General features: G+C 66.9%; 294 protein-coding genes, 12 tRNA genes, 1 pseudogene and 1 riboswitch (1 of these 308 running past the window's edge). Of the genes and pseudogenes, 140 read left to right on the top strand and 167 right to left on the bottom strand.

The features are described 5' to 3' along the window. From ispF to AC5P76_RS05100, 8 genes are all read right to left on the bottom strand, one after another. Window positions 1-339: the 5' portion of a 2-C-methyl-D-erythritol 2,4-cyclodiphosphate synthase gene (gene ispF / locus AC5P76_RS05065; protein WP_197570955.1), read on the bottom strand. 159 nt of this gene lie to the left of the window's left edge; the window shows 339 of its 498 coding nt (coding positions 1-339); the start codon lies at window positions 337-339; its stop codon lies off the left edge, out of view. 34 nt (window positions 340-373) lie between these two features. Further along, window positions 374-1072: a 2-C-methyl-D-erythritol 4-phosphate cytidylyltransferase gene (ispD, locus tag AC5P76_RS05070; RefSeq protein ID WP_053519726.1), complete on the bottom strand. Its 699-nt coding sequence runs from the start codon at window positions 1070-1072 to the stop codon at window positions 374-376. Then, complete coding sequence (ftsB, locus tag AC5P76_RS05075) at window positions 1069-1422, bottom strand: cell division protein FtsB (protein ID WP_053519725.1); 354 nt, start codon at window positions 1420-1422, stop codon at window positions 1069-1071. Before ftsB ends, ispD begins: the two co-directional genes overlap by 4 nt. A 4-nt stretch (window positions 1423-1426) precedes the next feature. Beyond that, window positions 1427-2719, bottom strand: a complete 1293-nt coding sequence (gene eno / locus AC5P76_RS05080) for a phosphopyruvate hydratase (protein ID WP_053519724.1) — start codon at window positions 2717-2719, stop codon at window positions 1427-1429. 251 nt (window positions 2720-2970) lie between these two features. Next, entirely contained in the window at window positions 2971-3318 is a 348-nt protein-coding gene (locus AC5P76_RS05085; RefSeq protein WP_053519723.1) for a hypothetical protein, read from the bottom strand. Next, window positions 3315-4145 (bottom strand): 3-deoxy-8-phosphooctulonate synthase, encoded by an 831-nt coding sequence (kdsA, locus tag AC5P76_RS05090; protein ID WP_053519722.1) that lies wholly within the window; start codon window positions 4143-4145, stop codon window positions 3315-3317. Before kdsA ends, AC5P76_RS05085 begins: the two co-directional genes overlap by 4 nt. Before the next feature lie 90 nt (window positions 4146-4235). Beyond that, window positions 4236-5900: a CTP synthase gene (pyrG, locus tag AC5P76_RS05095; protein WP_065174923.1), complete on the bottom strand. Its 1665-nt coding sequence runs from the start codon at window positions 5898-5900 to the stop codon at window positions 4236-4238. A gap of 413 nt (window positions 5901-6313) precedes the next feature. After that, the gene (locus AC5P76_RS05100) at window positions 6314-6550 is read right to left on the bottom strand and encodes a hypothetical protein (protein WP_253119743.1); all 237 of its coding nucleotides are present in this window, start codon (window positions 6548-6550) and stop codon (window positions 6314-6316) included. 160 nt (window positions 6551-6710) lie between these two features. Here AC5P76_RS05100 and parE point away from each other — a divergent pair, with 160 nt between their 5' ends. From parE to AC5P76_RS05115, 3 genes are all read left to right on the top strand, one after another. Continuing rightward, window positions 6711-8600, top strand: a complete 1890-nt coding sequence (gene parE, locus AC5P76_RS05105) for a DNA topoisomerase IV subunit B (protein ID WP_053519719.1) — start codon at window positions 6711-6713, stop codon at window positions 8598-8600. 151 nt (window positions 8601-8751) lie between these two features. Beyond that, window positions 8752-9330 carry a GNAT family N-acetyltransferase gene (locus AC5P76_RS05110; RefSeq protein WP_253119740.1) on the top strand — a complete coding sequence of 193 codons (579 nt, stop codon included), beginning with the start codon at window positions 8752-8754 and terminating at the stop codon, window positions 9328-9330. 110 nt (window positions 9331-9440) lie between these two features. Then, complete coding sequence (locus AC5P76_RS05115; RefSeq protein ID WP_253119737.1) at window positions 9441-10937, top strand: S10 family peptidase; 1497 nt, start codon at window positions 9441-9443, stop codon at window positions 10935-10937. Between the two features lie 240 nt (window positions 10938-11177). Here AC5P76_RS05115 and AC5P76_RS05120 read toward each other — a convergent pair whose 3' ends face one another. Together AC5P76_RS05120 and AC5P76_RS05125 are read right to left on the bottom strand one after the other, a co-directional pair. Next, window positions 11178-12299, bottom strand: a complete 1122-nt coding sequence (locus tag AC5P76_RS05120; RefSeq protein ID WP_053519810.1) for an inorganic phosphate transporter — start codon at window positions 12297-12299, stop codon at window positions 11178-11180. Window positions 12300-12312: 13 nt separating this feature from the next. Further along, window positions 12313-12939: a DUF47 domain-containing protein gene (locus tag AC5P76_RS05125; RefSeq protein ID WP_004152833.1), complete on the bottom strand. Its 627-nt coding sequence runs from the start codon at window positions 12937-12939 to the stop codon at window positions 12313-12315. Between the two features lie 292 nt (window positions 12940-13231). On the opposite strand from AC5P76_RS05125, the gene AC5P76_RS05130 reads away from it, so the two are divergent. After that, on the top strand, window positions 13232-14536 hold the full coding sequence (locus AC5P76_RS05130) for a hemolysin family protein (protein ID WP_065174920.1): 1305 nt from the start codon (window positions 13232-13234) through the stop codon (window positions 14534-14536). Beyond that, on the top strand, window positions 14520-15173 hold the full coding sequence (locus tag AC5P76_RS05135; RefSeq protein ID WP_053519808.1) for an exopolysaccharide biosynthesis protein: 654 nt from the start codon (window positions 14520-14522) through the stop codon (window positions 15171-15173). The genes AC5P76_RS05130 and AC5P76_RS05135 overlap by 17 nt, the downstream gene beginning before the upstream one ends. Window positions 15174-15183: 10 nt before the next feature. On the opposite strand, the gene AC5P76_RS05140 is transcribed toward AC5P76_RS05135, so the two are convergent. The 4 genes from AC5P76_RS05140 to AC5P76_RS05155 form a co-directional block, all read right to left on the bottom strand. After that, window positions 15184-15681, bottom strand: a complete 498-nt coding sequence (locus AC5P76_RS05140) for a pyridoxamine 5'-phosphate oxidase family protein (protein WP_053519807.1) — start codon at window positions 15679-15681, stop codon at window positions 15184-15186. A gap of 68 nt (window positions 15682-15749) precedes the next feature. Further along, window positions 15750-16745, bottom strand: coding sequence for an LLM class flavin-dependent oxidoreductase (locus AC5P76_RS05145; RefSeq protein ID WP_253119733.1), 996 nt, complete (start codon window positions 16743-16745; stop codon window positions 15750-15752). A gap of 148 nt (window positions 16746-16893) precedes the next feature. Then, the gene (locus tag AC5P76_RS05150) at window positions 16894-17661 is read right to left on the bottom strand and encodes a sulfurtransferase (protein WP_253119731.1); all 768 of its coding nucleotides are present in this window, start codon (window positions 17659-17661) and stop codon (window positions 16894-16896) included. A gap of 68 nt (window positions 17662-17729) precedes the next feature. Next, complete coding sequence (locus tag AC5P76_RS05155) at window positions 17730-18095, bottom strand: DUF6164 family protein (protein ID WP_053519804.1); 366 nt, start codon at window positions 18093-18095, stop codon at window positions 17730-17732. A gap of 69 nt (window positions 18096-18164) precedes the next feature. Here AC5P76_RS05155 and AC5P76_RS05160 point away from each other — a divergent pair, with 69 nt between their 5' ends. Both AC5P76_RS05160 and AC5P76_RS05165 read left to right on the top strand, forming a co-directional pair. After that, a complete protein-coding gene (locus tag AC5P76_RS05160; RefSeq protein ID WP_253119727.1) occupies window positions 18165-18599 on the top strand; it encodes an FKBP-type peptidyl-prolyl cis-trans isomerase in 435 nt (144 codons plus the stop codon). Continuing rightward, window positions 18586-19833, top strand: coding sequence for a TIGR03862 family flavoprotein (locus AC5P76_RS05165; RefSeq protein WP_253119724.1), 1248 nt, complete (start codon window positions 18586-18588; stop codon window positions 19831-19833). The genes AC5P76_RS05160 and AC5P76_RS05165 overlap by 14 nt, the downstream gene beginning before the upstream one ends. A gap of 55 nt (window positions 19834-19888) precedes the next feature. On the opposite strand, the gene AC5P76_RS05170 is transcribed toward AC5P76_RS05165, so the two are convergent. The 4 genes from AC5P76_RS05170 to AC5P76_RS05185 all read right to left on the bottom strand — a co-directional run bounded on the left by AC5P76_RS05170 (window position 19889) and on the right by AC5P76_RS05185 (window position 23907). Continuing rightward, window positions 19889-20350 carry a GNAT family N-acetyltransferase gene (locus AC5P76_RS05170; RefSeq protein ID WP_111186059.1) on the bottom strand — a complete coding sequence of 154 codons (462 nt, stop codon included), beginning with the start codon at window positions 20348-20350 and terminating at the stop codon, window positions 19889-19891. 22 nt (window positions 20351-20372) lie between these two features. Next, window positions 20373-21995 (bottom strand): FMN-binding glutamate synthase family protein, encoded by a 1623-nt coding sequence (locus tag AC5P76_RS05175; RefSeq protein WP_053519800.1) that lies wholly within the window; start codon window positions 21993-21995, stop codon window positions 20373-20375. A gap of 55 nt (window positions 21996-22050) precedes the next feature. After that, window positions 22051-23337 (bottom strand): nucleotide sugar dehydrogenase, encoded by a 1287-nt coding sequence (locus AC5P76_RS05180; protein WP_253119721.1) that lies wholly within the window; start codon window positions 23335-23337, stop codon window positions 22051-22053. A 135-nt stretch (window positions 23338-23472) separates the two neighbouring features. Continuing rightward, window positions 23473-23907 carry a BLUF domain-containing protein gene (locus AC5P76_RS05185; protein WP_053519798.1) on the bottom strand — a complete coding sequence of 145 codons (435 nt, stop codon included), beginning with the start codon at window positions 23905-23907 and terminating at the stop codon, window positions 23473-23475. Between the two features lie 131 nt (window positions 23908-24038). On the opposite strand from AC5P76_RS05185, the gene AC5P76_RS05190 reads away from it, so the two are divergent. Then, a tRNA-Leu gene (locus AC5P76_RS05190) sits at window positions 24039-24125 on the top strand. 49 nt (window positions 24126-24174) lie between these two features. On the opposite strand, the gene hemN is transcribed toward AC5P76_RS05190, so the two are convergent. Further along, on the bottom strand, window positions 24175-25584 hold the full coding sequence (hemN, locus tag AC5P76_RS05195) for an oxygen-independent coproporphyrinogen III oxidase (protein ID WP_253119716.1): 1410 nt from the start codon (window positions 25582-25584) through the stop codon (window positions 24175-24177). Window positions 25585-25628: 44 nt separating this feature from the next. Then, complete coding sequence (locus AC5P76_RS05200; protein ID WP_065175929.1) at window positions 25629-26069, bottom strand: group III truncated hemoglobin; 441 nt, start codon at window positions 26067-26069, stop codon at window positions 25629-25631. Window positions 26070-26249: 180 nt separating this feature from the next. Here AC5P76_RS05200 and AC5P76_RS05205 point away from each other — a divergent pair, with 180 nt between their 5' ends. Both AC5P76_RS05205 and AC5P76_RS05210 read left to right on the top strand, forming a co-directional pair. Next, the gene (locus AC5P76_RS05205) at window positions 26250-26537 is read left to right on the top strand and encodes a hypothetical protein (RefSeq protein ID WP_053520310.1); all 288 of its coding nucleotides are present in this window, start codon (window positions 26250-26252) and stop codon (window positions 26535-26537) included. After that, window positions 26534-27580, top strand: a complete 1047-nt coding sequence (locus AC5P76_RS05210) for a 4Fe-4S dicluster domain-containing protein (RefSeq protein ID WP_253119713.1) — start codon at window positions 26534-26536, stop codon at window positions 27578-27580. Before AC5P76_RS05205 ends, AC5P76_RS05210 begins: the two co-directional genes overlap by 4 nt. Window position 27581: 1 nt before the next feature. On the opposite strand, the gene AC5P76_RS05215 is transcribed toward AC5P76_RS05210, so the two are convergent. Then, entirely contained in the window at window positions 27582-27818 is a 237-nt protein-coding gene (locus AC5P76_RS05215) for a hypothetical protein (protein ID WP_019337197.1), read from the bottom strand. Between the two features lie 349 nt (window positions 27819-28167). Next, window positions 28168-28377 carry a helix-turn-helix domain-containing protein gene (locus tag AC5P76_RS05220; RefSeq protein WP_053520301.1) on the bottom strand — a complete coding sequence of 70 codons (210 nt, stop codon included), beginning with the start codon at window positions 28375-28377 and terminating at the stop codon, window positions 28168-28170. 111 nt (window positions 28378-28488) lie between these two features. Between AC5P76_RS05220 and AC5P76_RS05225 the strand changes: the two genes are divergently transcribed. Then, the gene (locus tag AC5P76_RS05225) at window positions 28489-28890 is read left to right on the top strand and encodes a hypothetical protein (protein WP_053520302.1); all 402 of its coding nucleotides are present in this window, start codon (window positions 28489-28491) and stop codon (window positions 28888-28890) included. A gap of 22 nt (window positions 28891-28912) precedes the next feature. Beyond that, a riboswitch (Fluoride riboswitch) is annotated at window positions 28913-28976 on the top strand. 81 nt (window positions 28977-29057) lie between these two features. Continuing rightward, entirely contained in the window at window positions 29058-29450 is a 393-nt protein-coding gene (crcB, locus tag AC5P76_RS05230; RefSeq protein WP_053520303.1) for a fluoride efflux transporter CrcB, read from the top strand. A 4-nt stretch (window positions 29451-29454) separates the two neighbouring features. Here the strand turns inward: crcB and AC5P76_RS05235 are convergent, their stop codons facing one another. Further along, a complete protein-coding gene (locus AC5P76_RS05235) occupies window positions 29455-30288 on the bottom strand; it encodes an AraC family transcriptional regulator (protein WP_065175878.1) in 834 nt (277 codons plus the stop codon). Between the two features lie 133 nt (window positions 30289-30421). Between AC5P76_RS05235 and AC5P76_RS05240 the strand changes: the two genes are divergently transcribed. Together AC5P76_RS05240 and AC5P76_RS05245 are read left to right on the top strand one after the other, a co-directional pair. Next, window positions 30422-30916: a DUF6265 family protein gene (locus AC5P76_RS05240; RefSeq protein WP_253119710.1), complete on the top strand. Its 495-nt coding sequence runs from the start codon at window positions 30422-30424 to the stop codon at window positions 30914-30916. Between the two features lie 73 nt (window positions 30917-30989). Continuing rightward, window positions 30990-32069 carry an alpha/beta hydrolase gene (locus AC5P76_RS05245; RefSeq protein WP_253119709.1) on the top strand — a complete coding sequence of 360 codons (1080 nt, stop codon included), beginning with the start codon at window positions 30990-30992 and terminating at the stop codon, window positions 32067-32069. On the opposite strand, the gene AC5P76_RS05250 is transcribed toward AC5P76_RS05245, so the two are convergent. The 4 genes from AC5P76_RS05250 to AC5P76_RS05265 all read right to left on the bottom strand — a co-directional run bounded on the left by AC5P76_RS05250 (window position 32066) and on the right by AC5P76_RS05265 (window position 32972). Next, window positions 32066-32335, bottom strand: coding sequence for a hypothetical protein (locus AC5P76_RS05250; protein WP_053520307.1), 270 nt, complete (start codon window positions 32333-32335; stop codon window positions 32066-32068). The genes AC5P76_RS05245 and AC5P76_RS05250 overlap by 4 nt on opposite strands. 189 nt (window positions 32336-32524) lie before the next feature. Continuing rightward, window positions 32525-32598: transfer RNA gene (locus AC5P76_RS05255), tRNA-Cys, on the bottom strand. Between the two features lie 67 nt (window positions 32599-32665). Continuing rightward, window positions 32666-32741 (bottom strand) — tRNA-Gly (locus tag AC5P76_RS05260). A gap of 155 nt (window positions 32742-32896) precedes the next feature. Next, a tRNA-Gly gene (locus tag AC5P76_RS05265) sits at window positions 32897-32972 on the bottom strand. Window positions 32973-33005: 33 nt separating this feature from the next. Here AC5P76_RS05265 and AC5P76_RS05270 point away from each other — a divergent pair. Then, complete coding sequence (locus AC5P76_RS05270) at window positions 33006-33563, top strand: hypothetical protein (RefSeq protein WP_253119607.1); 558 nt, start codon at window positions 33006-33008, stop codon at window positions 33561-33563. A 264-nt stretch (window positions 33564-33827) separates the two neighbouring features. Further along, window positions 33828-34349, top strand: coding sequence for a hypothetical protein (locus AC5P76_RS05275; RefSeq protein ID WP_253119605.1), 522 nt, complete (start codon window positions 33828-33830; stop codon window positions 34347-34349). Between the two features lie 2144 nt (window positions 34350-36493). Here the strand turns inward: AC5P76_RS05275 and AC5P76_RS05280 are convergent. The 14 genes from AC5P76_RS05280 to AC5P76_RS05345 form a co-directional block, all read right to left on the bottom strand. Further along, window positions 36494-36569, bottom strand: a tRNA-Gly gene (locus AC5P76_RS05280). A gap of 178 nt (window positions 36570-36747) precedes the next feature. Then, window positions 36748-36823, bottom strand: a tRNA-Gly gene (locus tag AC5P76_RS05285). A gap of 112 nt (window positions 36824-36935) precedes the next feature. Continuing rightward, window positions 36936-37565 carry a CDP-diacylglycerol--glycerol-3-phosphate 3-phosphatidyltransferase gene (gene pgsA / locus AC5P76_RS05290; RefSeq protein ID WP_053519958.1) on the bottom strand — a complete coding sequence of 210 codons (630 nt, stop codon included), beginning with the start codon at window positions 37563-37565 and terminating at the stop codon, window positions 36936-36938. A gap of 18 nt (window positions 37566-37583) precedes the next feature. Continuing rightward, entirely contained in the window at window positions 37584-39428 is a 1845-nt protein-coding gene (gene uvrC / locus AC5P76_RS05295; protein ID WP_053519959.1) for an excinuclease ABC subunit UvrC, read from the bottom strand. Next, window positions 39425-40837 (bottom strand): hypothetical protein, encoded by a 1413-nt coding sequence (locus tag AC5P76_RS05300; protein ID WP_253119602.1) that lies wholly within the window; start codon window positions 40835-40837, stop codon window positions 39425-39427. Before AC5P76_RS05300 ends, uvrC begins: the two co-directional genes overlap by 4 nt. Then, window positions 40834-41322, bottom strand: a complete 489-nt coding sequence (locus tag AC5P76_RS05305) for a low molecular weight protein-tyrosine-phosphatase (RefSeq protein WP_495222686.1) — start codon at window positions 41320-41322, stop codon at window positions 40834-40836. Before AC5P76_RS05305 ends, AC5P76_RS05300 begins: the two co-directional genes overlap by 4 nt. Further along, on the bottom strand, window positions 41319-42092 hold the full coding sequence (gene kdsB, locus AC5P76_RS05310; RefSeq protein WP_111186050.1) for a 3-deoxy-manno-octulosonate cytidylyltransferase: 774 nt from the start codon (window positions 42090-42092) through the stop codon (window positions 41319-41321). The genes AC5P76_RS05305 and kdsB overlap by 4 nt, the downstream gene beginning before the upstream one ends. A 75-nt stretch (window positions 42093-42167) precedes the next feature. After that, a complete protein-coding gene (gene lpxK, locus AC5P76_RS05315) occupies window positions 42168-43187 on the bottom strand; it encodes a tetraacyldisaccharide 4'-kinase (protein ID WP_253119597.1) in 1020 nt (339 codons plus the stop codon). Next, window positions 43187-44935 (bottom strand): lipid A export permease/ATP-binding protein MsbA, encoded by a 1749-nt coding sequence (msbA, locus tag AC5P76_RS05320; RefSeq protein ID WP_053519964.1) that lies wholly within the window; start codon window positions 44933-44935, stop codon window positions 43187-43189. Before msbA ends, lpxK begins: the two co-directional genes overlap by 1 nt. Then, window positions 44932-45354: an ExbD/TolR family protein gene (locus AC5P76_RS05325; RefSeq protein ID WP_065181236.1), complete on the bottom strand. Its 423-nt coding sequence runs from the start codon at window positions 45352-45354 to the stop codon at window positions 44932-44934. Before AC5P76_RS05325 ends, msbA begins: the two co-directional genes overlap by 4 nt. Before the next feature lie 3 nt (window positions 45355-45357). Beyond that, entirely contained in the window at window positions 45358-46026 is a 669-nt protein-coding gene (locus AC5P76_RS05330) for a MotA/TolQ/ExbB proton channel family protein (protein ID WP_053519966.1), read from the bottom strand. 3 nt (window positions 46027-46029) lie between these two features. Further along, window positions 46030-48429, bottom strand: coding sequence for a DNA internalization-related competence protein ComEC/Rec2 (locus AC5P76_RS05335; protein ID WP_253119594.1), 2400 nt, complete (start codon window positions 48427-48429; stop codon window positions 46030-46032). 59 nt (window positions 48430-48488) lie between these two features. Continuing rightward, window positions 48489-49832, bottom strand: coding sequence for a sensor histidine kinase (locus AC5P76_RS05340; protein WP_253119591.1), 1344 nt, complete (start codon window positions 49830-49832; stop codon window positions 48489-48491). A 1-nt stretch (window position 49833) separates the two neighbouring features. Continuing rightward, on the bottom strand, window positions 49834-50505 hold the full coding sequence (locus AC5P76_RS05345) for a response regulator transcription factor (protein ID WP_065175867.1): 672 nt from the start codon (window positions 50503-50505) through the stop codon (window positions 49834-49836). A 137-nt stretch (window positions 50506-50642) separates the two neighbouring features. On the opposite strand from AC5P76_RS05345, the gene AC5P76_RS05350 reads away from it, so the two are divergent. Next, window positions 50643-51410, top strand: coding sequence for a MipA/OmpV family protein (locus AC5P76_RS05350; RefSeq protein ID WP_053519970.1), 768 nt, complete (start codon window positions 50643-50645; stop codon window positions 51408-51410). A gap of 28 nt (window positions 51411-51438) precedes the next feature. After that, entirely contained in the window at window positions 51439-51723 is a 285-nt protein-coding gene (locus AC5P76_RS05355) for a hypothetical protein (RefSeq protein ID WP_065175865.1), read from the top strand. An 84-nt stretch (window positions 51724-51807) separates the two neighbouring features. Here AC5P76_RS05355 and AC5P76_RS05360 read toward each other — a convergent pair whose 3' ends face one another. Further along, a complete protein-coding gene (locus tag AC5P76_RS05360; RefSeq protein WP_164972405.1) occupies window positions 51808-51948 on the bottom strand; it encodes a hypothetical protein in 141 nt (46 codons plus the stop codon). A 181-nt stretch (window positions 51949-52129) separates the two neighbouring features. On the opposite strand from AC5P76_RS05360, the gene AC5P76_RS05365 reads away from it, so the two are divergent. Continuing rightward, entirely contained in the window at window positions 52130-52471 is a 342-nt protein-coding gene (locus AC5P76_RS05365; protein WP_253119589.1) for a hypothetical protein, read from the top strand. Between the two features lie 93 nt (window positions 52472-52564). On the opposite strand, the gene AC5P76_RS05370 is transcribed toward AC5P76_RS05365, so the two are convergent. From AC5P76_RS05370 to uvrB, 3 genes are all read right to left on the bottom strand, one after another. Next, window positions 52565-52639: transfer RNA gene (locus AC5P76_RS05370), tRNA-Val, on the bottom strand. Window positions 52640-52736: 97 nt separating this feature from the next. Continuing rightward, window positions 52737-52811 (bottom strand) — tRNA-Val (locus AC5P76_RS05375). Window positions 52812-52916: 105 nt separating this feature from the next. Continuing rightward, window positions 52917-54941, bottom strand: coding sequence for an excinuclease ABC subunit UvrB (gene uvrB, locus AC5P76_RS05380; RefSeq protein ID WP_053520440.1), 2025 nt, complete (start codon window positions 54939-54941; stop codon window positions 52917-52919). 128 nt (window positions 54942-55069) lie between these two features. Between uvrB and AC5P76_RS05385 the strand changes: the two genes are divergently transcribed. Then, entirely contained in the window at window positions 55070-55600 is a 531-nt protein-coding gene (locus AC5P76_RS05385; RefSeq protein ID WP_065181232.1) for a GspH/FimT family pseudopilin, read from the top strand. 57 nt (window positions 55601-55657) lie between these two features. Here AC5P76_RS05385 and AC5P76_RS05390 read toward each other — a convergent pair. The 11 genes from AC5P76_RS05390 to grxD all read right to left on the bottom strand — a co-directional run bounded on the left by AC5P76_RS05390 (window position 55658) and on the right by grxD (window position 69840). After that, window positions 55658-55734: transfer RNA gene (locus AC5P76_RS05390), tRNA-Asn, on the bottom strand. 66 nt (window positions 55735-55800) lie between these two features. Continuing rightward, window positions 55801-56214, bottom strand: a complete 414-nt coding sequence (locus AC5P76_RS05395; protein ID WP_053516619.1) for a type IV pilin protein — start codon at window positions 56212-56214, stop codon at window positions 55801-55803. 23 nt (window positions 56215-56237) lie between these two features. After that, window positions 56238-60812, bottom strand: a complete 4575-nt coding sequence (locus tag AC5P76_RS05400; protein WP_253119586.1) for a pilus assembly protein — start codon at window positions 60810-60812, stop codon at window positions 56238-56240. Beyond that, on the bottom strand, window positions 60809-61297 hold the full coding sequence (locus AC5P76_RS05405) for a pilus assembly PilX family protein (RefSeq protein ID WP_065181230.1): 489 nt from the start codon (window positions 61295-61297) through the stop codon (window positions 60809-60811). Before AC5P76_RS05405 ends, AC5P76_RS05400 begins: the two co-directional genes overlap by 4 nt. Window positions 61298-61304: 7 nt before the next feature. Next, window positions 61305-62492, bottom strand: a complete 1188-nt coding sequence (locus tag AC5P76_RS05410) for a PilW family protein (protein ID WP_253119583.1) — start codon at window positions 62490-62492, stop codon at window positions 61305-61307. Next, complete coding sequence (gene pilV / locus AC5P76_RS05415) at window positions 62492-62959, bottom strand: type IV pilus modification protein PilV (RefSeq protein WP_053516615.1); 468 nt, start codon at window positions 62957-62959, stop codon at window positions 62492-62494. The genes AC5P76_RS05410 and pilV overlap by 1 nt, the downstream gene beginning before the upstream one ends. Further along, window positions 62956-63474 (bottom strand): GspH/FimT family pseudopilin, encoded by a 519-nt coding sequence (locus AC5P76_RS05420; protein WP_065175926.1) that lies wholly within the window; start codon window positions 63472-63474, stop codon window positions 62956-62958. The genes pilV and AC5P76_RS05420 overlap by 4 nt, the downstream gene beginning before the upstream one ends. Before the next feature lie 162 nt (window positions 63475-63636). Further along, window positions 63637-65025 carry a nucleotide 5'-monophosphate nucleosidase PpnN gene (gene ppnN / locus AC5P76_RS05425; protein WP_253119581.1) on the bottom strand — a complete coding sequence of 463 codons (1389 nt, stop codon included), beginning with the start codon at window positions 65023-65025 and terminating at the stop codon, window positions 63637-63639. A gap of 252 nt (window positions 65026-65277) precedes the next feature. Then, the gene (locus tag AC5P76_RS05430; protein WP_253119579.1) at window positions 65278-68514 is read right to left on the bottom strand and encodes a TonB-dependent receptor; all 3237 of its coding nucleotides are present in this window, start codon (window positions 68512-68514) and stop codon (window positions 65278-65280) included. A 232-nt stretch (window positions 68515-68746) separates the two neighbouring features. Beyond that, window positions 68747-69523: an SDR family NAD(P)-dependent oxidoreductase gene (locus AC5P76_RS05435; protein WP_111186040.1), complete on the bottom strand. Its 777-nt coding sequence runs from the start codon at window positions 69521-69523 to the stop codon at window positions 68747-68749. Further along, window positions 69520-69840: a Grx4 family monothiol glutaredoxin gene (gene grxD, locus AC5P76_RS05440; RefSeq protein WP_053516610.1), complete on the bottom strand. Its 321-nt coding sequence runs from the start codon at window positions 69838-69840 to the stop codon at window positions 69520-69522. Before grxD ends, AC5P76_RS05435 begins: the two co-directional genes overlap by 4 nt. 121 nt (window positions 69841-69961) lie before the next feature. On the opposite strand from grxD, the gene AC5P76_RS05445 reads away from it, so the two are divergent. Next, window positions 69962-70540, top strand: a complete 579-nt coding sequence (locus tag AC5P76_RS05445; RefSeq protein ID WP_065175925.1) for a superoxide dismutase — start codon at window positions 69962-69964, stop codon at window positions 70538-70540. 58 nt (window positions 70541-70598) lie between these two features. Here AC5P76_RS05445 and AC5P76_RS05450 read toward each other — a convergent pair whose 3' ends face one another. The 3 genes from AC5P76_RS05450 to purE form a co-directional block, all read right to left on the bottom strand. Then, entirely contained in the window at window positions 70599-70940 is a 342-nt protein-coding gene (locus AC5P76_RS05450) for a carboxymuconolactone decarboxylase family protein (protein ID WP_065175859.1), read from the bottom strand. Window positions 70941-71037: 97 nt separating this feature from the next. Next, on the bottom strand, window positions 71038-72183 hold the full coding sequence (locus AC5P76_RS05455) for a 5-(carboxyamino)imidazole ribonucleotide synthase (RefSeq protein ID WP_262218352.1): 1146 nt from the start codon (window positions 72181-72183) through the stop codon (window positions 71038-71040). Continuing rightward, window positions 72180-72683, bottom strand: a complete 504-nt coding sequence (gene purE / locus AC5P76_RS05460) for a 5-(carboxyamino)imidazole ribonucleotide mutase (protein ID WP_053516607.1) — start codon at window positions 72681-72683, stop codon at window positions 72180-72182. Before purE ends, AC5P76_RS05455 begins: the two co-directional genes overlap by 4 nt. A gap of 58 nt (window positions 72684-72741) precedes the next feature. On the opposite strand from purE, the gene AC5P76_RS05465 reads away from it, so the two are divergent. From AC5P76_RS05465 to AC5P76_RS05480, 4 genes are all read left to right on the top strand, one after another. Then, the gene (locus AC5P76_RS05465; RefSeq protein ID WP_005408847.1) at window positions 72742-73011 is read left to right on the top strand and encodes a Trm112 family protein; all 270 of its coding nucleotides are present in this window, start codon (window positions 72742-72744) and stop codon (window positions 73009-73011) included. Beyond that, a complete protein-coding gene (gene nadC, locus AC5P76_RS05470) occupies window positions 73008-73859 on the top strand; it encodes a carboxylating nicotinate-nucleotide diphosphorylase (RefSeq protein ID WP_065181227.1) in 852 nt (283 codons plus the stop codon). The genes AC5P76_RS05465 and nadC overlap by 4 nt, the downstream gene beginning before the upstream one ends. Before the next feature lie 168 nt (window positions 73860-74027). Then, window positions 74028-75014, top strand: coding sequence for a DUF2272 domain-containing protein (locus tag AC5P76_RS05475; RefSeq protein WP_053516604.1), 987 nt, complete (start codon window positions 74028-74030; stop codon window positions 75012-75014). Window positions 75015-75082: 68 nt separating this feature from the next. Beyond that, window positions 75083-75433: a DUF3301 domain-containing protein gene (locus tag AC5P76_RS05480; protein ID WP_053516603.1), complete on the top strand. Its 351-nt coding sequence runs from the start codon at window positions 75083-75085 to the stop codon at window positions 75431-75433. A gap of 116 nt (window positions 75434-75549) precedes the next feature. On the opposite strand, the gene AC5P76_RS05485 is transcribed toward AC5P76_RS05480, so the two are convergent. The 7 genes from AC5P76_RS05485 to AC5P76_RS05515 form a co-directional block, all read right to left on the bottom strand. Beyond that, a complete protein-coding gene (locus AC5P76_RS05485; protein WP_053516602.1) occupies window positions 75550-76002 on the bottom strand; it encodes a ClpXP protease specificity-enhancing factor in 453 nt (150 codons plus the stop codon). Window positions 76003-76087: 85 nt separating this feature from the next. Further along, the gene (locus AC5P76_RS05490) at window positions 76088-76723 is read right to left on the bottom strand and encodes a glutathione S-transferase N-terminal domain-containing protein (protein ID WP_279941790.1); all 636 of its coding nucleotides are present in this window, start codon (window positions 76721-76723) and stop codon (window positions 76088-76090) included. 134 nt (window positions 76724-76857) lie between these two features. After that, complete coding sequence (locus tag AC5P76_RS05495) at window positions 76858-77607, bottom strand: cytochrome c1 (protein WP_053516600.1); 750 nt, start codon at window positions 77605-77607, stop codon at window positions 76858-76860. Then, the gene (locus tag AC5P76_RS05500; RefSeq protein ID WP_053516598.1) at window positions 77600-78859 is read right to left on the bottom strand and encodes a cytochrome b; all 1260 of its coding nucleotides are present in this window, start codon (window positions 78857-78859) and stop codon (window positions 77600-77602) included. Before AC5P76_RS05500 ends, AC5P76_RS05495 begins: the two co-directional genes overlap by 8 nt. After that, window positions 78859-79479 carry a ubiquinol-cytochrome c reductase iron-sulfur subunit gene (gene petA, locus AC5P76_RS05505; protein ID WP_053516597.1) on the bottom strand — a complete coding sequence of 207 codons (621 nt, stop codon included), beginning with the start codon at window positions 79477-79479 and terminating at the stop codon, window positions 78859-78861. The genes AC5P76_RS05500 and petA overlap by 1 nt, the downstream gene beginning before the upstream one ends. Window positions 79480-79668: 189 nt before the next feature. Next, complete coding sequence (locus AC5P76_RS05510) at window positions 79669-80586, bottom strand: lytic transglycosylase domain-containing protein (RefSeq protein WP_253119571.1); 918 nt, start codon at window positions 80584-80586, stop codon at window positions 79669-79671. A gap of 46 nt (window positions 80587-80632) precedes the next feature. Further along, window positions 80633-81601 (bottom strand): helix-turn-helix transcriptional regulator, encoded by a 969-nt coding sequence (locus tag AC5P76_RS05515; protein ID WP_253161718.1) that lies wholly within the window; start codon window positions 81599-81601, stop codon window positions 80633-80635. An 81-nt stretch (window positions 81602-81682) separates the two neighbouring features. Here AC5P76_RS05515 and AC5P76_RS05520 point away from each other — a divergent pair, with 81 nt between their 5' ends. Both AC5P76_RS05520 and miaB read left to right on the top strand, forming a co-directional pair. Then, window positions 81683-82303 carry a glutathione S-transferase family protein gene (locus AC5P76_RS05520; RefSeq protein WP_065176221.1) on the top strand — a complete coding sequence of 207 codons (621 nt, stop codon included), beginning with the start codon at window positions 81683-81685 and terminating at the stop codon, window positions 82301-82303. Between the two features lie 133 nt (window positions 82304-82436). Next, on the top strand, window positions 82437-83858 hold the full coding sequence (miaB, locus tag AC5P76_RS05525; RefSeq protein WP_065176220.1) for a tRNA (N6-isopentenyl adenosine(37)-C2)-methylthiotransferase MiaB: 1422 nt from the start codon (window positions 82437-82439) through the stop codon (window positions 83856-83858). A 246-nt stretch (window positions 83859-84104) separates the two neighbouring features. Here the strand turns inward: miaB and AC5P76_RS05530 are convergent, their stop codons facing one another. From AC5P76_RS05530 to AC5P76_RS05540, 3 genes are read right to left on the bottom strand one after another with little or no spacing between them, the layout of a single operon-like run. Then, window positions 84105-85661, bottom strand: a complete 1557-nt coding sequence (locus AC5P76_RS05530; RefSeq protein ID WP_495222687.1) for a hypothetical protein — start codon at window positions 85659-85661, stop codon at window positions 84105-84107. Continuing rightward, window positions 85658-88966, bottom strand: a complete 3309-nt coding sequence (locus AC5P76_RS05535; RefSeq protein ID WP_495222688.1) for a phospholipase D-like domain-containing protein — start codon at window positions 88964-88966, stop codon at window positions 85658-85660. Before AC5P76_RS05535 ends, AC5P76_RS05530 begins: the two co-directional genes overlap by 4 nt. 2 nt (window positions 88967-88968) lie before the next feature. After that, the gene (locus tag AC5P76_RS05540; RefSeq protein ID WP_495222689.1) at window positions 88969-92148 is read right to left on the bottom strand and encodes a type VI secretion system Vgr family protein; all 3180 of its coding nucleotides are present in this window, start codon (window positions 92146-92148) and stop codon (window positions 88969-88971) included. Between the two features lie 297 nt (window positions 92149-92445). Between AC5P76_RS05540 and AC5P76_RS05545 the strand changes: the two genes are divergently transcribed. The 6 genes from AC5P76_RS05545 (at window position 92446) to AC5P76_RS05570 (ending at window position 97734) form a co-directional block, all read left to right on the top strand. Beyond that, entirely contained in the window at window positions 92446-93432 is a 987-nt protein-coding gene (locus tag AC5P76_RS05545) for a PhoH family protein (RefSeq protein WP_053516587.1), read from the top strand. Next, window positions 93429-93914: an rRNA maturation RNase YbeY gene (ybeY, locus tag AC5P76_RS05550; protein ID WP_053516586.1), complete on the top strand. Its 486-nt coding sequence runs from the start codon at window positions 93429-93431 to the stop codon at window positions 93912-93914. Before AC5P76_RS05545 ends, ybeY begins: the two co-directional genes overlap by 4 nt. Before the next feature lie 64 nt (window positions 93915-93978). Continuing rightward, window positions 93979-94533: a hypothetical protein gene (locus tag AC5P76_RS05555; protein WP_053516584.1), complete on the top strand. Its 555-nt coding sequence runs from the start codon at window positions 93979-93981 to the stop codon at window positions 94531-94533. A 64-nt stretch (window positions 94534-94597) separates the two neighbouring features. Then, entirely contained in the window at window positions 94598-95479 is an 882-nt protein-coding gene (locus AC5P76_RS05560) for a CorC family transporter (RefSeq protein ID WP_053516583.1), read from the top strand. After that, complete coding sequence (locus tag AC5P76_RS05565) at window positions 95476-96705, top strand: lipoprotein N-acyltransferase Lnb domain-containing protein (RefSeq protein ID WP_065181220.1); 1230 nt, start codon at window positions 95476-95478, stop codon at window positions 96703-96705. Before AC5P76_RS05560 ends, AC5P76_RS05565 begins: the two co-directional genes overlap by 4 nt. A gap of 6 nt (window positions 96706-96711) precedes the next feature. Then, window positions 96712-97734, top strand: a complete 1023-nt coding sequence (locus AC5P76_RS05570; RefSeq protein WP_053516581.1) for a magnesium and cobalt transport protein CorA — start codon at window positions 96712-96714, stop codon at window positions 97732-97734. Window positions 97735-97791: 57 nt separating this feature from the next. Here the strand turns inward: AC5P76_RS05570 and AC5P76_RS05575 are convergent, their stop codons facing one another. The 10 genes from AC5P76_RS05575 to AC5P76_RS05620 form a co-directional block, all read right to left on the bottom strand. After that, the gene (locus AC5P76_RS05575; RefSeq protein WP_065176214.1) at window positions 97792-99156 is read right to left on the bottom strand and encodes an NAD-dependent succinate-semialdehyde dehydrogenase; all 1365 of its coding nucleotides are present in this window, start codon (window positions 99154-99156) and stop codon (window positions 97792-97794) included. Between the two features lie 63 nt (window positions 99157-99219). Continuing rightward, window positions 99220-100062: an ABC transporter permease subunit gene (locus AC5P76_RS05580; RefSeq protein ID WP_005415928.1), complete on the bottom strand. Its 843-nt coding sequence runs from the start codon at window positions 100060-100062 to the stop codon at window positions 99220-99222. Continuing rightward, complete coding sequence (locus AC5P76_RS05585) at window positions 100059-100991, bottom strand: ABC transporter permease subunit (protein ID WP_053516578.1); 933 nt, start codon at window positions 100989-100991, stop codon at window positions 100059-100061. Before AC5P76_RS05585 ends, AC5P76_RS05580 begins: the two co-directional genes overlap by 4 nt. Next, window positions 100988-102124, bottom strand: a complete 1137-nt coding sequence (locus tag AC5P76_RS05590; protein ID WP_065176213.1) for an ABC transporter ATP-binding protein — start codon at window positions 102122-102124, stop codon at window positions 100988-100990. The genes AC5P76_RS05585 and AC5P76_RS05590 overlap by 4 nt, the downstream gene beginning before the upstream one ends. 164 nt (window positions 102125-102288) lie before the next feature. Continuing rightward, window positions 102289-103830 carry an efflux transporter outer membrane subunit gene (locus tag AC5P76_RS05595; protein WP_346480022.1) on the bottom strand — a complete coding sequence of 514 codons (1542 nt, stop codon included), beginning with the start codon at window positions 103828-103830 and terminating at the stop codon, window positions 102289-102291. Then, window positions 103830-105386, bottom strand: coding sequence for a DHA2 family efflux MFS transporter permease subunit (locus tag AC5P76_RS05600; protein WP_495222690.1), 1557 nt, complete (start codon window positions 105384-105386; stop codon window positions 103830-103832). The genes AC5P76_RS05595 and AC5P76_RS05600 overlap by 1 nt, the downstream gene beginning before the upstream one ends. After that, entirely contained in the window at window positions 105383-106549 is a 1167-nt protein-coding gene (locus tag AC5P76_RS05605; RefSeq protein ID WP_053516573.1) for an HlyD family secretion protein, read from the bottom strand. The genes AC5P76_RS05600 and AC5P76_RS05605 overlap by 4 nt, the downstream gene beginning before the upstream one ends. Before the next feature lie 149 nt (window positions 106550-106698). Further along, on the bottom strand, window positions 106699-107808 hold the full coding sequence (locus AC5P76_RS05610) for a polyamine ABC transporter substrate-binding protein (RefSeq protein WP_053516571.1): 1110 nt from the start codon (window positions 107806-107808) through the stop codon (window positions 106699-106701). 92 nt (window positions 107809-107900) lie between these two features. Continuing rightward, window positions 107901-109298 (bottom strand): glutamine synthetase family protein, encoded by a 1398-nt coding sequence (locus AC5P76_RS05615; RefSeq protein ID WP_065181214.1) that lies wholly within the window; start codon window positions 109296-109298, stop codon window positions 107901-107903. Further along, on the bottom strand, window positions 109295-110056 hold the full coding sequence (locus tag AC5P76_RS05620; RefSeq protein WP_253119058.1) for a gamma-glutamyl-gamma-aminobutyrate hydrolase family protein: 762 nt from the start codon (window positions 110054-110056) through the stop codon (window positions 109295-109297). The genes AC5P76_RS05615 and AC5P76_RS05620 overlap by 4 nt, the downstream gene beginning before the upstream one ends. A gap of 161 nt (window positions 110057-110217) precedes the next feature. On the opposite strand from AC5P76_RS05620, the gene AC5P76_RS05625 reads away from it, so the two are divergent. From AC5P76_RS05625 to AC5P76_RS05635, 3 genes are all read left to right on the top strand, one after another. Then, window positions 110218-111495 carry an NAD(P)/FAD-dependent oxidoreductase gene (locus AC5P76_RS05625; RefSeq protein ID WP_495222691.1) on the top strand — a complete coding sequence of 426 codons (1278 nt, stop codon included), beginning with the start codon at window positions 110218-110220 and terminating at the stop codon, window positions 111493-111495. Between the two features lie 97 nt (window positions 111496-111592). Beyond that, window positions 111593-113194, top strand: a complete 1602-nt coding sequence (locus AC5P76_RS05630) for an MASE1 domain-containing protein (protein ID WP_461290372.1) — start codon at window positions 111593-111595, stop codon at window positions 113192-113194. 194 nt (window positions 113195-113388) lie between these two features. Beyond that, window positions 113389-114969 (top strand): MASE1 domain-containing protein, encoded by a 1581-nt coding sequence (locus AC5P76_RS05635; RefSeq protein WP_346475786.1) that lies wholly within the window; start codon window positions 113389-113391, stop codon window positions 114967-114969. Window positions 114970-115008: 39 nt separating this feature from the next. On the opposite strand, the gene AC5P76_RS05640 is transcribed toward AC5P76_RS05635, so the two are convergent. Then, window positions 115009-115419, bottom strand: coding sequence for a hypothetical protein (locus AC5P76_RS05640; RefSeq protein ID WP_227255205.1), 411 nt, complete (start codon window positions 115417-115419; stop codon window positions 115009-115011). 358 nt (window positions 115420-115777) lie between these two features. On the opposite strand from AC5P76_RS05640, the gene AC5P76_RS05645 reads away from it, so the two are divergent. Beyond that, window positions 115778-117121 (top strand): diguanylate cyclase, encoded by a 1344-nt coding sequence (locus AC5P76_RS05645; RefSeq protein WP_111185685.1) that lies wholly within the window; start codon window positions 115778-115780, stop codon window positions 117119-117121. 86 nt (window positions 117122-117207) lie between these two features. Then, the gene (locus tag AC5P76_RS05650; protein WP_053516564.1) at window positions 117208-117669 is read left to right on the top strand and encodes a bacteriohemerythrin; all 462 of its coding nucleotides are present in this window, start codon (window positions 117208-117210) and stop codon (window positions 117667-117669) included. Here the strand turns inward: AC5P76_RS05650 and AC5P76_RS05655 are convergent, their stop codons facing one another. Continuing rightward, window positions 117670-118950: an MFS transporter gene (locus tag AC5P76_RS05655; RefSeq protein ID WP_495222692.1), complete on the bottom strand. Its 1281-nt coding sequence runs from the start codon at window positions 118948-118950 to the stop codon at window positions 117670-117672. It lies immediately after the preceding gene. Window positions 118951-119099: 149 nt separating this feature from the next. Then, on the bottom strand, window positions 119100-120596 hold the full coding sequence (locus AC5P76_RS05660; RefSeq protein ID WP_495222693.1) for an aldehyde dehydrogenase: 1497 nt from the start codon (window positions 120594-120596) through the stop codon (window positions 119100-119102). Window positions 120597-120743: 147 nt separating this feature from the next. Here AC5P76_RS05660 and aptA point away from each other — a divergent pair, with 147 nt between their 5' ends. The 6 genes from aptA (at window position 120744) to AC5P76_RS05690 (ending at window position 126982) form a co-directional block, all read left to right on the top strand. Further along, entirely contained in the window at window positions 120744-122096 is a 1353-nt protein-coding gene (gene aptA, locus AC5P76_RS05665) for an omega-aminotransferase AptA (protein WP_065181210.1), read from the top strand. A gap of 63 nt (window positions 122097-122159) precedes the next feature. Continuing rightward, entirely contained in the window at window positions 122160-123038 is an 879-nt protein-coding gene (locus tag AC5P76_RS05670; protein WP_111185731.1) for a ParB N-terminal domain-containing protein, read from the top strand. A gap of 115 nt (window positions 123039-123153) precedes the next feature. Beyond that, complete coding sequence (locus AC5P76_RS05675) at window positions 123154-124440, top strand: DUF445 domain-containing protein (RefSeq protein WP_111185733.1); 1287 nt, start codon at window positions 123154-123156, stop codon at window positions 124438-124440. 276 nt (window positions 124441-124716) lie between these two features. Then, a complete protein-coding gene (locus AC5P76_RS05680) occupies window positions 124717-125031 on the top strand; it encodes a DUF3649 domain-containing protein (protein WP_053518219.1) in 315 nt (104 codons plus the stop codon). Then, complete coding sequence (locus AC5P76_RS05685; RefSeq protein ID WP_253119048.1) at window positions 125028-126656, top strand: PepSY-associated TM helix domain-containing protein; 1629 nt, start codon at window positions 125028-125030, stop codon at window positions 126654-126656. Before AC5P76_RS05680 ends, AC5P76_RS05685 begins: the two co-directional genes overlap by 4 nt. Next, complete coding sequence (locus AC5P76_RS05690) at window positions 126653-126982, top strand: DUF3325 domain-containing protein (protein ID WP_197571507.1); 330 nt, start codon at window positions 126653-126655, stop codon at window positions 126980-126982. Before AC5P76_RS05685 ends, AC5P76_RS05690 begins: the two co-directional genes overlap by 4 nt. A 31-nt stretch (window positions 126983-127013) precedes the next feature. On the opposite strand, the gene rlmKL is transcribed toward AC5P76_RS05690, so the two are convergent. Beyond that, window positions 127014-129152, bottom strand: a complete 2139-nt coding sequence (gene rlmKL, locus AC5P76_RS05695; protein ID WP_253119046.1) for a bifunctional 23S rRNA (guanine(2069)-N(7))-methyltransferase RlmK/23S rRNA (guanine(2445)-N(2))-methyltransferase RlmL — start codon at window positions 129150-129152, stop codon at window positions 127014-127016. Window positions 129153-129297: 145 nt separating this feature from the next. Continuing rightward, entirely contained in the window at window positions 129298-129825 is a 528-nt protein-coding gene (locus AC5P76_RS05700; RefSeq protein WP_053518227.1) for an alpha/beta hydrolase, read from the bottom strand. A 72-nt stretch (window positions 129826-129897) separates the two neighbouring features. Between AC5P76_RS05700 and AC5P76_RS05705 the strand changes: the two genes are divergently transcribed. After that, a complete protein-coding gene (locus AC5P76_RS05705) occupies window positions 129898-130464 on the top strand; it encodes an N-acetylmuramoyl-L-alanine amidase (RefSeq protein ID WP_065174726.1) in 567 nt (188 codons plus the stop codon). A gap of 71 nt (window positions 130465-130535) precedes the next feature. Here AC5P76_RS05705 and AC5P76_RS05710 read toward each other — a convergent pair whose 3' ends face one another. From AC5P76_RS05710 to AC5P76_RS05720, 3 genes are all read right to left on the bottom strand, one after another. Further along, window positions 130536-131438 carry a sulfurtransferase gene (locus AC5P76_RS05710; RefSeq protein ID WP_253119044.1) on the bottom strand — a complete coding sequence of 301 codons (903 nt, stop codon included), beginning with the start codon at window positions 131436-131438 and terminating at the stop codon, window positions 130536-130538. Next, a complete protein-coding gene (locus tag AC5P76_RS05715) occupies window positions 131435-132247 on the bottom strand; it encodes a CoA pyrophosphatase (protein WP_053518213.1) in 813 nt (270 codons plus the stop codon). The genes AC5P76_RS05710 and AC5P76_RS05715 overlap by 4 nt, the downstream gene beginning before the upstream one ends. Before the next feature lie 166 nt (window positions 132248-132413). Further along, window positions 132414-133115, bottom strand: a complete 702-nt coding sequence (locus AC5P76_RS05720) for an FKBP-type peptidyl-prolyl cis-trans isomerase (RefSeq protein ID WP_005408797.1) — start codon at window positions 133113-133115, stop codon at window positions 132414-132416. Between the two features lie 167 nt (window positions 133116-133282). On the opposite strand from AC5P76_RS05720, the gene AC5P76_RS05725 reads away from it, so the two are divergent. From AC5P76_RS05725 to rnt, 15 genes are all read left to right on the top strand, one after another. Next, the gene (locus AC5P76_RS05725; protein ID WP_065181203.1) at window positions 133283-134065 is read left to right on the top strand and encodes an enoyl-CoA hydratase/isomerase family protein; all 783 of its coding nucleotides are present in this window, start codon (window positions 133283-133285) and stop codon (window positions 134063-134065) included. A 4-nt stretch (window positions 134066-134069) separates the two neighbouring features. After that, window positions 134070-134423, top strand: coding sequence for a hypothetical protein (locus tag AC5P76_RS05730; protein WP_053518210.1), 354 nt, complete (start codon window positions 134070-134072; stop codon window positions 134421-134423). Continuing rightward, the gene (gene nth, locus AC5P76_RS05735; RefSeq protein ID WP_065181202.1) at window positions 134423-135112 is read left to right on the top strand and encodes an endonuclease III; all 690 of its coding nucleotides are present in this window, start codon (window positions 134423-134425) and stop codon (window positions 135110-135112) included. The genes AC5P76_RS05730 and nth overlap by 1 nt, the downstream gene beginning before the upstream one ends. Window positions 135113-135304: 192 nt before the next feature. Continuing rightward, entirely contained in the window at window positions 135305-136516 is a 1212-nt protein-coding gene (locus AC5P76_RS05740) for an OprO/OprP family phosphate-selective porin (protein ID WP_065174723.1), read from the top strand. A 208-nt stretch (window positions 136517-136724) separates the two neighbouring features. Then, window positions 136725-137744, top strand: coding sequence for a phosphate ABC transporter substrate-binding protein PstS (gene pstS, locus AC5P76_RS05745; protein ID WP_053518207.1), 1020 nt, complete (start codon window positions 136725-136727; stop codon window positions 137742-137744). Between the two features lie 316 nt (window positions 137745-138060). Continuing rightward, a complete protein-coding gene (gene pstS / locus AC5P76_RS05750; protein WP_053518206.1) occupies window positions 138061-139149 on the top strand; it encodes a phosphate ABC transporter substrate-binding protein PstS in 1089 nt (362 codons plus the stop codon). 82 nt (window positions 139150-139231) lie between these two features. After that, window positions 139232-140200 (top strand): phosphate ABC transporter permease subunit PstC, encoded by a 969-nt coding sequence (gene pstC / locus AC5P76_RS05755; protein ID WP_053518204.1) that lies wholly within the window; start codon window positions 139232-139234, stop codon window positions 140198-140200. Beyond that, the gene (gene pstA / locus AC5P76_RS05760) at window positions 140200-141063 is read left to right on the top strand and encodes a phosphate ABC transporter permease PstA (protein ID WP_053518203.1); all 864 of its coding nucleotides are present in this window, start codon (window positions 140200-140202) and stop codon (window positions 141061-141063) included. The genes pstC and pstA overlap by 1 nt, the downstream gene beginning before the upstream one ends. Before the next feature lie 19 nt (window positions 141064-141082). Next, entirely contained in the window at window positions 141083-141913 is an 831-nt protein-coding gene (gene pstB / locus AC5P76_RS05765; protein WP_053518202.1) for a phosphate ABC transporter ATP-binding protein PstB, read from the top strand. A 67-nt stretch (window positions 141914-141980) separates the two neighbouring features. Continuing rightward, a complete protein-coding gene (gene phoU / locus AC5P76_RS05770; RefSeq protein WP_053518201.1) occupies window positions 141981-142688 on the top strand; it encodes a phosphate signaling complex protein PhoU in 708 nt (235 codons plus the stop codon). A gap of 257 nt (window positions 142689-142945) precedes the next feature. Continuing rightward, window positions 142946-143296: a hypothetical protein gene (locus AC5P76_RS05775; protein ID WP_253119042.1), complete on the top strand. Its 351-nt coding sequence runs from the start codon at window positions 142946-142948 to the stop codon at window positions 143294-143296. Further along, entirely contained in the window at window positions 143283-144161 is an 879-nt protein-coding gene (locus AC5P76_RS05780) for an HvfB family MNIO-type RiPP peptide maturase (protein WP_253119040.1), read from the top strand. Before AC5P76_RS05775 ends, AC5P76_RS05780 begins: the two co-directional genes overlap by 14 nt. Continuing rightward, the gene (locus AC5P76_RS05785) at window positions 144154-144909 is read left to right on the top strand and encodes an HvfC family RiPP maturation protein (RefSeq protein WP_253119038.1); all 756 of its coding nucleotides are present in this window, start codon (window positions 144154-144156) and stop codon (window positions 144907-144909) included. The genes AC5P76_RS05780 and AC5P76_RS05785 overlap by 8 nt, the downstream gene beginning before the upstream one ends. 23 nt (window positions 144910-144932) lie before the next feature. Then, window positions 144933-145463: an HvfX family Cu-binding RiPP maturation protein gene (locus AC5P76_RS05790; protein ID WP_111185747.1), complete on the top strand. Its 531-nt coding sequence runs from the start codon at window positions 144933-144935 to the stop codon at window positions 145461-145463. Between the two features lie 140 nt (window positions 145464-145603). Continuing rightward, entirely contained in the window at window positions 145604-146188 is a 585-nt protein-coding gene (gene rnt, locus AC5P76_RS05795; protein WP_053518226.1) for a ribonuclease T, read from the top strand. 63 nt (window positions 146189-146251) lie between these two features. Here rnt and AC5P76_RS05800 read toward each other — a convergent pair whose 3' ends face one another. From AC5P76_RS05800 to AC5P76_RS05820, 5 genes are all read right to left on the bottom strand, one after another. Beyond that, window positions 146252-149278, bottom strand: coding sequence for a ligand-binding sensor domain-containing diguanylate cyclase (locus AC5P76_RS05800; protein ID WP_111185749.1), 3027 nt, complete (start codon window positions 149276-149278; stop codon window positions 146252-146254). A 332-nt stretch (window positions 149279-149610) separates the two neighbouring features. Beyond that, window positions 149611-150378 (bottom strand): PoNe immunity protein domain-containing protein, encoded by a 768-nt coding sequence (locus AC5P76_RS05805; protein ID WP_253119036.1) that lies wholly within the window; start codon window positions 150376-150378, stop codon window positions 149611-149613. A 13-nt stretch (window positions 150379-150391) separates the two neighbouring features. Then, entirely contained in the window at window positions 150392-152110 is a 1719-nt protein-coding gene (locus AC5P76_RS05810; protein ID WP_253119035.1) for a PAAR domain-containing protein, read from the bottom strand. 213 nt (window positions 152111-152323) lie between these two features. Beyond that, window positions 152324-153733, bottom strand: a complete 1410-nt coding sequence (locus AC5P76_RS05815) for an ATP-binding protein (protein ID WP_053518188.1) — start codon at window positions 153731-153733, stop codon at window positions 152324-152326. A gap of 6 nt (window positions 153734-153739) precedes the next feature. Next, window positions 153740-154468, bottom strand: coding sequence for a response regulator (locus tag AC5P76_RS05820; protein WP_053518224.1), 729 nt, complete (start codon window positions 154466-154468; stop codon window positions 153740-153742). Window positions 154469-154673: 205 nt separating this feature from the next. On the opposite strand from AC5P76_RS05820, the gene AC5P76_RS05825 reads away from it, so the two are divergent. The 3 genes from AC5P76_RS05825 to AC5P76_RS05835 are packed head-to-tail and all read left to right on the top strand — an operon-like array spanning window position 154674 to window position 159309. Next, window positions 154674-155918: an efflux RND transporter periplasmic adaptor subunit gene (locus AC5P76_RS05825; RefSeq protein WP_111185757.1), complete on the top strand. Its 1245-nt coding sequence runs from the start codon at window positions 154674-154676 to the stop codon at window positions 155916-155918. Next, window positions 155915-157873, top strand: coding sequence for a MacB family efflux pump subunit (locus AC5P76_RS05830; protein WP_111185759.1), 1959 nt, complete (start codon window positions 155915-155917; stop codon window positions 157871-157873). Before AC5P76_RS05825 ends, AC5P76_RS05830 begins: the two co-directional genes overlap by 4 nt. Continuing rightward, on the top strand, window positions 157870-159309 hold the full coding sequence (locus AC5P76_RS05835; protein ID WP_317233200.1) for an efflux transporter outer membrane subunit: 1440 nt from the start codon (window positions 157870-157872) through the stop codon (window positions 159307-159309). Before AC5P76_RS05830 ends, AC5P76_RS05835 begins: the two co-directional genes overlap by 4 nt. A gap of 93 nt (window positions 159310-159402) precedes the next feature. On the opposite strand, the gene rlmB is transcribed toward AC5P76_RS05835, so the two are convergent. From rlmB to rnr, 3 genes and pseudogenes are all read right to left on the bottom strand, one after another. Then, a complete protein-coding gene (gene rlmB / locus AC5P76_RS05840) occupies window positions 159403-160146 on the bottom strand; it encodes a 23S rRNA (guanosine(2251)-2'-O)-methyltransferase RlmB (protein ID WP_053518184.1) in 744 nt (247 codons plus the stop codon). A gap of 92 nt (window positions 160147-160238) precedes the next feature. After that, entirely contained in the window at window positions 160239-160733 is a 495-nt protein-coding gene (locus AC5P76_RS05845) for a GFA family protein (protein WP_180875659.1), read from the bottom strand. A 30-nt stretch (window positions 160734-160763) separates the two neighbouring features. Beyond that, window positions 160764-162992: pseudogene (gene rnr / locus AC5P76_RS05850) on the bottom strand (ribonuclease R); the annotation flags it as partial. A gap of 359 nt (window positions 162993-163351) precedes the next feature. Between rnr and AC5P76_RS05855 the strand changes: the two are divergent. Beyond that, a tRNA-Leu gene (locus AC5P76_RS05855) sits at window positions 163352-163436 on the top strand. A 130-nt stretch (window positions 163437-163566) separates the two neighbouring features. Next, a tRNA-Leu gene (locus AC5P76_RS05860) sits at window positions 163567-163651 on the top strand. A gap of 63 nt (window positions 163652-163714) precedes the next feature. On the opposite strand, the gene AC5P76_RS05865 is transcribed toward AC5P76_RS05860, so the two are convergent. After that, window positions 163715-164461, bottom strand: a complete 747-nt coding sequence (locus AC5P76_RS05865; RefSeq protein ID WP_253119030.1) for a sulfite exporter TauE/SafE family protein — start codon at window positions 164459-164461, stop codon at window positions 163715-163717. Window positions 164462-164561: 100 nt separating this feature from the next. Here AC5P76_RS05865 and AC5P76_RS05870 point away from each other — a divergent pair, with 100 nt between their 5' ends. Together AC5P76_RS05870 and AC5P76_RS05875 are read left to right on the top strand one after the other, a co-directional pair. Then, complete coding sequence (locus tag AC5P76_RS05870; protein WP_253119075.1) at window positions 164562-165461, top strand: LysR family transcriptional regulator; 900 nt, start codon at window positions 164562-164564, stop codon at window positions 165459-165461. A 50-nt stretch (window positions 165462-165511) separates the two neighbouring features. Then, window positions 165512-165596, top strand: a tRNA-Leu gene (locus AC5P76_RS05875). A gap of 176 nt (window positions 165597-165772) precedes the next feature. Here the strand turns inward: AC5P76_RS05875 and emrB are convergent. From emrB to emrR, 4 genes are read right to left on the bottom strand one after another with little or no spacing between them, the layout of a single operon-like run. Beyond that, window positions 165773-167359: a multidrug efflux MFS transporter permease subunit EmrB gene (gene emrB / locus AC5P76_RS05880; RefSeq protein ID WP_053518356.1), complete on the bottom strand. Its 1587-nt coding sequence runs from the start codon at window positions 167357-167359 to the stop codon at window positions 165773-165775. A 7-nt stretch (window positions 167360-167366) separates the two neighbouring features. Then, window positions 167367-168545: a multidrug efflux MFS transporter periplasmic adaptor subunit EmrA gene (emrA, locus tag AC5P76_RS05885; RefSeq protein WP_053518354.1), complete on the bottom strand. Its 1179-nt coding sequence runs from the start codon at window positions 168543-168545 to the stop codon at window positions 167367-167369. 11 nt (window positions 168546-168556) lie between these two features. Beyond that, the gene (gene emrC, locus AC5P76_RS05890; RefSeq protein WP_065174708.1) at window positions 168557-170050 is read right to left on the bottom strand and encodes a multidrug efflux transporter outer membrane subunit EmrC; all 1494 of its coding nucleotides are present in this window, start codon (window positions 170048-170050) and stop codon (window positions 168557-168559) included. Further along, window positions 170047-170490, bottom strand: coding sequence for a multidrug efflux system transcriptional regulator EmrR (gene emrR, locus AC5P76_RS05895; protein ID WP_053518351.1), 444 nt, complete (start codon window positions 170488-170490; stop codon window positions 170047-170049). The genes emrC and emrR overlap by 4 nt, the downstream gene beginning before the upstream one ends. A gap of 145 nt (window positions 170491-170635) precedes the next feature. Between emrR and AC5P76_RS05900 the strand changes: the two genes are divergently transcribed. After that, the gene (locus AC5P76_RS05900; RefSeq protein ID WP_253119028.1) at window positions 170636-171544 is read left to right on the top strand and encodes a helix-turn-helix domain-containing protein; all 909 of its coding nucleotides are present in this window, start codon (window positions 170636-170638) and stop codon (window positions 171542-171544) included. A gap of 59 nt (window positions 171545-171603) precedes the next feature. Beyond that, window positions 171604-173847, top strand: a complete 2244-nt coding sequence (gene parC / locus AC5P76_RS05905; RefSeq protein WP_053518348.1) for a DNA topoisomerase IV subunit A — start codon at window positions 171604-171606, stop codon at window positions 173845-173847. Window positions 173848-174057: 210 nt separating this feature from the next. Here parC and bfr read toward each other — a convergent pair whose 3' ends face one another. Then, a complete protein-coding gene (bfr, locus tag AC5P76_RS05910) occupies window positions 174058-174546 on the bottom strand; it encodes a bacterioferritin (protein WP_053518345.1) in 489 nt (162 codons plus the stop codon). A gap of 123 nt (window positions 174547-174669) precedes the next feature. Here bfr and AC5P76_RS05915 point away from each other — a divergent pair, with 123 nt between their 5' ends. After that, window positions 174670-176997, top strand: a complete 2328-nt coding sequence (locus tag AC5P76_RS05915; RefSeq protein WP_253119026.1) for a penicillin acylase family protein — start codon at window positions 174670-174672, stop codon at window positions 176995-176997. Between the two features lie 82 nt (window positions 176998-177079). Here the strand turns inward: AC5P76_RS05915 and AC5P76_RS05920 are convergent, their stop codons facing one another. From AC5P76_RS05920 to map (AC5P76_RS05955), 8 genes are all read right to left on the bottom strand, one after another. Then, a complete protein-coding gene (locus tag AC5P76_RS05920) occupies window positions 177080-178468 on the bottom strand; it encodes a cation:proton antiporter domain-containing protein (RefSeq protein ID WP_253119025.1) in 1389 nt (462 codons plus the stop codon). Window positions 178469-178550: 82 nt separating this feature from the next. Beyond that, on the bottom strand, window positions 178551-180242 hold the full coding sequence (gene asnB, locus AC5P76_RS05925) for an asparagine synthase B (RefSeq protein WP_053518338.1): 1692 nt from the start codon (window positions 180240-180242) through the stop codon (window positions 178551-178553). 366 nt (window positions 180243-180608) lie between these two features. Continuing rightward, window positions 180609-181736: a succinyl-diaminopimelate desuccinylase gene (gene dapE, locus AC5P76_RS05930; protein WP_053518336.1), complete on the bottom strand. Its 1128-nt coding sequence runs from the start codon at window positions 181734-181736 to the stop codon at window positions 180609-180611. Next, complete coding sequence (locus tag AC5P76_RS05935) at window positions 181733-182104, bottom strand: arsenate reductase (protein WP_180875666.1); 372 nt, start codon at window positions 182102-182104, stop codon at window positions 181733-181735. Before AC5P76_RS05935 ends, dapE begins: the two co-directional genes overlap by 4 nt. A 31-nt stretch (window positions 182105-182135) precedes the next feature. Beyond that, entirely contained in the window at window positions 182136-183002 is an 867-nt protein-coding gene (locus AC5P76_RS05940) for a hypothetical protein (RefSeq protein ID WP_253119023.1), read from the bottom strand. A gap of 2 nt (window positions 183003-183004) precedes the next feature. Beyond that, window positions 183005-184054 (bottom strand): 2,3,4,5-tetrahydropyridine-2,6-dicarboxylate N-succinyltransferase, encoded by a 1050-nt coding sequence (gene dapD / locus AC5P76_RS05945; protein ID WP_053518332.1) that lies wholly within the window; start codon window positions 184052-184054, stop codon window positions 183005-183007. Then, entirely contained in the window at window positions 184054-186666 is a 2613-nt protein-coding gene (locus AC5P76_RS05950; protein ID WP_414488209.1) for a [protein-PII] uridylyltransferase, read from the bottom strand. The genes dapD and AC5P76_RS05950 overlap by 1 nt, the downstream gene beginning before the upstream one ends. A gap of 20 nt (window positions 186667-186686) precedes the next feature. Next, window positions 186687-187463, bottom strand: a complete 777-nt coding sequence (map, locus tag AC5P76_RS05955; RefSeq protein ID WP_111185881.1) for a type I methionyl aminopeptidase — start codon at window positions 187461-187463, stop codon at window positions 186687-186689. 240 nt (window positions 187464-187703) lie between these two features. On the opposite strand from map (AC5P76_RS05955), the gene AC5P76_RS05960 reads away from it, so the two are divergent. The 23 genes from AC5P76_RS05960 (at window position 187704) to AC5P76_RS06070 (ending at window position 214961) form a co-directional block, all read left to right on the top strand. Further along, entirely contained in the window at window positions 187704-188234 is a 531-nt protein-coding gene (locus AC5P76_RS05960) for a Csu type fimbrial protein (RefSeq protein ID WP_053518329.1), read from the top strand. After that, a complete protein-coding gene (locus tag AC5P76_RS05965; protein ID WP_253119021.1) occupies window positions 188234-188986 on the top strand; it encodes a fimbrial biogenesis chaperone in 753 nt (250 codons plus the stop codon). The genes AC5P76_RS05960 and AC5P76_RS05965 overlap by 1 nt, the downstream gene beginning before the upstream one ends. Window positions 188987-188993: 7 nt before the next feature. Next, window positions 188994-191348, top strand: a complete 2355-nt coding sequence (locus tag AC5P76_RS05970) for a fimbria/pilus outer membrane usher protein (protein WP_164150838.1) — start codon at window positions 188994-188996, stop codon at window positions 191346-191348. Beyond that, window positions 191345-192391, top strand: a complete 1047-nt coding sequence (locus AC5P76_RS05975; RefSeq protein ID WP_065174699.1) for a Csu type fimbrial protein — start codon at window positions 191345-191347, stop codon at window positions 192389-192391. The genes AC5P76_RS05970 and AC5P76_RS05975 overlap by 4 nt, the downstream gene beginning before the upstream one ends. A gap of 84 nt (window positions 192392-192475) precedes the next feature. Then, window positions 192476-192724 carry a hypothetical protein gene (locus tag AC5P76_RS05980; RefSeq protein ID WP_253119019.1) on the top strand — a complete coding sequence of 83 codons (249 nt, stop codon included), beginning with the start codon at window positions 192476-192478 and terminating at the stop codon, window positions 192722-192724. Window positions 192725-192729: 5 nt separating this feature from the next. Next, window positions 192730-193428: a fimbrial biogenesis chaperone gene (locus tag AC5P76_RS05985; protein WP_253119017.1), complete on the top strand. Its 699-nt coding sequence runs from the start codon at window positions 192730-192732 to the stop codon at window positions 193426-193428. A gap of 219 nt (window positions 193429-193647) precedes the next feature. Next, on the top strand, window positions 193648-194454 hold the full coding sequence (rpsB, locus tag AC5P76_RS05990; protein WP_053518321.1) for a 30S ribosomal protein S2: 807 nt from the start codon (window positions 193648-193650) through the stop codon (window positions 194452-194454). Between the two features lie 125 nt (window positions 194455-194579). Beyond that, window positions 194580-195458, top strand: a complete 879-nt coding sequence (tsf, locus tag AC5P76_RS05995) for a translation elongation factor Ts (protein WP_053518318.1) — start codon at window positions 194580-194582, stop codon at window positions 195456-195458. Between the two features lie 203 nt (window positions 195459-195661). Beyond that, window positions 195662-197197, top strand: coding sequence for a sensor domain-containing diguanylate cyclase (locus AC5P76_RS06000; protein ID WP_111185787.1), 1536 nt, complete (start codon window positions 195662-195664; stop codon window positions 197195-197197). A 120-nt stretch (window positions 197198-197317) separates the two neighbouring features. After that, window positions 197318-198046: a UMP kinase gene (gene pyrH / locus AC5P76_RS06005; protein WP_053518314.1), complete on the top strand. Its 729-nt coding sequence runs from the start codon at window positions 197318-197320 to the stop codon at window positions 198044-198046. Window positions 198047-198143: 97 nt separating this feature from the next. After that, window positions 198144-198698 (top strand): ribosome recycling factor, encoded by a 555-nt coding sequence (gene frr / locus AC5P76_RS06010; RefSeq protein ID WP_053518312.1) that lies wholly within the window; start codon window positions 198144-198146, stop codon window positions 198696-198698. A 5-nt stretch (window positions 198699-198703) separates the two neighbouring features. After that, window positions 198704-199471, top strand: a complete 768-nt coding sequence (gene uppS, locus AC5P76_RS06015; protein WP_065174698.1) for a polyprenyl diphosphate synthase — start codon at window positions 198704-198706, stop codon at window positions 199469-199471. Then, the gene (locus AC5P76_RS06020; RefSeq protein WP_053518308.1) at window positions 199468-200304 is read left to right on the top strand and encodes a phosphatidate cytidylyltransferase; all 837 of its coding nucleotides are present in this window, start codon (window positions 199468-199470) and stop codon (window positions 200302-200304) included. The genes uppS and AC5P76_RS06020 overlap by 4 nt, the downstream gene beginning before the upstream one ends. A gap of 2 nt (window positions 200305-200306) precedes the next feature. Further along, a complete protein-coding gene (gene dxr, locus AC5P76_RS06025; protein ID WP_065174697.1) occupies window positions 200307-201497 on the top strand; it encodes a 1-deoxy-D-xylulose-5-phosphate reductoisomerase in 1191 nt (396 codons plus the stop codon). A 60-nt stretch (window positions 201498-201557) separates the two neighbouring features. Beyond that, on the top strand, window positions 201558-202916 hold the full coding sequence (gene rseP, locus AC5P76_RS06030; RefSeq protein ID WP_460256396.1) for an RIP metalloprotease RseP: 1359 nt from the start codon (window positions 201558-201560) through the stop codon (window positions 202914-202916). A gap of 74 nt (window positions 202917-202990) precedes the next feature. Beyond that, window positions 202991-205411 carry an outer membrane protein assembly factor BamA gene (gene bamA / locus AC5P76_RS06035; RefSeq protein ID WP_180875671.1) on the top strand — a complete coding sequence of 807 codons (2421 nt, stop codon included), beginning with the start codon at window positions 202991-202993 and terminating at the stop codon, window positions 205409-205411. A 441-nt stretch (window positions 205412-205852) separates the two neighbouring features. Then, window positions 205853-206875, top strand: a complete 1023-nt coding sequence (lpxD, locus tag AC5P76_RS06040; protein WP_445393753.1) for a UDP-3-O-(3-hydroxymyristoyl)glucosamine N-acyltransferase — start codon at window positions 205853-205855, stop codon at window positions 206873-206875. After that, entirely contained in the window at window positions 206872-207330 is a 459-nt protein-coding gene (fabZ, locus tag AC5P76_RS06045) for a 3-hydroxyacyl-ACP dehydratase FabZ (protein ID WP_053519893.1), read from the top strand. The genes lpxD and fabZ overlap by 4 nt, the downstream gene beginning before the upstream one ends. An 18-nt stretch (window positions 207331-207348) precedes the next feature. Next, window positions 207349-208140 carry an acyl-ACP--UDP-N-acetylglucosamine O-acyltransferase gene (gene lpxA / locus AC5P76_RS06050; RefSeq protein WP_053519894.1) on the top strand — a complete coding sequence of 264 codons (792 nt, stop codon included), beginning with the start codon at window positions 207349-207351 and terminating at the stop codon, window positions 208138-208140. Continuing rightward, complete coding sequence (gene lpxB / locus AC5P76_RS06055) at window positions 208137-209396, top strand: lipid-A-disaccharide synthase (RefSeq protein WP_180875673.1); 1260 nt, start codon at window positions 208137-208139, stop codon at window positions 209394-209396. Before lpxA ends, lpxB begins: the two co-directional genes overlap by 4 nt. Beyond that, the gene (gene rnhB, locus AC5P76_RS06060; protein ID WP_065181173.1) at window positions 209393-210052 is read left to right on the top strand and encodes a ribonuclease HII; all 660 of its coding nucleotides are present in this window, start codon (window positions 209393-209395) and stop codon (window positions 210050-210052) included. The genes lpxB and rnhB overlap by 4 nt, the downstream gene beginning before the upstream one ends. A 205-nt stretch (window positions 210053-210257) precedes the next feature. Further along, complete coding sequence (gene dnaE / locus AC5P76_RS06065) at window positions 210258-213851, top strand: DNA polymerase III subunit alpha (protein ID WP_065174693.1); 3594 nt, start codon at window positions 210258-210260, stop codon at window positions 213849-213851. A 150-nt stretch (window positions 213852-214001) separates the two neighbouring features. Then, entirely contained in the window at window positions 214002-214961 is a 960-nt protein-coding gene (locus tag AC5P76_RS06070) for an acetyl-CoA carboxylase carboxyltransferase subunit alpha (protein ID WP_495222694.1), read from the top strand. A 118-nt stretch (window positions 214962-215079) separates the two neighbouring features. On the opposite strand, the gene AC5P76_RS06075 is transcribed toward AC5P76_RS06070, so the two are convergent. Both AC5P76_RS06075 and AC5P76_RS06080 read right to left on the bottom strand, forming a co-directional pair. Beyond that, on the bottom strand, window positions 215080-217476 hold the full coding sequence (locus AC5P76_RS06075) for an autotransporter family protein (protein WP_495222695.1): 2397 nt from the start codon (window positions 217474-217476) through the stop codon (window positions 215080-215082). Window positions 217477-217707: 231 nt separating this feature from the next. Continuing rightward, complete coding sequence (locus AC5P76_RS06080) at window positions 217708-218163, bottom strand: CopD family protein (RefSeq protein ID WP_053519905.1); 456 nt, start codon at window positions 218161-218163, stop codon at window positions 217708-217710. Window positions 218164-218307: 144 nt separating this feature from the next. Here AC5P76_RS06080 and AC5P76_RS06085 point away from each other — a divergent pair, with 144 nt between their 5' ends. Together AC5P76_RS06085 and AC5P76_RS06090 are read left to right on the top strand one after the other, a co-directional pair. Next, on the top strand, window positions 218308-218898 hold the full coding sequence (locus AC5P76_RS06085; protein WP_414488206.1) for a class I SAM-dependent DNA methyltransferase: 591 nt from the start codon (window positions 218308-218310) through the stop codon (window positions 218896-218898). A gap of 93 nt (window positions 218899-218991) precedes the next feature. Further along, window positions 218992-220296, top strand: coding sequence for a polyhydroxyalkanoate depolymerase (locus AC5P76_RS06090; protein WP_053519900.1), 1305 nt, complete (start codon window positions 218992-218994; stop codon window positions 220294-220296). Between the two features lie 111 nt (window positions 220297-220407). On the opposite strand, the gene AC5P76_RS06095 is transcribed toward AC5P76_RS06090, so the two are convergent. Together AC5P76_RS06095 and AC5P76_RS06100 are read right to left on the bottom strand one after the other, a co-directional pair. Beyond that, window positions 220408-221397, bottom strand: a complete 990-nt coding sequence (locus AC5P76_RS06095) for a sensor domain-containing protein (RefSeq protein WP_053519901.1) — start codon at window positions 221395-221397, stop codon at window positions 220408-220410. Continuing rightward, complete coding sequence (locus AC5P76_RS06100; protein WP_111185797.1) at window positions 221394-221759, bottom strand: PadR family transcriptional regulator; 366 nt, start codon at window positions 221757-221759, stop codon at window positions 221394-221396. Before AC5P76_RS06100 ends, AC5P76_RS06095 begins: the two co-directional genes overlap by 4 nt. 136 nt (window positions 221760-221895) lie before the next feature. Between AC5P76_RS06100 and AC5P76_RS06105 the strand changes: the two genes are divergently transcribed. Beyond that, on the top strand, window positions 221896-222798 hold the full coding sequence (locus tag AC5P76_RS06105) for a peptidylprolyl isomerase (RefSeq protein ID WP_180875676.1): 903 nt from the start codon (window positions 221896-221898) through the stop codon (window positions 222796-222798). Between the two features lie 590 nt (window positions 222799-223388). Here AC5P76_RS06105 and AC5P76_RS06110 read toward each other — a convergent pair. Beyond that, window positions 223389-224261 (bottom strand): DMT family transporter, encoded by an 873-nt coding sequence (locus tag AC5P76_RS06110; RefSeq protein ID WP_065174688.1) that lies wholly within the window; start codon window positions 224259-224261, stop codon window positions 223389-223391. Between the two features lie 115 nt (window positions 224262-224376). Here AC5P76_RS06110 and AC5P76_RS06115 point away from each other — a divergent pair, with 115 nt between their 5' ends. Beyond that, complete coding sequence (locus AC5P76_RS06115; protein ID WP_053518793.1) at window positions 224377-225321, top strand: LysR substrate-binding domain-containing protein; 945 nt, start codon at window positions 224377-224379, stop codon at window positions 225319-225321. Between the two features lie 71 nt (window positions 225322-225392). After that, window positions 225393-225686 carry a hypothetical protein gene (locus AC5P76_RS06120; RefSeq protein ID WP_053518791.1) on the top strand — a complete coding sequence of 98 codons (294 nt, stop codon included), beginning with the start codon at window positions 225393-225395 and terminating at the stop codon, window positions 225684-225686. Between the two features lie 33 nt (window positions 225687-225719). On the opposite strand, the gene AC5P76_RS06125 is transcribed toward AC5P76_RS06120, so the two are convergent. Both AC5P76_RS06125 and AC5P76_RS06130 read right to left on the bottom strand, forming a co-directional pair. Next, window positions 225720-226517: a DUF4349 domain-containing protein gene (locus tag AC5P76_RS06125; RefSeq protein ID WP_279941816.1), complete on the bottom strand. Its 798-nt coding sequence runs from the start codon at window positions 226515-226517 to the stop codon at window positions 225720-225722. Then, on the bottom strand, window positions 226514-226870 hold the full coding sequence (locus AC5P76_RS06130) for a GFA family protein (protein WP_053518787.1): 357 nt from the start codon (window positions 226868-226870) through the stop codon (window positions 226514-226516). The genes AC5P76_RS06125 and AC5P76_RS06130 overlap by 4 nt, the downstream gene beginning before the upstream one ends. Before the next feature lie 112 nt (window positions 226871-226982). On the opposite strand from AC5P76_RS06130, the gene AC5P76_RS06135 reads away from it, so the two are divergent. Continuing rightward, window positions 226983-228791 (top strand): DUF885 domain-containing protein, encoded by a 1809-nt coding sequence (locus AC5P76_RS06135; RefSeq protein WP_495222696.1) that lies wholly within the window; start codon window positions 226983-226985, stop codon window positions 228789-228791. 100 nt (window positions 228792-228891) lie between these two features. On the opposite strand, the gene smrA is transcribed toward AC5P76_RS06135, so the two are convergent. Together smrA and AC5P76_RS06145 are read right to left on the bottom strand one after the other, a co-directional pair. After that, on the bottom strand, window positions 228892-230724 hold the full coding sequence (smrA, locus tag AC5P76_RS06140) for a multidrug efflux ABC transporter SmrA (protein WP_459061771.1): 1833 nt from the start codon (window positions 230722-230724) through the stop codon (window positions 228892-228894). Between the two features lie 130 nt (window positions 230725-230854). Then, window positions 230855-232414, bottom strand: a complete 1560-nt coding sequence (locus tag AC5P76_RS06145; protein ID WP_460256391.1) for a serine hydrolase — start codon at window positions 232412-232414, stop codon at window positions 230855-230857. 110 nt (window positions 232415-232524) lie between these two features. Between AC5P76_RS06145 and AC5P76_RS06150 the strand changes: the two genes are divergently transcribed. From AC5P76_RS06150 to AC5P76_RS06160, 3 genes are read left to right on the top strand one after another with little or no spacing between them, the layout of a single operon-like run. Further along, complete coding sequence (locus AC5P76_RS06150; RefSeq protein ID WP_128990037.1) at window positions 232525-232968, top strand: VOC family protein; 444 nt, start codon at window positions 232525-232527, stop codon at window positions 232966-232968. Then, a complete protein-coding gene (locus AC5P76_RS06155) occupies window positions 232965-233792 on the top strand; it encodes a DUF72 domain-containing protein (RefSeq protein WP_495222697.1) in 828 nt (275 codons plus the stop codon). The genes AC5P76_RS06150 and AC5P76_RS06155 overlap by 4 nt, the downstream gene beginning before the upstream one ends. Before the next feature lie 60 nt (window positions 233793-233852). Further along, window positions 233853-234800: a DMT family transporter gene (locus AC5P76_RS06160; RefSeq protein ID WP_495222698.1), complete on the top strand. Its 948-nt coding sequence runs from the start codon at window positions 233853-233855 to the stop codon at window positions 234798-234800. Window positions 234801-234809: 9 nt separating this feature from the next. Here AC5P76_RS06160 and AC5P76_RS06165 read toward each other — a convergent pair whose 3' ends face one another. The 6 genes from AC5P76_RS06165 to AC5P76_RS06190 all read right to left on the bottom strand — a co-directional run bounded on the left by AC5P76_RS06165 (window position 234810) and on the right by AC5P76_RS06190 (window position 244258). Continuing rightward, on the bottom strand, window positions 234810-235970 hold the full coding sequence (locus tag AC5P76_RS06165; protein WP_495222699.1) for an AAA family ATPase: 1161 nt from the start codon (window positions 235968-235970) through the stop codon (window positions 234810-234812). A gap of 105 nt (window positions 235971-236075) precedes the next feature. After that, complete coding sequence (locus tag AC5P76_RS06170) at window positions 236076-237146, bottom strand: sensor domain-containing diguanylate cyclase (protein WP_180875681.1); 1071 nt, start codon at window positions 237144-237146, stop codon at window positions 236076-236078. A gap of 74 nt (window positions 237147-237220) precedes the next feature. Then, window positions 237221-237943, bottom strand: coding sequence for a pseudouridine synthase (locus tag AC5P76_RS06175; protein ID WP_053518769.1), 723 nt, complete (start codon window positions 237941-237943; stop codon window positions 237221-237223). Window positions 237944-237977: 34 nt separating this feature from the next. Then, window positions 237978-239576: a sensor domain-containing diguanylate cyclase gene (locus AC5P76_RS06180; protein ID WP_080375311.1), complete on the bottom strand. Its 1599-nt coding sequence runs from the start codon at window positions 239574-239576 to the stop codon at window positions 237978-237980. 174 nt (window positions 239577-239750) lie between these two features. Beyond that, the gene (locus AC5P76_RS06185; RefSeq protein ID WP_262219277.1) at window positions 239751-242174 is read right to left on the bottom strand and encodes a putative bifunctional diguanylate cyclase/phosphodiesterase; all 2424 of its coding nucleotides are present in this window, start codon (window positions 242172-242174) and stop codon (window positions 239751-239753) included. A gap of 149 nt (window positions 242175-242323) precedes the next feature. Next, complete coding sequence (locus tag AC5P76_RS06190; RefSeq protein WP_111185813.1) at window positions 242324-244258, bottom strand: DEAD/DEAH box helicase; 1935 nt, start codon at window positions 244256-244258, stop codon at window positions 242324-242326. Window positions 244259-244526: 268 nt separating this feature from the next. Here AC5P76_RS06190 and AC5P76_RS06195 point away from each other — a divergent pair, with 268 nt between their 5' ends. Continuing rightward, the gene (locus tag AC5P76_RS06195; RefSeq protein ID WP_014036469.1) at window positions 244527-244748 is read left to right on the top strand and encodes an RNA-binding S4 domain-containing protein; all 222 of its coding nucleotides are present in this window, start codon (window positions 244527-244529) and stop codon (window positions 244746-244748) included. Window positions 244749-244759: 11 nt separating this feature from the next. Here the strand turns inward: AC5P76_RS06195 and ubiM are convergent, their stop codons facing one another. The 4 genes from ubiM to AC5P76_RS06215 form a co-directional block, all read right to left on the bottom strand. Next, entirely contained in the window at window positions 244760-245938 is a 1179-nt protein-coding gene (gene ubiM, locus AC5P76_RS06200; RefSeq protein WP_495222700.1) for a 5-demethoxyubiquinol-8 5-hydroxylase UbiM, read from the bottom strand. Window positions 245939-246018: 80 nt separating this feature from the next. Further along, window positions 246019-246408, bottom strand: coding sequence for an MAPEG family protein (locus AC5P76_RS06205; protein ID WP_053518762.1), 390 nt, complete (start codon window positions 246406-246408; stop codon window positions 246019-246021). 11 nt (window positions 246409-246419) lie between these two features. Continuing rightward, on the bottom strand, window positions 246420-246974 hold the full coding sequence (locus AC5P76_RS06210; protein ID WP_111185817.1) for a DUF4019 domain-containing protein: 555 nt from the start codon (window positions 246972-246974) through the stop codon (window positions 246420-246422). Between the two features lie 58 nt (window positions 246975-247032). Then, a complete protein-coding gene (locus AC5P76_RS06215; protein ID WP_111185819.1) occupies window positions 247033-248196 on the bottom strand; it encodes a COG3904 family protein in 1164 nt (387 codons plus the stop codon). A 160-nt stretch (window positions 248197-248356) separates the two neighbouring features. On the opposite strand from AC5P76_RS06215, the gene AC5P76_RS06220 reads away from it, so the two are divergent. The 3 genes from AC5P76_RS06220 to AC5P76_RS06230 all read left to right on the top strand — a co-directional run bounded on the left by AC5P76_RS06220 (window position 248357) and on the right by AC5P76_RS06230 (window position 251682). Beyond that, window positions 248357-249835 (top strand): DNA-3-methyladenine glycosylase 2 family protein, encoded by a 1479-nt coding sequence (locus AC5P76_RS06220; RefSeq protein WP_111185821.1) that lies wholly within the window; start codon window positions 248357-248359, stop codon window positions 249833-249835. Then, on the top strand, window positions 249832-250323 hold the full coding sequence (locus AC5P76_RS06225; protein ID WP_253118996.1) for a methylated-DNA--[protein]-cysteine S-methyltransferase: 492 nt from the start codon (window positions 249832-249834) through the stop codon (window positions 250321-250323). Before AC5P76_RS06220 ends, AC5P76_RS06225 begins: the two co-directional genes overlap by 4 nt. A gap of 108 nt (window positions 250324-250431) precedes the next feature. Further along, window positions 250432-251682 carry an alkaline phosphatase family protein gene (locus AC5P76_RS06230; RefSeq protein ID WP_253118994.1) on the top strand — a complete coding sequence of 417 codons (1251 nt, stop codon included), beginning with the start codon at window positions 250432-250434 and terminating at the stop codon, window positions 251680-251682. Between the two features lie 198 nt (window positions 251683-251880). Here the strand turns inward: AC5P76_RS06230 and AC5P76_RS06235 are convergent, their stop codons facing one another. Beyond that, window positions 251881-252060, bottom strand: coding sequence for a 30S ribosomal protein THX (locus tag AC5P76_RS06235; RefSeq protein ID WP_004150462.1), 180 nt, complete (start codon window positions 252058-252060; stop codon window positions 251881-251883). A 110-nt stretch (window positions 252061-252170) separates the two neighbouring features. Beyond that, window positions 252171-252584, bottom strand: coding sequence for a MerC domain-containing protein (locus AC5P76_RS06240; protein ID WP_053518754.1), 414 nt, complete (start codon window positions 252582-252584; stop codon window positions 252171-252173). Between the two features lie 134 nt (window positions 252585-252718). Here AC5P76_RS06240 and AC5P76_RS06245 point away from each other — a divergent pair, with 134 nt between their 5' ends. The 4 genes from AC5P76_RS06245 to AC5P76_RS06260 all read left to right on the top strand — a co-directional run bounded on the left by AC5P76_RS06245 (window position 252719) and on the right by AC5P76_RS06260 (window position 258611). Further along, window positions 252719-254926, top strand: coding sequence for a TonB-dependent receptor (locus AC5P76_RS06245; protein ID WP_197571876.1), 2208 nt, complete (start codon window positions 252719-252721; stop codon window positions 254924-254926). Between the two features lie 274 nt (window positions 254927-255200). Further along, window positions 255201-255767: a TetR/AcrR family transcriptional regulator gene (locus AC5P76_RS06250; protein ID WP_053518751.1), complete on the top strand. Its 567-nt coding sequence runs from the start codon at window positions 255201-255203 to the stop codon at window positions 255765-255767. Continuing rightward, complete coding sequence (locus tag AC5P76_RS06255; RefSeq protein ID WP_197571877.1) at window positions 255767-257440, top strand: MFS transporter; 1674 nt, start codon at window positions 255767-255769, stop codon at window positions 257438-257440. Before AC5P76_RS06250 ends, AC5P76_RS06255 begins: the two co-directional genes overlap by 1 nt. Before the next feature lie 10 nt (window positions 257441-257450). Next, a complete protein-coding gene (locus tag AC5P76_RS06260) occupies window positions 257451-258611 on the top strand; it encodes an HlyD family secretion protein (RefSeq protein WP_111185833.1) in 1161 nt (386 codons plus the stop codon). 74 nt (window positions 258612-258685) lie between these two features. Here AC5P76_RS06260 and AC5P76_RS06265 read toward each other — a convergent pair whose 3' ends face one another. The 7 genes from AC5P76_RS06265 to creB form a co-directional block, all read right to left on the bottom strand. Further along, a complete protein-coding gene (locus AC5P76_RS06265) occupies window positions 258686-259177 on the bottom strand; it encodes a Fur family transcriptional regulator (RefSeq protein ID WP_053517393.1) in 492 nt (163 codons plus the stop codon). Window positions 259178-259210: 33 nt separating this feature from the next. Beyond that, window positions 259211-260614 (bottom strand): glutamate--tRNA ligase, encoded by a 1404-nt coding sequence (gene gltX / locus AC5P76_RS06270; protein WP_053517391.1) that lies wholly within the window; start codon window positions 260612-260614, stop codon window positions 259211-259213. Window positions 260615-260704: 90 nt separating this feature from the next. Continuing rightward, the gene (locus tag AC5P76_RS06275) at window positions 260705-262303 is read right to left on the bottom strand and encodes a M20/M25/M40 family metallo-hydrolase (protein ID WP_262101112.1); all 1599 of its coding nucleotides are present in this window, start codon (window positions 262301-262303) and stop codon (window positions 260705-260707) included. Window positions 262304-262401: 98 nt separating this feature from the next. Then, on the bottom strand, window positions 262402-262812 hold the full coding sequence (locus AC5P76_RS06280; RefSeq protein ID WP_065181152.1) for a hypothetical protein: 411 nt from the start codon (window positions 262810-262812) through the stop codon (window positions 262402-262404). 10 nt (window positions 262813-262822) lie between these two features. Then, a complete protein-coding gene (creD, locus tag AC5P76_RS06285) occupies window positions 262823-264142 on the bottom strand; it encodes a cell envelope integrity protein CreD (RefSeq protein ID WP_065181151.1) in 1320 nt (439 codons plus the stop codon). 81 nt (window positions 264143-264223) lie between these two features. Then, entirely contained in the window at window positions 264224-265684 is a 1461-nt protein-coding gene (gene creC / locus AC5P76_RS06290; RefSeq protein WP_197571881.1) for a two-component system sensor histidine kinase CreC, read from the bottom strand. 3 nt (window positions 265685-265687) lie between these two features. Continuing rightward, window positions 265688-266407, bottom strand: coding sequence for a two-component system response regulator CreB (gene creB / locus AC5P76_RS06295; protein ID WP_111185841.1), 720 nt, complete (start codon window positions 266405-266407; stop codon window positions 265688-265690). A gap of 34 nt (window positions 266408-266441) precedes the next feature. On the opposite strand from creB, the gene AC5P76_RS06300 reads away from it, so the two are divergent. From AC5P76_RS06300 to AC5P76_RS06315, 4 genes are all read left to right on the top strand, one after another. Next, window positions 266442-267299 carry a 23S rRNA (adenine(2030)-N(6))-methyltransferase RlmJ gene (locus AC5P76_RS06300; RefSeq protein WP_053517399.1) on the top strand — a complete coding sequence of 286 codons (858 nt, stop codon included), beginning with the start codon at window positions 266442-266444 and terminating at the stop codon, window positions 267297-267299. 95 nt (window positions 267300-267394) lie between these two features. Beyond that, window positions 267395-267940, top strand: coding sequence for a GNAT family N-acetyltransferase (locus tag AC5P76_RS06305; RefSeq protein ID WP_053517384.1), 546 nt, complete (start codon window positions 267395-267397; stop codon window positions 267938-267940). A gap of 125 nt (window positions 267941-268065) precedes the next feature. After that, the gene (gene mfd / locus AC5P76_RS06310) at window positions 268066-271530 is read left to right on the top strand and encodes a transcription-repair coupling factor (protein ID WP_495222701.1); all 3465 of its coding nucleotides are present in this window, start codon (window positions 268066-268068) and stop codon (window positions 271528-271530) included. A 52-nt stretch (window positions 271531-271582) separates the two neighbouring features. Beyond that, the gene (locus AC5P76_RS06315; RefSeq protein WP_065181148.1) at window positions 271583-272194 is read left to right on the top strand and encodes an HD-GYP domain-containing protein; all 612 of its coding nucleotides are present in this window, start codon (window positions 271583-271585) and stop codon (window positions 272192-272194) included. Window positions 272195-272272: 78 nt separating this feature from the next. Here the strand turns inward: AC5P76_RS06315 and AC5P76_RS06320 are convergent, their stop codons facing one another. Both AC5P76_RS06320 and gpmA read right to left on the bottom strand, forming a co-directional pair. Beyond that, the gene (locus tag AC5P76_RS06320) at window positions 272273-274366 is read right to left on the bottom strand and encodes a M13 family metallopeptidase (RefSeq protein ID WP_262101107.1); all 2094 of its coding nucleotides are present in this window, start codon (window positions 274364-274366) and stop codon (window positions 272273-272275) included. 147 nt (window positions 274367-274513) lie between these two features. Next, window positions 274514-275263 carry a 2,3-diphosphoglycerate-dependent phosphoglycerate mutase gene (gpmA, locus tag AC5P76_RS06325; protein ID WP_053517379.1) on the bottom strand — a complete coding sequence of 250 codons (750 nt, stop codon included), beginning with the start codon at window positions 275261-275263 and terminating at the stop codon, window positions 274514-274516. Window positions 275264-275356: 93 nt separating this feature from the next. Here gpmA and nfi point away from each other — a divergent pair, with 93 nt between their 5' ends. Then, window positions 275357-276031: a deoxyribonuclease V gene (gene nfi / locus AC5P76_RS06330; protein WP_065174657.1), complete on the top strand. Its 675-nt coding sequence runs from the start codon at window positions 275357-275359 to the stop codon at window positions 276029-276031. Window positions 276032-276038: 7 nt separating this feature from the next. Here the strand turns inward: nfi and AC5P76_RS06335 are convergent, their stop codons facing one another. The 3 genes from AC5P76_RS06335 to AC5P76_RS06345 form a co-directional block, all read right to left on the bottom strand. Beyond that, complete coding sequence (locus AC5P76_RS06335; protein WP_053517376.1) at window positions 276039-277019, bottom strand: cation diffusion facilitator family transporter; 981 nt, start codon at window positions 277017-277019, stop codon at window positions 276039-276041. Window positions 277020-277176: 157 nt separating this feature from the next. Then, on the bottom strand, window positions 277177-279426 hold the full coding sequence (locus AC5P76_RS06340; RefSeq protein ID WP_263177838.1) for a TonB-dependent siderophore receptor: 2250 nt from the start codon (window positions 279424-279426) through the stop codon (window positions 277177-277179). Between the two features lie 218 nt (window positions 279427-279644). Then, window positions 279645-280853, bottom strand: coding sequence for an MFS transporter (locus AC5P76_RS06345; RefSeq protein ID WP_495222702.1), 1209 nt, complete (start codon window positions 280851-280853; stop codon window positions 279645-279647). An 81-nt stretch (window positions 280854-280934) separates the two neighbouring features. On the opposite strand from AC5P76_RS06345, the gene AC5P76_RS06350 reads away from it, so the two are divergent. The 5 genes from AC5P76_RS06350 to map (AC5P76_RS06370) all read left to right on the top strand — a co-directional run bounded on the left by AC5P76_RS06350 (window position 280935) and on the right by map (AC5P76_RS06370) (window position 284171). Further along, window positions 280935-281372 carry a winged helix-turn-helix transcriptional regulator gene (locus tag AC5P76_RS06350; protein WP_053517373.1) on the top strand — a complete coding sequence of 146 codons (438 nt, stop codon included), beginning with the start codon at window positions 280935-280937 and terminating at the stop codon, window positions 281370-281372. A gap of 168 nt (window positions 281373-281540) precedes the next feature. Continuing rightward, window positions 281541-282677 (top strand): metallophosphoesterase, encoded by a 1137-nt coding sequence (locus tag AC5P76_RS06355; protein ID WP_253118977.1) that lies wholly within the window; start codon window positions 281541-281543, stop codon window positions 282675-282677. A 61-nt stretch (window positions 282678-282738) separates the two neighbouring features. Continuing rightward, window positions 282739-283098: a bleomycin resistance protein gene (locus tag AC5P76_RS06360; protein ID WP_253119073.1), complete on the top strand. Its 360-nt coding sequence runs from the start codon at window positions 282739-282741 to the stop codon at window positions 283096-283098. Between the two features lie 70 nt (window positions 283099-283168). After that, the gene (locus AC5P76_RS06365) at window positions 283169-283381 is read left to right on the top strand and encodes a ParD-like family protein (protein ID WP_180875697.1); all 213 of its coding nucleotides are present in this window, start codon (window positions 283169-283171) and stop codon (window positions 283379-283381) included. A 7-nt stretch (window positions 283382-283388) separates the two neighbouring features. Continuing rightward, on the top strand, window positions 283389-284171 hold the full coding sequence (gene map / locus AC5P76_RS06370; protein ID WP_065174740.1) for a type I methionyl aminopeptidase: 783 nt from the start codon (window positions 283389-283391) through the stop codon (window positions 284169-284171). Here map (AC5P76_RS06370) and AC5P76_RS06375 read toward each other — a convergent pair. Further along, window positions 284168-284782 (bottom strand): LysE/ArgO family amino acid transporter, encoded by a 615-nt coding sequence (locus tag AC5P76_RS06375; protein ID WP_164150760.1) that lies wholly within the window; start codon window positions 284780-284782, stop codon window positions 284168-284170. The two genes, map (AC5P76_RS06370) and AC5P76_RS06375, sit on opposite strands and share 4 nt — an antisense overlap. 105 nt (window positions 284783-284887) lie before the next feature. Between AC5P76_RS06375 and AC5P76_RS06380 the strand changes: the two genes are divergently transcribed. From AC5P76_RS06380 to AC5P76_RS06400, 5 genes are all read left to right on the top strand, one after another. Continuing rightward, window positions 284888-285781: a LysR family transcriptional regulator ArgP gene (locus AC5P76_RS06380; RefSeq protein ID WP_495222703.1), complete on the top strand. Its 894-nt coding sequence runs from the start codon at window positions 284888-284890 to the stop codon at window positions 285779-285781. 78 nt (window positions 285782-285859) lie between these two features. Beyond that, window positions 285860-287266 carry a TolC family protein gene (locus AC5P76_RS06385; protein WP_053517367.1) on the top strand — a complete coding sequence of 469 codons (1407 nt, stop codon included), beginning with the start codon at window positions 285860-285862 and terminating at the stop codon, window positions 287264-287266. Beyond that, on the top strand, window positions 287259-288269 hold the full coding sequence (locus AC5P76_RS06390; RefSeq protein WP_065174650.1) for an HlyD family secretion protein: 1011 nt from the start codon (window positions 287259-287261) through the stop codon (window positions 288267-288269). Before AC5P76_RS06385 ends, AC5P76_RS06390 begins: the two co-directional genes overlap by 8 nt. After that, on the top strand, window positions 288254-289441 hold the full coding sequence (locus tag AC5P76_RS06395; protein ID WP_164150758.1) for an ABC transporter permease: 1188 nt from the start codon (window positions 288254-288256) through the stop codon (window positions 289439-289441). Before AC5P76_RS06390 ends, AC5P76_RS06395 begins: the two co-directional genes overlap by 16 nt. Beyond that, a complete protein-coding gene (locus tag AC5P76_RS06400) occupies window positions 289438-290562 on the top strand; it encodes an ABC transporter permease (protein ID WP_164150756.1) in 1125 nt (374 codons plus the stop codon). Before AC5P76_RS06395 ends, AC5P76_RS06400 begins: the two co-directional genes overlap by 4 nt. 66 nt (window positions 290563-290628) lie before the next feature. Here the strand turns inward: AC5P76_RS06400 and AC5P76_RS06405 are convergent, their stop codons facing one another. Beyond that, window positions 290629-290991 (bottom strand): glycine zipper 2TM domain-containing protein, encoded by a 363-nt coding sequence (locus AC5P76_RS06405; protein WP_081284341.1) that lies wholly within the window; start codon window positions 290989-290991, stop codon window positions 290629-290631. Between the two features lie 292 nt (window positions 290992-291283). Between AC5P76_RS06405 and AC5P76_RS06410 the strand changes: the two genes are divergently transcribed. Next, the gene (locus AC5P76_RS06410; RefSeq protein ID WP_227255210.1) at window positions 291284-291979 is read left to right on the top strand and encodes a response regulator transcription factor; all 696 of its coding nucleotides are present in this window, start codon (window positions 291284-291286) and stop codon (window positions 291977-291979) included. Here the strand turns inward: AC5P76_RS06410 and AC5P76_RS06415 are convergent. Next, the gene (locus AC5P76_RS06415; protein ID WP_197571951.1) at window positions 291921-293303 is read right to left on the bottom strand and encodes a sensor histidine kinase; all 1383 of its coding nucleotides are present in this window, start codon (window positions 293301-293303) and stop codon (window positions 291921-291923) included. The genes AC5P76_RS06410 and AC5P76_RS06415 overlap by 59 nt on opposite strands. Window positions 293304-293505: 202 nt before the next feature. On the opposite strand from AC5P76_RS06415, the gene AC5P76_RS06420 reads away from it, so the two are divergent. The 5 genes from AC5P76_RS06420 (at window position 293506) to AC5P76_RS06440 (ending at window position 300328) form a co-directional block, all read left to right on the top strand. Further along, a complete protein-coding gene (locus AC5P76_RS06420) occupies window positions 293506-295797 on the top strand; it encodes an ESPR-type extended signal peptide-containing protein (protein ID WP_111185865.1) in 2292 nt (763 codons plus the stop codon). A gap of 59 nt (window positions 295798-295856) precedes the next feature. Then, window positions 295857-297734 (top strand): S8 family peptidase, encoded by a 1878-nt coding sequence (locus AC5P76_RS06425; RefSeq protein ID WP_495222704.1) that lies wholly within the window; start codon window positions 295857-295859, stop codon window positions 297732-297734. 51 nt (window positions 297735-297785) lie between these two features. Continuing rightward, on the top strand, window positions 297786-299171 hold the full coding sequence (locus tag AC5P76_RS06430) for an EAL domain-containing protein (RefSeq protein ID WP_495222705.1): 1386 nt from the start codon (window positions 297786-297788) through the stop codon (window positions 299169-299171). A 229-nt stretch (window positions 299172-299400) separates the two neighbouring features. Continuing rightward, window positions 299401-300057, top strand: a complete 657-nt coding sequence (locus AC5P76_RS06435) for a chemotaxis protein CheW (protein ID WP_253118968.1) — start codon at window positions 299401-299403, stop codon at window positions 300055-300057. Continuing rightward, complete coding sequence (locus AC5P76_RS06440) at window positions 300047-300328, top strand: hypothetical protein (protein WP_146256219.1); 282 nt, start codon at window positions 300047-300049, stop codon at window positions 300326-300328. The genes AC5P76_RS06435 and AC5P76_RS06440 overlap by 11 nt, the downstream gene beginning before the upstream one ends. A 64-nt stretch (window positions 300329-300392) precedes the next feature. On the opposite strand, the gene AC5P76_RS06445 is transcribed toward AC5P76_RS06440, so the two are convergent. Both AC5P76_RS06445 and AC5P76_RS06450 read right to left on the bottom strand, forming a co-directional pair. Then, window positions 300393-300968 carry a DUF6624 domain-containing protein gene (locus tag AC5P76_RS06445; RefSeq protein ID WP_197600850.1) on the bottom strand — a complete coding sequence of 192 codons (576 nt, stop codon included), beginning with the start codon at window positions 300966-300968 and terminating at the stop codon, window positions 300393-300395. Window positions 300969-300991: 23 nt separating this feature from the next. Next, window positions 300992-301123, bottom strand: a complete 132-nt coding sequence (locus tag AC5P76_RS06450) for a hypothetical protein (protein ID WP_262101097.1) — start codon at window positions 301121-301123, stop codon at window positions 300992-300994. Window positions 301124-301196: 73 nt separating this feature from the next. On the opposite strand from AC5P76_RS06450, the gene mutS reads away from it, so the two are divergent. The 3 genes from mutS to katG all read left to right on the top strand — a co-directional run bounded on the left by mutS (window position 301197) and on the right by katG (window position 306952). After that, complete coding sequence (gene mutS / locus AC5P76_RS06455) at window positions 301197-303818, top strand: DNA mismatch repair protein MutS (protein WP_495222706.1); 2622 nt, start codon at window positions 301197-301199, stop codon at window positions 303816-303818. Between the two features lie 137 nt (window positions 303819-303955). Beyond that, window positions 303956-304564 (top strand): DUF937 domain-containing protein, encoded by a 609-nt coding sequence (locus AC5P76_RS06460; protein WP_253118966.1) that lies wholly within the window; start codon window positions 303956-303958, stop codon window positions 304562-304564. A 147-nt stretch (window positions 304565-304711) separates the two neighbouring features. Then, window positions 304712-306952, top strand: coding sequence for a catalase/peroxidase HPI (gene katG, locus AC5P76_RS06465; RefSeq protein WP_253118965.1), 2241 nt, complete (start codon window positions 304712-304714; stop codon window positions 306950-306952). 108 nt (window positions 306953-307060) lie between these two features. Here the strand turns inward: katG and AC5P76_RS06470 are convergent, their stop codons facing one another. After that, complete coding sequence (locus AC5P76_RS06470) at window positions 307061-307468, bottom strand: RNA-binding S4 domain-containing protein (RefSeq protein ID WP_053518953.1); 408 nt, start codon at window positions 307466-307468, stop codon at window positions 307061-307063. Between the two features lie 9 nt (window positions 307469-307477). Continuing rightward, window positions 307478-307714, bottom strand: coding sequence for a hypothetical protein (locus AC5P76_RS06475; protein ID WP_253118963.1), 237 nt, complete (start codon window positions 307712-307714; stop codon window positions 307478-307480). A gap of 62 nt (window positions 307715-307776) precedes the next feature. Here AC5P76_RS06475 and AC5P76_RS06480 point away from each other — a divergent pair, with 62 nt between their 5' ends. Beyond that, the gene (locus AC5P76_RS06480; protein ID WP_053518957.1) at window positions 307777-309234 is read left to right on the top strand and encodes an MATE family efflux transporter; all 1458 of its coding nucleotides are present in this window, start codon (window positions 307777-307779) and stop codon (window positions 309232-309234) included. A 19-nt stretch (window positions 309235-309253) separates the two neighbouring features. Here the strand turns inward: AC5P76_RS06480 and AC5P76_RS06485 are convergent, their stop codons facing one another. The 10 genes from AC5P76_RS06485 to ffh form a co-directional block, all read right to left on the bottom strand. Continuing rightward, entirely contained in the window at window positions 309254-309661 is a 408-nt protein-coding gene (locus AC5P76_RS06485; protein ID WP_053518959.1) for a DUF1801 domain-containing protein, read from the bottom strand. A gap of 38 nt (window positions 309662-309699) precedes the next feature. Then, window positions 309700-310134, bottom strand: a complete 435-nt coding sequence (locus AC5P76_RS06490; RefSeq protein ID WP_053518995.1) for a DUF1801 domain-containing protein — start codon at window positions 310132-310134, stop codon at window positions 309700-309702. Between the two features lie 79 nt (window positions 310135-310213). Next, the gene (locus tag AC5P76_RS06495) at window positions 310214-310594 is read right to left on the bottom strand and encodes a DUF6404 family protein (protein WP_053518961.1); all 381 of its coding nucleotides are present in this window, start codon (window positions 310592-310594) and stop codon (window positions 310214-310216) included. Between the two features lie 82 nt (window positions 310595-310676). Next, on the bottom strand, window positions 310677-311078 hold the full coding sequence (gene rplS, locus AC5P76_RS06500) for a 50S ribosomal protein L19 (RefSeq protein WP_053518963.1): 402 nt from the start codon (window positions 311076-311078) through the stop codon (window positions 310677-310679). Between the two features lie 154 nt (window positions 311079-311232). After that, complete coding sequence (gene trmD, locus AC5P76_RS06505; RefSeq protein ID WP_053518966.1) at window positions 311233-311991, bottom strand: tRNA (guanosine(37)-N1)-methyltransferase TrmD; 759 nt, start codon at window positions 311989-311991, stop codon at window positions 311233-311235. Between the two features lie 2 nt (window positions 311992-311993). After that, on the bottom strand, window positions 311994-312506 hold the full coding sequence (gene rimM / locus AC5P76_RS06510) for a ribosome maturation factor RimM (protein WP_053518968.1): 513 nt from the start codon (window positions 312504-312506) through the stop codon (window positions 311994-311996). Between the two features lie 44 nt (window positions 312507-312550). Continuing rightward, entirely contained in the window at window positions 312551-312811 is a 261-nt protein-coding gene (gene rpsP, locus AC5P76_RS06515; protein ID WP_005415733.1) for a 30S ribosomal protein S16, read from the bottom strand. Window positions 312812-312948: 137 nt separating this feature from the next. Next, window positions 312949-313731: an aminotransferase class IV family protein gene (locus tag AC5P76_RS06520; protein ID WP_253118961.1), complete on the bottom strand. Its 783-nt coding sequence runs from the start codon at window positions 313729-313731 to the stop codon at window positions 312949-312951. After that, window positions 313728-314804 (bottom strand): NAD(P)H-dependent flavin oxidoreductase, encoded by a 1077-nt coding sequence (locus tag AC5P76_RS06525; RefSeq protein WP_253118959.1) that lies wholly within the window; start codon window positions 314802-314804, stop codon window positions 313728-313730. The genes AC5P76_RS06520 and AC5P76_RS06525 overlap by 4 nt, the downstream gene beginning before the upstream one ends. 90 nt (window positions 314805-314894) lie before the next feature. Then, the gene (gene ffh / locus AC5P76_RS06530) at window positions 314895-316271 is read right to left on the bottom strand and encodes a signal recognition particle protein (protein ID WP_053518973.1); all 1377 of its coding nucleotides are present in this window, start codon (window positions 316269-316271) and stop codon (window positions 314895-314897) included. A 122-nt stretch (window positions 316272-316393) separates the two neighbouring features. Here ffh and AC5P76_RS06535 point away from each other — a divergent pair, with 122 nt between their 5' ends. Continuing rightward, window positions 316394-317188 (top strand): cytochrome C assembly family protein, encoded by a 795-nt coding sequence (locus AC5P76_RS06535; RefSeq protein WP_053518974.1) that lies wholly within the window; start codon window positions 316394-316396, stop codon window positions 317186-317188. Between the two features lie 78 nt (window positions 317189-317266). Here the strand turns inward: AC5P76_RS06535 and AC5P76_RS06540 are convergent, their stop codons facing one another. From AC5P76_RS06540 to radA, 3 genes are all read right to left on the bottom strand, one after another. Continuing rightward, window positions 317267-319573 (bottom strand): hypothetical protein, encoded by a 2307-nt coding sequence (locus tag AC5P76_RS06540; protein WP_495222707.1) that lies wholly within the window; start codon window positions 319571-319573, stop codon window positions 317267-317269. A gap of 48 nt (window positions 319574-319621) precedes the next feature. Beyond that, complete coding sequence (locus AC5P76_RS06545) at window positions 319622-321478, bottom strand: ATP-binding protein (protein ID WP_253118955.1); 1857 nt, start codon at window positions 321476-321478, stop codon at window positions 319622-319624. Window positions 321479-321676: 198 nt separating this feature from the next. After that, window positions 321677-323053, bottom strand: coding sequence for a DNA repair protein RadA (radA, locus tag AC5P76_RS06550; protein WP_053518980.1), 1377 nt, complete (start codon window positions 323051-323053; stop codon window positions 321677-321679). Between the two features lie 149 nt (window positions 323054-323202). Between radA and AC5P76_RS06555 the strand changes: the two genes are divergently transcribed. Then, entirely contained in the window at window positions 323203-325260 is a 2058-nt protein-coding gene (locus AC5P76_RS06555; RefSeq protein WP_253118954.1) for a putative bifunctional diguanylate cyclase/phosphodiesterase, read from the top strand. Between the two features lie 135 nt (window positions 325261-325395). Here AC5P76_RS06555 and cyoD read toward each other — a convergent pair whose 3' ends face one another. Genes cyoD through cyoA form a run of 4 tightly spaced genes read right to left on the bottom strand, consistent with a single transcriptional unit; the run spans window position 325396 to window position 329406 of the window. Further along, the gene (gene cyoD, locus AC5P76_RS06560; RefSeq protein ID WP_053518984.1) at window positions 325396-325737 is read right to left on the bottom strand and encodes a cytochrome o ubiquinol oxidase subunit IV; all 342 of its coding nucleotides are present in this window, start codon (window positions 325735-325737) and stop codon (window positions 325396-325398) included. Beyond that, entirely contained in the window at window positions 325737-326369 is a 633-nt protein-coding gene (gene cyoC / locus AC5P76_RS06565; RefSeq protein ID WP_253118952.1) for a cytochrome o ubiquinol oxidase subunit III, read from the bottom strand. Before cyoC ends, cyoD begins: the two co-directional genes overlap by 1 nt. Further along, a complete protein-coding gene (cyoB, locus tag AC5P76_RS06570; protein WP_053518988.1) occupies window positions 326366-328363 on the bottom strand; it encodes a cytochrome o ubiquinol oxidase subunit I in 1998 nt (665 codons plus the stop codon). The genes cyoC and cyoB overlap by 4 nt, the downstream gene beginning before the upstream one ends. A gap of 2 nt (window positions 328364-328365) precedes the next feature. Then, window positions 328366-329406, bottom strand: a complete 1041-nt coding sequence (gene cyoA, locus AC5P76_RS06575; RefSeq protein WP_164150731.1) for a ubiquinol oxidase subunit II — start codon at window positions 329404-329406, stop codon at window positions 328366-328368. Between the two features lie 322 nt (window positions 329407-329728). On the opposite strand from cyoA, the gene AC5P76_RS06580 reads away from it, so the two are divergent. From AC5P76_RS06580 to AC5P76_RS06590, 3 genes are all read left to right on the top strand, one after another. Beyond that, on the top strand, window positions 329729-330151 hold the full coding sequence (locus AC5P76_RS06580; RefSeq protein ID WP_253118949.1) for a VOC family protein: 423 nt from the start codon (window positions 329729-329731) through the stop codon (window positions 330149-330151). A 378-nt stretch (window positions 330152-330529) separates the two neighbouring features. Continuing rightward, window positions 330530-331390: a hypothetical protein gene (locus AC5P76_RS06585; RefSeq protein WP_253118948.1), complete on the top strand. Its 861-nt coding sequence runs from the start codon at window positions 330530-330532 to the stop codon at window positions 331388-331390. 11 nt (window positions 331391-331401) lie between these two features. Next, window positions 331402-331908, top strand: coding sequence for a hypothetical protein (locus tag AC5P76_RS06590; RefSeq protein ID WP_253118947.1), 507 nt, complete (start codon window positions 331402-331404; stop codon window positions 331906-331908). 869 nt (window positions 331909-332777) lie between these two features. Here AC5P76_RS06590 and AC5P76_RS06595 read toward each other — a convergent pair. Continuing rightward, window positions 332778-332985, bottom strand: a 208-nt coding sequence (locus AC5P76_RS06595) for a hypothetical protein (RefSeq protein WP_495222708.1), incomplete at its 5' end; no start/stop codon positions are given.

The following is a 332985-nucleotide window of genomic DNA, read 5'->3' on the forward strand; positions in this document are numbered from 1 at the left end:
GACCTTCGGTCGTTCACAGATCACGGTGACATCGCTGTTGCCGACGCACCAGCCACGCTCACGCAGGAGAGCGTCGCAGTGGCGGACGAAGTCGCTGCTGTCGGCCCCCTTCCAGCGATCATCGCTGGGCGGAAAGTGCTGGCCGATGTCGCCCAGCGCCAGCGCGCCGAGCATGGCGTCACACAGCGCGTGCAGGATCACGTCGCCATCGCTGTGCGCGAGCACACCGTGGCTGTGCGGCACGCGCACGCCTCCCAGCATGATGTGGTCACCCTCACCAAAGGCGTGGACGTCGTAGCCCTGGCCGATGCGGACGGGCGGGAACGGAGCAGTGCTCATGGATGCAACCCTTGCAGCAGGGCCGCGCGGGCGTTCAGCCGGCGCGGCGGGAAAGTACGAATTCGAAGCGGTCCAGGTCGGCGGGCGTGGTGACCTTGAAGTTGTCCTCGCTGCCTTCAACCAGCAGCGGGCGCTGGCCCTGGCGTTCCATGGCCATGGCTTCGTCGGTGACGTCCACGCCGGACGCAGCGGCGTCGGTCAGCGCGCGGATCAACTGATGGCGGCGGAACAGCTGCGGGGTCAGCGCGCGCCACAGGCGCTCGCGTGGCTCGGTGCCGTCGATGCCACCATCGTCACCGGCCCGCTTCAGGGTGTCGCGTACCGGCGCGGCAAGAATGGCCCCGACCGGATCGGTACGGCCAACCTCCAGCAGGCGGCCCAGGTCGGCCAGCGACAGATTGGGCCGCGCCGCATCGTGCACCAGCACGAACTCATCGGCGCGGACGCTCTCCGGCAGCGCAAGCAGGCCGGCCAGCACGGAGGCGGCGCGGGTCGCCCCCCCCGTGCAGGTCAGCACCGGCTTGCCGGCCCATTCGCTCCAGCCCGGCCAATCCGCGTCATCCTCGCCGATCACCACCATCGCGCCGGCAACGGCCGGGTGGGCCAGCAGTGCCTGCAGGGTGTGGGCCAGCAGCATCTGCCCGCCCGCCTGCAGATACTGCTTGGGCAGTGGCGCACCGAAGCGGGCGCCACGACCGGCAGCGGGAACGACCACCCAGATCGCCGCGCTCATGGCACGTCCGCCGGGTGGTCGCCCGCCTGTTCGGGCATCGGCACCGGCGGCTGCGCCGGACGAACCGGCGCGTCGTCGACCACCCGGTAGAACTTCTCGCCGGGCTTGATCATGCCCAGCTCACTGCGTGCGCGCTCTTCGATGGCGGACTGGCCTTCCTTGAGGTCCTTCACTTCGGCAGCCAGCGCATCATTGCGCTGCTGCAGACCTTCGTTGTCCCGTTCCTGGCCGGCAACCTGGGCTTCGAGCATCATCACTTCCCCCGAATTGCCCGGGCCGAACCAGAAACGGTACTGCAGCCATGCCAGCAGCAGGGCCAGCACCAGCAGCAGCCAGCGCCAATCGCGCATGGCCTCAGCGCTTCAGCGAAACGAACGCGTCACGACCGGCGTAACGCGCGCCGGCACCGAGGGCTTCCTCGATGCGCAGCAGCTGGTTGTACTTGGCCACGCGATCGCTGCGGCACAGCGAGCCGGTCTTGATCTGGGTGGCAGTGGTCGCCACGGCGATGTCGGCGATGGTGGTGTCTTCGGTTTCACCCGAACGGTGCGACACGACAGCGGCGTAACCGGCACGGTCAGCCATGGCAATCGCTTCCAGGGTTTCACTCAGGGTGCCGATCTGGTTGACCTTGATCAGGATGGCATTGGCAGTACCGGAGTCGATGCCCTCCTGGAAGATCTTCGGATTGGTCACGAACAGGTCATCGCCTACCAGCTGCACCTTCTTGCCGATGCGATCGGTCAGCAGCTTCCAGCCCGCCCAGTCGTTCTCGGCCAGGCCATCCTCGATGGTGATGATCGGGTACTGCGCGGCCCAGTCGGCAAGGAAGTCGACGAACTGCTCAGAGGTCAGGCGCTTGTTCTCGCCGACCAGGTTGTACTTGCCGTTCTCGAAGAACTCGCTGGAGGCCACGTCCAGACCCAGCAGCACGTCCTCGCCCGCGGTGTAGCCGGCCTTGCCGATCGCTTCGAGAATGGTGTCCAGCGCCTCGACGTTGCTGCGGAAGTCCGGTGCGAAGCCGCCTTCGTCACCGACCGCGGTGCTCAGGCCATGCCCCTTCAGCACCGACTTCAGCGAGTGGAAGATCTCGGTGCCGGCGCGCAGCGCTTCGGAGAACGAGGTGAAGCCGACCGGCAGCACCATGAACTCCTGGAAATCGACGTTGTTGTCGGCATGCGCGCCGCCGTTGATGATGTTCATCATCGGCACCGGCAGCGACGGGGTCACGCCGGTCCTGCCGGCCAGGTACTGCCACAACGCCTGCTTGCTGGATGCTGCGGCGGCGTGCGCGGCCGCCATCGAGACACCGAGCAGCGCGTTGGCGCCCAGACGGCCCTTGTTCTCGGTGCCATCAAGGTCGATCAGGCGGCGGTCCAGGCCGGACTGGTCGGTGGCCTCGAAGCCCTTCAGCGCGGCAGCGATGGTCGTGTTGACGTTGTCGACGGCCTTGCGCACGCCCTTGCCCAGGTAGCGGGTCTTGTCGCCGTCACGCAGCTCGACCGCTTCCTTGGTGCCGGTCGAGGCGCCGGAGGGAACCGCGGCACGACCGAACGAACCGTCCTCCAGGGTGACTTCGGCTTCCAGCGTGGGGTTGCCACGGCTGTCGAGGATTTCACGGGCGTGGATGCTGCGGATCGTACTCATGGTCGGGCCGGTTACCTGTATGGAGAGGGGGCGACAAAACGAATGCCGCGTGATTATCCCCGGCTGCCCGCCCGTTGCCAAATGGCGTGAACGGCGTCAGCCCCGGCTGGCCCCCGCCCCGGCAGCAGCAGCGATACCAGGAGCACCCGCAAAGCAGAGGCAATGGCCGGACAGACGGCGCCATGCCTGCGCCGCAAGCCTGAGCGCGATCAGGCCCCAGGGCCAATCGCGTGCAGACGTGCTCGCATTCATCAGAGCACCCCGTAGGACAGCGCACCGAGCCACAGCGAAAGCAGCACAACCGCCAGCCCGGCGGCCACCCTGCCGCGATTCAGGCGCCAAGCCAGCACGGCGGCAGCGATGCAGCCGCCGGCAGTCAACAGCTCGCCGGCCAGCAGCGCCATGAAGTACGCCCGCAGATTGAGCACGCTGCTGCCATCACCCGGTGACCGCACGGACGCTGCGCCGATCAGCACCAGACCGAACACGCCCACCGTGAACAACCCCGCCAGGCCCAGTGCGATCAGGCCCCACGGCCACTGTTTCCAGTGCCGGCGGCGACGCTGGGTTTCCAGCGCCGTCCATGGGTCAGACTTCACGCGAAGCGTGAGAAACCGTGCTTCTTGGTCACCGCATCGAGCTCCATCAGCGTTTCGAGCAGTGCTTCCATCTGGTCCAGCGGCCATGCGTTGGGACCGTCGGAGAGGGCCTTGGACGGGTCAGGATGGGTCTCGGCGAACAGACCGGAGATACCCACCGCCACCGCGGCCCGGGCCAACACCGGCACATGTTCGCGCTGGCCGCCGGAGCTGGTGCCCTGCCCACCCGGCAGCTGCACCGAATGGGTGGCGTCGAACACCACCGGGCACCCGGTCTCGCGCATCACCGCCAGCGAACGCATGTCGCTCACCAGATTGTTGTAGCCGAAGCTGGCACCGCGTTCGCAGACCATGATCTGATCGTTACCGGTCGCCTTGGCCTTCTCCACGACCGGCTTCATGTCCCAGGGCGCCAGGAACTGGCCCTTCTTGATGTTGACCGGCTTCCCGGCCGAGCACACCTTGCGGATGAAGTCGGTCTGGCGAACAAGGAATGCCGGGGTCTGCAGCACATCCACGACCGAAGCCACTTCGTCCATCGGGGTGTACTCATGGACGTCGGTCAGCACCGGCACGCCGATCTGCTTCTTGACCTCGGCCAGGACTTTCAGCCCCTCCTCCATGCCCGGGCCGCGGAAAGCGGTACCAGACGTGCGGTTGGCCTTGTCGAAGCTGGACTTGAAGATGAAGTTCACACCGAGCTTGCCGGTGATCTCCTTCAGCTTGCCAGCGGTATCGAGCTGCAACTGCATCGACTCGATCACGCAGGGGCCGGCGATCAGGAACAGGGGCTGGTCCAGCCCCACTTCGAATCCACACAGTTTCATGGCGTTTCCTTAGAGTTGTCCGCTACATCGAACGGGCCGATGCACTTGGTTCAAGCGAGCAAGATGGGGCCTGGCGGGCCCCATCGCAAGTCAGGCGCGCGCTTCCTGCAACAACTGGCCACCGGCCTTGCGCTCGCGTGCCGCGCGGATGAAGCCGATGAACAGCGGGTGGCCGTCACGCGGCGTGGACAGGAACTCCGGATGCGCCTGGCAGGCCAGGAACCAGGGATGCGCATCGCGCGGCAGCTCGACCACTTCCACCAGGGTGTCGTCCATCGACTTGCCGGCGATCACCAGGCCGGCGTCTTCCAGCTGGGTGCGGTAACGGTTGTTGAACTCATACCGGTGGCGGTGGCGCTCGGCCACCACGTCCTTGCCGTACAGCTCACGCGCCAGCGTGCCCGGCTTCAGGCGCTGCTCCTGCAGGCCCAGACGCATGGTGCCGCCCAGGTCGCTCTTGTCGTCGCGCTTCTCGACGTCACCGGCAGCGGTGCGCCACTCGGTGATCAGGCCGATCACCGGATTTGGCGACTGGCGATCATTCTCGGTGCTGTTGGCACCTTCGAGGCCGACCACGTTGCGCGCGTAATCGACCACGGCCGCCTGCATGCCGTAGCAGATGCCGAAGTACGGCACCTGGTTCTCGCGGGCGAACTTCGAGGTCAGCACCTTGCCTTCGAAACCACGGTCGCCGAATCCGCCCGGCACCAGGATGCCATCGACATCGGCCAGCGCGGCCATGTCCGTGCCTTCCAGGTCCTGCGCTTCCAGCCACTTCAGATTGACCCGGGTGCGCTGGCGCAGGCCACCATGCTTGAGTGCTTCGCCGACCGACTTGTATGCATCCTGGTGGTCGACGTACTTGCCGACCACGGCGATGGTCACCTCGTCGAGCGGATGCAGCGTGGCGTCGACCGCGTCCTCCCACACCGACAGATCGACAGGACCGGCCTTGTCAGCGAGCTTCAGCTGGTTGACGACAATCTCATCCAGGCCCTGCGCATGCAGTCCCGAAGGGATGCGATACAGCACATCCACGTCCGGCACGCTGATCACGGCGCGTTCGGAAACGTTGGTGAACTGGGCGATCTTGCGACGCTCCGAATCGGGCACGGCCTGCTCCGAACGGCACAACAGCACATCCGGCTGGATGCCGATCGAACGCAGCTCCTTCACCGAGTGCTGGGTCGGCTTGGTCTTCAGTTCGCCGGCCGCGCCGATGTACGGCACCAGGGTGAGGTGCATGAACAGCGCCTTCTCCGGACCACGCTCGGTACGCACCTGGCGGATCGCCTCCAGGAACGGCAGCGATTCGATGTCGCCGACGGTGCCGCCGATCTCGACCAGGGCGACGTCATAGCCTTCGGTGGCTTCGTCGATGCAACGACGGATCTCGTCGGTAATGTGCGGAATGACCTGCACGGTCGCGCCAAGGTAATCGCCGCGACGCTCCTTGCGGATCACGTTCTCGTAGATGCGACCGGTGGTGACCGAATTCTTGCGGCTCAGGCGCGTCCGCACGAACCGCTCGTAGTGGCCCAGATCGAGATCGGTCTCGGCACCGTCGTCGGTGACATAGACCTCGCCGTGCTGGAACGGGCTCATGGTGCCCGGATCAACGTTGATGTAGGGGTCGAGCTTCATCATCGTGACCTTCAGGCCACGGGCTTCGAGAATGGCGGCCAGCGACGCAGCGGCAATGCCTTTGCCGAGCGAGGACACCACGCCGCCGGTTACGAAAATCAAGGGAGTCATGGCTGCAAGCATCCTGTCTGGAAATGGAAAACGACAGCGCCACGCACGCCCTGGGGGCGGACATGGCGCTTGAAGGGGGTTTTCCGGTTCGCTGGGGCAGCGAGGGAGGTGCCGATCCGTGCGGCGGCTGGCGCCAGACGGTAACCATCGCGCGAGGTCGGGGCAACCGCGCCGGTCACATCGACCGTCACCTGCGACCCGCATTGCTGGAGGCCACGCATGGCCGTGCCAGCCCATTCGCAAATGGTGGACACGCACTACTCCCGGAAAGCCATAGTTTACAGATAGATGGCCGCCAACCCAAGAGGCTTGTGCAGGCCGACCGAACGAAAAACGCCCCCTTGCGGGGGCGTGGCGTCGCCAGAAGTCCTCTTCTACAGGGCTTCCGTGGGAAAGGGAGGGTGAGCGTGCGCTCAGCGCTTCTTGCGCGCCTCTTCCTCTTCTTCCTGCTGCGGAACCGGCTGGCCCTTGGCCTTCAGCTCCGCATTGGCCTGCGCGCGGCGCTTGGCCTTGGCGTCGGCTTCGGCCTGTGCCTTGTCGGCCTGGTCACCCTGCTGCGGGGGGGCCGGCTGGCCGGCGTTCTGCGCCATCACCAGCGGCACCGCAACGGCGGCAGCGGCCAGGATCGCAATGGTCAGCAACTTCTTCATGGAGTCCTCCTCGCGGTATGGCTGGGACATGGGGACGCTGGCGTCCGGATTCCAGCGGCTGCCATTTTACCCCCTCCCCGGTGGCGAGGCTGAACCGCAGGCGTGCAAATTCGCCGCCCAGACCGCACACTTGCGCGTCGCTCCGCGCTTTAGAACATAGATGAACGCCCGCTATAACGCCGCCGATATTGAAGTCCTGTCCGGCCTTGACCCGGTCAAGCGCCGTCCCGGCATGTATACCGACACCGCGCGCCCCAACCACCTGGCGCAGGAAGTGATCGACAACTCGGTGGACGAGGCCCTCGCCGGCCACGCCCGCTCGATCGAGATCACCCTGTACAAGGACGGCAGCGTGGAGGTCAGCGATGACGGCCGTGGCATGCCGGTGGACATCCATCCGGAAGAGAAGATCCCGGGTGTCGAGCTGATCCTGACCCGCCTGCACGCGGGCGGCAAGTTCAGCAACAACAACTACACCTTCTCCGGCGGCCTGCACGGCGTCGGCGTCAGCGTGGTCAACGCGCTGTCGACCCTGGTGGAGGTGCACATCAAGCGTGAAGGTGCCGAACACCGCATCACCTTCCGTAACGGTGACCGCGCCACGCCGCTGGAAGTGGTGGGCACGGTCGGCAAGAAGAACACGGGCACCCGCGTGCGCTTCTGGCCGGACCCGAAGTACTTCGATACACCGAAGTTCGCGGTGCGCGCGCTCAAGCATCTGCTGCGCGCCAAGGCGGTGTTGTGCCCGGGCCTGACCGTGAAGCTGACCGACGAAGCCACCGGCGAAGTCGACACCTGGTACTACGAGGACGGCCTGCGCGACTACCTGAAGCTGGAGCTGGGCGAGCGCGAAATGCTGCCGGCCGACCTGTTCGTCGGCAACCTGAAGAAGGACACCGAAGTGGTGGACTGGGCCGTGGCCTGGCTGCCGGAAGGCGAGCTGGTCCAGGAAAGCTACGTCAACCTGATCCCGACTGCCCAGCACGGTACCCACGTCAACGGCCTGCGCACCGGCCTGACCGAGGCGCTCCGCGAGTTCTGCGACTTCCGCAACCTGCTGCCGCGTGGCGTGAAGCTGGCGCCGGAAGACGTGTGGGACCGCGTGTCGTTCGTGCTGTCGCTGAAAATGACCGATCCGCAGTTCAGCGGGCAGACCAAGGAACGCCTGTCCTCGCGGCAGGCCGCCGGTTTCGTGGAAGGTGCCGCGCACGATGCATTCAGCCTGCTGCTGAACCAGAACGTGGAACTGGGCGAGAAGATCGCGCAGATCGCCATCGAGCGCGCCAGCGCACGCCTGAAGACCGAAAAGCTGGTGGTCCGCAAGAAGGTCACCCAGGGCCCTGCCCTGCCGGGCAAGCTGGCCGACTGCATCAGCCAGGACCTGTCGCGTACCGAACTGTTCCTGGTGGAAGGTGATTCGGCAGGCGGCAGCGCCAAGCAGGCACGCGACAAGGATTTCCAGGCGATCATGCCGCTGCGCGGCAAGATCCTGAACACCTGGGAAGTCTCCTCCAACAGCGTGCTGGCCTCGGAAGAAGTGCACAACCTGGCCATCGCCATCGGCTGCGATCCGGGCAAGGATGACATCAGCGGCCTGCGCTACGGCAAGGTGGTGATCCTGGCCGACGCCGACTCGGACGGCCTGCACATCGCGACCCTGTTGACGGCGCTGTTCCTGAAGCACTTCCCGGCGCTGGTCGACGCCGGCCACGTGTTCGTGGCAATGCCGCCGCTGTTCCGCATCGACGTGGGCAAGCAGGTCTTCTACGCGCTGGACGAGGAAGAAAAGCGCTCCATGCTGGACAAGATCGAGCGCGAGAAGATCAAGGGCGCGGTCAATGTGACCCGGTTCAAGGGCCTGGGCGAGATGAACCCGTCGCAGCTGCGTGAGTCCACCATCCACCCGGACACCCGTCGCCTGGTGCAGCTGACCGTGGACGATCGCGAGCAGACCCGTTCGCTGATGGACATGCTGCTGGCCAAGAAGCGGGCGTCTGACCGCAAGGGCTGGCTGGAGACCAAGGGCGATCTGGCGTCGCTGGAAGTCTGATCCCAGCGCGGGCCGGGGCCGTTTCCTGTCGGGAAACGGCTCTGGCTGCATGGCCTGGCAGTGCCGGTCCAGGCCGCCCACCGGGGCATTACACCCCCATCGGCAAACCCTGCGGGTCCATAATGCGCGCTCATCCGCGTGGACCACCGCATTGCCCAGCCACTCGCTGCTGTTCCCCGGCCTGCCCCTGCACAGCACGCGGCTGGTCCTGAGCCCGATCCGTCGTGATGACGCTGCTGCGTTGTTCACGCTGCAATCCAACCCGGCGGTCATGCGCTGGTGGAACCATCCTGCCTGGAAACGGCCGGGCGAAGCCCGCGAACAGATCGACGACGACCTCGCCGCACACGCCATCGGCACCCAGCTCAAGCTGGCCGTGCGCGAATCGCTGGAAGGGCCGTTGCTGGGCATCTGCGTGGTGTTTGCCGTAGATCGCGATGCTGCGCGTGCCGAGATCGGCTATCTGCTGGCACCTGAGGTCCAGGGCCGGGGCTACATGCATGAGGCGTTGCAGCAGGTGCTGGCCTACCTGTTCCGGACGCTGCGCCTGCATCGCGTCGAAGCCGAGATCGATCCGCGCAATGCGGCCTCCGCGCACGTGCTTGAACGCCTCGGCTTCCATCGTGAGGGCCTCCTGCGCCAGCGCTGGCGCATCCAGGGCGAGTTGGCCGACTCGGCTGTGTACGGGCTGCTGGCCGATGACGAAGCCGCGAGCGCCCTGCCCACTTGACCCAATCTGGCCGCAACCGACGACAACGCCCGGCCATGGCTTTGGACACATACGGCGCGGCACCCTGGAGGCCTAGCATCGAAACCCCCTTCCGCTGCCGATCCGGTGCCATGAAGTCCCTGCTGCACACTGCCGCGCTCTGCGTCGGCCTGCTCATTGCTCCTGCCAGCGTGCTGGCCGCGCCCGCCGCCGAATCCAAGCCCGACGCCAGGGACGACAAGACCGAAGCACCTGCGCTGCCGGCCGACGCCTCCACCCGCCAGAGCATCCGCCTGGCGGGCCGCACGCTCGACTACACCGCCACCGTGGGGACCCTGCCGGTACGTGACGAGAAGGGCAAGGTGATCGCCGATGTGGTGTTCACCGCCTACACGATGCCCGGCAAGGACCGGCCGGTGACCTTCGCGCTCAACGGCGGGCCCGGCGCGTCCTCGGTGTATCTCAATCTGGGCGCCATCGGCCCGAAGGTCGTGACCTTCGGCTCGGAGGGCGACAGCGCGTCGGCGCCGGCCACGCTGCACGACAATCCGGGAACGTGGCTGGACTTCACCGACCTGGTCTTCATCGACCCGGTCGGCACCGGCTTCAGCCGTGCCCGCATCGGCGATGACGAAGCCAAGAAGGCACTGTACAACCCCAGTGCCGACATCGAGTACCTGTCGCGATCGATCTACGACTGGTTGCTGCACAACCAGCGCATGGCGTCGCGCAAGTATCTCACCGGTGAGAGCTACGGTGGCTACCGCGGCCCACGCATCACCCACTACCTGCAGACGCGGCTGGGCGTTGCGATGAACGGCCTGGTGCTGGTCTCGCCGTACCTGAGCCCGACCCTGGAAGACAACGCCGACGTCTCGCCGATGGCGTGGATGCAGACGCTGCCGTCGATCGCAGCGGCGCACCTGGAGCGCCAGGGCCGCCTGACCGACGCGGCGATGCGTGAGGTGATCGAGTACACCCGCGGCGATTACGCCACCGCCCTGATGAAGGGCCGCAGCGATCCGCAGGCCACCGAAGCGATGCTGCGCCGGGTCACCGAGCTGACCGGGCTGGACCCGCAGTTCGTGCGTCGTGCCGGCGGCCGCCTGGAAACCCAGGCCTATCTGCGCGAAGTGTTCCGCGACAAGGGCACGCTGGGAAGCCGCTACGACTCGAACGTGACGGCGTTTGATCCGTTCCCGAACGATCCGGAACAGCGCGCCAACGATCCCCTGCTCGACAGCATCATCGCGCCGACCACCACCGCGATGGTCGACTTCGTCACCCGCGTGGTGGGCTGGAAGGTCGATGCGCGCTACCAGGCATTGAACTACGAGGTGAACCGGCTGTGGGACCGCAACGGCGACCTGCGCCAGGGTGCGGTGACCCAGCTGCGGCAGGCTGTGGCGATCGATCCGAATCTGCAGGTGCTGATCGCGCACGGCTGGAATGACCTGTCATGCCCGTTCATGGGCTCGATCCTGACCGTGGACCAGATGCCGGCGATGGGCAGCAACCCGGACCGCGTGCAGGTGCGCAGCTACCCGGGCGGGCACATGTTCTACAGCCGTGCCGACAGCCAGGCGGCATTCCGCAAGGATGTGCAGGCACTGTTCCAGCGCAACTGAGGGGTTCGGCCGGGTCGCGGCCCGGCGCCCGCTGACGGCAACGGCAACGGCAAAAGCCGGGTTTCCGTGGGCTGGCGAGGTTCCTGCTGCTGTTGGTGGGTGTCGACCTTGGTCGACACGCTGGATACGGAAAAACGATCTGCCCATGAAAAAAGCCCGCCGGAATCCGGCGGGCTTTTTCATTTCCGGGGTCAGATCCCTATCTGCAGGGAAAGGGCTCTGACCCCAGGGTTGCTGGCATCAGGTCCAGCCGAACAGCTCGAACAGCTTCAGGATCAGGTACGCACAGCCGCCTGCCGCCGGGATGGTCAGGATCCAGGCCCAGACGATGCGCTCGATCACGCCGAACTTCAGCGAACGCGGATTCTTGGCAAAGCCCACGCCCATGATCGCGGTGGAGATGCTGTGCGTGGTCGAGACCGGCATGCCGAAATGGGCGGCCAGGGTCAGGATGGTGGCCGAGCTGGTCTCCGCCGCGAAGCCGTGGATCGGATGCAGCTTGACCATCTTGTGGCCCAGCGTCTTGATGATCTTCCAGCCACCCGAAGCCGTACCGGCGGCCATCACCACCGCACAGGTCAGCACGATCCACATCGCGATGCCGTCACCGGCCTGCGCATCCGGGTGCATGAAGGCCAGCCAGGACGGCAGGTTGTCCAGTGCACCGGTGGCTTCGGCACCGATCAGGGTCATGGCGATGATGCCCATGGTCTTCTGTGCGTCGTTGTGCCCGTGTGCGAAGCCCATGTAGGCGGCCGAGACGATCTGCGCCTTGCCGAAGAAGGCATTGACCCAGCGCGGACGGGCCAGGCGGCCAATCGCACCACCGATCCTGGCCAGACCCGCAATCAGGCCCCACAACAGCACCATCACCACGATGCCCAGCAGGAAGCCGGCAATCGGCGAGGTGATCATCGGCACGAACACCTTCCACAGCAGGCCCTTGTTCTGCGCCCAGCTGCCGAGCCGCTCGGACCAGATCAGCGCATCCCAGTTGTTGTGGGCGGCCGCCAGGCCGGCGCCGCACAGGCCACCGATCAGGGCGTGCGAGGACGAGGACGGCAGTCCCTTCCACCAGGTGATCAGGTTCCAGATGATGCCGCCCAGCAGGGCGCACAGGATCACCTGCGGGGTGACATCGACCACGTTGGTGTTGAGCAGGCCCGACGCAATGGTCAGCGCGACCGCGGTACCGGTCAGGGCACCGATCAGGTTCATGAAGGCGGCGAGCATCACCGCCCAGCCGGGCGAGAGCACCTTGGTCGCCACCACGGTGGCGATGGAGTTGGCGGTGTCGTGGAAGCCGTTGATGAACTCGAAGACGAGCGCAGCCAGGATCACCACCAGGACGAGGGTCAACATGCGGCGGCGTCCGTCAGCTGTTCTTCAGCACGATCTGGTACGCCACCACGCCGGCCTCGCGGCAACGGTCGATGGCTTTTTCCAGGATCTCGAAGAATTCCTTGAGCAGGAACATCTGCAGGTTGTCCAGGCGCCCGGAATAGATGTCACGGTACAGCTCCAGCATCAGCCGGTCGGCCTCGTTCTCCAGCGAGCGCAGCTTCTCGTTGAGCGCGGTCATCCGGTCCAGGTTCATGTGGCGCAGGTCGGCCACCATCTCCACCACCACGCCGGCGGCCTGCTCCAGCATCGCCGCGCGCGGCGCGAAGTCGATGTGCTCCAGGTGGGTCGTGGCCAGCGAATAGCGATCGGCGAACTTCTCGATCTGCTTGGGGATCTTGTACAGCGCCGACCCCAGCGCTTCGATGTCTTCACGCTCGATCGGCGTCATGAAGCTGTCCACCAGCGCCTGGCTGATCTTGTCCGACGCCGCGCGCTCGCGCAGGCGGGCCAGCTTGAAGGCGTCCAGCGCGGGCTGGCGGTCGGCCTCGCGCAGCATGGAATGCAGCGCCTTGGCGGCGTCGGAGGCCGCGACGGCAGCCTCATCGAGCAGGGTGTAGAACTGTTTGCCGGAACCGAAAATGGTCTGCAGAGAGAACATTGAGAAACCTGTCAGCCGTCGCGGGAAGGACGGCACCGGACGGAATTATGACGGCTAGATGACCATCTCGGGTATCCCCGCCCCCTTTCCGGGGGTGGAACCCGCCAACCTGAACAGGCAGTTGCCACCTTGCCACGGCCCTTTGCTAAGATGCCAGCGCGCCCTCGGGCGCACCTTATGGACGACGACCCTTATCCCCCAGCGCCGCGCCGGACTCTGCTCCTGAGCGCCTGCCGCCATCGCAAGCACCCGCCCTCCCTGCCACCAACCGGGGACGACGCCCGTGTTTGAAATGATCCTGATTGTCTTCGCGCTGGTTCTGTTGAACGGCTTCTTCGCCATGTCCGAGATGTCGGTCATGACCTCGCGCAAGAGCCGTCTCAAGCAGATGGCCGGCAGCTCCAAGCGCGCCGCCAAGGCCCTGGAGCTGTCCGAAAAGCCCGAGAGCTTCCTGTCCACGGTCCAGATCGGCATCACCGTCATCGGCGTGCTGACCGGCTACCTGGGCGGCGACGCCATCGGCGACGCCATTGCCGGCTGGCTGCAGGGCCTGATGCCCGGCTTCACCTACGCCTCCCAGGTCGGCACCACGCTGGCCGTGACCCTCATCACCTTCGTGACCCTGATCTTTGGTGAGCTGGTGCCCAAGCGGCTGGCCCTGACCCGCTCCGAGGCCATTGCCAGCCTGGTGGCCATGCCGATGAGCTGGCTGGCCAAACTGGCCCTGCCCTTCGTCTGGCTGCTGTCCAGGACGACCCAGCTGGTGCTGAAGGCACTTGGCCTGGGCAAGGACGAAGCCGCCTCGGTGACCGAAGAGGAGATCCGCATGCTGGTGGCCGAAAGCCACGAGGCAGGTGTGATCGATACCCATGAGCGCGACATGATGAACCGCGTGATGCGGCTGGGCGATCGCACCGCCGACAGCCTGATGACGCCGCGCAACCGGATCGCCTGGCTGGACACGCAGGCCGGCCTGGACCGCAACCTGGAAATCATGGCCGAGCATGAGTTCTCGCGCTATCCGGTCTATCGCGACAACGACATGGATGTGGTTGGTGTGCTTGAACTGAAATCGCTGGCGACCCGCATGGCACGCGGCGACAACGCGCTGTTCCAGACCCTGCGCGAGCCGTTGTACGTTTCCGAGTCCACCCATGCGATGAAGCTGCTGGAGATCTTCCGGGAAGAACAGCAGTCGATGGCGCTGGTCGTCGACGAATACGGCGAGATCCAGGGACTGGTCACCATCAGCGACCTGATGGGCGCAGTGGTCGGCCGCCTGCAGGCGGTGGAGAATGCCGACGAGGACGCACTGGTGGTGACCCGTGAGGACGGCTCGCTGCTGGTGGACGGCTCGCTGCCGGTGGACGACCTCCGCGAGCTGATCGGCAGCAACGAGCTTCCCGACGCCGAAGAGGGCGACTACTACACCCTGGCCGGCATGTGCATCCACTACTTCGGCCGCATCCCGCACGCGGGCGAGTACTTCGACTGGGCCGGCTGGCGCTTCGAGATCGTCGACCTGGACGGTGCACGTGTGGACAAGCTGCTGCTGCGCACGCTGTCGGACGAGCAGGCCGATGAGCTCACCGCCTGAGTCCGGCCCGCGCGACGCAGCACCTGCCTATCGCAACGAAGGCATCCGCACGCTGCTGGAAATGTTCGCCTGGGGTGATCCGGCCCAGCACATGAAGCTGGGCCAGATCCTGCAGGATCTGCAGCAGAGCGCCTTCGGCGTTTTCCTGTTCGTGGCGATCCTGCCATCGTTCATCCCGATTCCGGGGCTGGGCGGTGCGGTCAGTGGCCCCCTGGTGATCCTGATCGGCCTGCAGATGCTGTGCTGCATGCGGCGCCCCTGGCTGCCGGGCTTCATTGCCCGCCGCGGGCCGAAGCGCGGCACCATGCACCGGTTCCTGGACCGCATCGACCGCCCGCTGCGGCGCTTGGACCGCATGCTCAAGCCACGCCTGCCACAGCTGCTCAAGCCGCTGCCGGCCCACGCGTTCACCGGCGCACTGCTGGTCCTGCTGGGCATCCTGCTGTCGCTGCCGATCCCGTTCACCAACTATCTGTTCGGCTTCCAGCTGCTGTTGTTCTCGCTGGCCCTGCTCGAGCGCGACGGCGCGCTGATGCTGGTCAACTGGATCGGAGCATTGGCGGCAATCGCGTTCTTTGGTTTCAGTTCCGGCCAACTCGTGAGCTACACCGTCGAACTGTTCCAGCGCTGGTTCTGAACCGGGCCCATCAACGCAGGTCGACGAAACCGTTGTCGGCAAGCTGGCCTGGCTCATCCTGTACCGCAGACAGCACGAACGTCAGCGCCCTGCCCAGCAGCGTGCCCGGTCCATCCCAGTACTCGGCCGATTCAGCCTGCACGTGGATGAGCCGAAGGTTCGGATCGTCCTTGCCGCCGGGGAAGAACAGCTTCATCGCTGGCGACCACAGCGCTTCCACCTTGGCTCGATCGTCGACGATGCGCGCATTGCCCGCCACCGACACATAGGTGTTCTTCGACGTCGAGGCGTAGGCCACGTTGACCCGCGGATTGAGTGCGATCTCCGCCACCTTCGGGCTGTCGGCTGCGGTAGCGAACCAGAGGTCACCATCGAAGGCGACCTGCTGGGTACCAAGCGGACGGCTGTACAGGCGACCATCGACACCGACCGTGGTGAACATCGCCACCTCCACGTCCTTGATCAGTTCGGCCAGCTGGGCGATGTGTTCTGCGCGGGAATCCGACATGGGGAGCTCCAGGGGTAGGGAGCCCCCATCAGACGCGGAAGGTCTGCAATGCGCCGTGATGCAATCGTTCAGCCCGCGTGGCGATCGTGCCACGCCCGCATGGTCAGCTCGAACGAGCGCAGCCTCGCGCGATGGTCATACAGATTGGCGGTGAGCATCAGTTCGTCAGGTCGATGGCGTTCGACGAACGCGGCGATACCCTCGGCCACCTGCTGTGGATCACCCAGCACCGTGCACGCCAATGCCCGCTCGACACCCAGTTTCTCGTGCGGCTCCCAGAACGATTCGATGTCGTCGATCGGTGCCGGGATCTTTCCGGGACGCCCCCGGCGCAGATTGACGAAGCTCTGCTGCTGGCTGGTGAACAGGCGGCGCGATTCGGCTTCGCTGTCGCTGGCCACCACGTTCAATGCCAGCATCGCGTGCGGTTGCTTCAACGTGGCCGAAGGACGGAATTCGCGGCGGTAGACTGCCAGCGCCTCATCCATCGCGTCCGGGGCGAAGTGCGAGGCGAAGGCGTACGGCAGCCCCATCGATGCCGCCATGCGCGCACCGAACAGGCTGGAACCCAGGATCCACGTCGGCACCCGCAGGCCGCCGCCAGGCACGGCCTGCACCGCCTGACCGGGCTGGACCGGCTCGAAGTAATGCAGCAGCTCACGCACATCCTGCGGGAACTGGTCAGCGCTGTCGAAATAGCGCCGCAGCGCGCGGGCGGTCGGCTGGTCGGTGCCGGGCGCCCGCCCCAGCCCCAGATCGATGCGGTCCGGATAGAGCGAGGCCAGCGTGCCGAACTGCTCGGCCACCTGCAGCGGCGCATGGTTGGGCAGCATGATGCCGCCTGCACCGACACGGATGCGCTGCGTGCCACCGGCAACGTGCCCGATCAGCACGGCGGTGGCCGCGCTGGCGATACCGGGCATGTTGTGGTGTTCGGCCAGCCAGTAGCGGCGGTAGCCCAGCGCATCGGCATGCTGGGCCAGTGCCAGCATGTTGGAGAAGGCGGCAGTGGTATCGCTGCCCTCGCAGACCGGGGCCAGGTCGAGGATCGACAACGGGATCATCAGGCGGTTTCCGTCAAAAGATCCCCTCTGCATGGGGTCGGCCCGGCACGGCGGCCAGTGCCGGTGGCGGGACGCTGATTCCTGCCGGGCGGGTCAGCTCCCCAGGTGGACCGGACAGCCGTGCACGACCGGCGCCCGGGACGGCCGCTCAGAAGGCGCTGGGGCGTGGTTCCGGCAGCGGCTCATCCACCAGCGGCCTGAGCTCCGCATCCAGCGCCACCCGTTCATCGAACACGAAACAGCGCCCGTCGTAGCCCTCGCCGCCCACCTCCTCGAAGTAGCCGAGAATGCCGCCGTCGAGCTGCAGCACGTTGTCCATGCCGTCATTGAGCATCCACAGTGCGGCCTTCTCGCAGCGGATGCCACCCGTGCAGAAGCTGACCACGGTGCTGTCCTTCAATGCGTCGCGGTGCGGCGCCAGGGCCTCCGGCAGATCGGTGAACTTGTGGATCGGCAGCACCAGCGCGTCCTTGAACGTGCCGTACTCCACCTCCTGCAGATTGCGGGTATCGAGCATCACCACCGGCTTTCCCGCATCGTCGTGACCCTGCCGCAGCCAACGTTGCACGGTGGCCGGATCGACCGCCGGCGCGCGTGGATAGGCCAGCGGCTGGCCGTCATCGCGGCGGAAACTGATGATCTCCGGCTTCACTCTGGCCTTGAGCCGTGCGAAGGGCTGATGCTCGCTGAAACTGGTCTTGACCCGCATTCCGGCCAGACGCGGATCCTCACGCAGCGCCGCGTAGAAGCCCTCGATGGCGGCCGGGGCGCCCGCCAGGAACAGATTCAGGCCCTCGCCCGCCACCAGGATCGTGCCGCGCAGCCCAGCCGCTTCGGCACGCGCCAGCAGTTGGTCGCACAGAACCTCGGGGGCGTCGACGGCGGTGAAATGATAGGCGGCGGTATTGGCGATCATCCGCGCATTTTAGCGCCTGGCCGCCACCGGGTCAGGCCCCGGGGTCAATGATCGGCGGCTGGAGCGCCCTACCCCCGCAGCAGCATGAACGGCAGCAGCACCAGGGCAGCAGCGCCCAGCATCGCCAGCAGTACCAGCACGACATACAGCGGCCGGCGCCGCAGCAGGCTGCCGAAGGTCTCGGCCGTGCCATCACGCAGGGCCTGCTCACGCTCGGCCCGGATGCGTGGCGCGCGCTCGGCCTGGTACTCGGCCATCAATGCCTTGGCGCGCGCATGATCGCCGTCCTCGCGGAGCCACAGCCCGCCATTGGAAATGCCCCAGGGACTGGGCTCGGTGCGGTACCAGGCGATGCCGTGGCGATCCAGGAGCGTGCAGACGTCGGCGTATTCGTCATCGCCGACATTGCGCAGATTGAGCAGGAGTTTGGCCATGGCGCCATGATACCCGGCGCCGATGCGCTACCCTTGCCGCCCTCGCCCTGCGCCCGACGGAGATGCCCGATGCGCCGACTGCTGCTTCCCCTGTTGCTGTCCCTTGCTGCTGCCGGCTGCTCGATGGAGCCGTCCGGCCCACCACCGGGAGGCACGCTGAACACCTTCGAGCGCATCGACACCCAGCCCGGTACCGGGGCCGAAGCGGTGGCGGGACGGAAGGTCACCGTGCACTACACCGGCTGGATCTACGACAACCGCACCGAGAGCAAGCATGGCAAGACATTCGACAGCTCGGTCGGACGCGGCCAGCCGTTCACCTTCGTGCTCGGTGCCGGCCAGGTCATCCGCGGCTGGGATGAAGGCGTGGCCGGCATGAAGGTCGGCGGCAAGCGCACCCTGATGATCCCCCCGGACCTGGGCTACGGCAGCCGTCGCGCCGGCCCGATCCCGCCGGGCTCCTCGCTGGTGTTCGATGTCGAGCTGCTCGATGTCCAACCCTGATCCACATGCACCGCGCCGCGTGGCTGTCGTCGGTGGCGGCCCCGCGGGGCTGTTCGCCGCGGAGCGCCTGCGCGCTGCCGGCCTGGACGTGGATCTCTATGAAGCCAAGGGTTCCCCCGGTCGCAAGTTCCTGATCGCCGGCAAGGGCGGGCTCAACCTGACCCACTCCGATGCGCGCCCGCTGTTCGACAGCCGCTACCGCGAGCAGGCCGGTGAAGTCGGCCGCTGGCTGGACGGGTTCGACGCGCAGGCACTGCGCGACTGGGCCGCCGATCTCGGCGTGGAGACCTATGTCGGCAGTTCGGGCCGCGTGTTCCCGGTCGATCGCAAGGCTGCGCCCCTGCTGCGCGGCTGGGTGCGCCGCTTGAAGGAGCAGGGCGTACGCCTGCACGTGAATCACCGCTGGTGCGGATGGGCCAGCGACGGCGCGCTGCGCTTCAACACCGAAGACGGCCACCTCGACGTGCACGCTGATGCCACCATGCTGGCGCTGGGCGGCGGCAGTTGGCCGCATCTCGGCAGCGACGGTGCCTGGGTGGCACCGCTGCAGGCGCGCGGCGTGGACATCGCGCCGTTACAGGCCGCCAACTGCGGGTTCGACGTCGACTGGACGCCCCTGTTCGCCCAGCGCAATGCCGGTGCCCCTTTGAAACCAGTGGTAGCGCATTGGATCGACCTGACAGGCCAACCACGGTCACTGCAGGGCGAATGCGTCGCCAGCGACTATGGCATCGAAGGCAGCCTGATCTACGCGCTGTCGGCCGACCTGCGCGAAACCATCAACCGCGAGGGTTGTGCGCCATTGTGGCTGGACCTGGCACCTGGCCGCGATGAAGCACGCCTGCTGGCCGATCTGTCGCGTCCACGCAAGGGCCGCAGCTTCGGTGAACACCTGCGCCGCCAGGCCGGGGTGGACGCAGTGAAAGCGGCACTCGTGTTCGAGCACCTCGGCAAGGATGCGGGCCACGATCTTGCTGCGGTCGCAGCGACGCTCAAGCGCCTGCCGCTGAAACTGCTGCGCCCGCGGCCGATGGCCGAGGTGATCAGCACAGCCGGAGGGGTAAGGCTGGACGCGATCGATGCAGGGCTGATGCTGCGTGCCCTGCCCGGCGTGTTCTGCGCAGGCGAAATGCTGGACTGGGAGGCGCCGACCGGCGGCTACCTGCTGACGGCCTGCTATGCCAGTGGCCTGCGCGCCGCCGAAGGCGTGATCCAGTGGTTGGCCACACGCTGAATCGCCTGCGGTAGCAGCGGGCGTGGGCCGGTGCTGCGCTACCGGAAGCAGCGCCTCACCACGGCCTTCGCATGCGTACCGAGGCGAGTGGTACCCCGCTGGGATGGGGATAGATTTCCTCGCGTTCGCGGATGAAACCCTGCCGCTGATAGAAGGACACGGCATTGAGCGAGGCCGACAGCACCACCTCGCGCCCGGGATCGGCCAGCGCCAGCAGCCGCTGCATCAGCGCCTGGCCGATACCCTGTCCACCACGATCCGGATCGACGAACAGCGCATCCACCTCATTTCCATCGATATCAAGTACGCCAAAACCGAGCAGCTCGCCCTGCCCGCCTTCGGCCACCACGCATCCGCCCTGCGACAACAGCCGCGGATACTGCGCCGGCGGCGGCGACGCCGCCCAGGGTGCGATCACCTCCGGCGGATAGTGACTGCTGCAGGTCTCGCGCACGCACCGCGTGCGCAGGGCCCACAGCGGCGAGACATCGTCAATCGTACCGGTCCTGAACTGCATGCAACCTCCGTGTGGAACCCCATCACCGCGACTTGCTGGCTCTCAGCGCCTGGATCCGCGCCGGCGGCTGGAATGAATCACTGCGTGCATCTGCCCAGAACGCATGGAATACCGCGTGATCCGGCACCCGTCGCAGCAGTTCTCCAGGCTCCAGATAGCGATACAGCGTCGCCAGCGAGCGGATCTCCACCGGCGACACGCGGCGCAGGATGTGCTCCGGCCCCAGTTCGGCCGGATCATTCAGGCCGGCCGCGCACAACAGCTCCTTCAGGGCATGCAGCGTGTGCTCGTGGTAGCTGTGCACGCGCGTGGCCTTGTCAGGCGCGTCGAGGTGCTTCCAGCGCGCCGGGTCCTGCGTGGCGATGCCGGTCGGGCACTTGTCGGTGTGGCAGCTCAACGACTGGATGCACCCCAGTGCGAACATGAAGCCACGACCGGCATTGCACCAGTCCGCGCCGAGCGCGATGGTCCGGGCAATGTCGAATGCGCTGGTGATCTTGCCGGCCGCACCGATGCGGATGCGCTCGCGCAGGTCCAGCCCGACCAGGGTGTTGTGGACCAGCAGCAGCGCCTCGTGCATCGGCACGCCCACATGATCAACGAACTCGGCCGGTGCCGCGCCCGTGCCGCCCTCGGCGCCATCGACAACGATGAAGTCCGGCAACAGGCCGGTCTCCTGCATCGCCTTGGCGATGCCGAACCACTCCCAGGGATGGCCGATGGCCAGCTTGAAGCCGACCGGTTTGCCACCGGACAGTTCGCGCAGGCGGGCGACGAACTGCAGCAGTTCGACCGGCGTGGAAAACGCCGAGTGCCGCGACGGAGATACACAGTCCACCCCCATCGGCACGCCACGGGTCACGGAGATCTCGGCCGTCACCTTCGGCGCGGGCAATACGCCGCCATGACCGGGCTTGGCCCCCTGGGACAGCTTGATCTCGATCATCTTCACCTGGTCATGGGTGGCGTTGGCGACGAACCGCTCTTCGCTGAAACCGCCCTTCTCGTCGCGGCAACCGAAGTAGCCCGAGCCGATCTCCCAGACCAGATCGCCGCCCATCTCACGGTGGTACGGCGAGATCGAGCCTTCGCCCGTATCGTGATAGAAGCCGCCACGGCGTGCGCCTTCGTTGAGCGCGCGGATCGCGTTGGCCGACAGCGAGCCGAAGCTCATCGCCGAGATGTTGAACACACTGGCCGAATAGGGCTTGGCGCAGCCTGCGCCGATCAGCACACGGAAATCGTGCCGGGCGATGGTGGTCGGTGCCAGCGAATGGTTGATCCATTCGTAGTCCACCGCATATGCACTACGCAGCGTGCCGAACGGCACCGTATCCATCTCGTTCTTGGCACGCTGGTAGATCAGTGCACGCTGCTGGCGCGAGAAGGGCACGTCTTCCAGATCACTCTGCACGAAATACTGGCGGATCTCCGGGCCGATCGATTCCAGCCCGTATCTGAAGTGCGCCATGACCGGATAGTTGCGGCGCAGGGTGCTGCGCTTCTGCAGCAGATCCCAGGTCCCCAGCGCCACCATCGCGGCGGTCAGACCGACGCCCCAGTACCAGGCAGGCCATATCGTGGCCAGCCACAGGCAGACGGGGAACATCAGGATGGCGAGCAGGTAGACGATATACCGGTGCATGGCGTTCCTTGGTTGCAACTGCAGCCGAGTCTACCGCGCCCGCCATCATCAACGCCTACAGGCGATCGTCGACCACGCTGCGCGGCCAGGCCGATTTCACGTCATACACCAGGCCGCCGGGCGCCAGCAGGCCGCGGATGCGGGCTTCATCCATCGCCTTGAAACTGGCATGCGCCACTGCCAATACGACCGCGTCGTAACAGCCGGCCTTCGGCTCGGCCAGCCACCGCACACCGGCATCGGCCAAGGCCGCCGGGCCCACCCATGGATCGCTGACATCGACCTGGGCGCCTGCGTCTGCCAGGCGCTGCGCCAGCTCCAGCGCACGACTGTTGCGCAGATCGGGGCAGTCTTCCTTGAAGGTGACGCCCAGCACCAGCACGCGCGCCTGGGCCGCGGTCCGCCCGCGCTCGGCCAACATGGCCAGGACGCGCATGGCCACGTGCTCGCCGACACGGTTGTTGACCTGCCGCGCGGTGTGGATGAGGTCCGGGTGGTAACCCACACTTTCCGACTTGTGCAGCAGGTAGTAGGGATCCACGCCGATGCAGTGGCCACCGACCAGACCGGGACGGAACGGCAGGAAATTCCACTTGCTGCCCGCGGCGTCCAGCACGTCCTGGGTATCGATGCCGAGACGGTCGAAAATCAGCGCCAGCTCGTTGACCAGGGCGATGTTGACGTCGCGCTGGATGTTCTCGACCACCTTGGCCGCTTCGGCCACGCGCATCGATGGCGCCGGGAAGGTGCCTGCGTCGATGATGCGGCGGTACAGCCCATCGACCACCGACGCCACCTCCGGTGTCGAACCCGAGGTGATCTTGCGGATGTCGGCCAGACGGCGCTGGCGGTCCCCCGGGCTGACCCGCTCCGGACTGTAGCCGCAGTAGAAATCTTCGTTGAATCGCAGGCCCGAACCCTGCTCCAGCAAGGGCACGCAGACTTCCTCGGTCGTGCCGGGATAGACCGTGGACTCGTAGATCACCAGATCGCCGGCGCGCAGATGGCTGGCGATCAACCGCGTCGCCGAGCGCAGGGGTTCCAGATCAGGCTGCTCGTAGGCATCGATGGGCGTCGGCACGGTGACGATGTACACGTTGCACCCGTCCAGCCGCGCAGGGTCGCTGCTGTACTCCAGCTGGCGTGCAGCGGCGAGTTCCCCGGCCTCCACCTCCAGCGTGTGGTCCTGGCCCGCGCGCAGCTCGGCGATGCGTTCGGGGTCGATGTCGAAGCCGAGCGTCCGCTGTTCCCGGCCGAAGGCCACGGCCAGTGGCAGGCCCACGTAACCCAGACCGATCACCGCGAACCGAGGCGCTTCCGCCGCCGACACCGGCACGCTCATCAATGTACCCGCCATGCCGGCAGCGACGGATCGCCCACTGCCGCCGCTTCGGCCATCACGCTCATTCGCTGCCCACTCCGGGAAGTCTTCGCAAGAGGGCTACAGCGTAACGGTGTCAGGACCTTGTCGCCAAGGTCAGGAGCCCAGTGCGACCGCGGCAGGCTCCAGCTCGCCATCGGCCCCGGTCCAGGCCTGCAGCAGGTGCTCGAACCCCACGCTGCCCAGCGTCAACCCCGGCCACGCCTCACCGACGATCTGTGCCAGCAGCTCCGCCTCGATGCGTCGCGTCCCCATGTTCCAGCGGGGGAACGCCCGCTGCGGCACGGGCGCCCGGCACAGCACCTTCAACTGGGTATGGCTGCGGGCATTGAGGATGCGCGGGAACACCGAATCGATACCATCCTGCGGACCTTCGAGATACTGCAGGAAGCGTGCACCGTCGAACATCAGCACCCCGGTGACGCCAGCCACGCGATTGAACGCCGTGGCATCGGCCAGCAGGCGGTCAAGATCGGATGTCCGCAGATCGGCGCGGGCATCGCTGACGTAGGCGATCGCGTAGAGCGACATCAGGTGGCTCCCCCCCTGGGAACGATGGTCGGGACTATGGCATGAATGGGCGATACAGTTAAGCACGCCGTGCGATGCCCGGCCGCCGGTGCTGGAGCCCCCGCTAGGCTACAATCGGCGCCGCACTGCAGGCCCGGATGGCGAAACTGGTAGACGCATCGGACTTAAAATCCGCCGACCGCAAGGTCATGCCGGTTCGATTCCGGCTCCGGGCACCAGGGCTTTCGGGCAGAATGCGACACGCAGTGGCGTGAACCTCCCAACCGCTCAGATCGCGCGCGAATAGCGCGGCTGCTCGTGCGCTGCACGCAGATGGGGATCGAAGCACATCGCCAGCAGGCGCAGCAGCGGCCGGCCGCGTTCGCTGGCACGGACCACGCCATCGCGATACTCGACCAGGCCATCGTCCTGAAGCCGTTGCACGGCGCACAGGTCCTCGGCGAAGTAGTCGTCGAACACGATGCCGTGGCGATCGCCGAGCGCGCGTCCATCGACCTCTCCCTGGCACATCAGCTGCTGGATCAGGTCTGCGCGCAGCTGATCGTCGGCGCTGAGCGCCACGCCACGCCAGACGGGCAGCTGGCCCTGATCGACCGCACTCTCCCACGACGGCAGGTCGCGTGGGTTCTGGCTGTAGGTCGCACCGATATGACTGATCGCGCTGACGCCGAGGCCCAGCAGGTCGGTATCGGCATGGGTGGTGTAGCCCATGAAGTTGCGATGCAGCTGGCCAGCGCGCTGGGCGCGCGAAAGATCCTCTTCCGGCAGCGCGAAATGATCCATGCCGATGTACTGATAGCCCGCTGCCGACAGCTGCTGCACGGCAAGTCCCAGCAACGCAAGCTTGTCTTCCGGGGAGGGCAGCGCGCGCTCGTCGATCTGCCGCTGCGCGCGGAACAGATGCGGAAGGTGCGCGTAGCCATACACCGCCAGTCGGTCCGGTCGCAGTGCAAGCACCTGCTCGAGAGTGCGGCCGAATCCTTCCTGACTTTGTCCCGGCAGCCCGTAGATGAGATCCACGTTGACCGATCGCATGCCGCTGTCACGACAGGCACGCAGGATGTCCAGGGTCTGCTGTACACCCTGCACACGGTTGATCGACGCCTGGACCGAGGGATCGAAGTCCTGCACGCCCAGGCTGGCGCGATTGAAGCCCAGCCGTGCCAGCATCGCCACGTCACGCGTTTCGATGAAGCGTGGATCAAGCTCGATCGAGAAATCGCGCTCGGCCGAGCAGCTGAAGTCGAAACGCCGGCGAAGGCCGTCGATCAGCGTGGTCATTGCCTCGGCGTCCAGGAAATTCGGCGTTCCGCCCCCCAGGTGCAGCTGGATCACCTCACGGCCTTTCTGGAACTGCGGCGCCAGCAGATCGGCCTCGGCCAGGACCCGTGAGACGTAGCTGTGGCCACGGCTTCGATCACGGGTGATCACCCGGTTGCAGCCGCAGTAGAAGCACGGGCTGGAGCAGAACGGGACATGCACGTACAGCGACAGCGCGCGCGCCAGCAGGTCGCTGTCCGCGATCGCCTGGCGCAGTGCGGGCGCGCCGAAACCATCGTGGAAGTGCGGAGCGGTCGGATACGAGGTGTAGCGCGGTCCGGGCCGGTCATGCCGGCGCAGCAGATCGGGGTCGAAGGTCCAGGCCAGGCCGCCGGCAGCGGGAGAGAACGTGTCCATGCCGCCAGCATCGCGCCGGACAGTCAGTGCCGCCTTGACCCAGATCAATCCCGCGCAGGAACGCCCAGCACCGGCAGCGCCACCTGCGGCCAGCGCAGCATCTGGTACCGGCGCCAGAACGTTTCCGCAATGCGCGCGGCCACATCATCGGCCAACGCCTGCATCGGTGGATTGCCGCATTCGGCGGTGGTGCGCCGGAACAGCGCGAGCCAGCGGTCGAACAGGTCCTTGTCCAGGGCGATGGCCATGTGCTTGGACATGGGCGATCCCTTGAAGCGACGCGTTCCCCTGAGCATCGCGGACCAGAAATCCACCAGTTGCGCCAGATGCCCGGGCCAATCGTGCACATGTGCGTCGAACACGGGGCCCAGACGCTCCTCCTCACGCACGCGTGCATAGAAGTCGTGGACCAGACGGGTCACGTCCTCTTCGGTACACAGCGCGGGCGAGGCGACAGGAGGGACGAGTGATGGCGTAGCGTTCATCAGAGGCACCAGGCGATTGCCGGCAGGGTGCGCCAACCGGCCGGCACCGCCGTTGATCCAGATCAATGTCGGCGCGCGTGGGCGCGCCTAGGCTGACATGCCTGCAGGAAACATGCCCTGCGGATGCTGCGCCAGCCATGGCGGAGTATACGCGCCGCCCCCTTCCCGACCCGCGACCGCATGAATACACCCACTTCGTCCCCGCGTCAGCGCCTGATCCAGCATTGGGGCGCGATCCTCTGGCCCAGTTTCATCGCCGCCGGGCTGGCCAGCGTGGTGTTCTTCGCTTTCGTCGACCCGTTGCGCCTTCAGGCCATCAGTTTTCCGGGCACGGCGATCAGTCGCGAACTCGGCTACACGGTCGGCTTCTTCATGTTCTGGGCGGTGACGGCGCTGTCCAGCGCGATCACCGGATATCTGCTGCGGCCGATGCCGGCAGACGCAGATGATGAGCTGCCTCTGGGATGAACGCACTACGGCCCCCTTCCCCACCGTGGCGATGGCGTGGCGCACTGCGGCTCGGTGTGCTGGTTGGCTTCCTTGGGCTGCCCTGGTTGCGCTGGGACGGCCGCCAGGCGCTGCTGCTGGACCTGGACGCACGTCGCTTCGACCTGTTCGGCTGGACCCTGTGGCCCGACGACGTTGGCCTGCTGCTAGGCCTGCTGCTGGCGCTGGCGATGGCACTGGCGCTGTTGACCCACCTCGCCGGCCGCATCTGGTGTGGCCACGCCTGCCCGCAGACGGTGTGGAGCTACGCCTTCAGCCTGATCGACAGCTTTCTTTCCCAACGCCTGCCACGCGCCCTGGCGCGTCCTGCCACGCAGGCCGCATGGTTACTGCTGTCGCTATGGACCGGCATCACCTTCGTGGGATTGTTCAGCCCGATCACCGGCCTCGTCACCGCCAGTGTCCAGGGCGGCTGGAGTAGCTGGGAAACCTTCTGGGTGCTGTTCTACGCGGCAGCCACATGGGGCAACGCCGGCTTCCTGCGGGAGCAGGTCTGCCGTTCGCTGTGCCCCTTCGCGCGCGCGCAGCCATTGCTGGTCGACCCCCAGACCCCCCGGATGCTGTATGACGCGCGCCGCGGCGAACCCCGCGGGCCCCGGCCCGCTGGCCTTGGCGGCGTGATCGGCCGCGGTCGCGGCCTGCTCGATCCGACCTCCGCGCAGGACTACGTGTTCCGCGCCGCGCACCCATGGCTGGCCGGCCCCATGCCCACCTTCAGCGCCGACCGCCTCGGCGACTGCACCGATTGCGCGGCCTGTCTCCACGCCTGCCCGATGCAGCTCGACATCCGCCAGGGCCCGCAGGCCGACTGCCTGGCGTGCGGCGCCTGCCTGGATGCCTGCGAGCAGCAACAGTCCCGGGCCGGTTTCGGCCCGGGACTGATCCGCTACTGCAGCCCGCAGACGATGGCAGGGCAGCCGCGGCGCGGGTGGCGACCGCGAACCGTGGTCCTGGCATCGTTGCTGCTGGTGCTGCTGAGCGCTGGCGCCTGGCACCTGCTCTGAATCAGCGCGACCCGTTGGCGTGCGGAGGCACCAGCTGGGCACGCCGTACGATTCCGAGCTGCTCGATGATCAGCGCCATTTCATTGGTCACTTCCGTGCGCTCGGTCCCCTGCGGGACCAGGCGGTCCAGCACCTGCTGGTACGTGTCCCAGAAGGCAGGGCCGCATCCGTGTTTGTGATAGCTGGCTTCCAGTTCGCGGCGTACCCGTTCAGCCAAGCCATGCATGCCGTATTCCATACGACCTCCGTTGGACTTGTCCTGCATCGTTGACGGTCTACCGACTCACTTGCGTGCTGAAAGACTCCCGGGCTTCACGACCGGTTGACCTCAATTAGTCACAGATTTCACGACAGGTCAATTACATGCAGCGACTTTTTCGATTGAAATTATTAATCGTTCACATAACGGTCTGTGATCGGCACAGGCAAAAGAAGGGGCCGATCCCGACGTCGCGCGCCCTCCGTCGCCGGGGCAGCCTCATGGCGCAATCAATCGCAACGCGGGTTTCGATCAATTTTCCCTATATTGATAAGCATGCTTAACACCTACCGCAAAGCGTGCTAAATACGACATTTGCAGACGCAACCTAGCTTGATTCGTCTTCAGAGGCCTCAGCCCAAGGGAACAGGTCGGGATGGCGCTGGTGGAGGATGAACTGTCGCAATGGAGGAATGGGCGCTTCCTGGGGCCATTGCGACACAGCGGATCGCGTTATGCCAAAGAACTGCGCCAGCTCGGCGTCGGTCTGGAATCCCAGGCGCGTGCGCACCTGCCGTTTGCTCCAGAAATCGGTCATGGTCGGTCCTGTCGTTAACCAGACTTATTCTTGCGGCAAGGATTCTTTCGCTTCCACGCGTTAAGCTGGCTTGCATAGATGAATACTCTCGGCCAACGACTCGCCATTGCCATGAAGAAAGCCGGGCACCCACGCCCGGCCGATCTGGCCCGCGCCGCCGCTTCAACGACGGCGACCATCAGCAACTGGCTCAACGACCACGTCAGCCCCTCACATGTGAAGGCCGAACAGCTGTTCCGGATCGCCGACGCAGCCAAGCTGGATGCACGCGAACTGCTGTACGGCATCCATGGGCGGGGCGTCGGCGAACGCACCAGCTATTACATGCCCAGCGAAGCGCACCTGGATGTCTGGCAGGATGCCTATGAACTGGTGAGCGTGCTGGTCGCCGAGAAGGGCCTGGAGATCGACCACCGGCGCCACGCGGCACTGGATCTGCTGGCATTCGAACTGTTGATGGATGGCGTCAGCCGCAGCAGGGTGGCCCGCGTGGTGATGACCTCCCTGCCCTGACCGGGTCGGCGCTGGTAGCATGGTGACCGATGGGGATGGGGCTCCCCCGATAACCGCCAGGCATGGCTGATGGCTCCTGCTGTGACGAACCTGGCGTTCGTCGATGGCAGGCCGTGCCCGCCATCGCGTTCGCCTCCGCATCTGCGAACACGTACTCGAGGCCCGCAATGCAAGCACTGAACAATTACGTCCTGGTCTTCCTGGGAGGCGGCGCCGGCGCCTGCCTGCGCCATGCCTGCAACCTGATCGGCACGCGGTTCGCCGTCGGCAGTCCATGGCCCTGGTCCACCTTCCTGGTCAACATCAGCGGCGCCCTGCTGATGGGGGCGGTCGTCGAGGCCTTCGCCCTGCGCAACGGCGCATCGCCGCAGCTGCGGCTGCTGCTGACCACGGGCATCCTGGGCGGCTACACCACCTTCTCCACCTATTCGCTGGAGATCGGCCTGCTGCTGCAACGGGGGCAGCACGGACTGGCCGCGCTGTATGCAGGGGGATCGATCGCACTGGGACTGGCCGGCCTGTTCGTGGGCATGAAGCTGGCCCGCCTCGCGCTGGGCTGAACGCTCAGGCCGCGGAGGTCCGCACCTGCCCCCGCCACTGCCGGGGCGATTGCCCGGTGTGCGCCTTGAACGCACGCGAAAGCGCCGCTTCACTGCCGTAGCCCACCTCGTCGGCAATCCGTTTCAGCGGTCGGCCCTGGCGCAGGGCCTGCTGCGCCAGGCCTACGCGCCAGCCCTGCAGGTACTGCCCGGGGGTGGTGCCCATCGCCTCACGGAAGCTCGCCGCGAATACGCTGCGCGACATTCCTGCGACGTCGGCAAGGTCTTCCAGCGTCCATGCCTGCGACGGCGCCTCGTGCATCGCGACCAATGCCAGACGCAGGCGCGGATGACCGAGGCCAGCAAACAGACCGCCGCGCATCTCACCGCCTTCCATCAGCTGCCGCAGCACCTGGATCATCACCACCTCGAACAGACGATTGACCATTGCCGCACGGCCACAACGCTGCTCGAACGCCTCCTCGAACAGCATTTCCAGCACCGCATCGCTGCCGTGCAGGTCCGCCAGTGGCAGGCAGATGAAATCAGGCAATGCGGCACTGATCGGATTGAGCCGGCCGCCTTCGAAATGCAGGTTGGCGCAGGCCATGTCGGCACCGAGGTGCGGGTCGGTCTGGAAACGGTGGGGCATCGGCCTCGGGTACAGCAGCAGGCTGGGCACCTCGACCTGCACGGTCTGTTGTCCATGGCTGACCTGCACCGGTCCACGCCGTACCAGATGCAGCTGGCCGGCTTCGTCCTCCCCTTCCAGGCTGTTGATGCCGCACAGTGCACCGGCGTGGAAGACCGACGCAGTGACCGCGAAACGCTCAAGCAGGACGGCGAGGCGATCCACCATGTCGGACTCCAGGGCAAGCAGAAGGGGGAGGAACCTGCAGATCGTATCGAATTCGGCGTCATTGTGTGCGGCGCTGGCCGCCGGCGCTGCGCGGCGCTATACAGGGGCCACCGTCCCGCGCATGGAGCCCACGATGTCGAACCGGATCGCCCGCGCCGTGTTGCCTCTGCTGCTTTTCGCCGCCCATGCGCGCGCCGCTGCAACCGCAGACATTGAACAGCTCGGCTGGCTCTCCGGCTGCTGGCAGCTGGACGGGCAGCCACCTGGAGCCGGTGAGCAGTGGTCCACCGTGGCCGGCGGAACGATGTTCGGCAGCAGCCGCAGCCTGCGCGACGGGCGCACCGTGGGTTTCGAGTTCATGCAGCTGCGCCAGCACGACGATGGGCGGCTGGTGTTCACCGCGCTGCCCTCCGGCCGCAACGCTACTGATTTCAGTGCCGTCCGGGTGGAGGCCGACGAGGTCGTCTTCGAGAATCCGGCCAATGATTTCCCGCAACGGATCACCTATCGCCGCATCACTGGGCAGCGCCTGCACGCACGTATCGAGATCGCACAGGACGATCCGGCACAGGCCATGGATTTTCCGATGCACCGCGTCGCCTGCGGCGGGCCGGTGATGGCCCCCTGACCTGACGCATTGCAGCGGGCACGGCACCGCGGCCGGTTCTATGCTCGGCGTATCACCTGCCCGGATGAACACGATGCGTGCCCTTCTCCGACTGACCCTGGCACTGGCCCTGGCGTTGCCTTCCGTGCCGCTGCTGGCAGCGCCGCCCGCCCCGCCACGCATGCTCAGTGGCGAGCTGCAGGGTGCGCCGTGGCGCCTGGACATCCCTGCGGACTGGAACGGCGATCTGGTGATGCTGGCGCACGGTTACGAGCCGGTGGGCACGCCACGTGAATCGCCGATGGCCGCCAACGAGGCGACCGCACCTCTGCTGGCGGCCGGCTACGCGGTCGCACAGAGCGCCTACGCGAGCCAGGGGTGGGCGGTGGCCGATGCCATCAACGATGTGGAACGCCTGCGTCAGCACACGCTGGCCGGTTTGAAGGGCGTGCGCAATACCTGGCTGCTCGGTTTTTCGATGGGCGGTGCGGTGACCGTGGCCAGTCTCGAACGGCATCCGGCCCACTACGCCGGTGGTGTTTCGCTATGCGGCGCCAACCTGTCAGGCGAGCAGCTGGCCGGCGACCTGCTCACCACCGTGGTCGCGTTCGACTACTTCTTCCCGCATGCCGAAGGACTGCCTGCTGCTGGCCTGGCATCCAGCGAAGCCGCTTCGGTACCACAGGGCGAGCTGTACCAAGGCATCGTCAACGCCCTGCAACGCGCGCCGCACTCCGCTGCACTGCTGGCCGCACAACTGCAGGTCGCATCCGATGCGCTGCCCGGAACGATCAGCCTGCACGCGCTGGTCCTGCACGAACTGGCCACGCGCAGTGGCGGCATGCCAGTCGGCAACATCGGCGTCGTCTATCGTGGATTCGGCGATGACGTCGCGTTCAATGCAGGGGTGCAGCGCATCGCCGCCGTTCCCGCAGCACAGGCGCGTGTGCGCAAAACACTCGGATTGACCGGCGCGCTGAAGCGGCCGTTGGTGATTCAGTTCAACAATGACGATCCCACCATCGCACCGCGCATGCAGGAACGCTATCCGCAACTGGCCGCGCACGCGGGTGCGACGCCGTTGCCGCGCGTACTGCCCGCAGCAGGCACAGGCCACTGTGGCTTCTCCGGAGAACAGGTGGTCGCGGCCCTGAAGGCTGCCGCGATGCGCTAGCCGCCCAGCGTGCCCATGGTGAAGGTGTAGCCGCTGCTCATCAGGAACTCACGCATGCGCATCTCGGCACGACGCGGCGATGCCAGGTTGGCAGGCCCGTACAGCGCGTAGACCACACCTGCCCCCTCGATGGCCTCGCGCCGGACCCCGCAGTGGCGGGTTTCCGAAGCGGTGCTCCAGCCATCGCGCAGGCGCTCCGGTCCGATCGATTGTCCGTTCATCAGCCGGAATGTCAGCCAGCGTACTTCCGTTGTGGGTTTGCTCATTGCCGATCCACCGCCTGTCCGCCACGCGCCATAGTCTCCCTGCCTGCCATTGCCGCGCCCGAAGGCCTCTGCGCTGACCATACCGCCTTGCCATGTCGTGGGCGGCTGAGACTGGGATGTCAGGCACGCTTGGCAGCGCACGATGACGGCGCAAAAAAAAAGCCCTGACCGAAGTCAGGGCTTTTCAATTGGAGGCCTCAAGCGGAATCGAACCGCTGTAAACGGATTTGCAATCCGGTGCATAGCCACTCTGCCATGAGGCCAACGTACTGCGCGCCAGGAATGGAGCCCCTGACATGACAAAACCCCGCGATGGGGCCTGTCGGAACATGGAGCGGGAAACGAGACTCGAACTCGCGACCTCAACCTTGGCAAGGTTGCGCTCTACCAACTGAGCTATTCCCGCATAGGCTGTCATGATACCGGAAGCCCGGAACTCACACCAGCGATTTCACACCTTATTTCACTTTTCTGACTGCGCGAAAAGCCTTGTGGCTCAACGGGCCCCGCCTTGCCAAGGGCGGGAGAAAAACAAGGCCCCAACCGGGGCCCTGTAGAATCTGGAGCGGGAAACGAGACTCGAACTCGCGACCTCAACCTTGGCAAGGTTGCGCTCTACCAACTGAGCTATTCCCGCAGATTCTTCGACCTGCGTCGAAGGAGCGCCATTGTGTCGAAGTTCCTTCACGCCGTCAACCGTCTTCCGATGGCGTGCGACGCGTGGCTGGTCCACCGGGGCCCGCTGCCAGATCGCATACAGCGTTCCGACGATCTCCATTCCCTGCTCGAATGCCGAGAATCTGGCCTTCACCTTGCGGGGGCGGCGGCGCAGGTCGTCGCTGGCCATCAGCTCGCCAGACCGGTCGGCAGATGCCGCCTGGGCCTTCTGCAGGTACTGCTTCTTGAGGTACTTCTCGATCCCGGGAAGGTTCGACAACAGATGCACCCCGTTGTGCCAGGGCATCAGTACCGCAACCAGGTCGTTGCGTTCTGCGATCTGGATGGCGATGTCCAGGAAGGACTCCACGATGGACCGGAGACAATGCGTCGCAAGCATGTCTTCCATGGGATTGATCGCGCGGATGATGAGGCAGCTCCCGGAAGCGTGCAGGGACGGCACGACCTCGATGTTCACCATGGCCATGCCCGCCAATCGTCGCTGCCTCGGATCGAATACGACCAGGTGGGCGTGGCGCGCCTCCTGCCACATCGCAACGCGATCGCGTGAGCATAGATTGGCGGCATGCTTGGCGAAGTACGCCGCCGGGTGCTTGGTCAACGTCGCCTGCAGATGCGTGCACGATCCGGAAGGGTCCGGGCGGCCATACCTGCCCTTCTCGCGCTTCACCCAGCGCACGCACACATCCAGAACGTTCTTGCGCATCTGCGCGAAGGCCTGATCCAGTGACATGACCGGTACCGTGCTGTCAGCGGACGGCGACGGCGGCAGCAGCCGCTGCAGCAGCTGCCCGGCGTCATCGGGAGCGAGGCTATGCAGAAAACGCTGAGCATGTTCGTCGAGGGCATCCGGCAATGCGCTGTTGAACAACCGATCCAGCTGCTCCAGGTACGCGCTGGTCTGCGCACCGTCCTCCGGCATGCTGGCGACCTCGCTGAAGGTGCTGCGCCGCCACTGGAGGATCTCCGGATCATTGCCTGCGGCAGCCAGCAGCAGGCCGAGATGGGCGGAGACCGACCACGGATCCCGCGCGGGATCCAGCAACCGCTTCGATCGCAGGTCACGGAACGTTCGCGGCCCCTCATCCGGGCCGTGCTGGAACCGCGTCGCGTGTTCGCTGGCGCGTTTCAGTGCCAGCAGGCTGCTGCGCTCCAGCACGCCTGTGCGTTTTCTGATCGAGCGTTGCCAGGCCATCGGATGGAACGGCTCCAGCCTCCATCCATCCAGGTGCGACTGGAATCCGCGTGCCGCCGCCCAACTTCCACGAACGACATCGACGGACGTGCGGTAGACCATCGAAATGAGCTCCGCATCCACCTCGTCCAGCTCGGCTGACGTTGCTCCCTGCCCGGCCAGCAACTGCTCGACCGCGGGCTGTAACCGGGCCAGCCTGTCCTGCAGTGCTGTCATCGACGTTCCGCCTGCGCGAAGGACCGATGCGAGCAGAAGTCCGCCGGTTCCCTCCAGCATCGCGGGCAACTGCGGCAGGAGGCGCGCCATCTCTTCGCGACGCCGCTTGGCCAGCGCATCGTAGTAGCGCGCCATGGCATCTGCATCGACGGTTCTCTGCGGGCGCGGAACCACCTGGTGCGCCCGTCGTTCGACCACCTCCAGGACGCATCGATGGTTCTGCATCATGAAGCCGAAGTTGTGGCGCTGGAAGGCGTCATCCGCCAGCAGCCGACACAGTTCGGGATCGCTGCCGCTCCACCAGGTCACCCCGTGCAGGCCCCGGGTAGCGAAGTACCAGTCGCGCAGCGCTTTTACCGAATCCAGGCCTTTGTCTTCAACCAGGTAACGCAGCAGTCCCGGACCGAGGGACGCCAGCACTTCCAGCTTCCGCAGCTCTGCAAAATCAGCAGGCGCAATGGCCGAATGCAGGTACTGGAATGCGTCCAGGCTCCCCTGTGCAAGCATTCGACCCACCCATTCGACCAGGACATCGACGTCCATGCCCGCTGTGCGCCCCGCAATGAGGGTCAACCACGCGTCCAGGCGATCGGCGTCACCGACGCGATAGCAGGCCTGGAACGCAACAACGTGGCCCGCTGCACCGAGATCATGGCGAACCAGCACCTGCAGGAATCGATCCAGCCGGTCGGGCCGTCGCAGATACTGGCCGCAGGCGCCCAACTGCGTGAAGTCGAGGCAATGAGGTGCTGCCAGGAGAAGGTCGATGGCGGCCTCCACATCTTCGGCCGGGGCATCATCGCTCAGCTCGGCCAGCAACCGACAGCAAGTGGCAAGTGCATCAAGGCCTGCACCACGTGCGATCAGATGATGGGCGATCCAGTCAGGGGGTGGAGCATGAAACCCCAGGTAGCCGCGCAGCGTGTGGATATCTGCCGGTGTGCATGCGCCGGCTGCCCCCAGCACCCAGGCCCACGTCTTCGTCGGCGTGCGCCACAACAGATAACGTGCAGAATCGAATACCTCGTGCACCGGCGCAATGCCGGCACCGGCCAGCAGTGTCAGATTCGCGGCCAGACGCGCCGCATCAGATTCTTCCAGGTCGACATCATGAAGGCGCGCCAGGTGCGGCCGCGCAACGCCCGCAAGCATCAGCTGGCGCACAACGGAACGCACCGGCTCGCGCTGCGTTCGCCGCGGCCGCCAGCCGACGCTCCATGCCCTGTGCGCGGTGTGCGCGGACTGCAGCCACTGCAGCTCTTCCTTGTGCTGGATGATGCCTTCATCCACCATCCACCGCGCAAACCATCCAGGCGCTTCAGACCGTCCAGCACACCGGTCGAGGTCCGTCAGCCGACGGAGGCCCAGGCGATGGGCAGCGATGAGCCAGCCGGCATCCCGCAGCTGCAGCGCCCGCAGTTCTTCCCACGACGTGGCTTCGAAGCGGCGCAGGGCGATGTCCAGGCTGCGGCTGTACATGCGTGCTTCCGCATGCAGGAACAGCCGTGCGTGGAACTGGCAGTACACGTACTGGCGGCCCTCGAACGTCCGGATCCGCGACAGCGCGTGTCGCACGTACCTGAGCACCCACGGGAACGGCATGAACACCTGCACCAGAAGCGGCCACCCGCGGCCCTTGCCAGGATGCAGCGCGATGTCCGCCGGAATGCCCAGCGCACGGCGCGCCATGTCTTCCTCGGTGACCATAGTCGGGTCCTGCCCGCGCAGCGCATCGGCCACTGCGATGCGGAAGCCACGGATGCGGTTGCGCGGTGCTTCGGGCCGGTCATCCGTCCGCTCATCGTCGATGTCGTCGTGGAACGCACCCGCGGATCGTCCCCGGCAACCCTCCAGCATCCGATCACGGTACGCCCGGTAGGCGGTCTGCCCACCGTCCTGCCTCGTTTCGTGCACAGCCTCCATCTGCCAGCCCTTGCCCCGCTCCCTGCGTCACCCCGACGACTACAACGGATGATATCCATTCGGCCCGGTCCGCAATGGCGGGCAGGAGGGTCCGGCCTGACCGGAAACGAAAAACGCCCCCTTGCGGGAGCGTTCTTTCTTGAATCTGGAGCGGGAAACGAGACTCGAACTCGCGACCTCAACCTTGGCAAGGTTGCGCTCTACCAACTGAGCTATTCCCGCAGATTCCGTTCGACCTGCGTCGAAGGAGCGCTATTGTGTCGAGATTGCAGCAATGCGTCAACAGAAATCTCCTCGGCGATTCCCGTTTTCCGTTCAGGTTCGGATGAGCGGAAAGCCCGGCAATCCAGGGCCGGCACAACATAAAAAAAGAGAGGCCAGAGGCCTCTCTTTCAGAATCTGGAGCGGGAAACGAGACTCGAACTCGCGACCTCAACCTTGGCAAGGTTGCGCTCTACCAACTGAGCTATTCCCGCTTGGGAGGCGAAATTCTACCCATTCTGGAAGGAGCGTCAAGGCCTTTTTTCAACCGCGCGCGTCCAGCACCAGCGCCCTTCGCACCCGGATGGGCATCCGGTCTGCCGCGGATCAACCGTTGCCCAGCTTCTTCTGTCGTGAGCGCTCGCGTGCGGCACGCTCGTCCTCGCGCAGGCTCGGCCAGGCCGCGTGCAGATACTGCAGGCCGGACCACAGCGTCAGCACTGCCGCGATGGCCAGCGTCCAGTCACCGATGTGGAAGATCGGCCAGCCCATCCAGATGTCCTCGACCGCCACGCTGGGCGCCACCGAGTACAGCAGGCACAGCAGCGCGACCATCTGCGCGGTTGTCTTCACCTTGCCGATCATCGCCACCCGCACCTTGGCACGCTGGCCAAGCTCGGCCATCCATTCGCGCAATGCCGAGACCGCGATTTCGCGGCCAACGATGACGGCGGCCCAGAACGCCATCCACGGCGTCGGATGCCCCTGCACGATCAGGAACAGCGCCACCGCCACCATCAACTTGTCCGCCACCGGGTCGAGAAAGGCGCCGAACGCCGATTCCAGCTGATAGCGGCGGGCGATCCAGCCATCGAGCCAATCGGTGATCGCGGCCAAGCCGAAGATCGCCGCCGAAGCGAAGTTGGTCCAGGTGTAGGGCAGGTAGAACACCAGCACCAGCACCGGGATCATCACGATCCGCAACAGCGTCAGCCAGGTGGGCAGGGTCAACTTCATGCTTGCGCGCTTCTCTCTCTAATCGGCCGCATCGGGCGTGGCCAACCCGTGCAGGTTAGCGTAGATACGGGCCGCGAGGGCATCATTGATGCCTTCCACCTTGGCGATCTCCGCTTCACCGGCCGCCTTCAGGCCGACCAGCCCACCGAAATGCTTCAGCAGGCTGGCACGACGACGCGGGCCGATGCCCGGGATGTCTTCCAGCCTGCTGGTCATGCGCGCCTTCTGCCGGCGGCCGCGGTGACCGGTGATGGCGAAGCGGTGCGCCTCGTCGCGCACCTGCTGGATGAACTGCAGGGCGGGATTGGCGGCACCGGGGCGCAGCTCGCGGCCGTCGGGCATGACCAGCGCCTCATGACCGGCGCGGCGCTCCACGCCCTTGGCCACGCCCACCAGCAATACGCCCTCCACGCCCAGGTCGGCCAGCGCTGCCTGCGCCTGCGCCAGCTGGCCGGCGCCACCGTCGATCAGCAGCACGTCGGGCAGTACGCCCTGCTCTTCCACGGCACGGCGGAAGCGGCGGTCGATGGCCTGACGCATGGCGGCATAGTCGTCGCCCGGCTCGATGCCGCTGATGTTGTAGCGGCGATATTGGGCACGCACCGGACCGGCCGCATCGAAAACCACGCAGGAGGCCACGGTCGCCTCACCCAGCGTGTGGCTGATGTCGAAGCACTCCACGCGCTTGACCGGCTCGGCCAGGCCCAGCATCTCGCGCAGGGCTTCGCTGCGCACGTGCTGCGCGTTCCGGCTGTTGAGCTCGGTGGCCAGCGTCAGCTGCGCGTTGCGGCTGGCCAGCTCTACATAACCGGCGCGCTCGCCGCGCACGTTCCACTTCAGCTGCACCTTGCGCTCGGCCGAAGCAGACAGCGCGGCCATCAGCAGATCGGCATCCGGAATCTCGCGATCCAGCAGGATCTCGCGCGGTGGCTCGAACTCGATGTAGTACTGGGAGACGAACGCCGCCAGCACTTCCTGCGGGCTGTCCTCGCCATTGGTGCGGGGGAAGAACGGGCGGGTGCCCAGGTTGCGCCCATCGCGGAATGCCAGCAGCAGCACGCAGGCCTGCGATCCCTGCATGGCCACGGCCAGCACGTCCAGGTCGGCGGCGCGGCCATCGACGTACTGGCGGGTCTGCATGCTGCGCAGCGACGAAATCAGATCACGCAGGCGCGCGGCCTGCTCGAACTCCAGTGCTTCACTGGCAGCCTGCATCTGCTCACCCAGTTCACGGGTCAGCTCATCGCTCTTGCCTTCCAGGAACAGCGCCGCGCGGCGCACCGACTCGGCATACTCGCCTGCCGGTACCAGCTCGACGCAGGGGGCACTGCAGCGGCCGATCTGGTACTGCAGGCACGGCCGTGAGCGGTTGCGGAACACGCTGTCCTCGCAGCTGCGCAGCTTGAACAGCTTGTGCATCAGGTTCAGCGTCTCGCGCACCGCGGTGACACCTGGATACGGCCCGAAATAGCGGCCGGGGATCGCACGCGGCCCCCGGTGCAGGGCGATGCGTGGCCATTCCTCGCGGGTCAGCAGCACGTGCGGGTAGGTCTTGTCGTCACGCAGGGAGACGTTGTAACGCGGTGCCAGCGACTTGATCAGCTGGTTTTCCAGCAGCAGCGCCTCGGCCTCCGAGCGCGTGACAGTCACATCCATCCGCGTGATCTGCGAGATCATCGACATGATCCGCGCGTTCTTCGGGCTGCCATTGAAATAGCTGCCCACGCGGTTGCGAAGCGCGCGTGCCTTGCCGACGTACAGCAGGGTGTCGTCGGCGGCGTACATGCGGTACACCCCGGGGGCGGTACTGAGTTGGGCCGCGAAGGCCTTGCCGTCGAAGGCCGGGACGGGGACGTCGGTCATTCGCTGATCGGTACTTCGCTGAGTACACCACTGTCAGGGTCGAAACGCAGCACGGCGTGCGCGTCGGTCTCGGCGATCCACACCGCGCCCGCGCCCACGGCCAGGCCGGCCGGGCCATGCAGGCGCCGTGGCAACGGTTGCGTGGTCAGTTCGCCGCCGCCCAGGCGCAGCGTGCGCAGGCGACCGTTGCCGGTATCGGCAATCCACAGCAGCGGTGCGCCCGGACTCAGCGCAATCGCCTGCGGGAACTGCAGGCTGGCGTGGGCACGCGGGCCGTCGGCTTCACCGAAGCGCCATGTGCCCTGCCCGAGCAGCGTCTGCACCAGATCCCCACGCAGCTGCAGCGCGCGGATCGAAGACCCCAGCGCATCGGCCACGTACAGGACCTGTTGTACTACGGCAAGCGCGGTGGGTTGCGCGAAGGCAGCCAGATGCCCACTGCCGTCGCGCTCGTCGATCGCGCCACTGCCTGCGCGCCATTGCAGGCTGCGCTGGCCGAGGTGGTAGCTCCAGATCCGGTTGTCACCCGCCATGGCGATATGCAGCTGGTTGTCGGCGATGGCGAGGCCGACCGGATGATCCAGCGGCACCTGTCGCGGCTGGGCGACAGGCCCTTCCACCGGCGCGCCCGGGCGTCCATTGCCGCACAGAGTGTCGACCAGACCGGTCAACAGGTTGATCCGGCGGATGGCGTGGTTGCCGGTGTCGGCGACGTACAGGGCGTCGCGCTCGAGCACCAGTGCCTGCGGCCTGTGGAAGGCGGCCTCGGCCAGATTGCCATCCATGAAATCCGCGGTCCCCAGCCCGAACTGACGAAGCACGCGGCCGCCATGGCTGCATTCGAGAATGCGGTGATGGCCGCTATCAGCGATGTACAGGCGCTCGGTGCTGACCGCCAGGCCCAGCGGAAAGCGCAACGCATGCCGCGGCTCGGGGTGCAGCTCGTTGCCACCGCGCGGCGGGGCCGAGGGTGCACCCTCGCACAGTGCGTTCAGCGCGCGCTCGAGCTCGCCGGCAGCGCCCTGCCCGACCAGCCGCTGCCGCTCGCGTCCCTGCGCGTCGAGAAGGATCAGGGTCGGCCACGCGGTGACACCGAAACGGCGCCAGCCGTCCCAATCCGCATCCAGCAGTACCGGGGCGGTCAGGCCCTGGCGGCGCAGCAGTTTCAACGCGGCATCGGCATCGCGCTCGAAGTCGAAGCGCGGCACCTGCAATACCAGCGGCTGCAGCTTGCCCGGATGGCGCGACAGCCATTGGCCGAACTCGGCCAGGCGTTGTGCGCTCCAGGCAGAGGCAGCGTTGACGAACAGCAGCGCGACCGGCCGGCCGCGCAGTTCCGCCAGGGTGCAGGGGGTGGCGTTGAGCCAGGTGGCGAACTCGGGCAGGTCCGGGACAGGCTGGGCGTTCATGCCCTGATTATGCCGGAGTCGACGTCATGCAACAGTCGTGCCACCGCACGTTCTGCCGCTTGGTCAACCAGGGCCCAGACCTGCTCGAAATGCTCGCTGCCACCGGTGTACGGATCCGGAATGGCGGCCGCGCCCTGCCCGCCTGACCATGGCAGGTACAGGGCCAGGCGCTGGCGCTCCTGCGCGGTGGCCAACCGTCCGGCATCGCGCAGGTTGGCCTCATCGGCGCAGAGAATCCAGTCGAAGCGCTGGAAGTCATCGGCGCGCAGCTGGCGGGCACGCAGCCCGCTGATGTCAACGCCATGGCCGGCTGCGCAGGTGATCGCCCGCCGGTCCGGCGGCTCGCCCACGTGCCAGTCGCCGGTGCCGGCCGAATCGACCTGCACACGGCCGGCCAATGGGGATGCCTCCAGGCGCGCGCGCAATGCCCCCTCGGCCATCGGCGAGCGGCAGATGTTGCCCAGGCAGACGACCAGCAGCTTCATTGCGGGGTCATGGCCCGCAGCACCGCCTCGGCCCGCTCCAGGTCCTCCGGGGTGTCGATGCCAGGCGGAAACGCTTCAGGCGAGATGGCGACGCTGATCGGGAAGCCGGCTTCCAGCACGCGCAGCTGCTCCAGCGCTTCGATCTGCTCCAGCCGGCCCGGCGGCATCGCCGCGACCTGCTGCAGGAAGCCGGCGCGATAACCGTAGATGCCGATGTGACGAAGCCACTGGTGGCCTTCAGGCAGGGCCTCGCGGCTGCGTGCGAAACCGTCCCGGTGCCAGGCGATCGGGGCGCGGCTGAAGTACAGCGCCTCGTTGCGCACATTGCGCACCAGCTTGACCACGTTCGGATCGAACAAGGTCTCGGCGTCCTCGACCGTCGTAGCCAGGGTCGACATCGGCGCCGCGCCATCGACCAGCGCCTCGGCCACGGCGCGGATGCCGGCCGCCGGCGCGAACGGCTCATCGCCCTGCAGGTTCACCACCACGGTGTCGTCGTCCCAGCCGGCGATGCGCGCGCACTCGGCCAGGCGATCCGTGCCGGATGCATGCGATGCGGCGGTCATCGCCACCTTCACTTCGCCCAGGCCCGCCAGTGCGTCGGCGATCCGCTGATCGTCGGTGGCCACCCATACCTCGCGCGCGCCAGCCAGCAGCGCACGGCGCGCCACATGCAGCACCAGCGGATCGCCGCCGAGCAAGCGCAGCGGCTTGCCCGGCAGCCGCGAGGCGGCATAGCGGGCGGGGATGGCAACGACGAATTCAGTCATGCGGGCGGTACTCGGCAGGCTCGTTACAACGGGAATGTGGCCAGCGGCGCCTGATTGCAAGCGTCGCCCGGCCGCTCAGTTCGGTCGCAGCTTGTCCAGGCGATCGGTCAGCGCCACCCAGAACGCGGCAGGCAGTTCAGCGCGCAACGGCACGGCGTAATGCCAGTCATTGCCGAACGCGCGGCACTTCACGGCGTCCTTCTCGGTCATCAACACCGGCAGCTGGCTGCCAAAGGACAGTTCCTGCGGCTGGTAGGCATGGTGATCGGCGAAGGCATGCGGCACCACGCCGATGCCACGCGCACGCAGCATGTCGAAGAAGCGCTGTGGATGGGCGATGCCCGCCACGGCATGCACGCGCTGGCCCTTGAAATAGCCCAGCGGGCGCGCACGCCCCCCCGCGAGAGGCTGTGCAGTGTCGATATGCAGGGCCATCGGCCATTGACCGAATCCGCAGGCCTGCTCCGCGCCGTCCTCATCCGTCTGGCCCAGGTTGACCACGCGGAAATCGCACTCGGCAGCGCGGCTGACCGGCTCGCGCAACGGGCCGGCCGGGATCATCCGGCCGTTGCCATAGCGGCGCTGCGCATCCACCACTTCGATTTCGATGTCACGGGCCAGCCGGTAGTGCTGCAGGCCGTCGTCGCAGACGATCACATCGCAACCGGCCTCGATCAGCGCACGGCCCGCCGCCACCCGATCGCGATCGACGCGCACTGGTACGCCTGTCTTCCAGGCAATCAGCACCGGCTCATCGCCGCCGGTTGCAACCGGTGTATCGGCCTTTACCCACTGCGCCTTGTCGGCGTTCTCGCGGCCATAACCACGGCTCGCCACGCCTGGCGTCCAGCCGGCCGCGCGCAGCCGCTCGACCAGGGCGATGGTCAACGGCGTCTTGCCGGTGCCGCCAGCGGTGATGTTGCCGACCACGATGACCGGCACCGGCAACGTGTGGCGCTTGCGCCAACCACGCTGGTACAGGCGTCGCCGCAGCGCGGTGACGCCGGCATACAGCGGGGCCAGCAGGCGCATGGGCCATGGAACCGAACTGCCGTCATACCAGTACGGCGGGGTCTGGGTACCCTTGCCTGCCATCAGTCCTGCCTTTCGCGGAACTGCATGCTGTGCAGGTGCTGGTACAGGCCACCCATGGCAAGCAGCTCATGATGGGTGCCACGTTCGACGATGCGGCCGTGATCCATCACCAGCACCTGGTCGGCGTGCTCGATGGTGGACAGGCGGTGGGCGATCACCAGCGTTGTGCGCTCCGGCATCAGTCGCTGCAGCGCGTCCTGCACCAGCCGTTCGGATTCATTGTCCAGCGCCGCGGTGGCTTCATCCAGGATCAGGATCGGCGCATCACGCAGGATCGCGCGGGCGATCGCCAGGCGCTGGCGCTGGCCACCGGACAGCAGCGCACCGTTCTCGCCCACCGGCGTCTGCAGCTGCTGTGGCATGCGTGCGATGAATTCCCAGGCATTGGCCGCTTCAGCCGCGGCACGGATCTGCTCGTCGGTCGCATCCATGCCATAGGCGATGTTGGCAGCGATGGTGTCGTCGAACAGCATGACCTTCTGCCCGACGATCGCCACCTGCCGGCGCAGGTCAGCCAGCGGATAGTCATCCAGGGGTACGCCGTCCAGCCGGATGACGCCGCCATTGGGCTCGTAGAACCGTGGCACCAGCCGGATCAGGCTGGTCTTGCCGCTGCCGGAACGACCGACGATGGCGGTGACCGTTCCGGGCCTGGCAACGAAACTGATGTCATCCAGGGCGATGCCGCTGTCTTCGCGATAACGCAGCATCACGTGCTCGAACGACAGTTCACCGCGTACGCGCTGCACGACATGCGTGCCGTCGTCGCGCTCGACCGGCATGTCGATGATGCCAAACAGGCGCTCGGCCGCCGCGACGCCACGCGAGATCGAGGTCTGCACGCTGGTCAGGCGCCGCAGCGAAGGGATGATCGCCATCATCGAGGTCATCAGGCCCATGAACTGGCCCGCATTGAGCTTGCCGGCCAGTGCTTCGCGGGTGGACACCCAGACGATCACCGCCAGGGCCAGCGCAGCGAGGAACTGGACCACGCTGGACGCGGCGGCACGCGTCACTTCGACTTTCATGTTCAGCGCCAGCATGCGGTTGGCCAGGCGCGAGTAACGGGCGATCTCATGCGCCTGCGTGCCATGCACCTTCACTTCCTGCTGCGCGGCGAGCGACTGTTCCGCCGTCTGCGCCATCGTGCCCATGCCGTCCTGGATGCCGCGGCTGATGCGGCGGTAGCGCTTGCCGACATAGGACACGATGCCGCCGATCAGCGGCACCACCAGCAGCATCGCCAGGGTCACCTTCACGCTCATCTGCAGCATCACCACCAGCATGGCGATGATGGTCAGGGTGTCGGCGACCACCGTCTTTAGTGCGTCGGCGCTGGCCTGGGTGACCTGCTCGGTGTCGAAGTTGAGGCGGCTGACCATCACCGGCGTCGCCTCGTTGTCGAAGTGCGAAGACGGCAGGTGCAGGTACTTCTGCAGAACCTGCTCGCGCAGGTCGCGGACCACGCTGCGCCCGGTCTTGGCCAGCGTGTAGTCGCTGACCCAGGTGGCCAGGCTGCGCATCAGGAACAGGCCCAGGATGGTCAGCGGAAGGATCACCGCCATGCGCGGCTCCGGGTTGACGAAGCCCCGGTTGACCAGCGGCTCCATCAGCTTGGTGAAGTGATAGCCGGCCAGTGCTTCGACCACCATCGCGATGACCGCGGCCACCATGAACACCCAATAGGCCCGGGTATAGCCCAGCAGGCGTTTGTAGATCGGCCACACCGGCGCGTGTTTGGAACTCATGGACGCACCTCTGGCGCAGTGGCGATTGCAATACGGCGGAAACCGAGCTGACCGAGCGCATCCTGCGCGGTCACGACGGCCTGGTAGGGAGTGCGCGCGTCGGCACGCAGCAGCACGGTCTGTTCGCGATCACTGCCCGCCACAGCGGCAATGGTCTGCTTGACCGACTCGACGTCGCTGCGCAGCACTTCCTGGTCATTGATGAAATAGCGGCCATCGGCATTGATCAGCACGCTCAACGAACGCGGTGGTTCATCGGTGTGCTGCTGGCTGGCGGTGGGCAGCTGCACCTGCAGCGTCGAACGTGCATCGAAGGTGGTGGTGACCACGAAGAAGATGATCAGCACCAGGATGACATCGATCAGCGGTACCAGATCGATATGCGGCTCATCCTGGGATCGGTCGTTGCCGATACGCATCGATCAGGCCTTCGCCGGGGCGGGCGCAGCGGCACGTGCAGCCGATGCCGGTGCGGGCGCCATCACGCCGGGACGACCATCGAGCGTATCCAGCAACGCGCTGGCTTCCTGTTCCATCTCCACCACGTAGCCGTGGATCCGGCCCTTGAAATAGCGATGGAACATCAGCGCAGGAATCGCCACGATCATGCCGGTGGCGGTGCAGACCAGGGCCTTGCCGATGCCACCGGCCAACTGGTTCACATCGCCCACGCCGTGGTCGAGGATGCCCAGGAACATCTGGATCATGCCGATCACCGTGCCGAGCAGGCCCAGCAGCGGGCCGGCCGAGGCAATGGTGCCGAGCGCGTTGAGGAACCGCTCCATGCGGTGTACCAGGTGGCGGCCGGTGTCCTCGATACGCTCGCGGATCTGGTCGCGCGGACGATTGCGTGCTTCCAGCGCGGCGGCCAGCAGCGCTCCCAGTGGCGAGTTGGCACGCAGCGTCTGCAGATGGGCAGGGTCGAGCTTGCCGCGCGCAGCCCAGTTGCGCACTTCCTGGCCCAGCCCCGGTGGCAGCACTTCAGCGCGCCGCAGGGACCAGAAGCGCTCCAGGACGATTGCCAAAGCCAGTACGCCCAACAGCAGCAGCGGCACCATCGGCCAGCCACCGGCCTTGACCAGTTCCCACACGTTTCAACCCTCCGGCCCAGCGGCCGCCTGTTCGATCGGCGATAGGATAGCAGCCGACCGCGCCCGCCCAGCGGCATCCCACCACCGGGCCGCGTGGATGCGCTGTTCACGCAGCTGCAGGCCTTGTGCGCCAAGCCATATGCGGATCGCGCCGGATTCGGCCGTAGCCAGCACTTCGGCGCCCACGGCGCGCCAGCGCTGCACCACGTCACGTTTCGGGTGGCCAAAACGGTTCTGGTGCCCGGCCGAGACCACGGCCAGCCGGGGAGCCACCGCTGCCCCCCAGGCCGGATCCGAACTGCCCCCGCTGCCATGATGCGGCACTAGGACCACGTCCGCGCGCAGCTCGCCGGGCGCCCGCCCCACCAGGCGCCGTTCGGTCGCCGCGCCGATGTCGCCGGCCAGCAGGATCACGCCATGTGCACTGGCGATGCGCAGCACGCAGCTGTCCTCGTTGCCGGCCGTCGGCACGTCGGGCCCGGGATGCAGCACCTCGAAGTCCACCCCGTCCCACCGCCAGCGAACGCCGCGATGACAGCTGCCGGCACCGTCGAGGCTGCTGCCTGGGGGTGCCAGCAGCTCCAGGTGCGGCAGCTGCCGGCGCAGTCGCGGCAGTGCGCCGGTGTGATCCAGATGGTCATGACTGAGCACCACGCGACCGGGCGGCACCTGACCCAGCGCACGTACGGCCGGCAGCAGGACCCGTTCATCGCCATCGCCACCGATCGCAGGGCCGACGTCGTACCACAATGCATGCCGTGCCGTGCGCACCAGCACCGCCGTGCCCTGCCCGACATCATGCACCAGCAGCTGCACCTCCCCGGCAGCCGGTATGTCACGTGACGGCCATGACAGCGGCAGGCACAGCAGCGCGCCGGCCAGCACGCCGCCGGCCCCGCGCGGCAGCAACCACCAGAACAGGCCCGCCAAGGCCGCTGGCACGGTCCACGCCGGAGCCTCGGCCAGCCACCACATCGCCTGCGGGTGGTCTGCCAGCGGCTGCAGGGCCTGCCAGCTGAGGTCGAACAGCCAGGACGCTGCGCGCCAGGGCCATCGTCCCGCCCCGCTGTACAGGGCATCCAGAGCGGTGCCAAGCAGTGCCAGTGGCACCACCAGCAGGCTCCACCACGGGATGACCGGCAGATTGACCAGAGGCCCCAGGCGCGCGGCGCCTCCGAACAGGGCCACGCACAGCGGCAGGAGGCCGAGACTGGCCACCCCCTGGGCCGCGAAGAAGGCCTGCAGGCGGCTCCGCACACTGTCGGCGCTTGCCGTCGGCAGGCACCACAGCAGCCAAAGCACGCCACCGAAGCTGAGCCAGAAGCCGGCCGACAGCACGGACAGTGGTGCTGGCAACAGCAGCACCAGGGCCGCCAGTGACACGGCCTGGACCACGTCGGGAGGTCGCCGCCCCCCACGTGCCAGGGCGATCAGCCCGATCATCAACGCCGTGCGTACGGTCGGCAGTTCCGCGCCGGCCACCAGGGCATAGCCGGCCGCTGCCAGCGCGGCGGAACACGCAGCGGCCTGCGGACGCGGCCAATGACGGGCCAGCGACGGCAACAGCCACCACACTGCGCTGCACAGCAGTGCCGCGCAGCCACCCACCAGGCCCACGTGGAAGCCCGAGATGGCGATCAGGTGGGTCAGCCCCAGCGCACGCAACTGATTCCAATCGGTGTCGGACAGCCATCGGGTATCGCCCAGCGCGAGCGCGCGGATGAAGCGCGATGCGGGGCTGGGAACCTGCATTGCAATCGCATCGCTGCTGCGCTCGCGCCAGGCCAGCAGCCCGTCCGGCGCCTGCAGTTCACGCGCACTGCCCGCTGCACGCACCGTGCCGTGACCGGCGATGCCCGCCAGCACGGCATGACGTTCGGCGTCGAAGCCGCCAGGATTGATCCGCGAGCGTGGCGCCCGCAGCCGCAACGGCAACCGCCACTGCGCCCCCGCACGGACCTGATGACGGCCCCCACCCTCAACGCGCGTGCGGGTTCCGGGCCATGGATCGCTCCAGGTGATCTGCAGGCGCTTGCCCGCCAGAGCGGGATGCCCCGGTGCATCGCCGACCTGCAGCACGAAACGGGTATGGCCGCCCGCCGTTACCGGCAGATCGACGACGCGCCCGCTGACCACGGCATCGCGGACCGGCATGGCCGGCGGCAGTTGCTGCTGCAGCGTCCATTGACCATGCAGGGCCGCCCACGCTGCGCCGAACAGCAGCGCGGCAACCGCGCGGCCGCGCCACGGCAGCGCCCACCCCAGGCCGGCCACGGTGCTCGCCAGCGCGCAGCTCCAGAGCGGTGGCAACGCGGGCAGCAGCACGCACGCCAGGGCGCCGCTGACGAACGCGGCAGTGCAGACCCCGCCAATGGGAGCGGGCAACGGAGTATCGGCGGCCATCGCATCAGCCTGCCGCGTGCTGCCCCTGTCCTCCTATCAGGCAACGACCCGCGCAGCGGTCAGCGCCGCACGCTGCCGCGATGGAAATTGACCCGGAAGCTGGCGCCGCCGCCGACGGCTTCACCCACACTGACCGAGCCACCGTGATGCTGGACGATCTCCTTGACCAGGTGCAGGCCCAACCCGCTGCCACTGCCCGCCGCACGCAGTCGATGGAAGGGCTCGAAGATCGCCTCGCGGTCGCCGACCGGCACGCCCGCGCCCTGGTCGCTGACTTCCAGCAGACCGGTCCGGTCAAGACGTACGCAGATCGTGCCACGCCCGCCGCCATGGACGATGGCGTTGTGCACCAGATTGGCGATGACCCGCCCCAGCGCCAGGCTGTCGCCGTGGATCCACACCGGCGTCTCTGGTGCCTCCACCTCGAAACCGTAGCCGGCGCCCACCACCAGCGGAGCCAGTTCGGCCGCCGCTTCGCGCACCACCAGGGCCAGATCCAACCGTTGCATCGCACTGGTGTTGCGATCCAGCCGCTGCAGATCCAGCAGGTGCTCGGCCACGTTGCCCAGGCGAGCAATGTCGGTCAGCAACTGCGATTTCAACTCGCCCTGCGGCAGCTGCGACAAGCGCGCCTGCACCACGGCAATCGGCACGCGCAGCTCATGCGCGGCATCAGCAAGAAACTTGTCACGCGCCGCATAGCCCTGCTGCACCTTGTCGATGGCATCGTTGAACGCCTCCACCAGCGGTGCTACCTCGGTCGAGACCAGCTGCGCGTCCAGCCGCGCGCCCGGCTGGCCGATGTCCAGTTCCTTGGCCTGCTGCGCGGAGCGTCGGACACCTCGCATCGCGCGGTGGATCACGGTCGGCATCACCAGCAGGGTGACCACGATCAGCGGCAGGAAGAACCACAGGCCAATCAGGCGCAGCACCATCAGCGCGCCATCCAGCAGGCCGCCCTTCGGTGCGCCCCCCACCATCACCGTGATGCGACGCCCGTCCTCGTTGCGGATCATCACCCGCGCCACGTCCAGATAGGGCGGCACCAGTGAACCCAGTTCGGTGGCACCCAGCGTCGGCAGCCGCGCCAGCAGCGGCGCATGGATCGCCGGTACCTTGCCACGCTCGAGCCAGGCTCCCCGGTCATCGACGGCGGCGAACCAGAGGTTGCCACCGGCGCGCGCATCCAGCTTCTGCCAGCGTGCCTCGTCCAGCGCCAGGCCCCCATCCTGGCTGTGCACGGCCTTGGCCACCGCCTCGGCGGTGAACATGTCCATGCCCCAGGAATCCTTGTCACCCCAGGTGAGGATCAGTGCGACCACGGCGAACAGCACGGTGAACGCCTGCGCCAGGAACAACCGCCAGGCCAGGCCGAGGGTGATCGATCGGATCGGTCGCGCCATGTCAGGCCTCCGCCAGCAGGTAGCCGACGCCGCGGATGACATGGATCTCCACGCCAGCGCCCGCCTGTTGCAGCGCCTTGCGCAGTTTGGAGATGTGCGCATCCAGCGCGTTGGACTGGATCTCGTCATCGAAACCGTAGACCGCCGCCTCCAATGCGCTGCGCGTGACCGTGCGCCCCTGCCTCATCGCCAGCGCCTGCAGCACCAGCACCTGGCGGCGCGGCAGTGCCAGTGTCTGGCCCTGCACCTGCGCCTGCAGCGATTCGAAGTCGAATTCCAGCTGCCCAAGCCGCAGGCTGGGGGTGACCATCGCCGATGGCCGACGCGATACCGCGCGGATGCGTGCCATCAGTTCTTCGATCGCCACCGGCTTGACCAGATAGTCATCGGCACCGACATCCAGGCCCTCGACCTTGTCCGACAGCGTGCCCTTGGCGGTCAGCATGATCACCGCCAGATTCGGCCGCAACGTGCGTGCGGTGGCGACGAAGGTGGCACCATCGCCGTCCGGCAGCTGGCGGTCGAGCAGCATCAGCTGGTGCACCGGTTCGCGCAACGCGATGGCGGCTTCGGCGAGGCTGCCGACCACGTCGGCGACCACGCCCTGCCGCTCCAGCCCGGACTGCAGGGCCCGCGAGAGGTCGGGATCATCTTCGACCAGAAGAATGCGCATGGAGGTCTCTGCTGCGGGAAACGGTTCGGATCATTGTGCCAGCCAGGGCCCCGTCGCGCTCCGTATGCATCGACGCAATGTTGCGACAATGTTGACACCGCAGCATGCAGCCTCATCCCCTGCAAAGCTGTCGATCGATGCCCTTGTCGCCCTCTGCCCTGCTGCGCCCGATGCTGTTCTCCGCCGTGCTGTCGATGCCGCTGCTGGCCCAGGCGGCGGAGCAGACACCCGGCGTGAAGGCCGGGATCACGGTCGGCGCGACATCGGGCGCCTACGCGCACTACGACGTCAAGCCATTGGTCGTGCCCGCCCTCTCCTGGCAGGGCGAGCGCTTCTTCGCCAGCCCCGGCTCGCTGGGCATGTACCTGTACAAGGGCGAGGGCCTGCGCCTGTCGGCGGCGCTCACGCCCTACACGCTGCGCTTCAAGACCGATGACGTGAACGATCCACAGCTGCGCCGCCTGCACAGCCGGCAGATGTCGGCGATGGGAGGCATCAATGCCGAATACAGCGCCGACTGGGGCATCGTCGAAGCCAGTGTGATGCGCGAGATCAGCGGCCATGGTGGCGGCCTGGAATCAAGCCTGTACTACAGCTATCCGCTGCAGGCCGGTCGTTTCACCTGGGTGCCGAGGGCCGGAGTGGTGCACTCCAGTGCGCGCCTGCTCGATTACTACTACGGCATCAGCGACGAGGAAGCACTGCGTTCGGGCCTGGCCGCCTACAGCCCCGGCAGCGCCACCTCGCCGAGCGTGCAGATCGCGGTCAGCACGCCACTGGGCAGCAGATGGCGCGCCACCGGCGTAGTGGCCAACCAATGGTTCGGCGATGCGGTCAAGGACAGCCCGATGGCGCGCCGTGGCAGTCAGACATCCGCCTTCATTTCCCTGATGCGTTCGTTCTGACCGAGCGCTCCCCGGACGAGGAATCCCCATGGCCTCCCCCAGCCCCGCAGCCGATGCGCACGCGATCCTGCGCGCCCCCGATCTGGACAGCGCCGAACGCGCGTATCTCGGCCTTCTGCCGGACCTGGACCACGTCGATGCGCTGACCCGTCGTGCAGTGGGCCTGTCGAAGGTAGCCGACGCGGCACGCGGCTACGCCCTGTCGATGACCCTGATCGGCCTTCGCCTGCAGGAACTGGAGATGGGTGAGCCCTGCACGACGGAGCACCGCCAGGCGACACTGCGCAGCCTGCGCCAGGCCTTCAGCGCCTGACCGCCCCCCAGAACGGCACCCGTCCGCAGCCGATGCGGGCCACGCGTGTCCGAGTGTGCGGCACGCCGGCACGCAGGCGCGCCATCAGCGGCAGGTCGTCCAGGCCAGCACGGCACACAGGATGGCCACCCAGACCACGGCCTTGAACGTGCCTGCCAGCATGTTGCCGCCGAACAACAGGTCGAGCAGCGGGTTGGGCCTGGAAACGGGAACGTGATCGCTCATTGCAGCTGCTCCTTGTGATGGCCGCGATTGCGCGGGCGCCGCAAGTCTACGCCTGCCCGGTGCGGATTCATCGGCGCCTGGCTGCGTTTGGCGGCTCAATCCGGGTGTTCGTCGCAGGCTGGCTGTGGGCCCGGCGGCGAAGTGCCAGTCTGCCTGCACTTTCCCGCTGGAGCACCGTGCCATGCCGATGCTTGCCCTGTTGCTGCTGTGCGCTGGCGCGTTCGGTCACGCCACCAGTGCCGACGAGCCCGTGCTGGTCGATCTGCCCCTACAGTCCGAATCATCGACGAGGGTGGCGCAGCCCGCCATGCAGCGCGAACTGGAACCTGCCAGCCTGCGGCTCTTCCACCTGCGCCAGGATCGACTGCTGCGGGTGGGACAGCAGTGCCTGTCGCAGGAACAGGCCGATGGCCATCGCGAAATCGTCGGCGAGGCACGCATGATCCAGCTGTGGGAGCGTATCGATGGGCACTGGCGGATACGGCGGACGCTCGTCATTGACCACCGGGCCACGCGGACGTGACATCACGCGGCCATTGCATGCGCCCATGAAAAAAGCCGGCGATGGCCGGCCTTTCGTATTACCACCGCTGCACCGGCAGGGCCGGGAGCCAGGTGGTGGGCGGTACAGGGTTCGAACCTGTGACCCCTACCATGTCAAGGTAGTGCTCTACCGCTGAGCTAACCGCCCATCGTGTTACTGCGGCCCGCCAGCGGGCCTCTTTACGTAAAAACCCGGCGCCAGGGCCGGGCTTTCAATTCACGACCGCCCTCTTTCGAGAACGTCGTGGTGGGCGGTACAGGGTTCGAACCTGTGACCCCTACCATGTCAAGGTAGTGCTCTACCGCTGAGCTAACCGCCCGTTTGGGGTCTGAACGTCCGCGAATGCGTCGGTGCAGGCCGCGTATATTACGGATGCCGGCCCGGAAGCGCAACACTTTTGTGAAGACGTGCGGCACTGTCGCGTTCAGCCCAGGCTGGCCTCCTTCAGCTGTCGGATCTGGTCGCGGACGCGGGCCGCGTCCTCGAATTCCAGGTCCTTGGCGTGCTGGTACATCTGCTGTTCCAGAGCCTTGAGACGCGCCGCCAGCTGCGCCGGCCCGAGCGCGCGGTAGTCGGCCACATCCTCGGCCACTCCAGGCCTGCCCTTGCCTTTTCCCTTGCGCGATTCCTTCTCGGCCGCTTCGGATCGGGCACCTTCCAGTACGTCGGTGATCGGACGCGCCACCGAGCGCGGAATGATCCCGTGCTCTTCGTTGTACTCGACCTGCTTGGCGCGTCGGCGGTCGGTCTCGTCGATCGCGGCCTGCATCGAACGGGTCACCTTGTCGGCATACAGGATGGCCTTGCCACGCACATTGCGGGCCGCACGGCCGATGGTCTGGATCAGCGAACCGGTGGAGCGCAGGAATCCCTCCTTGTCCGCGTCCAGGATCGCCACCAGCGACACCTCCGGCATGTCCAAGCCCTCGCGCAGCAGGTTGATGCCGACCAGCACGTCGAACTTGCCCAGGCGCAGGTCACGGATGATCTCCACGCGCTCGACGGTGTCGACGTCCGAATGCAGGTAGCGCACGCGGATGCCATGCTCGGTGAGATACTCGGTCAGGTTCTCGGCCATGCGCTTGGTCAGCGTGGTAACCAGCACGCGGTCACCGGCCTTGATGCGCTCGTTGGCCTCGCTCATCAGATCGTCGACCTGGGTGGCGACCGGGCGGATCTCCACCATCGGGTCGATCAGGCCGGTCGGCCGCACCACCAGCTCGGTCACTTCGTCGCCCGACTCGCGCATTTCATACGGGCCTGGCGTGGCCGACACATAGATGCTGCGCGGCGAGCGCGCCTCCCACTCTTCGAAACGCAGCGGGCGGTTGTCCAGCGCCGAGGGCAGGCGGAAGCCGAACTCGACCAGGGTTTCCTTGCGCGACCGGTCGCCCTTGAACATCGCGCCGATCTGCGGAATGGTCACGTGCGATTCGTCAATCACCAGCAGCGCGTCGGCCGGCAGGTAATCGAACAGGGTCGGCGGTGGCTCGCCAGGGCCCTTGCCGGTGAGATGCCGCGAGTAGTTCTCGATGCCGTTGCAGTAGCCGACCTCGGCCATCATCTCCAGGTCGAACTGGGTGCGCTGGGCAAGACGCTGCGCCTCGACCAGCTTGTTCTGTGCGTAGAGCTGCTCAAGCCGCTCCTTCAGTTCCACCTTGATGGTCTCGATCGCCGCGAGCACGCGTTCGCGGGTCGTCGCATAGTGGGTCTTCGGGTAGACGGTGAAGCGCATCAGGTTGCGCAGGGTTTCGCCGGTGAGCGGATCGAACATCGTGATCTTCTCGACCTCGCCATCGAACAGCTCGATGCGCAGCGCCTCGCTGTCCGACTCCGCCGGGAACACGTCGATCACTTCGCCGCGCACGCGGAAGGTGCCGCGCTGCAGCTCGTACTCGTTGCGGGTGTACTGCAGCTGCGTCAGATGATTGATCAGGTCGCGCTGGTCGATGCGTTCGCCCTTGGACAGGATCAGGCGCAGCGACAGGTAATCCTCGGGCGCACCCAGGCCGTAGATCGCCGACACGGTGGCCACCACGATCGCGTCGGGCCGCGACAGCAGGGTTTTGGTCGCCGCCAGCCGCATCTGCTCGATGTGCTCGTTGATCGAACTGTCCTTCTCGATGAAGGTGTCCGACGACGGCACATAGGCCTCCGGCTGGTAGTAGTCGTAGTAGCTGACGAAATACTCCACCGCGTTGTGCGGGAAGAACGCCTTGAATTCACCGTACAGCTGTGCGGCCAGCGTCTTGTTCGGCGCCATGATCAGCGTCGGCTTCTGGATCTGCTGGATGACATTGGCGATGGTGTAGGTCTTGCCCGAGCCGGTCACACCCAGCAGCGTCTGCTTGGCGATGCCGGACTCGAAATTGCTGGTCAGCTTCGCGATGGCGTTCGGCTGGTCGCCCGCCGGTGAATACGGCGAGACGAGTTCAAAACTGTCGCTCATGATGTTGCCAGATCCCGGGAACGCCCAGTATACGGGGCATCCGGTGACGGCCGGCTGAGGGGAAGCCGGACACCCCGACGCGCCAACCTCCAATGGAGACCGGCCGGCGGGGCCGGCAGGCTGGGGGCATGCTCCAGACCCTCTGCAAACACCCCGCGCGCAAGGCCCGGGGGCTCCACCTGCCTGAAATGCTGGTGGTCCTGATGATCCTGTGCGTACTGCTGGCTGTGGCCTGGCGCCCCTGGCAGCGCGCGATGCGCCAGCTGCAGGCCGAATCCCTGCGTGCCCAGCTGGTCGGCAGCCTGTCGCTGGCGCGCAGCACCGCCATCACCGAGGGACGCCCGGTCACCGTGTGCGGCTCCGGCGACGGCAGCCGCTGCGACAACCGCTGGAGCCAGGGCTGGCGCGTTCAGGTTGAGCCGCGGGTGGCCAGCGGGGGAATGACCACCCTGCTGCACACCCAGGAGAACCGCCATCGCCATGTGGAACTGCGGGCGAGCGACCATCGCGCCCACATCCGATTCCGCGCTGACGGGCGCAACGCCGGCACCAACCAGTCCATCGTGCTGTGCGTGCAGGGCCTGGAACACAGCCGCGTGATCATCAACATCCCCGGACGGATCCGGAGCCTGCGCCCACGCGTGCCTACGCCCTGCTGATCCCGCGCGGCATGCCCCAACGAAAAAAGCCGCGATTGCTCGCGGCTTTCTCGAAACTGGCGCCCGAAGTTGGACTCGAACCAACGACCCCCTGATTAACAGTCAAGTGCTCTAACCGGCTGAGCTATTCGGGCGGGGTGCGCATTCTAGCCAATTCCAGAAGTGGGGTGCAAGCCCCTTCCACACTCGCCGCTGCCGTCTTACCAGCACTCCGGGTTGGTCTTGCTGTCCGGCGTCTTGCGGCCCGCCTGATCGAGTGTCAGCGTGCCGCACGCGTCCTTGTCCTGGCCGGTTTCCGGAACCGCCTGCAGGGTATAGGTCCCGGCGGTCGCCTTGCCGTCGAACGATATGGCATAGCGGGCCGAGCCCTGCCGCGGCGACTGGCTGAACGGCAGCGAGAATCCGTCGTAGCTGTTCTGCACGGTGTGATGCCGCTCGAGCAGCTGCGCGATCTCGACCAGGTCAGCCTTGGCCATCGCGCGGTGCGTCTTCAGCACATGTCGCTGGTAGGAGGGCAGCGCCACAGCCGCAAGTACCGCGATGACGGCAACGGTGATCATCAGTTCGATCAGGGTGAAGCCCGTTACCTGCTGTTGTCTGCTGGATGTGCGCATGGCAGCTCCCGTATTCCTGGTAGTCATCGGATCTGGCGCCACGACTGGCGACCACAGGCTCGCTGGCCATACGCAGTATCCGCGCCCGGCGTGTTCAGAGCCACGATGCAGCGGTCCAGCGATCCATCGACCGTGCACTTCGGATCGCTGGGATCGCAGCCCTTCAAGGTGGTGCTGTTGACATTGGTGGACAGCACGGGGGCACCGGTTGCGATGTCTCCGCCGCGGGTCAGCGCACCGGCACCGCAGTTGGCGCCGCACAGCGCGTTTCCGCCGACCTCGTCGGTCAAGCCGCTCATCGCCGGCTGGCCGGTCAGCATGTTCAGGCGATAGCGCCAGTTGGTGCCGCCGCCGGTGCCGCAGACCGCCTGCCCGGGCACATAGGTGGTGAACATCACCGCGCCGCCCTGCAGCGTCGGATAGCCGAAGAAGCGCTCACCTTCCACATCGGAACCCACGATCAGGTCGACGTACCAGCCGCGCTTGCTCGCGTAGTCCACGCCGTTGCCCGACACGTCACGGAAGCCGGCACCATTGGCACTGACGGTCTGCCCCACCAGCGAATCACGGCTGGAAATGGCAGTGGAGAGGTTGTCCCAGAGCCCATACAGCGTCTGCACCGGCGAATTACGGGTCACTGCATTGTCGTCAGCGGTGAAGTAGCGACCGGTACCGAAGAACAGGCTGACGCCACCGCCCGGCCCCGCCGAGACTTCGATCGCGCCGGTAATCGGCTGGGCGACAGCGCTGCGCACTGCGGTGAACAGCGGCGCGCCGTTGAGGGCCACATTCCAGGCGCTGGGATCACCGCCGCGCAGGTCGAAGCGCCACATGTTGCCCTGCATGTCGCCGCCATAGACGGTATCGGCCAGGCCACTGCTGTTGTGCAGCGCTACCGCGGTGACATGGTTGAGGCCATTGGCGACTGCGTACTTGCCCGCCGTGGGGTACACGCGCTTGAGGATCTCGCCGGTGCGGATGTCGACCACATAGAGCACCGGTCGGCCGGTGCTGGAATTGACACCGTTGCCGAACAGGGCGACGAACCGGGGCGGACTGTCCGCGTTGGGGCCGGCGACGGGCACCACGACCGGCTTGCCCATGACGAAGCCCAGGTCCGACTCGGTCTTGCCGGAAATCTCCCACAGCACGTTGCTGGCGGTGAATCCGGTCGGATTGCTGATATCCAGGGCGAACACCGAACCGTTGCCCACTGCCGTGGCCGACGGCCCGCGCGACGCGCCGCCGCCGCCGGTCGAACCGACCAGTACCGTGCGCCAGGCATCGCCGTAGTAGACGTCCGACGAGGTCAGTCCGCCGTCCACGTAGTAGCGATGTCCATAGGTGGGGTTGGCCAGCTCCGCCATGTGCTGCAGCGAAGCCGATGGAATGAAGGCGAACTGCTCGCTGCCCGCCGAGGTGCCGGTGCTGGCATTGAAGCCATGCAGCATGCCGTCGTTCGCACCGACGTAGACCATCGAAGGTGGGCCACCGTTTGCCACCTTGGTCGCCAGGTAGGCCCGATAGCTCAAACCGAGCGTGGTCTTCCAGCTCACTCCCCCCTGCGCCTGCCACGAGGTGAAGCCGTAGTCGTCCTTGTTGGACACAATCTCCACGCTGGAATTGACGATATCGCCGAGCAGTGAGCTGCGCGGGCGGAAACCGCTCACCGGTGAGCCGCGCAGGTAACTGACCAGATCCGCCACGGTGTGCGAACCGAACCAGTTCGGCACCGTGTTGAGCCCCATGTTGCCGAGCTTCTCGGCGCGATCACGCCCGGGAACGTTGTCGGCGGTGAAATCGGCCGCTGCCACCGGCACCAGTTGGTTGGACGTGTTCACATAGGTGGGTGCGGTCGACATCACGATGGTCCGCCCGGAGGCGCTCATCTTGGTCGACGCACGCCACAGTTCAGCGCCGGCGCCTCCGGTGCTCGTGGTCTGGCTGGCGATGACATCACCGGTCCAGTCGTTCGAGCCCGACGGCACCGTGTAGTGCGCGGACACGGTGAAGGAGCCGGCGTTGACACGGGCGCCGGTGCCGCTGCCACCGACCGGGGCCTCGCCAGCCGCAGCGCTGTCGAAGATCGATTCCAGCGCGGACTTCAGCTTGGCCGGATTGCGTGCCAGGAAGTAGTTGTCCGGTACACCCGGCACCTTGCTGTCCCACTTCTTGCCTTCCGGCACGCCGTACTTGGCGGCGTACCACAGCGGGCTTTCCAGCTGCCCGGCCTGACCGGTACCCAGCTTGTAGCGCACCACGACCGCGCCGGTCCAGGTAGCCGGCGGATCGGCGCTGGTGCTCAACACCGAACCATTGCGGTTACCCGGACGCAGCACCAGCCGCTGCACGTTGTCAGCCGCATTGGAGCCCACGATCGTGTAGCCGGTCAGCATCGCGTTGCCTGCATAGGCGGACAGGTTCTCGATGCGGACCAGCACTTCGTCTTCGCCGACCTTGTTGCGAACGGCGTTGTTGTTGCATTCACCACTGTTGGAGCGCCAGCAGATGTTGCGGAATGGCGTCGTGCCACCGTCGCTGCAGGTGCTGCCTACGCAGTAGCTGAGCATGGAGACCACATCGTTGTCGTGGTCATTGCCCCACAGCGAATCCTCCCAGACCAGCGAGAAGCTGCCGGCCTTGCCATCGGCACGATAGTCACGGCCATAGACGTAGTTCGGCGATACCGCTGACCGCTTGGTACCAATGCCGACCGAGCCGAGGAAGCAGCTGCGCCAGCCGCCACTGTTGATACCGGCCCCTTCGCTGTTGTTGGCCTGGCACAGGGGCGCCAGGGTGATCTTGCCGTTGCCCACCGGAATCTCGAACTTCGGCAGGCTTTCGGCCATGGCCACGGTGTAGGTGGTGGCGGTCAGCTTGTAGGTGTTGGGTTTGTCCTGCACGCCCGGGCGCAGATCAGTCTCGGCAGCAGCTTTGGCCAACCCCGAGATCAGATAACTGCCTTCCGTGGACGGCACGTCCGGGCAGATGCCGCGCACGAGCGACAGACCGGTGACCTTGGCCGCCCGGCAGATGTCCTCATGGGTATTGATCGAGGCATAGCGCTCGGTCAGGCCCACACGGCCTGCCATGTAGCTGCCACCGGTGATCTTCTCCAGGTTGCCGATCGCATCGGTGGCCGCCGCTGCCGTGGTCAGGCCGTTGACCGTACCGATGTTGTCGCTGTCGAAGGACGGCAGGCCCGAGGACATCACCAGGATGTTGCAGGTGGCGCAGTAGGAGTTGCCGCCGTTGTTCGGCGAGCGGTACGGATCTTTCCACGCCACCGAATTGGGCAGGCCGCTGAGATCACCGGTGGCACTGTAGATCCCCTTCGTTTCACCCTTGATGTAGCGCAGCGCCTCGGCATACATCTCCGCCAGCGGATTGCCCCAGGCACTGCAGTTCTTGGACGCATTGCCTGGATCGGTCAGATTGCCGTTGCCGTTGAAACCCTGCCGATTGAGGATGCTGTAGGCGTTGCAGTCGTTCCAGTTGTCCTTCCAGTTCCACTGGTCGATACGGAAGTTGGAGATCGTATTGATGATGCCCTCTGCCCCGCCCGTCAGCGTGTTGCAGAACTGGCCATTGGACAGGTTGATCTCATCGCCGGCCGCACAGAAGGTCGTGCCGTTGCCGGCGATCTTGCCGATGTTGCGGCGGACCACGCCACCATCGCGCGGATTGACGTAGGTGCCGGTGACCAGACCAAACCGCAGTCGGCCACTTTCACCATAGGACTGCAGCAGTCCCGCCGGTTTCAGGTAGTCCCGGGTGCCGTCGTTGTACTTGCGGCAGAACGCCTCCTGGAAAGTTCCTGAACCGGTGGCGCAGACCTCGACGCGTACATTCAGATCAGTCGCCGAACCGGGGGAGTCATCCTTGCCCTCATCCGTGCGCCCGGTAATGCACTGCCGCCCGGCAGTCGAGGCCCATTCACCCCAGCTGCCGCTGGCAACACGCATCAGCGGCGCGCCGGTGGCACTGATGCTGGCGTTGCAGAACGACATGGTCGTCTTGTACGGGGTGAAGTTGTTGATGTCGGCGCCGCTGTAGACCTTGACCCAGGCATGCAGGTCGTTGGGAATCTGCGCCCGCTCCAGTACCGTCTTGCTGGCGGTATCGGTGATGCGATGGCCGCCGTACAGCACGTAGCGCATCACATCCAGGCGGCTCATGGTCGCCCAGTTGAGGAAGTTGCCCGACCAGGTACCCGAGCAGGTGTGCCTTTGCGTGCCGGTCGCCTGGGCCGTGGCCTTGAACTGGCTGCTGCTGTACGTGTAGCAGAGATTGGAGTCGAAGTACCCGGAATAGTCGAACTTGTCCTGGTAGGTGGTGTCGAGCGTGCCGTCCTCGTCCAGATCGCTGTAGTCGCTGTAGGCCTTGTTGAACAGCTGCTCGTCGCGCGACATCACCATCATCATCAGCGGCGGCTGTGTCTTCTTGCTGTAGAGCGGCTCCTGCGCGATGTCATAGTCGCCAAGCGCAGCGAACAGCGGATAGACCAGTGCGCCCACGCCCACCAGCACGGCAGCGGCGGTGCCTGCACGCAGCCACGGGGAGGAGACAAGGCGGGAGAATCGGCGCGGAGTATTCATGGAATGAAGATCGTGTCGATGACGGCGCTGGAAGAAGGATTGGCCGGATCGTCACTGGCCAACACGGTGATCTGGTAGATGTTCTCGGTCTCTTCGTTCTTGCGCCGCCCCAGGCCCAGCGGCCCGACCGGCACGCATTTGTCCAGGCGGCGGGTATTGATCGCCGTTGCCGTGGTCTTGCCATCGGCCCAGGTCGCCGGGTCGAACACCGGGCTGCACTCTTCCTGGTTGGCCTCGAAGATCTTGCCGCTGTCGATGACAGCCTGGATCGCCGCTTCCTGCGAACGCACGTCGGCCTCGGCGTTCTGGAACGCCTGGTTCGAGCGCAGGTAGTTGGCGGCCATGCGTTCCTGCATGCCGGTCACCTGCATGCCGGCGATGCCGATCAGGGCCAGCAGGATCAACATGATCAGGGCGACATACAGCACCGCGCCGCGCTGTTGGCGGTGCGATGCGAAGGAGGGGGGGCGCGGGCGCGGATGCATGGTGGCCTCAGTTGCCGAAGAGGCGATTGCGGAGGGCGATGGTGGTCTGGTAAACGGCGCGCATGCGGCCGTCCTCGGGCGCGGTGAATGTCACGCCCATCGAGGTCAGTACCGCATTCTGGTCGGCCTGAGGGGCTGCCGAGGGATCGGGACTGGCCATCACCAGGCCCATCTGCACGGCGCCCACGCGCCGCCAGGCGTTGATGTTGGGATTGGCCGATGCCTGCACGGTGGCAGCGGTACCCTGGCGATCAATGAAGCCGGTCGGGTAGGCACTGGTCAGGCGACGATCCTGGCCGTACAGCAGCTGCATGTTCTCCACACCCTCCACCAGGGCCTCCGGCGCGCCGGCGACCAGCGCACCGTTGGGCGTGGCGTTGAAACGCACACGGTACAGTGAGGAACGTGCGCTGGCAGCGTCGTAGCCCACGTAGTACACAGCGCTTTCCGCACGATGCAGCATCGCCTGGCCTGCGGTCACCGGACGGATGAAGTTGCTCGCATTGTTCGGTGCATCGCCGAAGGTGATCGTGCCCCCTGCCTTGTCGATGCTGCGCGCCTGGAAAACGGTGGCACTGGCGCAGTCGGCAGCGCCGTACAGCCCGGAATCGGCAACGCCACTCTGCAGCACGGCGAGTCGCGCCTTGTCGAAACTGAAAACCGGCTGCGCGACGGTACCGCCGGAAGCCGTGACCGGCACGCCGTCCGGCATCAGGTATCGCAGGGCGACGATGTCGCTGCCGTTGACCCGGTTGGGCAGCGCCGCAGCGAATTCATCGGGCAATGCAGGCGTGTACGCGGTGCCGCCCGTCGCCGGAGTGGCCGGCAGCGTCACCGCATCGCCGGGTGCCGTATCGGTCGCCTCGTAGCCCTGGATGGATCGCTGGAAGTCCAGCGCCGGATGAGGCGTGGCCGCGAACGTCGTAAACAGCGAGACGCCATCCGGCGACTGCCGGGCCTGATCGTTGACGCAGCCGAAATGACCTGCCATGCGCAGTTCGCGCTGCAGGGTATCCATGGCGAAGCGACTGTTCTCCTGCACGCGCGCCAGGCCATCGGACAGCTGATAGGCAGCACGCGAGGCCGCGAACACCTGGACGACACCGAGCATGACGATCACGCCAATGGTCAGCGCGATCATCAGTTCGACCATGGACAGGCCGGCCATGCGCCGGGCCGGGGAAGGCACGCGCATCACAGGCGGCTCCCGGCACTGAAGGTGGTATCGCTGGCGTCGGCGTTCCAGCGCTCGTCACCCCACGTCACGCTGACCGTGTACTGGGTGCCGGCACGTGCGACCTTGGCCGTGGCCCCATCCCCCAGGGCCTTGCCGAGACGGCAGGTCCAGTCCAGGGTGAACGCGTCCTTGCCGATGTCGTTGCCGACCGGTGGCAGGCAGTTCTTGGCCGCGGTGGTCGCGGTGTAGTCGCCCACGTAGGACGGTGCCATCGAGCGGTTCATCCGCAGCTGATCAAGCATTTCGTAGGTCAGGTTGGTCGCCTGGGTGCGATAGTTGGCGCTCTGCACGAAGCGCACGTTCATCGTCTGCAGCAGTGCGAAACCCAGCAAACCGACCCCCAGCACCAGGATCGCGATCAATACCTCGATCAGGCTGAAGCCGCCCTGTGCGTTGCGCGGGGAACGGAAACGGGGCGTTCTCACTTGCAGTCCTCCTTCAACAGACGCACCTGCCCGGTCGGGGACAGGCGAAGCGTGCGCTGCAGCGGCTGCTTGCCGCAGTTTTCCGGGCGCAGCGTCAGGTCGAGCGTGGCATTAGCGCGATTGCGGCCCCGCGGGTCGAAACTCACCGACAGGTCGGGCGTACCGACGGCGACCAGCGCCGAACGTCCGGGGCTGTAGCGCAGGACGGTTTCGCCGGCACTGAGCGCGCCGTCGCCGTTGCTGTCTGCCCAGACCAGCCAGCCATCGGTCCAGCTGTCGCCATCACAGGACGTGCCTCCGGCAGAGGCACACACCCCGCCGCCCCTGCGGTTCTTCACCGCTTCACTGCGGGCCAGCGCCATCGACGCGATGAGGTCATTGCTGGTGGTGGCGATGCGGTTGGAGCGGATGGTGCTCTGGAAGCTCGGAAACGCGATCGTCGCCAGCACGCCCAGCACGACCACCGCGATCATCAACTCAACCAGCGTGAAGCCGTTCTGCCGGCGCAAAGACATGTGGACGCTCCCCAGCGTATTGATCGCCACCATGGGCCATCACCCTGCCGCCAGCAAGCGGCGGCAGGATGAACGGTCAATCCGGGGCGACGGGCGTCAAACGCTTGACGAACCGCCCTTCCCCACCGCTGCCGGCGCGATCCCCATCGCGCCGGCACGGTCTCAGGCCAGCACCTGGTAACAGGGCTGGTACTCGCCGGAGATCTTCATCCGGCGCTGCTCGACGAAGGCGCGCAGCAGCGCGTCCAGGGCCTGCATCATGTCCGGGTCACCGTGGATCTGGAACGGCCCGAACTGCTCGATGCGGCGCATGCCATCCTCCTTCACATTGCCGGCAACGATGCCGGAGAAGGCACGACGCAGGTCCGCCGCAAGGGCATGCGGCGCACGCCCATGGTGCAGATCCAGTGCAGCCATGGCCTCATGCGTCGGCACGAAGGGCTGCTGGTACTCCCACGGAATCTCGATGGACCAGTTGAAGAAGAACGAATCCTTCTGCGCCAGGCGATGCTCGCGCACGCGCTTGATACCGGCGGACATCTTCTTGGCCACGGCAACCGGGTCGCCGATGATGATCTCGTAACGCTCTGCGGCGGCATCGCCCAGGGTCAGCCGGATGAAGCGGTCGATCTGTTCGAAATACGGCGCAGCCACGGTCGGGCCGGTCAGGATCAGAGGGAACGGCAGGTCCTTGTTCTCGTCGCGCAGCAGGATACCGAGCAGGTACAGGATCTCCTCGGCGGTGCCGACACCACCGGCAAACACAATGATGCCGTGACCGATGCGGACGAACGCCTCCAGGCGCTTCTCGATGTCCGGCATGATCACCAGATGGTTGACGATCGGGTTGGGCGATTCCGCGGCGATGATGCCCGGCTCGGTCAGGCCGATGTAGCGCGTCACCGTCTTGCGCTGCTTGGCGTGGGCGATCGTGGCCCCCTTCATCGGGCCCTTCATCGCACCCGGTCCGCAACCGGTGCAGATGTCCAAGCCGCGCAGGCCCAGCTCGTAGCCCACCTGCTTGGTGTACAGGTATTCATCGCGCGAGATCGAGTGACCGCCCCAGCAGACCACCAGGTTCGGGTCACCGGGGTTGAGGATGCGGGCGTTGCGCAGCAGGCCGAACACCGCATTGGTGATGCCTTCGGAAGACTCCAGTTCGGCCGCGTAGGCCGGGCCCATTTCGATGGCCATGTACGCGAGGTCGCGGACCACGGCAAACAGCAGCTCGGCCACGCCGCGGATGATTTCGCCATCGACGAAGGCCATCGCCGGCGCGTTGACCAGGTCGATGCGCACACCGCGATCCTGCTGCGCGACCTGGATGTCGAAGTCGGGATAGAGATCGCGCGCCGCGCGCGGATCATCCGACGCACTGCCGCTGGTCAGCACAGCCAGCGCGCAGCGGCGCAGCAGCTCGTGCATGCCGCCGCCGGAGGCGTCGCGCAGGCGCGCCACTTCTGCCCGCGACAGCACATCCAGCCCCCCGCGCGGGTAGATCCGCGCGTCCTGTACCGGCAGCGCACGGGCCGCCTTTTCGTTCGTGGTCATATCCAACGTTTCGCTTCCTTCAAGGTTTCCGACTGTACTGCCGCCCCCTTAAAAAGCAAAACGGCCGGGAATCCCGACCGTTGGATATGTGCTGACCGCGTTCGCCATTCCGGGACCGCATCTGCGGCATCGGCGCCGCGCACGAACCCGGATGCTACGCCGATGTCGTGGCCACTGCAAGAACTTTCACCCGAACGGGAAACGGCCGGGTTACCCCGGCCGTTTCCGTCTACTGCGTGATGTTCCGACGGATCAGAACTTGTACTTCAGGGTCAGCTGCATCGACCAGCGCGACACGCCAGTGTTGCCCTTGTCGTTGTTGTTTTCCTGGATGGTCGGAGTATCGGTAGAACCGGTGAAGTTGTAGATGTACTTGCCGGTGGCCGGATCGATACCTGCATAGCTGGCGACGCGGGCGGTCGAATTGAAGCCGTAATCATTGATGCGGCCCCACTTCTTGTTGAGCAGGTTGCCGACGTTCATCACGTCGAGTGCCAACTCACCCTTGTGCTCCTTCACGAAGCCCGGGAACTCCTGCGAAATGCGCAGATCGAAGGTATTCACGAAGCCGGTGCGGAAAGCATTGGCCGGGGCAATCTGGCCCTGGTACTTCTCCAGCTGCGGGTTCGCCGCCAGCCAGGCGAAGAAGGCCTTCTCCATCTCCGCGCCGCCGGTGAACTTGACGTCACCTGCGCCGTTCGGCACGTAGAACAGGTCGTTGAAGTAGCCGGCACCAGTGGTGGCAGCGGCATCGCCGTTCAGATCGTTGTAGTAGATGTAGCTGAAGGGACGACCCGAGCGGCCTTCATAGAACAGGCCGACGCTGGTGTTGTAGTCGCCGAAGAACGCCTTCTTCCAGTTGATCGAAGCGGTCACGCGGTCCTTGATCGCATAGCGCGAATCATATGCCACGTTCTCGTTGGCAGTGCCGATCAGGGTGCTGCCCCAGTTGGAGGTGTTCTGCGAGCTGGTCAGCGGGCTGACTTCCTTAGCCGCGGTGTAGGTGTAGGCCAGCGACCAACCCCAGTTCTCGGTCAGCGGCTTGTTCAGGCCGACGGTGAACTGACGGCTGCTTCCCTTATCGGTATTGCGGAGCAGCATGACGTCGCCCATGTTGCCCGGGCGGTTCGCCTTGCCCTGGGCGCCGTTGGTGCCGTTACGGATCGAGCAGTTCGCGCCAGCGCACGGAGCGTACCCGGCATCGTTCCAGTACAGCTCACGCCCATCCTGACCGATGCGGGTAGCACCATTGCCGTTGGCGGCATACAGATCCAAGCGCTCAAAGTACAGCGCGTCGTTGACCTTGGTGTACAGGAATTCGGCCGATGCCACGATGCCGTACCACGGCAGTTCGTGGTCGAAGGCGATGTTGGACTTCCAGACCGACGGCATCTTCAGACCCGGCTCGATCACGTCCACATTGTCGCGACCGGTCACGGTGGCGTTCGGGATGTACGGCGGATCGACGTTCGGGGTGAAGATCGCACCTGGATTATTCAGGGTGTACTCGGTGTAGTTCAGACCGGTGTTCTGATAAGCACCCGCCAGCCACACATTGGGGGCAGCACCGCCGAACATGCCCACGCCGCCGCGCAGCTGGGTCGGACGCTCGCTGTCGAAGGTGTAGTTGAAGCCGAAGCGCGGCTGCACCAGCTTGTCATCCGGCAGCACGGTGTTGTCGTAGCCGTAGGTCGACATGACGCGCGGGTTGTACAGCTTCTGGCTGCTGAAGTCCGGCATGTCGACGCGCACGCCGAGCTGCAGGGTCAGGTTGCTGTTGACCGCCCAGCTGTCCTGCACGAACACACCAGTGTTCTTCAGGGTGAACTTGGCCGGGATGTCGCTGTAGCTGCCACCTGCCTGCGGAGCACGCACGATGTACTGGCTCGGAGTGCCGGCGGCGAAGGCGTCCAGGTTGTTGAAGACGTACACGCCGTTGAGGTTACGACCGTAGTAGTTCATCAGGTCGTTGTCGGAATAGTCGAAACCGAACTTCACGGTGTGATCGCCGACGTACCAGGTGGCCGCACCGAAGGCACTCAGCTCCTTCGATTCAACGATGTTGACGTGCGAATTCTGCTCGGTACCGAAGTACAGCGAGTCGTTGCCGCTGGCACCGAAACCACGGACCTGGATCTGCGGCAGGCTCGAAGCGGTGGCACGGATCGCCGAGTAGTCCTTGTGCGAGACCTTGAACTCGGTCGAGAAGTTCTCGGACCAGTCGCTGAACAGTTCGCCCATCCAGGATTCATAGGTCTTCGGCTGCTGGTACCAGAAGCTGCTCAGCGAGATGGCGCTCGAACTGATCTGCGGGAAGCGGACCACGTTCTGTTCCATCTTGTTGTAGCGGACAGCAGCACGATGGTTCTCGCTGATGTTCCAGTCGATCTTCAGCGCGTACTCTTCGATCTCGGTCTTGTTGGCCGGCGGGTTCAGCGAACCAGCGTCGAAGCCGTAGCCGCTCGCGATCTGCTGCGCACGGGTGATGTCGGCATCGGTGATGGTGCCCTTGCCGTACGGCGAATCAGACAGCGCCACGCCCGGAGCCGAGCGCTCCATTTTTTCGTAGTTGGCGAAGAAGAACAGCTTGTCCTTGACGATCGGGCCGCCCAGGGTCATGCCGTAGGTCTTCTCATCGTCGAAGCCGTTGAAGCGGACGCCGTCCAGTTCCTTGCGGACCATATCCTTGTCGCGGTACGCGTAGTACACGGTGCCGCCGAGATTGTTGGTACCCGACTTGGTCACGGCGTTGATCACCGCGCCCGTACCACCGGCAATGGTGGTGTCGTAGTTCGCAACGTCGATGTTGATTTCCTGGATGGCGTCCATCGACACCGGCTGACGCTCGGTCGGCAGGTTGTTGGATTCCAGACCGAACGGATCGGCGGCACTGATGCCGTCGATGCGGATCGCGTTGTAACGCGTGTTCTGGCCACCCACCGAAATCGCACCGTCAGCCTTGCTGACCTGCGAGATGCGCGGATCCAGGCGAATGTAGTCCTGGATGTTGCGGTTGGCCGACGGCAGCGCATCGATGGTTTCGCGCGCCACGTTGGTACCGGTGCCCATCTTGTAGGCACTGAACAGGTCGGAACCACCCGCCACCGCCACAACCTGCACGGCGTCCAGGTTCGTGGCGGCCACATCGCCGGTCAGGTTGGCGTTGATGGTGTTGACCTGGTTCAGGTTCAGGTAGACACCCTCTTCGGTCTTGGTGCCTTCACCCGGCTTGGTGATGGTGATGGTGTACGGACCACCCACGCGCAGACCGCGCGCGGCATAGCGACCCGACGCATCGGTCGTGGCGCGCGAAACGGTGCCCGACTCGGTGTGGGTGATGGTGACTTCAGCACCGGCGACAGGCTGGCCTGCGGCGGACACGACCTGGCCGCCGACACCTGCAGAGGTGCTCTGGGCGAAGGCGGGAGCGGCAGCAAGTGCGGCCACGAGACCAAGGGTGAGCTTGGACATCCGGAGTGGGTGGGTCATCTAGGGTAGCCTCGATACGAGTTGGCGATGGCGGAAAAAAGACGCATCCAAGCGGCCTTGCGGGTGGCCGACTGGACAGTGATCTGGGGTTCCCGACCGTGTTGGCTGAAGGCAGCCATAACGGTTAACACTAGATTAACACGCTACGCCATCAATGTGACGGTTGTGCGACAAACGGCACCGGATCGCAACGCAATCATGACGGGATCTTCATCCCGCCTTACGTCGCCCTTCACTCTGCCGGGCGAGCGCTGCCTGCATCCAGGATCTGCCCCCGCCAGGCCGAGCCGGCACTGGACAGCAGGGTCACGGCCGCGGCCGCGGCGGCCTCGGGCCCCTGCGCAGCCGGGTCCTGGTCGATCGAGTAGGCGCGGGCGCGCAGGGCCGTGCGCAGGGGCCCCGGGTACAGGCCGCTGACCCGGACCGGACTGCGGCCCAGCTCATCATGAAGGCTGGCGATCAGGCCGCGCAGGCCATGCTGGGCGGCGCCATAGCCTCCCCAGTAGGCCTGCCCCACCCGTTCCGGGTCATCGACCGTGAACACCAGCGCCGCATCCTCGCGCTGGCGCAGCAGCGGCAGGCAGGCCTGCGCCAGCCAGGCGGGTGCGGTCAGGGTGACGTGGACGGCGCGGGCGAAACTTGCCGGGTCGGCCAGTTCGAACGGGGTCAAGCCCGGAAAGTGGGCGGCGCAGACAAGTAGCCCGTCCAGTCGCCCCAGCTCCGTCTGCAGCGCCTGGGCGAGGTCGGCGTAGTCATCGGGACCGGCCCCTTCCAGATCCAGCGGATACAGCAGGGGCTCGGGACCGGCTGCCTGCACCTGGGCGTAGACCCGGTCCAGCCGGCGCGGCTTGCGCCCCAGCAGGACCACGGTCGCGCCTGCGCTGGCGGCGGCCACTGCGGCGGCACTTCCGAGGCCACCACCGGCACCGGCCACAAGCACCACGCGGTCCTGCAACGGGCGGCCATCGAGCGCCCCGTTGGTCGGTGACGTCGATGGCGGCGCACTCATCCCAGGGTCGCCTCTTCGACGATGCGCTTGAGCTCGCCGGATTCGAACAGCTCCATGATGATGTCGCAGCCGCCGATCAACTCCCCGTTGATGAACAGCTGCGGAAACGTCGGCAGGTTGGAGAAACGCGGCAGGTTCGCGCGGATTTCCGGCTCCTCCAGCACATTGACGGTGCGCAGGGAGACGGCGCCGGCAGCCATCAGCGCCTGTACGGCGCGGCTGGAGAAGCCGCACGTCGGGTATTGCGGGGTGCCCTTCATGAACAGCACGAGCGGGTAACGATCGACCTCGGCCTGGATTTGCTGCATTACCGCCACAACCACACTCCTTGCTTCGCCGGACAAACCGACCGCGATGGTCGGCTAGACTGCCCAAGGTAGCCGCCATTGTAAGCGGATGGAACCGGCTGCCGCCGCCCCTCTGGCCACGAACCTGTCCATGCCCGTCGAACTGCCTGCCCTGCCCTACCTGTCCGGCTCCCTGCAGCCCCATCTTTCCGCGCAGACCGTGGAACTGCATCACGGCGAGCACCATCGTGCCTATGTCGATGCGGTCAATGCCGGCATCCGCGGCACCGAATGGGAAGAGGCCTCGCTGGAGGAGATCGTCCGTCATGCCCAGGGCGCCCTGTTCGACGCCGCGGCCCAGGCCTGGAACCACGGCTTCTATTGGCAGTGCCTGCGCCCGCGCGGCGGCGGTGAGCCACAGGGACGGCTGGGCGAGCTGGTCAAGCGCCAGTTCGGCGACGTGCAGCGCCTGCGCGAGGAGTTCAACCGTACCGCGCTGGGCCTGTTCGGCTCCGGCTGGGTGTGGCTGGTGCAGCATCCCGGCGGCCAGCTTGGCATCCAGGCCACCCGCAACGCCGGCACCCCGCTGACCGGCGACAGCACGCCGCTGCTGTGCTGCGACGTGTGGGAACACGCGTACTACACCGACTACCAGAACGACCGCACGCGCTACCTGGAGGCATTCTGGCAGCTGGTCAACTGGGAATTCGCCGAGAGCCGGCTGCGCTGAGAACATCCGCCGGGCGTGGCCCGGCAGCACCGGGCCATGCCTGGCGACACGGCGGGCATCAGGCGCTCTCGTGCGCCGCCACCGCATCCATGACCCGGGCCGAGTACACCAGTGCCGCGCCCGCGTTGAGCGAAACCGCCACCCCGAGCGCCTCGGCGATCTCCTCGCGGCTGGCGCCCTGCTTGAGCGCGGCATCGACGTGCACCGTGATGCAGCCGTCGCAACGGGTGGTCACGGCGACCGCCAGCGCGATCAGCTCGCGGGTTTTTGCATCGAGATGATTGGTCTGGGCACCGGCATTGGCCAGAGTGGCGTAGCCCTTGATGGTATCCGGCGAGAGCTTGCCGATCTCGCCGATACGGCCCTTCAGTTCCTTGCGGTATTCGTTCCAGTCGAGCATGACGATGACTCCGGGAAAAGAAGCCTCACGCTATCACCCTGGACGACGCGCCGATGCGTGCATCGGCGCGCCACAGCGTTGCGCTTCTGCGTCGCGGTCAACCGCGCAGGGACCGCACGGCCGGTTCAACCTGCAGCTGGCGCCCCAGCGCCTCGCCCACCTGTTCCAGCGCCGAGGCCAGTGCGCCGGCCTGCTCGTCGCGCAGCGTGGCGTGGCCCACCTTGCGGCCTTCGCGGGGCTGCTTTCCATAGTCGTGCCAGTGGCCGCCGGCCTGGGCCAGCACCGGCGCCGGGTCCGGCATCTCGCCCAGCCAGTTGAGCATGCAGGCGTGGCCGAGCATGCGGGTACTGCCCAGCGGCAGGCCCAGCACGGCGCGAAGATGATTCTCGAACTGCGAGGTCTCGCTGCCTTCGATGGTCCAATGGCCGGAGTTGTGCACGCGCGGCGCCATCTCATTGGCCAGCAGTTCGCCGTCGCGGCAGAACAGCTCCAGGGCGAACACGCCCACGTACTGCAGATGCTCGGCCAGCCGACGGGCATAGCCGATGGCGGCATCCTGTTCGGCAGCCGACAGCACGGCAGGCGCCACACTGGCCGAAAGCACGCCATCCACATGCCAGTTGCCGGTCACCGGCCAGGCCTGGAAACCGCCGTCACGACCGCGCACGGCCACCACGCTGACCTCGCGCTGGAAAGCCACAAAGCCCTCCAGGATCAGGCCGGTGTGCTCGACCTGGGCGCCCAGGGCCTGCCAGGCAGCGTCGATGTCAGCTTCGCTGCGCAACCGGAACTGGCCCTTGCCGTCATAGCCGAGGCGACGGGTCTTGAGGATGCACGGCAGGCCGAACGCGGCCGCCTTCGCGGCGAGCTCCTCGCGGCTGCGGATATCGGCGAACGGCGGCAGCGGAATGCCCAGCTGCTGGAACAGCGTCTTCTCGCTCAGGCGGTCCTGCGCTACAGCCAGCGCTGCGGGCGGCGGATACACCGGCACCCGCTCGGCCAGCCACTGCGCACTGTCCGCGGGCACATTCTCGAAGTCGAACGTCACTACATCGACTTTGGCGGCGAAGTCCGCCAGCGCCTGGCGGTCATCGAAGGCACCGACGGTGAGCGGTGCCAGCGGCCCGCTGCAGGCGTCCGCCGCCGGATCGTACAGTTCGAAGCGCAGTCCCAGCGGCGCACCGGCCAGGACCATCATGCGGGCCAGCTGGCCGCCGCCGAGGATGCCGACAGTCAGGTTCATTGGCGCGGGTCGTCGTGGGCCATCACATCTTCGGTCTGGCGCGTGCGGAAGGCATCCAGCGCCTGGCCGATGGCCGGCTGGTCGCTGGCCAGCATCGCGGCGGCGAACAGCGCGGCGTTGGAGGCACCCGCATTGCCGATGGCGAAGGTAGCCACCGGAATGCCGGCCGGCATCTGCACGATCGACAGCAGCGAGTCCATGCCATTGAGCGCCTTGGACTGCACCGGCACGCCCAGCACCGGAACCGCGGTCTTGGCCGCGATCATGCCCGGCAGATGCGCGGCACCGCCGGCGCCAGCGATGATCGCGCGCAGGCCACGTCCGCCCGCCTGTTCGGCATAGCTGAACAACACATCCGGCGTCCGATGGGCGGACACCACCTTCACTTCAAACGGAACACCCAGGGCCTCAAGCTTCTGGGCGGCGTGCTGCATGGTTTCCCAGTCGGAGCGGGAACCCATGACGATGCCGACGAGCGGCGCGTTCGGATTGGGGGTCATTGGCCGTCACCTGCCTTAAAGACGTATTCTAGCCGTCTTCCACGCAAGACGAAGAACCATGGATCGCAAGCTGCTCGACCTGCTGGTGTCGCCGGACACCCGCCAGCCCTTGTCCCTGCTGGATGGCAAGGGCCTGGAAGCCCTCAACAAGGCGATTTCCGCCGGCGCGGTGAACAAGGCCGACGGCAACCCGCTGGCACAGCCGCTGCGCGAGGCCTTGGTCACCCGTGACCGCAAGCAGGTGTTCCGGGTCGACGACGGCATCCCGGTGCTGCTGGCCGAGGAGGCCATTCCAACCGCGCAGATCGCTGACTTCCCGGCCGCATGAGCATGCTGCCGACGCCGGATGCGGCCGTCGTCGCCGCCGATGTCGCCCGCGCGCTGGCGGAGGATCTGGGCAGCGGCGACGTCACCGCCGCCCTGCTGCCCGACCAGACTGACAGCGCCTACCTGCTGTGCAAACAGGATGCGGTGATTGCCGGCCGGCCGTGGTTCGATGCCACCCACCGCGCGCTCGACCCGGACGTGCGCATCGAATGGCGCATCGCCGAAGGCGAGTCCGTCACTGCCGGTACGGTACTTGCGCTGCTGCACGGCCGCAGCCGCAGCCTGGTCAGCGCCGAGCGCACGTCGCTGAACTTCCTGCAGACCCTGTCCGGCACCGCTACCACCACGGCGCGCTACGTGGCCGCCGTGGCCGGCACCGGCACGCGCATTCTCGACACCCGCAAGACCCTGCCCGGCCTGCGCCTTGCACAGAAATACGCAGTGCGCTGCGGAGGCGGGGAAAACCATCGTTTCGGCCTGTACGACACGGTGATGCTGAAAGAAAACCATATCCGTGCCGCCGGTTCGCTGGCCGCTGCGGTGGCGGCCGCGCGTCGGCAATGGCCACGGTTGCCACTGGTGGTCGAGGTCGAAGACCTGACCCAGCTCCGTCAGGCGCTGGAGTCCGGCTGCGAGCGCATCCTGCTCGATGATTTCAGCCCCGACCTGCGCCGTGAAGCCGTACGCATCACCGCCGGCCGCATTCCGCTGGAGGTGTCCGGCAGCGTCGGCCTTGGCGGCCTGCGCTCGATCGCGGAGGACGGCGTGGACTGCATCTCCATCGGCGGCCTGACCAAGCATGTACAGGCCATCGATCTGTCACTGAAGCTGGGCCCACCGCCGGGTTGAGGCCCGGTAACGCCTGACGCAACCGCGTTGCCCGCCGGGCATGGCCCGGCGCTACCGGACGCGTCATGCACTGGGGAGCGCCCGGCCATGACCGGCCGACATTGACGGATCCACCCAGCGTTCACGACGGCGCTGCGACGCTGCGCGCATCCCCCACTGGAGCCGCGCATGCGCCGGATGCTGTTGCCTGCCTGTCTGCTGCTCGCGTCAATGCCCTTGTCCGCCGCAGCGGCCGAGGCCTGTGATGTCCCGCCGCGCTTCGGCCTGAGCCCCTTGGCCATTGCCATCCGCAACGCGGCGTGCAACGAGCATCGGCTGTGGTTCCGCCCCTTCATCGACCGCGATGGCCGCGCCGCCAGCCTCAGCGTCACGGAAGCCGAGAACGAGCATCTGGCCGACAACGGCCTGATTGCCTGGCAGCGCGTCTCCCACTACTGGCGTGACAGCGGCACGCTCAACGCCATGGGCAGCATCGCCGGTGCCAGCAGTTGTGCCGCACCACTGGGCTCGCGCTATACCGACAGCGACTGCCGTGCCTTCCTGATCGACAATCCCTGGTCGGCTGCCTTCATTTCCTGGGTGATGGTGCGTGCCGGTGTCCCCGGCTTCAACACCTCGCCGCGCCACATCGACTACATCCGTGCTGCCTACCAGGGTGGCCCTTCCGGCGTGCCTTACCGGCTGGCCGATCCAGCCACGGCTAAGCCGGCCCCCGGTGATCTTCTGTGCTTCCTGCGCGACCGCAGCACCACGCTCAGCTACAGCGGACTGGTACAGGCGCTTGGCAATGGCTCGGTCGGCCATTGGAAGTCGCACTGCGAAGTGGTGGTCGCGGCCAATCTCGGCGGTGACCAGACCTTGTACCTGGTAGGCGGCAACGTCATGAACACCGTGGCGATGCGGCTGCTGCCGCTGGATCGGACCGGACTGATCCAGTTGCCTGCGGCCCGCGAACGCGACAGCACCGGCATCGAGCCCAGCTGCACGCCGGGGCGCGAGGACGAATGCAGTTTCAACCGCCAGGACTGGGCCGCACTGCTGCAGCTGACTGCGACCGCGCCGTTGATCGCACCGGCACCGGCAGCGGCAACGCCACCGATGACCACAGCGCCCGCAGTGCAGCCGGCTTCCGGTGATCCGCAGCGGATGAACTGAATCTTCTGCTTGATCCAGCAGGCATTCGCCGCCATCTTTGCCGCATCGACACCTGACGCCCTGGAACCATGCCCACCCTGCTGCTGTTGCTGATTGCCGGCGCCATCGTCTACTTCTTCTGGAACGCTGCCCGCTCCGCCGCCGAGCGCGCGGTCGAGCTGGGACGCAATGCCTGCCGCGCCGCCAATGTGCAGTGGCTGGACCAGGCGGTGCATGCCACCGGCCTGCGCCTGTCGCGCGGCGAGGATGGCCGGCTCGGTTTCGAGCGCACCTTCAAGTTCGAATATTCCTACGATGGCATCGATCGCCATGTGGGCCGGATGGTGCTGCGCGGCGATCAGCTGGTGTCGTTCACCGGCCCGGGCGCGGCGCGGATCAGCCAGATCCGGCCGGATGTGGACGATGCCGAGGATGTCTGATCCCGGACATCCACGCGTGGCGTGGATCTTCCTGATCCGGGATCGGTAGCGCCGGGCCATGCCCGGCGACCAGGTCTGTAGAACGGCAAGGCGCAAAGTTGCGCTGGACGCTCCTGCTACTTGACCACGCGCAGGTTCGGCCGGCCCTTCGGCGGCGGTCCTGCCGGCGGCGTATCCTCCGGCGGCGTGTCGTCGTCATGCAGCACTTCGTCGCCGGTCGACGCCGGTTCGCTGCCCGGAATGTCATCCGGCAGTGCCATGCCCTGCCCGGTCTCGCGGGCGTAGACGGCCAGCACGGCGCTGATCGGCACCTGCACCGGGTAGCTGGTACCGGAGAAGCGCGCCGAGAAGCTCACCATCTCGTTGTCGATCATCAGGCGCACTACCGCGCGTTCGGCGATGTTGAGCACCACTCTGCCATCCTTGACCGCCGAAGGCGGCACCTGCACGCCGGGGACGCCGGCGTCGACCAGGATGTGCGGGGTCAGCTGGTTGTCATTGATCCATTCCACCAGTGCCCGCAGCAGGTACGGGCGGTGGCTGGTCATGTGGAAGAAGTCTTCGGTCATGCGTGAAGTGTACGCGCCCGACGCCCCGACCGGGGCGGATCGCCTGCACGCCGGTCGGCGTGCAGACGGGAAAGCAGCGGCCGGCTCAGACGGGCAGGTCGCGCAGCTTCTTTTCCTGCTCGGTCAGGCTGCGCACGAACCCCGGGTGGCGGAAGATGCGGTTGCCGTAATCCTCGATGGCCTTGCCGTCCTTCGGCAACGCCACATCCAGTGACTGCAGGCGCCAGATGATCGGCGCCATCGCGCAGTCGGCCAGGCTCATTTCCGGGTTCAGGAAGAACTTGCTGGCCTTGAACAGCGGCAGCGACGCGGTCAGCAACTCCTTCAAGCGCTTGCGCCCGGCCTCGGCCTGGGTCTTGTTGCCCAGCTGGATGGCCTGCACCTGCGGCACCCAGTCGTGCTCGATGCGCAGCATCGCCAGGCGGATGCGTGCGCGTGACAGCGGATCGACCGGCATCAGCGGCGGATGCGGATAGCGCTCATCAAGGTATTCGCTCACCACCGAAGCGGCGTACAGCACCAGTTCGCGCTCGACCAGGGTCGGCACCGAATGGTACGGATTGAGGTCGATCAGGTCTTCGGGCGGATTCTGCGGATCGACCGCAACGAAATCGAACGTCACACCCTTGGCCGCAAGGACCAGGCGCACACGGTGGCACAGTACATCGTCGTTCGAGGAAAACAGCGTCAGTGTATTGCGCATGCGTACGCTCGCCGCCATCAAAGGCTCTCCTACGACAGGAGACCGCCTGCCGCATCGGCGCCGCCAGCACCGTGCCAGCGGTCGACTTCTCCCCGAGTGTGCAACCGACCATCACAAAAGCCAATAGGCCCAGCCAACGGCCGGCGGCAGAATCAGTGAACGTCCTTCCAGTATTCCTTCTTCAGCAGGTACACCAGGAAGGTCAACAGGGCCAGGAACAGGATCACCCACACGCCCAGCTGCTGCCGCTTGAGCGCGGCCGGTTCGCCGGCGTATTCGAGGAAGTTGGTGATGTCCCGCACGGCCTGGTCGTACTGGCCGGCATCAACCGAGCCGGGGCTGTCGATGCGCAGCCCGGTCACCGGCGGGTCCATGCCTGGCCCTTCGGCCTTGCCGTGCACGGCATGCTGCAGGCCCTGCATTTCCCAGAGCGGGTTGGGCATGGAGGCGTTGGCGAACAACGCGTTGTTCCAGCCCAGCGGGCGGCTGCTGTCGAGATAGAACGACTTGAGGTAGGTGTAGACCCAGTCGCTGCCCCGCACACGCGAGATCAGGCTCAGGTCCGGCGGCATCTTGCCGAACCACTTCTCGGCCTGCTCCTTGGGCATCGCCACCGGCACCGGATCGCCGATTGCCGCACCGGTGAAGTTGAGGTTGTTCATCACCTCTTCCTCGGTCAGCCCCAGGTCCTGCGCCATCCGCGAGTAGCGCAGGTACTTCAGCGCGTGGCAGCTGGAGCAGTAGTTCATGTACAGCTGCGCGCCGCGCTGCAGCGATGCGCGGTCACCGAGGTCGTTGCCGGCCTGCAGCAGCTTGGTGCCGCCTTCGGCAGCGGTGGCCAGGAAACTGCCCAGCATCAGGGCGGCCGCGAGGGCCAGCCGGACCATCCAGCGCTCAGTCATGCGTGGTCACCCTCTCCGGTACCGGCTTGGTCTTGTCCAGCCTTGTCCATAGCGGCATGGTGATGAAGAACGCGAAGTACAGGAAGGTCAGCACCCGCCCGATGTAGGTCTCGTGCACGTCCGTACCCGGACCGGAACCGATCACGCCCAGCCACACGAAGCACACGGCCAGCATGCCCAGCATCACCTTCGAGATCCAGCCGCGGTAGCGCACCGACTTCACCCGCGCCTTGTCCAGCCAGGGCACCAGGAACAGGATGGCGATCGCCGAGAACATCACCAGCACGCCACCGAGCTTGTTCGGCACCACGCGCAGCATCGCGTAGTACGGGGTGTAGTACCACACCGGTTTGATGTGTTCCGGGGTCACCAGCCGGTTGGCCTCGGTGAAGTTGTCGTGCTCCAGGAACAGGCCACCAAAGCCGGGGGCGAAGAAGATGATGAAGGCGGCGATGATCAGCAGGAAGCCGGCGCCGACGCCATCCTTGAGCGTGTAGTAAGGATGGAAGGGAATGCCATCGGCCGGTGCATTGGGCGACCAGCGGTTGCCCTTGGGCCCCTTCTTGATCTCCACGCCATCCGGGTTGTTGGACCCCACTTCATGCAGCGCGCCCAGGTGCAGCACCACCAGCAGCAGCAGCACCAGAGGCAGTGCGATCACGTGCAGCGCGAAGAAGCGGTTGAGCGTGGCATCGCTGGGCAGGTAATCGCCCATGATCCACTCGGTCAGGCCATTGCCGATCACCGGAATCGCGCCGAACAGCGAGATGATCACCTTGGCGCCCCAGAACGACATCTGGCCCCACGGCAGCACGTAGCCCATGAAGGCCTCGGCCATCAGCACCAGGTAGATCAGCATGCCCAGGATCCACACCAGCTCGCGCGGTTTCTGGTAACTGCCATACAGCAGCCCGCGGAACATGTGCAGGTAGACCACGATGAAGAACAGCGATGCACCGGTGGAGTGCATGTAACGGATCAGCCAGCCCCACTCGACATCACGCATGATGTATTCGATGGAGCCGAAGGCCTCCGCCGCGCTGGTCTTGTAGTGCATCGTCAGGAAGATGCCGGTGACGATCTGGTTGACCAGCACCAGCAGCGCCAGTGAACCGAAGTAGTACCAGATGTTGAAGTTCTTCGGCGCGTAGTACTCGCTGACGTGCTTGCGGTAGATCGGCATCAGCCCCGGCGCGCGGGCGTTGACCCAGTCGGCGACGCCTGTCGCGGTACGGCTCAGGATATTGGCCATCAGGCTGCCCCCTCCGGATCGACACCGATGATGAGCGTGTTGTCGTCCTGGTAGTGGTGCGGTGGCACCAGCAGGTTGATCGGCGCCGGCACGTCCTTGAAGACGCGGCCGGACATGTCGAAGCGCGACTTGTGGCAGGGGCAGAAGTAGCCGCCCTTCCACTGCGGGTCATACGGTTCGGGGCGGATCTCGGCCACCATCTCCGGCGAGCAGCCCAGATGCGTGCACAGGCCGACCAGTACCGACACATCGGGCTTGATCGAGCGCAGCTCGGGATTCTGCTTGAGCACGTAGGCGGGCTGCTGGTCCTTCTCGCCGGACTCCGGGTCCTTGAGGCGGTCGTCGAGCCCATGCAGCGCGTCGAGGATCGCCTTGGACCGTTTGACGATCCAGATGGGCTGGCCGCGCCATTCCACGATCAGGCGCTGGCCTTCCTGCAGGGCACTGATATCGGCCACCACCGGTGCTCCCGCGAGCTTCGCGCGGGCACTGGGGTTCCACGATTTGATGAAAGGAACTGCGGTGAATCCGACGCCGACGGCGCCAACCACGGCTGTGGTGGCAGTAAGAAAACGCCGACGTCCGGTATTGACTGGATCGTGTACCCCATCGTTGGCCATCCGGCACTCCGATATTGATTAGGTAGCTTTAAGGCTGCCAGCGGTCTGGTGGGGGCCAGAGCCGCATTGAATCATGGGCGAGTGTAGCGGAACCGTTACGCGCCACACAACGCATTGCAACAACTCTTTGTACCGTGTGCCGACCGGCAGCCGGCGATGGGCCGTCAGTCGGCACCGGCACCGGCCGGACTACTGGTGACTCAAGGCAGTGCGGTAACGCTCGGCCAGCTGGCCCACCCGACGCACGTAGTACTGGGTTTCACTGTAAGGCGGCACGCCACCGTGGCGGTCGACCGCACCTTCCCCGGCGTTGTAACCGGCGGCGGCCAGGGTGAGGTTGCCGTTGAATCGCTTCAGCAGCCACGACAGGTACTGCACCCCGCCACGGATGTTCTGGCCCGCATCGTAGGAATCACTGACCCCGAAGCGCGCGGCAGTCGGCGGCATCAGCTGCATCAGGCCCTGCGCACCGGCGCGGCTGAGTGCGGTCGGATTGTAGGCCGACTCGGCATGGATGATCGCCCGGACCACCGCCTCCTCCACGCCGAACTCGCGCGCGGCCGAAGCGATCTCGGTCTGGAAGGCCGTCGTGTTCAGACGCACGGTGCCGAAGTCCACGCGCGGGTTGGCCCCACAGGCGTAGCAGCGCTCCATGAAGCTGTAGCGGATGGTGCGCACCGGCCCCAGGTGGGCAACCTGGCTGGGCCGCGCACTGGTGTAGTGGCGCACCCCATCCTTCATATAGGAATAGACCTGGCCACTGACCATGCGCGCGGTGCGGGGCGTGCCGGCAGCAACCGCCGGAGTCGAAGCAGGCGCCGGTGCAGCCGGCACGGGCACGGCGGCACTGGCGGCCACCGCCACCGGATTGCGCTCGATGCTGGCCACGGTGGCCGGCACAGGCCTGGCAACAGTCGCTGCCGGGCGGGCCGGGCGGGCGGCCTCCCGGCTGTAGCTGATGGTGCTGCATTGGGCACCGGCCACACGCTTGCTCACATAGCTGGTGACCCCGTCTGCCCCCTGGCACTTGTACAGGGTGCCGGCGCTGGCCGGCGCAGCGGTCAGCGCAGCGATGATGATCGCCGTTGTCCCCAGTCTCCCCTTCATGGCCGCGAGTGTCCCAGCTTCGCCCCGCGTTGCCAAGCTGTGCGGCTCAGCCTGTGACGTCAGGCACAGCCAGCAGCTGCGCCAGCCCGCCCAGGCGCTGCGCCAGTTCCTGGCGCAGCGCCGGCGGCGTGGTCCACAGCTCCAGCGGCACCCGGTCGAGGCTGAGAATCTGCGCCAGCATCATGCCGCGGCTTTCCGCGCCCATGCGCAGCAGGCAGTGATCGGCACCATCGGCTTCGAGCACGCCACACCAGGGGGGAATGCGACCTTCCAGCTCGGTGTGGCTGCCGGCCAGGCGCAGCACCGCCTGCAGCGCGAACGGCGCCTGGCTGACCGCCTGCCGCACCATCACATCGGGCGGTGCGGGCGTGCGCCGATGCAGGCCGGGCTCGGCCAGTGCGCGCACCGCGCCCATCCGGTCCACCCGCAACGTGCGCCAGTCCTGGCGGCCCAGATCCCAGGCCAGCAGGTACCAGCGACGTCCGTAGTTGACCAGATGCTGGGCCTCGACCTCGCGCTGGGTCACCGCGTCCTGCGCGCTGCGGTACTCGAAGGCCAGCCGGGTTGCCTGGCGGCAATGCTGGGCCAGGCGCCCCAGCAGACGTGCATCGGTGGAAGGCAGATCCGACAGCGTCGCGGTGGCGGCGTGCACCTCGCCAGCCTGCTGGCGGCGGCGGGTCGGCACCAGTGGGTCGAGCTTGGACAGCAGACCGCGCGCGGTCTCGTCGATGCCGGCCACCGTGGCCGAGGCCGCACGCAGGGCGATGGCCAGGGTCGTCGCCTCCTCTTCGTCCAGCAGCATCGGCAGTACCGGTGCGCCCGCCCCCAGCTGATAGCCGCCCCCTACCCCGGCCGATGCCCTGACCGGATAGCCCAGCTCACGAAGGCGCTCGATGTCGCGGCGGATGCTGCGCCGGTCCACCCCCATGCGCTCGGCCAGTTCAGCCCCCGACCACTGTCGGCGGGCCTGCAGCAGGGCGATCAGGCGGAGCAGGCGATGAGCAGTATGGCGCATGAGAGATCGAGGACAGAAGTCGTCCGCAATAGTGCCCCAGCATGGGCCCCAGTTCACCCCTCTGCTGCAAGGAGCACTGCCATGACGTCCCGCCAGATCACCCTCTATCACGCTGCCCGTTCACGCTCGAGCGGCGCCGTGGCCCTGCTTGAAGCCCTGGGTGCCGACTACCGCCTGCATGTGCTGGACCTGAAAGCCGGCGCCAACCTGGCCCCGGCCTACCTGGCCATCAACCCGATGGGCAAAGTGCCGGCGATCCTCCATGAGGGCGCGCTGGTGACCGAGCAGGTGGCGATCTACCTGTACCTGGCCGATCTCTACCCCGAAGCCGGCCTGGCGCCGCCGATCGGCTCGCCGCTGCGCGGCCCCTACCTGCGCTGGATGGCGTTCTACGGCGCCTGTTTCGAGCCGGCGATGATCGACCGCGCGATGCGCCGCGACCCGCCCCCGCAGTCGATGTCGCCCTACAACGACGCCGAAACCGTCCTGCAGGTGATCGAGGCGCAGCTGGCGCAGGGGCCTTACCTGCTGGGTGAGGAAATGAGCGCCGCCGACGTGCTGTGGGGCAATGCCCTGAAATGGACCACCGACTTCGGGCTGGTGCAGCCCGCCCCCGCCACGGCGGACTATATCGCCCGGATGGGCGCACTGACGGCCTTCGACCGGTCGCGGCAGATCGACGCGGAGCTGATCGCGGCGTAAGGGCGCCCGCCGGGCACGGCCCGGCGCTACCGGGCGCGGCAGGGGCCGTGCCCCATGAGCGTGCACCGCGGCGGGAGGCGCAGGATGCGGGTAGAATTGCCCGCTTTCCCGCCACCCGAATGGATTAAGCGCCATGACCGGGACGCCAGACGTCTTTCCGCCCGCCACGCCGGGCGGCACCCCGCTCGTTGCCCTGCCCTCCGCTCCGCGCACGCCGGAGCAGATCAAGGGCAAGCTGTACATCAAGACCCACGGTTGCCAGATGAACGAGTACGACTCGGCCAAGATGGCCGACGTGCTCGCCGCCAGCGACGGCCTGGTGCTGACCGACACCCCGGAGGATGCCGACGTCATCCTGGTCAACACCTGTTCCATCCGCGAGAAGGCGCAGGAGAAGGTGTTCAGCCAGCTCGGCGTCTGGAAGGGGCTGAAGAACCAGGGCCGCGAGGTCATCATCGGCGTCGGTGGCTGTGTCGCTTCGCAGGAGGGCGAGGCCATCATCAAGCGCGCGCCGTTCGTGGACCTGGTGTTCGGCCCGCAGACCCTGCACCGGTTGCCGGAGCTGATCCGAGCGCGTCGCGAGCAGAAGCGACCGCAGGTGGACATCAGCTTCCCGGAAATCGAGAAGTTCGACCGCCTGCCGGAACCGCGCGCTGAAGGCGCGTCGGCGTTCGTGTCGATCATGGAAGGCTGCTCGAAGTACTGCTCGTTCTGCGTGGTGCCCTACACCCGCGGCACCGAAGTCAGCCGTCCATTCGAGGACGTGGTGGTGGAAGTGGCACAGCTGGCCGCGCAGGGCGTACGCGAGATCAACCTGCTCGGCCAGAACGTCAACGCCTACCGTGGCCCGTATGGCGATGGCGAGTTCGCCGATCTGGGCCTGTTGATCCGCACCATCGCCGAGATCGATGGCGTCGGCCGCATCCGCTTCACCACCTCACACCCGCTGGAGTTCAGCGACTCGCTGGTGGACGCGTTCCGCGATGTGCCGCAGCTGGCCAACTTCCTGCATCTGCCGGTGCAGGCCGGCAGCGACCGCGTCCTGTCGGCGATGAAGCGCGGCTACACCGCGCTGGAGTTCAAGTCGAAGATCCGCAAGCTGCGCGCGGTGCGCCCGGACATCTCGATCAGTTCGGACTTCATCGTCGGCTTCCCTGGCGAGACCGAGGCGGACTTCGAGAAGACCATGAAGCTGATCGAGGACATCGGCTTCGACCACAGCTTCTCCTTCATCTATTCGCGACGCCCGGGCACTCCGGCCGCCGACCTGGAAGACACGCTCAGCGATGCCGAGAAGCATGCGCGGCTGTCGCGCCTGCAGGAACGAATCAACGCGCACGCCGCCGGCATTTCCGCGAAGATGGTCGGCACCGTGCAGACGGTGCTGGTGGAAGGTCCTTCGCGCAAGAACCCGAACGAGCTGACCGGCAAGACCGAGAACATGCGCTCGGTGAACTTCCCGGCACCGGCACGCCTGATCGGTCAGTTCGTGGATGTGGTGATCACCGAGGCATTGACCAATTCGCTGCGCGGGCGGGTGGTGACGGAAGGCTGATCGCCGGAGTGGGGGAAGCCATGTACGGCTTGCCCCCCCACGCAGCAGTCGTGGTGATTTTCTCACCACGCCACGCATACCCTCTGTGCAGAAGGCTCTGCGTCACCTATCCACAGGTTGATTGCGCGTCGTTCCACAGTGATTGTGGAAAAGCGGTGGGTCTCAGGGGCGAGCCCGCCGGGCCTCGTTGCTGGCCGCAACCTTCGCTTAGCGGGTCTGCTCTGAGCCTCAGAAGGACGCACCGCGCTACTCGCTCAGGAATCCCAGCTTCGTCGTCCCGAATCCGTACCGGGTCTCCATCAGCTTCTTCACCGGTCCCATGCCCTCTATGATCATCCTGCCGTCCGGCGTCCCGCAGCGTGTGCCCACCTGCGTCCTGCCGTACTGCAGTTCGGCTTCACGACTGCGCTTGGGACGGGGATCGGGCTCCCACCAGGGGAAATGGGCATACGGCTTGTTGGTCGAGACTTCATGGCGCCAGCACACGAACGAGAGCGTCTCGTTGCCTGCTGCGTCATAGTCGTAGACGCGGTAGGAACTGTAGCCGCTGGTCAGCGGCGTGAGCTTCAACACAGCCTTCTCTGCGTATGCGCGCAGGTTCTCGGTGTAGCCACCACTACCGGGAACCGGGCCGAACAGGATCACCCGCGTGAGCCTGCCGTTTGCGTCGTAGTTTTCCTGGCGATTCAGATCCAGCGTGCGCCACTGGCGTTCGTGGGGCTGCTTGGCACCGGGCCCGAATACCTCGAAGATCCGTCGATGCGAGCGATGGCGATATTCCCGGACGCGGGTGTAGTCGGTGATACCCTCGAACAGCCCCTTGGCGATTTCTGGTGGCACACGCTCGCCAGGGAACCTGTACTTCAGCTTATCAGTGGGCTCTTGCCTGCGTTGCGCAAAGACAGCCGTGGCGTCCGACGGCGCCATGGAGAAGGAAGCACTTTCAACGCCACGAAGCCCGCGCTTTTCACTGCCATGGAAGCGAATACCCACGACCCGCTTCAACTCAGCATCGTCGACATTGATGAAGCCACTCACAGTCCATGCACCATCGGTTGCCTCGGTTCCAAAGCCGGTGTCCTCGCGATTGGGATTCTCACCCGGCTTACGCGTGGCTTCCTTGACTACGTCGGAAGCTCGCGATCCATCCGGTCGATAAGTGAAGTATCGAGTTGAAGTGCGGGATGGCATATCGCGGAGCTGCGCACACTGAAAATCTGGCTTATCCGAGACAATCAACCCAGAGCTCTCATTCGCTACTTCTATGCGACCATCACCATCATAGAGCGCACAGAAGGTTGTCGCCCTATGCCCTTCCGCGTCAGTTGCATGAATCGACGTCAGTTGACCTGACCCGTCGTAATCAAGCTCCTGCGTCTTGTAAAGCTCGAAATATGGATACACATGCCTGACTGCAGGGTGCAGGCTTTCAGGAGCCTGTGCGTCAATCAATTGGGACTCTCGCCTCTTCCATTGCTCGGCGCGACATATCCGCTGCCCTTGAACGCCTCTTTCCAAGTAGTAGACCGAACCACCACTCGAGTTGAATGGCTTATTATGCAGGTCACTGACCTGGGGGCTAATATCAATTCGCACAAAGGGGGCAGTCGCGTTCACACGATCAAGACTGGCGGCTACTGCAGACCCTCCACCAAACTCCCTCGGCGAGAACTTGAGCACTACTTCATTGCCGTAGATCGGCGCATTCTTCTCGTTTGACGAATCACAATAGGCAGGCGCAGTCTGTACGGCACACAGGCCACCAAGAACGAAGAATCCCCTCAACAGTTGATAACCACTCATACCTGCTCTCCTTGTTCCCCGGGGACCTCCCGACTGGAGTAAGCCAGTTCAGTTGACCTGTCCCTCTGACCAGGCGCGGCTGCAATGATCTCTTTCGGCATCGCGGCAGCAGGGTCATCCATGCCGCTGCCCCAGAGCAGCGGCATGGTGACCCAGAAGCCCTGAATGCCCTTGCGCTCTTCATTGCCTCTCAGCATCCTTGTCGCCCTTTCTGCATCGTGCCGACCCACGGCACCGGTCACGTAGTTGCTTACAACGCTTGGCTCCAGCATGAACTCTGGTTGCAGGTCCGCCGGCTGCGCGTACAGGATGCGTTTGACGTGTCCTTTGTCACTCAGGCCTGCGGCAGGGAATCCATGAAGCACGGCGTCGTAGCGAGGGAACGAGTCGCGGGGCACATTGGTGAAGACTCGCTGATAAGCGACGGAATTTGAATCGGCAAGATCTCTGATGCTTCTCCACGTCTCGGCACTTGCTGGCCTGTCCACCGTCAAGGTTGGCACGTTCTTGTTGAACCACGGGTAGTAGCCCTCGGTCAACTCGGAGAACACGAAGTGCTGATTCTCCTTCTCCGGCAGCTTTTGAATCTCCTGCCCCAGAAACTTCCTCCACAACTTCAACCGCAGCTCCCGCGCAAATGTTCGGGTTATTACCTGCACGCCGTTGCCCAGATCCATCCGCTTCGCCTCACCATCAACAATCACCGCGGCGATCTCGGTATCGCCCGTCCCCAGCAGGCTGCGGTCATTACAGTTCGCGCTGCCGATGATCGCCACCGCGTCATCAACGATCAGCAGCTTGGAATGTACATAGCACTGCTCGGTCACCACATACAGGGAGGGGCCATGCTCGGAGCCGATCGTGTGCGGCGGCAGATGATCGCTTCTGCGCGTTTCGGCCAGCACGCCGTAGCTGCGCAGATTCATCACCGACAGGTATTCCTTCCAGCGCCCGGCCTTGACCTCGGCCTGCAGGTCAGCCTCCTCCACGCTGGCCTCGCGGATGTCCTTGTCGCGTGCGATCAATGATCGGCAGATGCGCCGAATCAGGCTGTCGTCACCACGCAGCAGGGTCTGCTGCACCCAGTACTGCTGCTTCACGACGGCACCGTCCGCCAGGCTGCCCTCCGGGTGCACCGGCAGGGTGATGTACACATGGAAGCCCTGCCGGGCCAGGATCGCGCGGCGGATGCGCGCGGCCAGGGCGGCCACCAGCGGGTTGCTGGCCGCCGACTTCACTCCCTGCCTGCGTTCCACCACATCCTGCACGATGCCGGCCCTGCCTACCGGGCCGCTCATCCCCACGCCGCGCCCCACGTGACCAAGCTTCGCCTTTTCGGCATCCGTCGCATCCCGCCGCTCCCCGCCCTTCACTGCGGTTTCCACCACGCTGCCCGGATCCGCGTCGGACCAGCCGCAATCGGAAATGAGGAACTGCGTTTCCAGATAGATGTAGGCACTGGCCGATGCGATGCAGTTGACCATTGCGTCGAGAATGGAGTGCATCGGCTGCTCACGCTCCCAGTACGGCTGCAGGCAGCTGGCGTCGTCCAGGTTCAGGCCGAGTTCCCTGCACCCCTTCTTCTCCAGCGCATGCAGGGCGGTGCCCGAGGAACGCACGATCTGCACGCTGACCTTGCCCGCGGTGCCCGGCACCGTCAGGTCACCGAACACCGCCTGCATGCCCCCCATGGACTGCAGCCACTGATCGCTCAATGGCGTCAGTTCCATGCCACGCGCCAGGGTGGTCTGCTCGGGCAGCGCTGTGTCGAGCCATTCATTGGTCTTGCGAAGACCCGTGTTCAGCCCCTTGCGCAGCAGCGAGCCGACGGTCCGGTCACCGCGCTGGTTCTGCCAGACCATGGCATTCCAGCGATGCATGAAGTTGCTGCAGATATCGAATACGGCCGGGCCCGCGATCTGCGCGTGCACGTCCTGCCAGGGCATGCGAGGCTGGCGGCCACTGTCGAGCAGCCGCTGGGTGCGATCAACCGGCGTATTGATCCACTGCACCAGCGATTCCCAGTCTTTCTTCGCCTTGTCGATCTTTGCTTCTATTTCGCTGAGTCGGCCTTCGATGTCCGCGCGCAGGCTGCGCGGATCGAGCAGGTAGCCCGCCGCTTTCTCTGCAGTCTGGAAGGGCCGCAGCGCTGCCGCCCGGATGTCGTTCTTCTGCTGGTCGAGCCAGCTGCCGAACTTCTTCGCCTGGATGGCGCTGAAGCCTGCCACTGCACGCCCTGCTGCGGCTGCCGCCTCGACCGGATTCAGTTTAATGGCTTCGTCGGCGGCACGGTTCGACGCGGCAATGACATCTGCATATTCCTTGCCGATCTCCTCCAGTGTCGTCTGGATGGCCAGGAACGTGCGTGCGACGGTGCGCTTGACCGCCATCCCCTCTTCCATGCCGGGGATGATCCACTCGGCGATCTTCCTGAGGCCTTCGCGCTCAAGCGCGTCGGGTACGCCAAGCTTGTCTGCATAGTCCTGAAGTTCGGCCAATGCGGCACCGGCATCCCACTGCGCCTTCATCTGGTCCAGTGCGATGGCCATGCCGGGCACATACGCCTGTGCGAAGCCGGGACGGACGCGGCCTGCCGCATCCGGGCTGGTATCGGGCTTGTCCAGCGTGAGCTCCGTCTCATCATCCGTCATGCTCCGATACTTGCTCAGGCAGTTGTTGTAATGGTCATTGATCACGTGCAGCGTCGGGTCGCAGACCACGTCGAAGTTGCCGTCGTCCCAACGGCCATGGGCGACGTCGAGTCCTCCGACGAAGCCGATGCGTCCGTCTACCACCAGGATCTTCTGGTGGTGCGAGAAGGCGATGTTGAAGGCATCGGTGCGGCCGGTTGCCGGGTTGTGCAGGCCCACCTGCACCTGCCCGGGCGTCTTGTCATCCTGCATCTTGTACAGCGCCGTGCGCACCTCGTTCTCGTGGGTGTAGGCGGCCGCCTCCACGCTGTCGTAGAGCAGTACCCGCACATCCACGCCGCGCTGGTTGATAGCGTCGAACAGCAGCTCGCTCAGCCGCGCGGAGTGCGCGTCACCGCGCGCGTCCATCTCGGTATCGAAGTTCATCTGCCAGTCGGCGATGAAGATGAATTTCTGCGCGCCGCGGATGGCATCGGCCATCGCCTTCATGGCCGAGCGCCCGTCGGTGAACGCGTCGACGCGGTTCCCGTGCCGCACCGGCGCGAACTGACGGTCCGGTGGTGCGTAGTAGTCGCCGCTGGTCGTGCCTTTCTGGCCATCCCTGCAGATGAGGGAGGCGCGCTCGACCCTGCCCCATGCGTTGGCGTCTGCCATGATCAGATTTCCTTGCGCCGGGCCGGGCTGGCGTCGATGTGGGACTGGAACTCGTACTCGGCGCGCTGCCGGTAGGCATGCAGTGCGGCATCGTCAGGCAGGTCGGCCAGACTCTTGCCATAGTTGATCGCCTCCAGCGTGTCCAGGGTTGCCCGCACCCCCGGGGAGCCGCTGTATGGCCGGGGCCGCTGCAGCGGGATCACGTCGATTCCGTGTACCAGGAACAGGCAGCCGGGATGGCGGCCTGCGTCACTCCAGATCCTCGCGCACAGCGCATCGTCCAGGCTGACATCGCCCTGTGCGTCGGCCTCACCTTCGGCCAGGGTCTCGGCCCAGCGTTCCGGCAGCAGGGCGCTGTCACGCTGCTCATCGTCCAGGGCGCGGTGCGTGCGCACGATCCTCCAGGGCTGCCCGCCCAGCGGCACACCCTGTGGGCCCGGGATGTCCTGCAGCCTGAAGGCAAGCTTCGGAACCTGCCCGTCCAGCGCGCTGGACGGCATGTCCGGCAGGGGACGGGTCAGCTGCGCCGGGCCGACGAAGGTGCGCTGCCCGGCCTGCACGGTCACCGTGCCGGGGCAGACCAGCACCAGGTTGCCATCTTCCAGCGCAATGCTGGCGCCACCGGCGGTGGCGATGTGCAGGGTGCGCGGTGCGGCAAGCTCCACAGCCCCTTGCCCGCTCGCTGCACGCACGGTGCTGCGCGCCTGCAGGTGGATCGTTTCGGACTGGGCCCGGATGTCCAGTACCTCCTGCCCAGCGACGATGGTCAATGCCGCATCACCGGCAAAGCTGCGGCCACTGGCCGCCAGCATGCCCACCGCCTGCGCCGCGTGCAGGCGCGCACCGCCGGCCACGTTGGCATCGGTGTGCCCGCCACTGGACAGTGCCACATTCCGGGCACCGCCCCAGTGCAGTGCCTGCCCGGCCACCATCATCAGACCGGCCTGCCCATGCAGGCCCAGCGTTGGCTGGCCGGTATGCGGAACATCGCCGGGCGCGGGGCGGCCCTCGTCATCGGCGCTGGCCTGCGCATAGGAAAGTCCGTTCACACTGGCCCGCGCAACCCGTTGCAGACCTGCCACGCCGGTGCTGTCCTCCCGTACTGCGTGGCTGTCCAAGCCAGCCGTGTCGTGCATCGTAGCCGCGCCATGGCTGGACGCGGCCAGGAGGGCGGCCTGCTGCAGCAGCGCGCCGGCCGCAGCCACTTCGCCTGCGGGTGACAGCGCAGCGTGGCCACGCGCGGTCAACCAGACGCCCCGTTCGGCACGCAGCGCGCCCCACGCGTCAGTGCGCAGTTCCGCGCCTTCTCCGCGCAGGGAACCACGATGGTTGTCAGCCATGTGCAGCAGATGACCAAGATTCAGCTCGCTGCTGGCGTGGCTGCTGGCCAGCTGCACGCGCAGCTGTGCGTCGGAATCATCGAAGGCCAGCCGGTTGTAACCCGTTCCGGACCATTCCCGTGACTGGATGCCCCATACCGCCCCGGCATGCCGGTGCTGATCCTGCCCCGGTGCCATCGCGTGCCAGACAGGCGCATGGCCGCCGGCCGCATTGCCCTGTGCGCTCGGGCGGGAGTCGGTGGCATGCCCGAACAGGCCGCCGCTTTCGTCTGCGGCCGCTGCTCCGGCCGGGGTGCGCGCAACGCCCGCCTCGCCACGACCGTTGTACAGCGCGCCCAGCACCAAGGGCTGATCGATGTTCCCGTCCAGAAAGCCGATCACCACCTCCTGGCCGACACGCGGCAGGAACTGTGCACCGACGCCCGGTCCAGCGTAGCGCTGCGCGACCCGCAGCCAACAGGTCGTACCGGCATCTGTGGCGTCCTGAAGATGCAGACGTACCCGTACCCGGCCCAGGTGATCGGCGTACAGAGCGGCATCATCACGGCCATCGCCAGCGATGACCGTAGCGGTCTGATGGCCTGGCGCGAGCGGCCGCGGGTGGATGCGTTCGCCGGTGCCATCGGCCAGCACGGGCCGCCACGGTCGATTCCGATCGACGGCGCGGAAGCGATTGGCATAACCCAGGGGCGCGTTTGCCTCCAGCGCCACGCCGGGCATGGCTGAACCGGCCTCAAGCCAGCGGGCCGGTGCCGCAGCGCGTGGTTGCTCCGCCCCCTGCGTGATCGGCGGCGGATTGCACCCGTAATGCAGTAGTTCGGTCGGCAGCAGGGTCGGCGTCGAACCAGCGCCCGCGGCCAGAACGCGGATGAAGCGACCGACCTGCAGGCTGCGTACGCTGCCTGCCGCCAGCCAGCCTGCACTGCCGGCCTCGTGCGCTTCAGCTGCTCGCCGCGCGCGACGATACCCCTCATCGGCGCCAGCCAGGGCGTGGGTGCCCACCGGCTCATAGACCTCGCGCGGGCTGTGCCCGGCGTCCTGCAGTGGCATCTGCACATGTCGGACGGTGGCCGCAGGGCCATCGTCGGTGACAAGCGAGAGCCGGCTGCTGCCCAGCCGACGCCACCTGCCCAGCTGCTGCAGGGCATCTGCGCGCTCGGTGGCGTCGTCACGGTGGAAACGGATACCGCCGTCTCGGGCCGATTGTGGATTCTCAGGTTGCACGCTGCTGTCGGCGAACAGCACGAGCGTCAATCCGCCGCTGCTGTCGCTCTCGAACGTGCCCGCAATGCCTTCATCGGCCAACAGCCGCTGCACGAACTCAAGGTCCGGCTCCCGATACTGGATGCAGCAGTCGCGCACGGATGCGGCGGCCAGAGCGGCCAGGGCATCGTCGCTCCAGCGCCAGCGGGCCAGTCCGCTGTGCGTGCCGAACACGTCCTCGACGATGTCCCGGACGGTCCGCTGCTGATGGACACGGCTGCGCCGCGCATGCCGCAGGAACCACGTCCATGGCACGAGATGCAGCCGATAGCGCGCCAGACCGCCGTCTGCGCCAAGGAGGTGAGCGGCGGCGATGTAGCCGCAGCGATGGTGGTCCTGGCCATCATCGAGGCAGGTGACCAGCGCGGCGCTCAGTCCCGGCCAGTCTGCGCATGACAGGCCCGCATCCGGGTGCACGGCATCTACCCAGTAATCGAAACCGTTGACCAGGCTTTCGTGGCCCCACCACTGTTCGACGAACAAGGGAGGCAGGCCCTCAGCCTGCAGCCGATGCAGTTGCCCGTTCGACCCGAGCCCCGCCAGCGGCGCGTGCGCAGCTGCCGTATGTGAAACATCCATGACCTCTCCCTGGCCGGGCGCTCCGCCCCGACGCTCAATGCCTGTGAACCTTCCCGTGGCCACCGCTGCTTCCGGTTTCCGTTCCCCACCCGGTCGTGACGCTTTTTTCACCACCGGCGCAGGAAGCTTGTGGCACAAGCATCGCGAACGTCTATCCACAGGTTCCCGCAGGTCCGATCCACACCCCGTGTGGAAAACCGCGTAGCAACCCCCGTACTGGCCGTGTGCGCCCCCGCGCGCTACCCTTGTTTCCCCTTGAAGACACTGTGGTGGAAGGCTTCCGCCCCACCTCCAGCAATGAAAAACATCGAGCATCGAGACTTCACCCTGTCGCCGGAAGACAACGCGCGCCTGGCCAACCTGTGCGGCCCGTTCGACGGCCATTTGCGACAGATCGAACTGAAACTCGGCGTGGAGATCGCCAATCGCGGCTTCGTGTTCCGCATCAGTGGACCGAAGGAAGCCAGCGTGGAAGCGCAGAAGCTGATCGAGGCCCTGTACGCCGAAGCCGGCGAGACCACCTTCGACAACCACGCCATCCACCTGCGCCTGGCCCAGGCCAACGTGGAGCAGATCGCCGAACGCTCGTACGAAGCACAGGACGTGGCGATCCGGGTCAAGCGTGGCACCGTGCGCGGTCGCGGCGCCAACCAGGGCCGCTACCTGCACCAGATCGCCACCCATGACATCAACTTCGGCATCGGCCCGGCCGGTACCGGCAAGACCTTCCTGGCCGTGGCCAGCGCGGTGGAAGCGCTGAACGAGTCGCGCGTGCAGCGCCTGATCCTGGTGCGGCCTGCGGTCGAGGCCGGCGAGAAGCTCGGCTTCCTGCCCGGCGACCTGACCCAGAAGGTCGACCCCTACCTGCGGCCGCTGTACGACGCCCTGTACGAAATGATGGGCGTGGAGAAGGTGGTCAAGCTGCTGGAGAAGAACGTCATCGAGATCGCACCGCTGGCGTACATGCGTGGCCGCACGCTCAACGACGCGTTCGTGATCCTGGACGAGGCGCAGAACACCACCATCGAGCAGATGAAGATGTTCCTGACCCGGCTGGGCTTCGGCTCCACCGCCGTGGTCACCGGCGACCTGACCCAGACCGACCTGCCCAAGCACCTGAAATCGGGCCTGCGCGATGCCATCGACGTGCTGCGCGATGTCGAGGGCGTGAGCTTCACCTTCTTCGAATCGCGCGACGTCGTCCGCCATCCGCTGGTGGCCCGCATCGTCAGTGCCTACGACCGCCGCGACCTGCATCAGATCCAACCCGGAGCGACATCATGACCCGTGGTCCCGTACGGCTGGACGTCGCCGTCAGTTACGCCCTGCCCCGCGCCGGACTGCCGGCCGCGGTGAGCTTCCGCAGGTGGGTTGCCGCGGCCCTGAAGGGGCGGATCCGCGAAGCCGACCTGGCGATCCGCGTGGTCGATGCCAAGGAGGGGCAGTCGCTGAACCGCCACTACCGCGGCAAGGACTACGCCACCAATGTGCTCAGCTTCCCGGCCGAAGTGCCCGAAGGCCTGCCCAAGGGCGTGAAGTTCCCGCTGCTGGGCGACCTGGTGATCTGTGCCCCGGTGGTCGAGCGCGAGGCCGGTGAGCAGGGCAAGGCGCTCAACGCCCACTATGCGCACCTCACCGTGCACGGCGTGCTGCACCTGCTCGGCTGGGATCACGAAGACGACAAGGAAGCCGAGGCGATGGAGCAGCTGGAACGCGAGATCCTGGCCGAGCTCGGCATCGCCGACCCTTACGCCGGCGAGCGCTGAGCCCGCCGCCCCCCTGACCGGAAGGCAGCCGAGCCCAGGCTCGGCGCCACCACGGAGTGCCGCTGTGTTCCTGCCCCTGCTGCTTGCCACCTCTGCGTCCGCCGCTCCGCTGGACCTGCCGGCACTGATCGAATGCCGCCAGGACGTGGCCGCCCATGCCGCGCTGGCACCGCTGCTGGCCGACCCGCTGAAAGCGGTCGCCAGCGGCCTGCAACCCCTGCCGCAGGGCAACCGGTTCCTGAGCGAGTACCGTCTGGCGCAGCCCATCACGGTGTTCGGCACCCGCACGGACCGGGTCGCGATGGCCGGTGCCAGCATCATGGCCATCCTCGATGAGGCCGACCCCCGGCCACTGGCCAGGCGGCTCGGGCTGGAGACCGGATACGACCAGGACGGCAAGTTCATGGCGGGGCGCGAACTGGTCAGCCGTGACGTGACCGACCCGACCACCGGCGAGGCCCAGATCGAGTCGATCATCCTCAGTGTCTCAACGGTGGCCTCCCACCCGGGCCGGACGCTGGCCGGCTGCACCTACAGCCTGGACCTGCCCGAAGCACCGGCGTCCCGGCCTGAACTGGCGCCGCCCCCGATCACCGGCCCCGGCAGCGGGGGGCGCTGACAGGCCGCTACATCCTGCTAGACTGGCGCCAACGCCCGGCATGCCGGGTGCCCTTTTTCCAGAGATGTCTGAAGACGACAGTAGTAGCTCCCTGCAGGAGCACAGTGAAAAGAAGCGCGGCTGGCTGGAACGCCTGACGTCCGCGTTCTCCGGCGAACCCCATACCCGCGACGAGCTGGTCGCTGTCCTGCACACCGCGCAGGAAGAAGGTCTGATCGCCGCCGATACCCTGAAGATGATGGAAGGCGCCATTTCGGTGGCCGAGCTGACCGTGGGCGACGTGATGATCTCGCGTTCGCAGATGGTCTCGCTGCCGGTCGAAGCGCCCTTCCTGGAACTGATGAAGCAGGTGGTCGAATCCGGCCATTCGCGCTTCCCGGTGCATGGCGAGAACAAGGACGACATCCTCGGCATCCTGCTGGCCAAGGACCTGCTGCGCGGCGTCGTTGCCGACCACGGCCCGGCCAACGTACGCGAACTGCTGCGCCCGGCGGTGCTGATTCCTGAAGCGAAGAAGCTCAACGTGCTGCTGAAGGAGTTCCGCCTGTCGCGCAACCACATGGCCATCGTGGTCGACGAGTACGGCGGCGTCGCCGGCCTGGTCACCATCGAGGACGTGCTGGAACAGATCGTCGGCGACATCGATGACGAGCACGACGAAGCCGAGGACCCGTCGGCACAGATCGCGATCCAGGCCGACGGCCAGTACGTGGTCGATGCCCTGACCCCGATCGGGGATTTCAACGAGCGCTTCGGTGCCACGTTCTCCGACGAGGACTACGACACCATCGGCGGCCTGGTCACGGAAGCGGTCGGTCACCTTCCGGAGATCGGAGACGAGCTGGCGCTGGACCGCTTCATGTTCCGTGTCGCGCGTGCCGATGCGCGCCGGGTACAGGCCTTCCACGTGACGGTGCTGCCACCGGACGCGCAGGACGACGCTTGAAGCGGCGCGGGCTGATCCTCACCCTGTGGCTGGCACTGTGCATGCTGGCCACGGCCGTGCCTGCCATCGCCTTCGCGCAGGCGACGGCTACAGTCGCCGGAACCCCGGCGCCGCGCATCGGCGTGGTGACGATGCAGCCCGGCACGGTGTTCTTCGAGCGTTTCGGTCATGACGCCATCGTGGTGCTCGATCCGGCCAGTGGTGAAGCAACGTCGTACAATTTCGGCTACTTCGATCCGTCCGAGGATGACTTCATCGGTCGTTTCGTGCGTGGCGACATGATGTATTACCTGGTGGCGCTGCCCCTTCAGCAGGACCTGTCGTACTACGACGAGACCGGCCGCGGAGCGAGCGTGCAGTGGCTGGATCTGCGCCCGGACCAGGCGCGCGCATTGGCCGCCGACCTGGCCGAGCGGGCCAGGCCGGAGAACGCGCGCTACCACTACGACTACTACACCGCCAACTGCGCGACGATGGTGCGCGACACGCTGGACAAGGCGCTGGGTGGTGGACTGCATGCTCAGCTGTCCGGACGCTCGCGCGGTAATACCTACCGCAGCGAATCGGTCCGCCTGGCCTCGCCCGCGCCGTGGATGTGGCTGGGCTTCGACGTGGGCCTGGGCCCGTTCGCCGATCAGCCGCTGTCACGCTGGCAGGAAGCGTTCGTGCCGATGCGCCTGGCCGATGCCCTGCGCCAGGCGCGCAACAGCGACGGTCGTCCGCTGGTGCAGTCCGAGCAGGAACTGCTGCCGCACCGCATCGATCCGGAGCCCAAGGAATTCCCGCGCCGCTGGTGGCCGTGGCTGCTGTGCGGCCTGGCCATCGCTGCCGGCGTGCTGGCGTTGCGCAACCGGCCGCGCCTGCTGGCCGGACTGGGACTGCCGTTGTGGCTGCTGTGTGCCGTCGCAGGTGGCCTGCTGGTGTTCCTCTGGGGCTTCAGCACCCATTACGCCGCCTGGGCCAACCGCAACCTGCTGCTGCTTTCGCCGTTGTGCGTGCTGCTGCTGCCGGGCGCGGTCCGGCTGCTGCGCCGTCGCCCGCCGGGCCGCATGTTCACGGTCGTGCTGTGGCTGGTGGCACTGCAGGCCCTGGCCGCGCTGGTCCTGCACTGGCTGAGCCTGCAGGCACAGTACAACGTGCAATGGATCGTGCTGCTGCTGCCGATCCATGCTGCCCTGGCCTGGGTGCTGGGGCGCGATCGTCACTTGTCGGATACGCGGCACTGACGCACGATGGCGGGCATGTCACTGCCCGCCTCCGCTGCCGCACCTGCTTCGGCCAATCCCGCCTGCGTCATCAACTGCGTCCACTACGATGAGCAGGGCGTCCGCCATGACATCAGCCTGGACGCCATCAGCGACGTCATCGCCAGCGGCAACGGCTTCGTCTGGGTCGGCCTGTTCGACCCCAATGAAGACGTGCTGCTGAAGCTGCAGGAGGAGTTCTGCCTGCACGACCTGGCGATCGAGGACGCGCGGAATGCGCACCAGCGGCCGAAAGTGGAAGCCTACGGCAACTCGCTGTTCGTGGTGATGACCACCGCGCAGATGGTCGATGAGCGCATCCAGTACGGTGAAACCCACGCCTTCCTCGGGCCGCGTTTCCTGGTGACCGTGCGCCACGGCGCTTCGCTGTCGTATGCGCCAGTACGTGCCCGGGTGGAACGCGAGCCGCAGCTGCTGAAGATGGGTCCGTCGTATTGCCTGTATGCCGTCACCGACTTCGTGGTCGACAACTACCTGCCGATCACCAACCGCTTCCGCGACACGCTGGAGCTGCTGGAGAAGGACATCTTCGCCGAGAGCTACAAGCGCAGCACCGTGGTGCGCCTGTACGAGCTCAAGCGCGAGTTGAACAAGATGCGGATGGCCGTGGCCCCCTTGCAGGACGTGCTGGCGCAGCTGCGCCGCTACCAGGGCGAATTGATTCCGGACGAAGTGAAGCTCTACGTGCGCGACGTGCATGACCATGCGGTGCGCATCAGCGACGTGATCGATACCCTGCGCGAGATGCTGGGTACCGCACTGAGCGTGAACCTCTCGCTGGTGACGCTGGCGCAGGGCGAAACCGTAAAGCGGCTGGGTGCGTGGGCGGCCCTGCTGGCGGCGCCGACACTGATCACGAGCTGGTACGGCATGAACTTCAGTCACATGCCGGAGTTGAGCCAGCCATGGGCGTACCCGCTGATGATCGTCGGCGTGGGCGGTGTCTGCGTGGGCCTGTACCGGTTGTTCAAGCGCGCGCGGTGGTTGTAGAGCCGAGCCCAGGTTCGGGCTCGGCTGCTTCTTTACCGTGGCACACGGAATGCATCATCAGGCCACGTAGACAGTCTTGATGTTCATGAACTCATGGATGCCATGGTCCGCCAGTTCGCGGCCGAAGCCTGACTGTTTGCTGCCGCCGAACGGCAGCCGCGCGTCACTCTTGACGATGGCATTGACGAAGGCCGCACCGCATTCCATGCGCTGGGCGAAGGACTCGCCACGCACCGGGTCTCCGGTCCAGACACTGCCGCCCAGCCCGAAGCGGGTGTCGTTGGCCACGCGCAGCGCTTCCTCTTCATCCTTGACCCGGATCACCGCAGCCACCGGCCCAAACAGTTCCTCGTCGTAGGCGGGCATGCCCGGCCCGACCTGGTCCAGCACGGTGGCCGGATAGCCGGCATGCGTGCCCGCAATCGGCTCGCCGCCCAGCAGCACCCGCGCCCCCTTGGCCACACTCGCCTGCACCTGCTTGTGCAGCTCGTCGCGCAGGTCCGCGCGGGCCATCGGTGCCAGCGTGGTCTCGCGCTCGCTGGGGTCGCCATACCGGCGCTGACCAGCGGCCTCGACGAAGCGGCGGGTGAATTCATCGGCCACGCGCTCCACCACGATGAAGCGCTTGGCAGCGATACAGGTCTGCCCACTGTTGTCGAAGCGTGACTTCACTGCGGCCGCCACGGTCTTGTCGAGGTCGGCATCGTCCAGCACCACGAAGGCGTCACTGCCCCCCAGCTCCATCACCGACTTCTTCAGCTGGCTGCCCGCATTGGACGCGATCGAACGCCCGGCGCGTTCGCTGCCGGTCAGCGTCACCGCCTTCACCCGCGCATCGCGCAGCACCTCGGCTGCCTGGTCGTTGTCGATGTGCAGAACGTCGAACACACCGGCCGGCAGGCCACCGTCGCGGCACACCGCCAGGATCAGGTCCGCACACTGGGGCACGTTGCTGGCGTGCTTGAGCAGCGCCACGTTGCCGGCCATGAAGGCAGGCGCAAGGAAGCGGAACACCTGCCAGACCGGGAAGTTCCATGGCATCACCGCGAACACGCAGCCGATCGGCTCGTAGCGCACGTAGCTGCGCTGTGCCTCGGTATCGATCAGCTGGGGCTTGAGGTAGTCGGCGGCGTGATCGGCGTAGTACTCGCAGGCCGCCGCGCATTTGTCGACCTCGGCCAATGCCTCGGCCTTCAGCTTGCCCATCTCGTGCGTCATCGCCTGCTGCAGCTCGTCACGCCGCGTGCGCAGCTGCGCGGCGATCCCTCGCAGGACGGCACCCCGCTCCTGCAGCGAACGTGCGGCCCAGCCCGGGAATGCGTCGGCAGCGGCCTGCAGGCGCTGCTCGACGTCGGCAGCGCCCATCAGTTCATGGCGGTAGGTCACCTGGCCGGTGGTGGGATCGATGATCTCGACAGTCATGGGGGATCTCCTTCAGGCAGATCCCCAGTGTGCGCCCTTGCCCGTGAGCCGCGCGTTGCCGGATCAGCCGTTGTCCTGCCGGGCCAGCTGCAGGTCGCGCTGGCGCCGCTTCTCGGCGCGCGCGTTGATGTACCAGCCGATCACCGCCGCGATCGACACCGCCGATACCAGCAGCGTGGCCAGCGCATTGATCTTCGGGCTGATGCCCATGCGGACCGAAGCGAAGACCTTCATCGGCAGTGTTGTCGAGCCCGGCGTGGCGACGAAGCTGGCCACCACCACGTCATCCAGCGACAGCGTGAAGGCCAGCAGCCAGCCCGCTACCAGTGCTGGGGCGATGATCGGCAGCGTGATGCGGGTGAACACGGTCAGCCGGCTGGCCCCCAGGTCCATCGCCGCTTCTTCCAGCGACAGATCCATTTCCTGCAGGCGCGAAGACACCACCACGGTGACGAAGCACAGAGTGAAGGTGACGTGGGCGATCCAGATGGTCGCCAGTCCACGCGCCGGGAAGCCCGGAATGGCCCCCATCGAGGCCAGCAGCGCCATCAGCGAGAAACCCAGGATCACGTCCGGCATCACCAGCGGCGCGGTGACCAGCGCGCCGAACAGCGGCTTGCCGCGGAAACGCTTGAATCGGGTCATCACCATGGCCGCCAGCGTACCGAGCACCGTGGCGGTGCAGGCGGTCCAGAACGCCACCACCAGGCTGGTCCACATCGCGTCCATCAGTGCACGGTCGGCGAACAGATCGCTGTAGGCGCGGGTGGAGAAGCCCGCCCACACCATCGCCAGCCGCGAACTGTTGAACGAATAGAACATCAACAGCAGGATCGGCAGGTACAGGAAGGCGAAGCCGAGCAGCAGCACGCCCAGACCCAGGCCCTTGGCGGTACGCGGGCTCATGCCTGCTTCCCTTCCAGCAGGCGCTGCTGGGAACGGTTGAACAGCAGGATCGGCACCAGCAGCAGCAGGATCATCGCCACCGCCATCGCCGAGGCGCCCGGCCAGTTGCGGTTGTTGAAGAACTCGTTCCACAGCTGCCGGCCAACCATCAACGTCTCCGATCCGCCGAGCATCTCAGGGATGACGAACTCGCCGACCGCCGGAATCATCACCAGCATGCAGCCGGCGATGATGCCGGCCCTGGACAGCGGCAGGGTGATGCGCAGGAAGGCCTGCCACGGCTTCGCACCGAGATCGTAGGCCGCCTCCAGCAGGCGGTGGTCATGCTTGACCAGGTTGGCGTACAGCGGCAGCACCATGAATGGCAGATAGCAGTAGACGATACCGATATAGGCCGCGGTCGGCGTATCGATCAGCTGCAGCCTGGGCAGCCCCATGCCGGTCATCAGCGTCTGCAGACCGGTGAACTGCAGGAACTGGTCGAGCAGGCCGTTGCGGTCCAGGATCGCCTTCCACGCGTACACGCGGATCAGGAACGAGGTCCACGACGGCAACACCACCAGCATCATCGCCACGTTGCGCGCCGCCGGCGACAGCCGGGCGATGGCATAGGCCATCGGGTAGCCGATCAGCAGGGTCAGGAAGGTGGAGATCGCTGCGATCTTGATGGAACTCAGGAACGCCTGGGCGTAGATCGAATCGCGGAACAGCGCCAGATAGTTCTCGAGGTTGAGCTTGAGCGAGAACCCGCCGTCCACGTACTGCAGCAGCCAGGTGTACGGCGGCGAGCCGACACGGCTGTGCGAGAAGCTGATCATCAATACGATCAGGAAGGGCACTGCGAAGAACAGCAGCAGCCACAGATACGGGACACCGATCACCGTGGCGCGCAGTCCCGGCAGCCAGCGCTTCAGCCCGGCGACACTCATGAGGTCAGCACCACGCCGTCATTGTCGCGCCAGTGCACCCACACGCTGTCACCCCAGGTCAGGCCATCGCTGGCCCAGCGCTGCGAATTGGCGAAGTTGGCCAGCACCTTGGCTCCACTGGGAAGGCGCACGTGGTAGACCGAGTGACTGCCGAAGTAGGCGATGTCCTCGATCACACCCTGTGCCTTGTTGGTGTGCCCTTCCGGCTCGTCCTTGCCGATCATCACCTTTTCCGGGCGCAGCGCGAATGCGACCGGCTGCCCTTCATATCCAGTGATGCCATGGGCGATGTAGATCGGCGCCGGGAACAGCGGCGATCGTACGGTCACATACTCCGGCAGGTCCTCGTCGATCACGCCGTCGAACAGGTTCACCGAGCCGATGAACTCGGCGACGAACCGGTTGGCCGGCTGCTCGTACACTTCGTCCGGCTTGCCGACCTGCTGGATCCAGCCCGCATCCATCACCGCGATGCGGGTGGCCATGGTCATCGCTTCTTCCTGGTCGTGGGTGACCATCACGCAGGTCACGCCCGACGATTCGATGATGCTGACCAGTTCCAGCTGCATCTGCGAGCGCAGCTTCTTGTCCAGTGCACCCATCGGCTCATCCAGCAGCAGCAGCTTGGGGCCCTTGGCCAACGAGCGTGCCAGCGCCACGCGCTGCTGCTGTCCGCCGGACAGCTGATGCGGCTTGCGCTTGCCGAGGTGGCCCATCTGCACCAGCTCCAGCATTTCGCCGACGCGCCTGCCGATCGCATCCTTGCCCAGCCCGTCCTGCTTGAGGCCGAACGCGATGTTCTGCTCGACCGTCATGTGCGGGAACAGGGCGTAGGACTGGAACATCATGTTGACCGGCCGCTGATAGGGCGGCAAGGCGTCCAGACGCTGCCCATCAAGGGTGATACTGCCCTTGGTGGGTGTCTCGAAGCCGCCCAGGCAGCGCAGCAGGGTGGATTTGCCGCTGCCGGAGCCGCCCAGCAGGGCAAAGATCTCGCCCTTGCGCACATCCAGATTGACGTCGTCGACGGCGACGAAGCCGTCGAATTCCTTGCGCAGGTCGCGAATGGAGAGATAGCCGGGCGCACTCACCGTATCAACGGCGGCGGCTTCCGGCTGGGCTTCAACGGGCATGGGGGCTCCGGGAGCGGGCGGTGGACAGCGGGCGCCATTCTACCGGCCAGGGGGCGATGACGGTATGACGGGGTATGGCGAGCGGCCGTTGCCCGCCGGGCATGGCCCGGCGCTACCCGCATGGCCTGGCTCCGGTAGCGCCGGGCCATGCCCGGCGGAGAGGATCAGCGAACAGCCACCGGCGGTGCCTCCTGCCAGCCCAGCCCCAGGCTCTTCTGCAGCGCCACGTACCGCACCAGCAACTGCAGCCGCGCCTGGGCGGCGGCATCCTGCGCCTGCAGCCGCTGGCGCTGTACGTCCAGCAGATCGATCTGCGAGGTGGCACCCGCCTGTCGACGCTGGCTCATCAACGCCAGCGAACGGTCCGCCGAAGCCTCGGCGCGGACACTGGCCTGCAGTTGCTGCCGGGCCGCACCGAAGCGCGCCAACGCGGTATTGGCATCCTGCAGTGCAGCCAGCACCGTGCCCTCGTAGGCCGCCAACCGGGCCTCATTGCCGGCCCGGGCCTGGGCCACACGGGCCTTGTTCACGCCGAAGTCGAACAGCGACCAGCGCAGGAACGGGGCGACGATGGTGGCGGCTGAATCCCGCCCCAGGTCGGAAACCGAGGTGGCGCCCGCGCCGATGCTGCCCAGCAGGGTCACCTGCGGAAAATACGCCGAGATCGCCTGGCCGATCTGCGCCGAGGATGCCGCCAGCTCGCGCTCAGCCTTGCGCACATCCGGCCGGCGCTGGATCAACGCGCCCGCATCGTCCACCGGCACGTTGGCCGGCAGCACCGGCAACGGCTGGTCTGCCGCCAACCGCGCATCCAGCGCCCCCGGCTCGCGGCCTACCATCAGGGCCAGCACATCTCGGGCTTCGTCGGCCTGTGCCTGTAGCGGCGGCAGCGCAGCCTGCTGCTGTTGCAGCTGGGCCTGCGCGCGCTCCACCTGCAGGTCCGAATCGGCACCGCGTTGGCGGCGCTGACGGGTCAGCTGCAGGCTTTCATCGGCGGCTCGGAGGTTGTGCTCGGCCAGGGCGATACGCTCGCGGCTGCTGCGGTAGCCGAGGTAGACCTGGGTCAGTTCCGCGGCAAGCTGCACCTGCGCATCGGCCAGTGCTGCGGCGTTGGCCTCGGCTTCGGCGGCGGCCTGCTCGGCCGCGCGGCGTCGGCGGCCGAACAGGTCCAGTTCCCAACTGGCGTCGAAGCCGGCCACGTACAGCTCGGTGTCCAGATCGATATCGGCGAACTGCTGGCGCAGCTGCGCCGCCTCCTGCGGACGGCCGTTGGCCTCGGCCACCCCGGCGATGTTCTCGCCCAGACCGCGCACGCTGTTTTCCAGCGAATCCGGTGCCTTGATGTTGGCGTAGCCCGCCGCCGCGCCCACGCTGGGCAGCTGCTCGGCGCGGCGCTGGCGCTGCAGCGCGCGCGAGGCCAGCAGCTTGGCCTGGGCTGCGCGCAGGTTGGGGCTGTTGCGCAGCGCCTCGTCCACCAGCTGGTCCAGCAGCGGATCGTTGAGCGCGCGCCACCACTGGCTGGGCGGGCTGGCAGGCTGCACGCCGGCCTGCGCCGCGCGTGGGAGCTGCGCCTGCGCGGTAGCGACCGTGGCCACGTCCGGTTTCACGTAATCCGGCCCCACCATGCAGCCCGCCAGCAGCAGCGGCAGGGTGGCCGGGCACAGCCGGCGCAGAAGGGGGGAAACGGGCAAGGTCGTCGAAGTCATCAGTGCATCGCCAATGGAACGCCCTTGGGCAGGGGCTTGAGCAGGAAGACCAGCGGCAGGGTGGCCACCACGATCAGGCCGAAGATCCAGAACAGGTCGTTGTAGGCCATCACCATCGCCTGCATCTGCACCGTCTGCGCCAGCACGGCCATCGCCTGGGTCGCGTCGCCCAGCTGCTGGCCGTAGGCATGCAGCGCGTCCTGGGCGATGGTCGAGTTTGCAGTAACGCTGCTGCCGATCGCATCGATGTGCAGGGTGGTGCGGCGTTCCTGGAAAGTGGAAATGATGGCCAGCCCGATCGAGCCGCCGAGATTGCGCGCGGCGTTGAACAGGCCGGACGCATCGCTGGTGTACTCGCGCGGCACCGAGGTGATGGCCGCCTGGTTCAACGCCATCATCGCCAGCGCCAGCCCACAGCCCTGCAGCAGCTGGCCTATGACGAAGTGCGGGCCGATGCTGTCCGGAGTCAGCCCCAGATTGACGAAGCAGGCAGCGGCGAAGCACAGCATGCCGCCGAACACCATGATGCGTACGTCGACCGTTTCCAGCATCTTCGGCATCAACGGCATCAGCAGGATGGTCGGCAGGCCGGCCAGCAGCAGCACATAGCCGGCCTGCTCGGTGTTGTACCCGGCGATGATCGCCAGGAACTGCGGGATCATGTACATGACCCCGAACAGGATCATGCCCACCGCCATCACCATCACGAACACCGCGCCGAAACTGCGCTGGAACAGGATGTTGAGGCGGATGACCGGCGCCTTGCTGGTGAACTGCGAAAGCGCGAGCAGCGCGAAGCCCAGCACCGAGACGATGCTGAGAACCACGATCATCGTCGATTCGAACCAGCGCTCGCGCTGGCCGTCTTCCAGCACCACGGTAAGCGCGGACAGGCCGGCGGTCATGCCGACGATGCCCAGCCAGTCCGCGCGCAGCAGCCCACCCCAATCAGACGTTTCATGCGGAAGGCCGAGCAGCAGCAGGGCAACCAGGCCGGCGCAGATCGGCACGTTGATGAAGAACGCGTAGTGCCAGCTGACGTTCTCGGTCAACCAGCCGCCCAGCAAGGGGCCGATCACCGGGCCCAGGATGACGGTCATGCCGAACAGCGCCGTACCCAGCGGCTGCTGCTTCGGCGGCAGCCGCGTGCCGACGATGGTCAGCGCGGTCGGGATCAGCGCACCACCGGCAAAACCCTGCCCTACCCGTCCGGCGATCATCATCGGCAAGGATTCGGCCAGGCCGCACATCACCGAGAACGCAGTGAACAGCGTGGCGCAGATCAGCAGGAAAGTGCGCAGGCCCAGCGTGCGCACGAACCAGCCGGTCAGCGGAATCATCACGATTTCCGAGACAAGGAAGGCTGTGGAGATCCAGGTGCCTTCGGTGCCGCTGGCGCCCACTTCGCCCTGGATGGTGGGCAACGCGGCGTTGACGATGGAGATGTCCAGCGTAGCCATGAACGAACCGATGGTGCCGGCCGCCACGGCCAGCCAGGCCGCGGCATCCGCCTTGCCTCCGTCGGCAGGTGCTGCGTGGGCACGGGTGGCGTTCATCGCGCCGGCGCGGCCATGGCCTCGGCCTCGTCCTTGGTGCGCTCGCGCGCATCCTTTGCATTGCGGGTATCGACGGTCACTTCCACCGACATGCCCGGCACCAGCACCTTGCGCGCTTCGGCACCTGCGTCCACCCGGATGCGCACCGGCACGCGCTGCACGACCTTGGTGAAGTTGCCGGTGGCGTTCTGTGGCGGCAGCAGCGCGAACTGCGAGCCGGTACCCGGCGAAATGCTCTCCACCGTGCCGCGCAATGGGGTGCCTGGCAACGCATCGACCTTGATTTCGGCCGCCTGGCCGGCGCGCATAAGCCCCACCTGGGTTTCCTTGAAGTTAGCGACGAGGTACAGCGAAGCAACCGGCACGATGGTCATGGTGCGGGTACCGGCAGCAACAAACTGGCCGACCTGCACGGTCTTGTTGCCGACACGGCCATCGATGCGCGCGCGCAGCTCGGTGTCCTCAAACGCCACTCTGGCCTGCGCAGCGTCGGCCTGCGCCTGCTTCAGTCCGGCCTGGGCCTGCTCGAGCTGGGCCTGGCTGGCTTCGATCTGGCTCTGCGCGCCCTGGATCTGTGCCTTGGCCGCATCGTACTGGGCCTGGGCGCGCTCGACATCGTGGCGCAGGCTTTCAACGTGTTCATGGGTGTCGGCACCACTGGCCGCCAGCGGGGTGAAGCGCGCCAGCTCTGACCGGCCGAAACGCAGCGAGGCGGCGGCCGCGGTGAGCTGGGTGCGTGCCTGCAGCAGGCTGGACTGCTGGCCCTGCACCCCAGCGGCAGCAGCGGCGATGTCGGCTTCGCGCACGGCGATCACGGCCTCGGCCTGGTCCAGCGTGGCACGGTAGGTGCGCGGGTCGATGCGCAGCAGCGGTTCGCCAGCCTTGACCCACTGGTTGTCCTGCACCAGCACTTCGGTGACGTAACCGTTGATGCGCGGAGCGACCGCGACAGCGTCGGCCTGCAGATAGGCGTTGTTGGTGTCCTGCAGGTAGCGGCCGACCAGCAGGTGGTAGATCAGCCAGGCGACCAGGGCGATGACCACGACGACGCCGATGATGGCCAGCGTCCAGCGGACCTTGGGGTTCTTCAGCGGCGAAGGCTTGTCCTCGGTGGAAGGCGTTTCGTCAGGGGCGGCGTCGGCGCGCTGGGGCTGTTCGGTCATTGTCTGAAGGCGGTGGTCGGTGCCATACGGGACGGTAGGGGAAGCGATGCGGAGGCAAGGTGAAAAAAAAACGGAGGCCATTGGCCTCCGTTTCCTGTGCGCTGACGTCTGCCCGCACCCGCCGGGCATGGCCCGGCGCCACCGTCATCTCACCTGCCGGTCTTCACCTCGGTCCACAGACGGGTGTACAGCTTGTCCGTCTCCGGGGTGTTGATCGAATAGGTGAACATCTTCGCGGCCACATCGGCCGGCGGGTAGATGGTCGGGTCGGTACGGATCGCCTCGTCCACCAGCGGGGTCGCGGTCGGCACCGGGTTGGCGTAGTGGATGAAGTTGGTATTGGCCGCAGCGACCTTCGGCTCCAGCAGGTAATTGATGAACTTGTAAGCGGCTTCCGGATGCTTGGCGTCCTTCGGGATCGCCAACATGTCGAACCACTGCGGTGCGCCTTCCTTCGGAATCGAATAGGCGACATGCACGCCGTTGCTGGCCTCCTCGGCGCGGTCGCGGGCCTGGATGATGTCACCCGACCAGCCGACCACCAGGCAGGTGCCGCCGTTGGCCAGCGAACCGACGTACTGCGAGGAGTGGAAGTTCTGCACGTACGGGCGGATCGACTTCAACAGGTCGGCCGCCTTCTGCAGCTCGGCCGGATCGCCGCTGTGCGGGTCCAGGCCCAGATAGTGCAGTGCGATCGGGATCATGTCGGCCGGCGTGTCCAGGATGGTCACGCCGCAGTCCTTCATCTTGCTGATGTTCTCCGGCTTGAACACCAGGTCCCAGCTGTTGGCGATGTCGGCGCTGCCGCCGAAACGCTCCTTCAGCATGTCCACGTTGTAGCCGATGCCGGTGGTGCCGATCATGTACGGCACGCCGTAGCGGTTGTCCGGATCCTGGGTGGCGATGCGCTTCATCACCGCCGGGTCCAGATTGGCCAGGTTCGGGATCTTGCTCTTGTCCAGCGGCAGGAACACGCCCGCCTGGATCTGCCGGCCGAAGAAGTTCAGCGTCGGCACCACCACGTCGTAGCCGCTGTTGCCGGCCAGCAGCTTGGTCTCGACCATCTCATCGCTGTCGAACACGTCGTAGGTCACCTTGATCCCGGTTTCCTTCTCGAAGGTCGGGATGGTGTCCTCGGCAATGTAATCGCTGTAGTTGTAGACGTTCAGGACCTGGCTGTCCTGACTGCCACCGTTGCCACCGCCACAGGCGGCGAGCATGGCGGAGGCCAGGCCGAGCGTGAGGATACGCAGCTTCATCGGGTGCTCCAGAATGCGGGGAGGGGGGCCGGCTCGGGCCGGCGACGGATGCCAGCCTACCCCCCGGCGGCGGATTTTTCTATTCCACGCTTTCACACGTTCAGCAGCAGGAACTCGCGCTCCCACGAGCTGATGACACGGAAGAAGGTCTCGTACTCCTTGCGCTTGACCGAGATGTAGGCCCGGCAGAAGCGCTCGCCCAGCAGCGCCTGCAGTTCGCCGCAGCGCTCAAGCCCGTCCAGCGCTTCGCCCAGCGAGCGCGGCAGGTTGTAGCCCAGCTCCTTGGCGCTGCCGGTGACCGGCGCATCCGGCGCCAGCCGCTCGCGGATGCCGAGCAGGCCACAGGCCAGGGTGGCGGCCATCGCCAGGTAGGGATTGGCGTCGGAGCCCGCGAATCGGCTCTCCACCCGCATGTTCTCCGGTGTATCCAGCGGCACGCGCAGGCCGCAGGTGCGGTTGTCGAAGCCCCAGTGCACGTTGCTCGGGGACACCTCGCCGAACACCAGCCGGCGATAGGAATTGACGTTCGGCGCGAAGAACGCCATCGCCTGCGGCGCATACTTCTGCAGCCCCCCAAGATAGTGGCCGAACACCGGGCTGAACTCGCCTTCGGCATCGGTCTCACCGGCGAACACGTTGCTGCCATCGCTCACCCGCACCAGGCTCTGGTGGATGTGCATGGCGCTGCCCGGCTCGTTCTCCATCGGCTTGGCCAGGAAAGTGGCGTACACGCCGTGGCGCATCGCCGCCTCGCGCATGGTGCGCTTGAACAGGAAAACCTGGTCGGCCAGATCCATCGCATCGGCGTGGGTGAAGTTGACTTCCAGCTGTGCCGCGCCGGATTCGTGGATCAGCGTGTCCACGTCCAGCTTCATGGCATCGGCGTAGTCGTACATCAGGTCGAGGATGGGGTCGAACTCGTTGACCGCATCGATCGAATACGACTGCCGCGCTGTTTCCGGGCGACCGGAGCGGCCGGCAGGTGGCAGCAGCGGGAAATCCGGGTCGGTGTTCTTCTGCACCAGGAAGAACTCCAGTTCCGGCGCCACCACCGGGCGCAGGCCCAGCTCGGCGTAGGCCGCCAGCACGCGACGCAGCACATTGCGCGGCGCCAGCTCATGCGGCTCGCCATTCTTGGTGTAGCAGTCATGGATGATCTGCGCGGTGGCATCGGCGGCCCACGGCACCATGCGCACGGTATCCGGATCCGGGCGCAGCATCATGTCCGAGTCCGACGGCGAGGTCAGTTCGTAGTAGTCATCCGGAAACTCGCCGGTGACAGTCGTGGCGAAGATGCCCTCGGGCAGGCGGGTACCGTAGTCGTGCGAGAACTTATCGGCGGGAATGATCTTGCCGCGCGCGTTGCCGGTGATGTCGGGCACCAGGCATTCGACTTCGGTGATACGCCGCTCCTTCAGCCAGCGCAGCAGGCTGCTCTCCTGCGGTGCGGGGGGCGTTGCCGTCTTGCGCGGGCGCGTTCGGGAACTCATCGGGAATCCAGTTGGTTCTGTTGATGCTGCCGGCAAGCTTGGCCGAACGCACGGAAAATAGCGTGATAGAACGGCGCCTGCATGACGCGCCACTCCGGGTGCCACTGTACGCCGAGCACGAAGCGGTGGCGCGGGCTGCGTGCCGCCTCGACCAGCCCGTCATCGGCGCGGGCCTCGACCTGCAGGCCGCTGGCCAGGCGGGCAATGCCCTGGCCGTGCACCGAATTGACCTGCACCCTCCCCTCGCCGTGCCAGCCCGCCAGCCACCCATCCGCCACCAGTGTGACCGCGTGGGACGGCCCGTACTGCACGTCCACGGGCGCCTGCGGATCTTCGCGATGATCGGCCAGCCCGGGTACCCGATGGACCTGTGGATGCAGGCTGCCTCCCAGGGCGACGTTCAATTCCTGGAAGCCACGGCAGATCGCCAGCACCGGCAGGTCCATCGCCAGCGCCTCGTCCAGCAGTGCGAAGGCATTGGCATCGCGCGCAGGATCATGCGCATTGCCGGGCCAGCTGCGGCCACCGTCGTAATGCTGCGGCTCGATGTTGCTGACCGCACCGGTCAACAGCAGACCGTCGAGGCCCTGCAGCCAATCGCGCGCCGGCAGCGGCGGCTGCAGGCTGGGCAGCACCAGCGGCGTGACCTCCGCCGCCTCGGCCAGGGCGCGGACATACTTCTCGCCGGCCACCGCAAAGCGATGATGGCCAAGCACCGTACTGTCGGTGGGCAGGCCCACCCAGGGCAGGCGACGCATGGGGAAACTCCTTGGCGTGCAGACACGTTACCCGCAGGTGCGCGAGTGCGGCAAGTCGTCGCCATCACGCGCGAGGTGCCAAGTATCGGCGAAACTGGGGGCGTGAACGCCGATCAACCTCCTCCGCCCCGTCTTCCCACCCTGCGCCCGCGAGGCCCGCAGTGACGTCCGCCTTTCCAGCCAGCTGGTATGCCGCCAGCCTGCCGGAGCCGGCCGCCCTGCCTCCGTTGCAGGGCGACGTGCAGGCCGATGTCGCAGTGCTCGGTGCAGGCTACACGGGCCTGACGGCGGCGCTGGAACTGGCCTCACGCGGCCAGCACGTGGTCCTGCTGGACGCCCAGCGGATCGGCTGGGGCGCGTCCGGTCGCAACGGTGGCCAAGCGCTGGTGGGCTATGGCTGCGAGGTGGACGAACTGGAACGGCAGCTGGGCCGGGACGATGCCCGCCATCTGTTCGACTGGTCACGTGACGCCGTGCAGGCCATGCGCACCCGCATTGACCGCTACGGCATCGACTGCCATTGGCGTGAGGGCCACGCCAGCGTCGCCATCCGTGCCCGCCACGAGCGCGAGCTGCGTGCCCACTGCGAGCACCTGCAACAGCATTACGATTACCCGATGCAGTGGTGGGATCGGCAGACACTGCGTGGGCAGCTGGACAGCCCGCGCTATCGCGCGGCCATGTTCGATCCACTCAGCGCGCACCTGCACCCCCTGGCGTATGCGCGCGGCCTGGCCGACGCAGCGCGCGCGGCCGGGGTGGTCATCCACGAGAACTCTGCGGTCACCCGCGTGCAGCGCGGGCCTCGTCCGGCCCTGCACACCGCGCACGGCAGCGTCAGCGCCGCGCATCTGGTGATCGCCGGCAATGCCTGGCTGCAGGGCCTGCTGCCAGTGCTGGAGCACCGCATCATGCCGGTAGGCACCTATATCGGTGCCAGTGCGTGCCTCGGCCCCGAACGGGCCCGCGCCCTGATCCGTAATGACATGGCAGTAGCAGACACTGCCTGGGCGCTGGACTATTTCCGCCTGAGCCACGACCATCGTCTGCTGTTCGGGGGCAGCGCCAGCTACTCGGCGCTACCGCCGCCCGGGCTGCGCGGGGTGATGCAGCGACGCATGCACGCGGTTTTTCCGCAGCTGGCCGACGTCGCTCTCGATCAGGTCTGGGGCGGCTATGTCGACATCACCCGCAACCGCGCCCCGCATTGGGGACGGCTGGACGGCAATCTGTACTTCGCGCAGGGATTCTCCGGCCACGGCGTGGCGGCAGCCGGCCTTGCGGGTGACGTGATCGCCGCGGCAATCGCCGGCCAGAGCGAGCGCCTCGACGTGTTCCAGCGCCTGAAGCACGCGCCGTTCCCGGGCGGGCGCCTGCTGCGCATGCCGCTGCTGGTGGCTGCGATGTCGTGGTACAGGCTGCGGGATGCGTTGTGGTGACGATATCAGCGCCCTTGACGGGACTCCACGGCAGCGCGACTTGATCCCTTCACACCGATTGTTTGCATAATCTGCACAGGAGCAGGGGAGCACGTGGATGCAGTGGTGGAAGGAAGGTCTACCGGTGAACATCCGGATCAGTCCCCAGGGACTGGTGCTGATGCTCATCTATGCCGTCGCCTGCGTGGCCACGCGCAAACTTTCGGTAGACCAGTTCTACCTGCCGGCAGGTGTGCGTGTGGCCGCCTTGCTGCTCTGTCCACCGCGCCTGTGGCCTTACCTGTTGCTGGGCGAGTACGCCTACTTCGCCCATCTGCGGATTCCGCTGCTCGAAAAATACGGGTTGGCATGGGTGCTTCTGGCCTCGGCATTTCTCATGCCGGCAGTGATGCTGATCGTACGCATGCACCGGAAGTTGCTTGCGCGCACCACGGTCCTCGGCGTGATCTCGATCGCGGTCTGTGCCGCGACGATCATCAGCCTGCTCAACCTCGGAATCTCGTACCTGCTCTGGGAGCCGCTGCATAACGCGTCGTTTATCACCAACGTAATGCGCTATGCGCTGGGCGACTTCACTGGGATCCTCATCCTGGCGCCACTCGCGCTGCTCTGGATCCGTCGCGCCGAGGAACAATGGACACCCCGGTCCGTTGCGGCCACAGTCGGAGCACTAGTAGCCATGCTGGTCATTGGCCTGCAGGCGACGCCGGTACCCGCCTCGATCACGGCCCCTGGCTCGCTGCAGTTGTTGTTGATCCTGCCTATTCCCGCAATCGCCCTGACCTGCCTGCTGGGATGGCGCGGGGCGGCCGTCGGTGTCGCCGCAGTGAACATGATTCTTGGTCTGAGCACCCCTTCTGACCATCCCGCATCATTCGATCAGGCGACCTTTGCCACCCAGCAGGCCATGGCCATCGCCAGCGTCGCCCTGTTGCTGCTGGGTGCGCGCATCACGCATTTCCAGAGCCAGCATCGGCTGCGTGAGGAAGACGGCAGAAACTCGATGAAACTGGCCCGCAGTACGCACATGGCCAGCGAAATGGATCTGCGAGAGCGAGCGGCGCACCTGCGCAGGCTGGGCGAGGGGATGGACCTGTCGCTCAACGAGATGGTGAACTGGCTGCACGCGCAAGGGCACCACGCTGTCGCCAACAGCCTGAAACACACATCAGAAGTCCATTCGCGCCAATTCCGCGCGCAGGCGAGCATGATCTACCCATCCGCCCTGGAGCGTCTCGGGCTTTACGTCGCTCTTCGTGCAGGTGGCGTGCGGGAGGCATGGGACAATACGCACCGGGTTACGCAGCCCCGGCTGACGGGCGACCCATGTCAGTTGGGAGTGGATCTGCAGCTGGCCGCATACCGGACCGTGGTTGAGGCCGTATCGTTGCTGCTCAGGTATGAGCCCGGTCAGATCTCCGTGCGCATCAGGTGCGGCGTCTTCAGACAGATGCACGGAGTACTGATTTCCGCCGCTCTTGTCGATCCTCACCATGCGCTTTCGCAACAGACTCAGGAACTGGTCCGTTCACAGCTATTGGGCCGGATCGTCGCCTATTCCGGGGTCGTCGATGTTCAGAAAAACAGGATCCGGATCGCCTTGCTGGATGGGCTGGCCACCTATCCGCAGGCCCCTCTGGCAGCACACCGTCCAGATGCGCCGTGGCCGTTCGACCAAGGTCGGCAATCTGCAACCTGACACAGAATTGCCAGTCAAAGCGCGATGGATGTCACTAATTCGCAGCAGTGCTGAACTGGTGTCGGCGGCAAAGAGCCAGGTAACGAAGAAGAGATCCGATTGCGTAGGCGGGAATCTGCCGATACTGTCGCCAGAGGTGTAGACGTCCAGAGTGGATGGAACGCCACCATGGTACGAGCAAGGGAGGCTTGGGATTGAACTGGTGGAAGAACGATGTCGAGCTGAGCTTCCGGATACGCCCCATCGGACTTTTCATCGCTGGGATGTACGCCGTCACGTGCTGGGCCGCTCGTCAGGTCTCGCTCGACCAGTTTTACCTGCCGGCAGGCATACGGGTCGCTGCGCTGCTGCTCTGCCCTCCGCGCCTTTGGCCCTATCTGCTGCTTGGCGAATACGCTTACTTTGCCCAGATGCGATATCCACTCATCGGGAAATATGGGCTGGCTTGGGTGATCCTGGGCTCCGTGTTCCTCATGCCAGCGGTAGCCTTGGTCGTGCGGGCGCATCGCAGATTCATGACCGCGACAACGGAGGGCTGGCTTCTCTCGATGGCGGTTTCCGCCGCGCTCATCGCCACCGCATTGAAACTGGGCTTGGCCCACCTGCTCTCCGAGAACCCGTCTTCCGTGCCATTTGCGACACGAGCTGTCCGCTTCGTGCTCGGTGATTACATCGCAATACTGACTGTCGCCCCACTCGCACTGCTCTGGATCCGGCGCCGGTCACTGTACGAGTGGAAGTTCTGGAAGCACGCGCCTACCGTAGCCGCATTGACACTACTGATATCACTGGGCGCATTCATGGCCTCGGGTGTCGAGCTCCCAGATGCCACCAAGACATCCCTGCAACTGGTGATGGCTTTGCCGGTTGTTGCCTTGACCTGCATCCATGGCTGGCGAGGAGCCGCTGTGGGTGTTCCGCTGTTGAACATAGTGATTGCAATGACAACACCAGCATCAGGACTGCCTGGTTCGTTCGACCAGCGAACATTCATGATGCAGCAGCTCATTGCCGTTGCAGGGACGGCGCTTCTTCTACTCGGTTCCCGCATCACTCAGCACTATCATCAGCATGCGCGCCATGATCTGGATGGGAGTCAGACGGCCAGACTTTCGAGAACTGCTCATATGGCCAGCGAACTCGATCTGAGGCAGCGGGCGCTTGATCTCAGGAAGATCGCAGACGGCGTCGAGAAATCACTGAACCAGACTGCCGATCTTCTGAAAATGCACGGACACCATGCACCTGCAATGGATCTGCTGCACACCTCGACGACACATTCACGCCAGTTCCGTGAACTCACAAGCCTGGTGTATCCAACCGAAGTCGAGCAGGTCGGGTTGTATGTTGCCCTGCAGATCAGCGGCATCAGCGAAAACTGGGACCGGACCAGCAGGGTTGCGCTCCCCCGCATGACGGGCGACCCCTGCAGGCTGAGCATTGCACTGCAGCTTGCTGCCTATCGAACCCTTACCGAAACGGTCGCACTGCTGCTCAAACACGAACGGGGGCAGATCCAGATCCAAGCACGCTGCGGCAGCCTGCATGGTCAACAGGGCATCCTGATCAGTGCATCTCTTTTGGACAGAGATCGCCACTTGTCGCTGGAAACCGCAAAACTGATCGTCGAGCGCCTGAGTTCACGTGCACTGGCCTATGGCGGTAAAGTGCAGACACGTCAAAACCGCGTAAGAGTGCTACTGCAGGAAACGGCCACGGGTGCAACCCACGGCAGCACGCATGCAGCGTGGATTGCTCGCGCCGACATCACCTGACTCTCACTCATCCGCCTCGATCAAGGAAAAGATCATGCTTCAGCGACTCGTAGCCGGCAGTTCGATCGCCCACGTTGCGTTGCTACCAGCACCATAGACGACCAGCGAGAACTCGGCTTGCCTGAGTACCACATGCCGCTGGGACTTTTCCGGCAATGCCAGCCGCTGCGACGGCAATGACACGGTAATCGGACTTTTGCCGGCCGGGAGCGTCCAGAACGTGGTGTCAACCTTGCCGATTATCAGCAGGACCTGTCCGGAGAGGTCATTCACCTGATAATAGTTGATTCCCTCACGCTCGAACCCATACACCAGCCAGTTCGGATCTGCACTCAGATTCGTCGCTGCTGGACGGGACTCACCAAGCCCCGCCTGAGCCATATGTGTTCCGTTGTCGTCACTCGGGCAGCATGCCGCCTCGGCGACGGCAGGTGCGGACAACAGAGTCATTGCAGGCATCAAAAAACGCAGACCAGAGAAATTCACACTCACCCCCGTATTCGGTTGGACAACGCCAGGCAAACTCACTTCGCCACCCCATGACTGGATGGGCTCTCGGCCTCGCTTGCGGGCTGCCTCAGCCGGGCGGAGTCAACCTCAGGCCGCCGGCAGGGTGGCGCAGCCAGCATAACCATCATCCAGCACCAGCGCCACGAGCAGAACTTCCGCCACTCCGCTCGTCGGGCCCCGACACTGAACGTGTCGGCCGGCGTTCACGCGATGACAACGCATGCGGTACCACCACTAAAGTTACGGCCGAAACCGCCGCTACCCGTGCCAAGACTTCCCTGACGTGAGCCTCCGCATCATGCCCGTCCTGCCGCAGGCCGCCGTCGATGGCGACCTCGCCGATCCGCTTCCGCAGCGGATCCTGCTGGTCGAAAACTCCCGTGCCTTCACCGGCATGCTGCGCGAGGCGATCGAACAGCGCCTGGAGCTGCCCGTCGTGGTCGCTTCCACCCTGGCCGAGGCCGACCGCCTGCTCAATGAGAGCGGCGGCTGGTTCCTGGTCCTGACCGGCCTGGTTCTGGCCGATGGCGACAGGGACGCGGTGGTCGAATTCTTCCTGAAACGCGATCTGCCCACCGTGGTGGTCAGTGGCGTGTATGACGAGGATCTGCGCAAGCGCGTGCTGCAGCAGCAGATCATCGACTACGTCCTGAAGAACACGCCCGGCAGCATCGACTATCTGGTGTGGCTGGTGCAGCGCCTGGAACGCAACCGTCGCATCGCCGCGCTGGTGGTGGACGATTCGCCCTCGGCACGCGGCTATGCGGCCGCGCTGCTGCGCATGTACGGCCACGAAGTGTACGAGGCTGCCGATGGCAATGAAGGCCTGGCGGCGATCGAGTCCCATCCTGCGATCCGGCTGGCGGTGGTCGACCAGGAGATGCCCGGCATGCAGGGCGTGGAATTCACCCGCCGCCTGCGCACCCTGCGCTCGCGCGACAAGGTGGCGGTGATCGGCATTTCCGGCAATACCGACGCATCACTGATTCCGCGCTTCCTGAAGAACGGCGCCAACGACTTCCTGCGCAAGCCCTTCTCGCGCGAGGAATTCTTCTGCCGCGTGTCGCAGAACGTGGACCAGCTGGAGCTGATCGGCACCCTGCAGGATCTGGCCACCCGGGACTTCCTGACCGGCCTGCCCAACCGCCGCTGCTTCCTGGAACAGAGCCAGCGCCAGCTGCCCCAGCTGCAGACCCATGGCCAGAGCGTGGCGGTGGCGATGATCGACATCGATCACTTCAAGCACATCAACGATACGCACGGCCATGAGGCCGGCGATGACGCCCTGCGTGCCGTGGCCGGGGCGGTGGCCGTGCATGCGCGCAGCCAGGACTTGATCGCGCGCTTCGGCGGCGAGGAGTTCTGCCTGCTGGTGCCGGACATGGAGCAGGACGAGGCAATGCTCTACTTCGAGGAACTCCGCCAGCGCATCGCGGCGCTGGAAGTGGATATCGGCACCGCCACACTGCGCATGACCGTCAGCATCGGCCTGTGCTGCCTCCGCCCGCAGCGCGATGCGCTGCATCGCCTGATTTCCGAGGCCGACCGTCAGCTGTACCTGGCCAAGGCCGGTGGCCGCAACCGGGTCAGCTGCACCACCATGGGCAGCCCGCTGCGTCCGCGCGAGCCCGCCCTGCCCTGATCGATCCGCTTTGATCCAGATCAACGCTGCCTGCCGGCAGCAGCCCTACAGTCGGCCCCGACATCACGCATGAAGGGGAGCCGGGGATGGCATTACTGGTCTGGCAGGACGATCTGAACATCGGCATCGATGTGATCGACCAACAACACCGCCGCATCATCGAGATGCTCAATCACCTGCATGTGGCCCAGGCCAGCATGCAGCGTGCCGCTGTCGGCGAAGTGATCGACGAGGTGGTTGATTACACCATGTCGCACTTCGCGTTCGAAGAAGAGCTGATGGAGGAAGCCGGCTATCCGTTCTGCGCTGCCCACAAGCGCGTGCATGAGGTCTTCATCAAGCGCGTGGCCGAGTACCGGCTGCGGTTCCAGGCCGGCGAGGACATCAGCGACGAGCTGCGCACGATGCTCTCGCGCTGGCTGTTCAACCACATCCGCGGCGACGACCAGGCCTACGCCGAACAGGTCAAGTCACATCTGAACCAGTTCACCCGTGAACACCAGGGCGGGGGCTGGCTGGGCCGCACGCTCAAGCGGATCTTCGGCTGATCAGCGCACGCGACGCTGCAGTGCCACCAGCGCGGCCAACGTCGCAACCGCGGTCAGGCACAGGTAGTAGCCGACCGCGACCAGGCCGAAGCGCTCGGCCAGCCAGGTCGCCAGGTACGGAGCGGGCGCCGCACCGAGAATGCCGGCCAGATTGAACGACAGCGATGCGCCGGTATAGCGCACTTCGACCGGATAGATCTCGGCCAGGAATGTGCCGCAGGGGCCATAGGTCAGGCCCATCAGGAACAGACCCAGGCACAGGAAGCCCAGCACCAGCCACGGGCTGCCGGGCTGGAACAACGGCGCAAACAGCAGGCCGAAGCCCAGGATCAGCAGGCTGGCCACGATCATCGTCCGGCGGGTGCCCCAACGGTCGCCGTAGCGCGCCGACAGCGGGATGCCCAGCGCGAAGAACAGCATGGCGGCCATCTGCATCAGCAGGAACTGCTCGCGGCTGTAACCGAGTACCGCCGTGCCATGGCCCAGGCTGAATACCGTCATCAGATAGAACAGCACGAAGGTGGCGAATGCACCCAGCGTACCCAGCAGCATCGGCACGGGATGGTCGCGCAGCACCGTCCACATCGGCAGCCGCACCGGCGCTCTGCGTTCCAGCGCCTTCTGGAAGTCCGGCGTCTCATGGATGTTCAGGCGCACCCACAGGCCCAGCCCGACCAGCAATGCGCTGGCCACGAACGGAATACGCCAGCCCCACTGCAGGAAGTCGTCCTGCCCCATGCTTCGGCCCAGCACCAGGAAGATGCCTGCCGACAGCAGGAAACCGAGCGGCGCGCCCAGCTGCGGGAACATGCCGTACCACGCGCGCTTGCCCGGTGGTGCGTTCTCGGTTGCCAGCAGCACCGCCCCGCCCCACTCGCCGCCCAGCCCCAGCCCCTGGCCGAACCGGCACAGCGCCAGCAGCGCCGGAGCCCACAGCCCGATCTGCGCATGGGTCGGCAGCAGGCCGATTGCGACAGTCGACAGTCCCATGGTGAGCAATGCCGCGACCAGGGTGGCCTTGCGGCCGATGCGGTCGCCGAAGTGGCCGAATACCGCCGAACCCACCGGCCGCGCGACGAACGCCACGGCGAACGTGGCCAGGGATTGCAGCAGCGCGGCCTGGTCACTGCTTTCCGGAAAGAACAGATGCGGGAACACCAGCACCGCGGCGGTGGCGTAGATGTAGAAGTCGAAGAACTCGATGGTCGTGCCGATCAGGCTGGCCAGCAGTACACGGCGAGGGGAATTCACGGGTGACGCGGCAGCGGTGATCGTCGACATCGGCAAGGCAGGCAATCCGGATCGTCCGATTCTGCCACGCATGACCCGGCAGGCGTGACGATGGTTTCAGCCGACACGGATGCAATCACACGCGATGCGATGTGTTCAGGGCGGTGGTGCCGCCGCTCCCTTCGGGGCGCGACCCGCTGCTACAGCTGGATCCACGTGGCCTTGATCTCGCTGTACTTGTCGAAGGCATGCAGTGATTTGTCGCGCCCATTGCCGGACTGCTTGTAGCCCCCGAAGGGGGCGGTCATGTCACCGCCGTCCCAGCCGTTGACCCAGACGCTGCCTGCGCGCAGCTGCCGCGCAACCCGGTGTGCCCGGCCCAGGTCCCGCGTCCACACGCCCGCCGCCAGGCCGTAGCGACTGTCATTGGCCAGGCGCACCGCTTCGGCCTCGTCGTCGAAACCCAGCACCGCCAGCACCGGACCGAACACCTCCTCGCGCGCCAGGGCCTGTTCCGGCCGGACCTGGTCGAACACGGTCGGCTGCACGTAGCAGCCGCCTGCTTCCACCTCGGCGCGGCGTCCCCCCAGCAGCAGGCGCGCTCCGTCAGCTTCGGCCATGGCGATGTCCGCCAGTACCTTGTCCACATGCGCGGCATCGACGAGGGCACCCATCGGTGCGTCGGCCTCCAACGGGTGACGCGGCTGCATGCGCTGGCCATGGGCGATCACCCGATGCACGAACTCCTCGCGGATCGAACGCTGCACCAGCAGCCGCGAGCCGGCGGTGCAGACTTCTCCCTGGTTGAAGAAGATGCCCTGCGCCACCCCCTTGGCCGCCCGCTCCAGGTCGGGCGCATCGGCAAACACGATATGCGGGCTCTTGCCGCCGCACTCCAGCCAGACCCGCTTCAGATTGGAGCGCCCGGCATGCTCGAGCAGCTTGGCGCCGGTGGCGGTGGAGCCGGTGAAGGCCAGCACGTCGACATCCCTGTGCAGCGCCAGCGGCTCGCCCACGCGGGCACCATCGCCCGGCAGAACGTTGAGCACACCATCAGGCAGACCGGCCTCGCTGGCCAGCGCTGCCAGCCGCAACGCCGTCAGCGGCGAGCGCTCGGAAGGCTTGAGGATCACCGAATTGCCCATGGCCAGCGCCGGCGCGATCTTCCAGCAGGCCATCAGCAACGGGAAGTTCCACGGCACGATGGCGCCGACCACACCCGCAGGCTCACGCGTGACCAGGCCCAGCTCCTGGGGGCCGGTCGGTGCGATCTCTCCGTACAGCTTGTCCACCGCCTCTGCGGTCCAGGCCAGGCAACGCACCACGCCCGGCAGGTCGATGCGCCGCGCATCGCGCACCGGCTTGCCCATGTCCAGCGTTTCCAGCAGGGCCAGTTCGTCGGCATGCGCTTCCACCAGCGCCGCCAATGCCAACAGCACGCGCCTGCGTTGCGCAGGGCTCACCTGCGACCAGTGGCCGGCCTCGAAGGCGCGCCGTGCCACCTGCACGGCACGCTCCACGTCCTGCGCGTCGCAGTCGGCGACGGTGCCAAGCACGCGGCCGTCGATCGGGCTGACGCAGTCGAAGCGGGCACCGCTGGCGGCATCCACGTAGCGGCCCGCGATGAAGGCCTGGCCGGGAATGGAGAGCTGGCCGGCCAGCGCCTGCCAGTGGCTGCGGTCGGGGAAATCGGCCATGGCAGGATCCTGCAGTGCGTGTCGTTCCGGTTATACCGGTGCCGCCGCGACCTCGCCGTGACAGGCCATGCCCCGCGTGCACGGCGGGCATGGCCCGGGCGATGACGGCTGCGCTACAGTCCCTGCATCGGACCCGACGGAACCGGCATGAAGAACCCCGCGAGCGACGTGCACGAGCTGGCCATCCAGCGCCCCGACTCCCTGGAGGCGTACTGGATGCCCTTCACCGCCAACCGCCAGTTCAAGGGCGCGCCGCGCATGCTGGTACGGGCCGAAGGCATGCATTACGAAGACGTGGACGGGCGCCAGGTTCTCGATGGCACCGCCGGCCTGTGGTGCTGCAATGCCGGCCACGCCCGCCCGCGCATCGTCGAGGCGATTGTCGAACAGGCACGCACCCTGGATTACTCACCCGCCTTCCAGATGGGTTCGCCACCGGCATTCGCGCTGGCGCAGCGCCTGGCCGCGCTGGCTCCGGCCGGGCTCAACCACGTGTTCTTCACCAACTCGGGCTCCGAGGCGGTGGATACCGCAATGAAGATCGTGCTGGCCTATCACCGCCAGCGCGGCGAAGGCCAGCGTACCCGTTTCATCAGCCGCGAGAAGGCTTATCACGGTGTGGGCTTCGGCGGCATGGCGCTCGGCGGCCTGCCCAACAACCGCCGCCAGTTCGGCCTGCAGCTGGCGGGCGTGGACTATCTGCGGCACACCCTGGATCTGCAGCGCAACGCGTTCAGCAAGGGCCTGCCGCGCCAGGGCGCGGAACTGGCCGACGATCTGGAGCGGCTGATCGCCCTGCACGACGCGTCCACCATTGCGGCCGTGTTCGTCGAGCCCATCGCCGGTTCTGCGGGAGTGATCCTGCCTGCGCCCGGCTATCTGCAACGGCTGCGGGAGATCTGCGACCAGCACGGCATCCTGCTGGTGTTCGACGAGGTCATCACCGGTTTCGGCCGGGTCGGCATGCCGTTCGCCGCGCAGCGTTTCGGCGTCACGCCGGACCTGCTGACCTTTGCCAAGGGAGTCAGCAACGGCGCGGTTCCGCTGGGTGGCGTGCTGGCCAGCGATGCGGTGCACGCCGGCCTGATGCAGGGCCCGGCACAGGCCATCGAGCTGTTCCATGGCTATACCTATTCGGGGCACCCGCTGGCCTGCGCGGCAGCCCTGGCCACACTCGACGTCTATGCAGAGGAGCGCCTGTTCGAGCGCGCCATCGAACTGGGCGAGTACTGGCAGGAGCGGCTGCACGCCCTGCAGGGGCTCCCCAACGTGATCGACATCCGCAACTTCGGACTGGTCGGTGCGGTCGAGCTGGCCCCGCGCAAGGATGCTCCGGGCAGCCGTGGTCACGAGGTCTACCGGCGCTGTTTCCACGACGGCGGACTGCTGGTGCGCTGTACGGGCGACATCATCGCGCTGTCGCCGCCACTGATCGTGGACAAGCCCCAGATCGACCAGATCACCAGCACTCTGGGCGAGATGATCCGGGCCACCGCGTAAGCCCGGGCCGGCGACAGCAAGCAGGTACAATGGTCGGTTCCGTTCCTGCCCGTTGCCGTGCCCATGGACATCGTCGTCAAAGAAGAACTCAAGGCCTACATCGACCCGCTCACGCCCGACGAACATGAGGCGCTGGAGCGCAGCATCCTCGCCGAGGGCTGCCGCGATGCACTGGTACTGTGGGGCGATGTCCTGGTGGATGGCCATAACCGCTACGGCATCTGCCAGAAGCATGGCCTGCCGTTCAATACGGTGCAGAACAGCCGCTTCCAGAGCATGGAGGACGTGCACCTTTGGATGATCGAACAGCACCTGGGCCGCCGCAGCGTGTCCGATTTCCAGCGCGGCGTGCTGGCCCTGCGCAAGCGCGACATCCTGTCGGCACGCAAGCAGATCGAGCAGGCCCAGCTGCAACGCGAAAGCGATGGCACCGCCGCATCGGCCGACGATGCCGGTGAAGACAGCCCACCGTGGGAACCCGCGCCGAAACTCAGCCGTGCGGAACTGGCCCGCGAAGCAAAGCTGAGCACCAGCCAGGTCGGGATGATCGAACGCATTCACGCACAGGCCGCCGCCGAAGTCGTGGAAGCGGTCAAGGCCGGCGTGATCTCGATCAGCGCGGCCGCGGCCGTGGCCGACCTCCCCGAGGAAGAGCAGCGCGCGGCAGCCGCAGGCGGCAAGGACGAACTGAAGCAGGCCGCCAAGCGCGTACGCGAGTCCAAGCGCAAGCCGCGCGCGGCGAAGCCAGAACCGGCGGAAATGGCGTTCGAGGAGCCCAGCGAGGACGAGATCGCCCTGCGCGATGCGGAAGTGCTGTCCGCGCTGGAGCAGTTGGGTGAGGATGCGCCGGCGCTGCGCCGACGCGTCGTCGCGCTCACTCGCGAGAACGATGCCCTGCGCACGCAGCTGGCGGCATTGCGCAGGCAGCTGGAAGCGCTGTAACGAATGGGTAGCGCTGGGCCATGCCCGGCGAGCGCAGCGGACCCTGAAAAGCCGCCGGGCATGGCCCGGCGCTACCGATGCGCCGGCATCATCCGGTGGCGGTTAGACTGCCGCCATGACGTCCGCAATCGATCCGCGCCGCGCCCAGCTGCGACGCCTGAAAGCCATCGCCCTGGGCATGCTGGTGCTGATGCTGGCCGGTTTCGCGGTCAGCCACTGGCAGGGCGAGCGCGGCGCCTGGGCCTGGGTATCCGCCTTCTGCGAGGCGGCAGCGGTGGGCGCGCTGGCAGACTGGTTCGCGGTGGTCGCCCTGTTCCGCAGGCCGATGGGCCTGCCGATTCCCCATACCGCCATCATTCCGCGCAGCAAGGAGCGCATCGGCGACAGCCTGGCGCTGTTCGTGCGCGATCAGTTCCTGGAACCACAGGTGCTGCTGGCCAAGCTGAAGGTGTTCGATCCGGCTGGCCGTCTCGGCAGTTGGCTGGCCGAACCGGCACGCGCACGCATGCTGGCCGACATGGCACGCGGCTGGGCGTTGCAGGCACTGGACTTCTTCGATGAACGCGCGGTGCGCCGGCAGCTGCACGCGTTCGTGGTGCAGCAGTTGCGACAGTGGAACGCGGCATCCACCGCCGGCGAGCTGCTTGCCCTGCTGACCGCCGACGGGCGCCACCAGCGTGTGCTGGACGAGGGCCTGCAGAGACTGGGACGCTGGCTGGAGCAGCCGGAAGTGAAGGAGCGCGCGTCGCAGCTGATCGTGCGCTACATCCAGCGCGAATGGCCGACGCTCTCAAGCACGGTGAACTGGGTGAAACCCATCGACGAGATCGGTGACAGCCTGGCCGAGCGGCTGGCACGCGCCGTGCTGGAGGAGCTGCAGCAGGTACTGGCCGAGCCGCAGCATCCGCTGCGGCAGGATTACGAGGCGTGGCTGGGCAACTACGTCCAGCGCCTGCGCGAAGACCCGGCGCTGGCCGAGCGCATCGAACAGCTCAAGCAGGAGATGATCGACCATCCTGCCCTGCAGGAGTACGTGCAGGGGCTCTGGGCACGCATCCACGCCAGTCTGCGCGCCGACCTGCAGCGCGAGGATTCGGCGCTGGTCGGCCACCTGCAGCGCAGCCTCGCCTCGCTGGGAAGCACCCTGCAGTCCGACCCGGCACTGCGCGATGCACTGAACCAGCATCTGCTGGAAGGCGCACAGCGCCTGACCGGGCGACTGCGCGAGGGGGTCACCACGCACATCGCACAGACGGTCAGGGGCTGGGACGAGCGCCATCTGGTCGAGCAGCTGGAACTGAGCGTCGGCCGCGACCTGCAATTCATCCGCTTCAACGGCACGCTGGTTGGCGGCCTGATCGGCCTGCTGCTGCACGCGGCAACGGTGGTGTTCCGCTTCTGAGCTGCGGGTCCGCCGACCTGCTGCGTGGGCACGGAACGACTCCTCTTTCGTCACGCAGCCTTGATTAACAGAATGCGAATGCCTATCATTTACTGATCGGTGGTGCGCTTGGCCGCACGGGCAAGGAAGACCTGTCCGGTGCCCATGTACAGCCCTGACCTCCGGCTGCCCGTCTGCGCGGGCAGCGCTGCATTGATGGGACACGCTGGGCGACGTGCGCGGGGCGCAAGGGGGCCGCAGGCGCGTTCGATCCCCTCCCCGACCGACAGGACCACCGTGGACCGCTCGCCCGCAACCGCCAGCTCCCGTGTTTTCTTCCGCAACCCGCGCTGGGGCATCCTGTCGCGCTCGCTGGCCGCGATCTTCGGTGGCTATGCGCTGGCCTCCATGACCGGCGTGTTCTGTGCCGTCGTCCTGCCGGGCGCGCGGGGCCAGACCGTGCTGACCGGCATGCTGCTGGCCATCCTGGTTGCCGCCTGTGCCGCGCTGTGGGCATTCGCCACCCGCAGTGCCCTGCGTGCGTGGATCGGCATCCTCGCCCCTGCCCTGCTGATGGCCGGCATCGCGCGGCTGATGGGAGCCTGGGCATGAAGAACGGATTCCGCCAGTCGATGGCCTGGCTGCACACCTGGACCGGCCTGCTGGTCGGCTGGCTGCTGCTGCTGATCTTCATGGCCGGTACCGCAAGCTACTACCGTGAAGAGATCAGCCGCTGGATGCGCCCGGAACTGCCGGCCAGCACCGTCAGCATCGATGTGGCCGCGCAACGCAGCGTGAACTACCTGCAGACCCATGCGGCGCAGGCCCAGACCTGGTTCGTGACCCTGCCGCAGCCGCGCAACCCGGCCATGCAGCTGTTCTGGCGCCTGCCACCCGAGCTGGCCGATCCAAGCCGTGGCCGCCGCGGTGCCTTCGGCGATGCCACGCTCGACCCGAACACCGGCGACGAACTGAACGCCCGCCAGACGCGCGGCGGAGATTTCTTCTACCGCCTGCATTTCGACCTGCACTACATCCCGGTGCTGTGGGCCCGTTACCTGGTCGGCTTCTGCGCGATGTTCATGCTGGTGGCCATCATCACCGGGGTGATCACCCACAAGAAGATCTTCAAGGACTTCTTCACTTTCCGCAAAGACAAGGGCCTGCGCTCCTGGCTGGATTTCCACAATGTCAGCGCGGTGATGGCCCTGCCTTACCACGCGATGATCACCTACACGGGCATCGTCACCCTGATGATCATGTACCTGCCCTGGGGCGTGAAAGTGGCCTACCCGCAGGATGAGGACAAATTCTTCAGCGAAGCCTTCGGTGGCCTGCCTGAAGTAACCGCGCCGGCCGAAGGCCGCGCCGCGCCACTGCCGATCGCCCGCCTGCTGGACGATGCGCGCACCCACTGGCATGGCGCCGAAGTGGCCGGCTTCACGGTATCCAATCCGGGCGCGCGCAACGCGGTGATCGACATCCGCCAGCGTGACGGCAAGCGTCTTTCCATCGACACGCCTTCGCTGCGTTACGACATGGTGGACGGCAGGCTGCTGGAACAGACCCCGGCCTCCGGTGGTGCCACCGCCACCCGTGGCGTGCTGTACGGCCTGCACCTGGCGCGCTTCGCCGACTGGGGGCTGCGTGCGCTGTTCTTCCTGTCCGGCCTGGTCGGCTGCCTGATGGTGGCCAGTGGCGTGGTGCTGTGGGCAGTGAAGGAACGACCGAAGCACGCCAAGAGCGGGCGTACCGGCTTCGGCCTGCGCCTGGTCGATGCGTTGAACATCGGTACCGTAGCCGGCCTGCCGATCGCCTTTGCCGCCTACTTCTGGGGCAATCGGTTGCTGCCGCTGGATCTGGCCGATCGCTCAAATGCCGAAGCCAACGTGTTCTTCTATGCGTGGGGCGGCGCCCTGCTGGCCGCGTTCGTCTGGCCGAAACGGATGATGTGGACGTGGCAGCTGTACCTGGGCGCAGCCGCATTCGCGCTGGTTCCGGTGGTCAACGCGCTGACCACCCACGCCCATCTGGGCATTACCCTGCGCAGCGGCGACTGGGTGCTGGCGGGCTTCGACCTGTCGATGATCGCCTTCGGTGCGATGCTGGCGCTGTGCGGCTGGCGCATGCAGCGCTGGACGCCACCGCTGTCTGCGGCCGAGAAGAAAAAACGTGCCGCAGCAACCGTTGCGCCCAGGGCACCGACCGAAGCCACCGAAGTGGAGGCCAGCGCATGATGCTGCTGGCGCTGGCGCTTTCCTTCTCTGCGTTCACCGCGTTGTCGCTGGCGATGGAAAGGCACCAGCACGATCTGCACGGCAAAGCCGCCGCCGTTCCGGCACGGCGCACCCAGTGGCGGGTGCTGGGCTGGTCGCTGCTGGCGGTCACCTTCGCCCTGTGCGTTGCCGACCATGGCTGGGCCATGGGCCCGGTGCAGTGGCTGGGCGTGATGACGGTGGGCGGCGTGACGCTGTCGTTCGGGCTGTATCCCTACCGCCCGCGGTGGATCGTGCCGCTGGCGATCACCCTGCCGTTGCTGGGCCTGGTGGTGGCGCTGGCATAGCCGGTAGCGCCGGGCCATGCCCGGCGAACCTTCAACCCAAACGCTTCAACTCCCACGCACGGTGGATGCGTGCGTTGCGCTCGAAGTCCGGACCGATGGTACGCGCAGTGATCTCACGGCACTGGGCGAACTCGGCGATCGCGTTCTCTTCCAGCTTGAAACGGCGGAAGTTGTTGGAGAAGTACAGAACGCCTGCCGGTGCCAGCCGTGCCACCGCTGCACGCAGCAGCCGCAGCTGCTCGCGCTGCACATCGAAATCATCGGCGCGGGCGGAGTTGGAGAACGTCGGCGGATCGCAGAAGATCACATCGTACTGTCCGCGGTCGGCTTCCAGCCAGGCCATCGCATCGGCCTGCACCAGAAGATGCTGGTTGCCGCCCTGACCATTCAGGGCCAGGTTGTCGTAGCACCATTGCAGGTAGGTAGCGGACAGGTCGACACTGGTGGTGCTGGCCGCGCCGGCCACGGCTGCCTGCACGCTGGCCACGCCGGTGTAGCAGAACAGGTTGAGGAAGCGCTTGCCACGCACCTGCTCGGCCATCATCCGGCGCAGCGGACGATGGTCCAGGAACAGGCCGGTATCGAGATAGTCGAACAGGTTCACCTGCAGCAGCGCATGATTCTCGCGCACCACCACGAACTCGTCGCGCTGCTCGAAACGGCCGTACTTGCTGCCGCCCTTGCCACGCTCGCGTGACTTCATCGATACCTGTTCGGGCGGCACGCCGAATACCTCACGCGCGGCGGCCAGCAGTTCGTTGCGGCGGCGGCGCACGTCGTTCTCGGGAATCGCCGCCGGTGCAGCGTATTCCTGTACGTGCAGGAAGGTACGGCGCTGTCCACCGTCCTCTTCGTAGACATCGATGGCCGCCGCGTATTCCGGCAGGTCCGCATCGTAGGCGCGGAAGCAGGTGATGTCCTCGCGCGCGCGCCAGCTCTTGAACTTCTTCAGGTTCTTGCGCAGGCGGTTGGCCACCATCTGCGCACCTTCGCTCAGCTCCCGCGGCTGTGCCGGATCACGCCCCGGCACCGCGATCGGGTCGCAGACGATCAGCGCGCATTCCAGCGCGCCATTGAACATCTGGTACTTCTTGGCCGCACGAAGACCCGTGGCGAAGGCCAGCTCGTCGTTGCCGCACAGCAGGCTGGCGCGCCACTGCGGCACCGCCTTCTGCAGCGCGTTGCCCAAGGCGCGGTACAGCGCCGGATCGGCGGCCAGGCGCTCGTCGTAGGGCGGGTTGCAGACCACCGCACCGATCTCCTGCTCCTGCGAGGTGAGCTCGGATACGTCGGCGCGGGTGAAGCGGATGGCGTGGGCCACGCCCGCCACTTCGGCATTCTCGCGTGCCGCTTCGATCGCCGTCGGATCGATGTCGCTGCCGTGGATCACCGGCTTCAGCGCGGCCAGGCCGGTGGCCTCGCGCTCGCGCGCTTCGCTCTGGATCGCCTTCCAGGCCACCTTGTCGAAGCCCAGCCAGCGGCTCGGCGGCAGGCTGCCGTGGCGCATCAGGCCCGGCGCGACGTCGGCCGCCATCAGCGCGCCTTCGATCAACAACGTGCCGCTGCCGCACATCGGGTCCAGCAGGCCACCACCGGCGGCATGCAGACGTGGCCACTGCGCCCGCAGCAGCAACGCGGCCGCCAGGTTCTCCTTCAGCGGTGCTTCGTGCGCGGCCCCCCGCCAGCCACGGCGGTGCAGCGGGCCGCCGCCGAGGTCGATCGACAGCGATGCACGGCCCTTGCGCAGCGACAGGTTGACGCGCACATCCGGCAGATCAGTGTTGACCGACGGCCGCTCCAGGCCCTCATCGCGCATGCGGTCGACGATGGCGTCCTTGATCCGCTGCGCGGCAAAGCGGGCGTGGGTGATCTTGTCGCCGGACACATGCGCATCCACCGCCAGGGTCATCTCCGGCTTGATGTGCTCATGCCACGGCAGCGCACGCACGCCGTCATACAGCGCCTGCTCGTCCGGGCATTCGAACTCGTCGATCGGCCACAGTACGCGGCTGGCCAGACGTGACCACATCACGATCCGCAGCGCCTGCTCCAGCTCGCCCTCGGCATTGACGCCGGCAATGGTGGCAGTGGCCTTGTCCAGGCCCAGGGCCGACAGTTCATCGGCAAGCAGGTATTCCAGGCCCTTGGCGCAGGAGACGAAGAATTTCACGGGATCGGTTCGCAGGTGGTCGGGCGCGGCAGGGGAGCCGCGCCAGTCGGAAAGGAGGGCCGTGGGCACGGCCGGCAGGCCCGCGCCGGGGGCGGCGGGGCTGCCATTGTAGTCAATGCGGGCCGGCGCGCCGTGCGCCCCGGCTTCACAGTTGGCGCAGCAGGCGCTCGAAGGCGTGTGCGGATGCCTCCACGTGCCGCTCCAGGCGGTGGCCATCGTCCACCAGCAGCAGCTGTGCCGAGCGCGCCTGCGCCCAGGCGATCACCCCGGCGGCAGGCACAACATCATCGTGCCAGGCCTGGACCACGGTGGTGGGGACCGCTGCGGCGTCCAGCGCCGGCATGGGCCCCATGGTGGTCGGCGGGACCATCAGGAACAGGCCCGCCACCGGTACCTGCAACGAGGCGATCGCAGAGATGTAGGCGCCCAGGCTGGAACCCGCCAGTACCAGCGGCCCTTGTGCCGCCGCATGTGCAGCGCGTTCCAGCAGGCGCTGCAGACGCCCCGGCACGTCACCGACGCGGCTCACTTCGCTCATCGCGTCCAGATCGGTGTAGTCCGGCCGCTCATGGGTCCAGCCCAGGCGTTGGGCGACCTCGGCCAGTGCCGTGACCTTGGTGGCCTCCGGCCCGCTCTCGAAGCCATGGGAGAGGATGCAGTGACCGCGGCTCATGCGCACGCTCCGCAGGCGCGCACCGACAACGAAAGAGAATGCAGGTTCATTGCGCAATGCTAGCATCGCCGCATGCCCAACCCGCTCCTGCCCGGCCTGCTGCTGCAGCCCCTGCCCTATCACGACCTTCTGCCGCTGCGCGCGCCGGACACGCTGGAGATGGTGGTGATCCACTGCACCGAGCTGCCCGACCTGGCCACGGCCCGTGCCTATGGCGAGCGGGTGCTGTACGACAGCGGCGCCGGCAACAGCGGCCATTTCTACATCGACCGCGACGGCAGCGTCGTGCAGTACGTGGCACCTGAGCGCGTGGCCCACCACGTCCGCGGCATGAACGCACGGACGCTGGGCATCGAGCTGGTCAACAGCGGGCGCTACCCCGACTGGTTCGACAGCCGTCACCAGGCGATGGACGAGCCGTACACCGAGCCGCAGCTGCAGGCCCTGGAACAGCTGCTGCTGGCCTTGGTGGCGCGCTACCCGTCACTGCAGCGGATCGCCGGCCACGACCAGCTGGACCGGGAACAGGTGCAGGCCAGTGACGATCCGACGTTGAGCGTGGCCCGCAAGCGCGATCCGGGGCCGTTGTTTCCGTGGGCTCGGGTGCTGGCGAAGGTGCCCCTGCAATCGATCGGGTAACGGGCAGGACTGCCGCCTGAAGGGGGCAGATCCGTTCTGCGCGGGAAAACGGATCTGACCCCGGTTCTGTCTCAGGTACCGCTGGCGACCGGTCGGCTGCTGTCGCTCACCCAGCCGCTCCAGGAATCGGCATAGATGCGCGCCCCGGACAGGCCCGCCGCTTCCATCGCCAGCAGCAGATGGCACGCCGTCACGCCGGAACCGCACATCAGTACGACCTGCTGCGGATCGCGATTGCCGATGATGCCCTGCAGCTCGGCACGCAGCTCCTGCGTATCGCGCATGCGGCCATCGAGCACATTGGATGCGAACGGGCGGTTGACCGCGCCGGGCACGTGGCCGGCCACCGGATCCAGCGGTTCGACTTCGCCGCGGAAGCGCTCTCCCGCGCGGGCGTCCAGCAACCAGCCCGGCGCATGCTTGAGCCGGGCGGTGATCTCGTCGGCATTGGCGATCTGCGTGGTGTCAAAGCGCCCCGGATAGGCCGGCTGGGCCGGAACCTCGCCCGCACCGGTCGCCAGCGGCAGCCCCGCTGCCTGCCAGGCCGCAAGGCCTCCATCAAGCACCGCCACCCGCGCGTGGCCCATCAGGCGCAGCAGCCACCACAGGCGCGCGGCGGCCATGCTGCCGTCGCTGCCGTCGTAGACCACCACCTGGGTCTCCGGGGCGATACCCCAGCGACCCAGCCGTGCGGCGAACTCGTCGCTGTCCGGCAGCGGGTGGCGACCGTGGCCGGCACGCGTGAGGTCGGACAGATCCCGGTTGAGGTCGGCGTACACCGCACCGGGGACATGACCGGCCAGGTACTGGCCCTCGCCCGCCTGCGGATCGCCCAGCGACGCGCGCGCATCGACCACACGCACGGCGGTGCTCGCCGTTGCACGGGCGTCGACCACGCGCACGTCCTCGCCCAGTGCAGCGGCGAGGGTGGCGACATCGACCAGGGTGGTCCACGGCGGATCGATCGGCTTCATTGCACTTGCTCCAGGCGGCGACGCAGGTTGTAGAGAATGGCCGCCGTCGCCCCCCAGATCCGCTGGCCAGGCCAGCCGTACTCGAGCACATGACGGATGCGGCCACGATGGTTGATTTCGACCTGGCGCAGGTTGTCGGCCGCCATCAGGTAATCCAGTGGCACCTCGAACACCTCGGCCACTTCACTGGGCTGCGGCACGGGCACGAAATCCGGATCGACCACCGCCACCACCGGGGTGACACGGTAACCGGTGATGGTCACGAACGGATCGAGGTAGCCCAGCGGCTGCACCTGCGCAGGCGCCAGCGCGATTTCTTCCTGGCTTTCGCGCAGCGCTGCGGCCAGCGCATCGCGATCATCCGGCTCGGTACGGCCGCCGGGAAAGCCGACCTGGCCGCCGTGCTGTCGCAGGGTTTCAGTGCGACGGGTCAGGATCACCTGCGCGCCGTTGGCACGCGGCACGATGCCGGCCAACACCGCCGCTTCCACCGGCGGACCCGGCGGCAGCAGGTCGATCAGTTCACTGCGGTTCCAACCGTCACCGGCGGGCGGGGCGGCCAGCGGATGCAATGCGCGCAACAGGCGATCATGGTCGGCCAGCGAGCCGTGCAGCGATTGCTGCAGCTGCTCGCGCAGCGGCAGCACGCGATGCAGGATGTGGCTGCGTTCGCTGTCGCTCATCGACGACCACCGTGTGATCTCGTCGATGTGCCGCCGGCAACCGCGGCACAGCCGGTTGCCATCCAGCTTGCACGTTCCGATGCAGGGGCTTGCGACAACACGCGCCGGGTCTTCCGTAGTTTGCACGTTGCAACAGTAGCGCGATTGCGCTGAATTTGCGCGGGCTGAAGATGCGGCATGCGGTCCTTCGCCGCGCGCCTTCGCCGAGCATGGCCCGATGCTGCCGGCCGCGCGCGGCGCAAACAAAAACGCGCCGGTGGGATCACCGGCGCGTTGATGTTGATGCGGAGGCTTACTTGACGCTGACCAGCTTGATCTCGAACTGCACGGCCACGTTCGGCGGGAACGGGGTGCGCGGGTCGGCACCGTACGCCTGGTCCGGCGGCAGGGTGACTTCCCACTTCGAACCCGCCGGCATCTGCAGCAGGGTCTCACGCATGGCCTTCATTTCGACTTCGCTGACCTTGATCGACGGAATCTGCTGGGCCGGGCGGGCCTCGGTCGGGCGCTGGCCGTACGGGAACGGACCGGCAACTTCCAGCTGCACGGTGCTGGCCTGGGTCGGCTTGGCACCCTTGCCGGCTTCGATCACGCGGTACTGGACGCCGCTCGGCAGGGACTGCACGCCGGCCTTGGCCTTGTTCGCCGCGATGAACTGATCGCTCTTGGTCTTGTTTTCGGCAGCGGCCTTTTCGTACTCGGCCTTGGCGGCCTGGGCACGACCCTGCTCGCGCTTCTGGAACGCTTCAACGGCCGGCTTCAGCTGCTCGGCGGTGATCGCCGGCTGCTTCTTGGCGTAGGCGTCCTGCAGACCCTTCACCACCGAGTTGATGTCCAGCTGCTCACCACGACCGGTCAGCTCCGCCAGGTTGTTGCCGTAGTCGTAACCGAAGTAGTAGCTCAGCTTGCCCTTTTCGGACGAGACGTCCTGGGCGAAGGCATTGCCCGTCAGGGCCAGGGCCGCGACGGCGACCGCGATAGAACGCAACTTCATCAAACAGTTCTCCAGGGGTGGTAACTCAGGGACGTTCTGCGCCGCCCTGAGGCGACGGGTTAGGATAACGGCCACAACGTGTAACCGCTACTCACCACGCAGGCTATGACCTGTCTGCGCGGGCAGAGTTCAAAATCACTCTTTTTTAACGTTCCAGGAGTTTCACCGTGGCCGATGACCTGATCGCTGTCACCGACGATGGCGCCATCCGCACCGTGACCGTCCAGCGCCCGGACAAGCTCAATGCCCTCAATGCCGCGACCCTGCAGGGTCTGGCCGATGCGTTCAGGGACGCCGCGGCCGACCCCGAGGTGCGTGTGGTGGTGCTGACCGGTGCCGGCCAGAAGGCCTTCGTCGCCGGCGCCGACATCGCCGAGATGAACACACTCAGTGCGGTTCAGGGACGTGATTTCTCCCTGCTCGGCCAAGGACTGATGCGTCAGATCGAACGCATGCCCAAGCCGGTCATCGCCCGCGTCAACGGTTTTGCCCTGGGCGGCGGCCTGGAACTGGCGCTGGCCTGCCATCTGCGCGTTGCCGCTGACTCGGCCAAGGTCGGCCAGCCGGAGATCAATCTCGGCCTGATCCCCGGCTTCGGCGGCAGCCAGCGCCTGCTGCGCCTCTGCGGCCGGGCTGCCACCCTGGAACTGTGCCTGCTGGGTGCGCCCATCGATGCCGCCCGTGCGCTCGCGCTGGGCATCGTCAACGAGGTGGTGCCGGCGGCCGATCTGGACACCCGTGTGCAGGACATCGCCCGGCAGCTGGCACGCTCGGCGCCCCTGGCGTTGCGCGCCCTGCTTGATGCGGTCCACGTCGGCGGCGAGTGCAGCCTGGAGGCGGGACTGGAGTACGAAAGCGCGCAGTTCGGCCTGCTGTTCGCCACCGAGGACATGCGCGAAGGCACCGGTGCCTTCCTGCAACGCCGTCCCCCCGCCTTCCAGAACCGTTGACCCCATGGCATCCCGACCCAACCCCGCGCTGCTGTTCGCCCGGGTCCAGGCAGACGATCTTGATGGTGCCCTGCAGGCCGGTCTGATGGACTATGTCGCCAACGAAGGCGACACACACGAGGTTCCCGGGCACCCGGAACTGCCGGAGGTGCTCAGCCAGGCGCGGCAGCAGCTGCAGCGCGCGTGGGCCGCACGTGACCGTTACCGCGCACGCGCGGTGCGCCTGGCCCGCCGCGACGCCGAACGCGATGCGCGTCGCACGCCGCGCCCGGCGCCGGACGTGAAACCTGCGCTGCCCGCCGCCGCTGCCGCCATCCTCGCCCGTGCCAAGGCACGCGCCACCGGCAAGGAGCGCTGATGGCCACCGCGAAGAAGGCCGCCCGCGCGCCAGCGCGGCGTGGCAGCAGCATGCCGCGCGCCGACGTGGTGGAAATGTTCACGCGCCTGCGCGAACTCAACCCGCATCCGAAGACCGAACTGGAATACAGCTCGCCGTTCGAACTGCTGGTGGCGGTGGCGTTGTCGGCCCAGGCCACCGATGTCGGCGTCAACAAGGCCACGCGCCGCCTGTTCCCCGTTGCCAACACGCCCGCGCAGATCCTGGCGCTGGGCGAGGACGGACTGAAGAAATACATCGCCACCATCGGCCTGTTCAACGCCAAGGCGAAAAACGTGATCGCCACCTGCGCGATCCTGCTGGAGAAACATGGCGGTGAAGTACCACGCGAACGCGAGGCACTGGAAGCCCTGCCCGGCGTCGGCCGCAAGACCGCCAACGTCGTGCTCAACACGGCTTTCGGCGAACCTGTGATGGCGGTGGATACGCACATCTTCCGCGTTGCGAACCGCACGGGACTGGCGCCGGGAAAGAACGTGCGCGAAGTCGAGGACAGGCTGGTCAAGGCGATTCCTGATGAATTCCTGCTCGACGCACATCACTGGTTGATACTGCACGGACGCTACGTCTGCAAGGCACGCAAGCCGGACTGCCCGGGATGCGTGATCGCTGATCTGTGCCGCTTCAAGGACAAGACACCGGCCCCCTGAGGCATCCCGCAGCGCCTGCGGGTAAATGCCATCGCAGCGCAATCCCCACGTCATATCGGCCCGGCATCAATGCCGGGCCCAGTCGTGGCAAGGGTCGCGGCGGACAGACTGCGCGCGGAAACTGTCACATTTACGCAATCTTTACCTTCTAGCCTGCGCGCATCTTCCCACCTGCCTGCAAGGCTCCTCTCCATGAAACTGCATCACCAACTCCTGACGGTGGCCGTGGCCGCTGCGCTCTATGTGCCGGCTGCCCACGCTGAAGTCGCCATCGACGTGATCGGCGGTTCGGAAATCACCTTCGAAGGCCTGGTCCAGGCCGACGGCAACTGGTTCCACAACGACGTCGTGGACCTCAATGGTGGCGATGCCGGCAACGGCAAGGACAGCGAGTTCGAGCTGCGCCGCGCCGAGCTGGTGCTCAAGGGCAAGGGCCCGGGCAACGTGGAGTGGGTGCTCGGCTACGACGCCAAGGCGGACAAGTTCCTCGACACCAACGTGAAGTACAAGCTGCTGGGCAATGCCAACCATTTCATCCAGGTCGGCCAGTTCAAGCAGCCCAACAGCCTGGAAGAGCTGTCCAGCACCAAGAACAACGACTTCATCTCCAAGGCCGCGGTCACCAACACCTACGCGATCGCCCGCCGCCTGGGTGGCGCCTACAGCTACGGCCAGGACAACTGGTCGGTCACCGCCAGCGCCTTCGGCCGCGAGCTGACCCGCAACCTGGCCCATGGCAGCGGCTACGGTGCGCGTGGCACCTGGGCTCCGATCAACGAGAAGGGCCAGGTCCTGCACTTCGGCCTGAGCTACGTGGACTACGACGCCGACGCCGACACCCTGCGCGTGCGCGCACGTCCGAACGCCGACCTGGCCACCGCCCGACTGATCGACAGCGGCAACCTGACCGACACCGACCGAATCAGCACCGTCGGCGCCGAAGCCATGTACTTCCAGGGCCCGTTCAAGGCCCAGGCCGAGTACTACACCAGCAAGGCCAAGCGCTACGACCACGACAACTACACCAGCGACGGCTACTACATCAGCGGCCTGTGGAATGTCACCGGCGAAACCTGGAGCTACAAGGGCGGCACGCCCGGCACCGGCCTGCCGAACAACCCGGCCAGCGGCCAGTGGCAGCTGGGCGTGCGCTACGACCACATGGACCTCAACGACGGCAACCTGGCCGCGAACCCGGTCGCCGGTCGCCCGCCGATCGTCGATGGCGTGCTCGGCGGCAAGATGGATGTGTGGACCGTCGGCGCCAACTGGTACTGGCGCTCGAACTTCAAGCTGATGCTGAACTACGTGAAGGTCGACAGCAAGAAGTACAGCTCCAGCGCCCGCGGCTTCGTCAATGACGATCCGAACATCCTGGAAGCCCGCGCGCAGTTCTTCTGGTAAGAGCCCGCGTCATCGCATCACGCACCGGCAAGGGCACGACTGCGGTCGTGCCCTTGCCACGTGCGGTGACGCCTGTAACGCAGCGCGATCCCCTCATCCGATGTCACACCGGCGTCATATGACAGACCTTTCCGTGTCACGGAATGGTTATGGAATGTGCACCGATACGTTGGGCAACCGCCCTTCGACCACCCCAGGAGTCTCTCCCGTGATCCACGCCTTCAAGTCGCGCGCCGCTGTCGCCATCCTGGCCGCGTCGTCCGTGTTCGCCGCCAATGCTGCCGATGTCACCGGCGCGGGCGCCTCCTTCATCTACCCCGTGATGTCCAAGTGGTCGGCGGACTACAGCACCGCCACCGGCAAGAAGGTCAACTACCAGTCGATCGGTTCCGGCGGCGGCATTGCCCAGATCAAGGCAGCGACCGTCGATTTTGGTTCCTCCGACGCGCCGCTGAAGCCGGAAGAACTGGCTGCGGCCGGCCTGGCCCAGTTCCCGTCGGTGATCGGCGGCGTGGTGCCGGTGATCAACGTCGCCGGCGTCGCACCGGGTGCGCTGAAGCTCGATGGCCCGACCCTGGCCAACATCTTCCTGGGCAAGATCACCACCTGGAACGATCCGGCCATCGCTGCACTGAACCCGGGCCTGACCCTGCCCAGCGGCAAGATCACCATCGTGCACCGCTCCGACGGTTCGGGCACCACCTTCAACTTCGTCAACTACCTGTCCAAGGTCAGCCCGGAGTGGAAGAGCAAGGTCGGTGAAGGTACCTCGGTGCAGTGGCCGGCGGGCATCGGTGGCAAGGGCAACGAAGGCGTGGCCGCCTACGTCAAGCAGATCAAGGGTGGCATCGGCTACGTCGAGCTGTCCTATGCGCTGCAGAACAAGATGTCGTACGCGGCAATGAAGAACGCCGCGGGCAAGATCGTGCAGCCGTCGGACGCCTCGTTCTCGGCCGCCGCCGCCAGCGCCGACTGGGCCAATGCCCGTGACTTCTACCTGGTGATGACCAATGCCCCGGGTGCCGATGCGTGGCCGATCACCGCCACCAACTTCATCCTGGTCCGCAAGCAGCCGAAGAACGTCGCCGGTGCCAAGGCCACTCAGGAGTTCTTCCGCTGGATCTACAGGAACGGCGACCAGCAGGCCAAGCAGCTTGATTACGTGCCGCTGCCGGACACCCTGGTCCGCCAGATCGAGACCTACTGGACCCAGAACCTGAAGTACTGAGCAAGACCTCCCCCGCAGGAGCGGGGCCGGCGGGTCCTCTCTCCCCCGCCGGCCCCACCGGGCGCGAGATCCTCGGGATCTCGCGCTCTTCTCGTTTGTGGGGTCCGGCCTTCCGGACCGGCGACCCTGCCGGTGCGCAGATCGGGCGGCCGCGGCGGTCTCCGGGGGTGTCCGCAGTGGGCGAGGCCCCTGTGAAACCCTTGTCGGAACGTGATCCAGGACACCTCTGTCATGGACGTCATACGGCTGTAACAAAAACATCATTTCATAGCCGCATCCGCCGACGCCGTCGGCTCTTCCCCGCTATGGAGTGACCATGAAACTGCACTCGGCCGGCCTCGCCGCCCTTTCCCTGGCCATTGCCCTGGGCCTGTCGGCCTGCGGTGGCGACAAGCAGGCCGCGCAGCAGCCGGCCGCCGACGGTGCCGCTGCCCCGGCTGCCGCCGGTGCGAAGGTGACCGCCGAAGTCTCCGGCGCCGGCGCGTCCTTCATCTTCCCGCTGGTGTCGAAGTGGTCGGCCGACTACAACGCCAGCACCGGCGCCAAGATCAACTACCAGTCCATCGGCTCCGGCGGCGGCATCGCCCAGATCAAGGCCGGCACGGTCGACTTCGGCTCGTCCGACAAGCCGCTGAGCAGCGAGGAGCTGGCGCAGGCCGGCCTGGCCCAGTTCCCGTCGGCCATCGGCGGCGTGGTGCCGGTCGTCAACATCGAAGGCCTGGAAGCCGGCAAGCTGCGCCTGAGCGGTGCCCTGCTGGCCGACATCTTCCTCGGCAAGGTCAAGACCTGGAACGACCCGGCGATCGTCGCTGCCAACCCTGGCGTGACCCTGCCGGACGGCAAGATCACCATCGTCCACCGTTCGGACGGTTCGGGCACCACCTTCAACTTCTCCAACTACCTGTCCAAGGTCAGCCCGGAGTGGAAGAGCAAGGTCGGCGAAGGCACTTCGGTGCAGTGGCCGGACGGTGTGGGCGGCAAGGGCAACGAAGGCGTCGCCTCGTACGTCAAGCAGATCAAGGGCTCGATCGGCTACGTCGAACTGGCCTACGCGCTGCAGAACGCCATGCCGTACACCTCGCTGCAGAATGCCGCCGGCACCTGGGTGCAGCCGAGCGCGGAGACCTTCGCCGCTGCGGCCGCCAGCGCCGACTGGGCCAGCGCCAAGGACTTCAATCTGGTCATCACCAATGCCCCGGGTGAGCAGGCGTGGCCGATCACCGCCACCAACTTCATGCTGATGCAGAAGCAGCCGAAGGATGCCAAGCGCAACCAGGACACCCTGGCCTTCTTCAAGTGGGCCTTCGAGAACGGCCAGGCCCAGGCCAACGAGCTGCACTATGTGCCGCTGCCGGCCGAACTGGTCACGCAGATCGAGGCCTACTGGGCGACCGAACTGAAGTGATGGACCCGACGGTGCCCGCCGCGTGCGGGCACCGTGTCTTCCACGCCGTGCCGCCCCGCCCCTTCCTGGCCCTGCCGTCCCCATGAATGCCATCGCCCAGCCTGTAGCCGCCCCGTCCACGCGTGACGCGCGTGATGCCCGCAACGACAAACTGTTCCGATGGGTGCTGGTCGGCACCGTCATCTTCGTCCTGATCGCCCTGGCCTGCGCGGCTCTGTCGATGCTGTGGGGCGGCCGCCATGCCCTGCAGATGCAGGGCCTGAGCTTCTTCTTCTCTTCCGACTGGAATCCGGTCGAAAACAAGTTCGGTGCGCTCGCTCCGATCTACGGCACCCTGGTCACCGCGCTGATCGCGATGGTCATCGCCGTGCCGGTCAGCTTCGGCATCGCCTTCTTCCTCACCGAAGTGGCGCCGCGCTGGCTGCGGGGGCCGGTCGGCACCGCCATCGAACTGCTGGCAGGCATTCCCTCCATCATCTACGGCATGTGGGGCCTGTTCGTGCTGGTACCGGTGATGACCGAGTACGTCACCCCGTTCCTCAACGAAACGCTGGGCGAATGGCCGGTCATCGGCCCGATCTTCCAGGGCCCGCCGCTGGGCATCGGCATGCTGACCGCCGGCTTCGTGCTGGCCATCATGGTCATCCCGTTCATCTCTTCGGTCATGCGCGAGGTGTTCCTGACCGTACCGACCCGCCTGAAGGAATCGGCCTATGCGCTGGGGTCGACCAAGTGGGAAGTGAGCTGGGACATCGTGCTGCCCTACACCCGTTCGGCGGTGATCGGCGGCGTCTTCCTCGGCCTTGGCCGCGCACTGGGCGAGACCATGGCCGTGGCCTTCGTGATCGGCAACAGCGTGCGCCTGTCGCCGTCGCTGCTGGAGCCGGGCACCACCATCGCCGCCCTGATCGCCAACGACTTCGGCGAGGCCACTGAAACCTACCGCTCGGCGCTGCTGCTGCTTGGCTTCGTCCTGTTCATCGTCACCTTCGTGGTGCTCGCCATCGCCCGCCTGATGCTGATGCGCCTGGCCCGCAAGGAGGGCAACTGATGTCCACCACCGCTGACTCGCTGTACCTGCGCCGCCGCATCGGCAATGTCGTCGCCATCGCGCTGTCCTGCGCCACCGCGCTGTTCGGTCTGTTCTTCCTGGGCTGGATCCTGTTCACCCTGGCCGCGAAGGGCCTGGCCGGCATCAACCTGGACCTGTTCACCAAGATGACACCGCCGCCCATGCAGGAAGGCGGCCTGGCCAACGCCTTCTTCGGCAGCGCGGTGATGTGTGCGCTGGCGATCGGCATCGGCACCCCGCTGGGTGTCCTGGCCGGCACCTGGCTGGCCGAGTACGGCAATGCCCGCAAGGCCGGCACCGTGGTCCGCTTCGTCAACGACATCCTGCTGTCGGCCCCGTCGATCGTGCTGGGCCTGTTCGTCTACACCCTGTACGTGATGCAGACCGGCGGCCAGTTCTCCGCCTTCGCCGGTGCGCTGTCGCTGGCCTTCATCGTGCTGCCGGTGGTGGTGCGTACCACCGACGAAATGCTGCGCCTGGTGCCCTCGCAGATGCGCGAAGCGGCGCTGTCGCTGGGCATCCCGCAATGGAAGGTGATCGTGCAGGTGCTCTACCGCAGCGCCTCGGCCGGCATCATCACCGGCATCCTGCTGGCGCTGGCCCGCATCTCCGGTGAGACCGCACCGCTGCTGTTCACTGCCTTCGGCAACCAGTACTGGAACAGCAACGTGTTCCAGCCGATGGCCTCGGTGCCGGTGGTGATGAACCAGTTCGCCGGCAGCCCGTACGAATCCTGGCAGGTGCTGGCCTGGGCCGGTGCCCTGGTGCTGACCGTCTTCGTGTTGCTGGTCAGCCTCGCCGCCCGCGGCCTCCTGCTGCGCAACCGCATCTCCCATGACTGACCTTTCCGTGGAAACCACCATGAACGATCTTTCCAATGCCGTGCCGATGCAGCGCATCGCCGTGCCGGCCTCGCACGAGAACCTGCATACCCCGGCTCCGGTCAAGCTCGCTGCGCGTGGCCTGGACTTCTACTACGACAAATTCCACGCCCTCAAGGGCATCAACCTGGAGATCCCGGAAAAGCGCGTCACCGCGCTGATCGGCCCCTCCGGTTGCGGCAAGTCGACCCTGCTGCGCATCTTCAACCGCATCTACGCGCTGTACCCGAAGCTGGAAGCACGCGGCGAAGTGCTGCTGGACGGCGAGAACATCCTGTCGCCGAAGTTCCCGATGAACCGGCTGCGCAGCAAAGTAGGCATGGTGTTCCAGAAGCCGGTGCCGTTCCCGATGACGATCTTCGAGAACGTGGCCTACGGCATCCGCCACCACGAGAAGCTGTCCAAGGGTGAGATGAGCGACCGCGTCGAGCAGGCACTGCGTCAGGGCGCGCTGTGGGACGAGGTGAAGGACAAGCTCAACCAGAGCGCGCTGGGTCTTTCCGGTGGCCAGCAGCAGCGCCTGTGCATCGCCCGCGCCGTCGCCCTGCGCCCCGACGTGCTGCTGCTGGACGAACCGACTTCGGCACTGGACCCGATCTCCACCAGCCGCATCGAGCAGCTGGTGGAAGAGCTCAAGAACGATTACACCATCGTCATCGTCACCCACAACATGCAGCAGGCCGCCCGCGTATCGGACTACACCGCCTTCATGTACCTGGGCGACCTGATCGAACATGACCGCACCGAAGTGATCTTCTCGCAGCCGTCCAAGCAGCAGACCGAGGACTACATCACCGGTCGCTTCGGCTGACCGGACCGCGGCTTCTTCACAGACAACGCCAGTCGGGCATGGCCCGGCTCTACATGACGGAACAACCATGAATCTTCCCAACGACCACATCGTCAAGAGCTACGACGAAGAGCAGCAGCGCCTGGTGGCCGAAATCGTGCGCATGGGCGAGATGGCCGTCGCCCAGCTCGAAGCATCGATGGACGTGATCGAGAAGCGCGATGAGAACGCCGCCCATCGCATCATCGCCAACGATGAGGCGATCGATGCACTGGAGCAGCAGATCAGCCACGACGTGATGCGCCTTGCGCTGCGCGGCCCGATGGCGCGCGACCTGCGCGAAATCCTTGCGGGCCTGCGCATCCCCGCCGACATCGAGCGGATCGGCGACTACGCGGCCAACGTTGCCAAGCGTTCGATCGCACTGGGCAAGGTGCCGCCGCTGCCGCAGATCCAGGGCCTGCGCGCCCTGGGCCGGCTGGCCGCACAGCAGGTGCGCCGCGCCATCGCGGCCTACCGCGACAATGATGCCGAGGCGGCGCTGGCCCTGCGCGAGGATGACGCGCGCCTGGATGCGCAGTACACCGCGCTGTTCCGCGAACTGCTGACCTACATGATGGAAGATCCGCGCAACATCACGCCGTGCACCCACCTGCTGTTCATGGCCAAGAATCTGGAACGCGTGGGCGACCACGCCACCAACATCGCCGAGAACGTCTGGTTCCTCGTGCATGGAGAGCAGCCGCTGCCGCCGCGCGAGAAGCGCGACGAAACCTCCAGCACCGGTCAGCCCTGACGCTGCACTGCAACACCGGAGTCGACTCCAGAGTGGCCGCTGTCCGCGCGACAGCGGCCATTCTTTTTGGGCCTTCCAGCATTTCCAAAGGCGCCGCGCCTGCCTGGCAAGGCCCCGCCCCCTGACTGCGCGGAAAATCTCACGAAAATTTGAGTTCTCTGCGAGGATTCGTTGAGTAGGATCGGCGCACGATCGCTTCCACCGGCACCTCTGCCGGCCACCCGGGCACCCGCCCACACCACCCAGGAGCACAACCGATGAGCAGTACCAACAAGACCCTGTCCCTGCTGACCGCTACCGCCCTTGTCGCCGGCCTGGGCATGACGGCCAGCGCTTCGGCTCTGAGCATGAGCGATCTGGCGCAGGGCTATCTGGTGGCCGGCCAGGCCGCCAAGGCCACCGATGCCAAGGCTGCCGACGCGCGTACCGGCGACGCCGCCAAGCATGCCGAAGGCAAGTGCGGCGCCGATGGCAAGAGCGCCGAAGGCAAGTGTGGTGGCGACAAGGGCAAGGCCGCCGCCGGCGCCGATGCCAAGGCCAAGAGCACCGGCGACAAGAAGGCGGCCGAAGGCAAGTGCGGCGAAGGCAAGTGCGGTGGCAAGCACTGACGTCCGCGCCAGCGCTGTCCACCGGCGGTCGCCGCTTCCCGCGGCGGCCGCCGGGTTGGGCCTGCGCCGCGCGCTGCTGCAGGCCCTGCGCGAGGCGCCGGCCGGCGACTTCGACTTCCTCGAATGTGCGCCGGAAAACTGGATCCACGTAGGCGGCCCGGCAGGCGATGCACTGGCTGAACTGGCGGCGCGGCATCCGCTGAGCTGCCACGGCCTGTCGCTGTCGCTGGGCGGCAGTGCACCGCTGGACACGCAGCTGCTGGCACAGGTTGGCCGTTTCCTGGACGAGTACCGCGTGCCGCTCTACAGCGAGCACCTGAGCTACTGCAGCGACGACGGCCATCTGTACGACCTGCTGCCGATTCCGTTCACCGATGAAGCCGTGCGCCATACCGCCACGCGCATTGCCCGTGTGCAGGACCTGCTCGGCCGGCGCATCGCGGTGGAGAACGTGTCCTACTACCTGGCACCGGAACCGTCCATGGACGAACTGTCCTTCACCAACGCGGTGCTTGCCGAAGCGGACTGCGACCTGCTGCTGGACGTCAACAACGTCTACGTCAACGCCTGCAACCATGGCTACGACGCCGACACGTTCATCGCCGGCCTGCCGGCACAGCGCATCGTCTGCCTGCACGTGGCCGGGCACCTGGATGAAGCGCCGGACCTGAAGATCGACACCCATGGCAGCGCCGTGATCGATCCGGTCTGGGAGCTGCTTGCACGTACCTATGCGCGCATCGGCCCCCGCCCCACCCTGCTCGAACGCGACTTCAACTTCCCCCCATACGCCGAGCTCCAGAGCGAGCTGCAGACCATCCGCCGCCTGCAGGCCGACCCAGCCGGAGGCAGCACGCATGGCTGAAGCGCCGGAACGGCTGCGTGCGCAGCAGCACGCGTTCACCGCCCATCTGCGCGACCCGGACACCGTGGCCGCGCCGGCCGGCATGGAGCCGCGACGCGTAGCGGTGTACCAGCGCCTGCTGTTCAACAACCTGCTGGGTCTGTTGAGCAACGGGTTCCCGGTCTGCGTGCGCCTGCTCGGTGAACCGGGCTGGAATGCCCTGGTGCGCAGCTACTTCGCGACGCATCGCTGCCGCAGTCCGCTGTTCACCGAACTGGCTGCCGAGTTCGTGCAGTGGCTGCAGGCACAGCCGCAGCTTCCGCATCCGGCGCTGGCCGAGCTGGCCCACTACGAGTGGGTGGAAACGGCGTTGTACCAGTTGCAGGCCGAGCCGCTGCCGGTGGCCGGCGCGATCGATCCGCGGGTGGTCGCCCTGCAGCGTTCGCCGCTGGCCTGGCCCTTGCTGTATCAATGGCCGGTCCACCGGCTTGGCGCGGACGATGCGCCGCGCACGGCTCCGGCCGAGCCGACCGGCCTGCTGGTCCGGCGCGATGCTGACGGTGTGGTGCGTTTCGCCAGCCTCAGCCCACTGGCGGTGCATCTGCTGGCCCGCATCGGCGAGCGGCCCGGCGCCGATGGCAACACCTACCTGCGGCAGCTGGCACTGGCGCACGGGCTGGAGGAGCACGCGTTGGACGAGGCCGGTGCCGCCCTGCTGCAACAGTTCCTGCAAGCCGGCGTGATCGGCCCGATCACGCCGCCGCCCTGACGCCCCACTCCCGGAGATTCCCGATGAACTACCCGATCCTGGCCACCGCGCGTGGCCAGCTGGACCGTCTCGCCCCCTGGTTGGCCCCGCTGGGCCTGCGCGTACTGCTGGCCTGGGAGTACTTCGAATCCGGCCTGGAGAAACTGCACGGCCAGAACTGGTTCGCTGACTTGCAGCAGGCCTTTCCGTTTCCATTCGACCACTTGCCGGCCGCGCTGAACTGGCAACTGGCCACCTGGTTCGAACTGCTGGGTGCCGCCTGCCTGCTCGTCGGTTTCGGCACCCGCTTTGCCGCTGCCAGCCTGCTGGTGCTGACCGTGGTGGCGACCCATGCGGTGCACTGGCCGATGGAATGGCACTCGCTGGGCGACCTCGCCATGGGGTATGCAATCAGCGACCAAGGCTTCGGCAACTTCAAACTGCCCGTGCTGTTCATGGCGATGCTGCTGCCGTTGCTGTTCGCTGGCGCCGGCAGGCTGAGCGTCGATGCACTGCTGGCCCGGCATGGCGCTGGCGGGGGCACCTGGGCGGGAGCCGGTCCGCGATGCCGCTGATTGGCGCGCCGCCCGCAACGCCCCATCCGGCTGCGCGCACCGGGCGCTCAGGAACGCTCTGCTAGAATCCACGCATGACCGACCCCACCCCCGCACCTGACGTCGCCCCCGTTTCCGCAGTACCGCAGGCGCAGCGTGCGATGTCACAACGCTTCCGTGGCTTCCTGCCGGTGGTGGTGGACGTGGAGACCGGCGGCTTCGACGCCCAGCGCAACGCGCTGCTGGAGATCGCGGCGGTGCCGATCGAGATGGACGAGAACGGCCTGCTCTTCCCCGGGCAGACCGCCAGCGCGCATGTCGTGCCGGCCGAAGGGCTGGAAATCGATCCGAAGTCGCTGGAAGTCACCGGCATCATCCTGGATCACCCGTTCCGGCTGGCCAAGGAAGAGCGCGCCGCGCTGGACCATATCTTCACCCCGGTTCGCGCCGCAATGAAGAAGTACGGCTGTCAGCGCGCAATCCTGGTCGGCCACAACGCGCATTTCGACCTCGGTTTCGTCAATGCCGCCGTCGCCCGTACCGGGCACAAGCGCAATCCGTTCCACCCCTTCAGCGTATTCGACACGGTGACGCTGGCCGGCATCGCATACGGGCAGACGGTGCTGGCACGTGCTGCCAATGCGGCGGGACTGGGCTGGGATGCCAACGAAGCGCATAGCGCGGTGTACGACACCGAGCAGACGGCACGGCTGTTCTGCACGATCGCCAACGCCTGGCCGCGGTAACCGTCAGCGCCCCTCTCGCCGCGCAGGCGTGGGTGCCGACCGTGGGCCGGCACCGCCGGCGCGTCAACCGATGCTCGTGCGATCCCGCCCGTCACTCTTGGCACGGTAGAGCGCGCGGTCGGCGCGCTGGTACAGCAGGGCCGGGGTGCGGTCTTCGGCCTCCAGTTCGACCAGTCCCGCACTGAAGGTCACCCTCAGCCCATCCACGCCCGCCCAGTCCGGGTGGTCATGGAACAGCCCTCGCAACCGCGCGCACAGCTGCGCGGCTTCCTCCAGCCGGGTGTCGTTGAGCAGCAGCGCGAATTCTTCGCCGCCCGTGCGCGCAGGCAGGTCCGAGTCACGACAGGCCGTGGCGATCACCCGCGCCACCTCGACCAGTACCGCATCACCGGTACTGTGGCTGTAGCGATCGTTGACAGCCTTGAAGTGATCGATATCCAGCACCACCAGGCATAGCGGGTGGCCGCTGCGCTGCGATCGTGCGAAGTCACGCGCCAGGGTTTCATCAAAGCCGCGGCGGTTGGCCAATCCGGTCAGCGCATCCTCCCGCGCCTGGCGCTCGAACGCTTCGGCCTGCCGTGCGAGGCGTTCGGCCAGCTCGGTCTTCTCCTGGTTCACCGCCTGCAGATGGACGGTCTGGGCCTGCAGGTCGAAGGTGGCCTCGTCCACGCGGCGAGCCAGACGCAGGTTGCTGGCCTTCAGCTGCTGCAGCAGGAAGCGGTACAGCGCCACCAGCCCGGCCAGCAGCAGGATGCCGCCCAGCGCCTGCACGCTGCGCCGTTGCCACCAGAAAGGCTCCACGCTGAAGCTCCATACGGCTTCCTGCTGGCCCCAGGCGCCACTCGGGTGCGCGGCGGCCACGTGCAGCGTGTAATCGCCCGGTGGCAGGCCAACGAACTCCACGCTGCGCTGTGGACCGCGCTCGACCCAGCCGCTGTCCAGTCCATCCAGGCGCGTGCGGTAGCGGATCCGGTCCGACATCAGGTAGCTCAGGCCGACATAGCTCACCGCGAGGCGACGACCACCGGGAATCAGATTGCGTTCGGCGCCCTCCCAGTGCACCGGCGCGCCGTCCACCTGCACGTTCTCGATCGCCGCTGGCGGTGCCCGCCGTTCGCGGAAGCGCTGCAGGCGCTGCGGATCGACCGTACTCAGGCCCCCCGCGGTGACCACCCAGAAGGTGCCATCCTGGCGCAGGATCGCCGAGGGGCCGGAGCTGCCGTTGGCCTGTGCATTGGCCATGCCGTCGATCTCGTTGTAGCGCTCCACGCTCACCCGCGGCGCGCGGCCGTCGGCCACGGCATTGAGAGTCGCCATGTCGGTGCGCAGCACGCCACGGTTGCTGCTGATCCATACGTTGCCCAGCCGGTCGGGTACCAGCTGGAACACCGCGTCGACCGGCATGCCCTGCTCCAGGCCGACGCGGGCCAGCCGCCCGCCCTGCCAGCGGTACAGGCCACGATCACTGCTGATCCACATCGCGTCACCGAGCTGGTGGAAGCCGAACACACTGCGTCCGCCCCCCAGCGGCGCCAGATCGATCGCCTGCACACGGTTGCCGCGCAGCACGCGGATGCCCTCGATCGTGCCGATCCACAGGTTGCCCTGGTGATCGTGTTCCAGCGCTGTGATCAGCCCGGTCGGCATGCCCGCCACCGGCGACACCTGCACCCGGTCGCCGTCGATGCGCACCACTCCCTTCTGCGTTCCGGCCCAGACCGCCCCGCTCGAATCCACGCTGATCGCGCGGATGTTGCCACCCGGCATGCCATCGTCGGCGGCGTAGTTGTGGCGCAGGCGGCCGTCCCGGGACAGGCGGTAGACGCCGTCACCGAAGGTTCCCACCCAGAGATCGCCGTCCGGCCCCTGCGCCAGGCTCAGCACCGACGGCGCCTTGCCACCGCGGTTGTGCAGCGGCATGGCCTGGAAACGGCCATCGGCATTCTGTCGATCCAGGCCACTGGCACTGCCCACCCACAGCTGGCGGTCACGATCTTCCAGCACGGTGCGCACGTAATCGCCGCTGAGCCCATCGCGCTCGGTGTAGCTGCTGAACAGGGTCTCGCGCAGGCGGTACAGGCCGCCGTTGGCCCCCACCCAGATGCTGCCCTCGTCATCCTCGCGCAGGCTCACCACGCGCCCGCCCGGCAGGCTCAGGCCCGCAGGCAGCCGCTCCAGTCCATGCGAGGAAATCCGCAGCAGCCCCTGGTTCTCGGTGCCCAGCCAGAGATCACCGTGGCGGTCCTGCAGCATCGAGGTCAGGTGCAGCTGGCCCGGCAGCCGGTGCACCAGCACCAGCCGGTCATCCTCGACCCGGTACAGGCGCTCGCCCGCCACGATCCACAGCGCACCGTCCGGCGCCCGGTACGGCCAGGACAGGCCACTGCCCGCGCCCAGCCCCCAGGCGGCGGGCGCGCGCTTCAGCACGCCATCGTTGTCACGCAGTACCAGGCCATCGAGCGTGCCGACCCAGACCCGATCCTGCGCATCCACCACCAGTTTGGTGAAGCTCATCGCCATCGGCAGATCGGCAGCCGGCGCCTGATAGACAAGGCCTTTGTCCGGCGCGAGATAACCCAGGCCCTTGCCTTCGTAGAGCAGCCACAGGCGCCCCTGGCTGTCCATCTGCATCGACTGGATCAGTACCTGCGGGGTATCCGGCTGGTGCTCCCACACACGCCACTGGCCATCACTGCCACGTCGGCTGACATTGCCGCGCGAGTCGCTGATCCACAGCCCGCCCTGACGGTCGACGAACAACGCGCCGATGCCGTTGTCGCGCAGCCCGGGCCGCGTGCTGCGGTCGTACACGGTGAAATCCAGGCCGTTGTAGCGCACCAGGCCTTCCCAGGTGGCAAACCAGAGATGGCCTTCCGGCGTCTGCGCGATGTCGCGCAGCGAGTTGTGCGGCAGGCCGTTGCGCGAGGTCCACACATCGATGGCGTAGTCGCGCAGCGGCGGTGCACCGCTCTGTGCATGCAACGGCAATGCAGCAGCCAGCAGCAGCCACAGAAGGCTGTGTCGCAGCACCGCCCTCCAGTCCCACGCGTGACGCTCCACCCAGCGCCCGTCGTCCCCCTGCCCGCCCATCACCGCAGCAGTGGCGGCCGGGTACTGCGGCCAGGCGGGGCGGCAGGTGGAAATGCCCAGGCAGCGCGGGGCGGCGTGCCGACGGGAACAGGCTGGCTCATCGGGGGGCGTCTGGGGAGATGCGCGAATGATAGGGCAAACGCCAGCCCGCCGCGCCTGCCCAGCCGTGCCCCCCCCTCCCCCGGGCAGCAACGGCGGGCTTTCTGGCTCACCCGTGCAGGCGGTACGGATTTCTGGCGGAAGGGCGTGGTCCGGCACACCTTCCCGAGCCCAGGCGGTGACCACAGGCAGGACCAGAAGACCCCTCGCCTGGCGCCTCTGCGGAGGGACAGCTACGTCCTGTCGCCAGCACGACGCCTGTAATGGGCCACCAGATCCGCCGGGTAGTACTCGTGGTCGCGGAAGCTCGCATCGTCGATGTCGAACAGCATCACGACCAGCGCGGCCTCGAAGGCCCAGTAGCCCATGTAGCCGCTGTCGTCGTCATGGTGGTTCCCGTGCCAGTACACGTTGCGGCTGCCTGCATACCAGCCGTCCAGGAACTTCTTTACGAGCCCGGGCCGGTCCGAGGGTGAGGCGATTGCTTCCATGAGCGGGAGGTAGTGCCGATACAGTAATTGATCGGGGATGGACCTTTTTGCTCCGCCCGACGCAACGGCAACGCTGTCGAGAAGTTTGTCCTTCCCCGTATTGTCTATCAATACCCACATTTCATGCAGATAGTCGCGCGAAGCTCCAACTGCAACCGTGAATGCCAACCACCAAAGGTACTGGACGTATCTATCCAGTCGCAGATCCTCCCACAGAGATCGGATTGCTTGGCCTTCCAAAGGAAGTCCGTCTGCGCATCGCCTGATCCTGACTCTAGCGGCGAGAACCTCGTCCAGATCCGCAGACAGGCCACCGATGTCATCACCCCTCGAGTAACGCATCACCATCACTTGAAGCTGCTTGGTAAAAATGCTGCCTGAGCACTTGAGCGCCCCCTCAGGAGGATAGCGCCCTTCTCGAATACCAGACACGAAGCCAAGAATGGATCGCGACTGAAAAGCTATTTTTTCCGAGAAGTAGTCATATGACTTCTTGGTATCCCGCAACATCGTAAGCCACCGATTAGATTGATGTTGGACCGACAACGCGTCCGTTGACGTCAAGTTCGTAGAAGTCTGCCGTGCCATCCTCCGAAGTGCGGATCAATACGCTCTTGACCCTCCCACGCGCCGTCGAATCTCTGATTCTGTCCCCTTCCACTTCACCCACTTTTGCATCCAAGCGTTTATCGATCCATTCACTATCCATCTGCCGCGTACCGTCCCTGTACGGTCCACCCAACCGGCCCGTGTTGTACTTCGCTTCGGTGATCACATAGTCGGGCGGCGGATCCGGGTGGCTGTAGACCCCATCGATGCCATTCTCTCCCGGACGATACACGCCATCGGTCTTTCCCACTGGCGTCAGGCCCTTGTCCAGCATCGCTTGATGCGCCCTCGCCTCACCGAACGCGGCACCTGCGGCGCGCGTGCGCGGCAGCCGGGTTTCCACCACCCCATCGGCATCCGGCGCCCGGCTTTCCGTGTGCCGACGCTTGCGCAAGCGCAATGCCCGCGCCAATGCGGTGAACGCCTCGCCCAGCTCGTCCAGCAGCGCTGCCAGACGCTTCCCCAACCGCCCGATCCGGGCCGCCCAGGTTGCGCCGCCATAGGCGGTTCCGGCCGTGCCTGCGCTGAACGCGCCCAGCAGCACGCTGATCACGACATCGAGCGCAAACTGGCTGCCGTAGCGCTGGGTCAGCTCCTGCAGCTCGTCTGGCGGCACCGCCTTCGCCCAGTCCGCGGGGAACGCCGCCAACAGCTGCCAGGTCGGGCCGTCGTCGAACAGCAGGATCAGCTGCTCCTTGATCGCACTGGCCTTGTCCAGCACCTGCTCGCCTGCTGCACGATGCCCCGCGATGCGTGCATCCAGCCCGTCCCAGTCGCCCGTCAGCAGCAGTCCGCTCAGTTCGCGCAGTTCCGCATCGGCCTTGAAGCGCAGCACCGCCAGCTGCCACACCGCTTCCACGCTGCCGCTGGCCCAGTCCCATGTGCCTCTGGCCTGGCCTTCGATGCGATTCAGTTCCATCAGGAAGGCCTGATGCGCAGCGCTGGCCCTGTTCCATTGCCGCCAGTCCGTAGCAAAATCCTGCCGGGTCTGCTGCACGATGCGCTGCAGGGCCGCGCGAAGGCGTTCGCGGCAGGCCTCGATCTCAGCCGAGTCGGTGCTGTCGGCCTCGTGCTGGTAGATCACCTGCACCGGCCCCACGCTTACCTGCGGCAGGCGTGCACGACCTTCGTCATCGAGATGGCCGCTGAGCACGCGGCCATCGGACAGGGTCGCCCGGTAACTGACACCGCGCGCGGGCGTGCAGTCCAGGTCGCCGTAGTGGCAATGCAGCACGACCTCGCGCGTAGCGACCGCATCGCGGGCAACGAAACCGCTGGGCGGCGGCGTGGCGTTCCACAGGCCCACTGCTGCCGGCGCGGCAGGCGCCGCGGAGACCGACGCACCGCCTCCGCCTCCGCCTCCGCCGTCAACCACATACACCAGCGACTGAGCACCTCCGAGCAACCTGCAGCCACAGGCCAGCGAATCGCCTTCGCGCGCGATCGACTTGCCGTCGAGGATCAGCGTCGGGTCACCGGTGACGATCTCGAACGCGCCGCCATGCTTCGGGCACGTTGCCTTGTCGCCCACGCAGGCGACGGCCTTGCCTTCGATATCCGTATTCGACGATCTGGTCAGCACCCGCCCGCCGCCCGTGGTGGCGTCGCCCACCACGATCCACATCCGTGCCATCTGCCATCCGCAAGGAACTTCGATGGCTTCAGGTGACCGGCCGCACGCAGCGCAGGCAATTCAACGCTGACGCAATTGCCTCGACTGCCTGTAAAACGCCTTGCAGCGCAGGCAATTACCGTGGGTGACGCATTCGCCCTATCGTGCTGCAGGCAGGGCTATCGCGTCAGTTTTGCGTGGGGCCTGCCGGAACGCAGCTCCCACCGCGTCTGCTCAGCCTGCCCGACCCGGCGCCACCACCTGTGCACTGGCCGGCCATTGCACCACGGCTTCCAGTCCGCCCTCGGCACGGTTGCGCAGCCACAGCCGCGCGCCGTCCTTCTCGGCCAGAGCGCGCGCAATGGTCAGGCCCAGCCCGGCCCCACCGGTTTCGCGCGAACGCGAGGTCTCCACCCGCACGAACGGGTCGAATACGGCTTCCAACTGGTCGTCGGCCAGGCCGGGGCCATCATCGGCCACCACCACGGTGATGCTGCCGCCGCCCCGCTCGATGCGCACCCGCACGCGCTGGCCGTACATCACCGCGTTGTCCACCAGGTTCGAGAACAGGCGGTGCATCGCCAGTGGCCGCAGCATCAGCACCGCATCACTCCTGCCCTCGAAGACGACATCGGCACCACCTTCTGCGGTGTCCTCGACGATGCTCTCCAGCAGCGAATCCAGGTCCAGTGCAGCGCGCTGCTCGGCGCTCTCGGCACTTCGGGCCAGTTCCAGGCCTTCGCGGACCAGTGCCTGCATCGCAGCCAGATCGCCGATCAGGCGCTCGCGCAGCGCCTCATCGGTCACGTTCTCCAGCCGCAGGCGCAGGCGGGTCAGCGGTGTCTGCAGATCGTGGGTGATCGCCGCCAGCATCTGCGTACGCTCGGCCAGGTGTCGCTGCAGGCGGTGCTGCATGGCATTGAAGGCTTCGGCGGCGCGCTGTACTTCACGCGGACCGCGCAGCGGCAGCGGATCGCGCTGCAGGTCGTCGCCAAGATCCTCGGCGGCGGCGGCCAGCTCCTGCAGCGGTGCGCTGGCCATGCGGGCCACGATGTAGGCCAGTACCGCGATGGCCAGCACGAGCAGGGTCAGGAACAGCGGGTCCACGGCCAGGATGCCGTTGTGGGCCACCGCCGGGGAATCCAGTGCCAGCTTCAGCAACGTACCGTCGTTGAGGGTGACGTCCACCGCGCGGCATTTGGGCGGGATGAACGCCGGATCGCGCTCGCGAGGATGCTTGCGGTAGCCGGGCGGCGGCGGTGGCAGCAGTTCCTGCAGCCTGGGAATGCAGGAGCGGAACGAAGTGAAGTGCACCTGCGCCCGCGCGACCGGGCCCGGGCGGTCCTCCAGCACTTCCATCAGCGCAGCATCAGCACGTCCCACGCGCGCACCGGACTGCAGCGCGCGCACGCTCGGCCCGCCCACTTCCAGCAGGCGCTCGCGCAGCTCGGGATTGCCGTCGAGCAGATTGACGTAGCCCTGCAGGCGATCGGCGATGCGGTTGAGGTTCTGCCGCTCGAACTCCTGCTGCCGCTTGGAGGTGGCCAGCATGGTCGCGCCGATCGCCGCCACCGACATGCCCAGCAGCAGGATCACGAACAGCCGCCCGACCATCGAGGACAGAAAGTGGCGCAGGCGATTCATCGCGGCTTATTCCAGGTTGACGGCCGAGGCGAGGACATAGCCTTCGTTGCGCACGGTCTTGATCAGCCCATCGGGACCGCCATCGTCACCCAGCTTGTTGCGCAGGCGGCTGACCTGCAGGTCGATCGCGCGATCCTGCGCCTCATAGTTACGGCCGCTGCTGAGCGCGACCAGCTGCTCGCGCGACAGGACCTTGTTGGCATGTGCGATGAACACCCGCAGCAGGCGGAACTCCGCGCCGGACAGCACCACCACGCGCCCGTCCGGATCGACCAGGTGGCGGTGCTCCAGATCGAACACCCAGCGCGAGAATCGTGCACGGCGCACCGCCAGTGGCTCCAGATTGGCCGGCAGGGCTTCGGTACGGCGCAGCACGTTGCGGATGCGCGCCAGCAGCTCGCGCGGCTCGAACGGCTTGGCCAGATAGTCATCGGCGCCCATTTCCAGGCCCAGCACGCGATCGATCGGTTCCGCGCGGGCGGTCAGCATGATCACCGGCGTGTTCGAGCGTGCCCGCAGGTCACGGCACAGGGTCAGGCCATCCTCGCGCGGCAGGTTGAGGTCGAGCACGATCAGGTCCACGTGTTCGCGCTCCAGCAGCTGGCGCATGCTGGTGCCGTCGGCCGCCGTGCTGACCTGGTAGCCGGCGCGGCCGAGCTGCTCGGCCAGCAGGGTGCGGATGTCGTTGTCGTCGTCGACGATCAGCAGTCGATGCATCGGGTTTTCAGTCTCCATGTCGCGGATCATCCCGTGTCGGGAGCTGAACCGCATCCTGGCCAATGCGTACCACTGTATCCACCCGCGGGCCGGATACCTGTCGATACGCGCTTTCGCCGACAGTGTTACACACAGACACACCCTGAGGATTGAGCGGTTGATCGCCCGGTCTTCACAATGCCCACCATCGCCGCCATCGCGGCACCGAGAGTGAAGCCACCACGTGATCCGCCGCCTGTTGCCCGCAACCCGCCGGGGCCGCCTGATGCTGGCCGCCCTGCTCGTCCTGATCGCTGCCGTGGCCGCCTGGTGGCTGCTGCGCAAGCCGGCCGCTCCGGCCCTGGCCACCACCCCCGTAGGCCGTGGCGACATCGAACAGACCGTTGAGGCGACCGGCGTGATCGACGCCTACAAGCTGGTCAGCGTAGGTGCGCAGGCCTCCGGCCAGATCAAATCGCTGAAGGTGCAGCTGGGCGATACGGTGAAGGAAGGCGACCTGATCGCCGAGATCGACGCCACCACCCAGCAGAACCAGGTGCTCAACGCACAGGCCTCGCTGGACCAGGTGATCGCGCAGCGGGCGGTGCAGCAGGCGACACTGCGCCAGGCCGAGCTGGAATTCGCACGCCAGCAGCAGATGCTGGCCGCCGAGGCCACCTCCCGCCAGGAGTACGATGCCGCCGAAGCACAGCTGAAAACCGCGCGCGCCCAGCTGCAGTCCTACGAGGCACAGATCAAGGGTCGCGAAACCGAGCTGGGTACCGCCCGGGCCAACCTGGCCTACACCCGGATCACCGCGCCGATGGACGGCACCGTGGTCGCCGTGGTGGCCGAGGAAGGCCGCACGGTGAACGCCAACCAGACCGCGCCGACCATCGTCATGCTGGCGCGCCTGGACGTGGTGACGGTCAATGCCGAGGTGTCCGAGGCGGACGTTGTGAAGATCAAGGCCGGCATGCCGGTGTACTTCACGACGCTGGGCGACCCGGACCGGAAGTATCACGCCACGCTGCGGCAGATCAATCCGGCACCGGCATCGATTGCCAATGAAAGCTCGTCCAGCTCCAGCAGCTCTTCCAGTTCCAGCTCCAGCAGCGCGGTGTACTACAACGCCCTGTTCGACGTGGAGAACCCGGACGGCACCCTGCGCATCGACATGACCGCGCAGGTGTCGGTCCTGCTCAAGCAGGCCAAGGGCGTGCTGATGGTACCGGCGGTGGCACTGGGGCCGAAGACCCGCGACGGCGAGCGCGTGGTACGGGTGGTGGATGATCGGGGCCAGCCACAACCGCGCAAGGTCAAGGTCGGCATCAACAACGGTGCATCGGCTGAAATCCTCTCAGGCCTGCAGGAGGGCGAACGCGTGGTGGTCGGCGAGGCCAGCGCCGCGGCAGCGTCTGCGGGCGGCGGCAACCGGGGAGGCATGCAGATGCGCGTCGGCGGCCCGGGCATGGGCCCGCGCCGATGAGCACGACGGCGCCGTTGCTGCGCCTGCGTGACCTGCGACGCGAGTTCCCGGCCGGCGACGACGTCATTGCCGTGCTGCGCGACGTCAACCTGGACATCCACGCCGGCGAAATGGTCGCCATCGTCGGCCAGTCCGGTTCGGGCAAGTCCACCCTGATGAACATCCTCGGCTGCCTGGATCGCCCCACCCGGGGCAGCTACCAGGTGGCCGGCCGCGAAACCGGCCGGATGCAGCCGGACGAGCTGGCCGAACTGCGGCGCGGGCATTTCGGCTTCATCTTCCAGCGCTACCACCTGCTCGGTGACCTGGATGCACGCGGCAACGTGGAAGTGCCGGCGGTATACGCGGGCAGCCCCGGCCCGGTACGCAACGCGCGGGCCGAGCAGCTGCTGCAACGGCTCGGCCTGGGCGACCGCATGCATCACAAGCCGGGCCAGCTGTCCGGTGGCCAGCAGCAGCGTGTGTCGATCGCGCGTGCATTGATGAACGGCGGGGAGGTGATCCTGGCCGATGAACCCACCGGCGCCCTGGATACGAAATCCGGCGAAGAGGTGATGGCAATCCTGGGCGAGCTGCATGCCGAGGGACATACCATCATCATCGTCACCCACGACATGAGCGTGGCCGAGCATGCCCAGCGCATCATCGAGATCCGTGATGGCGAGATCATCGCCGACCGCGCCAATCCTGATGCGCCGTCCTATCGCGCGCGACGCGAGGCCAGCACCGGTGTTGCCCACGGCAACAGCTGGCGCGCAGCGCGCGACCGCTTCACCGAAGCGTTCCGCATGGCCCTGCTGGCGATGAACGCGCATCGCCTGCGCACGTTCCTGACCATGCTCGGCATCATCATCGGCATTGCTTCGGTGGTCTCGGTGGTCGCGCTCGGCAACGGCTCGCAGCAACAGATCCTGCAGAACATCAGCGCGCTGGGAACCAACACCATCGATGTGTATCCCGGCCGCGGTTTCGGCGACATGCGCTCTGCACGGGTGCAGACGCTCAAGGCCAGCGATGCCGATGCGCTCTCACGGCAGAGCTACGTGGACAGCGCCACGCCCAGCGTGTCGACCTCGGTCACCGCGCGTTACCGCAACCAGTCCTCCACCGCCCAGGTCAGCGGCGTTGGCGAGCAGTTCTTCCGGGTGAAGGGCGTGACCCTGCTCAGTGGCAGCTTCTTCGATGCCGATGCGGTGCGAGGGCTGGCCCAGGTCGCGATCATCGACGAGAACACCCAGACCCAGTTCTTCCCCGGCGTCGATCCTGTCGGCCAGGTCATCCTGCTCGGCAACGTTCCGGTGCGGGTGGTCGGTGTCGCCAAGCGGCAGAGCTTCGGTTTTGGTGGCAGCACCAGTCTCAGCGTCTGGGTGCCGTACACGACCGTGATGTCACGCATGCTGGGCCAGAGTCACGTCTCCAGCATCACCGTGCGCGTGGATGACGCCACACCGATGGACGCCGCGCAGGAGGCGATCACCCGCCTGCTGACGATGCGCCATGGTACCGAGGATTTCTTCCTCAGCAACAGCGCCGAAATCCGCGAGACCATCGAGCAGACCACACGCACGATGACCCTGCTGATCGGCGCGATCGCCGCCATCGCACTGCTGGTCGGTGGCATCGGCGTGATGAACATCATGCTGGTCTCGGTCACCGAGCGGACCCGCGAGATCGGTGTGCGCATGGCCGTGGGTGCCCGGCAGAGTGACATCCGCCAGCAGTTCCTGATCGAGGCGGTGCTGGTGTGCCTGCTCGGAGGCCTGCTCGGCGTCGGCCTGGCGCTGCTGCTGGGCTCGATGATCGGACGTTTCGCCAGCGACTTCCAGGTGCTGTTCTCCACCGCTTCGATCATCGCCGCATTTGCCTGTTCCACCCTGATCGGCGTGGGCTTCGGCTTCCTTCCCGCGCGCAATGCCGCGCAGCTCGACCCGGTGGAGGCCCTGGCCCGCGAATGAAGACGATGCCCATGCTCCCCTTTCCTGCTCCCTCGCGCCTGCTGCTGGCCGGCGCCGTACTGATGGCCCTGTCCGGCTGTGCCTCGGTCGGCCGTTATCCGGTTGCCGATCCCGACGTGGCTGCTGCTTATGGGCGTGGCAATGCCGCACTCAACGCACCGGTGGACGCTCCGCGCAGCAGCCTGGATACGCCTGCCCGCGACATCCGAGAGGATGTCTGGTGGAGCGGTTTCGGCGATGAACGTCTGGACCGGCTGGTAGCCCGGGCGCTGGCCGCCAACAGTGACCTTGCCGCCGCCGGCCTGGCCGTGCAGCGTTCCCGCCTGCAGGCCGGGCTCGCCAGCAACGCGCTTTGGCCACAGCCGTCCTCGTCGGGCGTCAGTGGCAGCGGCAGCCGTGCCACCGACCAGGCCGACGACTGGCGCCGCAGCTATTCCACCGGCGTTTCGCTGGCCTGGGAAGTCGATCTGTGGGGCCGGCTGAGGACCCAGCGCGACATCGCACGCTGGGAGGCTGAAGCCACCGAGGAAGATCGACAGAACACCGCCCTGCTGGTGATCGGCGATGCCATCAGCCAGTACTGGGCGTTGGCGTACCTCAACCAGTCGATCAGCACCGGCCAGGCCAACCTGGAGCGACTGGAACGCACCCGCGAACTGGTCCAGGCCCGTTTCGATGCCGGTGCGGTTTCGCGCCTGGAAGTACGCCAGGCCCTGCAGAACCTGCAGTCGCAGCGCGCTGCGCAGAGTGCGCTGGAACAGCAGCGCGTGGAAGTGCGCAATGCGCTGACCGTGCTGCTCGACGGCACCCCGTGGCCGCAACAGGACGAGCCGCAGAACCTGCAGCAGGCACGCAGCCCTGGCATCGCTGAAGGCCTGCCGGCGGACCTGCTCGCTCGCCGTCCCGACCTGCGCGCGGCCGAGCTGCGGTTGCGCAACAGCCTGAAGACGATCAAGGTCACCGCCACCCAGTACTACCCGGCGTTGAGCCTGACCGGCAGCCTCGGTTCCAGCGCGACCTCGCTGGGCGATGTCCTGCGCAATCCGGTGGCCACGCTCGGTGCCGGCCTGTCCCTGCCCTTCCTCAACCTGCAGCGCGCACAGCTGGATACCGACGTGGCCGGTACCAACTACCAGATCGCCGCGACCGGGTTCCGCAAGACGCTGTACACCGCCCTGTCGGAAGTGGACAACGCGCTGTCGGCACGCGAGCAGCTGGCGCGCCAGGTGGCGGCGTCGCAGGCCTCGTATGACGAGGCGGTGGAAGTGGAACGCATGCAGGAAGTGCGCTACCGCGTGGGTGCCACCGACCTGCGGACCTGGCTGGAAGCCCAGCAGACCCGGCGCGATGCGGAGTTGTCACTGGCCCGCGTCCGGCAGAGCCAGTTGACCAACGATGTGACGCTGTTCAAGGCGCTGGGCGGCAGCGCGGGGTAGCGCCGGGCCATGCCCGGCGGCGTGGAGCGCGGCACGCCATGAGCGTGGTCGGACTGGATCCGCCGGGCATGGCCCGGCGCTACCACGGGACGATCAGCCGCGCTGGCGCACGGCCTCGAACAGGCTGACACCCGCGGCGACCGATACGTTCAGGCTCTCGATCTCGCCCGGCATCGGGATCTTGACCAGTCCATCGCAGTTCTCGCGGGTCAGGCGGCGCAGGCCGTCGGCTTCACCGCCCAGCACCAGCGCGATGTTGCCCTTCAGGTCCAGATCGTACAGCGACGCGGTCGCTTCACCGGCCAGGCCGTAGATCCACACGCCCTGCTTCTGCAGATCCTTCAGGCAGCGCGACAGGTTGGTCACGGCCACCACCGGGATACGGTCGGCGGCGCCGGCCGAGGTCTTGCGCACGGTGGCATTCACCGTCGCCGACTTGTCCTTGGGAATGATCACCGCAGTGGCACCGGCCGCCGCGGCCGAACGCAGGCAGGCGCCCAGGTTGTGCGGGTCCTGTACCTCATCCAGCACCAGCAGCAGGGCCCGGCCTTCAGCGGCAGTGACCAGGCCTTCCAGTTCATTCTCGCTGTAGGTGCGCGCAGCGGCATAGCGCGCGGCCACGCCCTGGTGGCGGACCGCACCGCCAACGCCGTCCAGCGCCTGCGCGGTGACCCGGCGGACATCGATCCCCTTGCGGCGCGCGTTCTCTTCGATTTCGGTCAGGCGTGGATTCTTCGCACCGGCCTCGACCAGCACTTCGCGGACGTTCTCGGCGTCGTTCTCGATGGAGGAGGCGACGGCGTTGACGCCGACGATCCACTGGCTGTTCTTGCTCATGCGGGCGGGACCGGAAAGGGGGTGGCTATGGTAGAGCATCGGCGACGGCCGCGCTTCGCGCTCGCCGGGCAGGGCCCGGCGCTACCCGCCGTTTACCCGTCGGCTGAACGGCTGCGCGGCGGCCAGTGTGGCGTGTCGTGGTCGGGATGCTGGTGGGAAACGATCGCAGCCAGGAAGTCCAGCGCCGCCACGTCCTCCTCCGTCCGCCGTGCCGGCAGGCTGCCCAGGGCATCGACGAAGGGCAGCTTGCGCTCGACACCGTACTGGATCGTCGGCGGCAACCGTTCCGGCTGGTCAAAGGCGCCCGCCGCCACGGCCATGCCGTCGGGGGCTTCATAGGTCAGCGGCGTGCCGCAGTCGCCGCAGAAACCGCGCCGGACCACATTGGAGGACTGGAAATAGCGCGGCTGGCCGCGGGTCCAGCTGAACTGCACGCCGCGCACCGAGACCAAAGGCGCGTAATACGCGCCAAAGGCCTTCTGGCACATCCGGCAGTGGCAGATCGAACTGTCGGACAGCTCACCGCGCACCTGGAAGCGGATGGCACCGCACTGGCAGCCGCCGCTGTACTCGGGTTGGCCCTGCATGCTGCTTTCCTCCAGAACGGGCTCTACGGATCAGTACTTCTCTTTCCTGCGCTTGGCCGGTTTGCCGCGTTCGGGCAGCGGCGACAGTCCTGCCTCTTCTTCCTCGCCCTTGTGTTCGACCAGCCGGAAGTCGATCTTGCGCTCTTCCATGCTGGCCTTCAGTACGAGGATGCGCACGCGGTCACCCAGCCGGTAGCTGCTGCCACGACGTTCACCGGTCAGTGTCTTGCGGGTCGCATCGAACTTGTAATAGTCCTGCGGCAGCTGGGTGACATGGACCAGGCCCTGCACCTTGGAATCGTCCAGTTCCACGAACAGGCCGAAGCTGGTCACGCCACTGATCACGCCATCGAACTGGCCGCCGACATGCTTCTCCATCCACGCGGCCCGGTAACGCTCGTCGACCTCGCGTTCGGCCTCGTCAGCGCGGCGCTCGCGTTCGGAGCACTGCAGCGCCAGCGCTGCCATCTCGCGTGCGGTGTAGGTGAACTTGTCCAGCGGCTTGCCCGACAACGCATGCTTGATCGCGCGATGCACCAGCAGATCGGGATAGCGGCGGATCGGCGAAGTGAAGTGCGCGTACGCCTCCAGCGCGAGCCCGAAGTGACCGTGGTTGTCCGGACTGTAGACGGCCAGGCTCTGGCTGCGCAGCAGCACCGACTCCAGCAGCGTGGCATCGGGACGGTCGCGGATCTTCTTCAACAGCTTGGTGTAGTCACCGGGGCGCACCTTCGACCACGGCGGCAGGCTCAGCTTGAACTCCTTGAGGAATTCCAGCAGGTCGGCGTACTTGGTCTCCGGCGGCTTCTCGTGGACGCGGTACGGCGCTGGCACATGGCGCGACAGCAGGTACTTGGCCGCCTCCACGTTGGCGGCGATCATGCATTCCTCGATCAGCTTGTGCGCGTCGTTGCGCACCAGCATGCCGGCCTGGGTGACTTCGCCACGATTGTCCAGCACGAAGCGCACTTCACTGCTCTCGAACTCGATGGCCCCGCGCTTTGCACGTGCCTTGGCCAGCACCTTGTACAGCTGGTGCAGGCGCTGCACCTGGGGCAGCAGATCGCCGATGACGGCCTTCGCGCCGGCATCGTCCTCGCCCACGGCCTGCCACACCTGGGTATAGGTCAGGCGTGCGTGCGAATTCATCACCGCTTCGTAGAAGCGCGAGTGGACGACCTGGCCATCGCGGTCGATCTGCATGTCGCAGACGAAGCACATGCGGTCGACCTTGGGCATCAGCGAGCAGATACCGTTGGACAGGGTCTCCGGCAGCATCGGTACGACGAAGCCCGGGAAGTACACCGAGGTAGCGCGCTTCTGCGCCTCCTCATCCAGCGGCGTGCCCGGACGCACATAGTTGGAGACATCGGCGATGGCCACCACCAGACGGAATCCCTCCGCGTTCGGCTCGCAATACACCGCATCGTCGAAGTCCTTGGCATCCTCGCCATCGATGGTCACCAGCGGCGTGCGACGCAGGTCGACGCGGTCGCCGATCATCGCCGGCTCGACCACCAGCGGCACCGCGGCGGCCTCGTCCAGCACCTCCTGCGGAAACTCGAACGGCAGCTCGTGGCCGTGGATGGCGGTCTCCACCGCCAGCGAGGCGGTCAGCTTGTCACCCAGTACCGCGATGATGCGGCCGATCGGCGGACGGCGGCTGTCCGGCGCCTGCGTCAGCTCGCAGACCACCAGCTGGCCATCACGCGCACCTCCGGTCTGATCAGGCGGCACCTGCACGTTGCGCTGCACGCGCTTGTCATCAGGCACCACGTAATTGATGCCCATCTCGATGCTGAAGCGACCGATCAGACGGGTCATGCCGCGCTCGAGCACGCGGGCGATGCTGCCTTCGCGGCGGCCGCGATGATCGATGCCGGTGACACGCGCCAGCACCTTGTCGCCGTGCATCACCTTGCGCATTTCATAGGGCGGCAGGAACAGGTCGTCACCGCCCTCGACCGGGCGCAGGAACCCGAATCCTTCCGGATTGGCGATCACCACACCGGTGACCAGGCTCAGCGCCTGCACCGGCGCGAAACCTCCACGGCGGTTCTGCACCAGCTGGCCATCACGGACCATCGCACCCAGCCGGCGCGACAGCGCTTCGGCCCGGTCCGGCGCGGTCAGGCCCAGGCGGGCACCCAGCTCCTCGGCAGTCTGCGGCCCTTCGCAGCGCTCCAGCAGGGCCAGAATGGCCTCGCGGCTGGCGATGGGCTGTTCGTACTTCTCGGCTTCGCGGGACGCGTAGGGATCCTCGATCACCTTGCCGGCCGGCGGCAGCTTGCGGCCCGGCGCCGGTCCCGGGGCGTCGCCGCCACGGCCCGGGCGACCGCGCGGCGGTGCGCCGCCACCACCCAGTTCCGGGAACCAGCCCGGCAGTGGCTTGCCCGGCTGGGAGGTACGGGCTGCACCCGTCTTGGCGCCCTTCTTCGGGGCCTGGCTGCGGGACTTGCTCCCGCCCTTGCTTGGTTTTTTGGTAGTCATCGCCCTCCATGGTAGCTGCTGACGGCGTGCAGAACCGGTCAGCGACCCGCTTGCAGGCGCCACGTGAAAAAACTCCGCGAAGTCGTTGACAGCCTGCGGATTCATCTTCACAATTGCGCCTCTGGAACGCCCAGGTGGCGGAATTGGTAGACGCACTAGTTTCAGGTACTAGCGGGTAAAACCGTGGAGGTTCGAGTCCTCTCCTGGGCACCAACGAAAAATCTCCTCGCCTCGGCGGGGATTTTTTTTGCCCGCGTTTCCTGCCGTCGTTCCGCAGCGTGGCCGGGCGTTCACAAGGGTGTTGACACCCCCGTCACGGCACCCCATAATCTCGCTCCTCGACGCCCAGGTGGCGGAATTGGTAGACGCACTAGTTTCAGGTACTAGCGGGTAAAACCGTGGAGGTTCGAGTCCTCTCCTGGGCACCACGTCGAGACTGAGAAAAACCCGCGAAAGCGGGTTTTTTCATGTCCGGGCGCCAGCCAACCGGATCAGAACAGCGGTCGCAGCACCAGCTCCAGGCCCAGCAGCAGCAGGAAGCCCAGGAAGCACACGCGGAACACCCGCGCACTGATCCGCTGCCGGATCACCTGCCCCAGCCACATGCCCGCCAGCGCCGGCAACACCGCCAGCGCGCTCAGTCCCAGCTGCTGCACACCGAATGCGCCGTGCAGCACCAGCCCACCCGTCAACGAGAGGGTCGACACCGTGAACGCCAGGCCCAGCGCCTGCACCAGCTCTTCGCGTTGCAGCCCCAGCGACTGCAGGTACGGCACCGCCGGCATCACGAACACTCCGGTCGCCCCGGTCACCACGCCGGACATCGCCCCCACCAGCGGGCCCAGCCAACGCTCACGCCGCTGCGACACACGGAACACCGGCGCAACCAAGGCATACAGCGCATACACCACCAGCGCCACGCCCAGCGCCACCCGCGACCAGGTGCGGTCGACCCGCACCAGCAACGTCGCCGCGCCCAGGGTCACCACCACCACGGCCAGCATCATCGGCCACAGGCGTCGCACGATCGGCCCCAGTGATGGCCCGGCCAGCAGTTGCCAGGCGTTGGTGACGAAGGTCGGAATGAACAGCATCGACGCCGCCGCCACCGGCGACAGCGCCCCTCCCAGCAGGCCCATCGCCACGGTCGGCAAGCCCATGCCGGTCACGCCCTTGACCCCCCCCGCCAGCATGAACACGGCGACCAGCAGACCATAGAAGAATGTCGTCTCGCTCATGCCGTCATTGGAACCAGCGCGCCTTCCGCGCACAATGCGGCTTATGCGCCCCACCCTTCGGCTGGCCCGAAGGCAGGCGGCACGCAACGAGGGCCGTGACATGCGGATGGACATCGCCGACCTGCGCCTGTTCCTGGCCGTGGCCGACGCCGGCAGCATCACCGCAGGCGCCGCGCAGGCGAACCTGGCGCTGGGCTCTGCCAGCGAACGCCTGCGGGCGATCGAGAACGACGCCGGCACCGCGCTGCTGGTGCGTCACCCGCGCGGCGTGAGCCTGACCGAAGCCGGGGCCGCCCTCGCCCACCACGCGCGCCAGATCCTGCATCAACAGGCACAGCTGCGGGGCGAACTGCAGGCCTTCGCGAAGGGCGCGCGCGGCACCCTGCACCTGTATGCCAACACCGCCGCACTGACCAGCTACCTGCCTTCCCGGTTGGCTCCCTGGCTGGCCGAACGCCCACGCCTGCACGTCGAACTGCACGAACGCACCAGCCCTGAAGTGGTCCGCGCCCTGACCGCTGGCCAGGCCGAAGCGGGAATCATCAGTGATGCGGTCGAGGCAACCGGCCTGCAACGCCATGTCGTTGCCGAGGATCCCCTGGTGATGCTGCTGCCCGCAGGCCATCGTTTCGCGGCCCGTCGCACGCTGGCCTTCGCCGATGTGGCCAGCGAAACCTTCGTCGCGCTGGCCGATGGCAATGCGCTGCAGACCTACATCGAAACGCAGGCACGCGACATCGGCCATCGGTTGGACGTGCGCATCCGCATGAAGACCTTCGAAGGCGTGTGCATCATGGTGGGTCACGGCATCGGCGTGGGTATCGTGCCGCGCGCCATCGCCCGCCAGCACCGCCGCGCGACACAGGCGCTGGCGGTGCCCCTCGCGGATGCGTGGGCACAGCGCCGCCTGTGTGCCTGCTTCGCCGACTGGACACGGCTGTCGACAGCGATGCGCAGCCTGCTGCTGCACCTCGGCGTGGAAGCGGAGAAAAAAGCATGAAATGGTGTTGACACATCCGATGCCGTACCGCAGAATTCCCCTCCTGAGTCGCCCAGGTGGCGGAATTGGTAGACGCACTAGTTTCAGGTACTAGCGGGTAAAACCGTGGAGGTTCGAGTCCTCTCCTGGGCACCACGACTCATGATGATGAAACCCGCGAAGGCGGGTTTTTTCGTTTCCGGAATCCGCAGCGTCAACGCAAGGGCGACGCCTTCCGCGCGTTGCGCGAACGCCGCCTGGCAGAACTCACCACAGACAAAAACCCCGCCTTGCGGCGGGGTCGACATACAGCGCCGTGTTTGCGGGCAGTTTCAGTGCCCGCCACCGGCCGCTGCACCGGCACCGGCACCGAACGGCGGCTTGGCCAGCCACAGGAAGGTGATGATGGCCAGGAAGATCCAGCCCAGCAGGAAGAAGATGTCGTTGAAGCCCATCTGCGATGCCTGGTGGTTGATCATGGTGTTGAGCACCGCTGCACCATGCTGCAGGTCACCCTGCCCCATCGCCGCAACCTGGTCCTGCATGCCCGGCTGATAGGCCGAAATGTGTTCGGTCAGATCGGCGTGGTGCACCTGCGTGCGACGTGCCCACAGCCAGGTGGTCAGCGATGCTGCAAAGCTGCCGCCCAGCGTGCGCAGGAACGTGGCCAGGCCCGAACCCGCGGCAATTTCGCGACCATCCAGATCCGACAGCAGGATCTGCAGCACCGGCATGAAGAACAGCGCCACGCCGATGCCCATGATCAGCTGCACGCCGGCCACGTGCTGGAAGTCCACCTGCAGATTGAAGCCCGAGCGCAGGAAGCTGGTCATCGACAGGAACACGAAGGCGATGGTCGCCAGCATGCGCATGTCGAAGCGCGAGGCATACTTGCCCACGAACGGCGTCATGATCACCGGCAGCACGCCGATCGGCGCCGTCGCCAGGCCTGCCCAGATCGCCGTGTACCCCATGTCGCGCTGCAGCCACTGCGGAATCAGCAGGGCCACGCTGAAGAATGCGGCATAGGCCACCACCATCGCCAGCGTGCCGGCGCGGAAGTTGCGGTGGCGGAACAGTTTCAGGTCGACGATCGGGTCCTTGTCGGTCAGTTCCCAGATCAGGAACACCGTCAGCGCCACGACCGCCACGCAGGCCAGCACCACGATCCGGGTGGAGGAGAACCAGTCCTCGTCGTTGCCCAGGTCGAGCACCAGCTGCAGTGCGCCGACGCCGATCACCAGCGTGATCAGGCCGACGTAGTCCATCTTCGGCTTCTCCACGTGTTCCGGACGGCCCTTCAGCTGGTTGCCCACCACCAGCGCGGCGAAGATGCCTAGGGGCACGTTGATCAGGAAGATCCATTCCCAGCTGTAGTTGTCCGTGATCCAGCCCCCGAGGATCGGCCCGCAGATCGGCGCGACCACGGTGATCATCGCCAGCAGCGCCAACGCCTGCCCGCGTTTCTCGCGTGGATAGATCGAGACCAGCAACGACTGCGTGATCGGATACATCGGGCCGGCCACGAAGCCCTGCAGGGCGCGCGACACCACCAGCATGCCCATGCTCTGCGCCAGGCCACACAACAGCGAGGTGATGACGAAGGCCAGCGTGGCCCAGACGAACAGCTTGCGCTCGCCGAAACGGCGGCTGAGCCAGCCGGTCAGCGGCAGTGCGATGGCCGTGCTGACCGCGAACGAAGTGATGACCCACGTCGCCTGCTGCGAACTGGCGCCGAGATTGCCGGCGATGGTCGGCAGCGAGACGTTGGCGATGGTGGTGTCGAGCACCTGCATGAAGGAGGCCATCGCCAGGCCCACGGTGCACAGGGCCACGCTCGGCGGCAGGAACCCGGCGGCCGCACCCGGCGCCGCCGGTGCGCCCGGGCTTCCGGGCGCGGCTGGAGCTTGGGCGGACATGGCGACCTCAGCCCACCTTCGACTGCTGCGGCACGTTGCCCTGGATGATCGAGTGGATCACCTCGTCGGCATCATGCAGCTGCTTGGCATAGACGTCGGTGTCGAACACCGTGCCCTTGGCCGGGGCGCTCGGCAGCACCTCGCCCTTCTGGTCGCGCAGGCTCACCTCGGCCTTCATCGACAGGCCGATACGCAACGGATGTTCGGCAAGCTGCTTGGCATCGATGGCGATGCGCACCGGAACGCGCTGCACGATCTTGATCCAGTTGCCGCTGGCGTTCTGCGCCGGCAGCAGCGAGAACGCCGAGCCGGTCCCCAGACCCAGGCTCTGCACGCGGCCCTTGTACTTCACATCGCCGGCGTACAGGTCAGACTTCAGCTCCACTTCCTGGCCCAGGCGCATGTGGCGCAGCTGGGTTTCCTTGAAGTTGGCCTCGACCCACATCTGCTCGGTCGGCACCACGGCCATCAGTGCGGCACCCGGCTGCACACGCTGGCCCACCTGCACCGAGCGACGGGCCACATAACCGGTGACCGGCGCGACGATGCCGGCGCGGGCATTGTTGAGGTAGGCCTGGCGCAGCTGCGCGGCGGCCGCCTGCACGTCGGGCTGGGTGGCGATCACCGTATCGTCGACCAGCGCACGGTTGCGCTCGACGGTCTCGCGCGAACCGGCCACCGCTGCTTCCGCCGCCGCCAGCTCATCGCGGGCATGGGCGAGTTCTTCGTTGGAGATGGCACCGGTGGCGGCCAGATCCCTGCGGCGGGCGAAGTCCTCGCGCACGCGCTTCAGGGTCACCTGACGGGCATTCAGGTCTGCCTGCGCGCCTTCCACGCTGCGATACAGGCCACGGGTCTGGCGAACGGTCTTGGCCAGGTTGGCTTCAGCCTGCTGCAGGGCCACGGACGTATCGGCCGGGTCCAGCTGCACCAGCAGCTGGCCACGCTCCACGCGCATGCCGTCATCGGCATTGATGGCGACCACGGTGCCTGCCACCAGCGGGGTGATCTGTACAAGGTTGCCCTGCACGTAGGCATCGTCGGTTTCTTCGAACCAACGGCCGAACATGAAATACCACAGCGCCAGTGCGGCAAGCAGCAGCACGACGATGACGAACAGGCCCCGCAGCAGGTTGCTGCGGCGGTTGGAGGCGGCCGGGGCCGCAGTGTCTTGGGTCTGGCTCATGGCGGAGATCTTCAGGAATGCGAGGAATCGGAATGGGAGGCAAGCGGCGCGCGATCGGCATCACTGGGCTGGAAGCCGCCGCCCAGCGCTTTGCTCAGGCGCACCGAGGTCTGCACCTGCTGCGACTGCAGGCTGGCCAGCTGCTGTTGTGACTGCAGCAGGGTGGACTGTGCGGACAGCACATCCAGGTAGCTGCCGATGCCGGCGCGGTAACGCTGCCCGGCCAGGTCGAACGCTGCACGCGCCGTGTCCACGGCCTGCTGCTGCGACTGCGCCTGCTGCGCCAGCGAGCGCACCGCATTGACCTGGTCGGCCACGTCGCGCAGTGCGTCAAGCACCGCCTGGTTGTAATTGGCCACCGCCAGGTCGTACTGCGCATCGGTGTCGGCCAGGTTGGCGCGCAGCTTGCCGCCTTCGAAGATCGGCAGGCTCAGCGCCGGGCCGATGTAGGCGAAGGTGGAACTGCTCTGCAGCAGATCGCCGACATTCGGCGCCACCACGCCGGCCAGCGCGGTCAGGTTGAGGCTCGGGTAGAACTTCGTCCTGGCGACCTTGATCTGCTTGTTGGCCGCCTCCACGCGCCAGCGTGCGGCGACGATGTCAGGACGACGGCCGAGCAGCTCGCTGGGTAGCACGCCTGGCAGCTGCAGGGCCGTCGGATTCAACGGCTGCGGACGCTCGATCGTCAGACCACGGTCGGGGCCCTTGCCGACCAGGGCGGCCAATGCGGTGCGGGCGGCGTCGATGCGTTGCTGCGCGGCCTGCACCTGCTGTTGCGCGGCGGGCACGCGGGCTTCGGCCTGGCGCACCTGCAGATCGCTGTCGATGCCGGCACGGCGACGCTGCCGGGTCAGTTCCAGCGACTTCTGCGACCGCGTCAGTTCTTCCTCGGCGACATCGTCGAGCTGCCACGCGTAAGCAAGGTCCGCATAGGCCTGGGCGATGCCGGTGGACAGGTTCAGGCGCGCGGCCTGGGCCTCCACGGTGGCGGCATGCGCGCCATCCACGGCCGCTTCCCAGGCGGCGCGCTTGCCGCCCCACAGGTCGATGCCGTAGCTGAAGTCGAAAGCGACCTGGCTGCTGCCTGCGTAGTGGCCACCGATCTCGTCGCCGGCCATCGACTCGGGCAGGCGAAGCCCGGTATAGCCGCCGGAAACGGAGAGACTGGGCAGGCGGTCAGCGCGTGCGGTACCGACCTTGGCCTGCGCCTGGCGCAGACGTGCGTCGGCGGCGTCCAGGCTCGGATGACCGGCCAGGCCTTCGGCGATCAGCGCGTCCAGCTGCGCATCGCCCAATGCCTTCCACCAGTCCTGTGCGGGGAAGCCGGTGGCACTGAGATCGGTGTCGGCCAGGGTGCGCTCGCTGTGCAGGCTGTCCACATCGAGCAGGCGGGCCTGCGGTTCGAGGCCGCGGCTGCTGGCACAGGCGGCCAGCGCCAGCGCCAGCGCCGACAGCAGCAGCGCGCGCCCGGACCGGCGGAATGAGGAATGCGGGATCGGGTTCATGGGGTCGTCAGGGAATCGCGGATTCGGGTCAGGAGGGACAACAGCAGCGTGCGCTCGTCGGCGGACAGATCGCGCAGGGCGTAATCCATCACCGCGTCGCCGCGCAGCTTCAAGCGCGCCCACAGTGCGCGGCCTTCATCGGTCAGCACGATCTGCAGCGCACGGCGGTCCTGCGCATGTGCCTCGCGGCGAACGCAGCCCAGGGCTTCGAGCTTGTCCAGCAGGCGGGTGACGGCACTGGGTACCTGGTCGATGGCCTGGGCCAGTTCGTTGGCGGTACAGGGGGCCATGTTCGAGAGCACCTTCAACCCGATGTAGTGGGTGAAGCCGATGCCCAGGTCTTCTTCGGCCATGGACGCGTCAAGCTGGCGGACCAGGCCGTCGCGCACCTGGCGCAGCAGCAGGCCGAAGCTGGGGGGAGTGGTTGCAGGACAGATCATGGGAGTGCATTCTCTTCCAAAAAAAATATTTCTCAATGGAAATATTCGATCTGGCATCGAATGCTGTGTTGCAGCAGCGGGCTGGATCAGTGAAGGCGCCTACCTTAATGGCGCCCCAGGATGGCCCGGTAGTACCATCAAGCCAATGAATGACACATTCCAGCCATCGGACAGGATGAACAAGGGGGACATCGCCCCGGCCCGGCAGTTGCTGCGCAACGAGGCGCTGGACTGGTTCGAGCGCAACGATGGCCCGCCGGTCGTCGGTTTCCGCTTCGACAGTCCGCAGGGGCTCGCCCGTGAAGTCGACTGGCACCATCACCAGCGTGCGCAGCTGATCTGCGTCGAACGCGGCCTGCTGACCACCCGCACCTCGCATGGAACGTGGTCGCTGGCGCCCGGTTCGGCCGGCTGGATGCCGCCCTTGGAACCGCACACGGTCGCCCTGGACGGCCCGCTGCGTGGCTGGGGCATGGCGTTGGCCGCGCCGGCCTGCACTGCCCTTCCCGCCGCCCCCTGCGTGCTGGGCCTGTCCAGGCTGGCGCAGGCACTGGCGGACCGGATCTGCGGCTGGTCGCTCGACCAGGTCGCCACGCCCGAGCACCAGCACATCATCGAGGTTCTGCTGGACGAGATCCGCACCGCACCGCGCCAGCGCATGCACCTGCCGATGCCGCACGATCGGCGCCTGCTGAAGATCGCCTCGCAGCTGCTGGCCGATCCCTCCGACGAGCGCAGCCTGGCCGAATGGGCGCATTGGGCCGGGCTTTCGCCGCGCAGCCTGACCCGCCACTTCCGCGACGAGACAACGCTGAGCTTCGCGCAGTGGCGCCAGCAGGCCCGTCTGTCCGAAGCGCTGCGGCAGCTGACCGATGGCCGCAGCGTGGCCGATATCGCCCATGCGCTGGGCTTCAGCAGCGCCAGCGCCTTCGTCACCGTGTTCCGCCGCCATTTCGGCCTGCCGCCCGGGCGCTACCTGGCGCGGGCCGGGAATGGACTGGAAACCGGCCTGGACCCTGCGCGCGGCTTGGCATCCCCGGCCGCATCCGGATAATCACAGGATTGCGAGCGGCGACCGCCGTCGCCGCCTCCCGACATAGGTAACAACGCCGCATGACCGAACTTGCCCGCCCCGTGTTCCACGGATTCGAACAACTGCCGTTGCGCGAGTACGCCGAACGCGCCTACCTCGACTACTCGATGTACGTGGTCCTGGACCGCGCCCTGCCGTTCGTCGGCGACGGCCTGAAGCCGGTGCAGCGCCGCATCATCTATTCGATGAGCGAGCTGGGGCTGAATGCCGCGTCCAAGCCGAAGAAGTCCGCACGCACCGTCGGTGACGTCATCGGTAAATACCACCCGCACGGCGACAGCGCGTGCTACGAGGCGCTGGTGCTGATGGCCCAGCCGTTCTCCTACCGCTATCCGCTGATCGAGGGCCAGGGCAACTTCGGCTCCAGCGACGACCCGAAGTCGTTCGCGGCGATGCGCTACACCGAATCCAAGCTGACCCCCATCGCCGAGGTGCTGCTGGGCGAGCTGGGCCAGGGCACCACCGACTGGGCGCCCAACTTCGATGGCACGCTGCAGGAGCCGACGTGGATGCCGGCCCGCCTGCCGCACCTGCTGCTTAACGGCACCACGGGCATCGCCGTGGGCATGGCCACCGATGTGCCGCCGCACAACCTCAACGAGATCGTCAGCGCGCTGCTGCACCTGCTGGACGATCCGGATGCCACCGTGCGCGACCTGTGCGAGCACGTGAAAGGCCCGGACTATCCCTCCAGCGCCGAGATCATCACGGCCGCCAACGATCTGCGCACCCTGTACGAGACCGGCAACGGCAGCGTGCGTGCGCGCGCGACGTTCAGCCGTGAAGCCGGCAACATCGTGGTCACCGCACTGCCGTTCCAGGTATCGCCCTCGAAGGTGATCGAGCAGATCGCCGCGCAGATGCGCGCCAAGAAGCTGCCGTGGCTGGAAGACATCCGCGATGAATCCGACCACGCCAATCCGGTGCGGGTGGTGCTGGTGCCGCGCTCGAACCGCGTCGATGCCGAGCAGCTGATGGGCCACCTGTTCGCCACCACCGACCTGGAGCGCAGCTACCGCGTCAACCTCAACGTGATCGGGCTGGACGGCCGTCCGCAGGTGAAGAACCTGAAGATGCTGCTCAGCGAATGGCTGACGTTCCGCAGCAACACCGTCACCCGCCGCCTGCAGCATCGCCTGCAGAAGGTCGAACGCCGCCTGCACCTGCTGGAAGGTCTGCTGGTGGCCTTCCTCAACCTGGACGAGGTGATCCATATCATCCGTACAGAGGACGAACCGAAGGCCGCACTGATCGCGCGCTTCGGCCTGTCCGAAGAACAGGCCGAGTACATCCTGGAGACCAAGCTGAAGCAGCTGGCCCGCCTGGAGGAAATGAAGATCCGCGGCGAGCAGGACGAGCTGGCCAAGGAACGCGAGAAGATCATCGGCATCCTCGACAGCAAGGCCAAGCTGAAGAAGCTGATCCGCGACGAGCTGCAAGCCGATGCGAAGAAGTTCGGCGACGAGCGCCGCTCGCCGCTGGTCCAGCGCCAGGCGGCGCAGGCTATCGACGAGACCGAGCTGGTGCCAAGCGAGCCGATGACGGTGGTGCTGTCGCAGAAGGGCTGGATCCGCGCCGCCAAGGGTCATGACGTGGACGCGTCGGCCCTGTCCTATCGCGATGGCGATGCGCTGCAGGGCGCCGTGCGCGCGCGCAGCACCCAGCAGGTCGCATTCCTGGACAGCGAAGGCCGGGCCTATTCAACGGCGGTGCACACCCTGCCTTCTGCGCGGGGCAACGGCGAGCCGCTGACCGGCCGTTTCTCGCCGGCGCCCGGCACCAGCTTCGTCACCCTGGCCAGCGCCGAGCCGGACGCACGCTTCGTGCTCGCGTCCAGCCATGGCTACGGCTTCGTCACCCGCTTCGAGAACCTGATCGGCCGCAACAAGGCCGGCAAGGCGATGCTGAACCTGTCCGCCGGCTCGTCGGTGCTGCCACCGGCGGTGGTCGCCAATGTCGAGAGCGACCGCATCGTGGCGGTGACCAGCTCGGGCAACCTGCTGGCGATTCCGGCCAGCGATCTGCCCGAACTGGACAAGGGCAAGGGCAACAAGATCATCGAGATCCCCAAGGCCAAGCTGGCCACGGAACGCGTGGTCGCCATCGTGGCGATCGGGCCGGGGCAGACCCTGCAGGTGCGCGCCGGCCAGCGCACGATGGGCCTGAAGTTCAACGAGCTCGATGCCTACCTCGGCGCGCGGGCGACTCGCGGCCACCTGCTGCCGCGTGGCTGGCAGAAGGTCGAAGGCCTGTCAGTGGAATGACGCAGCGGGGTCGGATCCCTTTCCAACGGAGAGGGCTCTGACCCCAGCTCTGCCCGCCGGGCATGGCCCGGCGCTACCGAAACGCAGCACCAGACACGAAAAAGCCGGGGCATTCCCCGGCTTTTTCGTTGTCGGCTGGCGGGCGGTGGAGCGGCTGGCGGGCGAAGGCTGGCGAGCGATGCTCCGGTGCTGGCGGGCGACGGTACCGGTTCAGTGCGCCGGGGCGCCGCTGCCGTCGATCTTGCTCAGCTGGTACAGCTCCAGGCCGATGCGCTTGATCAGGCCCAACTGCTGCTCCAGCCACCAGGCGTGGTCCTCTTCGGTGTCCTTCAGCTGCGCCAGCAGGATGTCGCGGCTCACGTAGTCGCCCTTCTCTTCGCACAGCTTCATGCCGGCGGCGAGGTTGTTGCGCACGGCGTACTCGGTGTCCAGATCCTTCTGCAGCATCTCCTCCACCGTCGTACCCGGCTCGGTCAGGTGCGGGCGCATGTCAGGATCACCGCCAAGGAACAGGATGCGGCGCAGCAGCGCGTCGGCATGCTGGGTCTCTTCCTCCATCTCGTGGTTCAGGCGCTCATACAGCGCGAACAGGCCCTGGTCCTCGTAACGGCGGGAGTGGATGAAGTACTGGTCACGCGCGGCAAGCTCGCCGCGCAGCAGTTCCTTCAGGCAGGCGATGACGTCCGGGTTGCCTTTCATGGGGGGCTCCTGTGAATCGATGCGGCATAGGGTGCCCCATTTCGGGATACGGTGATCTAATCGGAATCAGTCGCAGTTGCGCCTGCGGCTACAATCGGCCCCGGCGTTCGGAAAGGACCTGCAATGCGACGTACATGGCGTTGGCTGCTCGGCGTGCTGATCGCCACCCTGCTGGTGGTGGCCCTGGCAGCGTGGCTGCTGCTGCGCGGCAGCCTGGCCGATCTGGAAGGTGAACATGCCCTGCCCGGCCTAAGCGCAGCAGTCACTGTCGAGCGCGACGCGCTGGGCGTGGTCACCATCACCGCGGGCAGCCAGGCCGACGCCATGCGTGCGCTCGGCCGTGTCCACGCTCAGGAGCGCTACTTCGAGATGGACCTGATGCGGCGCAGCGCGGCCGGCGAACTGGCTGCGCTGTTCGGCCCGAAGGCCATCGAGGTGGACAAGCGCATGCGGGTTCATCGCCTGCGCGCGCGGACCGGAGCCCATCTGGAGGCCGCCCTGGGCAGCAACGCCGCGGCGGTGAACGCGTATGTCGATGGGGTCAACCAGGGCCTGGCCGATCTCTCCGTGCGCCCGTGGGCCTACCTGCTGCTGCGGCAGGCGCCGCAGCCGTGGACCGCCAGCGACAGCGTGCTGGCCGGGCTGGCCATGTACGCCGATCTGCAGGATCCGGGCAACCGGACTGAACTGGCGCTCAGCCGCATCCAGGCGGTGGTGCCACCGGCGCTGCATGCGCTGATCGCGCACCAGGGCAGCGAATGGGATGCGCCCCTGTTCGGCGAGCCGCGCGGCAATGCCCTGCTGCCCGATGCAGGGCAACTGGATCTGCGCACGCTGGCCGCCTCGCCCGCCTCCGTGCCGGTGGAAACCGGCGCAGTGGGCAGCAACAACTTCGCCGTGGCCGGCGCCCTCACTGCCAATGGCCGTGCGATCGTTGCCGACGACATGCACCTGGGCCTGCGTGCACCCGGTCTCTGGTTCCGCGTGCGCCTGCGCTATCCCGATCCGCAGGCGGCCGATGGCCAGGTCGACATCAGTGGCTTCTCGCTGCCCGGTCTACCGGCCGTCATCGTCGGCAGCAACGGGCACATCGCCTGGGGATTCACCAACAGCTACATCGACACCGCGGATTTCCGCAACGAACCGGCCACGGCCCCGGTGACGGTGCACGAAGAGCGCATCGCCGTGGCCGGCCAGGATGACGTGGTGTTCGCGGTGCGCGAGACCGCCTGGGGGCCGATCCTGCACACCCACGCCGATGGCAGCGGCGACGCACTGCGCTGGGTCGCACATCTGCCCGGCGCGGTGCGCCTGGATTTCGCCGACATGGCCCGCGCGGGCGACCTGGACCAGGCCCTGCGCGTGGCCGACCGCGCCGGCATTCCTGCACAGAACCTGGTGATCGGCGACCGCAGCGGGCGCATCGCCTGGCGTCTGATCGGCGCCCGTCCGGACCGTGGCCCCGGATGTGCGGCGGCCGGCTACGCGCCAGCGCGCAATGACGCCTGCGCACCCTGGTCGCTGCGCAGCGACGCTGCTCCCGCACTGATCGATCCCGCCAACCACCGTCTGTGGACCGCCAACGGCCGCGTGCTGGACGGCGCCGCACTGGCAGTGGCCGGCAATGGCGGCTACGACCTTGGCGCCCGCGCGCGGCAGATCCGCGACCTGCTGGCGGTCCAGGACCGTTTCGATGAGCACGACCTGCTGGCGATCCAGCTCGATGACCGCGCGGTAATGCTGCAACGCTGGTGGGCGCTGCTGCAGCAGATCACCGCACACAGCAGCGACCCTGCACTGCAGCGCCTGCATGCAGCCAATGCGCACTGGGAAGGACGGGCATCGGTGGACTCGGTGAGCTATCGCATCACCCGCGGCTTCCGTGGCAAGGTGCTCGATGCGGTGGAAGGTGCGCTGCTCGCGCCTGCCCGCGCACAGCTGGGCGCCGACTACCTGCCGCCGCGGCTGCCCGAGCTGGAAGGCGTGGTCTGGCCGATGCTGGAACAGCGCCCAGCACATCTGCTGCCACCCGGTATCGACAGCTGGGATGCGTTGCTGGCGAAGGCCGCACGTGAGCTGGAAGCAGATCTTGCCAGCCAGGGACCGCTGGCCCAGCGCCGCTGGGGAGAGCGCAACACCGCGTCGATCTGCCACCCGGTCAGTCGCGCCCTGCCCGCCTTCGCACGCCGCGCGTTGTGCATGCCGGCCGAGCCGTTGCCCGGCGACCGCGACATGCCACGGGTGCAGGCCCCGGATTTCGGTGCTTCGCAGCGGATGGTGGTCTCCCCCGGTCACGAAGCCGACGGCATCGTGCACATGCCCGGTGGCCAGAGTGGCCACCCGCTGTCCCCCTACTGGGGCGCGGGCCACGAAGACTGGGTGCATGGCCGCCCCTCGCCGTTCCTGCCGGGCAAGGCCCAGCACGTGATGACGCTGGTGCCGGCGAGATAGAGGGGTAGCGCCGGGCCATGCCCGGCGAGCGCGCAGCGTGGACGGACAGCAAAGCCGCCGGGCATGGCCCGGCGCTACCGGCTCAGGTGCGGCGGCGCTCGATCAGGTTCAACAACGGCCCGGTCATCGCAGTGGTCACCAGTGCCATGATCACCAGCACCGCGAACAGGCGATCCCCGAGCAGGCCCAGCTCATAGCCCAGGTTGAGCACGATCAGTTCCATCAGGCCGCGCGTGTTCATCAGCGCTCCCAGCCGCCATGCCTCGCGGGCCGGCAGGCCGGTGCTGCGGGCGGCACTGAATGTGCCCAGCAGCTTGCCGGCCGTGGCCACCGCGATCACCACCAGACACAGCACGATGTCGCCGGCGTGCAGTGCGTCGGCGCGCATGCGCAGGCCGGTCATGGCGAAGAACAGGGGCAGCAGCAGGGTCACCGCGAACGGCTCGACGCGGGCCATCAGCAGTGCGCGCAGCGGCGCATTGGATGACACCGCCACGCCCGCAGCGAATGCACCGAACAACGCATGGATGCCCAGCATCTCGGTCACCAACGCACTGGCCAGCGACAACAGCAGGATGCCCAGCAACCACCGTCCTTCGCGTCCTGCCACGACCTGCTGGCGGGCAAACCACGGTCTCACCAGGCCAAGCATCAGCACCACGAAGGCCACCACGCCCAGCAGGCTGAGGCTTGCCGGCAGCCAGCCACCGGCCTGTGCAGCCGCCACGATCAGCGCCAGCAGGCACCAGGCCGTGGCATCGCCGAGTGCCGCGCAGGCAATGGCGGTCTGTCCCAGCGGCGTATGGGTGATGCCGCGATCGGCGAGGATCCGCAGCAGCACCGGGAATGCCGTGATGCTCATCGATATCCCGACGAACAGCGCGAAGGACGTGAAGCCCACGCCCTGCGGACCGTGCTGCGGGTACAGCCAGATCGCCAGGGCCACGCCCAGCATGAATGGCACGGCGATACCGGCATGGCTGACGGTGAACGCGAACCGCCGTCGTCCGCGCAGTGCGGCCAGGTCGAGTTCGGCACCGGCCACCAGCAGAAACATCAGCACACCCAGCTGGCTGAGCAGGCCCAACGGCGCCAGCGACGCCGCCGGGAACAGCGCGCCATGCAACTGCGGCAACAGGCTGCCCAGCACCAACGGGCCCATCATCAGGCCTGCCGCCATTTCGCCGATCACCGCCGGCTGGCCGAAGCGCTTGAGCAGCGCTCCCGCGCCCTTGGCCACCAGCAGCAGCACCAGCAGCTGCAGCAGGAACAGGCCCAGCGGCGATGACAGATGCCGGGCCCAGCTGCCTTCGTCGGCAACCGTGGCGCGTGCGACCGCTTCAGGCGCCGCCGGCCCGGCATACCGCGCCAGCAGCAGGCCGGCCAGCAACGGCAGTCCGGCCCAGGCCGCGTAGCGCCACCCCCATTTCATCGGCGGCGCCCGGCCCTCGCTCTGTACGTCCATGAACATTCCCCAATGTGCAGGGGGGCGATGATACGTCCTTGCCTGCGCCGACGCTGAGCGCCCGCCGGGCGTAGCCCGGCGCTGCCGGTCACGCCAGGGCCTGCTCGTGTACCCCGGCAATCGCCCGGCCGGACGGATCGGCCGCTGCGGCGAAACTCGCGTCCCAGGCAATCGCGGCCGGTGAGGAACAGGCGATCGATTTTCCACCCGGGACCGTTTCGGCCGCGGCCCGGCTCGGGAAGAACTGTTCGAACAGGTGGCGATAGTAGTACGCCTCCTTGGTCTGCGGCGGGTTGTGCGGGAAGCGCTTGTCGGCGGCGGCCAGTACCCGGTCGCTGACCTGCGCCTCGGCGTGCGCCTTCAATCCATCGATCCAGCCATAGCCGACGCCATCGCTGAACTGCTCCTTCTGGCGCCACAGGATGCTGTCCGGCAGATAGCCATCGAACGCTTCACGCAACACCGCCTTCTCGATACGGCGACCGCCGAAGCCGCTGCCGACCATCTTGTGCGCGGCGTCGATGCGCATCGCCACATCGAGGAAGTCGCGGTCCAGGAACGGCACGCGAGGCTCCACGCCCCAGGCCATCATCGACTTGTTGGCACGCAGGCAATCGTAGTTGTGCAGGGCATCGAGCTTGCGCACCAGCTCCTGGTGGAATTCGCGCGCGTCCGGTGCCTTGTGGAAGTACAGGTAGCCGCCGAAGATCTCGTCGCTGCCTTCGCCGGACAACACCATCTTCACCCCCATCGCCTTGATCCGCCGGGCCAGCAGGAACATCGGCGTGGACGCGCGGATGGTGGTGACATCGTAGGTTTCGATATGGCGGATCACCTCGGGGAGCACGTCGAGGCCTTCCTCGAAGGTGTACTCGAAGCCGTGGTGCACGGTGCCCAGCGCTTCGGCGGCGACGGCGGCGGCGGCCAGATCGGGCGATCCCTTCAGCCCGATCGCGAACGAATGCAGGCGCGGCCACCAGGCTTCGCTCTGGCCGCCATCCTCGATGCGGCGGCGGGCATAGCGGGCGGCGACGGCGGCCACCAGCGACGAATCCAGTCCACCGGACAGCAGCACGCCGTACGGCACGTCGCTCATCAGCTGGCGTTCCACCGCATGTTCAAAGGCCTGTCGCAGCTCGGCCAGATCGGCTTGGCGCCCTTCAACGTCCGCATACTCGCGCCAGGGCTGCTGGTAGTAGCGCACCAGTTCGCCACTGGCACTGTCGTAGTAATGACCCGGCGGGAACTGGGCAACGTCGGCACAGGTATCAACCAACGCTTTCATCTCCGAAGCCACCCGCAGGCGCCCCTGCGCGTCGTGCCCCCAGTACAGCGGCACCACGCCGACCGGATCGCGCGCCACCAGTACGCGACCGGCATCGCGGTCCCACAGCGCGAAGGCGAAGATGCCGTTGAGCTGCTCCAGCCAGCGGGACGGCGAGCCTCCCTGCCGGTACAGCGCGTTGATCACCTCGCAGTCCGAGCCGGTCTGGAAGTCGTAGGGGTGGGCCAGCGCGGCCTTGAGCAGCTGATGGTTGTAGATTTCGCCGTTGACCGCCAGCGCCAGCTGACCGTCCGCCGACAACAGCGGCTGCGAGCCACCCGCCGGATCGACGATGGCCAGCCGCTCGTGCACCAGCAGTGCACCTTCATCAAGGTAGACGCCGCTCCAGTCCGGGCCACGATGACGCTGCCGCTGCGACAGCTCCAACGCATGCCGGCGCAGGGCGGGAAGATCATCACCGGCCTGCAGGCCGAAGATTGCGAAGATCGAACACATGGGGGAACTCCTGTTGGGGTATTTCACGGGTAGGAAGGTGTTCGACCGGCCAACCAGGCCCGGGTGGGCTACGCCCGGGCACAAAAAAACCCGCATCGGCCGATGCGGGTTTTCTGGTGTCCGGGCGTGTGTTGCTGTCTATCTACCCAGGGCGCAGTCCCGCATCGGCCGCGCACGATTATTCGCGCGCAGATTATTGCGGTTGTTGTTGACGGCGGTGGCCGGGCGGATCGACATGACCCGACCCTAACCCGGTTTCCGGGGCCGCGCAACAGTTGCGTTGGCAACCAGGTGCGTCATACGCCGGGCATGGCCCGGCGCTACCGTCGGCCGAGGGCGGCGCCGGGCCATGCCCGGCATCCTCCCTCACACCAGCAGGCGCTCGACCAGCCGCAGGTACAGGCCCGGCAGGGCCTCCAGCTCATCCACGCGGACGTTCTCATCGACCTGGTGAATGCTGGCGTTGACCGGTCCCACTTCGATGCACTGCGCGCCCAAGGGCGCGATGAAGCGGGCGTCGGACGTTCCGCCACCGGTGCTTTCTTCCGGCGCACCGCCGATGTGATCGGCCAGCACGGCGCGCGCGGCGGCACGCAGCGTGCCTTCGGGCGTGTAGAACGGCTCGCCGCTGCGGTGCCACTTCAGCGTGTACTGCAGGCCGTGACGGTCCAGCACCGCGGTGATCTCCGCTTCCAGTTTCGGCGCATCCCAATGCGGGTTGTAGCGGACGTTGAAATCCACTTCCAGCTCGCCCGGAATCACGTTGTTGGCACCGGTGCCGGCATGGATGTTGGAGATCTGCAGGCTGGTCGGCGGAAAGCTCTCGTAACCCTCGTCCCAGCGCCGCGCACTCAGTTCGGCCAACGCCGGCGCCGCCTGGTGGATCGGGTTGCGTGCCTTCTCCGGGTAGGCCACATGGCCCTGCACACCCTGCACGCGCAACTTCGCCGACAGGCTGCCGCGGCGGCCGACGCGGAGCAGATCGCCCAGCGTTGCGGTCGACGAGGGTTCGCCGGTGATGCACCAGTCGATGCGCTGGCCACGCTCTGCGAACAGGCGCGCGACATGGCGCACGCCGTCGATCGCATCGCCCTCCTCGTCACTGGTCAGCAGCACCGCCAGCGTTCCCGCATGATGAGGGTGGGCTGCGGCGAACTGCTCGGCCGCGATCACGAACGCGGCTACGCTGCCCTTCATGTCGGCCGCGCCACGGCCGTACAGCACGCCATCGCGGATCTGCGGGACGAACGGATCGCTCTGCCAAGCCTCGCGCGGTCCCGGTGGCACCACGTCGGTGTGGCCCAGCAGGACCAGCACCGGCGCACCGCTGCCATGGGTCGCCCACAGGTTGTCGACGTCGCCCAGGCGCAGGTGCTCGCAGTCGAACCCTGCACGCTGCAGCCGCTCCGCAAGCAGCGCCTGGCAGCCGGCATCGTCCGGCGTGACCGATGGCCGTGCGATCAGCTCGCTGGCCAGGTCCAGCACCGCGCTCACGCGCCACCCACGCCGAAGCGCGCCTTGAACCCGTTGTCGCTGAATCCCTGGCTGACCTTGCCGTCGGACGTCACCACCAGCGGGCGCTTGATCAGCTGCGGGTACTCGCGCAGCAGCAGCTTCCACTCGGCATCGGAGGCGGCCGCCTTGCGGTTGTCCGGCAGTTGCCGCCAGGTGGTCGATGACCGGTTGACCATCGCGGACAGGCCGCCCAGCTGCGCGGCCCACTCGACCAGCGTTTCCGGGCCGGGCTTGGTCTCGCGGTAGTCGACGAAGGTGTATGGCACGCCGAAGCGGTCCAGCCACTTGGTCGCCTTCTTGCAGGTATCGCAGTTCTTCAATCCGTAGACAGTGGTGCTCATGGCCATCGGCAATGCTGGAAAACAGAGGGGCAGAATCTCACAACAGACGCTCGGACACGACCCGGAACGGCACGCGTGGCAGGTGGAAGGCCAGCCCGTCGGGCAGCGCAACGCCCATCGCCTGCAGGCGTGGACACTGCAGCGTACCCTGCAGGTGCAACGGCCGCAGATGGGTCAGCTCCACCGGCAGGTCGATGCGGGTGCTGGCCCAGTGCCCGTCACAGGTACGGGCGATGGCCTCGTCCTGGCAGGTCAGGAAACGCAGCAGGGCGTGATGGCCGCCGAAGGCCGCCGACCACGTGGCATCGTCCCAGCCTGCGGCAACCTGCCACTGCAGTCGAAGCGCCGGCGCGCTGCCGTGCCCACCTTCGATCAGGGTATGGCCGCCGCCATCGGCCCCAAGCACATGTGCGAAGCGCACGGAGAGATGAGGTTGCATGGCATCGCTGAAGGCACGCGCACCGGCGACGAAGGCCAGCTGATCCATCACGTTGCGGTCGAACAGCACGACCGGGGTGCCGTCCGGATCGTCGTCGCGGCGCAGGTACCAGCGCCAGTTGCTCTGCTGCGGCGATGGCATCAGCGCCCGCAGAGGGCCGGCCAGGGCCGGCCCGAAGTGACCGTGCCGATAGCTGAGGATGGTGTAAGGCGTACGACCTGCATGGACCACGTAGTGATGGCCAGGTGGCGGTGACGGCGCATGGCGCACATCGACCCACCAGCTGGCGTAGATCACATCGCGCACATCGCTGGCCAGCGCCGGCATCGGCCAGCGCCGCGACAGCGCGCGGCGCAGCCGGGTCCAGCGCGGTGCGTGCAGCAGGCGCGGCAGCATCCGCGCGAACACGTTGTCGAACGGATGCCGGTAGATCGCGGACTGCGCCAGGTCGTCCGGCGCAGTCATCGTCAGTCCGCCAGGCCGCGCAGAAGATCGTTGACGCTGGTCTTGCTGCGGGTGCGGGCATCGACCTGCTTGACGATCACCGCGCAGTACAGCGAGTGCGTGCCGTCCTTGCTCGGCAGCGAGCCCGACACCACCACGCTGTACGGCGGGATGTAGCCGTAGGTGATCTCGCCGGTGGCGCGGTTGTAGATGCGGGTGCTCTGGCTGAGGAACACGCCCATGCCGATCACGCTGTGGTGGCCGACCACTACGCCCTCCACCACTTCCGAACGCGCGCCGATGAAGCAATGGTCTTCGATGATGGTCGGGCTGGCCTGCAGCGGTTCGAGCACGCCGCCGATGCCGGCGCCACCGGACAGGTGGCAATGCTGGCCGATCTGCGCACAGGAACCGACGGTGGCCCAGGTATCGACCATGGTGCCCTCGCCGACATGGGCGCCGATGTTGGTGAAGCTCGGCATCAGCACCACATCCTTGCCGAAGTAGGTACCCCGGCGCGCGATCGCGCCCGGCACCACGCGTACCCCGGCACGACGGAACTTCGCTTCGTCGTACCCGGCAAAGCGCGATTCGACCTTGTCCCAGAACGGGGCCGGACGGGCGTCGACCACTGCCATGTCATTGACACGGAAGTACAGCAGCACCGCCTTCTTCAGCCATTCGTTGACTTTCCAGCCCCCCTGCCCGTCCGGCTCGGCGACACGGAACTCGCCGCTTTCCAGGCCGTCGATCACGCGGTTGACCAGCACCCGGGTCGAGCCCTCCAGTTCATGCAGGGTCAGCGTCGCGCGGCGCTCGAAGGCGCTTTCGATGCCGAACTTCAGTTCTTCCACGCCCGGCGCGGCCGGCCTGCGCAGCGACTTGCGGGCGATGGTCTCAGCGCGCGCGGCTTCCGCGCTCTTGGCCGGGGCCTTCTTCGGCGCCGGCTTCTTCGCGGCAGCCACCTTCTTCACCGGGGCAACGGTCTTCTTTGCGGCCGTCGCGGCAGTGGTCTTTCGGGCCGCTGCGCTCTTGGCGGTCGCGGCGGTCTTCTTTGCAGGCTTGGTGGCCATCAGGTGGGGTCTCCGGCGTTTCGATCAGGGTCCAGGCAGGCCAGCATCGCGTCATGCAGCTGCTGCCGGGCGGGTTCGGTCAGGGGGAGGTCGTGTTCGTCACTGATCACGAAGGTGTCTTCGGCGCGTTCGCCGAACGTGGCAATGCGCGCGTCATGCACGCGCAGGCCCTGGTTGCGCAGCACGAACGCCACGTCGGCCAGCAGGCCGGGGCGGTCGGGTGCGACCAGGGCGAATCGGGTTGCGCCGGGCTCATCGCGGAACTCGATGCGCGGCACGAAGCGGAAGTGACGCAGCTGCCGCGGCACCACCCGCCGCGACGGGCGCAGACGGCCCAGGTCACCGGCCAGCGCCTCGCGCAGCGCAGCTTCCAGGTTGGCGCTGCTGCCATCGGCGAAGGTATCGGCGGGGCTGACCTCAAAGGTATCGAAGATGGTGCCCGCGGGGCCGTCCAGTACCCGTGCGCGATGGATGCCGTAGCCCTTGCGGTCCAGCGTCATCACGATGGCAGCAAACAGGCCGTCGCGATCCGGCGAATGCACGAACACTTCCAGCGCGGGGTCGTCGACGCTGATGCGGCGCACCTTCACCAGCGCCTGGCCCTGCTTCACCGGCACCAGCGCAGCGGCCTGCCAGGCCAGCTGCTCCGGACGCAGGCGGATGAAGCCTTCATCAGGCATGACGGCGAACTGGCGGTCGATCGTGGCGTCGTCATAGCCCTGTTCGCGTACCAGCGCGCGCACGCTGTCACGCGCCTCGGCAACGCGCTCGGCGGCCGGCACCGGATGCTCCAGGCCCTCGCGCAGTGCGCGCCGCGTGGCGAAGTACAGATCGGCCAGCAGCCGGTCCTTCCAGGCGTTCCACAGCTTGGGGCTGGTGCCGGCGATGTCGGCGCAGGTCAGCAGGTACAGGTAGTCGAGGCGGTCGCGGCTGCCGACCAGGGTTGCGAAACGATGGATCACGGCCGGATCGGCGATGTCCTGCTTCTGCGCTGTCACCGACATGCGCAGGTGCTGTTCGACCAGCCACGCCACCAGTTCGGTATCCGAGGCACTGAGCGCATGCGCCTGGCAGAACGCGCGCGCATCCACCGCTCCCAGCTCGGAATGATCGCCGCCGCGGCCCTTGGCAATGTCATGGAACAGCCCGGCCAGCAGCAGCAGTTCCGGCTTGCGCAGCCGCGGCCACACTTCATGCGCGATCGAGAAGCGCTCGTCGGCACGGCTGCTGGCGAACTGGCCGATATTGCGCAGAACCATCAGCGTGTGCTGATCGACGGTGTAGACGTGGAACAGGTCGAACTGCATGCGCCCGCTGACCTGGGCGAACGCGGGAATCCACTGGCCCAGCACACCCAGCCGGGCCATCCGCGAGAGCGTGTCGACCGGGCGCTGGCCACGCAGCAGCGCCATGAACTGCTCACGCGCATCGGCATCGGCCTGGTCATAGGCGGGCAGCAGCGGCAGCGACTCGGCCAGTGCGCGCGCGGTCAGCGAATGCAGGCCACGCACCTGCGGGTTGTTGGCCCAGCCGGCGAACAGGGCGAACACCTGGCCGATGTCGCCGCGCGGCCACGCCGCCTCGTTCGCCGCCAGATAGCCGCGGCGCAGCGAGAAACCCACGGTCAGCGGTTCCGGCAGCGCTTCGCCGTCGAACTGCTCCTCGAAGCGTTGCAGCAGGCGGTCGCTGATCCGGCGCACCACCGAAGCGGCGCGATAGAACCCCTGCATCATCTTCTCGACGCCCAGGTTCTCGGCGTCGTCCTCAAAACCCAGCCGCGCGGCCAGTGTCTTCTGGTAATCGAAGCGGAGGCGCTCCTCCGGCCGCCGTGCCACCAGGTGCAGGCCGAAGCGCAGGCGCGCCAGCACCGCGCGCTCCCGCTGGAGCGCCGCGGCTTCGTCGGCACCCAGATGGCCCAGCCCGACCAGCGCCTCAAGGTCGCGAACGCCGAACGCGCGCAGCGCCATCCACCCCAGCGTATTGAGATCACGCAGCCCGCCGGGGCCATCCTTCAGATCGGGCTCGAGGTTGTCGGCGGTATCGCCGAAACGCTGGTGGCGGTTGCGCAGTTCCTCCAGCTTGGCCAGGAAGAAGGTGCGCGCCGGCCACAGTCCGCTGTCGTCGTCGGTTGCTTCGCGCAGCGCCCGGCGCGCCGCATCGTCGGCCAGGATCGGGCGCGCTTCGATCAGCGCGGTCAGCACGGTCTGGTCGGCGGCCGCCTCGCGGCACTGCGCCGCCGAGCGCACGGCATGGCTGACCGCCAATCCGCAATCCCACAGCAGGGCGAACAACCGCGCCAGGCCCGCTTCGTGGGCGAGCTGCGCTGGCGGCGCGCCGAACACCAGCAGATCGATGTCAGACCGTGGGAACAGCTCCCCACGGCCGTAGCCGCCCACTGCGAACAGGGACAGCCCGCTGTCGGACGGCAGGCAGCGCTGCCACGCCAGCCGGATCAGGTGATCGGCCGCGCGCGCGCGCAGTGCCAGCAGGCGCTCGATGTTGTCGCCCTGGTCGAAACGGCGGTACAGCCGCGCATCGGCCTGCTGCAAGGCCTGCCGTGCAGCGGAAGCCCAGTCCGGGTCGTTGAGCGACGCGGCCGGCGTGTCCAGCAGCGAACTCGCCGGCAGCATCCTCAGGAGACCTGCGATTCGCCCGGCGACAGGGTCAGCACGTCAACGCCGGTCTCGGTGACCGCGATCATGTGCTCCCATTGCGCCGACAGCTTGCGGTCCTTGGTCACCACGGTCCAGCCATCCGGCAGCACCTTGTTGTAACGGGTGCCCTCGTTGATCATCGGCTCGATGGTGAAGGTCATGCCCGGCTGCAGCACCAGGCCCTGCCCCGGGCGACCGTAATGCACCACCTGCGGCTCGTCGTGATAGACCTTGCCGATGCCGTGGCCGCAGTACTCGCGCACCACGCTGAAGCGCTCGCCTTCGGCATAGCTCTGGATCGCGTGGCCGATGTCGCCCAGGGTCGCCCCCGGACGTACCGCGCGGATGCCGCGCCACATCGCTTCGTAGGTGGTCTCCACCAGGCGGCGCGCCATCACCGACGGTGTGCCGACGAAGTACATGCGACTGGTGTCGCCGTGCCAGCCATCCTTGATGACGGTCACGTCGATGTTGACGATGTCGCCGTCCTTGAGCACCTTGCCTTCGCTCGGAATGCCGTGGCAGATGACGTTGTTGACCGAGGTGCACACGGTCTTGGGGAAGCCGCGGTAGCCGACGTTGGCCGGAATGGCGCCCTGCACGTTGACGATATGGTCATGGCAGATGCGGTCCAGTTCCTCGGTGGTGACACCGGGCTTGACGTGGGGGGTGACGATGTCGAGCACTTCGCTGGCCAGGCGGCCGGCGATGCGCATCATCTCGATTTCCTGCGGGGTTTTCAGATTCACGCTCATGGCGCCCATTATCGCCGATCCGGCCGCAATCTGAACGAACGCCACCCAACTGGACGTTCCCGGCCATGCACAGTTCCGGCAAGGCGAGCGAAAGCGTGATCGCGCCCACATTACGCAGCCCCTGTTTATCACGGATTACAGACACTTGGCGGTCCTAAGCTGGCGCCAGCGTCGCCGAAGCGGCCTCGAACGTGCCGCCTTCGCCTTGTTCAACGGACCTTCGGGTCAAGGAGGTTGTCCATGCGAATCCCACTGCGCTCCTCCCTTGCCGGGGCCATGACCGCGCTGCTGCTGGCCGGCCCGGCGCTGGCGGCCGATACCACCACCTTCAACGTCACCCTCGTGGTCACCAAGGCCTGCACGATCACGGCCGCGGCCGCCACCAACGTCGACTTCGGTACCGCCGCATCGACCACCGCGATACCTACCCTGGGCCAGGGCACGGTGACCGCCCAGTGCTCTGCGCTGACCCCGTATACGATCGCGCTGAACGCGGGTGCGAACGCCGGTACGGCCGGCGACGTCACCACCCGGCGCATGAAGAACACCGACGCGGCGGTGACCGCCAACAACTACGTCGGTTACCAGCTGTACCGCGACGCGGCACACAGCCTGGTCTGGGGGTCGACGACCGGCACCAATACCCAGGCCGGCATCGGCACGGGCCTGGCGGTTCCCTACATCGTCTACGGCCAGATCCTGAACCTGAGCACCAACAACGCGGCCGCCGGCAACTACCTGGACACGATCACCGCCACGATTACTTATTGATGGAGCACGCCTCCATGTCCCGACCCCGCCTGTGGCGCGCCGCCGGCGTGGCGTTGCTCGCCTGCCTGCTGGCCAGCGCCGTGGCCACCTCCGCCGCCACCAGCCTGCAGGTCGCGCCCACCACCCTGCAGCTGGAGCCCCGCCAGCGTGCCGCCGAGCTGTGGCTGACCAACAGCGGGACCGCGCCGGTGAAGCTGCAGGTGCGGGTGTTCCGCTGGGTCCAGCAGGATGGCAATGAGCAGCTGCTGCCTGCCGATGGACTGCTGGCCACCCCACCGATGCAGGAACTGGCCGCAGGCCAGCAGCAGCTGGTGCGGGTGATGCGCACGGACAGCGAGGCACCGGGCTCCCAGCAGCATTACCGCCTGATCGTCGACGAAGTGCCGGACCTGGCCACCCGCGCCAGCGGCATGCAGTTCGTGCTGCGCTATTCGATCCCGGTATTCATCCAGCCGGCCGGGGGCACGCCGGCGCCGCGCCTGCAGGCACGCCTGCTGCGGCTGGACGATGGTCGCAGTGGCGTCGAGATCGGCAATTCCGGCGACAGCTACGCGCAGATCGCCGACCTGGCGCTGGGCAGTGTCGAACGCCCGCGTATCGTCCACCCCGGCCTGCTGGGCTATGTGCTGCCCGGCCAGGTGATGCGCTGGCCCGTGGAGCGCACGGCTGTCGACCGGGACAACGACCAGATCACGGCCAAGATCAATGGCGAGTCGACGCAGACACCGCTATCGCCGCCACCGGCTCGCTGAGGCGGTGGTGGGCACGGTGCTCGCTGCCGCGTGGGTTCCCGCGGCTCCGGCCGCCGACGTGTCCGGCATCTCCGGCGTCTCCGCCGATGCCCTGCTGCCTCCCCCGACACCGCTGACGGCCAGCCAGACACTGTACCTGGACGTCTCGCTGAACAGCACGCCGCGCGGCCTGCTGCCCTTCACTGAAGCACGTGGCCGCCTGCAGGCCAGCCCGGAGGTGCTGCGCCAGCTCGGCTTCAGCGCCACCGGCGATGCACCGGTGTTTCTGGATCAGATCAGCGGCGTGGTCGCGCGCTACGACGCCCAGCTGCAGACACTGGCGCTGGATGTGCCGCTGGACCAGCTGACCCTGCCCACCACCCTGCTCGGCCGCCCGCAGGTGCGTACGCCGGCCGGCAGCGCCTCGCCGGGCCTGCTGCTCAACTACGACGTGTACGGCAGCCGCATCGAAGCACTCGGTAACCTTACCCTGAGCTCGGAACTGCGCCTGTTCGGCATCGGCAGCGGCACCTTCGAGAACACGGCGGTCACCCGTCGCTACCAGCAGCCGGACGACCGTCACTGGCGCAGCGAAAGCGTGCGCCTGGATACGCACTGGACACTGGATTTTCCCGAGTCGGCGACCACGCTGGAGATCGGTGATTTCTACAGCGGCTTTGTCGACTGGACCCGGCCGGTGCGCCTGGGCGGCGTGCAGGTCGGACGCAACTACGGGCTGCAGCCCTACCGCGTGCTGACACCGACGCCCGGCTTCCTGGGCGAGGCGGTGGTGCCGTCAACGGTGGAGCTGTACGTCGACGGGTTGCGCCAGTACAGCGGCCAGGTGCCGGTCGGACCGTTCCAGCTGGCGGCACAGCCGGGCATCAGCGGCACCGGCACCGCGCAGGTTGTGGTGACCGATGCCTTCGGCCGCATGCAGACGCTGGATTTCAGCTTCTATGGCACCCAGCAGCTGCTGGCCAAGGGCCTGTCGGACTGGTCGGTCGGTGCCGGACAACTGCGCGAAGCGTTCGGCGAACGCTCCTTCGAGTACGACAGCCGCACGGTGGCCAGCGCCAGCTGGCGTGGTGGCATCAGCGACACCTTTACCGGCGAAGCGCACGCCGAAGGCGGTGGCGGCCTGCTGCAGGCCGGCGTCGGTGGCTGGTGGCTGGCGGGCGAGGCCGGCGTGTTCAATGCCGCCTACGCGCACAGCCGCCTGCAGGGCCTGCAGGGCGGCCAATGGGCACTGGGCTACAGCTGGAACAACCGCCGCTTCAATTTCAATGTGCGCAGCGTACGCACCCACGGCGACTACCGTGATCTCGGCGCGCTGCAGGACAATCTGCCCCCGCGCATCAGCGAACAGGCCACTGCCGGTCTCGATCTGCTGGGGCTGGGAACGCTGAGCGCAAGCTACCTGCGGCTGCGCTACCCCGATGGCGACGACAACCGCTATGCCAGCCTGTTCTGGTCGCGCACCTGGAGCCAGCGCTGGTCGGCCTACCTCTCGGTCAACCAGAATCTGGACAGCAGCGACGACCGCAACATCTACCTGTCAGTGAGCGCGAGCCTCGGCAACAACCGTCAGGCCAGCCTCTCCAGCCAGCGCAACGGCGACAGCCAGGCCTGGGTGGCCGATATCACCCAGCCGGTCCCCGGCGATGGCAGTGCCGGCGGCATCGGCTGGCGCGCGCAGGTGCGCGGGGGCGACGAGGGCACAGGCGGCCTGGCCGAGGTCGGCATCCTCAACGACGTGGGGCGTTACGCGCTCGGCGCATCGCGCCAGGCCGGCATTGACTACGCCTATGCCAGCGCCAGCGGCAGCCTGGTGTGGATGGACGGGCACACCTTTGCCACCCGCGAGGTCTCCGACGCCTTCGCGGTGGTCAGCACCAGCGGCGTCGCCGGTGTCCCGGTACGGCTGGAAAACCGCCTGATCGGCGTCACCGACGACCGTGGCCTGCTGCTGGTCAGCCCCCTGCTGTCGTGGCAGCGCAACCGGGTCTCCATCGACACTCTCGACCTGCCGGCGGACATGCGCGCCGACCGCGTCGAGGACTGGGTGACACCCCGCCAGCGCGCCGGCACCGGCGTGACGTTCCATCTGCGCTCGCGGCCGTCGCTGACCCTGGTCCTGCAGGACATGGCCGGACAACCGCTGGAGGTGGGCAGCGAAGTGCAGCTGCCGCAGGGTCGCCAGGCCACCGTCGGCTACGACGGCCTGCTGTACCTGGAGGACGTGGCGCCGGGCAGCGTGCTGTATATCACCACCAGCCGCAGCCAGTGCCGGGTGAAGGTGCCGGCCACACCGGAAGTGGCTGCCAGCGGCGCCCGGCCCCGCCCGGCACCGGTACCGTGCATTCCCGAGGTGGCGCCATGAAGGTGCCCCTGCTCGGCCTGCTGCTCGTGCTCGGCCTGCTGGCCGCCACACCGGCGCACGCGGCGGCGGTGTGCACGGCCACCGCCAACCCCACCCTGCCGTTCGGCAACGTCAACAGCAATGCCCCCGGGCCCACCTCGGCCACGCTGAACATCACCGTCACCTGCACGACGGCGGCGCTGAGCCTGCTGGCCACTACCGGCGTGCGCGTGTGCGTGGGCATCGGTGCCGGCAGCGGCGGTGGCAGCAGCAGCACCTGGCGGACCCTGCGCACCAGTACCGGCACCCCTCCCGACACCCTGAACTTCCAGCTCTACAACAATGCCGGCTACAGCCAGGTCACCGGCTTGGTTCCCCGCGGTACGCCGCCAGCGCAGGAGCTGACCATGACCTACAACGTGCCGCTGGTGGTCGGCGGCAGCGGCGCGCAGTCCACCCAGCTGTTCGCACAGATCCCGGCCAACCAGGTGCTGGCCGCGGGCAACTACAGCAGCACCTTCAGCGGCGCCGACGTGGTGCTGACCTGGGCCTGGAACGAAGTGCTGCTCGGCAACGCCACCGTACCGGCCACCTGCAACGGCGGCGCCACCGGTACCAACAGCGCCAGCGCGGCCTTCAGCTTCATCGCGACCGCGACCGTGCTGCCACAGTGCGGCAGCTACCTCACCACCCCTCTGGACTTCGGCAACGTCACCGGCAGCATCACCAGCAACATCGACCGGACCGCCACCCTGACCCTGACCTGCCTGAAGAACACGGCATTCCAGATCGGCCTGGACAACGGCCAGAACAATCCCCCGGCCACCCCGACCCGGCGCATGCGCACCACCATCGGGGGCAGCAGTTACTACCTGGCCTATGAACTGTACCGCGACAGCGCACGCAACCAGCGCTGGGGCAACACGCTCACGGTCGATACCGCCAGCGGAACCGGTACCGGCAGTGCCCAGCAACTGACGATCTACGGCCGGGTGCCGCCGGTCACCGGCCAGCCGCCGGCAGGTACCTACAACGATGTGGTGCAGGTGACGATCACCTACTAGCCGGTGCCGCGAGCACCTGCCCCTACAGATCCGGCGCGCCCGGCCGATAGCGTCCAGCAGGTATCCCGGCACGGTGGATGACAGGTGGTTCGCGCAGTTCCGATCCTGGCGATGATGCTCGCCGCCCCCCTGGCCTGGGCCGAGCCGGCAGCCCCGGTGCAGGTGCGCCTGGTCGTAGTGGAAGCCTGCCAGGCCGATGCCGGCGGCCGCGCGTGTGCCGTTCCGCACCAGCGCAGCGATGCCCCGCAGCTGCCGGCACAGCTGCGTGAACTCGCCCCCGCGCCAGCCTCGCCCACCGACGACGCTTCCGCCGCGCCGACATTCATCTACTGATGCCGATGCGCGCACTCCTTGCCCTGTTCCTGCTGCTGCCGGGGCTGCCTGCCGCCGCACTGGACCTGCTGCCCACGACCCTGCAGCTGCCCGCCGAAGGGGGCCGCACCGAACTCTGGCTGCACAACCCCGGCCCCGAGCGCTGGCAGGGCGAGGTGCAGATCCTGGCGTGGGAGCAGCAGCTGGACGCCGAACGGCTGCAGCCGAGCGACCGCATCCTGGCCAGTCCGACCCGACTGGATCTGGCGCCCGGCGCCCGCCAGCGGGTCTGGCTGCTGCCCCGCAGCGCCGTCCCGGTCGCCGCCGAGCAGGCCTACCGTATCGTGCTCGCCCCCGGCAGAAGCAGCCTGCCACGCTACTCGCTGCCGCTGTTCCAGGGTGCGGCTGCGTCGTCAGTGCGCCCGGCCGTGCGTGCCCGCGTCGAATCCAACGGGTCGCAGACTCATCTGCGACTGGACAACCCGGGCCGCCTGCATGCGCGCCTGGACGGGCTTTCATTCGAGTCCGTCGGCGGCCATCGCAGCGTGCTGCTGCCGGGCCTGGCCGGCTATGTGCTGGCAGGACGGGAAAGGCGCTGGACGTTGCCGGCACGCCGCGACGGCTATCTCGGCGGCCGCTTCCGGGCCCGCCTGCAGGACGGCCGGGAGGTCGTTCTGGACGCATGGGACCCGTCAATTGCGGTGAACCCGCCCGCCGGGCTATAATCGCCGGGATGTCCTGCCGCCCCGTGCGCGGGACCCCGTCCACACCGGACGTCACCGGTGAATCCACACCTGCTGCCCCCATCCGTGCCGGGGTGCTCCGCAAGGAGTTCGGCCACGGAGGCAACAGGGAAGCCCAACCCCGGAACCGATCGCGCTTCCACGCGTCCCGCATACCTGTCCCGCGGGCGGAATCGCTGGTTCCATATCAGGAGTACTGCAATGCCCCAGGTCACCATGCGTCAGATGCTGGAAGCCGGCGTCCACTTCGGCCACCAGACCCGTTACTGGAACCCGAAGATGGCTCCGTACATCTTCGGCGCCCGCGGCAAGATCCACATCATCAACCTGGAAAAGACCGTCCCGCTGTTCAACGACGCGATGAACTTCATCTCGTCGGTTGCCCAGAAGCGCGGCACCGTCCTGTTCCTGGGCACCAAGCGCAGCGCCCGCGAAACCATCAAGGAAGAAGCCGAGCGTTGCGGCATGCCGTTCATGAACCAGCGTTGGCTGGGCGGCACCCTGACCAACTTCCGTACCGTCAAGCAGTCGGTTGCCCGCCTGAAGGAACTGGAAGCCGGTGAAACCGACGGCACCTTCGAGAAGCTGGTCAAGCACGAAGTGCTGGGCCTGCGTCGCGAGCGCGACAAGCTGGAAGCCTCGCTGGGCGGCATCAAGGACATGAACCGTCTGCCGGACGCCATCTTCGTCATCGACATCGGCCACGAAGACATCGCCATCAAGGAAGCCAAGAAGCTCGGCATCCCGGTGATCGCCGTGGTTGATACCAACTACAACCCGGAGCTGGTCGATTACGCCATCCCGGGCAACGACGACGCCATCCGCGCCGTGCAGCTGTACGCCCGTGCCGCCGCCGACGCCGTGCTGGAAGGCAAGGCCGCTGCTCCGCACGCCGCCTCGGTGCGCGAGGAAGAGTTCGCTGAAGCCGCCGCTGAAGGCGAAGAGAAGCCGGCCCGTCGCGCTCCGGCCAAGAAGACCGCCAAGAAGGGCGACGAAGCCCAGGCCTGATCCAGGCCCCGGGGTGGGCCCCAGCGCCCACCCCTCCTGCATGCCGCCCTCGGCGCGTGACAGGACCATGTCATACGGGCCGGCCACCATGCCGGCCCAACCCCTTTCTTTCGTGAGGTAATCCCGTGGAAATCACTGCTTCCCTGGTCAAGGAACTGCGCGAGCGCACCGGCGCCGGCATGATGGAATGCAAGAAGGCGCTGACCGAAGCCGCCGGCGACATCGACGCTGCGGCGGAACTGCTGCGCAAGTCCGGCGCTGCCAAGGCCGACAAGAAGGCTGACCGCGTGGCCGCCGAAGGCCGTCTGGGCCTGGCACAGGACGGCGGCAAGGCCGTGCTGGTCGAAGTCAACTCGGAAACCGACTTCGTCGCCAACGACGTCAACTTCAAGACCTTCGTCGACGCCGTTGCCGCTGCCGCCCTGGCATCGGGCGCTGCCGACGTCGAAGCGCTGAAGACCGCCAAGCTGGCCTCCGGCGAGACCGTCGAAGAAGCCCGCGCCCTGGCCGTGCAGAAGCTGGGTGAGAACATCCAGATCCGCCGCATCGCCAAGGTCGACGGCAACAACACCGTGGGTGCCTACGTCCACACCAATGGCAAGGTCGGCGTCCTGGTGGACCTGGTCGGCGGCGACGCCGAACTGGCCCGCGGCCTGGCCATGCACGTGGCTGCGCTGAAGCCGCCGCACAACAAGGCCGCCGACGTTCCGGCCGACTTCGTCGAGAAGGAAAAGGAAATCGAACTGGCCAAGATGTCCGAGAAGGACAAGTCGAAGCCGGCCGATATCCTGGAAAAGATCATCAGCGGCAAGATCAACAAGATCGTCAGCGAAGTGACCCTGTACGGCCAGGCCTATGTGCTGGACGGCGACAAGACCGTCGAGCAGGTGGTCAAGGCCGCCGGTGCCGACGTCGCTGGTTTCCAGCTGCTGGTCGTCGGCGAAGGCATCGAGAAGGTGGTGGAAGACTACGCCGCCGAAGTTGCCAAGGCGATGCAGGTCTGAGTCCAGCCTTCCGGCTGTGAAGCGACCACAAGGAGCCGCGGGGAACCGCGGCTCTTTTTTTATGCCGTCGGTGAACTTTGCGTTGCGCGCGAATCAGGCCGATACTCGGCGCAGGGAATCCTCAGTCACATAGCAGGATAGAAAGTCGCAGACTGTGATGAATTCCTAGGTATTCTTGCCCTAATGGAATTGAACGATCCGCCATGCCTCCCGAGCTGACAGCTGCCCTGGCGCTCTGCCGCAACCTTCCCTCGCCACCCGGTATTGCCCTGCGCATCATCGAACTGGCCCAGGATCCGGAAGCGGACATCGCCACCGCCGCCGACATCATCGCCATCGACATGGCGCTCAGCGCCCGCATGCTGCGCATCGCCAACTCGCCGCTGTATGCCAGCCGGCGGCGCATCGAGAATCTCGGCCAGGCACTGACCATGCTAGGCCTCAACGCCACCATCAGTCTGGCGCTGGGTTTCACGGTCACCCAGGGACTGACCGGAAGCGGTGCCGATCACGACCTGCGCCAGCGGGCCTGGAAGCGCAGCATCCTCAGTGCACTGGCTGCCAGCCAGCTTGGCCAGGCGCGCGGGCTGCGCCGCCTGGAAGAACTGATGCTGGCCGGACTGCTGCAGGACATGGGCGTGCTGTGCCTGGCCCAGGCCGAAGCCGAGCGCTACCTGCCCCTGCTGCGTGAAGCACGCGACAACCTCGACCTGGTTGCCCGCGAGCGCAACGTGCTGGGCTGCAGCCACGCCGATGTCGGCGCCTGGGTGGCCGAGCAGTGGGGCCTGCCGCGCTACCTGGTGGAGAGCATCAGCCACAGCGAAGACGAGGACGCCGCCGATTCGCCCTTCCAGGCGTGCGTGCAACTGTCCGGCGCGGTCGCCGACATCTGGCTGGACGGCGACGCCGACGCGGCCCGCGAACGGGCGCTGCAGCAGGTGCATGACCGCCTGGATCTGGACAGCGCCCGCTTCGACCAGGTCCTGGCCCGCATCAGCGATGCCCTGCCCGATATCGCCAGCCTGTTCGAAGCCGGCCTGAATTCTCCGGCGCGGGTGCACGAACTGATCGATCACGCACAGGAGCTGGCCACCCTGCGCAACCTGCGCGAACTGCAGGATGCCGACCAGGCACGGCGACGCGCCGATGAATTCGAGGCGCGCGCCAAGCGGCTGGCCGACCAGGCCCACCGCGACGCGCTGACCGGCGTACTCAACCGGCGCCAGCTGGAAGCGGTGCTGGAGCAGGAATTCCTGCGCGCCGGCCGGCATGGCTGGCCGCTTTCGGTGGCCTTCATCGACCTGGACGACTTCAAGAAGATCAACGACGCTCACGGTCATCTGACCGGCGACGAGGTGCTGCGCGCCTTCGCCGGCAAACTGCAGGGCCAGCTGCGCAACAGCGACACCGTCGCCCGCTTCGGTGGCGAGGAGTTCGTGGCGCTGCTGCCCAATACCAGCGAATCGGTAGCGCTGGAGGTGATCCGGCGCGTACTGGCGAACATCGTCGCCACGCCGATGGCCGAACTCGAGGGAGGGCCGCTGTTCGTCACCTTCTCCGCCGGCGTGGCCACGCAGGGGGGCTACGAACGCTTCGCCGACGTGCAGGACCTGCTGCGCGCCGCCGATGACGTGCTGTATCGATCCAAGAACCTGGGCCGCAACCGGGTGATCGCCCGCTCCCCCGGCGCGCTGGGCCACGACGAACTGTCCGCCACTGCCGGCCTCGAAGCGGGCTGAACGGGACGCCCCGATGAGCGGGGCGATCCAGCCGATTTTGCGCCGCAGTGCACAAAACACTTTGGCCGGGCGCCGCATGCGCGTAGAATCGCCCGCGATTTCCACGCACCCGAGGTCCCCATGTCCAAGCTCGCCTATCGCCGCATCCTGCTGAAACTCTCCGGGGAGGCGCTGATGGGAGACGAGGACTACGGCATCGACCCGAAGGTCATCAACCGCCTGGCCCGTGAAGTGATCGAGGCCCAGCAGGCAGGGGCCGAAGTGGCACTGGTGATCGGCGGCGGCAACATCTTCCGCGGCGCCGGCCTGGCTGCCGGCGGCATGGACCGGGTCACCGGCGACCAGATGGGCATGCTGGCCACCGTCATCAACGCGCTGGCCATGCAGGACGCCCTGGAGAAGCTGGGCGCCAAGGCCCGCGTGATGAGCGCGATCAAGATCAACGACGTGTGCGAGGACTACATCCGCCGCCGCGCCATCCGTCACCTGGAAAAAGGCCGGCTGGTGATCTTCGCCGCCGGCGTCGGCAGCCCCTTCTTCACCACCGATTCCGGCGCAGCCCTGCGTGCCATCGAGATCGGTGCGGACCTGCTGCTCAAGGCCACCAAGGTCGATGGCGTGTACGACAAGGATCCGAACAAGCACAGCGACGCGGTCCGCTTCGACAGCCTGAGCTACGACGAAGTGATCCGCCGCGGCCTGGAAGTGATGGACACGGCCGCCTTCGCACTGGCCCGCGACAGCGATCTGCCGATGCGGGTGTTCGACATGGGCCAGCCGGGCGAGCTGCTGAAGATCCTCAGCGGCGAGAACATCGGCACCCTGGTCCAGGGCCGCGACCCGGCCTGAGCCTGAGCGCAAGGCGACGCCCGGGCCGATCCAGGCCCGGCAGCGTCCCGTATTCGCCTATAATCGCCCGATTCCAGTTACATCCAGGACCCGGGCGATGCTCAACGACATCAAGAACAACGCGCAGACGCGCATGGCCAAGAGCATCGACGCTCTGAAGCACACCCTCACCTCGATCCGCACCGGGCGTGCTACTCCGGCCCTGCTGGACCGCGTCACCGTCAATGCCTACGGCAATGCCAGCACCCCGCTGAACCAGGTCGCCTCGATCTCCAACGCCGACGCCCACTCGCTGCTGGTCACGCCGTTCGACAAGAGCATGATCAAGGAGATCGAGAAGGGGCTGTACAACGCCGAGTTCACCCCGAATACGCTGGGCACCGCGATCCGCATCAACATGCCGCCGCCGACCGAAGAGCGCCGCAAGGAACTGGTCAAGCAGGTGCAGAAGGAAGGCGAAGGCGCCAAGATCGCGATCCGCAACATCCGTCAGGACGCGAACAAGGAAATCGCCAAGCTGGTCAAGGACAAGGCGATCAGCGAAGACGAGAAGAAGCGCGGCGAAGACGATATCCAGAAGCTGACCGACAGCAACATCAAGGATGTCGACAAGGTCGTCGCGGACAAGGAAAAGGAACTGTTGTCGGTCTGAAGTCGATGCCTTCAGTCCCGCCTCCCCTGCCGGCCGCCCTGCCCCGCCACGTCGCCATCATCATGGATGGCAACGGACGCTGGGCACAGCAGCGCCGCCGCCCGCGCGTGATCGGCCACCGTGCCGGCGCGCGCGCGGTCAACCGCACCATCGAGCGCTGCCTTGAACTGGGCATCCCGGCGCTGACCCTGTTCGCCTTCTCCAGCGAGAACTGGGGCCGGCCGCAGGACGAAGTCGATGCGTTGATGAAGCTGTTCCTGGGTGCGCTCGACCGCGAAGTGGACGAGCTGCACCGCCGCGGCGTGCGCGTGCGCTTCATCGGCGAGCGCGAGCGCTTCGGCGCCTCGCTGGTCAGCCGCATGCAGCTGGCCGAACAGCGCACCGCCGGCAACACCACGCTGACCCTGTCGATCGCCGCCAGCTATGGCGGCCGCCAGGACATCGCCCGCGCGGCGCGCGCACTGGCTGCCGAAGTGGCGGCCGGTCGCCTGCTGCCCGAACAGATCGACGAGGCGCTGCTGGGCCGGCAGATGGCCCTGGCCGACCTGCCGGCACCGGACCTGTTCATCCGCACCGGTGGCGACACCCGCATCAGCAATTTCCTGCTGTGGCAGCTGGCCTACACCGAGCTGTGGTTCACCGAGGCACTGTGGCCGGACTTCGACGCCGCGATGCTGCAACAGGCGCTGGATGCCTATGCGGGCCGTGAGCGCCGCTTCGGCCTGACCAGCGCCCAGATCGCCGCCCTGGCCACTGAGACGTCCAGCCCATGACCAAGACCCGAGTCCTCGCCGCGCTGATCATGGCGCCGGTCGCCATTGCCGCGATCCTGCTGCTGCCGACGCAATGGCTGGCCGCCGCGGCCGCCGCCGTCCTGCTGATCGGCCTGTGGGAATGGCTGAAGCTGGCCGACGTTGAAGACACCCTGGCGCGCACCGTGCTGCTGGTATTGAACCTGCTGCTGATGGTGCTGCTGGTGTGGGCCGACGGCAGTACCCTGGTGCTGTTCCAGATCACCACGCTGGTCGGCGTCGCCTGGTGGCTGGCGGCGCTGGTCTGGCTGCGCTTCTTCAACTTCGGTGCACAGCCGGGCAGCCCCGCGCGCATCCTCAAGCTGCTGGCCGGCACACTGGCCATCGTGCCGGCCTGGGCCGCGCTGGTGCTGATCCACGCCGGCGGCGACCCGCCCGGCCGGCAGGGGCATCTGTGGCTGCTGGCCGCGCTGGCGCTGGTCTGGGCCGCCGATTCGGGCGCCTACTTTGCCGGTCGCCGCTTCGGCAGGCACAAGCTGGCCCCGCGCATCAGCCCGAACAAGACCTGGGAAGGCCTGGTCGGCGGCCTGCTGGCCGGCGTGGCCGTGGCCGTCGGCCTGGGCTGGCTGGCCGGTATCGACCTGGCCCACCTGCCGGGCCTGCTGATCACGTCCGTGGTCGCCGTGCTGGCCTCGGTGCTGGGCGATCTGTTCGAGAGCCTGATCAAGCGCCATGCCGGTGCCAAGGACTCGGGCAACCTGATCCCGGGCCACGGTGGCGTGCTCGACCGTGTCGACGGCGTCCTGGCAGCCGTGCCGGTGTTCGCGCTGGGCAAGGAAATCTTCGGATTCTGACCATGCATGCAGCAGCAGACCTGCGCCGGGTCGCCGTGTTCGGCGCCACCGGATCGATCGGTGCCTCCACCCTGGATGTGATCGCGCGCCATCCGCAGCGCTACCGGGCCACCGTGCTTGCCGCCGGCCGCCAGGTGCAGGCGCTGCTTGCGCTGTGCCGCCAGCATCAGCCCCTGCACGCGGTGATCGCCGACGAGGCCCTGTACCCTGCGCTGCGCGACGGCCTGCGCGAGGCCGGCCTGGCGACCCAGGCCCACGCCGGCCAGGCAGCGCTGGACCAGCTGGCCGCCAGTGACGCCTGCGACACCGTGGTGGCCGCCATCGTCGGCGCGGCAGGGCTGTCCTCGACCTTGGCCGCCGCCGCCGCGGGCAAGCGCATCCTGCTGGCGAACAAGGAATCACTGGTGCTGGCGGGCGAACTGCTGACCCGTACCGCCGAACGTGCCGGGGCCGAGATCATCCCGATCGACAGCGAGCACAGCGCCATCTTCCAGTGCCTGCGCTCGCGCGACGCCAGCCTCGAAGGCGCCGGGGTGCGCCGGATCCTGCTCACCGCCTCCGGTGGCCCGTTCCGTGGCCGCAGCCGCGCCGAACTGGCGCAGGTCACCCCGGCCCAGGCCGTGGCCCACCCGAAGTGGTCGATGGGGCCGAAGATCTCGGTCGATTCCGCGACCCTGATGAACAAGGGCCTGGAAGTGATCGAGGCCCACCACCTGTTCGCCGTGCCGGGTGAACGCATCGAGGTGCTGGTCCATCCGCAGAGCCTGGTCCATTCGCTGGTCGAATTCGTCGACGGCTCGACCCTGGCGCAGATGGGCCTGCCGGACATGCGCACCACCCTGGCCGTTGGCCTGGGCTGGCCGCAGCGCATCGCCTCGGGCGTGGCCGGGCTGGATCTGCTGGCGCAGGGCCGGCTGGATTTCGAGGCGCCCGATACCGAGGCCTTCCCCTGCCTGGCGCTGGCCTGGCAGGCGATGCGCGCCGGTGGCACCGCCCCGGCGATGCTGAACGCCGCCAACGAGGAGGCCGTTTCAGCGTTTCTTCAGGGCCGGATCGGTTTCCTGACCATCCCGGCGCTGGTTGCTAACGCTCTTTCAACACTGCCGACCGAGCCAGCCGATACACTGGAGGTCCTGTTGTCCGCCGACCAGCGCGCACGCCTGCTGACCCTGAACGCCATCGACGCCGCCTGAACCGCCCGCCTGCCCAGCCCTGCATGACGACGCCGCCCCTGCCCGCCAACGTGAGCCTGCATGACTGACTTCATCGGATCGGTCTGGTGGATGATTGTCAGCCTGGGGCTGCTGGTCACCTTCCACGAGCTCGGGCATTACTGGGTCGGCCGCCTGTGCGGCGTCAAGGTGCTGCGCTTCTCTGTCGGCTTCGGCCGGCCGCTGTGGTCACGGCGCGACCGGCATGGAACCGAATTCGCCATTGCTGCGATTCCGCTGGGCGGCTATGTGAAATTCCTCGACGAGCGCGAAGTCGAGGTGCATCCGCAGGAACGCGGCCAGGCGTTCAACCACAAGACGGTCTGGCAGCGCATCGCCATCGTCGCTGCCGGCCCGCTCGCCAACCTGCTGCTGTGCATCCTGCTGCTGTGGGCGATGTTCGTGATCGGCAAGCAGGACTATTCGCCCACCCTCGGCCGCACCAGCGGCATCGCGGCGACGGCGGGGCTCAACAGTGGTGACCGCGTGCTGCGCGTGGACGACCGCCCGGTCAGCACCCTGGGCGAGGCCAGCATGGCCCTGACCGCGGCAGCGATGGACCGTCGTGATGTCACGCTGGACGTGATCGACCGCAGTGACCAGGTGCATACCCGTACCCTGCCGCTGTCGCAGCTGCCGGCAGGCTTCGATGAACGGCGGGTGCCGATCCTGGCGGGCCTGTACTGGCAGTCATGGCTGCAGCCAGCCCTGGTCGACAGGCTCACACCGGATTCCGTTGTTGCGGGCCAGCTGCAGCCGGGCGACCTCATCGTGGCCATCGACGGGCAGCGCATTGACAGCGTCGACCAGGTGATCGGCGAAATCCAGGCCCTGGGCCGCACCGGCGGCCCCGGCATGATCGAAGTCCTGCGTGGCGGCGAGCGGCTGGCACTGGAAGTGACTCCGCGCCAGGGCAAGGACGGCAAGGGCGAGCCGGTCTGGCAGATCGGCGTCGGTTTCCCCACCACCTACAGCCCGGCCTACGACACCCTGCTGCGTTACGGGCCACTGGACGCGGTCACCGTGGCGGTGCGTGAAACCGGCCGGCTGGCCGCCGACTCGCTGGGCATGATGGCCCGCATCGTGACCGGCAAGGCCTCGCTGCAGAACGTTTCCGGCCCGGTCACCATCGCCCGTGTGGCCAATGTATCGGCCAAACGTGGGCTCGACTGGTTCCTGCAGTTCCTCGCGCTGCTGTCGCTGAGCCTGTGCATCATCAATCTGCTGCCGATCCCGATCTTGGACGGCGGCCACCTGCTGTATTACCTTATCGAGTTGGTCAAGGGCAGCCCGCTGAGCGAGCGTGCCATCGCCGCCGGCCAATACATCGGCCTGGCGTTGCTGGCCGGGCTGATGGGGTTGGCGTTCTACAACGACATCCTCGGCCTGGTCCCGCGATGAACTTTTCCACGTTGTTGCCGTCTACAGCGTCGGCATCCCGCACCAATGAAATCGACCTTCCTACCGGACGTGACATGACGCGACTCCCCAATCGCCGCCTGCTGGCCCTCGCCCTCGCCGCCGTCACCGGCGCTCCCGCCCTGGCCCAGGCAGCCGAGCCCTTCACTGTCAGCGATATCCGCGTCGACGGCCTGCAGCGCATCAGCTCGGGTACGGTATTCACCTACCTGCCGGTGGAGCGTGGCGAGACGGTCACCGACAGCAAGGTCGGCGAAACCATCCGCGCCCTGTACAAGACCGGCTTCTTTGAGGACGTGCAGCTGGACCGCCAGGGCAACATCCTGGTGGTGACGGTCAAGGAACGCCCGGCGATCAACAAGCTGACCGTGACCGGCAACAAGGACATCAAGTCCGACCAGCTGCTCAAGGGCCTGTCCGACATCGGCCTGACCGAAGGTGGCACGTTCGATCGCCTGAGCCTGGACCGCGTGACCCAGGAACTGCGCCGCCAGTACAACGACCGCGGCAAGTACAACGTCGAGATCACCCCGACGGTGAGCCCGCTGGACCGCAACCGTGTGGACATCGCCATCGCGATCAAGGAAGGCAAGGCGGCCAAGATCCGCCATGTCAACCTGGTCGGCACCGAGAAGTACGACAGCAAGGACATCCTGGAAACCTGGGAATCCAAGGAGCACAACTGGGCCTCGTGGTACCGCCGCGATGACCAGTACTCCAAGGAAAAGCTGTCCGGCGACCTGGAAAAGCTGAACTCGTGGTACCTCGACCGGGGCTACGTCGACTTCAGCATCGACTCCACCCAGGTGTCGATCAGCCCCGACAAGCGCGACATGTTCCTCACCGCCGGCGTGACCGAAGGTGAGCAGTACAAGATCTCCGAGATCAAGGTCAGCGGCGACACCATCCTCCCGCAGGAGGACGTGGAGCGCATGGTGATCCAGAAGTCCGGCGACACCTTCTCGCGGGCGCTGCTGGAATTCAGCTCGGACACGATCACCAACTCGCTGTCCAACATCGGCTACGCGTTCGCCAAGGTGAACCCGATCCCGACCACCAACCGTGCTGACCAGACCGTTGCCATCAACATGCAGGTGGTGCCGGGCCCACGCGTGTCGGTGCGTCGTATCGTCTTCCGCGGCAATACCCGCACCTCCGACGAGGTGATGCGTCGCGAAATGCGCCAGTTCGAGAACAGCTGGTACTCGCAGGCCGCGATCGACCGCTCCAAGATCCGCCTGCAGCGCCTGGGCTATTTCGAATCGGTGGATGTGGAAACCCCGGCCGTCAGCGGCAGCAACGACCAGGTCGACGTCGTCTACAACGTCAAGGAAACCACCTCCGGCAGCTTCGTGTTCGGCCTGGGCTACTCGCAGTCCTACGGCATGACCACCTCCGTGCAGCTGTCGCAGAACAACTTCCTCGGCGGCGGCAACCGCGTGTCGGTGGAAGCCTCGCGCAGCAGCTACCTGCAGCGCTATGGCTTCAGCTACACCAACCCGTACTTCACCGATGACGGCGTGTCGCTGGGCTACAACCTGTCCTGGCGCGAACTGGACTACTCCGACTTCAACACCGCGCAGTACAACAGCACCAACGGTGCCGCGCAGGTGGTGTTCGGCGTGCCGCTGACCGAAACCGACTCGGTCTCGCTGATGTTCGGCATCGACAGCAACCAGATCTCGACGTACCAGAACGCAACGCCGCAATCGATCATCGACTACATCAACGCCGTCGGCCGCCGCACCTTCCATGCCTGGCGCACCGAGCTCGGCTGGGCGCGCGACTCGCGCAACGACTACTTCATGCCGACCCGCGGTACCTACCAGCGCATCGGCCTGGAGACCACGCTGCCGGGTTCGACCGTCGAGTACTACAAGCTGAACTACCAGATCTCCAAGTACTGGCCGATCATGCCGTCGCTGGTGATCAACACGCGTGCGGAAATCGGCTACGGCGACAGCTATGGCAAGGACACCTCGCGTGATCTCTGCTACACCGCGCCGACCGAGGCCAACCCGAACCCGACCCAGACGGTCAACTGCAACCCGGGCTCACCGGATTACAGGAAGACGGTGACCGCCAGCGGCCTGCCGTTCTACGAGAACTTCTACGCCGGCGGTACCAACTCGGTGCGCGGCTTCGAGGACAACACGCTGGGCCCGCGCGAAGTCACTTCCGGCTATCCGGAAGGCCAGCCGCTGGGTGGCTCGCTGAAGACCGTCGGTTCGATCGAAGCCTACTTCCCGCGTCTGTTCGACAGCCCGTCGGCCCGCGTGTCGGCCTTCGTCGACTTCGGCAACGTCTACAACGGCGCCGACAACTTCAAGGCCAACGAACTGCGTGTGTCCACCGGTGTGGCCCTGCTGTGGCGCGCCCCGGTCGGCCCGATCTCGATCAGCTATGCGTTCCCGCTGAAGAAGGAAGACGACGACAAGATCGAGCGCCTGCAATTCACCTTCGGTGGGCAGTTCTAAGAACTGACCACCGAAGGTGCGCCGCGGCTTGCTGCGCAAGCAGCGGGTCCCGACCTACCCCCTATCCCCCGCGCCGCTGGCGCGCCCCCCTTAACAGAAGGGGGGCTCTCCACCAGACGGGGTACGAAGCGCCGGGCTCTGCCCGGCGTTTTCGTTTAACCCGGATGGCTGAAGCGCACGATCTGCTTTTGATCTTTTCTGTTTTCCGCGGCTGGCACTCGCGCCACGCTGTCAGAGGTCGGGCGGGTCGGGGCTGCGGGGGTGTGAGCCGCATGGATGCGGCGATCAAGGCTACAGGGACGTACTTGCGCCGTCCCCCGCAGCCCCGACCCGTCCGACCCAGCCCATGAGCCTGGCTCTGCCGGCCGCGAGGGGCCCCGCCGTTGGCTGCACAACTGCCCCCCGCATGACCGCAATGGCGTCACACGTTAAACTCCCGCCGTGAATACTCCCTCCTACACCGCCCAGCAACTCGCCGAGCAGTTCGGCCTGCAGGTCCATGGCGACCCCGCCACCGCCATCAATGGCGTGGCCACCCTCGCCCATGCCGGCCCTGGCCAGCTGACCTTCCTCGCCAATCCGCGCTATCGCACCCAGCTGGCCGACAGCCAGGCCTCGCTGGTGGTGCTGCGTGCCGACGATGCCGAGGCGGCTCCCGGCGCCGCGCTCGTGGCCAAGGACCCGTACACCACCTTCGCCAAGATCGCCGCGCTGTTCGACATCGCACCGACGCGCCCGCCGGGCATCCATCCCAGCGCCGTCATCGATCCCACCGCCCAGGTCGCAGCCAGCGCCCATATCGGTCCGTTCGTGTCCATCGGCGCCCGCAGCGTGGTCGGCGAGAACTGCATCATCGGCACCGGCAGCGTGATCGGCGAGGATTGCAGCCTGGACAACGGCTGCGAACTGATCGCCCGGGTCACCCTGGTCACCCGCGTCCGGCTGGGCAAGCGTGTGCGCGTCCACCCCGGCGCCGTGCTCGGCGCCGATGGCTTCGGCCTGGCGATGGACGCGGGCAGGTGGATCAAGGTGCCGCAGCTTGGCGGCGTGCGCATCGGCGACGACTGCGAAATCGGCGCCAACACCTGCGTGGACCGCGGCGCGCTGGAAGACACCGTGCTGGACGAAGACGTGCGCCTGGACAACCTGGTGCAGATCGCACACAACGTGCAGATCGGCGCGCACTCGGCCATCGCGGGCTGCACCGGCATTGCCGGCAGCGCCAAGATCGGACGTTACTGCCTGCTCGGCGGCCACGTAGGCGTGGTCGGCCACCTGGAGATCTGCGACAAGGTCGTGATCACCGGCAAATCGGTGGTGCGCAACTCCATCCATGAGCCGGGCGAGTATTCGTCCGGCACCCCGTTGACCGACAACCGCACGTGGCGCAAGAACGCCGCGCGCTTCAAGCAGCTCGATACGCTGGCCCGGCGCATCCTGGCTGTGAGCAAGGAGAAAGAATGAACGACACGCTGCAGCTTCCGATCGATGTCCTCCAGATCCAGGAGCTGATCCCGCACCGCTACCCGTTCCTGCTGGTGGACAAGGTCCTCGAGCTGGATGTGGACGCCAAGCGCATCCTTGCCCAGAAGAACGTGAGCATCAACGAGCCGTTCTTCCAGGGCCATTTCCCGGGCCGCCCGATCATGCCCGGCGTGCTGATCATCGAGGCACTGGCGCAGGCCGGCGGTGTGATGACCCAGCTCTCGCTCGGCCGCGATGCGCAGTCCAAGCTGTTCTACATGGTCAAGGTGGAGAACGCCCGCTTCAACAAGCAGGTGGTGCCGGGCGATGTGCTGCTGCTGGACGTGCAGATGAAACGGCTGATCCGCAACATGGGCTGGTACTACGGCGAAGCCAAGGTCAACGGCGAAGTGGTGGCCTCTGCCGAGGTCATGTGCGCCGGTGCCAAGGGCTGAGCCATAACGGAGCCAGGAATGACTGACAACGCCCCACGGATCCACCCCACCGCCGTCATCGACCCGTCCGCCCGGCTGGCCGACGATGTGCAGGTCGGTGCCTTCACCCTGATCGGTGCCGATGTGGACATCGGCGCAGGCACGGTCGTCGGCCCACACTGCAGCATTCTCGGACCGACGCGGATCGGCCGCGACAACCGCTTCATCGGCCACGCAGCCATCGGCGGCGAGCCGCAGGACAAGAAGTTCGCCGGTGAACGCACCGAACTGGTGATCGGCGACCGCAACGTGTTCCGCGAGTTCGTCACCGTCAACCGCGGTACCGGCGGCGGCGGTGGCATCACCACGATCGGTGACGACAACTGGATGCTGGCCTATACGCATGTGGCACACGACTGCCACGTCGGCAACGCCTGCGTGTTCTCCAACAACACCACGCTGGCCGGCCACGTCACTGTCGGCGACTACGTGATCATCAGCGGCTTCGCCGGTGCCCACCAGTTCTGCCGCATCGGCGCCCACGCCTTCCTCGGCATGGGTGCGCTGACCAACGGCGATGTTCCGCCGTTCACCATGGTGGGCTCCGATTCGCTGGGCCGCCCGCGCGGCATCAACAGTGAAGGCCTGAAGCGCCGCGGTTTCGATGCCGAACGCATCTCCGCCATCAAGCGTGCCTACCGGACCCTGTACGTGGCCGGCCTGCCGCTGGCCGAAGCCAAGCAGCAGCTGGTTGAACAGGCGCGCGACAGCGAGGACGTGAAGTCCATGCTGGAGTTCATCGAACACGCAGAGAGGCCCCTGCTGCGATGAGCAGCACGCCCGGCCAGGCGCCGGCCGGCGCCGCTGTCATTCCGCTGGCCTCCCTGGCCGGCAGTGTGCCTGCACAGCGGGTGCTCAGCGAGCGGCCGCTGCGGATCGCACTGGTGGCCGGTGAGGCCTCCGGCGACCTGCTCGGTGCCGGCCTGGTGCGCGAGTTGAAGGCCCGCTTCCCGAACGCCGAGTTCGCCGGCATCGGCGGCGATGCCATGCGCAATGCCGGTTGCCAGACCTGGCACGACGCCAGCGAACTGGCGGTGATGGGGCTGACCGAAGTCCTGCGCCACCTGCCGCGCCTGCTGAAGCTGCGCTCGGCCTTCCGCCAGCGCGCGCTCGAGTGGCAGCCGGACGTGTTCATCGGCATCGATGCGCCGGACTTCAACCTGGGCATCGAGCGCTGGCTGAAGCAGCGTGGCGTGCGCACCGTGCATTACGTCAGCCCTTCGGTCTGGGCGTGGCGCGAGAAGCGCGCCGAGAAGATCGGCAACAGTGCCGACCTCGTGCTGTGCCTGTTCCCGATGGAACCCCCCATCTACGCCCGGCACGGAATCGACGCGCGCTTTGTCGGTCATCCGATGGCCGATGACATTCCGCTGCAGGGCAACCGCGACGAAGCCCGTGCTGCGCTGGGCCTGCCGGCCACGGCCAAGGTGCTGGCGGTGCTGCCGGGCAGCCGCCTGGGCGAGATCTCGCGCCTGGGCGAGCCGTTCTTCGAGGCCGCGTGGCAGGTTTCCGAACGGATTCCGGGGCTGCACGTCGTGGTGCCTGCCGCCAATGCCGCCTGCCGTCGCCTGATCGAGGAACAGCTGTCGCGTTCGGCGCTGCCGGTCGCCTACTCGCATGTGCTTGATGGCCAGGCCCGCGACGCCATGATCGCCGCCGACGTGGTGGTGCTCGCCTCCGGTACCGCGACCCTGGAAGCCATGCTGGTGAAGCGGCCGATGGTGGTCGGCTATCGCGTCAACGAACTGACGTACCGCCTGGTCAAGGCGCTGGGCCTGATCAAGGTCGACCGCTTCGCCCTGCCCAACATCCTGGCCGGCCAGGACCTGGCACCGGAGCTGATGCAGCACGACTGCACGCCGGACAAGCTGGCCGCCGCCATCCAGCAGTGGTTCGACCATCCGCAACGGGCCGCCGACCTGCAGGGAACCTATTCGCGCCTGCATGAACGCCTGCGCCGCAATGCCTCGGCACGCGCCGCCGACGCTGTCGGCGAGCTGCTGGTACGCGAACTGGACAAGGCATGAGCCGCCGCCACGCCGCCGCAGCCAGCCTGGCCCTGTTCGACGGTTCACTGCGGGTTGAACCGGACCGCCTGGTCGCCGGTGTCGATGAGGCCGGCCGTGGCCCGCTGGCCGGGCCGGTCGCCGTCGCGGCGGTGGTATTCGATCCTGCCCGCCCGCGCATCAACGGCCTGGATGACTCCAAGCAGCTCACCGCCGCGCGCCGCGAGCAGCTGTACGATCGAATCATCGATCGCGCCCTGGCCTGGCATGTGGTGCTGGTGGACGTGGCAGCGATCGACCGCCTGAACATCTACCAGGCCACCCTGCAGGGCATGCGCGACGTGGTGGCGGCCGTGGCCCACGTGGCCGGCTTCGCCCGCATCGACGGCAACGTGGTTCCGAAGGGGCTGGTACTGCCGGCGCAGGCGCTGGTTGGTGGCGATGGCATCGACCGCGCGATCATGGCGGCCTCGATCCTGGCCAAGGTGTCGCGCGACCGGTACATGCAGGACCTGCACGTACAGCATCCGCACTACGGTTTCGACCAGCACAAGGGCTACGGCACTCCGGCCCACCTGGCGGCACTGCGTGAACACGGCCCCTGTGGCGAGCACCGGCGCAGTTTCGCCCCGGTGCGTGAATGCCTGGAAAACCCGGCGGCCGCGGCCATCGCCTGAACAACCGCCGCCGGGCATCGTGCGCCCACATTGCCGCGGTAGCGCCGGGCCATGCCCGGCGGCCTGTTCGCGCAATCGACGCGCCGTCAAGAGCTTGTCGCCTCCCCCTGCCCTCGCTACCCTGACCGGGCATTCCAGCGCTTCCCGACCCCGGCGACGAACTCCCGTCGGCACCCGGGGCCCCCGCGCTCCAACCTGGTCCGGCATGTCCAACTCCCGCTTCGTACATCTCCACGTCCACACCGAGTTCTCGCTGGCGGACTCGACCATCCGTGTGCCGGCCAAGCCGGACCAGGCCGACCCGAAGAAGGCCAAGCAGGCCAACCTGCTGTCACGCTCGGTCGAGCTGGGCCTGCCCGCGCTGGCGGTGACCGACCTCAACAATCTGTTCGCCCTGATCAAGTTCTACAAGGCAGCCGAAGGCGTGGGCATCAAGCCGATCGCCGGCGCCGACGTGATGATCGCCGAGGAGGGCCAGGACCCGTGGCGGATGACCCTGCTGTGCCGCGACCGCGAAGGCTACCTGAGCCTGTCACGGCTGCTGACCCGTGCCTGGATGGAGGGCCATCGTCCGGAAGGCGGCGTCGCCGTGCATCCGGACTGGTTGAAGGCGGGCAACGCCAACCTGTTCGCGCTGGCCGGGCGCGAGAGCCTGGCCGGGCGCCTGGCGCTGGACGGCAAGCACGACCTTGCCGAGCAGCATCTGGCCGACTGGCAGCGGGTGTTCGGCGATGGCCTGCACCTGGAGCTGACCCGCACCGGCCGCGATGGCGAGGAGGCCTTCAACCGCTTCGCGCTGATGGCCGCCGGCCAGCGCGGCCTGCCGGTGGTGGCCAGCAACGATGTGCGCTTCCTTGCACCGTCGGACTTCAGCGCGCATGAGGCACGTGTGTGCATCTCGACCGGCCGCGTGCTGGACGATCCCAAGCGGCCGCGCGAGTACAGTGACCAGCAGTACCTGAAGTCGGCCGAGGAGATGTGCGCGCTGTTCGCCGACATCCCCGATGCGATCGACAACACGCTGGCGCTGGCCGAGCGCTGCAACATCGAGATGCGGCTGGGCACCTACTTCCTGCCCAACTACCCGGTGCCGGACGACGAGACCCTGGATACCTGGATCCAGAAGATGTCGCGCGACGGCCTGGAAGAACGCCTGCAGAAGAACCCGCTGGCGCCGGGCAAGACCCGCGAGGAGTACTTCGAGCGCCTCGAATTCGAGCTCGACACCATCATCAAGATGGGTTTCCCCGGCTACTTCCTGATCGTGGCCGACTTCATCCAGTGGGGCAAGAACCAGGGCATCCCGATCGGCCCGGGCCGTGGTTCCGGTGCCGGTTCGCTGGTGGCGTGGGCGCTGAAGATCACCGACCTGGATCCGCTGCCCTACAACCTGCTGTTCGAGCGCTTCCTGAATCCGGAACGCGTGTCGATGCCCGACTTCGACATCGATTTCTGCATGGACCGCCGCGACGAAGTGATCGACTACGTCGCGCGCAAATACGGGCGCGAACGCGTCAGCCAGATCATCACCTACGGCACCATGGCCGCCAAGGCCGTGGTGCGCGATTCCGGCCGTGTGCTCGGTTTCCCCTATGGCCTGGTTGACGGTGTCTCCAAGCTGATCCCGAACATCCTCGGCATCCACCTGAAGGATGCGCTCGGCAAGGGCAAGGAAGGCCCGGGCTCGGAGATGGCATCGGCCGAGCTGATCCAGCGTTACGAGACCGAAGACGATGTCCGTGACCTGATCGATCTGGCGCTGCAGCTGGAAGACCTCACCCGCAACGCCGGCAAGCACGCCGGTGGCGTGGTGATCGGCCCCGAGCCGCTGAGCGAGTTCTGCCCGCTGTACGCCGAACACGACGAGAACGGCATCGGCAAGAACCCGGTCACCCAGTTCGACAAGAACGACGTGGAAGAAGTGGGCCTGGTGAAGTTCGACTTCCTTGGCCTGCGCACGCTGACCATCATCGACTGGGCGGTGAAGGCGATCAACAAGCGCCACGCGCGCGCCGGCATTCCGCCGGTGGACATCGCGGCGATCCCGCTGGACGACGCGCCGACCTACAAGGACATCTTTGCCAACGGCAACACCGGTGCGGTCTTCCAGTTCGAATCCTCCGGCATGCGCCGCCTGCTGAAGGACGCACGCCCCGACCGTTTCGAAGACCTGATCGCGCTGGTGTCGCTGTACCGCCCCGGCCCGATGGACCTGATTCCGTCCTTCAACGCGCGCAAGCACGGGCAGGAAGAAATCATCTATCCCGATCCGCGCACCGAAGCCATCCTCAAGGACACCTACGGCATCATGGTGTACCAGGAGCAGGTGATGCAGATGGCGCAGATCGTCGGCGGCTACTCGCTGGGTGGCGCCGACCTGCTGCGCCGTGCGATGGGCAAGAAGGTGCCGGCCGAAATGGCCAAGCACCGCGAGATCTTCCGCGAGGGTGCGGCCAAGGGCGGCGTCGACGGCCCCAAGGCCGACGAGATCTTCGACCTGATGGAGAAGTTCGCCGGCTACGGCTTCAACAAGTCGCACGCCGCGGCGTACGCGCTGGTCAGTTACCAGACCGCGTGGCTCAAGCGCCATTACCCGGCCGAGTTCATGGCGGCCACGCTGTCTTCGGACATGGACAACACCGACAAGGTGGTCGGCTTCCTCGACGAGGTGCGCAACCTCGGCCTGACCGTGCTGCCGCCGAAGGTGAACCAGTCCGCCTTCATGTTCGAGGCAGCCACGCCGGACACCATCCAGTACGGCCTGGGTGCGATCAAGGGTGTCGGCCAGGGTGCCTGCGAAGCGGTGGTGGACGAGCGGCTGCGGGGCGGAAACTACACCGACCTGCTCGATTTCTGTACCCGCGTCGGCTCGGCCAAGCTCAACCGGCGCACCCTGGAAGCGATGATAAACTGCGGCGCACTGGATGAGCTGGGCCGCAACCGCGCCTCGCTGATGCTGCAGCTGCCGGAAGTGATCAAGGCCACCGAGCAGATGGCACGCGAGCGCGCCTCCGGGCAGAACTCGCTGTTCGGTGGGCCGGACCCGAGCGCGGCGACGATCCAGCTGGACCTGCCGGAGGCCGAAGAGTGGCCCCTGCTGCAGCGCCTGAACGGCGAGCGCGACACGCTGGGCTTCTACCTCAGCGGCCATCCATTCGATCCGTGGCGCGACGACGTGCGCGATCTGGTCGGCAACGATCTGGGCGCGGTGGAAAAGATCTGGAGCGCCAGCAGCGGCGGTGGTGGTGGTGGCGGTGAGAAGCGCTGGCGCCCGGAAGTGCAGACCGTGCTGGCCGGCCAGGTGGTCGGCGTTCGCCGCAAGGGCGAAAGCCAGATCTTCATCCAGCTCGAGGACGGGCGTGGACGCGTGGAGTGCAGCGCGTTCTCCGACACCATGGCCGAGTTCGGCCACCTGATGACCAAGGACCGCATCCTGGTGGTCAAGGGCGGCCTGCGTGAAGACGAATTCAACGGTGGCTACGCCCTGCGCATCCGCCAGTGCTGGGATTTCGATGAGGTCTGCGCCAACTACGCTACGCGCCTGTCGCTGCGGCTGGACCTGCGCCAGCAGCGGCCGGTGTGGGAGCGCATCGATGCCCTGCTCGACCGCCATCGCCCCGGCCGCACGCCCCTGCGCCTGGACCTGCTGCTGAAGGGCCCGCACGGCGGTATCGCCGGCATGCTCGACGTGTCCGGACAGAGCGCCGTGCGCATCGACTCGAAGCTGATGGAAGCGCTGCGCGCCGACCCGGCCGTGCGCACCCTGAAGGTGCGCTACAGCCCGCCCTGGGCCAGCTGATCCCGCCCCGCCAGGTCCCGCGTCCAGCTGGCGCGGCCAAGGCAGCGCGCTGCCTGCCGGCCAGCCCCTCCGTACGCTCCAGACAGGGGCGTACGGGGAATTTCACCGGGTTCGGCTACACTTTCCTCCTTCTTTACACGACGGCTTCCGATGAATCCGAACTACCTCGACTTCGAGCAACCCATCGCCGACCTGGAAGCGAAGATCCAGGAGCTGCGCAACGCCAGTGCCGGTCCGGCGGTCAATGTCGAGGCCGAAGTGCACGCGCTGCAGGACAAGCTGCGCATGCGTACCGCACAGATCTTCCGCAACCTGACCTCCTGGCAGGTGCTGCAGCTGGCCCGCCACCCGTCGCGGCCCTACACCGCCGATTACATCCGCATCATCTTCGATGAGTTCCAGGAACTGGCCGGTGATCGCGCCTTTGCCGACGACAAGGCCATCATGGGCGGCCTGGCCCGCATCAATGGCCGCGCGGTGATGGTCATCGGCCACCAGAAGGGCCGCGACACCAAGGAGAAGATCAAGCGCAACTTCGGCATGCCCAAGCCCGAGGGCTACCGCAAGGCGCTGCGCCTGATGAAGATGGCCGAGCGTTTCGGCCTGCCGGTGCTGACCCTGATCGACACCGCCGGCGCCTGGCCGGGCATCGACGCCGAATCGCGCGGCCAGTCCGAAGCGATCGCGCGCAACCTGATGGAAATGGCCGAACTGAAGGTGCCGGTGATCTGCACCGTGATCGGCGAAGGCGGCTCGGGCGGCGCGCTGGCACTGGGCGTGGGCGACCGCACCGTGATGCTGGAGTACGCGGTGTATTCGACCATTACCCCGGAAGGCTGCGCCTCGATCCTGTGGAAGGACGCCGGCAAGGCCAAGGACGCGGCCGAACAGCTGGGCCTGACCGCCCCGCGCCTGAAGAGCCTGGGCCTGGTCGACAAGGTCGTGCGCGAGCCGACCGGCGGCGCCCACCGCAACCCGACGCAGATGGCCCGGCGCCTGAAGGCCGTGCTGCTGAACGAGCTGGACGCGCTGGACAAGCTGTCCACCGGGAAACTGCTGGAGCAGCGCTACAAGCGCCTGCGCAGCTACGGCACCTACGAGGCGGCGTAATCGCTGCTTCCGCTGCACGGTAACGCCTGAAGCCGGGCAATGCCCGGCTTCAGTGCCACATCCGTGTGGCGATACGTCCCTGTTCCTGCGCGTACGGGCCCGCCGTACGCCGATCTGCTTACCAGTTGTAGGACATGCCCAGCGTGGCGCTGACTTCGCGGTAGCCGGAGTCACCGCGGCTCACGTCCAGACCGCCCCAGCCCGTCCAGCCCTTGGTGAATTCCACCCGCGCGCCTGCACCCAGCGCGTAGCGGTTGCGCGGCGCGTCGCTGTCCATGGCCACGTCATCGAACGCCATGCCACCCGTGCGGGCGTCGCGATACCAGTTGGCGGTCAGGTACGGGGTCACCACGGCGCCATGCGTGCTGGTCGATTCCGCTTCCAGGCGCAGGCCGAGGCGGCCGGACAGGCCACTTTCGCCCAGGCCACGCACCACGGTGCCGTTCTGCTCGGTATGTCGATCCGTGCTGACGTTGGTGTAGACCAGCTGCAGCTCCGGCTGCAGGCTGACCCTGCTGTCGCCCAGCGTGCCGACGCCGAAGCGGTAACCCGCCTCCAGCGAACCCTGCCACAGGTCGCTGTCGTAGCGCTCGGCAGCCAGGCCATCGCCTTCCACCCGGTTGTTGAAGCGGCCGTGCTGCACCCAGCTGTCCACATAGGCACGACCAGTGTTCCAGCTGCCGTACACCCCTGCGGCCACGCCGGCGACCTTGCCGCGTGCCGCAAAGCCGGTCAGCGCCGAGGTGCTGGTGCTGTCGGCACGCCCACTACCGAGCATCACGCCCAGGCGGCCACGCCCTTCATCGAACAGCCCCACGTCTGCGCCCACCTGCACCACATGGCGCTGCGTGCGCAGGTCCAGCTGCTCCTGCATGGCCCCCAGGCGCGCCTGCTGGCTGTCCACGCGTGCCCAGCCGTGCACACCCTCGGCAACGGCCGCATTGCCGTCGCGATCACTGCGCTGCAGGCGGAACAACTGCCCTGCGGCGTACTGGTTGGCCAGGTACGCGCCGGTCTCCGGGCGCAGCACCGGCTTCGGATCGGGATTGATCGGACCGGTCGGGTCACAGTCGGGCAGCGACGGATCCAGGTCACAGGGATCCGGCGGCGTCACCGGCAGTTCCGAACGCAGGTACCAGTTGCCGTCGGCCTCATCCTTGAACAGGAAGTACTCGTACTGCCCGCCGACCGCACGGCCGACCAGGTCGAACTGGGCGTCGGACGCGCCGTTGATCTCGATCAGCTCGATGCCCTTGTCGGTCTGCGCGCCCTGGCCGCCGGCATTGAGCACGCGCACATTGGCCTGCCCGGTCGCATCACCGGCGATCACCAGGCGGTCGGTCTGCGAGTCGTCCTCGCCAAGCACCGTGTTGAACACCAGCGTGCCGCCGTTACCAACGAACTCGTCCAGGGACAGCGTATTGAAACCGCCCGCACCATCGCCCAGCTTGACCATGCTGCCCGCATCCAGCTGCAGACGGCCGACACTGCTGTCGCCGGTCAGCTGCCAGGTGCTCTGCTCACCCACCGCCACCGAGCTCGCATCGACGATGCGGCCGATCAGCGTGGCGCGGTTGCGCAGCGAGACATCCAGCTGGCCCGTGTAGGAGGCGCGATCGGCAATGATGTCGCCGGTCAGCGCCGCGTTCTCCACGTTGAAGCGCACAGCAACGTTGCCGACCTGCCCCTCCTCGCCATGCTTGACCAGCAGCAGCGTGCCATCGCCGGCAATCAGGCGCGCACCGTTGCGGATGTTGATCTCGGCTGATTCGCCGTCGACGTCGGCATCGGGACTGCCCCAGTCGACATCGGGATTGACCCAGATCGCCGGGCCGGTCTGCGACTCCAGGGTGGAATTGTCGACGTTCAACACCAGGTTGTCCGCACCCCGATATTCGAAGTACATGACGGCACCGTTGCGGCTGGCCCGGATCGTCGAACCGTTGACAATGTCAGCCCGCCCGGCACCCATCGCCAGACCGACGTTATGGTTCCAACCCGTGCTGTCGCGGTGCGCTACATCCAGGTGGGAGTTGTCCATCAGAAGGTACACGTCGCCCTGTCCACCGCGGAATTCCGGGAACAAGGCGATGGCACCACCGATGGAATCGATCCGCGTGTTGTAGAGGCGTGCCGACGAATCAACCGAGATGTTGAACTGGGTCATGCCCAGGTCGATGCGGCTGTTGCGCGCGATCAGGCTGGAACCCGATTGCACGTGAATGTTCTGATTGGCATTGCGGACCAGCACATCCGCACGCGTGAGCACGACATTGGAGCCGTAGGTCGCATTGATGCCGTAAGTGGACGCGTCGGTCACCGTCAGGTTGGACCCATTGGTCACGTGCCACGCCTCGATCGGATCCCCCTGCACCACCTCGTGGTCCTCGTCGTTGAGGTTGCCGGCCAACGCGTGCTGCGCCAACGGCAGGGCCAGTGCCAGCAGCAGGCACTGCGAGAGCGGACGCAGGGCAAGGGAATGCCCGCCTGCGGCGGAACGATGGGCATGTTTCATGATGGATCTCCAGAGGGGGGCACGTAAGCGGGACAGCGTGCGTGCAGTACCTCGCAATCCAGCCTGTGCCCACGTGGAGCGATGGCGGGACTGCTGCAGGCAGCCGCTGTGTCGAAGGCGCGCAGTATCTGGAGACGCACGGGCGGGGCCCATGCAATTTGTTGCAAGGCGCGCCGCGCCGCGTATCAGGTTGCGGGGCGGTTCATCTGGAAGGGCGCGATGTGCGCCGGCTCAGAAGGGTTTGGCCAGCACCAGCCAGACGATCGGAATGAAGGCCAGCAGCGGGATTTCGTTGATCCAGCGCAGCGCGCGCGAGGACGGCAGAGGCCGGCCCTTGGCGACGCCCTTGAGCAGGCGGCCGGTCCAGCCGAAGTAGACCAGCAGCAGCACCACCAGGCCGAGCTTGGCATGCAGCCAGCCGGCACCGCCCGGCGCGACCATCGTCGGGAAGTCCGGAATGACCCGGTAGCCCAGCCACAACACCAGTCCCAGGACGAAGGCCAGGCCGAACATCGAGTGGCCGAAACGGTACAGACGCAGGCCCATCAGCTGCAGGCGCTCGACCACCGCGGGTTGTCCCGCCGCCTCGGCCAGGTTCACCAGGATGCGCGGCAGATAGAACACCGTCGCCATCCACGCCACCACGAACACGATGTGGAAGGTCTTGACCCAGTAGTAGCTCTGCATGCGCTCGCTCCAGCGGCTGGCGTAGGTGGCGGCCATTCTCGCATGGCGTGCCGGTGTACCGGCTGCGGTCGGCGCGACCGATCGACGCACGGCGAGCGGCAACGCCGTACGATAGGCGCCGTTTTCAACGAAACCTCCTTCTGCGTGGACAAGACCTACGACGCCGCCTACTTCCAGCGCTGGTACCGCCGGGCCGACATCGGCGGCAGCGCCCGCCTCGCCCGCAAGGTGGCATTGGCGGTGGCCACTGCCGAGTACTACCTGGAGCGACCGATCCGCAGCGTGCTGGACATCGGCTGCGGCGAGGGGGCCTGGCGCGCGCCGCTGCGGAAACTGCGTCCGAAGGTCGAGTATCTGGGCTTCGACAGCAGCGAGTACGCTGTGCGTCGCTATGGCCGGACCCGCAACCTGCATCTGGCCCGCTTCGGCGACTTCGCCTGGCTGCGGCCGTGCGCGCCGGTGGACCTGCTGGTCTGCTCGGACGTGATGCATTACGTGCCCGACCGCGAGCTGCGCGCCGGCCTGGCGGGCGTGGCCGAGCTGACCGGCGGCATCGCGTTCCTGGAGACCTTCGCCGCCGAGGACGCGTTCGAGGGCGACCATGAGGGCTTCCAGGCCCGCCCGGCTGGCTGGTATCGCCGGACGCTGGCCCGGCACGGCCTGCAGCCGGCAGGGTCGCACTGCTGGCTCGGCCCCGCCCTGGCAGGCGATGCGGCCGCGCTGGAACGGATGTGAATCCGGATTCATTATTTTCAGCCAACTTAACCTGCGGGACACCCGGATGGGATATGCTGCGCGGCAACATATGACCATACATATTCGGTCGTCATGCTCTATCAACTGCACGAACTGACCCGCAACCTGCTCGCCCCCTGGGTGCACCAGGCCCAGGCCAACGCCAAGTTCTTCGCCAATCCCGGCCACTGGTGGTCGCAGATGCCGGGTGCCGAACGCCTGGCGGCGGTCAACGAACTGTTCCATCGCATCGGCAAGGATTACGAGAAGCCCGAGTGGGGCATCAACGAAATCGAGGTCGAAGGCGAACGCGTGCCGATCGTCGTGCACGAGGAAGTGAGCAAGCCGTTCTGCAAGCTGCTGCGCTTCAAGCGTCACAGCAACGAAGCCGACCAGCTGCACACCATGCTCAACCAGCCCTTTGTGCTGGTGGTGGCGCCACTGTCCGGCCATCACGCCACGCTGCTGCGCGATACCGTGCGCACGCTGCTGCGCGACCATCGCGTCTACGTCACCGACTGGGTCGATGCGCGCATGGTTGCGGCCAGCGAAGGTGATTTCGGCCTGGACGACTACATCGCCTACATCCAGGAGTTCATCCGCCACCTTGGCGTCGAGCGCCTGCACGTGGTCAGCGTCTGCCAGCCGACCGTACCGGTGCTGGCTGCGGTGTCACTGATGGCCAGCCGTGGCGAGCCCACCCCGCGCACGCTGGTGATGATGGGCGGTCCGATCGACGCACGCTGCAGCCCCACCGCGGTGAACAATCTGGCGACCCAGAACCCGCTGTCCTGGTTCGAGAACAACGTCATCCACAGCGTGCCGGCCGGCTACCCCGGTGCAGGCCGTCGCGTGTACCCGGGTTTCCTGCAGCACGCCGGTTTCCTGTCGATGAATCCCAGCCGCCATTTCAGCTCGCACTGGGACTTCTACGCCGACCTGGTCAAGGGCGATCTGGAAGACGCCGATGCGCACCGCCGCTTCTATGATGAGTACAACGCGGTGCTGGACATGCCTGCCAGGTACTACCTGGACACCATCCGCGTGGTCTTCCAGGACTTCCTGCTGCCGCGCGGAGAGTGGGTGGTCAACGGCGAAAAGGTCGACCCTTCGGCGATCCGCGATACCGCGCTGCTGAGCATCGAAGGCGAACTGGACGATATCGCGGGCCTCGGCCAGACCGAAGCTGCGCAGGCGCTGTGTACGGGCATCCCGGCCGAGCGCCGCGAGCATTTCATCGTCGAAGGTGCCGGCCATTACGGCATCTTCAGCGGCCGCCGCTGGCGCGAGGTGGTGTACCCGAAGGTACGCGACTTCTTCGCGGCGCACGCAGAAGCGCCGGCGGCAAAAGCGAAGAAGAAGAGCAACGTCACCCCGCTGCGCCGCAAGGCGGGCTGACCCTGCGGCGGGGTTCGGATCCCTTTCCAACAGAAAGGGCTCTGACCCCGGCACCCCGCTCGAACGGAGTCAGAGCCCTGTTCTGCGAACAGGGATCCGACCCCTCGTCGCTTACAGGCGCACCAGCAGGTTCTTGGCGATCAGGCCATGCAGCTTGCCGATGCCGCGTGCCAGGTGCAGCGTCAGCAGCAGCAGCAGGGCACCCGCCGCGGCGACCACGATCCCGACCAGCGGCGAGGCAGCCATCGGCAGCACGTTCACGCCATCAACGTACACGCCCGGGATTTCCCCGCTGAAGATCGCTGCCACCGGCGCCCAGATCAGTCCCAGCGACAGCGACAGCAGCGTCACCGCGATGGTGAAGTAGACAATGCCCAAGGGCAGCATCAGCACGAAGTACAACAGCGTCAGCCAGGTGCGGCCGTCCGTGAACATGTCGCCGATACGCTGCAGCCAGCTGCGGCTGCGGTCGGTGTAGCGCGGCCGCCGCGGCATGCGCTCGCCCAGCAGCGCCTCGACCAGGCGCCCCTCCAGCAGTGCCAGCCCGCGCACCGAACCGAAGAACAGCACCGTCAACGGCACGCCGATGATCAGGATCAGCAGGCCGAGCGACAGCGACAGGCCGGTCACCACCCAGGTGAAGAAGAAGATGCCGGTGGCCAGCGACAGCAGCATGTAGAACAGCGCGCCATAGGTGTGCGGATCGGCCACCACGCCAAAGAAGCGAGACAGCAGCGAGCGCGGCACCGGCACCGGCGGTGCCGCGGCCGGTTCCACACCACTGGCCTCGGCTGCCACACGCAGCACCGGCGCGGTGTCGGCGCGCGGCGTGCGCAATGCGCGGTTCACGGTGACTTCCGTTTCGCGGTAGATCTCCGCCACTTCATCCGGCGCACCGTAGCTGCCGGCCACATCGGCAATCACCTCCGCCTCGCTGCGACCGGGCTGGGCGGCCAGCTCGGAACGCAGGTATTCCTCGGCGTCATACAGCGCGTCCTGCACCATCGCCGGATCGGCGCCCTGCAGCGCCTCGCGCAGCTGCGCCAGGTACTGCGGGATGGTGGTCGGCAGGGCGCGGCCTGCCAGGCTCGGGTCGTTCATTGCGGTACCCCCTCCAACACGGAATCGACGGAATCACGGGTGGCCTGCCAGGCCTGGCGCCACTGCGCCAGCACTTCGCGGCCACGGTCATTGATGCGGTAGTAGCGCCGGGGCGGCCCGCTGCTGGAGGGCTCGACATGGCTCTCCAGCAGGCCGCCGCTCTCCAGGTTGCGCAGCACCGGGTACAGCGCGCTCTGCTTGCCACTCAGCACGCCCTCGCCCACGCGCTCCAGCTCCTTGGCGATGAGGTACCCGTACAGCGGCTCGCCGGTACGGGCCAGCACCGCCAGCAGGGCCAGCGACACGGTTCCGGCGCTGAGCTCCTTCTGGAACTTCTTCAGGTGGATGTCGTCTTCCGACATGCCCGGCCCTCCACTACGTTGAAGTCCACAGTAGTGCGAAGTTCGGTATAGCGAATGTGTCGTTAGTCATCCTGCCGGTTGGCGTGGCCCTGCGGCTCGCGCAGAATCGAGGGCTCGTTCATGTTCCGGGGTTTCCATGCCGCACCGTCGTCGCCTTGCCCTGACCGCCCTCGCCCTGGCCTGCCTGTTGCCCTCGCTGGCCAGCGCAGCGACGCCCTACCGCAGCCCGCAGCAGATCCTTGACGCCTCGGCCGCCAGCGATTGGCGCACCCCCGACCCGGCCAACCTGCTGTACATGGATCTGCCTGCCGGCCGGGTGATCATCGAACTGGCGCCCCAGTTCGCACCACGCCATGTCGCCAACATCCAGACGTTCGCCCACGAGCACTTCTGGGACGGCACCAGCATCTACCGTTCCCAGGACAACTTCGTCGTGCAGTTCGGCGATGCCGACGCCGATGACCCGGCCAAGGCCAGGCCGTTCGGCAGTGCCGCGCGCAAGCTGCCGGCCGAGTTCGAGCGTGCCAGCGCCGGCCTGAAGGTGAGCGTGCTGCCGGACCGCGATGGCTGGGCGGCGCAGACCGGTTTCGTCGATGGCTTCCCGGTCGGACAGGATCCGCAGGCCGGCAAGGCCTGGCTGGCGCACTGCTACGGCATGCTGGGGGCCGGTCGCAACAACGACGAGGACAGCAGCATCGGTGCCGAACTGTACGTGGTGACCGGGCAGTCGCCACGTCAGCTGGACCGCAACATCACCCTGGTCGGTCGCGTCCTGAAGGGCATGGAACTGCTCAGCGCGATCCCGCGCGGCCCGGCGCCGATGGGCTTCTATGAAGACCCGAAGCTGCGCACGCCGATCATTTCGATCCGCCGTGCCAGCGACGTGACGGCCGCCGAACGCACGCCGATCCAGGTGTTGCGTACTGATTCAAAGACTTTCGCCGATACGGTGGAGGCGCGACGCAATCGCGTGGATGATTTCTACAAGCGTCCGGCTGGGCATATCGATCTGTGCAATGTTCCGGTGCCGGTGCGGTAGGAGCCTGGCTTACTGCGCGTGACGCGTGCTGAAGGTGCTTCACTGTTCATGGGCGTTACTTTTCTTTGTACGCAAAGAAAAGTAACCAAAAGAAACGTTCCGCCGGTCGCGAGCCGGTGCTGCGCACCGGTGCCCTGCGCTCCTCGGCCCGTCGAGGGACGGCGCGGGAACTCGCTGCGCTCAAACACCCGCGCCTCTTCGCCCTCGCCGGACCTGTGGTGCTCGGCTCGCTCAAGGCGGACCCAGATCAAAGTCCACAGCTGCACCCAGTAAACCCACGTCAAGCGTAGATGCTGTTGCTGTTGCTGTTGCTGTTGCTGTTGCCGTTGAACTTGATCTTCAGTCCGCCTTGAGCGAGCCGAGCATCGCAGGGGAATCAGGGGCGAAGAGGTGCCGATGTCTGAGCGCAGCGAGTTCGGCACCGTCCCCTGATTCACCGAGAAGCGCAGGGGACCGACATGCGAAGCACGGCGGCTCGCGGCTTGGCGGCGCGTTTCTTTTGGTTACTTTTCTTTTCGCGCGAAAAGAAAAGTAACACCCATGAACAGTGAAGCACCCTCAGCACGCGCCACGCGCAAAACGCCAACGCATCAGCCCTTCTGACTCACCGCCACGCTACCCAGAATCAACGCACCCGCAATCAGCATCTGCAGCGTCACCGGCTCACCCAGGAACAACCACGCGAACGCCGCACCGAACAGTGGAATCAGGTAGGTCACCGTGGATGCACGCGACGGGCCGATGCGGCCGATCAGACGGTAGAACATCAGGAACGCCAGCCCGGTGCAGGCCACGCCCAAGGCAATCGCCGCGCCCCACGCCTTGAGCGGAATCGCGGCCTGCGGCCAATGGCTCACCGCCATCGGCAGCATCCACAGCGAGGCGCAGGACAGCGTCGCCGCCGCCGCGGCAGCAGACGGCAGGCCCGCCATGTGCCGCTTCACCAGGTTCACCCCCAGTCCGTACAGCAGCGATGCCGCGGCGCCGGCCAGCACGGCCGTGCCGATGCCCAGGCCCGAGACCTTGGCCGTCGCCAGCACCACCACGCCGGCAAAGCCGACCAGCAACGCACCCGCGCGACGCACACCGATCTTCTCGCCGAAGAACAGGAAGGCGATGAGCGCGGCGAACAGGACCGTCATCGCATTGCAGATCGCACCGATCGCCGCCGGTGCGTGCTCGGCGGCGTAGGCGAACAGCACGAACGGCAACGCCGAGTTGACCAGGCCGATCGGCGCCAGCCACAGCCAGCGCCGCGGCGGGAACTGCGCCCGCGCGCGCCACAGGAACGGCAGCAGTACCAGTGCCCCCAGCAGCAGACGCACCTCGACCAGGGCGAACGGGCCGAACGATGGCACCGCCACCCGCATGAACAGGAACGAGCACCCCCAGATGGCGCCCAGCAGGGTCAACTCCAGCGGCGTGCGCCAGTCGCGCTCGGCCGCCTGTGGGACCGCATTCATGCCCTGCCTCCGTCCATCATCCACTCCTCGGTTGGTACAACAGGATCAGACGCAGACGCCCGCCGCACAAGCGCGTAGTATCGCTGCCAGCCACAAATATGGTTTGAGGCTGGACATGCAGCTACGCCCTTCCCTGCTCCCTGCCCTGGCCGTGTTCGCGGTCGCCGCGCGCCACCAGAACTTCGCCCAGGCCGCGCAGGAACTGCACCTGACCGCCAGCGCGGTCAGCCACCATGTCCGCCGCCTGGAAGAGGTGCTGGAAACCCGCCTGTTCCTGCGCCATGCCCGCGGCGTGCGGCTGACCGCCGAAGGCCGGCAGCTGGCCGACGCCGCCAGTGCGGCGTTCACCGATGTCGCCGCCGTCGCCCACAACCTGCATCCGGATGCGGACAGCGTGCCGCTGCGCATCACCACCCTGCGCTCGCTGTCGTACTGCTGGCTGCTGCCACGCCTGCCGCGCTTCACCCAGGCGCATCCGCACATCCGGGTGGAACTGCACACCGGCAGCGGCCTGGACCGCTACGACGACAACGGACCGGAGGTGGGCATCCGCTATGGCCTGGGCCAGTGGCCGGGGCTGCACGCGCAACACCTGATGGACGACAGCCTGTTCCCGGTCGCCTCGCCGGCGCTGCCGGGCGTGGAAGCCCTGCACGATCCTGCGCGCATCGCCGAGCTGCCGCTGCTGACCGATCTCTCGCCGCAGGGCTGGCGCGACTGGTTCCGCCATGCGGGCGTACGTCCGCCCTCGCCGCTGCCGCCGATGCACACCTTCGCCGACAGCACCGATGCGATGCGGGCCGCGGTGTATGGCATGGGCGCGGTGCTGGCGCGCACCCACATCGCCCAACCCTACCTGCAGCGCTACGAGGTGGTGCGGCTGCCTGGGCCCGCCCTGAAGGCCCGCTATGCGTATTACGTGGTGCATGCCGAAGGCCAGCCGCCCAGCCCTGCCGCACGCCTGTTCATCGATTGGCTGCTGGCCCAGGCACAGGACGACCGCACACCGATCCCGGCACTGCCCGACAGTCTGCTCGGCCGCGCGCCCACGCCCGGCTGACCAGGCCCTCACCCGGTCTTTGCCCATCGCTGGCTACGCTGCGGATACCTCCACAACGACCTGCATCTGCCATGGCCCTGCTGCGAATGCGCATTACTGGAACCGAAGACGACGCCCGTGCGATCAGCGACCTGCTGCTGGGCCTGGAAGGCATCGAACATGTCGAGGAAACCGACGATCTGATGCCACACATGGACGACGATGACTCCAGTTCGGCAGGACTGTCCGATGACATCGGTCCGGGCATCCACGAACTGGAGGTGGAGGTGGGCAACGAAAGCACCGCGCAGAAGGTTCGTGACGCGGTGCAGGAGCTTGCGCTGGAGCTGGACGTGTTCGTCGAATACGAGACCGACGAAGGCTGAGCATCGCCGGGCGTGGCCCGGCGAACCCGCGCGTTACGGCGTCCGACGGCGGCGACGCAACCCCGCCCTCACACCCCATCCTGCGATCAATGCCAGTACCGCGACCGGCAGCAATGCAGCCGCCGCACGGATCAGGAAGGCGATACTGGTACTGAGGATGCTGCCCGACTCGCTCAGCGCATCGCCGATCTCGCTGCGGCCGCGCTCGCCGGAGGTGGTACCGAAGTGCAGCGTCAGCAGCTGCGTATCGATGCGGCGACGCTGCTGCGCGGCGTCCTTGCTGGCCTGCTCCACCCCCGCCTCGATCTCCGACAGGCGCGTGCTGATCGCCAGCAGATCCTCGATCTTCAGACCGCCACGGTCCTGGTAGGCGAGCAGGCGTGCGTGTTCCTTCTCCAACCGTGCCTTGGTCAACGCGGTATCGGCCACCTGCTGTGCAAGATCCTCGGCGCGGGTGGTGCGCGACTGCAGTGTGCCGCCCTCGCCCGCCAGGCCGATCAGGGGCTCCACGCCCTTCGGCGCGATGCGCACACGGACCTCGCCGCTGGGCGAATCGCCACTGCGCTGGTCCACCTGCAGCACCGCACAGTCGCCGAACTTCGCACTCTGGCAGGCCTGCGCGACCTGCTGGATGCGCGGCGCGATCGCTTCCGCGTCCAGCTGTACCTGTACGTCGTGTTCATAGGCCAGGAAGGCGCCTTCGGGCGACGCCACGGCTTCGGCTGTGGCACCACCGGCGCCGGCCGCGTGCTCCACCTTCGCGCAGGCCGCCAGGGCCAGCACGAGTGCCGGCACGGTCAATGCGCCCACCCATCCATGCCGGACCGTCACGCTGCGGCTCCGTCGTAGGAGGTCACCGACAGGCCGGCCAGGTCGACCTGCGGCAGGCAGCGTACGTTGACCGCCACCATGGCCGCACCGCTGCGCGGATCCACGGCCTCGCTGTACGGTGCAGTGCCGCACTCGCGGCAATGGTGGTGGTCGATGTGGTGCCTGTTGAACTGGTAGGTGGCCACATCGGCTGGATCGGTCTGCAGCTGGAATGCCTCGCGCGGCGCAAACCACAGCAGGCTGCCGCGGCGGCGGCACATCGAGCAGTTGCAGTCGATGACGTCGCTGATCGGGGCCTCGGCCTGCACCGTGAATGCGATCCTGCCGCAATGGCAGCTTCCCTGGTATTCCATGTCCTTTTCTCCGCTGGCGGGTCCGTGTAGGTGCCAATGGTAATCCTATGGCACGGGGACAAAGCAGCCCTGGCGGCCTATGCTCGGGGTTTGACCCCGTACAGGAATGCCGATGCGCCCGCATCTTCTTGCCCTCGCCCTGGTCGCCGCCCTCGCCGGCTGCCAGCAGGCCGACGCCCCGACCACCGGTTCCACCTCCGCCGCCAGCCAGCAGGCCGGTGACGCGGCAGCCGATTCGGCCTTTGCCGATCTGTCCAAGCGCGCCCTGGACACCTGGATGCAGTTGTCCCCGGTCAGCGCCACCCAGATCGGCGACCACCGCTACGACAGCGAGATCGACGACCTGAGTGCGGCCGGCCAGCAGAAGACTGTCGCCGCCTACAAGGCATTGCTGGGCGAGCTGGACAGGATCGACGTGGCCAAGCTGGGCCGGGAGAACCAGGTCGATGCCGCCATCCTGCGCAACCAGCTGCAGTCGGAAATCTGGAACGCCGAAGTGCTGCAGTCCGGCAAGTGGGATCCGCAGCTGTACAACGGCATCGCCGGCAGCGCGATCTACGGCCTGATGGCACGCGAGTTCGCGCCGCTGCCGGAACGGCTGAAGTCGGCCACCGCGCGCATGGAAAAGCTGCCGGCGATCTTCGCCCAGGCCCGCGAGAACCTCGATCCGGCGCGTGTGCCGAAGATCCATGCCGAGACGGTGGCCAAGCAGAACAAGGGCATTCTCAGCATCGTCGATACCTTCATCACCCCGCATATCGGCGAACTGCCGCAGGCCGACCAGCAGCGCCTGCAGGCCGCCATCGATGGCCTGAAGAAGGCCGTGGACGAGCAGCAGACCTGGCTGGACAAGACCCTCGTGCCGAACGCGAAGGGTGATTTCCGCATCGGTGCGGAGAAGTACGACCAGAAGCTCAAGTTCGCCCTCAGTTCTTCGCTGTCGCGGCAGGAGATCGGTGAGCGCGCGCGTGCCGAGCTCAAGCGCGTGCGCGAAGACATGTACGGCATCGCGCAGACGGTGCTGAAGGACAAGCCGGGCGCGCCGGAGATGCCGGCGCAGCCGACCGACGAGCAGCAGCAGAAGGCCATCGAGGCCGCGCTGGAACTGGCCTACGCCGACAAGCCGGCACGTGACAAGGTGGTCGACGACGCCAAGGCCGCGCTGGACCAGTCAACCGCGTTCGTGCGCGAGCACGACCTGATGACGCTGCCGGATGCGCCGGTGGACATCATCCTGATGCCGGAATTCCAGCGTGGCGTGGCCGTGGCCTACTGCGATTCGCCGGGCCCGCTGGACAAGAACCTGAAGACCTTCTACGCGGTGTCGCCGATTCCCGACGACTGGAACGACAAGCAGGTCGATTCCTTCCTGCGTGAGTACAACTCGCGCATGATCCACCTCCTGAGCATCCATGAGGGCACGCCGGGCCATTACCTGGAAGGCTGGCATTCGGCCAAGTTCCCCTCGACCCTGCGCGCGGTACTGCGGTCGGGCCTGTTCGCCGAAGGCTGGGCGGTCTACACCGAGCGCATGATGCAGGAGCAGGGTTACCTCGACAACGATCCGCTGTTCCACCTGGTGCAGCTGAAGTTCTACCTGCGCACGATCTCCAACGCCATCCTCGACCAGGGCGTGCACGTGGACAACTGGGATCGCGAGAAGGCGATGCACCTGATGACCCACGACGCGTTCCAGCAGGAGAGCGAAGCGGCCGGCAAGTGGGTGCGCGCGCAGCTGACCTCGGCGCAGCTGCCGACCTACTTCGTGGGTGCGCAGGAGCACTTCGACACCCGCAAGGCAATGCAGGACAAGCTGGGCGACACGTTCAACCTGAAGGCCTACCACGACCAGATGCTGTCCTACGGCGCACCGCCGGTGCGCTTCGCCCGCCAGCTGATGCTGGACCAGCCCATCGAGTAAGCGGCTGCGCTGGATGTGGATGATGAACGGCCCGGGCAACCGGGCCGTTCTTCTTTGCGCCGCATCCACGCCCTGCGCGGAACGGCCGCAGCCGAAACGGCTACTGGTCGGCCGCCACGAACCCGCCGGTCTGCCGTGCCCACAGCCGCGCATACAGACCACCGGCCGCGATCAGCTCGGCATGGCTGCCGGTTTCCACGATCCGGCCCTGGTCCATGACCACCAGACGGTCCATGCGCGCGATGGTCGACAGCCGATGCGCGATCGCGATCACCGTCTTGCCTCCCATCAGTTCGTCCAGGCTGTCCTGGATCGCGGCTTCCACTTCCGAATCCAGCGCCGACGTCGCCTCGTCCAGCACCAGGATCGGCGCGTCCTTCAGCAGCACCCGGGCAATGGCGATGCGCTGGCGCTGGCCGCCGGACAGCTTCACCCCACGCTCGCCGACATGTGCGTCGTAGCCACGGCGCCCCTGCCCGTCCGCCAGCGTGTCGATGAACGCTTCCGCACGCGCCTTGGCGACCGCAGCACGCAACTGATCATCGGTGGCATCCGGGCGCCCGTACAGCAGGTTGTCGCGGATCGAGCGGTGCAGCAGCGAGGTGTCCTGGGTCACCACGCCGATCTGTTGGCGCAGGCTCTCCTGTGTGACATGCGCGATGTCCTGGCCGTCGATCAGGATGCGGCCGCTTTCCAGGTCATACAGCCGCAGCAGCACATTGACCAGGGTCGACTTGCCGGCACCGGAGGGCCCGACCAGGCCGATCTTCTCGCCCGGCTTCACCACCAGGTCCAGGCCGGCGATCACGCCGCCCTTCTTGCCGTAGTGGAAATGGACATCCTGGAAGTGCACGCCGCCCTGGGTGACCTGCAGCGGCACGGCGTCCTCACGGTCCTGCACGGTCAGCGGCTGGGCGATGGTGGTGATGCCGTCCTGCACCGTACCGATGTCCTCGAAGATGCCGTTGATGGTCCACATGATCCAGCCCGACATGTTGTGGATGCGGATGACCAGGCCCGTCGCCAAGGTGATCGCGCCGACGGTGATGTGGCCACCGTTCCACAGCCACAGTGCCAGGCCACAGGTCCCGGCGATCAGGAAGCCGTTGACGATGGCGATGGCCAGGTCCATGCCGGTCGTCACCCGGGTCTGCGCGCGGTGCTTGACCGCCAGCTCCTGGATCGACTCGGCCACGTAGGCCTGCTCGCGGCCGCCATGGGCGAACAGCTTCAGCGTAGGAATGTTGGTGTAGCCATCGACGATGCGACCCATCGCCTTGGAGCGTGCTTCCGAGGCGATCCATGCCCGCTCCTTCGCGCGCGGCACGAAGTAGACCATGATCACTGCATAGGCAATCAGCCACAGCAGCAACGGCATCATCAATCGCCAGTCGGCCTGTGCGAACAGATACAGCGCGGTGCCGGTATAGACCACGATGTACCAGAGCGAGTCGACCATCTGCACAGCGGATTCGCGCAGCGACGTCCCGGTCTGCATCACCCGGTTGGCGACGCTGCCTGCGAAGTCGTTCTGGAAGAAGCTCAGGCTCTGACGTACCACGTAGTTGTGCATCAACCAGCGCGAACGATTGCTCAGGCCTGGCACGATGGCCTGGTTGACCAGCAGGTTGTGCAGGCCGACCAGCACCGGGCGCGCGATCACGGTGATGAACAGCATCCAGCCCAGCTCATTGGCGTGACGTTTGAAAAAGCCGGCGCCGGGCTGCTCGGCGACCATGTCGACGATGCGGCCCAGGTAATCGAACATCGCCACTTCCACCAGCGCCAGCAGCAGGCCAGCGATCAGCGTGGCCAACAGCACCGGCCACACCGGCCGGAGGTAGTGCAGGTAGAACGGCAGCACCCTGCGCGGCGGCATGCGCCCGTCCACGGGCGGGAACACCGGAATCAGGGATTCAAACCAACGGAACATTGCATTCCCTCGCCTCTTGCAACCGACGGAGTATCCCATGCCGGATGTGTACGCCAACCGACGATGCGCGGTGCCGGTAGCGCCGGCCCGTGTTCGCCGGGCATGGCCCGGCGCTACCGATCATGCGGCGTCAGTTGACCGGGGTGAACAGCAGGTCCTGGAAGTCGAAGCTGAAATCGGTCAGGTCGGAGATCGGCTGCATGCGCACCTCGCGCACCTTGCCATCCGGGTCGAGACTGATGTTCACGAAGGCATCGGCATTGAGCGAACGGTCGTCCCAGCGCACGATGAAGGTGTCGTGCTGCCAGTGCTCCAGCCGGCCGCTCAGCTGCGCGGTCTTCATGAAGCGCAGGCGCAGCCCCTTGCCTTCCGTGCTGATCTGCATGTCGCCATACCAGCGGTCGCGGAAGGTGCCGGTGTAACCGGCCAGCGGCAGCGAGGGAGTGCTGCCCCTGACACGCGCTGCCTGGTGCTTGGCCCAGGCCTCATCGGCCTTGTCCTGGCCCTTGGCCACGGCCTTGGCATAGGCGTCCACCCAGTCGTGCTTCTCCGCACTCAGATAGGCATCGAGCACGCTCAGCGTGATCGCGTTGAACGCAGCGCCCACTTCCTGGTTGGTCAGCACCACGACCCCCAGCTTCTCGCCCGGCACCAGCGTCAGCCGCGAGACCATGCCCGGCCAGCCACCGGTGTGCCAGACCAGCTTCTGCCCGCGGTAATCGCTCAGGCTCCAGCCTTCGCCGTAACCGGCGAAGTTCGGCCGCGCCGGTGCCAGCTCCGGCACGCTCGGCGCCGGAATCGACTGCGGCGTGATCATGCGCCACATCTGCTGCTGGCTCTTCGCGGTGAACAGCGGGCTGCCATCGGCCAGCGCGCCCTCGGCCAGCTGCACCTGCATCCAGCGCGCCATGTCGTGCGCGCTGGAATAGATGCCGCCGGCCCCGGCATTGTTCGACCAGGTCAGCGGTGCGACGGTGCGCAGATCCTTGAAATCGTACTTGGCGTGTCCGACGGCCGCCTTGTCGCCGGGCCGCAGGTGGTCGGCGTTGTAGCGCGTGCCCGCCATGCCCACCTTGTCGAAGATGCGGGTCTGCAGGAACTGCTGGTAGCTCATGCCGGAAACGTGCTCGATCACCTGCTGGGCGACGGCGTACAGGATGTTGTCGTAGGCATAGCTCTCGCGGAATCCCCCTTTCAACGGCACCTTGCCCAGCCGCTCCACCACTTCGGCATTGCTGTAGGCGGTGGCCGGCCAGAACAGCAGGTCGCCCGCGCCCAGGCTGAGGCCGCTGCGATGCGAGAGCAGGTCACGGATCGTCATCTGCCCGGTCACGAACGGATCGGACATGCGGAACGACGGCAGGTGGTCAATCACCTTGTCGTCCATCTTCAGCTTGCCGTCCTCGGCCAGCAGGTTCAGCGAGGTGGCGGTGAACGCTTTGGTATTGGAGGCGATCGCGAACAGGGTATCGGCCTGCACAGGATCCTGCCTGCCCTGCTCACGCACGCCCCAGCCGCGTTCCAGCACCACCTTGCCGTCCTTGACCACGGCAACGGCGATGCCCGGCACGTCGAACTGCGCACGCACGCGCTCGACGGTCGCATCCAGATCCTGCAGCTGCGGGGGCGTTGCAGCATTCGCCATGGTCGTGCAGGCCAGCAGCACGGCTCCTCCAATCCAGGTATTCATCCAGAACCATCTCCGAGCAGGGGTCGCGGCCATGTGCAGGCCATCACCGGGGTTTCGCGGGATGGTAACGGTCGCCGGCGCATCGTGCCCTGTGCCATAGGAGGGGTGCCATGGACGAGAACGGCCGATCAAGCAGTGGATCCACCATCATTCCGTGCCTGCGCTACCGCGACGCGCTGGCGGCGATCGACTGGCTGCAGCGCGCGTTCGGCTTCCAGGCGCAGGCGGTGTACGCCGATGGCGACGTGGTGTTCCACGCGCAGCTGGTGTTCGGGCACGGCATGATCATGCTGGGTTCGACCAGCAACGACAGCGCGTGGTCGAAGCTGGCGGTGATGCCTGACGAAACAGGGGGCCGCCAGACCCAGAGCGCCTGCGTGATCGTCAGCGACGCCGACGCGCACTATGCGCGGGCCAAGGCGGCCGGCGCGCGCATCGTGATCGACATTGCCGACCAGGCGTATGGCGGCCGTGGCTACGCCTGTGCCGATCCGGAAGGCTACGTGTGGTGGTTCGGCAGCTACGATCCCTGGCGCGCGGACCACCGCCAGTGACCGCGCCGGCACCCGCCCCCATCCGCTGCGGCATCGGCGGCTGGGTGTTCCCGGAATGGCGCGGCGGCATGTTCTATCCGCCCGGCCTGCCGCAGCGGGAGGAACTGGCGCACGCCAGCCGTGCCCTGCGCTGCATCGAGATCAACGGCACCTTCTATCGCACCCCGACCCCGGCCCAGTGCGCGCAGTGGGCGTCGCAGACTCCGGCCGGCTTCCGCTTCTCCCTGAAGGCACCCCGCTATCTGGTGCAGCGTCGCGACCTGTCCGGCACCGTCGAGGCCGCCGCGCCGTTCCTGCAGGCAGCGATCGCCCTGGGCGACCGCCTCGGGCCGCTGCTGTGGCAGTTCGATCCCCGCCACCCTGCCGATGCCCGGGCACTGGACGCGCTGATGGCCCAGCTGCCGAAGCAGCTCGATGGCCTGGCGCTGCAGCACGCTGTTGAAATCCGCAATCCGCAGGTGCACGGCGCGCCCCTGGTCACTGCCGCGCGCAGGCATGGGGTGGCGTTGGTCATCGAAGACAGCGACGAAGCCCCGCTGCACGGCGACGTCACCGCCAGCTTCGTCTACGCGCGCATCAAGCGCAGCCAGGCCCGTCTGCTGCAGGGGCTGCCTGCCGCCACGCAGCAGCGCTGGGCCGAACGCGCCCGGCGCTGGGCCGTCGGCGAGCCGGTCGACGACCTGCCATGCCTTGCCGGATCCGCCCCATCGACGCCACGAGAGGTGTACCTGCTCTGCATCGGTGCCGGCAAGGCACGCAATCCGGCCGCGGCGATGGCCCTGCAGCGGCGGCTGGACGACCTGCTCGGGTCTCACGGGCGGTAAACGCGGCCAGGATCGAGCTGCCGACGCCCAGCGGTCACCGCCTTGCCGCACAATAGGCGGATGAGCACGCCCGACACCCGCAAAGCACTTTGGCAGATCCACTTCTGTGTCCTGTTGTGGGGCGTCACGGCCATCCTGGGCAAGCTGATCACCTTGCCGGCGCTGCCGCTGGTGTGGTGGCGCATGCTGCTGGTGACGGCGATGCTGGCACTGCTGCCCCGGGTGTGGCGCGGCCTGCGCACGCTGCCGTTGCGGGTGGTGGCCGGATACGCCGGTATCGGTGCGCTGGTCGCCCTGCACTGGCTGACGTTCTATGGTGCGGTGAAACTGGCCAATGCCTCGGTGGCGGCGACCTGCATCGCGCTGGCACCGGTGTTCACCTCGATCATCGAGCCGTGGGTGGCCAAGCGTCCGTTCCAGCTGCGCGAACTGGCCTTCGGATTGGCAGTTCTGCCGGGCGTGGCGCTGGTGGTGGGGGGCGTGCCGGATGGCATGCGGCTGGGGGTTCTGGTTGGCGCGCTGTCTGCACTGCTGGTGGCGGTGTTCGGCTCGCTCAACAAGCGCATGGTCAGCCACGCCGATCCGTTGACGGTGACTGCGCTTGAACTGGGGGCCGGCACCCTGACCCTGACCCTGCTTGCGCCGCTGATGCCCTACCTGCTGCCGGCCCTGGCCACCCCGCTGTGGGTGGTGCCGGACCTGCACGACGGCATCCTGCTGCTGGTACTGGCGGGTATCTGCACCCTGCTGCCGTTCGCCCTCGCCCTAGTCGCGCTGCGCCACCTCAGCGCCTACACCGTGCAGCTGGTGACCAACCTGGAACCGGTGTATGCGGTGCTGCTGGCGGTACTGCTGCTGCGCGAGCAGCACGAAGTCACTCCCTGGTTCTACCTGGGCGTGGCGATCATCGTCGGTGCGGTCTTCCTGCATCCGCTGCTGAACCGCCGCAAGCCATTGCAGCATCCGGAAATCCTCGGCACCGCGGAGGCCCGCAACGTCGCCGACTGAGCGGGCACGTCACCGCCGCGGCCAGTGCCATGCCGGCGCGTCCAGCAGGCCCTGCCCGCTCAGCAGCGTGCGGCCGTGTTCCTTGTGCAGATGCACGGAATGGCATGCGGGCGCCTGCTCCAGAGCGGCGATCAGGCGGCTGGCGTGCGACACCACCCATACCTGGCTGCGTGAACTGGCCGCCACGATCAGCCGCGCCAACGCAGGCAGCAGGTCAGGATGCAGGCTGGTTTCCGGTTCGTTGAGCACCATCAGCGGCGGCGGCCGCGGCGTATGCAGGGCAGCGGCCAGCAGCAGGAAACGCAGCGTGCCGTCGGACAGTTCGGCCATCGACAGCGGTCGCAGCAGGCCGGGCTGGTGAAACCGCAGCACCATCCGTCCATCCAGCACCTCGAATCCCACCGAAGCCCCGGGAAAGGCATCGTCCACCGTGCGAGCCAGCGCGACCGGGTCACCGTTTTCCAGGATGGTCACCCACGCTGCGGCCAGGTCGCGGCCATCGTGGTGCAGCACCGGGGTACGCGTGGCCATCGCCGGCTGCCGTGCCGGGGCATCGGCATCGCTGCGGAAGTGATCGTAGAAGCGCCAGCGCCGGATGTACTCGCGCAGGGCGAAGGTCTCCGGCATGCGCTGCGGATCAGCTGCCTGGGTGAACAGGCTGTCGAACAGCGACAACCGGTCGTCCAGCACATCCCAGCCACGTGCATGGCGCTGCCGCACCATCCCGCCGCGGCGATCCACCAGCTGACTGGCTGTGCGCAGGAAGGGACCGGCCCAGATTGCTTCGGCCTTGATCTGCGGGTCCAGGGCGAATGCCGACAGGCTGGGCGGCGGGTAACCGAGGTCGATGGCGTAGCCGTAGTCATCGGTGGCGAAACCCAGTCTGAGGCCTACCGGCTCCTGTCGCGGCCCTCCCTGCAGCGGAATCTCGCCTGCAGCTACCCGGCGGTCGATCCTGCCGGGCCCTGCCCACAGCGCCGAGCCCAGCCCACCCTCGCGCGCCAGCGCTGAGGCCACCCCGCCCTGGGCGGTTTCAGCCAGCAGGCGCAGCGCCCGATACAGGCTGGACTTGCCGCTGCCGTTGTCGCCGGTGATCACGTTCAGCTGCTGCAACGGCAGCACCAGCGTATGCAGCGAGCGATAATTGGCGACGGCCAGGGTCTGCAGCATGGTGGTCATCCTTGGAAACAAGGCAACCATGGTGACCCCGGGCGTTCGCACCCGCTGCGACCCGGCGCCATGCAGCGATGGGGCCGCCGGTTGCGGACGGCCGGCTCAGTCCGCGAACTCCACGCGGTTGCGTCCGTTGCCCTTGGCCCGGTACAGCGCCGCGTCGGCACGAGCCAGGGTCTGGTCGACACTGTCGCCGGCGCGATGCATGGCCACGCCGATGCTGACCGTGACCGGAAAGCCGAGCGGCAGGTTGCCCACGGCCATACGCAGGAACTCACACTGCACGCCTGCCGCGTGGAGATCCGTGTCCGGCATCACCGCCACGAATTCCTCGCCGCCATACCGCGCCGCCGTTCCGCCGCCGGCGAAATGCCCGCGCAGCAATGCCCCCAGTTCGGCCAGCACACGGTCACCGGTCGCATGCCCGTGGAAATCATTGATGCTCTTGAAGTGGTCGATGTCCAGCAATGCCACGCAAACCTGTCGTGGCTGGCCATCGGCATCGGCGAGGGACTCTTCCAGCGCGATCGCCATCGCCCGCCGGTTCGGAAGCCCGGTCAGTGCATCGGTACGGCTCTGTTCGGCCAGATCCGCGTTCTGTGCCAGCAGCACATCGTGATACTCGGACAACAGGCGTTCGTAGTCATCGCGTTCCAGCATGTGCTTCTGGATGTCCAGTGCAAAGCGGCGCAGCTCCATCACCAGCATCACCTGCCGTGACAGCGCACTGAGTGCCTCGGCCTTGGCCCGTTCCAGATGCTGCGGGCGCGCATCGAACACGCACAGCGTCCCGAGCGGCAGTCCGTCGGAACTGATCAGCGGTGCGCCGGCGTAGAAGCGGATGTGCGGATCGCCCACCACCACCGGATTGTCATGGAAGCGCACGTCCTGCAGTGCGTCCTCGACCACCATCACCTCCTGCGGCTGCAGGATCGCATGGCCGCACATCGATTCGCTGCGCAGGGTCTCGGTGGCATCGATGCCCTGGATCGACTTGAACCATTGCCGCTCAACGTCGATCAGCGTGACGGCCGCCATCGACGTGCCGCAGACCGCCTTGGCGATCACCACCAGATCGTCGAACGATCTCTCGCGTTCCGAATCAAGAATGCGATAGCGGTACAGCGCTTCCAGGCGAAGCGCTTCATTGGCGGGCTTGTCGGGCTTGATCATGCAGCGTCATGTTCCGGCAGGTCTCGGCGGAGTCTATCCGATGCGCGGCCGGACCGACGTCCGACCGCTGTCGTTCACCAGTCCTGCTGCTGCGGCAGCAGGCCGTGCAGTTCCTGCTCGGTCAGGTTGCGCCACTGGCCCGGCTTCAGCGCACCGATCTTGATGTTGTCGATGCGGACGCGGCGCAGCTGGGTGACGCGGTAACCGAATTCCGCCGCCATCAGGCGGATCTGCCGGTTCAGGCCCTGCTCCAGGGTGATGCGGAACCCGAATTTGGCGATGCGCGAGGTGCGGCAAGGCAGGGTCATCTGGTTGTGGATGCGCACACCACGGGCCATGCCGCGCAGGAACTCGTCGGTGACCGGCTTGTTCACCGCCACCAGATACTCCTTCTGGTGGCCATTCTCGGCACGAAGGATCTGGTTGACGATGTCGCCATTGCTGGTCATCAGGATCAGTCCTTCCGACTCCTTGTCCAGGCGGCCGATCGGGAAGATGCGCTGCTCGTGGCCGACGAAGTCGACGATGTTGCCCTTCACCGAGCTTTCGGTGGTGCAGGTGACGCCGACCGGCTTGTTCAGCGCAATGTAGACGTGGCGGCGCGCCCCCGGCTTGCGTGCGGTACGGGCACGCAGCGGCTGGCCGTCGACCAGCACCTGGTCGCCCTCGCCGACCACGGCACCGGTGCCGGCCGGATGGCCGTTGACGGTGACCCGGCGGGCGGCGATCAGGCGGTCGGCCTCGCGACGGGAGCAGAAGCCGGTATCGGCGATATGTTTGTTGAGTCGGGTGGTCATCGCCCTATTATCCGGCATCGCCGCCCTGTCAGGTTCATGCCGGTGCGGGTGGATCCAGTTCTTCGCCGTCAAACACCCGGTTACGGCCCGCGCGCTTGGCCACGTACATGGCATGGTCGGCCCGGCGCAGCAGCGCGGCCAGGTCGTCCTCGCCCGGCCGCCACTGGGCCAGGCCGATGCTGGCAGTCACCTCCAGCCCCGGCACCTGCAGGGCCTGGCAGGCCTCGGTGATGCGCTGGCGCAGGCGATCCAGCCGCGCCGCCGCCGCCTCGCGCGGCATGCCCGGCATCAGCAGCAGGAACTCCTCGCCGCCCATCCGCACCACCTGGTCCTGGCTGCGCACGGCGGCCCGCAGCGCACGGGCCACGGCGACCAGCACCTGGTCACCGACCTCATGCCCGTGGCGGTCGTTGATGTCCTTGAACAGATCAATGTCGAGGAAGCCGATCACCATCGGGCCACGCTCACGATCCACCCGTTCCAGATGATGGCCGAGCTCCCGCAGACCGGCGCGGCGGTTAGGCAGCCCGGTCAGGCCGTCGGTCTCGGCCAGCTGGCGCATCTCGTCACGCTGCTGGCGCAGGCGTCCCAGCCGCAGGTTCAGGGCGTAGGCCGCCATCATCAGCAGCCAGGTGATTGCCAGCTGCAGCGCCTCCACCCGGTACTCCAGCAGCCACTCCGCAGCGCAGGCGTCGGCGCCGATCAGCACCAGCATCGGCGCCAGCGCCGCCAATCCAGCCAGTGCCCAGCGGTCGCCACGCCACCGCGCCCCTATCCCCATCAGCAGGGAGACGCCGCAGCCGGCCAGGTAGGTCACCTGCAGCCCCTGCGCGACCCATCCGAGCTGATCCCAGCGCAGCCACGGCACCAGCGCGGCTACGCCCAGCAGGGCGCACAGGACCATCTGCTGGAGCAGGCGTGACTTCGGCCACAACCGGTCGCCACCGTTCAGCCACCACAGGGCAGGCAGCACCAGTGCCTGGCTCGCTGCCGTCAGCGCCAGCAGCCACCAGGCGCCACGCGTGCCGACCGGCAGCCACGGCTCCGGATAGCCGCTGAGGCCTCCGAGGATGGCCTGCCACAGCACCAGCACGCCGGTACCCGCGATGTACACCAGGAAGCTGCGATCACGGGTGGTCAGATAGGCCATCAGCGCCGACAGCGCCAAGGCCAGCGCCACCGCGATGCAGGCCGCGCGGACCAGCAGCCGCGCAGTGTCGTTCTGCTGCACCGGGCTGGGTGCGCCGAGCCGTAGCGTCGGTACCCAACGATCCTTCAGCGGCGTCTGCCACGAGACCAGGAATGGCTCGTGACTGCCGGCCGGCGGCACCGCAACCAGGCCCACGCCGGCACGGAAACGCGAGTCGCGGGTACGCGCATCATGCATGTCGCCGCAGATCTCCCGGTCGCCGTGCCGTACCTGGACCTCGCCCGCGAACACATTGAACACATCCAGCGCCTGGGGTTCGCCCGACCAGCCCGCCGGCGGCGCCGGCACCCTCACCTGCTGGCGTGGCCCGGCCAGCATCTGCGCAGTACAGGCGCGATGGGGCGTAGGCTCGGCGGTGGCAACGCCCACCAGCAGGTAGTCGGGACCGTGCATCGCCGCACCGGCCTGCGCAGGCCACGGCATTGCCAACCACACCAGCAGCACGACCAGCACCACCCCAGTTCCGTACTGCCACTGCCTGACGACCACGCCACATCCTGTTCTGCTTACGCCCGCGCCCACTGCGCGTCGCCCCTGGCGTGCATTATCGCAGCCGTCCGTGGCATGCAGGTGTAGACAATCGTCGCGGACCAGCGTTCAGCCTGCGGCCGGCGGGCCCTTCACCGCCTTCAGCCTGACCGGCCGCAGGTCGGTCAGGGTCATCCGCTCCAGCGGCTGCGGCCGCTCGATCGCATAGCCCTGCAGCCCCTGCACGCCCAGCCGGGTCAGCGCCCCCGCCACCTCGCTGCTCTCCACCCACTCGGCCACGACCTCCATCTGCAGTTCGCGGCCCAGTTCGGTGATCGCGCGTACGGTCGCGTGACTGACCGGATCGACATCCATGTCGCGCACGAATGCGCCGTCGATCTTCAGCATGTCGGCCGGCAGCTGGCGCAGGTAACCGAACGAGGACAGACCCGATCCGAAATCGTCCAGCGCCAGCCGGCAGCCACGCGCCTTTACCGCATCGATGAACGCCCGCGCCTGGCTCAGATTGCTGATCGCGGCCGTCTCGGTGATCTCGAAGCAGAGCTTGGACGCCAGTACGCGGTTGCGCTCCAGCAGGTCGCAGACGAAAGCCAGGAAGCTGGGTTCGGCGATCGACTGTGCGGACACGTTGACGTTGCACAGGCCGAGCTGGCGCACATGCGCCGGGCACACCTGCAGGTGCCGGAACAGCAGGCCGAGCACATGCCGGTCCAGTGTCACCGCCATGCCGTAGCGCTCCACCGCCGGCATGAACTGGCCGGGCAGATGCAGCGTACCGTCGCTGTCGCGCATGCGCACCAGCACCTCGTAGTGCAGATAGCCCGGGTCACCCACCCGGGCGATGCGCTGCGCGTACAGCAGCATGCGGTTCTCGGCCATCGCCCGGCTCACGCCCTGCAGGCGCTCGGCCTCCAGGCGCCGTTCGTCCAGCGCCATGCGGTCCTCGTTGAAACAGTGCACGCGGTTGCGACCGGCCTGCTTGGCTGCGTAACAGGCACTGTCGGCTGCGCTCATCAGCCAGTTGACATCAGGGGCCTCCTGGCTGACCTCGACCACGCCGATGCTGCAGCTCAGCTGCAGGCTGCCTTCGCTGATCGGGAATGTGGCCTGGCCAAGATTGCGGATCACCCGCTGCAGCACGCGCTTGGCCTCATCCTGGCCCGCATGGGCCAGGAACACCGCGAATTCGTCGGCACCCAACCGGCCAACCCAGTCGCCCTCGCGCACGGCGGCGACCAGATAGTCGGCAAAACCGCGCAGCATCTGGTCGCCGGCGGCATGGCCGAAGCTGTCATTGACCAGTTTGAAATGGTCCAGATTGATGTAGCACAACGCATGCGTGCCCCCCTCGCTGCGCACCTGCAGCAGTGCACGCTCGAGCAGGCGCTCGATCTCGCGCCGGTTGATAAGGCCCGTCAGCGGATCGTGGCTGGCGTGGTGTTCGATCTCGCGGGCCAGCGCATGGTTCTGGCTGACATCCTCGACAATCGCGAACACCGACAGCCCGCCACCGGTGTTGCGCACGCCGGTACCGCTCCAGCGCCCCCATACCAGGCTGCCGTCGCGACGGCGGAAGCGCAGCTCGCTCGGCCGCAGCTGCCGCTCCCAGTCGATCCGGCCAACACCGTCGATGACCAGCTCTCCTTCCATCAGCAGGTCACCCAGCGACATCTGCAACAGCGCGTCACGGCGATGGTCGAGGATGTCCGCCATCGCCTGGTTGGCTTCCAGCACCCGGCCGCCGGCATCAAGCTTCAGCATGCCGACATTGGCCTGGTAGAAGGCTGCGCGGAAGCGGCTTTCATGCTCCGTCAGATCCTTGCCGACCCGTCGCGCCAGGGCGACGGCCATCAGGCTGATCGCCAGCACCGACAGGCCGCCGACAACCAGGGTCGCCATCCTTACAGCGGCAGCCATCCGCAGCAGCGCCTGCGAAAACGCCTGCGCCTGCACCTGCAGCCGCCGGTCGAGATCACGGAGCTGCTGCAGGTACCGGTCGCGCGCGGCGACCGGCAGTGGACCGTCGGCATGACGATGCTGCAGTTCATCGACCAGCCGGTGCACGGCCATCAGGTCGTCGTCGGTCGCCCGCCAGAGGGCGGTCGCTTCACGGAAGGCGCCGAGGTCACGGGCGTGACGGAATGAAAAGATCAGCCGCGGCACATCGGCACGCGCGTTGCCGCCCTGCAGGAAGCCCTGTCGGGCACGCTCGATATCCGGTCTCGGCTGCTCCAGCGCCAGGCGTCCCTGCAGGTCCCCCATCGGCACGCGCAGGGCCTGGCGGGCGTCTTCCAGATCGCGGGCATCCCCCCGCGCCAGGTAGCGGCTGAGAGCGGCCGTGGCGTCCTGCTGGCCACGCGACCAGTAGCCCTGGCCGGCGATCCACGCCGTCGAAGCCGCCTGCAGTTCCTGGATCAGCGCCGACAATGCGACCAGCCCGATCGCCATGCCCGTCAACAGCGCAAACCTCAGCCCCAGCCCACGGGACATGGGTACCCGGCGGCTGTGAATGTCCGTGCCACTCCTACCCATCCCGGATCCCCCCGAATGTGCTGCGGTGACAACCTCCCTTCGAACCGGCCCAGCCTATGACCCTGAATGTGTGGGCGGTGCGAAACCGGGGTCCACAAACGAGCAACGCCAGCCCGGGGGCTGGCGTTGTCGATCACGGCAGGTCTGGCTCAGTAGCTGCGCGGGCCGCGCGGCTTGAAGCCATCACGACGCGGCGGACGGCCGTCACGGTCGCCACCCGGACCACCCGGGCCACCTGGGCCGCCACGACGCGGGCCACCCGGGCCACCCGGACCCCGCTTGTCGAAGCGCGGCTTGAACGGACGCGGTGCCGGATTGATCTCTTCACCGGCAGCCAGCGGACGCATCTGCAGCTGCTGGCCGGACACCCACACCTTCTGCAGGTGGGTCAGCACGTCCTGCGGCATCTGCGCCGGCAGGTCCAGCAGCGAGAAGTCGTCGTGGATGTCGATGCGGCCGATGTAACGGCTTTCCAGGCCGGCTTCGTTGGCGATGGCGCCGACGATGTTCGCCGGCTTCACGCCATGCTGGTGACCGACCGAGATGCGGTAGGTCTCCATGCCCTGCTCCGGCGCACCGCGCGGCGGAACTTCACGGCGCGGACGCTGCTCGAAACCCCCTTCGGCGTCGTCACGGCGGGGACCACGCTCGAAGCGCGGGCCACGTTCGTTGCGGTCGAAGCGATCGCCACGCTCCGGACGATCGCCCCGGTCGAAGCGCTCGCGCGGCGCACGCTCTTCCCGCGGGGCACGCACCGGCGGCTGCAGCAGGAACGGGGTGTCGCCCTGCAGCATCTTCGCCAGCGCGGCAGCAATTTCGATGGCCGGCACGTTCTGCTCGTTCTCGAAGCGCTCCAGAAGCTGGCGGTAGAAGTCCAGGCCGCCGGCGCCGAGCGTTTCGCTGATGCGCGAGGTGAACTTGTTGATGCGGGTATCGTTGACCGCTTCCACGCTCGGCAGCTGCATCTCTTCGATCGGCTGGCGGGTGGCGCGCTCGATCTGGCGCAGCATGCCCTTCTCGCGCGGGGTCGCGAACAGGATCGCCTCGCCGCTGCGGCCGGCACGACCGGTACGGCCGATGCGGTGCACGTAGCTTTCGGTGTCGTACGGAATGTCGTAGTTCAGCACGTGGCTGATGCGCTCGACGTCCAGGCCGCGGGCGGCAACGTCGGTGGCCACCAGGATGTCCAGCTTGCCTTCCTTCAGCATGGCGATGGTGCGCTCACGCTGGGCCTGCTGCATGTCGCCATTGATGGCGGCAGCGGCCAGGCCCCGGGCCTGCAGCTTGCTGGCCAGTTCTTCGGTACCGGCCTTGGTACGCGCGAAGATGATCATCGCGTCGAACGGCTCGACTTCCAGGATGCGGGTCAGCGCGTCCAGCTTGTGCATGCCGCTCACCCACCAGTAGCGCTGGCGGATGTTGGCCGAGGTGGTGGTCTTGGCCGCGATGGTGACCTCGACCGGGTCCTGCAGGTAGGTCTGCGCGATGCGGCGGATCTGCGGCGGCATGGTGGCCGAGAACAGGGCCACCTGGCGCTGCTCCGGCAGCTTCTTCAGCACGGCTTCGACGTCGTCGATGAAGCCCATGCGCAGCATTTCATCGGCTTCGTCCAGCACCAGGGTCTTCAGCTCGGACAGGTCCAGGGTGCTGCGGTCCAGATGGTCGATCACGCGGCCGGGGGTACCGACCACGATGTGCACGCCGCGGCGCAGGGCCGACAGCTGCTGGCCATACGGCTGGCCGCCGTACACCGGCAGCACGCGGAAGCCCGGGATCTTCGACGAATAGGACTGGAACGCTTCGGCGACCTGGATGGCCAGTTCGCGGGTCGGCGCAAGGACCAGCGCCTGGGGCTTGATCTGCTGCAGGTCGATGTTGGACAGTACGGGCAGTGCGAAAGCGGCGGTCTTGCCGGTACCGGTCTGCGCCTGGCCCAGCACGTCGCGGCCTTCCAGCATCGCCGGGATGGTGGCGGCCTGGATCGGCGACGGGGTTTCGTAGCCGATGGCGGTGACCGCCTGCATCACGGGCTCGGACAGGCCGAGCTGCGCGAACTGCAGCGGCGCTTGGGAATCTTGGGACATGGGGAACTCCGAAGACACTGCCGTCTTCCTGGCAGTGCGATAAAAAAGGTGATGGTCCGCGCTTTGGGCGCCCTTCTTATCGCGTGCCCTGGCGCTGCTCGGTCGGAGGAGATTTCACTCGCTCAGAGCGGAATGATACCGCATTGATCCTGAACGAGGCGTACAGCTTTCCCCTTCGCGTGCCGTCAGGCCCCGTGCTGGCGCACAATACGCGCCCTCTTCCCGGCCCGGCCGCTGGCCTGCGCCCCTTCCCAGGAACCCCCGCTCCATGCAGATTCTCGAATTCGACCTCGACGGTGACTACGTCGAACTCAAGCAGCTGCTCAAGCTGGCCGACCTGGTCACCAGTGGCGGCGAGGCCAAGATGGTCATCAGCGAGGGCCAGGTACGGGTCGACGGCGAAGTTGAACTGCGCAAGGCCTGCAAGATCCGCGCAGGCCAGGTGGTCGAATTCGCCGACAGCCAGATCCGGGTGCTGGCGGCCGGCTGATCTGACCCTGTTCAGGCCACGCGCTGGGTCAGGTGCGAGGCGATCAGCTGCCTGAACGGTGCCACGCCCTGGGCGACACGCAGGCCCGCTGCCCGCAGCAGCCGCGCCGGGCGCCGATCATCGGTGTACAGGCTGGCGATCGCATTGGTCGCCTCGTACAGCGGTCGCGCCGCCATCCGATGGCCACGCTGGTAGCCGGCCAGCATGCCGGCCGCGGCGATGTCCGCACCGCGGCGCTGCTGGCCGGCGATGCCCCGCGCCAGGCGCTGGGCACTGGCCAGGCCCAGGTTGAAGCCATGGGCGGTGACCGGGTGCATGCCCACCGCGGCATCGCCGATCAGCGCCGAGCGCTCGCCTGCGAAATGGTGTGCATAGACACCCACCAACGGATAGGCCTGCGGCGTAGCGACCGGCTGCATGCCCCCCAGCCGATGCTCGAAGAAGCCGCTGACGGCCTCACCGAAGGCTACCTCATCCATCGCCAGCAGATCCTCGATCCGCCGCGGGGGCAGCGTGATCACCGCAGATGCCTGGCCTTCGTTGAGCGGCAGCAGCGCCATCGTACGACCGTAGCCGAACCACTCCCACGCGGTGTGGTGATGGTCGCGTTCGACGCGCATGCGGCACACCAGCATCGACTTGCCGAAGTCGCGCATCTGCGCACCGATGCCGAGCATGCGCCGGGTTGCGGAGAAACGGCTGTCCGCGGCCACCAGCAACCGCGCATGCAGCCTGCTGCCGTCATCCAGCGCGACCACATGGCCCTGCGCATCGGCCTGCACGCCCTGCACCTTGCGCCCGTCGAACAGCTCCAGGCCGTCCTGGCGCTGCACCGCGTCCCACGCCGCACGGCGGATCAGATGATTGGGCACCAGCCAACCCAGCGGCTGACCATCGACCTGGCTGCTGGCGAAGGTCAGTGCGAACGGCGAGCCGCCGTTCATCACCTTGGCATCGCGCAGTTCGGAAATCTCGGCCTCCGGCAGCCGTGCCCACAGCCCCAGCTGCTCCAGGCTCTGCCGCGACGCGTGGGTCAGCGCGATCTCGCGGCCGTCGAACGCCGCTTCGGCGAGCGCCTGGCGTGGCTGCGCTTCGATCAGCCCGACCTGCAGCCCGCTGCCGGCCAGCGCGCGTGCGAAGCACAGTCCTGCCGGCCCCGCGCCGACCACCACCACATCCATCCTGCGCATGCGCGCCTCCCACCATCGATCCAGTCGCAGCCAGCATAGCGCCGCGCAGCTGACCGGCCTTGATCTGGATCAGGCCCGGCTCACAGCAGTGCGAACACCAGCGCCAGGATCGACAGCAGCGACACCAGCCACACCAGGCTGCGCACGTAGGGCACACCTGCGGCGTACAGCGGCAGGTAGACCACCCGTGCCCAGAAGTACGCCTGCGCGGCCAGTGCCGTGGTCTCGCTGCTGCGACCGGCCACCACCACCGCGATCGCGGCGGCGGCGAAGAACGGGAACGTCTCAAGGAAGTTGGACTGGGCCCGTTGCAGCCGCCCTGCCAGCGGGCTGAGTGGCCGGCCCTGTTCGTCGCGTGCCGACGCGTTCCACTTCATGCCCCGCTCGCGGGTCACCACCGTGGAGGTGGCGAAGATGTAGACAAACCCCAGCAGCGTCGACCACGCCAGCATTGTCAGTTCGGCCGCCATGCTGTTCTCCTTCAGGGTCCGGGTGCGCGCAGGCTGTAACCGGCCAGGCGCCAGACCTGGTCCTCATCGAAGCGGAACGAGACCAGTTCGCGCACGGGCTGCGCACTGTTGGCGAAGCGGGTCGGGAAGCTGACATTGATGTACAGGCCTTCGGGCACGACGGCGCCGGCCGCGTACTTCACCCGGGTAATGGACGGTTGGCCGCGACCACTCAAGGCCCCCAGACGGGTGCGATCGGCGGTCAGCTGGCTGATGAAGGCCGGCTTGGTCACCGCGCGCCGCGCTACGGCTGATGCGCCATCCCACAACTCGCCCGCGCGGTTGGCGTCGACCATCTGCGCGGCCCTCAGTGCGGCCGCCCCCATCTCCGCGTCCTGCTTCTGCACCTGCGCCTGCTGTGCCGGGCTGAGGGCCGGTGCGGGCGGCCGTGCCGCTGTCGCCGGTGGCGCGGCGGCCGGCGCACTCGGCGCCGGGCGCGCCGGCGCCGGAGCCGGCGTGGCGGGCGCGGGCACCTGGGCGAATGCAGCAAACGGCAACAGGGACAGCAGCAGGAGCGCGCGCTTCATGGACACCACCGGTTCATCGGAAGGAACCGCAGTCTACGCCAGCCGGGTGAGGCGTTTGTCAGCGCAGCGGCACGCTGCCCTGGGTTGCTTCGGCATCGGCCTGTGAGGCCTGGGTCTCCGTCTCCACTGCCGGCTGTTCCGCCACCGGAACCTGCGGCGGAGGAGACGGTGGCAGCGTGGCCACGTCGATCTCCGACAGCGGGCTCTCCTCGGGGCAGACCGGATCGGGAAAACCGAACCGCTGCTTGAGCGACTGGCCGCAGCTGTTGATCGATTCCATGTCCGCACCGTCGCGCTTGCACTGCTGGTCGAAGGCGATCAGGAACGCGTCCTTGCGCTGCACGAAATCGTCGCCACACGCGCGCATCTGCTTGATCCGTTCCAGGTCGTCCTGCACCGCATTGGTGCCATCCAGGCCGAACTGCCGCAGTTCCTCGGGGGTCAGCAGGCGCAGGCTGCGGTTGGGCACGGTCATCATCAGATCAGCAACGCCCACCGCCACACCGTTGCGCTGCAGATAATCCTTCACGTTGTCGTAGACCTCGTGCAGCTCGCGGTTGAGCTCGGCGCGCGAGGTCGCCTTGGAGCTGATGCGCATCATGCGGTGGATGCCGACCTTGCCGGTCAGCAGGCGGTTGTCGCCGGCCGCGAGCACGAACACGCAGGCGCTGTGGCAGATCGATCCTTCGCGCACCCAGATGGTCCAGCCCGATTCGCCGATGCTGTCGCCGGCAATGATCGCCGACTCGACCTGGCCACCACTGGAGTCGAGATCGAGGATGCGCTTGTGGATCTCCAGCGCGTCGGCCACCACGGCCAGGCGCCACATCATTTCGGCGAACCCGGGATTGATCTTGCCGTTGTAGCGCACCCGCAACAGGCCCCGTTCGGCACACGGCTGCAGCGCCTGGCTGATCTGCTCACGCTGCAGCCCTTCCAGCTCCACGCCGTCGCCGCCTTCGGCCGCGTAATCGGTGCTGCAGCTGACCCAGGCCCGGCCGTTCTCCAGCTGCGCCTGCGGCCACGGCCGATCAGCGCGGCTGCGCGGCGGGGACGGCGGTGGTGGGGCGTCGGCGGCATTGATCGACACCATGTTGTCGCCATCACTGGCCGGTGCCCGTGCCGCCTTGTCAGCCGCGGTCACGTTGCCCGGATTCTCCAACTGGCTGCAGCCCGCAAAGGCCAGGCACAACAGGGGCAACCAGCGGATCAAGGCGGACATCGGGCAACCGGATTTCGCAGGAACAAGGATCACAGTCTACCTGCCCGGCGCGCGCATTCAGCACGTGGCACTGAACCGGTTCTGACCCCGGATCGCGACCCGCTGCATCCATGTCCGAATCCGGCGAGTATCCTCCACATGAGCGGCCTAGACTGGGCGCATGAACACCGCCCTCGTCCTCGACACCGCTGCCTGCGACCGTGCCCGCCTCGCCCGTGACGCGCGCTTTGATGGCGTGTTCTTCACCGCCGTGCGCAGCACCGGCATCTACTGTCGGCCGGTCTGCCCGGCGCCGCCGCCGAAGCCGCGCAACATCACCTATTTCCCGAGTGCGGCCGCAGCCACTGCCGCCGGTTACCGGCCCTGCCTTCGCTGCCGTCCCGAACTGGCGCCGCAGGCACAGCAGGCGCTGGCCGGCCAGGCCGTGCAGCGGGCGCTGGCGTTGATCCACGGCGGCTTCCTGCAGGAGCAGCCGGTTGCCGGACTGGCTGCGAAGATCGGCCTCAGCGCACGCCAGCTGCAGCGCCTGTTCGTGGAGCACCTGGGCGCCACGCCCGGCCAGATTCACGCCACCCACCGCCTGCTGCTGGCCAAGCAGCTGCTGACCGAAACCACCCTGCCGGTCACCGACGTTGCGCTCGCGGCGGGCTACAACAGCCTGCGCCGCTTCAACACCGCCTTCCTGCAGGGCTGCGGGATGGCGCCGACCACGCTGCGCCGCCAACACGTCCCGCTGGCCGCCGATGACGGTGGCCTGGTGCTGCGCCTGGGCTACCGGCCTCCGCTGGATTTTCCGCGCATGCTGGCGTTCCTGCGCAAGCGCAGCCTGCCGGGCATCGAACTGATCGGCGACGACAGCTACCAGCGCGTGCTCGGCACGCCTGAACGACCCACCCTGCTGCGCGTGACGGCTGATCCGAAGCGGCCGGAACTGCGCCTGCAGTTGGGTGCGGTCGATCCGCGGCTGATACCGGACATCGTGCGACGCGTGCGGCGGGTATTCGATCTCGATGCCGACCTGCAGCAGGTGCATGCCGCGCTCGGTGAAGAGCCGCTGCTGGCGCGCGGCATCGCCGAACGCCCTGGCCTGCGCGTGCCGGGCGGCTGGGATGGCTTCGAGGTGGCGGTGCGTGCCGTGCTCGGCCAGCAGGTCAGCGTTGCGGCAGCGACCACCTTCGCGCGCCGGCTGGTCGACGCGCATGGCGCCCACCTGCCGGGCATGCCGACGGAGTTCGACCGCCAGTTCCCCTCTCCCTCGGTATTGGCGGACGCCCCTCTGGAATCGATCGGTCTGCCACGCAGCCGCGCCGCCACCGTGCGCGCACTGGCCGCAGCCTGCGTCAGTGGCCAGCTCGACTTCGGGCCCGGCCAGGCACTGGAGGAATTCGTCGCCCGCTGCGTGGCCCTGCCCGGCATCGGCCCGTGGACGGCGCAGTACATCGCCCTGCGCGGCCTGGGCCAGCCCGACGCGTTTCCTGCAGGTGACCTGGTGCTGCAGCAGGTGCTCGGCCATGCCCAGGGGCAGCGCCTGAGCGAACGCGCCACCGAAGCGCGATCCCAGCCCTGGCGCCCCTGGCGCTCGTATGCGGTGCTGCATCTGTGGCATCTGTCCGGCACGTTCGTTGGAGAACCGACATGACGTTGTTGTTCGACCGTTTTGACAGCCCGATCGGCGAGCTCACCATCGCCGGTGACGAACGTGGCCTGGCCCACGTGCTGTTTCCTGAAAACCGCCACCCCGCGCGCGGACGCAGCGACTGGCACAATGCGCCCGGCGCGTTTCCCGAGGCCCGCGAACAGCTGCTGCAGTACCTGCATGGCGAACGCAGCACATTCGATCTGCTGCTGGCACCGCGCGGCACCCCGTTCCAGCTGCGCGTGTGGCATGCCCTGGCGTTGATACCGTTCGGCCAGACCTGGAGCTACCTGCAGCTGGCGCAGCACCTGGGCCAGCCCAGTGCGACGCGCGCGGTCGGCGCCGCCAACGGCCGAAATCCGCTGCCGATCATCCTGCCCTGCCATCGCGTGATCGGCAGCAACGGCGCGCTGACCGGTTTCGGCGGCGGGCTGGAGACCAAGGCAGCACTGCTGCGGCTTGAGCAACGCCAGGTACCGCTGTTCGCCTGATGGGAGATCGGGGTCAGATCCCTTTTCCCGCGGGAAAGGGATCTGACCGCGGACGGTCCTGGCGCGCCGTGTCTTGGGCGCGTCATTACCTCGCACTATGATGGGCGGATGACTTCCGTACGCCTGACCTGCGCGCTGGTGCTGCTGCTGCCGTTGGCCGCCTGCACCACCGCACCCGCCCCGACCGCCACCGTCTCCACGCCTGCGGCAACGGCCGCACCGCCGAAGCTGCTGCTGATCTCCATCGATGGCCTGCGTGCCGACGCGCTGGACCGCGGGCTGACTCCGAACCTGCAGCGGATGATCGACAGCGGCGTGCGCGCACGCTGGATGACGCCCTCCTATCCCTCGCTGACCTTCCCCAACCACTACACCATCGTGACCGGTCTGCGCCCTGACCATCACGGCATCATCCACAATGCGATGGACGACGCATCGCTGGGCAGTTTCGCGCTGAGCAACCGCGAGGCGGTCACCCGCAGCGACTGGTGGGGCGGCGAGCCGATCTGGGTCAGCGCGGAGAAAGCCGGCGTGCGTTCCGCGACCTGGTCCTGGCCGGGCAGCGAAGCGGAGATCAAGGGCGTGCGCCCCAGCCAGTGGCTGGCGTATAACGACAAGGAACCGTTCGAGCAACGTGTGCAGACCGTACTGGGCTGGCTGGCACGCAGCGATGCCGAGGCGCCGCGCCTGGCCACGCTGTACATGGAACACGTCGACAAGGCCGGGCATCACCATGGGCCGCAGTCGCAGCAGTACACGGCAGCCATCGTGCGGGCCGACCAGGTTGTCGGCCAGGTGCTCGACGGACTGCAGCAGCGTGGCCTGACAGCCACCACCAATGTGATCGTGGTTTCCGATCACGGCATGGCCGCGGTGGGCGAAGGCCAGGTGATCGCCACCGAGTCGATGGTGGACCCGGCCATCGCACGCAACGTCAGCCAGGGCCAGTCGGTCGGCTTCGCGCCGGTCGCGGGGCGTGAAGCCGAGGCCGAACGTGCCCTGCTCGGCCGCCATGCCCACTACGAATGCTGGAAGAAGGAGAACCTGCCTGCGCGCTGGCATTACGGCACGCATCCACGCATACCCGCCATCGTCTGCCAGATGGATGAAGGCTGGGACGCGCTGACCCGGGACTGGATCGCCAGGCGCGATCGTCGCGACGGCGGCTCGCACGGCTACGATCCGGCGCTGCCGTCGATGCGTGCGGTGTTCGTGGCGAGCGGCCCGTCGTTCCGCCAGGGGCTGCTGATCGACGGCTTCGACAACGTCGATGTCTATCCGCTGCTGGCGCACCTGCTGCAGGTTCCAGCCGCGCCGAACGACGGCAATGCCGAGACACTGAAGCAGACGCTGCGTTGATCGGGCGTCTCCGCCGGGCATGGCCCGGCGCTACTACGGCAATGGGGCGTCGGATGTCTCCGCCGGGCATGGCCCGGCGCTACCGTGCCAATGTGGGTAGCGCCGGGCCATGCCCGGCGAACGCGGCGGCCGCAACGACACGCATAAAAAAACGCGGCGCCAGGCGCCGCGTTCTTCGTTGACCCATCGGCCGGCCGATCAGGCCTTGGCGACGGCCTTCTTCGCCACGGCCTTCTTCGCCGGAGCCTTGGCCACGGTCTTCTTGGCGACCGGGGCAGCGGCGCCTACGGCGACCTTGCTCGCGGTGTGCGAACGGGCGTTGCCGTAGCTGGCGTTGTAGCGCTTGCCCTTGGCGGTCTTGCGGTCACCCTTACCCATGTCTTCAACTCCTCAAATGTGAAATCTGGTTACCCCGTGCTGACACGGGTTCGGCGGGGCCGCCTTGCTGGACGCCCCCGCGCACGATCGGAAAGCCTATCACGGAGCGCCTAGTGCGCGCAGCTGGCGTCGTGTACGTGGCTGTGGTTGAGCCGCAGATTGACCAGATGGGCAACGCCAACCAGCAGACCGCCAATGGTCATCACCACCGCGTGCGGCACGGCATTATGATGCAGCGGGTCGTACAGAACCCCGGCCCACAGCGCGACCAGCCCGGGAATCAGGAACGCCAGCGCGCGCAGGGCGCCATGCCGGCGGTAGCCCCAGACAAGGCTGAACAGACCCAGCAGGGTCACGAACACGACCAGCGCCTGTTCAACGCCATCGCTGAGCCAGAACGACAGGCCCAGCGAAGGCGCTGCGGCCAGCAGCACCGGAATCACCGCACAGTGCACTGCGCACAGCATCGATCCGGTGGCACCGAAACGGTCGAGCAGATGGCGCAGGTGGGAGGAGAGGGACATGACTTCCAGCAGGGTCGGCGAATCGTTATGGAATAATATAACATCCCTTCCTGGTCCGCACGATCTCCTCTCCCCCTGTCCCGCGACGGGATACGTGCGCTTCACAATTGATACACAGTAACAAGGACTTCTCGATGCCCGCCCCTTCCCTGCGGTTCAAGCCGCACACCCTCGCCCTGGCGCTCGCCGCGCTGCTGCCGTCCGCCGCATTCGCCGCAGGCGACGACGATGCGCACCGTGACCGCCACCTGACCGAGCTGTCGTCGGTGCAGGTCACCGCCTCGCCGCTGCAGGGCGACGCCGAGTCGCTGGCACGCCCGGTCGAAGTGCTCGCCGGCGAGCGCCTGGACGAACAGAAGGCAGGCACCCTCGGCGATACGGTGGCCAAGCTGCCGGGCGTGCAGAGCACCTTCTTCGGCCCCGGTGTCGGTCGTCCAATCATCCGCGGCCAGGAAGGCCCGCGGGTGGCCGTGCTGTCCAACGGCATGGGCAACATGGATGCCTCCACCGTCAGCGCCGACCATGCCACCAGCATCGAACCGTTCCTGGCTGATCAGATCGAAGTGCTGAAGGGCCCGGCGACACTGCTGTTCGGCAGCGGTGCGATCGGCGGCGCGGTCAACGTCGTCGATGGCCGCATCGCCCGCGAGCTGCCCGACCGTCCGCTCAGCGGCCGCGCTGAACTGCGCGGTAACTCCGTCAATGACGAACGCAGCGGCATGTTCCGCCTCGACGGCGTCAGCGGCAACGTCGTGCTGCATGTCGACGGCCTGGTGCGCAACGGCGACGACTACCGCATTCCCGGCTACGCGGTGATCGACAGCCTGGAAGACCACCACGAAGACCATGACCACGACCACGCGGGCGAGGAAGGCGACGAGCCGCGCCGTGGCCGCCTGGACAACAGCTCCATCCGCACCCGGGCCGGTGGCGTGGGTGCCACCTGGCTGGGCGAGGGCGGCTACTTCGGCGTGTCGGCCAGCACCTATCGCACCAACTATGGCATCCCCAATGGCGCCCACGTCCACGCGGACGGCGACGATCATGACCACGATCATGATCATGATCACGGCGAGGAGGAGGAAGGCGGCGACGAGCATGACGTACGCATCGACATGGTGCAGAACCGCTTCGAGACCAAGGCCGGCATCTACAACCCGGTCTCGTTCCTGAAGAACATCAATGCCCGCGTGGCCTACACCGACTACGAGCATGTCGAGCTGGAGGCCGGCACGCCCTCCACACGCTTCACCAACCGCGGCATCGAAACCCGCCTGGAAGCCGTACAGCAGCAGGTCGGTGGCTGGGACGGCGCCTTCGGCGTGCAGTTCGGCAACAGCGATTTCGGCGCCAAGGGCGAAGAAGCATTCGTGCCGGACACCGGAACGAAAAACATCGGCCTGTTCGTGCTGCAGGAGAAGCAGTTCGGCCCGTTCAAGCTCGAACTCGGCGGCCGCCACGACCAGGTCAAGCTGGACCCGACCGGCGATTACCGCCGCCGGCAGTTCGATGCCACCAATCTGTCCGCGGCCGGCATCTGGAAGCTCAACGACGCGGTCGACCTGCGCATCGGCGTGGACAGCTCCGAACGTGCCCCCACCAATGAAGAGCTGTATGCCGCTGGCGCGCACATCGCCACCCGCTCGCTGGAAATCGGCGATGCCAACCTGAAGACCGAGCGCGGCCAGCGTGTCGAGCTGGGCATCCACACCCACAGCGATCGCCTGGACTTCTCCGCCTCGATCTACCAGACGAAGTTCAAGGACTTCATCTACCTGGCCGACACCGGCGTCACCGAAGGCCTGCCGGTGCGTGCATGGACGCAGCAGGATGCGGTGTTCAAGGGTGCCGAGGCGGAGGCCTTGGTGCATCTGTTCGAAGGCGTCGCAGGCGACTGGGATCTGCGCCTGTTCGGCGATTACGTGCAGGCCAAGCTGGACGGCAACGGCAGCCGCAACCTCGACATCGCGGTACCGCACGGTGACCACAACCACAACTACACCGTGGAGCTGGCCAACACCGGCTACCTGCCGCGCATCGCCCCGGCCCGCGTCGGTGCCGACCTGCGCTGGGCGAAGGACGGCTGGCGCGCGTCGGTGGGCGCCGTGCGTTACAGCCGGCAGAAGGACGTGGCGCAGAACGAAGAGCCGAGCGACGGCTACACCCTGGTCGATGCGCACTTGGCCTACCGCTGGGATCGCAACGACAGCAACAGCTATGAGGTGTTCCTGGATGGCAGCAACCTGACCAACCGTGAAGTGCGCCCGCACACCTCGCTGCTGCGCGACTACTCGCCGCTGCCGGGCCGCGGTGTCGCATTCGGCATCCGTGCGTACTTCTGACCCCTCCAGCAGCAGGACGCCGTTCCACTGATCCCTGACGACGCTCGTTGTCGTTCTCTCCCGGGGGGCCTGCTGGCCCCCCGCTTTTTTTGGACCCGGTACGGCTTCGGACATTAGCCGCGCCGTGACGCTATCGATATGGCCTGGTGGCACCTCCCACCTGCCATGGATACGAATTCACACACCGATCACAAAGATGTGCGTAGGACAACAACCGGACAATCCCGTCACTCAATGTCTCGCACATCGGACACTTCTGTCCGAAAATGAACCCATGACCGCTCAACGCGCTGATGCCGCTGCCCGCCGTGCCCTCATTCTCGACGCCGCCGACCATGTGTTCGGGCAACACGGCGTCACCGCTCCGCTGGACCTGGTGGTCGAACGCGCCCAGGTGGGCCGGGCCACGCTGTACCGCAATTTTCCCGACCGCACCGCGCTGATCCAGGCCCTGCTGCAGCGTGCGGTCGACCGTATCCGCCGCCAGGTGGAGCAGCTGGGCGACCGTGACGACGCCCTGTTCGAGGTGTTCGAGGGGATGGCCCAGCGCATCATCGATTCACCTGCGCTGGCCGATTACTGGCGCGCCGTTGATTCGGACGTGCCCTCCATGCGCGCCGCGCGCGAGACCGTACGCGACCTGCTGGAAGCACCGATCCAGCGGGCCATCGCCGCAGGCCTGTGCCGTCCCGATCTGGAAAAAACGGATATTTCACTGATCTCCGGCATGCTGGGAGCGGCCCTTCGCGGCAAGACCCGTGACGAGCGCGCCCGTCTGGCCGGGCGTGCCCTGCAACTGCTGCGCGGAGGACTCCAGGGAGCAGCCAGCGGAGCACGCTGATGGTGCAGCCGTATCTGAAGCCGGTGCCGGACTGGGAGGAGCATGAGAAGCCGACCATGCCCGGATCGGCTTCGATGCCGTGGCACCCACCCTACCGGCGTGCAGCCTATGCCCTGGTGTCCCTGCTGGTGGCCATCACCGGCGGCCTCGGCAATGCGCTGGTCACCGCCAACCTGCCGTTCCTGCAGGGGCAACTGCAGCTCACCCCGACCCAGGGCAGCTGGCTGGTGGCCGCTTACGCGATGGTCAACGTCACCGCCAACCTGCTGGCCTTCAAGTTCCGCCAGCAGTACGGCATCCGCCTGTTCGCCGAGATCGGCCTGGGGCTGTATGCCGCGCTGGCCGTGCTGCACCTGTTCGTGGGCAGCTTCGAAACCACGATGCTGACGCGCGCGGCCAGCGGTTTCGCCGGTGCGGCGTGTTCGACGCTGGGTACGCTGTACATGCTGCAGGCGCTGCCGCGGCGCTTCACCGGCAACCTGCTGGTGATCGGCGTCGGTCTGTCGCAGCTGGCAGTTCCGCTGGCCTGGATCGTGTCGCCCGGCCTGGTCGATACCGGGCAATGGCACCAGCTGTATTCCTTCGAAGCAGGGCTGGCGCTGTGTGCGTTCGCCGCGGTGGTGGTGCTGAAGCTGCCGCCAGGCGTGCAGATCAAGGCCTTCGAGCCCATGGATTTCCTCACCTTCAGCCTGCTTGCCCCGGCGGTTGCGCTGCTGGTGGTGGTGCTGGCCCAAGGCTACACGCGCTGGTGGCTGGACACACCGTGGCTGGGCTGGGCGCTGATCGCCTCGATCGCATTGTCGACCACCGCCTTCATCATCGAGCACTACCGGCGCAATCCACTGCTGCAGACGCGCTGGCTGGCCAGCCTGCCGGTACTGCACTTCATCGTGGGTGCGTTCCTCATCCGCTTCCTGACCACCGAGCAGTCCTACGGCGTGGTCAGCCTGATGCGCACGCTGGGCATGGGCCCGGACCAGCTGCGCCCCTTGTTCGTGGTGATTCTGGCAGGGGTTGTCACCGGCATCATCGGTACCGCCGTGACCTTCGGCCCGAAGCGGCTGATCCCGCAGCTGCTGATGGCGATCCTGCTGCTGGGTTCGGCGGCGTTCTTCGACCAGAACCGCACCAGCATGGACCGTCCCCACGATTTCTACCTCAGCCAGTTCCTGGCCTCGGTCGGTGCCGGGATGTTCATGGGCCCGCTGATCATGCTGGGCATCTCCGCCGCCCTGAAACAGGGTGTGGACCACATGATCACCTTCCTGGTAACGCTGTCGATCACCCAGACGCTGGGCGGGCTGGCCGGCTCGGCGCTGCTGGGAACCTTCCAGCTGCATCGCGAACAGCTGTATTCCAGCGCGCTGACCAGCCAGCTTGATCCCGCCGACCCGGTGGTGGCGCAGCGCCTGCGCATCCAGCAGCAGCTGTACGCCGCGCAGATCACCGATCCGGTGCTGCGCAGCGCGCAGGGCACCGCGCAGCTGGCACAGACGACGCGCCGCGAGGCCAATGTCCGTGGGTTCAATGATGTGTTCACCCTGAGCGGCTGGCTGGCGATCGGCTTCCTGTGCTGGTTGCTGCTGCTGTCGCTGCGTACCGCCGTGCTCAAGCAGTGGCGCAAGCGCCATCCGCCCTCCTCCGCTGCGGCCTCCCCCGCAGCGCCCCGCTGAGTCCTTCGCCATGCCTCCCGTCCCGCCCCGTCCCGACGATGCCGACAACGTGACCCCACCGCCGCCAACCGATGCGGCACCTGCGCCCACGCCGGCTGAGCCGGCGGTCGCGCCGAAGTACCTCAGACCCAGTGCGCGCAGCGTGGCCGTGATGGTGGTGGTGGCCCTGCTGGGCATCGCACTGATCCTGCGCGCGTGGCACCTGTGGCCGTTTGCCAGCAGCGTGATGGTCACCGACAACGCCTACGTGCGCGGGCAGATCACGGTGATGGCACCCCAGGTCAATGGCTATGTGACCGAGGTGCTGGTGAAGGACTTCCAGCACGTGAAGAAGGGCGAACCCCTGCTGCGCATCGATGACCGCATCTATGCGCAGCGCGTGGCGCAGGCACAGGCCACGCTGGACAGCGCGCGCGCGGCGTTGGCCAACTCCGATCAGTCGCAGGCGCAGAACCGCGCGCAGATCGCTGCGGCCCAGGCCACCCTGTCCGCCGGCAAGGCCGAGCTTGAGCGCTCCCGCAACGAGCTGAAGCGATACGAACAGCTCGCCGCACAACGCCTGGTATCGATCAATGACCGCGACCGCTTCCGCACGACCCAGGCGTCGGCGCAGGCCAGCGTGCAGCAGTCACAGGCACAGATCCGCATCGCCGAGGAAACGCTGGTCTCCACCCAGGTGGCACGCAAGAGCCTGGAGGCACAGGTGGAAAGCGCACAGGCGCAGCTGGAACTGGCACGCATCGACCTGGCCAATACCGTGATCCATGCGCCGCGCGACGGGCAGATCAGCGAGGCCAGCGTGCGCACCGGCCAGTACGTGGCCGCCGGCTCGCAGCTGCTGTTCCTGGTGCCCGACGCGCTGTGGGTGGTCGCCAACTACAAGGAGGGCCAGACCTGGCAGATGCGCATCGGCCAACCTGCGACGTTCGCCGTGGACGCGTTCCAGGGCCAGGTGCTGCGCGGCCATGTGGAGCAGATCGCCCCCGCCACCGGCTCGGAATTCAGCGTCCTGCGCCCGGACAATGCCAGCGGCAACTTCACCAAGGTGGTGCAGCGGCTGCCGATCCGGATCTCGATCGATCCGGGGCAGGAGCTGGCCGCGCGACTGCGTCCCGGCATGTCGGTGATCGCACGGGTGGATACGGCGGCCGAGCCTGCGCCGGCCCGGTAGGGTCGAGCTCGTGAAACGGGGTCAGATCCCTTTTGCCTTGGCAAAAGGAATCTGACCCCAATCCCACCGGCCGCTCAGCCTGCGCAGCGGGCGCAGAGTCCGTGCACTTCCAGCGTCTGCGCCTGCGGCTGGAAGCCGAGCTCCTTGGCCCGCTTCTCCAGCTGGCCGACGATCTCGCGGTCTTCCAGTTCCACCGCGCTGTGGCAGCTGTTGCAGATCAGGAACGGCACCGAATGCGCCGCACTGCTGGGGTGGTGGCAGGCCACGAAGGCATTCACCGATTCCAGCTTGTGCACGAAGCCATTGGCCATCAGGAAGTCCAGCGCGCGGTACACGGTGGGCGGGGCATCGGCACCCACGCCCTTGCCGTTGCGCACCCATTCCAGCAGCTCGTAGGCCTTGACCGGCTTGCCGGCTTCGGCGATCAGCTTCAGTACGTTGGCGCGGATGGGGGTCAGGCGCAGCCCGCGTTCGCGCGAGACACGCTCGACCACCGCCACGAAATCCGATGCGTCATGGACGTGGTGGTGGGGGGCGGTACAGGCAGTGGCAGTCTTGGCGGGCATGCGCGTTCTCCGGTTCGGCCTGGCAAGGATGCCTCAGACCGTTGCTACCTTGGTAATGGCCGCGTCGATGCGTTTCAAGGCCTGCTCACGGCCGGCCAGGTACACGGTGTGGGAAATGTCAGGGCTGACCTGGGTACCGGTGATGGCCACGCGCAGCGGCTGGGCGACCTTGCCCATGCCGATCTCCAGCGCGGCGGCCGTGTCGTGCAGGGCCGTGCCGACCGCTTCGGCCGTCCATTCCGGCAGCGCCGCCAGCAGTTCACGGGCCTTGCCCAGGGCGACCTCGGCCCCGGCCTTGAAGTGCTTGGCCACTGCGGCTTCGTCGTAGTCGTTCAGCGGCTGGTACCAGACCACGGCCTTCTCGGCCATTTCCTTCAGGGTCTGCACGCGTTCACGCAGGGCGATCACCACGTCTACCGGTGCCGGGCCCGCCGCCACGTCCAGGCCCAGCTTCTGCAGCTGGTAGACCAGGTGCGGCACGATGTCGGCCGGTTCCACGGTCTTCAGGAAGTGCTGGTTGACCCAGCCCAGCTTGGCCATGTCCAGGCGCGACGCCTTGGAGTTGCAGTCCTTCACATCGAACAGGTCGATCAGTTCCTGGCGGGTAAACAGTTCCTGGTCACCATGCGACCAGCCCAGGCGGGCCAGGTAGCTCAGCAGTGCGTCCGGCAGGTAGCCGGCATCCCGGTACTGCATCACGTCGGCGGCGCCGGTGCGCTTGGACAGCTTGGCGCCCTGCTCGTCCAGGATCATCGGCATGTGGCCGAACTTCGGCACCGGTGCACCGATGCCTTCGTACAGGTTGATCTGGCGCGGCGTGTTGTTGATGTGGTCGTCACCGCGGATGACCTCGGTGATGCCCATGTCCCAGTCATCCACCACCACCGCGAAGTTGTAGGTGGGATAGCCGTCCGGACGGAAGATGACCATGTCATCCAGTTCGCTGTTGGCGATCTCGATCCGGCCCTTGATCAGGTCATCGAACACCACCGTACCCTGCAGCGGATTCTTGAAGCGGATGACGCGGTTCGGGTCGTCCCGGTACGGCAGGCCCAGCTCGCGCGCGGCACCGTTGTAGCGCGGCTTTTCCTGCCTGGCCATGGCGGCTTCGCGCATCGCGTCCAGCTCTTCCCGGGTTTCATAGGCGTAGTAGGCCTTGCCGTCGGCAATCAACTGCTCGGCGACTTCCCGGTAACGGGCTACCCGGTCGGTCTGGTAGATCGGACCTTCGTCGTAGTCCAGGCCCAGCCACTCCATCGCCTCCAGGATGGCGTCGATCGCCCCCTGGGTGCTGCGTTCACGGTCGGTATCCTCGATGCGCAGCACGAACTCGCCGCCGCGGTGGCGGGCCTCCAGCCAGCAGTACAGCGCGGTGCGGGCGCCACCGATATGCAGATAACCGGTAGGACTGGGGGCGAAGCGGGTGCGGCAGGTCATGTGGGGCTCGAGGAACGGGAATTCCCCGATTTTACCACCAGCCCCGCGCCGGCACGGAGGGACGGACGGGGTCCGTCCCTCCGGCTCACGTCACGGCTGCGGCTCGGCCTTGCGCGGGAACGACTGCTCGCGCATCGCCGCGTTGTAGGCGAAGGAGGCCACGATGGCCGCTGCCTGCTTCAGATCTTCGGGCTCGGCGTGGTCCCAGGTGTCCAGGTGGCTGTGGTGGACATTGGTGAAGTAATCCAGCCGGTCCTGGATGAACTGGAAGCCGGGCAGGCCGATGCGGTCGAAGCTGATGTGGTCGGTGCTGCCGGTGTTGCGGGTCGCCACCGTGGTGGCGCCGACATCATGGAACGGGGCGAGCCAGGCCTCGAAGATCGGCATCGCCGCCAGGTTCTCCTGCGCGTAGATGCCACGGAAGCGGCCGGAGCCGTTGTCCATGTTGAAGTAGACCTGGAACTTGCTGTAGTCGCGGGTCTTGCGCAGCGGTCCGGTGGGGTCGCGCAGCGAGGCCGGCAACGCCTTCTGCGCAGCGTCCACCGGTTCCGGGAACTGGCCGAAGTGCTTGGCGACGTAGGCCTGCGAGCCGATCAGGCCCTGCTCCTCGCCGCTCCACAGCGCCACCCGGATGGTGCGCCGGGGCTTGGCACCGGTGGCCTTGAGGATGCGCATGGCTTCCATCATCACCGCCACGCCGGCCGCGTTGTCGGCCGCGCCGGTGCCGCTGTGCCAGGAATCGAGGTGCGCGCCGATCATCACCACCTCATCCGGCCTGCTGCTGCCCCGGATCTCCGCCAGCGTGTTGTAGCCGGGCTGATCGCTGTCGTCGGTGAAACGCGCGCTCACGTCCACCCGCAGGCGCACGGGCTGCTTGGCCTCCAGTGCACGCACCAGCGGATTGAAGTGCTCGGCGATCATCGCCAGCTCCGGAATGCCGACCGATTCCCCGGCCTTGCGCGAGCCACCACCGGCCACGCGGATGATGCCGTTGTCCCAGCTGCTGATGCTGATCGAGGCCAATGCGCCTTCCTCGACGAAGAAGGCGTTGACCTTGGCCGCCAGCGCCTGCCGCTCCTGGTACTCCTTCACCCGCTTGGCGCGCTCGGCGGTGGCGTCCTTGTCCTTGGGCAGGGTGAATTCCTGCAGTCCCTCCAGCGAGGTGGCGTCGTGACGATGCGAGTCCGGCTCGGTACCCCGCTTGTACTCGCGCGCCTCGCCGAGCAGCAGGATCTTCCCGCGCAGCTTGCCGCGGTACTTCTCGATGTCTTCCGGCTTCTTGATGTCCACCTGTACCAGCTCGCCCTCGACCGGTCCGCGGGTGCCCGGCGTCCAGGCCTTGGGCAGTGCGTGCAGCGGCATCACGCGGTCACCGAGCATCTCCACGCTGGCCGAGGTGAACTCCCAGCCACGGCCGAAGTCGTCGAACGCTTCGTCATGGACGTTGTCCAGTTTCCATTCGGTGAACTTGCTGCGGGTCCACGCGTTGGCACGCCCCATCGCCGGGGAGTTGGTCAGGCGCGGCCCGATGCGCTCGGTGAGATAGCTGAAGGTGTCCATCACCTGCGAGCGATGGAACGCCTCCTGGCGGATGCGGCTGACCATGTCCAGGTCCACCGGCTCGCGCTGCTGCGCAATCGCATTGCCGCTCATCGCCAGCGCAACCGCCAGCACACCCCACTTCAGCACATCCCACCCCTGCCCTTCGGCTCGATCATCAACCCCTCGAGTCTAGCCAGCGGGGGCGCTCGGCCCCCGTCCCATCGGTCATGGGCAGTGCAGACGCCTCATCCGCTCCAGCCCAGCCACAACTGGGCGCGCATGGGCAGCAGCAGCAACCAGTGCCGCCGGTCGATGCTGCTGCAGCCGTAAACCGCAGCATGCGCAGGCCAGTCGCCGGGCAGGCCGGCGATGCCGATCTCGGCCAATGCCCCCGGCCCGGCCTTCCAGGGCCGGTAGCGCGGCACCTTTCCACCCAGCACGCCGCGTCCCTGCCGTGCACCGTCCAGCCACTCCAGCCCCTGCCCCAGCACTCCTTCGCAGGTGGCCGCCGCCAGCTGGAAGCGGACCAGGCCGGGGGCGATCCGCGCCCCCGGCAGGGCCGCCAGCACGCCATGCGCCTGCAGCAGTGCATCCACTTCGAGCAGGGCCGGAATGCCCTGCTGGGCTCTCAGCCGCAATCCCTGGCGCCATCCCATCGCGATCTCCTCACTTTGCTTCCGCGCCCAGCGCATACCAGTCCACGCGGCGGGTCACCCACATCGCCAGCGCCAGAATCACGAACAGCAGCAGCGAGCCCATCAGCAGCGCGTTGTTCTCCGAGACCAGCAGCCCGTAAAGCGCGCCATACAGCACGGTCAGCAGCGCGGCGAAGCCCAGACCGCGCTTCCAGTGACCGAGCACGTTGGCCAGGTACACCGCCTGCAGGCCGATGCAGGCCGCCGCCGAGACCAGATACGCCTTCCAGAAGGCGATGTGCTCGGACAGGCTGATCAGCAGCAGGAAGAAGATCGCCAGTGCCAGGCCCACCATCAGGTACTGCAGCGGGTGGATGCGCAGCGATTTGATCAGCTCGAACAGAATGAAGCCGACGAAGGTGAGCAGCACGAACAGCACGCCGTACTTGGAGGCGCGATCCGCCTGTGTGTAGGCGTCGACCGGATCGACCAGCGACACGCTGACCGCCTGCGACGCCACCTCGCCATCGCCGCGCAGCTGGCGCTGGGCATCGGAGGCCAGCGAGGACACCGCCCAGCGTGCGTCGAAGCCCTGCGCATCGACGCGGCGTTCGTTCGGCAGGAAGGCGCCGGCGAAGGACGGATGCGGCCAGCGCGACCGCAGTGCGATGCGGTTGTCATCGCCTACCGGCACGACCGACAGCATGCGGCTGCCGTCCAGCCGCAGTTCCAGCTCCACCGTGCTCGCTGCCAGCAGCCCGCCCTGCACCGCGGCAAAACCCGCAACGGGCGCATGCAGGCCACGCCCCAGTTCCGCAGCGGCGCCGACGCCCGGCAGCAGGCGTACCTGGCGGCCATCCACGCGCAGGTTGGGCGTGCCGACCAGACCACGCGCATCGGACACCCCCAGCGCCACATAGGGCTGGCCATAGGTGCGGCCTGGCTTGACCGGATAGTCGTCAGCCGCGAAAGAGGCCTTCAACTGGCCGTTCCAGCTGTACACCGGCACCTTGAACAGCCCGACCTCACGCTGGCTGGGCAGCATCTCGCCGCCAACGTCGAGCGAGGCCGGCATCTGCAGCCAGTGCCCTTCGCTGACCTGCACCTCGGTCTTCTTGTTGCCCTTGGCGTCGACGACTTCCACCTGCTGGCGCTCCACCCACGGCACCACCCGCACCGGCCCCACCAGCTGCTGCGCGCCGGCGCGGCTGTCAGCGACCCGCGCGAAGGCTTCGTCCCGGTATTGACTGCGCTCGTTGATCACGCTGCGGATCATCATCAGCGGAATCAGCAGCAGCAGGATCAGCCCGCCGACAATGGCGAACCGCAGCAGCATCTTCAGGGATTTCATGGTCCATCCTCGTTGGAGAGGGCTGCAGCATGGACCGTGACGGTGAGCGGGGTTTGTGGCGAATTTGAAGCGGATGTGAAGTCAGCGCCGCGTGCGCGGGCCGGGCATGCCCAGCGGCAACCACAGGCTGGCCACGGTCCCGCCGCCGTCGCGGGCCTGCAGCTGGACACGGCCATCGTGCAGGCGCGCCACTTCCTGCACGAACGGCAGCCCGAGGCCGGAGCTGCGGCGGCCACTGCCGGGACGGGCCAACGAATAGAAGCGCTCGAACACGCGGTCACGGGCATAGTCGGGAATGCCGGCCCCCCGGTCGGCCACCTGCAGGCGCACGCCGCCGTCCTCAACCTGTGCCTGCAGCACCACCTCCGTCCCCGATGGAGAGAAGGCAACCGCGTTGTCGACCAGGTTGTTCAGCGCCTGCCGCAGCAGATAGGCATCACCCTGAATGCTCAGATCCGCCACGGCATCAGTGCGTACCTCGACGCCGGCCGCCTGCGCGCGCACCTGCGCGGCTGCGACGGTCTGCTGCAGCAGGTCCGGCAGTGCGATCGGAGCACGCGTCTGCAGCCAGCCATGCTGCTCCACTTCGGCCAGCGCCAGCAGCTTGTCGATGGTTTCGGTCAACCGCTCCTGCTGCTCGAGGATGCTGCGCGCGAAGTGCGCACGGTCGGCATCGGCCATCGGTTCCTGCAGCAGCTCGGCGGCACCGCGTATCGCGGCCAGTGGGCTCTTCATTTCGTGCGTCAGCGACTGCACATACTGCTCGACGTAGGCCTTGCCTTCGAGTTTGCGCCGCATGGTCTCCAGCGCCTGGCCGAGATCACCGATCTCATCGCGGCGGCGGCGTGGCGGCGGCACCGGCTCACCGGCGGTGACCGCGCGCGCATAGCGGCTGAGCTGGCCCAGGCCGGTGGTCAACCACATCGTCACCAGCACCCCGACCAGCGCCGAGAGTCCTATCAGCCATGCGCCGCGTTCGATGATGGCGCGCTGGCTGGCCGCAATGAACGGATCGATGCTGCGGTTGGGCTGGGCCAGGGTGAGCACGCCGATGAGGGTGCGGCCATCGCCCGGGTCGTACACCGGCGCGGCCACATGCATCACGGTGTTGCCCTCCTCGCCCGGCGTCTCCGGGCTGGAGCGGGCGCCGTACTCGCCGCGCAGGGTGCGGTAGACATCGTTCCAGCGCGAGTTGTCACGACCGACGTCGCGGCCCTGCGAATCGTAGATCACGATGCCTTTCGCATCGGTGATCGTCACCCGGTAATCGAGGGCGCGCTTGGGAAAGCGCCACACCATCGCTTTCAGGTCACGCTGCCGCGCCTTGGCCAGGTTGCGGGTGAAACTGCCGCTGTTGATGGTGCCTGCCTTGACGTCCGCCGCCGCCATCTCGGCCAGCACGTTGGCTGCATCGACCAGGGTCGATTCCATCGCCTGGCGCACGCCCGGCTTCACTTCGTTGACGAACACGCGCATGACGAAGAACGCGGCGATGCCCACGATCAGGAAGAAGCCCAGGAACAGCTTCATCACCAGACGCATCGCTCACACCTCCAGGGCGTAGCCCAGGCCACGGTGGGTCCGGATCGGGTCGGTGCTGGCGCCGGCCGCGCGCAGCTTGGCACGCAGGGTCTTGACGTGCGTATCGACCGTGCGGTCGGCGCTGTCGGCACTGCTGTCCCAGCCGCGGTCCATCAGCTGGGCGCGGCTGAGGATGGCCCCGGGGCGTTGCAGCAGGGCTTCCAGCAGTGCGTACTCGTAGCGGGTCAGGTCCAGCGCCTGGCCGTGGAAGCGGACACGCCGGCCCTCGCGGTCGATGGCGAAGGCGCCATGCGTCTGCCAGCCCGCATCGGTGTCACTGGCGGCAGGCGCCGCCCGCCGCAGCCGCGCGCGCACCCGCGCCACCAGCTCGCGCGGCGAGAACGGCTTGGCCATGTAGTCGTCGGCGCCCAGTTCCAGGCCCAGCACCCGGTCCAGCTCGTCGTTACGGGCGGTCAGGAAGATCACCGGCAGCTGCGCCTGCGGACCGGGCAGCGCACGCAGCCGACGACAGACCTCGAAGCCGCTCAGGTCCGGCAGGCCCACGTCCAGCACCACCACATCGATGCCACCGTCCCGCAGCCGCTGCAGGGCATCGCTGCCGAGCAGGCAGTGACTGGCCAGGTAGCCCTCGCTGCGCAGCGCGTAGAGCACGGTTTCGGCGATGGCGGCTTCGTCCTCGACCACCAGGACATGGGCAACGGGAGCTGTCATGGCGCGCAGCATAGCCGCTGCGGCCGCCGCCCCGTACACTGCCCGCATGAATTACCGCCATGCCTTCCACGCCGGCAACCATGCCGATGTCCTCAAGCACATCGTGCAGCTGGCCCTGATCGACAGCTTCAAGCGCAAGGACAGCCCGTTCTTCGTGCTGGACACCCACGGCGGCGCTGGCCGCTATCTGCTGGCCAGCGAAGAGAGCCGCAAGACGCTGGAGGCCGAATCCGGGGTCATGCGCCTGATGGCGCAGCCGAAGCTGCCGGACGTGGTCGAGCGCTACCTGAAGGCCGTGCAGGCCGACAATCCGGTCGGCGCGCTGACCAACTACCCCGGCTCGCCCCTGCTCACCGCCCAGGCCATGCGTGCGCAGGACCGGATGGCGGTATGCGAGCTGCAGGAAGACGAAGCAGGCACGCTCAAGGCCCTGTTCGCCCATGACAGCCGGGTCGGCGTGCACCCGGGCGACGGCTATGCACTGCTGCGCTCGCTGCTGCCGCCGAAGGTCAACGGCAGCAAGATCGGCCGCGGCCTGGTGCTGATCGACCCGCCCTACGAGGCCCAGGACGCCGAGTACCAGCGCATCCTGGCAGCGCTGGCCGAGACGCTGGCGCGCTGGCCGCAGGCCACCTGCGCGGTGTGGTTCCCGATCAAGCAGCGCCGCACGATCCTGCATTTCCTGCGCAAGGCCACTGCCTTGCCGGTCAAGTCGGCAGTGACCATCGAGTTCCTGGTACGCCCCGACGACTCACCGCTGCGCCTCAACGGCAGCGGCATGCTGGTGCTCAACGCCCCCTGGCAGTTCGACCGGGCGGTCGGTCCGGCCCTGCCGGCGCTGCGCCAGCACCTGGGTGAGCCCGGCGCCAGCACCCGCCTGGATTGGCTCAAGGCACCTGAATAATGGCCTTCACGAGGCTGTACGCCCGTGAGCCTTTTGTTCACGGAAGACAGCCCCGGTGATGCCACAATCGATGGACCACCAAGGAATCACCCGGTATGGCCACTCGCAACCGCATGCCGCCCTGGCATGAGATCTTCAAGGCTCCCAGCGGCCACGAGCTGCTGATCCGCCCCATCCGCCCGGAAGACAGCGCGCCGCTGCAAGCGGCCTTCAGCCTGTTCGGGCCGGAAGAAATCCGCGACCGTTTCCTGCAGGCGGTGACCGAGCTGTCACCGGAAACCACCCAGCGCCTGACCCATCCGAATCCCAAGACCGAGATCACCCTGGTCGCGGCCGAGTCCCTGCCCGCCGGTGAGGCCGTGGTCGGTGCGGTCGCCCGGGCCTCGATCATCCCCGGTACCCGCGAAGCCGAGTACGCGATCCTGATCAGCCGCTTCCTCATCGGCCAGGGCCTGGGCCGGCAGCTGATGCGCAAGCTGGTGAAGTGGGGTCGGGGCAAGTACCTGGATCGCCTGTACGGCGATGTGGCGGCCGAGAACGAGCCGATGAAGCAGCTGGCCGCCTCGCTGGGCTTCAAGCCCGTTCCGCACCCGAACGGCACCGAAGGGCTGGTGCGTATGGTGCTGGAACTGGACAACTGACGGTGACGCCGGGCGCGGCCCGGCGATGCCGTTGCAGCCACTGCGCCCTCCGGGCATGGCCCGGCGCTGCCCGCTCACGCAGCAATCATGGGGCGGCTGGAGGCTTCTGCTAAAATCCGCGGTCCATGTCGCGTACTTCATACCCCGCCCCGCCGCTGCCGCGCGCCGGCCAGCTCCGCGCCTGGTGGCGCGCCCCCGCTTCACCGACCGCCCTGGCCTGGTACCTGGCCCAGGCGGCGCGCGCGCATGACGCGCCGTTGCTGGTGGTTGCCCGTGACAACCACGGCGCCAACCAGCTCGAAGCCGATCTGCAGACCCTGCTGGGCAACGATCCCGCGCTGCCGGTGATCGCCTTCCCGGACTGGGAAACCCTGCCCTACGACCGCTTCAGCCCGCATCCGGACATCATCTCGCAGCGCCTGGCGGCCCTGCACCGCCTGCCTTCGCTCAAGCGCGGCCTGGTGGTGGTGCCGGTCCAGACCCTGCTGCAGCAGCTGGCCCCGCGCAGCTACGTGATCGGCGGCAGCTTCGACCTGAAGGTCGGCCAGCGCCTGGACCTGGAGGCCGAGAAACGCCGCCTGGAAAGCGCGGGCTACCGCAACGTGCCGCAGGTGATGGACCCCGGTGACTTCGCCGTGCGCGGCGGCCTGCTCGATGTGTTCCCGATGGGCGCCGACGAGCCCTTGCGGGTGGAGCTGCTGGACGAGGACATCGACTCGATCCGCGCCTTCGACCCGGAAAGCCAGCGCTCGCTGGACAGGGTCGAGTCGGTGCACATGCTGCCCGGCCGCGAAGTACCGATGGATGAGGCCAGCATCGGCCGCGTGCTGGCCGCCCTGCGTGAACGCTTCGATGTCGACACGCGCCGCAGCGCGCTGTACCAGGACCTCAAGTCCGGGTTGGCCCCGGCCGGCATCGAGTACTACCTGCCGCTGTTCTTCGACCGCACCGCCAGCCTGTTCGACTACCTGCCTGCCGGCAGCCTGCCGGTGGTGTGTGCCGGCGCAGGCGAAGCCGCCGACGCGTTCTGGGCACAGACCGGCGAACGCTACGAGCAGCGCCGCCACGATGTCGAGCGCCCACTGCTGCCGCCCTCGGCGCTGTACCTTTCGCCTGAGCAGCTGCGCGAGCGGCTGAACGACGCGCCACGCATCGAAGTATGGGCCGCCGACCATGCGCGCATCGCCGATGCACATGCGCTGGGCGACCAGCCCCTGCCGGCGCTGCCGGTAGCGGCCCGCGAAGCACCCGCTGGCGACGCGCTGAAATCCTTCCTCGGCCACTACCCCGGCCGGGTACTGATCGCCGCAGATTCACCGGGCCGCCGCGAAGCCCTGCTGGAAGTGCTGCACGCGGCCGAACTGAAGCCGCCGGTGGTTGCCGACCTGCCCGCCTTCCTCGCCAGCGATGTGCGCTTTGCCATCACCGTGGCGCCGCTGGAAGATGGCTTCGCCCTGGACGATCCGCGCCTGGCGGTCCTGACCGAACGCCAGCTGTTCCCCGAGCGCGCCGGCAGCACCCGCCGCACGCGCCGCGCCGGCCGCGAACCGGAAGCGATCATCCGTGACCTGGGCGAGCTGACTGAAGGCGCGCCGATCGTGCACGAGGATCATGGCGTGGGCCGTTATCGCGGCCTGATCGCGATGGACGTCGGTGGCATGCCGGGCGAGTTCCTGGAAATCGAGTATGCCAAGGGCGACCGCCTGTACGTTCCGGTCGCACAGCTGCATCTCATCAGCCGCTACTCCGGCGCATCCGCCGAGACCGCGCCCCTGCATTCGCTCGGGGGCGAGCAGTGGACCAAGGCCAAGCGCAAGGCCGCCGAGAAGGTGCGCGACGTCGCCGCCGAACTGCTGGAAATCCAGGCGCGCCGGCAGGCACGCGCCGGACTGGCCCTGCAGGTCGACCGCGCGATGTACGAACCATTCGCCGCCGGCTTCCCGTTCGAGGAGACACCCGACCAGCTGGCCGCCATCGACGCGACCCTGCGCGACCTCGCCAGCAGCCAGCCGATGGACCGCGTGGTCTGCGGCGATGTGGGCTTCGGCAAGACCGAGGTCGCCGTGCGCGCCGCGTTCGCCGCTGCCAGTGCCGGCAAGCAGGTGGCGGTGCTGGTGCCGACCACGCTGCTGGCCGAACAGCACTACCGCAACTTCCGCGACCGCTTCGCCGATTACCCGCTCAAGGTGGAAGTGCTGTCGCGCTTCAAGAGCACCAAGGAGATCAAGGCCGAACTGGAGAAGGTCGCTGCCGGCACCATCGATGTCATCGTGGGCACCCACCGCCTGCTGCAGCCGGACGTGAAGTTCAAGGATCTGGGCATGGTCATCGTCGACGAGGAACAACGGTTCGGCGTACGCCAGAAGGAGGCGCTGAAGGCGTTGCGTGCCAACGTGCACCTGCTGACCCTGACCGCCACGCCGATCCCGCGCACGCTGAACATGGCCATGGCCGGTCTTCGCGACCTGTCGATCATCGCCACGCCGCCGCCGAACCGGCTGGCGGTGCAGACCTTCATCACGCAATGGGACAACGCGCTGCTGCGCGAGGCCTTCCAGCGCGAACTGGCGCGTGGTGGCCAGCTGTACTTCCTGCACAACGACGTGGAGAGCATCGGCCGCATGCAGCGCGAGCTGTCCGAACTCGTGCCGGAAGCGCGCATCGGCATCGCCCATGGCCAGATGCCGGAGCGCGAACTGGAAAAGGTGATGCTGGATTTCCAGAAGCAGCGCTTCAACGTGCTGCTGTCGACCACGATCATCGAGTCGGGCATCGACATCCCCAACGCCAACACCATCATCATCAACCGCGCTGACCGCTTCGGCCTGGCCCAGCTGCACCAGCTGCGCGGCCGCGTGGGGCGTTCGCACCACCGCGCCTACGCCTACCTGATCACGCCTGACCGCCGTGCGATCACCCCGGATGCCGAGAAGCGCCTGGAAGCCATCGCCTCCATGGACGAGCTGGGCGCCGGCTTCACCCTGGCCACGCACGATCTGGAAATCCGCGGTGCCGGTGAACTGCTCGGCGAGGACCAGAGCGGGCAGATGGCCGAAGTCGGCTTCAGCCTGTATACCGAGCTCCTGGAGCGCGCGGTACGCAGCATCAAGCAGGGCAAGCTGCCGGACCTGGATGCCGGCGAGGAAGTGCGCGGTGCCGACGTCGAGCTGCATGTGCCGGCCCTGATTCCGGAAGACTACCTGCCGGACGTGCATACCCGCCTGACGCTGTACAAGCGCATTTCCAGCGCGCGCGACAACGATGCGCTGCGCGAGCTGCAGGTCGAGATGATCGATCGCTTCGGCCTGCTGCCGGACCCGGCCAAGCACCTGTTCGCGGTTGCCGAGCTGAAGCTGCGGGCCAACGCGCTGGGCATCCGCAAGCTGGACCTGGGCGAGAACGGTGGCCGCATCGTGTTCGAATCGAAGCCGGACATCGACCCGATGGCCGTGATCCAGCTGATCCAGAAGCAGCCGAACCTGTATGCGATGGAAGGCCCGGACAAGCTCCGCATCAAGCACCCGCTACCCTTGCCGGAAGACCGCTTCAATGCGGCCCGCGCCCTGCTGACGACCCTCGCCCCGGGTTGATTTCCCACCGCCACCACCCCGCACCGGCCCCACCCGGTGCGCGCGGACGACCATGCTGCCTGACGCCGTACCCGCCCCCGACCTGCTGCACGCACAGGCCTGCCTGATCGATGCCCTGGCCATGTCGCTGCAGATGCGCGATGCCTACACCCGCCATCACTGTGACCGGGTCGGCCGGCTGGCCCAGCGCCTGGCCGTGCACTGCGACCTGGACCAGGAGGCCGGCACGCGGGTCGCGCTGGCCGCGCGATTCCATGACATCGGCAAGATCGGCATTCCCGACGATGTGCTGCTGAGCCCTCGCCGGCACACCGAACAGGAGCGCGCGATCATGCGTGAGCATCCCGTGCGTGGCGAGCACATCTTCCTGACCACCGGCCGCAGCGATGCCGCCGCGGTGGCCAGGCTGATCCGGGCCCATCACGAGGCATTCGACGGCAGCGGCTATCCCGACGGCCTGCACGGCGAGCACATCCCGCTGGGCGCGCGCATTGTCACGCTCGCCGACGCCTACGATGCGATGACCAGTGATCGTCCGTACCGGGCGGCGATGGCGCACGGAACGGCACTGCGCATCCTCGATGACCAGGCCGGCGGCCTGATCGACCCCTACGTGCTGCAGCGCTTCCATCGCCTGCTGGCGCAGGAACCTGCGCTGGCCTGAGATCCGGCGCCACCGGGCGAACAGACAAAAGGCCCGGCTTGCGCCGGGCCTTTCGCATCACGCTTCACGTGTGATCGGTTACCAGATCACCACGCGCTTGTCGTCGGCACGCACCATCGCGTCACCGGCCTTGCACTGGAACGCAGCCGCGAACGACGGCATGTTCGAGGGCGCACCGTTGGCGCGGAAGTTGGCCGGCGCGTGCGGATCGGTGTTCAGGCGCACGCGCAGTTCGCCATCGGTGAAGTTGCGACGCCACACGGTGGCCCAGTTCATGAAGAAGCGCTGGTCCTGGCTGTAGCCATCGACCTCGACGTTCGCCTTCGGATCTTCCTTCAGCGCCATCTGCAGCGCGTCATAGGCAACGGTCAGGCCGCCCAGGTCGCCGATGTTCTCGCCCAGGGTCAGCTTGCCCTTCACATTCACGCCGGGCACCGCTTCGTAGCCATCGAACTGCGCGACCAGCTGGTCGGTACGTTCGGTGAACGCCTTGCGGTCGGCATCGGTCCACCAGTTGTCGAAGTTGCCGTTGGCGGCGAACTGGCTGCCCGAATCGTCGTAGCCGTGCATCATCTCGTGGCCGATCACCGCGCCGATGCCGCCGTAGTTCAGTGCCGGATCGGCCTTGGCGTCGAAGAACGGCGCCTGCAGGATCGCTGCCGGGAACACGATCTCGTTCTTGGTGGCGTTGTAGTAGGCGTTGACGGTCTGCGGCGTCATGCCCCACTCGGTCCTGTCCACCGGCTTGCCGATCTTGTCCAGCATGTAGCGGTAGTTGAACGCACGCGCCGCCTGCATGTTGCCGAGGTAGCTGTCGCCGTTGGTCTGCAGGCCTGCCCAGTCACGCCACTTGTCCGGGTAACCGATCTTCGGGGTGAAGCTGGCCCACTTCTCCAGTGCCTTCTTCTTGGTTTCCTCGCCCATCCACGGCAGCTGCTCCAGGCGCACCTTCAACGCCTGCGACAGGTTTTCCACCAGGTGCTGCATGGCCACCTTCGACTCGGCCGGGAATACGGCGTCGACGTACAGCTGGCCCAGCGCCTCGCCCATGCCGCCGTTGACCGACTCCAGCACGCGCTTCCAGCGCGGCTGCATTTCCTTCTGGCCACGCAGGGTGGTGCCATAGAAATCGAAGTTGGCCTTCTCGAACTGGCTGCTCAGGTACGGCGAGGCGTCGTCGATGGTGTGGAAGCGCAGGTAGGCCTGCCAGGTGCTGGCCGGCACATCGGCCAGCATCTTGTCCATCTCGGAGAAGAAGCCCGGCTGCGCCAGCGAGAACTTCTGCGCGGCCGGCACCTTCAGGGTGTCGAACAGCGCGGTCCAGCTGAAGTTCGGGGTCAGCCTGTCGGCGTCTGCGGCGCTGAGCGGGTTGTAGCGCTTGGCCGGGTCACGCATTTCGATGCGCGACATGGACGCCTTGGCCAGGCGGGTTTCGAAGGCCATCACGGCCTTGGCCTGCTCGGCGGCCTGCGCGGCGTCCACGCCGGACAGGGTCAGCACCTGCGCGATGTAGGCCACGTAGGCGTCGCGGATCTTGGCCTGCGCATCATCGAAGTAGTAGCCCTTCTCCGGCAGGCCGAGGCCGCCCTGGCCGACGTAGGCGATGACATTGGCCGAATCCTTGTAATCGGCATTGGCGAACAGCGAGAACAGCACGCCCTTGCCCTCGGCCTGGCTGTCGCGCAGGTACTGGGTGAGGGTGGCGGTGTCCTTCAGCGCGGCGATCTTGTCGAGCTGCGGCTGCAGCGGCGCCAGGCCCGCAGCCTCGATCTTCGCTTCGTCGTTGCCGGTCTTCCAGATGTCGCCGATCTTGGCTTCCACCGAACCGGCCTTGGCCTGGCTGGCGGCAGCCTGCTGTACCAGCGCATGCTGCACTTCCAGCGAGCGCTCGCGCAGGATTTCGAAGCTGCCCCAGGTGGTCTGGTCGCCCGGTACCGGATTGGCCTTCAGCCACTTGCTGTTGACGAAGCCATTGAGGTCGGTGCAGGCCGCGATGGCCGGATCGAGATCGGCGCTGTTGAGCGAGATCAGCGGCGTCTTGATCTGTGACAGGTCGAAGGCCGGCGTAGCGTCGGCACTGGTCGCCGGTGCAGTTTCGTTCTTGCCACACGCGGCCAGGGAGGCGGCGATGGCGATGGTCAGGCCCAGCGGGGCCAGGTTGCGGACGTTCATGAGGCTCTCCTGCGGGTAATTCCACAGGGTAGACGGGGACGCCCGCGGCAGGGACCGGCCAAAGGTCACAGAGCGCTCGTCATGTGGCGCCGAGCCCTGCTCTGCGCCACAAAAAGCGAAGGCCGGCGTGCGCCGGCCTTCCGATGGTTACCTGGCCTTGCCCTGGTTGGCCACGGCCTCAGCGGCCTTGCGCGCCGCTTCCGGGTCGCCCAGGTAGCGGAACGACTGCACGGTCAGGTCATCGTTCAGTTCGAACAGCAGCGGAATGCCGGTCGGAATGTTCAGCTCGAGGATTTCCTCGCGCGAAACATTGTTGAGGTACTTGTACAGCGCGCGCAGCGAGTTGCCGTGGGCGGTCACCAGCACCGTCTTGCCGTCCTTCAGCTGCGGCGCGATGGCGTCGTGCCAGTACGGCAGCACGCGGTCGAGGGTGGTGGCCAGCGATTCGGTACCCGGCAGCGCGTTGCGGTCCAGCCCGGCGTAGCGACGGTCGTGGATCGGATGGCCCGGGTCTTCCAGATCCATCGGCGGCGGCGGGATGTCATAGGAGCGACGCCACACCTTGACCTGCTCCTCGCCGTGCTTTGCAGCGGTCTCGGCCTTGTCCAGGCCCTGCAGGCCGCCGTAATGGCGCTCGTTGAGACGCCAGGATTTGTTCACCGGCAGCCAGTCCTGCTCCAGCTCGGCCAGGGCGCCCTGCAGGGTGTGGATGGCGCGCTTCAACACCGAGGTGTGGGCGACGTCGAACTGCAAGCCTTCCTCGCGCATCAGGCGGCCAGCGGCGGCCGCTTCCCGGCGCCCCTGCTCCGTCAGGTCGACATCGACCCAGCCGGTGAAGCGGTTGTCCAGGTTCCACTGGCTCTGGCCATGGCGCAACAGTACGAGTTTACGGGTCACTGCAGGATCTCCAACGCGAGGAAAGGCAGGCCGCCATTGTAGCCCCGGGGCCGCTCACCGTGCCGTGGCGCGGCCCATGCGATGCTGTGATCGATGAATACCGTGATCGATCCCGGGCGCTGGCAGGGCAGCGTCGCCGCCGCACGCGAGCAACAGCTGCGACTTGCGGCGCGGGTGGAGCGCAGCGACCGGCTGCCGGGTACCGTACGCTGGCTGGCCGGGCTGGACGTCGGCTTCGAGGACGACGGCCGCACCACCCGCGCCGCAGCCGTGCTGCTGGATGCCGCCACCCTGCAACCGGTGGCCCGGGAGATCGCCCGCATTCCCACGGTGATGCCTTACATCCCTGGCCTGCTCAGCTTCCGCGAGCTGCCCGCCCTGCTCGCTGCACTGGCCCTGCTGCCGCGTTCGCCGGACCTGGTCTTCGTCGATGGGCACGGCATCAGCCATCCGCGACGGCTGGGCGTGGCGGCGCACCTGGGCGTCGTCACCGATCTGCCGAGCATCGGCGTGGCCAAGTCGAAACTGGTCGGTCGCTTCGTCGAGCCCGCAGACGAGGCTGGCGCGCATACGCCCCTGCTCGATGGCGATGAACAGCTCGGCTGGGTGCTGCGCAGCAAGGTCCGCTGCAGGCCGCTGTTCGTCGCTGGCGGGCACCGCATCAGCGCCGATACCGCACTGCAGTGGGTGCAGCGCACGCTGCGTGGCTATCGCCTGCCGGAGCCGACCCGCCTGGCGGATCGGCTGGCGTCGCGACGGGACGCGTAGCGGCAGATCAGTGGTGCACGTGGCCGCGATGGCCCTGCGCGTCCTCGCCGTGGTCGTGATCGTGCCGCGCATCCGGTGCGGCCGCACTGGGCGGCGCGGGATCTCCGCATGCCTCTCCGCAGTGATCCGCTTCAATCTGCAGGGTCACATGCTCGATGCCGAAGTCATCGTGCAGGCGACCTCCCAGCTCACGGCGCAGCACGTCGGCGTCGGTACCGTCGCGCATCACGACATGCGCGGTCAGCGCCGGCGTGCTCGAGGCCAGTGCCCACACATGCAGGTCATGCACGTCCAGCACCGCGGCATGGCCGGACAGGCTGTCGCGGACCTTCGCCACATCCATGCCCTTGGGCACGCCTTCCAGCAGCACGTTGATCGCCTCGCGCATCAGCACATAGGTGCGTGGCAGCACCCACAGGCCGATCAGCACCGCCAGGATCGGGTCGATCGGCTGCCAGCCGGTCCAGCGGATCAGCAGCGCGCCGACGATCACCGCCACCGAGCCGAGCATGTCGGCCCACACTTCCAGGTAGGCACCTTTGACGTTGAGGCTTTCACCGCTGCCGGCCTGCAGCAGGCGCATCGAGATCAGATTGATGACCAGGCCGGCGGCGGCGATCACCAGCATGCCGGTGGAGGCAATCTCCTGCGGTTCGCGGAAGCGGCCGACCGCTTCCCACAGGATGTAGCCGGCCACCACGAACAGCATCGCGCCATTGATCATCGCGCCAAGGGCTTCCAGCCGCGCATAGCCATAGGTGCGGCGCGCGTCCGGTGGACGCCGGCTCAAGCGCACCGCGACCAGCGCGATCATCAGTGCGAGCGCGTCGGTGGCCATGTGGGCCGCATCGGACAGCAGCGCCAGGCTGTTGGTCCAGAACGCGCCGACGACTTCGACGACAAGGAAGGTGGAAGTCAGCCCCAACGCCCACCACAACGGCTTCTCGTGGCGGATCTGGGACGGCAGGTGATCGTGGTCGTGGCCCATGCAACAGCTCCTGTGCGATGCGGTCAGGCTACGGCGTGGCTGCGGGGGAGACTATTACGATGTTTATAACATTGCAGCTGTGCGGCGCCGGTCGCGCCGGGCGTGGCCCGGCGCTCGCCGATTGCACCGGGCCATGCCTGTCAGGCACCGCGCGCGCTCAGAAGCCGAAACGCAGGCTGGCCCAGTATGCGCGGCCCGGTTCGTTGTAGGTCGCCGCACCGGCGTCGCTGCTGTTGGCTTCGCGGAACAGGCGCTTGTCGGCCAGGTTGTTCACGCCGAAACCGAAGCTGACCGTCCCGGTAACCCTGTAGCGCGCGCTCACGCCCCAGATGTTGTATGCCCCCCGATCCTGCAGCACCACCGACGGATCGCAGCTTCCGGTGCAGCGAGGATCGTTGTTGATGTTGGTGGTGGCCGGCTCCTGCCTGCCGTAGAAGGTGCCGGTGAGCAGCAGCGACAGCTTTTCGGTGGCCTGCCAGTCCAGCATCGTGTTGACCGTGTACCGCGGTATCACCGACAGCGGCTGGCCGGTGCTCTTGTTCTCGTTCTCCACCATGTAGGTGAAGTTGCTGCTCCACTTCAGCCGGTCGCCCTGCTCGCCCAGCAGCGGCACCACCAGATTGCCCTCCAGGCCCTGCACGATGGCCTTCGGTGCATTTTCCCAGCGGAAGATCCGGCCACGGGTATCGGCGGTGAGGCCGACCTGGGTATACCCGGCCTCGATCTTGTCCTTGTAGTCGTTGTGGAAGTAGGTCAACGAGGCCTGCCAGCCACTGTCCGGAGCCCATTCCACGCCCAGTTCCTTGTTCAGGCTGGTCTCGGCGTCCAGCTCCGCGTTGCCCTGCAGGTAGCAGCCCGCGCCCAGGCTCGGCAGTGCGTTGGGACAGCCGTTGCCACGGGTGTAGTACAGGTAGTCCGGATTGGACTGGTAGAGGTTGGGAGCCTTGAACGCGCGCGCGATGCCGCCCTTCACCACCCAGTCGCCATTGATGCGGAACTGCGCATTGAGGCTGGGGCTGGCATTGTTGCCGAACTGGCTGTGATGGTCGAAGCGCAGGCCCGGCGTCACGATCCAGCGTTCGCCCAGGTAGATGTTGTCTTCGACGAAGACCGCCGTGGTCTGTGCATCGGACTTGCCGCGCGCACGATCGGCCGACAGGCCCGGCAGGCCACCGCCACTGCTGCCGGACTGGCTCATCGAATACGGATCGGTCAAGCGGCTGTCGAGATGCTCGAAGCCCAGCGTCCAGACATTCTCCGCCGCGCCGATCGTGGTCGGGAAACTGACCTCGCCGTCGAGCTGGTAATTGCGCAGGCGGGAGGTGGACCAGTCGGTGCCGTTGAAGCTGCCCTCGGGGCCACCGGCCAGGCCTTCGTTGATGCGCGAATTGTTGACCGCTTCCACCGCAGCAGTAACGCGCGAGGTCACATCACCCCAGCGGCCACGATGGGTGATCGCCCCGGTGGTGCGGTACATGCGGTTGGTCTCTGCCTCGCTCTCGGCCAGCGCCGCCAGATTGACCGGCGTGGAGGTACCGGTGTTGCTCACGGCACGGTCGCCCGCATAGATGTTGCCCTGGCGGCTGGTACCGGCTTCGAATTCCACCACCTGGCCGGCGTTGATGTCCCAGCGCAGCAGCGCGTTGACATCGCGGTTCTTGACGCCCTCGCGGCCTGCGGGAGGTACGGTGCCCGGCGCGGTGGCGAACGCGCGATTGAGTTCGAGCGAATCGGCGTCGGTCCTGTTGAGGTTGCCATACAGGCGGAAGGACAACGCATCGGTCATCGGGCCGCTCAGCTGCAGGCCCACGCGCTCACTGCCACCTTCGGCGCTGTGCTCGGGTACCAGTCCGTACAGATCGACCGCTCCGGTCAGATCGCCCGTCGGGCGCTTGGTGATGATGTTGACCACGCCGCCGGAGGCGCCGGATCCATAACGCGCCGCTGCCGGACCGCGCAGCACTTCGATGCGCTCGATCATCTCCGCCGGCACCCAGTTGGTGTCGCCACGGGTATTGCGCTCACCGCTGCGGCCCATGCGCACGGCGTCGCGGGCGCCGACGCGTTTGCCGTCCACCAGGATCAGCGTGTTCTCCGGCCCCATGCCGCGCAGGTCGATCTGGCGGTTGTTGCCATACTGGCCAGACGCACTGTTGCCGGTGAGATTGACACCGGGCATGGTCCGCAGCAGCTCGGCGATGTCGTTGGCAGGAGGACGGCGCGCGATGTCCTCGGCGGTGATGGTCGATGTACCCAGTGCTTGGCGCGCGATCTGCGAGGCGGTGACGTGCACCGTATCGATATCGGTCGCGTCGGTCTGCGCATGGGCACCCAGGGCACTGCCCGCAAGCAGGGCAGCAACGGCAAGCGCCAACGGGCGCGGCGGCGGAACAAGGACGGCAGACATCTTCAACACCTTCTGGCAGGGCAACGGGACCTCTGGCAAAGGGCTTGAGGCGACGACGGGGGGAGTGGGAGCGGCGCCGCACATCTTCCGCAGGCCGATCCATGCGCGCATTCTCCCATCAATGCGATTGATTCTCAAATGCGTCAACGCAGTGCAAGCGCTTCGCAAATGTGCATGGGGCCAAGTACGCTCATTCGGCGTACCCCTGCTGATGGGTACTACGCAGGAGGCCGGTGGCCGCCGGGGTGACGCGCTGCCGGTGCAGCGGCATACAGCGCCCACCATGCCAGCGCTGTCACCGCGATGCCTGCACCGAGTGCACAGACCCTGGTCCAGCCGTGGTGCGCCTGCATCCACGTACCGGCCGCAGCACCGACGCCGCTGCCGACCGCGTAGAACAACATGTACAGCGCCACCAGGCGACCGTGCTGTTCGGCAGGCGCGCGCAGCAGCAACGCCTGGTTGGACACATGCAGTGCCTGTCCTCCCAGATCGAGCACCACCACGCCCAGCAGCAGCCATGCCAGGGCGTGCGGCAGACCCAGCAGGGGCCACCACGCAAGCAGCATCAGCAGCAGCGCCCCCAGGCTCACCCGCAGGCAGAAACCCCGATCCATCCAGTGCCCCACCCGTGCAGCCAGCAGCGCACCGACCATGCCGGCCAGACCGAGCGCGCCGATGGCCGCGGTCGACCAGTTCATCGGTGATGCCGACAGGGGCAGCGGTACGGCCGCCCAGAACACGTTGAGGCCGGCGAACAGCAGCAGCGCCAGAGGGCCACGCTCGCGCAGCGTGCGATCACTGCGCAGCATCGTCATCATCGAGCCGAGCAGCGCGCGCCAGGCCGGCGGCTGCGAGGGAACCGGCACGGCAGGCAGGCGTCGCCACAGCAGCATCGCCAACGCCGCCATCATCACTGCTGACAGCAGGTACACCGCGCGCCAGCCGGCCAGGGCCGCCACCGCGCCGGATATCACACGCGCAGCCAGCAGGCCGATGAACACCCCGCCCTGCACCATGCCAACCACGCGCCCCCGCTGCCCCGACGGTGCCAGCGTGGCTGCATAGGCGATGAGTCCCTGGGTGAGCGCCGTCCCGAGCAGGCCCGCCAGCAGCATGCCCCCCAGCAGCCAGGCGGTACTGCGTGCTGCCGCCAGTCCCAGCAGCACCATCACCAGTGCCAGCAGCTGCACGCGCAGCAGGCGGCGACGATCGCCGCGGTCGGCCAGCGGCAGCAGGCCGAACAGGGCCAGCACGCTGCCGGCCTGGGTGGCGGCAACCACAGCGCCGGCCGTCGCGCGCTCCATGGCGAAGGCCTGCGCCAGGCGCTCCAGCAGCGGCTGTGCGTAATAGACATTGGCCACACTGGCACCCGCCGCGATGGCCAGCAGGCCCAACAAGGCGCGCGGAAGGACGGAAACGGGCATGAATGTGGTTGCATATTGAAACTGAATGCACTCTATCGACAATGGTTTTAAAATGCAACCACATCGTCACGAGCCTTGCCCATGCATGCCGACAGCCCCTGCCCCGTTGCCCGCAGCGCCGATCTGCTCGGTGATCGCTGGGCCCTGCTGATCATCCGCGATGCCTTTGATGGCGTTACCCGCTTCAGTGACTTCCAGCGCAGCCTCGGCGCAGCGCGCAACATCCTCAGCGACCGCCTGCGGCGTCTGGTCGAGGCCGGGCTGCTGCTGCAGCAACCTGCCAGCGATGGCAGCGCCTACCAGCAGTACGTGCTGACGCCAGCCGGACGCGAACTTTTCCCGGTGCTGGTGGCGCTGCGGCAATGGGGGGAGCGCCACCGCTTCGCAACGGGTGAGGCGCACTCGCAGCTTGTCGAGCGTGCCAGCGGAGCGCCCCTTCCCTACATGCAGCCGCATGACCACACCGGTACGCCGCTGCTGGCGGAACAGACCGCGGTCCGCAAGGTGGACATGCGCTAGCCCGAGCCTCGCGTGCCGTTCCACCTGAGCGCGATGCGCCGGATCGATGATCCGCCTCCCACGGCAAAGCCTGCGCGCCGCCCGCGCATGCAGCGTGTAGCAATGCCAGCGTAGGATCACGGGCGGGCCCTGCGGCCCGCCCTTCCGTTGCTGCCTAGGACTCCGCCCATGCTCCGCCGTGCCCTGCCCCGATCCGCGTCCGTGCTGCTGCCCCTGCTCCTGCTCCTGCTGTGGGGCGTGCCAGGCGCGCAGGGCCGCGAAGTCGCCGCGCCTGCCGCCCACGTCGAGGCCGATGGCCCCTACGTGTTCCGCAACGGCGATCAGCTGCAGGCCAAATGGATCTGCGCTGACGCTGTGCAGACCCGCTCGCTGGGCACCGCCACGGGAGCTGCCGATGTCGCGCCCCTGTGCGGCTACCCGCACAGCGTGCACGTGCTGCCACCGGTCGCGCCTTCGGTGTCGGAGCTGCCTGCGGTACCGCGCATCGTCGCCCTGTCCGACATCCACGGCCAGTACGACCTGCTGGTACGACTGCTGCGCGCCCACCATGTGATCGATGCGCAGGACCGCTGGGCCCTCGGCCAGGACACCCTGGTGGTCGCTGGCGACGTGTTCGATCGCGGCCCGCAGGTCACCGAAGCGTTCTGGCTGTTGTATGGCCTGCAGCAGCAGGCGGCGGCCGCCGGCGGTGCGGTGCACTTCGTGCTCGGCAACCACGAGACCATGGTCCTGTACGACGACCTGCGCTATGTCAATCCGAAGTACCTGCGCAGCGCGCAGCTGCTCGGGCGCAGCTATCCGCAGCTGTACGGCGCTGATTCGGTGATCGGGCAATGGCTGCGGACGCGGCCGGTGCTGCTGAAGATCGGCGACACCCTGTTCCTGCATGGCGGCATCTCGCCCGAAGCGGTGGAACTGGCACTGCACCCGGCACGCACCAACGCCGCCTACCAGGCCTCGCTGGGATTGCCCAAGGCCGAAGTGAAGGCCGACCCCGCAACTGCACCGCTGTACGACGGCAAGAGCAGCCCCATCTGGTACCGCGGCTACTTCGATGGCCGTCTCGATGCACGGGGCGTGCAGGACGTGCTCGACACGCTGCAGCTCAAGCGCATCGTGGTCGGCCACACGTCGATGCCGCATGTCAGCACGTTCCATGGTGATCGCGTGATCGCCATTGACAGCAGCATCAAGAACGGCGAGAACGGCGAGCTGCTGTTCATCGAGGATGGCCGGCTCAGCCGCGGTCTGCTGGACGGCTCACGGGTGCCGCTGGTCCAGGGTGAACCCGGCCTGCGGGACTGACCACGAAAGTGGCGGCACCCTGCCGGCGTACACTGCCGGCTCACCCCTGCGAGCCACCATGATGCGCCAGACCGTCATCCCGCAGCTGCGCATGCGCCACGCCGATGCCAGCCTGCCCTTCTACGTGCAGGGCCTGGGCTTCGTCGTCGACTGGGAGCATCGGTTCGAGCCGGGGTTTCCGTTGTTCGCCCAGCTCACCCGCGACGGCCAGACGCTGTTCCTCACCGAGCACAGCGGCGACTGCGAAGTGGGCGGCGCGGTCTACTTCATCGTCGAGGATGTCGACGTGCTGCACCGCGCCTTCAGTGCCGCGGGGGTACCGATCGAACAGCCGCCGCATGACACCGAGTGGGGCAGCCGCGAAATGCTGCTGCTCGATCCGGACCACAACCGCCTGCGCTTCGCCACCGAAACGGACTGAGTCCTCGCAGGCTTGAGAGGGATATACGAAACATATACGATACGTATATTCCTCTTACATGGATCCGCCCATGGGCATCGTCAACATCGATGACACCCTGCACGACCAGCTGCGCCGTGCCTGCACCGTCTCCAGCCGCTCGATCAACGCCCAGGCCAGTTTCTGGATCCGCGTGGGCATGCTGTGCGAAATGAATCCGACGCTGAGCTTCCAGGACATCGTGGCCAGCGAACTGCGCGCCGCCGGCGTGCAGCCACAGCCGCTGACACCCGCACGGGCCTGACGTGAGCATCATCAAGCGGCCCGACGAGATCGCGCTGATGGCCGAATCCGGCCGCCTGCTGGCACAGGTGTTCGCCGCGCTCGACAGATGGCCGCTGCAGGGTCGCAGCACGATGGAGATCAACGACTTCGTCGAACGGATGATCGTCGACGAGCTGCAGGCGCGGCCTGCCAGCAAGGGCCAGTATGGCTTTCCGTACGTGCTCAACACCTCCATCGACAACGTGGTCTGCCACGGCGTGCCCAGTACCGCAGACGTGCTGCGCGAGGGCCAGATCGTGAATCTCGACATCACCCTGGAAAAGAACGGTTACATCGCCGATTCCAGCACCACCTACCCCGTCGGCGCGGTCACCCCTTCCGCACGGCGGCTGGTGCGGACCGCCTACGAAGCGATGTGGAAAGGCATCGCCGTGGTACGGCCCGGCGCGCGCCTGGGCGACATCGGCCACGCCATCGCCCGCTACGCACGCCGCCACGGCTACAGCGTAGTCAAGGAATACTGCGGCCATGGCATCGGCCGGGAGATGCACGAAGAACCGCAGATCCTGCATTACGGCCATCCCAACACCGGCAGGGTGCTGGAAGAAGGCATGGTGTTCACCATCGAACCGATGCTCAACCAGGGCAGGCCGGCGATCCGCCAGCGCGCGGGCGAATGGCCGGTCTATACCCGCGACGGCACGCTGTCGGCACAGTTCGAGCACACCGTGGCCGTGACCCGCAAGGGCGTGCGGGTGCTGACGCTGCGCCCCGACGAGACGCCGTTGTGCGCGGTGGACGCGGCCTAGAGCGGACGCAACAGCAACAGGGTGGCGAGGCAGAACATGAAGATCGCCACGCCGGCATCCAGCACCCTCCACGCGCTCGACCTGCGGAACACCGGCTGCAGCAGGCGCGCGCCATAGCCCAGCGTGCAGAACCAGGCCACGCTGGCCACGCAGGCACCGGTGGCGAACGCCCAGCGCAGATCGCCCGGATAGCGCGTGGACAGGCTGCCCAGCAGCACCACGGTATCCAGGTAGACGTGCGGGTTGAGCAGGGTAAAGGCCAGGCAGGTCAGCAGTACCTCGCGCCCGCTGCCGCCCTGCGCCTCGGCGGCGGCCAGCGCACTGCCACCACGCCACGCGCGTAGTCCCGCCTGCAGGCCATACCACAGCAGGAACGCCGCACCACCAAAGCGCAGCACCTGCAGCAGCAGCGGCCACTGCAGCACCAGCGCGCCCATGCCGCCGACACCGGCCAGTATCAGCACGATGTCCGCGCCGGCGCAGGCCAGCACCACCTTTCCCACATGACGCTGCTGCAGGCCCTGCCGCAGTACGAAGGCGTTCTGTGCACCGATGGCGATGATCAGGCCGGCACCTGCGAACAGGCCGGCGGCGGCAGCGGCGATCCACATGGGGCAGGCATGGCAGCGAGGGGACGCGCAGAGTGCGGCCGCCGCCCCTGTTTAGACAATCTGATTCTTCTTTATCCTGTGCAGAAAAACTGAAGAGGCACCGGCATGGATCTGCTACATCCACAACTGGCTGCGTTTGCTGCGGTGCTGGAGGAAGGCAGCTTCGACGCTGCGGCCCGACGCCTGTCGATCAGCCCGTCGGCACTGTCGCAACGGATCAAGGCACTGGAGGACCGGCTCGGCCAGGTACTGGTGGTACGTCAGGCACCGTGCCGACCCACCGCCACAGGTGAAGCGCTGCTGCGCAGGGTGCGACCGATGCAGACGCTGGAGGCCGAGGCGCTGGCCGAACTGCTGCCCGAACGCGGCAGCGATGCCCCGCGCACACCGATCCCGTTGGCGGTCAACGACGACTCGCTCGATACCTGGTTCGTGCCGGCCATCGCCGAGCTGCACCAGCGCCATGGCTATCTGTTCGACCTGCGCATGGATGATCAGGACCACACCCTGCAGTTGCTGCGAGATGGCAGCGTGCTCGGCGCGGTCACCGCCGAAAGCCAGCCGGTGAAGGGCTGCAACGTGCATCCGCTCGGCGCCATGCGTTACCACGCCATCGCCTCGCCCGGCTTCGCCCGCCGGCACTTCAGCGAGGGCATGCAGGCTGCGGCGCTGGCACGTGCGCCGATGCTGGTGTTCAACCGCAAAGATGAACTGCAGTGGCGCTTCGTGCGGCGGCTGACCCGCGCGCGGCTGCAGCCACCGCTGCATTATCTGCCCTCCTCGACCGGCTTCGTCGAAGCCGCCGCGTGCGGACTGGGCTGGGGCATGGCCCCGGAAACCCTGGTGGGGCGTGCCGTGCATGCCGGCCGCGTGGTGGTACTGGAACCCCGCCGCTGGCTCGACGTGCCCTTGTACTGGCAGCACGCGGCCGTGCGCTCAAGCACGCTGCAGCACATCACCCAGGCATTGCGCACGGCGGCCAGCGGCGCCCTGCGCTGAGGTCCATACGATGACCGCAGACCCGGGCTTCACGCGCAGACCACTAACGTTTGCTCACTTCTTAACTACAGGAACGGCATGCGTGTGAGCCGCCCACGGACAAGGATGCGCAGCGCGATGGGCGTCGCCGGCATGGCCTTTGCGGCCTGCTTGCCCTTTGCCACGTCAGCGCAGGCCATCACCGATACACCGGCATTGGACTGGGAACAGGCGCGGCAGCGGTTGGAACAGGTTTCCGACGCGCTGGCCGCGGCCGACGCCGCCGTCCGCAACAAGCAGGATCTGCAGGAGGCCACGCGCCTTCTGCGCCTGCCGGAGATCACCGGCGAGGTCCGCCGCCTGCAGTTCCAGAAGACCCTGACCCTGCCACTGGGCTCGCTGGCACCGGTGGCCGAGGCCTTTGGCATCGATTCCCCCCTGTCGTTCACCGAACGCGACTGGCGCACCCGCCCGGTCGTCACCGCTGTGCTGCCGCTGTACACCGGTGGCGTCATTCCTGCCGCACAGCGTGCCGCCAGCGCAGCCCACGAGCAGGCCAGCGCGGAACGCGAAGCACAACGGCAGTCGTTGACCGTGCAGCTGGCCCAGGCCTACTTCGGCCAGCGCCTGGCCGAGCAGGCGGTGGACGTGCGTCGTGACGTCCGTGATGGCCTGGAACGCCACCTGGCCGATGCGCTGAAGCTGGAGCGCGAAGGCTTCGCCACCCGCGCGCAGCGACTGCAGGCCACCGTCGCGCGCGACAAGGCAGAGCGCGAGTACCAGAAGACCGTCAACGACCTGGCCACGTTGAAGGCCGCGCTGGCCACCCTGCTGCGCAGTGGCGGAGAGGTGCAGCCGGTATCACCCCTGTTCGTGCAGCGCGTGCCGCTGGAGCCGGCCGCCAGCTTCGAGCGCATCGCGCAGGCACGGCAACCCCAGATCGCACGGCTGCGGGCCATGGTGGCGCAGGCCGAACAGGGCGTGCGCGTACAACAGGCCAAGCTCAAGCCGCAGATATTCGCCTTTGGCCAGTACGACTTCCGTCGCCGCGACGAGATGCTGACCGATCCGGACTGGGCGTTCGGCATCGGCCTGAAGTACACCTTCCTGTCGCCGAACTCGCGACCGGCGCAGATCAGCGCGGCACGTGCGCAGCAGGAGCAGGCGGAAGCCGGACTGCGCGAAGCCGAGAACCAGGTCGCGCTCGGCGTGCGCAAAGCGTGGAACGAGCTGGAAACGGCACGCCAGCAGTTCGTGCTGCTCGACAGCAGCATCGCCCAGGCACAGGAGAACCTGCGCCTGCAGGAGCTGGCATTCCGCGAGGGGCAGTCCACGTCGCTGGACGTCATCGATGCGCGGCTGGGTCTGGGAGGCGCTCGCGTGGAGCGTGCACAGGCCGCCTACCAGTACGATGTCGCGCTGGCACAGCTGCTGGAGATCAGTGGGCAGATGGACCGCTTCGAGGAATTCCGGCGTCGCGCAGACGAGGTGATCGACCATGAGTGACGTATTGCAGGATGAAGCGACACCACCAGGCAAGCGCCGGCTTGGCCGGATCCTGCTCGTGGTGCTGCTGGTAGTGGTGGCGCTGGGCCTGTGGCTCGCCTGGCGCAGCCCGGCCGACCAGATCCAGGGCATGGCCGACGCGGACACGATCAACGTCGCAGCGAAGATCACCGCCCGTGTCGCCGAGCTGAAGGTTCGCGAAGGCGACCGCGTGCAGGCCGGTCAGGTCGTGTTCCTGCTCGACAGCCCCGAAGTGACGGCGAAGGAACAGCAGGCACGCGGCGCTCTGGCCGCTGCGCAGGCGGTGGCCGACAAGGCTGCCGAAGGTGCGCGCAGTGAGGACATCCGTGCTGCCGAAGCCAATTGGAAGCGTGCCGAAGCCGGAGCAACGCTGGCCGAAGCCACCTACCGCCGCGTGCAGAACCTGTTCAACGAAGGGGTGATGACCCGGCAGAAGCGCGACGAAGCACTCGCCCAGTCCACCAGTTCGCGCGAGCTGGCCCGTGCCGCCCGTGCCCAGTACGACATGGCACTGGCCGGTGCGCGGGAGCAGGACAAGCGTGCCGCGCAGGGCCAGGTACAGCAGGCGCAGGGCGCCGTGGCCGAAGTGGATGCGGCCCGCGTCGAAGTGGAGGGCCGTGCACCGGTGGCCGGCGAGATCAACAAGCGCATGGCCGATCCCGGCGAGCTGGTACCCGCCGGCTATCCGGTATTCACCCTGGTCGACATCGACCGCATGTGGGTATCGATGAACCTGCGCGAATCACAGATGCAGGGCCTGAAGGTCGGCAGCACGCTGCGTGGCAGCGTGCCGGCCCTCGGTCAGGATAGCGAGTTCAAGGTCTACTTCATCAACCCGGCCGGCGACTATGCCACCTGGCGTACCACCCGGCAGTCGTCCGGCTACGATGTCCGCAGCTTCGAGGTGCGGGTGCGCCCGGTACGCCGCATCGAGGGCTTCCGCCCCGGCATGAGCGTGCTGTTCGCATGGCCCCAGCACTGAGCCCTGGTGGCAACGGCTTTGCTGCTGCCTGGCAGCGCGAGCTGCGGGGTCTTGGTGGCAACCGTGCCGACCTGGCGCTGGTCACGGTGCTGCCGCTGCTGATGCTGGTACTGATGGCCTGGATGTTCACGCCATCGGTCATGCGCGATGTACCCATCGCCGTGGTCGACCTCGATCACAGCAGCGACAGCCGGCAATTGCTGCGCATGCTCGATGCCAGCCCGGGGGTCCGCGTCGCCCGCCAGCCCGCCGACATGGACACCGCGCGCTCGCAGCTGCGCAGCCTGGAGGTGTTCGCAGTGGTGCTGGTGCCGCGCGACGTGACCCGTCAGGCCCTGCGCGGCCGCCAGGGCACGGTGTTCGCCTATTACAACGCCACCTACATGACCACCGGACAATCGGCCGCGCGCGATATCGCCGATGCGGTGTCGGCCTGGAATGCACGCATGCTGCGCGAGCGCATCGGCCTGCAGGTGGGGCCCGCAAAGCTGCGCGCCGCCCCGATCGCCGTGCAGTCCGACATCCTCTACAACCCGGCACGCAGTTATGAGCTGTTCCTGCTGCCGCTGATCTTCCCGGCCGTCCTGTCGCTGGTGCTGGCACTGGCCGTGGCCGGAAGCGTGGGCCGGGAAATCCGCGATGGCACGCTGCCGGCCTGGCTCGGTGACACCCCGTGGGCCTCGATCGCCGGCAAGCTCGCGCCCTACGTACTGTTGTTCGCGTTGTACGGCGCGCTGGGCGTCGGCTACCTCGCATGGCTGCGCGGGGACGGCATCGCCGGCAGTCTGCTCCTGCTGCTGGCTGCGCAGCCGGCGTTCTACCTGGCCACGGCCGCATATGCGCTGTTCTTCGTCGGCCTTGCCCGTGACATGGGTACCGCGCTGTCGGTGGTCGGCCTGACCATCGGCACCGCGCTGGCCTTCTCCAGTGCCACCTTCCCGGTACTGGATGGCCCGCTGTTCACCCGCATCTGGCACCAGCTGCTGCCACTCAGTGCGTACATCAAGGTGCAGACCGAGCAGCAGTTCGTCGGCGCACCGCTGTCCGTCTCGCTGTGGCCATTGGCCACGCTGGTGTTGATGTCGGTGGTGGCCGGCGGCATCGGCAGCCTGCGGTTGATCGCTTTCGGCCGCACCCCGGAGGCCGCGCGACCGGCCGGAGCCGACGCATGAGCACGGTCTGGCGCAGCCTGCGGCAGACCCTGCTGGCGGTGCTCGGCGACCGCTATGCCATCGTGGTGATGGTCGGTGCGGTCATCCTGTACTCGTTCTTCTATCCCGCCGCGTACCGCCACCAGGTGGCCGGCAATCTGCCGGTGCTGGTGGTCGATCAGGATCACAGTGCCACCAGCCGCGAACTGCTGCGCATCCTCGATGGCCTGCGCGTGGCGCGCGTGGTTGGCCAGCCGGCGGGCCTGGACAGCGCGCGCCGTCAGCTGGAAGCGGGGCATGCCGAAGGCATCGTGCTCATCCCCGCGAACCTGGAGCGCGACATCCTGCGTGGCCAGCCAGCCAAGCTGGTCCTGCTGGGCAATGGCGCCTACCTGGGACGCGCCAGCTGGGTGCTGGGCAGCATCGCCGATGCGCTGGGCACATTCGGCCGCGACGCCGCCGTGACCCAGGCCGCGTTCATGGGCGCGCCGCAGGCAGCGCCGGTCACGCTCGTGCAGCGGCCCCTGTACAACACGCAGGAAGGCTATGGCAGCGCCATCGTACCCGGCGTGGCCGAACTGATCGTGCACCAGACACTGCTGATGGGCATCGGGGTACTGCTGGGAGGGCGGCGTCTGGTGCTCGGCCGCCGGCTGCACTTCGATCTGCCGACCCTGGCAGGCATGGCGATGGGCTTCGGCCTGATCGGGCTGTTCGGCCTGTTCTACTACGCCGGCTTCACCGCCTGGGTACAGGACTACCCGCGCGGCGGAAATCCGCTGGGCCAGCTGCTGGGCGGCACGCTGTTCATTGCCGCCACCGTGGCCTTCGGGCTGTTCATCGGCAGCTTCTTCCGCACCCGCGAACGCGCCTTCCAGTACATCATCGCCACCTCCATTCCTCTGTTCTTCCTCGCCAACCTCTCCTGGCCGGCGGTGATGACGCCCCGCCCGCTGGTGTGGCTGGCGCAGCTGCTGCCGACCACCTCCGGCATCAATCTGATGGTGCGGTTGAACCAGATGGACGCACGCCTGGACGAAGTCAGCCGTGAACTTGCCACGCTCGCGGCGCTGCTGGTGATCTACGGCGGTCTTGCCATCTGGCGGCTGCATGGCAGGCCGTCGGGCGGGGTGCGCCCCTGAGCACAGACAAACGCCGGCACGGAGCCGGCGTTCGTTGCATCACTACGTGGAAGGGGAAAACGGCGATCAGCGGTAGACGCGCTCGCAGCGACGTTCCACCACCCGATCGCCGGTCTTCTGCTGGTGGTTGCCCTGGATCTGTCGTCCGGCGGCGCCGCCGGCGACTGCACCGGCGACGGTGGCGAGCTTCTTGCCATTGCCGCCGCCCACCTGGTTGCCCAGCAGGCCGCCCACCACCGCACCTGTGGCAGTACCGGCAATGCGGTTCGGATCGCGCGAGTTGCGCTGGACTTCAACGTTCCTGCATTCCACACGGCTGCCGTCGTTGAACTTGCGGCCTTCATCGCGGGGCCCGTAGGTCTGCGCACCCGCCATCGACGATGCCGCCATCAGGGTGCCCAGCACGAGCAGTCGGGTCGAGGTCTTCATGGCCAGCTCCTGTCTTCCGGGATGGGTCCAGTCTCCGCCTGCCGCTGGCAACTACGAGTGAAATCGGTGTCATCAGGACTTCATCGGCCATGCGTCGTTCATGAAGAGAACCGCGGCCATGGAACGATCCAGCGCCTGGCAGAGGCTTCCGTTCGGTCGCCGCGAAGGGAATCGGCCCCCTGCATCGGTGCGCCGACCCGCGCGGCCCCTCCCGGGGGCAGCGCGCATGCGGCTATGATCAACCGACAAAGGGCGCAGGCATCTGGACGTGGATGTGCAGGAATCAGAAAGCTTGAGGGTAGCGGTACTGGAGGACGAGCCTGCCCTGCGCGAGCGCATCATCCTGCCAGGCCTGGCGCGCTATGGATTCCTGGCGACCGGCTACGCCAGCGTCGCCGCCTTCCGCGCCGGAATGGAGAGACAGCCCGCCGACCTGCTCGTGCTCGACGTGAGCCTGCCTGACGGCGATGGCTTCAGCCTGGCGCGCGAAATGCGCCAACGACAACCGGGCCTCGGCGTCATCATGCTGACCAGCCTTGCCGATGTGAGTGATCGTATCCGCGGCCTGACCGAAGGTGCCGACGTGTATTTTTCCAAGCCGATCGAGATCGATCTGCTGGCGGCGGCACTGCACAGCCTGGCACGACGGATCGCCACGCCGGCAACAGCGAACCGGTCACTGCCCGGCTGGAGGATGAGTGAGGACCAATGGGGCCTGATCGCGCCCGACGGCACCTCGGCCGCGCTCACCCGCAGCGAGCGCAGCCTGTGCGCGGAACTGTTCCAGCACGCCGGAGCGCTGGTGTCACGCGAGCAGCTGATCCTGGCCATTGCAGATGATTCAGACGATTTCGATGCGCACCGGCTCGACGCCATGGTCTACCGGCTGCGCGTGAAGGCACGCAAGCGCTGTGGCATGGAACTGCCTCTTACGGTGGTTCATGGCCGGGGATACATGCTGAATCCTGCCGGGCGCACGGCAGGCTGATCAGGAACGTCGTTCCTTCGCCACAGATGCTCTCGACGCCGATGCCACCGCCGGCCTCTGTCACCAGCTCGTTCACGACCGCCAGCCCCAGTCCCGTGCCCGAATCCGCCGGCTTGGTGCTGAAGAAAGGTTCGAAGATCCGGGCCGCCACCTCGGCGCGCATGCCGCTGCCATTGTCACGCAGGTGGATGCGGACGCGATCTCCATCGCGGTCGATGTCGATCTCGAACCGCCCGTGATCGCTGAGCGCATCGCGGGCATTGGACGCGATGTTCAACAGCATCAGCTCGAACTGGCTGCGGTCCATCCGCACCGGCGCCGCTTCACCATCGCTGCGCACGGACAGTACGATCCCCGGCCCGAGCAACTGGCGCAGCATCGACTCAAGTTCCCGGACCGCCTGCGCGGCATCAAACACGACGGCCTGCTCGCCATCACGACGGCTGAAACGGAGCAGCCGCCGGCTGATGGCCATGCCACGCCGCGCGGTCTCCTCCACGTCTGACAGGTGGCCTTCAAGCTGCACCAGACGCTGCCGGCTGCCTTCGCCGTCGTCTTCATGCCGCTGGTTGGCGAAGCCGACGATCACCGCAAAGATGTTGTTGAAATCATGCGCCATGCCGCTGGCCATGCGTTCGGTGATCTCCTTCTTCTGCGCATGGATCAGCTGGGCATGGGTGCGCTCGCGTTCGCGCATCTCTTCGGCAAGTTGCCGCCCGCGCTCGTTCGACTCGCGCAGGCTTTCGCGCAGAGCCTGGGTCGTCCGGTCGATCAGCAGGGTGACCAGCAGGTAGGTGAACAGCAGTGGGGGCAGGTTGTAGAACGCACGCGCGGGAGCATCGGCGAAGACGCTCATCGCATCGCGTCCTGCACCCAGCACTACGCTGCCCACCAGGACCGCCAGCGTGGTCCACAGCGCGCCACGACCAAGCACCAGACCACTCAGCACGAGCACCAGCATCTGGGCGAGCTGGTCGGGCATCTGCCGTTGCAGGCCGTTCACGCCCAGATTGATCGTCGTGACCAGCAGCATGGCACCGATCAACAGCTTGACCGCCGCAGCGAACGCACCACGCCGCGTCAGTGCCAGTCCGATCCATGCGGCGGCGCCGATGGACAGGCTCATCGCCAACGAGGCATGCGTCGACCAGTGCACCTCGCTCGAGACCAGTTGGGACCAGGCCACGATCACCGCGAAGGCCAGGGTCGCCGGGATGGTCACCCCCAGGAACAGGAGCAGCAGCTGGATGACGCGCGCGTTGCGGCGGTCCACCGGGTCTTCGATCGGCGCCCGGTCCAGCCAGCGCAGGAATGAACGGAGCATGGGCGGCGTGAAGAGATGGCGAGAAACCGATCATATTTCTGTCAGGAGTTGCAGTCGACATGCCCCCTCGGTGGGCCTACGTTCATGTTGTCGGCGGGCGCCTACGCCACTGCCGTGACACGACGACTACACCGCCCCACTCGTCGACCCCCTGCGGGCAGCCACGACGAAGGGCCTGCACTCCAGATCGAGGATCAGAGCAATGAACCGGATTTACCGTATCGTGTGGAACGCCGCGCTGGGCCGGCAGGTGGTTGTGTCCGAAATCGCGTGCAGCCGGACGCGGTCCGGGCGCCGCCGTCAGGTCGCGGCGCTGCTGGCCACCGGCTCGCTGCTGGTGTCCTGCTCCGCCCTGGCCAGCGGGATCGTTACGGCGCTGGGCGTCGAGCAGGTGTCCGCGCCGGAGCAGATCGTGTACGCCGCCGATGTCGAGGCTGATCCAGTGCCCTACCTCGCCGCCACCGGCAGCGAGGACAGCAATGCCGGCGCCTACGCCGACGGCGACAACGCGCTGGCCGCAGGCGAGGCGAGCGCCGCGGTCGGGGAAGGCACGACCGCGCTTGGCGCCGGCAGCGTGGCCTACGCCAACCGCGCCACCGCGGTGGGCAATGAAGCGCTGGCCATCGCCGACTCGAGCACCGCGATCGGCGGCATGCTGGACATCGACTACCAGTCGCAGAACCCGTATGGCGTAGTGCTGTTCCAGCAGACCGCCGCCACTGGCGTGGCGTCCACGGCGCTGGGCGCCGGCGCGCAGGCCGAAGGTGACTTTGCCACTGCCGGGGGCGCCGGCGCCCTGGGCAGCGGCAAATCCAGCGTGGCGATCGGCGGCATTGCCGACGATCTGGAGGACCAGATCGGGGAAGGTTTTGCCGGCCAGCTGCTGCAGAACACGCAGGCCACCGGTCGCCTTTCCGTGGCCGTCGGCGGCGGCGCGCAGTCCACCGCCTATGCAGCCATCTCCCTGGGCGGGCTGGCCAGTGCCAGCGCTATCCGCTCCACCGCGATCGGCTACCGCGCGGTGGCCAGCGCATATGACGCCATGGCCGTCGGTGACCGGGCCCAGGCTCTGGGCGAGTTCTCCAATGCGTTCGGTTCGGGCGCACTGGCCCTGTACGACCTGACCGTGGCCGTGGGCAGCAATGCCCGGGCGGGCGCGCTCAACACCACGGCCCTGGGCGCCAACGCGCTGGCCCTGATCGAGGGCGCCACCGCAGTCGGTTATGGCGCCTGGGCCGCCGGCAAAGGCAGCGTGGTGGTCGGTGACGGCATGACCTGGAATGGCGATTTCTGGGGGGATACACCGCGGCTGTTCACCAACAGCGTGGCGATCGGCACGGATTCGGACGTGTGGGGCAGCGAGTCGGTGGCGATCGGCGGCGGCGCAACCGTGGGCGACCCGTCGTTCGTCGACGGCGTGACCCACCCCGTCGACCGCGCGGTGGCGCTCGGTGCAGGCTCTTACGCCGATCGTGACAACACCATCTCGGTGGGACGCGCAGGCAGCGAACGCCAGATCGTCAACGTGGCGGCCGGTACGGCGGCAACCGATGCGGTCAACAAGGCACAGCTGGATGCGGTGTCGGGTGCGCTCGGCAATTTCGCCGACAGTTTCGCAGCCATCGATGTGCAGATCGGCAGGCTGACCACCCGACTGGATGACATCGAGGCGGACGTCGGTGCAGGTCATGGCCGCAACGATCAGGTCGCCGTGGGAGGCGATTCCGCAGCCCAGGCGGGCGAAGGGACCAACGCCGTGGCAGTGGGATCCGGCGCGACCGCCAACGCCGACAACAGCGTGGCGCTGGGCGCCGGCGCCTACGCCCATGGACCCAACGACACGGCGTTGGGCGGCAACGCGCGGGTCAATGCCGACGGCAGCACGGCCGTCGGTGCCAACAGCCGCATCAGTGCCCAGGCCAGCAACGCCGTGGCCCTGGGTGAGTCGGCCTCCGTCAGCAGCGCTTCCGGCACCGCACTCGGCCAAGGTGCCAGCGTCACCGCCGACAACGCCGTCGCATTGGGGCGCGGCTCGGTCGCCGATCGCGCCGACACGGTGTCGGTCGGCGCCAGCGGTGCGGAGCGCCAGATCACCCATGTGGCCGCCGGTACCCAGGCGACCGATGCGGCGAACGTGGGCCAAGTCAATGCCGGTGTCAACGCGGCGAAATCCTATACCGATGCACGGTTCACCGCATTGAACGATTCCTTCGAAACCTATCGTACGGACGTGGACCGCCGCCTCAGCTCGGTCGATCGCCGCCTGGACCGCCAGGGCGCGATGAGCGCGGCGATGCTGAACATGGCGACCAACGCCGCAGGCACCCGCAGCGAACGCGGGCGCATCGCGGTCGGTGCGGGCTTCCAGAGCGGCGAGCAGGCGCTGTCGGTGGGCTATGCACGGAAGATCGGGGAACGCGGCTCCTTCAGTCTGGGCGGGGCCTTCAGTGGTGGCGAATCCTCCGCAGGTGTGGGCTTCGGCATCGACCTGTGACAGAGCGACACCGACCACTCCCGCTCCGACGCGCTTCACCCTTTCCCTGGAGACCCACCATGTCCATCCACACCTCACTGGCCGCTGCAATCGCTTCGGTGTTGATCAGCACCAGCGCCGCCCATGCCGCACCACGCCTGGATACCAGCAAGGTGATCAAGCGCAACGTGGCTGCCGCCCCATCGACCGCCCAGCCGTCGGTCGGCCAGCGCTTCATCGTCAAGACGACCGGCACCACCACCCAGTCACGCAGCCTGTTGACGCAGTCGCTCGCCAGCTCGGCGCAGCGTTCAGGCATCACCACGGCGGCTGCGGCGACGGCACGCGCAGCCGCCCGTCCGGCCGCCCGGGCCAGTGTCCTGCGCAACATGGCCGTACCTGGCTGGTACGTGGTGCAGACTTCACGCCGGCTCAACTCCGCCGAGACGGCAGCCTTCGTCCGCGAGCTGGCGGCCGAACCCGGCGTGACGTCGGTGGACGTGGACCGGCTCTACCAGGCGCTCGACACCGGGCGCGGCATGGTGCAGCCGAAACTGATCCCGAATGATCCTCAATATGCCCAGCTGCAGTGGAACTTCCACGATCAGACCGGTGGAGTACGCGCCGACCAGGCCTGGGACATCTCCACCGGCGCAGGCGTCGTGGTGGCGGTGATCGACACCGGCGTCGTGGAAAACACGCCCGACCTGAAGGACAACGTGCTGCCGGGCTATGACATGATCTCCGACCGCTTGATCTCCCGTCGCGACACCGACGCCCGCGTCGCCGGTGGCTGGGACCAGGGCGACTGGATGGAAGCCAATTACTGCACGGCGCTGGGCGCGCCTCCGCACGCCGCCCGCGACAGCTCCTGGCACGGCACCCACGTCTCCGGTACCGTCGCGCAGCAGACCAACAACGGTGTCGGTCTGGCCGGCCTGGCCCACAACGCCAGGATTCTGCCGGTGCGTGTGCTGGGTTCGTGTGGCGGGTACGGCAGCGACATTGCCGATGGCATGTTGTGGGCGGTCGGTGCGACCGTTGCCGGCCTGCCGGTCAATGCCAATCCGGCAGAAGTGCTCAACATGAGCCTGGGCAGCAATGGGCCCGACGCCTGCCCGCAGATCTACCAGGACGCCATCGACGAAGTGAACCGACGCGGTGCGATGGTGGTGGTGGCAGCCGGCAACTCCAACGCCGATGCCGGCACCTACACGATGTCCTCCTGCAAGGATGTGATCAGCGTCGGCGCCACGCGTGTCACCGGCGGCAAGGCCAGCTACTCCAGCTGGGGCAACCGGGTGGATCTGTCCGCGCCAGGTGGCGGTGGAGGTGTTGATGGAGACCCGAACGGCTACATCTTCCAGATCGTCAACACGGGCACCACCCGCCCCACGACCGAGTTCGGCATCGGGGGATATACCGGCACCTCGATGGCATCGCCCCATGTGGCCGCGGCGGCAGCGCTGGTCCAGAGCGTGGCCACCACGCCGCTGCGCTGGGACCAGATGCGGGACCTGCTGAAATCCACTGCGCGTCCTTTCCCGGCCAGCATTCCCACCAGCACACCGATGGGCGCGGGAATCCTCGACGCCAATGCACTGGTAACCGCCGCGACCACCGAACCCTGCGATCCCACCGTCGAGAGCTGCACCCCGCCGAATGTGGAACTGAGCAATGCAGTCGAACTGCGCGGGCTGTCAAGCACCTCCGCAGAGCGGACCTACAGTTTCACCGCCCGGGCCGGCACACCGTTGACCATCATGACGCTGGGCGGCAAAGGCGACGTATCGCTGTATGTAGCGGCGCAGCGCGTCCCCAGTGCTTCCGATTACGATGCGAAATCAACCCGACCGACCAATTCGGAGTCGGTGCGGATCGGCTCGCCCTCGGCGGTCACCTACATGATCCGCCTCACGGGAACATATTCCGGGTTGACCCTGGTAGCCCGGCAGTAAGCCTCAAGGGCGGCGCCACTGCGCGCCGCCCGCGATGCCCGGGGTCCTTCGATGGATAGCCTGCCCAGGAAACTCTCCTTGACTGATCGGCGCACGTTGCCGTCCCTCATCGGGGCGGTGACACGCCCCCTGCGGCCGCATGCGTTGTCCAGCCGCCACGGGACCTCCAGCGGGCTGCTGGACAGACATACCTTCACGATCGACTACACCACACGATCACCCCGGTTACCGGGCCGATCGCCCGTCGCCGTCCTCGTCGATGTCCTTGACCTGCCGAATGCCGAGCCCTGTCAGGCCTTCGGCATGGCCTCGCTGGAGACGCGGGTCAGGCAGGACGCAGCACGCATCGAGGCCGCCCTGGACGGCCAGGCGGACGTCCACCATATGGGCGGCAGCCGTTTCGCCTTCATCGTGGAGCTGCCCACCCGTGACGCCGTCGAGCGCCTGGTGGAAGCGCTGCACCTGCGCCTGACGCAGCCCAGGGAGGGTGCAGCGCAGCCCCTCCGGCCTCTCGTCCACGTCGGCCTCTGCCAGGCCGAAACCGGCAAGGACAGCGCCGACGACATCATCCGCGGGATGTTCGTGGGACTTCACTGGGCAGTGTCCAGCCAGGTCACCTACTGCTGGTACTCCGCCCCCCGCGATGAAAGTCTGCGGCGCGAGTATTACCTGCTTGCCGGCGCCCGCGACGGCCTGCGCCACGACGAATTCCATCTGCTCTACCAGCCTCGTTTCCGCGGGTCTGATCTCAGTGCGGTGTCAGCGGAGGCGCTGATCCGCTGGGATCATCCTCGGCTTGGCCCGGTCAGCCCTGCCGAATTCATCCCGGTATTCGAACGTAACGCACTGATGGAGAAGGTCACGGAGTGGGTCGTCGACCGAGCGCTGGAGCAGCTGTCATGCTGGAGACGCGACGGCATCACGCTGGGCCTGTCGATCAATCTGTCTGCACGGAATGTGGCCCGTGCCGGCATGGCCGATGCGCTGGTCGCCAGGATCCATGCCGAGGGGCTGCGCTGCAGCGACCTCGAGATCGAGATCACCGAAGGAGAATGGTTGCGGGTGAACTCCGTGCCCGGCGAGCAGCTCAGGCGGATGGCATCGGCGGGAATCCGCCTGGCATTGGACGACTTCGGCAGCGGCTACAGCAACTTCGCCTACCTGACCGAACTGCCGATCCACACGCTGAAGCTGGACAAATCGCTGATTGATGGAATCTCGACCGACACGCGGGCCCGCCTGAAAGTCCGTGCCATCATCGGCCTGGCCCATGATCTGGGCTACACCGCCGTCGCTGAGGGGGCTGAAACCGCCGACCAGGTCACCACGCTGCGGGAGCTCGGATGCGACCAGATCCAGGGCTTTGCATTGTGCAGGCCCATCAGTGCGACCGAACTGACCGATAGACTCACTGTTGCACCCCACCTGCTCGAATGAGCCAGGCCTGCACCCGCGGATGGACTGCGCGGCGTGCGTTTGATCCCTTCATGGAAGCCGCCGAGAATCCCGGGGCAGTTGCCTGCTCCTGATCCATCCGAGAAGTCTGCCAGTGGCCAACACAGGTTCCTTTCTGCTTCGCCTTGTTCAGGGAGACCTGACCACTGAAGGAGCGCTGACACGCCTGCACGCAGTGCAAGCAACATGCCGTGCATGCAACCACACCTCGATGCTGAAGGCGGGCGCAGGCCTGACCGATCTGCGCGGCGCAGGGATCCTGGTCTGCCCCTGCTGCCACAACCGGCAGGCGGTCAGCCGCATGCGCTTCGAGGAGTTCGTCAAGCGGTTGCCCCGCGCGGATGCCATCGACCACAGTGCCCTCCCGCTTGCCGCCGCTCCCGCGCACCACGCGTCACCGCAGCCGTTCCTGGAACTGGTGGTTGTTCGTGCCGGTGCGGCGCTGTTCGGGATCGATGTTGAATCGGCGGTGGAAATACGTGGTCCGGAGGCTCTGACCCGGGGTACGGACGGCCTGTCCAGCGTGTCCGTACGCGGGCAGACGGTGCCCGTCGTGGATCTTGGCCTTGTCACGGGCGGCACCCGCTGCGGTGCCCGCTGCCCGGCGATGCTGCTGGTGCAGGCCGGCGTCCAGCTTGTCGCCCTGGCGCTTGACCAGGTGCTCACCATCGAGAGTGTCCCGCTCGGCCACGTCCACCCCATCAGCAACGATGGGCAGGGATTGCCGCTCTGCAGCCACCGGGTCTGCCTGGCATCCAACCAGGAGGTTGCCCTCATTGATCCGAGTGTCGCTCTCACTCTCCAGCGGCGGCTCGCAGGTTCGCGGACCGATGCAGCGATCTTCCCCGGGAGGTCCGATGAACACTGAGACGCGGGATGCCTTGCTGCGCCTCCAGGGGGCCATGAACCGGATGCATGTCCGTGTGGCGGCACTGGAAGCGGCCACCGTTCTTCTGCTCCGCACGAACGCAGGCAATCTGGACGCGGCCGATGAATTCGAACGCAGCATCCGCCACTACCTCAGCGGCATGGACCTGCACCGGGAACACGTTTTTGCATTCGAGCAGATCGTCGAGCCTTGGCTCGGCATCCTGCGGGATCCGCTGGCCGGCATTCGCTCCCCTCCCCCCTCGGCCTGAACCGAAGGAGTGTGCGACTCACCCCTGCCTCTCCGCGCGCAGTGCCCCAACTGCTGATCCGATCTTAACGCCCAAACTGCTCGCAATGCCTGGAGACCATCGCTTGATACTCCGCCATGGGCGCCAGGCCCATTCGAGCACGACGCTCGTCAAGCGTCTCAGGTGCTTCAACCGCACGTGGCTCCCAACGCCCCGGGTCTGCACAACGCCCCTGCGTTCCATAGCGCTGGGGGTCGTGGGTGCGGTCCCAGAGGTAGGCGTAATTGGACGCTTTGACCTGCCCCGTCGCTACCAAGGGCTCCATGGCTTCCGCAACAGAGCGCTGGAACGCCGGATCCTTGTCGGCATGCTGGGCCAGCAGCCAGGCCGCGTCCGCCCCGTCCTGGCCCACCTGCGCCACGGTCGGCCAGCCATGGGCCGCAACGATCGCCTTCAGCCGAGCGGTATGCACCGCATCGACGGCACTGAGCACCCTCTCCTCGCCCTCGGTGGTCAGCGGAAGGTCCCGGACCGCCTGATCGGCATCCTTCATCCGCAGGAGCTCGCCGCGCAGCTCCGGGTCAGCAGGCGTCCCACCGCTGGCTCCCAGCGGCGCGAAGAGGATCGCAATCACCCACAATGGACCGAATCGCCGCGTCACAGCTCCACCTCCTGCGTGATGTGTCAGCCGATGATGCCCAGTTGGCAGATTTGCCGGTAGGTCAGCTTAAACTTGATGCGTCGGCGGCGCCGGGCATCTGCCTGCGTCGCAACAACCGTATCCATGGTCGATCCGCTGTGTGCCTGTCGCGCCATCAATGTGATCCTGTTTGAGTCACTGCCGCCGCCGTGGCCCCGGATCGACCGCTACAACCGGTAGGAAGCTCTCTTGCAAACCGCTGATTCCAAAGTGAAACCCTCGTCGGCCAAGGCCAGTGCCGAACATACCCCGGCGATGAAGCAGTTCTTCGCAGCGAAGTCCGAGTACCCGGATCTGCTGCTGTTCTTCCGCATGGGCGACTTCTACGAGCTGTTCTACGACGATGCACGCAAGGCTGCACGCCTGCTCGACATCACCCTGACCCAGCGCGGCAGTTCCGGCGGCGCCCCGATTCCGATGGCCGGTGTGCCCGTGCATGCCTACGAGGGCTACCTGGCACGGCTGGTGGCGCTGGGCGAATCCGTGGCGATCTGCGAGCAGATCGGCGACCCGGCCCTGGCCAAGGGGCTGGTCGAGCGCAAGGTGGTCCGCATCGTCACCCCCGGTACGGTCACCGACGAAGCACTGCTCGACGAACGCCGCGACACCCTGCTGATGGCCCTGTCGCGCACCCGGCAGGGCTACGGCCTAGCCTGGGCCGACCTCGCCGGTGGCCGCTTCCTGGTCAACGAGGTCGACACCGACGACGCGCTGGAAGCCGAGCTGGCGCGCCTGGAGCCGGCCGAGCTGCTGGTGCCGGACGAGGAGAACTGGCCGGACTTCCTGCGCCAGCGCAGCGGTGTGCGTCGCCGCGCGCCATGGCTGTTCGATGCGGACAGCGGTCGTCGGCAGCTGCTGGCCTTCTTCAAGCTGCATGACCTGAGCGGCTTCGGCATCGACGACAAGCCACGCGCCACGGCCGCCGCAGGCGCCCTGCTCGGCTATGTCGAAGAAACCCAGAAGCAGCGCCTGCCGCACCTGACCTCGATCGCGATGGAAACCGCCGGCGAGGCGATCGCCATGAACGCCGCGACCCGCCGCCACCTGGAGCTGGATACGCGGGTCGACGGCGATACCCGCAATACCCTGCTGGGCGTGCTCGACAGCACCGTCACGCCGATGGGCGGCCGCCTGCTGCGTCGCTGGCTGCATCGCCCGTTGCGCCTGCGCGAGGTGCTGGTACAGCGCCACCATGCGGTAGCGACGCTGATCGATCGCGGCAGCGATGGCGACATCCGCGAACAGTTCCGTCGCCTGGGTGACCTCGAGCGCATCCTCACCCGCGTCGCCCTGCGCTCGGCACGCCCCCGCGATTTCTCGACACTGCGCGATGGCCTGGGCCTGTTGCCTGCGGTGCGCGACGTGCTGGCGCCACTGGACTCGCCACGCCTGCAGGCGCTGTACGCCGCGCTGGGCGAGCATGACGACTGCGCGCAGCTGCTCGCGCGTGCCATCGCTGAAATGCCGCCGCTGAAACTCAGCGATGGCGGCGTGCTGGCCGATGGCTTCGACGAGGAGCTGGATGAGCTGCGACGCCTGTCCACGAACGCCGACCAGTTCCTGGTCGACCTTGAGCGGCGCGAGCGCGAAAGCAGCGGCATTGCCACACTGAAGGTCGGCTACAACCGTGTGCACGGCTATTACATCGAGATCAGCAAGGGCCAGGCCGACCGCGCACCGGTGCACTACACGCGCCGCCAGACCCTCACCAACGCCGAGCGCTACATCACCGAAGAACTGAAGGCGTTCGAGGACAAGGTACTGTCCGCGCGCGACCGCTCGCTGTCGCGCGAGAAGTTCCTGTATGAGCAGCTGCTGGACACGCTGGGTGCACAGCTGGAGCCGCTGAAGCAGTGTGCCGCCGCGTTGAGCGAACTGGATGTGCTGGCCGCATTCGCCGAGCGCGCGCAGGCATTGGACTGGTCGCGCCCGGAACTGGAAACGGCACCCTGCCTGAAGATCGAGCGCGGCCGTCACCCTGTCGTGGAAGCCGTGCGCGAGCAGCCCTTCGAGCCGAACGATCTGGACCTGCACCCGGACCGCCGGATGCTGGTCATCACCGGCCCGAACATGGGCGGTAAATCCACCTACATGCGGCAGAATGCACTGATCGTGCTTCTGGCCCACATCGGCTCCTTCGTACCGGCCAGCCGCGCCGTGATCGGCCCGATCGACCGCATCCTGACCCGCATCGGCGCCGGCGACGATCTCGCCCGCGGGCAGTCGACCTTCATGGTCGAAATGGCCGAGACCAGCTACATCCTGCATCACGCCAGCCCACATTCGCTGGTGCTGATGGATGAGATCGGCCGCGGCACCTCCACCTATGACGGCCTTGCCCTGGCCGACGCGGTGGCCCGCCACCTCGCCTACGAGAACCGCTGCTACACACTGTTCGCCACCCACTATTTCGAGCTGACCGCGCTGGCCGACGAGCAGTACGAGGGCGGCCGCAGCGGTATCGCCAACGTGCACCTGGATGCGGTCGAGCATGGCGAAGCGCTGGTGTTCATGCACGCTGTGAAGGACGGCCCGGCCAACCGCAGCTTCGGACTGCAGGTGGCCGCGCTGGCCGGCCTGCCTCGATCGACCGTGGCACAGGCGCGGCGGCGCCTGGCCGAACTGGAACAACGGGGCAGCGAGAGCCATGCGGCGGAGCTGGCCCCTCAGGCGCTGGATGCCCCGCAGCAGTTCGGCCTGTTCAATGCCCCGTCCAGCAAGGCGCAGGAGGCGCTGGCCGCCATCGATCCGGACGAACTGACGCCCAAACAGGCGCTGGAAGCGCTGTATCGGCTGAAGTCACTGCTGTAACCGGCATGGGACCGGCGCAACGCCGGCCCCCCTCCCGCCCCCGGTCAGAGCGAGCCTGCGCCCGGCAGCCTTCGCATTTCCGTCGTGCAGGCGGCGTTATGCTCGGGCGGTCCTTCCTTCACAGAACGGAGACCGCCATGAACACCGAATCCCTCGCCGCATCCCTCTTCCAGCAGCTGCAGCAGGGGCAAGGCCTGCAGCAGGTTTCCCAGCAGCTCGGCCTGGACAGCAGCCAGACCACCCAGGCGGCGGGCAGCGCCTTGCCGCTGCTGCTGGGCGCAATGGGCCAGAACGCCAGCGAGCCGCAGGGCGCGCAGTCCCTGCTCAATGCGCTGCAGCGTGACCATCTGGGCAGTGGTGGGGGTGGCGGCTTCGACCTCGGCAGCATCCTCGCCGCAGTGATGGGTGGCGGCGGCAGCGGCGCCACCGATGGGGCCGGCATCCTCGGCCACATCTTCGGTGGCCAGCAGCCGCAGGCCGCTCAGGTGCTTGGCCAGAAGACCGGCCTGGACAGCGGCACCTCCGGCAAGCTGCTGGCGATCCTTGCGCCCATCGTCATGTCCTTCCTGGCCCAGCGCTTCGCCCAGCAGGGCAACGCCAGCGAACTCAGCAGCGCCCTCGGCCAGGAGGCGCAGCAGTCCGGCGGCATCGGCAGCATGCTGGGCGGTGTGCTCGATCAGGACGGCGACGGCCAGTTCGGGGCCAGCGACCTGCTGAAGCTCGGCTCGGGGTTGCTCAAGCGCTGATCGCACACACCCGTACAAGCCCCGGACCTAATAGACAGCCACTATCGCATTGGTTGAATCAATCGAATTTACCGATCCACAGGCGCCACCTAATGTGGGTCGGGCCTCCCCCGATTCCACCTTTCGCCAGTCCACAGGTAGAGACCCATGAAAAGCGAAGCGAAGTGCCCCTTCAACCATGCCGTCGTCGGTGACGCGACGACCAACCGCGACTGGTGGCCGAACCAGCTGCGCGTGGACCTGCTCAACCAGCATTCCGCGCGCTCCAACCCGCTCGATGCCGGCTTTGATTACGCATCGGCGTTCAAGAGCCTGGACTATGCCGCGCTGAAGGCAGACCTGAAAGCACTGATGACGGACTCGCAGGACTGGTGGCCGGCCGATTTCGGTCACTACGGCGGCCTGTTCATCCGCATGGCGTGGCACAGCGCCGGCACCTATCGCATCGGTGATGGCCGCGGTGGCGGCGGCCGCGGCCAGCAGCGCTTCGCCCCGCTCAACAGCTGGCCGGACAACGTCAGTCTGGACAAGGCGCGACGCCTGCTGTGGCCGATCAAGCAGAAGTACGGCCAGGCCATCTCCTGGGCCGACCTGCTTATCCTGACCGGCAATGTCGCGCTGGAGTCGATGGGCTTCAAGACACTGGGCTTCGCCGGTGGCCGTCCCGATACCTGGGAACCGGATCAGGATGTGTACTGGGGCCGCGAAACCACATGGCTGGGCGGTGACGTGCGCTACAAGCACGGCTCCGAAGGCGTGGTGGAATCCCACGGCGTGCTGGTGTCCGATGACGATGCCGATGGCGACGTGCATTCGCGCAAGCTGGAGAACCCGCTGGCCGCGGTGCAGATGGGCCTGATCTATGTGAATCCCGAGGGCCCTGACGGCAACCCCGACCCGGTACTGGCTGCACATGACATCCGTGACACGTTCGGCCGCATGGCAATGGACGATGAAGAGACGGTGGCGCTGATCGCAGGCGGGCACAGCTTCGGCAAGACCCATGGCGCCGGCCCGGCCGACAACGTCGGCAAGGAGCCTGAAGCGGCCGATCTGGAAAGCCAGGGCCTGGGCTGGGCCAACAGCTTCGGCAGCGGCAAGGGCGGCGACACCATCACCAGTGGCCTGGAAGTCACCTGGACCCGTACTCCAGCGCAGTGGAGCCATGACTTCTTCGAGAACCTGTTCAAGTACGAATGGGAACTGACCAAAAGTCCGGCCGGCGCGCATCAATGGGTGGCCAAGGATGCCGAGGCGGTCATTCCCGATGCGCACGACGCCTCGAAGAAGCACCGCCCGACCATGCTGACCACCGATCTGTCGCTGCGCATGGATCCCGCCTACGAAAAGATCTCGCGCCGCTTCCTGGCCGATCCGCAGGCGTTTGCCGATGCGTTCGCGCGCGCCTGGTTCAAGCTGACCCATCGCGACATGGGGCCGCGCGCGCGCTATCTGGGGCCGGAAGTGCCGGCCGAAGAGTTCATCTGGCAGGATCCGCTGCCGGCCGCAAAGCACCCGCTCATCGATGCCAGGGACGTGGCCACCCTGAAGCAGGCGATCGCCGCAAGCGGCCTGAGCGTCCCTGAACTGGTCTCCACGGCCTGGGCATCGGCCTCCACCTTCCGTGGCTCGGACAAGCGGGGCGGCGCCAATGGTGCGCGCATCCGCCTGGCACCGCAGAAGGACTGGCCGGTAAACCAGCCCACCCGTCTGGCCAAGGTGCTGGCCGCACTGGAAAAGGTGCAGAGCGGGTTCAATGCCGGCAGTGAAAGGCAGGTGTCGCTGGCCGACCTGATCGTGCTGGCCGGTGGCGTGGGCATCGAACAGGCCGCCAAGGCCGGTGGGTATGACATCAGCGTACCGTTCACGCCGGGCCGTACCGACGCCAGCCAGGAGCAGACCGACGTGGAATCGTTCGCGGTGCTGGAACCGGCGGCCGATGGATTCCGCAACTACCTCAAGGGCGCCTACAGCGTTCCGGGCGAAGCGCTGCTGATCGACCGGGCGCAACTGCTGACGCTGACCGCCCCGGAGCTGACCGTGCTGGTCGGTGGCCTGCGCGTACTGGGTGCCAATGCCGATCGCAGCGCGCACGGCGTCTTCACCGATCGGCCCGGGACACTCAGCAACGACTTCTTCGTCAACCTGCTGGACATGGGCACGCAGTGGAAGGCCACCGGTCGTGAAACCTACGAAGGCCGCAGCCGCAACGACGGCGCCGCACGCTGGACCGCCACCCGTGCTGATCTGGTATTTGGATCCAATGCGGTGCTGCGTGCGCTGGCAGAGGTCTATGGCAGTGCAGACGGCGAGAAGAAGTTCGTGCAGGACTTCGTCGCGGCGTGGACCCGGGTGATGGAGCTGGACCGCTACGACCTGCACGGCTGATCACCGGCAGGCCCGGCGCTGCTGTCGGAAGGCCCACCGGGCATGGCCCGGCGCTGCCACTGAAGGGCTCGCCGGGCATGGCCCGGCGCTGCCTTGGGGGCGTTCGCGTTACAGCGCGTCGATGTCGCCCAGCGCGCGGATCAGACGCCGCGCGCGCTTGTCCGGCTTGTGCTCCGGTGGCTGGAAGCCGTCGCGCGCGGCGATGCGCAGTGCGCGCTGCTCGGCGCGCCGTGCCTTCGAGGCCTCGCTCTCGGCATACAGCTGGTGCGCGACCGGGGCAGGCCCGCGCTGGTCGCTCAGGCCCATCACCTGGATCTCGAAATGCTCCTCGCCGCGATCGACCTGCAGGTGCTCACCCACGCGCACCGCGCGCGAGGACTTCGGCCGCTGACCGGCCACGCTGACCTTGCCGGTTTCGATGGCCTGCTTGGCCAGGCTGCGGGTCTTGAAGAAACGGGCCGCCCACAACCAGATGTCCAGACGGACACTGGGCGACAGCGGGGAAAGCTCAGGCATCGGCAGGTACTACTCCGTTCGCTTGTTCAGGGGGCGCGGATTGTCGGGGTCGGTGCGGCAGCCGCTGCCCCCGATCAGGGTCGGTGCTCCGGCAGCGAGATCCTGGCGCTGGCTGCCGACCAGACATTCGGGGCGGTCGGTCGGCCGCACCTGGGTATCGCCCAGCCGGTCTCCCGACGAACATGCGGCCAGCAGGCCGCCAATCAAGGCCAACGTGATCGACCTCACCTGCTGTCGTTGATGCATTGCCACATCCCGCGAACCGGCTTGGTGCTAGTGTGCGCCTCCCGGGATTCGATCACCACCCCATGGCCAAAGCGCCGCTTGACCTGACCGCCGGCCCGATCGGCCGCAATCTCCTGCTGTTCTCGCTGCCGATCCTGGCGGGCAACATCGCGCAGTCGCTGAACGGTTCGGTGAACGCGGTATGGGTCGGGCGCTTCCTCGGCGAAGCGGCACTGACTGCCACCGCGAACGCCAACAACATCATGTTCTTCCTGATCGGTTCGGTGTTCGGCTTCGGCATGGCCTCCACCATCCTGATCGGCCAGGCCATCGGTGCACGGGATATCGCCCAGGCACGGCGCGTGGTCGGCACCAGTGCCACGTTCTTCATCGGCCTGTCGGCGATCATCGCCATCGCCGGCTGGTTCATGGCCCATCCGCTGCTGGCGGCGATGGGCACGCCGGCGGCCTCGCTGCCACTGGCCGAGGCCTATCTGCGCATCATCTTCCTGGCAATGCCGACGTTGTATGCCTTTGCCTTCCTCAGCGCCGCGCTGCGCGGTGCCGGTGACTCGCGTACGCCGTTCCGCTTCCTGCTGCTGTCGGTCGTGCTGGACATCGCATTGAATCCGGTACTGATCTTCGGCATGGGGCCGTTCCCGGAGCTGGGCATCGCCGGTTCGGCCTGGGCCACGCTGGTGTCGCAGACCCTCTCGCTGGGCGGCCTGCTGCTGTACATGCGGCACAAGCGCCACACGCTGTGGCTGGGTCGCGCCGACATGCGCCTGTTCAAGCTGGACCTGACCATCCTCAAGGCACTGGTGGTCAAAGGCGTGCCGATGGGCCTGCAGATGGTGCTGATCTCGCTGTCGGTGATCCTGCTGATGACCATGGTCAACCAGTACGGCACCGAAACCGCAGCGGCCTATGGCGCCTCGCTGCAATTGTGGAACTACGTGCAGATGCCGGCGATGGCGATCGGCGCGGCCTGTTCCACGATGGCCGCACAGAACGTGGGTGCCCAGCAGTGGGATCGCGTTCGCGGCACCGCACGCAAGGGCGTGCTGTTCAATTTCCTGCTGACCGGTGCGTTGATCCTGCCGCTGGTGCTGCTGGACCAGTACTCGCTGGCCCTGTTCCTGCCGCAGGGCAGCGAGTCGCTGCAGATCGCGCGCCACCTCAACCATGTGGTGGTCGGCTCGTTCCTGTTCTTCGGCGTGAGCTTCGTGATTTCCGGCGTGGTGCGCTCGACGGGTGCGGTGATTCCACCACTGCTGATCCTGGCCGCGTCACTGTGGGGCGTGCGCGTTCCGTTCGCCGAACTGCTGCAGCCCTATTGGGGCGCAGATGCGATCTGGTGGAGTTTCCCGGTCAGTTCTCTGGTGTCGATGCTGCTGTCGCTGGCGTACTACCGCTGGGGGGGGTGGCGCAAGGCGAAGATGATCAGCACACCCGCGAAGGCCGAGGCGATTGCCACACCGTCGGAGATTCCTGCCTGCCCACCGTCACCGGTGGCGGACCCGGATGCCGTGACCCGGTAGCGCCGGGCATGGCCCGGTGCTACCGCTTGTTCTTCGCGGCGTTGTGCTTGGCCGCCGCGCGCATCAGGGTCTTGAACGCCGTGGCATCGGGCATGGTGCCTTCATGGATGTCGATCGCGCGCCGCGTGTTGCCTTCCAGGCTGGCGTTGAACAGGCGCTTCGGGTCCGGCAAGGCCGCCCCCTGGGCGAAGGTCAGCTTCACTGCCTGCTTGTAGGTCTCACCGGTGCACAGGATGCCGTGATGCTCCCATACCGGTGTGCCCCGCCACTTCCAGGTTTCCTGCACCTCCGGCAGCGCTTCATGGATCAGCGCCCGAACGCGTGCCAGCGTTTCACCGCGCCAGTCACCCAGTTCCGCGATGCGCGCATCGATCAGTGCGGCCGCGGGTGTTCCGGCGTCGTCGGGGTTCGGTGCATGCGTGGTCATCGTGTGCTCTCGTCGGCGGAACGTCCGGAATGGCGGGCTTACATGCGTTCGCCGGGCAATGCAGCGGCCTGGCGGACCCACTCGAGGAACTGCGCTTCATCCAGCATGCCCTCCTGCGTGATGTGCAGGTAGCGGGTATCGGCGCTTCTGGACGGCTCCGGTGGCATCGGTTGCAGGGCCGCGCCGCGGAAGAACGCGACCTTGATGTAACGGGCGAAGCAATGGAAGCTGAGGAACCAGCCGGCATCGGCGGCCACCGCGTACATCGGCGAGTTCCACTTCACCGCCTTGTGCACGCCGGGCACGGCTTGGCCGATCAGTGCGTCGAGGCGTGCGCCGATGGGCTGCTTCCAGTCCGGCATGGCGGCGATGTACGCCTGCACCGGCGCATCACCCTCGCCCTTGGCGATCTGCGGATTTCCCCCGGACAGGAGCCTGGGTGCAGTGGAAGGTGCGGCTCGCTTGGAAGGCATCGCACGGCGCATGCATGGGAATGAAGCCGCAGACTAGCGCCATCGGCAGCCTGCGGTCACGGCGCACTGCGCCATCGCTTCAGTCCGCCAGCGAGGCCAGGAACTGGCGCCATTCGGGCAGCTGTCGTTGGCGTTGAAGCGAGCGCATCAGGAGCGCCATCACCACACCGAACAGGCCGCCCGCCAGCAATCCGGCACCCAGCAGCAGGCCGAGTGGACGCTCACCGCCCTGCCACAGCAGCAGCCACATCAGGGCGCACCAGAACAGGCCGAACAGCAGCCCCTGCACCAGCGCGTTGATGCGGAAACCGGCCAGGATCGGCGGCGGCACAGCGACGCCCATCCGCCACAGCGTCCGATGCAGCAACGGTGCGGACTGCGCGCGCGGCAGCCCCTTGTCGTCCAGCAGACGAAGCGCCGCGCGGATGCGGTCGGGATAGCGCAGGTCGTTCTTGTTCATCGCACGAACCTAGCGGATGCAGGAGCACAAACGCAAACGGCCGCCCGAAGGCGGCCGTCGCGGCAACAACCGGAGTTGTCTATCAGGCCTTTTCGGCCAGACGGGCAGCCTTGGCCTGCGCAGCGGCAGCCAGGTCTTCCTTGATGCGGGCAGCCTTGCCTTCCAGGCCACGCAGGTAGTACAGCTTGCCGGCGCGGACCTTGCCGCGGCGCTTCACTTCGACCGAGTCGATGATGGCGCTGTGGGTCTGGAAGACGCGCTCGACGCCGTAGCCGTGCGAGATCTTGCGGACGGTGAACGAGGAGTTCAGGCCGGCATTCTTGGTGCCGATCACAACGCCTTCGTAGGCCTGCACGCGCTCACGGTTGCCTTCCTTCACCTTCACGTTGACGACAACGGTGTCGCCCTGGCTGAACTTCGGCAGTTCGCGGGTGATCTGGGCGGATTCGAATTCCGCGACGATGGACTTGTTCAGCTTGCTCATGGGTTACACCGATTCTTGTTCGGGTGGGCGTGTCGATTCGACAACGTAGGCTCATGCAGTCACCGGACTGTGCTGCACGTTTGTTTTGGGTACTGCGCACGCCAGCCGGGGCCGGCGGGAATTGGCCATGATAGCCGATAACGCCAGCCCTGCGCTAGGGGCTGGCCTTTTGTTTCCGGGCCTGACGGCCCTGCTCCAGCAGTTTGCGGTCGGTCTTGCCCAGCGCCTGTTCATCCAGCAGGTCCGGGCGCCGCTGGGCGGTACGGACCAGGGACTGCTGGCGGCGCCAGGCGGCGATGGCCGCGTGGTTGCCCGAGCGCAGCACCTCCGGCACGTCACCCAGCGGGTGCTGGGCCGGCTGGCTGTAATGCGGGCAGTCGAGCAGGCCGAGGTCGCCCTCGAAGCTGTCCTGTGCCGCCGATTCAGCGTCGTTCAGGGCCCCCTCCTGCAGGCGGGCCACGGCGTCGATGATGACCGCTGCGCCCAGCTCGCCGCCGGACAGCACGTAGTCGCCGAGGGAAATCTCCTCGTCGACATTGGCTTCCAGGAAGCGCTCGTCGATGCCCTCGTAGCGCCCACAGAGCAGGACCATGCGCGGCAGCGCCGCCAGTTCACGGACCTTGGCCTGGGTCAACGGCGCCCCCTGCGGGCTGAGGTAGATCACCCTGGCCGGGGTCGGATCGGCATTGCGGATCGCCTGCAGGCAGGCCTGCAGCGGTTCGATCAGCATCACCATGCCCGGGCCACCGCCGAAGGGACGGTCGTCCACCCGGCGGTAGTTGCCTTCGGCGTAATCACGGGGATTCCAGCCGTGAAGGCTGAACAACCCTTTCTCCTGCGCGCGTCCGACCACGCCCAGTCCAGCAGACTGGGCGAGGAACTCGGGGAACAGGGTGATGACGTCGAAACGCATGCTCAGAACTCGGGATCCCAGTCGACCACGACCAGGTTCGCCTCGAAGTCCACCGAAACGACGAAGTCCGGCAGCACGAACGGGATCATCCGCTCGCGGTCGCCACGGACCACCACCACGTCGTTGGCACCGGTGCTGAACAGGTGCGAGACCTGGCCCAGGGCAACGCCCTCGGTCGTCTTCACGTCCAGGCCTTCCAGGTCGACCCAGTAATATTCATCCGGATTCGGCGGCGGCAGCGCGCTGCGCGGCACGTAGATCTCGGTGCCACGCATGGCTTCGACCGCGTCACGGTCCTCGACGCCGGGGAAACGCGCGACCAGGTGCTTGCCGCTGTCGCGACCCCGCACACCTTCAATCGTGGTTTCCACGCCGGACGGACTGCGCACGATCCATGGCTGGTAACGGAAAATGGCGGAACGTGGCTCGGTCCAGGACTCGAGCTTGATCTCGCCGCGCACACCAAAAGCGCCGACAATCCTGCCCAGCAGGATGCGGCGCTCGATATCTTTCATCTGCTTCAACCAGGAGGGCCACGCCGGAGCGTGGCCCGTCAGGATCAGGCCGCAGCGGCCTGGGACTTGGTCGCTTCCTTGATCAGGTTGCGGACCTTGTCGGTCGGCTGGGCGCCGTTCTTGACCCAATGGTCAACGCGGGCCAGATCCAGCTCGATGCGCTTCTCGGCGCCCTGGGCGACCGGGTTGTAGAAGCCAACGCGCTCGATGTTGCGGCCGTCGCGCGCGCTGCGCACGTCGGTGACGATGATGTGGTAGAACGGACGCTTCTTGGCGCCGCCGCGGGTCAGTCGAATCTTGACCATGGTGTGTTTTTCCTATTGCCCAGTCGCCAGGATGGCGAGGTAAGCGGGCGATTATAGCGGCAGAGCGTGGCCGAGCCAACCCCACGCGTCACGGTAGCGCCGGGCCATGCCCGGCGGCCGGCAGGCCATGCATCCGTTCAGGAAAGCGGTTGCCACGGCACGCCGGCCAGTACCGCCCTGCCCTGTTCAGCCAACGCCAGCGAGCCGGCCAGGACCCGCCCATCAATGCTCTGCAGCGCCCAGAGTCCGCTGGCGTTGCAGGCAAACGCAGCCTGCACTCCATGCAGGGCGCCTGCCGGCAGGGGCCGGCACACCTGCGGTCCGTTCCAATGCTCACGCAGCAGGGCCTCTGCGGTACCCCGCAGCGCGGCGGCGCGTGGCCAGATCAGCTGGTGCCCATCATGCACGGCCACGTTCCAGGTCGTGCCCTCGCTGACGTGCCCCTGCGTGTCCACGAAAAGCGCGTCGTCAAACCCGTCGGCCATCGCCGCGCGCCGCTGCGCGAACAGGCCGAACGTGCCGACGTGCTTGATCTGCGGCAGCTCCCGCTGCCAGGTGACGCTGCGCACGCGGCGCGGCGTGGACAGCGATACCGGCGCGGATACCGCCACCAGCACATCGACCGCCACGCGGGCCAGTGGATCGCGGAAGTCGAAGTGACGCGAGAACACCGTCACCCGCAGCGAGGCGTCGGCAAGACCGGCCCTCTGCAGCGCCTGCGCCATCCAGCCCCGCACCTGCGCGGTGTCCAGCTCGCTGCCGAACAGGTCTCGTGTGGCCTGCGACAGTCGAGCCAGATGCAGGTCCAATCCCTGCACTGCTCCGCCACGCACCTGCAGCGAGGTGAAGTGACCGTAATTCACCAGCGCCGGCAGCAGATCCTCCACCTGCGCCGGCTGGCCGTTGCAGGTCAGCATCATCGCAGCAGCGCCTGCGCCTGTTCCCACATGCCGCGCAGCACGTCAGCCGCCGGCCGCGCCGGTGCCATCCACGCCGACTGCCCGGCCCAGGCCTGCATCGCCGCCAGCCGGTTCTCGCGTGTGGCCTGCGCGCGCATCGGCCCGGTTAGTCCACGCTGTACCGGGTACGGGCGCGGAGCCGGCGCACCGGCCGCCGCAGCGGCGCGTACATAGGGCGTTGCCAGGCCGCGGCCCAGTCGGCCACTGAACGCACGCGTCGGCCAGGTATCCTCCGGTTCCGTGATCGCCAGCGCGTCGGCCCAGGCCGGCGCCAGTGCTGCCTCCGGTGTGCGCAGGAACGCGGTGCCGATCTGCACCGCGCTGGCACCCAGCGTCAATGCCGCGGCGATGCCACGCCCGTCGGCGATGCCACCGGCCGCGATCACCGGAACTTGAAGATGGTCCGCCAGCCGCGGCAGCAGTGCGAACAGGCCGACCAGCTGGCGTTCGGCCAGCGCCGGATCGAAGGCCCCGCGATGGCCACCGGCTTCAGCCCCCTGTGCCACCACCGCATCGGCCCCGGCGTCCTGTGCAGCCCGCGCTTCGGCCAGCGTGGTGGCACAGGCGATCCAGGCAATGCCGGCGTCCTTCAACCGCTGCACATGCGCGGGGGAAAGCACGCCCATGATGGTCGAGGCCACCGCCGGGCGCGCGGCCAGCAACGCAGCGAACTGGTCCTCGAAATCGGCTGGCGTGGCATCGGCCGCACTGGCCGGCACCTCCGGTCCCCACTGCGCGAGGAAGGCACGGCTGGCGGATTCGGCGACCACGTCGCGCGTCGGCGCCGGGTCCGGCAACCACAGGTTCACCTGCGCCGGGCCGGTGGAAATGGCCCGGAACTCATCCATCCACCGCCCGATATCGGCGGCCGAGGAGAGCACCGCGCCCATTGCGCCCATGCTGCCGGCATTGGCCAGCGCCGCCGACAACGGCACCGGACAGGCACCGGCCATGGGGGCGAGGAGGATCGGAAGCTGCAATGAAAAACGCCGACAGAAGGCGTCGGCGCGTTCAAGAATCGGCGATGCGTTCACGCGACATACCTGCGGGAGAGGTCGCCGCCCAGCATACGCCAGTCGTTGCAGGCGGGGTCGGATCCGAACAGGTTCCGCCCCCGATGTTGATCAACGGAACGGCATGCCGCGGCCACCCATGGCGCCCATCATGCCCTTCATGCTGCGCATCATGCCCTTCATGCCGCCGCCGGCCATTTTGCTCATCATCTTTTCCATCTGCATGTACTGCTTCATGAGCTTGTTGACGTCGGCCGGAGTCACGCCCGAGCCCTTGGCGATGCGCGCGCGGCGCGAGCCGTTGAGCAGGTTCGGGTTGCGCCGTTCCTTCTTGGTCATCGAACTGATGATGGCGATCATGCGGGGCACTTCCTTGCCCTGGCTGACCTGCTGCTTGAGGTGGTCCGGGATGTTGCCCAGGCCCGGCAGCTTGTCCATCAGGCCGCCGATGCCGCCCATGTTCTGCATCTGCTCCAGCTGGTCGCGCATGTCGTTCAGGTCGAACTTCTTGCCCTTGGCGACCTTCTCGGCCAGCTTGGCCGCCTTGTCCTTGTCGACCTGCTGCTCGACCTGCTCGACCAGCGACAGCACATCGCCCATGTCCAGGATGCGGCTGGCGATGCGGTCCGGATGGAACACATCCAGGCCGTCCGGCTTTTCGCTGACGCCGACGAACTTGATCGGCTTGCCGGTGATGTAGCGCACACTCAGGGCGGCACCGCCACGGGCGTCACCGTCGGTCTTGGTCAGCACCACGCCGGTCAGCGGCAGCGCATCACCGAAGGCCTTGGCGGTGTTGGCCGCGTCCTGGCCGGTCATGGCATCGACCACGAACAGGGTTTCTGCCGGGTTGACCGCTGCGTGCAGGGCCTTGATCTCGGCCATCATCGCTTCATCGATGGCCAGGCGGCCGGCGGTATCGACCAGCAGCACGTCGACGAACGACTTGCGCGCATCGTCGATGGCGGCGCGGACGATGGCTTCCGGCTTCTGGTCGGCGCTGGACGGGAAGAACAGCACGCCGACCTGTTCGGCCAGGGTCTTCAGCTGCTCGATCGCCGCAGGACGGTAGACGTCGGCCGAGACCACCATCACCTTCTTCTTGCGCTTTTCCTTCAGGTGCTTGGCCAGCTTGCCCACGGTCGTGGTCTTGCCGGCGCCCTGCAGGCCCGCCATCAGGATGATGGCCGGCGCCGGCACGTTGAGGTTCAGGTCGCTGGCTTCAGCGCCCATCACCGCGGTCAGCTCGTCGCGGACGACCTTGATCAGCGCCTGGCCGGGGGTCAGCGACTTCAACACTTCCTGGCCAACGGCGCGCACCTTGATGCGCTCGATCAGCGCCTGTACCACCGGCAGCGCGACATCGGCCTCGAGCAGCGCGATGCGGACCTCGCGGGTGGCCTCGCGGATGTTCTCCTCGGTCAGGCGGCCACGGCCGCGCAGGCGCTCGATGGTGCCGGAAAGGCGCTGGGTCAGGGACTCGAACATGCGGTGCGACCTGTCTGAAAACGGGGGACAATAAGGCACACAGTATAGCCGGTCCGCCCCTGCTCCCGGGCTGCGACACGGCGGCCGTCGCCAGCACCCCGGGGGTATGCGAAACTGCCACGATGACAATCGTTCTCATCGCCGTCCTGCTCTACCTGGCCGCCAGCGTCCTGCTGGTGCGCGCGCTCGGCCGCGATGGTGCCGTAGGTTCGCCCGCCTGGCTGTGGCCGGCGCTGCCAGCCATCGTGCTGCATGGCGGCTATCACGTGATGGTGGCGATGCGCACGAACGGCGGGCCTGACATGCATTTCTTCGCGGCGCTGTCGCTGGTCGGCCTGGGCATGGCCTGGCTGACGTCGCTGGTGGGCGCACGCGGCCGCATGTCCGCGCTGGGCGTGGTGGTGTTTCCGCTCGCGGCACTGTTGCTGCTGGCCTATCACGGCTATGGCCACGAGCCGAGCAAGGTGCTGGGCTGGCGGTTGGCCAGCCATGCCTGGCTGGCCCTGCTGGCCTACGCCACGCTGAGCATCGCGGCATTGCTGGCGATCATGCTGTGGCTGCAGGAACGCGCGCTGCGCCGCCGCGAATTCCGGCCCTGGCTGCGCGCCCTGCCCCCGCTGGCCGATCTGGAAGCGCTGCTGTTCCGGGTCATCGCGGTGGGCTTCGCCCTGCTCACGCTGACCCTGGTCACCGGCGTCCTGTTCGTCGATGACCTGCTTGCACAGAAGCTGGTGCACAAGACCGTACTGAGCGTGCTGTCGTGGATCGTTTTCGGCGTGCTTCTGATCGGCCGCCGCCGCTACGGCTGGCGCGGGGTGAAGGCGGTGCACTGGACATTGACGGCCATGCTGTTGCTGCTGCTGGCCTTCTTCGGCAGCCAGTTCGCGATCGAGCTGGTGTTCGGACACTCCCGTTGATCGGATGACAGGTCCGCCGGGCATCGCCCGGCGGCGCAGAGCAGTAGCGCCGGGCCATGCCCGGCGAACGAGGCGTGCCTACAGGCCGTACCGCTCGATCACGTCCAGATGCGGCTGGCGATCCTGGTCGCAGGCTTCGGCCAGGCGCAGCCAGCACAGCGGATGTGCCCAACCGGCGGTGGCCTGCTGCAGGAACCGGTGCAGCGCGAGCGGTGCGTGATCCTGAGGCTGGGCGATGGTGAACAGCAGCCCCGGCAGCGTGCCATCCTCGGCCTCCGGGTCGGTCACGGTGTAGTCGGGGCGGCTGTGGGCCCAGATTTTCCAGCCCTGCGCCTCAACCGCCTCGACCAGGGCATTCCAGGCGTCCTCACCCGGATGGGCGCCGTCGATCAGCCAGCTGCGGGCGAAGCCGCCCCGCTCCAGCACATGCACCTGTGCGTAGGTCGGGATGAAGTGCTCGCGTGCCTCCTCGTCTTCCGGTGCCGGATGCACCAGCGCCGCGTCGAACACCACCCAGTCACCCACCTGCTGGGCGTGGTTGGCCGGCGCGTTCTCGACGATGCGGGCGGTCACCGGGCCACTGCGCCGGGCGTAGTACTCCATCGGCTCGCCCTCTTCCTCGCTGCGGATGATCACCCAGCCCCACGGCTCTTCGACCACACCCTCGGTGCTGGACAGTTCCATGCCGATCGCCGCCGCCGACCGCCGCACGGCGTCCCAGTCATGCGCGGCGCTGGCGGCACTCATGTGGTCCCAATGCGCGGCATTGGGCTCCTCCAGCAGTTCGATCAGCTCCGCGTAGCAGGCCTGGGCATCGCTGAAGCGTCCGGTCTCCATGTACATGCGGGCCAGCGTGCCACGCGCGCCATGCGATCCCGGCGACAGCTCCAGCAGTGCCTTTGCGGCCAGCTCCAACGCCGGCCAGTCGGACACCCGGCGCGCGCGCTGCACCTCGCACCAGTGGGCGAACACCGGCACGCTGTCGCGGAAGACATCCGCCAACCGGCGCAGGCCGGCGTCATCGCCCTGTTCGGCCAGCCACCGCATCAGCGTGTAGGCCGCGGCACCATCGTGCTGCGGATGCGCCGCCACGAAGTCCCACAGCAGTGTGCGTGCTTCGGCCTGCGCGCCGCAGGCATTGAGCGCCGAAGCCGCCGTGTCGGCCAACGGCTCATCATCGGGACACTGTGCGTGGGCCTGCAGCAACCATTGCGCCTCCTGCTCGGGGTCGCGCGCGTGGTTCTGCTCCCCGCGCGCTTCCAGCCACGCCAGCAGCTCCGTGGCCGGCACCGGCAACGGTGTCACCTCCGGCAGGCTTTCCACGCGTGCGGCCAGGGCGGCCACCAGCGCGGGCGCGCCGCGGTCCTGGCGCAGCTGAGGAAGGTGGGCACGGGCCAGGCCCAGCTGCCGCTGCGCCACCCAGCGCGCGCCCCGCTGCAGTGCCAGCTCCAGGCTGAGCGCAGCCACCTCGATCAACAACCGGTGCGAACCGACGCGGGCGAAATGCTCGATGATGGTGTTGAAGCGCGTACCCAGGTCCCAGGTGTTGCGCGCCGGATCGCGCCGGCACAACGCGGCGGCGGTGTTCGCCCACAGTCGCCAGTAGTTCGGCGTCAGCTCGCTCCACGGCACCATCTGCTGCAGCGCTTCTTCGTCGCGGCCCAGCTGTGCCAGCGCCCAGGCCTTGGACAGGCGGCGCGGCACGGTGCAGTTGGCCGGCTCATACTCGCCCGAAGCGACCACCTCGGCCTCCCGCTTTTCGATCAGCGCCAGCGCTTCCTCAGCGCGGCCCAGGCCCAGAAGGATCTTGATCTGCATCTCCGGGAAGCTGTCGAACACCTCCTTGCCGCAGGCCTCGATCGCGTCGGCCTGTGCCTGCAGGTAATCCAGCGCCTCCTGGCCCCGACCGTCGTCCAGCAGCGCGTCTGCCTTCTCGCAGCTCAGGCACTGGAAGCAGGCCCAGCTCGGATCGATGCGTGCCAGGGTCTCGTCACAGACCTCGACCCGTTCGGGCACCCAGCCGGGGCCGTCGATGTTGCCGTAGCAGGCGGCCAGATCCTGGGTCACGCAGATCGACTGCGGGCACTCCAGGGTGTCCTCGCGATGCGCACGCTCGAACAGCGCGACCGCCTCGCCCAGTGCACTTTCACCTTCGACGCGGTTGCCCACGCGGTTGCGCAGCGCCCAGTGGCCGACGTAGACATCGACCCAGGGATTGTCCAGCGCCTTGCCCAGCGCACGCGCCTCGGGCAACAGCGCATCGACGCGGTCGACCTGCAGCTCGCTGACGTCGTCTGCAAGGCGGTTCAGCAGGTGCGCGTTCTGCGCCTGCCCGGCCTGGCGCAGGTCGCCCTGCAGTTTTTCTACCCAGTTCCAGATGTCCATGAGGGGATTACGTGCTCCTGTCTAGCGAAGGCTGGATGAGAGCGGGCGTCAGCGCAGCATCTGCTGCAGCGCGCCCGCGATGTCGGTGAAGGCTCCATTGAGGTCGGGGCCTGCGGTTGCCGTCGTCCGCGCCAGGGGCCTGCCCTGCGCGGCGACGATGATCTTCAGGGAGCGCAGCAGGCGTGCGGCCGCTTCGGCCTGCGGGTGGCCTTCGCGCTGTGCGCGCAGCAGCGTCTGCACTGCGGTGTTGTCGAGGTTGAGATACAGCCGCGACGGTGCACGCGATTCGATGCGTGCAGTGAACTGGCGGGCCAGCCGCAGCGCGGCCATCGACACACGCTTGTCGTTCTCGTCGTCCTCCAGCCGCTGCTTCAGTTCGGCCTCGCGGTCGGGCACCACCACCACCGGCAGTGCCTCCGGACTGAAGCGCGCCGGCAGCAGCTGCTCACCATCGCCCAACTGCTCACGCAGCCAGGCCAGCTGCGCCTCATCGAGGCTGTCATCGGTACGGAACAGCGCGCGGTTGCCCTGCTCGGTGCCCAGTTCCACCAGGCGCAGGCCCTTGGCCTGGGCCCAGCGACGCAGGAACGGAACCACCGCATAACGATGGCCATGCGCGACCGGCACCCCCATCGCGCGGAACAGCATCTCTTCGAAACCGCCACCGTTGTCGAGGATCACATGCACGGCGCCGCGTGCCGGCAGCGCGCTGGCCGGCAGATCGCCCTGCGAGGTCGGCACGCGCACGTGCTCCACCAGCAGTTCGAACAGGCGGTCATCACACAGCGCCGCGCCCAGCAGCGCTTCGTTGTGGCGGGCCAGCACCCGGCGCCAGGCTTCAGGCTGCTGCCGTGCGACCTCGGCCAGGCCATCGATCAACGCTTCCAGCAGGGCGTGCTGCACGGCACGGTAATGATCATCGCGCTGCAGATCCTCACGACTGGCAGTGGGCGTCAGCCGCGAGGACTCGATCACGCCGCCGATGAAGCCGGCCCAGGGCGGGAGCAGGTCACGTGCATCATCGTCCAGCAGCATGCCGCGTACGAACACCGACAGATTGCGGTTGTCACTGGTGCCATAGGTGGCGCCATCCTGCACCCACAACAGGCCGGTGGCGTCGCTGACGCCATCGGCGCGCAGCGGCAGGGTGACGATGGGCTCGAAGTCATGCTCGAAACGCGCGGCGAACTGCAGGGACTGCCGGCGCGCCTGCACCGGGTGCAGCGCGACTTCGCCCTGCACCCGCCACGGCGGCGGCTCCGGATTGATCGCCGAGGTGGCGGCACCGATGAAGATTGGTTCGGACAGCAGCGCGCAGTACCGCCCCAGCACCTCGTGCAGGCGTGCTTCGTTGGCCAGCGGCAGGAAGTCGGGGTGCAGTTCCAGCTCGACCTCGGTTCCGATCTCGCGCGCGGGCACTTCGCTGACCGTGTACTGCTCGGCATTGCTGGACACGTACAGATGGCCGAGTTCCGGCGTCTGGTAGGAGGTGGTGCGAACGCTGACCCGACGCGCCAGCACGAAGGCGGACAGGAAGCCGAGACCGAACATGCCGATCAGGCCATCCTCGTCGGCGCCGCCCTGGCGCAGGCCACGGGTGTAGCCGACACCGACGGTGGCCAGGTAATCGTGGATCTCCTGGCGGGTCAGGCCCGCCCCGGTATCGCTGATGCGCAGCACGCCGGCGGTGGCGTCGACCTGGACGGAGATCCGGGAAGGCACGTCCCTGCCCGGCTGCTCGATGCGACGGCGGATGATCGAGTCATGCGCGTTCTGCACCAGCTCGCGCAGGGCCACCATCGGCGTGGAGTACAGGTGCTTGCCCAGCACCGTCATCAGTCCATTGAGGTCGACGCCCGCACGGCGGATTTCGGCGGCGGGGGCGGTAAGCGCGGGGTCCTGCATGTAATCGTTTACTCCTGGGCGCGGAAAGGCGCCACAGGGCGCCTTCGTCGAGCGGGAAAAACTAGCACAGCGAGGCTGACCGTAGCCGCATCTGACGTCTGCAGGGTCTGGCCCATGCCCGGCGGTCCTTCGCCGGTGAAGCAGACGCGCGTGGGCCGGCTCAACAGGATCGCGGCCGCCGGCGCGCCTCCGATGGAATCACGCTGCGTCGATCGCCTCGGACAGGCGCTCCACGGCGATCACCTCCATGCCCTTGACCGAGCCCCCCTTGGGCGCATTGGCCTTCGGCACGATCGCACGCCTGAAACCATGGGTGGCCGCCTCGCGCAGCCGGTCCTCACCATTGGGCACCGGGCGGATCTCGCCGGACAGGCCCACTTCGCCGAAGGCGATTGTCTTCTCGGCCAACGGCCGGTCCTGCAGCGACGACAGCACCGCCAGCAGCACCGGGAGGTCGGCGGCCGTCTCCTGCACGCGGATGCCGCCGACGACATTGACGAACACATCCTGGTCGCCCACCAGCACACCGCCGTGCCGGTGCAGCACCGCCAGCAGCATGGCCAGACGGTTCTGCTCCAGGCCTACGGCGACACGACGCGGGTTCGACAGCGGCGACGCATCGACCAGCGCCTGTACCTCCACCAGCAGCGGACGGGTTCCTTCACGGGTCACCATCACGCAGCTGCCGGGCTGATGCGTACTGCCACCGGACAGGAAGATGGCCGACGGATTGGAGACCTCCTTCAGGCCCTTGTCGCCCATGGCGAACACGCCCAGCTCGTTGACCGCGCCGAAACGGTTCTTGAACGCACGCAGCAGCCGGAAGCGGCTGCCGCTTTCGCCTTCGAAGTACAGCACCGCATCGACCATGTGTTCCAGCACACGCGGGCCGGCGATGCCACCTTCCTTGGTGACGTGGCCGACCAGGAACACGGCGGTGCCGGTTTCCTTGGCGAAACGCACCAGCCGTGCGGCACTCTCGCGCACCTGGCTGACCGACCCCGGTGCGGCGGTCAGGCTTTCCGTCCACAGCGTCTGCACCGAGTCGGCCACGATCAGGCGCGGGCCGGCCTTGGCCGCGTGCTGGAGGATCGACTCGACGCCGGTTTCAGCGAGCGCGTTGACGCCATCCAGGGGCAGTTCCAGCCGATGCGCGCGACCGGCCACCTGGGCCAAAGACTCCTCGCCGGTGACGTAGAGCACCGGCAGCTCGGCCGCCATCCTGGCGACCGCCTGCAGCAGCAGGGTCGACTTGCCGATGCCGGGATCGCCGCCGACCAGCACCACCGCCCCCTCCACCAGGCCGCCGCCGAGCACGCGGTCGAACTCGCCGATGCCGGTGCTGACCCGGCGATGCTCGGTCTGCTCCACGTCCTTCAGGGCGGTGATCTTCGGCGGATCGACCTTGCCCGCCCAGCCGGCCCGCCGCGATGCCGGCGCCTTGGCCGCCGCCGCGCTTTCCAGGACGATTTCCGACAGCGAATTCCAGGCATTGCACTCGGTGCACTGGCCCTGCCATTTGCTGTACTCGGCGCCGCATTCATTGCAGACGTAGGCGGTGCGGGCTTTTGCCATCTGGGAATTTCCTGCGGCGGGGACGGGCGTGGCAGGATAGCCGAGCCCGGTCGCAGGTGCTGCGACCGCTCAAGTACCGCCCACCTGCGCCGATAGGGGTCGCGGGCGTGCGCCTTGCGGGCGCCCCTCCCTTTCCCACTGGATTCAACATGACTGGAAGTTACAGTCAGAGCCTGGTCGCCATCTCTCTGCTGGTGGCCATTCTTGCTTCGTACACGGCCCTGGACATGGCCGGGCGTGTCGCCAGCGCGCAGGGACGCGTCGCCCGCTGGTGGCTGGCTGGTGGCGCCGCCGCGATGGGCCTGGGCATCTGGTCGATGCACTTCATCGGCATGCTGGCGTTCGACCTGCCGATCCCGATCGGTTACGACCTGGCCATCACCCTCTACTCCCTGGCCGTGTCGATCGGCGCATCGGCCTATGCGCTGTGGCTGGTCTCCCGCCCCAGCCTGCCGCGACGGCGGCTGCTGGCCGGTGCGGTGCTGATGGGCACCGGCATCGCCGCCATGCATTACCTGGGCATGGCCGCCATGCGCATGCAGCCCGGCATCGACTACCACCCAGGATGGTTCGCGACATCGATCGTGGTGGCCATCGGTGCAGCCGGCGCTGCGCTGTGGATCGCCTTCCGCCTGCGCACCGAGCAGCGCAACACGCTGCGCCTGCGCCTGCTCGCCTCGCTGGTGATGGGGCTGGCCATCGTCGGCATGCATTACACCGGCATGGCGGCCGCACGCTTCGCGGACGGCAGCATCTGCGGTGCCGTGGTCAATGGCGGCATCGATGCCCGCTGGCTGGCGGTACTGGTCATCGTCACCACCGTGGCGACGCTTGGCATCGCGCTGGTGGCCTCCCTGTTCGATCGCCAGATGCGGGTCCGCACCGGGCTGCTGGCCGATTCGCTGGCGCACGCCAACAACCGGCTGATCCAGGCTGCGCTGCACGACCCGCTGACCCAGCTGCCCAACCGCATGCTGCTGCAGGACCGCATCGAACAGGCCATCGAGAAGGCCTGCCGGCACCAGCACGCGGTGGCCGTGATGTTCTGCGATCTTGACGGATTCAAGGCGGTCAACGACGCCTACGGTCATCAACTGGGTGATCGCCTGCTGGTCGCCGTCGCGCAACGCATCGGCGGCCTGCTGCGACCGCAGGACACCTTCGCGCGCCTGGGCGGGGACGAATTCGTGATCGTGCTGGCGATCGACATCCCGGATGACGCCGTGGTCGTCGCAGAGCGCATCATCGCCGCGGCCAGCGAGCCTTTCATTCTCGACGCGGCCGAGCTGCAGGTCAGCGCCAGCCTCGGCATCGCCCTGTACCCGGACGACGCCGGCAACGAACGCGAGCTGATGGCCCACGCCGATGCAGCCATGTACCACACCAAGGACACCGGCCGGAACGGCTACACGTTCTTCACTCCCTCGATGCAGCTCAGTGCAAACCGCCAGCTGCGGCTGCTGCAGGATCTGCGCAAGGCCGTCGCCCGGGACGAACTGGTGCTGCACTACCAGCCGAAATTTCCCGCCGCCGATGCCCCCGCCAGCGGCGCCGAAGCGCTGCTGCGCTGGCAGCACCCGGAACTGGGCCTGCTGGCACCGGACGTGTTCATCCCGATCGCCGAGCGCAGCGGGCTGATCCTGCCGATCGGTGACTGGGTGCTGGATCGCGCCTGCGCCCAGCTGCGTGCGTGGCATGATGCCGGCCATCGCGGCTGGACGATGGCGGTCAACCTGTCTCCCCTGCAGTTCGCCTCGCCGACGCTGCTGGCCAGCGTGCGTGCGGCGCTGGAACGACACGCCATCGATCCGCCTCTGCTGACGCTTGAGATCACCGAAACGACTGCGATGAAGAATGTCGACGCGAGCCTGGCGATTCTCAACGACCTCACCGCGATGGGCGTGCACATCGCCATCGACGATTTCGGCACCGGCTATTCCAGCCTGCTCTACCTCAAGCGCATGCCGGCCACCGAGCTGAAGATCGACCGGGCCTTCGTGCACGACCTGGAACGCAATGCCGAAGACGCCGCGATCGTCTCCTCGATCATCGCCCTGGGCCGTACGCTGCAGTTGCAGGTGGTGGCCGAGGGCGTGGAGACCCAGGCCCAGCGCGAGTACCTGAGCGAACTGGGCTGCGACCAGCTGCAGGGCTACCACCTGGGTCGGCCGATGGATGCCGAGGAGTTCCTGCGCAAGGTGGGGTGAGGCTGCGCAAGGTGGGGTGAGGCCCGGCGTGCGAGTTCGGAGCCCTCGCCTGCGACATGGGATCCGACCCCATCCACCCGACAACAGAAAGGCCGCCCGGGGGCGGCCTTTCTGCGTGGCAACGTCGCGGGGACGTCAGTGCATCATATGCACGTTCATGTTGTGCATGACCCACAGGGTGCCGACCACGATGATGCCGATCACCACGATGGTGAAGGCAGCAGCGTTGACGTTCCAGCGGCTCTCCGAGGAGCGGTCCAGGTGCAGGAAGAACACCAGGTGGACCAGCATCTGCAGCACGGCGGTGATCGCGATCACCACACCGTTGACGGTGCGGGAGAAGTCGCCCGACATCACCATCCAGAACGGGATGACGGTCAGCACCACTGCCAGCACGAAGCCGATCAGGTACGACTTCACGCTGCCGTGGCTTTCGCCACCGGTGCCATGATCGTGTGCGTGGTTGTCATGTGCCATTACAGCGCTCCATTGAGGTAGACGACGGAGAACACGCCGATCCAGATCAGGTCCAGGAAGTGCCAGAACAGGCTCAGGCACGCCATGCGGGTCTTGTTGGTCGGGGTCAGGCCGTACTTCTTCAGCTGCACGAACATCACCAGCAGCCACAGCAGGCCGGCGCTGACGTGCAGGCCGTGGGTACCGACCAGGGCGAAGAACGCCGACAGGAAGGCACTGCGGTCCGGACCATAGCCCTGGTGGATCAGGTGCTGGAATTCCCACACTTCCATGCACATGAAGCCGAAGCCCAGCAGCCAGGTGATTGCCAGCCACAGGTACATCTGACCCACCTGCTTGCGGTGCAGGGCGATCATGCCCAGACCGAAGGTCAGCGAGGAGGTCAGCAGCAGCGCGGTTTCCCAGGCCACGAACGACAGTTCGAACAGGTCCTTCGGACCGGGGCCACCATCGGTGCCGCCGGCCAGCACCACATAGGTGGCGAACAGCGACGCGAAGATGAGGCAGTCGCTCATCAGGTACACCCAGAAACCGAAGACGGTGTTGCCGCCGGTGTCGTGATGCTCGTGGTCGTCATGGGCCGCCGCATGCGCGGCGTGCCCGTGGCTCAGGGTCGAGGTATTGGTGCTCATGCCTTCAGCTCCGACTTCACCAGGCCCTGGGCTTCCAGGTGCTTGCGGTGTTCGTTCTCGATGCGTTCCACCTCGGCGGCCGGGACCCAGTAGTCCACGTCCTGGTCGAAGGTGCGGTAGATGAACGTGGCGATCATGCCGACGAAGCCGACGATGGCCAGCCACCAGATGTGCCAGATCATCGCGAAGCCGAACACCAGGCTGAAGGCACCGATGACAACACCCGTGCCGGTATTGCGCGGCATGTGGATGTCGGTGTACTTCGCCGGCTTCGGCCAGGCCTCACCGCGCTGCTTGCGCTCCCAGAAATCGTCCAGCTCGGTGACGTCCGGCAGCGTGGCGAAGTTGTAGAACGCCGGCGGCGAAGAGGTTTCCCACTCCAGCGTACGGGCATCCCACGGATCGCCGGTCAGGTCGACGGTCTTCTTGCGGTCGCGGATCGACACGGCCACCTGGATGATCTGGCACAGGATGCCGGCACCGACGATGAAGGCACCTGCAGCAGCAACCAGCAGCAGCGGCTCATAGGCCGGATTGACCGTGCTCTGCAGGCGACGGGTCATGCCCATGAAGCCCAGCACGTACATCGGCATGAAGGTCACGTAGAAGCCGATGAACCAGCACCAGAACGCGCACTTGCCCCAGAACTCGTTGAGGCGGAAGCCGAACATCTTCGGCCACCAGTAGGTGATGCCCGCGAACATGCCGAACACCACGCCGCCGATGATCACGTTATGGAAGTGCGCGATCAGGAACAGGCTGTTGTGCAGCACGAAATCGATGGCCGGGATGGCCAGCATCACGCCGGTCATGCCGCCGATGGTGAAGGTGACCATGAAGCCGATCGTCCACAGCACCGGCGTGGTGAACTGCACGCGGCCGCGGAACATGGTGAACAGCCAGTTGAAGATCTTCACGCCCGTGGGAATGGAGATGATCATCGTCGTGATGCCGAAGAAGGCATTGACGTTGGCACCCGAACCCATGGTGAAGAAGTGGTGCAGCCACACGATGAACGACAGCACGCCGATGCAGGCGGTGGCGTAGACCATGCCCTTGTAACCGAACAGGGCCTTGCGCGAATACGTGGCGATCACTTCCGAGAACACGCCGAACGCCGGCAGGACCAGGATGTACACCTCCGGGTGGCCCCAGATCCAGATCAGGTTGATGTACAGCATGGCGTTGCCGCCACCGTCATTGGTGAAGAAGTGCGTACCCAGGTAACGGTCCAGGGTCAGCAGCACCAGGGTGATGGTCAGCACCGGGAAGGCAGCGACGATCAGCACGTTGGTCACCAGGGCAGTCCAGGTGAACACCGGCATCTGCATCAGCTTCATGCTCGGCGTGCGCATCTTGAGGATGGTGATGAAGAAGTTGATACCACTCAGCGTGGTACCCAGACCCGCCACCTGTAGACCCCAGATGTAGTAGTCCATGCCTACGCTTGGACTGTATTCGATCCCCGACAAGGGCGGGAATGCCAGCCAGCCGGTGGCGGCGAACTCACCGATCCACAGCGACAGCATGATCAGCACCGCACCGGCGACGAACAGCCAGAAGCTGAGCGAGTTGACGAACGGGAACGCGACGTCGCGCGCACCGATCTGCAGCGGCACGGCCAGATTCATCAGGCCGGTGATCAACGGCATCGCCACGAAGAAGATCATGATCACGCCGTGGGCGGTGAAGATCTGGTCGTAGTGGTGCGGCGGCAGGTAACCCTCGGAGCCACCGACGGCGATGGCCTGCTGGGTGCGCATCATGATCGCGTCGGAGAAACCGCGCAGCAGCATGACGAAGGCGACGATGAGGTACATCACGCCGATCTTCTTGTGATCCACCGAGGTGAACCACTCCTTCCACAGATAGCCCCACAGCTTGAACTTGGTGATCAGGGCGACGACGCCCAGGCCACCCAGCACCGCACCGACCAGTGTGGTCAGCACGATCGGATCGTGGGGGATCGACTCAAGAGAGAGTTTTCCCAGCATGTTCATTCTCCCGAGCCCGCATGACCGGCGTGGCCGGCGTGCTCGTGTTCAGTGGCATCCAGGTTTTCCCCGGACTCCTTGGACTTGTGCTCTTCGCTCGGGGCGTGGCCTTCGTGCCCTTCATGGCTGGCAGCATCGGCGGCAGCGGCGCCCGCATGGGCGTGCTTCATGCCGTAGTGCTTGTTGTCGCCCATGTGCTTGGCGATGACCCAGTCGAACAGGCCCTCCTCGGACCGGCCGTAGTAGGTCACCGGATACCACTCGGCATTGCGCGCTTCACCCAGGGCCTTGAACGAAGTCTTGTCCAGCGTCTGCTCACCGGCGCGGACCTGGTCCAGCCACTGGCGGTACTCGGCATCGGTGACCGAATAGGCAGTGAAGTGCATCTTGGCGAAGCCCGCACCGCTGTAGTGCGAGGACATGCCCGGGAATTCACCGGTTTCGTTGGCGATCAGGTGGAGCTTGGTCTCCATCGCCGCCATCGAATAGATCATGCTGCCCAGGTGCGGGATGAAGAAGGCATTCATCACCGTGTCGGAGGTGATCTTGAAGTTCAGCGGAGTGTTGACCGGGAACTTGATCTCGTTGACGACCGCGATCTTCTCTTCCGGATAGATGAACAGCCACTTCCAGTCCAGCGAGATCGCCTCGATGGTGACCGGCTTGACGTCCGATTCCAGCGGCTTGTACGGATCCAGCGCGTGCGAGGAGCGCCAGGTCAGCACGGCCAGCACCAGCACGATCATGCAGGGGATCGACCACACCACCACCTCGATCGCCGTCGAGTGCGACCACTTCGGCTCGTAACGGGCCTTGGTGTTGGAAGCGCGGTACTTCCACGCGAAGGTCAGGGTCATGATGATGACCGGGATGACGACCAGCAGCATGAGCACGGTGGCCGTGATCAGCAGGGTCTTCTCATCCTGGCCGATCTGGCCCTTCGGACTGAGGATGGCCACGGCATCGCAGCCGGTGAGCATCACCAGCACTGCGAGCAGCAGGCCCGGGCGCAACCAGCGCCCAAGGGTTTTCAACGGAATCATCGGTCGATCCAATTGCGAGGGAATGCCGTTCCCCGTCCTGCCCGCTCCGGCCAAAGCCGGTCCCACCCGTCCGGAGACAGGCAGGGAGGTGGGGTCGAGTCAGCCTTGCAATTTTAGGCCGTCACCCACCATTTAAGAAAGGCATTGACAATGATCCACCGCAGGAAAGGCCCCATTCTGGCTGCGACACGTTGTCGCACCGTGCGAGCGATGGGGCCCGGGGCATCGCAGCCGCAGGTGTCGCCGCGCCGGAATCCCTCGTTCGGCAAAGTCGAATGAACGCATTCAGGCAACAACACCCTCTACAGCGAGGAAGGATCGGATGACAAGGCCGTTTAGTGCTGAACGCATCGACCACGTGGTGTTCCGGGTTCGCGACCTGACGCGGAGCGTGGCGTTCTACGAGCAGGTGCTGGGCTGCGAAGTGGTGCGGCGGCGCGATCATCTGGGCCTGGTGCATCTGCGCGCCGGGGCTTCGATGATCGACCTGGTGAGCCTGGACGGCTCGTTGGGCCAGCGCGGCGGGCGCGGACCCGATGCGCAGGGTCGCAACACCGATCATCTGTGCCTGCGCATCACTCCCTTCGACGAGGCGGCCCTGGCGGCACACCTGCGGGCGTTTGGCGTCCCGGTAGCCGGCCCGGCCGAAGTCAATTTCGGCGCCGAGGGCGATGGACCATCGCTCTACTTCAACGACCCCGATGGCAACACCCTTGAACTGAAGGGGCCAGCCGCAACCGCATGAGCGCGGACGGTGACCGGGATGTCGGGCGTATCTGGGCGAGCGACGCGATGCGTGTCGTTAATGCCACCCCGATGCCATATGAATGAATCATGAACACTCAGGTGCAGGACTGGGCGAGACTTTCCCCATGCAGCGTTATCACATCCTGAAATCGGGGATTCGCATGTCGATGTGTCGGACCACCAACGCGGTGCAGGGCCGACACTCAGCACCCTTAAATTATGTTGAAAACCTGCCTGCGGAATCGTCTGGATCCCGCGCAGGAGGCTTGCGCCCGCACCGATCCGGAATGGCTGTCTTTGACCGCGCACTCCACCAAGGGACTCATATCGACCAATGAACAGATGGCTTACAGGAACAGTTGTAGCAGGGGCAGTGGTGGCGATCACGTTTGCCGCGATCTACTCCACTTCGCAGATACCCGCTCCCGGCGCCAACACCGGCGTAGTGGCGCTGACGCAAGGCCAGAACGGCGCTGCTTCAGTACCGTCACTCGCAGCGGCGCAGAGACTTGAGGCAGAGAACAAGATTCCGCCAGGCTCGTTCAAGCCCATGGGCCCCAAAGCCTACGAAATCATCCGCGGCAACCACATCCGGCCTCCCGGCGATGCACTGGCACACGTACTGCAGTTGATCGACCGATCCAGATCAGGTGACGCGAACGCGGCCTACGACATCTACCTGACGGTAAGGGAGTGCAATACCTTCACTTCGCAGCACGCGGATGAACTTGCGGAGTCGGCCAGATCGGTTGGAAACGAAGGGCAGTTCCTGCAGAGGTCCGAACGAAAACTCAAGGAATGCGAATCCCTGGTTCTGCAAAAAGACATCTATGAGGAAGATTGGTTGTCAACTGCCGCCGCGATGGGTTCGCAGTCGGCGATGAGGACGTATGCGAACTCGCCGGAGGAAGTCCTGGGCTCGCTGGACAAGGCGGTCGGCGATCCAGACAAGGTGGCTGAATGGCGGAGCAATGCCCGGCAGTACCTGACAGAGCTTTCCAGTCAAGGAAACGTCTCCGCCCTCTGGGATCTCGCCAGCGCCTACACCTACGGCGGCGTGGTCGACGCCGACCCTGTCATGGCAGCCGCGTACTCGCGCGTGGTGAGCAGGGTGAACTCCAGTTTTATCGCCCCGGACCAGGTGTCCGATATGGAAAGGAGATTGAACGCAAAGGAAATGATGCGAGCGAAGTCTGCTTCTGACGAGATCTACAACAAATGCTGCGTTAAACAATAAGGAAATCAAGCATGCAGAGTAAGCGTTTTGCAAACGCTGCAAGTTTCAAGGGAGTGATCTGTGCCTCGGCTATTGCAGCTGCGTTCTGCACGGCCATTGATACTGCGGATGCAGCCAAGCGAGCCAGTGTCCTGCAATGCGGTCATTGCGCGGTAAGCACGCCTGACCCGGATGGAAGCACCCGCAGTGTACTACTGGGCGAAAAAGGGCGATTGAACGCTTGGGGTGCCCAAGGGCTGAAGACAGGCGATACGGTGGTGGTCTGCAACGGAATCGAATGCGTCGAGTACACCTGGCGCGGAAATGATCGCTTCAATTCCGGAACGGTCATTTCAACGGTTCTGCCCCCACCCGCGCAGGGTGGTGGCGGCGGTGGTGGTGACTTCGGCGGAGGCTACGGGGGGGGGAGCTGGGGCGATTGGGGCGATTGGGGTGGTGGTGGTGGCGGTGGTGGTGGTGGTGGTGGTGGTGGTGATTGTTGCGGGCGGGTCATAGTTGGCCCCATCGAACAGCAGTGAATGCCGGCAGCAAACGCACAGGCGACTGCGACCGCAGCGCCACGCTGGTGTCAGTCATGAAGCACACTTGAACCTTCAACGGTCTGGAGACTGATCACCTCCAGGTAGCAAGACGGCGGATCCTGGAACTCGAGCAGGGATCCGCCAATCAACGCTGCCCCACCCTGTACAACAGGAACTCTGACTGACCGCCATCGCTTCGCCGTATCGAGTGACACGCGCTTGCAGTACGAGCAGCGGCATGAGTACATACAACCATGCATTTGGACGCCGCCGCCAAATGAAATGGACAGTTGCGCGTTACTGGGCACCATCGTCAAACGGGGCCGCCCCGGGGACTGCGAAGCCCTGAGCTGCCGGCTCGCACGCCCGGGAGGCGCCATTTGCCATCTGACGCCCAAGGCATGTCGCCTCAGCAAGTGACGATGCATTCTGCGCCTATCCGCTGCGGAGGCTGATGGAAGTGGCGTCGTGATCGGGACAGCGCCGTAATGCGTACCGTGCGGCACGCTACTGTTGGCAGCATCTCCTGGAACGCTTGTTCCGCAATCGATCTGCGGCGTGGCGCGTGTGCAGCGAATGACGAGAGCCGGACAGAGAACGATTGCGTACGACCCAGAGCGGCACGGATCTGCGCCTCGGCATCGGCATGGATCAGATACGCGATGACGTCCGCCTCAATCGGCAGGGGACCGCGGATGAACGCAGTCAGCGAAGTGCAGGAGGCTCGCCACCAGGTGTCAGGAACTCAACTGCCACCCGTCGCCGCTCCCCTCCAGCCGGCACTTTGACTGCTCTGCGCGGGCGGTAGAGGCGGGTCAGCCGCCGGAGGACGTCGCCACCCGGCGGGCGAGGACGTCCTCCCTGCATCAGAACCGGTAACCCAGCCCCAGCTGCACGCCATTCTGCAGCTGGCCGTCGCGGCGCTCGCCCACGTAGTCGACCATCACCGACAGCCGCTCGCTGGCCCGGCTGGTCACACCCAGGTTCCAGCTCAGCACCTGCTCGCCCACCGTCTGGCTGTTGCTGCCGAACACCAGATCCGGCGCCGCCGCAAAGCCGGTGCTGTAGCGGGCC

The organism is Stenotrophomonas sp. YJH_SMC_36 (assembly GCF_059369935.1).

Coding starts and splice junctions, on each gene's coding strand:
- ispD (WP_053519726.1), bottom strand. CDS start 1,072: ATGAGCGCGGCGATCTGGGTGGTCGTTCCCGCTGCCGGTCGTGGCGCC.
- ftsB (WP_053519725.1), bottom strand. CDS start 1,422: ATGCGCGATTGGCGCTGGCTGCTGCTGGTGCTGGCCCTGCTGCTGGCA.
- eno (WP_053519724.1), bottom strand. CDS start 2,719: ATGAGTACGATCCGCAGCATCCACGCCCGTGAAATCCTCGACAGCCGT.
- kdsA (WP_053519722.1), bottom strand. CDS start 4,145: ATGAAACTGTGTGGATTCGAAGTGGGGCTGGACCAGCCCCTGTTCCTG.
- pyrG (WP_065174923.1), bottom strand. CDS start 5,900: ATGACTCCCTTGATTTTCGTAACCGGCGGCGTGGTGTCCTCGCTCGGC.
- AC5P76_RS05100 (WP_253119743.1), bottom strand. CDS start 6,550: ATGAAGAAGTTGCTGACCATTGCGATCCTGGCCGCTGCCGCCGTTGCG.
- parE (WP_053519719.1), top strand. CDS start 6,711: ATGAACGCCCGCTATAACGCCGCCGATATTGAAGTCCTGTCCGGCCTT.
- AC5P76_RS05115 (WP_253119737.1), top strand. CDS start 9,441: ATGAAGTCCCTGCTGCACACTGCCGCGCTCTGCGTCGGCCTGCTCATT.
- AC5P76_RS05120 (WP_053519810.1), bottom strand. CDS start 12,299: ATGTTGACCCTCGTCCTGGTGGTGATCCTGGCTGCGCTCGTCTTCGAG.
- AC5P76_RS05125 (WP_004152833.1), bottom strand. CDS start 12,939: ATGTTCTCTCTGCAGACCATTTTCGGTTCCGGCAAACAGTTCTACACC.
- AC5P76_RS05130 (WP_065174920.1), top strand. CDS start 13,232: ATGATCCTGATTGTCTTCGCGCTGGTTCTGTTGAACGGCTTCTTCGCC.
- AC5P76_RS05135 (WP_053519808.1), top strand. CDS start 14,520: ATGAGCTCACCGCCTGAGTCCGGCCCGCGCGACGCAGCACCTGCCTAT.
- AC5P76_RS05140 (WP_053519807.1), bottom strand. CDS start 15,681: ATGTCGGATTCCCGCGCAGAACACATCGCCCAGCTGGCCGAACTGATC.
- AC5P76_RS05145 (WP_253119733.1), bottom strand. CDS start 16,745: ATGATCCCGTTGTCGATCCTCGACCTGGCCCCGGTCTGCGAGGGCAGC.
- AC5P76_RS05150 (WP_253119731.1), bottom strand. CDS start 17,661: ATGATCGCCAATACCGCCGCCTATCATTTCACCGCCGTCGACGCCCCC.
- AC5P76_RS05155 (WP_053519804.1), bottom strand. CDS start 18,095: ATGGCCAAACTCCTGCTCAATCTGCGCAATGTCGGCGATGACGAATAC.
- AC5P76_RS05160 (WP_253119727.1), top strand. CDS start 18,165: ATGCGCCGACTGCTGCTTCCCCTGTTGCTGTCCCTTGCTGCTGCCGGC.
- AC5P76_RS05165 (WP_253119724.1), top strand. CDS start 18,586: ATGTCCAACCCTGATCCACATGCACCGCGCCGCGTGGCTGTCGTCGGT.
- AC5P76_RS05170 (WP_111186059.1), bottom strand. CDS start 20,350: ATGCAGTTCAGGACCGGTACGATTGACGATGTCTCGCCGCTGTGGGCC.
- AC5P76_RS05175 (WP_053519800.1), bottom strand. CDS start 21,995: ATGCACCGGTATATCGTCTACCTGCTCGCCATCCTGATGTTCCCCGTC.
- AC5P76_RS05180 (WP_253119721.1), bottom strand. CDS start 23,337: ATGAGCGTGCCGGTGTCGGCGGCGGAAGCGCCTCGGTTCGCGGTGATC.
- AC5P76_RS05185 (WP_053519798.1), bottom strand. CDS start 23,907: ATGTCGCTCTACGCGATCGCCTACGTCAGCGATGCCCGCGCCGATCTG.
- hemN (WP_253119716.1), bottom strand. CDS start 25,584: ATGGACACGTTCTCTCCCGCTGCCGGCGGCCTGGCCTGGACCTTCGAC.
- AC5P76_RS05200 (WP_065175929.1), bottom strand. CDS start 26,069: ATGAACGCTACGCCATCACTCGTCCCTCCTGTCGCCTCGCCCGCGCTG.
- AC5P76_RS05205 (WP_053520310.1), top strand. CDS start 26,250: ATGAATACACCCACTTCGTCCCCGCGTCAGCGCCTGATCCAGCATTGG.
- AC5P76_RS05210 (WP_253119713.1), top strand. CDS start 26,534: ATGAACGCACTACGGCCCCCTTCCCCACCGTGGCGATGGCGTGGCGCA.
- AC5P76_RS05215 (WP_019337197.1), bottom strand. CDS start 27,818: ATGGAATACGGCATGCATGGCTTGGCTGAACGGGTACGCCGCGAACTG.
- AC5P76_RS05220 (WP_053520301.1), bottom strand. CDS start 28,377: ATGACCGATTTCTGGAGCAAACGGCAGGTGCGCACGCGCCTGGGATTC.
- AC5P76_RS05225 (WP_053520302.1), top strand. CDS start 28,489: ATGAAGAAAGCCGGGCACCCACGCCCGGCCGATCTGGCCCGCGCCGCC.
- crcB (WP_053520303.1), top strand. CDS start 29,058: ATGCAAGCACTGAACAATTACGTCCTGGTCTTCCTGGGAGGCGGCGCC.
- AC5P76_RS05235 (WP_065175878.1), bottom strand. CDS start 30,288: ATGGTGGATCGCCTCGCCGTCCTGCTTGAGCGTTTCGCGGTCACTGCG.
- AC5P76_RS05240 (WP_253119710.1), top strand. CDS start 30,422: ATGTCGAACCGGATCGCCCGCGCCGTGTTGCCTCTGCTGCTTTTCGCC.
- AC5P76_RS05245 (WP_253119709.1), top strand. CDS start 30,990: ATGCGTGCCCTTCTCCGACTGACCCTGGCACTGGCCCTGGCGTTGCCT.
- AC5P76_RS05250 (WP_053520307.1), bottom strand. CDS start 32,335: ATGAGCAAACCCACAACGGAAGTACGCTGGCTGACATTCCGGCTGATG.
- AC5P76_RS05275 (WP_253119605.1), top strand. CDS start 33,828: ATGCAGAAAACGCTGAGCATGTTCGTCGAGGGCATCCGGCAATGCGCT.
- pgsA (WP_053519958.1), bottom strand. CDS start 37,565: ATGAAGTTGACCCTGCCCACCTGGCTGACGCTGTTGCGGATCGTGATG.
- uvrC (WP_053519959.1), bottom strand. CDS start 39,428: ATGACCGACGTCCCCGTCCCGGCCTTCGACGGCAAGGCCTTCGCGGCC.
- AC5P76_RS05300 (WP_253119602.1), bottom strand. CDS start 40,837: ATGAACGCCCAGCCTGTCCCGGACCTGCCCGAGTTCGCCACCTGGCTC.
- AC5P76_RS05305 (WP_495222686.1), bottom strand. CDS start 41,322: ATGAAGCTGCTGGTCGTCTGCCTGGGCAACATCTGCCGCTCGCCGATG.
- kdsB (WP_111186050.1), bottom strand. CDS start 42,092: ATGACTGAATTCGTCGTTGCCATCCCCGCCCGCTATGCCGCCTCGCGG.
- lpxK (WP_253119597.1), bottom strand. CDS start 43,187: ATGGCAGGCAAGGGTACCCAGACCCCGCCGTACTGGTATGACGGCAGT.
- msbA (WP_053519964.1), bottom strand. CDS start 44,935: ATGAGTTCCAAACACGCGCCGGTGTGGCCGATCTACAAACGCCTGCTG.
- AC5P76_RS05325 (WP_065181236.1), bottom strand. CDS start 45,354: ATGCGTATCGGCAACGACCGATCCCAGGATGAGCCGCATATCGATCTG.
- AC5P76_RS05335 (WP_253119594.1), bottom strand. CDS start 48,429: ATGGCCGCCGATACTCCGTTGCCCGCTCCCATTGGCGGGGTCTGCACT.
- AC5P76_RS05340 (WP_253119591.1), bottom strand. CDS start 49,832: ATGGCGCGACCGATCCGATCGATCACCCTCGGCCTGGCCTGGCGGTTG.
- AC5P76_RS05345 (WP_065175867.1), bottom strand. CDS start 50,505: ATGCGCATTCTTCTGGTCGAAGATGATCCCGACCTCTCGCGGGCCCTG.
- AC5P76_RS05350 (WP_053519970.1), top strand. CDS start 50,643: ATGCCCTTGTCGCCCTCTGCCCTGCTGCGCCCGATGCTGTTCTCCGCC.
- AC5P76_RS05355 (WP_065175865.1), top strand. CDS start 51,439: ATGGCCTCCCCCAGCCCCGCAGCCGATGCGCACGCGATCCTGCGCGCC.
- AC5P76_RS05360 (WP_164972405.1), bottom strand. CDS start 51,948: ATGAGCGATCACGTTCCCGTTTCCAGGCCCAACCCGCTGCTCGACCTG.
- AC5P76_RS05365 (WP_253119589.1), top strand. CDS start 52,130: ATGCCGATGCTTGCCCTGTTGCTGCTGTGCGCTGGCGCGTTCGGTCAC.
- uvrB (WP_053520440.1), bottom strand. CDS start 54,941: ATGAGCGACAGTTTTGAACTCGTCTCGCCGTATTCACCGGCGGGCGAC.
- AC5P76_RS05385 (WP_065181232.1), top strand. CDS start 55,070: ATGCTCCAGACCCTCTGCAAACACCCCGCGCGCAAGGCCCGGGGGCTC.
- AC5P76_RS05395 (WP_053516619.1), bottom strand. CDS start 56,214: ATGCGCACATCCAGCAGACAACAGCAGGTAACGGGCTTCACCCTGATC.
- AC5P76_RS05400 (WP_253119586.1), bottom strand. CDS start 60,812: ATGAATACTCCGCGCCGATTCTCCCGCCTTGTCTCCTCCCCGTGGCTG.
- AC5P76_RS05405 (WP_065181230.1), bottom strand. CDS start 61,297: ATGCATCCGCGCCCGCGCCCCCCCTCCTTCGCATCGCACCGCCAACAG.
- AC5P76_RS05410 (WP_253119583.1), bottom strand. CDS start 62,492: ATGCGCGTGCCTTCCCCGGCCCGGCGCATGGCCGGCCTGTCCATGGTC.
- AC5P76_RS05420 (WP_065175926.1), bottom strand. CDS start 63,474: ATGTCTTTGCGCCGGCAGAACGGCTTCACGCTGGTTGAGTTGATGATC.
- ppnN (WP_253119581.1), bottom strand. CDS start 65,025: ATGACCACGAACGAAAAGGCGGCCCGTGCGCTGCCGGTACAGGACGCG.
- AC5P76_RS05430 (WP_253119579.1), bottom strand. CDS start 68,514: ATGACCCACCCACTCCGGATGTCCAAGCTCACCCTTGGTCTCGTGGCC.
- AC5P76_RS05435 (WP_111186040.1), bottom strand. CDS start 69,523: ATGAGTGCGCCGCCATCGACGTCACCGACCAACGGGGCGCTCGATGGC.
- AC5P76_RS05445 (WP_065175925.1), top strand. CDS start 69,962: ATGCCCGTCGAACTGCCTGCCCTGCCCTACCTGTCCGGCTCCCTGCAG.
- AC5P76_RS05450 (WP_065175859.1), bottom strand. CDS start 70,940: ATGCTCGACTGGAACGAATACCGCAAGGAACTGAAGGGCCGTATCGGC.
- AC5P76_RS05455 (WP_262218352.1), bottom strand. CDS start 72,183: ATGAACCTGACTGTCGGCATCCTCGGCGGCGGCCAGCTGGCCCGCATG.
- purE (WP_053516607.1), bottom strand. CDS start 72,683: ATGACCCCCAATCCGAACGCGCCGCTCGTCGGCATCGTCATGGGTTCC.
- AC5P76_RS05465 (WP_005408847.1), top strand. CDS start 72,742: ATGGATCGCAAGCTGCTCGACCTGCTGGTGTCGCCGGACACCCGCCAG.
- nadC (WP_065181227.1), top strand. CDS start 73,008: ATGAGCATGCTGCCGACGCCGGATGCGGCCGTCGTCGCCGCCGATGTC.
- AC5P76_RS05475 (WP_053516604.1), top strand. CDS start 74,028: ATGCGCCGGATGCTGTTGCCTGCCTGTCTGCTGCTCGCGTCAATGCCC.
- AC5P76_RS05480 (WP_053516603.1), top strand. CDS start 75,083: ATGCCCACCCTGCTGCTGTTGCTGATTGCCGGCGCCATCGTCTACTTC.
- AC5P76_RS05485 (WP_053516602.1), bottom strand. CDS start 76,002: ATGACCGAAGACTTCTTCCACATGACCAGCCACCGCCCGTACCTGCTG.
- AC5P76_RS05490 (WP_279941790.1), bottom strand. CDS start 76,723: ATGGCGGCGAGCGTACGCATGCGCAATACACTGACGCTGTTTTCCTCG.
- AC5P76_RS05495 (WP_053516600.1), bottom strand. CDS start 77,607: ATGACTGAGCGCTGGATGGTCCGGCTGGCCCTCGCGGCCGCCCTGATG.
- AC5P76_RS05500 (WP_053516598.1), bottom strand. CDS start 78,859: ATGGCCAATATCCTGAGCCGTACCGCGACAGGCGTCGCCGACTGGGTC.
- petA (WP_053516597.1), bottom strand. CDS start 79,479: ATGGCCAACGATGGGGTACACGATCCAGTCAATACCGGACGTCGGCGT.
- AC5P76_RS05510 (WP_253119571.1), bottom strand. CDS start 80,586: ATGAAGGGGAGACTGGGGACAACGGCGATCATCATCGCTGCGCTGACC.
- AC5P76_RS05515 (WP_253161718.1), bottom strand. CDS start 81,601: ATGCGCCATACTGCTCATCGCCTGCTCCGCCTGATCGCCCTGCTGCAG.
- AC5P76_RS05520 (WP_065176221.1), top strand. CDS start 81,683: ATGACGTCCCGCCAGATCACCCTCTATCACGCTGCCCGTTCACGCTCG.
- miaB (WP_065176220.1), top strand. CDS start 82,437: ATGACCGGGACGCCAGACGTCTTTCCGCCCGCCACGCCGGGCGGCACC.
- AC5P76_RS05530 (WP_495222687.1), bottom strand. CDS start 85,661: ATGAGTGGTTATCAACTGTTGAGGGGATTCTTCGTTCTTGGTGGCCTG.
- AC5P76_RS05535 (WP_495222688.1), bottom strand. CDS start 88,966: ATGGCAGACGCCAACGCATGGGGCAGGGTCGAGCGCGCCTCCCTCATC.
- AC5P76_RS05540 (WP_495222689.1), bottom strand. CDS start 92,148: ATGGATGTTTCACATACGGCAGCTGCGCACGCGCCGCTGGCGGGGCTC.
- AC5P76_RS05545 (WP_053516587.1), top strand. CDS start 92,446: ATGAAAAACATCGAGCATCGAGACTTCACCCTGTCGCCGGAAGACAAC.
- ybeY (WP_053516586.1), top strand. CDS start 93,429: ATGACCCGTGGTCCCGTACGGCTGGACGTCGCCGTCAGTTACGCCCTG.
- AC5P76_RS05560 (WP_053516583.1), top strand. CDS start 94,598: ATGTCTGAAGACGACAGTAGTAGCTCCCTGCAGGAGCACAGTGAAAAG.
- AC5P76_RS05570 (WP_053516581.1), top strand. CDS start 96,712: ATGGCGGGCATGTCACTGCCCGCCTCCGCTGCCGCACCTGCTTCGGCC.
- AC5P76_RS05575 (WP_065176214.1), bottom strand. CDS start 99,156: ATGACTGTCGAGATCATCGATCCCACCACCGGCCAGGTGACCTACCGC.
- AC5P76_RS05580 (WP_005415928.1), bottom strand. CDS start 100,062: ATGAGCCCGCGTACCGCCAAGGGCCTGGGTCTGGGCGTGCTGCTGCTC.
- AC5P76_RS05585 (WP_053516578.1), bottom strand. CDS start 100,991: ATGAGTGTCGCCGGGCTGAAGCGCTGGCTGCCGGGACTGCGCGCCACG.
- AC5P76_RS05590 (WP_065176213.1), bottom strand. CDS start 102,124: ATGCCCGTTGAAGCCCAGCCGGAAGCCGCCGCCGTTGATACGGTGAGT.
- AC5P76_RS05595 (WP_346480022.1), bottom strand. CDS start 103,830: ATGACTTCGACGACCTTGCCCGTTTCCCCCCTTCTGCGCCGGCTGTGC.
- AC5P76_RS05600 (WP_495222690.1), bottom strand. CDS start 105,386: ATGAACGCCACCCGTGCCCACGCAGCACCTGCCGACGGAGGCAAGGCG.
- AC5P76_RS05605 (WP_053516573.1), bottom strand. CDS start 106,549: ATGACCGAACAGCCCCAGCGCGCCGACGCCGCCCCTGACGAAACGCCT.
- AC5P76_RS05610 (WP_053516571.1), bottom strand. CDS start 107,808: ATGAAGCTGCGTATCCTCACGCTCGGCCTGGCCTCCGCCATGCTCGCC.
- AC5P76_RS05615 (WP_065181214.1), bottom strand. CDS start 109,298: ATGAGTTCCCGAACGCGCCCGCGCAAGACGGCAACGCCCCCCGCACCG.
- AC5P76_RS05620 (WP_253119058.1), bottom strand. CDS start 110,056: ATGCGTCGCCTGCCCTGGGTGGGCCTGCCCACCGACAGTACGGTGCTT.
- AC5P76_RS05630 (WP_461290372.1), top strand. CDS start 111,593: ATGCAGTGGTGGAAGGAAGGTCTACCGGTGAACATCCGGATCAGTCCC.
- AC5P76_RS05640 (WP_227255205.1), bottom strand. CDS start 115,419: ATGACTCTGTTGTCCGCACCTGCCGTCGCCGAGGCGGCATGCTGCCCG.
- AC5P76_RS05645 (WP_111185685.1), top strand. CDS start 115,778: ATGCCCGTCCTGCCGCAGGCCGCCGTCGATGGCGACCTCGCCGATCCG.
- AC5P76_RS05650 (WP_053516564.1), top strand. CDS start 117,208: ATGGCATTACTGGTCTGGCAGGACGATCTGAACATCGGCATCGATGTG.
- AC5P76_RS05655 (WP_495222692.1), bottom strand. CDS start 118,950: ATGTCGACGATCACCGCTGCCGCGTCACCCGTGAATTCCCCTCGCCGT.
- AC5P76_RS05660 (WP_495222693.1), bottom strand. CDS start 120,596: ATGGCCGATTTCCCCGACCGCAGCCACTGGCAGGCGCTGGCCGGCCAG.
- aptA (WP_065181210.1), top strand. CDS start 120,744: ATGAAGAACCCCGCGAGCGACGTGCACGAGCTGGCCATCCAGCGCCCC.
- AC5P76_RS05670 (WP_111185731.1), top strand. CDS start 122,160: ATGGACATCGTCGTCAAAGAAGAACTCAAGGCCTACATCGACCCGCTC.
- AC5P76_RS05675 (WP_111185733.1), top strand. CDS start 123,154: ATGACGTCCGCAATCGATCCGCGCCGCGCCCAGCTGCGACGCCTGAAA.
- AC5P76_RS05685 (WP_253119048.1), top strand. CDS start 125,028: ATGAAGAACGGATTCCGCCAGTCGATGGCCTGGCTGCACACCTGGACC.
- AC5P76_RS05690 (WP_197571507.1), top strand. CDS start 126,653: ATGATGCTGCTGGCGCTGGCGCTTTCCTTCTCTGCGTTCACCGCGTTG.
- AC5P76_RS05700 (WP_053518227.1), bottom strand. CDS start 129,825: ATGAGCCGCGGTCACTGCATCCTCTCCCATGGCTTCGAGAGCGGGCCG.
- AC5P76_RS05705 (WP_065174726.1), top strand. CDS start 129,898: ATGCCCAACCCGCTCCTGCCCGGCCTGCTGCTGCAGCCCCTGCCCTAT.
- AC5P76_RS05710 (WP_253119044.1), bottom strand. CDS start 131,438: ATGAAGCCGATCGATCCGCCGTGGACCACCCTGGTCGATGTCGCCACC.
- AC5P76_RS05720 (WP_005408797.1), bottom strand. CDS start 133,115: ATGAAGTTGCGTTCTATCGCGGTCGCCGTCGCGGCCCTGGCCCTGACG.
- AC5P76_RS05730 (WP_053518210.1), top strand. CDS start 134,070: ATGGCATCCCGACCCAACCCCGCGCTGCTGTTCGCCCGGGTCCAGGCA.
- nth (WP_065181202.1), top strand. CDS start 134,423: ATGGCCACCGCGAAGAAGGCCGCCCGCGCGCCAGCGCGGCGTGGCAGC.
- AC5P76_RS05740 (WP_065174723.1), top strand. CDS start 135,305: ATGAAACTGCATCACCAACTCCTGACGGTGGCCGTGGCCGCTGCGCTC.
- pstS (WP_053518206.1), top strand. CDS start 138,061: ATGAAACTGCACTCGGCCGGCCTCGCCGCCCTTTCCCTGGCCATTGCC.
- pstC (WP_053518204.1), top strand. CDS start 139,232: ATGAATGCCATCGCCCAGCCTGTAGCCGCCCCGTCCACGCGTGACGCG.
- pstA (WP_053518203.1), top strand. CDS start 140,200: ATGTCCACCACCGCTGACTCGCTGTACCTGCGCCGCCGCATCGGCAAT.
- pstB (WP_053518202.1), top strand. CDS start 141,083: ATGAACGATCTTTCCAATGCCGTGCCGATGCAGCGCATCGCCGTGCCG.
- phoU (WP_053518201.1), top strand. CDS start 141,981: ATGAATCTTCCCAACGACCACATCGTCAAGAGCTACGACGAAGAGCAG.
- AC5P76_RS05775 (WP_253119042.1), top strand. CDS start 142,946: ATGAGCAGTACCAACAAGACCCTGTCCCTGCTGACCGCTACCGCCCTT.
- AC5P76_RS05785 (WP_253119038.1), top strand. CDS start 144,154: ATGGCTGAAGCGCCGGAACGGCTGCGTGCGCAGCAGCACGCGTTCACC.
- AC5P76_RS05790 (WP_111185747.1), top strand. CDS start 144,933: ATGAACTACCCGATCCTGGCCACCGCGCGTGGCCAGCTGGACCGTCTC.
- rnt (WP_053518226.1), top strand. CDS start 145,604: ATGTCACAACGCTTCCGTGGCTTCCTGCCGGTGGTGGTGGACGTGGAG.
- AC5P76_RS05800 (WP_111185749.1), bottom strand. CDS start 149,278: ATGGGCGGGCAGGGGGACGACGGGCGCTGGGTGGAGCGTCACGCGTGG.
- AC5P76_RS05805 (WP_253119036.1), bottom strand. CDS start 150,378: ATGTTGCGGGATACCAAGAAGTCATATGACTACTTCTCGGAAAAAATA.
- AC5P76_RS05810 (WP_253119035.1), bottom strand. CDS start 152,110: ATGGCACGGATGTGGATCGTGGTGGGCGACGCCACCACGGGCGGCGGG.
- AC5P76_RS05815 (WP_053518188.1), bottom strand. CDS start 153,733: ATGAATCGCCTGCGCCACTTTCTGTCCTCGATGGTCGGGCGGCTGTTC.
- AC5P76_RS05820 (WP_053518224.1), bottom strand. CDS start 154,468: ATGGAGACTGAAAACCCGATGCATCGACTGCTGATCGTCGACGACGAC.
- AC5P76_RS05830 (WP_111185759.1), top strand. CDS start 155,915: ATGAGCACGACGGCGCCGTTGCTGCGCCTGCGTGACCTGCGACGCGAG.
- AC5P76_RS05835 (WP_317233200.1), top strand. CDS start 157,870: ATGAAGACGATGCCCATGCTCCCCTTTCCTGCTCCCTCGCGCCTGCTG.
- rlmB (WP_053518184.1), bottom strand. CDS start 160,146: ATGAGCAAGAACAGCCAGTGGATCGTCGGCGTCAACGCCGTCGCCTCC.
- AC5P76_RS05845 (WP_180875659.1), bottom strand. CDS start 160,733: ATGCAGGGCCAACCCGAGTACAGCGGCGGCTGCCAGTGCGGTGCCATC.
- AC5P76_RS05865 (WP_253119030.1), bottom strand. CDS start 164,461: ATGAGCGAGACGACATTCTTCTATGGTCTGCTGGTCGCCGTGTTCATG.
- AC5P76_RS05870 (WP_253119075.1), top strand. CDS start 164,562: ATGCGGATGGACATCGCCGACCTGCGCCTGTTCCTGGCCGTGGCCGAC.
- emrB (WP_053518356.1), bottom strand. CDS start 167,359: ATGTCCGCCCAAGCTCCAGCCGCGCCCGGAAGCCCGGGCGCACCGGCG.
- emrA (WP_053518354.1), bottom strand. CDS start 168,545: ATGAGCCAGACCCAAGACACTGCGGCCCCGGCCGCCTCCAACCGCCGC.
- emrC (WP_065174708.1), bottom strand. CDS start 170,050: ATGAACCCGATCCCGCATTCCTCATTCCGCCGGTCCGGGCGCGCGCTG.
- emrR (WP_053518351.1), bottom strand. CDS start 170,490: ATGATCTGTCCTGCAACCACTCCCCCCAGCTTCGGCCTGCTGCTGCGC.
- AC5P76_RS05900 (WP_253119028.1), top strand. CDS start 170,636: ATGAATGACACATTCCAGCCATCGGACAGGATGAACAAGGGGGACATC.
- parC (WP_053518348.1), top strand. CDS start 171,604: ATGACCGAACTTGCCCGCCCCGTGTTCCACGGATTCGAACAACTGCCG.
- bfr (WP_053518345.1), bottom strand. CDS start 174,546: ATGAAAGGCAACCCGGACGTCATCGCCTGCCTGAAGGAACTGCTGCGC.
- AC5P76_RS05915 (WP_253119026.1), top strand. CDS start 174,670: ATGCGACGTACATGGCGTTGGCTGCTCGGCGTGCTGATCGCCACCCTG.
- AC5P76_RS05920 (WP_253119025.1), bottom strand. CDS start 178,468: ATGTTCATGGACGTACAGAGCGAGGGCCGGGCGCCGCCGATGAAATGG.
- asnB (WP_053518338.1), bottom strand. CDS start 180,242: ATGTGTTCGATCTTCGCAATCTTCGGCCTGCAGGCCGGTGATGATCTT.
- AC5P76_RS05935 (WP_180875666.1), bottom strand. CDS start 182,104: ATGGCCATGAGCACCACTGTCTACGGATTGAAGAACTGCGATACCTGC.
- AC5P76_RS05940 (WP_253119023.1), bottom strand. CDS start 183,002: ATGACTGCGCCGGACGACCTGGCGCAGTCCGCGATCTACCGGCATCCG.
- dapD (WP_053518332.1), bottom strand. CDS start 184,054: ATGGCCACCAAGCCTGCAAAGAAGACCGCCGCGACCGCCAAGAGCGCA.
- map (WP_111185881.1), bottom strand. CDS start 187,463: ATGAGCGTGAATCTGAAAACCCCGCAGGAAATCGAGATGATGCGCATC.
- AC5P76_RS05960 (WP_053518329.1), top strand. CDS start 187,704: ATGCGAATCCCACTGCGCTCCTCCCTTGCCGGGGCCATGACCGCGCTG.
- AC5P76_RS05965 (WP_253119021.1), top strand. CDS start 188,234: ATGGAGCACGCCTCCATGTCCCGACCCCGCCTGTGGCGCGCCGCCGGC.
- AC5P76_RS05975 (WP_065174699.1), top strand. CDS start 191,345: ATGAAGGTGCCCCTGCTCGGCCTGCTGCTCGTGCTCGGCCTGCTGGCC.
- AC5P76_RS05985 (WP_253119017.1), top strand. CDS start 192,730: ATGCGCGCACTCCTTGCCCTGTTCCTGCTGCTGCCGGGGCTGCCTGCC.
- rpsB (WP_053518321.1), top strand. CDS start 193,648: ATGCCCCAGGTCACCATGCGTCAGATGCTGGAAGCCGGCGTCCACTTC.
- AC5P76_RS06000 (WP_111185787.1), top strand. CDS start 195,662: ATGCCTCCCGAGCTGACAGCTGCCCTGGCGCTCTGCCGCAACCTTCCC.
- pyrH (WP_053518314.1), top strand. CDS start 197,318: ATGTCCAAGCTCGCCTATCGCCGCATCCTGCTGAAACTCTCCGGGGAG.
- frr (WP_053518312.1), top strand. CDS start 198,144: ATGCTCAACGACATCAAGAACAACGCGCAGACGCGCATGGCCAAGAGC.
- uppS (WP_065174698.1), top strand. CDS start 198,704: ATGCCTTCAGTCCCGCCTCCCCTGCCGGCCGCCCTGCCCCGCCACGTC.
- AC5P76_RS06020 (WP_053518308.1), top strand. CDS start 199,468: ATGACCAAGACCCGAGTCCTCGCCGCGCTGATCATGGCGCCGGTCGCC.
- dxr (WP_065174697.1), top strand. CDS start 200,307: ATGCATGCAGCAGCAGACCTGCGCCGGGTCGCCGTGTTCGGCGCCACC.
- rseP (WP_460256396.1), top strand. CDS start 201,558: ATGACTGACTTCATCGGATCGGTCTGGTGGATGATTGTCAGCCTGGGG.
- bamA (WP_180875671.1), top strand. CDS start 202,991: ATGACGCGACTCCCCAATCGCCGCCTGCTGGCCCTCGCCCTCGCCGCC.
- fabZ (WP_053519893.1), top strand. CDS start 206,872: ATGAACGACACGCTGCAGCTTCCGATCGATGTCCTCCAGATCCAGGAG.
- lpxA (WP_053519894.1), top strand. CDS start 207,349: ATGACTGACAACGCCCCACGGATCCACCCCACCGCCGTCATCGACCCG.
- lpxB (WP_180875673.1), top strand. CDS start 208,137: ATGAGCAGCACGCCCGGCCAGGCGCCGGCCGGCGCCGCTGTCATTCCG.
- rnhB (WP_065181173.1), top strand. CDS start 209,393: ATGAGCCGCCGCCACGCCGCCGCAGCCAGCCTGGCCCTGTTCGACGGT.
- dnaE (WP_065174693.1), top strand. CDS start 210,258: ATGTCCAACTCCCGCTTCGTACATCTCCACGTCCACACCGAGTTCTCG.
- AC5P76_RS06070 (WP_495222694.1), top strand. CDS start 214,002: ATGAATCCGAACTACCTCGACTTCGAGCAACCCATCGCCGACCTGGAA.
- AC5P76_RS06075 (WP_495222695.1), bottom strand. CDS start 217,476: ATGAAACATGCCCATCGTTCCGCCGCAGGCGGGCATTCCCTTGCCCTG.
- AC5P76_RS06080 (WP_053519905.1), bottom strand. CDS start 218,163: ATGCAGAGCTACTACTGGGTCAAGACCTTCCACATCGTGTTCGTGGTG.
- AC5P76_RS06090 (WP_053519900.1), top strand. CDS start 218,992: ATGCTCTATCAACTGCACGAACTGACCCGCAACCTGCTCGCCCCCTGG.
- AC5P76_RS06095 (WP_053519901.1), bottom strand. CDS start 221,397: ATGAACGACCCGAGCCTGGCAGGCCGCGCCCTGCCGACCACCATCCCG.
- AC5P76_RS06100 (WP_111185797.1), bottom strand. CDS start 221,759: ATGTCGGAAGACGACATCCACCTGAAGAAGTTCCAGAAGGAGCTCAGC.
- AC5P76_RS06105 (WP_180875676.1), top strand. CDS start 221,896: ATGCCGCACCGTCGTCGCCTTGCCCTGACCGCCCTCGCCCTGGCCTGC.
- AC5P76_RS06110 (WP_065174688.1), bottom strand. CDS start 224,261: ATGAATGCGGTCCCACAGGCGGCCGAGCGCGACTGGCGCACGCCGCTG.
- AC5P76_RS06115 (WP_053518793.1), top strand. CDS start 224,377: ATGCAGCTACGCCCTTCCCTGCTCCCTGCCCTGGCCGTGTTCGCGGTC.
- AC5P76_RS06120 (WP_053518791.1), top strand. CDS start 225,393: ATGGCCCTGCTGCGAATGCGCATTACTGGAACCGAAGACGACGCCCGT.
- AC5P76_RS06130 (WP_053518787.1), bottom strand. CDS start 226,870: ATGGAATACCAGGGAAGCTGCCATTGCGGCAGGATCGCATTCACGGTG.
- AC5P76_RS06135 (WP_495222696.1), top strand. CDS start 226,983: ATGCGCCCGCATCTTCTTGCCCTCGCCCTGGTCGCCGCCCTCGCCGGC.
- smrA (WP_459061771.1), bottom strand. CDS start 230,724: ATGTTCCGTTGGTTTGAATCCCTGATTCCGGTGTTCCCGCCCGTGGAC.
- AC5P76_RS06145 (WP_460256391.1), bottom strand. CDS start 232,414: ATGAATACCTGGATTGGAGGAGCCGTGCTGCTGGCCTGCACGACCATG.
- AC5P76_RS06150 (WP_128990037.1), top strand. CDS start 232,525: ATGGACGAGAACGGCCGATCAAGCAGTGGATCCACCATCATTCCGTGC.
- AC5P76_RS06160 (WP_495222698.1), top strand. CDS start 233,853: ATGAGCACGCCCGACACCCGCAAAGCACTTTGGCAGATCCACTTCTGT.
- AC5P76_RS06165 (WP_495222699.1), bottom strand. CDS start 235,970: ATGCTGCAGACCCTGGCCGTCGCCAATTATCGCTCGCTGCATACGCTG.
- AC5P76_RS06170 (WP_180875681.1), bottom strand. CDS start 237,146: ATGATCAAGCCCGACAAGCCCGCCAATGAAGCGCTTCGCCTGGAAGCG.
- AC5P76_RS06175 (WP_053518769.1), bottom strand. CDS start 237,943: ATGACCACCCGACTCAACAAACATATCGCCGATACCGGCTTCTGCTCC.
- AC5P76_RS06180 (WP_080375311.1), bottom strand. CDS start 239,576: ATGCCGTGGCCTGCGCAGGCCGGTGCGGCGATGCACGGTCCCGACTAC.
- AC5P76_RS06185 (WP_262219277.1), bottom strand. CDS start 242,174: ATGGGTAGGAGTGGCACGGACATTCACAGCCGCCGGGTACCCATGTCC.
- AC5P76_RS06190 (WP_111185813.1), bottom strand. CDS start 244,258: ATGTCCCAAGATTCCCAAGCGCCGCTGCAGTTCGCGCAGCTCGGCCTG.
- AC5P76_RS06195 (WP_014036469.1), top strand. CDS start 244,527: ATGCAGATTCTCGAATTCGACCTCGACGGTGACTACGTCGAACTCAAG.
- ubiM (WP_495222700.1), bottom strand. CDS start 245,938: ATGCGCAGGATGGATGTGGTGGTGGTCGGCGCGGGGCCGGCAGGACTG.
- AC5P76_RS06205 (WP_053518762.1), bottom strand. CDS start 246,408: ATGGCGGCCGAACTGACAATGCTGGCGTGGTCGACGCTGCTGGGGTTT.
- AC5P76_RS06210 (WP_111185817.1), bottom strand. CDS start 246,974: ATGAAGCGCGCGCTCCTGCTGCTGTCCCTGTTGCCGTTTGCTGCATTC.
- AC5P76_RS06215 (WP_111185819.1), bottom strand. CDS start 248,196: ATGTCCGCCTTGATCCGCTGGTTGCCCCTGTTGTGCCTGGCCTTTGCG.
- AC5P76_RS06220 (WP_111185821.1), top strand. CDS start 248,357: ATGAACACCGCCCTCGTCCTCGACACCGCTGCCTGCGACCGTGCCCGC.
- AC5P76_RS06225 (WP_253118996.1), top strand. CDS start 249,832: ATGACGTTGTTGTTCGACCGTTTTGACAGCCCGATCGGCGAGCTCACC.
- AC5P76_RS06230 (WP_253118994.1), top strand. CDS start 250,432: ATGACTTCCGTACGCCTGACCTGCGCGCTGGTGCTGCTGCTGCCGTTG.
- AC5P76_RS06235 (WP_004150462.1), bottom strand. CDS start 252,060: ATGGGTAAGGGTGACCGCAAGACCGCCAAGGGCAAGCGCTACAACGCC.
- AC5P76_RS06240 (WP_053518754.1), bottom strand. CDS start 252,584: ATGTCCCTCTCCTCCCACCTGCGCCATCTGCTCGACCGTTTCGGTGCC.
- AC5P76_RS06245 (WP_197571876.1), top strand. CDS start 252,719: ATGCCCGCCCCTTCCCTGCGGTTCAAGCCGCACACCCTCGCCCTGGCG.
- AC5P76_RS06250 (WP_053518751.1), top strand. CDS start 255,201: ATGACCGCTCAACGCGCTGATGCCGCTGCCCGCCGTGCCCTCATTCTC.
- AC5P76_RS06255 (WP_197571877.1), top strand. CDS start 255,767: ATGGTGCAGCCGTATCTGAAGCCGGTGCCGGACTGGGAGGAGCATGAG.
- AC5P76_RS06260 (WP_111185833.1), top strand. CDS start 257,451: ATGCCTCCCGTCCCGCCCCGTCCCGACGATGCCGACAACGTGACCCCA.
- AC5P76_RS06265 (WP_053517393.1), bottom strand. CDS start 259,177: ATGCCCGCCAAGACTGCCACTGCCTGTACCGCCCCCCACCACCACGTC.
- gltX (WP_053517391.1), bottom strand. CDS start 260,614: ATGACCTGCCGCACCCGCTTCGCCCCCAGTCCTACCGGTTATCTGCAT.
- AC5P76_RS06280 (WP_065181152.1), bottom strand. CDS start 262,812: ATGGGATGGCGCCAGGGATTGCGGCTGAGAGCCCAGCAGGGCATTCCG.
- creD (WP_065181151.1), bottom strand. CDS start 264,142: ATGAAATCCCTGAAGATGCTGCTGCGGTTCGCCATTGTCGGCGGGCTG.
- creC (WP_197571881.1), bottom strand. CDS start 265,684: ATGCGTCTGGTGATGAAGCTGTTCCTGGGCTTCTTCCTGATCGTGGGC.
- creB (WP_111185841.1), bottom strand. CDS start 266,407: ATGCTGCGCGCCATGACAGCTCCCGTTGCCCATGTCCTGGTGGTCGAG.
- AC5P76_RS06300 (WP_053517399.1), top strand. CDS start 266,442: ATGAATTACCGCCATGCCTTCCACGCCGGCAACCATGCCGATGTCCTC.
- AC5P76_RS06305 (WP_053517384.1), top strand. CDS start 267,395: ATGGCCACTCGCAACCGCATGCCGCCCTGGCATGAGATCTTCAAGGCT.
- mfd (WP_495222701.1), top strand. CDS start 268,066: ATGTCGCGTACTTCATACCCCGCCCCGCCGCTGCCGCGCGCCGGCCAG.
- AC5P76_RS06315 (WP_065181148.1), top strand. CDS start 271,583: ATGCTGCCTGACGCCGTACCCGCCCCCGACCTGCTGCACGCACAGGCC.
- AC5P76_RS06320 (WP_262101107.1), bottom strand. CDS start 274,366: ATGAACGTCCGCAACCTGGCCCCGCTGGGCCTGACCATCGCCATCGCC.
- nfi (WP_065174657.1), top strand. CDS start 275,357: ATGAATACCGTGATCGATCCCGGGCGCTGGCAGGGCAGCGTCGCCGCC.
- AC5P76_RS06335 (WP_053517376.1), bottom strand. CDS start 277,019: ATGGGCCACGACCACGATCACCTGCCGTCCCAGATCCGCCACGAGAAG.
- AC5P76_RS06340 (WP_263177838.1), bottom strand. CDS start 279,426: ATGTCTGCCGTCCTTGTTCCGCCGCCGCGCCCGTTGGCGCTTGCCGTT.
- AC5P76_RS06345 (WP_495222702.1), bottom strand. CDS start 280,853: ATGCCCGTTTCCGTCCTTCCGCGCGCCTTGTTGGGCCTGCTGGCCATC.
- AC5P76_RS06350 (WP_053517373.1), top strand. CDS start 280,935: ATGCATGCCGACAGCCCCTGCCCCGTTGCCCGCAGCGCCGATCTGCTC.
- AC5P76_RS06355 (WP_253118977.1), top strand. CDS start 281,541: ATGCTCCGCCGTGCCCTGCCCCGATCCGCGTCCGTGCTGCTGCCCCTG.
- AC5P76_RS06360 (WP_253119073.1), top strand. CDS start 282,739: ATGCGCCAGACCGTCATCCCGCAGCTGCGCATGCGCCACGCCGATGCC.
- AC5P76_RS06365 (WP_180875697.1), top strand. CDS start 283,169: ATGGGCATCGTCAACATCGATGACACCCTGCACGACCAGCTGCGCCGT.
- AC5P76_RS06375 (WP_164150760.1), bottom strand. CDS start 284,782: ATGTGGATCGCCGCTGCCGCCGCCGGCCTGTTCGCAGGTGCCGGCCTG.
- AC5P76_RS06380 (WP_495222703.1), top strand. CDS start 284,888: ATGGATCTGCTACATCCACAACTGGCTGCGTTTGCTGCGGTGCTGGAG.
- AC5P76_RS06385 (WP_053517367.1), top strand. CDS start 285,860: ATGCGTGTGAGCCGCCCACGGACAAGGATGCGCAGCGCGATGGGCGTC.
- AC5P76_RS06390 (WP_065174650.1), top strand. CDS start 287,259: ATGAGTGACGTATTGCAGGATGAAGCGACACCACCAGGCAAGCGCCGG.
- AC5P76_RS06395 (WP_164150758.1), top strand. CDS start 288,254: ATGGCCCCAGCACTGAGCCCTGGTGGCAACGGCTTTGCTGCTGCCTGG.
- AC5P76_RS06400 (WP_164150756.1), top strand. CDS start 289,438: ATGAGCACGGTCTGGCGCAGCCTGCGGCAGACCCTGCTGGCGGTGCTC.
- AC5P76_RS06405 (WP_081284341.1), bottom strand. CDS start 290,991: ATGAAGACCTCGACCCGACTGCTCGTGCTGGGCACCCTGATGGCGGCA.
- AC5P76_RS06415 (WP_197571951.1), bottom strand. CDS start 293,303: ATGCTCCGTTCATTCCTGCGCTGGCTGGACCGGGCGCCGATCGAAGAC.
- AC5P76_RS06420 (WP_111185865.1), top strand. CDS start 293,506: ATGAACCGGATTTACCGTATCGTGTGGAACGCCGCGCTGGGCCGGCAG.
- AC5P76_RS06425 (WP_495222704.1), top strand. CDS start 295,857: ATGTCCATCCACACCTCACTGGCCGCTGCAATCGCTTCGGTGTTGATC.
- AC5P76_RS06430 (WP_495222705.1), top strand. CDS start 297,786: ATGGATAGCCTGCCCAGGAAACTCTCCTTGACTGATCGGCGCACGTTG.
- AC5P76_RS06435 (WP_253118968.1), top strand. CDS start 299,401: ATGCTGAAGGCGGGCGCAGGCCTGACCGATCTGCGCGGCGCAGGGATC.
- AC5P76_RS06440 (WP_146256219.1), top strand. CDS start 300,047: ATGAACACTGAGACGCGGGATGCCTTGCTGCGCCTCCAGGGGGCCATG.
- AC5P76_RS06450 (WP_262101097.1), bottom strand. CDS start 301,123: ATGGCGCGACAGGCACACAGCGGATCGACCATGGATACGGTTGTTGCG.
- AC5P76_RS06460 (WP_253118966.1), top strand. CDS start 303,956: ATGAACACCGAATCCCTCGCCGCATCCCTCTTCCAGCAGCTGCAGCAG.
- katG (WP_253118965.1), top strand. CDS start 304,712: ATGAAAAGCGAAGCGAAGTGCCCCTTCAACCATGCCGTCGTCGGTGAC.
- AC5P76_RS06470 (WP_053518953.1), bottom strand. CDS start 307,468: ATGCCTGAGCTTTCCCCGCTGTCGCCCAGTGTCCGTCTGGACATCTGG.
- AC5P76_RS06475 (WP_253118963.1), bottom strand. CDS start 307,714: ATGCATCAACGACAGCAGGTGAGGTCGATCACGTTGGCCTTGATTGGC.
- AC5P76_RS06480 (WP_053518957.1), top strand. CDS start 307,777: ATGGCCAAAGCGCCGCTTGACCTGACCGCCGGCCCGATCGGCCGCAAT.
- AC5P76_RS06485 (WP_053518959.1), bottom strand. CDS start 309,661: ATGACCACGCATGCACCGAACCCCGACGACGCCGGAACACCCGCGGCC.
- AC5P76_RS06490 (WP_053518995.1), bottom strand. CDS start 310,134: ATGCCTTCCAAGCGAGCCGCACCTTCCACTGCACCCAGGCTCCTGTCC.
- AC5P76_RS06495 (WP_053518961.1), bottom strand. CDS start 310,594: ATGAACAAGAACGACCTGCGCTATCCCGACCGCATCCGCGCGGCGCTT.
- rplS (WP_053518963.1), bottom strand. CDS start 311,078: ATGAGCAAGCTGAACAAGTCCATCGTCGCGGAATTCGAATCCGCCCAG.
- trmD (WP_053518966.1), bottom strand. CDS start 311,991: ATGCGTTTCGACGTCATCACCCTGTTCCCCGAGTTCCTCGCCCAGTCT.
- rimM (WP_053518968.1), bottom strand. CDS start 312,506: ATGAAAGATATCGAGCGCCGCATCCTGCTGGGCAGGATTGTCGGCGCT.
- rpsP (WP_005415733.1), bottom strand. CDS start 312,811: ATGGTCAAGATTCGACTGACCCGCGGCGGCGCCAAGAAGCGTCCGTTC.
- AC5P76_RS06520 (WP_253118961.1), bottom strand. CDS start 313,731: ATGATGCTGACCTGCAACGGCCAGCCGGCGCAGGTGGAGGATCTGCTG.
- ffh (WP_053518973.1), bottom strand. CDS start 316,271: ATGTTCGAGTCCCTGACCCAGCGCCTTTCCGGCACCATCGAGCGCCTG.
- AC5P76_RS06535 (WP_053518974.1), top strand. CDS start 316,394: ATGACAATCGTTCTCATCGCCGTCCTGCTCTACCTGGCCGCCAGCGTC.
- AC5P76_RS06540 (WP_495222707.1), bottom strand. CDS start 319,573: ATGGACATCTGGAACTGGGTAGAAAAACTGCAGGGCGACCTGCGCCAG.
- AC5P76_RS06545 (WP_253118955.1), bottom strand. CDS start 321,478: ATGCAGGACCCCGCGCTTACCGCCCCCGCCGCCGAAATCCGCCGTGCG.
- radA (WP_053518980.1), bottom strand. CDS start 323,053: ATGGCAAAAGCCCGCACCGCCTACGTCTGCAATGAATGCGGCGCCGAG.
- AC5P76_RS06555 (WP_253118954.1), top strand. CDS start 323,203: ATGACTGGAAGTTACAGTCAGAGCCTGGTCGCCATCTCTCTGCTGGTG.
- cyoD (WP_053518984.1), bottom strand. CDS start 325,737: ATGGCACATGACAACCACGCACACGATCATGGCACCGGTGGCGAAAGC.
- cyoC (WP_253118952.1), bottom strand. CDS start 326,369: ATGAGCACCAATACCTCGACCCTGAGCCACGGGCACGCCGCGCATGCG.
- cyoB (WP_053518988.1), bottom strand. CDS start 328,363: ATGCTGGGAAAACTCTCTCTTGAGTCGATCCCCCACGATCCGATCGTG.
- cyoA (WP_164150731.1), bottom strand. CDS start 329,406: ATGATTCCGTTGAAAACCCTTGGGCGCTGGTTGCGCCCGGGCCTGCTG.
- AC5P76_RS06580 (WP_253118949.1), top strand. CDS start 329,729: ATGACAAGGCCGTTTAGTGCTGAACGCATCGACCACGTGGTGTTCCGG.
- AC5P76_RS06590 (WP_253118947.1), top strand. CDS start 331,402: ATGCAGAGTAAGCGTTTTGCAAACGCTGCAAGTTTCAAGGGAGTGATC.